The organism is Bradyrhizobium sp. USDA 3311 (assembly GCF_054062495.1).
The window spans coordinates 57,672-519,044 of the sequence record NZ_JBSSFI010000001.1 but is presented as its reverse complement, the minus strand read 5'-3'; the positions used below and the strand labels follow the sequence as shown (position 1 = coordinate 519,044).

355 protein-coding genes, 79 pseudogenes and 1 riboswitch (2 of these 435 running past the window's edge) are annotated in these 461,373 nt (G+C 59.2%); of the genes and pseudogenes, 282 read left to right on the top strand and 152 right to left on the bottom strand.

Going from position 1 to position 461,373, the window contains the following annotated elements; genetic code table 11:
* The 3 genes in view from ACVWW6_RS02450 to ACVWW6_RS02440 are tightly spaced (at most 13 nt apart) and all read left to right on the top strand, a layout consistent with a single transcriptional unit that may run on beyond the window.
* Positions 1-958, top strand: the 3' portion of a protein-coding gene (locus tag ACVWW6_RS02450; RefSeq protein WP_246740484.1) for a PilN domain-containing protein. It extends 104 nt beyond the left edge of the window; 958 of the gene's 1,062 nt are visible here — the last part of the coding sequence; its start codon lies off the left edge, out of view; its stop codon occupies positions 956-958.
* Positions 955-1,518, top strand: coding sequence for a type II secretion system protein GspM (gene gspM, locus ACVWW6_RS02445; protein ID WP_456680085.1), 564 nt, complete (start codon positions 955-957; stop codon positions 1,516-1,518). The genes ACVWW6_RS02450 and gspM overlap by 4 nt, the downstream gene beginning before the upstream one ends.
* A gap of 13 nt (positions 1,519-1,531) precedes the next feature.
* Positions 1,532-2,161, top strand: coding sequence for a hypothetical protein (locus tag ACVWW6_RS02440; RefSeq protein ID WP_456680084.1), 630 nt, complete (start codon positions 1,532-1,534; stop codon positions 2,159-2,161).
* Positions 2,162-2,577: 416 nt separating this feature from the next.
* On the opposite strand, the gene ACVWW6_RS02435 is transcribed toward ACVWW6_RS02440, so the two are convergent.
* The gene (locus tag ACVWW6_RS02435) at positions 2,578-3,063 is read right to left on the bottom strand and encodes a prepilin peptidase (protein WP_161533271.1); all 486 of its coding nucleotides are present in this window, start codon (positions 3,061-3,063) and stop codon (positions 2,578-2,580) included.
* Between the two features lie 1,386 nt (positions 3,064-4,449).
* Here ACVWW6_RS02435 and ACVWW6_RS02430 point away from each other — a divergent pair.
* Both ACVWW6_RS02430 and ACVWW6_RS02425 read left to right on the top strand, forming a co-directional pair.
* Positions 4,450-5,727: a M20/M25/M40 family metallo-hydrolase gene (locus ACVWW6_RS02430; protein ID WP_161533272.1), complete on the top strand. Its 1,278-nt coding sequence runs from the start codon at positions 4,450-4,452 to the stop codon at positions 5,725-5,727.
* A gap of 104 nt (positions 5,728-5,831) precedes the next feature.
* Positions 5,832-7,482, top strand: a pseudogene (locus tag ACVWW6_RS02425) (M4 family metallopeptidase).
* A 166-nt stretch (positions 7,483-7,648) separates the two neighbouring features.
* Here ACVWW6_RS02425 and ACVWW6_RS02420 read toward each other — a convergent pair.
* Positions 7,649-7,910: pseudogene (locus tag ACVWW6_RS02420) on the bottom strand (transposase domain-containing protein); the annotation flags it as partial.
* 221 nt (positions 7,911-8,131) lie between these two features.
* Between ACVWW6_RS02420 and ACVWW6_RS02415 the strand changes: the two are divergent.
* Positions 8,132-8,416, top strand: coding sequence for a transposase (locus ACVWW6_RS02415; protein ID WP_442869548.1), 285 nt, complete (start codon positions 8,132-8,134; stop codon positions 8,414-8,416).
* A 29-nt stretch (positions 8,417-8,445) separates the two neighbouring features.
* Here ACVWW6_RS02415 and ACVWW6_RS02410 read toward each other — a convergent pair whose 3' ends face one another.
* Entirely contained in the window at positions 8,446-9,114 is a 669-nt protein-coding gene (locus ACVWW6_RS02410; RefSeq protein WP_161533278.1) for a site-specific integrase, read from the bottom strand.
* A gap of 340 nt (positions 9,115-9,454) precedes the next feature.
* On the opposite strand from ACVWW6_RS02410, the gene ACVWW6_RS02405 reads away from it, so the two are divergent.
* From ACVWW6_RS02405 to ACVWW6_RS02380, 6 genes and pseudogenes are all read left to right on the top strand, one after another.
* A complete protein-coding gene (locus ACVWW6_RS02405; RefSeq protein ID WP_172648948.1) occupies positions 9,455-10,336 on the top strand; it encodes a tyrosine-type recombinase/integrase in 882 nt (293 codons plus the stop codon).
* Between the two features lie 11 nt (positions 10,337-10,347).
* Positions 10,348-11,553 carry an IS91 family transposase gene (locus ACVWW6_RS02400; RefSeq protein WP_456680083.1) on the top strand — a complete coding sequence of 402 codons (1,206 nt, stop codon included), beginning with the start codon at positions 10,348-10,350 and terminating at the stop codon, positions 11,551-11,553.
* A gap of 378 nt (positions 11,554-11,931) precedes the next feature.
* Positions 11,932-12,126: pseudogene (gene tnpB / locus ACVWW6_RS02395) on the top strand (IS66 family insertion sequence element accessory protein TnpB); the annotation flags it as partial.
* Positions 12,127-12,285: 159 nt separating this feature from the next.
* A pseudogene (locus tag ACVWW6_RS02390) lies at positions 12,286-12,553 on the top strand (IS21 family transposase); the annotation flags it as partial.
* A gap of 354 nt (positions 12,554-12,907) precedes the next feature.
* Positions 12,908-14,414 (top strand): annotated as a pseudogene (locus ACVWW6_RS02385) (ISNCY family transposase); the annotation flags it as partial.
* A gap of 173 nt (positions 14,415-14,587) precedes the next feature.
* Positions 14,588-14,958 (top strand): annotated as a pseudogene (locus ACVWW6_RS02380) (NEL-type E3 ubiquitin ligase domain-containing protein); the annotation flags it as partial.
* Positions 14,959-15,244: 286 nt separating this feature from the next.
* Here the strand turns inward: ACVWW6_RS02380 and ACVWW6_RS02375 are convergent.
* From ACVWW6_RS02375 to ACVWW6_RS02330, 10 genes are all read right to left on the bottom strand, one after another.
* Positions 15,245-15,964: a hypothetical protein gene (locus ACVWW6_RS02375; protein WP_161533281.1), complete on the bottom strand. Its 720-nt coding sequence runs from the start codon at positions 15,962-15,964 to the stop codon at positions 15,245-15,247.
* 59 nt (positions 15,965-16,023) lie between these two features.
* Entirely contained in the window at positions 16,024-16,773 is a 750-nt protein-coding gene (locus tag ACVWW6_RS02370) for a P-loop NTPase family protein (RefSeq protein WP_097669301.1), read from the bottom strand.
* 629 nt (positions 16,774-17,402) lie between these two features.
* Positions 17,403-17,630, bottom strand: a complete 228-nt coding sequence (locus tag ACVWW6_RS02365) for a hypothetical protein (RefSeq protein WP_456680082.1) — start codon at positions 17,628-17,630, stop codon at positions 17,403-17,405.
* 584 nt (positions 17,631-18,214) lie between these two features.
* The gene (locus ACVWW6_RS02360) at positions 18,215-18,730 is read right to left on the bottom strand and encodes a tetratricopeptide repeat protein (protein WP_456680081.1); all 516 of its coding nucleotides are present in this window, start codon (positions 18,728-18,730) and stop codon (positions 18,215-18,217) included.
* 106 nt (positions 18,731-18,836) lie between these two features.
* The gene (sctV, locus tag ACVWW6_RS02355; RefSeq protein ID WP_456680080.1) at positions 18,837-20,954 is read right to left on the bottom strand and encodes a type III secretion system export apparatus subunit SctV; all 2,118 of its coding nucleotides are present in this window, start codon (positions 20,952-20,954) and stop codon (positions 18,837-18,839) included.
* A gap of 9 nt (positions 20,955-20,963) precedes the next feature.
* Positions 20,964-21,392 (bottom strand): tetratricopeptide repeat protein, encoded by a 429-nt coding sequence (locus tag ACVWW6_RS02350; RefSeq protein ID WP_097669896.1) that lies wholly within the window; start codon positions 21,390-21,392, stop codon positions 20,964-20,966.
* A gap of 3 nt (positions 21,393-21,395) precedes the next feature.
* Complete coding sequence (locus tag ACVWW6_RS02345; protein WP_456680079.1) at positions 21,396-21,929, bottom strand: hypothetical protein; 534 nt, start codon at positions 21,927-21,929, stop codon at positions 21,396-21,398.
* 33 nt (positions 21,930-21,962) lie between these two features.
* Complete coding sequence (locus tag ACVWW6_RS02340) at positions 21,963-22,856, bottom strand: SctD/MshK family protein (protein ID WP_456680078.1); 894 nt, start codon at positions 22,854-22,856, stop codon at positions 21,963-21,965.
* A gap of 117 nt (positions 22,857-22,973) precedes the next feature.
* Positions 22,974-23,165, bottom strand: coding sequence for a hypothetical protein (locus tag ACVWW6_RS02335; protein ID WP_271574501.1), 192 nt, complete (start codon positions 23,163-23,165; stop codon positions 22,974-22,976).
* A 42-nt stretch (positions 23,166-23,207) separates the two neighbouring features.
* Positions 23,208-23,513, bottom strand: a complete 306-nt coding sequence (locus ACVWW6_RS02330; protein WP_271611820.1) for a hypothetical protein — start codon at positions 23,511-23,513, stop codon at positions 23,208-23,210.
* A gap of 763 nt (positions 23,514-24,276) precedes the next feature.
* On the opposite strand from ACVWW6_RS02330, the gene ACVWW6_RS02325 reads away from it, so the two are divergent.
* On the top strand, positions 24,277-25,770 hold the full coding sequence (locus tag ACVWW6_RS02325) for a DUF1521 domain-containing protein (protein WP_271566364.1): 1,494 nt from the start codon (positions 24,277-24,279) through the stop codon (positions 25,768-25,770).
* A 699-nt stretch (positions 25,771-26,469) separates the two neighbouring features.
* Here the strand turns inward: ACVWW6_RS02325 and ACVWW6_RS02320 are convergent.
* Positions 26,470-26,673: a hypothetical protein gene (locus tag ACVWW6_RS02320; RefSeq protein ID WP_456680077.1), complete on the bottom strand. Its 204-nt coding sequence runs from the start codon at positions 26,671-26,673 to the stop codon at positions 26,470-26,472.
* A gap of 805 nt (positions 26,674-27,478) precedes the next feature.
* On the opposite strand from ACVWW6_RS02320, the gene ACVWW6_RS02315 reads away from it, so the two are divergent.
* Positions 27,479-28,417, top strand: coding sequence for a class I SAM-dependent methyltransferase (locus ACVWW6_RS02315; RefSeq protein WP_245570259.1), 939 nt, complete (start codon positions 27,479-27,481; stop codon positions 28,415-28,417).
* Positions 28,418-28,748: 331 nt separating this feature from the next.
* A riboswitch (cobalamin riboswitch) is annotated at positions 28,749-28,921 on the top strand.
* Between the two features lie 96 nt (positions 28,922-29,017).
* A complete protein-coding gene (locus ACVWW6_RS02310; protein ID WP_456680076.1) occupies positions 29,018-29,998 on the top strand; it encodes a ribonucleotide-diphosphate reductase subunit beta in 981 nt (326 codons plus the stop codon).
* Positions 29,999-30,569: 571 nt separating this feature from the next.
* Here the strand turns inward: ACVWW6_RS02310 and ACVWW6_RS02305 are convergent.
* Both ACVWW6_RS02305 and ACVWW6_RS02300 read right to left on the bottom strand, forming a co-directional pair.
* The gene (locus ACVWW6_RS02305; protein ID WP_456680075.1) at positions 30,570-31,322 is read right to left on the bottom strand and encodes a hypothetical protein; all 753 of its coding nucleotides are present in this window, start codon (positions 31,320-31,322) and stop codon (positions 30,570-30,572) included.
* Positions 31,323-31,746: 424 nt separating this feature from the next.
* Entirely contained in the window at positions 31,747-32,430 is a 684-nt protein-coding gene (locus ACVWW6_RS02300; RefSeq protein ID WP_245570205.1) for a secretin N-terminal domain-containing protein, read from the bottom strand.
* A 191-nt stretch (positions 32,431-32,621) separates the two neighbouring features.
* Here ACVWW6_RS02300 and ACVWW6_RS02295 point away from each other — a divergent pair, with 191 nt between their 5' ends.
* The 11 genes from ACVWW6_RS02295 to ACVWW6_RS02245 are packed head-to-tail and all read left to right on the top strand — an operon-like array spanning position 32,622 to position 41,061.
* The gene (locus ACVWW6_RS02295; RefSeq protein WP_456680074.1) at positions 32,622-33,140 is read left to right on the top strand and encodes a nodulation protein NolB; all 519 of its coding nucleotides are present in this window, start codon (positions 32,622-32,624) and stop codon (positions 33,138-33,140) included.
* Positions 33,141-33,149: 9 nt separating this feature from the next.
* Complete coding sequence (gene sctJ / locus ACVWW6_RS02290) at positions 33,150-34,016, top strand: type III secretion system inner membrane ring lipoprotein SctJ (protein WP_097669638.1); 867 nt, start codon at positions 33,150-33,152, stop codon at positions 34,014-34,016.
* An 11-nt stretch (positions 34,017-34,027) separates the two neighbouring features.
* Positions 34,028-34,660: a nodulation protein NolU gene (locus ACVWW6_RS02285; protein ID WP_097669617.1), complete on the top strand. Its 633-nt coding sequence runs from the start codon at positions 34,028-34,030 to the stop codon at positions 34,658-34,660.
* On the top strand, positions 34,657-35,280 hold the full coding sequence (sctL, locus tag ACVWW6_RS02280) for a type III secretion system stator protein SctL (protein ID WP_097669618.1): 624 nt from the start codon (positions 34,657-34,659) through the stop codon (positions 35,278-35,280). Before ACVWW6_RS02285 ends, sctL begins: the two co-directional genes overlap by 4 nt.
* A gap of 2 nt (positions 35,281-35,282) precedes the next feature.
* A complete protein-coding gene (sctN, locus tag ACVWW6_RS02275; protein ID WP_430649845.1) occupies positions 35,283-36,632 on the top strand; it encodes a type III secretion system ATPase SctN in 1,350 nt (449 codons plus the stop codon).
* Positions 36,608-37,144 (top strand): hypothetical protein, encoded by a 537-nt coding sequence (locus tag ACVWW6_RS02270; protein WP_456680073.1) that lies wholly within the window; start codon positions 36,608-36,610, stop codon positions 37,142-37,144. Before sctN ends, ACVWW6_RS02270 begins: the two co-directional genes overlap by 25 nt.
* Entirely contained in the window at positions 37,141-38,259 is a 1,119-nt protein-coding gene (sctQ, locus tag ACVWW6_RS02265) for a type III secretion system cytoplasmic ring protein SctQ (RefSeq protein WP_271553285.1), read from the top strand. Before ACVWW6_RS02270 ends, sctQ begins: the two co-directional genes overlap by 4 nt.
* A complete protein-coding gene (sctR, locus tag ACVWW6_RS02260) occupies positions 38,252-38,917 on the top strand; it encodes a type III secretion system export apparatus subunit SctR (protein WP_271567705.1) in 666 nt (221 codons plus the stop codon). Before sctQ ends, sctR begins: the two co-directional genes overlap by 8 nt.
* A gap of 2 nt (positions 38,918-38,919) precedes the next feature.
* The gene (locus tag ACVWW6_RS02255; protein WP_097669622.1) at positions 38,920-39,195 is read left to right on the top strand and encodes an EscS/YscS/HrcS family type III secretion system export apparatus protein; all 276 of its coding nucleotides are present in this window, start codon (positions 38,920-38,922) and stop codon (positions 39,193-39,195) included.
* Between the two features lie 10 nt (positions 39,196-39,205).
* Positions 39,206-40,027 (top strand): type III secretion system export apparatus subunit SctT, encoded by an 822-nt coding sequence (gene sctT / locus ACVWW6_RS02250; RefSeq protein WP_271567704.1) that lies wholly within the window; start codon positions 39,206-39,208, stop codon positions 40,025-40,027.
* On the top strand, positions 40,024-41,061 hold the full coding sequence (locus ACVWW6_RS02245; RefSeq protein WP_456680072.1) for an EscU/YscU/HrcU family type III secretion system export apparatus switch protein: 1,038 nt from the start codon (positions 40,024-40,026) through the stop codon (positions 41,059-41,061). The genes sctT and ACVWW6_RS02245 overlap by 4 nt, the downstream gene beginning before the upstream one ends.
* 36 nt (positions 41,062-41,097) lie before the next feature.
* Here ACVWW6_RS02245 and ACVWW6_RS02240 read toward each other — a convergent pair whose 3' ends face one another.
* The 4 genes from ACVWW6_RS02240 to ACVWW6_RS02225 all read right to left on the bottom strand — a co-directional run bounded on the left by ACVWW6_RS02240 (position 41,098) and on the right by ACVWW6_RS02225 (position 46,609).
* Positions 41,098-41,763, bottom strand: a complete 666-nt coding sequence (locus ACVWW6_RS02240; protein WP_456680071.1) for a CpaD family pilus assembly lipoprotein — start codon at positions 41,761-41,763, stop codon at positions 41,098-41,100.
* A gap of 10 nt (positions 41,764-41,773) precedes the next feature.
* Positions 41,774-43,228 carry a type II and III secretion system protein family protein gene (locus tag ACVWW6_RS02235; protein ID WP_161533291.1) on the bottom strand — a complete coding sequence of 485 codons (1,455 nt, stop codon included), beginning with the start codon at positions 43,226-43,228 and terminating at the stop codon, positions 41,774-41,776.
* 27 nt (positions 43,229-43,255) lie between these two features.
* The gene (locus ACVWW6_RS02230; RefSeq protein ID WP_097669627.1) at positions 43,256-43,945 is read right to left on the bottom strand and encodes a response regulator; all 690 of its coding nucleotides are present in this window, start codon (positions 43,943-43,945) and stop codon (positions 43,256-43,258) included.
* 2,496 nt (positions 43,946-46,441) lie between these two features.
* Complete coding sequence (locus ACVWW6_RS02225) at positions 46,442-46,609, bottom strand: hypothetical protein (protein WP_246740490.1); 168 nt, start codon at positions 46,607-46,609, stop codon at positions 46,442-46,444.
* Positions 46,610-47,386: 777 nt separating this feature from the next.
* On the opposite strand from ACVWW6_RS02225, the pseudogene ACVWW6_RS02220 reads away from it, so the two are divergent.
* The 5 genes and pseudogenes from ACVWW6_RS02220 to ACVWW6_RS02200 form a co-directional block, all read left to right on the top strand.
* Positions 47,387-47,579, top strand: a pseudogene (locus ACVWW6_RS02220) (hypothetical protein); the annotation flags it as partial.
* 38 nt (positions 47,580-47,617) lie between these two features.
* Entirely contained in the window at positions 47,618-48,838 is a 1,221-nt protein-coding gene (sbmA, locus tag ACVWW6_RS02215; RefSeq protein ID WP_456680070.1) for a peptide antibiotic transporter SbmA, read from the top strand.
* Positions 48,839-49,971: 1,133 nt separating this feature from the next.
* A complete protein-coding gene (locus ACVWW6_RS02210) occupies positions 49,972-51,453 on the top strand; it encodes a pentapeptide repeat-containing protein (RefSeq protein WP_271567699.1) in 1,482 nt (493 codons plus the stop codon).
* A 204-nt stretch (positions 51,454-51,657) separates the two neighbouring features.
* Positions 51,658-52,539 (top strand): pantoate--beta-alanine ligase, encoded by an 882-nt coding sequence (locus ACVWW6_RS02205; RefSeq protein WP_097669630.1) that lies wholly within the window; start codon positions 51,658-51,660, stop codon positions 52,537-52,539.
* Between the two features lie 323 nt (positions 52,540-52,862).
* Positions 52,863-54,104 carry a cytochrome P450 gene (locus tag ACVWW6_RS02200; RefSeq protein ID WP_161533295.1) on the top strand — a complete coding sequence of 414 codons (1,242 nt, stop codon included), beginning with the start codon at positions 52,863-52,865 and terminating at the stop codon, positions 54,102-54,104.
* A gap of 63 nt (positions 54,105-54,167) precedes the next feature.
* Here the strand turns inward: ACVWW6_RS02200 and ACVWW6_RS02195 are convergent, their stop codons facing one another.
* Entirely contained in the window at positions 54,168-55,514 is a 1,347-nt protein-coding gene (locus ACVWW6_RS02195; protein ID WP_161536883.1) for an IS5 family transposase, read from the bottom strand.
* A gap of 722 nt (positions 55,515-56,236) precedes the next feature.
* Between ACVWW6_RS02195 and ACVWW6_RS02190 the strand changes: the two are divergent.
* Positions 56,237-57,391 (top strand): annotated as a pseudogene (locus tag ACVWW6_RS02190) (IS3 family transposase).
* A gap of 1,058 nt (positions 57,392-58,449) precedes the next feature.
* On the opposite strand, the gene ACVWW6_RS02185 reads toward ACVWW6_RS02190, so the two are convergent.
* From ACVWW6_RS02185 to ACVWW6_RS02170, 4 genes are all read right to left on the bottom strand, one after another.
* Entirely contained in the window at positions 58,450-59,079 is a 630-nt protein-coding gene (locus tag ACVWW6_RS02185; protein WP_456680069.1) for a hypothetical protein, read from the bottom strand.
* Entirely contained in the window at positions 59,000-59,344 is a 345-nt protein-coding gene (locus ACVWW6_RS02180; RefSeq protein WP_456680068.1) for a hypothetical protein, read from the bottom strand. Before ACVWW6_RS02180 ends, ACVWW6_RS02185 begins: the two co-directional genes overlap by 80 nt.
* Positions 59,344-60,435: an IS5 family transposase gene (locus ACVWW6_RS02175; protein ID WP_456680067.1), complete on the bottom strand. Its 1,092-nt coding sequence runs from the start codon at positions 60,433-60,435 to the stop codon at positions 59,344-59,346. Before ACVWW6_RS02175 ends, ACVWW6_RS02180 begins: the two co-directional genes overlap by 1 nt.
* Positions 60,436-60,502: 67 nt before the next feature.
* A complete protein-coding gene (locus ACVWW6_RS02170) occupies positions 60,503-61,687 on the bottom strand; it encodes an outer membrane protein (protein WP_456680066.1) in 1,185 nt (394 codons plus the stop codon).
* A 395-nt stretch (positions 61,688-62,082) separates the two neighbouring features.
* On the opposite strand from ACVWW6_RS02170, the gene ACVWW6_RS02165 reads away from it, so the two are divergent.
* Entirely contained in the window at positions 62,083-62,289 is a 207-nt protein-coding gene (locus ACVWW6_RS02165) for a hypothetical protein (protein WP_097669633.1), read from the top strand.
* Between the two features lie 9 nt (positions 62,290-62,298).
* On the opposite strand, the gene ACVWW6_RS02160 is transcribed toward ACVWW6_RS02165, so the two are convergent.
* Positions 62,299-62,532: a transposase domain-containing protein gene (locus tag ACVWW6_RS02160; RefSeq protein ID WP_161533297.1), complete on the bottom strand. Its 234-nt coding sequence runs from the start codon at positions 62,530-62,532 to the stop codon at positions 62,299-62,301.
* A gap of 472 nt (positions 62,533-63,004) precedes the next feature.
* On the opposite strand from ACVWW6_RS02160, the gene ACVWW6_RS02155 reads away from it, so the two are divergent.
* From ACVWW6_RS02155 to ACVWW6_RS02145, 3 genes are read left to right on the top strand one after another with little or no spacing between them, the layout of a single operon-like run.
* A complete protein-coding gene (locus ACVWW6_RS02155) occupies positions 63,005-63,337 on the top strand; it encodes a hypothetical protein (RefSeq protein ID WP_161533298.1) in 333 nt (110 codons plus the stop codon).
* Positions 63,334-63,564 (top strand): hypothetical protein, encoded by a 231-nt coding sequence (locus tag ACVWW6_RS02150; RefSeq protein ID WP_161533299.1) that lies wholly within the window; start codon positions 63,334-63,336, stop codon positions 63,562-63,564. The genes ACVWW6_RS02155 and ACVWW6_RS02150 overlap by 4 nt, the downstream gene beginning before the upstream one ends.
* Positions 63,561-65,807, top strand: a complete 2,247-nt coding sequence (locus ACVWW6_RS02145) for a hypothetical protein (RefSeq protein WP_456680065.1) — start codon at positions 63,561-63,563, stop codon at positions 65,805-65,807. Before ACVWW6_RS02150 ends, ACVWW6_RS02145 begins: the two co-directional genes overlap by 4 nt.
* 259 nt (positions 65,808-66,066) lie before the next feature.
* Here the strand turns inward: ACVWW6_RS02145 and ACVWW6_RS02140 are convergent, their stop codons facing one another.
* Positions 66,067-67,575 (bottom strand): ISL3 family transposase, encoded by a 1,509-nt coding sequence (locus tag ACVWW6_RS02140; protein WP_456683112.1) that lies wholly within the window; start codon positions 67,573-67,575, stop codon positions 66,067-66,069.
* A 309-nt stretch (positions 67,576-67,884) separates the two neighbouring features.
* Here ACVWW6_RS02140 and ACVWW6_RS02135 point away from each other — a divergent pair.
* Positions 67,885-68,749, top strand: a pseudogene (locus tag ACVWW6_RS02135) (ISNCY family transposase); the annotation flags it as partial.
* 461 nt (positions 68,750-69,210) lie between these two features.
* Here ACVWW6_RS02135 and ACVWW6_RS02130 read toward each other — a convergent pair.
* From ACVWW6_RS02130 to ACVWW6_RS02120, 3 genes are all read right to left on the bottom strand, one after another.
* The gene (locus ACVWW6_RS02130) at positions 69,211-69,795 is read right to left on the bottom strand and encodes an anthranilate synthase component II (protein ID WP_097669454.1); all 585 of its coding nucleotides are present in this window, start codon (positions 69,793-69,795) and stop codon (positions 69,211-69,213) included.
* Positions 69,792-71,186: an aminodeoxychorismate synthase component I gene (gene pabB, locus ACVWW6_RS02125; RefSeq protein WP_456680064.1), complete on the bottom strand. Its 1,395-nt coding sequence runs from the start codon at positions 71,184-71,186 to the stop codon at positions 69,792-69,794. Before pabB ends, ACVWW6_RS02130 begins: the two co-directional genes overlap by 4 nt.
* 113 nt (positions 71,187-71,299) lie before the next feature.
* Positions 71,300-71,659: a Dabb family protein gene (locus tag ACVWW6_RS02120; protein ID WP_097669452.1), complete on the bottom strand. Its 360-nt coding sequence runs from the start codon at positions 71,657-71,659 to the stop codon at positions 71,300-71,302.
* 845 nt (positions 71,660-72,504) lie between these two features.
* On the opposite strand from ACVWW6_RS02120, the gene ACVWW6_RS02115 reads away from it, so the two are divergent.
* Entirely contained in the window at positions 72,505-73,140 is a 636-nt protein-coding gene (locus ACVWW6_RS02115; RefSeq protein WP_097669451.1) for a dethiobiotin synthase, read from the top strand.
* 90 nt (positions 73,141-73,230) lie between these two features.
* Here ACVWW6_RS02115 and ACVWW6_RS02110 read toward each other — a convergent pair.
* Positions 73,231-73,483 (bottom strand): annotated as a pseudogene (locus ACVWW6_RS02110) (integrase core domain-containing protein); the annotation flags it as partial.
* 962 nt (positions 73,484-74,445) lie between these two features.
* Here ACVWW6_RS02110 and ACVWW6_RS02105 point away from each other — a divergent pair.
* The 8 genes and pseudogenes from ACVWW6_RS02105 to ACVWW6_RS02070 form a co-directional block, all read left to right on the top strand.
* Positions 74,446-74,649, top strand: coding sequence for a hypothetical protein (locus tag ACVWW6_RS02105; RefSeq protein WP_143279366.1), 204 nt, complete (start codon positions 74,446-74,448; stop codon positions 74,647-74,649).
* A 238-nt stretch (positions 74,650-74,887) separates the two neighbouring features.
* On the top strand, positions 74,888-75,232 hold the full coding sequence (locus ACVWW6_RS02100) for a hypothetical protein (RefSeq protein ID WP_456680063.1): 345 nt from the start codon (positions 74,888-74,890) through the stop codon (positions 75,230-75,232).
* A gap of 113 nt (positions 75,233-75,345) precedes the next feature.
* The gene (locus ACVWW6_RS02095; RefSeq protein WP_161533309.1) at positions 75,346-75,543 is read left to right on the top strand and encodes a hypothetical protein; all 198 of its coding nucleotides are present in this window, start codon (positions 75,346-75,348) and stop codon (positions 75,541-75,543) included.
* Positions 75,544-75,592: 49 nt separating this feature from the next.
* Positions 75,593-76,986, top strand: a pseudogene (locus ACVWW6_RS02090) (IS481 family transposase).
* Positions 76,983-78,293, top strand: a pseudogene (locus ACVWW6_RS02085) (HlyD family type I secretion periplasmic adaptor subunit). The pseudogenes ACVWW6_RS02090 and ACVWW6_RS02085 overlap by 4 nt, the downstream one beginning before the upstream one ends.
* A gap of 466 nt (positions 78,294-78,759) precedes the next feature.
* A pseudogene (locus tag ACVWW6_RS02080) lies at positions 78,760-78,957 on the top strand (integrase core domain-containing protein); the annotation flags it as partial.
* Between the two features lie 264 nt (positions 78,958-79,221).
* Positions 79,222-79,572 carry an ApeA N-terminal domain 1-containing protein gene (locus tag ACVWW6_RS02075; RefSeq protein ID WP_179880036.1) on the top strand — a complete coding sequence of 117 codons (351 nt, stop codon included), beginning with the start codon at positions 79,222-79,224 and terminating at the stop codon, positions 79,570-79,572.
* A 632-nt stretch (positions 79,573-80,204) separates the two neighbouring features.
* Positions 80,205-80,721: pseudogene (locus tag ACVWW6_RS02070) on the top strand (transposase); the annotation flags it as partial.
* Between the two features lie 366 nt (positions 80,722-81,087).
* Here the strand turns inward: ACVWW6_RS02070 and ACVWW6_RS02065 are convergent.
* Positions 81,088-81,222, bottom strand: a complete 135-nt coding sequence (locus tag ACVWW6_RS02065) for a phospholipase effector Tle1 domain-containing protein (RefSeq protein ID WP_456683111.1) — start codon at positions 81,220-81,222, stop codon at positions 81,088-81,090.
* Positions 81,223-81,743: 521 nt separating this feature from the next.
* Here ACVWW6_RS02065 and ACVWW6_RS02060 point away from each other — a divergent pair.
* The 9 genes and pseudogenes from ACVWW6_RS02060 to ACVWW6_RS02020 all read left to right on the top strand — a co-directional run.
* Entirely contained in the window at positions 81,744-82,946 is a 1,203-nt protein-coding gene (locus tag ACVWW6_RS02060) for a cytochrome P450 (protein ID WP_161533312.1), read from the top strand.
* A 94-nt stretch (positions 82,947-83,040) separates the two neighbouring features.
* Entirely contained in the window at positions 83,041-84,330 is a 1,290-nt protein-coding gene (locus tag ACVWW6_RS02055) for a cytochrome P450 (protein WP_097669444.1), read from the top strand.
* Position 84,331: 1 nt separating this feature from the next.
* Positions 84,332-84,640, top strand: coding sequence for a ferredoxin (locus ACVWW6_RS02050; RefSeq protein ID WP_097669443.1), 309 nt, complete (start codon positions 84,332-84,334; stop codon positions 84,638-84,640).
* Positions 84,627-85,472 carry an SDR family oxidoreductase gene (locus tag ACVWW6_RS02045; RefSeq protein WP_097669442.1) on the top strand — a complete coding sequence of 282 codons (846 nt, stop codon included), beginning with the start codon at positions 84,627-84,629 and terminating at the stop codon, positions 85,470-85,472. The genes ACVWW6_RS02050 and ACVWW6_RS02045 overlap by 14 nt, the downstream gene beginning before the upstream one ends.
* Positions 85,472-86,815: a cytochrome P450 gene (locus ACVWW6_RS02040; protein WP_456680062.1), complete on the top strand. Its 1,344-nt coding sequence runs from the start codon at positions 85,472-85,474 to the stop codon at positions 86,813-86,815. Before ACVWW6_RS02045 ends, ACVWW6_RS02040 begins: the two co-directional genes overlap by 1 nt.
* Positions 86,816-86,969: 154 nt before the next feature.
* The gene (locus ACVWW6_RS02035) at positions 86,970-87,968 is read left to right on the top strand and encodes a polyprenyl synthetase family protein (protein WP_456683110.1); all 999 of its coding nucleotides are present in this window, start codon (positions 86,970-86,972) and stop codon (positions 87,966-87,968) included.
* Between the two features lie 309 nt (positions 87,969-88,277).
* Positions 88,278-89,828, top strand: coding sequence for a hypothetical protein (locus tag ACVWW6_RS02030; RefSeq protein ID WP_456680061.1), 1,551 nt, complete (start codon positions 88,278-88,280; stop codon positions 89,826-89,828).
* Complete coding sequence (locus ACVWW6_RS02025) at positions 89,825-90,727, top strand: terpene synthase family protein (protein WP_271565803.1); 903 nt, start codon at positions 89,825-89,827, stop codon at positions 90,725-90,727. Before ACVWW6_RS02030 ends, ACVWW6_RS02025 begins: the two co-directional genes overlap by 4 nt.
* Before the next feature lie 85 nt (positions 90,728-90,812).
* Positions 90,813-91,299 (top strand): annotated as a pseudogene (locus tag ACVWW6_RS02020) (type 2 isopentenyl-diphosphate Delta-isomerase); the annotation flags it as partial.
* 630 nt (positions 91,300-91,929) lie between these two features.
* Here the strand turns inward: ACVWW6_RS02020 and ACVWW6_RS02015 are convergent.
* Positions 91,930-92,403, bottom strand: a complete 474-nt coding sequence (locus tag ACVWW6_RS02015) for a Mu transposase C-terminal domain-containing protein (protein ID WP_097669437.1) — start codon at positions 92,401-92,403, stop codon at positions 91,930-91,932.
* Between the two features lie 267 nt (positions 92,404-92,670).
* On the opposite strand from ACVWW6_RS02015, the gene bioB reads away from it, so the two are divergent.
* The 6 genes and pseudogenes from bioB to ACVWW6_RS01985 all read left to right on the top strand — a co-directional run bounded on the left by bioB (position 92,671) and on the right by ACVWW6_RS01985 (position 98,994).
* Positions 92,671-93,654: a biotin synthase BioB gene (gene bioB, locus ACVWW6_RS02010; RefSeq protein ID WP_456680060.1), complete on the top strand. Its 984-nt coding sequence runs from the start codon at positions 92,671-92,673 to the stop codon at positions 93,652-93,654.
* A gap of 51 nt (positions 93,655-93,705) precedes the next feature.
* Entirely contained in the window at positions 93,706-94,047 is a 342-nt protein-coding gene (locus ACVWW6_RS02005; protein WP_456680059.1) for an aspartate 1-decarboxylase, read from the top strand.
* An 84-nt stretch (positions 94,048-94,131) separates the two neighbouring features.
* Positions 94,132-95,286 carry an 8-amino-7-oxononanoate synthase gene (locus ACVWW6_RS02000; protein WP_456680058.1) on the top strand — a complete coding sequence of 385 codons (1,155 nt, stop codon included), beginning with the start codon at positions 94,132-94,134 and terminating at the stop codon, positions 95,284-95,286.
* Positions 95,283-95,918 carry a dethiobiotin synthase gene (gene bioD / locus ACVWW6_RS01995; RefSeq protein WP_271565800.1) on the top strand — a complete coding sequence of 212 codons (636 nt, stop codon included), beginning with the start codon at positions 95,283-95,285 and terminating at the stop codon, positions 95,916-95,918. The genes ACVWW6_RS02000 and bioD overlap by 4 nt, the downstream gene beginning before the upstream one ends.
* Positions 95,918-97,173, top strand: a pseudogene (locus ACVWW6_RS01990) (adenosylmethionine--8-amino-7-oxononanoate transaminase). Before bioD ends, ACVWW6_RS01990 begins: the two are co-directional and overlap by 1 nt.
* Positions 97,174-98,298: 1,125 nt before the next feature.
* Complete coding sequence (locus ACVWW6_RS01985; protein WP_456683256.1) at positions 98,299-98,994, top strand: hypothetical protein; 696 nt, start codon at positions 98,299-98,301, stop codon at positions 98,992-98,994.
* 69 nt (positions 98,995-99,063) lie between these two features.
* On the opposite strand, the pseudogene ACVWW6_RS01980 reads toward ACVWW6_RS01985, so the two are convergent.
* Positions 99,064-99,135 (bottom strand): annotated as a pseudogene (locus tag ACVWW6_RS01980) (helix-turn-helix domain-containing protein); the annotation flags it as partial.
* A 1,040-nt stretch (positions 99,136-100,175) separates the two neighbouring features.
* Here ACVWW6_RS01980 and ACVWW6_RS01975 point away from each other — a divergent pair.
* Both ACVWW6_RS01975 and ACVWW6_RS01970 read left to right on the top strand, forming a co-directional pair.
* Entirely contained in the window at positions 100,176-102,170 is a 1,995-nt protein-coding gene (locus ACVWW6_RS01975; protein ID WP_456680057.1) for a methyl-accepting chemotaxis protein, read from the top strand.
* A 1,389-nt stretch (positions 102,171-103,559) separates the two neighbouring features.
* On the top strand, positions 103,560-103,841 hold the full coding sequence (locus ACVWW6_RS01970) for a DUF6894 family protein (protein ID WP_456680056.1): 282 nt from the start codon (positions 103,560-103,562) through the stop codon (positions 103,839-103,841).
* A gap of 512 nt (positions 103,842-104,353) precedes the next feature.
* Here the strand turns inward: ACVWW6_RS01970 and ACVWW6_RS01965 are convergent.
* Positions 104,354-104,503 carry a hypothetical protein gene (locus ACVWW6_RS01965; RefSeq protein WP_456680055.1) on the bottom strand — a complete coding sequence of 50 codons (150 nt, stop codon included), beginning with the start codon at positions 104,501-104,503 and terminating at the stop codon, positions 104,354-104,356.
* Here ACVWW6_RS01965 and ACVWW6_RS01960 point away from each other — a divergent pair.
* A complete protein-coding gene (locus ACVWW6_RS01960; protein WP_456680054.1) occupies positions 104,503-105,240 on the top strand; it encodes a hypothetical protein in 738 nt (245 codons plus the stop codon). The genes ACVWW6_RS01965 and ACVWW6_RS01960 overlap by 1 nt on opposite strands.
* A gap of 99 nt (positions 105,241-105,339) precedes the next feature.
* On the opposite strand, the gene ACVWW6_RS01955 is transcribed toward ACVWW6_RS01960, so the two are convergent.
* Together ACVWW6_RS01955 and ACVWW6_RS01950 are read right to left on the bottom strand one after the other, a co-directional pair.
* Positions 105,340-106,491 carry an acyltransferase family protein gene (locus ACVWW6_RS01955; protein WP_456680053.1) on the bottom strand — a complete coding sequence of 384 codons (1,152 nt, stop codon included), beginning with the start codon at positions 106,489-106,491 and terminating at the stop codon, positions 105,340-105,342.
* Positions 106,484-107,338: a sterol desaturase family protein gene (locus ACVWW6_RS01950; protein ID WP_456680052.1), complete on the bottom strand. Its 855-nt coding sequence runs from the start codon at positions 107,336-107,338 to the stop codon at positions 106,484-106,486. Before ACVWW6_RS01950 ends, ACVWW6_RS01955 begins: the two co-directional genes overlap by 8 nt.
* 132 nt (positions 107,339-107,470) lie before the next feature.
* Here ACVWW6_RS01950 and ACVWW6_RS01945 point away from each other — a divergent pair, with 132 nt between their 5' ends.
* The 6 genes from ACVWW6_RS01945 (at position 107,471) to ACVWW6_RS01920 (ending at position 110,586) form a co-directional block, all read left to right on the top strand.
* On the top strand, positions 107,471-108,082 hold the full coding sequence (locus tag ACVWW6_RS01945) for an NlpC/P60 family protein (protein WP_456680051.1): 612 nt from the start codon (positions 107,471-107,473) through the stop codon (positions 108,080-108,082).
* A 220-nt stretch (positions 108,083-108,302) separates the two neighbouring features.
* Positions 108,303-108,836: a hypothetical protein gene (locus ACVWW6_RS01940; protein WP_456680050.1), complete on the top strand. Its 534-nt coding sequence runs from the start codon at positions 108,303-108,305 to the stop codon at positions 108,834-108,836.
* Between the two features lie 3 nt (positions 108,837-108,839).
* Positions 108,840-109,346 (top strand): hypothetical protein, encoded by a 507-nt coding sequence (locus tag ACVWW6_RS01935; RefSeq protein ID WP_456680049.1) that lies wholly within the window; start codon positions 108,840-108,842, stop codon positions 109,344-109,346.
* 272 nt (positions 109,347-109,618) lie between these two features.
* Entirely contained in the window at positions 109,619-109,909 is a 291-nt protein-coding gene (locus ACVWW6_RS01930) for a hypothetical protein (protein WP_456680048.1), read from the top strand.
* Positions 109,906-110,193, top strand: a complete 288-nt coding sequence (locus ACVWW6_RS01925; RefSeq protein WP_456680047.1) for a hypothetical protein — start codon at positions 109,906-109,908, stop codon at positions 110,191-110,193. The genes ACVWW6_RS01930 and ACVWW6_RS01925 overlap by 4 nt, the downstream gene beginning before the upstream one ends.
* Positions 110,194-110,586 carry a hypothetical protein gene (locus ACVWW6_RS01920; RefSeq protein ID WP_456680046.1) on the top strand — a complete coding sequence of 131 codons (393 nt, stop codon included), beginning with the start codon at positions 110,194-110,196 and terminating at the stop codon, positions 110,584-110,586. It abuts the gene before it with no gap.
* Positions 110,587-110,713: 127 nt separating this feature from the next.
* Here ACVWW6_RS01920 and ACVWW6_RS01915 read toward each other — a convergent pair whose 3' ends face one another.
* The gene (locus tag ACVWW6_RS01915) at positions 110,714-111,160 is read right to left on the bottom strand and encodes a hypothetical protein (RefSeq protein ID WP_456680045.1); all 447 of its coding nucleotides are present in this window, start codon (positions 111,158-111,160) and stop codon (positions 110,714-110,716) included.
* A 1,067-nt stretch (positions 111,161-112,227) separates the two neighbouring features.
* Between ACVWW6_RS01915 and ACVWW6_RS01910 the strand changes: the two genes are divergently transcribed.
* The 5 genes from ACVWW6_RS01910 (at position 112,228) to ACVWW6_RS01890 (ending at position 119,779) form a co-directional block, all read left to right on the top strand.
* Positions 112,228-112,800 carry a hypothetical protein gene (locus ACVWW6_RS01910; protein WP_456680044.1) on the top strand — a complete coding sequence of 191 codons (573 nt, stop codon included), beginning with the start codon at positions 112,228-112,230 and terminating at the stop codon, positions 112,798-112,800.
* A gap of 236 nt (positions 112,801-113,036) precedes the next feature.
* Entirely contained in the window at positions 113,037-113,870 is an 834-nt protein-coding gene (locus ACVWW6_RS01905) for a type I restriction-modification system subunit M (protein WP_456680043.1), read from the top strand.
* A complete protein-coding gene (locus tag ACVWW6_RS01900) occupies positions 113,773-115,176 on the top strand; it encodes an HsdM family class I SAM-dependent methyltransferase (protein WP_456680042.1) in 1,404 nt (467 codons plus the stop codon). Before ACVWW6_RS01905 ends, ACVWW6_RS01900 begins: the two co-directional genes overlap by 98 nt.
* 12 nt (positions 115,177-115,188) lie before the next feature.
* Entirely contained in the window at positions 115,189-116,334 is a 1,146-nt protein-coding gene (locus tag ACVWW6_RS01895) for a restriction endonuclease subunit S (RefSeq protein ID WP_456680041.1), read from the top strand.
* A gap of 19 nt (positions 116,335-116,353) precedes the next feature.
* Positions 116,354-119,779, top strand: coding sequence for a type I restriction endonuclease subunit R (locus ACVWW6_RS01890; protein ID WP_456680040.1), 3,426 nt, complete (start codon positions 116,354-116,356; stop codon positions 119,777-119,779).
* 156 nt (positions 119,780-119,935) lie between these two features.
* On the opposite strand, the gene ACVWW6_RS01885 is transcribed toward ACVWW6_RS01890, so the two are convergent.
* Both ACVWW6_RS01885 and ACVWW6_RS01880 read right to left on the bottom strand, forming a co-directional pair.
* Positions 119,936-120,883, bottom strand: a complete 948-nt coding sequence (locus tag ACVWW6_RS01885) for a hypothetical protein (RefSeq protein ID WP_456680039.1) — start codon at positions 120,881-120,883, stop codon at positions 119,936-119,938.
* A gap of 5 nt (positions 120,884-120,888) precedes the next feature.
* Positions 120,889-121,086, bottom strand: coding sequence for a TauD/TfdA family dioxygenase (locus ACVWW6_RS01880; protein ID WP_456683109.1), 198 nt, complete (start codon positions 121,084-121,086; stop codon positions 120,889-120,891).
* 864 nt (positions 121,087-121,950) lie between these two features.
* On the opposite strand from ACVWW6_RS01880, the gene ACVWW6_RS01875 reads away from it, so the two are divergent.
* The 10 genes from ACVWW6_RS01875 to ACVWW6_RS01830 all read left to right on the top strand — a co-directional run bounded on the left by ACVWW6_RS01875 (position 121,951) and on the right by ACVWW6_RS01830 (position 129,233).
* Complete coding sequence (locus ACVWW6_RS01875; protein WP_456680038.1) at positions 121,951-122,622, top strand: recombinase family protein; 672 nt, start codon at positions 121,951-121,953, stop codon at positions 122,620-122,622.
* A 296-nt stretch (positions 122,623-122,918) separates the two neighbouring features.
* A complete protein-coding gene (locus tag ACVWW6_RS01870) occupies positions 122,919-123,287 on the top strand; it encodes a hypothetical protein (protein ID WP_456680037.1) in 369 nt (122 codons plus the stop codon).
* A gap of 17 nt (positions 123,288-123,304) precedes the next feature.
* The gene (locus ACVWW6_RS01865; protein ID WP_456680036.1) at positions 123,305-123,763 is read left to right on the top strand and encodes a helix-turn-helix domain-containing protein; all 459 of its coding nucleotides are present in this window, start codon (positions 123,305-123,307) and stop codon (positions 123,761-123,763) included.
* Positions 123,763-124,266, top strand: a complete 504-nt coding sequence (locus tag ACVWW6_RS01860) for a hypothetical protein (RefSeq protein WP_456680035.1) — start codon at positions 123,763-123,765, stop codon at positions 124,264-124,266. Before ACVWW6_RS01865 ends, ACVWW6_RS01860 begins: the two co-directional genes overlap by 1 nt.
* Before the next feature lie 425 nt (positions 124,267-124,691).
* Complete coding sequence (locus ACVWW6_RS01855) at positions 124,692-125,288, top strand: hypothetical protein (protein WP_456680034.1); 597 nt, start codon at positions 124,692-124,694, stop codon at positions 125,286-125,288.
* Between the two features lie 10 nt (positions 125,289-125,298).
* On the top strand, positions 125,299-125,478 hold the full coding sequence (locus ACVWW6_RS01850) for a hypothetical protein (protein WP_456680033.1): 180 nt from the start codon (positions 125,299-125,301) through the stop codon (positions 125,476-125,478).
* Positions 125,475-126,236 carry a hypothetical protein gene (locus tag ACVWW6_RS01845; RefSeq protein ID WP_456680032.1) on the top strand — a complete coding sequence of 254 codons (762 nt, stop codon included), beginning with the start codon at positions 125,475-125,477 and terminating at the stop codon, positions 126,234-126,236. The genes ACVWW6_RS01850 and ACVWW6_RS01845 overlap by 4 nt, the downstream gene beginning before the upstream one ends.
* A gap of 113 nt (positions 126,237-126,349) precedes the next feature.
* A complete protein-coding gene (gene istA, locus ACVWW6_RS01840) occupies positions 126,350-127,864 on the top strand; it encodes an IS21-like element ISBj11 family transposase (protein ID WP_456680031.1) in 1,515 nt (504 codons plus the stop codon).
* Positions 127,861-128,670, top strand: a complete 810-nt coding sequence (gene istB / locus ACVWW6_RS01835; RefSeq protein WP_018270204.1) for an IS21-like element ISBj11 family helper ATPase IstB — start codon at positions 127,861-127,863, stop codon at positions 128,668-128,670. The genes istA (ACVWW6_RS01840) and istB (ACVWW6_RS01835) overlap by 4 nt, the downstream gene beginning before the upstream one ends.
* 35 nt (positions 128,671-128,705) lie before the next feature.
* Positions 128,706-129,233 (top strand): hypothetical protein, encoded by a 528-nt coding sequence (locus ACVWW6_RS01830; RefSeq protein WP_456680030.1) that lies wholly within the window; start codon positions 128,706-128,708, stop codon positions 129,231-129,233.
* 174 nt (positions 129,234-129,407) lie between these two features.
* On the opposite strand, the gene ACVWW6_RS01825 is transcribed toward ACVWW6_RS01830, so the two are convergent.
* The 3 genes from ACVWW6_RS01825 to ACVWW6_RS01815 form a co-directional block, all read right to left on the bottom strand.
* Entirely contained in the window at positions 129,408-129,659 is a 252-nt protein-coding gene (locus tag ACVWW6_RS01825; protein ID WP_456680029.1) for a hypothetical protein, read from the bottom strand.
* Between the two features lie 91 nt (positions 129,660-129,750).
* The gene (locus ACVWW6_RS01820) at positions 129,751-130,407 is read right to left on the bottom strand and encodes a helix-turn-helix transcriptional regulator (RefSeq protein ID WP_456680028.1); all 657 of its coding nucleotides are present in this window, start codon (positions 130,405-130,407) and stop codon (positions 129,751-129,753) included.
* 448 nt (positions 130,408-130,855) lie between these two features.
* On the bottom strand, positions 130,856-131,125 hold the full coding sequence (locus ACVWW6_RS01815) for a hypothetical protein (RefSeq protein WP_456680027.1): 270 nt from the start codon (positions 131,123-131,125) through the stop codon (positions 130,856-130,858).
* Between the two features lie 945 nt (positions 131,126-132,070).
* Here ACVWW6_RS01815 and ACVWW6_RS01810 point away from each other — a divergent pair.
* On the top strand, positions 132,071-133,261 hold the full coding sequence (locus ACVWW6_RS01810; RefSeq protein ID WP_456680026.1) for a glycosyltransferase: 1,191 nt from the start codon (positions 132,071-132,073) through the stop codon (positions 133,259-133,261).
* 90 nt (positions 133,262-133,351) lie between these two features.
* Here ACVWW6_RS01810 and ACVWW6_RS01805 read toward each other — a convergent pair whose 3' ends face one another.
* The gene (locus tag ACVWW6_RS01805; protein WP_456680025.1) at positions 133,352-134,155 is read right to left on the bottom strand and encodes a glycosyltransferase family 2 protein; all 804 of its coding nucleotides are present in this window, start codon (positions 134,153-134,155) and stop codon (positions 133,352-133,354) included.
* Positions 134,155-135,564: a mannose-1-phosphate guanylyltransferase/mannose-6-phosphate isomerase gene (locus ACVWW6_RS01800; RefSeq protein WP_456680024.1), complete on the bottom strand. Its 1,410-nt coding sequence runs from the start codon at positions 135,562-135,564 to the stop codon at positions 134,155-134,157. Before ACVWW6_RS01800 ends, ACVWW6_RS01805 begins: the two co-directional genes overlap by 1 nt.
* A gap of 527 nt (positions 135,565-136,091) precedes the next feature.
* Between ACVWW6_RS01800 and ACVWW6_RS01795 the strand changes: the two genes are divergently transcribed.
* From ACVWW6_RS01795 to ACVWW6_RS01735, 13 genes are all read left to right on the top strand, one after another.
* A complete protein-coding gene (locus ACVWW6_RS01795; protein ID WP_456680023.1) occupies positions 136,092-136,763 on the top strand; it encodes a class I SAM-dependent methyltransferase in 672 nt (223 codons plus the stop codon).
* A gap of 4 nt (positions 136,764-136,767) precedes the next feature.
* Positions 136,768-137,547, top strand: a complete 780-nt coding sequence (locus ACVWW6_RS01790) for an ABC transporter permease (RefSeq protein WP_456680022.1) — start codon at positions 136,768-136,770, stop codon at positions 137,545-137,547.
* A complete protein-coding gene (locus ACVWW6_RS01785; RefSeq protein ID WP_456680021.1) occupies positions 137,547-138,425 on the top strand; it encodes an FkbM family methyltransferase in 879 nt (292 codons plus the stop codon). The genes ACVWW6_RS01790 and ACVWW6_RS01785 overlap by 1 nt, the downstream gene beginning before the upstream one ends.
* Entirely contained in the window at positions 138,422-139,885 is a 1,464-nt protein-coding gene (locus tag ACVWW6_RS01780; protein ID WP_456680020.1) for an ABC transporter ATP-binding protein, read from the top strand. The genes ACVWW6_RS01785 and ACVWW6_RS01780 overlap by 4 nt, the downstream gene beginning before the upstream one ends.
* Positions 139,882-142,749: an FkbM family methyltransferase gene (locus ACVWW6_RS01775; protein ID WP_456680019.1), complete on the top strand. Its 2,868-nt coding sequence runs from the start codon at positions 139,882-139,884 to the stop codon at positions 142,747-142,749. The genes ACVWW6_RS01780 and ACVWW6_RS01775 overlap by 4 nt, the downstream gene beginning before the upstream one ends.
* 77 nt (positions 142,750-142,826) lie before the next feature.
* The gene (locus ACVWW6_RS01770) at positions 142,827-143,948 is read left to right on the top strand and encodes a DegT/DnrJ/EryC1/StrS family aminotransferase (RefSeq protein WP_456680018.1); all 1,122 of its coding nucleotides are present in this window, start codon (positions 142,827-142,829) and stop codon (positions 143,946-143,948) included.
* Between the two features lie 39 nt (positions 143,949-143,987).
* Positions 143,988-144,971 carry a glycosyltransferase gene (locus ACVWW6_RS01765; RefSeq protein WP_271575096.1) on the top strand — a complete coding sequence of 328 codons (984 nt, stop codon included), beginning with the start codon at positions 143,988-143,990 and terminating at the stop codon, positions 144,969-144,971.
* 12 nt (positions 144,972-144,983) lie between these two features.
* Positions 144,984-145,958, top strand: coding sequence for a glycosyltransferase family 2 protein (locus tag ACVWW6_RS01760; RefSeq protein ID WP_456680017.1), 975 nt, complete (start codon positions 144,984-144,986; stop codon positions 145,956-145,958).
* Positions 145,955-146,440 carry an N-acetyltransferase family protein gene (locus ACVWW6_RS01755; RefSeq protein WP_456680016.1) on the top strand — a complete coding sequence of 162 codons (486 nt, stop codon included), beginning with the start codon at positions 145,955-145,957 and terminating at the stop codon, positions 146,438-146,440. The genes ACVWW6_RS01760 and ACVWW6_RS01755 overlap by 4 nt, the downstream gene beginning before the upstream one ends.
* 108 nt (positions 146,441-146,548) lie before the next feature.
* Positions 146,549-147,331 (top strand): glycosyltransferase family 2 protein, encoded by a 783-nt coding sequence (locus ACVWW6_RS01750; protein ID WP_456680015.1) that lies wholly within the window; start codon positions 146,549-146,551, stop codon positions 147,329-147,331.
* Positions 147,332-147,429: 98 nt separating this feature from the next.
* Entirely contained in the window at positions 147,430-148,512 is a 1,083-nt protein-coding gene (gene gmd, locus ACVWW6_RS01745; RefSeq protein WP_271575092.1) for a GDP-mannose 4,6-dehydratase, read from the top strand.
* A 4-nt stretch (positions 148,513-148,516) separates the two neighbouring features.
* Entirely contained in the window at positions 148,517-149,479 is a 963-nt protein-coding gene (locus ACVWW6_RS01740; RefSeq protein WP_456680014.1) for a GDP-L-fucose synthase family protein, read from the top strand.
* A 171-nt stretch (positions 149,480-149,650) separates the two neighbouring features.
* Positions 149,651-150,250 carry a LabA-like NYN domain-containing protein gene (locus ACVWW6_RS01735; RefSeq protein ID WP_456680013.1) on the top strand — a complete coding sequence of 200 codons (600 nt, stop codon included), beginning with the start codon at positions 149,651-149,653 and terminating at the stop codon, positions 150,248-150,250.
* 109 nt (positions 150,251-150,359) lie between these two features.
* On the opposite strand, the gene ACVWW6_RS01730 is transcribed toward ACVWW6_RS01735, so the two are convergent.
* Positions 150,360-150,920 (bottom strand): DUF7024 domain-containing protein, encoded by a 561-nt coding sequence (locus ACVWW6_RS01730; RefSeq protein WP_456683108.1) that lies wholly within the window; start codon positions 150,918-150,920, stop codon positions 150,360-150,362.
* 450 nt (positions 150,921-151,370) lie between these two features.
* Between ACVWW6_RS01730 and ACVWW6_RS01725 the strand changes: the two genes are divergently transcribed.
* The 3 genes from ACVWW6_RS01725 to ACVWW6_RS01715 all read left to right on the top strand — a co-directional run bounded on the left by ACVWW6_RS01725 (position 151,371) and on the right by ACVWW6_RS01715 (position 157,106).
* Positions 151,371-153,248 (top strand): FG-GAP-like repeat-containing protein, encoded by a 1,878-nt coding sequence (locus tag ACVWW6_RS01725; protein ID WP_456680012.1) that lies wholly within the window; start codon positions 151,371-151,373, stop codon positions 153,246-153,248.
* Between the two features lie 256 nt (positions 153,249-153,504).
* Positions 153,505-155,655 carry a peptidase domain-containing ABC transporter gene (locus ACVWW6_RS01720; protein ID WP_456680011.1) on the top strand — a complete coding sequence of 717 codons (2,151 nt, stop codon included), beginning with the start codon at positions 153,505-153,507 and terminating at the stop codon, positions 155,653-155,655.
* An 11-nt stretch (positions 155,656-155,666) separates the two neighbouring features.
* Positions 155,667-157,106, top strand: coding sequence for an HlyD family type I secretion periplasmic adaptor subunit (locus tag ACVWW6_RS01715; RefSeq protein ID WP_456680010.1), 1,440 nt, complete (start codon positions 155,667-155,669; stop codon positions 157,104-157,106).
* Between the two features lie 73 nt (positions 157,107-157,179).
* On the opposite strand, the gene ACVWW6_RS01710 is transcribed toward ACVWW6_RS01715, so the two are convergent.
* The gene (locus ACVWW6_RS01710; RefSeq protein ID WP_456680009.1) at positions 157,180-157,386 is read right to left on the bottom strand and encodes a hypothetical protein; all 207 of its coding nucleotides are present in this window, start codon (positions 157,384-157,386) and stop codon (positions 157,180-157,182) included.
* A gap of 207 nt (positions 157,387-157,593) precedes the next feature.
* Between ACVWW6_RS01710 and ACVWW6_RS01705 the strand changes: the two genes are divergently transcribed.
* From ACVWW6_RS01705 to ACVWW6_RS01685, 5 genes are all read left to right on the top strand, one after another.
* Positions 157,594-159,066 carry an MBOAT family O-acyltransferase gene (locus ACVWW6_RS01705; RefSeq protein ID WP_456680008.1) on the top strand — a complete coding sequence of 491 codons (1,473 nt, stop codon included), beginning with the start codon at positions 157,594-157,596 and terminating at the stop codon, positions 159,064-159,066.
* Complete coding sequence (locus tag ACVWW6_RS01700) at positions 159,035-160,612, top strand: hypothetical protein (protein ID WP_456680007.1); 1,578 nt, start codon at positions 159,035-159,037, stop codon at positions 160,610-160,612. The genes ACVWW6_RS01705 and ACVWW6_RS01700 overlap by 32 nt, the downstream gene beginning before the upstream one ends.
* Positions 160,613-160,940: 328 nt before the next feature.
* The gene (locus ACVWW6_RS01695; RefSeq protein ID WP_456680006.1) at positions 160,941-162,374 is read left to right on the top strand and encodes an O-antigen ligase family protein; all 1,434 of its coding nucleotides are present in this window, start codon (positions 160,941-160,943) and stop codon (positions 162,372-162,374) included.
* Between the two features lie 248 nt (positions 162,375-162,622).
* Positions 162,623-163,066: a tol-pal system-associated acyl-CoA thioesterase gene (gene ybgC / locus ACVWW6_RS01690; protein WP_456680005.1), complete on the top strand. Its 444-nt coding sequence runs from the start codon at positions 162,623-162,625 to the stop codon at positions 163,064-163,066.
* A 1,563-nt stretch (positions 163,067-164,629) separates the two neighbouring features.
* Positions 164,630-165,016, top strand: a complete 387-nt coding sequence (locus ACVWW6_RS01685) for an ectoine synthase (protein ID WP_271565773.1) — start codon at positions 164,630-164,632, stop codon at positions 165,014-165,016.
* A 115-nt stretch (positions 165,017-165,131) separates the two neighbouring features.
* Here ACVWW6_RS01685 and ACVWW6_RS01680 read toward each other — a convergent pair whose 3' ends face one another.
* Positions 165,132-165,374, bottom strand: a complete 243-nt coding sequence (locus ACVWW6_RS01680) for a hypothetical protein (protein WP_456680004.1) — start codon at positions 165,372-165,374, stop codon at positions 165,132-165,134.
* A gap of 498 nt (positions 165,375-165,872) precedes the next feature.
* On the opposite strand from ACVWW6_RS01680, the gene ACVWW6_RS01675 reads away from it, so the two are divergent.
* The 13 genes and pseudogenes from ACVWW6_RS01675 (at position 165,873) to ACVWW6_RS01615 (ending at position 189,860) form a co-directional block, all read left to right on the top strand.
* The gene (locus ACVWW6_RS01675) at positions 165,873-178,400 is read left to right on the top strand and encodes an amino acid adenylation domain-containing protein (RefSeq protein WP_456680003.1); all 12,528 of its coding nucleotides are present in this window, start codon (positions 165,873-165,875) and stop codon (positions 178,398-178,400) included.
* Between the two features lie 397 nt (positions 178,401-178,797).
* The gene (locus ACVWW6_RS01670) at positions 178,798-180,042 is read left to right on the top strand and encodes a CaiB/BaiF CoA transferase family protein (RefSeq protein WP_456680002.1); all 1,245 of its coding nucleotides are present in this window, start codon (positions 178,798-178,800) and stop codon (positions 180,040-180,042) included.
* Positions 180,032-180,862, top strand: a complete 831-nt coding sequence (locus ACVWW6_RS01665) for a citryl-CoA lyase (RefSeq protein WP_456680001.1) — start codon at positions 180,032-180,034, stop codon at positions 180,860-180,862. Before ACVWW6_RS01670 ends, ACVWW6_RS01665 begins: the two co-directional genes overlap by 11 nt.
* A pseudogene (locus tag ACVWW6_RS01660) lies at positions 180,859-181,147 on the top strand (SMP-30/gluconolactonase/LRE family protein); the annotation flags it as partial. The gene ACVWW6_RS01665 and the pseudogene ACVWW6_RS01660, both read left to right, overlap by 4 nt.
* 327 nt (positions 181,148-181,474) lie before the next feature.
* Positions 181,475-181,747 carry a hypothetical protein gene (locus tag ACVWW6_RS01655; RefSeq protein WP_456680000.1) on the top strand — a complete coding sequence of 91 codons (273 nt, stop codon included), beginning with the start codon at positions 181,475-181,477 and terminating at the stop codon, positions 181,745-181,747.
* A gap of 187 nt (positions 181,748-181,934) precedes the next feature.
* Entirely contained in the window at positions 181,935-183,041 is a 1,107-nt protein-coding gene (gene sfnG, locus ACVWW6_RS01650; RefSeq protein ID WP_456679999.1) for a dimethylsulfone monooxygenase SfnG, read from the top strand.
* Between the two features lie 113 nt (positions 183,042-183,154).
* Positions 183,155-183,985 carry an ABC transporter ATP-binding protein gene (locus ACVWW6_RS01645; RefSeq protein WP_456679998.1) on the top strand — a complete coding sequence of 277 codons (831 nt, stop codon included), beginning with the start codon at positions 183,155-183,157 and terminating at the stop codon, positions 183,983-183,985.
* Positions 183,985-184,875, top strand: coding sequence for a branched-chain amino acid ABC transporter permease (locus ACVWW6_RS01640; protein ID WP_456679997.1), 891 nt, complete (start codon positions 183,985-183,987; stop codon positions 184,873-184,875). The genes ACVWW6_RS01645 and ACVWW6_RS01640 overlap by 1 nt, the downstream gene beginning before the upstream one ends.
* A gap of 3 nt (positions 184,876-184,878) precedes the next feature.
* Positions 184,879-185,925, top strand: a complete 1,047-nt coding sequence (locus ACVWW6_RS01635; protein ID WP_456679996.1) for a branched-chain amino acid ABC transporter permease — start codon at positions 184,879-184,881, stop codon at positions 185,923-185,925.
* Between the two features lie 27 nt (positions 185,926-185,952).
* Positions 185,953-187,284, top strand: coding sequence for an ABC transporter substrate-binding protein (locus tag ACVWW6_RS01630; protein WP_456679995.1), 1,332 nt, complete (start codon positions 185,953-185,955; stop codon positions 187,282-187,284).
* A gap of 69 nt (positions 187,285-187,353) precedes the next feature.
* On the top strand, positions 187,354-188,148 hold the full coding sequence (locus ACVWW6_RS01625) for an ABC transporter ATP-binding protein (protein ID WP_271565765.1): 795 nt from the start codon (positions 187,354-187,356) through the stop codon (positions 188,146-188,148).
* A gap of 22 nt (positions 188,149-188,170) precedes the next feature.
* Positions 188,171-189,367, top strand: a complete 1,197-nt coding sequence (locus tag ACVWW6_RS01620; protein WP_456679994.1) for an acyl-CoA dehydrogenase family protein — start codon at positions 188,171-188,173, stop codon at positions 189,365-189,367.
* A 292-nt stretch (positions 189,368-189,659) separates the two neighbouring features.
* Complete coding sequence (locus tag ACVWW6_RS01615; RefSeq protein ID WP_271565763.1) at positions 189,660-189,860, top strand: hypothetical protein; 201 nt, start codon at positions 189,660-189,662, stop codon at positions 189,858-189,860.
* 198 nt (positions 189,861-190,058) lie between these two features.
* Here ACVWW6_RS01615 and ACVWW6_RS01610 read toward each other — a convergent pair whose 3' ends face one another.
* Positions 190,059-190,241 (bottom strand): hypothetical protein, encoded by a 183-nt coding sequence (locus ACVWW6_RS01610; RefSeq protein WP_456679993.1) that lies wholly within the window; start codon positions 190,239-190,241, stop codon positions 190,059-190,061.
* A 394-nt stretch (positions 190,242-190,635) separates the two neighbouring features.
* On the opposite strand from ACVWW6_RS01610, the gene ACVWW6_RS01605 reads away from it, so the two are divergent.
* From ACVWW6_RS01605 to ACVWW6_RS01595, 3 genes are all read left to right on the top strand, one after another.
* Positions 190,636-191,490, top strand: coding sequence for a type IV toxin-antitoxin system AbiEi family antitoxin domain-containing protein (locus ACVWW6_RS01605; RefSeq protein WP_271565761.1), 855 nt, complete (start codon positions 190,636-190,638; stop codon positions 191,488-191,490).
* Positions 191,477-191,968 carry a nucleotidyl transferase AbiEii/AbiGii toxin family protein gene (locus ACVWW6_RS01600; protein WP_456679992.1) on the top strand — a complete coding sequence of 164 codons (492 nt, stop codon included), beginning with the start codon at positions 191,477-191,479 and terminating at the stop codon, positions 191,966-191,968. Before ACVWW6_RS01605 ends, ACVWW6_RS01600 begins: the two co-directional genes overlap by 14 nt.
* Before the next feature lie 106 nt (positions 191,969-192,074).
* Positions 192,075-192,848 (top strand): IS5 family transposase, encoded by a 774-nt coding sequence (locus tag ACVWW6_RS01595; RefSeq protein WP_456679991.1) that lies wholly within the window; start codon positions 192,075-192,077, stop codon positions 192,846-192,848.
* A gap of 289 nt (positions 192,849-193,137) precedes the next feature.
* Here ACVWW6_RS01595 and ACVWW6_RS01590 read toward each other — a convergent pair.
* Positions 193,138-193,452: pseudogene (locus ACVWW6_RS01590) on the bottom strand (SAVED domain-containing protein); the annotation flags it as partial.
* Between the two features lie 224 nt (positions 193,453-193,676).
* Between ACVWW6_RS01590 and ACVWW6_RS01585 the strand changes: the two are divergent.
* From ACVWW6_RS01585 to ACVWW6_RS01575, 3 genes and pseudogenes are all read left to right on the top strand, one after another.
* Positions 193,677-195,371: a PAS-domain containing protein gene (locus ACVWW6_RS01585; protein WP_456679990.1), complete on the top strand. Its 1,695-nt coding sequence runs from the start codon at positions 193,677-193,679 to the stop codon at positions 195,369-195,371.
* 321 nt (positions 195,372-195,692) lie between these two features.
* Positions 195,693-196,205 (top strand): annotated as a pseudogene (locus ACVWW6_RS01580) (LLM class flavin-dependent oxidoreductase); the annotation flags it as partial.
* Positions 196,206-196,459: 254 nt separating this feature from the next.
* Positions 196,460-196,807, top strand: a complete 348-nt coding sequence (locus ACVWW6_RS01575; RefSeq protein ID WP_456679989.1) for a DUF3088 domain-containing protein — start codon at positions 196,460-196,462, stop codon at positions 196,805-196,807.
* A 177-nt stretch (positions 196,808-196,984) separates the two neighbouring features.
* On the opposite strand, the gene ACVWW6_RS01570 is transcribed toward ACVWW6_RS01575, so the two are convergent.
* Genes ACVWW6_RS01570 through ACVWW6_RS01560 form a run of 3 tightly spaced genes read right to left on the bottom strand, consistent with a single transcriptional unit; the run spans position 196,985 to position 198,613 of the window.
* Complete coding sequence (locus ACVWW6_RS01570) at positions 196,985-197,218, bottom strand: hypothetical protein (protein WP_271575038.1); 234 nt, start codon at positions 197,216-197,218, stop codon at positions 196,985-196,987.
* Positions 197,215-197,856 (bottom strand): MSMEG_1061 family FMN-dependent PPOX-type flavoprotein, encoded by a 642-nt coding sequence (locus ACVWW6_RS01565; protein WP_456679988.1) that lies wholly within the window; start codon positions 197,854-197,856, stop codon positions 197,215-197,217. Before ACVWW6_RS01565 ends, ACVWW6_RS01570 begins: the two co-directional genes overlap by 4 nt.
* Before the next feature lie 22 nt (positions 197,857-197,878).
* A complete protein-coding gene (locus tag ACVWW6_RS01560) occupies positions 197,879-198,613 on the bottom strand; it encodes a carbon-nitrogen hydrolase family protein (protein WP_456679987.1) in 735 nt (244 codons plus the stop codon).
* Positions 198,614-198,784: 171 nt separating this feature from the next.
* Here ACVWW6_RS01560 and ACVWW6_RS01555 point away from each other — a divergent pair, with 171 nt between their 5' ends.
* The 8 genes from ACVWW6_RS01555 (at position 198,785) to ACVWW6_RS01520 (ending at position 206,639) form a co-directional block, all read left to right on the top strand.
* A complete protein-coding gene (locus ACVWW6_RS01555; protein WP_456679986.1) occupies positions 198,785-199,384 on the top strand; it encodes a DJ-1/PfpI family protein in 600 nt (199 codons plus the stop codon).
* A gap of 743 nt (positions 199,385-200,127) precedes the next feature.
* Positions 200,128-200,904 (top strand): ABC transporter ATP-binding protein, encoded by a 777-nt coding sequence (locus tag ACVWW6_RS01550; protein ID WP_456679985.1) that lies wholly within the window; start codon positions 200,128-200,130, stop codon positions 200,902-200,904.
* Complete coding sequence (locus ACVWW6_RS01545) at positions 200,904-201,740, top strand: ABC transporter permease (RefSeq protein WP_456679984.1); 837 nt, start codon at positions 200,904-200,906, stop codon at positions 201,738-201,740. Before ACVWW6_RS01550 ends, ACVWW6_RS01545 begins: the two co-directional genes overlap by 1 nt.
* Positions 201,741-201,771: 31 nt before the next feature.
* Positions 201,772-202,833, top strand: a complete 1,062-nt coding sequence (locus ACVWW6_RS01540; RefSeq protein WP_456679983.1) for an ABC transporter substrate-binding protein — start codon at positions 201,772-201,774, stop codon at positions 202,831-202,833.
* A 53-nt stretch (positions 202,834-202,886) separates the two neighbouring features.
* Complete coding sequence (locus tag ACVWW6_RS01535; protein WP_456679982.1) at positions 202,887-204,059, top strand: LLM class flavin-dependent oxidoreductase; 1,173 nt, start codon at positions 202,887-202,889, stop codon at positions 204,057-204,059.
* A gap of 1 nt (position 204,060) precedes the next feature.
* Positions 204,061-204,258, top strand: a complete 198-nt coding sequence (locus tag ACVWW6_RS01530) for a hypothetical protein (RefSeq protein ID WP_456679981.1) — start codon at positions 204,061-204,063, stop codon at positions 204,256-204,258.
* A 903-nt stretch (positions 204,259-205,161) separates the two neighbouring features.
* Positions 205,162-206,294, top strand: a protein-coding gene (locus ACVWW6_RS01525) for an IS3 family transposase (RefSeq protein ID WP_085974147.1) whose coding sequence is annotated in 2 segments (ribosomal slippage) — positions 205,162-205,417 and positions 205,417-206,294 — 1,134 coding nt in all. Because the reading frame shifts where the segments join, the coding sequence is not laid out codon by codon here.
* A gap of 60 nt (positions 206,295-206,354) precedes the next feature.
* Complete coding sequence (locus ACVWW6_RS01520; protein ID WP_456683107.1) at positions 206,355-206,639, top strand: hypothetical protein; 285 nt, start codon at positions 206,355-206,357, stop codon at positions 206,637-206,639.
* Positions 206,640-206,792: 153 nt separating this feature from the next.
* On the opposite strand, the gene ACVWW6_RS01515 is transcribed toward ACVWW6_RS01520, so the two are convergent.
* A complete protein-coding gene (locus tag ACVWW6_RS01515) occupies positions 206,793-208,751 on the bottom strand; it encodes a putative bifunctional diguanylate cyclase/phosphodiesterase (RefSeq protein WP_456679980.1) in 1,959 nt (652 codons plus the stop codon).
* A gap of 1,102 nt (positions 208,752-209,853) precedes the next feature.
* Here ACVWW6_RS01515 and ACVWW6_RS01510 point away from each other — a divergent pair.
* Positions 209,854-210,159 carry a hypothetical protein gene (locus tag ACVWW6_RS01510; RefSeq protein ID WP_456679979.1) on the top strand — a complete coding sequence of 102 codons (306 nt, stop codon included), beginning with the start codon at positions 209,854-209,856 and terminating at the stop codon, positions 210,157-210,159.
* Positions 210,160-210,474: 315 nt separating this feature from the next.
* Here the strand turns inward: ACVWW6_RS01510 and ACVWW6_RS01505 are convergent, their stop codons facing one another.
* Entirely contained in the window at positions 210,475-210,645 is a 171-nt protein-coding gene (locus tag ACVWW6_RS01505; protein WP_179880042.1) for a hypothetical protein, read from the bottom strand.
* A gap of 39 nt (positions 210,646-210,684) precedes the next feature.
* A complete protein-coding gene (locus ACVWW6_RS01500; protein WP_456679978.1) occupies positions 210,685-210,963 on the bottom strand; it encodes a transposase in 279 nt (92 codons plus the stop codon).
* Positions 210,964-211,169: 206 nt separating this feature from the next.
* Between ACVWW6_RS01500 and ACVWW6_RS01495 the strand changes: the two are divergent.
* From ACVWW6_RS01495 to ACVWW6_RS01480, 4 genes and pseudogenes are all read left to right on the top strand, one after another.
* A pseudogene (locus ACVWW6_RS01495) lies at positions 211,170-211,737 on the top strand (IS110 family transposase); the annotation flags it as partial.
* Between the two features lie 282 nt (positions 211,738-212,019).
* Entirely contained in the window at positions 212,020-212,547 is a 528-nt protein-coding gene (locus ACVWW6_RS01490) for a hypothetical protein (protein WP_245570187.1), read from the top strand.
* Positions 212,548-213,009: 462 nt separating this feature from the next.
* Complete coding sequence (locus ACVWW6_RS01485) at positions 213,010-213,597, top strand: hypothetical protein (protein WP_097669482.1); 588 nt, start codon at positions 213,010-213,012, stop codon at positions 213,595-213,597.
* An 838-nt stretch (positions 213,598-214,435) separates the two neighbouring features.
* Positions 214,436-214,744 carry a hypothetical protein gene (locus tag ACVWW6_RS01480; RefSeq protein WP_246740496.1) on the top strand — a complete coding sequence of 103 codons (309 nt, stop codon included), beginning with the start codon at positions 214,436-214,438 and terminating at the stop codon, positions 214,742-214,744.
* Between the two features lie 1,534 nt (positions 214,745-216,278).
* Here the strand turns inward: ACVWW6_RS01480 and ACVWW6_RS01475 are convergent.
* Genes ACVWW6_RS01475 through ACVWW6_RS01465 form a run of 3 tightly spaced genes read right to left on the bottom strand, consistent with a single transcriptional unit; the run spans position 216,279 to position 219,747 of the window.
* The gene (locus ACVWW6_RS01475; RefSeq protein WP_456679977.1) at positions 216,279-217,559 is read right to left on the bottom strand and encodes a DUF2130 domain-containing protein; all 1,281 of its coding nucleotides are present in this window, start codon (positions 217,557-217,559) and stop codon (positions 216,279-216,281) included.
* A 30-nt stretch (positions 217,560-217,589) separates the two neighbouring features.
* Complete coding sequence (locus tag ACVWW6_RS01470; RefSeq protein ID WP_456679976.1) at positions 217,590-217,808, bottom strand: KTSC domain-containing protein; 219 nt, start codon at positions 217,806-217,808, stop codon at positions 217,590-217,592.
* A gap of 13 nt (positions 217,809-217,821) precedes the next feature.
* Complete coding sequence (locus ACVWW6_RS01465) at positions 217,822-219,747, bottom strand: ATP-dependent nuclease (protein WP_456679975.1); 1,926 nt, start codon at positions 219,745-219,747, stop codon at positions 217,822-217,824.
* 2,057 nt (positions 219,748-221,804) lie between these two features.
* Here ACVWW6_RS01465 and ACVWW6_RS01460 point away from each other — a divergent pair.
* The 4 genes and pseudogenes from ACVWW6_RS01460 (at position 221,805) to ACVWW6_RS01445 (ending at position 224,196) form a co-directional block, all read left to right on the top strand.
* Positions 221,805-222,035, top strand: coding sequence for a zincin-like metallopeptidase domain-containing protein (locus ACVWW6_RS01460; protein WP_430649841.1), 231 nt, complete (start codon positions 221,805-221,807; stop codon positions 222,033-222,035).
* A gap of 696 nt (positions 222,036-222,731) precedes the next feature.
* Positions 222,732-223,183, top strand: a pseudogene (locus ACVWW6_RS01455) (HipA N-terminal domain-containing protein).
* The gene (locus tag ACVWW6_RS01450) at positions 223,144-223,401 is read left to right on the top strand and encodes a HipA domain-containing protein (protein WP_456683106.1); all 258 of its coding nucleotides are present in this window, start codon (positions 223,144-223,146) and stop codon (positions 223,399-223,401) included. The pseudogene ACVWW6_RS01455 and the gene ACVWW6_RS01450 overlap by 40 nt, the downstream one beginning before the upstream one ends.
* 31 nt (positions 223,402-223,432) lie before the next feature.
* A pseudogene (locus ACVWW6_RS01445) lies at positions 223,433-224,196 on the top strand (HipA domain-containing protein).
* Here the strand turns inward: ACVWW6_RS01445 and ACVWW6_RS01440 are convergent.
* A pseudogene (locus ACVWW6_RS01440) lies at positions 224,155-224,735 on the bottom strand (helix-turn-helix domain-containing protein); the annotation flags it as partial. The pseudogenes ACVWW6_RS01445 and ACVWW6_RS01440 overlap by 42 nt on opposite strands.
* Before the next feature lie 318 nt (positions 224,736-225,053).
* On the opposite strand from ACVWW6_RS01440, the gene ACVWW6_RS01435 reads away from it, so the two are divergent.
* From ACVWW6_RS01435 to ACVWW6_RS01405, 7 genes are all read left to right on the top strand, one after another.
* Positions 225,054-226,577: a lysine N(6)-hydroxylase/L-ornithine N(5)-oxygenase family protein gene (locus tag ACVWW6_RS01435; RefSeq protein ID WP_456679974.1), complete on the top strand. Its 1,524-nt coding sequence runs from the start codon at positions 225,054-225,056 to the stop codon at positions 226,575-226,577.
* A complete protein-coding gene (locus tag ACVWW6_RS01430) occupies positions 226,574-227,854 on the top strand; it encodes an MFS transporter (RefSeq protein WP_456679973.1) in 1,281 nt (426 codons plus the stop codon). Before ACVWW6_RS01435 ends, ACVWW6_RS01430 begins: the two co-directional genes overlap by 4 nt.
* Positions 227,844-228,623 (top strand): phytanoyl-CoA dioxygenase family protein, encoded by a 780-nt coding sequence (locus ACVWW6_RS01425; RefSeq protein ID WP_456679972.1) that lies wholly within the window; start codon positions 227,844-227,846, stop codon positions 228,621-228,623. Before ACVWW6_RS01430 ends, ACVWW6_RS01425 begins: the two co-directional genes overlap by 11 nt.
* A 24-nt stretch (positions 228,624-228,647) precedes the next feature.
* On the top strand, positions 228,648-228,977 hold the full coding sequence (locus ACVWW6_RS01420; RefSeq protein WP_148750712.1) for a cupin domain-containing protein: 330 nt from the start codon (positions 228,648-228,650) through the stop codon (positions 228,975-228,977).
* A gap of 1 nt (position 228,978) precedes the next feature.
* The gene (locus ACVWW6_RS01415) at positions 228,979-230,556 is read left to right on the top strand and encodes a class I tRNA ligase family protein (RefSeq protein ID WP_456679971.1); all 1,578 of its coding nucleotides are present in this window, start codon (positions 228,979-228,981) and stop codon (positions 230,554-230,556) included.
* Positions 230,557-230,575: 19 nt separating this feature from the next.
* A complete protein-coding gene (locus tag ACVWW6_RS01410; RefSeq protein ID WP_456679970.1) occupies positions 230,576-231,709 on the top strand; it encodes an aminotransferase-like domain-containing protein in 1,134 nt (377 codons plus the stop codon).
* A gap of 1,735 nt (positions 231,710-233,444) precedes the next feature.
* Entirely contained in the window at positions 233,445-236,327 is a 2,883-nt protein-coding gene (locus tag ACVWW6_RS01405; protein ID WP_456679969.1) for a Ulp1 family isopeptidase, read from the top strand.
* Between the two features lie 161 nt (positions 236,328-236,488).
* On the opposite strand, the gene ACVWW6_RS01400 is transcribed toward ACVWW6_RS01405, so the two are convergent.
* Together ACVWW6_RS01400 and ACVWW6_RS01395 are read right to left on the bottom strand one after the other, a co-directional pair.
* Entirely contained in the window at positions 236,489-236,728 is a 240-nt protein-coding gene (locus ACVWW6_RS01400; RefSeq protein ID WP_097669996.1) for a hypothetical protein, read from the bottom strand.
* Positions 236,725-236,868 (bottom strand): annotated as a pseudogene (locus ACVWW6_RS01395) (transposase domain-containing protein); the annotation flags it as partial. The gene ACVWW6_RS01400 and the pseudogene ACVWW6_RS01395, both read right to left, overlap by 4 nt.
* Positions 236,869-237,283: 415 nt before the next feature.
* On the opposite strand from ACVWW6_RS01395, the gene ACVWW6_RS01390 reads away from it, so the two are divergent.
* Positions 237,284-237,727 carry a site-specific integrase gene (locus ACVWW6_RS01390; RefSeq protein ID WP_179880113.1) on the top strand — a complete coding sequence of 148 codons (444 nt, stop codon included), beginning with the start codon at positions 237,284-237,286 and terminating at the stop codon, positions 237,725-237,727.
* Positions 237,728-237,850: 123 nt separating this feature from the next.
* Here ACVWW6_RS01390 and ACVWW6_RS01385 read toward each other — a convergent pair whose 3' ends face one another.
* Positions 237,851-239,440: an ISL3 family transposase gene (locus tag ACVWW6_RS01385; protein WP_456679968.1), complete on the bottom strand. Its 1,590-nt coding sequence runs from the start codon at positions 239,438-239,440 to the stop codon at positions 237,851-237,853.
* A 146-nt stretch (positions 239,441-239,586) separates the two neighbouring features.
* Here ACVWW6_RS01385 and ACVWW6_RS01380 point away from each other — a divergent pair, with 146 nt between their 5' ends.
* The 3 genes and pseudogenes from ACVWW6_RS01380 to ACVWW6_RS01370 all read left to right on the top strand — a co-directional run.
* Positions 239,587-240,048, top strand: coding sequence for a tyrosine-type recombinase/integrase (locus ACVWW6_RS01380; RefSeq protein ID WP_333937955.1), 462 nt, complete (start codon positions 239,587-239,589; stop codon positions 240,046-240,048).
* Positions 240,045-240,491, top strand: coding sequence for a hypothetical protein (locus tag ACVWW6_RS01375; protein WP_442869846.1), 447 nt, complete (start codon positions 240,045-240,047; stop codon positions 240,489-240,491). Before ACVWW6_RS01380 ends, ACVWW6_RS01375 begins: the two co-directional genes overlap by 4 nt.
* Positions 240,488-241,129 (top strand): annotated as a pseudogene (locus ACVWW6_RS01370) (tyrosine-type recombinase/integrase); the annotation flags it as partial. The gene ACVWW6_RS01375 and the pseudogene ACVWW6_RS01370, both read left to right, overlap by 4 nt.
* A gap of 5 nt (positions 241,130-241,134) precedes the next feature.
* On the opposite strand, the pseudogene tnpC (ACVWW6_RS01365) reads toward ACVWW6_RS01370, so the two are convergent.
* From tnpC (ACVWW6_RS01365) to ACVWW6_RS01335, 7 genes and pseudogenes are all read right to left on the bottom strand, one after another.
* A pseudogene (gene tnpC / locus ACVWW6_RS01365) lies at positions 241,135-242,479 on the bottom strand (IS66 family transposase); the annotation flags it as partial.
* A 32-nt stretch (positions 242,480-242,511) separates the two neighbouring features.
* Complete coding sequence (locus tag ACVWW6_RS01360) at positions 242,512-242,685, bottom strand: hypothetical protein (RefSeq protein ID WP_179880118.1); 174 nt, start codon at positions 242,683-242,685, stop codon at positions 242,512-242,514.
* Between the two features lie 84 nt (positions 242,686-242,769).
* Complete coding sequence (locus ACVWW6_RS01355) at positions 242,770-244,218, bottom strand: IS4 family transposase (RefSeq protein WP_456679967.1); 1,449 nt, start codon at positions 244,216-244,218, stop codon at positions 242,770-242,772.
* 169 nt (positions 244,219-244,387) lie between these two features.
* A pseudogene (locus ACVWW6_RS01350) lies at positions 244,388-244,817 on the bottom strand (transposase domain-containing protein); the annotation flags it as partial.
* 471 nt (positions 244,818-245,288) lie between these two features.
* Complete coding sequence (locus tag ACVWW6_RS01345; RefSeq protein ID WP_456679966.1) at positions 245,289-245,708, bottom strand: SET domain-containing protein; 420 nt, start codon at positions 245,706-245,708, stop codon at positions 245,289-245,291.
* A 190-nt stretch (positions 245,709-245,898) separates the two neighbouring features.
* Complete coding sequence (locus ACVWW6_RS01340; RefSeq protein ID WP_271552915.1) at positions 245,899-246,093, bottom strand: hypothetical protein; 195 nt, start codon at positions 246,091-246,093, stop codon at positions 245,899-245,901.
* Positions 246,045-247,249: pseudogene (locus ACVWW6_RS01335) on the bottom strand (IS110 family RNA-guided transposase). Before ACVWW6_RS01335 ends, ACVWW6_RS01340 begins: the two are co-directional and overlap by 49 nt.
* Before the next feature lie 240 nt (positions 247,250-247,489).
* Here ACVWW6_RS01335 and ACVWW6_RS01330 point away from each other — a divergent pair.
* Positions 247,490-247,693: pseudogene (locus ACVWW6_RS01330) on the top strand (integrase core domain-containing protein); the annotation flags it as partial.
* A 1,765-nt stretch (positions 247,694-249,458) separates the two neighbouring features.
* A pseudogene (locus ACVWW6_RS01325) lies at positions 249,459-249,785 on the top strand (transposase); the annotation flags it as partial.
* Between the two features lie 246 nt (positions 249,786-250,031).
* Here the strand turns inward: ACVWW6_RS01325 and ACVWW6_RS01320 are convergent.
* Positions 250,032-251,381: a hypothetical protein gene (locus ACVWW6_RS01320; protein ID WP_456679965.1), complete on the bottom strand. Its 1,350-nt coding sequence runs from the start codon at positions 251,379-251,381 to the stop codon at positions 250,032-250,034.
* A gap of 286 nt (positions 251,382-251,667) precedes the next feature.
* A complete protein-coding gene (locus tag ACVWW6_RS01315) occupies positions 251,668-252,138 on the bottom strand; it encodes a hypothetical protein (protein WP_271552500.1) in 471 nt (156 codons plus the stop codon).
* Between the two features lie 413 nt (positions 252,139-252,551).
* Here ACVWW6_RS01315 and ACVWW6_RS01310 point away from each other — a divergent pair, with 413 nt between their 5' ends.
* The 3 genes and pseudogenes from ACVWW6_RS01310 to ACVWW6_RS01300 all read left to right on the top strand — a co-directional run.
* Complete coding sequence (locus ACVWW6_RS01310) at positions 252,552-253,175, top strand: J domain-containing protein (protein ID WP_097669982.1); 624 nt, start codon at positions 252,552-252,554, stop codon at positions 253,173-253,175.
* A gap of 348 nt (positions 253,176-253,523) precedes the next feature.
* Positions 253,524-254,543, top strand: coding sequence for an IS110 family RNA-guided transposase (locus tag ACVWW6_RS01305; protein ID WP_456679964.1), 1,020 nt, complete (start codon positions 253,524-253,526; stop codon positions 254,541-254,543).
* A gap of 201 nt (positions 254,544-254,744) precedes the next feature.
* Positions 254,745-255,007 (top strand): annotated as a pseudogene (locus tag ACVWW6_RS01300) (transposase); the annotation flags it as partial.
* A gap of 236 nt (positions 255,008-255,243) precedes the next feature.
* On the opposite strand, the gene ACVWW6_RS01295 reads toward ACVWW6_RS01300, so the two are convergent.
* Together ACVWW6_RS01295 and ACVWW6_RS01290 are read right to left on the bottom strand one after the other, a co-directional pair.
* Positions 255,244-255,546: a transposase gene (locus ACVWW6_RS01295; protein ID WP_245570279.1), complete on the bottom strand. Its 303-nt coding sequence runs from the start codon at positions 255,544-255,546 to the stop codon at positions 255,244-255,246.
* Positions 255,547-255,589: 43 nt separating this feature from the next.
* A pseudogene (locus tag ACVWW6_RS01290) lies at positions 255,590-256,132 on the bottom strand (IS110 family RNA-guided transposase); the annotation flags it as partial.
* 222 nt (positions 256,133-256,354) lie between these two features.
* On the opposite strand from ACVWW6_RS01290, the pseudogene ACVWW6_RS01285 reads away from it, so the two are divergent.
* Positions 256,355-256,726 (top strand): annotated as a pseudogene (locus ACVWW6_RS01285) (IS3 family transposase); the annotation flags it as partial.
* Between the two features lie 44 nt (positions 256,727-256,770).
* Here ACVWW6_RS01285 and ACVWW6_RS01280 read toward each other — a convergent pair.
* Positions 256,771-257,974 (bottom strand): annotated as a pseudogene (locus ACVWW6_RS01280) (IS110 family RNA-guided transposase).
* A gap of 240 nt (positions 257,975-258,214) precedes the next feature.
* Between ACVWW6_RS01280 and ACVWW6_RS01275 the strand changes: the two are divergent.
* Positions 258,215-258,321: pseudogene (locus tag ACVWW6_RS01275) on the top strand (integrase core domain-containing protein); the annotation flags it as partial.
* Positions 258,322-258,356: 35 nt separating this feature from the next.
* Here ACVWW6_RS01275 and ACVWW6_RS01270 read toward each other — a convergent pair.
* Complete coding sequence (locus tag ACVWW6_RS01270) at positions 258,357-259,400, bottom strand: hypothetical protein (RefSeq protein ID WP_271565843.1); 1,044 nt, start codon at positions 259,398-259,400, stop codon at positions 258,357-258,359.
* Positions 259,401-259,624: 224 nt separating this feature from the next.
* Here ACVWW6_RS01270 and tnpB (ACVWW6_RS01265) point away from each other — a divergent pair, with 224 nt between their 5' ends.
* Complete coding sequence (tnpB, locus tag ACVWW6_RS01265) at positions 259,625-259,954, top strand: IS66 family insertion sequence element accessory protein TnpB (RefSeq protein WP_097669723.1); 330 nt, start codon at positions 259,625-259,627, stop codon at positions 259,952-259,954.
* A gap of 493 nt (positions 259,955-260,447) precedes the next feature.
* Entirely contained in the window at positions 260,448-262,139 is a 1,692-nt protein-coding gene (locus ACVWW6_RS01260) for an outer membrane beta-barrel protein (RefSeq protein WP_097669724.1), read from the top strand.
* 219 nt (positions 262,140-262,358) lie between these two features.
* Here the strand turns inward: ACVWW6_RS01260 and ACVWW6_RS01255 are convergent.
* Positions 262,359-263,215, bottom strand: a pseudogene (locus ACVWW6_RS01255) (Mu transposase domain-containing protein); the annotation flags it as partial.
* 73 nt (positions 263,216-263,288) lie between these two features.
* On the opposite strand from ACVWW6_RS01255, the gene ACVWW6_RS01250 reads away from it, so the two are divergent.
* From ACVWW6_RS01250 to ACVWW6_RS01225, 6 genes and pseudogenes are all read left to right on the top strand, one after another.
* The gene (locus ACVWW6_RS01250; RefSeq protein WP_456679963.1) at positions 263,289-263,738 is read left to right on the top strand and encodes a hypothetical protein; all 450 of its coding nucleotides are present in this window, start codon (positions 263,289-263,291) and stop codon (positions 263,736-263,738) included.
* A 385-nt stretch (positions 263,739-264,123) separates the two neighbouring features.
* Positions 264,124-265,008 (top strand): ABC transporter substrate-binding protein, encoded by an 885-nt coding sequence (locus tag ACVWW6_RS01245; RefSeq protein ID WP_456679962.1) that lies wholly within the window; start codon positions 264,124-264,126, stop codon positions 265,006-265,008.
* Positions 264,920-265,463, top strand: a pseudogene (locus ACVWW6_RS01240) (FAD-binding protein). Before ACVWW6_RS01245 ends, ACVWW6_RS01240 begins: the two are co-directional and overlap by 89 nt.
* Positions 265,464-265,793: 330 nt before the next feature.
* Entirely contained in the window at positions 265,794-266,270 is a 477-nt protein-coding gene (locus ACVWW6_RS01235; RefSeq protein WP_097669726.1) for an Lrp/AsnC family transcriptional regulator, read from the top strand.
* Between the two features lie 129 nt (positions 266,271-266,399).
* Positions 266,400-267,173, top strand: coding sequence for an IS5 family transposase (locus tag ACVWW6_RS01230; RefSeq protein WP_161533254.1), 774 nt, complete (start codon positions 266,400-266,402; stop codon positions 267,171-267,173).
* A 42-nt stretch (positions 267,174-267,215) separates the two neighbouring features.
* Positions 267,216-267,512, top strand: a pseudogene (locus ACVWW6_RS01225) (pyruvate kinase); the annotation flags it as partial.
* A 294-nt stretch (positions 267,513-267,806) separates the two neighbouring features.
* Here ACVWW6_RS01225 and ACVWW6_RS01220 read toward each other — a convergent pair.
* A pseudogene (locus ACVWW6_RS01220) lies at positions 267,807-268,055 on the bottom strand (ATP-binding protein); the annotation flags it as partial.
* A 360-nt stretch (positions 268,056-268,415) separates the two neighbouring features.
* Between ACVWW6_RS01220 and ACVWW6_RS01215 the strand changes: the two are divergent.
* From ACVWW6_RS01215 to ACVWW6_RS01205, 3 genes are read left to right on the top strand one after another with little or no spacing between them, the layout of a single operon-like run.
* Entirely contained in the window at positions 268,416-269,429 is a 1,014-nt protein-coding gene (locus ACVWW6_RS01215) for a tyrosine-type recombinase/integrase (RefSeq protein WP_246740240.1), read from the top strand.
* Positions 269,426-270,403 carry a tyrosine-type recombinase/integrase gene (locus ACVWW6_RS01210; RefSeq protein ID WP_161532257.1) on the top strand — a complete coding sequence of 326 codons (978 nt, stop codon included), beginning with the start codon at positions 269,426-269,428 and terminating at the stop codon, positions 270,401-270,403. The genes ACVWW6_RS01215 and ACVWW6_RS01210 overlap by 4 nt, the downstream gene beginning before the upstream one ends.
* Complete coding sequence (locus ACVWW6_RS01205) at positions 270,400-271,425, top strand: tyrosine-type recombinase/integrase (RefSeq protein WP_161532258.1); 1,026 nt, start codon at positions 270,400-270,402, stop codon at positions 271,423-271,425. Before ACVWW6_RS01210 ends, ACVWW6_RS01205 begins: the two co-directional genes overlap by 4 nt.
* Positions 271,426-271,521: 96 nt before the next feature.
* On the opposite strand, the pseudogene ACVWW6_RS01200 reads toward ACVWW6_RS01205, so the two are convergent.
* Both ACVWW6_RS01200 and istA (ACVWW6_RS01195) read right to left on the bottom strand, forming a co-directional pair.
* Positions 271,522-272,022 (bottom strand): annotated as a pseudogene (locus ACVWW6_RS01200) (ATP-binding protein); the annotation flags it as partial.
* An 11-nt stretch (positions 272,023-272,033) separates the two neighbouring features.
* Positions 272,034-273,566, bottom strand: coding sequence for an IS21 family transposase (gene istA / locus ACVWW6_RS01195; protein ID WP_083780767.1), 1,533 nt, complete (start codon positions 273,564-273,566; stop codon positions 272,034-272,036).
* A gap of 151 nt (positions 273,567-273,717) precedes the next feature.
* Here istA (ACVWW6_RS01195) and ACVWW6_RS01190 point away from each other — a divergent pair, with 151 nt between their 5' ends.
* Positions 273,718-274,059, top strand: a complete 342-nt coding sequence (locus ACVWW6_RS01190; RefSeq protein WP_456679961.1) for a hypothetical protein — start codon at positions 273,718-273,720, stop codon at positions 274,057-274,059.
* 125 nt (positions 274,060-274,184) lie between these two features.
* Positions 274,185-275,314 (top strand): IS3-like element ISRj2 family transposase gene (locus ACVWW6_RS01185; protein ID WP_456679960.1). Its coding sequence is split into 2 segments (ribosomal slippage): positions 274,185-274,437 and positions 274,437-275,314, totalling 1,131 coding nucleotides; the frame shifts between segments, so codons are not numbered across the junction.
* A gap of 216 nt (positions 275,315-275,530) precedes the next feature.
* On the opposite strand, the gene ACVWW6_RS01180 is transcribed toward ACVWW6_RS01185, so the two are convergent.
* The 4 genes and pseudogenes from ACVWW6_RS01180 to ACVWW6_RS01165 all read right to left on the bottom strand — a co-directional run bounded on the left by ACVWW6_RS01180 (position 275,531) and on the right by ACVWW6_RS01165 (position 278,208).
* Positions 275,531-276,100 carry a hypothetical protein gene (locus ACVWW6_RS01180; RefSeq protein ID WP_456683255.1) on the bottom strand — a complete coding sequence of 190 codons (570 nt, stop codon included), beginning with the start codon at positions 276,098-276,100 and terminating at the stop codon, positions 275,531-275,533.
* Between the two features lie 73 nt (positions 276,101-276,173).
* Positions 276,174-276,488 (bottom strand): annotated as a pseudogene (locus ACVWW6_RS01175) (AlbA family DNA-binding domain-containing protein); the annotation flags it as partial.
* Positions 276,489-276,499: 11 nt separating this feature from the next.
* Positions 276,500-277,729 (bottom strand): hypothetical protein, encoded by a 1,230-nt coding sequence (locus ACVWW6_RS01170; RefSeq protein WP_456679959.1) that lies wholly within the window; start codon positions 277,727-277,729, stop codon positions 276,500-276,502.
* A gap of 179 nt (positions 277,730-277,908) precedes the next feature.
* Entirely contained in the window at positions 277,909-278,208 is a 300-nt protein-coding gene (locus tag ACVWW6_RS01165) for a hypothetical protein (protein ID WP_456679958.1), read from the bottom strand.
* Between the two features lie 1,068 nt (positions 278,209-279,276).
* Between ACVWW6_RS01165 and ACVWW6_RS01160 the strand changes: the two are divergent.
* Positions 279,277-279,534: pseudogene (locus ACVWW6_RS01160) on the top strand (transposase); the annotation flags it as partial.
* A 2-nt stretch (positions 279,535-279,536) separates the two neighbouring features.
* Here the strand turns inward: ACVWW6_RS01160 and ACVWW6_RS01155 are convergent.
* Positions 279,537-280,919: an IS110 family RNA-guided transposase gene (locus ACVWW6_RS01155; RefSeq protein ID WP_161533276.1), complete on the bottom strand. Its 1,383-nt coding sequence runs from the start codon at positions 280,917-280,919 to the stop codon at positions 279,537-279,539.
* Positions 280,920-281,146: 227 nt separating this feature from the next.
* Here ACVWW6_RS01155 and ACVWW6_RS01150 point away from each other — a divergent pair.
* Positions 281,147-282,022: pseudogene (locus ACVWW6_RS01150) on the top strand (IS3 family transposase); the annotation flags it as partial.
* Positions 282,023-282,925: 903 nt separating this feature from the next.
* A complete protein-coding gene (locus tag ACVWW6_RS01145; RefSeq protein WP_456679957.1) occupies positions 282,926-283,810 on the top strand; it encodes a TauD/TfdA dioxygenase family protein in 885 nt (294 codons plus the stop codon).
* Positions 283,811-283,962: 152 nt separating this feature from the next.
* Here ACVWW6_RS01145 and ACVWW6_RS01140 read toward each other — a convergent pair whose 3' ends face one another.
* Positions 283,963-284,928, bottom strand: a complete 966-nt coding sequence (locus ACVWW6_RS01140; RefSeq protein WP_456679956.1) for an IS481 family transposase — start codon at positions 284,926-284,928, stop codon at positions 283,963-283,965.
* 561 nt (positions 284,929-285,489) lie between these two features.
* Positions 285,490-285,771: a helix-turn-helix transcriptional regulator gene (locus tag ACVWW6_RS01135; RefSeq protein WP_456679955.1), complete on the bottom strand. Its 282-nt coding sequence runs from the start codon at positions 285,769-285,771 to the stop codon at positions 285,490-285,492.
* A gap of 599 nt (positions 285,772-286,370) precedes the next feature.
* On the opposite strand from ACVWW6_RS01135, the gene ACVWW6_RS01130 reads away from it, so the two are divergent.
* The 4 genes and pseudogenes from ACVWW6_RS01130 to ACVWW6_RS01115 form a co-directional block, all read left to right on the top strand.
* Positions 286,371-286,643 (top strand): DNA -binding domain-containing protein, encoded by a 273-nt coding sequence (locus ACVWW6_RS01130; protein WP_456679954.1) that lies wholly within the window; start codon positions 286,371-286,373, stop codon positions 286,641-286,643.
* 163 nt (positions 286,644-286,806) lie between these two features.
* A complete protein-coding gene (locus ACVWW6_RS01125) occupies positions 286,807-287,001 on the top strand; it encodes a transcriptional regulator domain-containing protein (protein WP_456679953.1) in 195 nt (64 codons plus the stop codon).
* Between the two features lie 46 nt (positions 287,002-287,047).
* Entirely contained in the window at positions 287,048-287,587 is a 540-nt protein-coding gene (locus tag ACVWW6_RS01120) for a DUF2285 domain-containing protein (protein ID WP_456679952.1), read from the top strand.
* A 320-nt stretch (positions 287,588-287,907) separates the two neighbouring features.
* Positions 287,908-288,419 (top strand): annotated as a pseudogene (locus tag ACVWW6_RS01115) (transposase); the annotation flags it as partial.
* A gap of 418 nt (positions 288,420-288,837) precedes the next feature.
* Here ACVWW6_RS01115 and ACVWW6_RS01110 read toward each other — a convergent pair.
* Positions 288,838-289,020: a helix-turn-helix domain-containing protein gene (locus tag ACVWW6_RS01110; RefSeq protein WP_456679951.1), complete on the bottom strand. Its 183-nt coding sequence runs from the start codon at positions 289,018-289,020 to the stop codon at positions 288,838-288,840.
* 78 nt (positions 289,021-289,098) lie between these two features.
* On the opposite strand from ACVWW6_RS01110, the pseudogene ACVWW6_RS01105 reads away from it, so the two are divergent.
* Positions 289,099-289,681: pseudogene (locus ACVWW6_RS01105) on the top strand (IS630 family transposase); the annotation flags it as partial.
* A gap of 182 nt (positions 289,682-289,863) precedes the next feature.
* Positions 289,864-290,892 (top strand): IS110 family RNA-guided transposase, encoded by a 1,029-nt coding sequence (locus ACVWW6_RS01100; RefSeq protein WP_456679950.1) that lies wholly within the window; start codon positions 289,864-289,866, stop codon positions 290,890-290,892.
* Positions 290,893-291,948: 1,056 nt separating this feature from the next.
* On the opposite strand, the gene ACVWW6_RS01095 is transcribed toward ACVWW6_RS01100, so the two are convergent.
* Both ACVWW6_RS01095 and ACVWW6_RS01090 read right to left on the bottom strand, forming a co-directional pair.
* A complete protein-coding gene (locus ACVWW6_RS01095; RefSeq protein WP_456679949.1) occupies positions 291,949-293,346 on the bottom strand; it encodes an MFS transporter in 1,398 nt (465 codons plus the stop codon).
* Positions 293,347-294,182: 836 nt separating this feature from the next.
* Positions 294,183-294,563, bottom strand: a complete 381-nt coding sequence (locus tag ACVWW6_RS01090) for a hypothetical protein (RefSeq protein WP_456679948.1) — start codon at positions 294,561-294,563, stop codon at positions 294,183-294,185.
* Positions 294,564-295,216: 653 nt separating this feature from the next.
* Here ACVWW6_RS01090 and ACVWW6_RS01085 point away from each other — a divergent pair.
* Positions 295,217-295,468 carry a hypothetical protein gene (locus tag ACVWW6_RS01085; protein WP_456679947.1) on the top strand — a complete coding sequence of 84 codons (252 nt, stop codon included), beginning with the start codon at positions 295,217-295,219 and terminating at the stop codon, positions 295,466-295,468.
* 1,020 nt (positions 295,469-296,488) lie between these two features.
* Here the strand turns inward: ACVWW6_RS01085 and ACVWW6_RS01080 are convergent.
* Positions 296,489-296,714, bottom strand: a pseudogene (locus ACVWW6_RS01080) (transposase); the annotation flags it as partial.
* Positions 296,715-296,845: 131 nt separating this feature from the next.
* Here ACVWW6_RS01080 and ACVWW6_RS01075 point away from each other — a divergent pair.
* A complete protein-coding gene (locus ACVWW6_RS01075) occupies positions 296,846-297,883 on the top strand; it encodes an IS481 family transposase (RefSeq protein ID WP_456679946.1) in 1,038 nt (345 codons plus the stop codon).
* Between the two features lie 313 nt (positions 297,884-298,196).
* Here ACVWW6_RS01075 and ACVWW6_RS01070 read toward each other — a convergent pair whose 3' ends face one another.
* Positions 298,197-298,868 carry a gamma-glutamyl-gamma-aminobutyrate hydrolase family protein gene (locus ACVWW6_RS01070; RefSeq protein WP_456679945.1) on the bottom strand — a complete coding sequence of 224 codons (672 nt, stop codon included), beginning with the start codon at positions 298,866-298,868 and terminating at the stop codon, positions 298,197-298,199.
* A 404-nt stretch (positions 298,869-299,272) separates the two neighbouring features.
* On the opposite strand from ACVWW6_RS01070, the pseudogene ACVWW6_RS01065 reads away from it, so the two are divergent.
* The 6 genes and pseudogenes from ACVWW6_RS01065 to ACVWW6_RS01040 all read left to right on the top strand — a co-directional run.
* Positions 299,273-299,692 (top strand): annotated as a pseudogene (locus tag ACVWW6_RS01065) (helix-turn-helix domain-containing protein); the annotation flags it as partial.
* Between the two features lie 84 nt (positions 299,693-299,776).
* Entirely contained in the window at positions 299,777-300,238 is a 462-nt protein-coding gene (gene tnpA / locus ACVWW6_RS01060) for an IS66-like element accessory protein TnpA (RefSeq protein WP_456679922.1), read from the top strand.
* On the top strand, positions 300,235-300,588 hold the full coding sequence (tnpB, locus tag ACVWW6_RS01055) for an IS66 family insertion sequence element accessory protein TnpB (protein WP_208089702.1): 354 nt from the start codon (positions 300,235-300,237) through the stop codon (positions 300,586-300,588). Before tnpA (ACVWW6_RS01060) ends, tnpB (ACVWW6_RS01055) begins: the two co-directional genes overlap by 4 nt.
* A gap of 50 nt (positions 300,589-300,638) precedes the next feature.
* Positions 300,639-302,198, top strand: a complete 1,560-nt coding sequence (gene tnpC / locus ACVWW6_RS01050; protein ID WP_456679921.1) for an IS66 family transposase — start codon at positions 300,639-300,641, stop codon at positions 302,196-302,198.
* Positions 302,199-302,227: 29 nt separating this feature from the next.
* Positions 302,228-302,818, top strand: coding sequence for a UPF0149 family protein (locus ACVWW6_RS01045; protein ID WP_456679920.1), 591 nt, complete (start codon positions 302,228-302,230; stop codon positions 302,816-302,818).
* Positions 302,819-302,850: 32 nt separating this feature from the next.
* Positions 302,851-303,813 (top strand): annotated as a pseudogene (locus ACVWW6_RS01040) (IS30 family transposase); the annotation flags it as partial.
* On the opposite strand, the gene ACVWW6_RS01035 reads toward ACVWW6_RS01040, so the two are convergent.
* Positions 303,743-304,087, bottom strand: a complete 345-nt coding sequence (locus ACVWW6_RS01035) for a DDE-type integrase/transposase/recombinase (protein WP_456679944.1) — start codon at positions 304,085-304,087, stop codon at positions 303,743-303,745. The pseudogene ACVWW6_RS01040 and the gene ACVWW6_RS01035 sit on opposite strands and share 71 nt — an antisense overlap.
* 130 nt (positions 304,088-304,217) lie before the next feature.
* Here ACVWW6_RS01035 and ACVWW6_RS01030 point away from each other — a divergent pair.
* A pseudogene (locus ACVWW6_RS01030) lies at positions 304,218-305,137 on the top strand (IS3 family transposase); the annotation flags it as partial.
* 258 nt (positions 305,138-305,395) lie between these two features.
* Here ACVWW6_RS01030 and ACVWW6_RS01025 read toward each other — a convergent pair.
* On the bottom strand, positions 305,396-306,418 hold the full coding sequence (locus ACVWW6_RS01025; RefSeq protein ID WP_456679943.1) for an IS110 family RNA-guided transposase: 1,023 nt from the start codon (positions 306,416-306,418) through the stop codon (positions 305,396-305,398).
* Between the two features lie 79 nt (positions 306,419-306,497).
* Between ACVWW6_RS01025 and ACVWW6_RS01020 the strand changes: the two are divergent.
* Positions 306,498-306,765 (top strand): annotated as a pseudogene (locus ACVWW6_RS01020) (integrase core domain-containing protein); the annotation flags it as partial.
* Positions 306,766-306,854: 89 nt separating this feature from the next.
* On the top strand, positions 306,855-307,898 hold the full coding sequence (locus tag ACVWW6_RS01015) for an IS110 family RNA-guided transposase (protein WP_018273859.1): 1,044 nt from the start codon (positions 306,855-306,857) through the stop codon (positions 307,896-307,898).
* Positions 307,899-308,050: 152 nt separating this feature from the next.
* Here ACVWW6_RS01015 and ACVWW6_RS01010 read toward each other — a convergent pair whose 3' ends face one another.
* On the bottom strand, positions 308,051-308,434 hold the full coding sequence (locus ACVWW6_RS01010; protein ID WP_456679942.1) for an IS3 family transposase: 384 nt from the start codon (positions 308,432-308,434) through the stop codon (positions 308,051-308,053).
* Between the two features lie 80 nt (positions 308,435-308,514).
* Between ACVWW6_RS01010 and tnpA (ACVWW6_RS01005) the strand changes: the two genes are divergently transcribed.
* The 3 genes from tnpA (ACVWW6_RS01005) to tnpC (ACVWW6_RS00995) all read left to right on the top strand — a co-directional run bounded on the left by tnpA (ACVWW6_RS01005) (position 308,515) and on the right by tnpC (ACVWW6_RS00995) (position 310,990).
* Positions 308,515-308,961 (top strand): IS66-like element accessory protein TnpA, encoded by a 447-nt coding sequence (gene tnpA / locus ACVWW6_RS01005; RefSeq protein WP_060908461.1) that lies wholly within the window; start codon positions 308,515-308,517, stop codon positions 308,959-308,961.
* Positions 308,958-309,308 (top strand): IS66 family insertion sequence element accessory protein TnpB, encoded by a 351-nt coding sequence (gene tnpB / locus ACVWW6_RS01000; RefSeq protein WP_038379303.1) that lies wholly within the window; start codon positions 308,958-308,960, stop codon positions 309,306-309,308. Before tnpA (ACVWW6_RS01005) ends, tnpB (ACVWW6_RS01000) begins: the two co-directional genes overlap by 4 nt.
* A gap of 95 nt (positions 309,309-309,403) precedes the next feature.
* Positions 309,404-310,990 carry an IS66 family transposase gene (gene tnpC, locus ACVWW6_RS00995; protein ID WP_371740533.1) on the top strand — a complete coding sequence of 529 codons (1,587 nt, stop codon included), beginning with the start codon at positions 309,404-309,406 and terminating at the stop codon, positions 310,988-310,990.
* Here tnpC (ACVWW6_RS00995) and ACVWW6_RS00990 read toward each other — a convergent pair whose 3' ends face one another.
* Together ACVWW6_RS00990 and ACVWW6_RS00985 are read right to left on the bottom strand one after the other, a co-directional pair.
* Positions 310,991-311,428 carry a hypothetical protein gene (locus ACVWW6_RS00990; RefSeq protein ID WP_060908463.1) on the bottom strand — a complete coding sequence of 146 codons (438 nt, stop codon included), beginning with the start codon at positions 311,426-311,428 and terminating at the stop codon, positions 310,991-310,993.
* A gap of 174 nt (positions 311,429-311,602) precedes the next feature.
* Complete coding sequence (locus ACVWW6_RS00985; RefSeq protein ID WP_456679941.1) at positions 311,603-312,001, bottom strand: helix-turn-helix domain-containing protein; 399 nt, start codon at positions 311,999-312,001, stop codon at positions 311,603-311,605.
* Positions 312,002-312,154: 153 nt separating this feature from the next.
* Here ACVWW6_RS00985 and ACVWW6_RS00980 point away from each other — a divergent pair, with 153 nt between their 5' ends.
* Positions 312,155-312,388 (top strand): transposase, encoded by a 234-nt coding sequence (locus tag ACVWW6_RS00980; protein ID WP_456679940.1) that lies wholly within the window; start codon positions 312,155-312,157, stop codon positions 312,386-312,388.
* Positions 312,389-313,551: 1,163 nt separating this feature from the next.
* On the opposite strand, the gene ACVWW6_RS00975 is transcribed toward ACVWW6_RS00980, so the two are convergent.
* Positions 313,552-314,940, bottom strand: a complete 1,389-nt coding sequence (locus ACVWW6_RS00975) for an amidohydrolase family protein (protein WP_456679939.1) — start codon at positions 314,938-314,940, stop codon at positions 313,552-313,554.
* 571 nt (positions 314,941-315,511) lie between these two features.
* Positions 315,512-316,387: pseudogene (locus ACVWW6_RS00970) on the bottom strand (IS3 family transposase); the annotation flags it as partial.
* Positions 316,388-316,614: 227 nt separating this feature from the next.
* Here ACVWW6_RS00970 and ACVWW6_RS00965 point away from each other — a divergent pair.
* The gene (locus tag ACVWW6_RS00965; protein ID WP_161533276.1) at positions 316,615-317,997 is read left to right on the top strand and encodes an IS110 family RNA-guided transposase; all 1,383 of its coding nucleotides are present in this window, start codon (positions 316,615-316,617) and stop codon (positions 317,995-317,997) included.
* A gap of 2 nt (positions 317,998-317,999) precedes the next feature.
* Here ACVWW6_RS00965 and ACVWW6_RS00960 read toward each other — a convergent pair.
* Positions 318,000-318,260, bottom strand: a pseudogene (locus tag ACVWW6_RS00960) (transposase); the annotation flags it as partial.
* Between the two features lie 406 nt (positions 318,261-318,666).
* On the opposite strand from ACVWW6_RS00960, the pseudogene ACVWW6_RS00955 reads away from it, so the two are divergent.
* From ACVWW6_RS00955 to tnpC (ACVWW6_RS00940), 4 genes and pseudogenes are all read left to right on the top strand, one after another.
* A pseudogene (locus tag ACVWW6_RS00955) lies at positions 318,667-318,978 on the top strand (transposase); the annotation flags it as partial.
* Between the two features lie 68 nt (positions 318,979-319,046).
* The gene (gene tnpA / locus ACVWW6_RS00950; RefSeq protein WP_060908461.1) at positions 319,047-319,493 is read left to right on the top strand and encodes an IS66-like element accessory protein TnpA; all 447 of its coding nucleotides are present in this window, start codon (positions 319,047-319,049) and stop codon (positions 319,491-319,493) included.
* On the top strand, positions 319,490-319,840 hold the full coding sequence (tnpB, locus tag ACVWW6_RS00945; RefSeq protein ID WP_038379303.1) for an IS66 family insertion sequence element accessory protein TnpB: 351 nt from the start codon (positions 319,490-319,492) through the stop codon (positions 319,838-319,840). The genes tnpA (ACVWW6_RS00950) and tnpB (ACVWW6_RS00945) overlap by 4 nt, the downstream gene beginning before the upstream one ends.
* 95 nt (positions 319,841-319,935) lie before the next feature.
* Positions 319,936-321,522: an IS66 family transposase gene (gene tnpC / locus ACVWW6_RS00940; protein ID WP_371740533.1), complete on the top strand. Its 1,587-nt coding sequence runs from the start codon at positions 319,936-319,938 to the stop codon at positions 321,520-321,522.
* Here tnpC (ACVWW6_RS00940) and ACVWW6_RS00935 read toward each other — a convergent pair whose 3' ends face one another.
* A complete protein-coding gene (locus tag ACVWW6_RS00935) occupies positions 321,523-321,960 on the bottom strand; it encodes a hypothetical protein (protein ID WP_060908463.1) in 438 nt (145 codons plus the stop codon).
* Positions 321,961-322,153: 193 nt separating this feature from the next.
* Here ACVWW6_RS00935 and ACVWW6_RS00930 point away from each other — a divergent pair, with 193 nt between their 5' ends.
* The 10 genes from ACVWW6_RS00930 to ACVWW6_RS00885 all read left to right on the top strand — a co-directional run bounded on the left by ACVWW6_RS00930 (position 322,154) and on the right by ACVWW6_RS00885 (position 336,883).
* On the top strand, positions 322,154-322,474 hold the full coding sequence (locus ACVWW6_RS00930; RefSeq protein WP_456679938.1) for a transposase: 321 nt from the start codon (positions 322,154-322,156) through the stop codon (positions 322,472-322,474).
* Between the two features lie 975 nt (positions 322,475-323,449).
* Positions 323,450-324,838, top strand: a complete 1,389-nt coding sequence (locus ACVWW6_RS00925; protein ID WP_456679937.1) for a M20/M25/M40 family metallo-hydrolase — start codon at positions 323,450-323,452, stop codon at positions 324,836-324,838.
* A gap of 184 nt (positions 324,839-325,022) precedes the next feature.
* On the top strand, positions 325,023-328,496 hold the full coding sequence (locus ACVWW6_RS00920) for an indolepyruvate ferredoxin oxidoreductase family protein (RefSeq protein ID WP_456679936.1): 3,474 nt from the start codon (positions 325,023-325,025) through the stop codon (positions 328,494-328,496).
* A gap of 455 nt (positions 328,497-328,951) precedes the next feature.
* Positions 328,952-329,335, top strand: a complete 384-nt coding sequence (locus tag ACVWW6_RS00915) for a Zn-ribbon domain-containing OB-fold protein (protein ID WP_456679935.1) — start codon at positions 328,952-328,954, stop codon at positions 329,333-329,335.
* A gap of 2 nt (positions 329,336-329,337) precedes the next feature.
* Positions 329,338-330,489: a thiolase gene (locus ACVWW6_RS00910; protein WP_456679934.1), complete on the top strand. Its 1,152-nt coding sequence runs from the start codon at positions 329,338-329,340 to the stop codon at positions 330,487-330,489.
* 189 nt (positions 330,490-330,678) lie between these two features.
* On the top strand, positions 330,679-331,524 hold the full coding sequence (locus tag ACVWW6_RS00905; RefSeq protein WP_456679933.1) for a GNAT family N-acetyltransferase: 846 nt from the start codon (positions 330,679-330,681) through the stop codon (positions 331,522-331,524).
* A gap of 96 nt (positions 331,525-331,620) precedes the next feature.
* Positions 331,621-333,723 carry a 3-hydroxyacyl-CoA dehydrogenase NAD-binding domain-containing protein gene (locus ACVWW6_RS00900; protein ID WP_456679932.1) on the top strand — a complete coding sequence of 701 codons (2,103 nt, stop codon included), beginning with the start codon at positions 331,621-331,623 and terminating at the stop codon, positions 333,721-333,723.
* A gap of 186 nt (positions 333,724-333,909) precedes the next feature.
* A complete protein-coding gene (gene pimC, locus ACVWW6_RS00895) occupies positions 333,910-335,115 on the top strand; it encodes a pimeloyl-CoA dehydrogenase large subunit (protein WP_456679931.1) in 1,206 nt (401 codons plus the stop codon).
* 84 nt (positions 335,116-335,199) lie between these two features.
* On the top strand, positions 335,200-336,357 hold the full coding sequence (locus ACVWW6_RS00890) for an acyl-CoA dehydrogenase family protein (RefSeq protein ID WP_456679930.1): 1,158 nt from the start codon (positions 335,200-335,202) through the stop codon (positions 336,355-336,357).
* Positions 336,358-336,391: 34 nt separating this feature from the next.
* Positions 336,392-336,883 (top strand): PaaI family thioesterase, encoded by a 492-nt coding sequence (locus tag ACVWW6_RS00885; protein ID WP_456679929.1) that lies wholly within the window; start codon positions 336,392-336,394, stop codon positions 336,881-336,883.
* A 60-nt stretch (positions 336,884-336,943) separates the two neighbouring features.
* Here ACVWW6_RS00885 and ACVWW6_RS00880 read toward each other — a convergent pair.
* Positions 336,944-337,519: pseudogene (locus ACVWW6_RS00880) on the bottom strand (IS66 family transposase); the annotation flags it as partial.
* A 108-nt stretch (positions 337,520-337,627) separates the two neighbouring features.
* Between ACVWW6_RS00880 and tnpA (ACVWW6_RS00875) the strand changes: the two are divergent.
* From tnpA (ACVWW6_RS00875) to tnpC (ACVWW6_RS00865), 3 genes are all read left to right on the top strand, one after another.
* Complete coding sequence (tnpA, locus tag ACVWW6_RS00875) at positions 337,628-338,068, top strand: IS66-like element accessory protein TnpA (RefSeq protein WP_456679928.1); 441 nt, start codon at positions 337,628-337,630, stop codon at positions 338,066-338,068.
* Complete coding sequence (tnpB, locus tag ACVWW6_RS00870) at positions 338,065-338,421, top strand: IS66 family insertion sequence element accessory protein TnpB (protein ID WP_456679927.1); 357 nt, start codon at positions 338,065-338,067, stop codon at positions 338,419-338,421. The genes tnpA (ACVWW6_RS00875) and tnpB (ACVWW6_RS00870) overlap by 4 nt, the downstream gene beginning before the upstream one ends.
* A gap of 122 nt (positions 338,422-338,543) precedes the next feature.
* Positions 338,544-340,022: an IS66 family transposase gene (gene tnpC, locus ACVWW6_RS00865; RefSeq protein ID WP_456683105.1), complete on the top strand. Its 1,479-nt coding sequence runs from the start codon at positions 338,544-338,546 to the stop codon at positions 340,020-340,022.
* 42 nt (positions 340,023-340,064) lie between these two features.
* On the opposite strand, the pseudogene ACVWW6_RS00860 reads toward tnpC (ACVWW6_RS00865), so the two are convergent.
* From ACVWW6_RS00860 to ACVWW6_RS00830, 7 genes and pseudogenes are all read right to left on the bottom strand, one after another.
* Positions 340,065-340,353, bottom strand: a pseudogene (locus ACVWW6_RS00860) (IS66 family transposase); the annotation flags it as partial.
* Between the two features lie 256 nt (positions 340,354-340,609).
* Positions 340,610-340,858 (bottom strand): annotated as a pseudogene (locus ACVWW6_RS00855) (ATP-binding protein); the annotation flags it as partial.
* 122 nt (positions 340,859-340,980) lie between these two features.
* Entirely contained in the window at positions 340,981-342,006 is a 1,026-nt protein-coding gene (locus tag ACVWW6_RS00850) for a tyrosine-type recombinase/integrase (protein ID WP_161532258.1), read from the bottom strand.
* Entirely contained in the window at positions 342,003-342,980 is a 978-nt protein-coding gene (locus ACVWW6_RS00845) for a tyrosine-type recombinase/integrase (RefSeq protein ID WP_161532257.1), read from the bottom strand. Before ACVWW6_RS00845 ends, ACVWW6_RS00850 begins: the two co-directional genes overlap by 4 nt.
* Entirely contained in the window at positions 342,977-343,990 is a 1,014-nt protein-coding gene (locus ACVWW6_RS00840; protein WP_246740240.1) for a tyrosine-type recombinase/integrase, read from the bottom strand. Before ACVWW6_RS00840 ends, ACVWW6_RS00845 begins: the two co-directional genes overlap by 4 nt.
* Positions 343,991-344,324: 334 nt before the next feature.
* Positions 344,325-344,723, bottom strand: a pseudogene (locus tag ACVWW6_RS00835) (ATP-binding protein); the annotation flags it as partial.
* Positions 344,724-345,166 (bottom strand): annotated as a pseudogene (locus ACVWW6_RS00830) (IS21 family transposase); the annotation flags it as partial. It abuts the pseudogene before it with no gap.
* A 490-nt stretch (positions 345,167-345,656) separates the two neighbouring features.
* Between ACVWW6_RS00830 and ACVWW6_RS00825 the strand changes: the two are divergent.
* A complete protein-coding gene (locus tag ACVWW6_RS00825) occupies positions 345,657-346,805 on the top strand; it encodes an alpha/beta hydrolase family protein (protein ID WP_456679926.1) in 1,149 nt (382 codons plus the stop codon).
* 22 nt (positions 346,806-346,827) lie between these two features.
* Here the strand turns inward: ACVWW6_RS00825 and ACVWW6_RS00820 are convergent, their stop codons facing one another.
* Complete coding sequence (locus tag ACVWW6_RS00820) at positions 346,828-347,310, bottom strand: MarR family winged helix-turn-helix transcriptional regulator (RefSeq protein ID WP_456679925.1); 483 nt, start codon at positions 347,308-347,310, stop codon at positions 346,828-346,830.
* 453 nt (positions 347,311-347,763) lie between these two features.
* Between ACVWW6_RS00820 and ACVWW6_RS00815 the strand changes: the two genes are divergently transcribed.
* A complete protein-coding gene (locus ACVWW6_RS00815) occupies positions 347,764-349,281 on the top strand; it encodes a porin (protein WP_456679924.1) in 1,518 nt (505 codons plus the stop codon).
* Between the two features lie 301 nt (positions 349,282-349,582).
* Here ACVWW6_RS00815 and ACVWW6_RS00810 read toward each other — a convergent pair.
* Positions 349,583-350,065: pseudogene (locus tag ACVWW6_RS00810) on the bottom strand (IS630 family transposase); the annotation flags it as partial.
* Between the two features lie 410 nt (positions 350,066-350,475).
* On the opposite strand from ACVWW6_RS00810, the gene ACVWW6_RS00805 reads away from it, so the two are divergent.
* The 13 genes from ACVWW6_RS00805 (at position 350,476) to ACVWW6_RS00745 (ending at position 362,121) form a co-directional block, all read left to right on the top strand.
* Positions 350,476-350,763, top strand: coding sequence for an IS4/Tn5 family transposase DNA-binding protein (locus ACVWW6_RS00805; RefSeq protein WP_456679923.1), 288 nt, complete (start codon positions 350,476-350,478; stop codon positions 350,761-350,763).
* Between the two features lie 22 nt (positions 350,764-350,785).
* Positions 350,786-351,247: an IS66-like element accessory protein TnpA gene (gene tnpA, locus ACVWW6_RS00800; RefSeq protein WP_456679922.1), complete on the top strand. Its 462-nt coding sequence runs from the start codon at positions 350,786-350,788 to the stop codon at positions 351,245-351,247.
* On the top strand, positions 351,244-351,597 hold the full coding sequence (gene tnpB / locus ACVWW6_RS00795) for an IS66 family insertion sequence element accessory protein TnpB (RefSeq protein ID WP_208089702.1): 354 nt from the start codon (positions 351,244-351,246) through the stop codon (positions 351,595-351,597). Before tnpA (ACVWW6_RS00800) ends, tnpB (ACVWW6_RS00795) begins: the two co-directional genes overlap by 4 nt.
* A 50-nt stretch (positions 351,598-351,647) precedes the next feature.
* Positions 351,648-353,207 (top strand): IS66 family transposase, encoded by a 1,560-nt coding sequence (gene tnpC / locus ACVWW6_RS00790; protein WP_456679921.1) that lies wholly within the window; start codon positions 351,648-351,650, stop codon positions 353,205-353,207.
* 29 nt (positions 353,208-353,236) lie between these two features.
* Positions 353,237-353,827, top strand: coding sequence for a UPF0149 family protein (locus ACVWW6_RS00785; RefSeq protein WP_456679920.1), 591 nt, complete (start codon positions 353,237-353,239; stop codon positions 353,825-353,827).
* A 405-nt stretch (positions 353,828-354,232) separates the two neighbouring features.
* Positions 354,233-354,787 (top strand): hypothetical protein, encoded by a 555-nt coding sequence (locus ACVWW6_RS00780; protein WP_456679919.1) that lies wholly within the window; start codon positions 354,233-354,235, stop codon positions 354,785-354,787.
* A gap of 106 nt (positions 354,788-354,893) precedes the next feature.
* Complete coding sequence (locus ACVWW6_RS00775; RefSeq protein WP_456679918.1) at positions 354,894-355,100, top strand: hypothetical protein; 207 nt, start codon at positions 354,894-354,896, stop codon at positions 355,098-355,100.
* A 451-nt stretch (positions 355,101-355,551) separates the two neighbouring features.
* Entirely contained in the window at positions 355,552-357,339 is a 1,788-nt protein-coding gene (locus ACVWW6_RS00770) for a peptide ABC transporter substrate-binding protein (protein WP_456679917.1), read from the top strand.
* A 151-nt stretch (positions 357,340-357,490) separates the two neighbouring features.
* On the top strand, positions 357,491-358,450 hold the full coding sequence (locus ACVWW6_RS00765; protein ID WP_456679916.1) for an ABC transporter permease: 960 nt from the start codon (positions 357,491-357,493) through the stop codon (positions 358,448-358,450).
* Positions 358,416-359,357 carry an ABC transporter permease gene (locus tag ACVWW6_RS00760; RefSeq protein ID WP_456679915.1) on the top strand — a complete coding sequence of 314 codons (942 nt, stop codon included), beginning with the start codon at positions 358,416-358,418 and terminating at the stop codon, positions 359,355-359,357. The genes ACVWW6_RS00765 and ACVWW6_RS00760 overlap by 35 nt, the downstream gene beginning before the upstream one ends.
* Before the next feature lie 24 nt (positions 359,358-359,381).
* Positions 359,382-361,232, top strand: coding sequence for an ABC transporter ATP-binding protein (locus ACVWW6_RS00755; protein WP_456679914.1), 1,851 nt, complete (start codon positions 359,382-359,384; stop codon positions 361,230-361,232).
* A 310-nt stretch (positions 361,233-361,542) separates the two neighbouring features.
* Complete coding sequence (locus tag ACVWW6_RS00750) at positions 361,543-361,767, top strand: hypothetical protein (RefSeq protein ID WP_456679913.1); 225 nt, start codon at positions 361,543-361,545, stop codon at positions 361,765-361,767.
* 174 nt (positions 361,768-361,941) lie between these two features.
* Entirely contained in the window at positions 361,942-362,121 is a 180-nt protein-coding gene (locus ACVWW6_RS00745; protein ID WP_456679912.1) for a hypothetical protein, read from the top strand.
* A 133-nt stretch (positions 362,122-362,254) separates the two neighbouring features.
* Here the strand turns inward: ACVWW6_RS00745 and ACVWW6_RS00740 are convergent, their stop codons facing one another.
* From ACVWW6_RS00740 to ACVWW6_RS00715, 6 genes are all read right to left on the bottom strand, one after another.
* A complete protein-coding gene (locus ACVWW6_RS00740; RefSeq protein ID WP_456679911.1) occupies positions 362,255-362,998 on the bottom strand; it encodes a reverse transcriptase domain-containing protein in 744 nt (247 codons plus the stop codon).
* Positions 362,995-363,807, bottom strand: coding sequence for an IS21-like element helper ATPase IstB (gene istB, locus ACVWW6_RS00735; RefSeq protein ID WP_208764263.1), 813 nt, complete (start codon positions 363,805-363,807; stop codon positions 362,995-362,997). Before istB (ACVWW6_RS00735) ends, ACVWW6_RS00740 begins: the two co-directional genes overlap by 4 nt.
* Entirely contained in the window at positions 363,804-365,318 is a 1,515-nt protein-coding gene (gene istA / locus ACVWW6_RS00730) for an IS21 family transposase (RefSeq protein WP_456683104.1), read from the bottom strand. Before istA (ACVWW6_RS00730) ends, istB (ACVWW6_RS00735) begins: the two co-directional genes overlap by 4 nt.
* A 249-nt stretch (positions 365,319-365,567) precedes the next feature.
* Positions 365,568-367,076, bottom strand: a complete 1,509-nt coding sequence (locus ACVWW6_RS00725; RefSeq protein WP_456683103.1) for an ISL3 family transposase — start codon at positions 367,074-367,076, stop codon at positions 365,568-365,570.
* A gap of 10 nt (positions 367,077-367,086) precedes the next feature.
* The gene (locus ACVWW6_RS00720) at positions 367,087-367,650 is read right to left on the bottom strand and encodes a reverse transcriptase domain-containing protein (protein ID WP_456679910.1); all 564 of its coding nucleotides are present in this window, start codon (positions 367,648-367,650) and stop codon (positions 367,087-367,089) included.
* Positions 367,651-367,673: 23 nt separating this feature from the next.
* Positions 367,674-367,973 carry a hypothetical protein gene (locus ACVWW6_RS00715; protein ID WP_456679909.1) on the bottom strand — a complete coding sequence of 100 codons (300 nt, stop codon included), beginning with the start codon at positions 367,971-367,973 and terminating at the stop codon, positions 367,674-367,676.
* A 648-nt stretch (positions 367,974-368,621) separates the two neighbouring features.
* Here ACVWW6_RS00715 and ACVWW6_RS00710 point away from each other — a divergent pair.
* A pseudogene (locus tag ACVWW6_RS00710) lies at positions 368,622-368,936 on the top strand (transposase); the annotation flags it as partial.
* 20 nt (positions 368,937-368,956) lie between these two features.
* Positions 368,957-369,956: pseudogene (gene ald, locus ACVWW6_RS00705) on the top strand (alanine dehydrogenase); the annotation flags it as partial.
* Between the two features lie 251 nt (positions 369,957-370,207).
* On the opposite strand, the gene ACVWW6_RS00700 reads toward ald (ACVWW6_RS00705), so the two are convergent.
* Positions 370,208-371,707, bottom strand: a complete 1,500-nt coding sequence (locus tag ACVWW6_RS00700; RefSeq protein WP_456679908.1) for a CoA-acylating methylmalonate-semialdehyde dehydrogenase — start codon at positions 371,705-371,707, stop codon at positions 370,208-370,210.
* 104 nt (positions 371,708-371,811) lie between these two features.
* On the opposite strand from ACVWW6_RS00700, the gene ACVWW6_RS00695 reads away from it, so the two are divergent.
* Positions 371,812-372,699: a LysR family transcriptional regulator gene (locus ACVWW6_RS00695; RefSeq protein WP_456679907.1), complete on the top strand. Its 888-nt coding sequence runs from the start codon at positions 371,812-371,814 to the stop codon at positions 372,697-372,699.
* Positions 372,700-372,734: 35 nt separating this feature from the next.
* Here ACVWW6_RS00695 and ACVWW6_RS00690 read toward each other — a convergent pair whose 3' ends face one another.
* Positions 372,735-373,295: a helix-turn-helix domain-containing protein gene (locus ACVWW6_RS00690; protein WP_456679906.1), complete on the bottom strand. Its 561-nt coding sequence runs from the start codon at positions 373,293-373,295 to the stop codon at positions 372,735-372,737.
* A gap of 296 nt (positions 373,296-373,591) precedes the next feature.
* Between ACVWW6_RS00690 and ACVWW6_RS00685 the strand changes: the two genes are divergently transcribed.
* The 15 genes from ACVWW6_RS00685 (at position 373,592) to ACVWW6_RS00615 (ending at position 390,412) form a co-directional block, all read left to right on the top strand.
* Positions 373,592-376,075, top strand: a complete 2,484-nt coding sequence (locus ACVWW6_RS00685) for a GcvT family protein (RefSeq protein WP_456679905.1) — start codon at positions 373,592-373,594, stop codon at positions 376,073-376,075.
* 15 nt (positions 376,076-376,090) lie between these two features.
* The gene (gene purU, locus ACVWW6_RS00680) at positions 376,091-377,023 is read left to right on the top strand and encodes a formyltetrahydrofolate deformylase (RefSeq protein WP_456679904.1); all 933 of its coding nucleotides are present in this window, start codon (positions 376,091-376,093) and stop codon (positions 377,021-377,023) included.
* Positions 377,020-377,922, top strand: a complete 903-nt coding sequence (gene folD / locus ACVWW6_RS00675) for a bifunctional methylenetetrahydrofolate dehydrogenase/methenyltetrahydrofolate cyclohydrolase FolD (RefSeq protein ID WP_456679903.1) — start codon at positions 377,020-377,022, stop codon at positions 377,920-377,922. The genes purU and folD overlap by 4 nt, the downstream gene beginning before the upstream one ends.
* 122 nt (positions 377,923-378,044) lie before the next feature.
* Positions 378,045-378,803 carry an ABC transporter ATP-binding protein gene (locus tag ACVWW6_RS00670; protein WP_456679902.1) on the top strand — a complete coding sequence of 253 codons (759 nt, stop codon included), beginning with the start codon at positions 378,045-378,047 and terminating at the stop codon, positions 378,801-378,803.
* A gap of 25 nt (positions 378,804-378,828) precedes the next feature.
* Positions 378,829-379,956, top strand: a complete 1,128-nt coding sequence (locus ACVWW6_RS00665; protein ID WP_456679901.1) for an ABC transporter substrate-binding protein — start codon at positions 378,829-378,831, stop codon at positions 379,954-379,956.
* A 23-nt stretch (positions 379,957-379,979) separates the two neighbouring features.
* Complete coding sequence (locus tag ACVWW6_RS00660) at positions 379,980-380,846, top strand: branched-chain amino acid ABC transporter permease (protein ID WP_456679900.1); 867 nt, start codon at positions 379,980-379,982, stop codon at positions 380,844-380,846.
* 19 nt (positions 380,847-380,865) lie between these two features.
* Positions 380,866-381,867: a branched-chain amino acid ABC transporter permease gene (locus tag ACVWW6_RS00655; RefSeq protein ID WP_456679899.1), complete on the top strand. Its 1,002-nt coding sequence runs from the start codon at positions 380,866-380,868 to the stop codon at positions 381,865-381,867.
* On the top strand, positions 381,864-382,682 hold the full coding sequence (locus ACVWW6_RS00650) for an ABC transporter ATP-binding protein (RefSeq protein WP_456679898.1): 819 nt from the start codon (positions 381,864-381,866) through the stop codon (positions 382,680-382,682). The genes ACVWW6_RS00655 and ACVWW6_RS00650 overlap by 4 nt, the downstream gene beginning before the upstream one ends.
* Before the next feature lie 156 nt (positions 382,683-382,838).
* Positions 382,839-384,056, top strand: a complete 1,218-nt coding sequence (locus ACVWW6_RS00645) for a substrate-binding domain-containing protein (RefSeq protein ID WP_456679897.1) — start codon at positions 382,839-382,841, stop codon at positions 384,054-384,056.
* A gap of 12 nt (positions 384,057-384,068) precedes the next feature.
* A complete protein-coding gene (locus ACVWW6_RS00640) occupies positions 384,069-384,902 on the top strand; it encodes an ABC transporter ATP-binding protein (RefSeq protein WP_456679896.1) in 834 nt (277 codons plus the stop codon).
* Positions 384,899-385,630 (top strand): ABC transporter ATP-binding protein, encoded by a 732-nt coding sequence (locus ACVWW6_RS00635; RefSeq protein WP_456679895.1) that lies wholly within the window; start codon positions 384,899-384,901, stop codon positions 385,628-385,630. Before ACVWW6_RS00640 ends, ACVWW6_RS00635 begins: the two co-directional genes overlap by 4 nt.
* Positions 385,621-386,604: a branched-chain amino acid ABC transporter permease gene (locus ACVWW6_RS00630; protein WP_456679894.1), complete on the top strand. Its 984-nt coding sequence runs from the start codon at positions 385,621-385,623 to the stop codon at positions 386,602-386,604. The genes ACVWW6_RS00635 and ACVWW6_RS00630 overlap by 10 nt, the downstream gene beginning before the upstream one ends.
* Before the next feature lie 8 nt (positions 386,605-386,612).
* Positions 386,613-387,752 (top strand): branched-chain amino acid ABC transporter permease, encoded by a 1,140-nt coding sequence (locus ACVWW6_RS00625; RefSeq protein WP_456679893.1) that lies wholly within the window; start codon positions 386,613-386,615, stop codon positions 387,750-387,752.
* Positions 387,749-388,738: a CobW family GTP-binding protein gene (locus ACVWW6_RS00620; RefSeq protein WP_456679892.1), complete on the top strand. Its 990-nt coding sequence runs from the start codon at positions 387,749-387,751 to the stop codon at positions 388,736-388,738. Before ACVWW6_RS00625 ends, ACVWW6_RS00620 begins: the two co-directional genes overlap by 4 nt.
* Positions 388,739-388,765: 27 nt before the next feature.
* Positions 388,766-390,412, top strand: a complete 1,647-nt coding sequence (locus ACVWW6_RS00615) for an amidohydrolase (RefSeq protein WP_456679891.1) — start codon at positions 388,766-388,768, stop codon at positions 390,410-390,412.
* 280 nt (positions 390,413-390,692) lie between these two features.
* Here ACVWW6_RS00615 and ACVWW6_RS00610 read toward each other — a convergent pair whose 3' ends face one another.
* Entirely contained in the window at positions 390,693-391,355 is a 663-nt protein-coding gene (locus ACVWW6_RS00610) for a helix-turn-helix domain-containing protein (RefSeq protein WP_456679890.1), read from the bottom strand.
* Positions 391,356-391,541: 186 nt separating this feature from the next.
* Between ACVWW6_RS00610 and ACVWW6_RS00605 the strand changes: the two genes are divergently transcribed.
* The 9 genes from ACVWW6_RS00605 (at position 391,542) to ACVWW6_RS00565 (ending at position 403,622) form a co-directional block, all read left to right on the top strand.
* The gene (locus ACVWW6_RS00605; RefSeq protein WP_456679889.1) at positions 391,542-393,995 is read left to right on the top strand and encodes a GcvT family protein; all 2,454 of its coding nucleotides are present in this window, start codon (positions 391,542-391,544) and stop codon (positions 393,993-393,995) included.
* Between the two features lie 25 nt (positions 393,996-394,020).
* Entirely contained in the window at positions 394,021-394,812 is a 792-nt protein-coding gene (locus ACVWW6_RS00600) for an ABC transporter ATP-binding protein (protein ID WP_456679888.1), read from the top strand.
* Complete coding sequence (locus tag ACVWW6_RS00595) at positions 394,809-395,522, top strand: ABC transporter ATP-binding protein (RefSeq protein WP_456679887.1); 714 nt, start codon at positions 394,809-394,811, stop codon at positions 395,520-395,522. The genes ACVWW6_RS00600 and ACVWW6_RS00595 overlap by 4 nt, the downstream gene beginning before the upstream one ends.
* A 15-nt stretch (positions 395,523-395,537) precedes the next feature.
* Positions 395,538-396,413 carry a branched-chain amino acid ABC transporter permease gene (locus ACVWW6_RS00590; RefSeq protein WP_456679886.1) on the top strand — a complete coding sequence of 292 codons (876 nt, stop codon included), beginning with the start codon at positions 395,538-395,540 and terminating at the stop codon, positions 396,411-396,413.
* A 3-nt stretch (positions 396,414-396,416) separates the two neighbouring features.
* On the top strand, positions 396,417-397,442 hold the full coding sequence (locus tag ACVWW6_RS00585) for a branched-chain amino acid ABC transporter permease (RefSeq protein ID WP_456679885.1): 1,026 nt from the start codon (positions 396,417-396,419) through the stop codon (positions 397,440-397,442).
* A gap of 30 nt (positions 397,443-397,472) precedes the next feature.
* The gene (locus ACVWW6_RS00580; protein ID WP_456679884.1) at positions 397,473-398,708 is read left to right on the top strand and encodes an ABC transporter substrate-binding protein; all 1,236 of its coding nucleotides are present in this window, start codon (positions 397,473-397,475) and stop codon (positions 398,706-398,708) included.
* Between the two features lie 103 nt (positions 398,709-398,811).
* Positions 398,812-400,440: an amidohydrolase gene (locus ACVWW6_RS00575; protein WP_456679883.1), complete on the top strand. Its 1,629-nt coding sequence runs from the start codon at positions 398,812-398,814 to the stop codon at positions 400,438-400,440.
* Positions 400,437-401,447, top strand: a complete 1,011-nt coding sequence (locus ACVWW6_RS00570) for a CobW family GTP-binding protein (protein ID WP_456679882.1) — start codon at positions 400,437-400,439, stop codon at positions 401,445-401,447. The genes ACVWW6_RS00575 and ACVWW6_RS00570 overlap by 4 nt, the downstream gene beginning before the upstream one ends.
* A gap of 135 nt (positions 401,448-401,582) precedes the next feature.
* A complete protein-coding gene (locus ACVWW6_RS00565) occupies positions 401,583-403,622 on the top strand; it encodes a prolyl oligopeptidase family serine peptidase (protein ID WP_456679881.1) in 2,040 nt (679 codons plus the stop codon).
* 54 nt (positions 403,623-403,676) lie between these two features.
* Here ACVWW6_RS00565 and ACVWW6_RS00560 read toward each other — a convergent pair whose 3' ends face one another.
* Positions 403,677-404,828, bottom strand: a complete 1,152-nt coding sequence (locus ACVWW6_RS00560) for an alpha-hydroxy acid oxidase (protein WP_456679880.1) — start codon at positions 404,826-404,828, stop codon at positions 403,677-403,679.
* A gap of 602 nt (positions 404,829-405,430) precedes the next feature.
* Here ACVWW6_RS00560 and pyc point away from each other — a divergent pair.
* Positions 405,431-408,902 (top strand): annotated as a pseudogene (pyc, locus tag ACVWW6_RS00555) (pyruvate carboxylase).
* A gap of 746 nt (positions 408,903-409,648) precedes the next feature.
* Here pyc and ACVWW6_RS00550 read toward each other — a convergent pair.
* The 4 genes from ACVWW6_RS00550 to ACVWW6_RS00535 form a co-directional block, all read right to left on the bottom strand.
* Positions 409,649-410,062, bottom strand: coding sequence for a hypothetical protein (locus ACVWW6_RS00550; protein ID WP_456679879.1), 414 nt, complete (start codon positions 410,060-410,062; stop codon positions 409,649-409,651).
* Between the two features lie 397 nt (positions 410,063-410,459).
* Complete coding sequence (locus ACVWW6_RS00545) at positions 410,460-410,786, bottom strand: response regulator (RefSeq protein ID WP_456679878.1); 327 nt, start codon at positions 410,784-410,786, stop codon at positions 410,460-410,462.
* Positions 410,787-410,882: 96 nt separating this feature from the next.
* Positions 410,883-411,233 (bottom strand): cupin domain-containing protein, encoded by a 351-nt coding sequence (locus ACVWW6_RS00540; RefSeq protein WP_456679877.1) that lies wholly within the window; start codon positions 411,231-411,233, stop codon positions 410,883-410,885.
* A gap of 27 nt (positions 411,234-411,260) precedes the next feature.
* Complete coding sequence (locus ACVWW6_RS00535) at positions 411,261-412,712, bottom strand: NAD(P)/FAD-dependent oxidoreductase (RefSeq protein WP_456679876.1); 1,452 nt, start codon at positions 412,710-412,712, stop codon at positions 411,261-411,263.
* A gap of 80 nt (positions 412,713-412,792) precedes the next feature.
* Here ACVWW6_RS00535 and ACVWW6_RS00530 point away from each other — a divergent pair, with 80 nt between their 5' ends.
* Positions 412,793-414,238 (top strand): PucR family transcriptional regulator, encoded by a 1,446-nt coding sequence (locus ACVWW6_RS00530; RefSeq protein WP_456679875.1) that lies wholly within the window; start codon positions 412,793-412,795, stop codon positions 414,236-414,238.
* A gap of 210 nt (positions 414,239-414,448) precedes the next feature.
* Positions 414,449-415,636 (top strand): annotated as a pseudogene (locus ACVWW6_RS00525) (porin); the annotation flags it as partial.
* A 370-nt stretch (positions 415,637-416,006) separates the two neighbouring features.
* On the opposite strand, the pseudogene ACVWW6_RS00520 reads toward ACVWW6_RS00525, so the two are convergent.
* Positions 416,007-416,697 (bottom strand): annotated as a pseudogene (locus tag ACVWW6_RS00520) (transposase).
* Positions 416,698-416,867: 170 nt separating this feature from the next.
* Between ACVWW6_RS00520 and ACVWW6_RS00515 the strand changes: the two are divergent.
* From ACVWW6_RS00515 to ACVWW6_RS00505, 3 genes and pseudogenes are all read left to right on the top strand, one after another.
* A pseudogene (locus ACVWW6_RS00515) lies at positions 416,868-417,014 on the top strand (TrbG/VirB9 family P-type conjugative transfer protein); the annotation flags it as partial.
* Positions 417,011-417,970: pseudogene (locus tag ACVWW6_RS00510) on the top strand (TrbI/VirB10 family protein). The pseudogenes ACVWW6_RS00515 and ACVWW6_RS00510, both read left to right, overlap by 4 nt.
* Before the next feature lie 5 nt (positions 417,971-417,975).
* On the top strand, positions 417,976-418,218 hold the full coding sequence (locus ACVWW6_RS00505) for a DUF2274 domain-containing protein (RefSeq protein WP_456679874.1): 243 nt from the start codon (positions 417,976-417,978) through the stop codon (positions 418,216-418,218).
* Here ACVWW6_RS00505 and ACVWW6_RS00500 read toward each other — a convergent pair.
* The 9 genes and pseudogenes from ACVWW6_RS00500 to ACVWW6_RS00460 form a co-directional block, all read right to left on the bottom strand.
* Positions 418,191-419,114, bottom strand: a pseudogene (locus ACVWW6_RS00500) (LysR family transcriptional regulator). The gene ACVWW6_RS00505 and the pseudogene ACVWW6_RS00500 overlap by 28 nt on opposite strands.
* Before the next feature lie 76 nt (positions 419,115-419,190).
* Positions 419,191-419,804, bottom strand: a pseudogene (locus ACVWW6_RS00495) (acyl-homoserine-lactone synthase).
* A 449-nt stretch (positions 419,805-420,253) separates the two neighbouring features.
* Positions 420,254-420,499: pseudogene (locus ACVWW6_RS00490) on the bottom strand (ATP-binding protein); the annotation flags it as partial.
* A 122-nt stretch (positions 420,500-420,621) separates the two neighbouring features.
* Positions 420,622-421,647, bottom strand: a complete 1,026-nt coding sequence (locus ACVWW6_RS00485) for a tyrosine-type recombinase/integrase (protein WP_161532258.1) — start codon at positions 421,645-421,647, stop codon at positions 420,622-420,624.
* Positions 421,644-422,621 carry a tyrosine-type recombinase/integrase gene (locus ACVWW6_RS00480; RefSeq protein WP_161532257.1) on the bottom strand — a complete coding sequence of 326 codons (978 nt, stop codon included), beginning with the start codon at positions 422,619-422,621 and terminating at the stop codon, positions 421,644-421,646. The genes ACVWW6_RS00485 and ACVWW6_RS00480 overlap by 4 nt, the downstream gene beginning before the upstream one ends.
* On the bottom strand, positions 422,618-423,631 hold the full coding sequence (locus ACVWW6_RS00475) for a tyrosine-type recombinase/integrase (protein WP_246740240.1): 1,014 nt from the start codon (positions 423,629-423,631) through the stop codon (positions 422,618-422,620). Before ACVWW6_RS00475 ends, ACVWW6_RS00480 begins: the two co-directional genes overlap by 4 nt.
* Positions 423,632-423,965: 334 nt before the next feature.
* Positions 423,966-424,466: pseudogene (locus ACVWW6_RS00470) on the bottom strand (ATP-binding protein); the annotation flags it as partial.
* Between the two features lie 11 nt (positions 424,467-424,477).
* On the bottom strand, positions 424,478-426,001 hold the full coding sequence (gene istA / locus ACVWW6_RS00465) for an IS21 family transposase (RefSeq protein ID WP_456679873.1): 1,524 nt from the start codon (positions 425,999-426,001) through the stop codon (positions 424,478-424,480).
* Positions 426,002-426,281: 280 nt separating this feature from the next.
* A complete protein-coding gene (locus ACVWW6_RS00460) occupies positions 426,282-426,839 on the bottom strand; it encodes an autoinducer binding domain-containing protein (protein ID WP_456683102.1) in 558 nt (185 codons plus the stop codon).
* A gap of 306 nt (positions 426,840-427,145) precedes the next feature.
* Between ACVWW6_RS00460 and ald (ACVWW6_RS00455) the strand changes: the two genes are divergently transcribed.
* Positions 427,146-428,258: an alanine dehydrogenase gene (gene ald / locus ACVWW6_RS00455; protein WP_456679872.1), complete on the top strand. Its 1,113-nt coding sequence runs from the start codon at positions 427,146-427,148 to the stop codon at positions 428,256-428,258.
* Positions 428,259-428,580: 322 nt separating this feature from the next.
* On the opposite strand, the gene ACVWW6_RS00450 is transcribed toward ald (ACVWW6_RS00455), so the two are convergent.
* The 3 genes and pseudogenes from ACVWW6_RS00450 to ACVWW6_RS00440 all read right to left on the bottom strand — a co-directional run bounded on the left by ACVWW6_RS00450 (position 428,581) and on the right by ACVWW6_RS00440 (position 431,399).
* Positions 428,581-428,838, bottom strand: coding sequence for a hypothetical protein (locus ACVWW6_RS00450; protein WP_456679871.1), 258 nt, complete (start codon positions 428,836-428,838; stop codon positions 428,581-428,583).
* Positions 428,839-428,926: 88 nt separating this feature from the next.
* A pseudogene (locus ACVWW6_RS00445) lies at positions 428,927-430,057 on the bottom strand (MFS transporter).
* A gap of 868 nt (positions 430,058-430,925) precedes the next feature.
* Entirely contained in the window at positions 430,926-431,399 is a 474-nt protein-coding gene (locus ACVWW6_RS00440) for an Lrp/AsnC family transcriptional regulator (protein ID WP_456679870.1), read from the bottom strand.
* A 441-nt stretch (positions 431,400-431,840) separates the two neighbouring features.
* Here ACVWW6_RS00440 and ACVWW6_RS00435 point away from each other — a divergent pair, with 441 nt between their 5' ends.
* The 6 genes and pseudogenes from ACVWW6_RS00435 to ACVWW6_RS00410 form a co-directional block, all read left to right on the top strand.
* Positions 431,841-431,969, top strand: coding sequence for a helix-turn-helix domain-containing protein (locus tag ACVWW6_RS00435; protein WP_456679869.1), 129 nt, complete (start codon positions 431,841-431,843; stop codon positions 431,967-431,969).
* A 303-nt stretch (positions 431,970-432,272) separates the two neighbouring features.
* Positions 432,273-433,787, top strand: coding sequence for an NAD-dependent succinate-semialdehyde dehydrogenase (locus ACVWW6_RS00430; protein ID WP_456679868.1), 1,515 nt, complete (start codon positions 432,273-432,275; stop codon positions 433,785-433,787).
* A gap of 11 nt (positions 433,788-433,798) precedes the next feature.
* The gene (locus tag ACVWW6_RS00425; protein ID WP_456679867.1) at positions 433,799-435,199 is read left to right on the top strand and encodes an aminotransferase; all 1,401 of its coding nucleotides are present in this window, start codon (positions 433,799-433,801) and stop codon (positions 435,197-435,199) included.
* A gap of 97 nt (positions 435,200-435,296) precedes the next feature.
* The gene (locus ACVWW6_RS00420; protein WP_456679866.1) at positions 435,297-436,670 is read left to right on the top strand and encodes a M20/M25/M40 family metallo-hydrolase; all 1,374 of its coding nucleotides are present in this window, start codon (positions 435,297-435,299) and stop codon (positions 436,668-436,670) included.
* A gap of 235 nt (positions 436,671-436,905) precedes the next feature.
* On the top strand, positions 436,906-438,093 hold the full coding sequence (locus ACVWW6_RS00415) for a pyridoxal-phosphate-dependent aminotransferase family protein (protein ID WP_456679865.1): 1,188 nt from the start codon (positions 436,906-436,908) through the stop codon (positions 438,091-438,093).
* Between the two features lie 33 nt (positions 438,094-438,126).
* A pseudogene (locus tag ACVWW6_RS00410) lies at positions 438,127-438,470 on the top strand (hypothetical protein); the annotation flags it as partial.
* Positions 438,471-438,754: 284 nt separating this feature from the next.
* Here ACVWW6_RS00410 and ACVWW6_RS00405 read toward each other — a convergent pair.
* Complete coding sequence (locus tag ACVWW6_RS00405; protein ID WP_456679864.1) at positions 438,755-440,065, bottom strand: glutamine synthetase; 1,311 nt, start codon at positions 440,063-440,065, stop codon at positions 438,755-438,757.
* Positions 440,055-440,924: a MurR/RpiR family transcriptional regulator gene (locus tag ACVWW6_RS00400; protein ID WP_456679863.1), complete on the bottom strand. Its 870-nt coding sequence runs from the start codon at positions 440,922-440,924 to the stop codon at positions 440,055-440,057. Before ACVWW6_RS00400 ends, ACVWW6_RS00405 begins: the two co-directional genes overlap by 11 nt.
* Positions 440,925-441,192: 268 nt before the next feature.
* Here ACVWW6_RS00400 and ACVWW6_RS00395 point away from each other — a divergent pair, with 268 nt between their 5' ends.
* From ACVWW6_RS00395 to ACVWW6_RS00360, 8 genes are all read left to right on the top strand, one after another.
* A complete protein-coding gene (locus tag ACVWW6_RS00395; protein ID WP_456679862.1) occupies positions 441,193-441,897 on the top strand; it encodes an N-formylglutamate amidohydrolase in 705 nt (234 codons plus the stop codon).
* Positions 441,890-442,585, top strand: a complete 696-nt coding sequence (locus tag ACVWW6_RS00390; RefSeq protein WP_456679861.1) for an isochorismatase family cysteine hydrolase — start codon at positions 441,890-441,892, stop codon at positions 442,583-442,585. The genes ACVWW6_RS00395 and ACVWW6_RS00390 overlap by 8 nt, the downstream gene beginning before the upstream one ends.
* Positions 442,586-442,904: 319 nt before the next feature.
* The gene (locus ACVWW6_RS00385) at positions 442,905-444,221 is read left to right on the top strand and encodes a M20 family metallopeptidase (protein ID WP_456679860.1); all 1,317 of its coding nucleotides are present in this window, start codon (positions 442,905-442,907) and stop codon (positions 444,219-444,221) included.
* Between the two features lie 30 nt (positions 444,222-444,251).
* On the top strand, positions 444,252-445,493 hold the full coding sequence (locus ACVWW6_RS00380; protein WP_456679859.1) for an ABC transporter substrate-binding protein: 1,242 nt from the start codon (positions 444,252-444,254) through the stop codon (positions 445,491-445,493).
* Between the two features lie 75 nt (positions 445,494-445,568).
* A complete protein-coding gene (locus ACVWW6_RS00375) occupies positions 445,569-446,324 on the top strand; it encodes an ABC transporter ATP-binding protein (protein WP_456679858.1) in 756 nt (251 codons plus the stop codon).
* Positions 446,321-447,052: an ABC transporter ATP-binding protein gene (locus ACVWW6_RS00370; protein WP_456679857.1), complete on the top strand. Its 732-nt coding sequence runs from the start codon at positions 446,321-446,323 to the stop codon at positions 447,050-447,052. The genes ACVWW6_RS00375 and ACVWW6_RS00370 overlap by 4 nt, the downstream gene beginning before the upstream one ends.
* Positions 447,049-447,933 (top strand): branched-chain amino acid ABC transporter permease, encoded by an 885-nt coding sequence (locus ACVWW6_RS00365; protein WP_456679856.1) that lies wholly within the window; start codon positions 447,049-447,051, stop codon positions 447,931-447,933. Before ACVWW6_RS00370 ends, ACVWW6_RS00365 begins: the two co-directional genes overlap by 4 nt.
* Positions 447,933-448,967 carry a branched-chain amino acid ABC transporter permease gene (locus ACVWW6_RS00360; RefSeq protein ID WP_456679855.1) on the top strand — a complete coding sequence of 345 codons (1,035 nt, stop codon included), beginning with the start codon at positions 447,933-447,935 and terminating at the stop codon, positions 448,965-448,967. Before ACVWW6_RS00365 ends, ACVWW6_RS00360 begins: the two co-directional genes overlap by 1 nt.
* A 525-nt stretch (positions 448,968-449,492) precedes the next feature.
* Here the strand turns inward: ACVWW6_RS00360 and ACVWW6_RS00355 are convergent.
* The 4 genes and pseudogenes from ACVWW6_RS00355 to ACVWW6_RS00340 form a co-directional block, all read right to left on the bottom strand.
* Positions 449,493-449,673 (bottom strand): annotated as a pseudogene (locus ACVWW6_RS00355) (integrase core domain-containing protein); the annotation flags it as partial.
* Positions 449,674-449,712: 39 nt separating this feature from the next.
* Positions 449,713-450,603 (bottom strand): DUF2156 domain-containing protein, encoded by an 891-nt coding sequence (locus ACVWW6_RS00350; RefSeq protein WP_456679854.1) that lies wholly within the window; start codon positions 450,601-450,603, stop codon positions 449,713-449,715.
* Between the two features lie 78 nt (positions 450,604-450,681).
* Entirely contained in the window at positions 450,682-451,197 is a 516-nt protein-coding gene (locus ACVWW6_RS00345; RefSeq protein WP_456679853.1) for an SET domain-containing protein-lysine N-methyltransferase, read from the bottom strand.
* A gap of 707 nt (positions 451,198-451,904) precedes the next feature.
* Positions 451,905-452,606, bottom strand: coding sequence for a hypothetical protein (locus ACVWW6_RS00340; protein WP_456679852.1), 702 nt, complete (start codon positions 452,604-452,606; stop codon positions 451,905-451,907).
* A 652-nt stretch (positions 452,607-453,258) separates the two neighbouring features.
* Here ACVWW6_RS00340 and ACVWW6_RS00335 point away from each other — a divergent pair.
* On the top strand, positions 453,259-453,696 hold the full coding sequence (locus tag ACVWW6_RS00335) for a hypothetical protein (protein ID WP_060908463.1): 438 nt from the start codon (positions 453,259-453,261) through the stop codon (positions 453,694-453,696).
* Here ACVWW6_RS00335 and tnpC (ACVWW6_RS00330) read toward each other — a convergent pair whose 3' ends face one another.
* The 3 genes from tnpC (ACVWW6_RS00330) to tnpA (ACVWW6_RS00320) form a co-directional block, all read right to left on the bottom strand.
* Positions 453,697-455,283 carry an IS66 family transposase gene (tnpC, locus tag ACVWW6_RS00330; RefSeq protein ID WP_371740533.1) on the bottom strand — a complete coding sequence of 529 codons (1,587 nt, stop codon included), beginning with the start codon at positions 455,281-455,283 and terminating at the stop codon, positions 453,697-453,699.
* 95 nt (positions 455,284-455,378) lie between these two features.
* Positions 455,379-455,729 carry an IS66 family insertion sequence element accessory protein TnpB gene (gene tnpB, locus ACVWW6_RS00325; RefSeq protein ID WP_038379303.1) on the bottom strand — a complete coding sequence of 117 codons (351 nt, stop codon included), beginning with the start codon at positions 455,727-455,729 and terminating at the stop codon, positions 455,379-455,381.
* Positions 455,726-456,172 (bottom strand): IS66-like element accessory protein TnpA, encoded by a 447-nt coding sequence (gene tnpA, locus ACVWW6_RS00320; protein ID WP_060908461.1) that lies wholly within the window; start codon positions 456,170-456,172, stop codon positions 455,726-455,728. Before tnpA (ACVWW6_RS00320) ends, tnpB (ACVWW6_RS00325) begins: the two co-directional genes overlap by 4 nt.
* Positions 456,173-456,265: 93 nt before the next feature.
* Here tnpA (ACVWW6_RS00320) and istB (ACVWW6_RS00315) point away from each other — a divergent pair.
* Positions 456,266-456,802, top strand: a pseudogene (gene istB / locus ACVWW6_RS00315) (IS21-like element IS1631 family helper ATPase IstB); the annotation flags it as partial.
* Between the two features lie 75 nt (positions 456,803-456,877).
* On the opposite strand, the pseudogene ACVWW6_RS00310 reads toward istB (ACVWW6_RS00315), so the two are convergent.
* From ACVWW6_RS00310 to ACVWW6_RS00300, 3 genes and pseudogenes are all read right to left on the bottom strand, one after another.
* Positions 456,878-457,729 (bottom strand): annotated as a pseudogene (locus tag ACVWW6_RS00310) (IS481 family transposase); the annotation flags it as partial.
* A 112-nt stretch (positions 457,730-457,841) separates the two neighbouring features.
* A pseudogene (locus ACVWW6_RS00305) lies at positions 457,842-458,093 on the bottom strand (helix-turn-helix domain-containing protein); the annotation flags it as partial.
* A 77-nt stretch (positions 458,094-458,170) separates the two neighbouring features.
* Positions 458,171-458,434 (bottom strand): hypothetical protein, encoded by a 264-nt coding sequence (locus tag ACVWW6_RS00300; protein ID WP_456679851.1) that lies wholly within the window; start codon positions 458,432-458,434, stop codon positions 458,171-458,173.
* Between the two features lie 933 nt (positions 458,435-459,367).
* On the opposite strand from ACVWW6_RS00300, the pseudogene ACVWW6_RS00295 reads away from it, so the two are divergent.
* Positions 459,368-459,489 (top strand): annotated as a pseudogene (locus ACVWW6_RS00295) (IS66 family transposase zinc-finger binding domain-containing protein); the annotation flags it as partial.
* Here the strand turns inward: ACVWW6_RS00295 and ACVWW6_RS00290 are convergent.
* Positions 459,490-459,734, bottom strand: a pseudogene (locus ACVWW6_RS00290) (IS66 family transposase); the annotation flags it as partial. It lies immediately after the preceding pseudogene.
* An 821-nt stretch (positions 459,735-460,555) separates the two neighbouring features.
* On the bottom strand, positions 460,556-461,373 hold the 3' portion of the coding sequence (locus ACVWW6_RS00285; RefSeq protein ID WP_018273859.1) for an IS110 family RNA-guided transposase. 226 nt of this gene lie beyond the right edge of the window; only the last 818 of its 1,044 coding nucleotides appear in the window; the start codon falls outside the window, past its right edge — the gene reads right to left on this strand; it ends in the stop codon at positions 460,556-460,558.

Genomic DNA, 461,373 nt, shown 5'->3' with positions numbered 1-461,373 from the left:
TTGGCACAACGGAGCGGACGGGCTGACGCTACAGCTGCTGCAGCACTCCGCACGCAAGCTGCGGCCAGAGAATGCCCAAGTTCGGCTGGCCGGCGACCATACCCTGCCAAGCAACTGGATTGGGGTACTGCGCGGGTGCGTAATGGACATTTACCTCGCCCCAAACCAAGTTCTGGTTCGGCAGCTCGACTTTCCAAAGCAGGCAGAACCATTTCTAAATGGAATGATCCGTTCACAGATCGATCGACTAACGCCCTGGAGTGCCGAACAGGCGCTCTTTGGTTTTAGTGAGCCTCAGTCGGCACCCAAGGAACGCATCGGCCTCATTTTAGCGGCGGTGTCGCGTGCCACGGTAGAGCCGCTGGTCCAGTTCGCGGATCATGTCGGAGCTGCCACAGTCGCGATCCATACTCACAGCGAGTTGTCCTTGCAACCGATTACGCTTTTCAGCGCAGGTCTTCGTTCGGCAATCTCCGGTCGCCGAGACCTCGCGAAACTCCTGAAGTTTTTTCTGCTCGGCGCTGGGACTGCGACTGCATTGGTGCTGATAATAACCATGGTGCTCAGCACCAAAGCAGACGGAGCATTGCAAGAACTGCGCAGCACGATCGCGCGTCAGCGGGCAGCAGTCAAGAGCGATCCGAGCGACGCTGCATCAACTGCCGACGCGCTGCTCGCTCGGCGTAAGCAGACTACGCCAGCGACGGTGGTGGTTCTGGATCATCTTTCGAGCATCCTGCCCGATGGTACCTATGTCACCAAACTGCGTGTCGAGGGCGATCGGCTGCAACTGGTTGGTCTGACTCAGGACGCCCCGACGCTGATCCAGCTGATCGAGCAGTCGCCGCAGTTCAGCCGAGCCGCATTTTTCGCGCCGACAACCAGATCATCAAACGAGCCCGGCGAGCGGTTTCACATCGAGGTTCATGTGAATGCCTATTTCAGGGGAAGCACATGAGGGGATCCGCTCTCTTTCAGGTGGCATTTCGGTCATCACCTGCCGCAGCCGCGTCAGGCTATGGTATCGTAGTTCTCGCTTTCCTCTGGGTAATCGCAAGCGCCATCACCGATCTACTTGCGCGATACGACCAGCTCCACGACACTGGAGAGCTATTGGCTCAGTTCGAGGGACGAGCGGTTCGGCCAGATCGCCGCGGCGAGCCTAATCTGACCGGGTCTGGCGGCTCGGCCTTTCTCGAAGGAAAGACTGTGACCCTTGCAGGCGCTGCACTGGTGCAAAGGGTGGTGGGCGCCGTCACAAAAACTGGGGGCAACGTTCTGTCGACCGAGGTCGAACTGCAGGGTAACCATTCGAAAGCAGGCTTCATTAGTGTAGTGACGAGTTGCGAGATCGAACAACCAGCCTTACAGCAACTGCTCTATGATCTGGAAGCCGGTCTTCCATTCCTCTTTGTGGAGCAACTCTTGGTCGAGACGTTCTTGACCGTCACGACCACCCCGCCAGGAAAGCTGCGCGTTTCGCTGACGGTATCGGGCCAATGGCAGGAACGCAAATGATGCGTCCTATCAAATGATCCGGTTGGCCGCCGTCGTATTAGCCATAACAAACCTGTCGGTCTGCGCGGCCATAGCGGCTGTGAAAAGCGAGGAAGTGACGGACACTGGTTCGATAGGGCAGCGGGAGGGTCGTGCAGGAGTCGACAAGCCTGAGCCCTCGCTATTGACCGTCAATTCGGTGCCGGCGCCGAAAGAGGCCGCATCCGGTGCCAATCCCTTGTGGGGGATTCCGTTGACCCGGCTATCCGCTACCCGCGATCGTCCCATCTTCTCGCCCTCACGACGGGCGCTGGTTCTTCCCGTGTCGACGCCCATTGCCGCTGTGCCCGTGCCTCCGCTGTCCTCCAAGAGACCGGAGAAGCCGGCGCTCTCGCTGGTTGGAACCGTTGTAGGAGGGCTCGAGAGCTTCGGGATCTTCATCGATCAGTCCAGCAAGTTGTCGCTTCGGATGAGGGTCGGCGAACAGCATGATGGCTGGGTCCTACGCGAGGTGCGTGCTCGCGAGGTGATGTTGGAAAACCCCTCCAAGAAGGCGATCATGTCTATGCCCCATCCTGGAAAAGGAAGTGAGGGAGAGATCCAGCTATCACCCTTGAACTCGACGGCCGCCGAACAGGAGCTGGGACCTCGACAACTGCAGTAGTGGTCCGATCCAACATCCGGTCCTCCCAAACAACGCCTGTGTTCCGTCTTATTGTCAATCTACGAAGTCGCGGAATGAATGCGTGTTGCCTTTGCACGCTTCTCCGCTGCATGGATTCAATGCCCGAGCGCCCAGCGATTTCGACTCGCCTGTGCCGTGACGACGTTCTCGATCAGATTTCCGGTAAGCGTGCTAATTCGTCAAGGTCCAGGAGCTAGTCGTGAGCATGTTGTTGCTCGGGATCTCTAAAACACCTTCAGAATGCCGCAATCGCCGTTGACATCAATTTTCATCATTATGTGACCTCTCTTGCGCCAGAGCGGTTGTAGGCGAGGCAGCACGGCGCGTTGTTGTCGCGCCGTGAATGTCCGACGTATTCTGCCTGGCGGGAAAAAACCATCCAATAAATTGATAGTTTAGAAAGGGATACTTGCAAAACTTGTCTGCACAGCAAGCACGACGAGTAGGCCAACGACCAGAAATGGTCCGAACGGGATCGACGTTCGTGCGGTGACGCCTTGCCCGACAACATGGAGACAGAGTACGACGAACAGCGCCGCGACGCTTGCGGCAAGCAACAGAATCGGCAAGTCGAATAGTCCAGTCCAAAGCGTAGCGGCGGCCAGGAACTTGACGTCACCAAGGCCGAGCCCTTGTATGCTGCGCCAACGGAAGTAGAGTACTCTCAGCAGCAGGAGCAGGGCAGCGATTATCAGGCCTTGGCTGCCCGCGATCAGTGGACCAAGAGCCCCCTCCATTGCAAACGTCCTCGCAAGTCCCAGCGCTGCGATCAAGCCGTTGATCCAATCAGGGATGATGCCATGGCGGAGATCGGTCCAGATCAGCCAGCCACACGCGAACAGCAGCAGCGCGTAGCAAATAGTGTTAGTCAAGTCTGTCATGAAGGGGGCGGCATGACGACACGGAGCGGCGGCTCACAATGCGAGCGGGGCTGGCCACCAAGATCGACCGCGGCGATCCAGCTTCCGAGCACCGGGGTGGCCAGACGGTGCGCGTTGCCACCTGAACTCGGTTCGGCAAATGAGAATGTAATTGCGATGCACATAGGCACGCTACGAGCTTAGCCGGGCCGCAACCGGCATGCAATGACTGAGGCGGGACACTGCTTGCACCGGTCGCCTACGGTCAAAGGCTGGGTGACGGTACCCCGCGCACAGCAGCGGCGTGGGAATGCGTAGTCGTCATTCGCCCCGGAGGGGGACCGGCGGTTTCGTCACACACAAACCAGCTAACCGCAGGTCGGCATCCCTGGTTTGACCGAACAAGGGCAGTCCCGACGAGGATTCGGTATCAGCGACACATTCACTCGACCGCTCTGCAGATCCTGGGCCGCGGCGGAAAGGAATAGTTTCGTCTCGATTGAGTCCCCCTCGACAACGACGGCGATCCAGGCCATCGGCAGTGCCGCATTACAATTTTCATACTCCTCCCCGCAAGCGGCACGTCCGGAGAATGTAGCGCTGGCAGCCCCATCTGCGGGGATCATCTATTGATCGCACGCGCATTTGCAACGAGGTCTTGGCTAGGTCTCGAGTGGATCCCCCTGCCACAAGCGGAATATGCCGCAGTGAGAATATGATCCGCGTCGCTACGGCAACGCTGGCAGCCGTCCGAGTTCGACTAGGTTTTTGATTAGGCCTGCTCTCATGCGAGCGGTCCTGTTTCAATTAGTAGCAGCAATTCGGGCGGCTGAGCAGGACAAGGCCTCTCACAACTGCCCGCCCGGCCATTACAAAGCGCTCGCCGGCGTTCAGTTGCTGCTGGCGCAACCCGCCGTGAGCGCGGCTCGTTCTGAACGATCCAACACGAGCACAAAGCTGGCTACTTGCGGGACCTTGAGAATGGCGCCAAGGCTAGCTTGGTTCTCCATTTCAACAGAACTTGATGGCGCGGATCCCCATGGCCGGGCTGCCGGTCCTGCAACTCGGTGCGCTCAGCGGCACCGATTGCACAGTATCTGAATAGTCGCAATTCCGTCGCTAACGCTGCAACGAATGTCGGTCACTAGCCGTGCCGATTGTCAGGTTAGCCCAATATCGAGCTTCGACGCACCCAGATGCTACGAAGCACGCGTAATGTTGGAATTTCGATTTGGCACGCCGCTTGCTCTGTTCGCACGACCACAGCAATTCTCGCAAAGGACATCAACCTCAAGCGGACCGGCCGCGAGTCATCGCTGGACGACTGGTTGTCCGGCAGCCGCCGCAAACCGTGCGTAGCGCGGTTGCGTCATCGGCATGCTCATGCGTCGGCGAAAAGGAGTAGGCATGAAAAGAATGAGTTGCTCGAAGACAATTCTAACTGCTTTAGCCATGTTGCTGGTGGGCAGTCCCTGTACTTATGCACAATCCTCAAGGCTTTGGGTTGTCACTGGCGACAATGCGGCAGCTGCCGCGCAGCGGTCTCTTGCGAGCCGCCAATCAGTTGCTGACGATCTCGTTGCTCCCACGTTTCAAGTGATCAACGGCATGTCCGTTGCTGACATCGCTGAGAAAGACTTAGACAGGTTTTCTAATTGGATGCGCAGCGCATGCCCACGCTGCGGCGGCTTCACTGTTCACGCGTCGCGCGAGGCAGCCCTCAAGGAGGTGGACAACCCAGCTTACAAGCCCGGATTTCGCTACTTAGCTTCCCTTCCGGAGACGCTTGATCAGCAGAGTATCGTGAGCCGAGCCCTTGATCGGGTTAAGGGCGATAAGATCCTCAGCACGATCACAATGCTCCAAGGTTTCGGGACGCGACACTTCGAAACGTCCAAAGGGCAAGAAGCGGCTGAGTTTGTTCGTAGAGAATGGGAGAGCATGGGACAGGAGCGTCCAGACTTCACAGTCGCGCTATTTTCGCACGGCTGGGTTCAGAACTCGGTTATCGGAACAATCCGAGGCGCGTCCCTGCCGGATGAAATAGTGGTGATTGGCGCGCATATCGACTCAATTAATAAGAATAAAGAGAACCCCAAAGAGAACGCGCCTGGTGCTGACGACGACGCATCCGGAGTCGCGGTCGTCACAGAGGCGCTTCGTGTGCTGATGGAAACGGGATTCAAACCGCAGCGGACCATTAAGTTTATGGCCTACTCGGCAGAAGAGGTAGGGCTCCGAGGTTCCGCAGAAATCGCGGACAGATACAGCAAAGAAGGGCAAAAGGTAATTGCGGCCTTGCAGCTTGACATGACCGGCTTCAATGCCGACCGGTCCCCCCGGGACATCTACCTGGTGAACGATGATTACACCAGCCCCGAACTAAATGGTTTTCTCACTAAGCTCCTAAAGGAATACAACCATTCTGGTGCTCATGCGATCACGCACGGTGAAACTAAGTGCGGCTACGCATGCTCTGATCATGCCTCGTGGACGAGAAATGGCATCCGCGCAGCCTGGCCTTTCGAGGCTCCGCTCGAAGGTATCAATCCATACATTCACACTTCGGAGGACGTGGTCTCCAAGTTGGATGCAACAAAAGCCGCGCGCTTCGCCAAGCTTGCAATTGAGTTTGTGATCGAAACAGCAAAAGGCGTCGATGGTCGTGAGAGCTATCGCAACTGATGAAGGGGAGATGACAATGAATATGCAGGTTGAGCCAGATCGCAGCAATTACGTTCGCTACTTTCAGCGCAGCGAAGCGATTAATCGAGCTTGAGGACAGTGTCATGCGTCATAACCGTATCCACGCACTGGCGTGCTTTGTATTGAGTGCCTCGCTAGGGTCAGCTACCGCCGCCGAGATTCGTGAGGTGAACAAGGTTGTACCTCAAACCGGTCCCCTAGGTGAAATAGCTCAAGGAAGATCACCTGAGGCCTCCGTTGCCGGATTACTCGAACTCGATACTTCTTCGTCGCTTAAGGCGCTGCCTAACCGTTCCGGCGCCACCCTCCGCCTTGAGCAGCAGCACAACGGAATTCCCGTGTGGGGCCCGCAGATCGTTGCCGAGAGATCTGCTGATGGCACGAGAATTGTTGCCTTAAGCGGAACTGCCGCCTACGATCTAGGTCCGGCCCTGACCGCCAAGATCACCAAACAGCAGGCGCTTCAAAAAGCTAAGGAGATTGTGCTCTCCTCTGCTCCTACGCTTCGCGGGAGCAGCTATAAAAATGAAGAGGCCGATCTCGTGTATCTCGTTCAAAAGAATGGCGAGGTCCGGCTTGTGTACCGCACGTCGTTCTTTACAACTGTCCGGGACGGAACAGCAGCTCCACGCCCAACACGTCCTGTGTTGTTTATCGACGCTATCACAGGCGAAACGGTGAGTTCCTATGAAAACCTACAACACGCCCAAAAAGGAACGGGGCCTGGCGGAAATGCCAAGACTGGCCAATACACCTATGGAAGCGAAACCGTTCCGCCCTTCGAAGTGAACGAGCAGGGCAGCATCTGTCAAATGGATAGCCCAGATGTTTTCACCGAGCACATGAACTTCTCTGACGAAGGTACGAACGAGCCTTTTGCGTTTAGGTGTTACAACAACGCAGGGGATGATATCAATGGCGCGTTCTCACCGCTCAATGATGCCCAATTTTTCGGGAAGGTTGTTGTGGACATGTATAGGGACTGGTACGGCGTCAGTCCTTTGAAGCAGAAACTGCATTTGCGCGTACACTACTCCAAGAATAAGGACGGCGCATTTTGGAGTGGCAGCTCAGTGACGCTTGGCGATGGGAAAACGATGTTCTATCCTCTCGTGAGCTTGGATGTTGTTGCCCATGAAGTGTCGCATGGTTTCACAGAGCAGAATTCGAACCTCGAATATCAGTACCAGTCAGGTGGAATGAATGAGTCGTTTTCCGACATGGCAGGAGAGGCTGCCGAGTCCTATTACTTCCAGAAGTATGGCGATACATTCGGAAGATCGGGGCCTGACTTGACCGTGGGGGCGGATGTTACCCAAAAAAGCTGGCACGTCCTTGCGATATATGTGCGACCCGCCACAGGATGGCGTGTCTATAGACCACGTCTCCAAATACTACGATGGACTGGAGGTTCACTATTCTAGTGGAATTTATAACAAGGTGTTTTGTATCCTATCGAAACGCTCTGGTTGGGATATCAGGAAGGCATTCCACACGTTTGTTGTCGCGAATCAAGACTACTGGACGTTGAACGCCACGTTTCAAAATGGTGCCGAAGGGGTGCTCCGCGCAGCGGATAAGCTGAAGTATCAAACCAAAGATATCGTCTTTGCATTTGATCAAGTAGGGATTAGTTGCGCGATGGCTGCATCCCAGGCCGCCGGGAAGTTGCTTGAAGACAAACCACATTGGGCCTGTGTCTCTGGCCGGGCCGCTGCCGGCTCGGTAAACTGATGGCGTATGGCTTCCCAGGCCTGGACCAGATCTCGTTCGGGCCCGAGGGATCTCCAGCGCATTGATTGGGGAAGAATCAGCGCCATGCAGCAAAAACTCCAGCGCTCCTTTCGGGTGCCGCGTGGAGTTGTCGTAGAGAGTGCGCGCTTCCAGGATGAGAAGCCTGTCATGACGGTTCGGGCGTCCGGAAATGTCGGCCTATGTCCATCGTGCGGGGTACGTCGTCCGCGCTTATGCGGCGTGAGCGACGTTCTGAGGTCGACAATTCCCAGGACATGCGCTTGGCGCGATGATCCGGCAGGCGGGCCAGCACGTCGGCGAGCCTAGCCTGTGGATAGATCTCGTGGAGCTTGGCCGTGCGATCAAGGTATAGATCGCAGCCGCATGCCCTCATCGGAGCCGGCGAAGGTTCAATTTCTTGGGCCCACGGAGGCGGCCTGTAGCTCGGGGTGGGCGCTCCGGGCAGGCCGGGCAGGACCGCCTTGTGCGGTTTGAAGGAGGATGAAGACATAGGCGCATGACTGACGACTGACCAGATGCCTATTTCGAAGGTTTCCCGACTTGAAGTCGTCTCGACAGGCGCTCGACGCCGTTGGACATTGGAAGAAAAGCAGCGGATCGTCAGCAGAGCTATGGCGGGCGACGTCTGGTGTCGGTTACGGCACGACGTAACGGGCTGTCGACAAGTCAATTGTTCACGTGGCGCCGGTTGGCGCGCGAAGGCAAGTTGAGCGGGGATGCCGCGCCGGTGCTTTTTCCGGTTGAGATCACGCCTGCGGCGGCTCCGATCTCGAGTGGCGCGCCACAACCGGGGTCTTCACCGCCTGCGCAATGTGCAAGGGCCGGCATTATCGAGATCGAGCTTGGCGGCGGCGCGAGCGCGTTGACCGGGGCGTGGACACGGAGGCGCTGCAGCGGGCTCTTGAGCTTCTGAGACGGCGATGATCCCGATCCCGAGCGGCGTCAGGGTCTGGATCGCCCGGGCACACCGACATGCGCGGGTACGACGCGGGCCAGATCCTGCTCGTGGTGGCCAGCCCAATGCAGAAAGCGGAGAAACGTTCGAATGTAAGAGGTCGCCGCCGTGCGAGTGGCGGAGGTCGCCGAGAGCGACAGCCGATACTCGACGGCGGCAAGGACATGCTCCGCCGTCAACGTCTCGAGGTCTTGGCCGGGGTGGCGATGGCGGAGCCAATCCAGAAAGCGCCGCGCGCCCAAGAGAATGCCATCGCGGGACCTTGGCTCAAGGCCTCGTACCCTGCTTAGATAGTCCGAAAAGAAGCTCAAAAGCGGAGCGTCCGGATCATCGACTACACTGGGCGCCGAAGCAATGAATCGTTCGGGCGCCACTCGCCGCGCGTGTTGAAGCGCGGACACTGCCGCAATCCGCGGAGAGTCCGTGGTGAACGAGTGTAGATAGCAATCGACGATAGCTTCGCCGATCGGCCCCGAACCGCAGTGTGCTGCAGCAAAATGGCTGAACCGCGCAATCCGGCTCAGATAGAGCTTAGCGGATGTTTGCTTGTAACCGAGCGAGAAAAAGTGCCCCGCGATGCGATCCATCTCGGCGCCGAGCGCTCCGTTACGAAGGCGCTTGAGCACCCCGCGATACGAAAAATAGAACTCGAGCATTGTGCCCCTCTGGCGTTGCGGCGCAGGGGGATCCCGCGTCCGCGCAAGAGGCACGAAAATATTATGTGGCGGAGGAATCCAGGCCTGGCCCGCCCTGGCTGGCGTTAGGGCGTCTCCGCCACATAATCGCGTCCGACACATAAGAACGGTTGGACGAACCGGCTCCGCGGGAGGGTATCCGCGTTGAGTGCGGCGTATCCCCCTTGAAGCCAGCCCGTGTCTCTGACTGACCGGGCACCACCCGCACAGCGACGTAATCCACCCGATTTCATCAGCGCTTGCCCCTGACAAGATGGTGTTGCTGCCCGCGCGCAGCGTTCCTCTTGTCAAGGAGTTCGCTATGACCTCGCTTCGGTTACGCATGATGGAAGATATGCAGGTCCGCAACCTGTCGCGACACACGCAGGATTCGTATTTGCTGCAGGTTTCGCAGTTCGCTCGGCATTTCGCTAAATCGCCGGCTTTGCTCGGCCCGGAGGATATCCACGCCTACCAGGTCTATTTGACGAACGAGAAGAAGCTGGCGCCGCGCTCGGTGCAAGTGACCGTCGCAGCGCTTCGATTTCTCTACCGCGTCACGCTCGGCCTCGATTGGGATTTCGACCGGATCATTCCGTGCCCAAAGGCGCCAAAGACACTGGCCGTCATTCTCAGCCCCGAGGAGGTGCTGCACTTCCTTGGCTGCATCGAGAGCTTCAAACACCAGGCGATCCTGACGACATGCTATGCCGCCGGCCTACGTATTTCCGAGGCGACCCGGCTGAAGCCTGAGGCTATCGATCGCCAGCGCATGGTGCTGCGCGTCGAGCAGGGCAAGGGACAGAAAGACCGCTACGTCATGCTGTCGGCCAGGTTGCTGGAGGTGCTGACGGACTATTGGCGCGCCGTGCGACCAACCGGAACATGGATGTTTCCCGGTGCCGTTGCTGGAGAACCGATATCGACAAGCGCCGTGGATGCCACCTGCCGCCAGGCACATCGGATGTCGAAACTCTCCAAGCCGGTAACACCTCATTCCCTGCGGCACGCATTTGCGGTGCACCTGCTCGAAGCTGGAACCGATCTCCGCACTATCCAGCTCCTGCTCGGCCATCGCAGCCTGTCAACGACCGCCCAATATCTGCGGATCGCCACCAACAAGGTTTGCGCAGCGACGAGCCCGCTTGAACTGCTGCCGCGTCCGATCCCCAAGGCTTCCTCGCCACCACCCGAACATTTCTGACGGCCAGTCTCATGGCCCGCTCAGGTCCGGAGGTCGCGGATATATTCCGTCGCTACGGTGCTGCCTGGCGAGAGCAGCACTGGGCCTCGCTATCGACCGAACGACGCGCAGCTATGACTGCCGTCGAGCGCTGCCGAACTTCAGCGCTCGGAGGCCATGTCGAACAGTGCGACCGCTGCGGTGAACGACGGATCGCTTACAACAGCTGCCGTTCCCGCAGTTGCCCCAAGTGCCAGTGGCTCGCCCGAGCGGAATGGATCGAGGCTCGGCGGGAGGAGCTTCTCGATACGCAGTATTTCCACGTCGTCTTCACGGTTCCCGACGAGATCGCCGCGATTGCCTTCCAGAATGCCAGCACGGTCTACAAGATCCTGTTCCACGCGGCCGCCGAGACGTTGCGCACCATCGCTGCCGATCGGCGACACCTCGGCGCGGAGATCGGGTTTTTCGCGGTGCTTCACGCCTGGGGGCAGAATCTTAGCCATCATCCCCACCTCCACTGCGTCGTGCCCGGCGGCGGGCTTTCGCCGGATGGGAGCCGCTGGATCGCGTGCCGTCCCGGCTTCTTCCTACCAGTCGCCGTGCTCTCCCGACTCTTCCGGCGATTATTTCTCGAAGGCCTGCAAAGGGCATTCGAGGCCGGTGAGTTGCGATTCTTTTCATCATTGGAACGGCTGCGCGATCTCGTCGCATTCCGGCGCTATCTGGATCCCGCCCGCCAGGTCAACTGGGTGGTATATGCCAAGCCACCCTTCGCGGGCGCTGAGCAGGTTCTGGAATATGTCGGACGCTACACACACCGGGTGGCAATCGCCAACAACCGGATCGTCGATATCGAGGATGGCAAGGTACGCTTCCGGTGGAAGGACTATCGCAACGAGAACCGACAAAAGGTGATGACGCTCGACGCCGGGGAGTTCATCCGGCGTTTCCTCGTCCATGTCTTGCCCGAGGGATTTCAGCGCATCCGTTATTACGGTTTCATGGGCAACCGCTACCGCAAGCAAAAGCTCGCCCGCTGCCGCGAACTCCTCGGAATGCAGCACTCCGATACTCCGGTGAATCTGAAGGAAGGGCACGATTATCGCGACAAGGTCGAGGAGCTGACCGGGGTTTCCCTGCGGGAATGTCCCTTTTGCCGTCAAGGGCAGATGGTGTGCATCGAGGTGCTCGCGCCGGTTGCGTCACAAGACCCACCGTTTCTGGACACTTCATGACGGTCGGGATTTTTCAATCATTGATCATCGTTCGTTCTATCTGCCAAGGTAGACAGCAGGCATCCTATTGTCACGCCTCCGGCATCGAGCGCTCCAGGCGCGGGCGTCGCCGGTCTTTTCGACCGGGAGACCATATCTTGATTAGAATGTTTCACCATCCAGACCGCATCCAGCATGTCCCCGAAGCCTCAGCGACGGCACTGTCCGTGGGGATGCGGCATCCAATTTCCATAGCGGCACCGCCGAGCTAGGCGGCTTCGTCCAACACGTTTTTAGCTTACCGGCGCACTCAAAGCAGCGCACTTTGAAGCTTCGTGCCGCGCCGCCAATCTAAAAACGCTCTCTATTTTGTTGCGCGCAACATAACCGTATGCTGGCGATCTCTACATCTTCCGGGGTCGCCGCGGCGACCTGGTCAAGATCCTCTGGCATGTCGGGCTGGGCATGTCGCTCTACGCCAAGCGCCTGGATCGCGGCAAGTTCATATGGCCTTCGGCGTCGGACGGGGCGGTATCGATCTCAGCAGCTCAGATGGCCTATATGCTGGGATCGACTGGCGGAATCCGCAACTGAGCTGGCGACCGCGGAGCGCGGGCTGATCCAGGAAAATCTGCGCCTGCCGGCATTTTAGGGAGTCCCAACGCCTCCAATCTGTGATTCACATGCGTCGCATGGATGCCGACCGCGACGCTGTTCCGGATGACAGTGCCGCGCTGAAGAAGGCGCTGGCAGTCGAGGGTACGTGACACGCTGAAGCGGTTTATGCGCGCGGGTCTGGCATGGCACCCGTCCCGGAAGCGATAGCGACGCCGGGCTGGAGCAACTGCTGTACGGGGTGCCTGGCGTGAAGCCGGGTCGCCGCAAGGTGGCCGAGCCTGACTGGTCCGTTGTTGCCCGCGAGCTCAAGCGCAAGCATGTGACCTTACAGGTGCTGCGGGAAGAGTACATTGCGGACCATCCGAACGGGTACCGATACAGCCGTTTCTGTGACTTGTTCCGCACGGCCATGCCGGTAAGGCCGGCGATGCCTTCACGAGCCTCGCCGGCGGGTAAGTAAGTGGAGTGTGGGGTGTGTCAGCATTTTCTTCCCTTATAGTGGGAATAGTCCGAGCCTCTGATGTTGGTGTGTATGATCGGCTCGCGCTTGGGGGACGCAGGCGTTGCAACGCGATCGAGCTTCTCGAGGATCGGGTAGTTGCGAGCCTGGATCTCAATCGCACGCAGCGCGGCCGCCTCGAGTGGGCGGCGGCGATCAAGGTGAGACCTCGCATTGCCTCGCCCTAATTGTTACCGGATGCTGAGCCGTTGCCTCACGTAAATTGCTCCCTTGGATCGGGAACGAGCGGGGGCGAAGATGGGATGGCTAAGCATGGCAACGCGGAAGGAACTGACGGCAGCAGCAGGCGCGCGCTATCGGCGTTCGGATCGCGCGAAGAAGGCGCGGATATTGGACGAGTTCGTCGACATCACCGGATACCATCGCAAGCATGCGATGCGACTACTTCGAGGTCAGGAAGACGCACGCCCAGACCGACGGGACGTCGAGTCTATAATGAGGCAGAACACGACGCGCTCGTGCTCCTTTGGGACGCGTCAGACCGGATCTGCGGGAAGCGGCTGAAGGCGTTAATGCCTGCGCTGATTGAGGCGATGGAACGGCACGGCCACCTCGACCTTGCCCCCGAGATCCGCGCCAAACTTTTGGCGATGAGCGCTGCGACGATCGACCGCGCCTTGGTGCGGATCCGAAAGAATTAGGTCGCAAGCGCCGGCGGCATGCGACGCACTCGTTGCGTCGCAGTGTTCCAATACGGACGTCGGCAGATTGCAATGATCCGGCGCCGGGATTCGTCGAGGCCGACCTTGTAGCGCATAGCGGTCCATCTGCGCGCGGCAGCTTCATCCAGACCCTCGTGCTCACCGACATTGCTACCGGCTGGACGGAGTGCGCTCCTCTGATCGTGCGCGAACAGACGCTGTTGAGCACCGTGCTGACGGAATTGCGCAAGCAATTGCCTTTTGCGCTGCTCGGCCTCGATACTGACAATGATACCGTGTTCATGAACGAGACGCTGAAAGCCTACTGCGAGGCGGCCACATCGTCTTCACGCGTTGCCGGCCCTACCGAAAGAATGACCAAGCGTTCATCGAGCAGAAGAACGGCGCCGTCGTGCGCAGGATGGTCGGCTATCGTCGGTTCGAGGGCCTGGAAGCGGCCAAGCTGCTGGCCGAACGCTATCGATCGGCGCGGCTGCTCGTGAACTTCTTCCAGCCCTCGTTCAAATTGATAGCCAAGCAGCGCGACGGGGCGCGTGTGCGCAAGACATACAGCGCGCCGGCAACACCACACCAGCGCTTGGCCGCCGACGCGCGCACGCCCGACGTGGTTCGCGCCCATCTCCAAAAAAATCTATGCCACTCTCGACCCGGTCGCGTTGTTGCGCGATATCCGCGGCGCGCAGGAACGCCTCGCGGCGCTTGCGGATACCCAGCCAATCGTCAATCCTGCTGCGGCATCGCAATCGATTGATCTCTTTCTGGCAAGTCTACGAACCGCCTGGAAGGACGGAGCTATGCGACCGACGGATCGGCCAATCGTGAAAGCGAAGAGAGGCCGGCGCCGTCCCGACCCGCTCATCAGGGCAACGCCGGACTTGCGAAAATGGTTTGAAATCGAACCCTGGCGGACTGGCAGCGAACTGCTCTCCCGGTTGCAGGTGGAATATCCTGGAGCCTATCCGAACAAGCTTCTTCGAACGCTTCAACGTCGACTTAAATCTTGGCGCAGCGAGCAAGCGAACGCGTTACTGTTCGTTCCTACGGAGGAAACGCTTCCGGGGTATGAGGTCACAACACCCCAATGCTGTGCCAGGTGCCAGCGGAGGAGGCCGGGCGCTCCGAAACCCCGGCCATCTCCGCACCCGGCCTCCTCCTCAACCCAAGCCGGGAGCAAAATAAATGAGGCAGCCGATCTCACTCGGGAGCATCGATATGTGAGGCAATACGTCTTCCCACCCAGATCGTCGCGCTATAGCTGCGGCACATCGCTCCCGACATGCGCGTCACGAACGTCTCTCACGTGACCGAGGACGATGTGGCCAGGGCCGAGGCATCGGTGCGGAACCAGGAAGCGGCGGAATTTCCGGACTATTTGGCAGCGCGCTGGCAACCATGGGAAAGCGTGGTGTCGCACCCGAAGACAATGCTGAAATGCAGGAGCGGCTCGTCGACGCGATGGGCGTACAGTTTCAAACCCGCTTGGACGGGCGACTGGCCGAGCATGGTCTGACAGGCGATGCCGATGCCGAGTGGGTGCTCGGCGCCCAGATACGCAACGAGATCGCCCGCGAGATCAAAAGCGCGGTCATGCACCAGGTGCTCGGGAAACTCGGCCTTGAGCTATGAGCGCCCTCGGACTGAAGGGCCCGACGATCCGCTTAGCCGGTCACAAGGTCAAGACAGTCATCGATCCTTTCGAGGACGGGCGTGTCTGCATGAAGCCATTCGGCGAATGAGCTGCCGTCAACTGCCGGTCGCGCGGTCCGTGCGGACGATCACGGTAAAGATGCGCGATCAAAGCGAAGATTCGTATACCGCAATTCATGCGTTCGCGTCCCGCGGCGGCCATTGAAGTCATTGGTCAACGACACATTCATAGGCCGGACGAATAGATGGCGAGCAGACCGAAATCTCAAGTGGCTCTTGTGAAACGTAGGCTATCGATATCCGTCCCCCGCGATCGATAGGACCCTCGCAGCATCATACTCGAATCCAGATCGCGAAACATGCTGTAATTCCGTCGGATCCATTGATGCAGCTCGGTAGACCAGTCCTTCTCGTTGCGCAGATATCCAGTGAAGGAAAAGCTAAGCCGGTCTATATATCTCTTGAGGAACAGCGAAAGTGCGGGAATCCGAAGCACCCGCTCGCCATCCATCGCTTCAGGTAATCCGCCGCGTAGCACGAATTCATTGTGGACGGTGACCAGCGACGCCGGCGGAATTCGCCGCCGCAGCATTTCATAACCGCGAAAGGAGATGCGGTCAGCGCTCGCGACGAAGAGGATGATAGGAACGACATAGCAGCGCGCCGTCTCCTTCATGAAGCCGATCTCCTCGCACATCTTGAAGAATTCGTCGAAGGCGTGAAAGCCGAGATCGATTACCTTGGGTACCCGATCGTGGATGATAAGAGGATCCATCAGCTGCATCTTGCCGTAAGTGTCGATCACATCCGCGGTCTCCGTGATGTTGGGGAGGTAGTCGAGCAATGACGGCTCTTTCAAGTTGACATCAAAGGACAGCGCTGTGCCGTTTTTCAGCAGCAAGAACTCGCTCATGGCCCGAGCGATGAGGGTTTTACCGACCTGCGGGCTAGGAGAGCAGATGATGTAGATGGGGGTCGCTAACATAGCCAGCAGATCAATTTCGTTCCGTACGTGGGCCCGATCTGAGCCCACCGAATGTGCGACTACTTCTCGCCGGCCCGGGTGCCAGACTTGGCGCCGGCCAATTCCGTCAAGTTGATGCGATCAAATTCGCTCCAGACATTTGCCAGCCAGTGCCGGACATAGCCGCGCAGCACGAAGGAGTTGTTCGCGGGCTCATCGTTCCTCCCCTTGTTTGCGACGAAGTCTATGAATGGGACGGATGCGACTTCCACCTGCTCATAAGCCATCTCGTTAAGCTTCGGTATGACCAACTCAGTCGCATGTTTGATGCGGTGAAAATAGGAATTATAGGTCGCTTGATCCCACTGGAAGAATTGAGTGTCGTTGATGAAGTTCTTGACCAGGTAGTACTTTGCGCCGCTCATGAAGGTCGCGGTTTCCGCGATCTCGTCTAGCGAAGCGATGGATGATCCCAGGATATGGAACACGGCAAATGTGATCTGGCCAGACCGTGCCGAGTCCAGAAATCCGATGTCGCGCAAGGAAGCCAACGCAGAGGACAGTAAGCCTGCGCGAGCATCGATGACAGTGACGGACAGCCCTGAGTTCAGGGTATCGAAGATTTTCATCTGGTCCGCCGTCGTCGTCATGTCGACGATCTGGGTGATCTCGGGATAAAATCGCTTCAGCGTTCCCCGCGGCGACTCCGTGTCGAATGCGCGTGTTTGCACGTTGTTTACGCTGAAGTAGTCCAGTAGCGTTCGTGATACGGTCGTCTTGCCGACTCCTCCCTTGTCCGCACCTACCACAATTACAACTGGTTTCACCATGAAAACATCTCCTGAGACACTCGCTGTTGCCGCGCGCAAAGTGCGCAATCGTGCGTCTCTGCTTTGGGTGTGAACATGGCAGAAAGAAGGGGCAATGAACCTTCGATGCGAGAGCTCTGCAACCGACGAACGTTTTCAACATTAAGCGAGTGACGTCGTGTGACGATGCGGGCCCGAGAATGGGTAGTAATCACTTGTACCGGTGATCTACGTGAGGTTTGTGGACAGCTGGAATGCGCGCCGCCAAGAACCAACTGCCTGCCTGTGGTGATCGTTGCATTGCCATAGGTTATCTATCGACGCCGTCGCTGCCGCTTCTAATTTACATGAAGCGACCGAATCTTACGTAGCGTCAGATTGCGAGCTCGATGAAAGCGCAAATCGAGGCGGTCTCGAGCGGCCACATGGTAACTGCCCAACGAGCGAATATCTCTGCGAGCTAAGGCGGGTGGCTAGACGCACTCTGCGCGCAAGAGCGAGGCGCTTGCTAAGCGCCTGGGCTGCTAGAAAGTTAATTGGGGGGCGCCTTCGGGGCGGCGTCTAGCTGCTCGGCGCCTGGCGGGAGTGTGGTCCTTTGTTCTTCCATTTGTCCTTGTGCTTGGTGGGATCAAGCACCATCATCGAGTCACTTACCTCAAGAAAGCCCAACGCTGCTGCGCGGGCTTTCGCTTCCGGATTGGAAGAGTGGGAGAGAACGAGCGGTTCGTGCCGTCGATCCGGAGCTGATGTTCAAGCAAGATATCGCCCGCGTTATCGACAAGCGGATGAGTAACCCGGAAAGCTATTGTTGAGGTGATTTCATCTCGCCCAGGAAATGTTTCGCGCAAATCATTGTTGCCCTCGAACAGCTCACTCATGCGACTTCCGGGTTCCGTTCTCAGGAGCCCGACGCTCTTGTTCCCAAGCTGATAGCTGAAATATCGCGCTTTCTCCGAAATTGACTTCATGCCGAAGCGAAACGCAACGTCCGCTGTGCGTTGAGCCTTTCGGGACACCCAGCTAGAGTATCGCTGCGGATTAGCAGCAATATCCTCTATGTCTCCTCCATAAAACTCTGCCAGCTTGTGCTCGAATGAAGATCTAGAGATCTCAACCGGTGGCTCGTCAACCAGCGCGTATGGTGGGACTGCCGTCGAAGATGGATCTGAGGAGAAACTCGATGGCGCCGAATTCAGGGTAGACAATATATCCGCGAACCTTTGGCTATCCGCGTAGGCGTACGGGTCGCGCTCATTCTCACTTCATCGGGCTCGGAAGCACGTTGGGTATTGGATAAATTGTTGGTACGCTGAAACATGACACTTCCTATTTGTATCGACGACATGAGGGTCGCGGGGGCTGCCGCCGATTGAGATTCCGCGCTCATAGTAAGCCTAGCTGTCGGCAAGATGACAGCTAGGCCTCAAGACTTCGCCATTCCGATCCGCTCTTGTTCGCTGCGCTATCTCGAACGAGCCAATGCGTGCCGGCCGTCCGCCTGCGGTGCTGGGTCGGCGTCGTCGACCTCCCTCTTGCCTTCAAGGGCGAGGGACAGTTTGAAATTGTTGCGCAGCATCGGGTTTGCGGGTTCCGCTGCGAGAGCTTGGCGGTATAGTTCTTGGGCCTCCTGATGTTGGCCCTCGTGATCGAGAACAACTGCTTTGGCATTCAATGCGCGCAGGTCGCCAGGGGCTGCCAATAAGACGCCGTCGAGCAACTCTAGCGCATCATTCGGACAGTTGCGTGCCAGCAGGGCTCGCGCAAGAGGAATCGCCGCATCGATGTTGTTCGGCTGTTGCTTCAATGTATCGCGCAGAGCCCCTTCATCAGGATCCCGGCTGAGGGTGTACGAAATGCGCTGGCGCACGGCAGGGTCAATCTCTTTGCTGCCTGCGAGGTCTGATATGGACGTCTGCTGCGGTGAAACACCCGATCTATCCGAGATAGCGCAACCCGCGAGCAGCACAACGGCGAGCATTGCGAGCAGAGCTGGCCACGCCCCCGGAAGAATGGAGCACAAGCGCCTCCGGCCCCTGATCTCATTTGAATTCATAGGCTTTCTCATGACGAGCTGCTGTAAACTGTTAACCCGCAGCGGGAAGGAGCCCGCCACGTTCCGGGGAAGGGACCGTGTCCTTGGAAGCTGGAAGCTTAATGGATCCAATCGGTTGAACCGTGAAATCCGCGGCGAGATCTTGATAGGATAGGACGGGCAGGTCGATCCCGTTGCGCGTGAGAAAGCCACGCACGAAACGCCGGATGTCCATCGATCCAAGAATGACAGGCTGACTCTTACTTTGTGCGATGGTCGAATGGATGTGACGGAACTGTGCAAGCAGCTTCTCGCTCTGCCATTCATCCAAAACGAGGTATGGGCCGACAGCAGTTTCGCGCACCGCGCCGCGCACAATTTCCTCGCTCTCGCGCTCAATGATAAAGGCGGCCACAACACGATGAGCATTAGCATAGCGAAAGCAGATCTGCCGCTTCAGAGTAGCACGAACATATTCAGTGAGCAGGACGGCGTTTTGCTCGCGTTCGCTCCACTCTGCCAGCGCCTCCAGGAGCAAGCGGGTGTTGCGGATGGGGATGCCCTCATCGAGCAGCCGGCGCAGGACCTCGGCGATCCGAGGGACGGTGGCCGTACGCAGCACCTCCTTCACCAAGTCGGGGTATTCCTGTTCCATCCGGGCGAGCAATTGGCGGGTCTCCTGGATGCCGACCAGGCGCTGTGCATAGCGTGTCAATGTCGAATGGAGACGTAAGGCAAGAATCTCGCTCGGTCGGTGATATCCGATGCCGGCTGCTTTGAGAGCGGCTGCATGCCGTTCTTCGATCCAGACCCGATTTGTCTCCGGGTCTTGCCGAAAGGGGAGGCCGCTCAATTCGATGTTTGCCAAATCGTCATTGAGCACCAGTTGGGTCGGATCGATCACATCGCGTTCAACTGGCACACTGTCGACATCCACCCTGAATTGCGACGTGGACAAGTTCTGCCCAATCTGGGCCGGTATGCGCGGAACGGTGATGCCAAGATCCGCCGATACCAGTGTTGAAACACGCGCAATGCACTGTTCCAGCTCGTCTTTGTCAATCGAATGCGTCAGGTTCGGTGCAAGAAATAAAGCAATCGGAAGTGCTTCCGCATGCACGGCTTGCTTCTGAGGCGGCACAGGGGCCGGCGCCGAAGCGACGCCGTCAGCGCCTGTCTTAACGGCAGCCTTGTCAGCTTTCGCGCCGACCTTGATATAGCTTGCCGCAGCAAAAAGAATAGCCAGGGTGACGAACGGCGGCAAAGGGAAGCCTGGAACGAGCCCCATGAATACCATAACGCAGGCGGCTAATCTAAGCGCTTGCGTGCTCGCGGTGAGTTGGTGAACGATATCGGCGCCGAGTTTGAGCTTGGAAGGCCCGTTCACACGCGTGACGATGGTTGCGGCCGTAATTGACAGCAGCAACGCCGGAATCTGTGAAATAAGTGCATCACCAATCGTGAGGAGGGTGTATTGATGCAGCGCTTCATCGAGCGACATACCCTTGGAAAGCAGACCGATGCTGATTCCGCCGAGCATATTGATGCAAATGACGATCAGTCCGGCGATCGCGTCGCCCTTCACGAACTTCATGGCGCCATCCATGGCGCCATGAAGTTGGCTCTCTTGTTCCAGCGCGGCGCGCCGGCGACGTGCTTCGTGTTGATCGATATGGCTGTTGCGCAATTCGGCGTCGATCGCCATCTGCTTGCCCGGCAGCGCGTCGAGTGTGAAGCGGGCCGACACCTCTGCGACACGCTCGGCGCCCTTGGCAAGAACCATGAATTGAACCATGGTCACGATCAGGAATATGACAATTCCGACAGCGATATTCCCCGATATGACAAAATCGCCGAAGGTGTGGATGATGCTGCCGGCATCGCCCTCAGCAAGAATCAGTCGCGTTGTTGCAATAGTCAGCGCCAGACGAAATACCGTCGAGATCAGGATGACGCCCGGCAAGGACGAAAAATCGAGCGGCGTGCTGAGATAGAGGGCAACCATCAGCAGCAATATAGCAAAGCCGAGATTGAAGCCGATCAGCATGTCGATCACAATGATTGGGATCGGCATAATCATCATGCCGATCGCCAGAAGCAGCATCAAGGCGACCATGAAATCCGGGTGGGCCGGCGCGCGCACGACGAAGTTACGCAAGACGTTGGCCATGAAAGATCCCTATTGCTGTTTAATGAAGGCTGTGCTCGCGCGCAGTGACACATAGCGCTGGAAGACATCACGAGCCTCGGTCATGCGGCCGGCGTGTCGCAATGCGTGACTACGCAAGAGCGTCATAGGCACGCGTGAAGAGGGGTGCACATCGAGCGCGTCCAGCCGATCCAGCACATCAAGCGCTTCATCGCCAAGGCCCTCTGCGATAAGAGTGTAGGCCAGGATGCGGAGCAGATCGACGTCGTGGGAATGCTCGCGAGCTGCGATTCTCAGCAGAGCCAGACTCTGTGCACTCTGCCCGCACGCGAGGTGGACATAGGAGAGGGCGCAGAGCAGGTCGCGCTCCGGCCCGGAGATCGACAAGATATCGCCCGATTTGGAAGCTTCCGGTGCCAACGTGGCGGGGACATGCTGCAATACATTAGGCTCGGCCATCGCTTAGCCCTTGATTATGCTGTTTTGATTCTGCCGGAGCAGAAGCAGCCGGCGCAGTTCCTGCTGCAGGATTGCCAGACACTCACAAGCCGTCTTGTCGTCTGGCGTAGCCTCCAATGTCTGGGTTAGGCGCTCCAGAAGAACACCATGCTTGTCCGCGCGCAGCACGTCCGGATGACGTAGACGTGGAATGACGAAGGAGAGTAGGCCGTGTGAGAGATTGGACCCATAAAGCGAAGCCAGTACTACGCGTGGGTCGATCTCATTTGCGCCGGCACCCATCTCGAACAGAGCGACGCCCGAGACGGCGTTGATGGAGTTGACCTCGAGAGCGGCTTCGCTCGCGCCTTCAATTGGCAGATTCTGCGCGGGCGCGTCTCGCCACGACGCCCGTTTCGTGCCCCCATCTGCATGAGCAACTCCGACTTCCATATCGGCTTGCGAGGAGGACGAGCCGATAGCCGGTGCGTTCTGGCCCGCGTCCAATCCCTGCGATGGGGTGCCGGGCCCTACAGCGTGCTGGGGCAGCCTAGCCATCGACTTCTCCTTCTTTCTTGCAGGGTAGACACTCTAATACGGCAAAGCAGCAAATCGGCCGTTGCGGCTGAGCAGCACTCGCCCATCCTCAATTCGATCGACGGTCCATCCATTGCTTAATAGCGCACCCACGAAATACTTTTGGCCGCCGATAAGCAGATAGGGCTCGCTTCCACGCCAAACGGCTTGGACAGCGATCGAAGACGGCGTCTTCTCCTCCTTGACCGTGACTGCATTCACAAGGGTAGGAGTGCCGTTGGTTTGATGATCGAACCATTGCTGGATTTGTTTCCATTTTGTGATGAGGCTAGGCGTAACAGTGCCTTCCGCAGTGACAACGCCGGAGCCAGCCCCGATCTTGACATCAAGAAGGCCCGCTCGTTCGACCTCCTGCCGTAGCAATTCGGCGATTGCATCAGCGTCGCTCGCTTCATAATGATTGATGGTTGGTTTGGCGGCAACCTCGGCTGCCGGCAATGAATCAGTACTCAGCGCCCCCGCGCTGTCGGTAGGGGCGAAGATAGTTGAGACGGTGCCAATCGCGACAGAGCTGAGCAAGAGGAGACTGAGTGCCACGATCAAGCCACGTGAGCGATTGCTGGGACTAGCTTGCGGGAGATCCTGCGCCGACCAGCGGATTGACATCGCGCCAGCATGAACGATCGCAGGAAGAGGTACACTGACGCGGTCCCCTGAGGTGATACTTTCGTGGCCGTCTACGCTGATACCAGCACCAAGCGCCTCCACTTCGATCGAATCCCGCTGTGGGATGATGCGAAGGTGATGCGGTTCGAGCCCTTGTTCAACGAAGATCATATCGGCATCGAGGCCGCTGCCGACAATACTGTGCCCGGCCGCCGCCTTGCCCTTAAGCCCGGTATAGAGTCCCGACAGCACCTCAAAGTCGAGGGAAATCGATTCGGTCACGGATAATCTCCTGAATAACGAGAGAAGCCGTACGGCAGTGCCGTACGGCTGATTCAGAGTTCGTCATTCACAACGCGGCCATGATGAGCGACGCGGTGAGCCACCCGTCTTGCAGAATTACTGGACGCGCTCGTCGGCGATCTTCTTCTCGGACGAGAGCTCGGTCGTGATTCTGCGCATTGCCACAGCCTGCTCCTGAACCTTATGGCTAACACGCTCGAACTCAGCCATCTGATTCTGGAAGCCAGCATCCCCGGTCGCCTGGGCGCCAGCCGCGCCACCGTTACCGCCAACACTATTAACTGCCATGTCGATTCACCTTTCTTTGTCGTATGTTGCTAGTTTGCCCTGTTACGTCGCGCGGGCGGGCGAAACGATGGCAGGAATGGAAAGAAACATGGGCTCGCCCCCGAGCGTGCTGAGGCTAAGGTTCAGCTCGGGGTTCTTGCCGAGAGTCGGCTTGGTCGGTACGCTGCTTTCTTCGCCGGCGTCTTTGGTCTCGGCGGCCTTAGCGGGGCCACTCTTCTCGGGCTCCAGGTTAAGGACGACCTTATCAAAGACCTTGTCGACGGTCCCGCCCAAGGCAGAACCAATCGCCGCCCCGGCGGGGCCGCCAAGCCATCCGCCGGCGGCGCCTCCGATCATTTCTCCGATCATCAGTTTCTCCTATGCTGTCTTGTTACGCTCAATAGACGACTCCTCGCCTAGAGTTCAGCGTGCTCATGCTAGGGGCGCTACCTTTCCAGAAGCTGACGAGTCACACGTTCGAGGGGACTGTTGCGGCGGCCCAGCGCTTGCTCGACTTATCGGTTCGCCCAGGCTTGTCTAGCCGCGCGTATGGCTCGGCGCGTCGGAAAGGATAGCGTTACCGCGTTTGCCTGCGCGTTCATGCGAATTGTTCGTTCTTGCGGAACGAGCGGCGGCGTTTCGGTTGCGTGTAGCGTCGCGACTGGTCATAAGGCGATCGAGTTTGAGTGACTGGTTGAGTCATCCAGTCCCCAGCTTTGGCCGTTGGCGGATGCCGAGGGGGCGCAGGTTTGGCGAGCCCCTGATGCTGTGGAAGCTGACCGTCTAGTGGCCCGCACGCATACAGATCGCATCTGAAGTCTATGGATTGCTGTACCCCGATCGGTGTCATCGCAGCAAGTGCGACGTCGATAGTTTATTATCGTCAGCTTTTCGACAGGTATTGCGGGTAGCGTTTCTGACGTTGAATGCGCGTGCGATATGCTCGTGCCATAACTGCGGAGTATGAGGACGGAGTGGCCTCTTCAGGGACGCAGGTGCTAGTGACGACAGGCATATATGCGCTTGGGTGGGCTAATGGTGTGCTCATGCAGGTCTGAAGGGCGTGTTCGGTTGACTAGCGCGTAAGGCTTGCAGGTTTACAGCTTTCTTCAATGCAACAGGAGTGAACTAAATGCCGTATCTTCCCGTGGCCGGTCTTCCCGTGGTCGGCGCGCTCGATTCGACGATGAACGGAGTGGTGCCGGAAGGCGCGGTTGTCGCTCCTGCTTTCAACGCCTTGTTGGGGCAGTATGCCCCGGTGAGCTATCAGTACCTACCGGTAGCTTCGCCAGCCCTGGTCGGTTCGGTCGTTACAAGTGTTGTTCCCGTCGCCGTGGCTCCAGCCGTCGTTACTACCCAGGCGTACATGATGGCGCCGCCCCCTCCCACCATGCTGGTGGGTCAGCCGAATCAGAGCTCTGAGCCTCCTGTGGATCCGGTGTGGACGCATGAGGTCAAGGATGGCAAGGCCACGATCAATCTCGGCGACAAGTATGCGATTACGGCGGACGAGAAGGATGGCACCTGGACAGTTCGCAACAACCAGACCGGCCATGTCACGAAGATCCATGGCGACCCCCACGTCGACGCCGACGGAGACGGCAAGGACGACTTCGATTTTAAGAAAGATATGACGTTCCAGCTCGACGATGGCACGAAAATTACCGTCAATAACGTCGACTACGGCAATGGTGAGGCCATCTCCTCAAAGCTTACCATTACAAATGGCCACAACGCGATGGTTGTGGAGGGGCTCGGCGACGCTAAGGATGGCAAAAACAACCTGAGGGTGACGCAGTCCAATGCTGGAATGACCCTTGATGAGTTGACAGCCGATGGTGCTCAGACAATCTATGAGAGCGGCCAGGGTTGGGTCGATGGCGCCGGACGCGCGGTAAATCAGGCGAGTATCAATGCGGGTGAACGGGGGCGCGGACCGGGCAACTACCAGTATGCAAGTCCGCCGTCAGGCTGTGCGAGCCCCGTCTTCTTCGTTCCGCCTCCGCCGCCGCCCCTCGCGATGGTGCCGGTTGCGGTCGCTCCGACTCCTGGGCAGTCGCCTCAGCCGGCGCCAGTTTGGTCGCATGAGGTGAAGGACGGCAAGGCGACGATTAACCTTGGTGATAAGTATACGATCACGGCCGATGAGAAAGACGGCACCTGGACCGTTCGCAACAATCAGACCGGCCATGTCACGAAGATCCACGGCGATCCTCACGTCGATGCGAATGGCGACGGCAAGGATGACTTCGACTTCAAGAAAGGCATGAGCTTCGAGCTCGATGACGGCACGAAGATTACCGTAGACACGGTCGATTTTGGTAAAGGCAAAACCATTTCCTCAAAGCTGACCATCACCAACGGCGACAATGCGATGGTTGTCGAGGGACTCGGTGATGATAAGGATGGAAAGAACAATCTGAAGGTGACCCAATCCAATGCCGGCCGAACCCTTGATCAGCTGACATCTGATGGAGCTCAGACAATCCACGAGCAAAATCAGGGATGGGTTGACAACTCCGGACGCAGGGTGACGCAGTCGGTCATCGACCACAATGAGAACCCGGACGCGCCGCCGGATTTCAAGACCATGATGCGGGAAATGATGTTGCGGCGGGTTGCGTGAGGCCGAGTCCATCAATTGGACAAATTGTGAAGCGGGCGGCGCTAGCGCCCGCTTCTCATGTTCGGCAAGCGACGATGAGAATAGCAGGTGCTGCCGCCTATGAATCCAGAATCGCTGCTCGCGTCCGACGATCGCGCAGTCAAAGCTTTGGCCCCAACCGGGCCAACAGCAGCCCGTGACGGCAGGACAAAGTACTGGCAACATCTTCCAATGCTGTGGCGAAGGCGCACGAGTTGCATACGCAGGAGAGCCCTCACGCTCTGAGCGCCAACGATGCTGGCCCTCAGGAAAAGTCCTTGAGATCTCTCTAGCAGACAGGTTCGCGGTCAGCCGCGGATCTGAACAAGGACAGCCTGGCGAGCGCAATCGATCCTCGAATGCGGGAAATGTTGCACGGCTTGCGTGCTATCGTTCATTACCCCGAGCTGAGAGCGCTCGTATCGTCATCCTTGGGCGGGATAGCAAGGAGCTTGCCGGTGGAGCTTCGGCCTTGCTGTGCAGGTCTGCCGCTGCGGAAGACCAAAAGTCGCAGCAGCGTTTGCCGAGAGAGCCGGGTGCACACCGATTTGTGGACCCGCTCGGCAAGCCATTTGGAGCATCGCTGAAGGCGCGTCTGGCTTGCTGCAGGTACCAAGTCCCACTTGCTTCGTCCAATCGGGCTCGTTTTAAACAGCGGGCCCGATGTATCCCCATCCCGCCTCACCCCTCATCCAGCTCGCTCATGGCATCATCCATATCCGACTGGGAGTCGCTTATGACTTGCGTGGCGATGGAAACGAGCGCCTTCTCGAAAGCTTGCTGCAACAATGCCGCAGGCGAGCGGTTGCCGCCGTTCGCCGCGGTGTCGGGGTCTGCGCCAGCCTCTGGCCTTGTCGCTGCGATATCGGCGGCGCCTGCGTCCATGTCGTAACACTCACATAGCGGCGTCGCCGCGAGATGACCTGCTCTCTGATAGCAGGGGCAGCTTGCGAGAAGCTGACGAAGATCGCGTCTCTGATAAATTCTGCGATCACTGATGTTGAGTTGATTTGCCTCGTGGAATGTCGATGTGCAAAGGACTGTGCTGGACGACACGAAAGGTGGATCGGCTGGGCATCTGTCAGCGAAAAGACCGTCCGGGGGCAAGCCCTTGGTGAGCGAATATTAAATTCCGGCTCGGCGAAATTCTGTTGCATCATAAAAGTCGCCACGTTCAACCGCCGCGATGCGGTCCAGCAGGCAATCGAAGGACAGATCTCCCAAGCCAACTGTCCATGGCAAGATGCAGCAGATGTGACGAAATCGACCTCGCGCTTGCCGTTCTTGTTCGCGGTTCTGAATGTCAAGCACCTAGATTGCGAAGACGCGGCGCGGCTGATCTTGATTCTTTCTAACCCTGCAGAACGATTTTTCCGGCGCGTGCGCAAGCGTATCACGTTGATGGGGCTACGAAAGCCTGCGCGCTTAGCCCGTAATTATCGCAGTCGCTGCCGTTCGAAGTTCAATAGGTCTTCGAGCTCCCACAAAAGTGCCGCGACTCTGAGGATCGCTTTTGGCGCCAATTTGTCTTCTCGTACGCTGCAATAAGGAGGCCCGCCCTCTGTCTCACGATGCGAGCCAAAAAAAGACGCGATGGGGTTGCACCTCGCCAAACTTCTGGGATAGGTCATCAAGTACTTGGAAGTAGCAGCCGGCGACCGGGTTGCAAAATGAGATGGGAGACATTTGGGTGCGAACAGAGTTTTCGTGTATCAATCGGTCTAAAGCGATCTTTGATGACATTTATGCTTTGGATGATCCAAGGGCATACTTCTCTGTCCTGGGCGACTTGGATTATATGATCCCGGACGTGGCTGAGCCGGTCGTGCGACAAATTCTGGCAGCGAAAGCTTCCGCAACCGGTCTTAAGCCTGTCGTTCTTGATATTGGATGTTCATACGGCATCAACGCAGCAGTGCATCGCTTTCCACTGACCTTCGGGGGCCTGCGTCACCGCTACGCTCGGCGCGAAATGAGGGCGATCAGTTCTGAGACACTGGTGCGCCTCGATCGCAATTTTTATGCGGCTTGGCCCGATGTCGGGTTGGCGCGGTTTATCGGCTTGGACGTGTCGGCGCCGGCGATTAGCTATGCAACAAACGTTGGCCTCCTGGACCAGGGCATTGTCGCTGACCTTGAAAAAGACGCGCTATCGACAGACAGCGCGCAAATTCTCCGCTCTGCGGATGTTATCATGTCGACGGGTTGCATCGGCTATATTACCGAGAAGACGTTCAGAAAAATTCTCGATGCGACCGAGAGATGTCCATGGATCATCTCCTTCGTGCTACGAATGTTTCCATTTGAGTCTTTGGCCTCGACCTTCGCGAACCGTGGCCTTGTGACGGAACGTCTTTACGGCGCGACATTTATCCAGCGCCGCTTTCGCGATGCTGAAGAGTTTGAAGGTTGTTTGGCCAGCTTGGCGGCTCTTGGCGTTGATGCGACCGGCCTTGAATCAGAAGGGCTGTTTCACGCCGATCTGATCTTGTCTCGCCCTGAGGCCGATGCGCGCGCCACTCCTCTGGAAAACATTGTCACGGTCGCCAGCGGCAGGGGGCGGCCGATCGGCCCCCGTTACGTTCATGTTGAAGGCACCGAGGGCTTGCAGGTCGCGCTAGAGCCATGACAGGTCAGAAGCCGCTACGCTGCGCGCCAGCCCCGTTCTGGGCTGGATCAGGAGGTCGAGAACGAAGCCATTCTGGCCAACAGAGCGCCGCAGCCGATGATATTTCGGAGGGATGGACCTCTGGCTCGACCATGCGCAAGCCGAAGTAAAAACCAGGAATATAGCCCACGCGGGACCGATCACTTTCGAGCGGGAGGCTATAGCGCGAGCGATAAACGTGCTGGTGTTCTAGTTCTCGGCCGCTCCATTCGTTAGCTTGACGGTGTCCTTTTGCCCTCGGGAGCTTGATCTCCCGCAACGGAAGGCTTGACGAATCTCGTCGGGTGCCGCCTAGATGTGGATCTGTCTCGGTCTTCTGTCCTTTATTTTGTGGGACCGAAGCTAAGAGGGAACCCGGTGCGCCGAACGGCTGCTCCGGGGCTGCCCCCGCAACTGTGAGCGGCGATCGGTTCATGTCAGTGATCGATCTCTCGTCAGTCGATCCACGCTCGCTGATCGGAAAGGGACGGGTCGGCCTCCTCGACTCGACCGGCACCTATGACGTCGATCGCTTACGACTTCTGGAAGCGGCAGCAGCAGACCCATCGGATGGGCGAGGAGGTGCCGCTCGGCGCCGATCTCAAGGACTGGGCGTCGGACCGCGTCACCGCCAACGAGCGCGCGCTGCTCGCCCAGATATTCCGTTTCTTCAATCAGTCGGACATCGAGGTCGGCGACAACTATCTCAAGCGCTACATCCCGATCTTCCAACCGCTCACCGTGCAGATGATGATGGCGACGTTCACCAACATGGAGACCGTCCACATTGACGCTTATGCGCTGCTGCTCAAGACACTCGGCATGCCCAAGACCGAGTTCGAGGCATTCCGCGACTATGCGCAGATGCGCGCCAAAGCGGACTACATGCACGAGTTCGGCGTCCATACCGTGGCTGACGTCGCTCGCACCCTTGCGATGTTCGGCGCCTTCACAGAAGGCATGGCGTTGTTCGCGAGCTTTGCCATGCTGCTCAATTTTCCGCGCCACAACAAGATGAATGGCATGGGACAGATCGTAAGCTGGTCTGTGCGCGACGAGAGTCTCCACTGCGAAGGGATCATCAAGCTATTTCACGAATGGCACCGCGAAACCGGCGTGGTGACGCGCTCCGTCCGTAACGACATCATCGACGTCGCCAAGACCATGGTGAAGCTGGAGGAAAACTTCGTTGATCTCGCCTTCGGCCTCGGCAAAATCGAGGGCATGCGGGCTGAGCAGATCCACGCTTATGTCCGCTATGTCGCGGATTGGCGACTGACCCAGCTCGGAATTACCCCGGTCTTCGGCTTCTTCGAGGCCAGAGAGAGCGGGTTTACCCAGCTCCGGCCGCATCCGTTGCCATGGCTGGTCGAGATCCTGAATGGGGTCGAGCACGCCAATTTCTTCGAACAGCGCGCTACGGAGTACTCCAAGGGGCGAGCCGCGGCAGCTGGGATGGCGAAGAGGGGGTGGGCGGCTTTCGGCCGTATGCAGGACGACCGCAACAGCGTTTTGTTGGAGCGCGATCCTGATAATGCTCGTACTTTCGCAGAAGTCCGCTGATGCTTGCGGAGCAAAGCTCGACCAGTGACATTAATCCAGCCTACCGAAGATGTGATAGTTGACCCATGAGGGCGAGCCGTTGCAGTCACGCCAATATTATCAATCGCTCGCGTCCTTGCATTGTGGGTGCTCACGTCTGCCAACAGGGCAGGACAAGCGGCAGGCGGGGCAAGCAGTTCGAATGTTGGACCTGCGCGGTCAGAACGCGCCTATCCTATTTCAGAACGCACTCTCACCTTTGTCGTCGAGGACATGACCGTCCCGCGATCTTCTAGAATCCCCGCGGGATGTCGCTGGACGCGCTATACCGACTTTGTCCTCTTTAGCGCCAGCGCGTTTGTTTCTAGCGCGTCCATATGAACAATGATCTCATCCATATCGAACTTTGGCTTAATCGGGTCGGTCGGCCTTTGATTGGACGCTGCCGTGACCATTGCAATTCTGAAATGTCCCTCAAAGAGGAGCTTGGCCGCGGAATAGCCGCCGGCCCGGTCGCCTTCATCAGGTGCTCGTCGGCAAGGTCGCTCTGTCGGCCCTCGAAGATGACCCTGCCGTGGCTCGGCTACAGCCGCTAGTGAATGGGCGGATCTTCCGGGTCTGCAGGTCGGTCTTCCTCCATACCTTCGGGCCAAGGAGTCGGGTCTAGCGACGGTGTGAGACGAATGAAGCCCTCTTCTCTCCATTCGGCTGTGTGAGGCACGCCGAGCATGGTGAAAACCTGCGTTGGGTCGTGCTTGCTCGGCTTCACTCCGCTGCGCTCCAGCATGTCGATTTGAGCGCCTGTGGCTGGTTGACCAGCGAACACCCAGTAATCCTTGGCGAGATGTCCGTTCAGCATACGGAACTCGGAAAGCTCTGGCGGTGCAGCTTCGGGAGGCCCAGCTTGAGGCGGTCCCGCTTGCAATGGCGGGGCGTGAGAGGGGCCGGCGTGCGATGGTTCAGGCCGCAATGGGGCGACGCACGATGGTCCGGCATGCGATGGCTCTGCCTCCGATGCCTCCACGTGCGGTTGCTCGGAATGCGACGGGTCGACTTCCACATTCTGCCATATCAGATCTTGATCGAAACCAGGATGTTCCTCGATGGCCTGAGCGATGGTTTGCTGCGAGAGATGTTGCGGGAGGTTTTCCGGCTCTGGCTCGGCATCGGCCGCAGGGGGCGTATACAGATCATCCTGCCAACCCAAGTCTGGCAAATAGCGGAGCGCTAAATCCAGGTATGGCGCATAGGGCTGCCCAGCATCCAGATATGGAGAATAGGGATGGCCAGCGTCCAGATATGGCGAATAAGCCTCCCCCCTGCAGCACTGGAGGAGCAGCTCCATCTGGCGGAGCACTAGCCTGTGTGTTGCTGAGCTGCCGCTCAAAGCCGGTGGTGTCCGTCGTCGGTCGCGGTGTGTCGGGCTCTGGGCTCGTAGTCGCCGAGCCGACTGCATTGAAATCCACCCCGTTCCTCCTTTCAAATGATGGAGCACTTCGAGCTATGCAAAATCTCCCCCGTACTAGCTCCGAAGCACGTGCTCGAAGGCTCGCATTGCTAAGGCCTCGCGCTACGTTTAAAGATGGCGCTAAGCACCTTCCGCTCGAGCATCCCGTGCCTAATGCATACATCCGCGGCTGTCTCCATGAGCTGGCCGTCTAGACATCGCGCGCTCATGCTAGGCACCTTTAGCTTTCGAGAAGCGGACGATCTGATGGATTTAAGCCAAGGCCAGTTCGCCAAATCGCTCGGAGACACATCATCAAGTGTCACTTCAGGCCTGGACCGGCTTCGCGCACGACGCCATCCTGGTGCGGAGTGTCGGAAGAATAATGACCTTCCGGTCGTCCGTCCCGAACGACCGTGCTCGAGGAGCCGCGAAACAACATCAAAACCGACTCGCGTTGTGGCCTTTCGGCCGCGACGGGATCCCGCCGGGCCTGCGCCTCCGCCACAAGGCCCTTGAGGGTCTGGTCCACCAGCGCAACAAAGCGCGGTGGGCCAGAAGCCAGGACGAGGCCTTCTCCCGGAGCCGGTTTCACGATAAAGCGCTCATCGGAGATGTTGAGCGCATCGAGCGCGGTCTTGAACGCATCGAAGCTGATCGGGTTCAACACAATCAGCCGGCTTTGCGCCTCGTGGGCAGCGGAGACGTAAAGGACGAGCCCGTCGTAGTACCATTGAAGATTGTAGAGGGCTGTCAAACGATCGAGGAACTCTCGCGGCGGAAGGTCCGGCATTCGTCCGCGAATCCTGCCCCTTACCTCGGCGCTGACATTGACCCTGATATTGAGATTGTTGCCGAACTCCTGAAGCGCCGCAGAAAGATCCTGATCGAGAACGGTGTAGCTATAAGGGGTCGAGGGTAGTGAAAGTGATGCGCCAAACGCCCGCATTATTCCGAGATAGACGAAAACCCCGACATATAGAGCTCTCTTCAAAATTTGCACCATCTTAGATCGCATGAGCATTCCCAGACGCCTTCCACTCAGAATAACACTGGAGTTTCATTCCAACTTGGAAGTCAAACGTGATCTTTAGATGACGCAATCAGCGGCATCTTCGTCAGGTTTTCGTCAGCTCGCTAATCTATGACCTTGATCCGCTTATCGGTCAAAACGCCTGGTCACATCACGCGAGAACAATGACTCCTTCCATGATGTTAGGCGCAACGCCGATCTCTTCCAATGCAGTTGGCTGTCTTCCCAATGTCTGCTCGCCGGCAGCTCCTGGCGAGCAGGCGCACTTTGAGCAGGCTCTCGCGCAAGCAGCTTCCAGTCAAGCAGCTGCCTCCCCGGTCGCGGACAAGCCGGTGGTCGCTCCGCCGGTAACGGAGGTCCAGCGCGCGAACACGTTGGCAAGTCCGCCGGGCGACCGCGTCCTTCACACCCTTTCCAGCCTGTACCATGGCCATGCCGTTCCTCCGGCTGTCGGAGGCGTGCCGACTGCTGTGAGCGGTCTGCAGCCTGGACCGGCTACCCAGCCGCTCTTGCAGTCGGACGACGGCGGCGCACATGCGACGGTTAAGCCGGTTGGAGCGGAGTTCGATTCGATGATGGTCAATCTGCGGGACGTCTACAGAGACGTCATTCAGGTTTCGCTCGTGTCCAAGGGTACCAGTGCCGTCAGCTCGTCGCTAAACAAGCTGCTGTCGGCAGGCTGAGTGAGGTTGATGAGTGGCGTGATGCAGAGGGGTAGCGGCGGCGGTCGTCAATCGTGGCGGCGACTTCGCATGTGTTTTGCTCTGCCCCTTCTGCTTCCGCTGATCGGCTGCAAGGCTGATCTCTACACCAAAATTCAGGAGCGCGAGGCTAATGAGATGCTTGCGCTTCTCCTTGGTAAGGGTGTTGATGCCGTTCGTGTTGTCGCTAAGGACGGAACCAGTACAATCCAGGTTGAGGAAAAGCAGCTTGCCTATTCGATTGACCTGCTCAATATCGAGGGGCTGCCGCGCCAATCCTTCAAGAATCTTGGCGAAGTGTTCAAAGGATCGGGCCTCGTTGCCTCGCCGATCGAGGAGCGGGCCCGATATGTTTATGCTCTAAGCGAAGAATTGTCGCGCACGATCAGCGATATAGACGGCGTCCTTTCAGCTCGTGTCCATGTCGTTCTTCCGAAGAACGATTTGCTGCGCCAAGATGCGACCCCGTCCTCTGCGTCGGTTTTCATCCGACATGGCTCCAGCGCGAAGCTATCTACGCTGCTACCGCAAATTAAGATGCTTGTCGCAAACAGCATTGAAGGTTTGTCCTACGACAAGGTCGCGGTCGTCTTCGTGCCGGTTGAGCGGGCAACGCTCGAGCAGTCGGCCGGGCCGGCGGCCGCTGCGGCTCAAACAGCCAAATCTGGTTCAATGCCGTTGCTTGCACTCGGTGTGGGGGGCGCCGGCGCCGCATTCGGCATCGTATCTTACGTGTTGCTGGGCACCCGTCTTCGTCGGCCCGGACAATCATCGCGCAAATGGACCATTTTCGGTGCACGTTCGAGTGCGCCCGCTGTGCAGGCTGCCCGCAAAAAGATGATTTCTGATGCGACATAGTCAGGACGCTCATGTCGACATCGATATCATCAACCGAACCCAATCGTTCGTTCACGCTGGCTGCCGATCGGCTGCGCGAGCTCGTGGCCTCGATCGATCCGAGCCGTTTCGCTGAGCGTCTTGATCCGCTGCTGTCGCCTCCCACATTGGTCAGGCTACAGCGGAGTGCCAGGCTGCAGCCAAGACTGGCCGAGCTGCTGCTTGGCAGCGAAGTGGATCTGAGCGGCGCCGGCTGGAATGAGGACCCTCTGCTCGGGCACGATCCGCGTCGGGCTGCGCTGCTCGCGGGCAGCATCTGGCATGCACGCTCCGTCCTCAAGCTGGTATCCCGGCACGATCTGTCGATATTAATCGAAATGATCGGTGCTGAAGCGCATGCTTTCGGGGTCCGGCATTTATCCAATGCGGTCGCAACGGCCCCCATTGTCGATCCTGAGCAATTGTCGCGACAGATCGAATGCGACGGGCATGCTTGTCTCGGCGCCTGGCTCGAAAAGGCTTCATCACTTGACCGTATCCGCGTGCTTCTACGCCTGCCGATTGGGACCGCTGCGGAGAATCCGGGTGCTGAACACCGTAGCGCGGCCGGCCCGCTGTTTTCCCTGGTAACGGCCCATTTGGGGACGGAGGCCGCCAGGGCATGACAGCCGATGCCCCAGAATTCCCCGTGGCACCACAGATTCGGCCCCTCGGGCCGTTGATCTCGGCAGCCGAGCTCAAGATCTGGCACGATGCCGTAGAGGCACGGGCTGCTGCCGAGCGGCATCTGCAGCGGGTTCGCGGTTGGGCACGCCAGGCTTATGAGCGGGAACGAGCGCGGGGCCGCGCCGAGGGCGCAAAGGCAGGCGCAGGAGAGATGGCGCGACTGATAGCGCAGGCTGCTTGTGAACTCGCGCAGCGAAAGGCTGTTCTGGAGCGGGAATTGCCGCAGCTGGTGCTTGAGATCGTGCGCGATTTGCTTGGCGCGTTTGATCCGGGCGAGATGCTGGTGCGGGGCGTTCGTCACGCCATTGAGCAGAAATACAAGAACACGGAAGTGTGCCTTCACGTATCCCCTCTGAAGGCCGATCTGCTCGCAAGTGAGTTCAGGGGCTATGACGGACTGGAAGGGCGGCCCAAGGTCAGGATTGAGCCCGATCCGGCGCTGACGGCGGACCAGTGCGTCTTGTGGAGCGAGTTTGGCAATGTCGATCTCGGACTTGGCGCGCAGCTCCGCGCCCTACGGCTCGGGTTAGGTTTGCCTTCGCACGGAGGTGAATCGTGACCATGCAACAACCGACCCATGAAGCCGCCGCCGGAGAAGGAACTGTTCACGCCGCGCTCTCATCCTTGAGATCTTCTGCGAAGCATATCGATACGCGCGCCGTCCGCGGTCGGATCACGCGGGCAATCGGCACGCTGCTGCATGCTGTCTTGCCCGAGGCCCGCGTTGGAGAACTATGCCTGTTGCAGGATCCCCGCACTGGGTGGTCGCTCGAGGCCGAGGTGATCGGCCTGTTGCCCGACGGGGTGTTACTCACACCGATCGGTGACATGGTCGGGCTGTCCAACCGTGCGGAGGTGATCACAACCGGACGAATGCAGGAAGTGGCGGTCGGCCCCGATTTGCTCGGCCGAGTGGTCGACAGCTTTGGGCGTCCGCTCGATGGCAAAGGTCTGATAAAGGCGGGGGAAGCCCGCCCTCTGCGGGGTAAGGCACCCAATCCGATGAAACGGCGCGGCATCGAACAGCCTTTTCCGCTCGGCGTCCGTGTCCTCGATGGCCTTCTGACGTGTGGAGAAGGTCAGCGAATCGGAATCTATGGTGATGCCGGTTGCGGCAAGTCGACGCTGATGTCGCAGATCGTAAAAGGCGCGTCGGCCGACGTCACCGTCGTTGCGCTGATCGGCGAACGTGGACGAGAGGTGCGAGAATTCATCGAACGTCAGCTTGGAGAGGCCCTCGCCCGTTCCGTAGTCGTGGTTGAGACCTCTGACCGTTCGGCGATGGAGCGGGCGCAATGCGCTTATATGGCGACGGCACTCGCCGAATATTTCCGTGACCAGGGACTGCGCGTCGTTCTGATGATGGATTCTTTGACGCGCTTTAGCCGCGCCATGCGTGAAATCGGCCTTGCCGCAGGAGAACCGCCGACCCGGCGCGGCTTTCCGCCCTCCGTGTTTGCGCTGTTGCCTGGCTTGTTGGAGCGCGCCGGCATGGGCGAGCATGGCTCCATTACGGCGTTCTATACAGTGCTTGTCGAAGGTGACGGCACGGGCGATCCAATTGCGGAAGAATCACGAGGCATCCTCGATGGCCATATTATTCTCTCGCGCGCGCTGGCCTCTCGAGAGCATTTTCCAGCCATCGATGTGCTGTCGAGCCGAAGCCGCGTCATGGATGCAATCGTATCTGTGCCGCATCGTAAAGCGGCATCCTTCTTTCGTGATCTGCTCTCGCGCTACGCTGAGGCCGAGTTCTTGATCAAGGTCGGCGAATATAAGCAAGGCTCTGATCCGCTAACCGACCGGGCGATTGCCTCCATCGAGGATCTGCGAGCATTTTTGCGCCAGGGTCAGGACGAGGCATGCAGCTTTGAGGAGACGATCGCATGGATATCACGTCTGACCGCCTGAATCCCGTTCACGCGTCGAAATTGCGACTCGTCAAGGACATGCGGGAGCGGAGCGCCCTCCGTGAGTTGTCCAACATGGAAGCCAAGCGCCGCATTGCGGTTCAAGCCGTCGAACAAGCTTGCGAGCATCTTGCAAATGCCGAAAGACGGCGCGCAAGGGTCGAAGCGGAGCTTTATCGGGAGATGTTATGGGCCGATGCGATTTCAGTCCCCGAACTGGAGCGTCGCCATCATCTCATCATCGGCCGGCTCACAGACGAGATCGCAGCGGCGCAGCGGAGCCTTGGTAAGGCTCGTGCTGCTCAAGAGCAGGCCGAGGCTGCGGCTGTTGAGGCGCGCAGCCTTTGGACCAAACGTTCGGCCGCGAGCCAGAAATGGCATGAGATCGAGCGCGACGTTCGGCGCATCACCAATGCGCATTTCGAGGCCGCGGCTGAAAGCGAAGCCGATGATGAGGTCCTGCTCCGCTACCGGCGAAGCCCATCCGGGCAAATGGGAGGCGAGCCGACATGATGGCCGATTTTCCTGTACTGGAGCCTGGGTGCTGCAATGTGGAAGTAGAGCCTGCGACATACAGATCGGGTGGCCCCACACCCTTTATACCGGCGCTGACCCTCTCTCGTGCTGTGGCCTCGTGGCTCAATGAGATCGCAGCTTTGCGCACACCTCTGCAAAGCCGTCTCGGCGAGAAGCCGCTATCGATCGTTGTAAGCCGGCTTGTCTGGCAGGCGGAGCTGGCTCCGGCATCGATGCTCGACTGCGTCTTCGAAGCAGACGGTGAAACCCTCATCCTGTCCTTGCCCGGGCCGCTTGCCGAAGCGCTGATTGAGACCGTGCAGGACGGCCTTACCTTACCTTCTGAGCCGGCGCGTTCGCTGATCCTGGAACTTGCGCTTGAACCCTTGCTTGCTCCGCTGGAAAGAATGACGCAGCGGAATCTGCAGCTTGTTCGCACTGATGAAGCGCCCAGTGCGAGACCTTATCTTGAATTTGACGTCGTCTATGGTCAGCTCGCCAGCAAGGCTCGCCTGCTTCTATTCTCGCCTCTTGACGTTCAGGTTCCGTCGGCGTTCCGCGCCCTCGGCGAGTTGCTTGGCCGATTGCCGCGACAGACGCCCAGGCTGCTTTCTGACCTCCCGGTCATCGTTGCAGGCCATATCGGTTCGCTCCGCGTCACGATCGGCGTTGTTCGCCAAGCACGGCAAGGCGACGCGCTGCTCCCGGACGCAATTCCCCTCGCTAGAGGCCAGATCATTCTCACGGCAGACCGATTGTGGGCTCCTGCAGAGATTGGCGGCGATAGGCTCGTGCTGCGGGGACCATTCCGCTTGCGATCCCACCCCTTGAAAAGTGAAGATGTGATGACACAAAGCCAGACGCAGCAGCCCCCCTCAGAGGCCGATATCGACAGTCTCGAGATCACACTCGTATTCGAATGTGGCCGCTGGCCGATGCCGTTGGGAACCTTGCGAACCATCAACGAAGGCCACGTGTTCGAAATTGGCCGGCCGCTTGACGGCCCGGTCGATATCCTTGCCAACGGCCAACGTATCGGCCGCGGCGACATCGTGCGGATCGGCGAGGAACTGGCCGTCAGGTTACGCGGCAGGTTGGCGCTTAATGACTGAGATTCAACCCAGCATCCTTGCGCTTCTCGCGATAACCGTCGGCCTTGGCCTGCTGGCCTTTGCAGTCGTCACAACTACCGCCTTCATCAAGGTCTCGGTTGTTCTCTTCCTCGTGCGTAATGCGCTGGGGACCCAATCGATACCGCCGAACATCGTCCTTTACGGAGCGGCACTGATCCTGACCGTATTCATCAGCGCGCCGGTCTTTGAGCAGACCTACAATCGCCTTACCGACCCCCAACTTCGCTACCAAACCTTCGACGACTGGATGACGGCCGCCAAGGAGGGGCAGGAGCCGCTGCGAGCCCATCTTAAGAAGTTCACCAACGAAGAGCAGCGCCGCTTCTTCCTGTCGTCCACCGAACATGTCTGGTCGGAGGAGATGCGCGGCAGCGCCACGGCAGATGATTTTGTAATTCTTGTGCCGTCGTTCCTGATTTCCGAGCTCAAGCGTGGCTTCGAAATCGGCTTTCTTCTCTATCTTCCCTTTATCACGATCGATCTGATCGTCACGACGATCTTGATGGCCATGGGCATGTCGATGGTCTCTCCGACGGTGATATCTGTCCCGTTCAAGCTCTTTCTGTTCGTCACTATCGACGGCTGGTCACGGCTCATGCACGGGCTGGTGTTAAGCTACACGACGCCAGGAGGTTGACGATGAACGAAGCCAGCATCCTCACGTACTTAAGCCAATCGCTTGTCCTTTTCATGATCTGGATTCTGCCGCCGTTGCTCGCAGCTCTCATCTCAGGATTGATCATTGGCCTCATCCAGGCGGCAACCCAGCTCCAGGATCAAACCTTGCCGCTGACGGTCAAGCTTCTGGTCGTCGTCGCCGTGCTCGCCGCGTTTTCTCCCGTGCTCAGCGCTCCACTCATCGAACAAGCAGAGCGCATTTTCAGCGAATTTCCTGCACTCACCGCAAGATACTAGCAGAGCTTGGATGGCTGGCCTGTCACCCACAGATGCGCAAGCTGTTGTCCAGAGCGCGATCGAGCTCGTCGCCGCAACCGCTCTGAGCGCGTCCCGCGCCCTGGGCATCATGCTAGTGCTTCCCGTCTTTACCCGGCCGCGCATCAGCGGCCTGATTCGGGGAAGCTTGACGATTGCGATCGGCCTGCCATGCCTCGCGCAGGTGAAGCTCGGCCTGCAGGCACTGGACCCGAACACGCGTCTGGTCAGCGTCACCCTGCTTGGCCTAAAGGAGGTATTTGTCGGTCTTGTGCTCGGCATCCTGCTCAGTATTCCACTATGGAGTATCCAGGCAGTCGGCGACATCATCGATACCCAACGAGGAATTTCAAGCCAGATTGCGGGCGAGGATCCCGCGACGCACAGCCAAGCGTCCGGAACGGGGCTTTTTCTCGGCATTACGGCGGTTACGATCTTCGTTCTGGTCGGCGGCCTCCAGACGATGGTGAAGAGCCTTTATGGCAGCTATCTGGTCTGGCCCGTTTATCAGTTCCTGCCTGCAGTGACGTCGCAAGGGGCAATGGAATGTCTGGCCCTTCTCGATCATATCATGCTGACGACGCTGCTCGTCGCCGGGCCGGTTCTGGCCCTGCTGCTGCTGGTCGATATCTCGGTCATGATGCTCGGGCGTTTCGCATCTCAGCTCAAGATGAATGATCTCTCCCCGATGATCAAGAATGTCGCTTTTGGCATCATCATGGTCAGCTACACCGTCTATCTACTGGAATACGCGGAAGCTGAAATCTTGAACTCGAACAGCATGCTCGATTATCTGAAGAAGCTCTTGAAATGAGCGGTACGAGTGAGGAGAAAAAGCTTCCTCCGACGCCCAAGAAGCTGCGCGATGCGCGCAAGAAGGGGCAGAGCGCGCGCAGCTCCGATCTGGTGAGCGGCGTCAGCGCCTGTGCCGGTTTCGGCTGCCTGTGGTGGCGAGCGGGTGCCATAGAGGACAAGTGGCAAGAAACGGTCCGACTGGTCGATAAACTGCAAGAGCAGCCGTTCACCAGCGCGGTGCCACAAGCGCTCAGCGGCTTGCTAGAACTTTCGATCGCAACTGTCGCGCCGTTGCTCGCCGCTGCCGTGACAGCAGCTCTTCTAGCCAATGTCCTGGCCAATGGCGGTTTCATGTTTGCTTCGGAGCCGCTCAAGCCGAAGCTCGAGAAACTGGATCCCATCAAAGGCTTGAAACGGATCGCGTCGAAACGTTCAGCCATCGAACTTGGCAAGACGTTGGTTAAAGTCGCTTTGCTTGGTGCGATCTTCTTTCTCACCGTTTTCGCAAGTTGGAAGGCGCTGATATACCTGCCGGTCTGCGGCATGGGCTGTTTTGGCTTCGTCTTCAGCGAGGTTAAACTGCTGACCGGGATTGCAGCTGGAGCTTTTCTGGTCGGCGGATTGGCTGACCTTCTAATCCAGCGCTGGTTGTTTATGCAGGACATGCGCATGACGGAAACGGAGGCCAAGCGCGAGAACAAGGAACAGCAAGGCAATCCGCAGGTGAAACGTGAGCACCGGCGTCTCCGGCAAGAGTCGGCGAACGAGGCTCCACTCGGCGTCCATCGCGCCACGTTGATACTGAGGGGCCCGACAACGTTGATCGGGCTGCGCTATGTACGTGGCGAGACCGGCGTGCCGGTCTTGGTCTGCCGTGGCGAGGGGGACGCCGCTTCAATACTGCTTGGCGAGGCGCGCGCGCTGCGCCTCAACATTGTGGATGACGATGTCCTGGCGCGTCAGCTGCTCGGCAAAGCAAAGCTCGGCAACCCGGTTCCTTCGCAGTATTTCGAATCAGTCGCCAAAGCACTCTATGCCGCCGGGCTGGTCTAGATCGGCTTTGCCTGGGGCTGCGATAGCAAACCCGCGCTATCGAAGCGGCTGTACCTCCCTTGTTGTTGCCCCCGCGGCTTCCGGCTCTGCCTTCTTGCCCGCGCCATCTTCGCCGTTAGTCTTACTGCGCGGGGCAAAGGTCCCGTAGCTGGCAACAGGAATGGCGGCACGATCGCCATGACTCGTCATGATTGATCGATTGTCCAGCAAATCGAGCGGGTCGTTGACCATGGTTGCCAAATTGCTTCTGGTCGAACAACCAAGCGTCGGGTCAAACGAATTGTCGTTCACAGTAGGACCGACGATGGAAAGCGACGGACAGGGCGGAGTATGGGCTTCGAAGGTAATCGCCTCGATCCTCACCCGGGAACGGGTGGGCGGATCGAGTGGGGAAGTGGACAGGCGGATGTTATAGGGGGCAACACCCATGGCCCGGGCCTCGTGAGCCACCTGCGCGATGAGGGGCGGGGAGCCGGTGACATCGAGATGGAGTGCATCCCGCCGGCCCTGACTGGCAGTCGCAATGAAACTCCGCAGCCGATGCGTTTCGGGGCCACGAAGGCTTCGTAAAAACAAGATACTGCTGTTCTGCTCCACCTGAATCGCTTGTTCAGCCGGTCTGTAATGGACCGAAGCAGTATTTGCGCATCCGCCTAATGTTGCTGCAAGACCAATCAAATGGCACAGTTGTCGCAAAGTCATTTGACGATCCTCATTCGATAATAAAGCCGGCGCTGCCGGTCAATCCTGGTGCGCTGGCGCGAGGCGCATCGCGGTCTCGCGGCGGCCGGGCCACCGTGTTCGTTAAAATCCGCCCCGCGTCTGAGGGCGGTGAGATGCGGTCGCTTGGCGCACTCATCTTGTTCGGGTTCGATCCGGGCCGCACGATGTACGGCGTGACAATAATGACCAGCTCGGTTTCACGTTTTTGAAACGACGAGGAGCGAAAAAGCGCACCCAGGATCGGCACATCGCCGAGCCAGGGAAACTCGCCGATATCAGTGTTGAAGTTGCGCCTGATGAGGCCGCCGATTGCAAAGCTCTGACCGCTGGCGAGCTCGACCACGGTGCTCGCCCGCCGAGTCGAGAGGGCAGGGACCGCCATGCCGTTGATTTTGACTTCGCCTTCGCTCGACAATTCGCTGACTTCGGGCTTCACACGGACATTGATCTGATTATTGCTGAGAACCGTCGGAACGAACTCGAGGCTCACGCCGAATTGGCGAAATTGGACTGAAACCTGCCGGTTATCCTGCATCACCGGAATGGGGAATTCGCCGCCGGCGAGGAAGCTTGCGGCTTCGCCAGACATCGCCGTCAGATTCGGCTCAGCCAGGATTGAGGCGAGGTGCTCGCTCGCGAGGGCGTCGAGAACAGCGCTCAGGTTGGTATTGCCGGCGTTAAACCCGATCCCGATCGTGCCGCCGCCGCCGGCCGCGCCGGACCCGCCGCCTTTGCCGGTGACAAGGAACGCGCCGTTTGGGCTCGAGGCGGTGAAGTTGATATTGAGATCCTTGACAGCGCTGCGGGAGACTTCTGCCACCCGTACGCTGAGATTCACCTGCAATGAGCCGGCGACCTGGATCTTGTTGACAACCAGCGCGCCCGCCCCAAGAAACTGCTCCGTGACCTTCCTGGCGGTCTCGACGACATCGGCATTGGGCGCCGTGCCGCTAAGGATCGCGCCGCGCGGAGTATAGCTGACTTGAATCGGATAGTCGCCGACCTCGGCCTTCAGCGCGGCCCGCAGATCCTCGATCGGTTGGGTGACGACAACACGCAGCTCGGCGAGAGCCTCTCCTTTGTCGTTCAGGGCGAACAGGCTCGTCCGTCCGGACTTTTTCCCAAACACGAAAATCGTGTTGTTCGACGGCGCCTGATAATCCGCAATCGCCGGGTCGGCAATAAAAATGCTTGCAGCCGGTCCGGTGAGATGAACTGTCTTGCCCTGTGAGGAGGTAAGGTTGAGCGTGCCGGTGGTGCTGCCAGGCGCCGCACGTGGCGGTTCTCCTTTGTCATCCCGCTTTGTCTGAGCTGTCACAGCCTGCGGAAATAGCAGAGCGACTGCGCACAGGACGTAGCAGAGGCGGGGAAATGCGGCATAGTGCGAGCCGCCGGCGACCATCGACGGCTCATCAGCGCCGGCGTCATTGTTAACGACGTTCAAGGGAGTGTTGCTTTCAAGTTCGATCGGCTAGGCAGCCGATGCTGCGCCAATGAGTTCAAGGGTGTAACCGACACCACGCGCGGTCTTGATCCTGAGCGTTGCGCCCGCCTGGCTCAAATGCGTGCGTAAGCGATAAATCCCGACTTCCAGCGCATTGGTCGAGACCTCGTCGTCAAATGCATACAAGCTATCTTCGAGCGATGCGCGCGGCACGGTGCGGCCGGCGCGGTTGAGCAGATGTTCAAGAATGCACACTTCGCGGCGCGCAATTCTCAGTATTCGACCGCCGACGGAGACTTGTCTCGCGATCGGATCGAAATGCAGATTCCCAAATGTCACCACCGGCGCCGTCATTTGCGTTGACCGTCGCAAAATAGCTCGCATGCGAGCAATGAGTTCGTCGATAGACATGGGCTTGGGCAGAAAATCATCCGCGCCTGCATTGAATATCGCAATCCGCCGGCTGAGATCATTGAGACTGCTCATCATCATGGCCGGCATTGACCGTCCCTCGCGCCGCAACTGCTTCAGCCAGTCCAATCCGTCTCCATCGGGCAAAGCCGATTCGAGCAGGATCATGTGATAGTTTGCGCAATCGAGCGCGGCCGCCGCCTCATCCAGCGTGCGTGTCACGTCGACGGCGAAGCCGCAATTTAAGAGCGCTTCCTTCGCGTTGCGGGCAAATTCCGCGTGATGATCAACCAGGAGAATTCGCATTTCATCGCCTCTCGTCCATCCACGCCAAGACCTGAGCGCGTCACGATTGCCCATGGGGCTCGATGGAACTGAGAGGCGGTTGCGTTGGCGTGAATTTGAACAGCCCGAAACGATAGGGCGGAACATGTTGACAGGCGACCAATATCTGCGGGTCGATCGTCATCGGATGGACCACGGACCGCCGCGGACTGCTTACGCCGTCGACGCCGCTCAACATGTCCCTCATGCCAGCACGAGATCTGATTTTGTTTAAAAGGCTGAAGGCCGCGGCAGCCCGCTGACGCGTCTGTGGGCCGATCGCAGCCGTTCTTGCATGCACTGAGCCGACACCTGCAGTGCAAATAGCGCCAGGCCGCGCAATCGAAACCAAAGCGGGAGAGACGATCGGATTTGTGGCGGAACAGGTGAGCGAAATCGACATTTGCAACTTTCCCAATTCGTCTTGGTCCGTGGTCAGTCTTGCTGGGCTGTTGAGCCGTCGTGTCGTGAAGTCACGACAATGCAAGCCTTTCCGCATTCGAAGACACGTCACGCGACGCATCTGGCCAATGGCTTCACAGGCCGAGACGCACGACAGAAACGATCAATGCCCCCCTCGGCTTGAAGAACACCCTCGCCCCCGCCAATTGTTTGCACGCAAGGCGTCAACCGTCCTGAAGTTCCATCGCGCCAGAGGTCCCCCTGTACGCCGCAGCCCAGCGAAAGCTGCGGACGATGGCCGCTTCGCGCTGCACGCTGTTGCCGTCGCGCATAGTTCCAGGTGGCTCCACCAGCACCGTTTCGTCTCACGGCGTGCGCAGCGCCAGAATGATCGGTTCTCGAATTCGAAGTTGGCGTGTGCCCGGAAAGGGAAGATAGCGACCGCCAGCGTTCTGCTCGCGCGCCGCATCTTGATTCGCTTCCGAGGGGATCGGCGCTGCGTTGTCCGATCTGCACATAGGCGATGTCGGACGCTGGCCCTGGAGAGGAGCAGTCCAGCAACGTGACCGGGCGGAGCGGCGGAGCATCGTGCTTTTGAGACGTTCGCAATTCTTGCTACCTGTTAGGAAGAGTTCACGCGAGCAGGTTCTGTGTCGCGGGGCTGTCTGAAATCCTACAATCTGACGCTAGGTGAGATTCAAGTGCCTTTGATTGCTGGTTGTAGCAATGCTCTCGAACTCAGCATTTTGAAGTGATGACGACACAGTCCGGACCAGACTATTGACCTGCGCGTAAGGCGCGTCCCTCTCGACAATGTCATGAGCATTTCGTCGGTCCAATTAAGGCATAGCTTGAGCCAACGCCGATGACAGTGTGAGAAGGCAGTTGTCTTTACTAGGACTTAAGGCGTGACGTCACGGTCGTCCGATCGACCTCATACGTGCCAATTCAGCAAGGAGACGGCAGCGAGCCGCGTGATGCTTCTATGTGACGCGCGGGAGCTAACTTCTGGGATGCAGACGCCCGAGCGCGCAAGCCGATTTGACCGGCAAGGGACTCAAAGAATAATCGATTGCCGCAGGACATTCTTGAATGCTGCCTCCATAGATCACGATCGACTATGGGGCTTTTAGGCAAGATCGGCAAAATCGATTGTTTTGATGGAACCCATCCAGGTAGCGAATAGGCCGTTGTGCGACGGCATGCCTTGGCGCTGAGCAATACTCCATTGACCTGATCCGTTGATGCGGTCGGACCCGAGCTCTTTTGATTGATCGCGCGATCGATGGCAGGTCGAGCTGCAAGGGATCGATGCTCCGCCTTAGTGGGTCACTCATCCGAACCTCCCGCCAAATGTGTCGGTGGCGATCGGATCGATGCGGGGCGAGGCCGCAGCGCTCCAATTAGGGCCGTGAAAGAGCGAGCAATGTGCGAGTATGTCCTCCAGAGCGTCGGGTACCTCTTAGGATGTGGGCGCGCCTTCGTCCCTTGCGGCAGGCCAACGGATGGGTTGATCTGAACTTTATTCGCGAAGCCATTGTCGTTCTTCGTGAAGCGGCGCCGCTGGGAAGACTGTTCCTTAGGGTGGTCGTCTTGGTGAACATCAAGGAACATGCGAGAACGGTACGGTCGCCAGTTGTCTAATCATTAGTCTCCAGTCTGCCGCTTGTAGAGATTCCCTTCGCTGGCCGTTCGGGAGCCGCCCGGGAACAAGCGCTCGGTCTCACGGGTCTGCCCAGCGAGCACATCAAATCCACATCCGCATCGATGTTGTCCTGATCCTCCACATTCATTCCAAGGCCAATACTGCTCAGTGCGTCGTTGTCGGGCGTCCAGGCCGCGGACTTCGGTACGGCGTAGGTATGCAGCGTGTTCCGTTGTTGGCGATCGCTCTCGCCCCGCGGTCACGCGAAACCGTGAGTTTTGAGGGGTCTTCGACCAACGACACGAATGGAGAAGCTGTTGTCTTACCACACATAGGCCATCCAGCCTGGCTCACACGTCCCTGGAATGTCGCTCCAGAGGATCTTCAATGGAAGAATGGTCCCGCGCCGTGTTACGGACATGCGATATCGCTCATGTGCTGGCTTCCGTGCTTGGTTCGCAATCGCCGTCCTGGTTCAGGAAACGATGCAGCTTGAGATATCCCGATGCCGCTACATTGTCGAAAATGCGGTCCCGCTCGACGCTTTCGTCCTTCGTTGCGGTTGCTGGCGCCCATCGTGCTGATTGCTGTTCGGCCAAGGCTGTCTCGTTCTTGAGCGCTTCAAGCGTCGCGCCCGTTTGCGTTGCGGCAAGATGGGCGCGCCGCTGACAAATGATGCGGCTGGATAGTGCTTGGTTTGCGGCACCGCCTCATTCGGCGCACTCGATGATGCGACAGCAGGATCCGATGTTTGGTGAATCGAATGCAGACCATGTACCTGGACTTCAAAGTCTGCTTGATCGGCCGGCAGCCGCACCGGTGAGCTGGCTTATACGCTCAGTTCGACTGCTTGACGATTTACCCGGCGCGGTGACTGTCAACCGAGGCCTCTGCGGCATTCCGTGGATCGATGTTCATCCGCCTCCCCTCGCAAAGTAGTTGTTGGTGACCAGTTCTTTGCAAAGACAGCTTTCGAGAAGCTGACGGGCGCGAAAATGCTGCTGTTGGTTTTAGATGAGGATTGGCGGATATACTGAGGCGCGTTCAGCCGGACTCAAAGCCGCAAGCTGGCGCTCCATTGCGCCATCTAACATGTATTTCGAGGGGTAAGCTCAGCTGCCCTGATTGCACGGACTTTTTACCGCAGCGCGATGTTCGTGCCAGCCTATGTCCGCACCTGTCGTTCAGCCGGCAGATGCCGGCGCCGTCTTGTGGTTTCTAATGGCTCTGCTCGATGAATCATTTCGCTTGATGACCCCCGCGAGGAGGCGACTTCAGCAAACCTGACCTACGATGTTGTGACGTCAGGAATAGTCGTCACAACCACTTGCATCTGATTGCGACTGATTGTCTTGTTCGAAGTGCGACGACGCTAGGTCGCGAACCTTTTCCGCATCCCCTATCCCGGAGCCGCCACTGCTGACCTCCGTCGTGCTTCGCGCGAGCGAGCCTTCGCGGCTCGGCGCGAGATCTCCAGGACAAGCGCTATCGCCGAATCTCGGGCCTTTGAGAGGTACCTCCTTCAGCTCGGGGTCGATTAAGTTGACGACGCCCGACGGTCTCCTGTAGTCCAAGAGGCCACAGATGCTCGGACCTCAGTGCTAACCATGTTCGTCTCGTTCTTCCCCCGACCCAAGCTGTTCTTTCTCTCGGCGATCGTTTGGACCGCACTGGCAATGCTGGTCTGGCATGGCTTAGCCAGCAATCTATTCGAAGCGCCGCAAAGATCGGTCGGGTTGGCGACGTTCACGTCGGCGCCGGCTCTCTGGTTCGACCTCTATTTCGCCGCATGCTCGGCGATATTTGCGGCTGGCTGGATGTTGGTTGCGCCGCATCCCTGGGCGAGGTGGTCGATTCTTGGCTCCGCGCTGATACTGTTCACCTCCTACTTTCAGGTCCAGGTCAGCGTCGCCATCAACAGCTGGTATGGGCCCTTCTATGACCTTGTCCAGGCCGCGCTTTCGAAATCGGCGCAAGTGACGGTGCAGCAGTTCTACAGCGAGTTGTCGACTTTTGCCGGCATTGCTCTTGTTGCGGTCGTGGTCGGTGTGATGACGCGTTTCTTCGTCAGTCACTACATCTTCCGCTGGCGGACGGCGATGAACGATTTCTATATTGCAAGCTGGCCGCGGCTGCGCGCCATCGAAGGCGCCTCGCAACGCGTACAGGAAGACACCATGCGCTTTGCGAGCACCATGGAAGGTCTCGGCGTCAACCTCATCAGTGCCTTGCTCACGCTCCTGGCTTTCCTGCCTGTTTTGGTGAGGCTATCCAGCAATATCACAGAACTACCTCTGATCGGTTCAATTCCCTATCCGCTGGTGTTTGCAGCAGTGATCTGGTCGGTGCTCGGCACCGGCGTTCTCGCGTTGATCGGAATCCGCTTGCCGAGAATCGAGTTTTTCAACCAGCGGGTGGAAGCAGCCTATCGCAAGGAACTAGTGCTCGGCGAGGACGACCCCGCTCGCGCCGACCCGCCGGGATTGAGCATGCTGTTTGGCGACATTCGCAGGAACTATTTCCGGCTTTATCTGAACTTCATGTACTTTAACGTAGGCCGCATCGTTTACCTGCAGACCGACACCATTTTCCCCTATGTCTTGCTCGCACCCACGATCATTGCGGGCAAGATTACGCTTGGCGCGATGAACCAGATTTTGAATGCGTTCGCGCAGGTCAGAACCTCGTTTCAGTATCTTATCAACTCATGGAGCACCATTGTCGAACTGATTTCGATTTATCAGCGGCTGCGGGGCTTTGAGTCCAAGCTCCAAGGCGAGCCGCCGCCCTCGATCGAGACAGAGACGGAGCCATTGTCGTCGGGATGATGCCTGCATTCCAAGGCCCCTGCTCTGGATGTGACGACCCCGGATCATGTCTTTCATTTCGCCGGCTTCCGCGCCAGGCATAGAACTCCAATTCCCACAGTGTCGGGTCGGAGGAGGCGCGCTTGATTGCTCTTGCGCTGGCCTCCGTCCGCCGCACAAACTGGACGTGCAGTTTTCCCGTATCCAGCTTTCAGGAACGGGCTCTTGCGGCTGAAGCGAAGGGATCAGTGAGACCAGCCCGACCAGCTTGAATTCCTGTGCAGCCGTGCGGTCGGATATTCATTCCAGGCTGCGTTCCGCCACGGCTTGCGCGGCGCGACAAGAGCCTTCGGATGATCCAGCCATCCAGCTGATGGAAGGTATCCCTCCATTGAGGGTCGCCTTCCCCCCTAGGTGGACCCGACCAGCGCGCGGAGCTGGGCTAACCGAGTTCGAACACTCCCTAACTGTGAGGTCGGCGATCCACACGTGTCGAATTGCAAGTCCTCGATTGCGTGCCCGCAAGGACTCGCGGCTCTTGCTCTCCTGCAAACGAGCTCGGAATTTTCGCTGGGCGATAGCCTTGCGATCATGGTGCGGTCCCTGACAACGAGACTGTCTTTGTCAGGTTCAAAGCATTCGCGTCAATTACGATTTCATGAAGCCTATTCAGCCCCTTACTTGCGACTGATGCGGCTGGCACGGTCGTTGCTATCGAAAATGGGGTAACACCGAGTAAGGGCTGAGTGCAGCCCTAGATGAACGATCATTTTCCGCCCGCAAGCGGTGGGGCCATTCTGAAAAATAAGCAAGACCTTGAAACGTTCGCATTCGGTTTGATGGAGAGCGATGTGGATTTGCCTATATGAGCCGACGACACAAATCGCGCCTTCTGGACATATCTCACTGTCAGACGACCGTTGCCTTGTCAGCGTTGCTGGCCTGGTCAACAATCGCAGCGAGCGGCACCGGGAGGGGGCATGACTAGAATTCGGCTGACGTGCTCAAGCGTGCCGGCTGCGGGAGGCCACCGACACAATAGGCGCCTCTCGACGCATCGTGTCGCCATTTCGCAGACGAATACGCCACAAATCGCATAGCGTACGTCCAAGATAACAGGCCCCCTTTAATCCGGGTAATACGGAATTGTCGACATGCCGCAAACGATCGGCGCTGATAGCGAGTGCACCGCGAATGAAGGGGCAGAGCACTGGTCAGAGACGAAAAACAACCTTTCATCAGATGGCGAGTTTGTTCGGTACTGGAGCCGAGCTGCTGATCGGTTGCGCGCGGTGGCCGCTGTCGGCAGGCGAACTGAGGAGGCGATCAGAAAGACTGGGATTGGTTTGCAGCTATCGTCCGAGAACTTTAACGGTCACGACCTGTCAGATTTCCCGTTGCGACGCTGTACCCTCAATCGTGCGCAGCTCTATGGAGCAAAGTTGGATCGGGCAGACCTTTCTGGGGCGAACCTTGTCTGTCCGGGGCTAGAGAGAGCAAGTTTCCTCGGGACCAAGCTCGATTTTGCGTATATGCACGCGATTGCAGCGCAGGTTTGCAACTTCGATGACGCCAGTCTGCGCAATGTAATTGATGCAACCGGCAGTCTGTTCCACGGTTGCAGCATGAAAAGGACACGCTTTGACAACGCGATGCTCAGCGGGCTCCTCGTTTACCAGTGCGACGCGAGCGATGCTGTATTTGATGGCGCGGAATTACAGGGTTCGACCATCAATGAATGCTTCCTTCCATCCGCCTCCTTTCGCTTTGCCAAGCTGAGCCAAGTCACGATCACGAAGGCGCATCTGGCGGCTTGCTCGTTCTTCCAGTCAAAGGGGGACTGTTTATCGATCGTGCGTCCCACCTCGGTCGACGGTCTTGTCCTGGAAGGCGCTCATCTTCCGTATCTGAGGCTCTCAAAGGTGAGCGGCCGCGTTACGGCGAGAGCCCTCTGCGCTCCATTCGCTGACCTTCACTTGTCAAATCTTTCAAGTGCGGAGCTGGAGCAGGCGGACTTGACGGAGGCGCGGCTTCTGTCCGTAAGCTTGTCCGACGCGAACCTCGTCGGTGCTGTGTTGAACGGTGCATCCATTCATTCCTGTCAGCTCGATGGAGCGGACCTATCTCGGGCGTCAGGCGAAAACATTTCGATAACAGAGAGCACAATGCGAGCCGCCAAATTCACGGGCTTTCGTGGTCGCTGTGCCTTTGTGCGCGACTGCGATCTTGAGCATGCAGACCTATCCCAGGCTTACCTTTACAGGTCAATGATTACCGGTGATCCGCCGCAATCGATGGCATTGGATCACGCAAATCTCGAAGGATCCAATCTCGTTCAGGCATATCTCGCCGCCGGAATAGCCGACAGCAACCTGGAGGCAGCGCGCGTCGCATACGTTCGCATGAACCAATCGTCCTTGCGCGACGCGAACCTGAGTGGGATATCGCCATTCCAGGCCAGCTTCGTAAAGGTCGACTTTTCGGGCGCTAAGATAACGACATTCGAGCCACCGTTTTTTGCAGACCGATGTCCGGGACTGCAGGCCGCTTTGAATAGTGATCAGCCGCGCGAGCCATCAAGCTATCTGGACGAATTCTCATCGTTGATCAGACGTGGTCGAGAAGGGTCAACCTGACGGCTTAGGAAACCGCAAAATTGAAGGGGCTACAGTGTCCGCGAGCTTAGAATAGGTTGGTGCGGTAGTCCGAGCTGTGAGCGGGCGTTAAAGCTCCTTGGCGGCTCGCTGACGTGCGCGGTCAATACGACACGCGGGGCGGACCTTCTGCGATTCGACCGATCAGAGCACTCTTTCGGCTTTCGAAGAAACTGGAGTAAGAAAATGCATCTGGCATGTCTTTCCGCAGGCAAAGCTTTCATCCGGGAGGTGGCGAGAACAGGTCAGACTATTGGGACGGTACACACTCTAGGCGCCCTGCATCTTGGGCACGCAGAACTGATCAGGAGAGCGGCATCGGAGAATGACGTCGCGATTGTCACGGTCTACCCGAACAAGAGCCAGCTCAAACCAGGTGGGAGCTACGATTTCAATTTGGACGATGATATTGGGCTTGCCCTACGTGCGGGAGCAACTGCCGTGATTTCCTCGAACGATACCGAAATGTTCCCGCCTGGCTATCTAACGTTTGTATCGCAAGGCGATTATCATTTGCGTTTAGATGGGCCTGAGGAGTACTTGAAGGAAGCCGTTACCGGGGCAATCCGCTGGATCTGTTATGCGCGACCAACTCGCAGCTACTTCGGCCTCAAGGATATCGGTCAGGCGATCCTGGTGAAGCGCGCCGTCGCAGACCTCCTTCTCGATTGCGAGATACGGTTTGTGCCGACCGTGAGATACAAGAACGGCGTGCCAGTTTCGTCGCGCTTGAGGCAATTTAGCCGCTCCGAGCTTGATGAGCTGTCGTGTCTCTTCACGGCACTCAACCATTCGAGGAAAGAGATCGCCCAAGGAGCGTCGAGCGTCAAGGATCTAGTAGCGTCGGCTACATCTCAAATTGAGTTCCGACAGTTTAAACTCGATTTTGTTCGAATTGTTGGTGCTGAAAGCTTCGAAGACCTGGAGCAGGTCAAGCTTCCTTTTATAATTGTTGGAGCGGCAATGGCGCATGGTCTAAGGGTCTTCGATAGTATCTACGTTCCAGATCAGGATACACTCCTGAATGGTCCTCCGGATGTCTGGATAGATCTGCCTGAACAGTCCTAGCCAGACGATTATGCATAGCGTGATTTCGACAGCAGTCGCCACTCCGGCCGTGCCTGAACTTATGACTGTGCATTTCGGCTCGACGCTGCCTCCAGCGTAGAACCATCGTCCAACTGCGGTGATAGCTCTCACCGATCCGCTGAGTAGATCGACTTGGAAAGTCAATTCGATCCTTACTGCCCGACATAGTAGGGAGGAGCTAGCTGCACTTTGAGATAGTCTGGTCGAGCGGCCGGTCGCAGCCCCACGCCACGGCAGCTCGAAACGGTGAATCGCGATCCTGGATCCGTAAGCTCTCAAGAGCAAAATCTACAGAGACGATCATGAAAAGGCGATTGGAAGATTATAGAGCTGACGACGACTGTATTATCCCGCTGAGCAATCTGGATGTAAGCGAGGCCAAGCGCTTTCAAGACGACAGCATATGGGGTTGCTTCGAGCGGTTGCGAAGGGAAGATCCCGTTCACTACTGTCAAGACAGCCCTCATGGTCCATATTGGTCCCTGACGAAATACCGGGATATAGTAGCGGTAGACACAAACCACAAAGCATTCTCGTCAGAGCAAGGTGTCACTATTGTCGACGTGCCTGACAAGCACTGGATCCAGAGTTTCATCAAGATGGGGCCTCCCCAGCACGCCGAACAGCGCAATACCGTGAGTCCGATAGTCGAGCCGGAAAGCCTGACGAAGCTCGAAAGCTTGATCCGCTCTCGGGTCAGGGCGATTCTAGCCGGCCTGCCGCGCAATGATGCCTTCAATTGGGTGGACATGGTCTCCATAGAGTTGACGACGCAAATGCTCGCCACGCTGTTCGACTTCCCATTTGAGGATCGGCGACTCCTGACCTATTGGTCAGACGTAGCTGTTGCAGTTCCGAAAGCAGGCCATGCGATCGATACCTGGGACAAGCGAAGCAAAATCTTGTCAGAGTGCCTCGACTATTTCACCAGACTTTGGAACGAGCGCATCAATGCCGAGCCGCGCCTCGACCTGATTTCCTTGATGGCGCACTCGCCCGCCACACGCCATATGGAGCCGAGTGAGTTTCTCGGGAATCTGATTCTGCTGATCGTTGGGGGGAATGACACCACGCGCAACTCGATTACCGGCGGCCTCCTGTTCATGAGTCAGTACCCCTCCGAACTGCGAAAACTAACCGTCAATCCAAAGCTGGTCTCGAGCGCCGTGTCCGAGATTATTCGATACCAGACGCCGATCGCACATATGCGCCGCACCGCCGCTACCGATAGCATCGTAGGCGGGAAACAGATCAGTAAGGGCGACAAGGTCGTTATGTGGTACATCTCCGGCAACCGGGACGAAGAGATCATTAAGAGCGCCAACAGCTTCATCATCGACCGCAAGAATGTGCGGCAGCATCTCGCGTTCGGATTCGGCATCCATCGCTGTCTTGGTCGACATCTTGCGGAACTTCAGTTGAGAGTCCTCTGGGAAGAGATGCTGGATGCGGGACTGGAGGTCAAGGTTGTCGGCGAACCCGAGCGAATTGCGTCCAACTTCGTGCACGGCTATTCCGCTCTCCCCGTACGGATTGCAGCCTAGGCCCTTATCGCTCCGGTCTGGCAGCGGACACGCGGTGGGGTTTGGCTCGTAGTGAGTCGATCGTTAATAAGCCGAATTGGGCTGAACTGGACAGTTGAGCGTTGGCCAGAGTGAGAGCAGGAAGAGGGACAAAAGGTCTCTGAGCCAAGCCAGGACACGGCGGAGGTTGTGGCCAACGGCCGAGAGGAGAACGTTAGCGGCATCTCCGGCGCGGCCTTTGAGATAGCAGCGGCCAAGGTGACCTTCGTTCTTCATGTGTCCGATGATGGGCTCGATGGCGGAACGGCGGCGTAGCTCGCGCTTGATGACGCCGAAGACGCCGCGCTTCTGGCCCGAGATGAAGACGCGGCGGGGATTTTGTGTGTCGTGGCCGCGATATCCCTTGTCGACATAGGCCCGTTCGATCGGGCAGCCGGTGAGGCTCTCGGTGCGCTCGATGACGTCGCGAAGGGTGTGACCGTCGTAGGGGTTGTCCGGCAGCGAGCAGGCGTGGAGCACGAATAAGCCGCCAGGAGCTCTTTGGTTGTTGGTGACGATGGATGCCTTCACGCCGAACTCATAGGGCGCGGCGGCCTTGCCCTTGCCGATGCACTCGACCTCCGGAGCATGGAAGGAATACAGCTTGAAGCCGCGCTGGCGCTGCTGCTGCGAGCGGATCTGGGTGGCTCGGCTCAGCGGCAGGGCGAATGCCTCCTCCAGTGCGGGCTGGCCCTCGGTCTTGCGGCGAATGTCGCGGATGATCCGGCCCAGCCGGCTGCGCAGAAGGCGCAGCTGTCGCTGATGCCGGTTGAATTGTTTGGCATGAGCGTAGCGGCCCGCCATCATTGCCGCGCTTTTGGCCACGCGAATATAGGATTGCCGGAGCCTGACCCCGTGCTTCCTCGCCAGGCGGTTCAACCCGCGGATCGCTGCATGCAGCAGCTTGGCGTCGGTCGGAAAGCTGATGGCCTTCGGTTGGACGGTCGTGTCGACCGTGACCCGCTTGAGGTCCTGGCTGCGCAACGCACCGCTCGCGTGCGCCACCCGAAGGCTCTCGGCCAACAACCGCTCCAGCTTGTCGCCGAGCCGCTTGCGCCAGTGGCTCAGGTCTGAGCGCTCATGCGGGAAAACGTGCTGGAAAAACTCTTCGCCTGTGAAGAACTGGAAGTACGGATCGTGGACCCAGCGCTCGCACACCCCCTCATCGGACAGGCCGTAGATGTGCTTGAGCAGCAGCAATCCGATCATGAATCGGGTCGCGATACCCGGCCTGCCGTTGTCGCTGTAGAGCGGCGCGATCTCGCCGTCGATCCAGTTCCAATCGACCCTGCCGGCGAGCAGAACCAGCTCGTGTCGCATGTTGATGATCTGGTCCAGCCGGGACCGGAACAGATCGTTCGAGCCTGTCGTCCTGTGCTTCTTTGGTCGCATCGGTGCCTCCGATGCAGCATAGAATCACGGTTCGCAGCGGCAGGGAAATCCAAAATCGAAATTGCAGGGTTTTGGGCTGTGAAGCCTCAATCCCCTGCAATCTCAAATGCCGTCGCAACCGGAAAACAGACTCCCAATCAAGTGCTTGGAGGCTTGTTCACGGACAACTAGTGAACCATCTCCGCTTCTGCAAGCAGCGAAGATGGTTTGATCGACGCGAAACAATTGCTGCATCTCAGGATCTAGTCATCAACAGGGCGGATGTTTGAAGTGTCCGTGAGGAGCGATAGTGTAGCGCGCGGACAACTTGCAGCGGCATCAACCAACTTGAAGAATGCAATGTCTACGAAATCCAAAGTCGTGAAGCCCAGTCATGACGCCTTTGTCGTCACCGGTGAGGTGAGAGCGCCTCCTGGACTAAGATCGGCGCGGTCTGGTGATGGCAGCAAGGGCGTCAAGGTGGCTCCGATCGCCCTGCTTGTCAGCGGAAGGCTCGTTACCCGCGAGCGAAAAGAAACCAACGACTCTGAGTCCGATGCGGTGTCACGTGTGCTTGCGGGGACACTCGTCCCTTCCAAGGCTTTTGATTGTTCGGGGGCTGCAGGTCCATCCGGACCGGAAAGCATTCTTTGGTAGACAGAGCCGGCTCCACAAATTTGGACAGGACGATAAGTGGAATTTCTGCCTGACAGCGGCGATAATCGCCGTGAACAGGAGAAACCATGAGCAGACGACCGCGCCGGAACCACTCACCGGCCTTCAAGGCGAAGGTGGCGCTGGCCGCCGTCAAGGGCGATCGCACGATAGCCCAGTTGGCGGAGCATTTCGACGTTCATCCCAATCAGATTACGGCCTGGAAATCCCAGCTTGAGGGCGGCGCCTCCGATATTTTCGGACCGGGAGGCGGGACACCGGCCACGCCCGCGGTCGATGTGAAGTCGCTGCACGCCAAGATCGGAGAGCTGACGCTGGACACAGGGGGCGCGCAGCGTCGCGCATAGTTTTTTAGAAGGCGCGCTCACCAAGGCGGGATGGCTGAGCGCAAAGCGATGATCGATTGTGAACACGATCTACCGATCACCAAGCAAGCAGAGATTTTGAAGGTCAGCCGCAGCAGCGTGTACTATCTGCCGCGTCCAGTCTCTTCAGCCGACCTCGAGATCATGCAGCGTCTCGATCGGCTGCATCTGGAGTATCCCTTCGCCGGTTCGCGTATGTTGCGAGGCCTGCTGGCTTTGCAGGGGTGCAAGATCGGCCGCCGGCATGTGAAGACGCTCATGCGGCGGATGGGGATAGAGGCGCTCTATCGCCGCCCGCGCACCACCAAGCCCGAGCCCAGTCACAAGATCTATCCGTATCTGCTGCGCGGCATCGAGATCACGCGGCCGAACCAGGTCTGGGCCATGGACATCACCTACATTCCAATGGCGCACGGCTTCGTTTATCTCGCCGTGGTGCTGGACTGGGCGACACGCCGTGTTCTGTCGTGGCGGCTGTCGATCACGATGGAGGCGGCCTTCTGCGTCGGGACGTTGGAGGATGCTCTCGCTCGTCATGGCAGGCCGGAAATCTTCAACACCGACCAGGGTTCGCAGTTCACGGGCGCGGCGTTCACCAGTCTGCTTGCCAGCTACGGCATCGCCATCAGCATGGATGGCAAGGGGGCATGGCGGGACAACGTGTTCGTCGAACGGCTGTGGCGCAGCGTCAAATACGAGGAGGTCTATCTGCGAGCCTATGAAAACGTCAGCGAGGCCCGTAACTCGATCGGCCGGTATTTCGACCTCTACAATCGCCGTCGCCCACATTCGAGCCTTGACGACCGCACCCCGGATCAAGCCTACTTCGATCTTCCTCCGCTCCGCGCGGCGGCCTAACCCCGGCAGACGCTCCACTTATCGACGCGGAAGTTTTGTTCAGACAACCGGGACCAGTTCAGACAATGCTCCAGGCAACGTGATTGCCATGAAGCTGCGCTTCACAGATGGGCTATGCCATGAGCAGTTCCGCCTTCCTCTGGGACTCCAAGGTCGTCGCCGGCAGTAACCTTCAGCTTTTGGGTGTGTCTGTCGTTACCGTCTGAAGTTTGATTGTCACATCGAGTTTCCAACATCCAAACACAGAGCCGCGCCCAGCACCCGCGTAGTATTTGACCCTACGTTCAGTGAGCAGGGATCGTGGTCGGCTGAGAAAAACTAGACCAGATTATCTGCGAAAATGTCATCCAGCAACAGGACAAGACCACAAGCTGCCCCAGCGCTGCGAGAAGTGGTGATCGCGCACCAAACCACGAATGATCAGAGATAGCCTTTTCACGTGCAAGGCGTTTTTGGTTGAGTTTGGCAGATGCCAATCACCCGTCGCATTTGCACCTCCTGCCTGACACATGTCGGGAACTGCGGGCGACACGGCAACTACGAATTCGCGCTCTCGGCGCAACCGGGCGAGTCGCAGAGGCGGCCAGCTACTAACTCGAGCTCCTGCAGCTCGATCTCGACGGCCCGGGCGAGCGGCTCACGGGCTCCGTTCCGCAGAATTTCTGGCAGTGGATCGTCAACCGCAGACGGCTGACTTCTCGTTCATGCGTATCGCTCTCCTTGAGAGGTTAGGGCAGGCTCGACACCTGCCTTGAACGCCGCCTATCTCAACCCGTCATCACCCACGTCCCCGCATAGCTCTCATAGCCTTCAGCTTTGGATGTTGGACCAAGATCTCGTCACCGTTAGGCTCCGCATGCTGGGTTTTATCTCCCATGATGAATTGAGGGAAGCAAACCGCCGACGTCCGAACCTACGCAGCCCTGTGGCGCGAAACATTGATCGATGCTGCGATCTTCGTTAAGCGACCTCCGATTGGACTCTTAAGGCAATCACTTTGTCTTCGGATTTGTTCGGTCACTGCATTGCCCGAGGTTGGAGCTTGGCTGTGAGGCCCCTCAATTGAAGTTGTAGGAGGCCTGAAAGAACGTACCCCAGCGCTCCATGCTATACTTCGCAAGTACGGTCGGATCACCGACGCAGCCATAGCTGCTGCACAAAGAGTTGCTCCGCTTGTTGGTCCACATCGCCCAGTAGCGGCCACCGACGCCGACGCTGAAGTTCCTGGTGATGAAGTAGGACAAGACGCCTTCAACCTGGACGCCTCGGCCCCCATTGCCCCGTTGTTCATCAAACATGGTCTCGTTGCGCAAGAGATGATAATCACGCCCCTTGAAATCGGTCCACGGCAGGTAAGCGACGTCCGTGCTCAAGCGCCAACGCTCGGTGAGCATGGTTTCGGCGCTTAGGCCGATACGAGGTGCATTCCATTGAGTATCCTGGCTGCCAACGTTCGTGTTGTCGCCTGGCGCCAGGCACGGTAGGTTGACGATCTTGACGCATCCTATCGAGTCCGAGCTCTCGCCGTAATAGCTCCAACCCGTGAATCCGCCGACCTTGTAGGTGGCGCCGCGCAGGAAATCATAACCTAGCAGGGTGTTGAAAAACTCAGCCGCGTTCGCAAACGAAGGCGGAATCGTCGCCGTTGTGGATGTAGAAGTGGCCGACGAGCCTGCCCGCGGTGCCAATCATAGCCCATCCGCGACCGCAGGATGGATCATTCTCATCGTGCCCTTCCCATGAGAACTCCGCGCAAGGCGAACCGTCGCGGGTGCCGTAGCGCACGTCCAAGAAGCCCTTAAGAGCCCCAAAGGCGATTTCGCCATCGGACTTGCCCTGGAAGGTGAGATGCGCCTCTTCGACAAGATCGAGGAAGTCGCTGTCCCAGACGTCCATCTCGACGATGCGCCAACGTCCGACAAAGGCCTTGGCGAAGCCGGGCACCTTGCCCATCAGCCGGTCTCCGCGATCAACTTGGGCAGCCGCACCAGATTGTAGGCGCTGGCAGCGAAGGTGAAGGCCCATGCGACGCGATCACGGCCACGGAAGCTGGTCTTCTCTTGACCGGCGACCGTCTTGATCCAGCCGAACGCCTCCTCGATGCGCTTGCGGATGCGCTGGCTGACGGCATAGCCGCTGTGCCGGGTCGTTCTCCCGTCGATTGAAGAGCTGCGGCCGCTGGTGTTCTGCGCAACATGCGGTGTTACGTTCATCGAGCGTAGCTCGTTGACGAAGTCCTCTGCGTCGTAGGCTTTGTCGGCGCCAAGCGTGATTGCTGTCGGCCGGTCGGCACGAGGCTCAATCATGTGCAGCGCGGCCACTCGCTCGGCATGCCCGTCGGCCCGCGTCAGGCAGGCGTCGACCAGCAGGCCGTGGCGGTTCTCCATCAGCCCATGCCCGATGAAGCACAGCTTCGTCTCCTTGCCTTTACCTTTGCGGTAGAGCCTGGCATCGGGATCAGTCGTCGAAGCACGGGTGTCGTTCGAGCGTTTCTGGCCGTGGAAGTCCGCGTCAGCATTGCGCCCGCCGCCTTGCGCCGGCGGCTCGCCCGTGCCGTCCTTGGGTTTGACGCTCTTCATTGAGGCCCAGGCATCGATCAGCGTCCCATCGACCGAGAAGTGATCGCTCGACAGAAGCCTCTTCACCTTGGGCCGCTCCAGCACCGCCGCGAGGAACTTGGCCGCGATATCGCCCTGCAGCAGCCGGTCGCGGTTCTTCGAGAACACCGAATGGTCCCAGGCTGCGTCGTCGACGCCGATTCCGACGAACCACCGGAACAGCAGATCGTATTCCAGCCGCTCCATCAGAAGCCGCTCCGAGCGGATCGAATAAAACGCCTGCAACAGCATCGCCCGCAGCAGCTTCTCCGGCGGGATCGACGGCCGCCCAATCGGCGAATAGAGCGCGGCAAACTCGCGCTCCAGCGCCGCCAGCGCCTCGTTTACGATCATCCGGATCGCTCGCAGCGGATGATCCCGCCGCACGCGAGCCTCCAGGTCAACGTAGCTGAACAGCTCGCCCGTTCGATTGTCGCCGCCGCGCACGCACCATCTCCCGAATCCCCTCGGAGCGAGTGAATCACGGTCGCCGGCCGGCGGCGAGCATCCTTTTTCAACAGCCTGCTAGGTCCGCCGTGTAATAAGTGAACCTTCCGTTTGCTTGGCCCGAGATCGTGTTAGTATACGACATTGATGTGGTCCCAGTATCGAGACCCCAATCTTCATCGTTCGAGTGTCCTTTGTTGAAGCGCCCGATCCCAATATTGCCCTTGAGGAATACTCCCCAGGGGCTGTCAACACGGAGAAATGATTCCCCGGAAAGTCCGTCCAATCCGTAATAAGTGAGCCTCGAGATGAGACGGCTGGGGTCGTCGAGGTGGCCATAGGGCACTGCGCTGTGGTCCCATTGAAATTGTCCGCGGCTGAGCCAGAGCCGCGATCCGCCTTCAAACGCCCAACCGGGCGAGTAAGCGACCGGCGGCGCACCGGCGAGTGCTTTCGCGTACAGCGGCGCGTCGCCCCATTGCGCCGTCCAAGGGTCGGCGCCAAAATGGTAATTCAACCCGATCTTTCCGACGTGATAACTGCTGGAGGGCCTCGTTGTGTTCGCTGGCAGAATCGCAAACGGTGGAAACTGCACCGTCGGAGGTGTGTCGATCCTCGGCCCGCCGAAATGTAGATAGTCATACTCAGCTTTGACCGACCATGCAGGCGTAAGCGCTTGCTCGACGCCCAGCCCGATGGTGCCACCGAGGCGACCATAATCGAAATGGGTCTTCTCCGGTGAGAATCCAAACTCGTAATTATTGAGGACGTCGCCCTGATTGTTCTGCCAAGCGACGCCTCCCTTGAGATAGGCCAGCGTGTGGCCCAGCGCGCCAAACGCGTAACCGATGCGGCCGGTCCCGGTGGCAAGAACGTTGGGACCTGCCTTGCAGTTTGCGCTCACGACAAAGCCGGAGGCAGCGAGGCAGGTATTTGTGCCGTCGGAGACAGCGCGGCTGACATCGAGTTCGACACCAAAGACCCAGCCCTTGTTCTGCCAATTGTAACCGATCTGGCCACCTGCGAGGAACACTGGGGTATCGACGACATCGCCATAGATTGACGGACCGTAGGGATTGCTGAAGGAGGTTCGGCCGTACCCGCCGCCGACGTGCCCGCCAATATAGCCTCCGGTCCAGTTCCACACCGCCGGCGGCAGTTTCACTTCTGGCTCAAGGTCTGCCGAATTGGCGGCACTGCTTGCGACGAGCGCAATTGTTGTGGCTCCCCAAAAAAGAAGTCCAGATCGCATCAAATACTCCGCTGCGCTTCTCCATCCACAACCGAGCGCCTTCGCGCTGGCATCGGTGATGGCGCCGCGAATGAAGCAAGCAGCGTGCCGCTTAAATGAGGCTCTTCACGCGCCAGGTACGCGTCAAATTTGCGACATCGGGGCTCAAACCCGACAATCGCGCTGTTAGCGTTCGACAGTAAATGTTGCGCAACGCGAAGCCGCCATTCTCGCTGTAGCTGCGACATCAGCTGTCGAGTCTCATGTGAAGCGTTTGAGTCCAGTGGACATTACCAATACGAGCCCTGCCGGCCTGGACGCCGGATCCGTCGATCTGCAGAGGGATGATACTTGGTATGCTACGCTATCGAAATCCGCTTCCTTGGGAAAACATCTGACGAGCGATCATTCAGGCAATGCGGCACGCGCAGGAGACGCTCGTCGTCAGCCTCTTCGTGTCCCTGGTGATGCTCGCCTTCGCCATGATGGCCGCGATCCGACTTCGCGCTCACCGCCATCGCCCAAAAAACAAAACGTCGCCCCCCGGCAACAGCCCAAACACCACCACGCCGCCGCTGATCTGTTGGTCAATCCAGGAATCGGCCATTGCCATCAGACCGTAAGCGTCGTCCTCAGGCCACGGCTTTAAGATCGTGACGGCAGTAAGCCCAAAGACGCAACTGATCGATTTCGCTGTTTGGATAGCCGTTGACGATGCTGGTGAGCGCGTCGGCCAGGTAAGCAAGCGCATTCATATCGGCGACCGCGAAAGCGACATCTTCGAATTGTATTGCCTGACGCAAGAGCTTGGCGCTCACTTGCTTGTCCGCGCCTGCGTCGATCGGCTGGCGGGCGATGACGGCCATTCGATTGCGACCGAGATGGAAGAGACCAGCGGTCAAGGACCTGCATTACCTTGGCGTGCGGGACGACAAGGGCGAGATGACGAAAGCTGTGCTGGAGATCAAGTTCAAGCGGATTGCGGTCTTGCCTCCGATCGGAAAGCAAAACTCTATCCTGCCTCGACCTGACGGTAATCCGCGCAAGCGAGCGCGGTGCGCCAAAGGGCCGGAAACCTATTGAATCGAAGCTAATCACGGACCTACCCGTCCGTAGACGCTCCGAGGCAATCGAGAAGATTAACTGGTGCGCCATGCGGTGGAAAATCGAGATGTTCCACAAGATCTTGAAATCGGGCTGCAGGGCGGGCGGAAGACTCAAAGCTGCGGACGCGAACCGCCTCGCTAATCTGATGGCGGTCTTCTGCATTCTCAGTTGGCGCGTCCTCTGGCTCACCATGCTCAATCGCGCGGCCCGGACGCGTCACCGAAGATGGCCTTGACGGACAACGAGATCGCATTGCTCGATGAACTCATCAGCGACGTCGGCAATCGACGATGTCGCCCTGGAACCCTCGCATTCTACTTGACCAAACTTGAACGATTGGGTCGCTACCTGGCCAGGGCCGCCGATCCGCCACCGGGAAATGTCGTCATCTGGCGCGGACTTTCCAGACTGACCGTTATCGAATTCGGCGCCGAAATCGGAGCGGCTGGAAATGTGGTTTTGAAAGCTGGTGAGGACCTCACCAGACGCCGTACCCGGCATAGGGGCAGGACCCTTACGGATCGCCTCGCGGACGGCACTGTCGATCCAGAGCGCAGATCTTGACCGGGGCACGTCAGGCCGCGGTCACGTCTCAGCGGATTATGCCGCAACTGACGCAGCTATCCCGCATCGCTGTCTTCAGCAACACAGGAGCTGCGATGGAAATGGGACCCAAGGCGATATCGGCTTTCTTGCGCATCCGGAAGAACTCTCTTGGTCAGCTACTGGTCAGCCAGGCGGTCTATCCAGATAGGCTGAGCATTCTCGACTTTATCGGAGATAAAATATGACGGGCATTGGCCGAGCTGGCACATCGCGCGTTGGGGCTGCACGAGCCGACAGCACCGGGGAATTGAGCAGTTCGAGCGCGGAGCCCGGCCTGTTGCCTGGGGAACGCAGTCAATCCTTCGACGCCCTCGTGGAGCGGATGCGCTCCGGGCCTCAAGATAGAACCGCGGCGCTCGCGAACCAGCCACCAGCTTTGGATGTGGCGGCGCCAACGCGGGACGAGATCAAGGCAGCAGAGGAAAACTTGGACAGCCTGCTCGAGCAGCTTAAAACTTGTCGTCAAGCGGCCAGGCGCGCCCGGAACTTGCCCGAGGCGCAAGAGCTGATCGATCAAGTGGTTAAAGCAGGCTCAGCAGTTCTGGAGTACTACGCGAATCTGCCCCCAGCTCTGGCGCGCCGCATTCTGCCGGACGATCAGGCTCGCCAGCTCCGCTATGACACGCTGGACGCTGGCGACCAATGTAACGAGGTGGCCACAAAGATTATCTACGAGCTGGAGAAGGACAGAAGGAAAGCAGCACACCTGCTCGACAACATGAAAGACAGCGCTTCGCCCGCTCAGCTGAGCCGCGTGTTTGCAGGCGTGGCGGGCCACTACGTGGCCTGCATGGAGTGGTGGGGAAAGAAGGCATTGCGTTTGGAGCGGATGCAGTCAGTCTGCGCGGCTACTGCCAACTTGCCAACCAGCACGCCCGAGATGCGGAAGGCCGAAGAGGCCGCACTAAGGCTGCATACCGGCTGGGCGCTCAATACGAAGTGCATGTATCTGCAATCGCGGATAGCTCTCGCGGAGCTCTTGATTAACTCGCAAGCGAGCACGTTCGGACCAGATCTGCGCGGCGCCCTCATGGATGAGAGCGGGCGAGTGCGTCTGCTCGGGACCTTCATCGAGGATGTTTTTCCGGCATTCGTCTCGACGCACGGCGCCGTTCTGAACAGCAATGGAGCGACGCTCGACGCTGAGCACCGTGCCGTTCTGGAAGGAGTCATGGAGCGCCTTTCGGAGTTTGCGTCAGGAGTGAGCGGCATCGTTGGCAGCCTGAGGGAGGCCGGAACGGGAGCGGACCTCCCGTTGCAGTTACTGGACGAGATCGTGGAAGGTGCTTGGGTTACGGCGAACGAAGTCATGCGGCTGCTGGCATTGCAGCCGAAGACGATAGCCACGATTGAGCCGCCGGCTTGGGCAGCGCTGCCGGAAAATACTGCCGTCGTCGGCGAAGGTAATCCAGCGCGCAGAAGGGGAAAAGGAAGGCGCGCAGCGGCCGCAGGCGAGGGGAGTTCGACGGCCCGCCCGGCGGAGCCGCAACTCGCCAGGCCCACTGCCGCCACGGCCCGGACGGGCAAGGTTATCGTACTCTCGGATCTCGGCACCAAGAAACTCGCGACCGCGGACGAGGCACGCGCGTCATCCTCCGCGACCGAGCACCTCCAGATGTGGCAGGCTCCGCCCTCCAGGAAAGCGCTGGCGGGATTACTTGAGCGATTGGACGAGCTGCTGCAGTTCGATCTGTCGGCTCAGCAAAGCGCCGTCTCGCAAGCGCGCCAGATGAAGCCCGAGGACGCCGAACACGTCTTGGATCGCGTCATTAAGCGCTTGCAGACGCAGGCCTCCGAGATTGAGGCCTGTGCAGCCGCGCTGGAGGAGCCTCGACGACGTGGCCTGCTCACGCCTGCGCAACTGCCCGAAGTGCACGATAAAATTGTACGGCTCAAGGCGATGTGGTCCGAGGTGCAGGGGCAGGCAAACTCATTAAACGCGCAAAAGGCGGCAATCACGAGCGATTGCATGAAGACCTATGCGTTTCCATCGCAAAAATACCTTGAACAGTTGCGGGCGGCGGGGGAGCTGGCGTCAGTGGATCCACCACGTGCCTTGAAGGGAGAGCCAGGGACGCTGTTCGAGATCAGGCTGCAGCCCAAGGCGCTGCGCAATGGTGCGACGCCAAGCCCGATGTGGGTGCACATCCATACCAAGCAGCCGGTACATGCCTGGCAATTAGCAACGCTGGGCGATCGCGAATTCGCCGCTTGCCACGTGAAGTCTAACGAACAGCGCGGCTACAATCAGCACTGGCAGAGCGCTCGAGCCGCCGAGGGGCACGAGAAAGTCGTGATCCACCGCGGCAAGCTCACCCCTGCGTTCTGTAGGTCCTTGTTGAGCGCCGCCGCTGGCCGCCATCCGTGGCCTCCCCTTCACGATCCGGAGCACGTGTCGGCGCAGATCGCTCGACTGGGGATCTCGTGAGCTGGTTGTCTTCCGGCATAGTGCCGTTCGGTGGCAGCTTTCCTGCCTCCGGATCGGCTCGGAGGATTGCCTGCCCAGCACCGAGCCCTCCAGGCTCCATCTCCCAAAAGGATGGAGCCTGGAGAAGAGAACGCGCACCACGGGAGGCTTGTCAGCCTGTCGCGCGGCGATCAGGATGGAAGAGCGCGTCAATCAAGGGTTCTTCCGCACATTTGGTGCAGCTTGAGTAGCTGGGGTTGGACAGGTTTGCCGGTCATACTCAAGCAGCCAGAAGGACGCGTCGACGCAATAGCGGATGGCTTGCCCGGCCATACATTTGTCGTTTGATGGCTTTGATCCTGCTGATCTGGCCTTCGACCGGACTGGTTGTCCAGGGGGGTGTTATTGCCGCTCGGACCGCGTCGATGTCGCGCGCGATGCCGTTGGCGAAGCTCTTGAGCTCGCTGGTGGCTGCTTGTGCGATCCATTTATCGAGCTCGGCGATGTCGCTGCCCCTGAGAAGAGACACAAACCGCTTCGCTAGCTCTGCTGTCGTGGCGAGTTCCGGAGCTCGCGCAAACAGGTGACCGAGGAACAGCCTGGCGTCAGCATCGATCTGATCCAGATCCCGACTCAAATACCAAGCACAGCGACGACGCGAGGGAGCTTTCCAGGTTGGGTGCGGTTGTGCTGCTCCTCCGGAGCCTGCATGTGCACGCCTGTCAGCGGCCCATCGCGCGACGGTCACCCGACTTCCAGTATAACCCTGTTGCTGAAGCTCGCGCCAAAGCTGCTGGCCCCCCTGGCAGCCGGAGGCCCACCGCGCTTCGAGCCATGCCGAGAAGGGCGCGAGAAGATGTGAAGGTCTGTGAGGACGCGAATGCTCTGGTTCGCCGCCAGCGGCCAGCCAGCGCTGAACCGTGCGCCTGTCGACGCCGAGCAGTTGGGCGATCCCAGATATCGGGCAACCTTGCTCGCGTAGGCGACAGATTTCATCCCAGCGTTCGCGTCGTGCAGCCTTTCGATCCGCCCGCAATTGTGCAAGGCCGGGCGGGAGCGTGGAACTGCCAGTCTTCGGTCGTTGCACGGACGCCATGATTTGCACGGCGGCGGCTATGCTGTGACGATGGCGGCCGACCGCGTGGCGCAGGGCCTCACCCAGACTGTTGAGCAGGTGCCAGCGGTCCGCCACCTGCACCGCGTCGGGTGCGCCGCAGCGCGCGCCATCAGCATAAAGGCCCGCACGGTCGCGCGCGACGACCTTGATCTCCGGCCAGCGCTTCAGCCAGCGCGCAACACTGTCGGCATTACGATCGGGAAGCAGGTCAAGTACGCAATTGCGCTCCAGATCGCAGATGATCGTTCCATATCGCTGGCCACGACGCCAAGCCCAATCGTCGATGCCGACGACGGTCGGGGCCACGAAATCCGGCAAGGGAGCCGAGTGAACCATCCGGAGCAAGGTGTCGCCACTGACCGGCATGGCCAGTTTGCGCGACAGGCGCGAGCCGGGTTCTCCGCCGACCGCAAAGCCCATTGCCAGTAGGCTCTCGCCGAGGCGGGTTGTGCGTCTTGCTTTCGGCCGCACCGTTGCCGGTAGCCGCTCGGTGAATATCTGACGCGGGCATTGCGGATTCGCGCATCGAAAGCGTCGCGCCTGAAGCCGGATTTCGACCACTCGACCTTGCCACGGGAGATCGGCTAAGCGTCGCACGTAATGGCTGTGGACGCGACCCGTCTGGCCGCCGCAACAGGGACAGAGCGAGACCGCTGACTTCGGCCGAGCCACGAGCACCACCCTATCCGTCTGGGGAAGGATCTGGACAATCGAAAGTTCGGGGGAAACCAGCGAGCGGAAGGCGTGGAGCAAGGCGAATCACGGACGTCGACTGCGATTCCGACCTTATGCCCTTATTCGCACTGTTCGTGAATCCTGCACCCTGCACCAAATGTGCGGAAGAACCCAATCAACGTGAGAGAGTTTCGCCGGGCTCGTGACGTTGGGAGGGCGTAGCCCGACCGGAGTTACGATCCCGGCGTCGGCGCGATCCGCGAGGGACCGCGCCGACTTCTGATCGCGGCCGGCAGGTTATGCAAGTGGGAGGCGACAGGCCGGATCTGCGGGAAGCGGCTGAAGGCATTACTGCCTGCGCCGATTGAGGCGATGGAACGGCACGGCCACCTCGACCTTGCCCCCCAGATCGGCGCCAAACTTTTGGCGATGAGCGCTGCGACGATCGACCGCACATTAGTGCGGATCCAAGAAGAATCAGGTCGCAAGCGCCGGCGGCACGCGACGCACTCGTTGCGTCGCAGTGTTCCAATACGGACGTCGGCAGATTGGAATGATCCGGCGCCCGGATTCGAGGCCGACCTTGTAGCACATAGCGGTCCATCTGCCCGGCAGCTTCATCCTGACCCTCGTGCTCACCGACAGTGCTACCGGCTGGACAGAGTGCGCTGCTCTGATCGTGGCGCGAACAGGCGCTATTGAAAATGGTGCTGACGGAATTGCGCAAACCATTGCCTTTTGCGCTGCTCGGCCTCGATACTGACAATGATACCGTGTTCATGATTGAGACGCTGAATGCCCACTGCGAGGCGGCCAACATCGTTTTCACGCGTTGCCGGCCCTACCGAAAGAATGACCAGCCGTTCGTCGAGCAGAAGAACGGCGCCGTCGCGCGCAGAATGGTCGGCTATCGTCGGTTCGAGAGCCTGGAAGTGCTGCTGGCTGAACACTATCGATCGCGGAGGCTGTTCGTGCACGTCTTCCAATCCTCGTTCAATTGATAGCCGGGCAGCGCGACGATGCGCGTGTGCGCAAGACATACCGTGCGCCGGCGACACCACACCAGCGCTTAGCCGCCGACACGCCCCGCTCGGTTCGTGCCCATCTCCAAGAAATACATGCCGTTCTCGACCCGGTCCCGTTGTTGCGCGATATCCGCGGCGCGCAGGAAACGGCGTCCCGCAAGTGCAGATTGATCTTATGAGTCCTGCTTCATGAGAACGTTTGACCTGCCACCGAGAAGAACCGCCGATCTATAGGACCGGCGGCCAAGTCAAGGGAGGAAACGCCCGTCAGGGCAGCGGTAGCGAGACTACCGCAAGGCACCACCAACTTCTTGGCGGATCTCAAATAAACATTTTGCGATGGGCTAGACGATGATCCGCCTACTCATCGAATGGAGGTAATGCGAGGAAAGCTACGCATTGCTGGCTTCCAGTAATTCAATTGAGCCTGAATTTAAAGAAAAAGTTGCGTACAAAGCGTACAAATCGAGCTTTTTCGCGCTCTCTCGTCACACCTTCAACAGGTCAGAGCTGTTTCGCACGGAGTGCCGAGTTAGATCCGTCAAGTTTGCAGCTTGATGCCCCTTCTATGGACTAGGCTGCCACGTTTGGGACGAAGTCGCCGATCTCACGCTCGGAAGCTCTCTGCCAATCGCAGGAAATTCATGAGCAGCACGTGACCTTGTTGAGTAAGTACTGACTCCGGGTGGAATTGCAGTCCATAGGTCGGTTGATGCCGATGTGCCAAAGCCATGATCTCACCTTCATTTGAGCGGGCTGTCACCACGAGATGCTGCGCGTCTGACTCCTCTAGTTCAACCGCCAGAGAATGATAGCGTCCAACAGAAAGTGGAGACGGGAGTTGCTTGAACAACCCTCGGCCGTCATGAGTTATGTGTGAGGCTCGACCGTGCATCGGACAACGCGCGCGTACCACGCGACCGCCGAAAACGCTCCCAATACACTGGTGCCCAAGACAGATGCCAAGAATTGGAACGCGACCCGATAGTTCGCGGACAACGGCAGTGGATATGCCGGCCTCCATTGGCGTGCAAGGTCCGGGAGAGATCACGATTGCACGCGCCTGGAGCGCGAGGAGATCGGTGAAGCTCATCGCGTCATTCCGGACGACTTGCGTCTCTTCACCGAGCGCGCGGAAATATCGCGCGATATTGAACACGAATGAGTCGTAATTGTCGATGATCAGAATCAAAATGCACCAGATAGATCGGCACCAAAGGCGGCGAAGAGTCGCTGTGCCTTGGCAAGCGTCTCCTCGTACTCGGCTTCAGGATCCGACATCGCCGTTATCCCAGCCCCTGCATGAAAGACAGCTAGGTCGTCGTCGATCATCACAGTGCGGATCGCAATGTTCGTGTCCATCTGTCCATTGAATCCAATGAAACCGATCGCGCCGCAATAGACCTCTCGCGCCACTCCCTCGATGTCCGCAATAATCTCCATTGCTCGCACCTTCGGAACGCCGGTAACGGAGCCGCCCGGAAAGCAGGCGCGAAGCAAACTGACGGCGTCCTTGTCTTCAGCAAGTGCGCCCCTGACAATCGAAACGAGATGGTGCACCGATGCATAGGATTCTAGGTTGCACAGTGCGGTAACATCGACCGAATTGTCGGTACAAACGCGTGACAGATCGTTGCGCAGCAGGTCGACAATCATAATGTTCTCGGCACGATCCTTCTCGGACGCAAGAAGGAGTTCGGCACGCCGCCCATCTTCCGCGGAATCGGCGGAACGCGCGAATGTGCCCTTGATCGGGCGCGTTTCGACTTGCCGTTCGTCAAGTTTTAGAAATCTCTCAGGAGAGCTTGATGCGATCGTCAGCTTATCGTAACGCAAGAGAGCTGCAAACGGTGCCGGGTTCAGAGTCCGGAGCTGGCAATAAAAGGTGAGCGGATCGAACAGGGGCGAAACCCTGGCACTGAAGCGTTGCGCGATGTTGGCCTGGAATATATCTCCTGCCAGGATCAAGCCGACGACGCGCTGGACCGCTGCGATAAAGCGTTCACGGTTATAGTTAGAATGCCAAGCGCCCGCCGTGCTGGGGATTATGTTCCGCGGCGACTTTGGCCTGGCGAGCAGTGCTGCAAACTCGTCGGCGCGACGACGCGCGCGATCGGCTCGTCGGGTTGGGTCCTGTTCGGGCCATCCGGTCGAGACGATCCAGCACCTGTGGTGCCGGTGATCGAAGCTGACGACCACATCGTAAAAATGCAGGATTGATTGAGGCAACCGGAGGCCGTGAATTGACGGCGGCGGCAGCTGCTCCAGTGTTCGGTTCAGATCGTAAGCAAGGAAGCCGGCTGCGCCGCCCTGGAATGGGGGGAGATCGGGGCGATGCGCTTCTTTGTATCTCGCAAGAAGACCGCGGAGGACCTCCCATGGATCGCCTGTAAGTGCCACTCCATTCCAACTTGCCTGTCCATCTGCGACCAAATAGGTGCCGAACGGCTCGCAGGCCAGATATGAGTAACGCCCAAGCAGCTCATGCCCTGCCGCGCTATCGAGAAAGGTAAGCTGCGGCCACGGCGCAAGGCACCGCAGCGCCTTGACAGGTTCAATCCACTGCAACTCGCGGACGTGCATAGGCTATCTGTTACCGACGACCGCCAGGTTGTGAGGCCTGCGCCGGTGTGATGCCGCTCCGAAGGAGGGTTGTTTCCGCCCGAGCGTACAAGACCCTGCGGCTGATCATCAAGCTACTCACCGCCAGCTGATCCGCTACGCCGAGCGACTTGCGTTAGCCCTGCCGTTCCCGCGAAATGCACATCTGTTGACAGCTCATAGTCAGCGGCAAAGCGCAACTCCCGAAGTGGCCGTACGCATCTGATCGCTTCTCGATACAAATTGTGCGTTTTGTACGCAGCGAGATCCGTCTCGCTAGCAAACTCCCCGTACACTACGACGTCGATGTCATTGCCGAGCTGATCGCTCTTGCGGTTGCGCGCAATCTCGAGCCGGCGTGCATATGGGATTGAGGTGAGAACCGATAGACCTTTGACGATTTGGTCGATACAGGCCTCATCCCTGGCTGTGAAGAAGACGATGTGACGGATCATGGTGGCCGCAAAGGTGACGCCTCAACTTGGCCGCGTCCTTACCTCGGGGAGCGGCGCAACGCAATGCAATGCTGGAACGTCGTTGATGGCAAGGGGGCGCTCGTGTGACGCTCGGCCTTGCAGCAGAGGCTCGCAACAGCAGAGACTCGCAGAATTTCCAATTGAGCAAGACGTGTGAGTTGCTCGGTGTCCAAAATGATCTGAATGTGGCATATTCTGGCTCGGCGGCTCGATGAATCCGCGTGCAAAGCTCGAGAACCCGCAATACTTCGTTGCGGGTGATACCGTCGATCAGTGTTTCCCGACAAGACGATTCAGCACTATCTCAACAGCCCATATCGATTGAACTCAGGCACCTCTCGTAGAGCTGGGGTCCGAAACGTACGGTTCTGCATCTATTAGGATACATCGTGCCGCAGGTGAATGCCCTCGTCCGATCCGGACAGTATTTGTGCGCCGAAAACAATCTCAACCTGTCACAACGCATGAAACGCAACTTAGGGAAGCGCGATGGTCCGCGCGCGAAACTCTATAATTCAATCTATCAGTTGGCCAGGCGGAACAGGCCCTTTCAGGCCAGGGGCATCGGCAACGAAGGCCATCCGTGAGTCGCATAGATTGAGCGACCGCTACTTTGCTTTGAGAGAGTAAAAAATGGCCGTAAGGGAGCTGAGCAGAGTTTTGCTCGACGCGCCTGGAAGGCCAGGTCGTACGCGGAACGTTGATTGCCGATCTTCCCAGGCGCGAGGCGGGTACTCCCGACTGGCGTATATTTGTGAATTGATACTGAAATCGTGGAGGGTGAATTGCGTACAACTGCAGGAGGAGACAAGAGGCCAAACTCAATGAGCCAGAAGCAGATTGTGGTGACCGCTACTGGCGCCGGCATCGGAAAGACGGTGTTCTGCGCAGGACTCGTCAATCTCCTCGGTGCGAAGTTTTGGAAACCGATTCAGGCCGGCCTCGAAGGAGAAACCGATACCGAGCGGGTCGCTCGGCTTGGCAGTCTTCCGCCGGATCGCATCGTGCCTGAGCGTTACCGACTGCAAACGGCCGCTTGGCACCACAGTTCCTCGGGGATTGACGAGGTTCGCATCAAACCGGATTCGCTGGACGTACCGGACACCGGAGGGCAGCCGCTCGTGATCGAGGGTACCGGCGGACTAATGGAGCCGCTGAATTGCGGCTCGCTTTACATTGACCTCTTGGAGCGGTGGCGACTACCTGTCGTGCTCTGCGCGAGCACAACTCTGAGTACGATCAATTGTTCACTGCTGTCCATAGATGCGCTCCGAAGGCGCCAGATCGTCATTCTTGGGATCGCTTTCGTTGGCGAAAAGAATTCGGACGCTGTGGCAGCAATTTGCGAGATTGGACGGGTGCGGTGGTTAGGACGACTGCCCTGGATTGCGCCTTTGTCGGCAGACACGCTGCAAGCTGCGTTCAAGGCCTCCTTCTGTCACGATGATTTCAATTCATGATGCTAAAGATGAAGTCGTTGATTGGCATCCGCATGCAACACGCGCTTCAAGCGGAATGACAACCGCCGGGCGATGGTGCTTATCTTTAGCGTGGAATCTCAGGAGGTCGTCCATCGGTACGCCGAGGCCGCTGATGGGTGGTTTGGCTTGCAGACTACCGTGCGGGCGATGCCAGTTGTAGTGATGAAGCCAGATTGGCAGATTTTGGGCGCGCTGATCCGAGGTGTCGTAGGCACGAGCGTAGCCCACTCGGGCAGCACTGTCTGAATGAAGCGTTCGGCCTTGCCGTTTGTTTGCGGTCGTCGGGCCTGGTGAAGACGTGCTGGAGGCCGAGCTTGCTGCATTTGCGGACCCCGGAGCTTCGACTATGCCAACGTATAGCTTTCGAAGGAACTTCTCCTCTGCCATCCTGAGGCGCCGACGCGATGATTGGGATAGGCGAGGCGCCGTTACGGCAGGCCCAACTTGGTCACGCTCGAACCTGCCAAATGCGCTTCGCCGTCCTGTTCGGGACTGTGCTTCGCATTCCCGAACAGGAACGCGGAGATCGCAGTCAAAGCATGGCAAGGCGCAGTTTGCCCATTTCTCCAGCGCCGCATGAAATCGAAGCTAAGAGGTTGGATTAAAGTTGACTCTCGCCCCTCCTCGCTGGACGAAACGAGAAGACGAACTGCTGCGCGAGCTTGTTGATGCAGGCACGCCTGTGAAATCCATTTGCGAAACGCTCAATAGGTCAGAGCCAGAGCTTCGCAGGCGCAGCTACTACATTGGCCTACCAAAAAAATGGTTTAAGCGAACGGTCGCCATCTCAGGCTGAGGCGGCGCTCGGCAATTGGCGGTTCCTTTGGCCTCTCAGTATTGTTGGCGGCAGGAAGACAAAAGCGCCTCGAACAAGACGTTTCGTGCCAACGTGCTCACTTCAATAATCAAGACTTCCGAGAGCAATCTCCATGAATTTGCCCACACGCTGGAGGGGTGACGAAATCGCTTGGTGTTCCTGATAAAAAAGAGGACGCACTTCTTTTCCCTCGGCGATCATACCTGACCTCGTCGATCAGTTTCTCGGAACAAAGTATGCTAGTTGGGCATATGACCGAGAACGACACATTGTGGTCGAACTGGCGAAGGCTGAGCGTGAAACAGCGAAATTGCCGACCATACGCCGAGTTAGCACATGGATTGAGCGGGCTTTCAAAACGGCTCGCGTCAACAACCTCGACAGACTTGGCCGCTCAATATTTTGCCGCGAGGGATATCTCATTATAGTACATCCTGATCAATTCTCGCGATTAGAGAGCGAAGCTAATGAAACGCGCCAGAAAAGCGAACGTACCGAACTGTTATCGCGACCACATGGTGAGGGTCGCATATGACGAGTTCTATCTCGTCGAAGAACCGACCGAACCGGGCGAACCGGTTTGTGAAATACCCTATAGCCTGTCAGAGGTGTTCGATTGGTACGACATTGAACCGTGGCAGATCGAACGCCCGGTGATTAGCGGCATCTAAGACGCTGGGAGCCGCGTTGCGGCGTAAGGCGGCACGCGGTCATCTATCTTCGTTTCGACTAGCGGGCCCGTTGGCGACGTGGGTGAGCCGAGGACGCACCCGCCAATTGGCCAGCAGTCCTCATCCCCCTGACATATTCGCAAGAGTGCGTCTGAGGGCTGGCGAGCGTGATGTAAAGCGCTGATGCGGCGGTTCGGTTGCGAAGACACCCCATCACCTTCATCCGCCGATCGAATCGATGAGCTTAACCGCGATCGTACTGCAGCCCATTTCCGCTGAGACCGTCGAAGATTCCAACATCGAACTCAAATCCATGACAGGCCATACCGTTCCCGAAATCGAGCGCATCGAAGTTGACTTAGATAGAATCGCGCAATTCAACACCGAGTCTGACTTTACCGGACTGGCAGTTTCGCTGATGGTCGAGACCGCCAGCTATTGCTGCATCGCTGCGGGTACGCTGGGGAGGACACAGGCGTGGGGTCGTGAGATGGCCGCAGTCGCTGGAAATATGGTCCGTCAATACAAGTTGCTCGACTCGTACCTCGATAAATTTGTAAACACTGGAAAGAAACCGGCATGATCCTCGCGAAGCTTGTATTGAGGCGACCGTCAATATCCGATTTCTGATAAAAGAACTTCTCGAAACCTCTGATCGACTCTTATGTCGCTCACTCGTTGAGACATGGGCAGCAGTTGCGCGATAAGATTCGCGCCAATATCGAAGCGCGGGGCGGGATAATCCTTCCAATCGAAGACCGGATGCTTCGGTCTATCGAACGCGCCGCAAAAAGCGCCGAAGTGGATCTCGACACAATCGACCCCAAAGACAAGCGTCCGTGGGGTGGGAAAAACGTCTTTCAAAAAACTAAGGAGGTGGGGCTAGGTGTTTAGTCCCAGGCTTTGATGGTGCATTCTTATCGCACGATTCGAAGGATGCGCTATGGGACAAGTTTTACACGGCTGCGCCACCACGACGGAGGCAGTCCGTCGAGCAATACAAAATAGTCAAGAGAGCCTGAGGGCGCTCGCCAAGCGCTACGGGATCAACCAGAAGACTGTCGCGAAGTGGAAGGATCGCGAGACTGTCGCCGATATCCCGACAGGCCCCAGGGACGCCAAGTCGACAGTGCTTTCCATCGAGGAGGAGGCGATCATCGTCGCTTTCCGGCGGCATACGCTATTGCCGCTCGACGATTGCCTCTATGCGCTCCAACCGACCATCCCGCATCTGACGCGATCATCCCTGCATCGCTGTCTCCAGCGCCACGGCATCAGCCGATTGCCGGAGGTCGAAGGCAGCAAGCCTGCGAAGAAAAAGTTCAAGGCTTACCCGATCGGCTACTTCCACATCGACATCGCCGAGCTGCAGACCGCTGAAGGCAAGCTCTCCTCTACGTCGCCATCGATCGCACCAGCAAGTTCGCCTTCGTGCAACTGGTCAGGAAGACGGGAAGGACCTCCGCCTCGGCCTTCCTCGAAGCCCTGATCGCGGCTGTCCCCTACAAGATCCACACGGTTCTCACCGACAATGGGATCCAGTTCACTTTCCCGCCGCGCTACGCGGACGGCCCGACGGCAAGATATACGACACATATGTTCGATATCCGCTGCCAAGAGAATGGCATCGAACATCGGCTGACCAAGATCAAGCATCCCTGGACCAATGGACAGGTCGAGCGCATGAACCGCACGATCAAGGAAGCGACCGTCCAACGCTACCATTACGATCGACACGATCAGCTCGAAGCACACCTCGCCGACTTCATTAACGCCTACAACTACGCTCGACGGCTGAAGACCCTGAAGGGCCTCACGCCCTACGAATACATCTGCAAATGCTGGACTTCCCAGCCAGAACGATTCAAACTTAATCCGCTCCAGCAAATGCCGGGACTAAACACCGATGCCATCATCGCCGCGGCGAAAGAGGCCGGCGTGCACGAGATGATCATCAAGTTGCGCGAGGGCTATGGCACCCAGGTCGGCGAGCAGGGCACCGCGCTCTCGGCGGGCCAGGCCCAGCGCGTGGCGCTGGCGCGGGCACTCTACGGCAACCCGTTCCTGATCGTGCTGGACGAGCCGAACTCCAATCTCGACAGCGAGGGCGACGAGGCCTTGACGCGTGCGGTGTGCGCGGCGCGCGGGCGCGGCGCGGTTGTGATCGTGGTCGCACACCGGTCGATCGGCATCGAGGGCGTCGACCAACTCCTGGTGCTGAAGGACGGCCGCATGCAGACCTTCGGTCCGAAGGAAGCCGTGCTCGGGCAGGTGCTGCAGCGTGTCCCGCCGCCGCCGATCAAGATCGTCTCCGACGCGGGAGCAGCGAAGTCATGAAAGAGCAGCCGCGGAAGGCGCACCAGTCGATCAGGAAGCACCTGATCGGCGGCCTCGTCGTGGTCCTCGTGCTCGCCGGCGGCGTCGGCGGCTGGGCTTCGACGGTGCCGATCTCGGGCGCCCTGGTCGCGCCGGGCTCGGTGGTTGTCGATTCCAACCTGAAGAAGGTGCAGCATCCGACCGGCGGCGTGGTCGGCGAGGTGCGGGTGCGCGACGGCGACGTGGTCGCTGCCGGCGACATCGTGGTGCGGCTCGACGAGACCGTGGTGAAGGCGAGCCTTGCGATCGTCGTCAAGGCGCTGAGCGGACTTTACGCGCGCGCGGCCCGGCTTGAGGCCGAGCAGCAGAACCGGCTCAAGATCGCCTTTCCGCCGCAGCTCACCGAGCGCGCCGACGACCCTGATGCCCGCTACGTGATGGCGAGCGAGACCAAGCTGTTCGAGGTCCGCGTCAACGGGCGCACCGGCCAGAAAGCGCAGCTGCGTGAGCGCGTCACCCAGCTCAACGAGGAGATCGCCGGGCTCCAGGCGCAGGAGACGGCTAAGGACAAGGAGATCGAACTGGTGCAGCAGGAGCTGGTCGGCGTCCGTCGGCTCTACGAGCAGCATCTGGTGCAGATCAACCGGCTGACCACGCTCGAACGCGATGCCGCGCGGCTCACTGGCGAGCGCGCGCAATACATCGCCTCGCGCGCGCAGGCCAAGGGCAAGATCACCGAGACCGAGCTGCAGATCATCCAGGTCGACAAAGACATGCTCGCCGAAGTCTCGAAGGACCTGCGCGAGACCAATGACAAGATCGGCGAGTTCGTCGAGCGCAAGGTCACCGCCGAAGACTAGCTTCGCCGCATCGACATCCGCGCGCCGCAGGACGGCGTGGTGCTGCAATCGACGGTGCACACCGTCGGCGGCGTCATCACCGCCGGCGACGCCATCATGATGATCGTGCCGAAGGCCGACGACCTGTCGGTCGAGGCCAAGGTCAATCCACAGGACATCGACAAGCTGCAGGTCGGCCAGAAGACGCTGCTGCGGCTCTCGGCCCTGAACCAGCGCACCACGCCGGAACTGAACGGCGTCGTGACCCGCGTCTCCGCCGACGTCACCACCGATCAGCGCACCGGGCAGAGCTTCTACACCATCCGCGTCTCGATGCCGCCGGAGGAGGTCGCGCGCCTCGGCAGCGACATCAAGATCATTCCGGGCATGCCGGTGGAAGCTTTCGTCCAGACCGGCGACCGCACCATGCTGACCTATCTGATGAAGCCGCTTAGCGACCAGCTGATGCGCGCGTTCCGCGAGAAGTGAGTCCTTCACGTTGAAATCATTCACGTCGTCTCCGCGAACTTCACTTCGCCTCCTCCCTTGTGGGCGGGAGATAATGATAGCACGGAAATGGGCCAGTTTTGACCACGTCCTTGAGCGAAGTGAAGATCGTTTGTATGGCGACCTCCGGAATCAAATTCGTTAAGCGACGAGCCTCCCGCAGACCTTGATCGGCAGCAAGCTCTCGGCGATCTTATGCATTGCTGGCTCGCACCAACGTAAGCGGATCCCATATTCCAGCCAAAAAGCTTAGTCGACCAGCCACCGGCTTGCGCCTCATGCGAGCCGAGGGCTGCTGACCCGCTGGCGGGTTGCCCCTCGGAAATTTGGGTGAACCCGGTCCGCCGCCCTCACTTGCCTTGCGCTTCGGCACTTCAGAGAGGGCCGCCGAAGCGATAACGCGCTGTTGAGTTGGTTGCGCCGCACGCTCAGGAAGGGAGGTGTATGGCTGTTCGTCGAGCGGCTGTGGCGCAGCGTCAAATACGAAGAGGTCTATCTGCGCGCCTACGACACCGTGTCCGACGCCCGCGCCTCGATCGGCCGATACATCGCCTTTTACAACTCAGAACACCCCCATTCCCAGCTGGGCTACCGCTTGCCGCGGGAATACATTGCATCCATCAAACCAGCCGAGTGTCCGGTCTGACGGGGTCAACTCCACCTACCAAAAGGGCGGGAAGCGCTGCAAATTTGCTCGGTGTATCAAGTGCGAGCTTCAGCGGTTCCTAGCTGCATCTGATCAAGCCTCGGGCGCCGCTACACAGCTCGCAAATTAGCTTTACATGCATCTCGGAATCATAGGGATTCCGTTTCGTATAGCTCCCGGTATCCGAATCATGGGCTATCTTGGGGAGTGCCGACGAAGCGCGACAACGAGTAGGGGCGCCATATCGTCACGCCCGAGGTGACTATGCCCAACCGCAACCGCGACATGAGCCAAACGTTCGAAACGGATGGGACGTGGTTTCTGCCCGAGACGCCTGACAGGAAAGTAGCTGGGATGCTCGTATCTCGAGCCGAACGAATTGAGCTATCGTTGGCGGACTCTCTCCGTCCGATGCAAAGCGGACCAATTCGAGCCGATATCGTTCGATTCCCCATTGTGCATGGTGTCACGCGGGAGCAGGAGGCGGTGTCACTATTTCGGTATACGCGGGTCGGTTATTCCTTGACGTTTGCCAGTGGTGGCATCGGCCGACTTGAAACCCTTTGGAAGCGGTGGACTGAACCAGAGGTTGAGGGGCAACGGTTGCCTCCCTGAAGGCGAGCCACCTCTCCTGGTAGGCGCCCAAGAGCGCTCTTGGCGATACATTCCCACCCGTGTAGCTTGACGACACTCTCGGGAAGGCGAGGTGGTTAGCGGTGTTAGAGCAAGGTAGGCTGGCCACCGAAGTTAGTGGCGCGTGTTAGGGACAGCGCTTTCGGGACCGACGAAGCGCCGAGTCACGTGGCTGCTAACTTCCGGGCAGCGCGGGCGCGGCAGGGACAGCGTTAATTCTCTTGAGTGAAGGCTCCGAGTCGCGCTCGCGTTGCCACGGACATCAAAGGGGATAGCTCCGGTAGCTGGCTATGAAGTGGAGTTACGAAACATGCTATGGGCTAGCGGAGATCATTATTGTGCCGGGAGGATGCGCTCTCCTGTTTGATGGCCAGGTTTTAGGCCAATACACCTCGCCAGTCATAGCAGCAGAAGAATTAGCGAACGGGAGATGCCGTTGGCCTTGGGCTGGAGATCCGGCGAAGATGGGGATCCCGAGAAACTTGTCCCAGTGGCAAAGCGTCCCCTTGGCGCGTCGGCTATGAGCACAGTAGTGAACCGCCATGAAGCCTTTCACTCAGATTAGCTCGCCACGCGGTCCCACGCGATGCGTTCGGATGAAGGAGCGATATGCCGTGTCAAAAGCTAACATCCTCAAGCTGATTGCAAACGTCGCCGATCAACTCATAGAAGTGTTGCGTAGCGGGGCACGTGCTCGTCTCGCCCAGGCGGTCGAGGCCGAGGCTGAGGCTGAGGCTGAGGCTGAGGACTTTCTCGGCAAGCATGCCGATTTGAAGACCGCGGACGGTCATCAGCGCGTCGTCCGCCACGGTCTCCTGCCGAAACGCGAGGTGATGACCGGTATCGGTCCGGTCGCTGTCCGTCGCCACGTGTGCTCGATCGCGGGGCGGACGCCACGGATCGCGACTGCCTCCGGTTCTCTCCGTAGATCCTGCCACCCTACATGCGCCGTTCGAAGTCGATCGAGACGCTGCTGCCGAACCTTTAGGGTATCTCGACTGGCGACTTCTCGGAGACGCTAGCTGCGCTGCCCGGCAAGGATGTTGCCGGGCGGCATCCGCCATCGGCCGGCTGAAGGATGGCTGGCTCGACGAGCACACCGTGTGGCAGAAGCGCGATCTGTCATCGAAGCTAATGTCGACGCGGCACTCGTTTCTGTCCGTCGCGGACGATTGAGACGTTATTGATTGGTTGCTCGCGGACGCGGATTTTTGCCATTGGCCCCGACCCGGACGGTCGTATTCCAGAGCGAGGTGCGTTCGCGTGTGCAGTGATACGTGATCAGCTTTCAATTGCTCGCTCGAGCCCATACGAGCGGCTGAAGGCGAGGATAGCGGAACTATAGGCACTCCGCTTTTAGTAATGCTGCCCGCCCCGCTTCGCGGCGAAGCGCTGAGCACCGCCGGATGAAGGACTAGCTCTGCACTTGACGTAACCCTTCGGCCCACTTGCCTCCGCTTGCTGTCGGGAAAGTTCTCGGCCCATGCGCCATCCAACCTAGAGCGAAATGTCGGGGAGGCGGCCTTCGTTTTCCAGATAGCTACCGCCGACATCGGAGTGGTTTCCAGCGAACCACACCTGCTGCAGCCAATCCGGATGCTTCAAATATCGCGCAAGGGCTGCCCCGCCCATTCTGCGCGAGAGTAGGCCTTTGTCGGGCACCGGCTGCGCCGGATGTCGGCATTGAGACTTAATGCCAGAAACCTGCCACTACGCGCCGCTACGAAGTGCCTGCTGAGCCTGTGAATCCACTTCGGCACACGATTTGCTCTGTTCACCGCATCATCACCAATCGCAGTGCGACGGTTTTCGGGACGGGCACTATATTAGCGGACACTTCAGTGGCGGGTACGGTCGAACTTCTTTCACCCATCCCTGCGGTCAGTCGATCTATGGCGATGCCGACAGGTTCGATGTCACCCGGCGGCATAACCCGCACCTGTCGTTCGGCCAGGGGCCGCATGTCTGCCTGGGCGGTTCACCGGCGCGCCTGGATTGCGATGCGCCTTCCCCGCGCTGTTCGTGCGGCTGGAGATCTGGCGCTGACCATTGCCGCGGAGGACGTCGTCTACATGAGTCTTACGTCATTCGCTGCCCGCAGCGGCTGCCGATCACCTTTCGCCCTTCCATCGCCTAGAGAGTGAAGTGTCACCATGTCCGAACAACCCTTGCCGACGCTGCCGAAGTGGCGCGTCGATCACATCGAGCCCTCGCCCGAGATGTTGGCGCTACGCGCCAACGGTCCGATCCACCGCGTGCGTTTCCCGTCCGGGCACGACGGCTGGTGGGTGACGGGCTACGACGAGGCCAAGGCGGTGCTGTCCGACGCGGCGTTCCGGCCCGCGGGAATGCCGCCGGCGGCCTTCACCCCGGATTCGGTGATTCTGGGTTCGCCGGGTTGGCTGGTCTCGCACGAGGGGGGCGAGCATGCTCGGTTACGCGCGATCGTGGCGCCGGCCTTCAGCGATCACAGGGTGAGGCTGCTCGCGCAGCAGGTCGAGGCGATCGCCGCGCACTTGTTCGAGGCGCTGGCGGCCCAGCCCCAGCCTGCCGACCTGCGGCGCCATCTCTCTTTTCCACTTCCGGCCATGGTCATCAGCGCGCTGATGGGCGTGCACTACGAGGATCACGCCTTTTTCGCAGGGCTGTCCGACGAGGTGATGACGCACCAGCATGAAAGCGGCCCGCGTCGCGCGTCGCGCCTGGCCTGGCAAGAACTGCGTGTCTACATTCGCGGCAAGATGCGGGACAAGCGCCAGGATCCGGGCGACAACGTGCTGACGGATCTGCTCGCGGCGGTCGACCAGGGCAAGGCGAGCGAGGAAGAGGCGATCGGCCTGGCGGCGGGCATGCTGGTGGCTGGGCACGAGAGCACCGTCGCGCAGATCGAATTCGGCCTGCTGGCCATGTTCCGCCATCCGCAACAGCGCGAACGCCTGGTCGGCGATCCATCCCTGGTGGACAAGGCGGTGGAGGAAATCCTGCGCATGTACCCGCCAGGTGCGGGCTGGGACGGCATCATGCGCTATCCGAGGACCGACGTGACCATCGCGGGCGTGCATATTCCCGCGGAGAGCAAGGTGCTGGTCGGCCTGCCGGCGACGTCGTTCGATCCGCGCCATTTCGACGACCCGGAAATCTTCGACATCGGACGTGACGGTAAGCCGCACCTGGCGTTCTCCTACGGGCCGCACCACTGCATCGGCGTGGCGCTCGCCAGGCTGGAACTCAAGGTGGTGTTCGGTTCGATCTTCCAGCGCTTTCCCGCGCTGCGCCTGGCCGTGGCGCCGGAAGAACTGAAGTTGCGCAAGGAGATCATCACTGGCGGGTTCGAGGAGTTCCCGGTGCTCTGGTGATGCGCGGACGCCGCCAGGGATCGCGATCTTCTCCGCAATTTGCCGGCGCGCCTGGCGCGCGCCGGGCAGATCAGTCAGCCAACAGGTAACCTAGATGGACGTGCAAGAAACCACGGCAGCATGCCGGGACGCCTTCGCCGAACTGGCGTCGCCAGCGTGCCTCCACGACCCGTATCCGTTCATGCGGTGGTTGCGCGAGCACGATCCGGTGCATCGCGCGGCATCGGGCCTCTTTCTGTTGAGCCGCCACGCCGACATCTACTGGGCGCTCAAGGCCACGGGCGATGCGCTTCGGGCACCGGCGCCGGGCGAACTGGCGCGCTATTTCCCGCGTGCGGCGACCAGCCTGTCGCTCAATCTGCTGGCGTCCACGCTAGCGATGAAGGATCCACCGACGCATACGCGTCTGCGCCGGCTGATCTCGCGCGATTTCACCATAGGCCAGATCGACAACCTGCGGCCGAGCATCGCGCGCATCGTCGCAGCGCGCCTGGACGGCATGGCGCCCGCGCTGGAGCGCGGGGAGGCGGTGGACCTGCATCGGGAATTCGCGCTGGCCTTGCCCATGTTGGTCTCCGCCGAATTGTTCGGCATGCCCCCGGACGACATGTTCGGGCTCGCCGCCGGCATCGGCGCCATTCTGGAAGGCCTGCGCCCGCACGCCAGCGATCCCCAGCTCGCCGCGGCGGACGCGGCCAGCGCCAGGGTGCTAGCCTACTTCGGCGACCTCATACCGCGCAAGCGCTCCGATCCCCGCCACGACATCGTGTCGATGCTGGTCGGCGCGCATGACGACGATGCCGACAGGCTGTCGGATGCGGAGTTGATCGGCATGCTGTGGGGCATGCTGCTGGGCGGCTTCACCACCACTGCTGCGGCCATCGACCATGCGGTCCTGGCGATGCTGGCGTATCCCGAACAGCGGCACTGGCTGCAGGGAGACGGCGTGGGGGTAAAGGCATTCGTAGAAGAAGTCCTGCGCTGCGACGCGCCCGTTATGTTCAGCTCCATTCCACGTATCGCCCAGCGCGACATCGAACTGGGCGGCGCGGTGATCCCGAAGAACGCGGACGTGCGCGTGCTGGTCGCGGCCGGCAATCGCGACCCGGACGCCTTCGCCGATCCCGACCGCTTCGATCCCGCGCGGTTCTGCGGCACCAGTCCTGGCATGTCGACCGACGGGAAGATCATGCTGAGCTTCGGTCACGGCATTCACTTCTGCCTCGGTGCGCAACTGGCCCGGGTGCAGTTGGCCGAGAGCCTGCCGCGGATCCAGGCTCGCTTCCCCACGCTGGCGTTGGCCGAGCAGCCGACCCGGGAGCCGTCCGCGTTCCTTAGGACGTTCCGCGCGCTATCGGTGCGGCTGCATGCGCAGGGGGGCTGAGATGCGCGTCGTGGTCGACCAGGATCTGTGCGGAACCACCGGGCAATGCGTGCTGACGCTGCCGGGCACCTTTCGGCAGCGCGAACCGGACAGCGTGGCCGAAGTGTGCGTCGCGAAGGTCCCGCAGGCGCTTCACGCGGCCGTGCGGCTCGCGGCCAGCCAGTGCCCGGTCGCCGCCATTCGGGTCATCGAAAGCGACGCTGGCGATGACGAGCGCGCCAGCGCCGACCCTGCGCCTTCTCCGGCGGAGGCCGAGCGGCATGCCGCGAAAGACCAACGCAATCCAGGAGGACACGATGGGACGGTTTGAAGGCAAGGTGGCCGTGGTGACCGGCGCCGGCGCCGGCATCGGCAAGGCATGCGCCCGCGCCATTGCGCGCGAGGGCGGCAGAGTGGTGGTGGCCGACATTGATGGCTCGGCGGCCAGGGCCTGCGCCGCGCAGATCGCGGCCGAAGCGGGCGACGCGCTGGCCCTGCCCATCGACATCGCCAATGCGCAGGCGGTGGCAGCGCTGTTCGAGACGGCGGAGCGGCAATTCGGTGGGGTCGACCTGCTGGTGAACAACGCGAGCGCCATGCATCTGACCCCGCGCGACCGCGCGATCCTCGACCTGGACCTGACGGTCTGGGATCAGACCATGGCGACCAATCTGCGTGGCACGCTGCTCTGCTGCCGGCAGGCCATCTCAAGGATGATCGCCCGCGGCGGTGGCGCGATCGTCAACATGTCGTCGTGCCAGGGGCTTAGCGGTGACACCGCGCACACGTCCTACGCCGCGTCGAAGGCGGCGATGAATATGCTGTCGGTCTCGCTCGCCACCCAGTACGGTCATGCGCAGATCCGCTGCAACGCGGTTGCGCCGGGTCTCATCATGACCGAGCGTCTCGTCGCCAAGCTGGACGAGTGCATGCAACGGCATCTGCGCCGGCACCAGCTCCTGCCGCGCGTCGGCCGCCCCGAGGACGTGGCCGCGCTGGTGGCGTTCCTGCTCTCCGACGATGCTGCGTTCATCACCGGCCAGGTCGTGTGCATCGACGGCGGCATGCTGGCGCATGTGCCGACGTACGCCGACGGTGGCAACAGCCGCGCCGCGCGGCCTGCCGGCGACACCGCCGAAGCGGCCGCGGCGCCGCGCGGCTGATGGACATGCTGCTCAACCCACTGGACCGCCGGCACCGGCTTCGGTGCGATATCCCGGTCGTGCCCGGCGCCTTCCCCCTTGTCGGGCATCTTCCCGCCATCGTCTGCGACCTGCCGCGCCTGCTGCGGCGCGCGGAACGGACGCTGGGCAGCTACTTCTGGCTGGATTTCGGCCCTGTCGGACACCAGATGACGTGCATGGATCCGGATGCGTTCGCATTGCTCCGGCACAAGGACGTGTCCTCGGCGCTGATCGAAGAGATCGCGCCCGAGTTGCTTGGTGGAACGTTGGTCGCCCAGGACGGCCGCGCGCACCGGCAGGCGCGCGATGCGATCAAGGCGGCGTTCCTCCCCAAGGGGCTGACCGAGGCCGGCATCGGCGATCTGTTCGCGCCTGTCATCCGGGCCCGGGTGCAGGCGTGGCGCGACCGCGGCGACGTAACCATCCTGCGCGAAACCGGCGACCTGACGCTCAAGCTCATCTTCAGCCTCATGGGAATCCCCGCGCAAGACCTGCCGGGATGGCATCGCAAGTACCGGCAACTGCTGCAGTTGATCGTCGCGCCCCGGATCGACCTGCCCGGACTGCCCTTGCGGCGCGGCCGCGCCGCCCGCGACTGGATCGACGCGCAGTTGCGCCAATTCGTCCGCGAAGCGCGCGCGCAGGCCGCGCGCACCGGGTTGATCAACGACATGGTGAGCGCCTTCGATCGCAGCGACGATACGCTCTCCGATAACGTCCTAGTCGCCAATATCCGCTTGCTGCTGCTTGGCGGTCACGAAACCACCGCCTCGACGATGGCCTGGATGGTGATCGAGCTTGCGCGGCAGCCTGGGCTATGGGACGCCCTGGTCGAGGAGGCGCAACGCGTGGGCACGGTGCCGGCACGCCCCGCGGACCTGGCGCAGTGTCCGGTCGCCGAGGCGCTGTTCCGCGAGACGCTGCGCGTGCACCCGCCGACCACGCTCCTGCTGCGGCGCGCGCTGCACGAATTGCAACTCGGAAAACGGCGCATTCCCGCGGGCACCCATCTGTGCATCCCGCTGCTGCATTTCTCGACCTCGGCGCTGCTGCACGAGGCGCCTGATCAGTTCCGCCTGGCGCGGTGGCTGCAACGCGCGGAGCCGATCCGGCCGGTGGACACGCTGCAGTTCGGTACCGGCCCACACGTCTGTATCGGCTACCACCTGGCATGGCTGGAACTGGTGCAGTTCGGGATCGCCTTGGCGCTGACCATGCACAAGGCCGGGGTGCGGCCGCGGTTGCTGAGCAGCGTCGAAAAAGGCCGGCGCTATTACCCGACCGCACATCCGTCCATGACAACCCGCATCAGATTCTCATGAGCTGGCATCGCATGCTCCGTGTGGCGAGGCAGCCGCGTCGGCGACGCGCGGCGTTTCTGCACTCGGCGCGCGCGCTCGGTGCGACGCCGGCAACACCGCGGCGGCTCGCCGCCCGCCGTGGCCGTCTCCTGTCAGATACAAGGACATGAACAACATGCAGCCCGGTTCCACGCTACACGACCGAACTGGCGTTTCCGTGCTGGGCGTATTGGGCGCGCAGGCGCGCAGCGCATCCGGCCCGCTGCTGCCGGAGATCTGGATGCAGGACGGCGCAAAGCGGGTCGAACAGGCGCTGGCGCGCCTTCTCTGCGCCGAGGACGACGGTGAGACCGAGCTGATGGCGGCGATGCGCTACGCCACCTTGCATGGCGGGAAGCGTACCCGCGCCTTGCTCTGTCTGGCTGCCAGCGCATTGGCCGACACGCCGGCGCACATGCTCGATGACGTCGGCGCCGCCATCGAGATGATGCACGCCTGTACCCTGGTCCACGACGACCTGCCCGCGATGGACGACGACGTGCTTCGCCGCGGCCTTCCGACCGTGCACGTCAAGTTCGGCGAAGCCACAGCGATCCTGGTCGGCGATGCGCTGCAGGCGCACGCCTTCCTGACCCTGGCGAGCCTGGATGCGCCGGGCGATACCCGTATCGCGCTCGTGCGCGAACTGGCGCAGGCGGTGTCCGCCGAGGGTGGTGCCGCAAGCGGGCAGGCCATGGATTTGTCGCTGGTTGGAAAGCACGTCGAGCTGGACAGGATCGTAGCGATGCACCGGATGAAGAGCGGAGCGCTAGTGCGCGCATCCGTTCGCATGGGCGCGCTATGCGCCATCGCGGAGGATGCCGCGCACGCTGCGCTGTACTCTGCGCTCGATCGCTACAGCGCCTGTTTCGGCCTGGCGTTGCAGGTGATCGACGACATTCTCGACGCGACGGCGGATACCGCGACCCTGGGCAAGACCCCCGGCAAGGACGCGGCGGCGCAGAAGCCGACCTGCGCGTCGATCATGGGGCTGCAGGCAGCGCACCAGTTCGTGTTGGATCTGTTGCGCGACGCCGGGGAGGCCATCGCCCCGCTGGGGTCGCGTGCGGAACGGTTGGCGCAGATCCTGCAGCGGGCCAACGCATATCTGTTCAAGCACGCGCCATGCGCATGAGTGCGCCCATCCGCATGCGGCTCGCCCCTGTGCCGCTGCGATCGGCCGGCGGCAGCGGTGCATGATGCATTGTGTCCGAGTCCGCGGCACCGATCGCAGCGGTTGCCCAGCACGGCCGCGGCGCACGCGGCGCGCCGCGCGCAAGCCTATGCGGCGGACCGGCGCTAGCATCGGGGCGCGTCGCCGCGCCGGAGCAGGGCGGCCGTCCGGCCTTTCCCATGCGCCGAGCCGCGACGGGGCCTGCGGCGACGTGCGCGGCGTCTGCCCGATCCTGGTTCGCGTCAACCGTCTGCAGAAGGAACATCCCGCGTGAACGCGCTGTCCGAACAGATCCTTTCCGAATTGCGCCACCTGCTGAGCCAGATGAGCGATGGCGGCAGCGTCGGTCCGTCCGTCTACGACACGGCGCGGGCTCTTCAATTCCACGGCAACGTCACCGGTCGACAGGACGCATACGCGTGGCTCATCGCGCAGCAACAGGCCGATGGCGGATGGGGAAGCGCGGACTTCCCGCTGTTCCGCCATGCGCCCACGTGGGCGGCGTTGCTGGCATTGCAGCGTGCCAATCCTCTTCCCGGCGCTGCCGACGCAGTCCAGGCTGCAACCCGGTTCCTCCAGCGCCAGCCCGATCCCTACGCGCATGCGGTGCCGGAAGACGCGCCGATCGGCGCGGAGCTGATCCTGCCGCAGTTTTGCGGCGAGGTCGCATCCTTGGTGGGCGGCGTGGCGTTTCCGCGTCACCCGGCGCTGTTGCCGTTGCGGCAAGCATGCCTAGTCAAGCTGGGGGCGATGCAGGCGTTGCCGAGCGGCCATCCCTTGCTGCACTCCTGGGAAGCCTGGGGGACGTCGCCGACCACCGCATGCCCGGATGACCACGGTAGCATCGGCATCAGTCCGGCGGCCACCGCCGCGTGGCGTGCGCACGCCGTGACACAGGGGAGCACGCCGCAGGTCGGGCGCGCCGACGCTTATCTGCAGGCGGCATCGCGGGCGACGCGCAGCGGCATCGAAGGTGTCATTCCCAACGTCTGGCCGATCAATGTGTTCGAGCCATGTTGGTCGCTGTACACCCTGCATCTAGCCGGGCTGTTCGCGCATCCCGCGCTCGCCGAGGCGGTGCGCGTGATCGTCGCGCAGCTCGACGCCCGCCTGGGAGTGCGCGGTTTGGGCCCGGCCTTGCACTTCGCGGCCGATGCGGACGACACCGCGGTTGCGTTGTGCGTCCTGCACCTTGCAGGCCGCGACCCGGCGGTCGATGCGTTGCGCCATTTCGAAATCGGCGAGCTGTTCGTCACCTTCCCCGGCGAGCGCAATGCCTCGGTGTCGACCAACATCCATGCCCTGCATGCATTGCGACTGTTGGGAAAGCCCGCCGCCGGCACCAGCGCCTACGTCGAGGGCAATCGCAACCCGCACGGTCTATGGGACAACGAAAAATGGCACGTTTCGTGGCTGTATCCCACCGCGCATGCGGTCGCTGCGCTGGCGCAAGGCAAGCCCCAGTGGCGCGACGAGCGTGCCCTGGCGGCGCTGCTGCAGTCGCAGCGCGACGACGGCGGCTGGGGCGCCGGTCGCGCGTCCACATTCGAGGAAACCGCCTATGCGCTGTTCGCGTTGCACGTGATGGACGGGAGCGAAGAGCCGACAGGGCGCCGGCGCATCGCGCAGGCGGTGGCGCGTGCGCTGGAGTGGATGCTCGCCCGCCATGCGGCGCATGCATTGCCGCAGACGCCGCTGTGGATCGGCAAGGAACTGTATTGCCCCACCCGGGTCGTGCGCGTGGCCGAACTCGCCGGGTTGTGGCTGGCGCTTCGTTGGGGGCGGCGCGTCCTGGCCGAGGGAGCAGGAGCGGCGCCATGATCCAGACCGAACGCGCGCTGCAGCAGGTGCTGCAGTGGGGGCGTTCCCTGACCGGGTTTGCCGACGAGCATGCCGTGGAAGCGGTCAGGGGCGGCCAGTACATCCTGCAGCGCATCCACCCGAGCCTGCGCGACACCAGCGCCCGCACCGGCCGCGATCCGCAGGACGAAACGCTGATCGTGGCGTTCTATCGCGAACTGGCGCTGCTGTTCTGGCTCGACGATTGCAACGACCTTGGCCTGATCGCGCCGGAGCAGCTCGCCGCGGTGGAGCAGGCGCTGGGGCAGGGCGTGCCGTGCGCGCTCCCCGGATTCGAGGGCTGCGCTGTGCTGCGCGCTTCGCTGGCCGCGCTCGCCTACGATCGTCGCGACTATGCTCAGCTTCTCGACGATACCCGGTGCTACTGCGCGGCGCTGCGCGCCGGACACGCGCAGGCGGCAGGGGCGGAACGCTGGTCCTACGCCGAGTACCTGCACAACGGCATCGATTCGATCGCCTACACGAACGTGTTCTGTTGCCTGTCGTTGCTGTGGGGGCTGGACATGGCGACCTTGCGCGCGCGTCCGGCGTTTCGCCAGGTCCTGCGGCTCATCTCCGCGATAGGGCGCCTGCAGAACGATCTGCATGGACGCGACAAGGACAGGTCGGCCGGTGAGGCCGACAACGCGGCGATCCTGCTGCTGCAGCGCTATCCGGCTATGCCTGTGGTGGAGTTCCTCAACGACGAGCTGGCCGGCCATACGCGCATGCTGCACCGGGTGATGGCGGAAGAACGTTTTCCCGCGCCGTGGGGACCATTGATCGAGGCCATGGCGGCAATCCGCGCGCAGTACTACCAGACTTCGACCAGCCGCTACCGCAGCGACGCTGCGGGAGGAGGCCAGCGTGCGCCGGCCTGAACGCGCGGGAGGTGGCGGCGTGCGCGCGCTGCCGTCGGTCCGATCCGACGCAACGCCGTCGCCCGATGCGACGGATGGAGCGAGCATGAGCGACACCGCCCTGAGCCGACGCAAGGACGACCATCGGGACCTCGTGCTGGATCGGCGAACGGCGCCGGCCACGGTCGCCGCCGACTGGGAGTACATCCGGTTCGAACACTGCGCATTGCCCGAGTTGGACCTGACGCATATCGGCCTGCGCGCCTCGCTGCTGGGCAAAACCATGCGCGCCGCTGCCGATTATCTCCATGACCGGCGGCATGCCACCCGCCGAGGCCATCAACCGGCATCTGAGCGAGGCAGCGCAAGCCTTGGGGATCGCCATGTGCGTCGGTTCGCAGCGCGTGAGCCTGCAATCCCGTAACTCCCAGGGGCTGACGCGCGCGCTGCGCCGCCTGGCCCCAGACATTCCCTTGCTGGCCAATATCGGCGCCGCGCAACTGCGCGAGGCCGACGGCCTGGACCTGGCGCGCCGGGCGGTGGATGCGCTGGAGGCCGACGGACTCATCGTCCATCTCAATCCGCTGCAGGAAGTGGAGTGTTTGCGGGCGCAGCCAGCGTGGCTTAAGCTCAATACTTGGGAACCGGCTCGAACCCAAATAATCACGCGGTGTCAGGCTACACGCGGAGCAATGGACTTACGTGCAGCCCTATACGGTGGCTAATCCTAATGGCACCCAGCGAGACAACTACGGTACTAGCGGGAATTACAACCCCAACAACGGGCATTTCGGCACCGCACGCCGCGCCACTGAAGGGGCGACGCATGGCCAATCCACTCGCAATAGCGGCAAGTCTTGGACCCCAAAGATGTCCAACAGCTGAGACAAATGGCGAAGGGCAACACGCCCACCCGAGTCATTGGATTCAAGCTCGGTCGTACGGATGCGTCCATCTATGGCAAAGCCTCGGCTGAGGGCATATCGCTCAGTCCGACGAATCACCGTACAACCGCCGCAAGTAAACTTTGATGCGCCGATAAGTCGAGCGAGAGAGGGGCGAGCGATGGGGACCTGCTCCGTCTGCGGCAAGCCTGCGGGCTCTTTGCGGCGATTCATCCGGAGTGTGAGTTTGCAGAAACGATCGTCGGAGCCGGGCCGCACGTAGCAAAGACTGCGTCGATCTACGGTAATATCAGGGAGAGAATGGGGCGCCCATACGAGCTAGAGTCGGCCCGCATAACAGAAGTGGTGGAAAGAGTTCAAGCGCTCAAACGGGAGGGGCGGCTTGCCGCGATTCCAGACGCTGATGCTGGAGGCGTCGGCCGGATTCCACTTCACGATCACACGCGCGCGCGCCTGACCGAAGGTGCGTGGATCCTGCGACCGCTTCGCTTCGAGGCGGACGAGATCGTTCAGGAGAGCCGAAGTAACGGTCTCGTCGTGCCAGCGCATGTTCTTGAACTTGATACCGTTGCCGGAAATGGTCGCCGTCTCGACGCGACCGAGGACGTGGTCGAGCGCGGCGACGTCCTTGATCCAGTTGCGGCGCTGGATCGCGAGGCCTTCCTTCCAGGCGCGTGCGGGGATGGCGTTGATGCCATCGTGCGGACGGTAGTGATAGACGTCGATGAACTCGTGGATCAGCTCGTTGAGGTCTTCTAGCGTGACAAGCGCGTCAGCGGTGCAATGACGCAAGGAGGTCGCATACCTAGCTTGGGATCGAGCCTGCTGCAACGGCTGTCGCGTTCGACCTCGGCGGTTTACGCGAGCCGCGCCTAGTTGTATGAGGTGTCCAAATATTGCAGGATTTCTTCAGTCAGGCGCCAGTTTTCGCGGATTTTGGATGTCGAAGGAGCCATACATTTTTTGGTGAGCGCCAGCTGGGCGGTGGCGGACACCACAAGCCACTCGGGGCCCTCGTTGGACGATAGTTGTCAATCGGCTCGTGGGCGTGGAAGTCTTATGGCTGCTGGTGTAGAGGTGGGCGGGAGCAGGGCGTCAGCTCGTAGCGACTGGAATCGTGTGGGCGCCGAGGCGCTTTATCGCTTGCCATTTGCCGACCTGACGTTTCAGGCGCAGAGCATTCATCGCGACAACTTCGATCCAAACCGCGTCGAAACCGCAAGCCTGCTCAGCATCAAAACCGGTTGGTGCCCGGAAGACTGCGGCTACTGCTCGCAAAGCGCGCATTACGACACTGGCCTCAAGGCCACTCGTCTGATGAATCAAGCCGATGTGGTCGCCACCGCACAGCGCGCCAAGTATGCCGGCGCGGCTCGCTTCTGCATGGCTGCCGCCTGGCGCAGCCCGAAAGACCGGGATCTTGATCAGATATGCAGCATGATCACGGCAGTTAAGGGGATTGGCATGGAGACGTGCGTCACGCTCGGCATGCTCACGCCGAAGCTGGCCGCGCAGCTCGCTGATGCCGGGCTCGATTTCTACAATCACAACATCGACTCCTCGCCCGAATTCTACGGAAAAATCATCACAACGCGGACCTTGCAGGATCGCATCGAGACGCTTGCGCATGTGCGCGAGGCCGGCATCAAGGTCTGTTGCGGTGGAATTGTTGGTATGGGCGAGCGCGTCGAGGATCGCCTCGGCATGCTCGTGCTTCTCGCCAATCTCCCCCGACATCCGGAAAGTGTGCCGATCAATCTCTGGAACGAGGTCCAAGGCGTGCCGGTCAATGAAACCGCCGAGCGCCCGGACCCGATCGCGCTGGTGCGCCTGGTCGCGACGGCTCGGATCATGATGCCGAAGAGCGTGGTGCGGTTGTCGGCCGGACGGCAGTATATGACGGACGAACTGCAAGCACTTTGCTTTCTGGCTGGCGCAAATTCGATCTTAATCGGCGATGTGCTGTTGACGACCAAAAACCCGGTGCGAGACCGCGACAAGAATTTGCTGGAGCGGCTCGGCATCACATCCGTGCTTGCCTGAGTGGAGCGGAGCTGCGAGCGCGCTCTCCGCAGAACCCGGCTTAGGTGGGGAATGCAAGTTACGGTGATGAACGGCAAAATTCATCGCGCGTCGGTGATGGAGACTGATTTGCTCGGTGAAGGCTCGATGTGGATTGGTCGTGCGCTGCTCGATGCGACAGGGTTTCTAATCAATGAGCGCGTCGAGATCTACGATATGAAAACTGGAGCGCGCTTCGCCACCTCTCTTGTTGAAGCCCCTCCTGGATCTGGCACAATAAACTTGAACGGTGCGGCCGCGCGGCTCGCACCGCCCGAAGACAAAAGCTTATGCTGCTTCGACCAGGTGGAAGCTAAACTCTTCAAACCACGCGTTGTCCTGGTCGACCGGGAAAATCGCATCTTGCGAAGTTAACAGCCAAAAAGACCGTTGCTGAAGCCCCAGACCATCGCGCCGCTAGAACCTCTTGCGAGATGGATCGCTACTTGAGAATGACGAATGGATTCAAAGCACGCGACCAGATTTCGCAACTATGTCGCAGCCTTGCATGCACTGAAGGATGACCACCGGCTGCGCGGCCTCAAGCCGCGCGTGGGAATAGATTTCACTTCAAACGATTATCTGGCGCTCGCGAGCGCGCCGCGCATGAAGAAGGCTATCGTGGCGGCCCTGCATGACGGCACGCCGATCGGAGCTGGCGGTTCGAGGCTTCTGCGCGGCAATTGCGAGGAGCACGAACGTCTCGAGGCACAAGCGGCACAATTCTTCAGCGCCGATGCAGCGCTTTTTTTCAGCAGCGGTTACGTCGCAAATTTTGCCGTTCTGACAACGCTGCCACAGCGGGGCGACCTGCTTGTTCTCGATTCTCTCGTGCACGCAAGCATTCATGAAGGCGCGCGAGCCGGCCGGGCCGACGTTCGGATAAGCGAGCACAATGATCCCCAGTCGGTCGAAAGCACGATCCGTGACTGGCGAACCAGCGGCGGAGTGGGCCGCGTCTGGATCGTGGTCGAAAGTGTCTACAGCATGGATGGCGATTTTGCTCCCCTCGGAGAGCTGGTCGCGCTTGCGGACAGATACGATGCGTTCCTGATGGTCGACGAGGCTCACGCAACAGGCGTCTACGGCGAGCAGGGACGCGGGCTCACCGCGGCCTATGAGCGACGCGGAAATCTGTTGGCCGTTCATACTTGCGGCAAGGCGCTTGGGGCCGTCGGCGCGATTGTTACGGCTGGCAGTGCGCTGCGCGATTTCATGGTCAATCGCTGTCGTCCGTTCATCTTCGCCACCGCACCGTCACCATTGATGGCTGTAGCTGTGCGGGAGGCGCTTTCAATCCTGCAGGAAGAGCCCGAGCGTCAGCAGCGTTTGGCTAGCCTGGTCGCGTTTACCCATCGGGAGATCGGTTTGCGCGGTCTTCGGAGTCCTTCGGACACCCAGATCGTGCCGTATATTGTTGGCGACAATGCGCGCGCGATGCAGCTCGCCTCGGCATTGCAGGCTCGCGGCTTCGATATCCGCGGGATTCGGCCGCCAACCGTACCGGTGGGCACGGCCCGTTTGCGAATTTCAGTGACACTCAACGTCGGGGAGGATGACGTGCGTGCAATGCTAGATGCGCTCGCTGAGGAGACGAAGGGCTGGCTTCGATGAGCCGGCGGATCGTAGTGACCGGTACCGATACCGGGATTGGAAAAACGGTCTTTTCCGCAGGCCTCGCTCATCTGCTCGGGGCAAACTACTGGAAACCGATCCAGGCTGGCCTCGAAGGTGAGACCGACACCCAGCTCGTCGTACGGCTGGGAGGTCTATCAAGCGATCGGGTGATCCCGGAGCTTTACCGTCTGCGAACGCCCTCTTCGCCACATCATTCCGCGGAACTCGACGAAAAGCGTATTGATGTGGATTCGCTTCATCTGCCGGACACCGGCGAGCGGCCGCTCGTGATCGAGGGGGCCGGCGGGCTGATGGTGCCCCTGACGCGAGGCGCACTTCTCATTGAGGTCTTCGAGCGATGGCAGCTTCCTGTGGTGCTATGCGCGAGGACGGCACTGGGTACCATTAATCATTCGCTGCTATCGGTAGAGGCCCTGCGGAAGCGCCACATCAGTATTCTTGGGGTTGCATTCATCGGTGAACGAAATCCTGAGACTGAAAGCGCAATCTGTGACATCGGGCGAGTGCGCTGGTTGGGGCGATTGCCCTGGCTCTCTCCTCTCACGCCAGAAACGCTCCACGCCGTCTTCAAAGATGCGTTTGTCCGCAATAATTTCCTGAACCTGTGATGCCAAAGAAGAGATCGGCGATCTGGCATCCGTTCACGCAACATGCGCTTCAAGACGAGATGATCGAGGTCGTGCGTGGTAGTGGTGCTTATCTCTATACCTCGGACGGTCGCCGTATCCTGGATGCAATCTCGTCCTGGTGGGTCGTGACCCACGGGCATTGCCATCCCCGGATTGTCAGCGCGCTATCCAGGACAGGCAGGCAAGCTCAATCAGGTCATCTTCGCTGGCTACACGCACGATTCGGCCGAAAAGGTTGCGGGGCAGCTCCTGAAACTTGCGCCCCGTGGACTTGACCAGGTCTTCTTCTCTGACAGTGGCTCGACCAGCGTGGAAGTCGCTCTGAAGATGGCGCTCGGCTACTGGCGCAATATCGGCGAGCAGCGAACGCGCATCGTCATGATGCAACATTCCTACCACGGTGATACGATAGGGGCGATGTCGGTTGGCGCCCGTGGCGTCTTCAACGCGGCGTATGGGCCGCTGCTGTTCGAAGTTATCTCAATCCCGTTTCCCGCGAGAGACCGTGAGCAGGCAACGCTCGATGAGCTCGAGCGTGCATGTCGAAACGAAAGGCCCGCCACCTTCATTGTGGAGCCTCTGATATTGGGCGCGGGCGGGATGCTGATGTACCCGGCCTGGATGCTCAAGAAGATGAAGCAAATCTGCGAGGCCTCAGACGTCCTGTTCATTGCCGACGAGGTCATGACAGGCTGGGGCCGCACCGGAACACTGTTTGCCTGCGAGCAGGCCGAGGTCACGCCCGATATCGCCCGCTATTCGAAAGGCCTCACGGGAGGGGCGCTTCCGCTCGCGGTGACGCTCTGCCGTGCGGAGATTTTCGACGCATACTATTCGAAAGATCGTACGCGGACCTTCTTTCATTCGAGTTCATATACGGCCAATCCGGTGGCCTGCGCCGCGCAAAGGCCAATCTCGATCTCTGGCAGGATCAGGAAACTTACCAGCGCCTGGCCTCGGTCGCCACCATGCAAGAACAGGCAATCCAGCATTCCGCGCCGATCCGCGTTTTGCAAACGTCCGCCGGACCGGAACCATCACAGCGCTCGATCTCAAAACAAACGATTATCTCGCGGCCATCGGTCCGAAGCTTCAGGCATTTTTCAGGGACCGAAATCTGTTACTGCGCCCGCTCGGCAATACGATCTATGTGATACCGCCCTAATGCGTTACGGCAGCCGATCTTGATGAAATCTATGCCGCGATTGGTGATGCGGCCGATGCGCTCGCTTGAGGAGGCGATTTGGGTGGCGCGCACCGGCAGCTCCCCGAAAGATCTGAGACAATACCTGACATACCGCGCAACCGCACGCGCCCTAATCGCGCTCCCATACCTGTTGGCCAGCACGACCTAAAGGTGCTCCCCTTACAAGGCCGGATCGGCTGAGACGTTCCTTCCTCGCGATTACGAGATCGCTGGACGTTTCCGCGCGTAGCGTGGTGACAATGCGGCTGCACGAGACCGGGCGGGGCCGCTAACGATCGCCGTCGCCTGGCCAGTTGAAGATCGTCAAAGATAGGCAAAAAGACGCAGGATTTAATCGTTTAGGTGCTGCTGATTGCTTCAATCAAGATCAAATTCTCTCTTACAGTAAGAAATTCTCTGCGGGGGCGCGCTCGAATAGAGTGCGGCGCTTCGCGAAGAAGGCGTACATCAGAGTCACAGTCTGGCGCCTGGCAGTCCGTACATGCCGCGAGAATCGGAATTGGCGACGCCGCACTTTGACGTGTGCGAGCGCGGTGCTGCGGAATCGACAATGCATGAAGATATCCACATAACGCCGACAGGAGGCGACAATGCGCAACGATTATCATGCTTCCCAGCACGGTTCAGCTAGGTGCTGCGCTGTATGTGGCGGAAGGTTTGGGCTTATCCGCTACTACTGCTGGCAAACGGCGCTTTGCTCCAGGAAATGCGTCGACCGCTTCAAGGCGCGGCGGGAGACCGACCGCAAGTGGCTTCGCTGGTTGCGAACAGCTTGATGCGTGGTATCCGACTGGCTGCAGCCGACCGTGCTCTCGGCAGATAGGTGTCGGGAGAATAGTTCTGCAACAATCATCGAACCAAGCGGGGCAGTTTCAAGAGTGGCAGGAACGAATCAAATGGGAGAAAGCTCGGCAACAAGCCGCAGCCATAGTAAAATCGACCGACTTTCTCGGATTTCGAGCGACACAGTTGTCCCGATCGTGCTGCCTAATCCTTGAAAGTCGTGGAAATCAGGCGCCTATCGGGCGGCTAAGGTTGCCGAGCGGGTCCGCCCGTGAGACGGTTCCGCGTTTTTAAGGATGGGGATGCGCCAAAAGAAGACGGTCAACCCGAGGCGCACCAAAGGCGGGGGCTTTTCGTCAGCAGATGCAAGTGCGCAGAACGGTGGTCGTTCATACGATCCTCGCCGGTCACATGGTTCGGGTACATGCCGCACGCCGCAACGAAGCCGGCGTGCAGGTCGTGACCATGGGCCAGCTTGCCGCGAGGCTTGCTGGCGGCCTTCTTCAGCCGGTCGATCTCAACGTCCTCAAGGAAGCCGTCAGCGCCACGCTTCCGGACGTCGAGATGGGCGAGCTCGAGCCTATTAAGGGGCTGCCGGGAATGGCGTCGGCCGTCACCGCCACGTTCGACAAGGCCTGGCGCGCTGGAATTGATCTGTCGGACGTCGGCCATCCGCGAGCCGGCGCATTGGCGTCGCTTGAGCAGGCCGTCGTCCGGCGCTTGCCAGCATCGATGAAGCGTCCGCGCGATCTGGTCGAGATGGCTCTGCGACGGATTGGGCATGCGCCGGCAGTAATTGGTGCTCTGGAAATCCAAGGCCACAGCGAGATGTCGCCGTGCTGGCGGCCCCTCCTGATCGCGCTCGCCGGGACCATCCCGGCGTCGTGGATTGCCGGACCGAGGCATGTGCCGGATTGGCTGAAGGGCACGAAAGTCGAGGTGGTGACAGCGCCGGCGACCGAGCCACAGCCTGACGGCCACACCTTTCTCGGCCAACAGGTCCTGGCGCACCACGTCGGCATCGCCGCGATGCCGAATGAGCCTCTCGCGCAGCCAACCCTCTAGGCCGTCGAGACGCTTCGGCCGCTCAGGCGACTTGAACGGCTTCACCCCGCCCGCCGCCACGTAGTCCTTCACCGTGTGATGGCTGCAGCCCAGCTGCCGCGCAATCCGCTTCACACCCCACCCGCACGCCCTCAGGCGCATCATCTCCGCCACGTCATCCGGCGTCTTCATCACCTGCCCCCGTGGATCATTCCACGGCGAGCCTTCAGTGATTCGTTCCCGCTTCATTCACTCTCTCCTCAGCTATCCGAGGAGGGGGCAATTCCTCGTGACGCTGGGGGGGGGCAGTTTTCCATGGCGCGCGACACACGGGTGAGACGGCAAGAGTGAGTGCTGGGCGCGATACCCAAGCTCCGCGGTTTGGCTGAAGGCAATCACACGTCTGCGCACGGTGCCTCAGACACCCGACGTTTGGGGGCAGCACATAGCGTCCAAAAAATTGGGCGACAGATTGCCTTCAATATCTAGTGACGCGGACATAAATGGTGTGCCGTGCATCGATCTTGTCCAGAAGGCATGAGCCAATTCATCGCAACAGCCTCTGCGACCGCCACGAGGTCCGCCTAGCAGCCGAGATCGGCGGCAAACTCACAATGTCCAATGAGCTTCAAATCACCGATGCACATTGCATCGTACGCCAAATGCCGCGGCTGTTAGGCGGTATCATTCACATTCGAAGCTCGTGAAAAATGGCCGTGCGAGCATTTCGCACGGCCAAGTCAGCGAGGAAACGCCCAAAAGGGCGGCTGAAGGGAGCATCTAGATGAGTAGAACTCATCTAGAACTCCAAGCCAGCGCAGTCGCGCAACCGCGCAAGCTGAATTCTGATATACCCGCTTCAGCGCGCTGAATGGCGGCGAGGTTTCCATGTGGGGTGCATGATTTGTGCGCAACAATCACTTCAAACGCAGCTATTAGAGTTATCGTTCGATCCGAGCGCATCACAGTGCACTACAGATCTTGGTCCTAGTTGATCCGAGGCAACAGCAACGAGAATTGGCGCGGATACGCTGTCTTTCACGCGCCAGTTCAGGATTTCGAAATCAATCCTGATTAGGTAGTGCCTTGTCATCGTCAGAGTGAAGCGCGCCAGCTTCGATCTCACTCAACATCAACCCGCTCCTTTTGGGTCGGCGTTCGTCAGCAGTACGGCGTCAACGTAGGATCAATCGAGGCACGCAATGAGCAACGTTGTTTTTAGCATTTGTGGTAAGTCGTCGACCCGCCGCGGCATTCGAATCGGGTTGCGTGAGCAAATGGCCCTGCTCGGAGTTTGCGGTGTCTTGGTTACAGGTTCAATCTGCGCGACCGCTCTCCACTACGCGAGCGTTGTTCAGCACGAGTCTAACGCGAGTGATGAAGTGAAATCGCATGTCATGTCCTTGTCACAAAGTTTTTTGGAGTCAGGCCTGATCACGAGGGAATTCCTTCGCAAGCCAACCGAAGTGTTGATAAAAAAGCATGCCGATCAACACGAGCGTCAGCTCGCAGACCTAAGTCGCGTCGAAGCATTAGTGACGGCCTTGCCAGATGAGAGCCCGTTGAGGCAGGCGGGCGCTCTCCGGCCGATCATCAATATCTATGCGACACGCTTTCAAAACGTTGTCTCGGCGCAACGCAACCTCGGCTTCAATGAGGATGACGGGTTTCAAGGAAAATTGCGTAATGCCGTCCACGCTGTTGAGCAACGACTTGATCAGGTGAAGCAGCCGCGTCTTATGATCTTGATGCTCATGATGCGTCGCCACGAGAAGGACTTCATCTTGCGGGGCGAAGACAAATTCGGTGATCAGCTGACTCAGCGTGAGGCAGACTTCGAAAGTGAGCTTGGTCAAGCGACCCTGGCTCCAGAGGCAAAATCTCAGGTCCTCGAACTCATCCGTGCGTACAAGGCAAGTTTTGTATCGCTCATGGTCACGCGCGAGACGCTGAACGACGAAGTGGATGATCTCGGTCAGATCTACGACCGCATTCGCCCGGTAGTCGTGAAGATCATGGCTGCCGCGGACGCGCATTCGGAGGCTGCCGAAACCCGAGCGGAAGAAATTCGGCGAAATCTGCTCTGGGTCATCGGGTTTGCGACAATGCTCGTAGGCCTGCTCGCGTTACTGTTTGGCAGGCGCATTGCTAAAACAGTCGCGGCAATGACTTCGGCCATGCGCCAGCTTGGCGAAGGGAGGTTCGACGTGGTTCTACCAGCGCTGGGCCGAAAAGATGAGCTTGGCGAAATGGCCGAAGCGGTAGAAATGTTCAAGCTGAGGGCGCACGAGAGAGCCCAAGCAGAGCTCGACGCCAGGGCGGAACAAGACCAGACTGCTGCCGTTCAGCGCAGGGCAGATATCGCGCGGCTCGCCGGCGAATTCGAGGCTACCGTGGGACAGGTGATTGACACAGTCTCGGCTGCCTCGACGCAACTTGAAGCGTCGGCACGAAGCCTTACCAGTTCGGCTGATCACAGCCGGGAACTCTCGCTCGAAGTCGCCTCCTCATCGGAAGAAGCGTCGGCTAATGTTCAGCACGTGGCAACCTCGACAAACGAAATGGCGACAACGATCGCTGATCTCGGCCGACGGGTCGAGGAGGCGGCCGATATGGCGCTCGAAGCCGTTCGCAAGACGGAACTCAGCGATCAACGCATGGTTAGTTTGGCGGCCGCGACGGAGCGGATCGGCAGCGTTGTTCAGCTGATCGCGGCGATCGCGCGGCAAACAAATCTGCTCGCGCTGAACGCGACCATCGAAGCCGCGCGCGCCGGCGACCGCGGCAAAGGGTTCGCAGTTGTTGCCCAGGAGGTGAAAACTCTCGCTACTCAAACTGCGCAAGCGACCGTAGAGATTGGCGAACAAATTGGGGGCATTCAGTCAGCGACGACTGAAGCAGTTGCCGCGATTTCTGAAACGGGCGCAATCATCGCGCGCATCTCGGACATTGCTATGACTGTCGTCTCTTTCATCGGTGAGCAGAAGACTACGAGTAAGAGTATGGCGTTCAATCTGCAGGAAGCCGCGACCAGGACCACTCAAGTGGCGGCGAGCGCGGGTGAAGTCACGCATCGCGCGAAAGAAACTGAAGGGGCGTCAATGCACGTACTGAGGTCTGCCGAGCTGCTATCGCAGGAAAGTACCCGGCTGAAGCGCGAGCTCGATGATTTCCTAGGGAGGGTTCAAGCGGCCTAACTGAGCGGTCGGGACTGGGTTGAGCGCACCAAAAGGTTGGGCGCTCGTGTTCCGAACCTGGACATCTTTTCTCAGCAACTGATCGAGCGCGTAGACGGTGGGTGGCTCATCACGAAAAAGGGTCGGGCCGTACTCAGCCTCATGGAGGCGCCCCTGACTCCTGCAGAACCGCAGCAAGGGATGGAGGCAACAGCTCCAGAGCTCCCGAAATCTGTGCTAACCAAGTCGCTTTATTGAGGGCCTGCGCCGGCAGAAGCATCAGTCCCGACGTCCCGCCTTCGATAGGCGAAGGCGTTCCACGCGATCCTAGCCCAGCCGTTTACGAGGCCGCGCTCGCTCGATAGCAGCTATAGGTGGTGGGAACATCGCCTTTGTGATATCCGCGCCGGCTTTGGCAGTTGGCAGCGGTGTCAAATGCCGCTGCGCCAGTTCTGCAATGACTGAATGACCTAGTTGACCCCAGGCCAGGGCGGACGACGTGTTGGCAACGAAGGCTGCCGTGCAGATCGGGAGTACAAGTCTAAGCGGTGTCACTATGCTTTCCTCGGGATTGATGAAACGCCTCAAGTAAATTGCTGCTCGGTCCAAGATTCTTGAACTAGGGCACGTTGACCGGCGGCATGCGTGCAGTCGGGCGCGGCTCGAAGCCAGTATGGTGCTGACCGCGAGCCGCCAACAAATCCCGCGCATTCGACAAGATTATTCAAAGCTGAATCGCAATTATGAAACGGCTCACATCCGATGCTTTCGCGACGAGTGCGAAGGGGTAGCGGCGAACCTGCAGCGCAATGAGACCCACGGGTCCGTTCACCAAATCCCACAATCGATATCCCTTTCGTCTTGCCGCAAAGCGGCGAGCATGGCGGTAGCGGCGACGAAAACATGCGCTCTCTCGCGACAAGGGAAGGAATTATGCATCGAATTTGAACGAAAATGCCGATCGTACGAATGGAGCAAGGCAGCGGCGGCTGCATCGTCTCTGGCGCAATCGAGGACGTTTCATGCGCAATTGTGATCTTGTTTCGGGGAGCCTCTTGACCCTGACCGCTGCCGGCATCGTGCTTCTCTGCTCTAGCTTGCTCGCATTTGTTTTGGTTTAGAGCTGGTAGGGGTCTTCCTCAACCTGTAACCGGGGAAGCGGCAGAGTTGTGTCCTATCGACCAACGCTTGTCTCGCCCAGAAGCGACAAGTGGCGCCGTCTGTGGCGGAAAGTGGTGCCTGATCAGGTACGACTCGCAGCGGACGGTGCTGCGCTCCAAGAAGTGTGCGGACTGCCTCGGACACAACGAGAGCACCCCTCGCGAGATCGAGTTGAGGTAGGGGCCATGAAGCAGCACGTAGAGGGCGGGAGCAAGATCGTCTGAAGTCGAAGAAGCTTTTGATTCGGCCATGAGAAGATACTATTTCGATATCCGCGATGGCAGCCAGTTCATCCCCGACGATGAGGGCGTAGAGCTACCCCATGTCGAGGCTGCGCGCGAAGAAGCGACTACTGCGCTCTCGGAGACGGCCCGCGAATGGGTCAGGAGCAGGCCGCATCATCGCATGGCAGTTGAAGTTCGCGATGATCATGGCCCTATCTTGCAGGCGAGCTTTAGCTTCGCGATGAAGCCATCGCGCGCCTCGAAGGCCTTCGCTGGGGATGGAAACGCAATAGTGGACGCTGATTGATAGAGAAATCGGGCGCATCGGCCGTCCTGGGGCAGCAGGCCAACCTTATACAACAAAGACCTACAGTGGACATCAGCTGATTGGGGGCTATGTGAACGAGAAGAGCCAACAGGCTGTAATCCGAGGCACGAATCTTAGCTTGGCGTCGATCTCATCAAGCAGAAGTGCGCCGGTAACCCATCACGCAAAAAGCGCGGCTGGCCGCGAGCAACGTTGTCGAACTGATGAAACTTTGCGCCGCAGCGTCGACCGGGGGCCGCACTGGCGCTGCCAGCCCCGCCAAAGGGTCACGAACGCCACGAGCGGGCAGGGAATGTTGATGCCGATCGAAGGCAAAATGCCCAAGGAAGCTAGAGCAAAAAAGCGACGACCAGGCCGCAGCGAAAGTCCGCATAGTAGGCCGTCTTCGACACTCCGAGCCTCGCTGCAGTCGATTCAGATGTGCAACGTTGGTCTTGCAGCGCGCAGCTAGATCGAAGCCAGGGGGTCTTCAGAGGCTCGCAAGCTCGCGCCTACTGGTCCTTGTCTGGTGCAGTATTTCTAGCGGTCACCTGCGTTGGCAACAGGCCGACGAGGTCCTCGTAAAGCCGAGGATCGGTCGCGCCCTCGGTGTTGATCAGGAAGACCCGCGCATCTCTTCCAAGGCCGATCTTGTCACGCAATGTCTGGTCGGAAGCCACCTGCAATAACCCGGCGAGGCCAACACCGCCACTTTCGCCCGCAACGACAGCAGGGTCGCCATCCCTGGGATTGGCAAGGCGCCTCGGAGCCTTCCAGCGGCTCTTCGGCGATCGTCAAGGTCGATGCAGGGACGGTCTATAACCAGCGTATCGTCATCACCGGATGTCAGCCTGACGGGGGCTGCGATTATCCGATCTCGCTCGATAGCACCGGCTCGCACGACTACAACAACATCGTCATCGACGCGAACAACATCGGCGGGACCGTCGACCTCTACACGCCGATCCCTCCGATCCGTAATTCACGCATCGTCCATATGGATGTCGGTGAGTGGCGTGTCGGCAGCTTTAAAACCACTAATGTGACAGGCGCGCAGACCATGGACACGTTCCTGGTCGATCTCGGCGGCATCGGAGGCGGCTCACCGGTAGCCTTCACCGGAACCTATATCGAGTTGGTGGTTGCTGGCCTCGTTGGCGGCGTCGATGGCGGCGTAATCTTGAAGCGCTACGCCGTGCAGCTGAGCACGACGGCATCTGTCACCGTGCTTGAGAGCTCCGCAAAGCCGGTGCCCGGAAGTCCGTTCTTCGATGTGACTACGACGCTTTCGGGAACGACGATCAAGTTCACGGTGACGTTTACGCCGTCCTCTGCCGGTTCCTCGATAGACGCCCAACTGCGCACGATGGGCGGTGGCGTGCGCGTCAAGCGGCTCTAGCTAAAAAACAAGGTTGTCACTTTGCCCTGACGCTGAGCAATTGTCCGGCCAATACAAGCGACACCTTGTCCCGACCTCGCATTGGCGTGAAATACGAAGTCAAACATTTCGTCGATCGGTAAGAAATAGGTCACCTTCACTATCTTGCCAAGCGTGCGCTTCAAGGTTCACGCCTGATGGCGTGGCCTGTGGGATAAGCGACTGGAGCCAGCGGCGTGATGGATTCTCCAGGGCCAGATACGAGGTCGTCGAGGCTAGCGCGGTGACCAACAAATAGATGCCCAAAATCGCAACGGTTTCGAAGTGGCGGATCTCGAGAAGAACAAAGAGGGCTGCGGTTGGGAAATGCAACATATAGACCGAATAAGAGATATCGCCGACCCACTTTCCCGCGGCGCTTTCTCCAATCCGCTTAGCGGCCGCGGATGTGGCGCATCCCCACACCAACAAGGTGCTTCCAACTAGGGCCGCCAACATCTCGACGTAGCTATCTAAAGGATTAGAGCGCGGGCACATCATGGAGGAAATGAGTATGGCGCCGCCGGCGAAGACGAAGAGCGCGCCCCGGCCGGAGAGCTTTTTCGATCGCGAGCACCACAGCCGGTAGACCAGGGCGCCGGCAAAGAAGTCGCCAGCCGTTCGCACTAATTCAGGCTCGAGTATGCCGCCGATTCTTATGCTTCGACCGGCGACAAGCAGAAGTGCCGATGCTGAAAGCGTGATGACGATCGCGAAGGCGCTCAGGCGATTCCGATAGCCAAGGATGAGGAGCCCGAAATAGGCGTTGACCCAGAATTCTGTCGATATGCTCCACGAAGGTCCGTTGAACGAGTATCCAGCCTGAGGCCCGGCGTACTGCAGGAGCCCTAGATTGAGCAGAAAATGTCGCAAGTCGTTGTTGCCGTAGATGAACTCGTACTTTCCGGTTTTGAGATAGAGTCCGGAAAGGATGACGGTGACGGCAAGGAGGCTGGCTAGGTGAAGAGGATAAAGGCGCGCAAGGCGGCGCAAAATATAGCGCCAGAACTCGCCCGCGGTGCGTATCCGGTCACCATAGGCATGGGTGAGAACGAAGCCGGAGATGACGAAAAAGGTGTCAACCGCGATCTGGCCGTTGGTATAGAACGGCAGGAAGATTTGCGTCAGTGGTTTGGCTTCAAAGAAGAACTGATAGTGCCACATGACGACTACGAACGCGGCGATGCCGCGGGCGCAATCCAGTGCCGCGATACGCGGCGTCTCTTCAGTCATTTTGGACGGTCTCAGTCAGAGGCGCCATCGATCGATTCGACGGTCGGTCGAAGGCGACGCCGGGCGCGCTAAGAAAGCCGGCGATCGATTTCGGCTCGCGGTGATCGACGAGGCCGGTCGCCGGATATTCGTCTTTGGCGGGAAAGTACGCCGTCCGGAACAGAACGTCCCAGATCGTGAAGACTGACGCGAAATTTCGGTGCCAATGCCGCTCCTCCCGCGAATGGTGAATGCGGTGATAGCGAGGCTCGGCCAGGAGATAGCGAAGTGCACCAAAGGAAAGCCGCGAGTTGCTATGCTCGATCGATCCGACCCAGGACAGCAGCGTGCTCACGATGACAACCTGCGGCGCATCGATGGTGACGAGCAGTTGCATCGGCAGCGAGACCAGCAAGATCCTCAGGACAACCTCGCTCAAGTGGTGCCAATTGTTGAGGCCATTGAGCTCCTCGATCGAGTGATGCACCGCGTGCATGCGCCAGAGGAAGGAAACCGCGTGTTGCGCGCGGTGCAGCCAATAATAGAAAAAGTCGCCGATGAAGTAGGACAGAACCGGCGCGACGGCATAGCCGAAAGCCACCTTTGCCCAGTTCGAGGACTCGATCGTGTGCGTGAGGTCGAGGTGAATGAGCGGCTTAAGCGAGGAGATCGGCAGCAGCTGCTGAGAGACCGCAAAGAATGCGGCGGCAAAGGTGATGTAGATCATCCAATTGCCCAATCCGCGTAGGTAGGACAACGGAGATTGCCTTTCGACTGGGATGAGTAGCTCGAGACAAAGAGCGACAGCGGCGCCCGTCAAGACGGCTTTCCAGCCTGAAATAAAAACATCGACAAATTGACCGAGCATGGCTGGCCCCCTTTCTGAAAAGTCGGCTGACGCGCGTAGGTAGCATCCTGATCGCTGGCAAGCACTGTCCCGTTTGGGACATAACGCGGCCCGCGGCCGCAACACCACCAAGCAAATTCAAGGAGAAATCAGATGAGTATCGAAGCCCTCGTGGCGGCGAAACCCTTGCGCATGGGCGCAACGGGCGACGCCGTGAAGCAGATCCAACTCGCGCTGAAGGCCCGGGGCTATCCGCTGACCGGGACGGGGTACTTTGGTCCCCAGACCGATACCTCGGTCGAGGAATTCCAGCGCAGGAACGGCTTGCCCGTGACGGGCGAAGTTGACGTCAGCACCGCGGCGCTGCTCGACAGGGCCGTCCCCACCCAGCCGCCTGCGCCACCGCTCTGGCTTTCGGTTTCCTTGGCTCATCTCGGCCTGCACGAAGGTATCGGGTCTGCCGACAACAAGGAGCTCGTGGCGGACATCAAAACGGTGGCGCCAGACTATCAACATGATGCCACCCCCTGGTGTGCGGGTTGGGTCTCGTTCTGTCTCTCCAAGGCTGGCGAGAAGCCGTCCTCGCAGCCGCTGTGGGCGCTGTCCTACAGCGAAGTCAAGAACGAGCCGGTCGTGAGGCTTGCCGGGCCGGCCCTGGGCGCGATCGCGGTCAAGACCCGCAATGGCGGCGGCCATGTCACGTTCGTTGCCGGCCGCACCCGCGGTGGAGCGCTGGCCTGCTGTGGCGGCAACCAGAACGACTAGGTCAACGTGTCACCGTACAATCCGGACGTCTTCGTCGGCTTCTTCTGGCCGAGGGGGGCGCTGCTGCCGGCCCAAGCCTCAGTCATCTGCCGATCGTGACCAGCGCCGGCAAGCCGGTCTCGAGCGAAGCCTAACGATCCCCAATTCTGACTGCCGACCCTGGCAGTCTGGAAGCGCCGCGCGACGACTCGCGCAATCTCCAAAACCGAAGGAAAATACGATGGTCCGCTTTGCTAAGGCGGCGCTTTGCGTCGCCGTGCTTTCGGTCGTCGCCATTCTGGCGATCGATCCCAACATCGCAGCGTTTGCGGCCGATGCCGCGGCACCGGAGACCGTGGCTCAGGCGACCAGCGACGCCACCAAGGTCACCTGGGCGTACGGTGCAGCGATTTCGCAGTGGGCAGGCGCTATCGCGACGCTGATCCTCGCCGGCGTGACCTGGTTGCTGCGGCTCTTGCCGGGCCAGATCTACAGCATACTGGTCGCGGCTCGCGCCGATCAGATCATCCAGAAGGGCATCGACTACGCCATCAACATGGTGGTGGGGGCCAGCAAGGATAAGGCCCTCACCGTGGACGTGCACAATCAGGTGCTGGCGCAGGCGCTCCAGTATGTGCTCGATCACGCACCGGGTTGGTTGCAGTCCTGGATGGGCGGTCCCGACCAGATCGCACAGAAGATCGTGGCTCGGCTCAACTTGGCGCCGGATGCCGTTCCGGACCTCAACGCTGCCGTGGCGGCCGCGAAGACCTGAGCCATGCTCACTACCAGCAGCAGCATCGCAGCGCTTCTGACGCTGCTGAAACCGGTTCTGGAGGCGTTCTTCAACGCCTTCGGCCGGTCGGTGAATGACCGGATATCGGCCAACCAGGCAAACCAGAACGCCAGAGATCTCGGTTCTGCCGAGGCCAAGATCGAGCAGCAGAACGCCACGATCGACGCCCAGCAGGCCGAGCTCAAGGCGCAGGCGGATGCTCCGAAGTCCGTCGACGACGCGATCAAACGTCGAGGATGGGTCCGCATGACGACGTTCACCTGTACTGGCTGGGTGTTCGTCTGCGCCCAGCTGACATGTGTCGCGCCAGATCCGGCGCCGGTGGTTGTTTGCCCGCCGGTCCGGACCTGGTCACGCGACTTCCAAAAACGCGTCGCGGAAGAACTCCGCGCCAATCCGAATAGCGCTCTTGCTGAGGTAGCAGTCCAGGCGATTGGTGACCGCGACGTCGCTCGTGCGTGCGCCGGCAAAGGCAAGCGCCGTGAGTGACGTCGTCGCCAACACATTGAGCTCGATGGGCCCGGCGGGGGCCGCCATCACCGTGCTGATGACGAGCATCTCGGGGTGCCTCGCCGCCATCGTCTACCTCTACAAACAGAACACCAAGCTCCATCTTGAGCGCCGCGCCGAGAGCGCGGTGATCATCAAGCTGGTCGAGAGCACCAATACGACACTGACCAAGATTGCGGACTCTGCTGCGGAGCGGGACAAGTTCACAGAGGAGCTCGCTGACGCCATCAAGGCAGGCCCAAGCCTTCGAAATGGTGAACCAGCGGATCGAATTCTACCACGAAGGCAATATCGAAAAGATCAAGGATCTTGTGCTCGCTCTCGGCTCTCACGCCGAAGCCGTCCGCGTCAACACGGGGATCGTTACCGAGACGCGAAACGGCAATACCGCGATTCAGACGCATGTCAGCGAAATGAAAGCGAAGCTGGATGTGCTGCCCGGAAAGATGGATGGGGTGCATACGACCGTCGGCGACATGAAGGGGAAGCTGGAGTCGCTCGCGGGGAAAATGGATGGGGTGCTGGCACGGAGGAGACGATGAGCATTCTCACATTTCTTCGCAGGTTGCATCTGGTCGACCCCTTCAGTGAAGCCGACGTCGAGGAAGCGAAAGCCGAGAACGCGTTGCGCGAGCACAGTGCGGTCATGGATAGGATCGAGGCTATCGTCAAGGGCACGCGTGAGGCCCAGAGCAGGTTGCGGGAATCAATCGCGTACTCGCGTTCATCGAGTCACTCGGCGCCGGCCCAGAGCCCTGACGTCATGGCCAGGCTCGTCCATGACATGAAGTCGATGGGACAGAACCAGCGGAAGGGGGCGCACTAAATGCTGACGGCACGGTTTCTCGAGGGAATGAACGGCGTGCTGTTCTTCCTGCTTCTGTTCGGCTGCTTCATGTTTGGCCTGTACATCGCGCGCGAGGTCATAAGGAGCGGTTTCCAGCGCATGCCGTTGCAAGCAGCGATTTCAATCTTCGTTCTGATTGGAGGCGAAGCCGTTGCGCGGGGGTGGCTCTGGTGGTGGCGTCACCTCGTTAATAGAGGACTTGATGCAGGTTGGATGATTGAGGATCCGGTTCTGTTGGTCGGCGCCTTCGTCGAGATTCTCGGCATCATCTGCGTGATCCGCGTTTTTGCGCCGGATCATTGGGGGCGGAATGTCTGGATTGGGTCGTCGCTCTTCGCGACCACTTTAACAGTTTTGTTCTTCTACATCTGAGGACTCAGGGGGAGGGATTGCGATATGAAATATGATGCGCTCGCGCTAATTCTGATCGGCTTGCTAATCGTTGGGATCGCCTATCATCGCGATGTTCGCTCCAGCTTCGAGGACGGCTCGTTCCTCGTCATGATCGTTTTGTATCTCGCTGGATTCGGCTGTTGCCGGATTCATACTGACCGGCCTTCCGCAGCAAGTTCAGAACGCGGTCGCCACGCTTCGGAAGGCGCGCGCCGAAGTTGAACGGTTCATCGATCCCGACGCCGAGCTCGTCGAACTTGCCGAGCGCATCAAGTGCTGCCACCTGACCATCGTCGACGCCGACGAACGCCTCGAGGAAGCCGGCGCCCGGTATGACGCGATCAAGCCTGAACGATCGCAGGCGCTGGTTTGGCGATGGAGCGACGATGCCGGATTCGTGGAGAAATGTGTGAATACGCCTCATTGCACCGACGAGTCGATCGACGCCCTGCGCGGCAGCGAGTGGCCGGACGAACGCCGCCGGCATCGAGCCGCCGAGCTCATCGAGGCGCTCGATGACTACCGGGCCCGGAACGATGCTGCAATCGAGCAAAGCGGCTCAGCCGTCGCTGCGGAGGCGCTGGAAGCGCTCCTGGATGAGCGCTACCAAATTACCGACCGGATGAGTGAGCTGAAGCCAAGGACGTTGCGAGGGCTTCAGGCGCTGGCCACAGGGTCGTCTATGCCGAATGGAACGGCGACATCGGGCGCCGTCCGAGCGAGTCGCTGGACGATGAACTTGTCAACATGATCATCCGGGCGCTGACGGAGGAGCCCTTGGCGGCCTAAGCGCCGCGGCGTGCCCGCCGGTTCGCGCCGGCGGGCGTTCCTCTGACGACCGACCTGGCCATTGCGTTCGTTAGATCAGAAGAACAAAAACAGAAGCGTCGTGTTGCGTCCGTGTTGCGTGGATCAATTTGTAGTGCCGCGTAAGGCTTTGAATTTGCTGCATGCGGTTTGCAGCACGGCGCAGCACGAATTTCGCTCGCAGAACGAAGCCGCAACTCAGATAAGCTATTGATTATAGGTATAAACATTGGCGATCCCAGCAGAACTACCACAGTAGTTTGTCTCATACACTTAGCTTGGCAAATCGCGTTATGGGCTGGTCCTGAGGGAATTCAGCTTTTTGCCGCTTTGGCAAACTGCCGGCCGTCGTGGCCTCGCCGGTCTTCACTGAAATTGGGAGAGGGGCGCCCGGCTGCTGCCGATTGAGCGCGGACTGATGCAACGGGTTGGTTTGACGACTATCCCCGTCCACGTCCGCGCGCTGAACTCCTCTCCGCTTGCGGACGCGATTAGCCGTCAGGTTGCCGGACCACAAAACCGGGAATGCACCGCCGGAACTTCAGGCGAAAGCCTTTCCGACGGCCCGACTGCCCGAGCACGGGCTGAGGGATAGCTAGGACCACGAACCCCAGCGTTGCCGCGGTGTATGCGCGGCGGGGAGCGGCTGGCCACCGATAAAAGGCAGTCCTGGGTATACGGTGCTGAGATGTGCTCCCTCTATGCCGCTCTCCTCTCCAGCAATGGGGAGGGGGAGGACGCGGAAGGCGGACTATTGTCTAAAAGGAGCGAAGAATGTCACGTTCCAGGTCGCGAGTTTGTCTGCAGGATGGATTGAAGCTCGACATCAATCGCCTCGCTCGAAATAGCTTCGTAAAATTCGGGGCGAATATTGGTGTGAAAGGCATCGCTTGGAATCATTCGTATTGGGGAGAGATTGCGCAAGGGCTCATCAGCGCCGACATGACGGACGCCCATCGCGCCTGGCTCAAGGTCGAGCTAGGCGACTTTGCCCAGCGGATAACGCTAGTCTCCCGGTTTCGCCATTTCGGCGGCCATCAGTGGTACTTTCTGTGCCCGGCCACACATCGGCTGGCCGCCGTCCTCTGGAAACCTCCAGGGGCCCTCCGATTTTGCAGCCGCCAGACATGGGGCCGGCAGGTGGCGTACGCTTCGCAGTTTTTGGACCGGGATAGCCGCGCACATTACGCGCGATCCAAGCTCAACAGCCGGCTATCTTTAATCGGAGGATTTGATCCAGGCGATTGGGATTTTCCGCCCAAGCCAAAATGGATGAGGTGGAAAACTTACGGGCGCTACGAAACCCGATTCGAGCGGTATGAGGCGATCTTGGACCAAGGTTGTGCATCTCTGGTAGCGAAACTTCTGAGACAAAAAGGCCTTTGAATTCAATGGTGAAATTCAAGTTTGCCAAGATATTTCGATTTGCATAGAGCCTCGGCGCGCGTATGTGTCACAACTGCAGACGGCCGTGAAAGGCGTCCGGCAACGCGCATAGCGGGCGTAAATGATCGTTTTAGTTGCGGAGGCGTTGCTGCGCCATTCAGCGACGAACGTCGGGATGGCCAAGCACGCGGGTTGCTACTTACGGTAGGAAAGTCGAAAGTGCAGGGGGGTCCTAAATGGACGCAAGAGTTGCGGCGAGGGCCGAAGTGATCGACGTTGCACCGCGGCAATTCGCGGCGGATCATTTTAAGGGCATCGAAAAATTCGAGGGGGACCTTTGGAAGATCGCCGACAATCTGCGGGCAAACTCCAATCTGGCGTCGAACGAATATTTCATGCCCATCATGGGCCTGATCTTCCTGCGCCATGCCACGAACCGGTTCTATGAGGCGCAAGCGGCCATCGAGGCCGAGAAGAAGGCGGGCAAGATGCCGGATCGCCCGCTGGTCGAAGCGGATTTCACGCGCCGCCGCGCGCTGAACCTGCCGGAAGCCGCCCGTTTTGACGTGATCCTGAAAACGCCAAAGGATGGCAATCTCGGCGCTGCGCTCACGGCTGCGATGGAGGCCATTGAGGCTGCCTTCCCGCCGCTCGCGGGCCAATTGCCAAAGGATTACGGGCGTTTCGAGGGCAGCGTCCTTGAAGAAATGATGCGCATGTTCGATTCCGAGGGCCTGCGCAGCGCCTCGGGCGATGTGTTCGGGCGCATCTACGAATATTTCCTCGCCGAGTTTTCGAAGCAAGGCGCACATGATGGCGGCGAGTTCTTCACACCGCCCTCGATCGTGCAGACCATTGTTAACGTGATCGAGCCCGATCACGGCGTCATCCTCGATCCGGCTTGCGGTTCGGGCGGTATGTTCGTGCAGTCGAGCCATTTCATCGAGGATGCGGGCCAGGACACGATGAAGCGTGTCATTCTACGGCCACGAGAAGAACGAGACCACCGCCAGGCTCGCGCAGATCAATCTTGCCGTTCACGGCCTGCAAGGCACGATCCGGGCCGGTAACGACGCCATAACCTATTACAAGGACCCGCACGAACTCGTCGGCAAGTGCGACTTCGTGATGGCCAATCCGCCCTTCAACGTGGACGAGGTGGACGCCGAGAAGGTGAAGGGCGACAAGCGCCTGCCCTTCGGCCTGCCGGGCGTCAACAAGGGCAAGAAGGTCTCGAACGCCAATTATCTGTGGATGTCCTATTTCTACAGCTACCTGAACGAGAATGGTCGGGCGGGCGTGGTGATGTCGTCGCAGGCGTCGAGCGCGGGCCGGGATGAGGCGATAGTGCGCCAGAAACTGGTCGAGACCGGCGCGGTCGATGTGATGATCGATATTCGCGGCAACTTCTTCTACACGCGTACCGTGCCCTGTCAGCTTTGGTTCTTTGACCGGTCGAAGGAGAAGGATGCGGCGCGGCGCGACCATGTGCTCCTGCTCGATGCGCGGCAAATCTTCCGCAAGGTCTCGCGCTCTGTGTGCGACTTCAGCCCCGAGCAGCAGAAGAACATCGCCGCCATCATCTGGCTCTATCGCGGGCAGCAGAGCCGTTTCCTGAAGCTGGTGGAAAGCTATCTGGCGCAAGCCGTAGAGCTTGGCGCGAAGGCGCAAAAGCCGCTGGAGGCCTACGAGGAGGCGCTCGGCAAGCTTGCCGATCTCATGGATCCCTTCGCCAAGGTGAAGCGCAAGGATGATCCGCTGGCCGGGCCTTGGGATGAACTCACGAGCGCGCAGGCGACCTTGACGGAGGATATCGAGGCTTTCGGCACGGAAGCGGCGGTGCAGGCCGAGCCTTGGACCAAGGCGAACCGTGACAATGCCGGGCTGAACGAGGCGCGGGTGGCGCTGCATCCTCTGGCGGATCGCTGCCGAGATTTGACTAAGCAGATCGACCTTGCGGCCAAGCTCGCGGGTCGGGTGATCGACATCGCGGTGAAGGAGCTTGCCGCAAGGGATGCGGACGCCTGGAACAATGCCGAGGTGAACAAGGCGCGGAAAGCTTTGGACGAGGTGCGGGCGGCGGCGGCGGAGGCGCTGCGGCAGGCGCGCTATTTTGTGAAACAGGCGGATTGGTTGCAGGAGCGCTTCCCCAATGCGGTGCTGCGCGATGTCGAGGGGCTGGTGAAGCGCGTCGATCGTGCCGCAATCAAGGCGCATGACTGGAGCCTGACGCCGGGCCGTTTATGTCGGCGTCGCGCCGGAGGAAACGGACGAGGATTTCGATTTCGAGGAGGCCCTGCGCGCCATCCACATCGACCTGAATGGGTTGAACGAGGAAGCGGTGGAACTGGCGGCGCGGATTGCCAAGAACTTTGAGGAGCTGGGGGCGTGACGAAATCGACCGCTCCTATCAAGGCGTTTGCGATTGGCATTTACGATGGGCCGCACGCCACTCCAGAACCGTCTGACGACGGCCCCATCTTTCTCGGGATTAAGAACGTCACAGAGGATGGACGGCTAGATTTCTCTGAAATCCGGCATGTCTCGGAGAAAGAGTTTCCAAAGTGGACGCGGCGCGTAACACCGCAGAGGAACGACATAGTCTTCTCTTATGAGGCGACATTGCACCGATACGCCCGGATTCCAGATGGTTTCGTCGGTTGCCTCGGACGACGAATGGCGCTCATCCGACCCGACGTAGAAAAAGTTGAGCCGCGATTCTTGCACTACTTTTTGTTGTCGCCGGGTTGGCGGGCGAAGATGGATGCAATCACCATCAATGGTGCCACGGTCAACCGAATTCCCCTTACGAGTTTTCCTGACACTATTGTTTCTTTCCCAGGCCTGAATGAGCAGACTGCTGTCGCCGACGTCCTCTCCGCCTACGACGACCTGATCGAGAACAATCGGCGGCGGATTGCGCTGTTGGAGCACGCGGCGCAGATGTTCTACCGCGAGTGGTTTGCCAACCTCCGCTTTCCGGGACACGAACACGTTAAGATCATCGACGGCACCCCCCAAGGGTGGGAGCGCAGGAGGTTGGGCAGTATCCTGACCTTGAAGAGAGGGTATGATCTTCCAGAGGCGAAAAGAGTCGCAGGCTCGTTTCCGATCGTCTCGTCGTCAGGTATCACGGGTTTTCATACTGACCACAAGGCAGTTGGCCCGGGCGTAGTAACGGGCCGATACGGCACACTTGGTCAAGTGTATTACGTTGAGGGAGGCTATTGGCCCCTCAACACGGCCTTATACGTTAAGGATTTTCAAGGCTCCCATCCCCTCATGGTTTTTCATCTGCTGAAAGCCTTGTTGAAAGGCATTATTGCAGAAAAAGCTGCGGTGCCAGGGCTGGATCGAAATGTGCTTCATGCGATGCTAATCACTTGGCCTCCCGAAAATCTCCGTAACTTGTTCGTGGAAGTCGTGGTCGATCACCAGAACCAGGTGAGGGTTCTTGAAGCGATGAACGAGAAACTGACGCAGGCCCGCGATCTTCTCCTTCCACGACTGATGAGCGGGGAGATGCCCGTATGATGTCGGCACCGGAGGTCCGATGGCGGTGACCGGCATCAACAGCGAGGACCGGCTGGTGCAGTCCACCTTCGCCGAGCATTTAAAGGAGAAGCTCGGCTGGGAAACCGTCTACGCGTTCAACGACGAGACCTTCGGGCCGGGCGGCACTTTGGGCCGAGCCAGTACCAGCGAGCCGTTCCTCACCCGCGACCTGCGCGCTGCCCTTGAGCGCCTCAACCCCGATCTGCCGCCTTCCGCCGTCGACGATGCCTTGCGGGCGCTCACCGTCCATGATTTCAGCCGGTCGATGGTGCAGCACAATCAGGATTTCGCCCGCCTGATCCGCAATGGCGTGCCCGTCTCCTGGCGTGACGCCACAGGCCAGCGCCGGGATGCCCGTGCCCGCGTGATCGCCTTCGACAACAGGCCCGGATCAAACCGCTTCCTTGCCGTGCGCGAGTTGAAGCTCACCGGCCTGCGGACGCCGAGTTACAACCGCCGCGCCGATCTTATCTGCTTCGTCAATGGGCTGCCGCTGGTCTTCATCGAGTTGAAGGCGGTCTACAAGAACATCCGCGCTGGGTTCGACGGCAATCTGCGCGACTACATGGACGAAAACGTCGTCGCCCATGCCTTCCACCACAACGCCTTCCTGATCGTGAGCAATGGCCATCGCGCCCGCTACGGGTCGATCACCAGCGAGTGGGATCATTTCGCCGAATGGAAGGGGCTCGATGAAGGCGACAAGGGAGCCGTTGAAGCCGAGGTTCTGCTGAACGGCATGCTGGCGCATGACCGGCTGCTCGACATCGTCGAGAACTTCATCCTGTTCGACGAGAGCAAGGCGGGTGCCACTCGCAAGGTGGTGGCGCGCAACCATCAGGTGCTCGGCGTCAACCGCGCGGTGGCGTCCGTCGCCCATCAGGAGGAATTGAAGCGGGAATTTCCGCCCGAAAGGCGGCTTCTGCATCGCGTGATCGAACTGCCGCTGGAGAAGCGCGCCATCGCCGACCAGAAGCGGCTTGCCAGCGCGGAGAGAGAAGGTGCGCCGGCCTTGCCGTCTTTCGTTCCCGAAGGGCCGGTCAACATCATCGAGCGGGCGCACCCGGACCTCGGACGGCTCGGCGTGTTCTGGCACACGCAGGGCAGCGGCAAGAGCTATTCCATGGCCTTCTTTGCCGAGAAGGTGCGCCGCAAGGTGCCAGGCAATTTCACCTTCCTGCTGATGACGGATCGGAACGATCTGGACAGCCAGATTTACAAGACCTTCGTGGGCTGCGACGTGGTCGAGAAGGATACGCCGCGCGCCGCCTCGGGCGCGGACCTCGAAAAGCTGCTGAAGGAAAATCACCGCTACATTTTCAGCCTAATCCACAAGTTCAATCAGGATGTGGACCCCAAAAAACCCTATAGCGAACGCGACGACATCATCGTGATTTCCGACGAGGCTCACCGGACACAATCCGGGCGGCTGGCGCGCAATATGCGGCTGGCGCTGCCGAACGCCGCATTTATCGGCTTCACCGGAACGCCGCTGTTCAAGCAGGACGAGATCACCAAGCGCATCTTCGGCAATTATGTCTCGCGCTATGATTTCAAAAGGTCCGAGGAAGACGGCGCGACCGTCAAGCTCGTTTACGAGAACCGGGGCGAGAAACTGGGCCTTGCCCATGCCGATCTGAACGCGCGGATGGCCGAGAAGATCGAAGAGGCCGAACTCGATACGGACCAGGCGGCTCTGCTCGATAAATTGCTGGGCAAGGACTACGAGGTTGTCACGGCCGACGAACGACTGGACAAGATCGCGGCGGATTTCGTCGAACATTGCGCGACGCGCTGGGAATCGGGGAAGTCTCTTTTCGTCTGCATCGACAAGATCACCTGCGCCCGCATGCTTCAGCGAATTACGCCACGGTGGAAATCGAAGGCGGCGCAAGTTCGAGCAGAGTTTGAAGCCAAGCGTGCGGAAGCGGCGGCGACAAAGGACGGGACGGTTCGCGCGGCGCTGGCGGATCAGGCGCAGAAACTCGAGAGGCAAGCCAACTGGCTGGATGAGACCATCGTCGAGATTATCATCAGCGAGGCGCAGAACGAGGTCGCCGACTTCAAGAAATGGGGATTCGACATCATCCCGCACCGCGAACGGATGAAGAAGGGCTTTGAGGCAGAAGGTGGCGAGCGCGTCGATGTCGAAACTGCATTCAAGAGCCCGAAGCATCCGTTCCGCGTGGCGATCGTGTGCGCCATGTGGCTGACGGGCTTCGATGTGGAATGCCTTTCGACGCTCTACATCGACAAGCCCATGAAGGCGCACACCCTGATGCAGGCGATCGCGCGAGCGAACCGGGTGTTCCCCGGCAAGGATTTCGGGCTGATCGTCGATTACAATGGGATGCTCAAGAGCCTTCGCGCGGCCCTGGCGCAATATGCCCTCGGCGAGGACGGCGCCGGCGGCGAGGAAATCGTTGCGCCCATCGAGGAGCGGGTACAGGCGCTCATCGAGGCCATCGAGGCGACCGAAGCGCATCTGCGCGGGCTTGGTTTCGATCCAGCAACGCTGGTTGGTGCGAAGGGTTTTGTGCGGATCAAAGGGCTCGCCGACGCGGTCGAAGCCGTCTATTCCAGCGATGAAGCTAAGCGCCGCTTCGAGATCATGGCGCGGCAGGTTTTCATTCGCTTCAAGGCGCTGATCGTTGAACCGAGCGCCTGGGCCTTCGCCGAGCGGCATGACAACATCGAGGCGATCTACAAAAAGCTCAGCGAGCGGCGCGACATGGCTGACGTGACCGAGCTGCTCAAGGAACTGCACCGGATCGTTAACGAAGCTATCCGCACCCAAGCGCCGGGCGAGGATCAAACCGAAGGGCTGACATTCGATCTCAGCAAGATCGATCTCGAAAAGTTGCGCGACGAGTTCGCGAAGAAGGTTAGACGGAAGGCGACCGCGCTTCAGGACATCCGCGACATCGTCGAGCAAAAGCTCGCCGAGATGTTGGCGCGCAACCCGATGCGGATGGACTATCAGGTGAAATACGAATCGATCATCGCGGATTACAACAGCGAGAAGGATCGCACGACAATTGAGGAGACATTCAGGCGGCTGATCGAACTGGTGCAGAGCCTTGACGAGGAGCAGACGCGGGCGGCGCGCGAGAATCTTTCGGACGAAGAGCTGGCCATGTTCGACCTGCTGAAGCGGAATGATCTGAGCAAGGGCGACCGCGAGCGCGTGAAACAGGCGAGCCGGGAGATGCTGGCAACAATCAAGGGTCGGCTTGCTGAACTGGATCGATTCTGGGAAAAAGAGCAGACAAAGGCGGACGTGGAAGTGTTTATTCTCGACGAGGTATTCGCCCGCCTTCCAACGCCGCCGTTCACGCCTGAGGAAAAGAAACTCGTTGCCGAGAACGTCTATGCCCATGTCTGGCAGCAGGCCATAAGCCGGGGGTTCAACGCTGCTGGATAGTGCAGCCCAGGGGCCCGGCGCGGGCCCGCAGCTCGATCGCTGCATCAGAGGCCGGACAGATGGCGGCATCCGACTACGTGCCAATCTTAAAAACCGCTTGCACTTGGGGCGTCCACAGATGGGCGCGATCAGATTCTCGAAATCGCTACGAAAAGATCAGTCGTTGCCATAGTCCGGCTCGTATTCCCGCTGACGTGTCTCCGTTTCGACATGGTCTACATCCAATCCTACCGCTTCGATTGCCTCCCGAGTGTCGAGGTGAAGATTGCAGGAAGGGCACCGGAACTCTTCCGCGACATAAAAGATATCGACCATCTCCTCGTCGGGATGTTCGCTGTCTTCCTCGGAAACCTCCTCGTTGTACTTGACGCCGGTAAGGAATGATCGCGACTTGCATGCCGGGCATTCCGTATCCCAGATCTCGTCGGCAAGCAGCCTGAAGCTTCGGCGCATTTCCCACGCGTCCAGGGCGGCGGCTTTTGCGTAAGCCTCGTCACGGTCCTTCTTCGCACGGGCCGCAAAGGCTTCGGCCGCCGTCTCAACCCGGATCTTGGCAGCTTCTTCGGTTGCGTGCGTATATTCGGCAAGAAGCTCTTTTGGCGCCGGCGCCTTATCGGCACCGAGCCACGACTCGATCGTGCTTGAACACGCCTCCAAGATAATTTCCGCGGTGTGCCAGTAGCGGCCTTCCCACGAGGCCGCGACAACGCCCTCGAAGGGAGCCTCTCCGGAATGCAACTCGGCATTCCGTTTCAGGCTCATGTTTGTGCAGAATTCCTGTGTCTTCTTATCAAACCTTTTCGAAACATGGGTGAGCCGCTCGAACAACGTCTTTGCGATAATTGTTTTTACGTCGGTGCCGACGTGCATGCCAGCCGCGGCAAACAACGAAATGTAGCTTTGCGGATCGGCCACAAGACAAGGGTGAATTTTTGCGAGAGCTGCCTTACCGAGGAGTTCGAGCGAAAGTGACGCCCATAGCTGATATTCGCCCATGGACCCTGCTGCTTTCGCCGCCAGCGCGCGGCTGATGTAGGCCTGTGATTTTCCCATGAGCGCGTCCGCTGAAAGGGCAGCGGGGACTGCAGGCTCTTTTGTGGGCATGTTTTTCACCTCACGCTCACCCGCAAAAGTTTCCTGTCGGTCGATGCCTGGTCATCGGAGTGGCCGCGTCCATGTAGAACATTCCAGTTATCAATGATGATGACATCGCCCGTTTGCCAGTGCACAGGGGTAAAGCCGATGTCTCTTGCGCGATCTGTGATTATCTTGACGCTGGCCTCGCTGTCGGACCCTAATGGTACCATGCAGCCCTCATCGAATCGAATAAAGGGCCGGCCGGGGCTGCAAATGGTCGAGTAGAATGACCTTTTACCGTTTCGCACGAGGAAAGGAGCCGCTTCGAAACGCGCGCGTTCGGAGCCGGTCACGTGCAGGTCGCGAAACCGGAAGAGGATCGTGGGGATAGGGGACCTGCCTGGTGTTTCACACACCAGCACGATGAATCGCGGCGGCTGTAGAAGGTAAGCACCGTCCGTGTGTATCGGGAATGGCCCGAGCCCATGCACGACGCTTAGTGACCTCCAGCGTGCACCCGAGCGTGTTATCGGAATTAGAGATTCGACCTTTTGACCGGCGCGGCCAGTGACAGGATTGCCCAGCATACTTGCGATGCTTTCTGCCGCCGAGTGTGAATCAAGGCCCATCTCCTCCACGCTCGATTTGAACCAGCCGTCTTGCAGTACGCGAGGAGCAAGACCTGTGCATTGTGAGTGCTGATCGAGCGGTTGAAAGCGAGGCGGTGCTGTCCCGGATTCGGGTGAGACCTCTCTCACGTGGATAATCCTGCAAGGCTCCGCGGAGCGAGCCGAGAACTGACTGCTACCATGTTGCTACCTGCCTTCCGAGTATTTAGCTACAGCATATGGCGCCCAGCACCGGAAATGCCCAATGCAGAATTTTCTAGTGCAGCACGAGGGTCCAGAATTTCAAGTCCGGTGCCTTAAACTACTCACCCCCTTACCCTTAAAATCGCTGGTTGCTCTGCCCAATAATTTCCGAAGTGCTTGGAAACGGCCGCCAATCAATCGACGGTAGTCAGGCTTGTAAGGGGGTGGAGTATGTGTTACAAATCAGTCAACGACGGTAGGCTGATTTGTAAAGGGCTCGAAATGGCAGATGGCAAGTGGATTTCTTACCTTCGCGTCTCGACTGATCGCCAAGGCAAATCAGGTCTCGGCATTGAGGCGCAGCGCAACTCAGTCTCGGAATATCTCAACGGCGGCGAGTGGTCGCTGGTGAAGGAATACGTTGAGATTGAAAGCGGAAAGCGCACCGATCGCCCTATGCTGGCCGAGGCAATCAAAGCCTGTCGAGCCCACAAGGCCAGGCTCGTGATTGCGAAGCTGGACCGCCTTTCGCGCGATGCACACTTCCTGCTGGGCCTGGAAAAGGCCGGTATCGACTTCGTGGCAGCCGATATGCCCAATGCCAATCGCCTCACAGTCGGAATCATGGCCATGGTTGCAGAGGAAGAGCGCCGCATGATCAGCAAGCGTACCAAGGACGCGTTGGCCGCTGCAAAGAGGCGGGGCAAGAAATTGGGGGGCGATCGGGGGGTGGTTCCGACCAAGAGAGCCCGTGCGTTGGCCGCGGACGCGCTCAAGGCGCGCGCTGATTCTCGGGCCGCCGATATCGCCCCAATTGTCGCAGAGCTGCAGGCGGCAGGGAGATTGAGTCTCAGAGATATTGCTAAGGGCCTGAATGAGGCTGGCATTCCGACCGCGCGCGGGCAAGGAAAGTGGTCGGCGATTCAGGTGCGTCGTGTCATGGCCAGGATGTAAATTGTTCCCGAAGATGTCTTCGCGCCTAGTCGTTAGTTTGACGGCAAATTGTACCGTGAAAGATATCCTGGGTATCAAAGGCAGCAAGGGTAGACCCGCTCGCCCAAAAGTGGCAGGTCTGTGTTGCCGTTCTGCACCAGCCGTAACCCTCTAAGGTTGACGTTCGATCACAGACGATTTACAGGGTTGCCCCGTTTTAAGTTATATATTAACACCCAAGGAACAACATGGGGCAGTCGCGTCCCAAGGCTGAAGACTTGAAGATTGCCCACGGTGGGACCGTTGCGGACATTCGCATGTCGGAAAAAGTTTATGCAGAATACATGCAAGCTATTGAAGGAAATGATATAATTAGCGTGAAACTCGGTCGCCACCTTTTGCGTTATTTTGCTGAATTCTGCGACAACGCTGACTACAACAAACGGCTGGGCGATGAGAAATTTAAGAAAGAAGAGAACATCCCGGACGGTCGCGGAGGCAAGGTGGCCGTGTGGGCCTTTAAAGGAAAACAATGGAGGCTATATGGGGCCATACTAAAGGTGGCAGAACGACGCTGTTTCGTCGGGCTGTCAATCGATCCGTCCAAGAAGCAGAACAAGGCAAATCGGCAATTGCTCGTAGCCACAGCAAGAATGGCGGCTGAATTTGCTGAGTATGGGGCATGAGAAGCGAGGATTTGGCGATGGCAAAGATCCAGAAAAAGTTCGAGCGGCGCGCGATTGAGGCAGAAGAGGATTTGCTGATCGATTGCCAGTTTCTGCTTCAAGAGCTGATAGTCAAAAAAGGCGTGTCGCGCGGTCAATTGGCCGAGCGGGCAGGAATCTCCAAGGCTCGCTTGTCGCAATTGTTGAGTGCGGACGCTAATCCCACGCTGAAGACGATGGCGTCGCTGTTGTATGCTCTCGGCGAACGGCTGTGCGTAAGTTCAGCACCGTGCATGAGCGAGGATGAGTCGAACGAGGTGCAACACGAAGCCGCCGAGGAGGCATGGCAGTGGACCTTGACGCAGTCGATCGCGGACCGCGGTGACGACGCTGAAATGGTCGCAATCGTGAAGGAGTGCAGCGCATCCAACGATAACTACAGCTATTCCAGCGAAGGGCTCGACCCGTCATTGTTCGAACTCGAAGACGCCGCTTAATGAACGATCTGGATAATTTGCCTGCAACGGTAGGTGGGGGCGCTGCGCCCCCAGCTAACGCTGGTGCGCACGTGGAGAATCGGCGAGCGGACTATAACCGGCTGGTTCGCACCGCTCGATTGTCTAGCCTGATACTTGAAAAGGTCGACTTTAAAATCCATCCAGAAGCGCTCGGTGTGAACAAAGCGTTGCTCACGCGCAGCATAACGCCGCGGACGAAGGTTATGTCGTCTGGTACGGCCGACGGCACTTGCGTTGCTAACGTGATTTGGGAAGTTCACTTCAAGTTCAAGAAGCGCACCGTCGTGAAATGCGTTGGTTCATATTTGATCAGCTACGAAGGCATTAAGGATTGCTCCGAAGAGGCTGTCGGGCTCTTCGTGGAAAACGTAGGGAAGACAGCAACTTACGCATACTTTCGGGCCTTGTACGCTCACTGCGATTGGTCGGCCAATCTAGGCTCTCCGCCGTTGCCGGTGATTCAATTGCAACCGAAAATTTAGCCGCCAGCGTTTCAGGCGAGCTTGGTTGCCAAGAGAGCTTCCTGAGGCACTACCGCTCGTTGGTGGCCGTTAGAGGCATGGCTGGGCAATTAGGCTCGCGCCGGCTCAAGCGGACTCACGTAAGTTCTGTTTCGTTCTGCCACCCAATGGCAAGGTCCAGACCAGCTCTGGTTTCAGCGCTTTTCTAACACCGTCAGCCCGACCTGTTCGATGTGTCCAGCCAACAGGCGCTTTGGCCTCCATATTCAAGGATGACCTGGGTGAATCTTTGCGTGGATCCGGCGCATCCTTCTGATCGGCCCGACGGCCCGAACTAAATGTGATCCGATAGAATGATAAGGTGAGGCCTTTCAAACGTAATCGTTGCATTTGAACCGCAAATCAGGTTTATTTGCTAAGATTACATTTGAATGGATCCTTGGTAAATGGCGATCACTCCGGCGGAGTTGGTGGGGACTGTAGCGGTCGCGTTGGGCATCCCCTACGGGACAGTGAAGAATTACGACCGGCGGCTTATGGAAGCGGGCCTTCGTACAAAAAAGGGACACGGGCGCGGCAGCGCTTTGATGGGAGCTGAGGACGCCGCGGTACTTCTGGCCGCAATCGCGTCCTGTGACGAAATCGGGCGCGCTGCCGACTGCGTTCAGACGCTCTATGAATTGCCCTTCGCTGGTAGGTCGAGCGACCATCCACGAAACGATTTCGAGAACCTCTCATTCCTGTGCGATATCATCGGGCGCACGGAGAAAGAGGTAAACACATTCGGAAGAGCCATCGTTGCTGTCATGCAGCATCTTGCCGGCAAGGCGGACCCTAAGCACTACTTCGGGTTCGAGGTTTCGATCGCGGGCGGCGAGCCTTACGCCGCTGATCTGATTGTCACCACGCCGAAGAAAACAAGGCGCATCGAGTTCTACCGCGCCGGGCAGATTCAGAAGACGATTGACGCCTGTCTGAGGGTAAAGCGGGAAATTATCGGATCTGCCTTTGTGGTGGTCGCTAACGTGATTGCCGATCGGTGAGGGCTGCCTGATGTCGAAGGGGCAGCACACATTCAAGCAGGGTGATGTCACCAAGGCCCTCAAGGGCGCGGTGAACGCCGGCCTGAGTGTGAAGCGCATCGAGATCGACCGACAGGGAAAGATTGTCGTCTTTACCGGCGAGAGCGGGCCATCGGCCGCGACCGGCAATGAGTGGGATGATGTGCAGTGAAGCGCAAGAACCCGAAATATACTCACTCGTTCGTCGACAACGACGGGAAGCCAAGATTTTACCTCCGTGTTCCGGGTCGCAAGAAGCAGGTGGCGCTGCCGGGCCTGCCCTGGTCTCCGGAGTTCATGGAAGCGCGGGAGCGTGCGCTGAATGAACAATGGAGTCCTCAGCCCATCGGAGCGAGCCGAACGGTCCCCGGAACCGTGAATGCAGCTCTAGTCAGCTACTACCAGTCAACGGCCTTCACTGAGCAACTGGCGAAGTCGACCCAACAGAATCGACGGGCAATTCTGGAGCGCTTTCGGAATGACCACGGCGACAAGCGTATCGCGCTGATGCACGCGCAAGCCATCCAGAACATTGTCAGCGGCAAAAAGCCGGCAGCTCAACGCAACTTCGTCAAATCAATGCGAGGTTTTCTCGACCATTGCATAGCGCTCGGCATGATCAGGGTTGACCCGCTCATTGGCATCAAGCGGGCAAAGATGAAAAAGACGGGCGGTTTCCCCACCTGGACGGAAGAGGAGATCGTTCAGTACAGGGAGCGGCATCCGTCGGGCACGAAAGCGAGGCTTGCCCTCGAACTGCTGTTGCAGACCGGGCACGCGAGATCTGACGTCGTCCGGATGGGGCGGCAGCATGTGAAGAGTGGCAAACTTTCGATGCGGCGCCAAATGCCGCGCGGCGAACAGGATGGAAGTGGAGCGTCGACCATGATGAGAGGGCTACGCCGGGCTCGTGACGCAGGGAGGGCGTAGCCCGACCGGAGTTACGAGCCCGGCGTCGGCGCGATCCACAGCGGACCGCGCCGACTGGTGATCGCGGCCGGCTGGTTATGCAAGTGGTTCTTCCGCCAAGAGGAATCACTCGCGTGCCAGGCCGACACATTACCGATCACCAAATGAGGCTCTACATGAAGTACCGCCAGACCGATAGCCCACCCGTGGCCGCCGCCAAGGCGTCGTTCAGCACCTCGACCGCTTACCGGATCGAGAAGGATCGACGCCTTCCGTCGCAGAAGAAGGCTCCCCGCGGCCGTCGCCGGCCGGATCCCTTGGCCCGCGTATTTGAGACAGATATCGTGCCGATGCTGAAGGCCGCCCCCGGTGTGCGGCCGGTCACGATCTTCGAGGAGTTGCTCCGACGCCATCCCGAGCTCGGCGCCGGCATCCGTCGCACGCTGGAGCGCCGGATCCGGGCCTGGCGGGCGATCCACGGCGAGGAGCAGGAGGTCATCTTCCGCCAGACCCACGAACCCGGTCAGCGCGGCCTGTCCGACTTCACCGACATGGGCGAATTGGGTGTCACGATCGCGGGCGTACCGCTCGACCATCGTCTCTATCACTTCCGGCTGGCCTATTCCGGGTTTGAGCACGCCCATGTCGTGCTCGGCGGTGAGAGCTTCGTCGCTCTGGCCGAAGGCCTGCAGAATGCCTTGTGGTCACTCGGTGGGGCGCCACGGGAGCATCGCACCGACAGCCTGTCGGCCGCCTTTTGCAATCTCGACCGCGACGCCAAAGACGATCTGACGCGGCGATACGAGGACCTCTGTGCCCATTACGGCATGCGGCCTTCCCGCAACAATCGTGGCATCGCCCACGAGAACGGGGCGATCGAGAGTTCGCATGGTCATCTCAAGCGGGCGATCGGCGACGCGCTGTTGCTGCGTGGCACCGCCGACTTCGACGATCTCGCTGCCTATCGTGGCTTCATCGATGAGATCGCCAGCCGCCGCAGTGCCCGCAACGCCAAGCGGATCGACAGTGAACGTAGCGCACTTCAGGATCTGCCGGACCGCCGCACGTCGGACTATGAAGAGGTGATCGTCCACGTGACGTCGTCCGGCGGCTTCACCTTGCGCAAGGTGTTCTACACGGTGCCGTCGCGCTTGATCGGCCATCGGCTGCGGGTGCGCCTGTATGACGATCACCTCGACGTGTTTGTCGGCGGCACGCATCTCCTCACCTTGCCGCGCGGGCGGCCGCATCCCAATGGCAAGCACGATCAGGTCGTCGATTATCGGCACGTGATCCATTCCTTGCGGCGCAAGCCGATGGCGCTCCTCAACCTGGTCTACCGCGACCAGCTGTTCCCCCGGGAAGCTTACCGCCGAGCCTTCGACGTCTTGCGCAAACGCTTGCCGGACAAGAAGGCCTGCCGGATCATGGTCGATCTCCTCGCACTCGCCCATGAGCGCGGTTGCGAGGCCGAACTCGCCAATCAGCTCACGGCCGACCTGAACGCCGGCCGGCTGCCCGACCTCAACCGGCTACGTACGCACTTCGCCCCGGATCCCGCCCAGGTGCCGAACGTCGTGGTACGCCTCGCACCGCTCGCCACCTATGAATGCCTCATCGGTACCGCCGAGATCGGAGGCGCCGCATGAGCACAACCAACGTAGTCGACACCGCGCGCCTCAATCTGTTGCTCAACGAGCTGCGGCTGCCCGCCATCAAGGCGCTGTGGCCGCAATTTGCCGAGCAATCCGATAAAGAAGGCTGGCCGGCGGCGCGCTTCCTCGCCACCATTGCCGAGCACGAGATCGCTGAGCGCGGCCGCCGCCGCATCGAGCGCCATCTCGTCGAGGCGCGGCTGCCTACCGGAAAGACCTTTGACAGCTTCGACTTCGAGGCCGTGCCGATGATCTCCAAGGCGCAAATGACCGCACTCGCCGCCGGCGACGGCTGGCTCGGCAAGGGCGCCAATCTGCTGCTGTTTGGTCCGCCCGGTGGAGGCAAGAGCCACTTGGCGGCAGCAATCGGCTTGGCCCTCATCGAGAACGGATGGCGCGTCCTGTTCACCCGCACCACCGATCTCGTGCAGAAGCTCCAGGTGGCTCGCCGCGAGCTCAACCTCGAGGGCGCCATCAACCGCCTCGATCGCTTCGATCTCGTCATCTTGGACGATCTTGCCTATGTCACCAAGGACCAGGCCGAGACCAGTGTGCTGTTCGAGCTCATCAGCGCACGCTACGAGCGACGCTCTTTGCTGATCACCGCCAATCAGCCCTTTGGAGAATGGAACAAGGTCTTTCCGGACCCAGCTATGACCCTCGCGGCGATCGATCGCCTTGTTCACCACGCCACCATCGTCGAGATGAACGTCGAGAGCTATCGCAGGCGGACTGCCCTCGAGCGAAAGCGTGGTCCAGGGCGGCCACCGGAGCACGCGACACAAAAAACGCTCGCTTGATTGACGCTCCGCGACAATCAAAGCAAACAAAACTCTTGCGCGCGACAATCATCGCGGCGATCATCATCGCGCCGCGACACCGACTCGCCATCCTGATCGCCGCGCTCTTCCGACCCAGATCGTCGCGCTATAGCCAAAAGACGAATGTGCAATTCGATATCGAATTGCTGCCCGAGCTTGTCGACGAACTAAAGCTTCATCCCAGCTCCAGCAATCTCGCATTCCTGACGACGGAACTGGGCGAGCAGTTTACGCCAGCCGGCTTCGGCAATTGGTTCGCGGATCGATGCAAGGAAGCGGGAGTGCCGGGGAGGGCGCACGGCCTCCGCAAGGCTTCCGCAGTTCATCACGCGCTGAACGGCGCAACGGCGCCGGAACTCATGGCGTGGTTTGGCTGGAAGACGATCGGTGAAGCTCAACGTTACATCGAGGAGGCTAACCGCATCAGATTGTCCGAAAGCGCAGCCGACAAGGTCAGAGCAGGAACAGGAATTGGCAAACCGAAGAGCCAGTTTGCCAAAAAGGTCCGTAAGTCATTGAAAAAGCAAAAGGTGAAATCGTGAGTGGCGATCCCAGCAGGACTCGAACCTGCAACCCGCGGAGTAGAAATCCGCTACTCGGCCAAGACGCCCCGCCTCGGCCTAACCACCGATTGGCTACCGAAATCCCGTGAACAAGCCGGGCCATAGGACGTCAAACAAGCGCAACTCTTTTGTTTTTGTTGGTCTTTTCGATTGCTACTTACGTTCGGGACGCAGAGAATCTTTCATACAACAAGCCGGGCGATTTCCTGTTCGACCAATCGCAATAATCGGGTGTTGCGTGTCCACGCAACCACCGATGCTTGCGATAGCAAACAGAGTCCCGGCCTCCCAAAGGAAGCCGGGGTTCTTCTTGCCCGCCGCAAACCGCAGGATCGCAGCGAGGTCGCCGCGTAGCGCAATCGCGAGTTCTTCCATTTCGACCACGAGTGTCACCTGATTGATCAACGTCCGGAAACCCTCCGCAGCTTCGGCCCTCTCGTCCTGGCACAGACCCGAGCCAGAACGCGAGAGCGAACGACTTTAAATCTAAGGAGAACTATAATAAGCGGGACAACAGAGAGACCAGCTCAGCCTGCCGCCTAGTCCCGGTTCGCAAAAAAACAGCCTTGAGATGATTACGCGCTGTCCCCGACGAAATGTTCATATCAAGGGCAATTTCCTCCAGCGACTTTCCTTCCAATAGCAGCGATGCGAGACGAGCCTGCGCGGGCGTCAAGCCAAAGATCTCCATCACCGAGCTCTGCGAGATGCGAGGTATTTCATTCAGATCAGTCAAGATCAGAAGAGCGCCCATGTCCGGAGGAACCGCATCGCCCGCGCTTTCCCAGCATTGTACGATCGCATCAATGACGACGGGCCGGCGCTGGCTCCGCGTGACGACTGTCTGCAAGGTGGTGCCGCCCGGCTTGCCAGATAAGAAACGGACCTGAGTGATCAATCTGTCCAACCTCAATCGCGACTGAGCGTCCGCCGCAAACAGGCGCCTTCCTTTCACCGAGAGGTCGTCATCAAAGAGCTTCGAGGCATTTTCGTTGACGGCGGCCACAAAGCCGTGCCGGTCGATCAAGAGCGCGGGCCGGCCCAGCAGATCAAGCGCACCAATCATGCCGGGCCGTTCCCCACGAGCGATGTGCAGTTCACTCGGGCGAAACAAAGCCCCTTTCGGATCGGCTCCCGTTTCCGCGTCACCCATAAGCATAGCAATAGTTCAAAAAAAGCTTCTCATGACTAAGGCTAAAACGCCGTCACCCATGCACACTTATAGTTGCGTGCGTCAAAGTAGACAGTCCCATTTGGGATGTGTTGGTATTAATTTCTGGAGATTTTCAGACTAAGTACGTGTGCTACGGATCTTTCTATGCGCGATGCAACGCGCTCGCTGCGTTTGCTGGTTCAATTTGAATGCTTCTTCGGCCACATTCGATTGCGTTTGATCGAAAAGTGAAAAGCGGACCTGTCATCAGGGAGGAAGCCGCACGTCTTGCAAATCCATGCTTGCATAGATCAGGCCAAATTTTCTCCTTCGCGCTGAATTTCATCGCGGCGAGCCCTCTTGATGCAGCCTGCTGTGCGGCATCCACCGCAAACACCCGAACGCTAAGTGAAAGGGGAAACGCAGACGCCCAGAATCCTGTAGCGTATTACTCTAAGTGATCTGACCGCCCTGGAGAGCTGCCGTCTTCAAGCCACCTAGGAGGCGTAGCTCCGCCCGGGATATTGAAAACCAATGGAAACATTGCGGAGACAAGCGCGTCCAGAGCACCACGCTCCTCGCACAAGCGCTTCTCGGCATATTGGCGCTCAAGCCCAGCCACCTCAAGCAAGCCGCGATAGCGATGGATGCGGTTGCGGTGACTGCGCATGGCGGCGAGAATTTCACTGATCATCGACAGGTCCGCATTGGAAATCAAAATCCTTCTTCTTTGCCTCGTCCCTGGGCTGTCTGGAGCATAGCTTACTCCATGGGGTGCTCTGATAGATCGGCTTTCTGCGGAGGTGGCCTTGAACGGTTAATTGTCTCTGTAATGCATCAGTTTCGTACGTAACGTACAGCGAATTCAGTAGTCACTGCCCGGCAGCGAAAGCGGCAACCAGCTGTGTGATGCACGGGGCAAGGCATCCCGCCAGGAGCAAGTTGTTCGGTGTTGTGACGAGACCCGACCGCCAGGCGCGACCACCGGCAAGCGCATTGGCCGCGTCGATGAACGCGCGACGGCCAGAGGAAATGCGATGTCCGGTGCCTGAGCTGCAGACATGCATGCCCTGCCAGTCGACGTCGCCGCCATGAGCCGGAAAATATCAATCACCCACGGACGAAAAACTCAAGAGCGGCTTGCAGGAGGATGGGCGCAAGACGAGTCTTCCGGCATCAGCACCGTGAGGAGCCCGTTCTGTCGATGTACCTCGACGCCGTTCGTCCAGAAACGGCGGGTAGGTGTTGGTGACCATGGGTGGAGGGGAGGGAAGTCTGCACATTTTGCGTCTTCTATCTCATATGGGACTCGTTGCGGCCCCTTCGAGTTGGCTATTCGTCGCTCAAGGCAGTCGTTTTCAGGAGCCTGCGTTGATCGTTCTTGACCGGAAATAGGCAGCGTTGCCCCTCGATGGGGATCAGGGCCGCGCCTTGCAGGTATCGCGGGCATCAGACTGCCTCGGCCTCAATGCAATCGGTTCTGGGGGGCACTCGTTCGCGCGTTTTGCCGCTTCCAATCGACCGGGGCGAGCGCGCCCTATCGGCGCGCGCGCCCCGGTCGTTCATTGGACAGGGGGAACGCGATGCAGAACGAACCAATCGCTAATCATTTCGATAGTGTTTTTTCTCAGACGAGCGCGAGCTCGAGCAAGCATGAAAAAGAATGAGGATTCTTCATCTTTATAAGACGCATCTTCCAGACACATATGGCGGAGTGCCCCAGTTCATCGACCAGCTTGCGCGAGGTGTTACCCAGCGCGGTCACGCCGTCGACGTCCTTTTTCCAAGCCGCCCGCGATTGTTGGATGCCTCCACAGTCGGCAACTACACCAACCATCCGGTGCCTTTGCACCTTGAATTGGCGTCAACCACTTTTTCGCTTTCTGTGTTCAAGAAGTTCGCGGAATTGGCCGACAATGCGGATATTGTCCACTATCATTTCCCGTGGCCACTTATGGATCTCGTGCATCTGACGGCTCTCTCATCCAAGCCGTCCGTCGTTACTTATCATTCAGACGTTGTCCGTCAGCGTTTTTGGCTTCGGCTGTATCGTCCGCTGATGAAGAAGTTTCTCGATAGCGTTGATCGTATCGTGGCAACTTCGCCGAACTATTGTGCAACGAGTGAAACGTTGCGGAGTTACGCATCAAAAACACGCGCAATCCCGATCGGCGTCGACCAGTCAACCTATCCGCAGCCTCCTGCGTCCGTCATTGAAAAATGGCGTGCCCGCGTCGGCGGCCAGTTCTTCCTTTTCGTTGGAGGTTTGCGCTACTACAAAGGACTTCACATCCTTCTAGAGGCAGTCAACGGAACAGACATTCCAGTCGTCATTGTTGGAAAAGGTCCCGTTGAGCGGGCATTGCACGGGCAGGCCAAACGGCACGGCCTTTCGAACGTTCAACTGCTCGGTGAACTTCCAGACGAGGATAAGTTCGCTCTTCTAACGCTGTGCTTGGCCTTTGTTTTCCCATCCCACCTTCGATCGGAAGCGTTCGGGATATCGCTGCTCGAAGGAGCCATGTACGGCAAGCCGATGATCTCGGCAGAAATCGGCACCGGAACGACGTTCATCAATATTGACCGGCAGACCGGGCTTGTGGTTTCGCCATCGGATGCAAATGCCCTACGGAGGGCGATGATATATCTCACGGAGCACCCAGTACTCGCCAAGCGTATGGGGCAAAATGCGCGTCTGCGGTATGAGAAGCTATTTACAGCGGATCTCATGGTGCAGCGATATCTGGATCTTTATGACGAGATGCTTCGCGAGAGCCGTAGAGGGAAGGGGCATGGTATTGTGGCGCAAAGGCCATCAGGACAAGGAACGCCCGACCGCCATCTCTCTAGGTAACCTGAAATCCGGACCCACTAGGTCCAAGCGGTGGCGGTTGCGCCAGGAGACGGAGAGAACAATGAAGGCCTGGATGATGCGCGCGCACAGTTACTTGCGATCTCCGAGCTGTGCCAGCAGCGCCTTCCACCACACCGCATAAGGCTGGGCGAGCCACCACTTCATCGGGAGGTTGCCGTGGTGTCGGCGAACAACGCCAATCGCTTCAGAATAATGAGCGGCGCGGTTATTCCGCGTCTTTGTGTCCGTGTGAAGACGGTTCACGGCCAGGATACGAGGTACATGGACGAGCGGTCCAAAAGAGCGGTAGAGGCGCCACCATAGGTCATAGTCCAGTGCAAAATGAAGGGTTGGATCGAGCCCGTCGAGTGCTTCCCAAGCGGAGCGTCGGATCAGCGTTCCAGGCTGTGAGATGATGCAGCGCAATCTTAAGCGACGCTCGCTGAATGGCTGCACCCAGACCGGGCTCGTGCTGCCCCTCGAGTTTATGTTCAGGGCGTTGCCATAGGCGGCAGGTGCGGTGGGATTGTCCTCCAGTGCCTTGATGAGAGCACGCAGGCTACCTGGCTCCAATTTGTCGTCGCTGTTCAGCCAACAGACGTATGGGGCGGTGCCGCGTCGAATACCCTCGTTGATCGCAGAGGCTTGTCCGCCGTCAGGTTCACTACGCCAATATGCCAGCCGTTCGCTCCAGCGCTTGAGGACCGTGAGAGAGATGTCGGTCGAACCGCCATCCATCACGATAATCTCTGTCGCAACGTCCTGAATTTCGATAGATTGCAGTGCATCTTCAAGGTAGGGGCCTTGGTTATAGGACGGAACCACCACCGTGACTTGAGGTGAATCCGCTCTCGCCGTTGCAGCAGCGTTGTCTTCGGGGGCGAGTGTCATCATTAACGGCGCTTGTAGTCGTCCTCGATGCGGATAATGTCATCCTCTCCAAGGTAGCTGCCGGTCTGGATCTCGATCAGCTCCAGGGTGATTTTACCGGGGTTCTCCAGCCGGTGCACCGCGCCCATCGGAATGTAGATTGACCCGTTCTCGTGCACCGTCGTCACGGTGTTGTTGACGGTCACCTCGGCTGCGCCGCGCACCACGATCCAGTGCTCGGCGCGATGGTGGTGCTTCTGGAGCGACAGTCGCCCGCCCGGTTTCACCACGATGCGCTTGACCTGGTGACGGGCGCCATTGTCGACCGACTGATAGCTGCCCCACGGACGATGCACTTTGAGGTGCTCTTCGGTGACCTTTGGCGCAATTGTCTTGATCTTCGTTACCAGGCGCTTCAGGCCATTGGCATCCTTGCGCGAGACAAGCACCGCATCGGCCGTTGCGACCACAACGAGATTATCGACGCCTTCGAGAGCGACCAAGGCGTGATCGGTCGTGACGCTACAATTGCGCGAGTCCTCGAATACAGCGGTGCCATGCGCGGCATTTCCTTCCGCATCCTTGTCCGACAATTCCCACACCGCGTGCCAGGAGCCGACATCGGACCAGCCGCAGGACACCGGGACGACCGCGACGCGCGCGGTCTTTTCCATGACTGCATAATCGATCGAGGTCGCCTTGGCGGAAGCGAACGTGTTCGGCTCAATGATCACGAAGCCAAGATCGCGGCCGGCATTCGCGACGGCCTCAGCGACGGCCTGCACGCTTGCCGGATCGACCTTGCGATATTCGTCGAGCAGAACCGTGGCCGGGAACATGAAGTTGCCGCTGTTCCAGAGATAGCCCGAATTGACGTAGTCGGCCGCCTTCGCCGCGTCCGGCTTCTCGACGAATTCCGTGACCGCGCGCACCTCGCCCGCGACCACCTCGCCGGGATTGATGTAGCCATATTCGGTGGCTGGCCGCTCCGGCTTGACGCCGAAAGTGACGATGCGCCCCTCACGCGCGGCGATAAGACCCTGACGGCACGCGGCGACGAAGGCAGCGTTGTCGCGCACGACGTGATCGGCAGCGAGCGCGAGCAAGACCGCCTCGCTATCGGGGCTTTCTGCGAACACGGCTCCCGCGGCGATCGCAGGGCCGGAATCACGGCGCGTCGGCTCCAGCAAGATATCGGCCTCGATGTCGATCTCGGCCAACTGCTCCAGCACGACGAAGCGATAGGCTGCGTTGGTGATGACGATCGGACGGTCGAACAGCCCGCTATCGGAGACGCGCAGCATCGTGTCCTGAAAGGTGGAGCGCGTCCCGAATAGTGGCAGGAACTGCTTCGGCCGCACCTCACGCGAGGCCGGCCACAACCGCGTGCCCGCACCACCGCACATGATCAGGGGCACTATCAATCCGCTCATCTCTTCTTTGCCTCAGTTCAAACAATGTACATTTAAAAGTGTCTCGGTCGCGCGCTTGCCGGCTGCGTCGTGCGACGTCAAACGGCCGATCAATTGGCCGGCGCACACATGATCGGCTGCGCGCGGGTCGCGCCCAAGCCAAGCAAGGATGCCGCCTAAGGTCGAATGCTGCTGCAGCGACATCTGGCGCTATGCCGTGCGGACAAGCCCGGCCAGCGCGCGAGGCCGGGCAAACAATCCCGCCGTCCAAAGCGCGCTCTCGCAAAACGAAGGCATACCGGACTGCTCAGCTTTCTGAAATGCATCTAGTTTGAAGAAGTGCGGTCCCCTGCTGCGCCCCCAATCTGTCGAAATGCCTGCTTGCAACGTTTAGCTGCAACGAAACGAACGAACAGTCCCATTTGGGATATGGATGAGCGGTTTTTCTTTGGGTAGGGGAAGAGGGCCTTCGGCACCGGATCGGCGGGCAGAACCATCTGCCGGCGACGGTCATCACGCGCGCGCTCTCTATGTCCATAGAATTCTTCATGCACGATGCCTATCAACGGCACAACCGGAGGCGGCAAGAGCACCTTGCCAGCTTAATGCTGCCTATAGCTGGCCGGACGGTTCTCGAGCTCGGCGCCGGCATTGGCGATCATACGAGCTTCTTCCTCGATCGCGGCTGCGAAGTAACCGCAACCGATGCTCGGGAGCCGAATCTCGCGCATTTGCGAGCGCGCTTCCCAAAGGTTACCGCACGCATGGTGGATGTCGAACGCGACCTTCCAGCCGATCTGCCTGCGCACGATATCGTCTATGCATATGGGATCCTGTATCACCTTTCAGACCCGCTTTCGGCGCTGACGCGGATCGCGTCACTGACGAAAGACATGCTTCTACTCGAAACATGCGTCTCCTTTGGAGCCGAAGAGACGATCAATACGGTCCCTGAGGACGTGAACGATCCGACGCAGGCCGCGAACGGCCTTGGCTGCCGGCCGACCCGTCTTTTGCTCTTCAACTCTCTGAAGCGCCTCTTTCCTTACGTTTACGTGCCCCGCACCCAGCCCTGGCACGATGAGTTTCCGACCAATTGGCTTGATCGTGCTCCGGCCAATGCCACAAGGCTTTATCGCAGCATCTTCGTCGCCTCTCGGACGCCTCTAAAGAGCGCAATGCTTGCTGGCGGCCTGCTCAGTATCCAAACGAAGGAATAGGGATATGACGCAGACGTTTTGGCTTGGGTTCATGTTGACGCGAAGAGACCTGTCTCAGCGCTACCGTGGCACGGTTTTGGGTGTCTTGTGGCCGTTTCTGTATGCGGGCCTGCTGTTATCGATGTTTACGTTCGTGTTCTCGCTCGTCCTGAACGTGCGCTGGTCGGCGGGCACGGAGGGTCGACCGAACGAGGGCGCGCTGATGATCTTTGCCGGACTGGTGCCTTACCTCTTTATCGCGGAGGTCATGACACGCTCTGCGTCATGCATCACGTCCGCGTCGAACTTCGTGAAGAAAGTTCGCTTTCCGCTTTCTCTGCTTCCGGTGGTGGTCGTCAATAGCGCGCTCGTGCTGGCCGCAATCAACGCGCTAATCCTCGTTGCCGCCGTCGGAATCCTCTGGGCTGACGTGCCCCCAACCGTCCTGATGCTGCCGCTGATATTCGTGCCGTTGGCGGCGCTTGGCCTCGGTGTCGCATTCCTCTTCGCAACCCTTGGCGTGTTCTTTCGGGATCTGTCGCAATTGAGCCCCCTGCTGGCGCAGTTGCTGATGTTCCTGGCGCCGGTTTGCTATCCAGACTCCGCGGTTCCACCGGCGTTTGCCAAGGTGGTCGAACTGAATCCGGTGACGTGGTTTGCGACTGCGTTCAGAAACGCAGTTCTGGACGGCGAGGTGACAACGCCAGGCGAATGGGTCAGCCACTCGCTGGCTTGCTTTCTCTTTGCGTTCGCGACATTCGCCTTCTTCCAGCGAACGCGGCGCTCATTCGCCGATGTGCTGTGATGACGGCTGCTTCTGAGCGCGGACAGGACTATTTGCGCGCGCTCGCCGCGCTGTTCGCGCCGTTCATTGAGGACTGCACGGTCGTCGATGTCGGCGCTCACGGTTCGGGCGACGCGGACGTTTACGCGCCGCTGCTTGCCGGCAAAGGTGCGGCGGTTGTTGGCTTCGAGCCCAATCGCGTCGAGTGTGCCCGGCTCAATGAGAAATGGTCGGGCAAGCGCCGCTTCTTTCCGTACGCAATTGGTGACGGCGCCCAAGCCTCGTTTTACGTCTGTCGAGCGCCCCTCACCTCGTCCCTGCTCCGGCCCAATGGACAGCTGCTTGTTCACTTTGAGGGGCTGGCGGAGATGTGCGAGGTGACGGAGGAGATCCCGATATCGACCGTGCGTCTCGACGATATCGAGGGAGTGCCGGCCGCAGACTTCCTGAAACTTGACATCCAGGGCGGGACGCTCCTTGCGCTTCGAAACGCCGAGCGGCTGCTCGAGCGGACGCTTGTCGTGCATGCGGAGACTGAGTTTCTCCAGATCTACCGTGACCAGCCGTTGTTCTCCGAATGCGAGATCTTTCTGCGCCATCGGGGATTCATGTTCCATCATTTCCATAATCCCGAAGGTCGGCGGATGATGCACGGCGGTTACGCGGTCGGACGGGCGCCGTCACAAACGCTCTGGGCAGACGCCGTCTTTGTGCCGTCTTTGCGTCGGCTCGACCAGCTAGCCAGCCGCGAACTGGTCCGCCTCGCCTGGATAACGGAGGCTGTCTACGGGGCCTCGGACATGGCCATGGCTTGCCTGGGACGCTGTCGAGACGCCGAGACCGCTGACCTAGCCACGAGGTTTCGCTCTGTGTTGGCTGCTCATGGGGTGTTGGCATGAACATTCTCGCGGGCGTTGATGCTGCCCGGGCAAAAGTGAGCGCGGGCATTCCCATCGTGCAGGTGCGGGCGCTCAGCAAACGATATCACTTGCATCGTGGCCCCGGCCACCTATTGGCGCGGGCATTGTTCGGATCCTTGCTGAAGGAGCCGCCGGCGTATGAGGCACTCAGCGGCGTAAGTTTCGATCTTCTGCCGGGTGATGCGTTGGCTGTCATTGGGCGAAATGGCGCCGGCAAAAGCACGCTCCTCCAGATTTTGGCGGGCGTCCTCAAGCCAACGAGCGGTTCGGTGCAGACGTCGGGGCGTATCGCCGGCTTGCTGGAGTTGGGCAGTGGCTTCAATCCGGAATTCTCCGGACGGGAAAACGTGTTCATCAACGGCGCGATTCTCGGCTTGACCGAGCGTCAGATGCGCGACCGCATTGAGGAGATCATTACGTTTGCCGACATCGGTGAATATATCGATCGCCCGGTCAAGACATACTCGAGCGGAATGTTCCTGCGCCTGGCATTCAGCGTCGCCATACATGCAGAACCAGACCTCTTGCTCGTGGACGAGGCGTTGGCTGTCGGCGACGTGTTCTTTCAGCAGAAATGTTACGCGCGATTGAACGAGCTTCGCGAGCGCGGAATGACGGTTCTGCTTGTTACGCACTCGATGGCGGACGCCGCCGAGTTCTGCAATCGTGGCGTGGTTCTGTCGCAGGGACGAAAGGTCTTTGAAGGAAGGGGCAAGGAAGCGGTCGAATACTACTTCCATCACGAATATGGAACGCCCACCGGTCAGTGCAGGGAAGAGTTCCACGAAGTGCGAGAGAGGGGCGTCCCGGGCGACGCGTCTCTGGCAACGCAGTTGAAGGAAGAGTGGGATCCGTTTCAGGCCAATCCTACCGCGATACTTGATCTCAGCGCGGTCGAGCAGTTCGGGCGATCAACTGCAAAGGCAGTCAGGGCGGTCATCGCAGACCGCAACGGCAAAGCGCGCCGGGTCTTCCAGCAAGGCGAATGGTTGCGGATCTACGTTGAGTTTCTCGTGGATCAGCCGGTCCAGGTGCCTTTGGTCGGTGTCCAGCTAATCAACGCAAAAGGCGTTCTGGTCCATGGCCGCAATTCACTGCAGTTCGATACGCCACCTGAAGCGATTGATACGACGGGTACGAGGCTTCGCTGCGTACACGACATCAAGCTCGATATCGATGTCGGCGAGTACACGCTCGAATCGGGGCTTGCCGAGTTGCCGAAGGCGATGTTCGACCGTCGCCGCGCCTGCCTGCCTTCGGAGATAGCGCCGCATATTCAGCTGCTGTCTCACATTAGCGCAATGGCTGCCATTTCCGTGATCCACCGGCATCAGGGTAATCCATGTCTGTTTAGCCATTACGGCGTTGCCGACCTGCCGAGCGTGCAACAGCTGTCGCTCGTGCCTCAGGCTGCGCGCCCTGAAAAGTCACCCAGATGATCTCCTACAGCCAAAACTTCGAGGATGTGATTCTCGCCAGGCTCTTCCAGGGCCAGGCGAGCGGATTCTACATCGATGTGGGTGCCTGGGATCCGACCCGTCATTCGGTGACGAGACATTTTTACGACCTAGGCTGGACGGGCATCAATATCGAGCCGGTCTCGCGGCAATTTCAGCTGTTCGCGGAAGAAAGGCCGCGTGATCGGAATCTCAACGTCGCAGTGGCCGACTTGGCCGGGCGGTTGCGTTTCTACGAGTGTAAACAGCTTACGTCTCTGTCGACGGCCAATGAAACGCAAGCCGGGGAGCTGCAACGCGCCGGGTACGAAGTCATTTCCTACGAAGTACCGGTCGTGACGCTTGAAGAGGTGATCGCTGGCTGCGGAGACCGGGTCATCGACTTCTTGAAGATTGACGTCGAGGGGTTCGAAGAAACGGTGCTCCGCGGTCTTGATTTGAGGACGCGCCGGCCACGCGTGCTTGTTATCGAAGCGACGTTGCCGTCCGTCAAAATCGAGGACTGGGATCAGATCGACCGGATCCGCAACTGGGATGACTGGGAGCCAGCCATACTTGCGGCTGACTATGAGCTTGCCTGGTACGACGGTCTCAGCCGCTTCTATCTGCGGAGGGAGGATGCAGGTCTGCGAAAGCGCCTTTCCCTCCCGCCATGTGTTCATGATGGAGTTGAGCTTGCGGAAGTTCATGAGCTCAAGCGTGCCCATCAGGTGTTGCTGCAGGAGCGAGAAGACGTCCTAAACACCAATCGGCGTCTCGTGGGTGAGCTGCGTGCGGTCGAAGGCGACCGGACCGAAAAGGCCAGCGTCCTTGAACGTGTCGAACGAGAGCTCGCGGACCTGCAGAACAGCCAAATGGCGCTGGCGAAAGAGCGTGAAGACGTTCTGGAGGCGAATGAGCGGCTCGCGGAGGAATTGCGAGCCGTTGATGAAGATCGTGCTGCAAAGGCTGTCAATCTTGAGGGGCTCGCTGCGGAACTGTCCGAGCTTAGAACAAGCCGCCAGCAGCTGCTCGATGAGCGCGAGACGATTCTAAGTGTCAACCAAAGCGTGGAAAGCCAGCTACGGTCGGTTGAGGCGGATCAAGTCAACAAGGCGGACGTGATCGCGAGGCTCGCTCAGCAAGTGACCGAGTTGGCGGGTGAGTGCCAGGCCTCGACCGAGGCACGCGAGAAGTTGCTGGAGACCAATACGCGTTTGCAGAGTGAACTGCGTACCATCGGCGCCGACCGGACCGAAAAGGAAGCCACTATCGAGCGCCTTGACCGAGAAGTCGCCGAACTCAAGACCGACCGGCTGGCTATTTTGGAAGCCCGCGACAAGGTTCTTCAGGCAACGCAGCGCCTGGAGACCGAGCTTAGGGCTGTCGAAGCCGACCGCGCAGAAAAGTCGCAGGTCATCGAACGCCTGAACGTGGATCTTGAGCGTGCCTCGCTCGAGAACACGATTCAGTCCCATAAGCTGCTTGCCAAGGACCAGGTTATCGAGCTGGCGGCGATCCGCAACCTCAACGGAAAGGCGGTGCTGCGCGGGCTTGCCGATCTGCGCGCGCGGCGCCGGCATACGGTGCCGGCCTACGGCGATTACGTCCCCGCCGAAGCGACCGGAAACGGCTTGCACGTGGCGATTGACACGCTCGAGATCGTCTTTGGCGTCTCTGGCGGCGTCGAGACCTATATGAAGATGCTGACCAGTGCGCTGCTGGAGGGGGGGCGGCGCGTTACGCTCATTTGCCTGCCAGACCAGGTTGCGCCACTGCGCAAGGTGTTTGGTGCCAGGGTCGGCTACTTCGTGATGCGCAGGAGTGCTGCGGTCGGGTTGGCGATCGATGTGTCGAACCGGCTCCTCAGCCGCACCCGACGATTGAGCGCAACGACTTCGATGGCGACGTTCTCGCGGCTGCGCGAAGATATCGGCGTGGATATTCTCCACAGTCCTGTTCAGATCTTCTCTGTCCTTGACTTCCGTGTTCCTTCCGTCCTGAACCTGCACGACCTGCAGCACCTTCATTTTCCCGAGAACTTCTCCCCGTCGGATATCGAAGCCCGCAACAGGCTGTACGGCCTCTCGGCGTCCCTTGCGGATGCGATCGTCGTGTCCTCCGACTTCGTCCGGAACGATCTCATCAACCAGATGCGGGTGCCGGCCGCCAAGGTCTTTACGGTGCCGGTCACCTGGGATCCGAGAGTGATCGCGGGCCTTGATGGCTTCAGCGTCCAGGATGCGATCTCGCTGTACAAGCTACCATCGATTTACGCGATATATCCGGCGCAGTTCTGGCCGCACAAAAATCATGCGAGGCTTGTTCAAGCCCTCCGGATTGTGCGCGACAAGTGTCCCAATGTCGATCTGAAGCTGGTCTTTACCGGTTACCGCGGGCATTCCGGCTGGCCGGCCGTGCAAGCAACCATCGAACAGCTGGGCCTCGGCGCGGATGTCGTTTGCCTTGACCACGTTCCGGTCGATCATCTCGCGGCAATTTATAAGGGCTCTCTCTATTGCGTGATGCCCTCGACGTTCGAAGCCTCAAGCTATCCTGTCATCGAGGCTCAAGTGCTCGGTGTGCCTGCGATGTGCTCGAACGTCACGTCGTTACCTGAACTGACGCGCGGCGGCGCTGGCCTGCTCTTCGACCCGTTCGATGTCGAGGACATCGCGGCCAAGATGCTGCGATGGCTCGATGATCCCGACGATCGCCAGACGCACGCCGAGCGAGCGCACGCGAAGGCAGGCCGGGATCATGACATCGAGAAGTACATCGCGGGTCTGGCAGGCGCTTACGACTATGCACGCGGGGAGAGAAGTGAACGATTCAACGCGTGTGCGGCGGCGGCACAGCCTGGGTGAGCTTTTGACCGCTCTTTCGGGATGCGGTGCGTGTTTTCCGTTTGATGATTCAGCAGCGACTTTAAGAAGTAAATTGAATGAACATTCGATTCCAGGTCTCCAAGCCGGTTTTGTGCGGTAACGAACGGCGTTACGTCATCGACGCGATCGATTCCGGCTGGATCTCCAGCAACGGCGCGTATCTCCAGAAGTTCGAGCACGCGATCGCGAAGATGTTACAGGTTGACGAGTGTCTTTCCGCGAGTAACGGAACGACCGCGCTTCACCTGGCGTGTCTTGCGCTTGGATTGCGTGCAGGCGAGGAGGTCATTGTTCCTTCGCTGACCTATGTCGCTTCGGCCAATGCCGTTCGCTACTGCGGCGCAACTCCGGTGTTCGTTGATTGCGATCTGAAAACCTGGAACGCCTCCGCCGAATTCATCGAGCGGGCCTGGACACCGCGCACCGCCGGCGTCTTGGCGGTTCATTTATACGGACTGCCAACGGACGTCGCGCAAATTGCAGAACTGTGCCGGGATCGTGGCGCGTGGCTGCTTGAGGATTGTGCTGAAAGCCTCGGCGCCAAGGTGTTCGGCAGACCAGCGGGTAGTTTCGGCGACGCGGCGACGTTTAGTTTCTATGGGAATAAAACCATTTCGACGGGAGAGGGTGGCGCAGTCCACGTCCGTGATCCTGCGCGTCGCCGTCACGCCAAGATGCTGCGTGGTCAAGGAATGGATCTCGAGCGCAGGTACTGGCATCCCATCTTGGGCTACAACTACCGAATGACCAACATTGCGGGAGCAATCGGTCTTGGTCAGATCGAGATGCTCGATTTTCATCTCGCCGAACGCCGTCGGATCGCCAAGCGGTATGCGGAGCGGCTTCACCCGCTCGAAGTGGAGGGCCTTCTGCAGCTGCCGGCGCAGATCGCAGGCTATGAGGGAACCTACTGGCTATTCTCGGCGGTCCTGACAGCCGGCGGGGAAAAGCGCCGGGAGACCATCATGCGTTACCTCGCCCGAGATTACGGCATTGAGACGCGGCCATTCTTTGTGCCCATGCATCACCTGCCGATGTACGCGTCCGGCGAAAAGCTTCCCAATACGGAATTCCTCTCGGCGCATGGGATCAATTTTCCGACCTACACGGGTCTTCGGGATGAGGAAATCGACGAGATCTGCGCGGCAATCACCGACCTGGTGCGTCGCTCAGCATAGTCCGCGCGTGAGACAGAAACCCGATACCGGAATTCGATGATGAATGACCTCGAGCGCAGCCTCGCATTCAACCCGAAACCAGAGCAGATCGCGCACGTCCGCAGTCTGCCGCGCGCAGAGCTGCCAGGCTTCGCGGTAGTTGTTCCCTCGTTCAATCAGGCGAAGTTCCTGCGGGAGACGCTAGAGTCCGTTCTCGCACAGGGCTACCCCAAGCTGGAAATCTTCGTCGCCGACGGCGGATCGTCCGATGGATCCGTCACTATTCTGGAAGAATACGCCCGAGTTCATCCCGGCCTTGTTCGCTACGACAGTCGGCCGGATGGAGGACATCATCACGGTGTCAACAAGGGCATTGCCAATACGACGGCCGAAATAATCGCCTGGATCAATTCGGACGATGTCTATCTAACCGACACGTTTTGGAAGGTCGCAACCTTCTTTCACTACAATCAAATGGCAATGGTCGTGTACGGCCGCAACCGGTACGCGGACCGGGATCTGAACCCCGTCATTGATTACCCGGTCGATTGGAGTCCGCTGCTGTCCGAGCAGCGCCGACGCATGATGCATTTCTGTCTCGTGCCGCAGCCGTCGCTGTTTTTCAAACGCATCGCCGTAACGCTATGTGGCGCGCTCGGTTCCAAGATCCTCGACTATGAGCTCTGGATGCGTTGGCAGGAGAATGTGCCGTTCTACTTTTGCGATGACTATTTTTCATTGTCGCGACTGCATGACGACGCAATCACCGCCAATGCGAATCGAAAGTTGCTGCGCGGGATCTGCGAGACCGTGCATCAATATTACGGCGTCGTGCCCTTTAGCTGGGCCTTCAAATACGCATACACGATCGAGCACGGTGCAGCGTGGGCGCGCGGCGCAGCGCCCTCAGCAAGCCGAAAGGTACAGCTCATGGCGCGGTGGCACTGGATGGTCATGAATCTACGTTGGTCGCCACGGCTCGCGTCACGATCCATGCGGAGTGTCAGGACGTGGGCGGCCCAGGTTCGCCGCATAGCTGCTTAAGGAGACGTGCTGATGGAGAAGACAGAGATTCCGATTACGGTCGTTGTCCCATCGTACAATCAGGGCCGCTTTATCGATGACACAATAACCAGTCTGCTGGAGCAGGACTATCCGGCACTCGATATCCTGGTGATGGACGGAGGCTCGACGGATGACACTGTCGAACGCCTGAAGCGCTACGGTGACCGCATCACCTGGATCAGCGAGCGGGATTTTGGCCAATCGGACGCGATTGCCAAGGGATTCGCACGGGCGCGCGAGGGGTGGATCACCTGGCTGAACTCAGATGACGTTCAGTGCAATCGCGCGCTTTGGGCGGTTAACGAGGTCGTTGCGCGTAACCCTGAGGTGGAGGTCGTCGTCGGCAACGGCCATTACATGGATGAGGATGGCAATAATCCTAGGCCTTACCCAACAATTCCTGTCGGTCCAACAATCGACGTAGCCGGCCAAATGTTCGAGAAAGGCTATGTTGCGCAGCCTTCGATATTCTTCCGCAAGTCTGCCTACATGAAGGCGGGCGGAATAAACCGCGCGCTGAAGTTTTGCATGGACTACGACCTATGGACACGCCTTGCGCTTGCGGGTTGTCGGTTTGCCGCATGCGACGTCGACATCTCGGGTAACCGCTGGTATGCGACGACGAAGTCGGCGGGGCAGACGCTCGAACTCCTGGCTGAAGTCGCGGCCGTGCAGGTCAAGCATTTTGGGCGGGTCTCACCGTACTTCGTGCAGGCCATCAGCGACAATCTTTATCAAACGCTGCATGGCAATCACTATGGCGACACGCACCACGTGGTCTATCGCCTGCTCTACTTCAAAGCCGTATGGCTATGGCTGAACATGCGCCGGCCGGCTTATTGCCTGCGCGGACTCTTTCGCGAGACGATCGCGAAGTCGGGCCCTCTCGTTGGCGACAGGCTGACAATCGGTGATTGCTGGCGCGGTCTGCGCAAGGCGATCGGCGGGACAAAGGTCGCGGCATGACGGTCAGCCTTGAAATCGTTCATCTGCGACCAGGTCATGCCACGTTGCTGGCCGAGCTCTTTGCCGTGATCGCTAGCGATCAGCGCAGCAGTCGTTTTCACCCGCATCCATTCACGCAAGCCGAAGCCGCGCGCATCTGCAGCGACCGCGGAAACGATAGATATCTGGCGCTTCGGGCGGACGATCGGCTTTTGGCCTATGGATTGCTGCGAGGTTGGGATGAGGGCTTCGCCGTTCCAAGTCTTGGCATCTATGTCGTACCCGAACTCCGGGGGAGCGGCGCGGCACGGCTTCTGATGGAGCACCTCCATCTGACCGCTCGACTGTCGGGCGCCATGCAAATCCGCCTCAAGGTCTATCCGGACAACATTGCGGCCCAAAGATTGTACCTGTCGCTCGGCTACCGCTTTTCCGATCGTCGCGAGACGGATCAGCTGGTTGGGATTCTTGATCTGTCGCACGAGTCCTCGGGCGCGCATTAAATGCCTATCGTACCAGAGTGGAAGACGATCCTTCGTCAAGTAAGCGGCTTTCGGCTTGGCCAGCTCCAGGCCTATCCGCCACGGCCGATTCGAGCGCCAGCGACTGGAGTGGACTACATAAGCCCGCTCTCCATTTCCATAGTCACACCCGTCCTGAACCAGGCCCCGTTTGTTGCCCAGGCCATCGAGAGCGTGCTCAGCCAAAACGTCGCGCCTATGGAATACATCATCATCGATGGGGGGTCGACAGATGGTACGACTGAAACTATCGCGGTCTACCGCAAGTATTTGAGCCATTACGAGAGCAAAAAGGATAACGGGCAATCAGATGCGCTCAATAAGGGCTTTGCCCTCGCATCGGGCGACATTCTCGGCTGGCTCAATGGCGACGATTTTCTGCTTCCGGGTGCGCTCCAATTCGTCGCTCGTTTCTTCGCCATGCACCCCGATGTGGACGTGGTCTATGGCGACCGGATTGTAGTGGACCGCGACAGCCGAGAGATCGGCCGCTGGATGCTTCCGAGTCATTCAGACCGGATACTCTCATGGGTCGATTACATTCCCCAAGAGACGATCTTCTGGCGGCGACGTCTCTGGGAGCGCGTTGGGTCGCATCTCGACGACTCCTTTGAGTTTGCGATGGACTGGGAATTGCTGGTGCGGTTCCGGGAATTCGGGGCGCGTTTCTGCCACCTGCCACGGTTTATTGGCGCTTTCCGTGTGCATCCCGACCAGAAGACGACAGCTCAAAAGGACCTTGGCCTCGTCGAGATGAACAGAATTCGCGCGCGTTGCCTGGGCTATGTCCCGTCAGCAGCCGAGCTGAGACTTGCCGTATTTCCCTACGTGCTTCGCCATATCGGGCGCGAGTGGTGCTCACGCTTGACGTGAACCGAATTCGCGCTTCCAGGCGGGCCGCATCCTATCGCTGAAAGCCGAGCAGACAGCAAGCAATATTCGAAGATTACGCAAACAAGGACTACTCAAAAATGAAAAAGGCACTGATCACGGGCGTTACCGGCCAGGATGGCGCGTACCTGGCGGAGCTACTCCTCTCCAAGGGCTATGAAGTGCATGGCATCAAGCGCCGGACCTCGCTCTTCAACACCGACCGGATCGACCATCTCTACCAGGATCCCCACGAGAAAAACCGCCACTTCATTCTTCACCATGGTGACATGACCGACTCGTCCTCTCTGGTGCGTATCGTTCAGCAAGTGCAGCCCGATGAGATCTACAATCTGGCCGCGCAAAGCCACGTCGCCGTGAGTTTCGAAGAGCCGGAATACACCGCCAATTCCGACGCGCTGGGAACCCTGCGCGTGCTTGAGGCCATTCGCATCCTCGGTCTGGAAAGGAAGACACGCTTTTATCAGGCCAGCACGTCCGAACTTTATGGTCTCGTTCAGGAGATCCCGCAGAAGGAAACAACGCCGTTCTATCCGCGCAGCCCTTATGCCGTGGCGAAGCTCTACGCCTACTGGATAACGGTGAACTACCGTGAGGCTTACGACATGTACGCCTGCAACGGCGTTCTGTTCAACCACGAGAGCCCGCTGCGCGGCGAGACATTCGTGACGCGCAAGATTACGCGCGGCCTGGCTCGCATCAACCTGGGCCTTCAGGATTGCTTGTACCTTGGTAACCTCGACGCCAAGCGCGATTGGGGCCATGCAAAGGATTATGTCGAAATGCAGTGGATGATGCTGCAGCAGGACAAGCCGGAGGATTTCGTTATTGCTACCGGTATCCAATACAGCGTGCGCCAGTTTGTCGAAACCGCCGCCCACGAAATCGATTTGCGGATCAACTGGAAAGGGTCGGGCGTGAACGAGAAAGGTTACGATGCCGCCGGCAACTGCATCGTCGCGGTCGATCCACGTTATTTCCGGCCGACCGAAGTGCAAACCTTGCTAGGCGATGCCTCCAAGGCGAGAACCAAGCTTGGTTGGCAGCCAAAGATCTCCTTCAAGGAGCTCGTGAAGGAAATGATGGGCGAGGACCTGAAAGCGGCGCAGCGCGATGAGCTGATCAAGCGGCACGGATTTAGCGCATTCAATTATCACGAGTAGTGCGATGAACAAATACAGCAAGATCTTTATCGCCGGACATCGTGGCATGGTCGGCTCCGCCATCGTCCGGCGGCTCCAAAGATCCGGATATGAAAACTTGCTAACCTGCGCGCGGTCCCGTCTGGATCTGACCAATCAGGCAGCTGTTGCGCAGTTTCTTGCGGGAGAGAAGCCCGAGTACATCTTTTTGGCGGCGGCCAAGGTCGGTGGCATACACGCGAACGACAACTATCGCGCGGAATTCATCTATCAGAATCTCATGATCGAGGCGAACATCATTCATGCGGCCTGGCTGGCCGGCGTGACACGTATCCTGTTTCTCGGATCAAGTTGCATTTACCCGCGAGGCTGCGCTCAGCCGATCAAGGAAGAGTACTTGCTCAGCGGGCTATTGGAGCCGACGAACGAACCCTACGCAATCGCCAAAATTGCGGGGATCAAGCTGTGCGAGAGTTACAATCGGCAATACGGAACGCAGTACGTTTCCGCGATGCCCACGAACCTGTACGGCCCCAACGATACTTACGACTTGAACAATAGCCACGTCCTGCCAGCTCTCATCCGTAAGGCCCACGAGGCGAAGGAGAGGGGGGATGCGACTTACCCTGTCTGGGGATCGGGACGGCCGCGACGCGAATTTCTGTACGTCGACGACATGGCCGACGCATGCGTATTCCTCATGGAGCGAACTGACATCCGCGATGGAATATTCAATATTGGCACCGGAGAGGATAGCACGATCGGCGAACTCGCCCATACAGTCAACGAGGTGATCGGGTTCAAAGGATCGATCGTCTTCGATCCGACGAAGCCCGATGGGACACCCCGCAAGCTACTCAATGTTGATCGAATGATCGAATTGGGTTGGCTCGCCAAGACCGGTCTCAAAGAGGGTATCGCCAAAGCTTATGCTGATTTTCTACAGGTGCATGGCGGAAGCGGGCCTGAGCGGCCGCCGACATCTTAAAGCAATCTGATAGGTCCCGTTACCGCAGTCAAAACGTTGTTCCAGGTCTTTGCGGGAACGCAACTTCCGTCATCCAGAAGATCGGCGCGCGGTTGGTACCATCAGTTGCCGAGCGATCATCTCGTTCGGCAGAATAGCGAAAACGACGAAGTTTCTCATTGGAGGGGGCTCGTGGCAGATCAGTCGCACAACAGGATCGCTCTATTCATCGATGGGCTAAATCTGTACGCAACGTCTAGGGCGCTGGGCTTCGATATCGATCACAAGCGCCTGCTCAAGCAATTCGAGAGCCAAGGGCGACTGCTGCGGGCCCTCTACTATACCCGAACGACTGAGGACCAGGGGCTTACGTCGGTGAGCCCCTTCATCGATTGGCTTGACTACAATGGCTTCACCGTCGTCACTAAACCGACTAGGGAGTTCATTGACGCGTGCGGCCGACGTAAGGTCAAATGCAGCATGGATGTCGATCTCGCGATCAATGTCATGGAGCTTGCCGGCCATGTGGATCGGATTGTTCTGTTTTCAGGCGACGGCAATTTCCTCCGGCTGGTGATGGCCGTTCAGCGGCGCGGTGTGCACGTAACCGTGGTCTCGAGTGCGGCAACTCAGCCGGCCATGATCGCCAACGAACTGCGGCGGCAGGCTGATGCGTTTATCGATTTGCTCGAGCTCAAATCGAAGATCTGCCGCATTGCAGCGAGGCGACCATGTGCATCTGACGGCGAGCGTCCTTCAGTGAGTAGCGCGGACACCGAGTCCACAATTTAGGGGGTCGTACCAGCCCAGCTTCCGGCCGCCGACATCGAAATGCCGTGACCATCCTGAGTCTCCGTTTGAGAAGGCAAGGCCAACCATGCGGCTATCATGCTCTTATGCGTCATTCGTCGAGGGCCACCCTCACGAGCCCGATGCCAAGTTTGCGGAGATCTTGCGATAGACCGAGTTGTTGAGGTGATTTTGCTAGTGGGAGCCGTAACTCGACAATGAAAGGTGTCCCCGGCGGGAGACGAAGGCCTTCAAGCGGGACCGTAACCGTGTTTGTATCCTTTCGGAGCGAAGCATCGCCGAGCTTCATGTTCTGTGACCAGAGCTCGATCCTCTGTTCGGGGCTTCCTTGAGTGATGAATGCCTTGCACTCTATGACAAGTTTTGGATGCCCGGTCAGGGCACTTGCGATAACAAACCCGAGCTGGGCTCGATTGCCGTCCGACCACACTCCCCAAGGCTCCAATTGCGACCAACCCTGAATGAGGGCGCCGTTGTTTTCCCCATTTTGGAATGTCAACGTTTGATGAGCTCCCAGGTTGGGGAAACGCGCGACATCGTATCCATAGCCCGGAAGAAATTGGTCGATGAGCCGCAGGGTCCCGAAGAATGATCCTGGCAGGACGACCAGGGCGATGAGAAGCCAGAGAAGGATAGGTCGAGCGCTGGGCATTGGCTGGCGAAGTGTCTGCCCCCGCAGGCGTGCTGATTGCATGGGAGGTGCTGTATTCCGTGATTGTCGCGAGGAATCGTCCCGTGAACCGGGCCGCAAATTAACGCTGAACCGAGCGCAACGGAAGCGCATTGAGAGGAAAGCGAAGGATCAATCGGGCGTCTAGGCCGCATGGTTACTGCGAGTCCGAGCCGGCCACATTCGATGCAAGGCCGTGTGCTGCTCAACTGGCGTCGTGGCGACCGTGCACCGCGCGAGCGAAGCTCAAAGTTGATGATGGTCTCTATCTCAAATGGGACTAGGCGGATTTCCCGGATCGATACATAGGGTAGAAGCCGGATGCTGCCGTGGCCGATCTGCGGTTCAAGGCGCGCACGGCGATTTTTACGCGTTGAATTCCTTTTTACCCAACCAAGCTGTAGATCTAAAAGTTAGAGGCTGGGGCCGACCATGTCTTTTAGCAGAACGCAGAAGCTCGACGACGTTTTCGACGACGCCAACCTCAATTATAGCGGGGCACCAGTTCAGCAATCTCCTGCCGATCAAGTCTCGGCTCAGCAGAGCCAGCAGGTTCAGCAGGTCCAGTCTGACGGCTCCGAGACGGACACCGTGTCCTTTCAGGGGGGCGGCCTGGTTTTTGTGAACACCTGGGGCTCCGGTGCGACCACGCAATTCAAGAACATCGTGGTTGGCGCGGAGCAATATCTCTCACAGCTGTTCCCCAATTCGTGCACTGTCCACTGTACATTTGACCTCCAGTCTCTGAACCCGGCCTACTCAGGCGAAAACTTCTTCAGTCCCGTACATGTTTCGTATGCCTCGTTTGTGAGCGCGCTTCAGCAGCACGCACAAACCGCCGCAGGACACGCGGCAGCCGCTGCTCTGGCGAAACTCACCGACCCCACGGGCGGGGCTGGACTTAACGTTTCGATCGGCGAGGCGCGAATTCTCGGACTGGCCTCCGCCGGGAGCGGCACAGACGACACAATCTATCTGAACAGCTACTACTGGACCGCTTCGGCACTGCAGAACAGCGCCAATGACGCGAAAGCCGTGATCCTCCACGAACTGACGGAGGGAATCATGGGGCGTGTCGGTGGCCTCGGACAATACGGTCGCGGCTGGGCGCCCATCGATTTCTTTCGCTACACGGCCGGCGGGCAGCACGACTATACGGGCGGGGCCGATGGCCTGAACACGTACTTCTCAGTTGATGGCCGTAGCATTTTAACTCAGCTGCAGTATCACGCATCTTATGCCAACGGCACAAACGATGGCTTCGACCTCGCCGATTGGGATGGCGTCCTCGGGGATTCGAACGACTATGATCCGTTCGGGCCCGGTGGCCCGGGCGTGGGCGGTCCGGGACTGCTTTCGGCAGAGGACATCCAAATCATGCAGGCGCTCGGGTGGGGCCTGGGACACACGCCGAAAGACCTGAATGGGGACGGCATCTCGGACATTCTGTTCCGAAACAACACGACGGGCGACTGGGGCTTCGAGGCCCTGAATGGATCGGGCAGCGGCACGTGGCACGCCCTAAACCTCACCTCCACAGCCTATAGTGTCGTTGGAGTCAGCGACTTCAACGGCGATGGCGTGGCCGACGTGCTCTACAGAAACAACAGCACGGGCGACTACGGCGCGGCCGTGTTCGATCACAATGGCAACGCGACGTGGCAGCCGCTTGGTGGCTCATCGGCAGCCTACAGCGTTGTCGGAACGGGTGACTTCAACGGTGATGGCGTTTCGGATATTCTCTTCAGGAATAACACGACCGGTGATTGGGGATTCGAGGCTCTCAATGGATCGGGCGGCGGCACGTGGCATGGCTTAAATCTCACTTCAGCCGCTTATAGCGTCGTCGGGGTGGCCGATTTCAACGGCGATGGGGTGGCCGACGTTCTGTACCGCAATAACAGCACAGGCGACTACGGCGCGGCCCTGTTCGACCATAATGGTAACGCGACGTGGCAGCCGCTTGGCGGCTCATCTACAGCCTACAGCGTTGTCGGCGTGGGTGATTTCAACGGCGATGGCATCTCGGACATCCTCTTCCGGAATAATACCACGGGGGGCTGGGGCTTCGAGGCGCTCAATGGATCGGGCGGCGGCACGTGGCATGGCTTGAACCCGACCTCGACTGCCTACAGCGCCGTTGAAGTCGGCGACTTCAATGGCGACGGTGTTGCCGATGTGCTCTTCCGCAACAACAGCACCGGCGATTATGGTGCGGCACTGTTCGATCATAGTGGCAATCCGACCTGGCAACCGCTTGGTGGCTCATCTGTAGCCTACAACGTTGTAGGCGGAACGAACTGGACCTAAATCATACGCTGGTGCGGCATCGAGCGAACAGCGTCGGGCGGCAAAGGGCGGCCATGGACGGACACGCCCTGCTCAGCTGCCTTGCTTCACCAGCCTCGTCGTGCGGGCGTGGCCCTGTCACGACGAGGAGACACTTGATCACCCAACTTCACCACGTGCGCCAACCCCACTGATTTTCTGACAAGGCCGATTGCCGCACGGCCGAGGTCAGTGCGAACGATTTACACGCTTGGGAATATTTCCGGGGAGCCATTTCTTGCACGACAAGGTTCGCGTCGATTCTGGCCTCGCTGCCCTTTGCGGGATTGCGGCGTACTATCGAATCGCGGCCGATCCCATGAGCCTTGCACGCGAACTCGCGCTCCAAGGTGGCACTGAGCCAGATGACCTTGTTCGAGCGGCCAAGCTGGCCGGTCTGAAGGCGCGGATTGTGAGGAAGCTTTCGATCGGACGCATGGCCAGTGCGCCGCTTCCAGCCATTATCCGTTTTCAGGACGGATCCTTTGCTGTTCTCGGCGGACGGACTCCGGCTGGCCACTTCAGCGTCGTCGATCCTGTCACACGGGCCTACCGTGAGCTCCCAGCCGACGAACTCTACGCCGCGATCGATAATTTCGTTCTGCTGATTCAGCGCCGTATTGGCGGCTCGGGGGTAAACCCCAGGCACTTCGGTTTTCAGTGGTTCCTGGCATCGGTCTGGCGCTACCGTCGGCCATTGCTCCACGTCGTTACGGCGTCCCTGTTCGTGCAATTGTTTGCACTCGTAACGCCACTGTTTTTTCAAGTCGTGGTGGACAAGGTTCTCCCGCACAAATCCTATTCGACGCTCTTGGTGTTGGTGGGGGGAATCGCGGCGATCGGGATGTTCGATGTCATGCTGCAATATCTGCGAACCTATGCACTCGCGCATACGAGCAACCGGATCGACGTAGAATTAAGCCATCGCCTTTTCGCTCATCTATTACGCCTCCCCATCAACTATTTCGAAAGCCGGTCAGCCGGCCAGACCATCGCGCGCGTTCGCGAACTGGAGACCATTCGGAACTTCCTGACAGGACAGGGCCTTTTTTCGCTCCTCGATCTGCTCTTTGCCTTCGTCTACATCGCGGTTCTACAGGCGTACTCGGTCAAACTGACATGGACGGTCCTGGCAGCAATCCCGGCCTATCTGGCGATTGCGATGCTCGTGCGGCCCCTGCTCAGAGAGAAGATCAACGAAAAGTTCAATTTGGGCGCGGCAAGCCAGCAGTTTCTGGTTGAGGCCGTTGTCGGAATCCAGTCCATCAAGACCTCCGCAGCTGAACCTTTTGTGAGAGCGCAGTGGGAAGAAAGGCTGGCCGCCTATGTCCGATCCGGGTTTGCAGCGACAAAACTCGGAGCCGGCGGGCAGAACGCGATACAGTATGTTTCCAAGCTCTCCTCGGCCCTTCTCCTTCTTTTTGGCGCACAAGCGGTCATCGATGGGGACCTGACCATCGGCGGACTCGTCGCCTTTAACATGATCGCCGGACAAGTCGCGCAACCGATCCTGCGGCTCTCGCAATTCTGGCAGGACTTCCAGCAGGTGCAGATCTCCGTCGAGCGGCTGGGCGACATCCTGAATGCCGCGCCGGAATATGCGTCGACCGTGTTCGAGAAAGCGCCGCCGCCGCAAGGCGAGATAGCCTTAAAGCATGTGACCTTCCGCTATTCGCCTGGAGAGCGCGACGCGCTCAAAGATATCAGCTTGAGTATCAACTCTGGCGAAGTTGTCGGCATCGTCGGTCCGTCAGGCTCGGGCAAATCCACCTTGGCCAAGCTCATTCAGCGTCTGTACCTTCCGAGCGAAGGAGAGCTGCTGCTGGACGGCAGAAATCTCAGTCATATCGATCCGCTGTGGCTCCGGCGCCAAATCGGCGTCGTGCTTCAGGAAGGCACGCTCTTCAACCGTACGATCCACGAGAACATCGCGTTGGCGAGCCCGGCGATGCCGCGATCGCAGGTCATCGCGGTCGCACGGCTGGCCGGCGCTGACGAGTTCGTGGCTAAGCTCCGCCAAGGCTATGATACGATGATCGAGGAGCGGGGTGCAAATTTGTCGGGTGGCCAACGCCAGCGCCTTTTGATAGCTCGCGCTTTGGCGACAGACCCCCCGATCCTGATTTTCGATGAAGCCACCTCCGCCCTCGACTACGAGAGCGAGCAGATCATTCAGGCTAACATGCGCCAAATCGCGCGTGGGAGGACCGTGATCATCATTGCTCATCGCCTGGCCACGGTCCGGCATTGCGATCGAATCATCAGCCTGGTGGATGGGCGGCTGGTGGAGACAGGAACACACGATACGCTCCTCCAGCGTCCTCAGGGGTTTTATGCCCGCATATGGGCGCTCCAGACCAATGCCACCAAAGACCAAACGGCCGTTTGATGCGCTCGCCCATGCCTTCGGGTCAGCGTCCCAAGCCTCCCGTTCCGCGACGGACACGATCGGATCAGGAGTTCCTGCCGGCCGCGCTTGAGATCCTGGAAATGCCGCCGTCCCCGGTAGGGATCGCACTGCTCTGGATCATCTGCCTCTTGGCGTGTTCGGTATTGACGTGGTCGTACTGGAGTCGCATCGATGTGATCGCGGTTGCTCAGGGCAAGATCCAGCCGTTCGGGCGAGTCAAGATCATTCAGCCACGTGAGCCGGGAACGATCGTTGCGATTCATGTTCAGAACGGCCAACCGGTCACGGAAGGTCAGGAACTCGTTGGACTTGAGAGCGGCGAAGCCGATGCTGATGTGAACGAGCTCGCAGCTCGCCTGAGCGCGTTTCGTGGAGAGTCTATCCGGCGGAGAGCCGCCTTGCGTGCCATTGAGGCGCGACAGCGAGCGGAAAGCCCAGCGATCGAGTGGGGCGAGGAGATTCCGGGTGAAATCAGAGAACGGGAAACGCTCGTACTGCAAGGAGCCCTCGACCAGCTCAACGTGAAAGTTGCAGAACTCGAAGCGGAAAAGCGCCAAAAGCAGCTCGAGCGGGATCTCTATTCCGCCGCGAGCAAGGCTTTGGAGACGCTCGTTGCGACCCTTCAGGAGCGGGTGGATATGCGCTCGAGCCTTGTGCGAACCGGCTCGGGATCGAAAGCCGATCTCATCGATTCACTCGAACGGTTGCAGGATCAAAAGGCGAAACTTGCGACGGCGCGCGGTCAGTTTGCCGAAAGCGAGGCGTCACTGGACGTGCTCAGCGAACGCATCGTGGGCAGCTACAGCGATTTCGCGGCCGAGAACCTGCAAAAGCTCGTCGAGGCCGAGCGCGAAATTGACGGAATCCAGCATCGCCTCGCCAAGGCTCGCGTTCGACAAAAGCACATGGTGCTGAGGAGCCCGATCGCCGGGCGGGTAAGCGCCATGTCGGTGACCACCTTGGGTCAGGTCGTGAATACCGGTGAGGAAATCATGCGGATCGTGCCCGACGCGGTTGGCCTGGAGATTGAATGCTACATTCCAAACCGGGATATCGGGTTTGTCCGGCCAGGACAGGCCGCCGTCATCAAGATCGAATCACTGCCATTCACACGATACGGTACGATCAACGCAACGCTTCTCAACATTCAACATGACGCCATCCCTGAACCGGACGCGAACCAGGCAGAAGGCAATCCCATCCGGCCGCTTGAAAATCGCGGTTTTGCTGGCGCGCAACGTACGCAGAACCTCGTTTTTCCTGCGACACTTCGTCCAGAAGTCGCCAGTGTCTTAGCTGACGGCGCCGCGGTCCCGCTCTCACCTGGCATGGCCGTCAGCGTCGAAATAAAGACCGGAAGCCGGCGAATTCTCGAATATGTCTTTTCGCCGCTGGTGGAGATTACCGCTCGGGCATTTAAGGAACGATGATCGGTCGTTTAACGGATGATGCCGGTCCAAACGTGGAGCGGCGTGACTGACGGAACGCGTTGGGGGCTAGCCGTTAGAGGCCGAAATCGTCGGGCGAACCGGATTGCAAAGCGTTTGCGCGGGCCAGCTCCTGCGTTTTTCTCGATTTCATATCGTACCGCCGCCGGATCGCCAGGCCGAATAACCCAATCAAGACCAGGACGACACCACTCCCGATCATCAGGTACGACAGTATCTCATCATCCACGGCGGCGACTTTCACTTTCGATTTGGCGACCAAGAGTGAGCCTCCCGACAGTTACACGAAGCGCCCCGGCGAAGAGGCTCCCTTGGGACGGGCTCTGATATCATACGTGCTCTCGTCTGTTCGTGTTCTCTGCGCCGACCGACTCATCATCGCGTGAGTTGAAAGAGCTCGACAAGTACCGAATGGGATATTGCCACCGAAGCGTTGCAGCCTAGAATTGAGTCGCGGTGGCGCTACCGAGTGCCGACGCCGATCCTGGCGGAGCGGCCCTTTCTCAGTGAGCGCCCCAACGTGCTGTTCAAGTCGAGCGAATTCATTCTGCGTTTTCTGCCGATCGTCTTGACCGGCTACACGCTGTTTCAGATATTTCGCCTGCCGCGGCTCTCGTTCGTCTTTTTGTTGCTGGCCTCGATCTTCTTCTACGGATGGTGGCGGCTCGACCTCGTCCCGGTCCTTGTCGGCTCGGTCGCTTTCAACTACGGGCTCGGTCTCTTGATCGTGGCTGCGCCCGCCTATGCAAGGGCGCTCACGACATTGGGCGTTGTGGCCAACCTGGCGCTGCTCGGCCTCTTCAAGTATGCCGACTTCTTTATTGCCAATCTGGACACCGTGCTCGGGACATCAATTCCCCTGTTGCGCCTGGTGCTGCCACTCGGCATATCGTTTTTCACCTTCGTCCAGATCGCCTACCTCGTCGATACCCTGAAAGGGAAGCGAGGCCGGCACGGGTTCACCGAATACGCGCTCTTCGTCACCTTCTTCCCACACCTTCTCGCCGGCCCGATCGTCCACCATTCGGCGATGATCCCACAGTTTCAGTCGCGGCCGAGCCTCCCGGTGCGCGCCAGCGATTTCGTGTTCGGGCTGCTCATCTTCCTGATCGGCCTAGCAAAGAAGTCGATCTTCGCCGACCACCTCGGCCCGGTGGCCGATCCGATCTTCGCCATGGCCGACGGCGGAGAACCTCTCGCCACAACGGCGGCGTGGCTCGGCGCGCTCGCCTACACCTTTCAGCTCTATTTCGACTTCTCGGGCTATAGCGACATGGCTGTCGGACTCGCGCGCATGTTCAGTATACGGTTTCCCTGGAACTTCGACTCTCCCTACAAGTCGTTGTCGATCGTGGAATTCTGGCGTCGATGGCACATCACGCTTTCGCAATTCCTGAGAGACTACCTTTACATACGGCTCGGCGGTAATCGGCGCGGCGAGCGCCGCCACTATCTCAACCTTTTTCTTACGATGGTGATCGGCGGCTTCTGGCACGGCGCGGCGTGGACCTTCTTGATCTGGGGGGCTTGGCACGGCGTTTTGCTACTGATCAACCACGCCTTTCGGCAGGGCCTCACTGTCTCGCAAACTGTACTCTGGCGCGCCGTCACCTGGGCCCTGACGTTCGGGGCCACCGTCATCGGCTGGGTGTTCTTTCGCGCCACGACGATTGGTGGTGCGCTCGCAATGTTGAAGTCCATGTTCAGCGGCGGAGGAGGCACGGCAAGCGCGACTGTTCTTGATGTCGATTTTCTGTCCCTGCTCACGCTAGCGACGCTCGTTGCCCTGTTCGCGCCGAACGCCCGCCAGCTGACCGAAGCCATCGAGGCAGAACGCTTCGATCCACGCCTGGCTGGCGCCGCGTTCGGTTCACTGGTCCTTGTCATCATCATTTCAAAGGCATTCATGCATGAATCGCCCTTTCTTTATTTCAACTTCTGACGTTCGGCAGCCGATCCGCCCAAGACTGGTCGCACTCGTGGCGAGCGGTCTGGCAGGCTTTGCCGTTGTCAGCTTTGCTTATGTCGCATCGGTCATGTCGACCATTCCGAAAAACAGCATCCCGAGCACCTACAAATGGCTTTTGCTTGAACACACGCCGGGGCCGCGCATCATCATCGACTCCGGCTCGAACGGCCATCACGGAATTGATGCGGGAGAACTCGCCACCGCCTTCAACATGCGGACCATTAACGTGGCCGATAATGCCGGTTATTCGCTCGTTGATCGCTCAAGGAGAATTCTCGAATTTGCCAAGCCCGGCGATATTGTCGTCATGCCCATCGAATGGCAGGGCTATTCCGATCCCGATGGTGACGCGGGCTATGCCCGGCTTTCTCTGGAGCTGATCAGCGAGTATTTCTGGGTGCAGACCCCGATCGAGAGGGTGCGCAGGATCCTTACGACTCCGTTTCCGATCGTCGCCCGCGCCGTCTGGCGCAACATCAGGAAACTTCGGTCGCAAAGCCTGTCGGCCGGTAGCGTCGAGGCCGTACATGCGATGGCGCTCCGCCATGTGGAGGCGATGCTCTATTCGAACGGTTCCGGTGGTTGGGCCAACGACGTAAGCCAAGGCGTAACCAAACAGGCCCTTGCCGCCGGGTGCTTCAGGACGACGATCGGAAGCCGAAAGGAAGCGCGGTCGGGGCGGGTCCTGGAGGCATTCCAGCTGTTGCATGCAGCCAAGGAGAGGGGCGTTCGGGTCATAATCACCTGGCCCACGGTTGTCGGTGACGATTGCTACGCCGACGAAGCGCGCATGGCCGACCGAGCCGAACAGGTCCGTGATCTGGTTTCGCAAGCAGGACTAGAACTTATCGGAACTCCGGCCGATTTCTGGATGCCGATGAGCCTGGCTGACAACTCGTTCTACCACGTCACCCAGCGTGGGCGCGCGATTGTCACGCGTCGGCTGATTAGCCTCCTTCAAGAAGCCGGACTGAAGCCGGGCGCCGGCGCTCCGCCGGCAAGCCTGATCGACACCATGAGCGAAGAGATCTTTCGCATTGAGCTCGCACATGCGGAGGTGATCGAACCCGGGATCGGTCCTCTGGAACTTGACGAGTTTGCCGACGGCGGTACCGGCTCCTCGCAAATCGACTACACAGCCGGATGGTGGGATTCCGAGCTGCGCGGCCGCTGGGCGCGAAATAACGAGGTGGTTTTGCGTGTGCGCCCGGCGCAGCCGGCGCAAACCATCCGGCTTCGCTTGATCTCGGCCTTCGCGCCGCGCAACATCGCCGTGTCCATCAACGGCATTGAAGCGGGTAAGATCTCGATCGACATGGCACGCCGGGACTACGCCGTGAATGTCCCCGAGGCCGCGTGGGGCATCTGGGTCTGGTCGATCCGTCTCAAGGGCGACGACCGCCCTCTGATGCGTCCACGTGATCTGGGCGGCGAGGACGATCGTCGGGTCCTCACCTTCTTCTTCGAGGGCATCACGCTCGAAGACGAAGACCGGCCCACTGCTGAGACGATTCCTTAGGACCAGGCGGACCTTCGACCTATTCCCGGGTTTGATCATCGACCCTGTAGCCCCAGCCTCGCCAGGCAGGATACCTCGCCACCTGTGCGGCCAGGTAGAAGTCGAGCCCTGTCCCAAATGGGACGGGCGGCAAGTTCGCATCCCTGCTATGTAGCTCGTCCCCATTCTGGCAAGAGCGCGCGGCCCTCCCGCGTCGATCCAGGGCAGGCCGCTTCCGATCGGCTGCATGAGAAGCTCCGTGCCGGGCGCAACTCGAGGCCGAACGTCGCAGGTCAGCCAGGGTCGTGTGGGTGGATTTCCAGCAAGCCCGAAAATGGAGTTCGCGAGAATGGCAGTAACGGTGCCCGAGACCATATCTCCTGCTTCTCGGAAAGGTCTCTTCATTAATCGTTGGAATGGCTGGCCCAATCTGGTCCGTCTGATCACGGGTACCGGGAATGAGCCGGGTGCAAGAGACCTCCGGATCGGGATGATAGATGCTTCTATTGTGGCATTAGCCCTCGTATTTCCATGGTCAACAACGGCAACCGCGGCGCTCGGGTTTCTCATTTGCCTCGCGATTGCGAGCACCTATTCGGCGCAAGAGATGATCGCCCAGCTGAAGCGTCCTGCTTTGGCGCTTCCCGCCATGCTCCTTGCCCTGGCGGCTGTCGGCGCGGCTTGGGCTCACGGCATCCCCTGGGCGGATCGGCTACACGCCTTTGGAAAAGTCTCGAAATTTATCTGCCTTCTCCCGCTCTTCCTGCACTATCAGCATACCCACCGCGTGAAATTGGTATTCACAGCTTACGTCGTATCCAATCTCCTCCTGCTTGCGCTCTCATTCCTAGTGTTCCTCTCGCCGGACATCTATAGCGTTGTCGGAGCGAAGGCTCCAGGCGTGCCGTTGAAGAACTACATAGATCAGACGCAGGCCTTCGCGTTCATCGCCGTCGTTTTCGTGGCGCTTGCGGTGGAAGCCGTCCGACAGCGGCAGCGAGGCCAAGCCATATTGTTTGCCGCTCTATCGGTCGTATTCTTTGCTAATCTCGCTTTCGTCAATATCGCGCGGACCGCGTTCATCTATCTGCCGGCCATGCTCGCGCTCGTCATCATCCGCTATGCGCGTGGGTGGTATTCTCTCGCGATCATAACGGCGATTGCTATGCTCGCGGCCGGAGCATGGGCGATGTCGCCCAACCTTCAGGTCAAGATCGCGCGGCTCCTGGGCGAAGTCGACGCGTTCCAGACCAACACCATGTTTGTCAACGGGACCGAGACTGGCGGCGCGGAGCGCCTCGAATTCTGGCGCAAGTCCATCGGTTTTATTCGGTCGGCACCAATCCTGGGACACGGCACCGGTTCGACAAAGGAGCTTTTTGAATCTGAGGCAGCCGGGCAAACTGGCATCATGGCTAAAGTGGTCGATAATCCCCACAATCAGACGCTTGCGGTAGCGATCCAGTGGGGAATTGTTGGATGCCTCGTTCTCTACGCCATGTGGGGCGCTCATCTTCTATTGTTTCGAGGCGCATTCAGCAGGCAGCAATGCGGTGTTCTCGCCTGGATAGGCCTTGTAGCAGTGGCGCAGAACATCGTGAGTTCACTGCTCAACTCACATCTGTTCGATTTCTACCAGGGTTGGCTCTACCTGTTTGCCGTGGCGATAGTCGGAGGACAACTGCAACGACTGCAAGCACCACCCAGAGTCGACGCCGACCGGATCGCTCATGAACCATCTCGACGCGGAAACCCCCGACCTGCGGGGAGCAGGCCTTGCTGACGCACATTGTTGACGGAATTGTCTCTAACGCAGAGATCGTCGTTGGAGCCGGGCTGTTTTGCTGGCTGCTCGAAATGGCGCTTCGTTCTGCCCCAGCGCCTTTCGTTCGAGGTCGATGTCTGCAGCACGGTGCCTGCCGCATTCAGGCGGCCGGCTCTCGGCAGCTGGAGCCAAGCACAGGATTCTAGCGCTTGCTCAGAAAACCGCCCCTGTGCAAGACAATTGGTCCCAATAGGGGGAACCGCGCTGTGACAGTCTCTCTTGACGGCGAAATTCGCGACGGACGGCACTGCATGCAGGTGCGAATCTACTTTGAAGATACCGACGCCGGCCAGATTGTTTATCATGCGAATTTTCTGCGTTTCATGGAGCGTGGCAGAACGAATTACTGGCGCCTACTCGGCACCAATCAGCAAGCGCTGCTCGAGGAAACGCAGAACGACGCCCCGGGCTTCGCCTTCGTTGTCCGTTCGATGACAATCGATTTTCTAAAACCGGCAGTCTTGGACGACCTTCTTGACATTGTCACGGTCGCGCAAGAGGTGAGAGGTGCGTCGATTGGCTTGCTGCAGGAGTGCAGGCGCGGGGACGATCTCTTGGTCTCGGCGCGCGTCCGGGTCGCGTTTATCTCAAGCGGAAAAGCGCAGCGCATCCCGAAGGCTCTGAGGCTTGCTATGGAAGAGCAAAGATAAATAATCTGCCTTTCGTTCACGCTTTGACGCACCAACGACCGAGCCGTGGTGCTGCGGGAAGGCGTGCGCGTCAAAGCGTAGGTCGTCCGGCGAAATGTCCGCGATGATCGCTGCGGGCACGGCGAGCTATCGACGTGCAAAGGCTTGATCGATTGACAGGGTGCACGACAGCGGTCACTGATATCACTAAGTCGCAGCATCATGACATGATCGGCTTGTCCGAAGCCGGCCACGAACGTCACCGCCACCATCCTAGAAATCGCAATGAAGCTCCTGCCGCAATTGGCTATCATGCAGGCCGTGTCGCAATTCGCAGCCCCATCTAGGATGAGTAATTGCCCTTGCCGAAGATCAAAGCATGGCCAGGGTGGAGAATCCCTGCTCAGGAGAATGCCGCACGTCGAATTCCCCCGATGACTGGGGCAGCGTCACCGAATTAGGTCGGCGGCGCCGATGCCGAGCGGGATTAGCATGGGCGCTAGGCGCGAGGTGTTGGCCGCGGTGGCGGAGCGCTACCGTACGGGAGGGCGAGTTGAGAAGGGACGCTCCTTGATGAATTGACGTTTGACGTCGAACGAGCTTGAGGCGCGTCATCTGACCTTCAGTCTGGCCGTTGGACCATGGGGAAGTGATTGCCGCCAGTAGCGCTCAGGCTTCGACCAGCCGTTGGTTGCTGGCCGTATCGTAGCGACGACGGCCGTTCCGCAACACGCTGAGCGTCTCAAGCCTCAAAGGTTCGTCTGCAGCGATCATCGATGGTGTCCACCTCGTTAATTGTGGACACCTCATCCCATCCGCGCGCTCAACTGCATAGGTGTACAAAAAATATCGCTTACCATCATCGTGCGTGATGTCGTCGATCGTAGGATGTTATCATTCGATGACGAGCTACTCGAAAATCCCATGGCATTCTGACCGGCAAGGGTGGTCTCGGGGAGATTGCGCTTTTTAGCGGCCGTCGCCATTGACCCTTCGTACTCCTGTTTTGAGCTGTGTCTTGTTCAAGACATCGATGTTGCTAGCGCTACGGCAGGACGCCGTATTCAGCTAGCGCGACGAGAGGCGGCGCATTGTTTTTCAGGACGTTTTCAGAACGTCGTTGGCACGCCGGTTGCTTGAGACGGGGGACCCGCTGCGACCATAACAATGGCTCACTGTTCAGATGAAACTCGCTTTATCGATCCTGATGCTGATGCATCCCCCGCGCGCGCCATCGTGGCGAGTCTCTCATCTCATAATTCGGCTGCGGTTTCCCGGCGAGGTCAGGACGGCGCCGTATCAGGAGTGGGGCGAATGGTGTCAGCCAAAGAGCTCTCGCGCGCCACGACCGAAGCGATGTGCCGTCGGCCGACGTTCGCCAGATCAATCTGCTGGAACTGGGATGCGGAGGCAGTATGGGCGATGGAGGACATGGATTGGCAGGTTCTTGCCGGCCTGCCCGGTCCAAATAACCATACCTTGCCTTCCGCTTCGGGAGCGCGCGGAAGCCGTGCGTCCAGGTCAGAACAACGGCCTCCGGCTTCCACAAAGTGACTTAAACCCGTATTCCTGGAATCAAACGCTATGATTGTGCGTAGCCTGCACGATGTTGAAGCGACCGATCACTTCGTTGATTGGGGCAATGGGACTAGCCACCGCCTCCTGACGGCTAAGGACAGCATGGGCTTTAGCATCTGCCACACCGTAGTGCGCGCTAACACCGTCTCGCTTCTGCAATACCGTAATCATCTCGAAGCCTGCTACTGCATCGCCGGAGAGGGCGAGGTCGAGGACATGGACGGCAATGTTTTCCCCATTCGCAAGGGCGACATGTATGTGCTTGACAAGCATGACAAGCATCTTCTGCGCGGTGGTCGGGGCAAGGACCTGATCCTCGTCAGTATCTTCAACCCGCCCCTCAACGGAACCGAGCGCCACAACCTCAACGACCCGGCAGGCTCGGCATATTGAGCATCCGCCGGAGACCATTGGTTTAATTCATGCTGCCATGGCTGGTTGTTCCAGCATGGCGTAGTAGCGTTGTCCGGCTCGGCCGCGGACTGTTTGTGATGAGCTCCAGGAGCTGTCAGTGGTTGAACCAATCGACCCATTCGAGGGTGAAAATCGACAGCCTCCAACCTGCCGGGCGGCCCGAGCGTTGAGGCAGCACCTCCAACCGCCTGACTATGACAAGCCCATCGCCAACGGAGGTGATCGCCTTCCTATTTTGAGCGAAGATGAGGCGCGGAGCATAACTGCGAGCCATGAATTGCTGGCGCCCCAGGAGGATTTTTGGCGACAGCGGCTCGGGCAGTTTAGAATATTGCATCCTCCTTTCCTGTCTTCGTCCGTGGCTCCGGCGCCGCCCGGATGGCGGTCGAGTTCGTGGTTAATTGCAAGAGCTTTGGCTAAGTTGTCGCCACATGATCGCACGGAATACTTGGTAACGGCTTGGCTGATCTATCTCGCCCGCATGACGAGAGAAACAGAGTTTCAACTGGGATGGACGCCTGCATCGGATGGATCGCAAGCTGGCTCCAAAGCGGCGGAGGTGTTGATCTCCTCTGTCGTGCGGATGGAAGTTACCATTGAGCTTGCTGATGATTTTGAAGAAGTGCGCAAAGCGGTAGCGGCCGAATGCGCTCAGCTGAGGGCGCACGCTAGCTTTGCCCGGGATCTTGTCGCGCGCTGCCCGACATTGCGAGATGTGGAGGCGCTACGCTCGAAACGACCCTGGCCGATTGGCATCACAATCAGGACAGAGAGCAGCTCCCTCGCTGACGATCTAATGACGAGCCACAGAGCTGGCCCAGCCCTATGCGGCGATTTGCTGACCTTTGAGTGCGCTTCGGATGGGAGCTTCCGCTGGCATTTTGATGCCAGCCGATTAGCGCCGAAGCAGATCGACGGCATGACGCAACATTTGCAAACTTTGTTAAATGGTGTGATGGCCGATGCGGGGCAGCCGGTCGGCCGCATCAACGTTCTCCCGGCCGATGAGCGCACGTATCTACTGGAGGAGTTGAATCGGACGGCGGCGCCTTATCCGTCGGAGCGGTGCATCCATGAGCTGTTCGAGGCGCAGGTGCAGAAGGTACCGGCGGCGGTTGCGGTGGTCTATGAGAACGAGAGACTGAGCTATGGCGAACTCAATGCGCGGGCCAACCGGCTAGCGCATCATCTGATCGGGCTCGGGGTCAAGCCGGACCAGCCGGTGGCGATCTGCCTGGAACGCGGCCTCGCGATGGTGGTTGGTGTCTTGGCGATCCTGAAGGCGGGCGGCGCCTATCTGCCGCTGGATCCGGCCTATCCGTCGGCACGGTTGCGGCAGATTGTCGACGATGCCGCGCCGCGAATGCTGCTTTGCGATGCAGCCGGCCGCTCCGCACTCGGCGCCGAGGCTGTGGCCGATCTCAGCGTGGTCGACCTCAATACTGCCACTCCGCCCTGGGCCGCGCTGCCTGTCTCCGATCCCGAGCCGCGCACGCTCGGCCTCACATCGCGCCATCTCGCCTATGTCATCTACACCTCAGGCTCAACCGGAACCCCAAAGGGCGTCGAAATGTCCCACGGCTCGCTTGTGAATTCGCTTGCGGGGATTAGCACGTCAAAACTGCGCACACTTCAATTCGCGACCCTGAACTTCGATGTGTCCTGCCAGGAATTGTTCATTTGTTGGAAGGACGGTGGACTGCTCGTGCTCGTGCGGGAAGAGACCCGTACGCACTTCTCCGACTTGCTTGAATTCGTGGAGGGGGAGGCGATCGAGCGGCTTTTTCTCCCATTCGTAGCATTGAACCATTTTGCGGAGGTCTGGAGCGCGCAGCAAGTGCAGCTGCCCTATTTAAGTGAAATTTATACAGCGGGTGAGCAACTGCAGGCCACTCTACCGCTTAGGGCGTTCTTCGAAGCACATCCAAAGGCGAAATTGATCAATCAATACGGGTCCACAGAAATCAGCGTCATTGCCGAGCACCACCTTCCAGCTGACCCATCATCTTGGCCCCAATTGCCTCCCGTCGGCCGTCCGATTGCCAACACGCGGGTGTACCTGCTGGACGGTCATGGCGCGCCCGTGCCGTTCGGGGCGGTAGGCGAGCTTTACATCGGCGGGGCGGGGGTGGCCCGGGGCTACCTGAACCGCCCCGAGCTGACAGCCGAGCGGTTCATCGCCAGTCCGTTTGTGGACGGCGATCGGCTGTACCGGACCGGCGACCTGGGGCGTTATCTGCCGGACGGCAATCTGGAGTTCCTGGGCCGCAATGACGACCAGGTGAAGATCCGCGGCTTCCGCATCGAGCCGGGCGAGATCGCCGCGCGGCTTTGCGAGCACGCCTGGGTGCGCGAGGCGGTGGTGGTGGCGCGCCAGAACCGCGCCGGCGACAAGCATCTTATTGCCTATGTGGTCTGCGCGCCCGAGGCCGGCTCGGACGAGGGCGATGGAGGCGGGCTTGCCAGCGCCTTGCGCGCGCATCTGAGCGCGCGGCTGCCGGACTACATGGTGCCGACGGCGTTCGTGCCGATCGCGGCGCTGCCGCTGACGGTGAACGGCAAGCTCGACCGCAAGGCACTGCCGGCGCCGGCCGATGCGGCCTATGCGCTGGCGGCCTATGAGGCGCCGCGCGGCGAGGTCGAGACGATGCTGGCCGGGATCTGGGCCGAGCTTCTGGGACTGGAGCGGGTCGGACGTCACGACCACTTTTTCGAACTGGGCGGCCACTCACTGCTGGCCGTGCAGGTGTCGAGCCGGCTGTCACAGGCTGTTGGGGTTGAACTGCCGCTGTCGACGCTGTTTGCCAAGCCGGTGCTGGCCGATCTGGCGGCAAGCATCGTCGAGGTGTTGAGCCGCTCCGGTCCCCAAGACCTGCCGGCGATTGCGGCGGTGTCGCGTCATGAGCCGCTTGTGCTGTCGTTTGCGCAGCAGCGGCTATGGTTTTTGGCGCAGCTGGACGAAGGCAGCACGCACTATCACATTCCGCTGGCCTTGCGGCTGCGTGGGGCGCTCGACCGCAGCGCCTGGCAGCGCAGCCTTGACCGTCTGTTTGCCCGTCACGAGGCGCTGCGCAGTATCTTTGTCGCACCGGAGGGCAAGCCCCGAGTTGAGGTCCTGCCGCCGGATGCGGGACTGCCGGTACTTGAGCACGATCTGCGGCACAGGCCGGATGCGGAAGCGGCACTTTTGGATCTGTGCCATGAAGAGGAGCGCACGCCGTTTGATCTTGCGCGCGGGCCGCTGATCCGCGGGCGTCTGGTGCGGATGTCGGATGAGGAACACGTCTTCCTGCTGACCCAGCATCACATCGTCTCGGACGGCTGGTCGATGGGCGTGCTGGTGCATGAACTCAGTCGGCTTTACCGGGCGTTCGAGGCTGGACAGGACGATCCTTTGCCGCCGCTGGCGATCCAGTATCCGGATTATGCCGCCTGGCAACGGCAGTGGCTGTCGGGGGAACGGCTGCAGAAGCAGGCGAAGTATTGGCGCAACGCCCTGTCAGGCACGGCCCGTCTTGTCTTGCCGACGGACCGTGCGCGGCCGGCCCAGCAGTCGTTTGCCGGGGCCAGTGTTCCTGTTGTCATCGATGCGGATCTGACGCGGGACTTGAAGCGGCTGAGCCGGCAGCATGGCACGACGTTGTTCATGACGGTGCTGGCGGGCTGGGCGGCGGTGCTGTCGCGTCTGTCGGGGCAGGACGACCTTGCGATCGGCGTGCCGAGCGCCAATCGCGGCCGGCGCGAGATCGAAGAGTTGATCGGTTTCTTCGTCAACACCCTGGCGCTTCGGCTGGACTTGTCGGGCGAGCCGAGCGTGTCGGAGCTTCTGGAGCGGACGCGGCGCACGGCGCTGGCTGCGCAGGAGCATCAGGACCTGCCGTTCGAGCAGGTGGTGGAGATCGTGCAGCCGCCCCGGGCTCTTGACCACACGCCGTTGTTGCAGGTGATGTTGGCCTGGGAGAACAATGCGGTGGGGTCATTGGACCTGCCGGGGCTGAGTGTGGAGGCTGCCGGGAAGGGGCTCGATCAGGTCAAGTTCGATCTGGAGCTGAGCCTTAGCGAGCATGGCGAGGAGATCGCTGGAACACTGGGTTATGCCACGGCGCTGTTTGATCAGGCGACGATCGAGCGGCAGCGTGGTTATCTGCTGGCGCTGCTGCGGGCGATGGCTGCCGATGCAGGCCAGCCGGTCGGCCGCATCGACATCCTGCCGGCCAACGAGCGCACCTATCTGCTGGAGGAGCTGAACCGGACGGCGGCGGCCTATCCGTCGGAGCAGTGCATCCACGAGCTGTTCGAGGCGCAGGTGCAAAAGGCGCCGGATGCGGTGGCGGTGGTCTGCGCGGACGAGCGCCTGAGCTATGGCGAGCTCAATGCGCGGGCCAACCACCTGGCGCATCATCTGATCGCACTCGGGGTCAAGCCGGGGGATCGCATTGCGACAATGCTAGACCGCTCCGTCGCTCTTGTGGTGGCGCAGCTGGCGATCCTGAAGGCGGGCGGAGTGTATGTGCCGGTCGATCGTGCCCTTCCATCTGCGCGACAAGAATGGCTGATGGCCGATTGTGCTGCACGCATGGTGCTTAGCCGCATTGACGGTGATGATCTGGTTGAGGCGACAATACCTGTTCTGGCTATTGAGCCGCTCATAGTTGGAACGGGATGCAGTTCCGATCCTGGTCTGGCGTTGAGTGCTGAGGCTGCCGCTTACGTAATGTACACCTCCGGCTCCACTGGCCTTCCCAAAGGAGTTGTTGTTCCTCATCGTGCCGTCAACCGGCTCGTGATCAACAGTGGATATGCGAAGATCGATGCCGGCGATCGTGTGGCATGGGCTGGCAATCCCGCCTTCGACGCAAGCACATTCGAAGTGTGGGCACCGCTGCTTAACGGTGGTTGCATTGTTGCAATGCATGCCGCCACCATCAGAGATACTCGCAGTTTTGCCCGGGCGCTTGAACAGCACCAGGTGACGTCACTTTTTCTAACAACAGCATTATTCAACCAATATACATCATCGATTGCTCCGACGTTAGCGCAACTGAAGTACCTCCTCTGTGGAGGAGAGCGCAATGATCTTTGCTCATTTCTGAGATTGCTGAAAGAAGAAGGCCCCGTACGTCTCATTCACTGCTACGGCCCGACCGAGACGACGACCTTCGCGACTGTCTGGAATTGCCCGGCTGATTTTGATGGGGCAGTGGTCCCGATCGGCCGTCCGATTGCCAACACGCGGGTGTACCTGCTGGACGGTCATGGCGCGCCCGTGCCGTTCGGGGCGGTGGGCGAGCTTTACATCGGCGGGGCGGGGGTGGCCCGGGGCTACCTGAACCGCCCCGAGCTGACAGCCGAGCGGTTCATCGCCAGTCCGTTTGTGGACGGCGATCGGCTGTACCGGACCGGCGACCTGGGGCGTTATCTGCCGGACGGCAATCTGGAGTTCCTGGGCCGCAATGACGACCAGGTGAAGATCCGCGGCTTCCGCATCGAGCCGGGCGAGATCGCCGCGCGGCTTTGCGAGCACGCCTGGGTGCGCGAGGCGGTGGTGGTGGCGCGCCAGAACCGCGCCGGCGACAAGCATCTTATTGCCTATGTGGTCTGCGCGCCCGAGGCCGGCTCGGACGAGGGCGATGGAGGCGGGCTTGCCAGCGCCTTGCGCGCGCATCTGAGCGCGCGGCTGCCGGACTACATGGTGCCGACGGCGTTCGTGCCGATCGCGGCGCTGCCGCTGACGGTGAACGGCAAGCTCGACCGCAAGGCACTGCCGGCGCCGGCCGATGCGGCCTATGCGCTGGCGGCCTATGAGGCGCCGCGCGGCGAGGTCGAGACGATGCTGGCCGGGATCTGGGCCGAGCTTCTGGGACTGGAGCGGGTCGGACGTCACGACCACTTTTTCGAACTGGGCGGCCACTCACTGCTGGCCGTGCAGGTGTCGAGCCGGCTGTCACAGGCTGTTGGGGTTGAACTGCCGCTGTCGACGCTGTTTGCCAAGCCGGTGCTGGCCGATCTGGCGGCAAGCATCGTCGAGGTGTTGAGCCGCTCCGGTCCCCAAGACCTGCCGGCGATTGCGGCGGTGTCGCGTCATGAGCCGCTTGTGCTGTCGTTTGCGCAGCAGCGGCTATGGTTTTTGGCGCAGCTGGACGAAGGCAGCACGCACTATCACATTCCGCTGGCCTTGCGGCTGCGTGGGGCGCTCGACCGCAGCGCCTGGCAGCGCAGCCTTGACCGTCTGTTTGCCCGTCACGAGGCGCTGCGCAGTATCTTTGTCGCACCGGAGGGCAAGCCCCGAGTTGAGGTCCTGCCGCCGGATGCGGGACTGCCGGTACTTGAGCACGATCTGCGGCACAGGCCGGATGCGGAAGCGGCACTTTTGGATCTGTGCCATGAAGAGGAGCGCACGCCGTTTGATCTTGCGCGCGGGCCGCTGATCCGCGGGCGTCTGGTGCGGATGTCGGATGAGGAACACGTCTTCCTGCTGACCCAGCATCACATCGTCTCGGACGGCTGGTCGATGGGCGTGCTGGTGCATGAACTCAGTCGGCTTTACCGGGCGTTCGAGGCTGGACAGGACGATCCTTTGCCGCCGCTGGCGATCCAGTATCCGGATTATGCCGCCTGGCAACGGCAGTGGCTGTCGGGGGAACGGCTGCAGAAGCAGGCGAAGTATTGGCGCAACGCCCTGTCAGGCACGGCCCGTCTTGTCTTGCCGACGGACCGTGCGCGGCCGGCCCAGCAGTCGTTTGCCGGGGCCAGTGTTCCTGTTGTCATCGATGCGGATCTGACGCGGGACTTGAAGCGGCTGAGCCGGCAGCATGGCACGACGTTGTTCATGACGGTGCTGGCGGGCTGGGCGGCGGTGCTGTCGCGTCTGTCGGGGCAGGACGACCTTGCGATCGGCGTGCCGAGCGCCAATCGCGGCCGGCGCGAGATCGAAGAGTTGATCGGTTTCTTCGTCAACACCCTGGCGCTTCGGCTGGACTTGTCGGGCGAGCCGAGCGTGTCGGAGCTTCTGGAGCGGACGCGGCGCACGGCGCTGGCTGCGCAGGAGCATCAGGACCTGCCGTTCGAGCAGGTGGTGGAGATCGTGCAGCCGCCCCGGGCTCTTGACCACACGCCGTTGTTGCAGGTGATGTTGGCCTGGGAGAACAATGCGGTGGGGTCATTGGACCTGCCGGGGCTGAGTGTGGAGGCTGCCGGGAAGGGGCTCGATCAGGTCAAGTTCGATCTGGAGCTGAGCCTTAGCGAGCATGGCGAGGAGATCGCTGGAACACTGGGTTATGCCACGGCGCTGTTTGATCAGGCGACGATCGAGCGGCAGCGTGGTTATCTGCTGGCGCTGCTGCGGGCGATGGCTGCCGATGCAGGCCAGCCGGTCGGCCGCATCGACATCCTGCCGGCCAACGAGCGCACCTATCTGCTGGAGGAGCTGAACCGGACGGCGGCGGCCTATCCGTCGGAGCAGTGCATCCACGAGCTGTTCGAGGCGCAGGTGCAAAAGGCGCCGGATGCGGTGGCGGTGGTCTGCGCGGACGAGCGCCTGAGCTATGGCGAGCTCAATGCGCGGGCCAACCACCTGGCGCATCATCTGATCGCACTCGGGGTCAAGCCGGACCAGCCGGTGGCGATCTGCCTGGAGCGCAGCCTGGCGATGGTGGTGGGACTCTTGGCAATCCTCAAGGCGGGCGGAGCCTATCTGCCGCTGGACCTGGTCTATCCCAGCGAGCGGCTGCGGCAGGTTGTCGAAGATGCCGCGCCGCGGCTGCTGCTTTGCGATGCCGCCGGACGCGCAGCACTCGGCCCCGAGGTGCTGACCGATGTGACGGCGGTCGATCTGGAGATGGCCATGCCGACCTGGGCCGAACGGCCGGCTTCGGACCCCGACCCGCGCACGCTTGGCCTCACGTCCCGCCATCTCGCCTATGTCATCTACACCTCAGGCTCAACCGGAACGCCCAAAGGGGTACAGAATGAGCATCGGGCTATTATCAATCGCCTGATCTGGATGCAAAAAGCGTATACACTCAATGCGGCTGATGTCGTCTTGCAGAAGACCCCGTTTGGCTTCGATGTCTCGGCCTGGGAATTCTTCTGGACGTTGCTTGAAGGGGCGACCCTGGTGCTGGCGCTTCCTGGTGCGCACAAAGACCCAGATGCGCTTGTAAACTTAATGATCAGCCAACGCATCACCACTGCACACTTTGTACCATCCATGCTGGTCAGCTTCATGGATACGAACGGTGTTGATCGCTGCACATCCCTGCAGCGTCTCGTGTGTAGTGGGGAGGCGCTTTCTGCCTCCCTTACGCAGAAGGTTCGGCGCGTATTACCTTGGACTGGTCTGCACAATCTATATGGTCCCACCGAAGCTGCTATCGACGTGACGGCCTGGAATTGCCCGGCTGATTTTGATGGGGCAGTGGTCCCGATCGGCCGTCCGATTGCCAATACGCGGGTGTACCTGCTGGACGGTCATGGCGCGCCCGTGCCGTTCGGGGCGGTGGGCGAGCTTTACATCGGCGGGGCGGGGGTGGCCCGGGGCTACCTGAACCGCCCCGAGCTGACAGCCGAGCGGTTCATCGCCAGTCCGTTTGTGGACGGCGATCGGCTGTACCGGACCGGCGACCTGGGGCGTTATCTGCCGGACGGCAATCTGGAGTTCCTGGGCCGCAACGACGACCAGGTGAAGATCCGCGGCTTCCGCATCGAGCCGGGCGAGATCGCCGCGCGGCTTTGCGAGCGCGCCTGGGTGCGCGAGGCGGTGGTGGTGGCGCGCCAGAACCGCGCCGGCGACAAGCATCTTATTGCCTATGTGGTCTGCGCGCCCGAGGCCGGCTCGGACGAGGGCGATGGAGGCGGGCTTGCCGGCGCCTTGCGCGCGCATCTGAGCGCGCGGCTGCCGGACTACATGGTGCCGACGGCGTTCGTGCCGATCGCGGCGCTGCCGCTGACGGTGAACGGCAAGCTCGACCGCAAGGCGCTGCCGGCGCCGGCCGATGAGGCCTATGCGCTGGCGGCCTATGAGGCGCCGCGCGGCGAGGTCGAGACGATGCTGGCCGGGATCTGGGCCGAGCTTCTGGGACTGGAGCGGGTCGGACGTCACGACCACTTTTTCGAACTGGGCGGCCACTCACTGCTGGCCGTGCAGCTGATAGAGCGGCTGCGGCGGCTGTCGCTCGGGGTGGAGGTGCGCACCCTGTTCGCCAGGCCGGTGCTTTGCGATCTGGCCGCAAGCCTTGGCAGCCAGCGCGAGGTGGCGGTGCCCGCCAACCTGATCGACGAGCACAGCACGGCGATCATGCCGCGGATGCTGCCGCTCATCGAGCTGACGCAGGAAGAGATCGACCGGATCGTCACCACGGTGCCGGGCGGGGTCGCCAACATCCAGGACATCTATGGCCTGTCGCCGCTGCAGGACGGCATTCTGTTCCATCATCTTCTGGCCAGCCGGGGCGATCCCTATCTGCTGGTCAGTCAAATGGCGTTTGCCAAGCGTGGGCTGCTGGATGGCTATCTTGGTGCGGTTCAAGAGGTGGTGGATCGCCACGACATTCTGCGCACGGCCTTTGTCTGGGAGGGTCTGTCGAGCCCGGCGCAGGTGGTGTGGCGCAAGGCGGCCTTGGATGTGCTCGAGGTCGAGCTGGACGAGAATGGCGGTTCCGGTCACGAGCAGCTGAAGCGGCGGTTCGATCCGCGTCAGTACCGCATCGATCTTGGTCGGGCGCCCTTGATGCGCTTCGTGATCGCGCGCGAGCCGGGCAGCGGGCGCTGGCTGCTGCTGGAGTTGCTGCATCATCTGATAGGGGATCACACGACGCTGGAAGTGATGCATGCCGAGGTGCGGGCCGTGCTGGCAGGGCGGGCCTATGAACTGGCCGTACCGCAGCCGTTCCGCAATCTGGTGGCGCAGGCGCGGCTTGGCATGAATGCCAAGGCGCATGAAGCGTTCTTCCAGGAGATGCTGGGCGACATTGACGAGCCAACGCTGCCGTTCGGGCTTCGCGAGGTGCATGGCGACGGCAGCGGGATCGGCGAGGCGCATCGGATGCTTCCGCGGGCGCTCAACGATCGGCTGCGCGCTCAGGCGCGGCGGCTCAGGGTGAGCCTTGCGAGCCTGTGCCATCTGGCCTGGGGGCAAGTGGTGGCGCTGAGCAGCGGCCGAGAGCAGGTGGTGTTCGGCACGGTGCTGTTTGGCCGCATGCATGCGGGTGCGGGCGCCGACCGTGCGATGGGCCTGTTCATCAATACCCTGCCGCTGCGGCTTGATCTTGATGGGACCGCGGTCGAGGCGAGCGTGCAGGCCACGCATGCGCGGCTTTCTGAGCTGCTGGCGCACGAGCATGCCTCGCTGGCGCTGGCGCAACGCTGCAGCGGCGTTGCGGCGCCGGCGCCGCTGTTCAGCGCGCTGCTGAACTACCGCCACAACACGCCGGCGGCCAAGTCCGGTTCTGGAACGGATGATGTCCTGGCCGGCATCGAACGGCTGAGCGGGGAAGAGCGCACCAATTATCCGTTGACGCTATCGGTTGAGGATTTTGGCGAGGCGCTCGGCCTGACGGCGCAGGTGGCGGAGCCAATCTCTGCGGATCGGGTCTGCGGCTACATGCAGCGGGCGCTCGAGCAGCTGGCAGATGCATTGGAGCAGGCTTCCGACAGACCGGTGTGGGAGCTGGACATCTTGCCGGCCGACGAACGCAGCTATCTGCTGGAGGAGCTGAACCGGACGGCGGCGGCCTATCCGTCGCAGCGGTGCATCCACGAACTGTTCGAGCAACAGGTGCAAAAGGCGCCGGATGCGGTGGCAGTAGTCTGCGAGGACGAGCGCCTGAGCTATGGCGAGCTCAATGCGCGGGCCAACCGCCTAGCGCATCATCTGATCGCCTTCGGGGTCAAGCCGGACCAGCCGGTGGCGATCTGCCTGGAGCGCAGCCCGGCGATGGTGGTGGGAGTCTTGGCGATCCTCAAGGCGGGAGGGGCCTATCTGCCGCTGGACCCGGCCTATCCCAGCGCGCGGCTGCGGCAGGTGCTCGAGGATGCGGCGCCGCGGCTGCTGCTTTGCGATGCATCCGGCCGCGCCGCGCTGGGCGCCGAGGCGCTGGCCGATGTCGGCGTGGTCGATCTGGATATGGCCACCCCGGCCTGGGCCGAACGGCCGGCTTCGGACCCGAACCCGCGCGCGCTGGGCCTCACCTCACGTCATCTCGCCTATGTCATCTATACCTCAGGCTCAACCGGCACCCCAAAGGGCGTCATGGTCGAGCATCGGGGATTGGTCAATCTGGTGTTGGCTCAGGTCGGTCTTTTTGGCGCTTCTTCCAAAAGCCGGGTGGTGCAGTTCGCCTCCGTTGGGTTTGATGCAAGCGCTTGGGAGCTTCTTATGGCGTTTGGCTCTGGAGCCGCATTGCACTTGCCTGCGGACGAGATCCGTCAAGCGAGTAACAAGCTATCGGATTATCTCCGAAGCGAAGACATCACCCATGCGACGTTACCCCCAGCCTTGCTTCAGGCAAGCAAGACGCTGGAATGTTTGGCTTCGCAAGTTCTCATTCTTGCTGGAGAACTGCCGAAAGCTGAACTCATCCGAAGTCTGGCCTCGGCAGCAATTGTCAACGCTTATGGCCCGACCGAAGCAACTGTCTGCGCGACGGTCTGGAATTGCCCGGCTGATTTTAATGGGTCAGTGGTCCCGATCGGCCGTCCGATTGCCAACACGCGGGTGTACCTGCTGGACGGTCATGGCGCGCCCGTGCCGTTCGGGGCGGTGGGCGAGCTTTACATTGGCGGGGCGGGGGTGGCGCGGGGCTACCTGAACCGCCCCACGCTGACAGCCGAGCGGTTCATCGCCAGTCCCTTTGTGGACGGCGATCGGCTGTACCGGACCGGCGACCTGGGGCGTTATCTGCCGGACGGCAATCTGGAGTTCCTGGGCCGCAACGACGACCAGGTGAAGATCCGCGGCTCCCGCATCGAGCCGGGCGAGATCGCCGCGCGGCTTTGCGGGCACGCCTGGGTGAGCGAGGCGGTGGTGGTGGCGCGACAGGATGGCCGCGGCGACAAGCACCTCGTTGGCTATGTGGTGTGTGCGCCCGAAGCTCAATCGGATGAGCTGGATGGCGCTGACCTTGCCGGCACCTTGCGCGCGCACCTAAGTGCGCGGCTGCCGGATTACATGGTGCCGGCGGCGTTCGTGCGACTCGCGGTGCTGCCCGTGACGCCGAACGGCAAGCTGGATCGCAAGGCGCTGCCGGCGCCGGAAGATGCTGCGTATGCGCGTCGGACGTACGAGCCGCCGCGGGGCGAGATCGAGACGGCGCTGGCCGGGCTTTGGGCCGAGCTTCTGGGGCTCGCGCGGGTCGGGCGCCACGACCACTTCTTCGAACTGGGCGGCCACTCGCTCTTAGCGGTGCAGCTGCTCAGTGGCGCAGTTGATCTCGGGCTCAACTTCAGCGCCGCCGACCTCTTCCAAGCCCCCGTTCTGAAGGAATTTGCATCGAAAGTTCATGTGGCGCCACAGCCCAGCTATTCGGGAGCGATTTGTGCTCGAGAAGCCGGATCGCGGCCACCGCTGTTCTTTGTTCCCACAGGTTTGGGCGATTGCTCCTATATCCCCAGTTTGGCGCAAGAAATGGATGTCGACTGTCCTGTCTACGGTTTGCCATGGCCGCAATTCAGTGCAGCTCAATTTCCAACTCTTCAAGAGATCGCCTCGCAAGCTAGCATGGCGATTCGCGAGATCCAGCCGCGAGGTCCATATCGGTTCTCTGGATACTCATCAGGAGGAATCTTGGCTTATGCAATTGCGCAGCAGCTACTAAAGCTCAACGAAGCTGTTTCCTTCATCGGCCTAATTGACGTTGTTTTATTTGCAAATGCATCAAGGACATCACCCACCCAAATGATACAAGAAGTACTGCTGGAATCTCTCGAATTAGATGACGAGAAGTTCGAAATCCTCGACCGCTTCGCTGGACAAAGTTCAATTTCCCGACTGCTTGAAAAGGCTCAGAGAATTGGGGCGATCCCTCTGGATCGTGATCTCCGCAATGACATTCTGACGTATGAAAGGGCCTCGCAGTTCCAACGGGCGCTGGCCTTGTATCAAGTTCCGTCCCTTCCGGTTGAGATACACCAATTCTACGCGAACCGGCCTCTTAGCCGTCGGACACGTTCTCGAAAAACTTCGCTAGGTCCAGAAGCAAGTTCGCCTTTGCGGGGGTGGGACCGGATTTTAAGTGCGGAGGCCATTCATGCCGTGCCAATTCCAGGCGACCATGTGACTATGATGAATGTCCCGGAAAACCGCCAAGTTCTGGGTCGGGCCATTTCAACGGCCTTGATCGGGACTCTTAATAGACCCAAAGCATGAATTTCTCCGAATTTTCTTGGGCGCCGGATAACGTACAGATTCTGTCGCACTCTCAGCATTAACGGCTTCTCCTAGAATGAAGGAACTTTGAATGAACGATGGGAATGCCATGTCAAGGGTAGGCGCTTAGCCGGACCCCTTGCTTCGGGATCGGTATAGCTGTGCGAAAGAAGCCTCCGGCTTGGACGGAGGTATGGGATGGTGCATATTTCGCAAAAACGGGACAGCAGTTTCGCTAAATCGCGGACAGCGTAGCGGCGCTGGCCGCCAAGGTGCCGCTCGCGGTCCTCAGCGACTACGACCCCAAGATTGCGGCCGCCAGGATCGATCTCGCCAAGACCTTCACCAACCGCTTCGCCGAGCACGCCGCACAGCAGCTGAAGTAAGGGGGATTGGAATGTCTCTGCCGCTCACTGGCATCCGCGTCCTCGACCTCTCCAACGTGCTGGCTGGTCCGTTCTGCGGCTATCATCTCTCGCGTCTCGGTGCCGAGGTGATCAAGATCGAAAATCCGAACGGCGGCGACCTGGCGCGGCGCCTCGGCTCCGATCCGCAAAGGGCGGAGCGCTTGCAGGGCCTCTCCTTTGTCGCCGTGAATGCTGGCAAGCAATCGGTGGCGCTGGACTTGAAGTCGGAATCAGGCCGCGAGGTGTTGTTGCGGCTCGTCACTGAAGCCGACGTGGTGCTCGAAAACTTCCGGCCGAAGGTGATGGAGCGGCTTGGTCTCGGCTTTGACGTGCTCTGCAAGCACAACCCGCTTCTCGTCTATTGCGCCATCTCCGGTTTCGGACACAGCGGGCCGTGGTCGGCCCGTCCGGCCTATGATCAGATCGTCCAGGCTCTCTCTGGCGCCATGAGCGTCACCGGTGATACAGCCTCGGCGCCGCTGCGTACCGGCTTTCCGATCTCGGACACGATTGCGGGGCTCACGGCCGCCTTTGCCATTAGCGCGGCTCTGGTCGAACAGCGGCGGACCGGCCGTGGTCGCTTCATCGACGTGTCTCTGCTCGAAGCCACCGTTGCAGCGATGGGATGGGTGGTCTCCAACTACCTGAACGCCGGCGTCGAGCCGCAGCCGATGGGCAACGAGAACTTCACCGCGGCTCCCTCGGGCACGTTCAGCACGGAAACAGGCCCGTTGAACATCTCCGCCAACGAGCAGAAACAGTACCAAGCCCTATGCGACCTGATCGGCCGACCGGAGCTGAAGACGGATCCACGCTTCGCAAAGCGCGAGATGCGTAAGGTAAACCGTGCGGCGCTGAATGCGGAATTGAACGAGGCGCTGAGCCGCAAGCCCGCTGAAGAATGGGAGCTGCAAATGAATGCGGCCGGTGTTCCCGCGGGCTGCGTGCTGACGGTCGCTCAGATATTGCGGCAGCCGCAGCTGCTCGACCGCCGCTTCGTCGAGACGTTGCCCCCGGAACAGGCCGGCGCGCAGCCACTACGAATCACGCGGCCGGGCTTCCGGCTAAATGAGGAGTTTCCGGTGCCGTCACCACCTCCCACACTCGGAGCAGACACGGAGCGATGGCTGCAGCGGCTCGGCTATTCCGCAGAGGCCATCGCTGAACTCGTGGCCAGCGGAGCGGTTGCAGGCAAAACGGTAGGGCGAACCACTGGAGGGCACCATGAGCGATGAAACCGCATTGCGAGACGCAGCCGCGCAGTGGTGGCGGACGTCGATCTGTGACGTCGCTCCCGGTTGCATCGCCTATCGGGGTTATCCGATCCAGGATCTGATCGGCCGGATCTCGTTTCCGGCGATGATCTGGCTGATGCTGCGCGGAGAACTGCCCTCAGTGGCGCAGGAGCGGCTGCTCCAGGCCGCGCTGGTTGCGTCCGTCGATCACGGCCCGCATGCGCCGTCGATCGCGATCGCCCAGATGGCGGTGAGCTGCGGCCTGCCGCTGAACGGCGCGATGGCCTCCGCCATCAACACGCTTGACGACGTCCATGGCGGCGCGGGCGAGCAGGCCGTCGAGCTTTATGACGACCTGTTGCGGCGGACCGAAATCCAGGAGATCGACGCCGCGGCAGGTGCGGCCATCGATCATTTCACCGCGACCCGCGGCAAGTATCTGCCGGGCTTCGGCCACCGCTTTCATCCGGTCGATCCGCGTGCCGCGCCGCTGCTGGCGCTGGTGGATGCGGTTACGGCTGAAGGCTGTGTCGCTGGGCGCTATGCCGCCGCAGGCCGCGCCATCGAACGCGTGATGCGGCAACGCAAGGGCAAGCTGATCCCGATGAACATCGATGGAGCCACCGCCGGCATCTATGGCGAGCTCGGCTTTGCGCCGCCGCTCGCGCGGGGTGTGTTCTGCCTGTCGCGCGCGGTCGGCATCCTGGCGCACGCCTGGGAGCAGACCGGACGCAAGGACCGCAACAAGGGGCCGATGCCCAAGCAGTTTGCCTACAAGTATGAAGGCCAGCCGCGCCGCGCGTTGAGCGATACGCCATGATGTATCTCGACACACCGCCACAGCGCGTCGAGACCCGCGTCTTCTCGGCGATGCCGGCGGAGTTTCGACGTCCAGGCGTTCGCTCGGACTGGGCCGATGCCAACCGCGGCGGCAAGCCGGTGGATTGCTTCATCGAGGGGCCGGCATTCGATGCCGCCGGCAATCTTTATGTCGTCGATAGTTCCGTTCGGCCGCATTTTCCCGATTGCACCGGATGGAGCCTGGTCCTTGGTCGCCGAATATGACGGCTGGCCCAACGGCCTGAAGATCCGCTCCGATGGTCGAGCAGGCGCGCGATTTCATCTTCCTGGAAAGGTCGTTGTCGCGACGGGTAGCGGATCTTCCTTGAGAGGCAGGACAGTGTGGGTGCGATCGTGCGTGGGCCGCTCGTCAGTATTCCGCTGGGTGCTAAGGTGTTTGCATGTTCGACTGTAGAACAGTGGTCCGTTCATCTAAATTGCGAATTCAAGCTCTCCAGCTATTTGCGGGGAGTGCAGTTGGTCTCAGATGCCGGCGAATGTAATAAAACTATTCCAACAAATCGCCGAAGTCGCAGAATGCAGAATCAAGTGCAAGGTACCATACTGGTAGCGCCCGAAACGGCCGCGACCATTGAAAGGGCTTCTTTGCGGCGATGCGATGATTAGCCACGCCTGCACAGCAACAAACGATGCGTGGGCGGCGAAAAAAAAGGAAGCTGATTATCTCCGCGCGACGAAAAATAGTGCGTCTTGGACTCGCATGGTCGAACAATCTTTGAGAGGATTGGTCATCAGGCAATGGTGCCAGTCAGGAGCGCTGATGATGCGCAACAACATCTTTGACAAGGTCATGCATTCGATCATGCGCGAGCTTGTCGATAAGTTGTGTTCGTGTCGTTCCTGAGTGGCGTCTCAATGCGCAAGCGCGATCTGAACTGAGATCGCTCTAGCTCCTCGAAATCACCAACCTAAAAGGCCGCTCGAGCAGCAGCGTCCGCACTCGCTCGTCTCGATCGGCGTGGTCGCATGGTGCTGCCGGACTCAAGCCGCCGGCTATTTCGCTGCCGTGCAATTTTCAAGGGACAAGCAAGATGTCTGCGAACAACAATCCGATCAAATTTGCTTACTGGGTGCCGAACGTGTCCGGCGGCCTCGTCATCTCCTCGATCGAGCAACGTACCAGCTGGGACATCGACTACAATCGCAAGCTCGCCCAGATGGCCGAGAAGGCCGGCTTCGACTACGCGCTGAGCCAGATCCGCTTCACAGCGGGCTACGGCGCTGACAAGCAGCACGAATCGGTCAGTTTTTCACACGCGCTGCTCGCCGCGACCGAAAAGCTCAAAGTGATCGCTGCTCTCCTTCCCGGCCCATGGAATCCAGCATTGGCCGCAAAGCAGATTGCAACCATCAGCCAGCTCACCAATGCGCGCGTTGCGGTCAATGTTGTCTCGGGCTGGTTCCGCGGCGAATTCCATGCGATCGGCGAGCCCTGGCTCGATCACGACGAGCGTTATCGCCGCTCGGAGGAGTTCATCAACGCGTTGCGCGGGATCTGGACGCAGGAGAGTTTCACGCTCAAGGGCGACTTTTATCGGTTCAACGACTATTCGCTCAAGCCGAAGCCGCTCGATCCGCTGCCTGAGATTTTCCAGGGCGGCTCCTCGCGTGCGGCCCGCGACATGGCCGCCCGCGTGTCCGATTGGTATTTTACGAACGGTAACACGCCTGACGGCCTGAAGACGCAAGTCGACGACATCAGGAGCAAGGAAAAGACGTTCGGCAAGAGCTGGCGAACCAAGATCGGCATCAACGCATTCAGCATCGTTCGGCAGACAGAAAAGGAGGCCAAGGATCTCCTCCAGGAGATCCTTGATAAGGCGATCCCGGAGGCGGTGGGCGGCTTCCACCATGAGGTCCAGAATGCCGGCAATGCCAGCCCCGAGCGCGAGGGCAATTGGGCCAAATCCACCTTCCAGGATCTCGTTCAGTACAACGATGGCTTTCGTTCCAATCTGATCGGCACGCCGCAACAAGTCGCCGAGCGCATCATTGAGCTCAAGCGTGCCGGTGCCGACCTGATCCTGCTCGGCTTCCTGCACTTCCAGGAGGAGGTCGAATATTTCGGCAAGCATGTGATCCCGCGGGTCCGCGAGCTCGAGGCGAGGACGCCCGTGCGCGTTCAGGCCGCCGAATAGGCCTGAGGAGAGACAGCGAAGTGGCGGGGATTGCGACAGGAGCGGGCGTGCTTCGTCTGGAGGAGGTTCCTGCAGACGAACAGATCCGTGCAGGGTCCCGAGAGCGCGATGACGTGACAGAGCTCAATAGCGAGCGTGCCGTCAGAGCGATCGCGGGGCCGGCGCTCGGACTTGCGAACATTTCGCTGACATTCGGCGGCGTCGCAGCGCTACGCGAGGTCGATCTGGAAGTCGCCCAGGGCGAGATCCTGGCAGTGATCGGACCGAACGGCGCCGGCAAGAGCTCGCTCCTCAACATCGTCACTGGGCTTTACCGGCCCGACCGCGGGAAGGTGTGGTTTGGCGAGCACTCCTTTCGTGATGTGCCGACGTCGAAGCTTGCAGCGCTTGGCGTGGCGCGGACGTTCCAGAATCTGGCGCTCTTCAGGGGACTTTCCGTCTTCGACAATGTGCTGATGGGGCTAGCGCATCGCGTCCGTACGGGTTTTTTGCGGCAGATCGTCGGCTCGCCACTGGCGCGACGGATCGAGGCGGAGAATAGCGCGGTCGCCGAAGAAGTAATCGGCTTCCTGCATCTTGCTGAGGTTCGTGACCGCCTTGCTGGAACGCTCCCTTACGGAGCGCAGAAGCGCGTCGAGCTGGCGCGGGCGCTGGTTGCTCAGCCGAGGCTCCTGCTGCTGGACGAGCCGTTCGCAGGCGTGACTCTTACCGAGAAGCGGGAGCTGTCGCAGCATGTGCGCAACGCCCGCGATAGTTTCGGCGCAGCAATCGTCCTGATCGAGCATGACATCGGCGTGGTTATGGGCCTGTCCGATCGCGTGGCCGTGCTCGATTACGGACGAAAGATCGCCGACGGCACGCCCGACCGAATCCGCGCCGATCCTGCGGTGATCGACGCTTATCTCGGCGTCGCACATGAGGACGATACGGAGCTTGCGATCTGATGTTCGATTACCAGTTTCTGATTGAGGTGCTGATCGGTGGCCTGCTTTCGGGAGTGATGTACTCCCTTGTCGCGATCGGGTTCGTGCTGATCTACAAGACCTCCGGCGTTCTTAACTTCGCACAAGGCGCGATGCTTTTGTTCGCGGCCCTGACCTTCGTCAGCCTCGTCGAGCGCGGCGCGCCATTCGTTGCCGCACTGGCAGCGACGCTGGTCATCATGGTCGTATTGGGCATCGCCACCGAGCGCGCGGTGCTGCGGCCGCTGGTCAACCAACCGCCGATCACCCTGTTCATGGCGACCCTCGGGCTTTCCTATGTCATCGAAGGCGCAGCCCAGCTTCTGTGGGGCACGCAGGTTCATGGCCTCGACATCGGCATCAGCGACACCCCGTTCGAGGTGGCCGGCGTGCTGATCAGTCGCTTCGACCTGTTTGCGGCGGCGGTCGCGGGTAGCCTGGTCGCGCTGTTTGCACTCTTCTTTCGCTATACCCGCACTGGGCTGTCGTTTCGCGCCGTTGCCGATGATCAATTTGCAGCGCTTGCGGTCGGCCTGCGATTGCCACGGGTCTGGGCTGCCGTTTGGACCGTGGCGGGGATCGTCGCCCTGGTCGGTGGGCTGCTGTGGGGCGCGCGGCTCGGCGTGCAGTTCTCGTTGTCGCTCGTCGTCCTGAAGGCGCTTCCAGTCTTGGTCCTCGGCGGGTTCGACTCGATCGCCGGTGCGATTGTCGGTGGTCTTTTGGTGGGCGCAATCGAAAAGCTGGCTGAGGTCTATGTAGGACCGTTCTTTGGCGGCGGCATTGAGGCCTGGGCCGCCTATGTCGCGGCACTGGCGCTCCTGCTGATCCGGCCATCGGGCCTGTTCGGGCAGAAGCTGGTGGAGAGGGTGTAAGTCATGCTGGCCCTCACTCCTGCTAAATCGCGCTGGGTCTCCGGTAAGGTGCTGTGGATCGGCCTGGTGATTGTGGCCGCCTACGGCATCGTTCCACTCGCGGGGACGGACTATCTGCTCGACGCCGTGCTCACGCCGTTCCTGGCGCTGTCACTTGCGGCCGTGGGGCTCAACGTCCTGACCGGTTATGCCGGTCAGGTCTCGCTCGGCTCGGCCGCCTTCCTCGCTGTCGGCGCCTACGCCGCCTATAATCTTCATCTTCGCATCCCCACATTGCCGCTGCTCATCGACCTGGTGCTGGCCGGGGGTGTCGCAGCGGTCATCGGCATCATATTTGGGCTACCGAGCCTGCGGCTGCGCGGGTTCTATCTCGCGGTATCGACGCTCGCCGCGCAGTTCTTCGTACAGTGGGCGCTGACCAAGTTCAGCTGGTTCTCCAACGACAATCCATCCGGGGTAATCGACGCGCCGATTCTCAGTATCGGCAGCATTACGTTCACGAGCCCCGCGGAACGTTACGTTTTCTCGCTGACGATCGTGGTCGTTTTGACCCTGCTGACGCTGCGATTGTTGCGTTCTCAATCCGGCCGCAACTTCATCGCGGTGCGCGACCATGAGATCGCGGCCAAGGTGATCGGCGTACCGCTCTTGCGCACCAAGCTGCTCGCCTTTGCCCTTTCGTCCTTCCTCATCGGTGTTGCTGGCGTGCTCTGGGCATTCGCATATTTGCGCACGGTCGAGCCGGCCGGATTCAATCTGGATCGATCTTTCCAGATCCTGTTCATCATCATCATTGGGGGCCTTGCCTCGCTGCGCGGCTCCTTCATCGGCGCCGCCTTCATCGTCGTGTTCCCGCTCCTGCTGTCGCGGATCGGCGCCGCGTTGCTCGGCAACGTGTTCGATTCGGGTGTTCTCGAGATGAGTCAGCGCATCGTGATCGGAGCGCTCATCATTGCTTTTCTGATCGCAGAGCCGCGCGGGCTGATCGCGCTGTGGGACCGCGCCTGGGCCGCCATCCGGACCGCCAGGCGCCCCGCGATCCCGACTTGAGAGTTGCTTACCCCAAAGGAGCTTGTAATGAACATCTTCAGACGTTTGAAAGTGACTATGGGCGCGGCGCTCGCCGTAGGCCTCGCTAGTACGTTGGCGGTGCACGCCGACGAACAGTTCTTCCCGCTGCAGAGCTATCGCGTTGGTCCCTACGCCGCCGGCGGTACCGGGTTCTTTGGCGGCTTCATCGACTATCTCAACCTCATCAACATCCGCGATGGCGGCGTCAATGGCGTCAAGCTCTCCTGGGATGAAGGTGAGACGCAGTACGAGGTGGAACGCGGCATCGAAGTCTATGAGCGGCTGAAGAGCCGTCCCGGGATTGCGGCGTGGAATCCGCTTTCGGTTGGCATCGCTTACGCCATGATCGACCGCATCACCAAGGACAGGGTGCCACTGATCACCGTCAACCATGGTCGTACTGATTCGACCGATGGCCGCGTGTTCCCTTACGTCTTTCCGCTGCTGCTCAATCCCTACAGCGAGACGTCCGGCATCGTGAACTACATTGCCTCCAGGGAAGGAGGCGCGGAAAAGCTCAAGAGGAAAAAGATCGTCGTGCTCTATCATGGCTCGCCGTATGGCAAGGAGACGATCCCGATCTACAAGCTCCTGGCAGACAAATACGGCTTTGAGGTGGAACAGATCGAGGTCCCGCACCCGGGCAATGAGCAGCAGTCGCAATGGCTCTCGATCCGCCGGGCAAAGCCGGACTACGTGGTGTTGCGCGGCTGGGGCGTGATGAATCCGGTGGCGCTCAAGACCGCGCAGAAGGTCGGTTTCCCCGCCGACCACATCATCGGCAACGTTTGGTCCAACTCCGAGGAGGATGTCATTCCCGCCGGTGACGCCGCCAAGGGGTATATCGCGATCACGACCCAGACCTCCGGCGCCGAATATCCGGTGCTCCAGGAGGTGATCAAGACCGTCTATGGCGCGAACAAAGGCAATCTCGACGACAAGAAGCGCATCGGCAGCGTCTATCACAACCTCGGAATCGTGAACGGTATCCTCAATGTGGAAGCTGTCCGGATTGCGCAGGCAAAGTTCGGCAAGCGTACCTTGACAGGTGACGAGGTCCGCTGGGGCTTTGACCACCTAGCGCTCGATCCGGCGCGGGTGGAGGCGCTGGGCGCGAAGGGCCTGTTCCATTCGATCAACGTCACCTGGGACAATCACGAAGGGGATGGCCGCGTCACGTTCCAGCAGTGGGATGGCAGCAAATGGAAGGTGGTCTCGGACTGGATTGCGCCGGATTGGGCCTCCCTGCGGCCCATCATCGAGAAGTCGTCCGCCGCCTATGCGAAGGAGCACAACATCAAGATTCGTAGCTCCGGCGATGAACCGGTGAGCCAGTAGCGCAAGGCAACGCTTAGGTTACTGCGGGAGCCTCGGCTCCCGCAGTTTTCAGACGGGGTGAATCCGGGCATGAGTGACGTTCTGCTTTCGGTCGAAGCGTTGGCGGCAACCTACAACCACGCCATTCGCGCCGTAAACGACGTATCGTTTGCGGTTCGACGTGGCGAAATCGTCGCCGTGCTCGGCGCCAACGGAGCCGGCAAGTCGACGACGCTCCAGGCGATCTCGGCGCTGCTGCCGGCTCGGCGTGGCCAAGTGGCCGCCGGGCGCATTCTTTTCGACGGCCGCGACATCGTATCCACATCGCCCGCGAAGCTGGTCCGGGCCGGGATCGTTCCCGTGCTCGAAGGCCGGCATTGCTTCCCCTCGCTGACCGTGGAAGAGAACCTTATCACCGGTGCTATTGGCCGAGACGCAAGGTCTCGCGTGATCCGTGCCGATCTTGACGAAATCTATGAGCTCTTCCCACGACTGAAGGATCATCGCAAGTCGACCTCGGGGCTCACATCGGGCGGCGAGCAGCAAATGACGGCGATCGGTCGCGCATTGATGTCGCGGCCACGACTCCTGGTGCTCGACGAGCCGTCGATGGGGCTCGCGCCGCTCGTCGTCGAAGGCATTTTCCGAGCGCTGAAGCAGCTTAATAGCGAGCAGGGGCTCTCAATCCTGGTCGCGGAACAGAATTCGACGGTTGCGCTGCGCTTTGCCGACCATGCCGTCGTGCTTGAGAGCGGCCGCAGCGTGCTGTCCGGTGCGTCAGTCGAATTGCGCAGCCGCGACGACATCAGGGCCCTTTACCTCGGCGGTTCACCGCAAACCGACGTCGCCGATAAACCGCTTATCCATGCCGCTGCCACACTTTGACGAACACAGGGGAGAATGACCAATGGCTAACGACAATCTGGCGCGCAAGATCGATTCTGACATCTATTCCCGGCTGGATGCCGCGATCGACGCCACCGTAAAGGTCAATGCCGATCGCAATGATCTCGAAAGCCGTTTTCCAAGAGAGAATCTGAGGGCATTGGCGGAAGCCGGCTGGACCGGCGTGCTGAACGAAACACGCTTCGGTGGCCTTGGTCTTGGGCATGTCGATTTTGCCGAAGCCGCTTACCGCATCGGACAGTCCGATGCGTCGACCGGCCTCGTCTACGTCATGCATGTCGGCGCGGCTCAGACGATCAATCTGTTTGGTAACGATGACCAGAAGGAGCGTTGGCTCAAGGCCAACAATGGCGCTTTGCTTGGGACATACTCGACCAGCGAACGTGCGACTGGTGGACACTGGTGGTATAATCTCTCCGAGGCATCGCGCGACGGCGACAATTATCTTCTCAACGCCGAAAAGTCGTTCACGACAAGCTCCGGCCAGGCCGACTTCTATGTCGTGCAGACGCGCACCCCAGGCGCCAAGGACCAGACCGACATCGTCTTCTTCATTGTCGACGGCAAGTCTGAGGGCATCGACTCCAAGCCTTGGGATGCGCTCGGTGTTCGCGGCAATCACTCGGGCCCGATCCGCTACAGCAACGTACGGGTGCCGCAGCGTGACCGGCTCGGCACTGAGGGGCAGGGGAAGGAGATCATATATGATGGCGTATCCCCGGTCTATCTGATCGGCCTCGGTGCGGTTTGGGAAGGCGTGGCCCGCGGCGCGTTGAACGCAGCCGTCAAGCACGCCACGAGTTTCGTTCACAGGGACCGAAACAAGAGTCTGTCCGACTATCAAGCGATCCGGCAGGAGCTCGGTGCGGCCAAGGTGTTGGTCGAGACCTTGCGGCCGTGGCGCCTGGAGCTCGCGGCAAGGCTGGATGAGCTCTGGCGGGCCGGTAAGCCGCAGAGCGAGATCCTAATCCCTCTGACCGAGTTCAAGGTCCATGCAGCCGAGGTTGCGAATAAGGTCGCAGCAGCAGCACTCACGGTCACGGGAGGTTACGGTTACCACCGCGGCCCGATCGAGCGCGCCTTCCGTGACGCGCGGGCAGCCATCGCCATGGGACCATCAAACGTGATTGCTCGGGACTGGATCGGTAAGGCGCTGGTCGGCCTGCCGCTCGAGCTGTTCTACGAGGGCGGAGAATAGGCCGAAATGCGCCGCGCTATTGGGCGCTGGGCCCCGCGAACGCTGGGCTCAGCGTCACGCGCCGCTTTCCGAATCCGACTTCGAACCGTTCTGGATGATGCGGTCCTGTAGCGCAGGCGCCCCAGTCGCCTCAGCTACAAGTTCGATGGCGCGAAGCCCGCCCGCCTTATGATCGCGTAACAAGGAAGGTGAGCCGCTAAATCCTCTGCACGATGGCAATTCTATTAACGTAGTTGTATCTCGCCACACGCGAGTTCCGCTAAGGTCATTGTCGGATTGGAGGAGACCTCGCATGTTCGACTCCGAAACCACCACCCTTCTGCGCGCGGTTCTGGATGAAGTTTGCAAGGATCTTTCGCTTCATGAGACCGGCGCCAGAACACACGTCGCCTCCAAAATCCTGGAAGCCGCGACCCGAGGAGAGACGTCCGTCAACGTTCTCAAGCAAGTTGGCCTGACAGCGTTGAATAGCGCGCCGACGATGTGGCGCTAGAAAGCTCGCAGGTGCGCTTCCTTCAGCGAGGCGCAGGCTCAGGCGCTGAATTCACCGCAACAGTCAACATTGATTCAGATGTTTCAACTGCGGTTGCTCGCTAAGTAGATTGCAAGCCTGGGCGTGGATTCCTTAATCTTTCGGTACACATTCACTCCGCCGAAACTCACAGTGCAGCGAGATTGTCTTCCCCGTACCTCAGGCGGCGCGTGCGGAATCATCCATTTGCAGCGCTTCAGCGGACACCTTGCCCGAGGGGCCTGTCTTGAGCTCGAAGCTGATCCGGGCCCCCTCGGCAAGCCCATTGTCGCCGGCCTTCTCAACCGCACTTTGCTCGCCGCCCGCCTCCAAGTAGTTACTGGTCTCACGCCGGACGTGCATTCGTGCCCGTCGAAGCTATCCCTGCAGCCGATCGATCGACTGCCATCGCTCGCCATTTTGCATTTCAGGGCCGCGAACCCGGGACGGTGATAATGCTTGGCCTGCAGGGTGATCGTGCCGTCGGCGCGTGTCGACCGTCGATCCCGTTATCCGGCCCCTCCGGAAAAGCCTCGAAGTGCTTTCCGATTTCGCGGCCTATGAGGTCGCGGCGCAAATCCTCAAACTCGCTGTGGGACAAATTCGCGAAATCACAGTTCATGCGACTGGAACTTGCGGAGGATGGCGCGGGGAAGGGGACCTGGTTTAAGAAATGCTATTTTAATCTAGTATTGCTTGATTTTATGGGAGTTTTTCAAACTTGCAAATGGTTTGAAGATATGTCGATATATCAACTATGGATAGACAAAGGGGACAACTCTTAAACCAGCTCGACAAGCTCCTACCTGAGGGGCTAGTGGTCGATTCTGCCTGGCTCAAGCGGCACGGCTACTCCACCCAACTCCAGCATCTGTATGTGCAACGTGGTTGGCTTGAACAGCCAGCCCGAGGGGTCTTCCGGCGGCCGCGTTACAAACTAAGCTGGCAACAAGTCGTCATATCCCTCCAAGGCATTCTGAATTATTCCCCACTCGTCGTGGGCGGACGGACGGCGCTCGAATTGCAAGGGTATGCCCACTATCTCCCGCAATCGACGACCCGCGTCCATCTTTACGGACCCAAGCCGCCACCATCCTGGCTCAGTAAGTTGCCGCTATCCGTCAAATTCATCTACCACAATGATAGACGGCTCTTCAAAAACGACCCCGTCGCGAAGAGCATAAGCAGCGTCCGCTGGAATGTCGAAACCGGCAAGATGACAGACATCACGGCCTTTCGGGGAGGCGACGTAGCTCAACTGAACTGGGGGCAATGGGACTGGCCTCTGACCTTGTCCACGCCCGAGCGCGCCGTCTTCGAACTGCTTGACGAATTGCCCAACAACGAAAGTTTCGAACAGGTCGACGCCCTGCTCGGTGGTCTTGCGAACCTTCGGCCGGACCGCTTGCAGAAGCTCCTGAACGATTGTGCGAGCGTGAAGGTCAAGCGTCTCTTCTTCTATTTTGCCGATCGCCACAACCATGCCTGGCTCAAGCGGCTCAACAAGGAGGCTGTCGATCTGGGCCACGGCAAGCGCATGCTCATCAAAGGTGGCGTTCTCGACCCGACCTATCAGATAACGGTACCGGAAGATCTCAATGGCGTTCGATGACATCTACAAAAAGCAGGTCGCGCTGTTGCTGCGCGTTCTCCCGTTCGTCACCGAAGAGAAGTGTTTCGCCCTGAAAGGGGGCACTGCAATCAATCTGTTCGTCCGCGATATGCCGCGTCTGTCCGTCGATATCGATCTGACTTATGTTCCTGTAGCGCCGAGACCCGAATCCCTCGCCGACATCGATGCGGCCATGCAGCGCATCGCAGCCAAAGTAAAAGACAAGATCCCCGGTGCGCAGGTCCATGAGACCCGTAAGGAGGGCGCGATCGTCAAACTGGTGGTTCGCGCGCAGAATGTCCAGATCAAGATTGAAGTCACACCGGTGCTACGTGGCTGCGTCTTCGAGCCGGTCGTGACTTCGGTGCGGCCTGCCGTTGAAAAAGAGTTCGGATTCGCGGAGGCTCGTACCATGTCTTTCGCCGATCTCTATGGCGGCAAGATCGTTGCGGCTACGTCGTCTCCACTGGAGGGTTGAGCCATCGAGTGAAGATCGGCGATCTGCCAGAACGGCGCCTCGGCTAGATTCTAGCTAGAACCTATCTCAAAATTGAAGATCAGCGTCGATCGGCTATAAAGGAAAGATGATTCGGCTGACGGACGAGCAATGGGAGCGCATCCGGAAACACTTTCCGGAAGAGCACATTGCCGACGGCCGGCCGGGCCGGAAGCCGATTGCGACGCGTCAGGTTCTCGAAGCCGCTCTTTGGATTTTGAACACGGGCGCGCAGTGGCACATGCTGCCGCAGTGCTATCCGAACTATAAGACCGTACATCGTCGCTTTCAGAACTGGTGTCGCAATGAAGTGTTGCGACGCGTTCTGACCGATATCGCCAACGAACTTCGCGAGAAGGGCTTGCTCGACGAAGAGGAGTGTTTCATCGACGCGACCTTTGCGATGGCCAAAGGCGGCGGTGCAGAGATCGGCCCAACGAGGCGCGGAAAGGGCTTAAAAATCATGGCGATTGTGGATCGCCACGGTTTGCCGCTTTCAGTGAGCACGCATGCCGCGAACCATCACGAAGTGCGCTTGGTACAGCTCTGCTTCGACTTCTACATGATCGAGGCCAAGCCAGAGAACCTGATCGGCGACCGCGCCTATGACAGCGATGCGCTCGACGTTGAACTGCGGTCACAAGGCATCGAGATGATCGCGCCACATCGTTCAAACCGAGTGAGGTCGCTCACCCAGGACGGCCGCAGGCTCCGTCGTTATACTCGGCGTTGGCTGGTCGAACGCTTCTTCGCCTGGATACAGTGGCGGCGGCGCCTGCTGGTCCGCTGGGAGTTCTATCCGCAAAACTTCCTCGGCTTCGTCCAGCTCGCTTGCCTGCTGATCCTGTTTCGACAATTTTGAGATAGGTTCTAGAGTCGTCAGCTGACGGCTGCAGGCTCCAGCGACTGGCCGAGCAAGAGATGCCAGAGCGTCAAGATTTCATGCGCTGCGCGAGCAGGACTTCGCGCGGGCGGATCTAATCCGTTGAGCGGCGTGCCTGGAGCACGCTCGATGCCGAGCAATACAGAGCTCCGGCAGCGCCTTCGTCAATGGCGCCTTCACGCACCTCTCGCATCTAAGGTTGGGACTGGGACCGGCTGACCAGTCCTATGACCGCGTAACCGGCGCTTCCGGATATTTCTGCCGCGGGCTAGCTCGTGATCTTCAAGGTCGGAATGAAGCCGCCGACCGACCGATTCTGATCATAGATGCGCAAGGGCAGATCGGCTTTCGGCATCCGAACACGCCCAACCTCGATAGAAGCTGAGTTCGGCAATGCGGGAAAGACGTTGATGAACGCATTCTCTCCATGAACAGCCTTGATCTGGTCGAATAGACGCCGAAGGTGGCGCTTGAACTCCACCAAATCCTCGGGACGGCGCATGATATCGTTGTGCGGGCTTTCCGCGGTCAAGGACCAGATAGCGATATCATCGCCGAGCACGGTCCGAAGCCGATCGTCGGTAACGGTCGCTGTAGACTTTGCCTACCGAGAGGAACGCTCTTGTACGGTCCGTACCGAGAGGAACGCTCTTGTACGGCCCGCGTAGCGAAGCGCTGGCCTCCTCAAAACCGCTGGCGACGGGAAGGCTCTGGCGCGCTTCGAAAGATAAGCCGAGGCGAGGCCGTTAAGTCTCCGCTAGCCCCGCCGAGCCTATTGTCGGCCATTCTCGACCGAATAGGTGCATCATGAACGCTGCGACGGCGGGCCTTTGGGCGCGGACTGCGACCAAGACGCTGCAAAGGTTTCTTCGCTTTGTGCGTGGCTCCGATAGCCTGAGCGTGGCCGACAAAATCTATTCCATCGCCGGATTTTTGACGATCGTCACATTATTTCTGCTGGTGATGTCGATCCAGTCCGTGCGCCTACAGGGGAACTATCGGCACATGCAGGCCGATTCGGCCGCGGCCGCCGTCAATATCGGGCGCGTCAACGCCCTGATCTACGCGATCGTGATGGAATCGCGTGGGATCTACATGTCCACCGAACCGGCGAAAGTGAAGCAATTCGCGGGAGAGCTGGTCAAGCGCAACAGCGAGCTCACGGCGGTGATGGTGCGCTGGGAACAGACTGTCCAACCCGACGATCTCGAGCTGTTCGCGGCATTCAAACAGCGAGTGATGCAATTCATCGACTTTCGGCAGGAACTGGTGCGGCGGGGGCTCGAGATCAGTCCGGCCGCGGCTCGTGAATGGGGCGATAACGACGCCAATCGCACGGTGCGCAGCAATCTCAATGCTGACCTCGAGGCACTGCAGCGATCCTACGACAAGCAAGCCCGCGAAGCCGATCAGCTTGCTGACGAGAACCGCTATGCGGCCTGGTACCTGTTCATGCTTGGCCTCGCGGCGCTGGTCCTTGCCGCGATCAACGTCCTCGTCATGCGCGACTCTGTGATCGGCCGGCTCTCCGATATCACACAAGCAACCGACCGGATCGCCGCAGGAGACATCAAGAGCGAGGTGCCGCATCTGATGCGGAACGACGAGATCGGTTATCTGGCCCGCACCGTGCAGCGCTTCCGCGATGCCGTGCAAAAGATTTTGGAGCTGGAGCAGCTCGAGTTCAACACGGCGCGGCAACGCGACGCCGCCATGACCCAGCGCGACAAGTTCAACCATAAGTACCAGGCCAAGAGGTGGCAATTGTCGGCGGCGATCAACAGCATGCCCCAAGGCCTCATCATGCTCGACGGCAGGGCCAATGTCATCGCGATGAACAACAACTATCGGCGGATCTACAATCTGCCTGAGACGATCAGGGCTGGCTCCACGCTGGAGAAAATCCTGCAGCATCGTGTCAAGAACGGACTTTTCAGCGGCGACATCGCCGAGTATCTCACCGCGTTTCTCGATCGCATCGCCCGGCGCGAGCCGACAGCCTACGAGATCGCGCTAAATGACGGCCGCACGATCGAGATCTACGAGCGTCCGATGGATGGCGGCGGTTTGGTGTCCGTGCAGGAGGACGTCACAGACCTGCGTCATGGCCAGCGCATGTTGGAGAGGACCGAGCGGTTTCTGGCCACCATCGTCGAGAACGTTAACGAAGGCATCATCGCCAAGGACGCGCGCACCTTGCGTTACCTTTTCGTCAACAAGGCCGCCGAGAAGATCATCGGCATGTCGCGGGCCGAAATCGTCGGCAGGACCGCGCGCGAATTGTTCTCCCCGGAGGCGGCCGACCTGATCGAACGGCGTGACCAGCAGTTGCTTGCCCAGAAGCAGCAACTCGAACCCATTATCGATTCGATCGATAGCCCCGTTCGCGGGCAGCGAGTGATCTGTGCTCGACGGTTACAGATCGGCAGCGCCGGAGAAGAATCGCACATCTTCGTGACTATGGTCGAGGATCGGACCGATCAGATGGGAGCCGGCCCATAGCGGATCGTTGACGCCAAAAAGAGCGATCACAATTCGCCCCTCCGGCGTCGGCAACTCCCTGAGCGGCTGCCCGACACCGAGGAACACGGACCATCCAAGCCAAAAGAAGTCGCCCAGGGAAGTTGAACGGCGACTGCATGGACCGAGCCCCAGGGGCCGCGCTATCCCCGACACGTTCGCCGCCGGCGTGAGCGTTTCTGTGACCTACGCGTTCACCAAGCTGAACCATTGCGATTTGTTGTTCCCAGGTCGTGGACGTGCAGGGGGAATGGAAACCTCCTCGTGGTGGCTTAGTCCTATCAGCTCCGTCCGGGTGATAGATTCCGCTCGCGTCCCACGATCTATCTTGGCGGAGAGTCCGAGGCTGCGCGCGCACTCGCGGCAGACGCTGCCGATGTCTATTTCATGAATGGGCAGCCGCTCGACGACATTCGCTCGCTGATCCAGGACGTCGCGCGAAGGCCGCGCCGCGGCGTGCCGATTCGCTTCGGCATGTCCGTGATCGCGCGCGAGACCGACGCGGAAGCCCAGAGGAAGCTCGTCGAGCTGTTCACGATTGCCGACCAGGACAAGCCGGCCCGGGCGCGCGTCGTCGCCAACGCCGACCCCGATGCACAGATGTTCAAGAGGGCGGCCAAGGAGGCAAGGGTAGAACGAACGGAGGGACCTCCGCGCGGCTCGTCGGTAGCTATGACACGTGGCGCGCCTCTCGAATTCAACAATATCGGCGTCGAGCTCTTCATGCTTCAGTTCCAGCCGGTCGACGAGAACATGCGGCGCTTTGCCGAGCATGTGATTCCTCGCGTGCGGCACCTGCAGGCAAGGGCGGCGTGACTGAGCATGAAGCGGTTATGGCCGACTGGATGATGATCCTTCTAGATCGACGCTGGCACGCGAAGCGGTCAGTACAATTCAGCCAAAACAACGCTCCTTCCATTTCATTGACTGAGGATCATTTGCACTTACGATCCGGCGCTACGATGTGTGGCGCACAATGGGACGAAATCGACCGCGCCAGCACAATCGAGTGTCGCAGACCCTCGGCGCGAATCACGCAGGTGTGGTGATGGGCATTTCGGAGACCGGTAATGAGCAAAGATCGCCTCTTCCTGTTGAAGCCAGGATTTGAAGATCCGGCACAGCCGGGGCGGTTCTTCGTCTGCCCGCACTGCAACGCGATCGAAGGCTTGCTGGCATCGTTTCCGGGGCTGGCAACGCAGATTGAGGTGCATCGCCTGTCATTCGCGCGACCGAGAGCCGAGATCGTGGAACTTCTCGGAGAGCAGCACCAATCGCTTCCAATTCTCGTCTTCGATCACACCCGTCCGGTACCCGACGATGCGGATGTCGCAAATGGCTGGCGGTTCATCGACTCATCGCAGCGAATACTCCGCTATCTCGCCGATCGCTACACATTTCCACATGTCCATCAGTAGGTCGGGATGGAGCGCCATTGCAAAGCGGCAACGGAGGAAAGCAGGTAGAGACTGGATCTCCTGGAGGAGAGTTCTGAGCCGGCGGGCCCACACGCGGGGCGGGGCTGTCGATCAGAACGGCTGTCGCGTGAGCCAAGCGCGCCTGCCGTCGTCTCATCCGGCGGCGCGCTTCCGCGATCACGCTGCGGCCAAAGCGCAGCGATCGGAATGCAGATGCGAGACGATAACCAGCTCGACGCCGTCGAGGGCTTGGTCGGTGCTCACGGGGAGCTCAACCAGCGGATTTGGCGAGCGTCCCGCAATAGAAGGGCGGCTGTGCTTCGGCGCGAAACCGGATCGATGAGTATCGTGCGTCCACCGAGATTCAGCTTCAATGTTGCGTTTCGAAGGAGTTGCAGCTTCATCCGTCATTCCTCGTTCGCTAATAGAGAGTCTTTTTGGCGTCGGTTTCGATTCGCGCCTCGATGTCCTTGACGGTGAGATCGGCAGGCATGGTCTGATCGGAAATCATCTGTCCGAGCGACGGCAGTTTGGCGATCCAGCCGATAGTCATCCCGCCAGAGACGGCTGCGCTTGAGAGCCTTGGTACAATGAAGGAACGTCTCCGTGACGGTCACGACGATCGCGAGCTTTGGCGCCTTGCCGCCGACCGACCTCAATTGGAGGAGGACCTCGGAGCGCGTGAGACGCGCGGTGCCATTGACCCGCAGCAATTCCTCGATGCCCGGAATAGCGAACAGCAGGCCGATCGCCGGGTTGACGAGCAAATTCTCCATCGTATCGAGGTGATTGTTGCCGGGCCGGTCCGGGATCGCCAGATGATGAGGATCGAAGATATGCACAAAACTCGGCGCGTCGCCGCGGGGGCTGACATCATGGCCGCGCTCGGGATGCGACGAGCCAATGATGACAAGCGGCGCATGCGCGATAAAGTTGCAGCAATGTCGATCCAGCCGGTCGAGCTGCTTGGCGCGCATCAATGCCGACGGCGGAAGATAGGGTGGCCGTAACTCCTCGGCAGAAGTGAGATAGGTCGGCGCCTCCAGCATCGGCGAGGTCTCCTCAATCTGGTCAATCCCTGACATTGCGCGGATAGGTCTGTTTGGCCGCATCGGCCGCGGCCAGATCGACTTCAAGGCTGATGATGGGATTGTCCTCGCTCGTGTGCGCAAGGATGTCTCCATCAGGCGCCACGATCCAGCTTCCGCCGGCAAAGCTGCCGCCGCGCCGGTTCGCCGTCACCACGAACGCGCCGGCTGCAATCGCCGCCATCCGCGTCGCCACTTCCCAACGCGGATGGCCGCCGGTGGCCCGCGGCGCGGCAATCAACTGAACCCCCGCCTGCCCGAGACGGCGCGCCGCGGTGCTCACCATGAGCTCCGTGCAAACCAGTTCGGCGAAGCAGAGGTTGTCGTCCCGCACGGGAAGTACATTCTGTGGGCCGCGATCGAACCAGGTTGCTTCCCAGCCCCTCTCCTGCTGCGGCAGCCACGCCTTGGGCCTGCCCCTGACCAGACCGCTCTCCGGCTTCCAGAGAAAGGTCTCGTTCCAGCGCCGTGTGTCCACCTCGACAGCCCGCGTCCCGAGGATACGCTTTGCCGTCAGGCGCTTCAGCTCATCTGAGATCTTGGCATGCGTGGCGACGGCCTGACGCCAAACGACCTCGCTGAAGAGCGGGCTTTCCCAAAAACTGTCGACGCCTGCCAACTCGGGAAGAACGAGCAGATCAACCGGGGCCTTGGCGAGCTCACGTTCGAGCCGGCTCCACATCGCTGTCGCGCCGTCGCGACGATCGGGGAAATTCACAAGTCGCTACTCAAATGATCACCATGTCCTCCATCTTGGTCAAAGTTGCGCCAGGCGAGGCCGGGTTGACCAGTGGCTCGGATGCCACCTAACGTTAAGATTATGCCAAACCTGCGCACGCGCGCCACACGTCAGAAACCACGACCGCCAAGGCGGGAGCAGTTTGTCGCCGTGCTCGCCTATGACGGCGTCAACGCTTTCGAGCTCGGACTGGCGGTGGAAGTTTTCGGCCTGACAGATATGGGCATTGACTGGTATCGCCTTGTCGTTTGCAGCGAGCATCCGCGACGGCCGCTTGCTGCCAATAACGGCATCAGAATTGTTGCCGACGACGGTCTGAGGACGCTGGCGCTGGCGAACACGATCATCGTGCCGGGGTGGTCGCATATCGAGCACATTCCGTCCGTGACATTGCTCGACACGCTGCGCCGTGCACATCAACGAGGTGTGCGGATCGCCTCGATTTGCTCCGGCGTGTTCATCCTTGCTGCCGCCGGATTGCTCGATGGCCGCCGTGCCACCGCGCATTGGGCGCAAGCTGAGTTGCTCTCAAGCCGATATCCGGCCGTAAATGTCGATCCAAATGTGCTTTATGTCGACGACGGCGACATCATGAGTTCAGCCGAATTTCCCGAGGTGCTGCGGCCGCGATCCGCTGCATCATCGCGTGAGACCTTCTTCCAGGAGAGTCTCACCGATGGACCGGTCTTGACGGGGCGCTTCTGTGAGCCATCGACGACAGTTGTCTCCGTGCTACCACTCGACTCTTAATTGTTATCGGTACCCCCGTTGTTTCCAGAGCAAGTGCCACTTCCGAAAATCTGCATCTTCTACGAGCCATAGCTCGCTATCGCCGCTAACGCCATCGTTGCGGCAAGCAGTTGGCCTCAACGCGTTGGAGCGCGCCTATTCGCGCTCCAAGAGCAACCCGAGGCTGCTCGCCATCTCTGTGACGGAGGTCAACGGTCGTCTGAGAATTCGCGCGACCCTGCTCACTGGCTGCCCTTGATCAATTAACCCTCGCAATTTATGCCGTTCAATGGCCGTCCAAGCGCGTTCATTTCCGTTGCGAATACGTCTCGAAACAGTCTTCATTTCGTTCGAGCCGTCCTGAGACTCAATTTGAGAGGGCATGATCACTCCGTTGCTGACGATGCAGCTTGTTGCATGAACATCAGGAAAATCAATAAAAGTAAAGATGGCAGGCTCGCGCGCGAGCCGGTCCGAGTGCAATCACCAAACAACGCGGTTGGTTTGACAGGTTCTCCTGGAAACACATTGGCTGCACTGCTGACTAAGGTCCGGAGGATACCAACCCTTGTCCAGAGAAGGTGCGCTGGCACACTCCGGCATCGATCAATCTCACCTTCGCTGTCGAGAACAAGTGCGTTCATGCTTCCTCGCCGTCACGGTTCAGCATGGACGTCATACGTTATGGGCGAAAATTGAAAACACCTCTCGCGGGTCTGGATGGATAATGGCTATCCTGGTTCGAAATCAAACAAGCCGATCGGATGTTCGCCCTACAATCTGTCTCTAAGCATTTCGAGAAGAGCGACGGGAAGCTGTTTCCGGCGCTTCAAGAGGTAGACCTCGAGATACAAGCCAGCGAATTCTTGTCGATTATTGGTCCGTCCGGTTGCGGAAAGACGACCCTCCTGAACCTCGTCGCCGGCTTCGTCAAGCCGACGTCCGGACGCGTGCTCAAAGAGGGGGCCGAAATCGCCGGCCCCGGCCCCGATCGCACGATGATGTTTCAGGATTATGCACTATTTCCCTGGCTAAGCGTTGCCGACAACATCGCCTTTGGATTGGGTGCGGAGAAATTATCCGCAACCGAGCGAGACACTCGTGTCCGTCACTTCATTTCGCTCGTCGGCCTGGATGGATTCGACAAGGCGTATCCGTCTCAATTGTCAGGGGGTATGCGGCAGCGGGTCAGCATCGCAAGAGCCCTGGCTCCGGACCCTGACGTCGTCTTGATGGACGAGCCATTTGCGGCTCTAGATTCGCTGACACGCGACCGGCTTCAGGAGGAACTGCTCGCCATTTGGTCTCGCGCCCACAAGACCTTCGTTCTGATCACGCACAATGTCGAGGAAGCCGTGTTCCTGAGCGATCGGGTGGTCGTGATGGGATCTCGGCCCGGGCGCATCCACTCCGTCGTTGACATAGCGATCCCACGCCCACGAGCGCCTGAGATCCGCGTCCGGGATTCCGTATTCCTCGATATCAAGCACGAGGTGCTGGATTTGCTGGGTCGGGTCACTCCGACAGCGGAGCGTCATTGATGTCGCTGTTGCAGGCCGGCGCTCGCTCGCAGGAGCGAGGCAGCGCCCTCACTGATCTCGTCAAAACCAAGCCGGCCACGTTCCCCTTGGCGCAAGTGAAGTATTTCGTGCCGCTGCTGGTGCTGCCCGTCCTGTGGCAGATCGGTGTGCGGTCCGCGATGATCAACGCAAACCTGTTCCCGCCGCCCTCCGCGATCGGGGCCGCGGTGCTAGATCTCGCGCGCGCCGGCATGTTGTGGCGCGACGTCTCTGCCAGCATCCTCAGGGTCCTGGTCGGCTTTTCGATCGCAACTGTCGTAGGGGTTGGGCTCGGCCTTCTTCTAGGGCGTTTATCGGTGCTGGCCCGCTACGTGCTTCCGCTGATCGAGGTCATTCGTCCGATCTCCGTCATTGCATGGATTCCGATTGCGATTCTGTGGTTCGGCCTCGGCGATCGACCCGCCTGGTTCCTGATCGCGCTCGGCGCGTTCTTTCCAATCTTCACCAGTACCTACGATGGTGCTCGCTCACTTTCGGATGTCTACGTCCGCGTCGCTCGTTGCTTCGGTGCGCCGCGCGGATTGTTCATCCGCCAGGTCCTGCTGCCGGCGACGCTACCGCATATCCTCACCGGAATGCGCATAGGGCTCGGCACCGGTTGGACTTGCGTCATCGCTGCCGAATTGGTCTCGGCGACTTCAGGCCTTGGCTACATGATCCAGCTCGCGCGGACCACGATCGAGACCGAGAAGGTTCTCGCAGGCATGCTCGTGATCGGCTTGATTGGATTTGCCATGAACAGCTTGATGTTGCTTATCGAGCGTCGACTTTCGTTGCACCGGCGGCTGCCCGATTGAATTTCTTTAAACCATTGGATGAGGTGATCTCATGAGACGCAGAACGTTCCTGATCGGCGCGGGCACCGCCATTGGCGGCCTTGCCACAGGCTTCCCGAGACCGGCAATCGTCAGCGCCCAGAGCAAACCGTTGAGCAGGATCACGCTTGGCTATCAGAGCCTGTGGGCCGGCGGTGGTCAAATCTTCGAGGCGTTGCGCCATACGAACATTCTCGAACTCAACGGAATAGAGGCCGAGTTCAAGACCTTCACCTTTGGCGGACCGCTGGGTGAAGCGGCCGTCGCTGGCAGCATCGACAACATCTATGCCGCGGACGCGCCCACCTTGCGCGCAATCTCCCGCATCCCGGGCTCCAAGGTGCTGCACCGGACGCATGATCAGCGCTTCGGTATCGTCGTCCGCAACGACTTCAAGGGCACAACGCTTGTCGACTTGAAAGGAGTGAAACTGTCAGGGCCCTTCGGAACCACCGTGTTGCCCCGAAGCATTCAGGCGGTGGTCGCGGCCGGGATCAAGGAGCCGTTCAAGGATATCACGATCATCAACCAAGATATTGCCGAGCAGGCCGAGTCCTTGAAGAGCGGGCTTGTCGATGCCGTCACGACGTGGGATCCGACCTACGAAAGATTGTTGCAGCAGAAGATCGGCAGGGAGCTGTGGCGCGATCCAAAAGGTGCCTCCGGCATTCAAGCATTGAGCGGACCCTGGCTCGCTCGCAATGGAGAAGAGGCGGCAATCCGTTTTCTCAAGGCATGGACTTTGGCAGTATGGTGGACGTCGAACAATCTTACCCAGGCTGACGAATGGTTTGCGCAGACGTCCCGGCTGGACGCCAGCCTGTTGCGGGCGGCAACCGATGCCGATCGTTACCTGCGCGCGCCGGTCAAGGACGTCAAATCGCTCGATTTTGCCGTCTCCGATGCAGAAATAGTGGAAAGTCAAAGGGTTCTCGACTTCCTGCATGAGCAGAGGCTGCTGACGGCCCGCCTTGAGGCTGCGCCTTACTATGACCGCGGGCCCATCACGATTGCACAAAAGCAGATCGCAACCGGCGATTTCTCGGATCCTGCCAAGATCAGGATCGTGGGCTGACGGTGTGAAATTGAATGGCCGCAACGTCGCCGCTGTCCTGAATCGGAACTGAAATGAATCTAGATCCTCGTCTCCACGGGACGCCTTCCCCGGCGGACTTCGACGATAGTCCGTTCGGGCGCGTGCTGCGCCAGCCGATGATCCTCGGCCTTTTCCTGCCGACACAAAGTGGAGGCTGGTCCGCATCCGCGGCACCTCGCTCGACGTCGTGGGAGTTCGACTACAACGCAGCGCTCGCGCTTCGAGCCGAGGAACTGGGCTTCGATCTGGTCTTCGGCTTGTCGGAATGGGTTCGTGCAGGCGGCTATGGCGGCAAGATCCGGTTTCGAGAAGATTCGATCGACCCGTTCATGACCGTCACGGCGCTCGCGGCCCTCACCAAACGATTGCTGTTGCTCTCGACTATCCACATCCTCTACGGCCCGTGGCACCCGATGCATCTGGCACGTTTCGCGGCCACCGCCGATCACATCTCGAAGGGACGCTTCGGCATAAATGTCGTGACCGGGTTCTCTCCAGCAGAGCCGCTCATGTTCGGCATGCGCCGCCAGGAGCATGACCTTCGCTACGAGATGGCGGATGAGTTCATGTCCATTGCGAAGCGGCTTTGGCAATCGCAGCATAACTTCACATATGAAGGTCAGTTCTGGCGTCTTGAGGACGCGTTCGTGCGTCCCAAGCCCCGCTACGGGCGGCCCATTCTTGTGAGCGCAACCGGATCACCAGCGGGATTTTCCTACGCAGCGCGGCACTCGGATCTCGCTTTCATCACCAGTCCTGCCGGCGCCAACGTCGAGCGTGCAGTCGAGGCGCTGCCAGCTCATACGGCCAAACTCAAGGCTGAGGCGCTAAGTTTGGGCCGCAATATTCGCACCATTATCAATCCGATGATCGTTTGCCGGGAGACGGAAGCAGAGGCGAGGGCCTATTATGACGACATCATCCGCTTGGCGGACACGGAAGCCGCCGCCGGGTACGCCAACCACTTCAAGAGTGGCGACAGCAAGGCTTGGAACAATCATGTGCCGCACGAGCGCATACTTGGCGGAAACGTGCACCTGATTGGCAGCCCAGAGCAGGTTGCGGACTGGCTCATCGCCCTGAACAAGGTGGGTTGCGACGGGATGCAGATTTCGTTCTATGATTTTCGCGAAGATCTCGAATTTTTCGGCGAAGCTGTGCTACCGCTGTTGCAGCAAGCCGGGGTCCGGGGACAAGTCTCCTGACATGCACAGTCAAGCACATCCGTGTTTCCTGCTGGAGAAGACGTGGCGGCTCGAAGGCCTGCCGCCCGGCAAAGCTCCGATTCGTGCGCTGCACGTCGGTGATCCCAGTTCTGGCGATGCAGAAAAAGTCTGGTTTGAGGGACCTCGATTTTGGCGCGAGCGCGATCCTGTCGGAGAGGATGCCGTCGTTCAGATGTGACCAAATGAAAGTTTTTGATCGTAGAAGACTGTCTCAGCATTCAAGAAATTCACTCTAACGAGCGGTTTCTCCATGAATAGCGTCTGAGACGAGCCCACTGTTCAGATGCCTCACCCAAGCAATGATGACGCGGCTGATTTTGGAGCCTCTCCACGCGAAGAACCCCGGCACGAAAGCCGCCGCTCGTGATGCCACGGCGTACATCCGGCCGCGACGATCAGGTACCAGTTAGCATAAGGTTCTTGAATAAAATGAGACCTTCGCGGCGTCCGTAGTTGAACGTCGGCGCGGATCATCCGCCGCCAACCGTCGATGGTAACGGGTCGGTCTTGCGAGGCAAGCTAAAATTCTGCGATGCGGTCTCGTTTCGCGATGAATTACTGTTCGTTGAGCGGTAGGCAGGCATTTCTATCTATCGGGCAAAAGGTCTTCCACGAAACAAAAAGTCTTTCGCGAAGGTGAACGAAGATTCGACGGTCCGTCCTAATGAAGACCCAGGATATCGCCTCGCAGAAGATACTTATAGTCCTCCTCGGTCATCCATTTGGCGCTGTGTCGTGTCTAGTCCCAGATTTGGTATCACGTGATACTCAAAAAGCACCATCTACGTCTGTTGCCTCCGAATAGCGATCGCGCGTCGCTCCAGCCGCAGCGACGTCTATCTGGTTTGGATGCGGGATTCTTCATGCTCGGTTTTGATATAGCCAAGTCGCAACATGCCCGGCCTTGGAACTAGGACCTAGTCCGGCGCCGACCTAATATGCTTTGATACGTAGGATGGAAATGAGACGCGTGGTGCTTCAATGTACGTGGTCATTCAGAGCCGGCTCCACAAATTTGGACAGGACGATAAGTGGAATTTCTGCCTGACAGCGGCGATAATCGCCGTGAACAGGAGAAACCATGAGCAGACGACCGCGCCGGAACCACTCACCGGCCTTCAAGGCGAAGGTGGCGCTGGCCGCCGTCAAGGGCGATCGCACGATAGCCCAGTTGGCGGAGCATTTCGACGTTCATCCCAATCAGATTACGGCCTGGAAATCCCAGCTTGAGGGCGGCGCCTCCGATATTTTCGGACCGGGAGGCGGGACACCGGCCACGCCCGCGGTCGATGTGAAGTCGCTGCACGCCAAGATCGGAGAGCTGACGCTGGAGAACGATTTTTTAGAAGGCGCGCTCACCAAGGCGGGATGGCTGAGCGCAAAGCGATGATCGATTGTGAACACGATCTACCGATCACCAAGCAAGCAGAGATTTTGAAGGTCAGCCGCAGCAGCGTGTACTATCTGCCGCGTCCAGTCTCTTCAGCCGACCTCGAGATCATGCAGCGTCTCGATCGGCTGCATCTGGAGTATCCCTTCGCCGGTTCGCGTATGTTGCGAGGCCTGCTGGCTTTGCAGGGGTGCAAGATCGGCCGCCGGCATGTGAAGACGCTCATGCGGCGGATGGGGATAGAGGCGCTCTATCGCCGCCCGCGCACCACCAAGCCCGAGCCCAGTCACAAGATCTATCCGTATCTGCTGCGCGGCATCGAGATCACGCGGCCGAACCAGGTCTGGGCCATGGACATCACCTACATTCCAATGGCGCACGGCTTCGTTTATCTCGCCGTGGTGCTGGACTGGGCGACACGCCGTGTTCTGTCGTGGCGGCTGTCGATCACGATGGAGGCGGCCTTCTGCGTCGGGACGTTGGAGGATGCTCTCGCTCGTCATGGCAGGCCGGAAATCTTCAACACCGACCAGGGTTCGCAGTTCACGGGCGCGGCGTTCACCAGTCTGCTTGCCAGCTACGGCATCGCCATCAGCATGGATGGCAAGGGGGCATGGCGGGACAACGTGTTCGTCGAACGGCTGTGGCGCAGCGTCAAATACGAGGAGGTCTATCTGCGAGCCTATGAAAACGTCAGCGAGGCCCGTAACTCGATCGGCCGGTATCTCGACTTCTACAATCGCCGTCGCCCACATTCGAGCCTTGACGACCGCACCCCGGATCAAGCCTACTTCGATCTTCCTCCGCTCCGCGCGGCGGCCTAACCCCGGCAGACGCTCCACTTATCGACGCGGAAGTTTTGTTCAGACAACCGGGACCAGTTCATTCGCAAGTACACCAATGTTCGTTCGGTTGCGGATGCCGCCCGCCGCGCGAAAAGCGGCGTCGGTCAAATCCTAAGGGAATCGCATGGATTCAAGTCGTACTATGTCCTGGACGGAGGTGAAGGCGTCGGTGTTGCAGTGATGATATTCGAGGATCGCGAAAGCGCCAATGAAGCGAACAAAAAGGTCATGGAGTTCGTTCAAGCGAGTCTGCATGATCTCCATCTTGGAGACCCCGAAATCGTCGCCGGCGAGATACTGGTGAATATCCAATCCGATCAGTAGCGCGCCCCTTTCCATAGGGCAAACGCCACGGCGCGGACTTGGATGCCGTAGGGTGATATCGCAAGTCGGTCACATACCTATCTTGTCATTGATTCCGCTAGCGATGCCAGCGCCTCACGCGGCATGATGGTCGGTCGGTTTGCACAAGGCGTTTCAAGCGGCAGGCGTCGACCATTGCTTATTTTCGAGCAGGGCGAAGATGCGGTCGGCTGATACCGGCCGACCGATGAGATATCCTTGGACTTCATCACAGCTGGTTTGGCGCAAACACCCGAGCTGCTCGGTGGTCTCGACGCCTTCCGCGACCACACCAATGTGCAGATCCTGCGCCAGCGTGATTATTGATTTTACGATCGCCGCGTTATCCGGCCGTGTCAGCATGTCGCGTATAAAGGACTGATCGATTTTGATGCGGGTGTAAGGCAATTTTAGCAAATAGGTCAGCGACGAAAATCCTGTTCCGAAATCGTCGAGCGCCACCGTCACCCCCAGTTGCAGGAGTGAATTCAGGATCGATGATGCCGGCCCGTACTTTGAAATCAGCATCGACTCCGTTATTTCGATTTCAAGGCGGCTAGGGGCAACTCTGGCCTCCGCCAGAGCCTGCACGATTGTTTGCAGGATGCTGGTGTTATGGAATTGAGCTGCAGAGAAATTCACGGCGACCCTGAGATCAGAGGGCCAGTTCGACAGCGTCGAGCAGGCGCGTCGGACCACCCACTCACCGATCGGGTGGATCAAGCCGGTTTCTTCGGCAATTGGAATGAACTCAGCCGGCGAAATGACTCCACGGACAGGATGTTGCCAGCGCAGCAAGGCCTCAAATCCGGTTACTCGGTTCTCGCGAATATCAAAGAACGGTTGGTAGACGAGAAAAAGCTCGTCTTTCCCGATCGCCTCCTCCAGATCCCGTTGCAGCGCGCTGCGATCGCGCGCTGATTTGTCGTCGCTGGCCTCAAAGAAGCGAACCGTTCCGGGCCCCGCTTTTTTGGCGCGATAGAGCGCAAGGTCGACATTTTTTAGGAGCTCATTAGGCGTATTGCCGTCGCGCGGGGCCAACACGATTCCGACGCTCGTCGCGCCCGCGATCTCGCGTCTTTCGATCAGGAATGGTTCGCCGAAAGCGCCAACGAAGCGCTCGGCGATTTCCAACGCGTCTTCTACTTTGGCCAGATTGGTCACGATCAGCGCAAATTCGTCCCCGCCGATCCGCGCGACGGTATCGGTCTCACGCGCGCATCGTTGCAGTCTCGCCGCGGCCTGAACGAGGAACTCATCTCCTGCGGGGTGGCCGAATTTGTCGTTCACTTCCTTAAAGCGATCGAGATCAAGGAGAAAAACCGCGAATTCCTCGCCCGAGCGAGCCAGCCGGTTGAGGGCAGCTTCGAGGCTTTCGTTAAAGGCGAAACGGTTCGGCAAGTGGGTCAGGGGATCCCGCCGGACCCTCCGTTCGGCTTCCAATTGAGCAATGGTGCGTTTCGTGAATTCGAAAGAATGGGCGAAAACGCCGCGCAGAAGTACGAAGCCATACGCCACAACAAGGATAGCGACGAGCAGATAGACGAAATCGCCATTTCTGCCGAGGCAGATTGCCGTACCCACAAAAATCGGAGCCGTGAATGCAACCGCCGCCACCGGAATCGTAGCGAAGGCGAATGCTCCGCCCGCGAGCATCCCGGAGCAAAGACATGTGATCACGAGTTGGCCGCCATTCGAGGCGTCGGCGAAGAAAGCTACCGGAACGACCGCCCAGGCGGTTCCAAGAACGAGCGCATTTCGCACCAGCCGATGCATGGCCTGTCGGGAGACGAACTGCGGCTTCGTAATCCGTCGTGATAAACGCGCCTTCAAGCCTATCGATAACGCGCCGCAAACCACGGCAGCTGCCCAGATCAGGGCATAGTTTCTGTTGGGCGAGTGCCAGAGGGCAATTGCAAGCACCGTCGCATTGCAGGCGTTGGCCAGCATTATGCCCAGGGAGTAACCGAGCACGAGGGAGATCTGCTCCGCGCGAATGTGCCCTGCGACCGCTTCGTCTGTCGCAGGGCCGCCGAAAGCCGCCAGGTCCCCCGCGAATAGCTTCGAGACATACGAGCTCAGATATGTCCTCATCTGGGGCCCCCGCAGGACTGACTGGCTCTAACGTTGCGGCCAGTGCTGGAAGGTCGCGGCAAACATTTGAGAAAAGATAAATTCTTGAAGTTCGCCACGTCCGGCGCGGCATGGGGTGGCCGAACTCATTATTTAGCGGTGGCTAAGGCAGGGCCGGGCGCTGGGCTGACCTCCCGTGTCCTTACCGCAAACGCGGGGCACAGTTCTGTACATTGCGTACTGACCTATGCCTGTAATCGATCGCCGAATTCGGCTAACCTGCCATGATGACAGCTTGTGCGCTAACCTGAATTAAACGGTGGGGCGGTATGAGATCGACAGAAGATGAGACACGCGAACGCATCGTAAGCTACGGCCGCCTGCGCCGACGACTTTCTCTATCGATGAGATCGGTAGGATGACGCAGCTTGTGCCGATCGTGGACGCCCGACATCTCGCCGCTTTCCTGCGCCATATCCGATAGAACGAAGTAATGCTGCGGGCTCACCTCAAGAAACGCGCGATGCGAACGCAAGGCAGGTCTAATGTCGCCCAGGCCAATAGAGGTGATGTGTGGGCACGACGATCTCCGCATCCCTCCAGCCGGTGTCCCCTTCCCGAGACCTAGTACGAGCCCTGGCGGCAGAAGGCGCTTGAGGCGGTGGCCGGTTGTTCTCTCGTCGAGCCAAGGCGGGACTGCTGCCCTCGCTCCTACGTAGCAATCGTGGATGTTTCATGCGCAATCGTGACCTTGGCTCCGACAGCTTCCTGGCACTGACCGCGGTCGGTCTGGTGGTGCTCTGCTCGAGCCTGCTCGCCTTTGCGTTCACTTAAAGCGAACGCGCTCGCTGCGTTTCTCGCCTTGACCAAGCTAAGTGCTTGGCGGATAGCAAGCCCAGCAGCACGGACACTGAACGCCGATTGCCGTCCGCCGCGGTAAGGCCGATCACGGTGTTTCGAGACCAGGCCCTCAGAGGTCTGACCCGCGTTGGGATCAATTTTAAGGACATCGTCGAGGTTAACACTAACTCCGCATTGTCGGCGCGGCGGACAACGCCATTCTTGTTAGAGCGATCCAGATGATGGATTGCAGTGCGGCTCGCACTCAAACTGGAAGTGAAATGTGACGATTATCCTGGCCCTGCTAGGGAGCGCAATCATCGGACTGGGGACGGGCCTGTTCTTTCGGGTCTGGGCCATCGTGCTAGTGTCTCCGGCAATCGCGGTACTCGCCGCGATCGTATTTCAGGCCTCCGGCTTTGGCTTCTTCGCTGGCGTGTCCGTCGTCATCGGATGCCTCTTCGTCGGCCAGATCGGCTACCTGCTGGCAGCGTTCTGCCTGCATAAGGGAGACATCTCAGTTCAGGACGAAGCCGACGGCGACCCAAGCGAACACTGCCATCAGGATGTCCACGACAAGCACCAGTAGCGCAAGGCCCGTCCAGGACGGCAGCTTTCGGCGCAGCCGTAGGGTTTTTCGCCGTGTCAGCAGACGGCCCAGTAAGAACGGAGGTGCGTACCTGACAGCAATGCCGGCCGCACTTTTTTGAAACACCATGGATCTCATTGCTGCACACCTTTCAATGCTAATGGTCGGTTTACCGTTTCATCAGCAAGAGCAGTGCCAGTGCGGAGCATGCGCGGTAGCGGCGGGGCGGCGGCGCGGAATGACAGCGTTGGAAGCGTGTCATGGAACCTGCGTGTCAACGTGGCACGGGCGGCCTCCGTAGGGCATGTGGCGCTTTCACCGGAAGCGCTTGCGGTTTTGACGCCGAATATCCAGATGCGCCACGTCATCGGGCATAATCTTCGCGTCGCGGATGCAGCTTTCGCTGAGCACGCCGCTGATGCTCGCCTTGGCGAGACCGTGCCGCTTGTCGGTGATGACATCCTGCAATTCGCGGAAATCGGCCAACTGGTGGTAAACGGCATAGACGCGTGGCTGGCGACCGGTTCACCACCGCCCGTCGAAAATTCGACGACCCGCCGGTACAAACGGCGGATCGTCAGCCATCGGCGTCGGCAATCGGCGTGCTTGCCGGCGGCAGGTGAACACTTGTTGTGGGGTCAGCCCGTGTCGCCGGGCAATCTCGGAAACGACCGCGCCTGATACCAGCGTCTCCTCGACGATCCGGGCCTTGTCGTCTTTCGAGAACCAACTACGGCGTCCCGTCTCCGTGATCACTTTCAGCCGGCGCGCCGTCACGTCCGCCTTAAGCATATGGTCAAGCATAGACACACGCCGATCCCTTTAAAGAGATCGTGAAACTCGCATACCCCATGTGCCGCGAGAAGGTGGGAGCGGAACGGCCTTACCTCAGATGAGGCAATACGGGGTCAATATCTTGCAGACGATCACGTAATTGCGGTCGGCGCCCGCGGCTCAAAAAGGTCCGCTATCTTCAAGCCTTCCCGCAATCTTACGAATCGGAGGGGGCCATGAAGCAATATGTTGGGCTGGATGTCTCGCAAAAAGAAACGTCAGTATGTGTGGTCGACGAAGTGGGTCAGATCTTGTTCGAAGGAAAGGCAAAGTCCGACCCCGGGGCACTCGCGGCATTGCTTCGCAAGCGGGCGCCACAAGCGGAGCGCATCGGATTTGAGACTGGGGCGATGGCGAGCTGGCTATGGCATGAACTTCGTAGGGTCGATCTCCCAGTGGTTTGCATCGACGCGCGGCATGCCCACGCGGCTTTGTCCGTACGCATGAACAAGAGCGATCAGAATGATGCTCGAGGTCTGGCCGAACTGGTGCGGGTTGGTTGGTATCGAGAAGTCAAGGTCAAGAGCGAGGAAAGTCAGAAGATCCGCGCCGATACTCGTCGCGAGATCCCGGCTCGTGTCCATGCGCCGAGACATCGAGAATCAGGTCCGGAGTTTGATCAAAGAATACGGCTTGCTGTTCCCACGCGCGATCGGCCAGCAGTTCCGCAACCAGGTCAGCGAGCTATTGGGCGATAGTCATCCACTCCTTTGCGTGATATCGCCGCTCCTGTTGATCCATGAGGGCGATGTCCCGCTGGGACGGTGTTGAGGCGACCTCGTTCATTCGGCTGGTGGCGGCTCGACCGTACTCCGCTGCAAACGTTGAGGCGTCCGACCCGGACATCATCATGAGGCGCTGCGCGACCTCGGAAAGGACCGTGACCCCAGTGAAGACATCAACCAGCCCGGGCGATCCAATGCCTGGCCGGCAAAGTGCGCATCAGCCGCGCTCGCGCCGTCTCCGCAACCCTGACCAGCTCCGACAGCGCGAGCGCTACCGTCGTGCCGTCGGAAAGTTCAAAAGGTGATTGACAACAATCCGCAATTAAAGGGCCGAATGACAATCAAACCCGGCAGCTGGTGCAGCCATCCGAAAGAATTGGCCAACTTTGTTCTTGGTTACGAGGGTAACCCGTTCGGAAACCAGGTGGGGACGGACGACGGTTGGCTGTTTCGTCCACGAGGAATGTACCAACTAGTGGGACGCGAGCAATATCAGGAAGTGCAGAATCAAATGCAAGAGATCGGAGAACTGGTCGGGCTGGATCTCCTCACGCTTCCCGACGCACTGCGCGATGCGAAGATCTCAGCCAAGGTCGCTTTCGCTCACTTTCGGCTTCATCCCTATCAGAACCGAACGCTGTTTGAGTTGCTCAAGGATCCGTCGAAGGACTGGATCGCCGTACGCGCGTTGCAAACCGACATGGAGCATGGCCCAACCGATAGGCAGCGTGTCAATGCAAGAAGCCAGATGTTTTTCGGCTGCATTGAAGAGGCGTTACATCCGACGCAACTCAAGACATTGCAGAGCAAATTTTACGACAGCGAGTAAGCATCCTGATCCCCGGTCGCGCGCCGCGTGCAGGGGCGCGGCTATGGCGGCCATTCTGGTTAGCGGCCCCGAGCGTAAGCTCGAAGCGTAAGCCTGACGACTGATCGCGGGCAGAGATCGAAATGCACATGTTCGGTGCAAGACTGGGTCTGACCGCGGTCCGCCGGGACCTCCAAACCAGCTTTACCGCCAGGTGAACGCAATCCACGACGCAGGCCTGCGCGCGAGGTCAGGCGGAATGAAACTTGGCTCGGAGATGATCGGATCAGACGTGGCAGATGCGGCCGCGGTTTGTCTTCTTTTTCGACCTTTGTCAGCTTCTCGAAAGCCAGCCTCTTTAACACTCGAACTTGGCCTCTCGATGACGAAGCCGCCCATGTCTGAATTCGTGACGAACTTCAGCTCATTCCCTGCGGGAGATCTTCAAGAGGGCTTTGTTCTCATAACACAAAGGAGAGCTTTATGGATCCGAACCCGATTGACAATGCCCGTTCACCAGAATCGCCAACGGCGCACGTCTGGACACAGGAAGATCATGATTTGTTCAGTCAGATCATGAATGAAGCTGGACCATCATCACCTGCCGCACCTGAGGAAGCGATAGATGTCTCATTTGCCGTTCCCCAAAGATTTTCCCACGGTTCGCAAAGCGCCCCTGACGAGATGGTTGAGAGGCTGTTCCACCGCGGTCTCTTGCCGGACTCGGACCAGCCGACGATGACTTATGAAATCCTAGGTCACCGCTACACGGCCGGTTTGGATCCGTTCAATCGCGTTCGTCTTGTTCATAACCCTGCGGAGGACCAAGTGGTTGGGGCCGGCCGGGCGGGGGTACCGGACTTCGGAGCGTTCTTCTCGGAGAACCGGCGCTTCGGAACGCCGCTAGCACAGCAATGGGCTACATTTGCCCTAATGGACAAGCTGCGCGAAGAAGGTTTCATGCCGACCGCAGATAACTCCACCACAATCCTACTTAACGGACGGGCCTACAAAGCCGAATTAGCCGAAGGAGGGTTCGTTAGGCTTACACGGGAGCCAACCCGGCTGTGAACCGATCGCGCCGGGCTGGAGGCCTGCGATCACTTCGGGTGGCCTTACCTGGAGAGACATTCGCCACCTAACAGTGGATTGTTCGCGCCGCAGTGGGTACGCATCCTCGGACCCACTGGCAGCCCACGAGAAGCACGATCATCCTGGCCATTTCGTCTGCGTGGCGCCGGCCTGTCATCCGGCATGCCATATTGCCCCCGTATTGCCTCATCTGAGGATGTTACTTTCGCTTGATCGATGTAGCTCCGGCGATCGGCCAGTCCGAGATTGCACCATAGCGCGCAGGATCGGAAGGAACTGGAGACGTCGCGGAATGCCCATGACACGCGGCCAGCGCCGCAGCTTTAGCCGTGTGGGATGATCGTCTCGGCTGCTTTGCCTCTGAGTAGCTCTGCACGATGGTGTGGTGCGGGCCGAACTGTTCGGGGCGTTGCTTAGCGAGGCGACCGAGAATTGCATGCGCGGTCAGACGGGGCTCGGCCGCAGGCCAGCGCTCGATGTCGGCTGGGTCCGCGCAAATTTGGGTAGCGAAACCGGTGACCTGGAGGGGTTACTCGGAAACGGCGTAGGACCTGCCGATGCGAGCCTAGATAGTCTTGGCGGACGCACGAGGTATTCTCAAGGAGCTGGCAGCAAAGGTCGCGTAGCCGCCACGAGGGTCGCAAATGGCTTTGCATAGCAGTGCGATCGCGTGAGCGTATTGATCGGATGGGAATCCTATCAATTGGCACTACCAGATCTGGGCGTTTTGCAAGCAGTACCTTCGCCGTAGGATTACGGCAAAGACCGCATGCATATAGGTGTGCGCAAACAGCTTCGAAACGCGGAAAAGAACGGCATGTCGAACATCAATCTCAGCTCCCGATCCATTGCAGGTGCACGTGCCGGACAGCGAGCCATCATCGCCCTAAAAGTCATCAAATGGAGAGCGCTGGCCCCGAGACGTCGAGGTTTCCAGATGACACGCGGAATGAAGCCGATGTCGCGGATGGTCGCAGCAACAAGGCGCGCGCTCGCCATGTACGATCTCGACCGGTGCTGCGCAATCTGGTGGCTCTATCGTCTCCATTTCGGATTCACCGGCGACGTGATGTTGGGGCTCGCCGCGGTCACGGTTGCCCAGGAGAGATCCCGCTGCGGAATTTAGGACGTGGCGTCGAGCGCATACCGGGCTCGGCCAGCAATCTGCCGCAGGTTACTCGTTTGCACAAAAGCGTGGCCCAACGCCAATCGCCTCAAGTCTGCCCCAGCCAACAACGCCGCAATCACATCGAGTCCCGGCGACCTGAGCGGGGGCGGTACTAAGGTGCCCGCAAACGCGACCAGCAGGCCGCGAAGAGCGAACTTGCGCTCGCGCTTAACATCACAAGCTGAAATTGATCGGCGGATGATGTTCCCCATAGAGGCCCTCAACAGCGTCCAGACAACGGGCCCCAGCGGCGAGTGTCGAAATCGGCATCTTGGAGTGGTTAGTGCATCTTGGAGTGGTTAGTAAAGTCTGGCGATGGGGAGCAAGACGCAACGCTCGCATTCCGGGTGTGATTTCTGATGAGAAGGAAATACCGCGCTGAGTCCGTGAGGCGAGGGAAAGGGGGGCGTGCAACCGATGAAGCGAGTCTTGCCGAGTGCCTTGCGCTGGATTGATCCTCGCGCAGAATCTCATTGCCGCGCTGTGTCCCGAGGGCTTCAATTCCTCGGTGAGCAAATTCGTCCCTGCAGACGGTCAGCCGCTAGGTCGCGGCGAAGATTTGACTTGTCTTACAATCCAATCGTAGCCGAACACGCGACAGCGTCCCACACCTTGCTGTTCGAAGGCTTCCTTGATCCTGATTTCGCTTGCGCCAGATACGGCATGATTGGTGAGGATGATGTAGTCGGCTGCCAACCGCCGCTTAGCGAGCTTTGTTGCCTCTCCAGCTCATCACTGAGCACGCTCATCGTCAGATTCGACGGCTTCGACGTGAATTTGCATTGGATAGTTGACACGCCTGCAGCCGGATCGTCTCCGTCCCATCGGCCGATAAACGCGCCGTCGCGCTCGGCATCGTTGCCAGGTAGGAAACTCTGGACAGGACGGCGGAGGCATTCCTCGGCAAGCGCAATGCAGAGGTCCTGAAATGCTTTCCAGCCAAGAAGATGGAGAGGATATGTCATTGCTCAGGAAACCGCTTGATGCGCCATTTACACAGTCTCGCCGCTCGATAGCTCAGGACCGACAAGGCCCTGATGAGGCTAAAGCGCGGCGCCGGGAAGGGGCCGGAAAGGAAATGGATGTATGGTGCAACGAACGAGACCCGATCGATCGGCCAGGTCTCGCTACGCAGCACTCCCACCGGCGACGTGTCCCCGGTATCGTCAGCCAATTTGAGCCGGGCCTGAATTGCTGAAAACCGAAGTCAAGTTGTCCCGGAAGGGACCAGAAATGAGAGCAAACATGCTCTAGCTTTGCCAAAACGCCAGCGCAAATAGGCGATGACGTGAACAGACTTTGTCCGGCAGCCATGTCCCATGACCGCCTCCCTTTCTGCTGGGGCGGGTTACAGCCTGCCGGCTCGGACCCGCGTAACGCCGTGTCCCGGCGCAGCCATTAAGCCGGCTGCAGAGGGGGGCCCGCTAACAATACTTTTGTCCTGATTCGGGTTGCGCACCTGACAAGCCCAAAGTGTTTTGGACCGCAACTGCTACTGGGCCGTCGCGCCGGGTGAGGGACCGTCGAGGAGTGGAGTGTCGAGGCTTTCTATTTCAGGCATGGCCTTACCCGCGATGCCTTGCAGATCTCCATACATTCCAATCGTGGACTCAATGACGGTCGTCAACTGACTTTCGCGCTTCGCCCATACCCGCGTCATGAACTTCCGTTCTTTGTCCAGATCCTCACGCATGTCGTTGAAGCGCTCAACAATCGCCTCGAGGCGCTGCCGGAATCTTTTCCCGGTCAGATATTGATAAACCTCCTCAGCCTTGCTGAGTTGCCCCTGCTGCATTGTCCGAGCGCTGTTGACCGCTACAAGAGACTGCCGCAAGGCTACGGAGACCGGGATTGCACAGCGCGGATGGGCGACCCAAATCCCGTCCACAAAGTCGAAGTTTTCGATGTCCTTGGGAAGGGCGTTCGAGATCACCAATGCAATATCGGCCCCGCAACGTCTCTGATCATCGCGCAACTTTGGAAGCCATCCATCCGACCAGTTCTTGGTGCGCTTTGATTCCCACAAAATCAGCCCCGCAGGAACCCCGATCGCGCCATTGACACGCTGAACAAGATCGGCGCCGAGCTCGCCTTTCGCCACTGGCTCGATCACATCCGTCGGAAATCGCGCCTTGAGCACTTCTTCCAGTTCAAGCTCTAGGACCTCACCTTGAGCCTGTTGTGAAGTCTGCTCAGCCTTTCGCTTCAACTCCTCGATTGTGCGGGCCATACCGGCGATCTGCTGGTCTTTTTCCGAGACTTTGAGCTTCAGCTCGTCCTCGGCTTCCTGCTTGGCTTTCGTCCGGACGCTGGCAAGTTCCTCCTGAACCTTTTTCTGAATCGTGAGATCCAGCTCCCTTTGGGCGTCCTCGAGTTCCCGCTGTTTGCGCAGCAGGTCTGCCTGGTCCTTCTGGGCGGCGGCAAGTTTCTCGTTATTCTTTGCCAATAGCTCCCGAAGCTCTGAAGTTTCTCTGTCTTTATTCTCGAGCTCAAGGGCTGTTGCATCGCGGGCCTTCTTGGCTTCGCTTGCGATGATTTGCGAGCGCTCGCCTCTTAACTTGGCCGCGACCAGATCGTCGATTTTCTCTCGTGCTTTTGCCACCTCATCCTGCTGTGCGCGAAGGTCTTCGGATCTCCTCGCGAACTCTGTTTCCTTGGCAGCAAGCTGTTGCTGGAATTGCTTCTGGGCCTGCGCGAGCAACGGGGCGGCGAGCGACTCAGTCAGCTTTATTTCGCTGCTGCACTTCGGGCAGGTGATGGTTGGCTCGATCATAGTGTGTCTCTGTCCTTTCGTGCTGCTCCTCTATCTGACTCGCTTGAACTGGTAACCGGCATCCTTGACAAATTTATTCAGGTAGCTCCCGACCGAGGACGCACTTTTAAGGCCGTCAAACAGGGACTTAGGGACCGCAAAGTAGTGGTACTCACTGCCGTTGAGGAATTGCACGCCGAGAGCTCCTGCCGAGTCGTCGTAGCCGACCGCGGCCACCGTGCTGGATCTTACTTTCACGTAATCCATCATTTCTCAAAATCTCCTATCTCAGCGCCAGGATCGCTGCACAAAGCCGGTCGAGCGTGGGAATCTTTGCACCTTTGCTTCTCAAGATCGCCAGATGGTCCCCAATGTGGACCGTATTCTTGGTGAAGCTGCCCGACGGATTGCCCAATCCCTTGGTCGCCCCCGAATAGGAGCTATCCCACAGCGTTGCGCCAGCTTCTTGCTTAAGAATGGAGCCAAGATTCTCCGGCCAGACGGCATAGCTGCTGGTCCACACCGGATTGTCTGGAAAAGGCGTGTTTACATCACCGTCTAGAAGGGTGAGAATTTTCAGATTGTCCAGTTTATGAAGGTTTCGTCGCCCCGGGTCCTGGACGTTCCCGTCGGCATCGAAGACGACGAACGTCGGTATCCCAAGTTCCTTCGCTATGAGAAGCGGCTCTATGAGTGAGCTCTTTCCGTTCGCGGCGACGATGTTGCATCCGGACTTACGATAGTCATCCCACAGGTTCGAATATGCCAGCCACGCCGTGATGTACGCCGTATCTTCCAACCCCTCTACTAGCACCAGCTTCTGCGTGAAAAACATCTCATTTATGTGGGGTTGCAGGGCTTGGTGGAGCTGGGCGCGCTCGGCTTCAATGGGCGCTACCTTGTCTCCGGAGATTTCCGATAACCTATGGGCAACCTTCTCGCAGGTGGTCCAACGTATGCCGGACTCCTTTTTCGTCTCATCCCTGCGAACAAGGCGCACATGTTCGAAATGCCGCCCCGACACGAAATGGGGGCTGTGGGTCGAAACCAGGATTTGAGCGTTTTTCTGGCTCAGTTTTTTGAAGACAGAGGCCAGATGGCGTGCCTGTGGCGGATGCTGATAAAGCTCCGGTTCTTCACACCCAAGAATCAACCGAGGCTGGACTGTTTCGTTCGTCGCGGCAAGCTCCTGAAGGAGAGCAAGGAGATAGGATCGCTGAAGGCCGTGCCCAAATCTGGCAAGATCGCCGGAAAACGTTCCCTCGCTGGCGAAGAGCCGCGCAATTGGGTCGGCTATTTGTACAGACTTGACCGGATCCTCGGTCCATTCCAGCCTCGCAGCCGCTTCGGGATGTGCCCATTCACCGAGCTTGGCTGTCAACGCCTGAGAGAGATAGTCTAGCTCAGTTTGCTGCTTCTGGATTATTTTCTTGTAAGATTCGAGTGTAGAAGCCCTAAGCGAGGCGATCTCTCCGTCAAAATTTACCTTTGAGCGCACCGTCCGGGCGAGGAGTTTGCCAAGGGCAGTGTTGCGGCCTTCAACGTTTTCCTTCGTCGCGTCCTTAACGGCAGGAACGTAAACCCACTGGATATAGCGGGATAGGCGATCGCCTCCTTTGCTGAAGCCGTAGAACTGATCTTCGCTGTCGATCAGAACACACCGCTCAAGATGATCTTCCTCATAGGATCGAAGGGCTTGTCGATTTGCTTCTTTGCTGCCCTTCTTGGGGAGGCCGAACTCAGGGTGCGTCTCCCGAACCTCCTCATAAATTCCTGCCAATTCCCCCGCCGGCGCCCCATCATTGTACCTGCGGAAGAACTCACTGAACTCTTTCATTGCGCTTCGCTTGGCAAACTGGCGGACCGGTGCCTTGCGGGTGGCTTCGCTGAACTCTGCCAGCGCTGACACGACCAAGATGCCTGATCGATAATATTCGGAGAAATCCGCCTGAGCCTCCGGTTCGAGATCGTGGAAGGTTAATGTAATCTCGACCGGCTCTTTGACGTTGCCGTTGTAAAAATCCTCGATATCCAGTTCGATGAGATTCGTCGGAGCTTCTTCTGTCTGACGGAAGAAGATATTCAGGGCGCACAGAACGGTGGACTTTCCGGCACCGTTAGGGCCAACGAAAGCGGTATAATCATCCAGATCAACCACCATGTTCTTGAAAGAGCGAAAATTCTTGATAGCGATAGACTTTATCTTCAAGAGTCGACCCCCAAATACTTACAATCGAACGTAGTGCAGGTTTATCTATAAGCCTTTGCTTGTTACCGGCGACACCAAGGTTGGAGTGCGACCGCCGCAAGAGACACCATCGCCACGTCACCTCGAGAATGCTTGCCCGTTCGCTTCTCGCGTTCTGCGTCCATAGCAGCATGGGTCTCGGAGGAGCTCCGTGAAATTACTCCTCAGCTGCGCATCATTTGCGCCAAATTGCGATCGCTCGCGCTTAACCGAGACACGTAGATCGAGATCGACGCAGCTTTCCCGCGTTCCTGGTGTGAGAGGACCGTTTCTGTCTTGATTCACTAGGTGAACGTGGGCGATCTCGCCCCGGGTACAAACCCTGGCGAAAGCCAATACAGAGAGAAGAGACTTGCTCTGGTACTACAGACAGTAGGAGCAAGGAACTAGGTCTGCGCGATTCGGTGCGAGGACGCTGCGTGGATAAGCTCCGGCAGGAGCCGACATTGGCGGCGTGGCACCCCACAACGCATGCGCCGCTGATGTCGGCGGACTAGGCTTCGGAGATCGCCCGGCTGCGCCAGCAGAACGAACAGCTGCGCATGGAGCGCTACCTTTCAAAAAATCGACCGCGATCTTTGCAGGAACCCGAACTGTCATTTCGGACGTCTGCAGAGACCTTGTCGAGAGCTTCGCCGATTCCTGCTCGATGCGCGCCCAAAACGCTGCATGGTTTGCTTTTACCGCAACGTTTTTAGCGATACCCCTTCGCGCAAGGTTTGCAACGTGAGCCACATGCTCAAGGCAATTCATGCTTAGCAGAGTTGTGAGTGGCCGAACGGGTGGCGCAAGCGTTCGTCGAAGATTTATGTAGTGCGACGATGAGCAAGGTGGCCGCTGCGCAACATGTCGCCCTTACTAAGAACCGACTGTCAGGTTTGAGACGGACTCCAAAAGTCGACACTTACATGGGTGGAAACGCCTGGAGAACCTCCCCTTTCAAGCGGCACGCTGCTTGCTCCATCGAAAGCCAGCGGACGCAATTCCCGTGTGCCTGCGCTTTGAAGCCGAGCATGCATCTTCCGAATGCTTCACTCACCTAGCAAGACGCCCAAGTCGGCTGGCTAACTCAAGACAACTCCCATGAAAAATTCTCTTTTTCTCGCAGCGTCGCTTATGGCCGCGGGACTGTCCCCGGCGCTAGCGCCTGCGAGCGGGGCTGAGGATCCTTTTCTTTGGCTTGAGAAGATCGAAGGGCCGCGCGCATTGGCTTGGGCTCACACCGAGAACGACAAGACACTCAGTGCGCTCCAATCTGATCCACGTTACCAACGCTTCTACGGGGAAGCGCTCCACGTTCTTCAGGCCAAGGACCGGATTCCATACGTCTCATTGGGACGGCGCGGTCTCGACAATTTGTCGCGCTATAATCCGCAGGATTCCCCGGTTGAAGGCTTACTGGAATGCCACAAATGCACCCCGACAATCGACCGATACGCGCAGTGCGACGAACATGGCAGTACAATATGCACGGCAGAGGGATGGGCGGGGCGCACAGCACCGAATTCGCAATTTGACGCCACAGGAGACCTGCCCTCTAACGGGGCGAAGTATCTACGATGGTATGGTCCGCAACCGACAATGTCTCACTGATCAGCGCCTGAGCCGTCCGGGTGATCCTGAAGTCGTGACGACTGACAGCACAGAGAGCATGTCTGAGTGGTTGCAGGAGTTTTCGTGGCGGATTGAGCGAGTGTTGATAGCCCACACATTATTGACCGACTGCGCAAAGGCCTGTCAGCTTGCGGTAAGCTATCACAGATACAGAGCCCTTGGGATTAACGGGATGTGACAGGGACAGCGTTATCGCTCCAGACCGATCAGCGCCGAGTCACTCTTCCGCTAGTCTCAACGGCAGTGCGGATGTGGTAGGGACTAGTTGGCCTGGTTTCAGCCCCCGGGTCGGTTAGCACCGAGCCGCGCCCGCACTGTTTTACATCTTGCCCCGACCAATCCCGCTAGCTATCTCGACAAGCTTCGCAGGTACTCTGGCGAAGGTCGGTACACCACCTGAAAAGGTGAGGGCCACGTACTTCCATTTCTGCCGCAGCCCGCGCAATGAGTGGCGTTGGACACTACATGCCGCCACGAGAGCCGCCTGGAACCGCGAGTTCGGCCGCTGGCGCTTCGGCGTTGAAGGCTATGCCATGGAAGAGTTGGTCGCGGAGCTTGGCGCGGCCTTCCTGTCCGCCGATCTCGGCCTAACACCGGAAGTGAGGGAGGATCACGCCTCCTATATCGCCTCTTGAATAAAGGTGCTGAAGAACGGACGCGCGATCTTCTCGACCTCGTCCAATGCCCAACGGACGGCGGACTTCCTACATGGGTTTCAGGCCAAAAATTCCGCCGCGGCCTGAGCCGCGGCGGCAATCATCAATCTGGACCTCGTCATTTTTGCTCCAAATAGCTTGGGTCTCCAACGGACTCTGGACGAAGTTGTTGACTGGGCGTCATCCTACTTACAGCGGAGCGGATTTTTCGCACGGGTTCAGATAGATAATTCGCTGCGGCTGCAAGCATTTTGATTGAGGATGCATGGGTTTGAAGCGCGAGGTCCGGTCTCAATCGCGGCGACCGTACCGACCGTGCGAGCTCAACGACCCTGCTCACGCCTTGCATACCACGAAGTCCGTAGATGCTGCGCGACGCTCGTACCCCCCACCATGGGTTGCGAGTCCGGCTTGTGTGCGAATGGCTCGAGGCCGAGCCCGATGACTTCAAGTCCTTTCCAACCGACGTAGACCGCAACCGGTCGGCGTCAGCCGTCAATGGGTGATTAACGTCGAGCATGGTCATCCCCGCGCAGAGCTGGCTCTTGTACTCCGTGCTCTCGACGTTCTCGGCATCCCGGTGGACGCCAACAGTGGAGGGCCGACCAGCCGCGGGTCTACCTCCGCAGTTGATATCAACGCCATCGTCAACAAAGCCAAGAAAGGCAAGACATAATGGCCGAGCTCATTGCACTCTTGGGTGGCACCGAAGTCGGTCGCGTCCGCAGCGACTCGCGCGGCCGGCTGACCTTCGTTTATGACAATGCATGGCGCAACGCGGAAGGGGCCTATCCCCTGTCGCTTTCGCCGCCGAGGAGCACGGTCCAGCCACTGTTCAGTCCTTCTTGTGGGGGCTGCTTCCTGACAACGAGCAGGTGCTCGAGCGCTGGGCCAAGAAATTTCAGGTATCGGCGCGCAACGTGTTTGCCCTCATCTCTAACATCGGTGAGGATTGCGCCGGGGCCATCCAGTTCGTCACGCCTGATCGATTGGAGGCTCTGAAAACAGGCAAAGATGACGAGATCGAATGGCTGGATAAGCCGGAAATAGCAAATCGGCCTCGAGTCTTGCGCGAGGATCACGCTGCCTGGCGTCTGCCCCGCGACACGGGTCAATTCAGTCTTTAGGCGCCCAGCCGAAAACCGCGCTTGTCCTCAAAGACAACAAATGGGGCATTCCATCCGGGCGCATACCAACCACCTACATTTTGAAACCACCGACGGGCCATTTCGATGGTCACGCCGAGAATGAGCATATCTGCCTGCAGCTCGCACGCGAACTCGGGCTGCCACCCGCTGAAACCAAGGTGATGCGCTTCGAACAGGAAATAGCGATCGTGGTTTGAACGCTACGATCGGCAGGTCAGCGGGAACGACATTATCCGCGTTCATCAGGAAGATATCTGTCAGGCCATGGGCATCCCGCCGACCAAGAAATACCAGAACGAGGGCGGACCAACGCCTGCCGATGTGGTCGAGCTCTTGCGTACCTACTCGACAGACCGCGAGGCTGACCTGAGACGTTCGTCAGCGCTTTGGTCTTCAACTGGCTCATTGGAGGCTCTGATGCTCACGCCAAGAACTATTCATTGCTTCTGGCCAGCGGTCCTCTCGTGCGTCTCGCCCCCCTTTACGACATCGCCAGCATTCTTCCTTACGACAACGTCGATCAGCGCAAGATCAAACTCGCCATGAAAGTCGGGGGTGAATACAAGCTCGACCAAATTGGCTTGCGTCAGTGGCAAAAATTTTCACGCGAGCTGCGTGTTGATGCTGACGTGCTCATCGCTACGCTGATCTCCATGGCCGGGCAGATCCATGACCTGGTGGCGGACATTCGCACGCGAGCGCAAAAGGAGGGATTGGAGAACGCTGTCATCGAGCGATTGGCAACGGCTTTGGGTGTGGGAGCCAAGGATTGCGAACACGTTCTGAAGGGGCCTAGGATACGGATCATCCATCAATTGAAGGAGTCGAACGCAACCACGAGCTCGTTCATTCTGATATCGGCGCGCTCGCCGAACGGCTGCCTGACAAGCCCGTTGCCGCGTCCCCTTATGCTCGTCCCGAGTTACGGCTTGCAAGCGCTCGGCCGGCGCTCAACTTTGCAGGTCGAAACTAGCGAGCCGCTGCCGGTCTAGAATCATGAGCTCGCGTTGAGTATTGCCGACGAAAGCAAAAACGCCATCATTATGTAATTGCGACACTGCGCGTGAGACGGTCTCGATGGTCAAGCCTAGGTGATCCGCGATGTCTCGGCGAGACATTGGCAGTGACATAACATCAGCAGTCGTGAGCCGCGCATCCATCTCATGCAAGGAAAGCGGCAACGCGCTCCAGAGCAGTATTGCGTCCAAGCAGCAGCATTTGGTTTTCCGCGTGCTGCAATTTAGCCATGGTCATGCTGAGCAAGGTGCGTCAGACAACTGCGTCAGTGTGGGCGATTGCATCAAGAGTGTGCCTCTTGATCAGCCGAACAGTGCTCTGCGTAACGGCTTCCGTAGCAAAATCGGTGTGCCCCACTGTTCTCGAATCCGAAAATGTCACCTGGTAAATGAAACGCGCCAATCTGGCGTCGCCCATCGGACAGCAGTTTGTAGGCCGGTACTGCTCCTTTCATGACATGATAGACGCATTCCGCGGGTTCACTCTCGATGTAGATCGTCCGACCCTTCTTGTAACGCTGACGATGTGAGGAAGATCGTGGTGATTTGAGCATTGTCGGCATAGATGAGCATTCACGGTGTGTTGGTTTCTCAGCCATGGATCCGCACGCTTCATATTCCATATGGGTATGTCAGATTGCCGCCTTAATGTCGTAAATCCGACAGGGGCTGCCGGAGCAACTCCGCACGAAACGCTGTACGTGGGCATGTTCTTCTCGTCCAACAAGGCGCGGTCGAGATTTTGTGGGTGGCACGGCGGTTGCTAATGAGCAGAGAGATCACCGGATGAGGTGGGTGAAGATGGTCGCAGGCGGATTTTAGGGTTCACACGGATGAGACTGTTGCCGGTTTCAACAGACGTCTTGCAAGACGCGGCTATTGCGGATGCGTCATTCACCACGCCTCCCGCGGCTACAGGCCAAGCCGCTGCCCCATCCCAAGTCACACAAACGTGCTTCGGTAATGAAGCGAAGGACCCGGACAGAATTTACACGAGCGCCAAGGACAAGAACTTACACGAGCTCAAAGAGACTTCTGTGGAAATGCTGGATGTCATCGGAATTGGGATCGGCCCATTTAACCTCAGTCTTGCAGCGCTTATTGAACCTACTCCGCTCCGCGCACTTTTCCTGGAGAAGCGAGACGCACTTTTCTGGCATCCAGGCCTTGCACTGCCGAACAGTCGCCTTCAGGTGTCGCCGCTCAAGGATTGCGTGACCCTAGTCGATCCTACTAGCCCATACTCATTCCTCAACTATTTGGCACTGCATGGTCGGCTCTACAGCTTTGTCAACAAGCGAAATGCTTCAACGTCCCGGCAGGAGTTCATTGAGTATTACCGGTGGGTCGCAGGGCGACTCAATACGCTCCGCTTCTCGGAGGACGTCACGGATGTTGTTCCGTTTAGGGACGGCTACCGCATCAGCACGAATACAACCACATACTTGGCGCGCGCTGTTGTTGTGGGCGTTGGCGTAGAGCCCAAGATTCCTCCCTGCGCCAGATCTTTGCTATGTGACACTGTCTACCATGCAGCCGACTATCTCGAGCGGCAGCTTCCGCATGCAGCCGAGCATGTGCTCGTTGTGGGAGGTGGTCAGAGCGGGGCTGAGATTATTGAGGACATGCTTACTCGTTCTGTGCCCACCCAAATCACGTGGGCAACGTCGCGTTCAAACTTGTTTTCCATCGACGACAACAGCTTTGTGAATGAGGCTTACACACCCTCCTATAGCCGTCGCTTTCACGCTCTACCGCTTCAGCAGCGCCGGGACATAGTCGAGGGCGAGGTGCTTACGAGCGATGGTATTTCTGTCGATTTGTGCAATCGCCTATATGAAATGCTGTACGAACGCAGCGTGGATGGCACGCTGGCCGACCGTTTTCGTGTGTTGTCCAGCGTAGTCGTGAAAGGCATCGCGTCCCACAAAAAGCGCTGGCGAGTCGATCTAGATGAGATCGCAACGCAGCGAAATAGCTGCATCCTCGTCGATCGTATAGTGCTTGCTACAGGTTTCCAGCCACGTACGCCGCCCTTCTTGGAGGCCCTCCTCGAGGGTGCGTGTATGGAAGATGGCCTGCCCGTACTCGGCCCGGACTACGCAGTCCGCTTCGGTCGGCACATGCCAGGACCAATTTATCTACAAAATCAAAGCCGCGTGCAGCACGGATTGCAGAGTGCCAATCTATCTTTGGTGGCGTACCGCAACAGCCAAATTATTAACAGCCTTCTCGGCCGACCGTTCTATTTGAATACATCCGACAGGCAGATGATTGAGGTTTGTTCAGACACGTCTGAACGAGACGACGGTGTGGTTGCGATGCGATCGACCCGACAGGTATTGGGTAGCACATGAACGGCGGCTCGACCTCACCGCTGCGGGGCCGGATTGCGCATGGAACGGCCAACGCTGCCGACCAGCTTTCAGGCACGCTCGACTACCGCGCCTTTGTACCATTTTTGATTGCCTCCATTGTCATTGCCGCAGCTTACGGCACTAGCTTTCTATTGCCGGACTACATGCATGCGCTCGAAACGGATAGTCGAGCCGCGGGTCTTATTATTTCCAGCGGCATGGCTACTACTCTCGTTTCCTGTTGCTTGGCTGGGTGGCTGGCAAAGCGGATAGGCCTATTACCCACGTTGACTGCCGCATCGCTGTTTATGGCGGTAGCCATGCTGACCTTTGCCGGCGCTGCCCTCGATACGCGAGCGGCGTACGTTGGAGGACTAATGGTGGGCGCTGCTTGGTCAGTGTTCTACATTCTGGCACCGCTGCAGATCATTCGACATCTACGGCCCTCAGCACGTATTCAGTATTTGACGGTCTTATCCGGATCACAAATGGCTGGGCTCGGCCTAGCGGCTCCACTTGGTCACTTGCTCGCAAAATACACTGGTTCGCTGGCCACGATTTATGCGGTGCTTGCGATTGCGTGCGTGACCGCCGCCGCCTGCGTGGACCTTACAAGACGCGCGATGTCGAGGCTATCGGCACTGGCTATGCCGGATATCGCGATTACACTTGCCGCGACTATGACACTGCTTCAGAAGTGCACAGCGCTCCCGATCGCCATGATTGCGATTTCAGGCTGCACGTTCGCGGGGCTGTCCACATATCAGAGCGCGTATTCCGCATCACGTCACTTGAATTCCGATCTGTTCTTTCTCGTTTTTACTGCTACGAGCGTGGTACTACGCTTCTCAGTCGCTCACTTCATGGGCAGCCTGCCGTTACGCCGACTGGCGCTCACGCTCATCCTACTGATCGCTGCGTCTCTGGTGCTGTTCCTTCTCAACGGTGGCAGCACCTCACTCTATATTGCGGCCACAGTGCTCTTTGCCGCCGGCTATGGGTTAAATTATTCAACCTTAAACACGATAGCCGTCAATCTCGCCGGCGAGCACGGCGTCTCCGTGCCCACTACCTCGCAGATCTTTACCCTCGCATACTTCTTCGGGATCTTCGGCTTTCCCATGGTCGGAGGGCAGTTGGTCCGTGGATTCGGCCTTGACGTGATGTTGCTGAGCCTATTGAGCGCGACCGCTCTGAATGCGGTGCTAGCAACCCGCCTCGGGCAAAGCACAACTGATCCGCCTCATCTTAGGAAGGAGCTCACACATGCTGACTGAGGCACAACAATCGAAATGGCATAAGGATGGATACCTTCGATTGGAAAGGTTCTTCGATCCAGCCACGCGCGACAAGATTTCTCGTTACGTTGAGGAAGTTGCACGTTGGGATGTAAGCTCCGATAAGTGGATGTTGTGGTTCGAGAAGACGAGTGACAGCCGGAAGATTATCTCGAAGGCCGAGAACTTCCTAGACTACCATGCCCCTCTACGGGAGGCGCTCCTGGCCGATGGCCGCATTCGTATAGCGGTCGAGACACTCTTGAATGAGAAGACACGGATGTTGAAGGAACTTCTGATCTTCAAGTATCCGGACAGCGGCGGATACCGCCCTCATCAGGACATCTACCATGTGCCGCACAAGATACCCGACCGCATGGTGCACGCAATTGCATCCATCGCCGTGGACGACTCCGACCCGGGTAACGGTGGGCTCTTCTTCACGCCAGCTCGCCATAAGGAAGGAATGTTTCCGATGGATGCCGGCGGCGTGATTCACCCGGAGATCGCCGAGACCTTCACATGGGAGCCGGTGCAATTGAAAGCTGGTGATGTTTTCATTTTCGACGATTATGCGCCCCATTACTCCTTGCCAAACAAGAGCGATCGGTCGCGTCGTGCGATTCACCTGGTATTCCAGCGCGCATCAACTGGGGGTCCGACACGCACCGAATACAACCGCATGAAGCGCGCCTACAACCCTCCAGAGGAAGCGGTGGCCGATCTTGAAAACCTAAAGCTTCCCAATGGCATATTCTATCGCGATTGATAGCCACGTCTGAGGAAGACTAACATGTACACGACGCAGCTCGATCATTCTCTGATGAGAACCGAATACGGCGTTCTGGTCTGGCGCCTTTTGGAGCATCTGCCGGAGGGTCTCAGCCCAACATTTGGCGCTTCAGTCGTGGAGCTCGCTCCAGGCGATGCGGTCGACCCGCACGATCATCAGGAGCACGAGCTGTGGCTGCTGATCTCTGGTCGTGGAGAGTGCGAAGTCGACGGTCAGGTCCGTGATGTTGGCGAAACGACCTTGTGTTACATGTCGCCACATCAGACGCACACTATCCGCAATATCAGCCAAGACAGCACTCTCAAGTTTATCTCGATCTGGTGGGATTGACGTGCGCACTTATTTTGTCTGTCCCGCGCCGCCTTGCCCTAACGGCAAATTACATCTCGGTCACATCGGCGGCGTGTATTTACTCGCTGATATCTTCGTCCGCTTTCAACGCATGACCGGCCATCGGGCCTACTACATCACCGGCTCAGACGAGCACGGCACACATACGCTCGAAACGGCACGAAAGCTCGGCCGATCCTTTAGCGATGTCGCAGAACAATACGTTCACCAGATCTTAGAGTGTTTGCGTGCCGTGCAAATTGCGCCTGATGTGTTCGTGCGCACATCTAGCGAGATTCACAAGGAAAATGCGCTAGCGATATTCCGCGAGCTGCAAGTGGCCGGCTACGTCGACGTACGGCAGGGCGTCCAACTTTATTGCGAACATTGCGATGAGCTCGTTACGGACTCGCTCGCAACTGGCCGTTGCCCGGCCTGCTCATCGCCTTGCGACAGCAATCTGTGTGAGAACTGCGGGCTGGCTGTTCAGCACGACACAATCCGTGACGCACGGCACGTCACCTGCGGCCGCAATCTTGTGCTAAGAGCCATCAAGCAGGCCGTGTTCGACATGCCACGTCTCGCTCGCCAACTGCACGAAGCCATTGGAGAAAGCGCGTGGCCCGAGCCGATACGCGCCAAGGCGCGCGCTTGGCTACACCGGGAGGTGCGCGGCTTGCCGATGACCCGCCATTTTGGGCACGGAGTTGAGGTAAAACAGCCTGACTCTCTGATCGGCCAAACGCTGCTTACATGGTTTGAGGGCCTCTGGTGCTTCGACACCGGAATTCGCGAGCAATGCGCCCGCTTAGGTCTGGACGCAAACGCGACGTTGCACGACCAGAACAGCGAGCTTCTCTTCTTCATGGGGCAAGATAATCGCTTCTATTACACGCTAGGTGTGGCCGGCGCTCTGCTCGCGCGCGGCTACCCAATTCCAAAAAATCACTCCGTCCAGGATTTCTACAAGCTGGAAGGCGAGAAGTTTTCCACCAGTCGTGATCATGCTCTTTGGGCTGATGAAGTGGCGCGCGAGGTGGGGCCAAACGTACTCCGTTATGCACTGGCGCGAGTGGCCAAGCCGTTTGGAGCCGACGCAAACGATTTTGATCTCGACGGGCTCATCTCGGCAGCCTCACGCATTCGGGTCTGGGAAGATGCGTTACGGCGGTGTGCAGAAAGCGCACTCACGGTAGAGAGCACCGAACTCTCCCCGAATTTCCGCCGCATCGCTGAAGATTACGCCGATGCGGTCACCGCACTGCGTTTCTGGGATGCGCTTGATATCCTCGACAGGTACTTCGAGCTAGCTGGCTTTGCACATGCAGACGATCGGACATGGAATGCTGCGCAGATCTCGCTGTTCCTGAGCCTACTCTATCCCGTAGTACCTGAGCTAGCGATGGGCTACGGCCAGCACTACTTTGGCGGTGCGTGGCGGCCGTCCCTCGAGACATCAGCCGTAGCAGCCCAGCCAAAGGCGTCGGTGGACTTTCCCCGTTTCAGCGCGCCAATACCTGCAAGCTTTGCCTCGGAGTACAATAAGCGCTTTCGCAGAGAACAGATTTGGCAATCATGAAGATCCGAATGACGAAGCTATGAATACGCGCATCTCAAAACGCAGCGCTGTCGCTCAGGGTTTCGCGCCGTTCAACTCCTCAAGTGCGACGCATGGGATCAATTTCGGCTATGGGCTGGCCGACCCGGTGATGTTTGCAGAACTGCCGTGGCCAGACGCGTTTGACGGACGTACAGGTGTGGCTCCCGCCGATCTGCCGCAGTATACAGATGCCGCGGGTTTGCCCGAACTTCGTACCAAGCTCGCACTGAGGTACGGTGTGCGGCATGACCAAGTTATGCTTACGGGTGGAGCTTCGCAGGCCTTACAATTACTTGCCGATGGCTGGATTGACCCCGGTGACGTGGTCCTGACGGAGGACCCCTCCTACTTGGGTGCACTGCGTACGTTTTCGATCGCGGGTGCAACCGTGGTCCAGCTAGGTCTGGCTGCAGAGGGAGTGGATCTGAACGAAGTGGAGGCAGTGCTGCAGACCAGTGCCCGGGTGAAGCTCTTCTACACGATGCCAGCATTTCATAATCCAACCGGGCACCAGATGTCGTGCGACCACGTGGCCAAATTGGCGGCACTGCTAGCCCGCAGTGGCGCTCTCTTGGTGCAGGATCTTGTCTATGCTGAGTTGCCCTATAACGGTCCAGTGCATTGGTTGGCGCCGGGCGACAACGTGATCAATGTCCATAGCATCTCAAAAGTTGCCGGACCGGGACTACGGGTAGGCTGGGTGCTTGCGGAGTCGGACATTATCAACAGGCTTGCGCACCTCAAACGCGACGGCGGCGTAAGTCCGGTTCTAAGCAATGTCGTTTTGGGATTATTGCAATCGAGCGCTCTTGACTCGCACATAACACGCTTGCGCGAGCACTACCGAGCGAAGCGAGACGGCGTACATAGGTTATTGCAGCGCAGCCGGATTTGCGAGCCGGAATATAGTGTACCAAGCGGGGGCTTCTCGTTCTGGGTACAGCTTGCCGCGGGTACGGATCCGGAGAGGTTTATTGAAGCTGCAAGCCGCGAGCACGACGTGCACCTTATAAATGGTCGGAACTATGGCCCACGAAGTGGCCGTCACGTGCGCCTGTGTTTCAGCTATCTTCCAATATCTCTCATTGAGCAGGGGCTGGAGCGCTTAGGTAATTTGCATGCTAAACTCTAGACGCGTGTGGTATGTTTCAGCAGAGTTTTCCCATCTGACGCGGGGTCGCAGGTCCAGCTCCAAGCGCCGACACTTCTGAAGAGAGCGGCCTTACGCGGACACACGAGGTCGCTGTCCTGCTTTGTTGTCCGCCGGCAAGGTCGCTTTGGTGCGCTCCAACCGACCCGCCCATCACTCGTCCGAAGCTCGAAGAAATGTTCGAGCTGTATAAGGGGAGCTTCGTTCCCACGCACTGGAGCAGAGTATACGGTTCCGATTTGCCGCATCTTTGCAAGCTACTTAAAGCTCATCGCCGCGAACCGCGAGCTGAGCTGCAAGCTCGTGAGCAGCCGGGTTCGCCGGCCGTGCAGTCCGCTCGGCAGTCCGGCTCGGCGCGGGAGCATCCCCCGACGCCTGGCTACCCTGAGCTCGGGAGCTTGGGCTCGTTGGCCAGCAGATGCAAGAACCAGCATCACCATCGACTGCCGGGTCCTGCGGCGGTCTTGAGCCTTTTGTTGATCTGAATACGCCCGCGCGTCTGAACTGCGCGACGATGCTGACTTTGGCCGGCGGATCCTGCCAGAGCTCGCTCAGACACCTACGCTGCTCTTTGAGTCTTTGGTCGACCTGAATGCGCTAACGCCGTCAGAGTTGCGCGACGATGCTGACTTGCGCCAGCGCAGTCTGCCAGAGTCGCTAAGACATCTACGCTGAATCATTTGTTGATCCCGCCCTCGGCGTCCTCCGGCTGCTGCGATCTTTACGTCGCTCAGCAGGCGATCGGTCGTCACCGCGCTCACCTTCAAAACCGGCCCACCGCTCATCGGCAGAAAGCTTCAATCTGCCGTGCGTTCAAGTGCCGGGAGCGAGAACGGCTCCCGACGAGCCGCTTACTGCAGAGCCGGTCAGAGGCGTCCCATAGCACGATCAGTGCAGCGCGAATGGAAGCCCCATAGGTCCGGCTTGGACGCCGCGGCACGGCCGATCCCGATGCCCCGTCCACCGACAGTGGTCGGATCGCGTGCTTACGATGTCATCCCGTGACGGTGCAAAGCTCGTCCAGGATTCGTCCCTTCTCACGCCGCCCGCCCGCCCGGTGACGCTCGGCCAGGGCTGATGTGATCTCGCGCTTTGCGCGCATGCTGATCGTCCCCGCCGCAGCCGCCACCGAACTGATCCGGCAGCTCCGCCCCAGGCACGACTGGGAAGTTGTCCGGTAACAGTTTTAGTGAGGCAATGCGCCCCTCGGCGACACGAGGATTACTCTCGCCTTGGATAGCCGATGAGAGGGCGAATGGACGAGGAACGAATCGCGGAAGGCTCGTCGTGGATTTGCGAGAACGATCCGGTCAACTGTGGCTTGGCACCCGTGCGTGCACCTGCGGCGCCGCCGGTATGCCGTTTTGCACTAGTTGCTCGCTATCGAGCGGAGCGTCCCCCTGGGGCGATAGCGTGTGACTATCGTTTGGGGCACCGCGCAGTGCGTTCCGGCTAGGGACGCGCCCGACGACTAGGCGGGTCCCAACAACCCGAGCAATGACGAGACGTCGGCTCCCATGCCGCCGCAAGACTTCATCGGCCGGGAGGAAGGCGGGTCCTGACACCCCATGAAGCTCCGCGACGATCGAGAGCCGCGGGGCCGTTTCGTTCTGCAGATGTCGCGATGCATTGCCTCACGAGCCACGATCTCGTCAGCTTCTGGAAAGCCTATCCATAATAGGATCAGCTCAATTGATTTCTTGGACGTGAGGCTAGCGTGGACCCGTACAATTCCGATCCATCCAATCCAACAGCTTGGTCCCAGGTGCAGCACGCCGTCTTGGAAAAGGACCAGGGGGGGCATGCCGGGCAAGAGGGCTTTGAGCAGCACTTGGCCGAGGCGCACCCGCCCGATCCGGGTCCTGTCTCCGGTGGCGGCCGCAGCGGCCGCAACTACCATCCCCATCTCTCTGCAGAACATCGGGACATTATCGACAAGGCGATTGCCCAATATGCGGCTCAGAAAAACCCACAACTGAAGACGGTTAAGCGCTATACGCAGGCGCTTCGCCGACTTGGAAATGATCTTGGCGCTCATCGCAAAACGATTGATCTTGGGGACCACCAGTCCCTGGTCCGTCACGTCAAGACTTACTTCCCGAACGACGAAGACATAAAGAAAGGGTTGGGTGTCCTTCGTGCGTATCATGATCCGAGCTATGTAGCTTCTGGCGGGCGGCCGCGCACGATCCCTTCAGCGGAAGACGCGCCCCTCTCAGAGCGGCTTAATGCCAGTGGCATGACGTCGGGCAGTGCTGCTCGTCATGATCGTAGTCTTCGCAGATTTTCTAACGCGCTTAATCGTGCGGGCTACTCGATATCTGGGCTAGACGACGCTGCGCGCATCGAATTCGCTCAAAAGTTGTTCCCGAACGACGAACTTTTATTGTTCGCATTAAGCAAGGTTCGCGATGCCGAAAACGTTTCCGGCGCGGGTGCATCTCAGGAGCCCAGCGGTTATGCTGTCCCGTCGCCCGCATCGCATCTTTATTCCGATGACGCCCGCATCATTGATGGCCTGGAAAAGGCAGAGCTGAGCATGCTCAAACCCGAGGAGACTAGCCGGAAGAAAGATGTTCAAAATCTGGCCCGCAACCAACGAAGATTCGCCGCTTGGCTCCAAAGGGAGGGGCGCGGGAGCCTAGTGAGCCGACTCACCGGCACCAGTGAGCAGCAAAAGTCGTTCAACGACGATTACAAGGACTTTAAAAAATCCAATCGAAACGCGGACATGGGCTTTGATCGGCTTCGGAACTACCTATGGCTCGTCGAGGCGAACGCTGCGCTGGGCGTCTGCCCTGAACAGGCGGGTGGGGAGCCGCGGCGTGGCGAGTCGAAATCAACGTGGTCGCCGCCGGAAGCGGTGCCAGATGGGTCGTCGGCGTTCTACCGAGGTCTCGACTCCTTCGTTGATCTGCCGTACACCTCGCAGGAAGTGAGAGACGATGCTCAGTCAGCGCCGGTGGGTAGGGCTGCCGCCAGACCGCCGCTCTTCATCGGACTATCGGACGCGCCAGCTCAGTCGCCAGACATTTTCCGCGGTCTTCAATCTTTCGTTGATCTGCCGTACACGCCGCAGCAGATGCGAGACGATGCTCAGTCGGCGCCGGTGAGTGGGGCTGCCGCCAAACCGCCGCTCGTCACCCGACCGTCGGACGCGCCAGCTCAGTCGTCAGACATCTACCGCGGTCTCAACTCTTTCGTTGATCTGCCGTACACGCCGCTGCAGATGCGAGACGATGCTCAGTCAGCGGCGGTGGGTGGGGCTGCCGCCAGACCGCCGGTCTTCACCGAACCATCAGAAGTGCCAGCTCAGTCGTCAGACATCTACCGCGGTCTCAACTCTTTCGTTGATCTGCCGTACACACCGCAGCAGATGCGAGACGATGCTCAGTCGGCGCCGGTGGGTGGGGCTGCCGCCAGACCGCCGCTCTTCACCGAACCATCAGACGCGCCAGCTCAGTCGTCAGACATCTACCGCGATCTCAACTCTTTCGTTGATCTGCCGTACACACCGCAGCAGATGCGAGACGATGCTCAGTCGGCGCCGGTGGGTGGGGCTGCCGCCAGACCGCCGCTCTTCACCGAACCATCAGACGCGCCAGCTCAGTCGTCAGACATCTACCGCGATCTCAACTCTTTTGTTGATCTGCCGTACACACCGCAGCAGATGCGAGATGATGCTCAGTCAGCGCCGGTGGGTGGGGCTGCCGCCAGACCGCCGCTCTTCACCGAACCATCGGACGCGCCGGCTCAGCCGTCAGACATCTACGGCGGTCTTGCGTCATTGGTGCATCTGGATGCGCCCACGCCGTCCGAGTTGCGCGACGATGCTCACTTTGCGCCGGCGCCGGCTGCCAGGGCTCGCTCAGACGCCTACCGCGGTTTTCCATTGGTCGATCTGACTGCGCCCACGCCGCCCGAATCACGTGACGATGCTAATTCTGTACGCCCGTTTCCGAGCACCTCCGCTAATGCTCAGATCGGGGCTTTAGATCCGACAGTCTCGTCTCACGGCCACGGGCTGGTGCTCGATGACACAGAATGGCTGGGCGACCAGCATATCGACAGGGATTACGGGCTCCAGGAGCAGGATTTGCAGAGGAACGATCCGGATCTCGCCGCCCGGACGCGGTTCGTGAATCCCCTCATCGCCCTAAATTATCTGCGCTCTAACGACGATGGCGTCGTGCTAACCGAGTTCCAGCGCATCGTCTATGACGATAATGGTAATGATACAGCCGACTTCCTGTTCCTGCCCGTGATTAATGGCAATCCTGAAGATCCTAGTAGCCGCGGCAACCATTGGTCGCTGCTGTTCGTCGATCGCAGCGACCGGGGGCGGCCGGTCGCCTATCACTACGATTCCTACGGCGGACTCAACAACAGAGATGCAGAACATCTCGCAAGAAGGCTGAACCTCCCCCTGGAGCTAGCCGTCATGGCCCAGCAGCAGAACACTTATGATTGCGGCGTCTTTGTCGTGGACGGCACGCGGGAGCTGGTTAGGCGATTGGCGCAAGGACGGGAGCCAGACCTGCGGAATCTCAGCGACGTCGGTGCCAATCGGCAGGCATTGCAGATCCGACTCAGGGGCTGATGTCGCCGTGGGCGGATAGCTCAGGCTGGAGCGGCAACGCCGACGGCCTGGGCCTCGGGCACGAAGGACCGGAATCAGGCCGCCGCCCAGCAACACAGCCCGGCGCAGCCATCCGGCGAGCGCAGTCTGGGGAAGGTATCCACTCGGCGTAGGCCGCAGGGTTACCGCCTGAGCAGTCCAGGGTTCTCTTTGTAGAACCTGATCAGCTCGATGAGGTTTTCGATTCCAAAGTCGGTGAACGCCTGGATGCCGTGTTCTCCGACGCCATAGACCCAGATGACGCCGTCCTCGATCTCCATTTCGTTGGCGATGTCCCACAGCCAATCTTCGTCTTCGCCGAGGTCTTTCGCGACCTGGGTGATGGTGGTGACGTGATGGACCTTGTTGACGTGCGTGGTCATGCCGCTCGAGCGGAGAGTGCTGATGCCGGCGTCCAATTCCAGGGCAGAAGTTCGTCCAGCCGACGAGCCGGATGGGCGGCAATGCGGGCGAGGATATCGGCGAGCCAGGCCTGCGGGTCGATGCCGTTCATTTTCGCCGTTTATGCCGCCCGCCGAACTATGCCGAGTCGGGTCGTTTTCCCCAGATTTCTCGCTGACCGGCGTTTGGTCGGTTCGGCATAGTTCGTTCTGTGCCTCCGCTTTCAACAGCGGAGAACAGGAAGATGGAAGTTGAAGAGTACTTGGGCAGAAGCCGGCTGTACCGGCGTCTCAGAGCCGGGCCGCACGGACAGTTCGTCGAGCGCTACGCCGCTCGTCTCGTCGAATAGAGGCTCGTTCGGCACGGCACGTGGCGTTGCCTCAACGTGGTTGGCGGGCTCCTGAGTTGGATCGCGGGGCCGTCGCTACAAGCTGGTCGATCTCGATGAGCAGGTCGTTGAGCGGTGCCTCCGACATCGAGGCGGGAGGCAGTCTATCCAACCCGGTGACCGAGCTGCGCTCAAGCGATGGCTGTCAGTGCTGCGCGAGGAAGGCGCGATCGCGCCGTTGGTGCTACCGCCTCTCACCCCGAACGAACGGATCTTCGAGGAGTTCGATGCCTACCTGCGATCAGAGCGCGGCTTGGCCCCGAGGTCCATCGTCCGCCATCTCCCAGTCATCCGCAGGTTCCTGCACGAGGTGTGCTCCGGCGGCGCCGGCGCCCTGTGCAAGATCAGCCAAGAGGACGTGATCCGCTACGTTGAACGCCACGCCCAGGATTGGAGCCCGGGAACAGGCAAGGCGATGTGCTGGTCGTTGCGTGCCTTTCTCCGTTACCTCCACCATCGGGGGCTGAACTCGCGCTCGTTGGCGGATTGCGTTCCATCGATGCGCCGATGGAAGCTCGCAACTCTACCGACCTATCTGCCTGCCGCTCAGGTGCGGAAGGCTCTCGACGGTTGCGACCGAGAGAGACGGTGATGGGACGGCGCGACTACGCCATTCTGTTGTTGCTGGCCAAGCTTATAGCGCGACAATCAGGGGTTCTTCCGCACATTTGGTGCAGCTTGAGTAGCTGGGGTTGGACAGGTTGCCCGGTCATACTCAAGCAGCCAGAAGGACGCGTCGACGCAATAGCGGATAGCTTGCCCGGCCATACATTTGTCGTTTGATGGCTTTGATCCTGCTGATCTGGCCTTCGACCGGACTGGTTGTCCAGGGGGTTGTTATTGCCGCTCGGACCGCGTCGATGTCGCGCGCGATGCCGTTGGCGAAGCTCTTGAGCTCGCTGGTGGCTGCTTGTGCGATCCATTTATCGAGCTCGGCGATGTCGCTGCCCCTGAGAAGAGACACAAACCGCTTCGCTAGCTCTGCTGTCGTGGCGAGTTCCGGAGCTCGCGCAAACAGGTGACCGAGGAACAGCCTGGCGTCAGCATCGATCTGATCCAGATCCCGACTCAAATACCAAGCACAGCGACGACGCGAGGGAGCTTTCCAGGTTGGGTGCGGTTGTGCTGCTCCTCCGGAGCCTGCATGGGCACGCCTGTCAGCGGCCCATCGCGCGACGGTCACCCGACTTCCAGTATAACCCTGTTGCTGAAGCTGGCGCCAAAGCTGCTGGCCCCCCTGGCAGCCGGAGGCCCACCGCGCTTCCAGCCATGCCGAGAAGGGCGCGAGAAGATGTGAAGGTCTGTGAGGACGCGAATGCTCTGGTTCGCCGCCAGCGGCCAGCCAGCGCTGAACCGTGCGCCTGTCGACGCCGAGCAGTTGGGCGATCCCAGATGTCGGGCAACCTTGCTCGCGTAGGCGACAGATTTCATCCCAGCGTTCGCGTCGTGCAGCCTTTTGATCCGCCCGCAATTGTGCAAGGCCGGGCGGGAGCGTGGAACTGCCAGTCTTCGGTCGTTGCACGGACGCCATGATTTGCACGGCGGCGGCTATGCTGTGACGATGGCGGCCGACCGCGTGGCGCAGGGCCTCACCCAGACTGTTGAGCAGGTGCCAGCGGTCCGCCACCTGCACCGCGTCGGGTGCGCCGCAGCGCGCGCCATCAGCATAAAGGCCCGCACGGTCGCGCGCGACGACCTTGATCTCCGGCCAGCGCTTCAGCCAGCGCGCAACACTGTCGGCATTACGATCGGGAAGCAGGTCAAGTACGCAATTGCGCTCCAGATCGCAGATGATCGTTCCATATCGCTGGCCACGACGCCAAGCCCAATCGTCGATGCCGACGACGGTCGGGGCCACGAAATCCGGCAAGGGAGCCGAGTGAACCATCCGGAGCAAGGTGTCGCCACTGACCGGCATGGCCAGTTTGCGTGACAGGCGCGAGCCGGGTTCTCCGCCGACCGCAAAGCCCATTGCCAGTAGGCTCTCGCCGAGGCGGGTTGTGCGTCTTGCTTTCGGCCGCACCGTTGCCGGTAGCCGCTCGGTGAATATCTGACGCGGGCATTGCGGATTCGCGCATCGAAAGCGTCGCGCCTGAAGCCGGATTTCGACCACTCGACCTTGCCACGGCAGATCGGCTAAGCGTCGCACGTAATGGCTGTGGACGCGACCCGTCTGGCCGCCGCAACAGGGACAGAGCGAGACCGCTGACTTCGGCCGAGCCACGAGCACCACCCTGTCCGTCTGGGGAAGGATCTGGACAATCGAAAGTTCGGGGGAAACCAGCGAGCGGAAGGCATGGAGCAAGGCGAATCACGGACGTCGACTGCGATTCCGACCTTATGCCCTTATTCGCACTGTTCGTGAATCCTGCACCCTGCACCAAATGTGCGGAAGAACCCCTGATTGTCGCCGGAGTCTCACCTTGATCGCCGCCGTGCACCAAGCTCGGCCTGCGGGCCGACGAGGTTGCGACGCTCACCCTCGACGATATCGACTGGCGCGCCGGCGAGATACTCGTTCGCGCCAAGGGCCGACAGCGCGCTCGAATGCCGATACCGCCAGACATTGGCGCGGCTATCGTTGCATATCTGCGCAATGGCCGCCCAAAGTCGTCGTGCCGACGGCTGTTCGTCCGCACACTCGCGCCACACGTCGGCTTTGCTTCCGGATGCGCGATCACCATGATCGCCAAGGCCGCTCTCGATCGCGTTGGAATCGAAGGTTGCGCCCACCGCGGCGCCCATATCTTCCGACATAGTCTCGCTACAGAGCTTCTCCGATCTGGGGCGACCTTGTCGGAGATCGGACAGTTGCTGCGGCACGAGAACCACGACACCACCCGGATTTACGCGAAGGTCGACATCGATGCGCTGAGAACATTGAGCCTGCCCTGGCCGGGAGGCGTGCAATGACCGATCTGCGCTCCGCACTCGATAAGTACCTGAGCATGCGCAAGGGGTTGGGAACGAGAACCGCGCTGCGCGACTACGCCCACCGGCGCGATGCGCTGCTCGGATCACGCTGCGGCTCGACCTTCTTCGTTGCCGAACAGGGAGGCCGATTGCTGCACCAGTACGTTCATCGCGTCTTCTGGCGATTGTCCAGAGAGATCGGGCTGCGGCGCCCAGGTGATCGTACCGGGCCACGCGTGCACGACTTCCGTCATCGCTTCGCCATCCGGACGCTGCTCGACTGGTATCGCGAAGGCAAGGACGTCGAGCAGCAACTCCCAGTTCTCTCCACTTACCTCGGCCACGCCTGCGTGCGCGATACTTACTGGTATCTCTCGGCCTGCCCCGAGTTGATGGAAGAAGCGGCGCGGCGTCTCGATCGGCGATGGGAGGTGACGCCATGAAGCCCGCCTGCAATGTCGCCACGTTGATCGAGCGCTTCTTCACCGAGCGCCTCATGCGCCAGCGCAATGTTAGCGCCAACACGATCGCCTCCTACAGGGACACGTTCCGGCTGCTGTTCATGTTCGCACAGGTGCGGCTGCGGAAGTCCCCATCGGCCCTGACGCTCGCCGATCTGGCTGCAACGTTCATCGGCGCGTTCCTCACCGATCTCGAGGTAAAGCGCGGCGCCAGCGCGAAGACGCGTAACCTGCGTCTGACGGCCATCAGATCCTTCTTCAGGTTCGTGTCCTTCGAGGAACCGGCACACAGTGCGCTGATCCAGCGCGTGCTCGCCATACCGAGCAAACGCCACGACAAGCGACAGGTGCACTTCCTGACGCGCCCCGAGATCGAGGCGGTTCTCGCCGCGCCCGATCGAACGACGTGGCTTGGTCGCCGCGATCACACCTTGCTGCTGGTCGCGGCCCAGACGGGCTTGCGCCTCTCAGAGCTGACTGGCCTTGACCGGGATGCCGTCCACCTCGGGTCTGGTGCACACGTACGATGCGTCGGTAAAGGGCGGAAGGAGCGGACCACTCCGCTGGTCGAGCAGGCCTACAAGCGGATGGTGGCTGCCTGGAAGGAAAAACCCAGAAAACTTGTCGCCAGCTGACGAAAGAGCTTCTCAACACCATCCGTGGAGAGACACACGCGTCCATCTTCCAGGAACAGCGTGAAGCTCGCTCAGCGCTTCAGGATATAGTTGAACGCCTTGGCCAGGTCGTGCCCACGGGAGAGCTTGGCGAGCTGTTCCCGCATGTAGACCTGAAGATCATCGACCAAGGGACGGCTCAGCGTCTGCCGCATCTGAAACGCTCCTCCGCACTCCTGCCATTGATGGAGCGTTCGATCTCGAACAGCGCATCGATCCGGCGCACGACCTCGACCGCGATGGGCGAGAGCGGGATCTCCTTTTTGCCGGCAGCCTTGCGCCGCGCATTCTCTTCGATGTCGGCCATGGCGAAGAACGGACGCCTTCCATGCGACCAGCAGGCAGCCTCCCGGATAGGTCCGGGCTGGCGTCCCGCCAGATAGAGTTGGTTGTACCCGTCATAGGCGTCGGCCTGCAGGATGCCGGCATCTCGGGCCAGATGCCCCTGGGGATGCTCGCCCTTGCGGTTGCGGGAGTAATAGAACATCGCCTCGGCGGGCCGGCTCCACCAAATGGCTTGTCGTCCCGCACGTAGATCCAGCACCGCCCCGTGTCGGTCTCACCCTTAGCCAGCACCGGCACGGTCGTATCGTCGGCATGAAGGCGCTCGGCCGCCATGACATGGGCCTCAAGGCGGCGCAGCAACGGATCTAGCGAGGCACAGACCGCCCCAACGGCATCCGCCATGGTCGACAGTGCGATCGGCACGCCTTCCAGAGCGTAGCGCTCGGCCTGGCGGTTCAACGGCTGATGTTGGCCGAACTTCTCGAACATGATCATGGCCAGGAGGCTCGGGCCAGCCCATCCCCTGGCGATGGCATGGAATGGGGCCGGCGCCTGGCTGATCTTCTCGCAGTCGCGGCAGGAGAACTTCTCCCGAACCGTCTCGATCACCTTCCACTGGCGCGGCACCACTTCCAGCGTGCGGGTCACATCCTCGTCGAGCTTGCGAAGGCGATTGCTGCCGCAGCATTCACAAGCCGTAGGCCCATCGATCACCAGTTCCCGGGGCAGATGCTCAGGGAAGGTCTGGCGCTCGGCACGCTGGCGCGCAAATCCACGCACCCTCGTCGTCTTCGCCACGGCCCGTTCCGCCGCAAGCTCGTCCTCGGTGGCGTCGGCTTCCAGCTCTTCGAACGTCAGCGCCAACTGCTCGATCAGCCGCGCTGAACGCTCTGACCGTTGCCCATAGATCTGATGTTTTAGCTTGGCGATCTGCAGCTTCTGCTGAATCCGCAACTGAGTTGGCGACCGCAGAGCGCGGGCTGATCTAGGAAAATCTGCGGTTGCCGGCATTTTGAGGAGTCCCAACGCGTCCAACTTGTGATTCACTGCGTCGCATGGATGCTGATCGCGACGCTGTTCCGGATGACGTTGCCGCCCTGAAAGAGGCGCTGGCAGTCGAGCGCGCGAAGGGTTTGGAGGTCGCCGCTGAACTCGCGGTCGCCCGCGCGAAAGCGTCGCAAGACGAAGCGCCGTTCTGGTCGATCGAAGATCCGCAATCGGTGTGTTCGCAGAGCATCATAGTGTCTCACGTGAGGAGCTGAGTACGCATACGACGAAGCTTACGATTACCCACATTTTGGTCAGAGTTTCGCGCCCGTTGCGATATCGATGAATCGCGATAATCCGCGCCACATGATCAGATTCCCTGGTGGCGGATCGTTGGCGCGGGCGAGATAGCCGCCGAGCCTGGCGATCTTGATGAGATAATGCGACAATGTCTTTCGTTGTGCGCTGACTGGCGTCTTGTCGTTGACGAGCCGATCAAGCAATTGGATTTCAGCTTTGGTCAGCACAAATTCCGGTGAGGCATTTGGCCCTGAACGATTGAGCATCGTCATCCAAAAAATGCGCCAGCTCACAATGCAGAATACCGAGATCAGATTCGTCAATCGCTGAGCAGTCCGCAGTTGCGAGTCCTCTGCCCTACATCCGGATTTGAGTATCTTGTGGAAGACCTCGATCTTCCATCGCAGGGAATACCATTCGAGTTTCTCGATCGCATCCCCGCGCGATTGCACCGGAAGATCGGTCAGGAGTTTCCATTCAATCTTCTTTCTGTTCTTTGGCGCTCCTCTTTCGTCAGCGTGGATCACTGTCAAAGTCAACGCTGGATACCGCGACTGCTTGCCTATCGGTGGTAGAATACGGATTTTACGATACCGGATTTCAAGAACAGCCTGGTCTGGATTGCCCTTGCTATCCTGGACTTCGATCCGATGGAGACCTTTGACCACGACCTCGTCCATTATCGTTGCAACCGTATGGTTGCCATCGCCTGCCAGGCGATTGACACAGGTCCTTACCAAGAAATGCGTTCCAACCTCTTGGGCGGCGCAAAACAATTCATAAATATCGGCCTCACGATCACCGATATGGATGCACTGCGATGGGTCCTCGAAAAGCTCCGTGGATTGCTTGAGGTTCTCCAGCCACCGAATGCTCTCCTTGGTTTCAATGGGGATCCGTGTCAGGTTGACCTCGCGCCTGAGCGCAGCGACCCCTCTGAATTTCTTTCTGGTCCAGAACTTCACGGCGCTGAGCCCCAGCGGAAGCCCCTCGAGGGTCACCGCAAGGCTCGAATGCATCAATATTCCGCATGTCGTGTATGTTTGGGGTTTTCCGTCCAATCTTCGAGAGTTGCTTTTGGGGATACGCTTAATCATCCCGATCAGATCCGGGCGCTCTCTTTGATAGGTGAATTCGGTCGTATCATGCAGGACAAGAACAGGCCCTTTCGCGGCCGCGATACGTTCCCGCGTCGATTTAAAATGACCAGACAGGATGTCGGCCTCGCTTACTCGTTCATTGGAGAAGAAACGATAGGCCGCCTTGGTGTTCGCCCAGTCTTGGCAAACCATCGGAATGCTCTGTCCGATGTCTCCACCAATCTGCTTCAGCAGCATGCGAAATCTCTCGCCAAGTCGAGCGTCCTGGAATTCGCACAGCGCAGCTTCACGGTCAAACCAGGTCACCGCGTCAGACGCCAACCGATGCGCCTTCTCATCCCGGGCGCGTGAGGTCAGTCCCATAGAGCACCTCTTCTCGAATCAGGTGCCCATCAAAGAATCACGAGCGATTCTGGCAGACTCAAGTTTTTCGACTCACTGCACCTCAAAAATGTGGGTAATCGTAAGACGACGAAGACCGCCTGATTGACGCATGCGCGCGGGCACAGCGAGCTCTATGATCGGTCGAAGGTCAGTGGCCTGCTGACCCGGCGGGCTTATCGGCCTGGCGCAGGAGCTTCCATTCCCAGGGCAGAAGTTCGTGCAGGCGCGACCCGGGAAGATCGGCGATCCGGGCCAGGACCTCGGCGAGCCAGGCCTTGGGATCAACGTCGTTGAGGCGATAGGTCGTGATCATCGTCAGCATGATGGCGACACGGTCGGCGCCGCGCTGGCTACCAGCTAAGGTCTAGTTGCGCCTTCCCTGCCTCTCAATGCGCGCTCAGCGCATTAGTGAAGCAGATCTTGCCATCGTATAGGAAGTGGGCGAAGTCGTCCCAGCGCCTGAGCATGTAGTTCATAGGCTTCAGTACGTCGGAGGAGCGCGAGAGGGTTTCGCGCTCTCGCAACAACCAGGCGTGCATGTCCTGGAGAAGCGACTTGCTTTTTCCTCTGCGCTGCGCGCGGAAGTAAATCGAGGGGCAAAGATCGAGCCGCAAGCGATCTCATCAAGTGCGTTTGTGAACAGCACATCTGCGGCTCTGACGTTAAGCAGCCCATTCAGCGCATGCTAAGAGACTGTGAGGCTCAGTTCCTGCGCCATCTCAGCAGCGATTGGGAATTGATCGAGCGTCGTCAGATTCTGAAGTAAGTGCGAGATCAGGGGCTGCGGAGATCTTGCGTAGGGTAGGCTCTACAGATGTTGTGAACTCCACGTCGCGGCAATACGTCATCGAAAGCACGCTCCGGGACGTGGCCCACCGCACTTAGCGCGCCAGTGATGTCGAACAAGGCTGCGCTCCCAATGATCTTCAAGCTCGAGGAGGCTGCCGCAAAAGCTGGGTCGGTCGATGGCCACAATTAGTTGCCGAAACTCTTCCCGTAAATTTCGCCGACGAATCAGCCGTCAGACCGCGAACTCAATCCACTGCCGCCTAGCCCGTTGGGGCATCAACATTCACCGATGGTTCTTCATTCCACGATAAGTCACACGTCGGATCGAAAAACAAATAATTGCGAGTCAGTTCTTCACCAGGTTGTACGTCACGCGCCGTTAAAAGTCGGCAATGATCGTCTTGATATGTGTTTGGCTGACGGCTGTGGTTCATGAAGCGGGCGTTGTCGGCATTGTACTCTATAACACCATCATTTGCCTTGTAGTCTCTTGGATAGGCATGCTTATCAAGTAGAGCTCGAAATGTTGGAGCTAGAGCTTCGTACTGCTCAGGCGTCACTGCGATGTCAACGATTGGGTTGTGAATCCATATCAGCGAACCTTTGGGCAAAAGCGTCGCGGAGAAAAGTCCAATACCGCCAAACTGGTCTGGCTTTAAAACAGTTTCGACAATCAACATTAAGGAAGTCTCCCCTAACACTCAGCAAGCTAACTGACCTGAGCCGCGAAATCTCCTGCACAAATCGGTAGGGTCGTCTAATCGCGCCTCCGTCCCGATTTGGATTTGTTTGCATTTGTTGCGGCAGCGGCTGCTGCGGATCGCCTTGTACGGGACCGCCGACTTGTCGGTGCTGGAAGGCGGCTGCAAGTCAGTGGGATTCCGAGCAAAGATCCGCGTCGATCAAGGCGGCGAGTTCCTGTCGCGCGATCGTGACCTGTAACCCTACCAGCGTGGCGATACGCTTACTTTCTCGGCCGCCGGCAAGCCAACCGACACGGATGTTGTAGACAAGCCCTATGTCGCGGAAGCCTTGCTGTGTCGGGATCGTGGCTTTGCCCGCCACCGGGACGTGAACCTCGTGTACTCCTTCTCGGCGGATTCCACGCGTGCTCGTTCCTCAGCCCTCTTCGCGGGGATGTTTTAATCATAGGCCGATCCACGCTTGGCATGGCTGGTGGGTAATCCAGCGCGCAGTTCGATGCTCCGGAACTTGCGCGCCAGCAGGGCCGGCCTGGTCCAGATGTAGTCAGTGCTCTTGGTCAGCATATGCCAGATGATCATCGCCAGCTTCCGCGCCGTCGCGACTGCCGCGATGTGCTTGCCGCGTCGTGAAGCCACGCGCTGGAAGAATGCACGCAGCGGTCCCGGCGAACGGGCTTCGACGAGCATTCCGCGAGCTTGGCCGCGCCCTGCTTGGTGATCCTGCCATGGTAGGCGGAGCCCTCGCCAGACTGCCTTACGCTCGGGTTTAGCCCCAGGTAGCTCACCAGCCTGGTCGGATCGGCAAAGCGCCGAATGTCGCCGACGGCCGCGGCCACGCCCGAAGCCACCGTCATGTCCACACCCGGGAGCGTCATCAGCCGCCGAATGATCGGATCGGACATCGCTTCACGCGCGATATCCGCCTCGACCTCCTTCAACGAACCCTGGATCAGGTCGATCTGCGCCAGGTGCCGCTCGATTGCGGCACGCTCGTCGGCAGGTACAATCTGGGCGGCGATCCACCTGCGACCGCTGATCCCTACAAGGTTGAGGTGTGGACAGGGCGGAATGAGGTGGGCGTGAAGGACCGACTGAATGAGGTTCTTCAAGCGTACCCGCTGACGCACGAGCTGCGTACGGCGCGCAACTTGCCGTCGCAGGGCCATAGTGCGCTGATCGGGTACCCAGACCTCCGGAAGAAATCCGGTGGCGTACAACTTCGCGAGCACGGCGGCATCAATCGCATCCGTCTTGATCTTTGCGTGCGCGATCCACCGCACCTGCTTCGGGTTGGCGATGACAACACGGTCGACATACGGCGCCAGAACTTCGACAACGGCCGCGGCATTGCCAGTCGCCTCGACGACCACGTGATCATCATGGGTGAGTTCCTTCCTGGCGAAAGCCTCCAAGCTGTCACGAGTCATGGGAATGCGGCCGAGCTTCGTTAGATGTCCCTCGAGCAGCGCCACGGCCTCGGCCGCCACGCGATGGATGTCCATGCCAATGATGCGCATCTCTCCCTACATGGTCAGTGCGAAAGGGAGCTGCGGGCAACACGACAATTACGGATCCGCGCTCGCAGCGCATCCGGGCTAGTCGCAGGGGCGGCCAGATAACGACCTCGAACTCGCAGTTCATGTCAGTGCGACGGCCTGCCCGCACTTGCGTGCTCCCGGTGCCCCGAGGCCCGGATCGGTCTACGCTAATGGGCTAGATCGAGTCTGGAAACACGGGACACCGGCTACATCATGCCGGATAACGCGTTCATCGAGGCCTTCAACCGCCGCTTCCGGGCGGAATGCCTCAACGCCCATTGGTTCCTGTCCCTTGCAGACGCCCAGGAAAAAGTGGAGACTTGGCGCAGATACTATAACGAGGAACGGCCCCACGGGGCGATCGGCAATCGGCCGCCGATTTTGCTGCAAAATCACGCCGGCGCCACCAGCCCGCCAACGTGATGAGAGGCGCAAAACTCTAGTTCTGGCTGGTCCAAAGTTCGGTCTCGCTGCACACGGGACAGCTCTACTCTTGGCTGGTCTAAAGTTCGGTCTCACTGAAAATCCCGAGATGTAACTGCTGCCATATGAAAGTTCAGTGGCAGGTTAGGTGCGGGATAATTCTCGGGCGTATCCACCGTATCGGTGACCTGTGAGGGATCTAGCGCTGGTGGTGCGCTCCTAGACCCCTGGTCATCGCCCGCGCTTCCGCCGCGATGCAGTCCTGTGAGGACGCCAGATCTGCACTAAGCGTTTGGCCGTAAGGGATATCAGCCGATTTGCCGAGCCCCTGTCCCTCGACTGCTAAGCACCAAACCGGGATGCTGGCGTGGGAGTGAGCAAGGAGGGCTTATGCGCTTTGTCCGAAGCCGCAGCCCGTCGCGGGCTGATTGTCTCAAGCTTATCGGCCAACTCGCCAAGCCCGGCTGCAGGCGGCGCATGAACGAATTGCGATGTTCTCCGCATCGAGACCCCAGAGCGGACCTGAAGGCAGAGTAGATCGTTTCCCTAAATCGAAGGGCCATCTCAAGCGCTCATGGCCACGAGGTAATCGAGCCATAACCAGGGCTGCCTTATTCGCTCGGCTCGTTCCTCTGAGTGCTTCTCGGCCAAGCCGTGATCGCGCCAGGTGTCAAAAGAGAGACGACACTCGTGCCAGAAAGTACTCCCCCCGCGCTCTATTCCTGAGCCCGGACACTGAAACACGCAACAAACGCACGGCACGGCCTGCGCACCATTGGCCCCGGCATCTTTCAATGCGGCGTTCGTCGATCCGCCGCAAGGGCCATGCAGACGCCTTGCGAAATTGAGCACCTCGCCCGAGTCGAGACGGCCCCGATGACCCCGGTCGTCGTCGCGGTGTGCCCGCCTGGTGCTGACTTCGGCCGGGAAGGCCTGCACGATCAGCTAAGCTAGAAGATTGTCGCGGCGATCGTCAATTGAGGCCGGCAGGAAGTGCGAAACGCCTCGGCCTTCGCGCCGGCGAGCCTTGCTCTATGATTTGTCTCGGCATCAAAGTACGCGGGAGATGTGCGGTCGTGCACATGATGGCCGCGATATGGCCTAGATGGGGCAGCAGCCTCGGGCTGGAGTTCCTGATGTTGACATTCAGCAGCGCAAGCTGGTCGCGAACAGACACAGCTCTGGTGCTCGGTAACGATGCTGTCGCGGGGCTTGTCTTTGGGGCGCTTCGCTATTTGAACTCCTCAAACACTGATCTGGCCGATTTGATCAGCCGGACAGAGGTCGCTGCGGCTTGCTCAGCTTCATCTTGCGCTCAAGCTCCTTGACGCGATAGGTCATTTCAGGTCGTCATCTTCGACGGGCAGAGTAGTGCCGAAGGCAGCCCGCGCTGAACCAAATCCTTATCCCGAACAACGCGGCTCTCATCAAAGCGTCAAAAACCGGAGTAGCGACAGATACTTCGCGGTCTATGCACTGCTCTTGCAGATTTCAGCGACTATCTCCGCCAAAAAATAGGAAGGGCATTGCTGGCGAGCTTTCCGCGGGCACGTTGAATGCACATGTCAAGAGTATAACCAGGACAAGGGCGTTGGAGGCAGCGTCGGGGTAGCACTGCGCGAACTGCGGAACACCTCGACTGGGCTAAGTGATGACACGGTATCCCGGACCATTGCTGACCCCTGAGATATGTACTGAACGGCTCGAGGCGGATCGACGAGGTGCCGGGCAGTGCCTCGTTGGCCAGAGGAGCTTTCTGCCGGTACGCCACGACCAGCCCGAGATCTTCAACACCGACCAAGGCTCGCAGTTTACCGGCGCGGCGTTCACCGGCGTGCTCACCGACAACGGCATCGCCATCAGTATGGACGGCCGGGGCGCCTGGCGGGACAACGTGTTCGTTGAGCGGCTGTGGCGCAGCGTCAAATACGAGGAGGTGTATCTGCGGGCCTACGACAGCGTCAGCGACGCTCGCGCCTCGATTGGCCGCTATCTGGACTTCTACAATTGCCGCCGTCCACATTCGAGCCTTGACGGCAGCACACCGGATCAAGCCTACTTCACCCCGCTGCCGCTCCGCACGGCAGCCTAACCCCGGCAGAGGCTCCACTTATCGACGCGGATATTCTGTTCAGACAACCGGGGCCAGCTCAGTGCGGCTCAACGAGGAGCCGCACAGCGATGATCGCGCAAAGTTAATCGGGCCGGGTAGCGCTCACCCGCGCCCGGGGAACCGCGCCAAGCTCGCAAGACGCGCTGGAGCAAGCTATGATCCAATAAGAAGTCCAATACCGAAGCTATGTGGACGGGCTCCTAGCGTGGGATTGCCCCTCGGCATCTACATTGTCGGGTGATGAATGAGCCGAACGTCGTTGGGCCCTCCCGGCCCTAGGAGGGCGGTGTAGAGCTCGCCGCGAATGTCGTATTGCTTTACCGGCTGCGCCGCGTCCGGCAAGAGGCCCCAGCGGCCGAGCATCGAGAGCATCGTGTGCGAGGCGGGTTGGGTGCCGTGCGAAAAATTCTCGGGAACGGCGAATGATGCAGCATAAACCTCGCGGGCCGCCGGAAACGTCCTCTCAGCCCTGGAGGACGCCGGAGCGGCATGCTCCATCGAACGTCCAAGCAGCGCTGGTGAGGCTCGATTTGCTGGCTGCGCGCTGGGCTGCGGAACGTTTTCCGCTCGAGATCCGAGAGGAATGGCAGGGCCTGGCGCATTGAGTGGGGTGCTTGGCCTCATCGCCGCCGCGGGCACGAATAGCGCCGTGTAGCGGTCATTGTGAACGATAAAGCTGTTGGGTCGGCTGTCCTGGCTCGGCGGGATGCCGCTACGGTCAAGCGCAGCGGACGCGTGCTGGTCGCCCTGCCGGAAATTGAAGGGAATAACGGCCGATTCCGAATGCAGCCCTTGGTGATGACCCTCGGTTGGCTCGAGAGACGCCGATGGGCCGGCGTTTCCCACCATCGCCCACAGCAAATCCTGATCGTCGCCTTCTGCAGGAAGGACGAGCGGACCGCTGGCCTGAAGCGGTGCGCCGGCGCTTTCCATCAGCACACGCGCCATTGAATTGCCCGGCTCGCTCAGCTGGCGCTCAATGGCATCCAGTTCCGGCTGGCTTAGCGTCCTCTGCCTCTTCCCAGGCCTCAACTCACCGGTGTAATCCTCACCCATGAGGGCCTCGTGACTTGAAAAGGGAGCACTCCCGGTCAGCTCGTTCCGAGCCTGCTGGTAGCCGTCGCTCCAGTTGAACTGGAGAACGGCTTTGCCGCGATCCGGTCCCTGGTGTTCGCGCGCGGTTGGGAGAGACGATGTTAGGGTCGGTTCGCTCATCATCCCCCGCAGCGGGTTCTGATCGTGACCTTCCGCAGGCAGCTCTTTCGGCCAAGTCCAAGCTTCCCGCGGCGCGCTGTGCTGGGCAGCGGTGTCCACGAGGTGTCTGGTGACGGCGTCTTCGGGATGAGGACCGTGGGCCCCCTGGTGCCCAAGTTCCAAAGCCTCGATGAGGCTACGCTCTTCCTCAGACAGAGGAAGATAGTAGCGATCTGAAAAACCAGGAATCTCTGCAACGGCAGGGGCATCAAGCTGCGGCACTTCATCCAAGTACGGCTCAAATTCCGCTTGCTGCTGTTGCGGTTGTGACACTGCGGCGTGGTCACGGTCGAATGGGTTGATGCTGTTAAATGGGTCCATGTCAACTCCCCGGGTTTGAGTCGGTTGGCAATGCCGAGCCGATAGTGTCGCTCTCTCTCGCTCTATTAGGACCAGCTGTCGACAAGCTGACGCGCTTAGAGACTTACCGGATTGTGATCTCAGATCAGTCATTTCGCCGCTCCTGACCGCGACTGGTGAGGAAGCGGAGCGGGCGGTATGGCTTTGCGTGTTCGGGACGAGCTCAACGCCCTCGGCACTCTGACAACGCCACGATCTCGGCAACTAATTGGGGCTCTTCGTCAACCCAACTTCGACGCCATCTCGATCAACTTTCATCATAAATCTTACGGTTTGTGGCGACAACGGTTCCTTGGCTCACACACTCGGTTGCCGCACCGCGGCGGATCCTCTCGATCGGATTGTAGTTCTCAGCTGGCTCTGGTGCTCGGCAGGAAAGTCTTAGAAAGCCGGTAGGCCCTAGATTGGCGACCCTTGTCAGGTAATCAACGTCGCGCGCATGTTTGGCGCGGCTCTCGGCGAAGGTATCAAGTGCATGCTCCGCGACCGCTCGCCTTGGCGCCATTGAGATCCTGCATGGGCTTCTTCTTGCCGTTCCGAGCCCCCTCGGGATGTCTTTGAGTACGTCGACGGCCTTTTGCTGCCAGCGCTCGTATTCCCTCTGCGATTGGTTATTCAGGCCCAGAATCACTGAAGGTGAAAGGTTCGTTGCATCCTTTCCGGCAGGGCCGAAAGCGCCTCCTGGATCGCCTGTCGACAGGAATTTGTAGCGGTGCATGATCAACCGCAGACGGCTGACCGAAGGGCAGGATGTTGATCGTCTCCTTCGATCGTATCGGCTCCCTGGAGAAGTTCTCGCAGGTTCGTCATCCGCGTGGACACGCTGCCCTCTCTGAGCGCGTCATTACCCTTCCTGTGTAGCTCCCGTATTCTTTGTATTCACCCCCGGTCCCATTCAAGACCTCTATGTGCAGAACCCGACAGCAATTGCAATCGAGGCGACTTGAATCGCAAAGAGATGATTGTCTGAACCAAGCTCGCGAGTCCTGGCATGTCGATTGCTAGGAAGTGCCTGCTACATCATGCCACCAACTAGACGCAGAGGCCGAGACAGATCCAACTTGCCGTCCAACCAATTCTCTAGCAGACAAGCGGCGCTGTTAACTGCCGCTCCGCCAACGGAGCCCGGTCATGCTGATCGACACATCCAAAATCTTCGACTCCATTCGCATCAACAAGAAGGAAGCGCAAGAGCGCCAGACCGCGGCGCTATGCGAATGGCCTGGTTGCCAGAACAAAGCTACCCATCCGGCGCCCAAGGGCCGCGACAATGAGCGTGAATATTGGCACTTCTGCATCGACCATGTTCGCGAATACAATAAGTCCTACAATTTCTTCTCGGGCATGGACGCGGAAGCGGTCGCGCGCTACCAGAACGACGCGCTGACCGGCCATCGTCCGACCTGGAAGATGGGCGAGAACATCAGCACCAGCGAAATGACCGGCAGCGCGGCCGATTTCGAGAACGACTGGCATGCCCTCTGCACGCTCCTCGAGCTGAACGGACGCGCCGGTGCGCGCCCCCGCGCGAAGGCCAAGCCTGAGGCGCGCAAGATTTTAAATGCCGAGCGGAAAGCGTTGCAGGTGATGGGCTTGAATGCCAATGCGACGCTCGGCGATATCAAGGCGAAGTACAAGGCGATGGTCAAGCAGCACCATCCAGATGCCAATGGCGGCGACCGCTCCACGGAGGATCGCCTGGTCGAGATCATCAAGGCCTACCATTATCTCAAGACGGTAGTGCGCGATAGCTAGCCCGGATATCTCAGTGGGTCTCAACGGCGCATCAGCCGTGGAGGACGGAACCACCCAGACATTACTCGCTTTGCTCTGGTTCGCTGGCCGTTAATTCCCTGGCTAACGCGTTCGGCCGAGGATGGCGAACAATCGACATCTTGAGCGGTTCGTCTCATTTCGCCCTGACCTGCCCGTGAGTATTTCCTCCAGAAGGAGTTAGAGTCCGGCCTGAAGAAGGACGGACAAATGAAGCGAGCAAGGTTCACGGAAGAGATGGGGTATTCGGTCCCGATCGCCTGGCCTATTTACCGCGCAGCACGTTTTGACTGACGATCATGGACCAATTCCATTCAAGGAGGAAAAGCCATGATCTACGTTGGCCTCGACGTTTCGCTGAATTCCGTTGCGGTATGTGCGGTGGACGAGACCGGAAAGCTTATCCGGGAGGGAACGACGTTGGCGGATGCGCCATCGATTGTGTTGTATCTCGAACCATGGGCTGATCAAGTTGAACGGGTGGGCCTTGAGGCAGGACCGACGTCAGAATGGCTGACCGCAAATCTAATCGAACTGGGGCTGCCGGCCATCAGTTTGGAAGCCCGCCAAGTTAAGGCGGCGCTTTCGGCCATGCCAGTGAAGACCGATCGGAATGACGCCCGTGGGATCGCGCAGGTGGTGAGAACGGGATGGTTCAAGCCTGTTCACGTCAAGAGCATCGGCAGCCAAAGGGCGCGGACGCTGGCCGCGGCTCGCAAGCATATCGTTCGCTCCATCGCTGCCGCAGAGCAAGTCATCCGCGGACTTCTGCGTCCGCTCGGTCTCAAAGTCGGAATCGTCTCGCGGACTCTGTTCGCGACAAGAGTTCGTGAGTTGGTCGGCGATGACGCCTTGCTCGAGGCGATCATGAATCCGCTGCTTGCCGGACGCGAAGCGCTGATGCGAGAGTACGCCCGACTACATCGCCTGGTTCTGAAGACCGTGCGCAGTGACCCGGCTTGTCGGCTCTTGATGACGATGCCGGGGATCGGCCCAGTCTCTGCGTTGACCTTCCGCTCCACTGTGGACGATCCCAGGCGATTCCTGCATTCCCAATCCGTCGGCGCCTATCTCGGGTTGACGCCCCGACGATACCAATCTGGCGAGGTTGATCGGGTGAGACGGCTCACAAAAGTCGGAGATGGAGAGACGCGCACAGCCCTGTTCGAAGCTGCCAACGTCGTTCTCAGGCCATCAACCCGATGGTCTCCGATGAAGGCCCGGGCGGTGCGTGTTGCCCACCGGCAAGGAAGCAAGCGTGCGAAGGTCGCGCTGGCCAGGAAGATGGCTGTCATCCTTCACCGAATGTGGGTTGATGGAACCGAATTCCGATGGACGGCGGTGGCGTAAGAACGCCATCGCCATCCCAAGAGACGCCCGTCGCGGGGCGTGGGGATGGTCGAGTTCGTATGATCTGTCGTGGCATCCGCCCTCCAGGTCGGGTGACTACGCCGAAGAGCTTGAACCGACCATTCAACCGAATCCCATCGTGTGGCGGCTTTGCCGACCACGAACAGAAGCAAGGTACCCGCGGCACGCGCTCTTAAGGGATTGACAGAAGCAGACCGAATACAGAAGCAGATTATCGCGGTGTTGAAGGAGCATGAGGCCGGGGCTAAGACGGCTGACTTCGCTCGCAAGCACGGGATCTCCGAAGCGACGATCAACAATTGGAAGGCCAAATTTGGCGGCATGGATGTCTCCGAGGCCAAGCGGCTGAGGCATTGGAGGAGGAGAACGCGAAGCTGAAGAAGCTTCTTGCCGAGCAGATGTTCGATGCGGCAGCGCTTCGCGAGCTCCTTTCAAAAAATGTATGACCCGCCCCGCCCGTGCAAGGGTCGTTTCGATCAGGACGATGCAGTCTGCACAAATGTATCCGGCCTCTTGCAAGTGGGCCGCTGTTGCGGCCAGGCCATGATGAGATCCGCGCGTGCCGTTCCCAGATAAATGGTCCGGGCTCAAAACCCGCTTTTTTGCACAGGGCTTACGGCGCGCCGATCGACTGTCTCGTCATCACTTTCACGAGCCTCGCAGTCTGGAATAAACGGGATCAGCTAAAGGCCGGATCCCGCCGTTCGTAGCTTGCGCCGGGCTTAGTCATCACTACCCACGCGATCCGCGCAATCTTTGCCGCCAGGGCGACGGTGACCTTGTTAGTGTGCATGCGTGCCTGAAGTCCATCAAGCCAGGCGCGAAGGTGATATCGCGAGCGATCAAGGTGTGTCACGCAGGAGCGGGCGCCGTGGATGATCATCCGGCGCAGATATCGGTTGCCGCGCTTGCTTATCCCCAGCAGCTTCGTTTTGCCTCCCGTAGAGTATTCTCTGGGAACAAGACCCAGCCAAGCTGCCATATCGCGGGCCTTTTTGAACTGTCGGGCAGATCCAGCTGCTGCCAAAAAGCGCCGTCGCCGCGAGGGGACCAATGCCCGGGATAGTCATTAATCGACGTGCGGTATCGCTTTGAGAGGCAATCGCCTCAATCTCGCGGTTGACTTCAGCAATCCGCAGCTCCAGCTGCCGCAGCTCGTCGAATGTAGATGCAAGAATGCGACGCATGGCCGACGTTAGATCATTCGATTCATCTGCCAAAACCCTCGGCAGATCTGCCTTGCACTTGCCGGCGCCCTGGTGAATAGCGATCCCATATTCTAGGCAAAAAGCCCGCATCTGATTTATGAGACACGTCCGTTGCGAAATCATCCTATCGCGAACACGATGCAGCGCTTGTAGGTCAATGTGTTCAGGCGACCGTATCTCGACGAAGCGCATTGTTGGTCGCGTCACTGCTTCCGCGATCGCTGCGGCATCGATGATGTCACTTTTGTTGGACTTTACATAAGGCTTGACGAATTGAGCCGGAATAATGCGGACGGTATGCCCCATCGCGGCGATCTTGCGTGCCAACCATTGCGAGCCGGAGCAGGCTTCCATCCCCACCAGAGCCGGCCCGGCGCGTTCGAAGAACTGCAAGACCTCGCCGAAACGTCGCCTTCTGGATCGGCATTCCGGCGGCGTCGAGCCCAACGACGTGGAAAAGGTTCTTGCCAATATCGATCCCAAACACCGTTGCCGGCCTGGGTTTGTTCCGTGTCCTCATTGCTTCCTCCTTTTAAAGGCCAACTCAGTCTGACCGAGAGGATGGGGCGGGTCATCCCATTAATGGTAGGGCCCGCCGCCGAGCGCGCTGCGGTCGCGCATCTGCAGGCTGTCATGAGCCTGTCGGAACGGCGGGCCTGCTCGATCGTGGGCGCGGATCGGAAGATGATCCGCTATCGCTCCAGCCGTCCTCCGGACGCGGCTCTTCGTGGCCGGCTGCGTGACCTCGCCAACGAGCGGCGACGTTTTGGCTACCGCCGGCTGTTCGTCCTGCTGCGCCGGGAGGGCGAGCCGTCGGGGATCAATCGGATCTACCTGCTTTATCGCGAGGAAGGGCTCATTGTCCGCAAGCGGCGGGCTCGCCGCAAGGCCGTGGGGACCCGAGCCCCGATCCTGGTCGAGGCGAGGCCCAACGCGCGCTGGTCGCTGGACTTCTCAAGGCCGGGCTAGCCAACCGACACGGATGTTGTAGACAAGCCCTATGTCGCGGAAGCCTTGCTGTGTCGGGATCGTGGCTTTGCCCGCCACCGGGACGTGAACCTCGTGTACTCCTTCTCGGCGGATTCCACGCGTGCTCGTTCCTCAGCCCTCTTCGCGGGGATGTTTTAATCATAGGCCGATCCACGCTTGGCATGGCTGGTGGGTAATCCAGCGCGCAGTTCGATGCTCCGGAACTTGCGCGCCAGCAGGGCCGGCCTGGTCCAGATGTAGTCAGTGCTCTTGGTCAGCATATGCCAGATGATCATCGCCAGCTTCCGCGCCGTCGCGACTGCCGCGATGTGCTTGCCGCGTCGTGAAGCCACGCGCTGGAAGAATGCACGCAGCGGTCCCGGCGAACGGGCTACAGCCCATGCTGCTTCGACGAGCATTCCGCGAGCTTGGCCGCGGCCCTGCTCGGTGATCCTGCCATGGTAGGCGGAGCCCTCGCCAGACTGCCTTACGCTCGGGTTTAGCCCCAGGTAGCTCACCAGCCTGGTCGGATCGGCAAAGCGCCGAATGTCGCCGACGGCCGCGGCCACGCCCGAAGCCACCGTCATGTCCACACCCGGGAGCGTCATCAGCCGCCGAATGATCGGATCGGACATCGCTTCACGCGCGATATCCGCCTCGACCTCCTTCAACGAACCCTGGATCAGGTCGATCTGCGCCAGGTGCCGCTCGATTGCGGCACGCTCGTCGGCAGGTACAATCTGGGCGGCGATCCACCTGCGACCGCTGATCCCTACAAGGTTGAGGTGTGGACAGGGCGGAATGAGGTGGGCGTGAAGGATCGACTGAATGAGGTTCTTCAAGCGTACCCGCTGACGCACGAGCTGCGCGTCGCAGGGCCATAGTGCGCTGATCGGGTACCCAGACCTCCGGAAGAAATCCGGTGGCGTACAACTTCGCGAGCACGGCGGCATCAATCGCATCCGTCTTGATCTTTGCGTGCGCGATCCACCGCACCTGCTTCGGGTTGGCGATGACAACACGGTCGACATACGGCGCCAGAACTTCGACAACGGCCGCGGCATTGCCAGTCGCCTCGACGACCACGTGATCATCATGGGTGAGTTCCTTCCTGGCGAAAGCCTCCAAGCTGTCACGAGTCATGGGAATGCGGCCGAGCTTCGTTAGATGTCCCTCGAGCAGCGCCACGGCCTCGGCCGCCACGCGATGGATGTCCATGCCAATGATGCGCATCTCTCCCTCCATGGTCAGTGCGAAAGGGAGCTGCGGGCAACACGACAATTACGGATCCGCGCTCGCAGCGCATCCGGGCTAGTCGCAGGGGCGGCCAGATAACGACCTCGAACTCGCAGTTCATGTCAGTGCGACGGCCTGCCCGCACTTGCGTGCTCCCGGTGCCCCGAGGCCCGGATCGGTCTACGCTAATGGGCTAGATCGAGTCTGGAAACACGGGACACCGGCTACATCATGCCGGATAGCGCCTTTATCGAGGCGTTCAACGCCGCTTCCGGGCCGAATGCCTCAACGCCCATTGGTTCCTGTCCCTTGCAGACGCCCAGGAAAAAGTGGAGACTTGGCGCTGATACTACAACTGCGCATCAGAACACCCATCTGGCTATGTGATTGAAGAGAAGAGAGTTTGTTGAGCGGGATGCGATCCCGCGGGGTATTTTGGGTTCTGTCGCGCTCGTTCGGCGATAGATTGAGCAGCAGTGGTTATCAGCCAGGTGTGGGCGAAGATCCAAGGACTATCCGGAAGAGGATGGATGGATTCGATCTCGCCGGCTTCAGCGGCCAGCCGGAGCGTCTTAGGCGCGATCTTCGGGAGCTTTGCGGCGTTGCCAAGGTTGAGCCATGGCTCGATCCCGTCCTCGGCAGGCTTGAACACCGCGATGTGGTAGTTCGAGCGCATTGATGTGACGCGCTCGCGGGTCCAGCGATTGCCGTTACCGGTCTTGAGGCCGTTGCGATTGAGGAGGCCGGCAATCAGATCGTCGCTGGCGATCAGCACCAGTTGACGCACGGCCTGGACGATATCGGCAGAGGTGCTGTTGCGCTGTCCGCGCCGGCGCTTCGGCAAGCGCAACTCGCTGTGGGCGCCCCCCACCCAATGGACGATGAGAACGATCTCCGAGGCCGCGTCGTCGATATCGGCCACGACCTCATGGATGAGGGTGCGCACAATGCGCTTCTTGAGGCGAGCATCCGTCGTCGGCGCATCCCAGACCGTTTTGAGGTTCGAGGCCAGAACGCCGAGCGAGACTGGATCGGCAATGGGGGCGGGCGTCGCCGCATCATGCATGGCGATCTTGGCCTCAACCTCCGCCGCGTGAGCGAGCGCCCTGTTCCAGCGCGCTTCCAGCTCACTGGCCACCAGCCGGTTCGCGGGATCAGCGGCATCGTATTGCCGGAAAGCCCTGTCGGCGGCATAGCGCGCCGCTTCGAGGTCGCAACTGAGAGCATCGCGTACCTGATCGCGCCGTTCCCTGGCTCCCTTGGCGGCAGCGGTTGCGGCGGCGACAGCGCCCGGACCGACGACTCCAAGCAGCGATTCCTCGATGGCGTCATCGACGCGCAGTCCGCCGAAGGCGATGCAGTGGGCCCCGCCATTATCCATCCAGGCACGGTTGCAGCTGTAGCGCGGGATATGGTTCTCCATGCCGGAGTACCGGAGTGTGAGCTTAACGACCGCAGCGCGTGCAGCGGACTGTCGTTCGTGCCGGTGGTGTCGGAATCAGCGTTGCCGGCGGCCACAGAGCCCTCCGGGTCGCCGGAGGCAGCCATTGTGACGGTTGAGTTCCAGGGCGCGCGCGTGGAGTTGCGCGGGGCGCCTGGCCTTGCTGTGTTGAGCGATGTGTTGCTGGCACTGCGACGGACACGTTCATGCTGACGATGCCCGCGAGCCTCATGATCTATGTGGCGACGCAGCCTGTCGACTTCAGGAAGGGTGCGGAGGGCTTAGCGTTGCTGGCGAAGGAGACGCTGGGCCATGACCCGATGAAGGGCGTGGCGGTGGTGTTCCGTGCGAAGCGCGCCGATCGGGTGAAGATTGTCGTCTGGGATGGCAGCGGCCTTGTGATGTACTGGAAGCGGCTTGATGGCAGTAGCTTCAAATGGCCTCCCATCATGGCCGGCGTGATGCGGATGAATGCGTCCAGCTGTCAGCACTTCTGGGCGGCATGGATTGGACGCGCATGCACGCGCCTCACCTGAGATCGCGATGAAGGTAAGGGCGAGTGTTGCACGCGCCGGAGCGACGCTGATGGACATTTTCAGAGCGGTCAAGGCGGAGGCGTGCTTGTTTAAATGGGACCCAGGTCGCGATCGCCAAGTAGTAAAGCGCGACGCCGCAGAATTCACCCTCGTTGCTACCACCTGACGCGCCGATCGCATCGACGGACCTCACCACACACTCCTTGGAGTGGACCCATGTCAGCGCCGGACGCCCGACGGGCTTCTGTGTTAGCCGCCGGGTACACGCGCCTTGACACTGCGATGATTGCGCACCTCGGCGCTCAAACGCCCGACTTGTCGCAGCTGTGACCGGTCTTGTCGGCTATCCGACGTGGCCATGGAAAAAAACATCGAATACGCAGTATTCAGGGTGGCACGGATTCTGCTCACTGCGACCGTCATGGGAGCGGCGCCAGAACAACGACCGTTCGGGCTACGTTGCGAATGGCGCGCATGTTGTTTGTGAGGTGATATGCGAAGTGGAGTTCTTGTTTGCGGCGCGGCAGTAGTTTCGCTTGCAACATGCAGTCTCGCTAACTCAGCGGACCTGACCCCGGCGGCGAGAGTCTCGTCGACATTGTGGAGCTGGACTGGAGGATATGTTGGCTTTCACGGCGGTGGTGGTTATGGCCGCACGTCCTTCACCAATCCCTACGGGCCATCAATCTATGGCGACATCGTCAACACGCCAATATTCCTCGCCGGCGGTCAGATCGGCTACAATTGGCAAAGCAACGGATGGGTTCTTGGCGCCGAGTTGGATGTAAGCCATGCTGTGTCCGACGGCACAAATAGCTGTCTTGCCTTCTCCGGTAATGTTGTGATCGCCACCTGCAAGGCAGGTCCGAACGTCTTTGTCACAGGCACCGCTCGGATCGGTTACACTTTTGGTGCCCAGGGTCGCACGCTCACCTATGCCAAGGCCGGCGCAGCCTGGCAGAACAATCGCGGGAGCATCGCTAACAATGACGAATTTCACGATGACGGGTCTCCCGGATTTCCGCAGCACACTACGCAATTTGACTACGGTCGTTTCGGATGGACTGTCGGATTCGGTGTGGAGCAAGCCTTGACGGCCGCTTGGTCGCTCAAATTTGAATACGACTATATGAGGTTTGCTGGACCGCCCCTGGCGACGCCTCCGACCATGCAGTTCCCGCCGCTCGCCGTCATCCCCGCCAGCGCAAGCAACTTATCGAGCAGTTACCAAGTTGGAAAGATCGGCTTGAATTATCATTTCGGAAGCGGCCCGAGTCAGCCGGAATGGTCCCGTGGATCGCTGTTCAACGACGGAGGGGGGGGCGGTCATCGTGCATATCCCGATGATTGGTCGATTGAAGGCGGCTCACGGGTCTGGCTCAGCAGGGGAACATTCCAATGGGACTACAATCTTCCACCTCTGATGCCTGGCGATAGCGTCATTCCGAGTTCGAGGCTCACCTATCATGGGCTGGACGGCATTTCCGGCGAGCTTTTCGCACGTCTTGATAGTCCCTGGGGAATATTCATGAAGGGCAATGTTGGCCTCGGACGCTTCGAGAAGGGAAAGATGAACGACGAGGATTCAAGTCTCAGCGGCCTCGGCTATACCAACACGTTATCAGACCAGGCGAATGGGAAATTCATGTACTACACGGCCGACGCCGGATATGACTTTCTGCGCGATAAGGCCTACAAATTAGGCGCCTTTTTCGGATGGGGCTACTACGGCCAAAAATCGGATTCCAGGGGATGCGCGCAGATCGCCTCGCCGGTGGGGCCGTGCGCGGTACCGCTATCGAAACGGCTCACCGGCAGTCAAGACACCAATTGGAATGCGCCGCGTATCGGCATGAGCGCAGAGGCGATGCTGCTCGAGCGCTGGCGCGTGAGCGCCGACGTTGCTTACCTGCCGTGGACCGACTTTACTGGTCGCGACAACCATCTTCTACGCCCTGAAACAGCTTTCTACGATCAGCGCGGGCGAAGTGGTGCAGGCGTTCAGGTGGAAGGAACATTGTCTTACTTTCTCAGCAAAAACTTCAGCATTGGTGTTGGGGCCCGGTATTGGGCGATGTGGACCGGGGGGGACAGCGATGTCTCTTTCAATTACGGTGCACACACCCCTGCGAAGTACAGCATGGAGCGTTGGGGAACGTTCTTTCAGACCTCCTACAAGTTTTGACTGAATCGGGCAGCAAGCCCGGGCAGGCCAAATGTTTTTGTGGCCGGCCTAGACCGGAGGGACGGCAGCGCTATATATGAGCGCTGCCGCGGCTCCCGAGCTCGATTGAAATTCGAGTCGTGTCTCAGTTTGAAGTTTCGAACGGTTCCCGCCCATGTAGGGACCGTGCAGCCCCCGCCCATTCGGGTGTCAATTAGCGCCACCGCATCTTCGTACTTCGAGGGCTTCGGCACAGGCGGCTTCCACCGCGGGCAGACCGTCAGTCAGCAAGGCGTTGAGGATGTCGACCATCTGCCGATTGCCGTCGTCAGTGCTGGCAAGCCCGCGCCGGATCCGCTCAAGTGCGGCCGGCAGCACCCAATCCTTGAAGGGAGCACCACTGCGCAAAGCGCCGGGTTTGCGAGCCAGCACCGGCACATAATGCCAGGGATCGGAGGTCGTCTCGCCGCGTCCGAAGGATCGTGGATGCTCCGCAAGGATCCTTCCATCCTGGCGGATCACGATGCGATCGGTATAGCCTGGACCTCGACCGGGCGTCCGACTGCGCTGCCTGCGACTGAGTAATTGTTGTTATCGAAGCGCACCAGGCAAGTCTTCGTCGATGCCGTCACCGCATGGAGGCCGTCGAAGCGCGGCATAAGGAACGAGTTGGGCCGTTCGGTTTCGAACACGTCCCAGATCGTCTGATCGGCCAGCTCCGGATGGCGATGAGCCTTGGCGTAGGCGACGCATTTGTCGAGCAGCCAGGCGTTTAGCTCGTCCATGTTTTTGAACTGCAGCCGCGGCGTGAAGAAACGTTCTTGGAACAGCCCGACCTGGTTCTCGACATGGCCCTTCTCCCAGCCCGACGCCGGCGAGCAGGCAACCGGGTCCATCAGATAGTGGCTGCACATCTGCTGAAAGCGGCGATTCTAGCGACGATCCTTGTCGACAAAGATCGTCTTCACCGCGGTCTTCATGCTGTCGTTGATGCCCCGGCCGCAGATGACCTTGAACAGGGCGAACGCCCCTTCGTGGGCATCGAACACCATCTCGTGCGTCTCCCGCGGATAGGCCCGCACGAACAGCATGCGGCTGCGGGTGGTCCAAAGTTCGGTCTCGCTGCATCGGCGGCGAAAACTCTAGCAAAAAAGGGAGGACGAAATTGATATGGCGCGTCTCGCGGCATGGCACACGAAAGGCGTTACAGAGAGTGCTTTTGTGTCATTGTGCCAGACCCCCTCGCGACTGCTCCTTTCAAAGGACGACAGCGAGCATGGCGCGAACGGGATTGCAAAGAATGCTAAGAAGCTGCACGCTTATACGGTACCAAGCGTCACCGCCTGGCCGATCAAAAAGATCAACGATATTCTAGAGCGTGGGCATGCTCCCGGAGATGAGGAGCTGCGAGATTGGTTAGGGGGAATACCGAGCGAGGAGACCGAGGTCTTGTTTCTGGGTGGCAATCTAGCTGATTATTGGACAGCCAGCGAGGATAATCCGAACATGGCTAGCACACCGCAAGATCGTACGCCGATCAAGAAAGCAAGGATCAGCTTCGATACGCCGGAGATGATGACGGACTCTCGAACTCATTGCCCCTCGGAGTCCGGCCACTGACCCTCTCAGTCCTGAAGAGCTATCGACTGCGGTCGAATCGCGTGGGACTGGCACCCCTGCTTTCAGCTATTTGGAAGTCAAGCGTGCCGAGCGCATGCGCGTCCGGTCCCAAGGCCGGGCCCCTCGTCAGGTCGATGCCAAGTCAGCGAAAGCGATCATGCTTTGCCGAGAAGGACCTGTTTCACGGAACCCGACCGTGATGCTGTCTTACCCACCAGGTGCATCGGTCGGCACCAAGCGTGAATTTGGATCTTACCCAATGTTACCCAACGTGGTTTGAAAACCGCCTCAAGGCGGAAAAATGACGGATTAGCATCCCTGCACCGCGACCCTGGAAGAGGAGGGCGCGTGGGTTTACGGGCCAAAGAGCCTAGAGGAGGGAATGATGACAAGGAAGCTCGCCGCTTCTCGCGGTTATAGGATGAGTTTTGCCCGAAACGTTCTCGTCTGCACCACGCTTTTGGCTGGAACGGCCGTGGTATTCACCCAAGTCAGGGCGGACGACATCAACTGGCGCCAGTTTGAAGGCGCCTCGATCGTCTGGGCCTATGACATTCATCCGTATGCCGACGCGGTCGCAGCACAGTTGCCGGAGTTCGAGAAGCTCACGGGCATCAAGGTGACGCCGGAGCTTTATCCGGATGATGCCTATTGGAATAAGTTGACAATCCAGCTCAGTACTAAGTCACCGGGTTGGGACGTCGTGGGGACGGGAATTCAACCAGCTTGGGATCTTGCGCCAGGTCAATTGCTTGAGCCGCTCGACAGTTATCTGAACGATCCGAAACTCACGGCGGCGGGCTACGACTACCAGGATTTCTTCCCTGCACTTCGGGATGCGCTGACCTGGAAGGTCAAAGAAGGGCAGATCGAGCCGGGAAGCGGACAGGTCTGGGCCATTGCGCATGGCTTTGAGAACATCCAGCTGTTCTACCGCAAGGACATTCTCGACAAGTACGGCGTTGAAATCCCAACGGCTCCGCCGGAGATGTCCGCGGCCTGCGAAAAACTGAAGGCCGCGGACCCCGAGATCACACCTCTGGGCGTGCGCGGGGACCGTCTCGCGCGCGGCGGCGGACGCAGAGAAATCATCCGGCCAAATTCCAAGTGTGATCGGCTCGCGACGAGCAGGTTCAGAAGCAAATTGGTAGAGGTCGAGCGCCCGCGGCCGGATCGAGCGGATGATGCGCCGGGCGGGCATAAGCCAATTTGCATGGATTTCAGATCCAACACGCAGTACCAGCCTCTGCGTGGCTTGGCGGGCGCATGAAACGATTGCTGAGCTCGCAAAGCAGCCGGGACTAGATCCCGCTGTGCTTCAAAAGACGATCGAGGAACACAACGGGCACGCTGCCCAAGGACGGGATCCCCTCTTTAAGCGTGGGGAATCGGCTTTCAATCGCACGCTCGGCGATCCGACCGTCGGAAAAAATCCAAATCTTGGACCAATCAAAGACGGACCATTTATCGCGCTGCCGATCGTTCCGGCAACGCTTGGCACGGCGACCGGATTGGCGACGGACTTACGGAAGCGTCCTGGATGCACAAGGCAACGCAATCCAGGGTCTTTATGCTTGCGGGAACGACATGACGTCGCCGATGCGCGGAATTTATCCTGGGGCAGGCATAACAATCGGTCCCGCCATCGTATTCGCATATCGCACCGTCAACGCAATAGTGCTTTCCGCTGATCAGGAGCAAAAAGCCGTCGCCTCCAGAGGTTGACCGTCTACCACACTCGTCTGTGGCGGGGAATATGTGCTCGGGTCCGGGGCGCGCATCGATAGAAACGTCGGCCCCGACCCGCGACATCCTCGAGAGGGCGGCCGGGTTCGAGTTTGGTGAGCCCCGGCGGAGGGGGAGATCGCCGCATCGACCGTCTTCGATGTATCGCAAAGAGCTGGGCTCCCAACAGGTATTCCAAGACATATGACAGCGGGAAAAATCGATCGTTCAACAGCTAGGCGGCGTAGTGAGGAGTCGAAAATGTCAGGACGAGCGGCCCAGGCGTCTGCTTCCCCGACGCGATCGCAATCCGCTGGCCGCGAGGCAGTGATGCAACTCGACAAGATCGATTTTCGTCTTCTTGATCTCGTCCAACGAGACAATCGCCTCTGTAGTGAACAACTTGGAGGGAAGGTCGGCCTATCCGCATCCGGAGTTCAACGTCGGCTGAAGCGCCTTCGATCGACGGGCGTCATAGAGGCCGACGTTTCCATCATTTCTCCAAAAGCAATTGGGCGGAATGTGACTGCAGTGGTTCTCATTTGCTTGGAGCGCGCGCGTGCCGATACCGTTGATCGTCTAAAGAGGCAAATTAGCAAGATGCCTGAAGTGATGAGCGCATTCTACGTTACAGGTCTGGCTGACCTCGTCTTGCTAGTTACCGTAAACGATATGGAAGATTACGAGCGGTTTGCCCGGCGCCTTACAGACGAAAGTTCAGACATAAAGCGCATTGAAACAATGGTTGTCGTGGATCGGTTCAAAGTAGGATTTACTTTGCCAATAGCCTCCATCGCATGGTGTTGAGCGACTGACGAAGAGGACATTGGCTTGCTCAACTACCGTCGACCGCAGTCCGTAATGGTCTGCTTTGGTCTTTATGGCTAGAACCTATCTCAAAATTGAAGATCAGCGTCGATCGGCTATAAAGGAAAGATGATTCGGCTGACGGACGAGCAATGGGAGCGCATCCGGAAACACTTTCCGGAAGAGCACCTTGCCGACGGCCGGCCGGGCCGGAAGCCGATTGCGACGCGTCAAGTTCTCGAAGCCGCTCTTTGGATTTTGAACACGGGCGCGCAGTGGCACATGCTGCCGCAGTGCTATCCGAACTATAAGACCGTACATCGTCGCTTTCAGAACTGGTGTCGCAATGAAGTGTTGCGACGCGTTCTGACCGATATCGCCAACGAACTTCGCGAGAAAGGCTTGCTCGACGAAGAGGAGTGTTTCATCGACGCGACCTTTGCGATGGCCAAAGGCGGCGGTGCAGAGATCGGCCCAACGAGGCGCGGAAAGGGCTTAAAAATCATGGCGATTGTGGATCGCCACGGTTTGCCGCTTTCAGTGAGCACGCATGCCGCGAACCATCACGAAGTGCGCTTGGTACAGCTCTGCTTCGACTTCTACATGATCGAGGCCAAGCCAGAGAACCTGATCGGCGACCGCGCCTATGACAGCGATGCGCTCGACGATGAACTGCGGTCACAAGGCATCGAGATGATCGCGCCACATCGTTCAAACCGAGTGAGGTCGCTCACCCAGGACGGCCGCAGGCTCCGTCGTTATACTCGGCGTTGGCTAGTCGAACGCTTCTTCGCCTGGATACAGTGGCGGCGGCGCCTGCTGGTCCGCTGGGAGTTCTATCCGCAAAACTTCCTCGGCTTCGTCCAGCTCGCTTGCCTGCTGATCCTGTTTCGACAATTTTGAGATAGGTTCTAGATAGATCACAATCTTCGGATGGGGGATACGTTGCGTCGCTCGCGTCACGCCAAGATCGTGGCAACAGTCGGTCCGGCAAGTGCCGAGCCTGAGAAGATACGTGCTCTCTACCTTTCCGGGGTAGATACCTTTCGGCTAAACTCACGGAACCCACGAAGACCACGCAAGAGTTATGTGTGTATCCGTGAACTCGAGCCGGAATTCGTCCGGCCGATAGGCATCCTGCAGGATCTTTTGCGTGCTGGAGAAACGGTCCGCCTTGTGATCGATGGAGCCAAAGGAGCAAAGCAATCGATATCCTTGCCTCATCCGGAGATTTTAAAGGCCACGGCGATCCACGTCTTTTGCGTCTGCGTATTCCAGGGATGGTGATCAGTGATTCCAGGCGATCGTGATCACGGTTTCCAGACGATGGCGATCACTTGCGGAGGCGAACACGACTGACGTGTTGATGTGTGCTGGAAATGGTCTTCCTGGTCAAGACGGGCGGAGAGGGTTTGGAGATCGGTCCATCGGTCCATGGGAGGGCCCCGCGCGCGGCGCGGAGTGGCCCCCACGAGCGACGCAGCGGCGCGCGCGGGAGGGACCTGTGGGCCGGTGGGGCGATCGGGCGCGCGGTGGTCACGCTGTTGTCCTATCGTGGGCCCGTCGGCGCAGGCTGTCGCCCTTGAGCTCGATGCGGTGGGCGTTGTGAATGATGCGGTCCAATATGGCGTCGCCGAGTGTGGGATCGGCAATCACGTCATGCCATTGCGGCACGGGAACCTGACTCGTGATCAACAATGATCCCTTGTCGTAGCGGTCATCGACGATCTCGAGTAGATCACGGCGTTGGTCGGCAGTGAGCGCTTCGGGTCCCCAGTCGTCGAGTCACGTTGAGCTCAACGTGATTGGACTTATGTGCAGCGCGCAGTGATGTGGAGCGATATAGATCTCCCCGCTATTAACAGCCGCTTCGACCGTCCCTACTCAACATAACTGACGACGGTAGCGTGGTTCTCTCTCGTTCATCCGAAGGAGGCAACCATGCTCGAACACTTATTCCGGAAGGTTCACGCGGGTTACACGGCATCGCCCAATGGCACTTTGTTGGAAGATTTCGCTACTTGGCTCATCTCGGCTGGCTACGCCCGATCTACGGCCTGCCACCACGTACGAGGCCTAAAGGAAGCTCTCGACCGGATGTGTTCAACGCGGCTTGATTGCGATACCGGCGTTTCGGGAGGGTTCTTGTCGCAAGCATTTGCCCCCGCATCATTGCAAGGCACCCGACGCGCCGTTGAACGTTTTCTCATCGCGAGACGGCTGTTCGTCAAAGAACCAATACCCGAGCCGTTCTCAGCGCTTCTTGATCGCTACAGATGGCATCTATCGGAGGTGCGTGGCCTTACCAGCGCGACCGTGGAACAGCACATCGCAACAGTGAAGTGCTTGCTCGCGCACGCTTTGCCAGCTGGCGCCCCGCTGCATGCGTTGTCAGCTGCCACAGTCGAACGGTTCGTAATGACCAATGCGCGGCGCATTAAGCGACAAACCCTACAGCACGTTGTCGCTCGCCTCCGCGCCTTTCTTAGGTTTTGCTTCGACCAGGGCGAGATCCGGCAACGGCTCGACGCAATTGACGCGCCGCGCGCCTACCGAGGTGAACGACCGCCTCGAGCTCTGGCTTGGCCGCTTGTAAAGCGGCTGCTGCGCTCCATCGACCGATCGGAGCGGCTTGGCTGGCGAGACTACGCGATCCTCCATTTGATGGCGCATTACGGCCTGCGGCCCTCCGAGATCATCGCACTGACGCCTGGCTCCATCGATTGGGATAGCCGGACGCTCCGCGTCAAGCAGTGTAAGACCAGATCAGATCTGGCGCTTCCTCTAGCCGAACAAACCATACGCATCCTCAGGCGCTATCTGCGCCGCGGCCGGCCCGGCGGGGCGCACCGCGAACTTTTCCTCCGCGCAAGCACCCCGGTAGGTCCCCTCACGCACTACGCCATAGGCGATCTCTACCAGAAGCGCGCACGTCAGAGCGGTCTGCCGCTGCAGGATACATCCTCCTACTGCCTGCGCCATTCGTTTGCGATGCGTCTGCTCGATCGTGGTGTCGGCATCAAGGTGATCGGTGATCTGCTCGGCCATCGAACTCTGGAGAGCACCTGTGTCTATCTCCGGCTGCAGACCGGGGCCCTACGAGAGGTCGCGCTTCCTCTGCCAACGGCGACCATCGGCATCGAGGAGGACGCAGCATGAGCGCGACCTTATCGGCGAGCGCGTTCAACCAAGCGGTTGACCGTTATTTGCAGAGGCAACGTTCACTCGGGCGCGGCTATGTTCATGAGGAGCGCGTAATCGACGCTCTGCGTCTATTTCTGGAGAAGAACACCTGTACTGACCTCGATCAAGCGCTCTTCGAGGGATGGTGCGTGTCTCAAGGTCATCTTTCTGCAAACACGCGGCGCAATCGCCAGCGTATCGTGCGCAACTTTTGTCTCTATCGTCAGCGTACCGAGCCAAGTTGTTTCGTTCCGGATATCAATCGCTTCCCACGTCGGAGCCCCCATGCACCGCCGATCATCTTTGGGGCGGCCGAAGTCGCCAGGATGTTGGCCATAGCCGATCGTTTGGCTCCGACGTCAAGTTCGCCGCTGCGGCCAGCGGTGATGCGACTTGCCGTGGTCCTGCTCTACACCGCGGGGCTCCGTAGGGGCGAACTGCTGCGTCTCACCTTGGCCGACGTCAATGCCCGCTATGGCATTTTGCACATTCGTGCGTCGAAGTTCCACAAGTCGCGGATCGTCCCGTTGTCGCCGGATGCCTGTCGGGAGCTGAGGTTGTACCTCAGGAAGCGGTTTCGATCACCTTTGAGCCATTCGGCGGATTCACCCTTACTTTGCAATACCAAGGGGTGCGTGCGCGGCTACACAGGTACCGGACTGCGGGAAGGAGTCCAAACGCTATTCCAAATTGCCAACGTTCGAGGCCCCGACGGGCGAATCCCGCGGGTGCATGACTTTCGTCATAGCTTTGCCGTTGGGTCGCTGTTGCGATGGTACCAGCAAGGGGCGGATGTCCAATCCAATCTGCCAAAGCTTGCGATGTACATGGGGCACGTCTCAATTGTTTCGACTGCCTATTACCTCCGTTGGATTCCACAACTTTCTGCTGCGGCCAGCGATCGGCTCGAGAGGCATTTCGGCCACCTCATCACAGGAGGTGCCGCATGAGATCCCAAAGACCTAACGAGCTCGGCAAGAGCATCGAGCGCTTCTTCCGAGAGTATCTGCCGACGCTCCGGGGCACCAGCCGACACACCATACGCAACTACCGGGATGCACTCGTTCTGTTCCTGCGCTTTACTTCGTCGCAAACGGCCAAGGCTATCGAGGATCTCGATCTTGTCGATTTCACGGCGAAGCAGGTGCAGGACTTCCTGGCGTTTCTGGAGGCTGAGCGTCACAATGGAGTAGCCACTCGCAATGCGCGGCTTGCGGCGCTGCATACGTTCTCTCGCTTTCTGGCAACCGAACAGCCCGCCTATCTCGCCGAACTGCAGCGCGTGCTAGGCGTACCGTTCAAACGCGGCGCGCGGAGCAAGCCGATCGAATACCTTGAGCCGCAGGAAGTCGAAGCGTTGCTCAAATCGATCGACCGGTCCACAGAACGGGGCAAGCGCGACTATGCATTGTTCGCACTGATGCTCAACACTGGAGCCCGTGTTCAGGAGATCCTCGATCTGCGGCCGTGCGACATCCGCACTGATCCTCCTCATCAAATCCGGCTGCGCGGCAAGGGCGACAAAACGCGATTGTGTCCAATTTGGCCGCAAACCGCACGACTTCTGCAAGAACTGTCGAACAGTGCTGCTCATTCGGGAGGCCGCGACGCTCCGCTGTTCGTGAACCGCCAGGGCAACAAGTTGACCCGCTTTGGCGTTCGTTACCTGCTCAAGAAGCACATCACGGCCGGAGCCAACGCAACCCGCACGCTGCAGCAGAAGCGGATTCATCCCCATTCCTTGCGGCATACGACCGCCATCTTTCTCCTGAAGGCGGGAGTCGACTTCGCGACCATCAGCCAATGGCTTGGGCATTCGTCGCTGAACACAACCATGATCTATGCAAGGGCGGACATCGATCTAAAACGCCAAGCGCTTATGCAGGTGTTCCCCGAGATCCTCGCACCGCCTCGCGCCGGGCACGTCTCTTCTGCGGCGATCAACATTGTTGATTGGCTGAAGAGGCTATGACCTACAGGGTAAATTATGTGGAGTTGGGGGCTGTCAAAAACCGGACCAGCGCCGACTGTCAACCCTCAACTCCACATCACTGCGCGCTGCACATAAATCGAGGATCAGCAGATCGACACGGCCAAGGCCGCGCAACAGGCGTGGGTGACGACCGTCGCCGCGCGCGAGAGCGAGGTCATCGAACAGCCGCGGGACGCGCTGATAGAGCACGGAGCGGTTGTCGCGACAGGCCTTGTGGCCGAGCGCCGAGGCGAGCCAACTCTTGCCGACGCCTGCCGGGCCGCAGATCAGGAGATTGACGTGGTCGTCGATCCAACGGCCCTCGACAAGCTTGGCGAACAGCGGGCGGTCGAGACCGCGTGGGGTGCGGTAGTCGATGTCCTCGACGCATGCCTGCTGGCGCAGCTTGGCGTAGCGCAGGCGAGTGGCGAGCCGTTTGTCGTGCCGCAGCGAGGCTTCACGTTCGAGCAGCAGAGCAAGCCATTCGGCGTGACCGAGGCTGCCAGCCTCACCGGCGGCTTCGATGTCGGCGAAGGCCTTGGCCATGCCGTGGAGGCCGAGGGCGTTGAGGCGGTCGAGGGTCGGATGGGTCAGCAAGGGACGGTCTCCTAATTGTAGTAGCGCGGTCCGCGGATGTTGGCATGCAGGATCGGCGCATCGTCCGCGGAGCGCTGGTGAGCGGGACGCCGATCGAGATTGTTGGCGAGGATCGACTTGACCGAGCCATAGGTGCGCGCGCCGATGTCGATCGCCCGCGCAGCCGCCGCGTCCAGCCGTTCGCGCCCATAGGAGGCGGCGAGCCTGAGGATGCCGAGGCAGGCGCGGAAGCCTTGTTCGGGGTGCGAGCGCTCGTCGAGAATGAGGTCGCACAATGCGCTGGTTGCCGGCCCGATCGCGGCCGCGTCCTGGCGGATACGCCCGATAGTCCAGCCGGCGTAGCGCCGATGGCTGGAGGCCATGTGCTCCGGCACGGTGGTGTGCTTGTGATTGCCACTCATGCGCTGATGCGCGGCAATCCGCTCGCCCTTGTGGAAGATCTCGACGGTGCGGGCGGTGAACCGCACCTCGACCTCGGCACGCGCGAAGCGATGCGGAACGCTGTAATAATGCTTCTCCACCTCGACGTGGTAGTCGAGGCTGACGCGGCGGATCCGCCACTCGGCGAGCACGTAGGGGCTCGCCGGCAACGGCTTGAGCGCCGGCCGGTCGATCTCCTCGAGCAGCCGGCGGCGCGTCACGCCGAGCCGCCGGATCGGCCGCTCCTCGTTGAGCCTGGTGAGCAACTCGCCGATCGCTGCGTTGACCTCCGCGAGGCTGTAGAAGACGCGGTGGCGCAGGCGGCCGAGCAGCCAGCGCTCGATGATGAGGACGGCCTGCTCGACCTTGGCCTTGTCGCGCGGCTTGCGAGGTCGCGCCGGCAAGACGGCCGTGCCGTAATGCGCGGCCATCTCCGCATAGGTGCGATTGATCTGCGGGTCGTAGAGGCTCGCCTTGATGACTGCGACCTTGGTGTTGTCAGGCACCAAGAGCGCCGGGACGCCGCCGATCGCCGCGAAGGCGCCAACATGGGCGCTGATCCAGTCGGCGAGCCCCTGCGTCCACGTCGCTTGCGCGTAGGTGAAGCTCGAGGCGCCGAGCACGGCGACGAAGATCTGCGCCGTCCTCCGCTCGCCGGTGAGGCGGTCGACCACCACAGGCACGCCGTCGCCCGCGTAGTCGACGAACAGCTTGTCGCCCGCCGCGTGCGCCTGGCGCATCGTCACCGACAGGCGTCCCTCCCAGGCGCGGTAAAGCTCGCAGAAGCGCGAGTACCGGTATCCGCCGGGCTCGGCGCCGATGTACTCCTCCCACAGGATCGACAGCGTCACGTGCTTGCGCTTGAGCTCGCGGTGCACCGCCGCCCAGTCGGGCTCGGCTATGCGGCGATGACCCTGCCGGTTACCGTTGCCGGTCTTGGCGAACAGGCGGGCCTCCAGGGCCGCGTCCGTGAGTTCGTCGGGCAACGGCCAGCTCAGGCCCGCGGCCTCGAACCGCCGGATGGTCAGCCGCACTGTCGAGGGCGCCGCGCCCATCCGCCGGGCAATCTCGCGGCTCGGCAGCCCAGCCGCCTTCATCCTGATCACATCGCGCACGCGGCGCATCGCAAGCCTCTCCGTCGGCATCCAGGGTCCCCCTTCGCAAAACTGAAAGGTTGACCCTATGGGAGCCAGAAGAGGTCTCGTCACCCGGGCGACATCATCCCGGAATGGTGGGCGACATCATCTCGGAACGGGTGGGCGACTTCAAATCGGAATGGTGGGCGAGATCATCTCGGAATCCTGGGCGACATCGATCGGAATCCGCATCCTGGTCCCACTTATGGGCAATCTTGTTTCGATGGCCGCGCAATTTATCGAGCGTCAACAAGACATCCGAATGGACCATGTCGAAAGCAAACGCGAACTGAATTCGTGTGAAGAGGCTCGATATTGGACCAAACTGCCCAAGCATGCTGCTCTTTCCGCCTGGGATATCATTGGGCAGAAACAGCTTGAACATTCGTTCCAGTTCGTCGTCGGCAAACGCGCAAGCGATTACGGGGACGAACCGAATGTCCTCTCGTACAATCTGGCTCATAGCTCGCTGCAAATCTGAGATATCTAGTGGGATTGCGTCGATACCAGTGGCGAACAGAGCTGGCCCCGCAAATTCGGACAGTAGCTTGAGTGGATTTTCTGCCTGACAGCGGCGAGGATTCTTGCTGCGAATCAGGAGCGAAGATGACGAAGAAGAGCCGCCGGACGCATTCTCCGGCATTCAAGGCGAAGGTTGCTTTGGCTGCGGTCAAAGGCGACAAGACCCTGGCGGAGCTGGCGCAACTGTTTGATGTTCATCCGAACCAGATCACGATCTGGAAAAACCAGCTCCTGGAAGGCGCCGCCGGCGTGTTTGGGCATGACAAGACATCGGCCGAGACGCCGGTCGATTTGAAGGCGTTACATGCCAAGATCGGCGAGCTGGCGTTGGAAAACGATTTTTTGTCCGGCGCGCTCACCAAGGCGGGCCTGCTGAGCGCAAAGCGATGATCGACCGCGGTCATGATCTTTCTATCGTGCGCCAGGCGAAGGTCCTGAAGCTGGCTCGCAGCACGGTCTACTATGAACCTCGGCCAGTTTCGGCCGAGGACCTTGCCTTGATGCGTCGGCTCGATGAGCTGCATCTTGATTATCCCTTCGCGGGAGCGCGTATGCTGCGATCGTTGCTGCGGCGGGAGGGGGTATACGCCGGTCGCCGCCACATCGCGACGCTGATGAAGCGCATGGGGATCGAGGCGGTCTATCGTCGCCCGAACACGAGCAAGCCGGCTCCGGGTCACAAGATCTACCCGTACCTGTTGCGCGGATTGAAGATCGACCGGCCCGACCATGCGTGGGCAATGGACATCACCTACATTCCGATGCGGCGTGGCTTCGTCTATCTCGCGGCGGTCGTCGATGTGTTCAGCCGACGGGTCCTGGCCCATCGCGTCTCGATCACAATGGAGGCGGCCTTCTGCGTCGAAGCGGTCCAGGAGGCGTTGGCGAAGCACGGCAGGCCCGAGATTTTCAACACGGATCAGGGCAGCCAGTTCACCAGCCTCGAGTTCACCGATGTGCTGCTGGACGCGAAGATCGCCATCAGCATGGACGGCAAGGGCGCCTGGCGCGACAACGTGTTTGTCGAGCGGCTCTGGCGCACGGTCAAATACGAAGAAGTTTATCTCCGCGCCTACGACAGCGTGTCCGAGGCGCGAGCGTCAATTGCCAAGTATCTGGCCTTCTACAATCAGGGACGCCCTCACTCGAGCCTTGACGGGCGCACGCCCGACGAGGCTTACTTCGGCACGCAAGCTATGGTGATGGCCGCATGACCGTCGCCGACGATTTTGTCGTCGCTCTGGTCGGGCTACGCCCTCCCGACGCAACGACAAAATCGTAAAGCCCCGCGTTCAGCATAACCCGGCAGGAATCCACTTAAATCCAGCGGGGCGCTGTCCAAACAACCGGGGCCAGCTCTAACTGCTCTTGCCGCTCTTTCTCGTAGGCTCGAAGAGCCCTCATGTAAGGTGTATTCTCGTCTTCGGACATCAGATGGTCCGTACGAGAAGAGGAGAAGTGGGCGGGATTAGCTCAAGCGTGGCCCCTTTGACCATGATCCCCCAGTCCTCGTGCTTAGAGACGCCCTGGGCCATGATCTTTGTTTGGAGATAGATGTAGTTGCTGCCGAGAAGTGAGGAAGGAAGCTGAAGCGAGATTTGCGCCTTGTGAGAATCAGCAACACCTTCTTCGAAAATCGGCAGATGAGGTGGCGCCGAGATGGTCCGGCGGTAGATACGGAGTTTAGGCGCTGGCGCTTGGTCGATCTCTCCCACCTGAATAAACGGGTCAATAGCGAACGGATCGACGAGGTCGTTGTCGATGAGAACTTCAACGATCGCAAAGGTCGCGGGGGTGGGTGAGTTGTTGATGACGGTGCAGTCCAGAAAAAATGTCTGCGAAAGCTCTTGGTGAGACGCGTACTGGACGGTGAGCCTGTTTCCTTGCGGGAACGAGAGAACGACATGCAAGTCCGGCGTTGTGGCGCGGCGCATGATGTCTCGGATTCCGTAGTCGTGCATCGGCACTGACTGGAAATTGAACCGCTTGTAACTTCCCATCGGGAGCCTGATGGGGCCCGATCTGCGACTGTTGGACGGTTATCACGTAGCGGAACTTGCCGGTCTCCATGTCAACCCGGTCTATTCGAACGCCATCCATGCGCGGCTGGACCTTCGAGTTCAGGATCTGCTCAATCCATTCCTTCGTGATTTTGGGGTCAGCAACACCATCATCGACCTTTGATGGTTTGCTGGTGGCTTTTTCTTCCTCGACGCCGTAAATGAGTTGCCCAGAGTTTGCCAAGGAACTGACATCCTTGCACAGCTCTTCGGGATTCTTGCCGTCGCGAGATAGCGAAGGCGAGGCTTTGTAGTCGAGCGTAAGGCTCTCTTCCAATCCTTCGTCGACCAGGCGCTGAAGGTCGGTTTTGCGTTTGAGGTCAAGCATGCTCTGGCCTGTTAAGTCGGCTGCGGGATGTTGAAAACCATTACGGTTAATTGCAACTCGCGGTTATGGTCGATCGGCATTCCGAACAAATACCGAAATGAGGTCTCGCTCCGTTTCGGCAACGCGCGCTTCAGGTGAGGATGTTTTGGAATGGCCTCCTGGATGGTCTGGAGGATGCCTGAGAAGTTGCGGTTCCTGTTGAAAATGATGACTGCTGCCTTGGTGTCTCGCCAGCTCAGATATCCAAGCAATTGATCGATGGTCTCCAGAAACGCCTTCTCGCCGCCCCAGAACTTGCATTCGGCGATGAAGATGTTCCGATCTTTGTCCCGGATGAGGATGTCAGTCTTGCCGGCGAAATTGAACGTCTCGCCAGTAGCCTGTCCTTCGAAGTGCCCGTTGAGCTGCACCAAGAAGTGCTGCCGAAGGCTTTCTTCGCCCATGGTCGTGAAGGCTGTGGGGCTCCGTTCCATAACAGTCGCCATGGAGTCGATGATGCCAAGGATAGCCTCGTAATTGGTTTGGTCGAGGACAGGCTCAGGATTAAAAGGAGCGGTCGTCGCAGGCGGCGTGGTGATGACCTTGCGCCGTGTCACTGGCGCCACATAGGTCTTTGGCGTGTCTGGCCTGGCGCGAATAGGGAAGGAGAGGCCAGCGACCATCTGACGGGCTTCCAGTAGCTTCTTCTTGCGCGCCTCAATCTCGGGTCTCAACCGATTTGGCAGGCTATTGCGATGCGCGTCCGCCATTGCCCGCTGGGCGTTGAGGTAATCCTCGATTTCTTGGATGCGGGCTTTGAACTGTTTATCAACAGCAGCCGGTTCGAGGTTTTCGCCCTTCATGGCAAGGACGAGATTGTTGTAGTGGAGATTACCGCGTAACGCGCCACCCCATCGACCCGGATTGACGTAGAACATTCCTGCTTCACCCTCGAAAGGGATGATGAGGGCCAACAGAGTGCCCCTCAGGCGAGCCTCGCGACCATAATCGGGGAGGCGGATTTCCACTTCATGGGGCCCGTCGATGTATGCTTGATCCGCCCGGAGTGTGGGGACCGGGATCGTGTGCTTTGCGACGAGGTCGGCAATAATGTCGTCCGTCGGGGCGTTGAGGAAAGCGTCGGCATTCATACTCTGGACAGCAGCAAGCGACTCACGCACGCGAGCATCGACGTGATTGGATAGGTCCTGGTTGTAAAACAGAGGGACCGGGTCGCCCAAGCTCAGTACATGTACCTTCACGCCCACCTCCAAAGAGGAATCGGTCGATGATTCCTCAAACAACCCTCCGATTGCAATCGAAGTGACTATCTTCTGGTGAGTTGTACGCATAATGCACTGTGACCAAACAAATCTCGACGCGGGCGGGATAGGGAAGAGCCGAACGCAGTAGGCCGCCCTCGAATGAAGCTCGAAGACCTTCACCCAGATTGGCGGGACATCATGCACGCCTTGTACAACGGGGGTGCATCACATGCTGAGGTCAGGATGGCTTTAGCCAGCCACCCACGCGGTACGACAGGAACGTCCAACACTGTGAAAATTGCGCGATAGTTCTGAAACAGTTGCCCTTTGGTCGTTTTCCAAACAGCAACAAGATCAGCTGTTGCTGGCAAGCCGGAAAACCCTGGGGCTGCCAGTCCCTTGAACTGTACAGATCGGCTGCTTGCAGGTGTTGGATACCATTTAAAGATGAAGAAGGGAGGTACGATCGCTCGCATGGGCGGTGATCCATTCGCGCGGGCTGCGGGGTGGGTAGTGGCCGGCCCAGCGACTATAGGAGCGGGCAGGCATGCGGCGGCGTCCATATGGGACGGCACAGGTAGGCACAGGCAGAGGGTCTTTCAACGGGACCGCTAGCAGGCTTAACGGCTGATGGGGCCGTTCGATGGGCAAACTAGTTACGGACGGAATTTGGGGATGGGGTATCGAGATCATATGAGACAGGAACAAGCCAAAGGGCCGACTGGCCCCAACATCGCCGCGCTCATGTCGCGCCCCGCCGGAGGCTGAGGCGTGAAGATGCTGCCCTCTACTGCGGCCTATCGCCCTCGACGTTCGATCGCTGGGTCGAAGAGGGCGCCATGCCTCAGCCGATCAGGTGCAGCGGCGTAGTGGTATGGGACATGCAGAAAATCGATCGCGCCTTTGAAGTGCTATCAGGGGACGCAGAAGACGCTAATCCGTGGCGGGGGGTGTCGCTAACGCGTCAATAGCCTGTCGAGCTAGTAGCTTCTGCTCAGCCGCTTTGGTGTAGCGCTCCAATTCCTTCAGGCTCTCATGTCCGGTGATCGACGCGATCACTTTGAGTGAGCAGCCCAATTCGGCTACCCTCGGAACCTCGCTGATAACAGGTGAGCAGCGCACCGAGGGCGCTGATGCGTTCAACTCAGCTGGTCTACCAGCAAGAGCAGCGATGGCCCTGAAAGACCGACGCGGTATTGAGCTGCCTCGTCCAACGCTCGTCGAGCCGCGTCCGGCAAAGTTCACGCGAGAACTCATGGGAGGGTAATCATTTACGTGCTTTACAATCGTAGAGGTGAGTAATGGAGCGCGATCATGAGGAAGATAAATCCGGACTTATGATCTGAAATCCGGTGTGGCGTTCAGTGTCGTGTCGCTCGTGACGCAAAAATAGCAAGCCCGAACTTGCGGCTTGCAGTTTGAGAGCGCAAAGACCCTTGTTGTCTCAGGGGAGCGATATTAGAGCCGGCTCCACAAATTTGGACAGGACGATAAGTGGAATTTCTGCCTGACAGCGGCGATAATCGCCGTGAACAGGAGAAACCATGAGCAGACGACCGCGCCGGAACCACTCACCGGCCTTCAAGGCGAAGGTGGCGCTGGCCGCCGTCAAGGGCGATCGCACGATAGCCCAGTTGGCGGAGCATTTCGACGTTCATCCCAATCAGATTACGGCCTGGAAATCCCAGCTTGAGGGCGGCGCCTCCGATATTTTCGGACCGGGAGGCGGGACACCGGCCACGCCCGCGGTCGATGTGAAGTCGCTGCACGCCAAGATCGGAGAGCTGACGCTGGAGAACGATTCCTAAGAAACAGCATCGCCGACGTTCGGCTCCAAGGGCTGGAGAACGAAGCCGAATGCCTTGGCACGCCGATGCAAATTGTTGACCACTCGCGTCCGGTAGCGCGTCTCGTAGGACGAGGCCCCGGGATCGACATAGTCCATTCCGTATCGCACAGCATTGTAGAACAGAACTGCGATCTTGCGGGCCGTGGCGGTCACTGCCTTGGCCTTACCGATGCGCGATGAAAGTCGCCTGTAAAAGGCGCCGAGCGCAGTATTGGTGCGTCCGACGGTGACGGCAGCAAGGCGCAGAAGCGCCGCCGCCCGGCCGCCGGATCGGCGCGTTCGGGACGAGAGCCTTTTGCCGCCGGAGACCTTGTTGCTCGGCGCCAGTCCTAGCCAGGAGGTAAAATGCTTTGCACTTGGCCACGAGGAGAGGTCGTCACCGCATTCAGCGATCAGCTTCAGCGAGAGGTAAGGACCGAGGCCGTCGATCGTGGTGATGTCTTTTCCCAGCAACGCGAATAGCGCCTCGCGGACGTCGAAAGCTAGAGCGTTCGCCTGATCGGTTCGATTCCGACGCAGCGAGGCCGGCGGTGCTGGTCCATGACCACGACCGCGATGGTTGCTCAGTTCCTTCAACACGGCTTCGATCCGGGCGTCGCAGGCAGATGCCTTCTCGTGGTAGGTGTCGTAAAGCGCAAGTGCCTGCTCGAGCGCAAACAGATGCTCGGCGCGGTAGCTCCCGGTGAGCGCCTTCGCAATCGTCTCGGCACTGGAGTGGCAACTGTAATGGCGCAAGCACGCCAGCGCCTCGGGATCGCGCTCGCCGGCAAGGATCGCGCGTATGATACGCAGGCCGGTCGCGCCGGTGATGTCGGCGACGACGTGGTGGAGCTGAAGATTCATCTCCGTCAAGGCCTTCTGCATATGCTGGATGTGTGAGGCCGCGTACTCCAGCAGACGCTCGCGCTGACGCACGTAGGCTCGCAGCTCGGCAATCTGCCCTTTGGGCTGAAAGCTGGCCCGCAGCAACCCGAATGAATGGAGCCGCTGCAGCCATTGCGCATCGCTGACATCGGTCTTACGCCCCGGCACGTGCTTGGCATCCCGCGCGTTGACAAGAAACACCGTAAATCCCCGGGCATCGAGAAGCTCGAAAATTGGAATCCAGTAGACGCTGGTCGATTCCATGACGACGGTCTCGACGCCGCATTCCGTAAACCAGTCGACCAGCCGATGCAGATCGGCCGTGAAGGTACCGAAACTGTGGACTGGCTCCGGTGCGCGATCTGCCCTAACGGCCGCCATATGCATGGTGGCGCCAACGTCGATGGCAGCCGCGTTCGGGTGCACCATCGGCATCTTACCGCCGTCCTTCGACTTCGATCTTTTGGGATTCATCTGTAGTTCCTCCTGACTCCGGCGGAAGGGCTGGGCTGCGCAATTCATTCAAATTCCTAAACGGGATCGCCGAGATGGCGTCACCACTCTCAAGTGCGCAACAGCCCATGGACCAGGTTTTTTGACGGGGTCACGTGCCACCAAAATCGTATCGGCCGCTCCCTTCCGGCCGCAGTCTAGCGGTTGCCCGTTTCTATCCCACAGGGGGCGCGCAGCGTCGCGCATAGTTTTTTAGAAGGCGCGCTCACCAAGGCGGGATGGCTGAGCGCAAAGCGATGATCGATTGTGAACACGATCTACCGATCACCAAGCAAGCAGAGATTTTGAAGGTCAGCCGCAGCAGCGTGTACTATCTGCCGCGTCCAGTCTCTTCAGCCGACCTCGAGATCATGCAGTGTCTCGATCGGCTGCATCTGGAGTATCCCTTCGCCGGTTCGCGTATGTTGCGAGGCCTGCTGGCTTTGCAGGGGTGCAAGATCGGCCGCCGGCATGTGAAGACGCTCATGCGGCGGATGGGGATAGAGGCGCTCTATCGCCGCCCGCGCACCACCAAGCCCGCGCCCAGTCACAAGATCTATCCGTATCTGCTGCGCGGCATCGAGATCACGCGGCCGAACCAGGTCTGGGCCATGGACATCACCTACATTCCAATGGCGCACGGCTTCGTTTATCTCGCCGTGGTGCTGGACTGGGCGACACGCCGTGTTCTGTCGTGGCGGCTGTCGATCACGATGGAGGCGGCCTTCTGCGTCGGGACGTTGGAGGATGCTCTCGCTCGTCATGGCAGGCCGGAAATCTTCAACACCGACCAGGGTTCGCAGTTCACGGGCGCGGCGTTCACCAGTCTGCTTGCCAGCTACGGCATCGCCATCAGCATGGATGGCAAGGGGGCATGGCGGGACAACGTGTTCGTCGAACGGCTGTGGCGCAGCGTCAAATACGAGGAGGTCTATCTGCGAGCCTATGAAAACGTCAGCGAGGCCCGTAACTCGATCGGCCGGTATCTCGACTTCTACAATCGCCGTCGCCCACATTCGAGCCTTGACGACCGCACCCCGGATCAAGCCTACTTCGATCTTCCTCCGCTCCGCGCGGCGGCCTAACCCCGGCAGACGCTCCACTTATCGACGCGGAAGTTTTGTTCAGACAACCGGGACCAGTTCAATTCCTGGCCGGTCGGCGCTCTGTTTCTATTGTGTGTACTCAACTGCCAGTAAGCCAAAATGGCATGCACTCCGTAAGGACAATCGTCTCCGGGTAGAAAGAAAGACACGGCATCACGGGGGCGCCTGCATTCGTGCCGAGTGCAAATTTCGAAAATCGAGGGATTAAGTCCGTTGTTAAGCTGCATCAGAAGTTGCAGCCTTCTTATTTTGCGCTCCTCCCGCTAGTCCCGGGCATGAGAGCAAGTGATCAGCTGATGAAATGAGCTGGCATTAAACAACTCCAAGTCGCAAAAATATGATTATGATCCCGTTGAAGTAGTTTTCATGATAGTATACATCTTGAGGTGGATGTATTTTCGAGGCGGTGGGTCCTATCCGCTTCGCGAGTGCATGCCGCGAACCAGTTCTAATCTTCATCGTGCGCATGAGGCCTTGCGGGGTGAATGAGGTACGACGCAGTCGTTGTTCGAGGATTTTCCAAGCATGAGTTCTGGGACGAGGCGAACGTTGCGCGAGCTCAAAAAGAAAGCTGGTTTCGTTTCATGGACTGGACATGGATTGCGCCTATGATCTGCACTGTTGATCAGGCTGCAAAACGATCTGGTGGCCTCATATGCGAGTGTCCTTCGATGAGAACGGCACTAGCCGTGTCGACACGCTGAGGGAGTCGGATTCTAAGATGCTGGCGGTGTTTACCAGAATTCAGCCGCCTAATTGAGCCACGCGGTGACCCACGCTCAGACAATTCGGGTGTGTAACATCAAGATTGTTTTGCCGGGTTTGTCGCCAGACGCGACCACCACTGAGCTTGTTTAGACATCCAGAGAACGAGGCGCCGTCATGAGTGAAACAATGGCTGTTGAAAATGCCATTCCGCGAGCAGACATCGTCAAGCACGCGGACCGGCTTGGTGCCGAAATCAAGAACATTGCGCTGTCGGACGATTTGCCTGACGATGTCATCGTCGCGTTCAACCGGCTTCTACTAGAGCATAAGGTCATCTTCTTCCGTGATCAGGGACATCTCGACGATGCACAGCAGCAGCGTTTTGTGCTCCGGCTCGGCTCGCTGATACCGAATCCCATAATGGCGGACACAATGGGCGGTTTAACGATCCGGCAGGAGCTGTCTGATCGCGCCTGCAGTCATCTCAACCAGATCATCGATGAGCGGGTCCCCACAGCCATTTCGGTGCTGCGGCTCGCAGCGGTCCCGCCTTTTGGCGGCGACACTGCTTGGTCGAGCAGGGCGGCCGCTTATCTTGATCTTCCCGATCCCCTGCGGATGCTCGCAGATAACCTCTGGGCTGTGAGCTTCGTCGCATCTGATCTCACTGCGACAGAGAGGGCCACCGAAGCCAACAAGCGGCCTTGGTGGGGCGTATCCACTGGAACGATCTACGAAACGACACATCCCATTGTTCGTGTTCATCCCGAGACCGGCGAACGCATGCTTTCGCTCGGTCGTTCCGTGAACAACTTCGTCGGCCTGCAGCGCTATCCCAGCCAAAGACTGTTTGAACGGCTGCAATCCTATCTCATTGCGCCCCAGAACACCCTGTGCTGGAACTGGAAATCGGGCGACGTCGTAATCTGGGACAATCGCGCGACTGAGCCGTACCCTGTCAGCAAACCCAGCAGCCCTCACTGGATGGACCAGCTTGCGATTGACCCCCGCGTGCCGCACGAGAAGAGGCCAAAATCAAGGACGGCAAAGGCGGCCTGACATTGTTGGCACCTCCAGGATCACGTCAACGCCTGGAGATCCAAGACTAAGTTGCGGCCCTGCAATGTCGAGCGGAGCGGCCGGTCTTATGCGCGAGGACCGGCTAACGGGCGCAGCTGCCACCTGCTGGGCTTCTTCCGGGCCCAACAGCATTAGGTGTTTAGTCCCGGCATTTGCTGGAGCGGATTAAGTTTGAATCGTTCTGGCTGGGAAGTCCAGCATTTGCAGATGTATTCGTAGGGCGTGAGGCCCTTCAGGGTCTTCAGCCGTCGAGCGTAGTTGTAGGCGTTAATGAAGTCGGCGAGGTGTGCTTCGAGCTGATCGTGTCGATCGTAATGGTAGCGTTGGACGGTCGCTTCCTTGATCGTGCGGTTCATGCGCTCGACCTGGCCATTGGTCCAGGGATGCTTGATCTTGGTCAGCCGATGTTCGATGCCATTCTCTTGGCAGCGGATATCGAACATATGTGTCGTATATCTTGCCGTCGGGCCGTCCGCGTAGCGCGGCGGGAAAGTGAACTGGATCCCATTGTCGGTGAGAACCGTGTGGATCTTGTAGGGGACAGCCGCGATCAGGGCTTCGAGGAAGGCCGAGGCGGAGGTCCTTCCCGTCTTCCTGACCAGTTGCACGAAGGCGAACTTGCTGGTGCGATCGATGGCGACGTAGAGGTAGAGCTTGCCTTCAGCGGTCTGCAGCTCGGCGATGTCGATGTGGAAGTAGCCGATCGGGTAAGCCTTGAACTTTTTCTTCGCAGGCTTGCTGCCTTCGACCTCCGGCAATCGGCTGATGCCGTGGCGCTGGAGACAGCGATGCAGGGATGATCGCGTCAGATGCGGGATGGTCGGTTGGAGCGCATAGAGGCAATCGTCGAGCGGCAATAGCGTATGCCGCCGGAAAGCGACGATGATCGCCTCCTCCTCGATGGAAAGCACTGTCGACTTGGCGTCCCTGGGGCCTGTCGGGATATCGGCGACAGTCTCGCGCTCCTTCCACTTCGCGACAGTCTTCTGGTTGATCCCGTAGCGCTTGGCGAGCGCCCTCAGGCTCTCTTGACTATTTTGTATTGCACGACGGACTGCCTCCGTCGTGGTGGCGCAGCCGTGTAAAACTTGTCCCATAGCGCATCCTTCGAATCGTGCGATAAGAATGCACCATCAAAGCCTGGGACTAAACACCTAATCTTCAGGCATCGTCTTTGCTTGCCGGTCAAACCGATGACGCTGCATTTTTGATGATCTGATGCATCCGTTCGGCGAGCAGCATCCCCTTCATCCTATCGGGATAGTCAGGCCCGGCGATCTCACATCCAATTCAGAGCATATTCGCCACCATCTCGCGACGCGTCGGATGGCCTTGATTCACAGCGCCCCGCGTCGGCTGAAAGTATCCCGCTAGCGATCGTGCCTGCGTCTTACGTGCCGCATAAACAAGCCGTCAGTCGAGCCTTTCCAGCAGCCCCTAAATTGCGCCACTGCATGGGCGCCACACCTTTCAAGCGACCGTCGGTAGGTTTACGGCGAGCGGCGCAAGTTCATTTCGAAGATGCCCGGCATTACGACGGGCCGCTCCGAGGGACCGCTAAGCGGAACCCTGCCCGGGCCACATCGGCGCGAGGAGGAGATCGGAAGCCCCGGCTGTAGATTCCTGAAGCACATGGGCCGCTCCGGCTCGATTGGTGACTACGTTTTGTTTCGGCCAAGCCGTGCCGGCTTCCGCCCTCTGGACATCGGCTTGGGCGGCATTGCACCTTTAGCCGGCGGTGTGAATAATTCGAACAAGTGAACACCCAAAGTCTTGGCGATGCGTTCCAGGAGATCAATAGTCGGATTCTCTTTCTTCTGCTCAATGCGCCCCATGTAAGAGCGGTCGACCCCGGCATCATAGGCCAATTGGTCTTGCGGAATGCCGCGCTCAACGCGGATCCGGCGCACATTCCAGGCCACAAGCGCACGAGCGTTCATGCGCAGACGCAGCCATTCCGACGATTATGAAACCACTGGTTATAGCCAGAGTATTAAGATAAGCTCGCACCAGCTTTGGCTGTCCTCCCCAATTGCTTCGAGAAATCAGGCAACGTGAGATGCAGGCGCAGCTAACGCGTGCCCGTCTTCTCGCTGACCATCGGCAATAGCTTGCCATTAGCGGCAGAGAAGAAATAGCGCTCAAAGGTACCTGCGGCGTTTTCCGGGATCGCGATTATATGGGACGAATGTTCAACTGTGGGGCGAAATGGAAACGAATATTCTCCAGTAGGCCGGTCCTGGTTGTTGCCTTTCACGAGTGCGACCGGGCCCGTCACCACGGACCACCACGCCTTCCGCCAGGAACAGCAAGGACAACCCAGTTACGTGCATCTGCAATCGCTTGCAGTATGGACTGCGATGAAAAAGAGAAAGCGCAGGATGGAGCCACCCGATCAATGTAAGCCGATATGCGATTGCCATCTCAGCGCGAAAAGGAGGTCGGCGTGCGACCATTGGACGGGTACCAAAACGACCTCAGATTAATTATCGTTGCTCTGATTTCGGTAGAGTTTTCAGCTGGGTAGGAGTTTCAGGCAGTGCCAGCCGAGCCGAAGGTCGCGGAATCGGCGCCCAGCGTCGACGAGTTCACCTCATATGACAGGGAGCACGCTGTTGCCTACATGCGACTGCTTGATGCGGACGCTGACAAGGCAGATTGGCGCGAGATCGCGCGAATCGTGCTTGGGCTTGACCCAATCGTTGAACCGGATCGTGCGCGACGCACATTCGAAAGTCATCTGACTCGGGCCAAGTGGCTAGCGGGCCACGGCTATCGCGATCTGCTACGTAGCGGTTGGCCAAAACAATGATCGGCGCGGATGTCAGGGTCGCCGGAATGCGTCGCGATCGCAAAAGTTGATGATTCCATCGATTAAGTGCGTGCAAAGCCTGCACACGGAACCAAGCAACCGGAAAGCGCCACAATCATCGGATGCATTTAGCTGCATCTAAAGATTGTGCGGGAAAGGTACGATGCCGGATACTGACTGGAGATCTGAGGAAGCGTACAGCGGCCTTGAGAAGGCAGATGCTGCTGACTTGGCATGGGAGTGGCTGCGCCGGGATCGCGACTACCAAGAGGATTATAAGCGGTTATCGCGCCGCGAACGTTCAAACGCAGCGGCGGGCCACTTCCGCCGCAAGTGGGGGCTCTCGTTTTCCTGCTGACCCGCAAAAGACCTTCGACGAGCAAGGAGTCTTCTGGGCACCCGAGGTGCTGTCGACCGTACTGGCTGTGCGGGCGGCCACTTACATTGCGCCCAAAAGCTACCAGTTCGATTTCGAGAATCTGCCAGGCGGCGAGCTTCGTCGTGCGCCGGATGGATGGCATGCGATCGTGCCGCTTGGGGGCACGAGCCATCGCCTTTGGCTGTGCGAGCATCCGGCGAGTGCATCTGCTGTCATCGTTTATCTGCCGCTTGACGTGAATTTCGAGCTTCGCTTAGGGGCCGCGCGGCGACTTTGCCTCGCCCTCGAGCGTCGGCCGCTCGGAATGCCCCCTCTTGCTTTGCCTGCTTTGAAGCAGCGTCGGCTGATCCTTGCACTGCGCGCAGTGGATGGATGGCAGCAAGGAAATAGCTATCGCCAAATCGCGCAAGGTCTATTTGGAAGTCATAGTATCGCCGAGCGCGGCTGGAAGACAGACGATCTGCGCAGCCGAACCATTCGACTTGTTAAGCTCGGGCGACGACTCATGCGCCTTCGCTGCCGAGCATGGTTCGACAAAGACATCGGCAGGAATGACAGTTCATGAGCTGAGGCGCGACAAATAGCATCATCGCTGTTCTGTACAACAAATTCTTCCTCTAATGTCGCTCGCTTAGCTGTAGGATAAAGTGTTTGTGTTCCGATCTATCACTCCCGACCGCTTTGTTCAGATAGTCTCTCAAGTTGAGTGCTCTTGCCTGAATTGAGGCGCTACAACGAACTCTCGCAGACTGATTGAGGCATCCGGAGAGCACTTCAGGTGGGCTGCGCTAGCACCGAAGAACGAGCGATATCGGGATGCTCACTGCGATCCACCGCCTAGGCCCGATACGGCATGCCACTTGAGCGCGCGAGCCGAGTACGGCTTCCGCGCTGTGGAAGGAGTACTGACGACTGCACGATCTGGTGGTGAAGCTGGTCGCCGGTCAAGAGCTGTGTCGGCGCTTCCTGCAGATTCCGGGCGTCGGGCCGACCGTGGCCTTGAGCTTCATGACCGCCGTTGACGATCCGTCCCGATTTAGGCGCTTGCGCGATGTTGCGGCCTATTTCGGCCTGACCTCGCGGCGCGCAGTCCGGCACCTCGATCGACGCCCAGGGCCGGATCAGCAAGGCTGACGATGCCGATGTGCCCGCGCCCTGTACGAGGCGGCCAGCGCGCTTCTGACCCGCTACAAGGACAAGGTCAAAAGCTAGGGGGCGCTCGTCAAGCGCGCCTCCCATCGCAAGGCAACGATGGCGGTGGCGCGCAAACTCGCCGTGATCATGCATGCGGATGTGGGTCGATGGCCTTCCATTGCGACGATCCGGGCGCGCCGCAGGCCGACGTCAACGCGCGTGCGGCCGCGAAGGAACACAAGCTGCTCGGGACGCGCGCCTGAGGTCCAAAGTGCATTCCCGATCCTTTGAACCGGAGCTCCGCGATCTGCGGATGAGACCGGGTGCAGATCCAGGGCGACGGAACGCACGTTATCTTGCTTGTGGCCACGCCCCTCACGGCGCGATCAGACCACGCGCGAGTGCCTTTGATGTGGCTCCGTCACACCGGTGGAAAGATGCGCCGCGACGGCGTCCGCGCTGCCTCAGCAGCGATTTTGTGGCCGTCGATGAGCGCGCTAGAGTGCCCCACGCACTCGGACTCTCGCTGGTCGTGACGCTGCGTGGTGCCCATGCAAAGACCTTGTCTCAGCAAGAGAGGAAGCCAAAATGGGTGAGATGAAGCAGGTCAGACGACCGATTAAGAGAGCGAGATAAATGTGATCGTACTGCGCGCCCGCATGTGGTGGAGCAAAAACTCGGTTAAACCGTTGCGTCGTCCAGCCGCTCGATCAGATCGGCCCCCAGGTAGTCCCGCAGTACGGACAAATAGCGGCTCCCCGAGCTCTGTGTTGTTCCCAAAGTGGTGGCCGCCCGCGTGACGCTGCCTTCGCGTACAAAAGCGCGGATGGCATTTAGAGAAACTTCATCGTCTTGAGCCGCCATTGTCCGCTCCGTCGCCGGTATGAACATCCATCACATTATTCCATGTCCACAGCGGGAAGATTAGCCGTAAAAAAAGAGGCCACAGAGCAGGATCGCCCGGACGTCTTGAAGCGACGCGAGGCCTAGCCCGAGAGCCAGGGCAAGCTCGACCGGGGTCGGCTCGTCTTCATCGACGAGACCTGGGCATCGACCAACATGGCGCGAACACATGGCCGCTGCGAACGCGGCGAACGCCTGCGGGCCAGCGTCCTCACGGCCACTGGAACCTGCGTAGCCGCTCTAACCACACGCGGCATCATCGCCCCCTGGGTGCTCGATGGTCCCATCAACCGCGATGCCTTTGAGACCTATGTCGAAAAAGGTGCTCGTCTCCGAGCTTGCAGACCACGCCATCGTCATCATGGACAACCTCTCCAGCCACAAAGGGCCACGCATACGTGAGATGATTGAGGCGGCCGGCGCGACGCTCCTCTACCTTCCACCCTACAGCCCCGACTTCAGCCCGATCGAGAATGCCTTCGCCAAGCTCAAAGCAAATTTGCGAAAGGCCGCCGAACGCACCGTCGGTGGCCTCTGGGATGCCGTCGGGCGCATCATCGACACCTATACGCCCGCAGAATCCACAAACTACTTCGCCGCCGCAGGGCTACTTGCAACCTGATCGGCTAACGCTCTAATCCGGAAAACCGCGCTGTTTGCCGGTGCCGACGGCGGCGCCGAACAGTGGGCCATGATCGCCTCTGGTCGAAACGTGTAGACGATGACGTAATTGCGGTCGGCGCCCGCGGCACGAAGGTCCGCTATCTTCAAGCCTTCCCGCAATCTCACGAATCGGAGGAGGCTATGAAGCAATATGTTGGACTGGATGTCTCGCAAAAAGAAACGTCAGTATGTGTGGTCGACGAAGTAGGTCAGGTTTTGTTCGAGGGAAAGGCCAAGTCCGACCCCGGGGCGCTCACGGCACTGCTTCGCAAGCGAGCTCCGGACGCCGAGCGCATTGGTTTTGAGACCGGGGCGATGGCGAGTTGGCTGTGGCACGAGCTTCGTAGGGTCGATCTTCCAGTGGTCTGTATCGACGCTCGGCATGCGCACGCGGCTTTGTCAGTTCGTATGAACAAAAGCGATCAGAATGATGCTCGAGGTCTGGCCGAACTGGTACGGGTTGGCTGGTATCGGGAAGTCAAGGTCAAGAGCGAGGAAAGTCAGAAGATCCGCGCGACACTCGTGGTAAGATCCCGGCTTGTGGTCATTCGGCGAGATATCGAGAATCAGGTCCGCAGTCTCATCAAAGAATACGGCTTGCTGTTTCCACGTGCGATCGGACTGCAATTCCGTAATCAGGTTCGCGAGCTATTGGGCGAAGATCATCAGCTCCTAGGTGTGATCGCGCCGCTTCTGTCGATCCATGAGCAGATCTGCAAGCAACAAGGCAAGTTCGACACCGAAGTCCGCCAGTTGGCGAAGTCGGACGAGACGACGCGTCGCCTAATGACGGTTCCTGGTGTTGGCGTGGTGACTGCCTTGACGTTCCGCCATACGATCGATGATCCATCGCGCTTCCGATCGGCATCAAGCGTCGGCGCCTATCTGGGTCTTACACCGCGGCGCAGCCAGTCTGGCGAAACGGACGTCAATGGCAAGATATCCCGATGGGGCGACCGTCTACTCCGGACTTACCTCTTCGAGGCGGCGACCGTGCTGCTTTATCGGACGAAGAAATGGTCTTCTCTCAAGGCTTGGGGAACAAAGCTTGCCAAGCGAATTGGCATGAGAAAGGCAAAGGTCGCCATCGCCCGCAAGATCGCCGTCATCCTCCACTGTATCTGGGTCGACGGCACATCGTTCGATTGGGGGCAGGCGAAGGAAGCTTGATCCTATTTACCAGTTCCTAGTCCGGTTCGCCGGACTAGCGATGTCCCGCTGGGACGGTGGTTGTGGCGACCTCGTTCATTCGGCTGGTGGCGGCTCGACCGTACCCCGCTGCAGACGTTGAGGCGTCCGCCCCGGACATCATCATGAGGCGCTGCGCGACCTCGGAAAGGACCATGACCCCAGCTATGGCATTCGGCCCAACGACGCCAAACCGCAACCGGACTGGCATCAAGTCGCCATCCGCGCTCGCCCTGTCTACGCAATGGCGGGGCTCCGACAGGTCGAGCGCTACCGCCGTCAAGAAAGGAGAGACCACTTGACATCAAACTGCAATTAAAGGGCTGAATGACATCGATCCACTCGCCTACCTGACCGATGCCCTCGCCAACGGTGATTCAAAGAGCGACATCGATAGGTTGCTTCCGTGGGCTTAGCCGCCAAGACCTCAAAGCTGGTCTGCAATGGCCTTCAGCGGGGATCCCCGAAAGCTGCGATCGCAGTAGCAAGATCGCTTTTTTACCTGCAACATCAAAAAGCCTCCCTGAGTTTCTCGACTTTCATGGGGCCTTTGGCCGAGCAGGCCTTCGAGGTATCGAACTTACCGCGCGGCAGATTGCATGCAAGGGCGCCTCCCAGCCAGATTTTCCATCAAACCCATTCCTCCAGCTAGCGAGCCCCGTCGCGGCGACCACATCTTTATCGGCCGCACACCGCACGTTGCCCGTTCACTCATCAGCAGATTTCTTACGTCTCTCACCACGAGCAGCTTGCCAGGCCCCAACGTCTTCTCATCGCCTCCTAAAGTTGCAACAAAGTTCGGACCTGTAATGAATCCCGCTTTGATGGCAGGCCCAATCATACCGAGCGACAATGGCTCCTCTCGAAGCGCCCTTTCGCAATTGGCCCCAAGCTGGTCCGAAATGCGAGTCCCCAAGGATGTCCCGATTAAGCCTGAGAAAAGACCAAAGTTGAACTGGGCCATTATCCGGCGGTGGGAACGCCCATGCATCAGCTTTCCATGCTGCGTCCCCTAGAGGTTGCATAATCGTTTGAAGATTATCTTCGGGCGCGAGTCTGCTTGAAACGCCACAAATACCAAAGCGCCGGAACGAGGGCTCCTGTCATCATCATCGAGATAGCGGCTGACAGGCGGAACCCGTCGGAGATATTCCCTGCCTGAGCGAGTAGGCCGCCAACACCAGCAACACCAATCGCGCCGCCAAGTTGCCCTATTGCGCGGGACAGACCAGAAATCGCGCCTGCATACGGCTTCTCGACCATCGAGAGCAGAAGTGCGCTGGCTATTGGGGCTCCGATCCCGGTTCCCAACCCAATCAGCATCAGAAAGATCGCTGTGATCGGATATGGAATCTCTGGCGTGACGACGGTTAGCCCGGCACATCCCGCAAAGCGGATTGCTGCCCCCAGCACGATCAGGCCCCAGGATGAGAGCTTCCGTACGAGTCCGGCCGAGGCGAAGTTGCCTACGGCAACCATCAAGGCGAGTGGTAGGAGCGCAAAGCCGGTCTGCAGCGGTGTGAGGCCGATTGCCTGCAGAAAGTACAAGTTCAGAGCGAATAGCGTGCCGAGGAATACGGCTCCCCAGTCGAGCACCGTTACGCAAAGACACGAGAAGGAGAAACTTGAGAACAGAGACAGCGGCAGCATCGGGGCTCGTCTGTTTCGTTCGATCAAGATGAACGAAACCCCAGCGGCAAAACTCATTGCGATCCAAAGAAGCAACCATCGGCTGCCTAGCCCGCCGGAGGAGGCTTCACTGATTGCCATGACAAATCCTATGCAGGTTATCGCGGCAGTCGTTTGGCCGGGTAAGTCAAACTTCCGGCGCCGACGATGATCGTCGAAACCGTCTTCGACGCGTAGAGCGAGCCATAGACCTAGCACGCCGATGGGAACGTTGATGATGAAGATGCTCCGCCAATCAAACGCAGCCAAGAGCAGCCCGCCGACCAGCGGTCCCAGCACCAGAGCGGCGGCGCCCCAGCTCGACCAAAGGGCAATCGCTCGTGCGCGGCTGGCATCATCCTGGTTGACGCGAGTGATAAGAGATAGGGCGCAAGGTACAATGAAGGCCGCTCCGATGCCCTGCAGGGCGCGTCCGACGATCAGAACGGGGATGGAGCTCGCCAAACCACACATCAGCGATGTGACGGTGAAAACCGCGAGCCCAATCAGGTACGTTCTCCGAGCACCCAAGACATCCCCCAACGCGCCGCCAGACATCAGAAAACTGGCAAAGACAATAAAATAGGAATTCACGACCCAATGAAGACTAGCCATATCAACGTCCAGTCCTGCCGATATATCTTTGAGAGCAACATTCACCACGGACGTATCAAGAATAACCACGACATGACTTATGCTAGTTGCAACAAGCGTTCTCTTTGCGAGATCTTGGCGCTTCAGCGGGTGTTCGGTTGCATAATCAGGCATAGCATGTCGTGCTGGCCGTCTGCCGGACGGCCTCGGGCAGAACGGACAGTCCACGCTCCATCGTGGCCTCATCGATAGCTAATGGAGCCGTCACTTTGAGTACTCCATCTCGGCCCCACAAACCTCGGCAATCAATCCATCTCAAAAGCCTTTGCGGGGCCCACTCGGCAAACCGGAGTCGCATGAGCATTTAACTCCGTTATGGTCTAGCGACGGCCGGCGCATGAGAGCGGCTTCCTGCTGATCTCGCGCTGGAAGGAATGATTAGTCAAATGTCGACTACCGATGCCACCGCGATGAAAGCCAAATTGTTGCCACCGAATATGCCGTTGTGCTCGCTTGGCATCTTGAGGTTTATGAAGAGTAGGAAGCCCGATGCTGAGATTGATTCCGTCCAGTCGGCATATTGTTACGATCAGCATGCATCACTCCTACCCGTGAGTAAATGCCAGCAGACATTTCGAATGTCATATCAAGTACGATTTGGCACGATACCTCACTTCTGCATGATAGCCATTCTCGTCCGCCCTCACGGCAGGCTTCGGCAACTTGCCGCGGCGGCCACGCCCGGCGGTTCAAAAGAGACCGCCTGCTGCACCAGCATGAAAACTCTCTTCCGATCCTCCGCTGGCCGCAAAAACAATTGCCCGATGGTGACGGCGCAGGATGGCTCATTGTGATCGGCTGGTTACGCTTCCCGAATATGGCGGTATAGTCAGCCGACGCACTATCAGCGCAGTCAAACTTGCGTGCTACAGACCCCGTGTGAGATTGACCGGCCGATTTTCGGCAATCAATACTTCGCATGCGTGCGTCGTTTCGATCAACTGCCAACTTCAGTAGCTGACCGAAGCGACGCCTTTACTAGTAGACCCGATCGTAAGACTTTGCATGTCGCTCCAAATCGAGAAGCTATGTGGGAAGCTGTTGTCGAATGAGGGAGGCGGCGGTATCGATGCGAGTGTCAAGCCTGCCTGAACTGCTCGAAGAGATCGATACGTCGGCAGGAATAGAACAATGTGCTGCTTTGTCAGTTTGAGCACATCGATGGTCGACTGACTAACGTCCTCAGCGCTGATACGCTGCAGCTTCTGGCGCAGCCCGCGAAGGCCGAAGTTGAGACGTTTCTTGCCGAGGGTCGGATTTGATGCTGCCGGATCGACGTCCCTTGTCGGGCGATATTGTGAGGGCCCGGCGCGAACGATCCAGATTGGCATCGGCCCGCTGGAAGTCACGCGAGCAGAAGAGTCGCGACCGCGAGGGGAACAGCGATGCGGAGTGGATCCGCTTCAGTTGGATGATCCTTCGCTGCGGGCTCGGCAGGTGCGCTGCGGCTTATCTGATCTTGAAACATCCAAACGGACCGTATTTTTATTTTCAGTCTTTAGGCGGGCGCAGAAACGAGCAACTCCCAAGCATGTCCATCAGACTCCCCGCGTCCGCGATCACGGGACCACCCAGAACGCGGTAGCTGCTTCCGAAGGGGTAGGATGTCAGGTTTCCGCAGCGTCCTATACGGGTGAAATCCGCAATGCATCGCAAGCCCTGTTTAGTGGCCGACGAGGTTACCGCTCCAATCGGATAACAGAGGTCAATGGTCATGGAAGGATCGCGAGCACGACTTCGGACCGTATCTCTGGGCTATGGTTTCGATAGCTAGCTCGGAGAAGCGAGCTGCCCGCATGCTCCTTGCCCGGTATCTGCGAGTCCGACACTTTCAGCTATTCGTGTGCTAATTACCTTGCAAATTTGACCTCATCAGCGTCAATTTTGGACACCGATCCCTCGGGCCTAGGCAGGGCATCTCATGTGTTGCGCCGGTCGACGATATGGATTCTGAAGACGACACTCGATTCGCGCGAGGCGCCGTATGCGCAAGATCCGCAATACTTTAAGCACGATGTCGGCCCAAGCGCACCCGACGCGCTGCGGATATCTTCGTCATTGCAGTGGCCACGATCCTTTGTGGGGGGAGGGGGCGGCGGACATGGAGGTCTTCGCACAAGGAAAAGCGGTTGCGGCAATTCCTTCGGGAGCATGGAGTTCCAGCAACGACATGATCAGCCGCGTGCTAACCCGCTCGATCCGCTGGCATTCAAGCAAGCCTTCCGATGCTTTATAGCGCCTTCGCCTGGCCAAGGGACCAAGCTCACCGCTGTCGTGCGGTCCACGGCAAGGAGGCGCGAGGCGCCTAAGGGCAAGGCCTCAGCGCCACGCCGATGCCCATCGTCAATGTCTTCGCCACCGAAGCGCGGATGGTACTTGCTGGGCGCATGGCGCCGAGCCGTAACGAGGCCCCAAGGGGGCTGGAAGAATTCAGATGCTCTTGCTCGAAGTTGCATCGCTGCGGTAATTGCAATCGCCCCTTCACCAACAAGAGCTCGCACGCGACGCTCACGTCGTCCTGGCCCTTTAGGAAAATTATTAGGTTGCTTGCGGAGGTCGAGCGCTGCTTTGGAGCTCGGGCAAGCGCATTGTGGGCGCAAGAGCTCGAGCCAAGCACCTACGATTGATCGAATCCAGGGGCTACCGTCATCCGCGACAGATGCCTGGGGATGGCAAACCGCTTTCCCCCAAGTGGCGGCTATCGGTAGCATCACCTCGCGCCGGCGCCTGCATGGCGCCCCACGTAAACTGGCCGGGCGGTACTACGTTTTGTCCAGGTACATGCCTGCAAAGCGATCGAAGGTTTTCGGCTGCAACTGCATCGAGAACTAGTTGCGCTGGGGGCTCGATTTCGTCTTGAGCGAGCACGCCTGCCGAACCAGAATCAACAGCGGTCCGGAGAACTTTGCCGCTCTCCGCGGGACGCGAACAATCTCATTCACGTCCACCCAGCCGGCATCTCCGTACACCAAAAAGTCAAGCGCGCAGGATGGGAAGATGCCTCCTGCTCCAACTTATCAGCCACATCGATAGCTCTGTCGGCTTAGTGGCAATATTGCCAGCCGAATGACACCGAGAGCTTTGGAGTTAGAACGCAACTGCTATTCTCGCGACGAAGGCATGGACCTTTAAGAAGCGCTGCCGATGCCACGCCAGTAAGAGCTTTGGGTTGAGCTGGCGCCTGTTCGGAGACCGAAGGACAGTCCTTCTGCATGTGTCGGAGCGGCCAGTACAGTGCCGCTCAGAGCGCCGAGCGCTAAAGCGCGATGGCATCAAGTTCGATAGCCTGAATTTTGAGGTAGTTGGCGCATTCATCGGAGTGAAGGCATCGAGTGCTTGGCCGATTGCGGCGCAGAGCGCGTCGACGGTTCGCGCGGCAGCTTTGCGGAGCAGGGCTTGAGCTTGGCAAAGACATGTTCGATCGGGTTCAGGTCGGGCGAGTATTTTGGCGGGAAGAATAACTTGCCGCCGACGGAGCGGATGAGCTGTAGAAGTTTCGACTTAATCTGACGGCAAGGTTTGAACTGGCAGGGAATGGAGCTGCGGGCGAGCAGGAGCGCTCACCCAAAGGGCGCTCCCGCGCAGCCCGCAGCGTCTCACAGGAGACGTTACCATGACCCAGGAACAGAAGGTCATTCGCGCGAAAGTCGGCATGCTGGAATTGGCCAAGCAGCTCGGCAACGTCAGCCAGGCTTGCCGGATGATGGGCTATAGCCGCGACAGCTTCTACCGGTTCAAGGAACTGTACGACAAGGGCGGCGAGCTGGCGCTGATTGAGATCAGCCGCAAGAAACCGGTCCTGAAGAACCGTGTCGCGCCGGAGGTCGAGGCAGCCGTCGTTGAGCTGGCGATCGACCAGCCGGCCTGGGGTCAGGTGCGGGTCAGCAATGAGCTCAGGAGCCGCGGCCTGTCGATCTCCCCGTTCGGGGTGCGGGCGGTGTGGCTGCGTCACGACCTCGCCAACGTCAAGAAGCGGCTGACTGCGCTGGAGGCCAAGATGGCCCAGGACGGCCTGGTGCTGACCGAGGCCCAGCTCGTTGCGTTGGAAAGGGCCAAGTCCGAGAAGGAGGCGCACGGCGAGTTCGAGAGCGAGTGCCCCGGCTATTGCGGTGCGCAGGACACCTTCTATGTCGGCAACATGAAGGGGGTCGGGCGGATCTATCAGCAGACCTTCATTGACACCTACAGCAAGGTGGCGTTCGCCAAGCTGTATGATCGCAAGACGCCGATCACGGCGGCTGAACTGTTGAATGATCGCGTGGTGCCGTTTTTCGATGCGCGGGGCATCCCACTGAACCGGATCCTGACCGACCGCGGCACCGAGTATTGCGGCAATCCGGAGCATCACGAATACGAGCTCTACCTCGCCGTCGAAGACATCGATCACACCCGCACCAAGACCAGGAGCCCACAGACCAACGGCATTGTTGAGCGCTTCCACCGCACCGCGCTCGAGGAGTTCTATCGCGTCGTGTTCCGCAAGAAGATCTATCCGAGCATCACTGCCTTGCAGAGCGATCTCGATGAGTGGATCGCTGCCTACAATGAGGTGCGCCCGCATCAGGGGCGCTGGTGCTACGGCAAGACGCCGATGCAAACCTTGCTTGACGCAAGTGCTCTGTCGAGAGAGAAATTGTTGCCGGCTGCGTGAGGTCGGACATGAAACCTTTGTCGGACACCTGCCGCGACAAAGCACTCACTGTCAGCTCAAGTCCCTTCTTTTACAGATGAGCTGCGAACTACTTTGCTCCTGTGGCTGCCGAGGTGCAAGACGACGATATCGCCGCGTCGAAGGATGGGCTCAAGGACCTTCTCGACGTAAGTGCCAAAGCTCCAAAGCTCACGCCATCGATCGGCCTTTCGACGAACCATGGCGCATCGATTTGATCATGACGCAAAGCTGAAGGTCATGGTCCTCCAGCGGCCGTGGGAAACCTTGGGCGAAGTCTGCTCCCGCGCGGCACTTATCCCCGCAAGGGCGCCATATCGGTCCCCGTCCAGGTCTCGTCGATGAAGACCTGCCGCTCAACTTCGACGCGGCCTTCATACCTCGTCCGCTGGATTCCCGACCGCGCCACGCCGGGGCAATCCCGCTGGCCCGCCACGCTTTTTTTAAGCTGAGCTTCTCGGCGTGCACAAAATCCCACACTGAATGGTAGTCGACCTTCAGCCACGTCCGGCAAGCTCGGCAACGAGCCCCTGTAATGTGAATTTGCCGTCCTTGATCCATTGCGACAGCCAAACCGCTTATTCTCCGAAAGCCGCCTTCGGCTTGTGACCTCTTCCGAAGCGGTCGTCAAGCCGATTGACGGCCCATCTCCAGAACTGTGATCCTCCAGAAAGTTGAAAACACCTGGGCCAAGCACCGTATCGCCTGTCATCAAGCTTGGCGGACCGAGCATCGCCTTGTCCAAGTGATATTTCCTCCCTGCGCCTACGAAACATCCCCATACCAACCCATCAAGTTTGTCGAGGCCGTACTCTGGATGCCACTGCACGCCTTTAGCAACATTCCTGCCAACGGCTTCGATCGCTTCAATCACGCCGTAGGGTGCAACAGCAATAGTCCTATACGCCTCGGATGGCAGTACCGCCTGCTGATGACTGCTGTTACAGGATAGCCGTCTGAACTGCACCCCTGATGTGAGACTGGTAATCAGGGAGAGGAGCCGAGCGCCTGGGCGGCTGGGCGGGTTGATGGGTTACGGCCGCGATGCGGGGCTGCTGCGCAGCAGCCCCGCATCGTAGTAAATTTGCTTCGAACTCGGCAGGCGGCCGTAGGCCAGAGCCGAGTGCGGCCGTTAGCTATTGTACCGCTGATTGCATTTCTGGCATGCTGCGCTTCGCGGTAAGTCTGGCCGTTGACGCTCCTCCTGTTTGAGGTCTTCATGAGCTCTCCGCCTTGGCATTGTCATGAGGATTGCCGACCCGGCTCATGCTCGGGGCAAGGTCGTGCCGCTGAAGCAGGTCCGTGTAGTCGCCGCAGGCGTACTGGGCGGATCCAAGCGGTCGTCGCAACACCTGAACGAAGGAGGTTGCGATGAGCGTTCGAAAGCGACGATCACACCGTTCTGGACGAGCGCCGTTGCCGTCACCGGGACGACCGCCGGTAGCGGGGCGATCTGCACTCCAGCGATTCTGGTTGGGGATCGCGCAGGGGATGACCAGCGAGGATGCTGCATTGGCGGCTGGTATGTCGCAGCCTGTCGGAACCAGATTGTTCCGACAGGCGGGCGGCATGGCACCAGCGATGTTCAGATCTTCGACCAAGCCGCCGTCCGGGCGGTACCTCTCGTTTGCGGAACGTGAGGAGATTGCACTTCTTCGCGTTCAGGGCCATTCGAGACACGAGATCGGACGCCGACTTGGCCGATCCGCCTCGACCATCTCCCGTGAGCTACGACGCAATGCCGCGACGCGCAGTGGCGGCCTGGAGTATCGTGCGTCGACAGCCCAATGGTAACCGGCATGAGGCCCCCACCTAGCCACCCCTCGGCTTGCGCGCGATACAGCCTGGCATGAGCTGATCGGTGGAGGTGGAACGATGGCAAATGCCATGCTTGATGCCAGGCAGGAAGATGACTCCTATCGTCGCGTCGAGGTGATCACTGGGGAGCGCCGACGGCGTCGGTGGACGGGCGAGGAGAAGGCCCGGATCGTGGCGGAGAGCTTTGGGGAGAGTGCGAACATCTCCGAGGTTGCGCGGCGCAATGGCGTTTCGCGGGGGCTGCTTACGGTGTGGCGACGCCAAGTTGCGGCGGCGGTGGCGGGCAAGGCGCCGAGCTTCGTGCCAATCCAAATTGGTGCCGAGAGCGGTAGCGGGACAGCCGGCGAGCCCGAGCGTATTTCGCGGCTACAGACGAAGCCTTTGGAGATCGCCGCGCCGCCGGCCAAGGTTTGCGGGGTTGTCGAGATCGAGGTGAACGGGGCGCGCATCCGGGTCGAGCCGGGCGTGAAGCTGGCGACGCTGTCGACCGTGCTGGCGGCGCTTCGGGGCATCCGGTGATTGCGCTACGCTCTGACCTCAAGGTGGTGCTGGCGACACAGCCGGTCGATTTCCGCAAGTCGGTGCATACGCTGTCGGCATTGGTGAGCGAAGCGCTGCGGGCGAACCCGTATTGTGGCGACGTCTTCGTGTTCCGCAGCAAACGCATGGACAGGGTGAAGCTTCTGGCGTGGGACGGCAGCGGCATGGTGCTGGTGACGAAGTGGTTGCACCAGGGGCACTTCACCTGGCCGCCGATCCGCGACGGCGTGGTGCATCTCAGTGCGACGCAGCTCGCGATGCTGCTCGACGGACTCGAGTGGACGCGCGTCTCACCCAAGCCTGTGAAGCAGCCGGCCGTTGTCGGCTGAGAGGAGAGGATTTCGCTGGAGCCTGTGGCGCGCGGATGTATGGTCCGTTCATGGCGATTCGCCCGGACGTTCTCCCGACTGATCCAGCCGCTCTAACCGAGATGGTGCTCGCGCTTGACGCCGAGAACGAGAAGCTGCGTGTTGCGATGCAGACGCTCAAGGAGATGATCTTCGGGAAGCGCTCGGAACGGCTTGCCACGCTCGTGGCCGAGCAACTTGCGCTTGAGCTTGACGATCTTGAGACCAGTGTCACGCCGCCTGCAGCTGCCAACGACGATGTGTCTGCGGCGAAGCCGGCCGATAAGCCGCGCAAGAAGGCGCGCCGCAACATCGGCGCGTTGCCCAAGCATCTGCCGCGCTGTGAGCAGGTCCTGGAGCCGGAGGTGACGGCCTGCCCGTGCTGCCAAGGCCAGCTTCACAAGATCGGCGAGGACGTCAGCGAGGTGTTGGACGTGATCCCGGCGATCCTGCGCGTGCTGCGCACGATCCGTCCCAAATACGGCTGCCGCGGCTGCACTGATGGCGTGGTCCAGGCGAAAGTGCTGCCGCGCCTGATTGAAGGCGGCATGGCGTCGACGGCCCTCGTGACCCACGTGGTGGTCTCGAAGTTCGCCTGGTATTTGCCGCTGTACCGGCAGGTTCAGATCCTGGCCGGCCAGGGCATCCATCTTGACCGCGCGACACTCGCCGGTTGGGTCAAACGTGCCGCCTGGTGGCTCAGGAGCCTTTATGAGCTGCAGCTGCGGATGATTCAGGCCGCGCCGCGCGTGTTCTGCGATGAGACGCCGATGCCGGTGCTCGATCCCGGACGACATCGCCCCCGCATCTGCCAGTTCTGGGCGCATGCTATGGATGACCAGCCATGGGGTGGCCCCTCGCCGCCGGCGGTTGCCTACGTATTCGCCGACGGCCGTGGCACCAAGGAGATCGCCCGACAGTTGACGGGCTTTTCCGGCATTCTGCAGGTGGACGGTTATGCCGCCTACAAGGCGCTGGCCCGCGGTCATGGCGGCGCGATCCAGCTCGCCTTTTGTCTCGCCCATGCCCGACGCAAATTCGTCGAGGTGTACAAGACCACCCAGTCGCCATTCGCGCGCGAGGTGATTGAACGGCTGCAGGCGGTCTATGCGATCGAGGCAGTGATCCGCGGCAGTAGTGCGGAGCAGCGGCTGGCCGCCCGCCGCACCAGGAGCGCACCCTTGATGGCGGCGCTCAATGCGCGACTGACCGAGATCGTCGGCCAGCTGTTCTCCCAATCGAAGCTGACAGAGGCGATCAACTATGCGCTCAATCACTGGGACGGACTGACGCTGTTTCTCCGCGACGGCCGCGTCGAGGTCGACTCCAACACAGTCGAGCGTTCCATGCGCCCGATTGCCATGGGAAGACGCAACTCCTTGTTCAGCGGCAGCGAAGGCGGCGCCGAGAGCTGGGCCATCCTGGCGTCGATCGTGAACACCGCAAAGCTCCATGAGCTCGATCCGCAGGCCTATCTGACCGACGTGCTGGAGCGCATCGTCTCCGGGCGAACCAAGAGCCATCAACTGCACGAGTTGCTTGCCTGGCACTGGAAGGCGGCGCGCCAGCGCACCGCACAGGCCGCTGCGTGAGCCCACGTCGCCATAAAGCATCGTCATCGATGGCCGCCGCCGCGATGCCACTTGCGGAACTCGAGCGATGGCTGCAGGCTCGCGTCGATCAGCATCCTGCCGCCACCAATCTCCCCATGCTCGACGGCTACGTCGCCGCAATCGTGGCCGGACCGGTGTCGATGAGCCCACTCGACTGGATCTGCCCGCTGCTCGCCATCGATGCCGATGCCTTCAACCACGGCGGCACCCCGGAGTTTGCAGCCATATCGGCCGTCGCGCTGCGCCACAATGACATCAGCAACACCCTCTCGACCGCACCCGACAGGTTCGCGCCGATGCACCGGCGCAAACCCAGTGGAGACGTCGATCCGCGACCATGGTGCCAAGGCTTCTATGCCGCGATGCGGCTCAAGCTATCGGCGTGGGCGCCGTTGCTGGACGCCAGCAACGTCAATCGCGGCCTACTTCTGCCCATCCTGCTGCACTGTCGCGACGATCAGGGCCGTCCGCTGCTTGGACCACCACGAAGCGGTCGCGAGACCAAGAACTTTCTGCGTAACGCCCACGCCGATATTCCGGCGGCGGTCGAGGCCTTGCGGCAATACTGGATGCCGATCCGCTACGCCCGCGCTCGCTGATCACCGCGCACGTGGGAGCTCATACCGGTTACGCCCAATGGCACGCCGAGCGATCGGCCCGTCGACCCAAACCGACCAAGCTTGCGCTCAACACAGCCTTGCGCACTTATGTGGAGCAGCGACTGGCCGGCGTCGTCACGACCCCGAGTGGCGCTGCCGTTCCTGGTCCCGCCGTTCTGTGGAAGGGCCGCCGGCATGGCCCCCGAAAGGATCGGCGATGGGCCAGGGCTTGGAGCCCGGAGCAGATTGCCCGACGCTTGCCGATCGACTTCCCGGACGACAAGACGATGCGCATCAGCCACGAAGCCATCTATCAAGCCCTCTTCGTTCAGGGTCGGGGAGCGCTACGCCGCGAACTGTCGGCCTGCTTGCGAACGGGGCGCGTGTTGCGGGTCCCCAGGGCGCGCGTACGCAGGCGAGGCAAGAGCTTTGTCTCGCCGGAGATCATGATCAGTCAACGCCCCGCCGAAGCGGCCGATCGCGCGGTGCCGGGTCACTGGGAGGGAGACCTCATCCTTGGTCTTGGCAGCTCGGCGATCGGCACGCTGGTTGAGCGTACGACACGCTTCACGATGTTGCTGCATCTTCCCCGGCTTGCGGGGCATGGCGAAGCTCCGCGCATGAAGAATGGGCCTGCTCTTGCAGGACACGGAGCTGAAGCGGTGCGCGACGCGATTACACGCACCATCATCAGCTTGCCCGAAGAGCTGCGTCGTTCGCTGACCTGGGATCAGGGAGCCGAAATGGCTCAGCACGATCGTCTTAAGATCGACGCGGGTGTCCAAGTCTACTTCTGCGATCCGCAAAGCCCGTGGCAGCGTGGCACAAACGAGAACACAAATGGGCTGCTGCGTCAGTACTTCCCGAAAGGCACCGACCTGAGCGTCCACAGCGCCGACGAGCTCGCTGCCGTGGCAGCGGCCCTCAATGCCCGGCCGAGAAAAACCCTGGGTTGGAAAACGCCGGCAGAGGCGCTTGACGAGTTGCTGTCGTGAGTGAACACAATCGGTGTTGCGACGACCGATTGGATCCGCCCTGGATACCGCGATCGGAGTGGTGGATCAGGTTGCCGGGCGGCGGCTGGCGCGCCGCCAGCGCCAGCGAGAGCGCGGCGACCGCTAGACGCGCCTCCAGGTGCGTCTCCAGAGCCCAGCCGACCACACGCCGGCTGAAGGCGTCGAACATGATGGCGAGATAGGCGTACTCCGCCTGCAGGCGGATGTGGGTGATGTCCGCCACCCAGAGCTGGTCGAGGCCATCAGGCACCATGCCGCGGGCCAGGTTGGCACCACGCGCCAGGGGGGCGCGAGTCTGTCGGCACAGGCACGAACCGCCGTGACCTTGCCCCACGGGCTTAATCCAGTTTGAAGTTCGTTCTGGCCACAACAAGGACTAGAGCATGAAGCGCAGCCGCTTTTCGGAAGAGCAGATCATCGGGATTTTGAAGGAGCATGAGGCCGGCGTGTCGGTTGCCGATCTGTGCCGCAAGCATGGCGTCAGCGACGCCAGCATCTACAAATGGAAGGCGAAGTTCGGTGGGCTGGAGGTGTCGGAGGCCAAACGGCTGAAGACCCTGGAGGACGAGAACACACGGCTGAAGCGCCTTTTGGCCTACGCCATGCTGGACAACGCCGTCTTGAAGGATCTCGTGGGAAAGAAATGGTGACGCCCGCGGCCAAGCGGAAAGCTGTCGCCCATCTCCGAGGCGCGTTCGGGATGAGCGAACGGCGAGCGTGTAAAGCCATCGGCTGCTGCCGCATGACCATGAGATACCAGACCACCCGGGCGGATGAAGCCGGCCTTCGCCAGCGCATGCGGGCAATCGCCCAGGAACGTCGTCGTTTCGGCTATCGGCGCCTGCATGTGCTGCTCAAGCGGGAGGGCTATCTGGTCAACCACAAGAAGCTATTCCGGCTGTACCGGGAAGAGAGGCTCGCGGTGCGCCGCCGTGGCGGCCGCAAGCGGGCGATCGGGACCCGGGCGCCGATGATGGTGCCGATGGCGCCGAACGACCGCTGGTCGCTCGACTTCGTGTCGGATCAGCTCACCGATGGCCGCCGTTTCCGTATCCTCACCGTCGTCGATGATTGCACCCGCGAGTGCCTGGCGCTGGTGGCCGACACCTCACTCTCCGGCACCCGCGTGGCGCGGGAGCTGGACCGGCTGATGATCGAGCGCGGCAAGCCGAAGATGGTGGTCAGCGACAACGGCAGCGAGCTCACCAGCAACGCCATCCTGACGTGGGCCGATCAGAGCCGCGTCGCGTGGCATTACATCGCGCCGGGCAAGCCCATGCAGAATGCCTTCATCGAGAGCTTCATGTATAGACGGCCCCGCGGGTGCAAGAGGTTTTTACAGCATTTTGGATATCGGTCGGGTGCGTTCATGTATACGGCCTGTTAGTGCGACCGATGCCATGGCCGCTGGCCCTGATGGAGATCGCGGATCGAGGCCTCATCAACGGGTCGCGCTTGTTGCGCTTAAAGCTCTTCGGGCTTGCTCGATCCCCAGCTCCGCCGGTGTCCATCATGCTGTCATTTGCCCTCACACCATAAGGTGGCCAACATACGCGGAAAGTCAGGCCGCGAGCTTTGACCGATAGAATTCTCCGGTCGTCATCATCGCCCAGACGATCCGGGCCAACTTGTTGGCAACGGCGACGGCGACGACCATGGGCCGACGCCGTTCAAGCAGGGCTTCGATCCAGCCGCCTCCAACCCGGGAGCGTGCCTTTGGGTACCGAACGACGTTACCTGCTCCGATGACAAGCAAGTGCCTGAGATAGGAATCGCCCTGTTTCGTAATCCGGCCGAGCCGATCCTTCCCGCCAGTGGAATTCTGCTTAGGCGTCAGGCCAAGCCAGGCTGCGAACTCCCGCCCGGAGCGGAACATGGTCGCGTCCGGTACGGTCGCGGCGAGAGCCGTGGCCGTTATGGGACCGATCCCGGGAATCGAGGACAGCAACTTCGCCATCGGATTTACTCGCTGGATCTGAGCTAGCTCGCGCTCGATGGCCTCGACCTGCCGGTCCAATTCCTTCAGTTGGTTCATAAGAACGGCCAGTGCGATGCGGGCATGGGCCGGCAGCGTCAACCCCTCGTCATCCAACAAGTCCACCAGACCATCCACCCGTTGCCGGCCTTGCCCGACAATAATTCCGAACTCAGCAAAGTGAGCCCGAATGGCGCAGGCTGTCATGGTTCGCTGGCGGACCAGCAAGCCTCTTGCACGATGAAGCATCAAGAACCCTTGGTTCTCGACGCTCTTGATTGGAACGAACCGCATATTTGGACGGGTGACGGCTTCGCAGATCGCGGCCGCGTCAGCGGCGTCATTCTTGGCTCCTCTTCGTACGTAGGGTTTGACATAGGCCGGCGGAATCAATCTTACATCGTGTCCAAACTGCCGAATCTCCCGCGCCCAGTGATGAGCGGTCGCGCAAGCCTCGATGCCGACCAAGCAAGGTGCGAGCGAGGAGAAGAACGACATGATCTCGCCTCGCCGGAGGCGCTGGCGACTGGTCACTTGGCCTTGGCTGTCAACTGCATGGATGTGAAACACGTGCTTCGAAATGTCCAATCCAATTGTCGCGACTTTCATAGGGAATAGCTCCTGTTAGCGGGTCCGTACATCGCCAGTATATCGCCGGCGCCGAGGGAGCGGGGCCGTCTTCCCCATCAACGGCCGGCTGCGGGATGAAATGTTGAACGAGACGCTGTTTATCTCGCTGGCCCAGGCCCGTCGTGCTCGGATGCTGGCGCGCCGATTACAACGATGCACGCCCACACTCGCGGCTCGGATTGAAGACCCCGTCCGAGTTCGCACTCACCTGCCAACCGCGCCGGGATTTGGCGCTGCGCTATGCCGAGGGCTCCGCGCCAGCTCCCGTCGCTACCACCACCCAACCGGGCAAATCCAACAGCCGGAGCGCACTCAGGATTGGATAAAACTTGATGTGGTGGAACGGCCCGCTCCAACAGCATCAAAGTGCTAGAACGTGGTCGTTGTTCGAACGCCACAAAGGAGGGACCGTTCCGTGAAACAGGTTATCACCATCGGGCTGGATCTGGCCAAGCACGTTTTCCAGGTTCACGGGGCGGATGCCGAGGGCTCACCCGTGTTCAACCGGAAGCTACGGCGCAGCGAAGTTCTGCGATTCTTTGAGAAGCTGCCAGCATGCCTGGTGGGGATGGAAGCATGCGGTAGCGCCCACTATTGGGCGCGCGAGATCGCAGCTCTCGGTCATGAGGTCCGGCTCATTCCGCCGGCTTATGTCAAACCCTTCGTCAAGCGTGGCAAGACGGATGCGGCGGACGCTGAGGCCATCAGCGAAGCGGTGACCCGAAAGACCATGCGCTTCGTGCCGATTAAGACGGCTGAGCAACAGGCTGCCGCGATGGTGCTGAAGACCCGCGCTCTTCTAGTGCGGCAGCGAACGCAGTCGGTCAACGCGTTGCGCGCGCATCTGGCAGAATTGGGGATCATCGCCACCGCCGGCCTGGCAAAGGTTGAGGCGCTGGTCGCAATCATACGGGATGAGACAGATGCACGCCTGCCCGCAGCAGCGCGCTTCGCGCTGATGGCTATTGCCGACGAGATTGAAGCTTCAGCCGACCAGATCGAGAGGCTCGAGCGCGCAATCGTCGCGGAGGCCAAGCACGACGAGGACATGCGTCGGTTGACCACGATCCCTGGCGTCGGCGCCATTACGGCGGCGACCATCAAAGCGCTTGTGCCGGATCCCGGCGGGTTCAAGTCGGCTCGCCACTTTGCCGCCTGGCTGGGATTGACGCCGCGGCCTCATTCAAGCGGAGGCAAAGAGCGGTTGGGACGAATATCGAAGATGGGAAATCCAGAACTCCGCTCTCTCCTCGTTGTCGGGGCAACGGCCGTCTTGCGGCTTGTCCGAAACGACGTTCGGGCGCGGCCGTGGCTGAAGGCGCTTCTCGCCAGACGCCCCTTCAAGGTTGCCGCCGTCGCGCAGGCCAATAAGACGGCGCGGATCATCTGGGCGCTCCTGAACAAGGGCGGAATTTATCGGCGTCCCGACCCATTGGCGATTGCCGCGGTGACGCAGTGACCGCCAAAACGATCTGACCGGCGCAGGCCGGCAGAGGGCGAGGTGCAACAACAGGCGATGAACCCATGGGACGAAATCCCGAAACGAGTGAAGCTACTGCCCCCAATGCGCTCAAGCGCGTAAACTTGATTTAGCTCCTCGTTCCGCGGATCTCATCGAGGCCAGCGGCCATATTGTGCCGCGCGCAAAGGCCGGACATATGACCGCACCGTTCCAATGTGTGAAATCGACTGAAAAAGCTCTTGCCTCGCGGGCCGTTCCACATATGGGGGCAAGGTCAGCCGCCGCCGCAAGCACAGCAGATTGTCCTCTCGGATCAGGCGCAGCACGCGTTTGCCATTCACCGCAAAGTCCTCACGCGGCAGTTGCGCGGAGATCCGGCGATAGCCGTAATGCCGATGCGTCAGCGCCAGCCGCTGGATTGCGTCTCGCACGCCGGTTTCTTCGGCACCCGGGGCGGACGCCGCCCAACGCCGGTAATAGCCGGCCCGACTGACGCCGGCCAGCATGCTCATCCGCTCGATCGTGAGCGTCATCTGGCGACCACGCACTGAGGGTTGATCTAGTCGGCTAGGAAGATCTCGTGGAGAGGTTTGTCACGAGGTCACCGGTCACCATGTCAAGAGCGAGTTGTAAGGATGGCGATAAGGATAGGCATACGCCTATCCTTGAGGACGGCTCCGACACGCTGCGGCGCGTCGAGATCATCACGGGGACCGGCCGACGACGGCGCTGGTCGACCGATGCGAAAGCGGCGATTGTCGCGGAGAGTTTTGCGCCGGGTGCAAGCGCTTCCGGGGTGGCGCGGCGACACGACATCAGCCCGAGCCTGTTGTTTCTTTGGCGTCGTCAGACAACGCGGGCGAAGCTCGAGGAGCATGGAGGCATGCCATCAGGCTTTGTGCCGGTCGCAATCACCGACTGTGGAGGCAAATTGCCGCTATGCGAGGAGCAGGGAGCGATTGAGATCGAGGTCGGCGCAGTTCGCATCCGTGTCATGGGAACGGTCGACCGGCGAGCACTCTGCGAGGTGCTTGCGGCAGTCGGGACGGTCGGCCGATGATCGGGCCCCGCGCTGGGTTATCGATCTGGATCGCGACGCAGCCGGTCGATTTCCGTCGCGGCATGGACTCGCTGGCGATGCTGGTAAGCGAGGCGTTTGGAGCCGATCCGTTCGACGGCGGGCTGTGGGTGTTTCGATCCAAGCGCCGAGATCGCGTGAAGATCCTGACCTGGGACGGAAGTGGCCTTGTTCTCTACTACAAGAGAATCGAAGGGCAGTTCAGCTGGCCTCCGATCAAGGAAGGCGTCATGCCGCTATCTCATGCTCAGCTCTCGGTGCTGCTCGACGGCTCGGACTGGAAGCGTGTGCCGATGCGGGTTGTGGATCAACCAACACGAGCTGGTTGATCATCATCAAGAGTAGTTCGTCATTCATGCAGAGCTGTAGTAGAACGCGCTGCATGATTGATTTGCCTTCCGATCGAGCATTGCTCCAGCAAGCCGTGACGGCACTGTCGTCACGGCTTGCCGTGGTGTCGGCGGAATGCAGCACGCTGGCGGCCGAGCGTGATGTGGCGATCGCCCAACGCGATGCTGCAGTCCAGGAGAACGACAAGCTCCTGATGATCCTGTCCCAGTACAAGCGCACGATCTTTGGTCCCCGCTCCGAGACACTGGATCCCGGACAGCTGTCTCTCTTCACCATCACGGCGCAGGCGGCAGGTGCCGCCGCCAACGACGACGGGACCGGAGGCAGGCTGCCTGATGGAGCGGAAGGCCGTAGCAAGCGACCGGCGCGACGCAACCGGGGGAGGCTTCCGGAGCATTTGCCGCGCATCGACGTCGTGATCGATATCGAGAGCCACATCTGCCCCTGCTGCGGCGAGCGGCTGCACAAGATCGGGGAGACCGTCAAGGAAGCCTTCGACGTCATTCCGATGCAGTACCAGGTCAAGCGCATTGTGCGTCCGCGCTACGGCTGCCGGGGATGCCGCCAGGGTGTGCTGCAGGCACCGGCGCCGGCCCAGGCGATCGACGGCGGGATGGTGACGGAAGCCTTGCTGGCCCACATCGCGGTGATGAAATACGGCTACCAGCTGCCGCTGTATCGGCAGGAACAGATGTTCGCCGCGCAAGGCATCACGCTTGACCGGCAGACGCTGGCCTCATGGATGGGCCGCGCCGCCTGGTGGCTGAAGCCGCTTCACACGCTGTTGCGCGACACAGTGATGTCCTACCCGCGGCTGTTTGCCGACGAGACGCCACTGCCGGTTCTCGATCCCGGCCGTGGCAGAACCAAAGTCTGCCAGTTCTGGGCGATCGCCACCGATGACCGTCCGTGGGGCGGCCCCGCGCCGCCGGCGGTGGTCTACATGTTTGCCGAGGATCGCAAGGCGATCCGCGCCAAGCAGCTGTTCGGGGATTACCACGGCATCCTGCAGGTCGACGGCTATGCCGCCTACAAGGGCCTGATCAAGAACGGCGGCCGTCTGGTGCTGCTGGCGTTCTGCTTCGCGCATGCGCGGCGGAAGTTCTGGGACGTTCACGTCGCGACGAAGTCGCCGATTGCCGCGGAAGCGCTGCAACGGATCGCGATGTTCTACGCCATTGAGGATCGCATCCGCGGTCTGCCGGCGGCGCATCGGGCTGCGGTGCGGCAAACCGACACCAGGCCGCTGATCGAGGACTTCAAACCTTGGCTCGAGGCGCGACTGCTGGAAGTCTCGAAGAAGTCCGGTCTGGGCAAAGCCATCCGCTACACCCTCAACCATTGGGACGGCCTGACGCGCTTCATCGATGACGGACGCATTGAAATAGACAGCAATACGGTCGAGCGCAGCATCAAGCCGATAGGCCTGGGAAAGAAGAACTACTTGTTCGCCGGCAGTGAAGGCGGGGCCGAGACATGGGCCATTCTCGCCTCGCTCATCAACACGGCAAAGCTGCAAGACATCGACCCGCGACACTATCTGACCGATGTTCTCGAGCGCATCGTCTCCGGACGTACAAAGATCAATCAGCTGCACATGCTGTTGCCGTGGAATTGGAAGGCCGAGCGCGACAGTTCGCTGGCAAAGCTCGCCGCCTGATCAGTTCGACGGCAAGGACTCTGGAACTTCCTGCGCATCGCTGGTGTCGTCATAGATCTCCTCGCGGATCACGCGCAGCGTCATCTCGTGCAGATAAACTTGCAACGCCCTCTCCAGCTCGGTGAACTCCGGCAACAGAACTTTGTCGACGAAGCCTCGGGACGCACGGATCACCACCGTGTTGCGTCGTTGGCGGTGATAACGAAACGGCCGCAGCCCGTACCGGCGGCAAAGCGCCAAAAACAGGTGCCGCGACCATTGGTCAGGAAGTGAGAATTGCTGCTCGATCGGCGGATCGTGGCGAGCGAGCTCCGCGACCCGGGCACGCACCCGCTGTAGCGCAGCTTCCGCCGCAAGGCGCTCACCGGCAGTTCCGGCACCCGCGAACAACGCCTCGATCTTCCGAAGCTTCTCGCGCAGCTGCGATTCGCTGGTCATTCTGATCCCCGTTGCCCGCTCCGAACCGGGATCACCCCATCACCGCGCGCCGGCAGCGTCAATCATCCAGACCGCGCTATCCAGAGCATTCCGCGCAAGTCAAGCCCAGGCGCCAGTGATCCTCTCGTGACGCTCACGCTCGATCGTCTGCTCGCCTTGCCGAGGGGGACATCGTCATCGCCTGGATGACCGCGTAGACCCCGTCACGCTAGGCCCGGTGTTCTGCTGGCGTGCTTCCTTGACCCGCCGCAAGGCTTGCCGAAAAAACCAGTTCAACTGCTGGCCGATCTTACGCTCGAGTTCGGCAATGCGTTCCGCACCAGGGGCGGCAGCCGCAACATCGCGTGCCCGCTCCTTCACGCTCGACGCAACGGCATCGCTTTTGGGCTGCCGATTGGTCGGCCGCAGCGCCTGCGCCCCGCCGGCGCGAAAAAGATCGCGCCATCCATAGAGGTCCTTAGGGAGCAGATTCACCTCCTGGGAAAGAGCCCTTATGGGCTCACCAGCCAGAATGCGACGGACCGCCTCGAGCTTGAACTCTCGGCTGAAAACACGGGGTGATTTGTTGGGCATACGTTCTCCGTTAGAGAACTGTCCCTAATTTCCCGTGTCTCTCTGTTGGGGTGCACTCCACCAGCAACTACATCCCGTTGCAGATCTCGATAACGTACAGAGTCTTTCGCACTTTCAGGATTGACGGCTTCTTCTAGAATGAAGGAGCTTTGAATGAACGATGGGAATGCCATGGGTCAGGTGATCCAAATTGATGAGGCCCGGATTCGAGATCACCTGGGCGAGATGGTCCGCGGGACAGTGGAAGAGACACTGAACGCGATGCTGGAGGCCGAAGCGGACCAGCTGTGCGGTGCTGGGCGGTATGAGCGCAGCCCGGCCCGGCAGGACACGCGGGCAGGCGCTACGAGCGAACGCTGCAGACCAAGGCGGGCGACGTCAATCTGAAGGTTCCGAAGCTACGGCGGCAAACCTTGTCACCGGGCTGAAGGGCCGGAAGGAGGACCTTCTCGAGATAAGTGCGGAAGCTCACTCATCGATCGGCCCTCGATGAACCATGGCGCACGATCCTGTCATGCCGCAACAACGCAAGGAAAGTCACACGGTCTTCCAGCGGCCCTGGGGGACCTTGGCGAGAAGTCTGCTCCCGCGCGGCGACCATCCCCGCAAGGGGGCCATATCGGTCCTGGTCCAGGTCTCCTCGATGAAGACCAGCCGTTCAGCTTCGACGCGACCTTGATACTTTGCCCACTGGGCTCGCCGCCGCGCCGCCTAGGGGCGATCGCGTTCGCCAGCCGCCACGCTTTTTTGAACGAAGTCCCACACCGAGTTCTAGTCGACCTTCCGGCCACGGTCCATCCCTGATCCGTTGTGACAGCCAGACCTCGTGCACGCCCAAAACTGCCTTCGGCTTGTAGTCGCCGATCTGGCCAGGCTCGACGCTGCCGGTCTCATCGACCCGCTTCATTCAACCGATGGGCGTGCTGATCGCCACCCCAAACTGCTTGCGGCGCGATTGCGGGACAATCCGCCCCCGAGTGCCGCCAGGACACGCTTGCGAACTCCGATCCAGCAAACATGGTGAATCAGAAACCCACTGATTTTTGGGAATCCGAGATCAATTTAACCTAGCCCCATCCCGCTTTAACCGGTTTGGTGACGAAGGCTTGGCGCGGGCGCCTTCCTCTGCGTGCTCAACCCCTTCGTGTTCTCTACAACATCCTGAGGGGCGTCAAAACGATCAAAGCTTGTCGAGCGGAGCTCATCAAGAGGTTGACTTGGTCTCCGCGGATGCTTTTCGTGAGGTGCAATGCTTTTTCCGCCCTCTATAACTATGCCGACGATAGGGCCCGGTGGGCTGCCATTCATCCTGCCTTACATGGCGGACGTTGGCTTGTTCTTGCCGGATGTCGACGGCCTGCTTGTAACAGACTGCGCGCTTGACCTTCGCCCTTCGCTGTAGGGTCAAACCGCCCGACAAGGACGAGGACCATCGACGCAGCCGCGGTCGAAACACGATTTCACACCGCCGACCAAAGCGACCGGCAGTGTGTCGTGACGGCGCCGATTGTCAGGAATATGGCCCTAACGATCTACCCGCGATTACTCGGCTAATTGAGTCTATATAGCGACCTGTTGTTTTTGTATAAAATCATCCTCGCCCCCTCGATTGCCTCATCGAAACTCAGAGTGCCTCCAACAACGTGTTCAGTGAGAGCCTGAGCCAGGTATCGCTTGCCCCATCGACCAGCCAGCCAGTAAAGCTCGGGAATATGATAAGCATCGCTTGCGTACATTATCTTTGATAACGGGACTACTTCCATAACCTGCATGTATCGTTGAAACAGGCTCTGGTGCACAAAAGGCGTCATAATGGACAATTCAAAATAGCAGTTTGGATATAGATGACTGAGCCAAGCGGCTTTTCCCACCGATGGATAGCCCGCATGGAGAGGGATGATTTTCGGCATGCGCATTACGTCATCTCTGTCGAAACGACAGACTTCCTCAAGGAAGAACGGGTCTTGATTCCGAAGTATGACGGATGGCGCTTCGCCATCGCCAGTGTGAATCTGCATGGGAATGTCTCGCTTCAGGCATTCTTCTAGTGCGATTGTGAAATCGTACCGGCGAAGATCCTTCGAAACATTGTAATTGGCCTCTCGATCTCTGGGCGAAATCTTGTGAAACGATTCCCGAAGAGTGTTCCAGGAAGCTTGAGCCACCCCACGGTCGTAAAGGGGCCTGATCAGACCGATAAAGGGGAGCAGATATGACTTCATTCCATAAGACTTCTTCCCGTAATTTCCTTCTCCCTCCCCATCGAGCATTTCGCGCATCCTGGTTACAAAGCGCTGTTCATATTCTTCAAATGAAATTTCGAGAGGAAAGAGTTCCCGCTGAATCATCTCTATCCGTGCCAAACGGTTGCTACGGCAGGGCGAGATCGAGTCTTCGAACTCAGATATTTCGGTCGCCCCACAACCTTCAGTATACCCCGTGTCGAGCATGATATTTTCGTAATTCACGTCTCGGAACAGGTCATTTACGTAGGCCCAATAGTTCTTACAGCGTTCATTTCGTGCCTCAATGACCGCCTCAAGCCTTGGTTCACAGCCTAAGAACGACGCGAGTTCCTTGACAAGGAATTTCATGAACACACTTTCCGCGATATCACGGGTAATGCCGGCGACCTTGCTTTGAATGCCATATGCTTTGTCGAGGTCGAACTTAGTTGCCTCGTCACCATTGAGCCAACGGTCGTATATGCCTTGTGGAAAGTAGGTTCCGACGGGATATCCCGTTAAGGATATGCGCTCTACATAGCGTTGCGGGGTTGTTATGGCATCTCGAGCAGTAATTATGTGGCAATGCGTATCATCGATCGGGAGACCATTCACAATTTCAAATACTTTCAAGAATTCAGGATGCTGCCTCGACAGAAAGAGAGAGAGACCTTCGAGATGGTTGGACGAGCCAGCATTAGAGATCATGATCATCCTTTCTCTCCTGTATTGCTCGCTTTGCTACCCGGCTATGGGAGACGAGGCGCGCAACCGATGCTACGATCGTTGTGAGCCGTTCCGGAGTACTCCAAAGCGTCTATCCTCAGCGTAGCATGGAGGCAAGGCGCAATCTGAGCCAAATCGCTCCTGAGGCAGCGCACTTGTGCGCATGTTGCAAGGTTTGTGCAGCTTTTCACTGTATTGTTCTTGCGCGCCGATCACCCGCCACTACCCACGGCTAAACTGTGCGCCTTGCCGGGGACGATATGTCCACCTAAACGAACAAAAGTTTAGGATAAGGTGTCACGAGGCCACCGGGAACGGAGATGGTCCGGGAATCCAACCAATGTAGCCCGCCAAGCCCAGTATCCATCAAGTTTGGCTCGGCCTTCTTGAGTTCGTACTCTGTCAATGCTGCAAACTTCCCCCCGAAAGGCGCTACTCAGCGTCTGAGCCTGAGCAACATCAGCATCGAATTCAGCTTGCTTGCGGTGAAGGACGCAATGAGCTGGCTCCGGTTGTCTGAACAGCAATTCCGCGTCGATAAGTGGAGCTTGTGCCAGAGTTAGGCTGCCGCGCGGAACGGCAGCGGGTTGAAGTAAGCTTGATCCGGGGTGCCGCCGTCAAGGCTCGAGTGGGGACGCCGGCCATTGTAAAAGACGAGGTATCGGCCGATCGAGGCGCGGGCGTCGGACACGGTATCGTAGGCGCGCAGATAGACCTCTTCGTATTTGATGCTGCGCCACAGCCGCTCGACGAACACGTTGTCGCGCCATGCGCCCCGGCCGTCCATGCTGATGGCGATGCGATGACTGGCGAGCACGCTGGTGAACGCGGCGCCCGTGAACTGCGAGCCCTGGTCGGTGTTGAAGATGTCCGGCTTGCCGTGGCGAGCGAGGGCGTCCTCCAGCGTCTCGACGCAGAATGCGGCTTCCATCGTGATCGAGACGCGCCACGACAGCACCCGGCGGCTGAACCAGTCGAGCACCACCGCGAGATAGACGAAGCCGCGCGCCATCGGGATGTATGTGATGTCCATCGCCCAGACCTGGTTCGGGCGTGTGATCTCCATCCCGCGCAGCAGATACGGATAGATCTTGTGCCCTGGTTCGGGCTTAGTGGTACGCGGCCGGCGGTAGAGCGCCTCTATCCCCATCCGCCGCATCAGCGTCTTGACATGCCGGCGGCCGATCTTGCACCCCTCGGCAGCCAGCAGGTCTCGCAACATTCGCGAACCGGCGAAAGGAAACTCCAGGTGCAGCCGGTCGAGCCGTTGCATGATCGCGAGGTCGGCGGGCGACACCGGACGTGGTAGATAATAGACACTGCCACGACTGATCTTCAAAACTTCCGCCTGTTTGGTTATCGGCAGGTCGTGCTCACGGTCGATCATCGCTTTGCGCTCAGCAGGCCGGCTTTGCTGAGCGCGCCTTCTAAAAAACTATGCGCGACGCTGCGCGCCCCCTGTGGGATAGAAACGGGCAACCGCTAGACTGCGGCCGGAAGGGAGCGGCCGATACGATTTTGGTGGCACGTGACCCCGTCAAAAAACCTGGTCCATGGGCTGTTGCGCACTTGAGAGTGGTGACGCCATCTCGGCGATCCCGTTTAGGAATTTGAATGAATTGCGCAGCCCAGCCCTTCCGCCGGAGTCAGGAGGAACTACAGATGAATCCCAAAAGATCGAAGTCGAAGGACGGCGGTAAGATGCCGATGGTGCACCCGAACGCGGCTGCCATCGACGTTGGCGCCACCATGCATATGGCGGCCGTTAGGGCAGATCGCGCACCGGAGCCAGTCCACAGTTTCGGTACCTTCACGGCCGATCTGCATCGGCTGGTCGACTGGTTTACGGAATGCGGCGTCGAGACCGTCGTCATGGAATCGACCAGCGTCTACTGGATTCCAATTTTCGAGCTTCTCGATGCCCGGGGATTTACGGTGTTTCTTGTCAACGCGCGGGATGCCAAGCACGTGCCGGGGCGTAAGACCGATGTCAGCGATGCGCAATGGCTGCAGCGGCTCCATTCATTCGGGTTGCTGCGGGCCAGCTTTCAGCCCAAAGGGCAGATTGCCGAGCTGCGAGCCTACGTGCGTCAGCGCGAGCGTCTGCTGGAGTACGCGGCCTCACACATCCAGCATATGCAGAAGGCCTTGACGGAGATGAATCTTCAGCTCCACCACGTCGTCGCCGACATCACCGGCGCGACCGGCCTGCGTATCATACGCGCGATCCTTGCCGGCGAGCGCGATCCCGAGGCGCTGGCGTGCTTGCGCCATTACAGTTGCCACTCCAGTGCCGAGACGATTGCGAAGGCGCTCACCGGGAGCTACCGCGCCGAGCATCTGTTTGCGCTCGAGCAGGCACTTGCGCTTTACGACACCTACCACGAGAAGGCATCTGCCTGCGACGCCCGGATCGAAGCCGTGTTGAAGGAACTGAGCAACCATCGCGGTCGTGGTCATGGACCAGCACCGCCGGCCTCGCTGCGTCGGAATCGAACCGATCAGGCGAACGCTCTAGCTTTCGACGTCCGCGAGGCGCTATTCGCGTTGCTGGGAAAAGACATCACCACGATCGACGGCCTCGGTCCTTACCTCTCGCTGAAGCTGATCGCTGAATGCGGTGACGACCTCTCCTCGTGGCCAAGTGCAAAGCATTTTACCTCCTGGCTAGGACTGGCGCCGAGCAACAAGGTCTCCGGCGGCAAAAGGCTCTCGTCCCGAACGCGCCGATCCGGCGGCCGGGCGGCGGCGCTTCTGCGCCTTGCTGCCGTCACCGTCGGACGCACCAATACTGCGCTCGGCGCCTTTTACAGGCGACTTTCATCGCGCATCGGTAAGGCCAAGGCAGTGACCGCCACGGCCCGCAAGATCGCAGTTCTGTTCTACAATGCTGTGCGATACGGAATGGACTATGTCGATCCCGGGGCCTCGTCCTACGAGACGCGCTACCGGACGCGAGTGGTCAACAATTTGCATCGGCGTGCCAAGGCATTCGGCTTCGTTCTCCAGCCCTTGGAGCCGAACGTCGGCGATGCTGTTTCTTAGGAATCGTTCTCAAGCGTCAGCTCCCCGATCTTGGCGTGCAGCGTTTTCACGTCCACCGCGGGCTCGCTCGTTCTGTTGCCACCGCCAGGACCAAATACCTCGGCCGCCGCTTCCTGAAGCTGGGACTTCCACTGCGTGATCTGGTTCGGGTGCACGTCGAAATGCTCAGCCAACTGGGCCAGCGTCATCTCGCCCTTGATCGCCGCTAACGCCACCTTGGCCTTGAATGCCGGTGCGTGCTGCCGGCGGGCTCGTCTGCTCATCGTCTCTCCTGATTCGCGGGACAATCTTGCCCGCCGTCAGGCACAAACTCCACTTATCGCCCTGTCCAGATTTCCGGAGCCAGCTCTCAATACCCATTACGACGGACAAGATTGCCGGGGTCGATCAGCTCCCAATGATGGCCCACGGCGTGTGCAACGATCGCGGCATACGCCCCCGAAATTCGCTCGTAGCGCGTGGGAAATGAGTGACACCAATAGGCGCAGCGGAAAAAGGATACGGCAAGGCGATAAGTCGATAGCTGACATCATTTAGTGCGTCCTGTTGCGATTCGAGGCAGCTCTCGCCAGCCGTGCGGCATTCGATAAGCGCGCAATGCCTCACTTTGAATAATCCCCGCATTCCCAATGCGGACCATGATTGAAGCTACCGAACATCGGGGCTGGGATCATGCGCTATGACCCGACGGATTTCGAGTGGAGTGTTATCGAACCCCTTCTCCCGAAGGACGTCGAGGTTGCAAAGCCAGGCAACAACCGCCGCGTTCTCAACGGCATCTTCTGGGTCCTGCGCGCGGGAACGCCGTGGCGCGATCTGCCCGAGCGATACGGGCCTTATACGACCGCTTACAATCGCTTCAACCGCTGGCGCAAAGCCGGCATCTGAGACCGGCTGATGGATGCGGTCGTCAAGGCACACGATGGCAAGGTGCAAATGATCGACAGTTCGGTCGTGCGTGAGCGTCATCTGGCGACCACGCACTGAGGGTTGATCTAGTCGGCTAGGAAGATCTCGTGGAGAGGTTTGTCACGAGGTCACCGGTCACCATGTCAAGAGCGAGTTGTAAGGATGGCGATAAGGATAGGCATACGCCTATCCTTGAGGACGGCTCCGACACGCTGCGGCGCGTCGAGATCATCACGGGGACCGGCCGACGACGGCGCTGGTCGACCGATGCGAAAGCGGCGATTGTCGCGGAGAGTTTTGCGCCGGGTGCAAGCGCTTCCGGGGTGGCGCGGCGACACGACATCAGCCCGAGCCTGTTGTTTCTTTGGCGTCGTCAGACAACGCGGGCGAAGCTCGAGGAGCATGGAGGCATGCCATCAGGCTTTGTGCCGGTCGCAATCACCGACTGTGGAGGCAAATTGCCGCTATGCGAGGAGCAGGGAGCGATTGAGATCGAGGTCGGCGCAGTTCGCATCCGTGTCATGGGAACGGTCGACCGGCGAGCACTCTGCGAGGTGCTTGCGGCAGTCGGGACGGTCGGCCGATGATCGGGCCCCGCGCTGGGTTATCGATCTGGATCGCGACGCAGCCGGTCGATTTCCGTCGCGGCATGGACTCGCTGGCGATGCTGGTAAGCGAGGCGTTTGGAGCCGATCCGTTCGACGGCGGGCTGTGGGTGTTTCGATCCAAGCGCCGAGATCGCGTGAAGATCCTGACCTGGGACGGAAGTGGCCTTGTTCTCTACTACAAGAGAATCGAAGGGCAGTTCAGCTGGCCTCCGATCAAGGAAGGCGTCATGCCGCTATCTCATGCTCAGCTCTCGGTGCTGCTCGACGGCTCGGACTGGAAGCGTGTGCCGATGCGGGTTGTGGATCAACCAACACGAGCTGGTTGATCATCATCAAGAGTAGTTCGTCATTCATGCAGAGCTGTAGTAGAACGCGCTGCATGATTGATTTGCCTTCCGATCGAGCATTGCTCCAGCAAGCCGTGACGGCACTGTCGTCACGGCTTGCCGTGGTGTCGGCGGAATGCAGCACGCTGGCGGCCGAGCGTGATGTGGCGATCGCCCAACGCGATGCTGCAGTCCAGGAGAACGACAAGCTCCTGATGATCCTGTCCCAGTACAAGCGCACGATCTTTGGTCCCCGCTCCGAGACACTGGATCCCGGACAGCTGTCTCTCTTCACCATCACGGCGCAGGCGGCAGGTGCCGCCGCCAACGACGACGGGACCGGAGGCAGGCTGCCTGATGGAGCGGAAGGCCGTAGCAAGCGACCGGCGCGACGCAACCGGGGGAGGCTTCCGGAGCATTTGCCGCGCATCGACGTCGTGATCGATATCGAGAGCCACATCTGCCCCTGCTGCGGCGAGCGGCTGCACAAGATCGGGGAGACCGTCAAGGAAGCCTTCGACGTCATTCCGATGCAGTACCAGGTCAAGCGCATTGTGCGTCCGCGCTACGGCTGCCGGGGATGCCGCCAGGGTGTGCTGCAGGCACCGGCGCCGGCCCAGGCGATCGACGGCGGGATGGTGACGGAAGCCTTGCTGGCCCACATCGCGGTGATGAAATACGGCTACCAGCTGCCGCTGTATCGGCAGGAACAGATGTTCGCCGCGCAAGGCATCACGCTTGACCGGCAGACGCTGGCCTCATGGATGGGCCGCGCCGCCTGGTGGCTGAAGCCGCTTCACACGCTGTTGCGCGACACAGTGATGTCCTACCCGCGGCTGTTTGCCGACGAGACGCCACTGCCGGTTCTCGATCCCGGCCGTGGCAGAACCAAAGTCTGCCAGTTCTGGGCGATCGCCACCGATGACCGTCCGTGGGGCGGCCCCGCGCCGCCGGCGGTGGTCTACATGTTTGCCGAGGATCGCAAGGCGATCCGCGCCAAGCAGCTGTTCGGGGATTACCACGGCATCCTGCAGGTCGACGGCTATGCCGCCTACAAGGGCCTGATCAAGAACGGCGGCCGTCTGGTGCTGCTGGCGTTCTGCTTCGCGCATGCGCGGCGGAAGTTCTGGGACGTTCACGTCGCGACGAAGTCGCCGATTGCCGCGGAAGCGCTGCAACGGATCGCGATGTTCTACGCCATTGAGGATCGCATCCGCGGTCTGCCGGCGGCGCATCGGGCTGCGGTGCGGCAAACCGACACCAGGCCGCTGATCGAGGACTTCAAACCTTGGCTCGAGGCGCGACTGCTGGAAGTCTCGAAGAAGTCCGGTCTGGGCAAAGCCATCCGCTACACCCTCAACCATTGGGACGGCCTGACGCGCTTCATCGATGACGGACGCATTGAAATAGACAGCAATACGGTCGAGCGCAGCATCAAGCCGATAGGCCTGGGAAAGAAGAACTACTTGTTCGCCGGCAGTGAAGGCGGCGCCGAAACATGGGCCATTCTCGCCTCGCTCATCAACACGGCAAAGCTGCAAGACATCGACCCGCGACACTATCTGACCGATGTTCTCGAGCGCATCGTCTCCGGACGTACAAAGATCAATCAGCTGCACATGCTGTTGCCGTGGAATTGGAAGGCCGAGCGCGACAGTTCGCTGGCAAAGCTCGCCGCCTGATCAGTTCGACGGCAAGGACTCTGGAACTTCCTGCGCATCGCTGGTGTCGTCATAGATCTCCTCGCGGATCACGCGCAGCGTCATCTCGTGCAGATAAACTTGCAACGCCCTCTCCAGCTCGGTGAACTCCGGCAACAGAACTTTGTCGACGAAGCCTCGGGACGCACGGATCACCACCGTGTTGCGTCGTTGGCGGTGATAACGAAACGGCCGCAGCCCGTACCGGCGGCAAAGCGCCAAAAACAGGTGCCGCGACCATTGGTCAGGAAGTGAGAATTGCTGCTCGATCGGCGGATCGTGGCGAGCGAGCTCCGCGACCCGGGCACGCACCCGCTGTAGCGCAGCTTCCGCCGCAAGGCGCTCACCGGCAGTTCCGGCACCCGCGAACAACGCCTCGATCTTCCGAAGCTTCTCGCGCAGCTGCGATTCGCTGGTCATTCTGATCCCCGTTGCCCGCTCCGAACCGGGATCACCCCATCACCGCGCGCCGGCAGCGTCAATCATCCAGACCGCGCTATCCAGAGCATTCCGCGCAAGTCAAGCCCAGGCGCCAGTGATCCTCTCGTGACGCTCACGGTCGTGCGGGTCCATCAGCATGCTTCCGGGGTGAAAAAAGAGTGGAGATCGTTGTGTGGGCCGAAGCCGAGGCGGCCTCACCACCAGAATCCACGCGCGCGTCGACGCGAAAGGCCGCCCGGTCCGCCTCATGATCACCCCCGGCGAGGCCCACGACGTGACGTGCGCCGAGGCCCTGCTCGACGGACTCGATGCGCGCGCCGTCGTTATAGTCGACAAAGGCTACGATGCCGGCGGTGTTCGTGCCCACATCCGTGATCAAGGTGCGATCCCCACCATTCCCAACAAATCCAACCGGAAAAAGAGGTTCCGGTGGAAGAAGGCCATCTATCGCGAGCACAATCACGTTGACCGATTCTTCAAGAAACTGAAGTAGTTTTAACGCATGGCCACCCGACAAGTTCGGCGCGACGTTCTTCGCTTTCGTTTAACTCGCTTCCGTGCGAATTGGCTTCGATCAATTGAGGCCACACCCTAGTTTCCTGCCCGGGTCTTTCGATCAAGAAGTGCAACTGCAGCCGCGTCGCTGCAACTGCAAAGCGGTTGCGACGCCGACCATTCCGAACCCGAGACCGAGGGCGCTACTCATCGCCGATATGCTCGGGGCAGGCACTGACTCTTAAATTTCCGAATGCTCTTGGCAGGAACTATGGCTGCTACGAGGCGACTTTGACGCTCAGCGCTAAATCGCTCGGGTGCTCGCCTAGTCCTGCTCCGCGCAGCCTTAATCCCTTCTCTGCGCAACAATACGAGCTCCAGCCGTCATGGCGAGCTTGGTCGCAGCGTTACCAAAGTCGTTCGCAACGGCGAGTGTCGAATGGATTCGAGGATCTTTTGCCGATGATTGTGAGAGGCACCTTCAGGCCGGCTGGTGTCAAGCGAGGATGTGCGCGACGCGCCAGCATGTGATAGCGCTAGCTTTCAGCAAGGGTGCCACTCTTGCTCGCTCATCGAGGATCCTGGCGTTTTGATTCCTCACATGCTGCCTTCCTCTGTCGTTGCCCATTGGGAGGCCCCGCGATCGTGATCTCTTCGTCTGAATTTCTGCATCTAGCGGCGAGGATTGCAGCGTTTCTGCGCGAATTGGCTAGCTGCCGCGCTGGATCGTACTGTTTTCTGATTTAGAAGAGATCGAACAGGAAGGTGCAACACTGGAAAGCGAGCAGAGGGACGCGAAATCGTATGCCTGGGTCCTTTCACGATCGCGACGCTTCTTTGGAGCGCTCGTTTGCATACTACGCTTGTCCGCTCGGCATTCTTCTAGGCGGACTAGTTCAGTGAGCTCGCTTGGGTCCACTACGGTTTGACCCTAGGGCGGGTCCTTAAGCTACGACAACCAGGATTGTTGCGCATGAATAATAGTAAAGCCGCCACTACTGCGGAATTGTCCCAGGTCTTTGAGTACATTGAATCAAACGAGGGGCAATTTATTCGGCGTTTGATCGATTACCTTAAGCATCCCAGCATAAGCGCCCATAACATCGGCATTGCAGAGGTGGCCGAACTTCTCGTGAGTATTCTGAGCCGTCTGGGACTCGAGGCAAAGACGATTGAGACGTCTGGCCATCCAATGGTAATGGGTCGTTGGGAGCAAGCCCCTGGAGCGCCGACAGTCTTGTTGTATGGGCACTACGATGTCCAGCCCGCGGATCCATTGGACGAGTGGATCAGTCCGCCATTTGAGCCGAAGATCCGACAAGGTCGCATCTACGCGCGCGGCGCTGGAGATAATAAGGGGCAGCATTTCGCTCAAATATTGGCCGTGGAGTCCTACTTGGCGGTGCATGGCCGTTTGCCGTGCAACGTGGTGATTTTGCTTGAAGGCGAAGAAGAGGTTGGAAGTCCGCACATTGCGGAGTTCATCCGGGCTCATCGTGAGTGTCTAAAGGTGGACCTGGTTGTAACGGCTGACGGTCCGCTGCACGAGTCTGGTCGCCCGATTGTGGTGCATGGGGTTCGCGGCGAGGCGAGCTTCGAACTGCGTGCGCACGGCGCGAGCCGAGATGTTCATTCAGGGATCTTTGGTGGTGTCGTCCCAAATCCTATCTGGACGCTTGTGCACCTGCTTGCGACGATGAAGAACGCAGCCGGGGAGATTACAATCGACGGCTTTTACGAGGACGTGTTGCCGCCAAGCGAGCTTGAGCGTGCGATGGCAGCGCAGTTGCCTTTCGATGCAGGTGAGATAAAGCGCTCGCTCCGACTCGCAAAACTAGATGCGCCAGTCGATCGTCAGGTCGCCGACAGACTCTTCTTTCATCCGACATTGACTATCAACGGATTGCACGGAGGGTACGGTGGACCGGGGGCAAAAACGGTTCTGCCAAACTATGCCATCGTCAAATGCGATGCTCGGCTCGTAGAGCGCCAAACTCCTGATGACATCCTTGCTAAAATAGAGGCGCACGTCAGACGGTATGCACCGGACGTAGAGTTCATTCGCCTCGACGGAATGCTGCCGTCCAAAACGCCCTTAGACTCTCCATACTCGGCCATCGTTCAGCGCGCGGTACGGGCCGGGCAGGGTGTCGAGCCACTCATATATCCAATGGCAGGCGGCAGCCTTCCCGAGTATGTGTTTACGAAGATTCTTGGAGCGCACTCTTTTGTGGTGCCCTATGCGAACTTTGATGAAGCTAATCACGCTCCCAACGAGAACATAAAGGTCGACTGTTTCCTCAAGGGAATCCGTACCGGAGCTGCTCTTTTGCATGAACTGGGAAGAGCTGCCGGCGAGTAAAGGCTGTCACGGTGCGCTCGAGCAGCCGCCCAGGCCGAAGCTCGTTCGGCTTTTTCGTTTGCTTGCTTGAGATCTGCTCCCATTGTTGTCGGTGGCCCACGGGCCGTCGATGTTGAAATCTGTCGACGCAAGAAATAGTAGGCCCTCGATATGGCGATTGAATTGGCTGAACCCGGAGATCAAGATGTCCCTCTTGCACGTTGACCTGGATGACAAGTACCGGCTCGAGGCGAAGCGGATCTATCTCTCCGGCGTACAAGCGCTGGTCCGTCTTCCAATGGTCCAACGTGAACGTGACAGAGCGGCTGGCCTTAGAACCGCTGGGTTCGTCTCAGGTTATCGTGGCTCGCCGCTCGGCATGTACGATCATGCGCTCTGGCGCGCCAAGTCGTTCCTGCAGGCCAAGGATATCGCGTTTGTTCCTGGCTTGAATGAGGACTTGGCTGCCACTGCGGTGTGGGGCAGTCAGCAAGTCGGCTTGTTTCCGGGCGCACAGGTCGATGGCGTGTTTGGCATCTGGTACGGGAAAGGCCCCGGCGTTGATCGCTCAGTAGACGCGCTCAAGCACGCTAACTCGGCGGGTACTTCGCGCCAGGGCGGCGTGATCGCGCTTGCCGGGGACGATCATGGGTGCCAGTCTTCGACGCTCGCCCACCAGAGTGAGCAGGTATTCGCGGCCGCGCATATTCCGGTTATCAATCCTTCGACCTTGCAGGAATATCTCGACCTGGGGCTCTACGCCTTCGCATTGTCACGCTATTCCGGCTGTTGGATCGGATTCAAGGCCATCGGCGAAACGGTGGAAAGCTCGGCCTCCATCTACGATGATCCGTCGCGTGTACATATCACTCTCCCGACTGACTTCGAGATGCCCCCAGGCGGATTGAACATCCGCTGGCCCGATCCGCCGTTAGAGCAGGAGAGGCGCCTTTTCGGCCCGAAGATGGCGGCCGTTGGCGCCTTTGTGCGGGCTAACAAGCTCGACAGGATCGTGCTCGACAGCAGACCAGCTCGGCTTGGCATTATCACAACCGGCAAAGCATATGTTGATCTGCGCCAGGCGCTTGCCGAGCTTGGCATAACCGAGGACCACGCGCGCGCGCTGGGGTTGCGCATTTACAAGGTCGCGTTGACCTGGCCGCTGGAGGAAGAGGGTGCCAGGCGCTTCGCGCAAGGATTGCGGGAGATTCTGGTTGTCGAGGAGAAGCGGGGCTTTATCGAAGACCAGCTGAAACGCATTCTGTATAACGCCGAAGCGTGGACGCGACCGAATGTTTTTGGGAAGCACAATGAAGTGGGCGCGCCGCTGCTCCCAAGCGAAGGTGAATTGACCCCAGCTATGGTCGCCACCGCGCTCGTCGCGCGACTGCGCCGCTTCGAGAGCAGCACCCCTATGCTGGAGCAGCGGCTTGCACGTCTCGATGCCTTCGAACGGGCTGCACAGGCGAAGACGCCGATTGCACTACAGCGTACGCCCTACTTTTGCTCCGGCTGTCCTCACAACACATCGACTAAGATACCAGAGGGCAGCCGAGCGATGGCCGGCATCGGCTGTCACGGAATGGCCGTCTATGTGCCCTCGCGCCGCACTGAAACGATCACGCATATGGGCGGTGAGGGTGCTAATTGGATCGGGCAAGCACCTTTCACGAGCGAGCAGCACATCTTTCAAAACCTCGGTGACGGCACTTACACCCACTCTGGTTTGCTCGCGTTGCGCGCTGCCGCCGCAGCCGGCGTCAACATCACTTACAAGATCCTCTATAACGACGCCGTCGCGATGACAGGGGGGCAGTCTGCAGAAGGCGGCTTTAGCGTTTCACAGATCGCGCACCAAGTAGCCGCCGAAGGCGCAAAGCGGCTCGCCATAGTCTCCGATGATCCAAGCAAGTACCCGGGCGCCGGCTATTTCCCCCCCGCCGCAACCGTGCACCATCGTCGCGAACTGGACGAGCTTCAACAAGAGTTGCGCGAGATCAAGGGACTGACCGTCCTTATCTATGACCAGACATGTGCGGCTGAAAAACGCCGCCGCCGCAAGCGAGGTCTATATCCAGATCCACCAAAGCGTGTATTCATCAACGATCTTGTTTGTGAAGGTTGCGGGGACTGTTCGGAAGCCTCGAACTGCGTGTCGGTGCAGCCGCTTGAAACAGAGTTCGGGCGCAAGCGACAGATTGATCAATCCAACTGTAACAAGGATTACTCTTGCCTCGAGGGGTTTTGCCCCAGTTTTGTGACGGTGGTTGGCGGAAAGCTCAAGGGCCTGGACGCCACGACGCTGGACGCCGGCCAGCCGTTCACGGATCTCCCGCTGCCGGCTGAGATCAAGTTAGAGAAGCCCTACAACATTCTGGTGACCGGGATCGGAGGCACTGGTGTCATCACAATAGGCGCACTGCTCGGCATGGCCGCCCACGTTGAAGGAAAAGGGTGTTCGACGCTGGATTTTACCGGCCTCGCGCAAAAAAACGGCGCCGTCATGAGCCACGTTCGAATTGCGCAACGACCGGAAGACATCGCGACCGCTCGTATCACCACGGGTAGTGCCGACTTGATTCTAGGCTGCGATATCGTGGTATCCGTAAGCCCGACCGCGCTCAGCCGCGTGGAGCGCGGCGCTACCAAGGCCTTTATCAACGCTGACTTGCAACCGACGGCAAGTTTCGTCCAGAACCCTGACATCGACTTCGAGATTGGTGCTATGCGGACAGCGCTGAGTGACGCAATTGGTGATCACAATCTCGACGTCATCGACGCGACCGGGATGGCCGCGACCCTGATAGGTGACAGCATCGCGACAAATGCCCTCCTAATTGGTTACGCGTTCCAGAAAGGAGCTATTCCATTGTCGTTGGAAGCGATCATGCGAGCCATCGAGATTAACGGCGCGGCTATAGAGCTGAACAAGCAAGCGTTCAATTGGGGACGGCTCGCTGCCCATGATATGGGGCGGGTTCGCAGCATGATCGGCTCGCGGCACCGCACAACACGGCCGGCGCGGACGCTAACTGAAATCATCGACACGCGCGCAAAATTCCTAATAGACTACCAAAACAAGAACTATGCAGCGCGGTACCTAGCAGCAGTCAAGAAGGTGCGTGCGGCTGAAGCCGCCGTCGTGCCGGGCTCGAGCGAGCTAACTGAAGCGGTCGCGAGGAACCTTTTCAAGCTAATGGCCTACAAGGACGAGTATGAGGTCGCGCGCCTCTACACGAACGGCTACTTCGCGAACAAGCTGGCGCAGAATTTTGACGGGGACTATGAAGTTAGATTTCACCTGGCTCCTCCGATCCTTGCGAACCGGGACAAGATGACCGGATATCTGCGGAAAACGGAATACGGTGGCTGGATCACTCACGCCTTCCGCCTCTTAGCTTACATGAGGTTTTTGCGCGGCACTGCCTTCGATCCGTTCGGCCGCACTAGTGAACGTCGCACTGAACGACGTTTGATCGAAGATTATCTTGCGATGATCGAACGACGGGTCGCTGCGTTCAAGCCAGAGCAGCTTCCGCTGCTCGTAAAGTTGGCCGCGTCGGCTGGAGCGATCCGCGGCTACGGTCATGTCAAGGAAGCCAACGTCGCCAAAGCTCTGGCTGAGCAGGCGAGCCTCGAAGCGGAGATTGACAACACTAGCTTTACAGCTGCGACCTGATAGCAGGCGGCGCCTGCTGGATCCACACTTGTCCTAAAATAGAACGCCAGACTGAGGTCGGGAATGCTGTTCACGGAGAGAGTACGTCCGCAACACAGAAGTCTGCCGGCGGGCAACATACATCTCCAAGTCAAGCGCTGTTTTTGAGCGGTCCTCAAGGGTTCGCGATCGCTACGTATATGAGCGATCGGTATTTATTGGAGAGGGACATCATCGTGGGCGTGTCCATCACGGCACTTACGACGCGCTGTCCTCGAGAACCGCAGAAATCCTCGAAAGTAGCCCTTGGAGCGAAGGATTTCGTCGCTAAGCTGGCTTTCATTGCACCGATCAGGATCGCAGGATGATTTAAAGTCTACACCTCAAGCGCTGGCGCTCAGAGACGAAGGTGGAGGACCGGACTACTGAACCGGCTATTGCTCCTTCACCGCGAAGCCGTGCACTCAGAATCGCAGGTGAAGAAATTGGACGAGACAGGTGCTTCAATAGATGGAACTGGTCCGCAAGAGACTTACGAGCGATTCGTAGCCGGTGGGCGCTTTATGATTCAGCGAGCTCGTCGCACTGGTGAATATCTTTTCTATCCCAAAATAATGTCTCCTTCGGGAGAGGTCGACCTTGAATGGGTTGAGGCATCAGGTGGCGGAACCGTTTATTCGATCACGGTCGCTCGCAAGCGCGACGGCGCTTACAACGTTGCACTTATCGATTTAGATGAGGGGCCGAGGATGATGTCAACCGTTGTTGGCGGAAATGCGATCTCGATTGGCGCCCGTGTCAGGGCGCGCGTAGAGCTGGGAGCGGTTGCACGAGTGGTCTTCGACCCGGAGGTAAACTGACGATGCGTCATCCACTCTGTGGAAAAACCGCTCTTGTCGGGATGGGTACCGCCGGCATCGGGGCGGCCCCCGGATTTTCGGCGATGGAGCTTTTGGGCCTTTCCGTCCGCGCTGCGCTGGACGACGCCGGCATGCGGGTCTCGGACATCGATGCAGTGTTCGCCGCCACGAATATCCATCCGTGTGCGTCAATGAGTGTGTCTGAATATTTGGGCCTGAAGCCAAGATATTTCGATGCGACAAACATCGGAGGCTCCAGCTTTGAGCTGCATTTATTGCAGGCAACGCTAGCACTGCAGGCAGGGCTCTGCAATGCCGCCTTGATTTGTTACGGCTCGAACCAGCTCACTGCCGGGGGGCGCCTTGCCTTCATGTCCGATCCACAATGGCATGAGACCTCGTACGACGCGCGGGGTCCCATCACTGGTTATGCGCTCGCTGCAAATCGCCACATGCACCAATTTGGCACGACGCGCGAAATGCTGGCTGATGTCGCCGTCTCGGCCCGGCAATGGGCAAATCTTAATCCCCAGGCCTTCGCCCGCGGTCCGCTAACCCGCGACAGCGTGCTTTCCATGCGCATGATTAGCGACCCGCTCACCATCGGCGACTGTTGCTTGGTGACTGATGGCGCCGCTGCTTGCATTATGGTGCGCTCTGAGCGGGCTAGGGATTTTCGGAAGGTGCCGGTCTACTTCCTTGGCGGGGCTGCTGCCAACTGGCACCGCTCAATCCAATCGATGCCTGACATCACCGTGACAGCAGCCAAAGAGAGTGGCCCGCGGGCTTTCACGATGGCGGGGCTTTCTCACTCGGATGTTGACCTAGTGATGCTTTATGACGCGTTCACGATCAACACCATCCTGTTCCTGGAAGATCTCGGTTTCTGTCCCAAGGGCGAGGGGGGCCGGTTCGTGCAGGACGGCCGTATAGCGCCTGGCGGTTCGCTCGCCGTCAATACAAATGGCGGCGGCCTGTCCTGTGTTCATCCCGGCATGTACGGCATGTTCCTGATCGCGGAGAGTGTGGCTCAAATCCGTCGGGAGGCGGGTGAGCGGCAGGTCAAGAATGTTGACATCGCGCTTCTGCACGGCAATGGCGGCACGCTATCGAGCCAAGTTACCGCCTTTCTTGGTTCTGAGGCGGCACTATGAAACGCGCGCAAAAGGAGCGGGTGCCTGGTTGGTAGGATGCGCTCGACCATGCCAATTCACTTCTCGCGCCAGAAATGCGGCGCGATAAGGACGATAGCAGCTGCCGTTTCAACCGCAGCTCGAACAACAGTTCTTTGCCGGCCTGTCCACAACAATCGGACCAGACGATGCAGAGGAACGGGATAGATCATGCCGAATACCGACATCAAGATAGCGAAATTCTCAACCGAGCACCTTGATGGCGCGCTGAAACTCACAGCTAAGGCTGGGTGGTCTCATCGTATGGACGACTGGGCGATGCTCCTGAGCCTGGGATGTGGTGATGTTGCCCTTCTAGACGGCGCGGTCGTGGGAGCGGTGTGCATGACGCTCTTTGAGGAGATCGCGACTATCGGTCTCCTAATCGTTCACGAAAGCATGCGCGGCCAGGGCCTTGGCAATCGTCTGATGAGGCTCGCGCTCGAAAAAGCAGAGGGACGCGAATGCCGTCTCATCGCAACATCCGACGGCTTGCCCCTGTACCGTAAGCTCGGATTTACGGAGGTTGAGACGATACGCGTGTTCCGGGGGATAGGCGAGCCCGTGACGGCCCCTGCCGACGTTGAATGGGCAACTCAGGATGATTTTGATCAGATCTCGGATATAGATCGCGAGGGGGCGGCGATTGATCGCCGGGCGCTCATCTGCGCAGTCCGGACAAAGGCGCGCTTCGCTGTCCTGCGCGAATTCGGAAAAGTCGTGGGGTACGCTGCGGTGTTACCATATGGAGGCGGCGAGGTCGTCGGACCGGTCATCGCCCGTAGCGTCGAGGGGGCCAAGCGCCTGTTGTGTTTCCTAGTATCCTGTCGTGCCGGCGCCACGCTTCGCCTCGATCTCCGTCCGGAAGCAGGACCGGCGGAGTGGCTGAATTCAATTGGGTTCGCGGAGACCGGTAGTCTCATCGCCATGCGTCGCGGCGAACCTCCTCAAACCGGCGATACCGGAACGACTTTCCACACGTTTGCGCTTGCAACGAATCAGTATGGTTTTCCTTGATCGAGCCGGGTTGCTGCGGCCACTTTCATCGCCGCACGCGGCCGGATCCGCAGTCGTTCGGCAAGGCGCCCACCAGAATCCACGACAGGAGAAACCATGCAAGTACCGGTGACTTATTCGGTAGACGGGGATATCGCCCTCATTCGCATCGAAAACCCACCGGTCAACGCACTCGGTTATGAGGTAAGACGCTGCATCATCGCGGCTCTTGATCGTGCCTCCGCCACTTCCTCCGTCAGGGCCATCGTGCTCAGCGGGAGCGGACGCACATTCAGCGCTGGCGCTGATATCACTGAATTCGGAAAGCTTTCGAATGAGTTCTCATTTTCCGAGCTCAATCGTCGATGCGAGACGCTTGCAAAGCCCATTGTTGCTGCAATCCACGGCTGGGCCTTGGGTGGTGGCTTTGAGATGGCGCTGTCTTGTCACGCACGCGTTGCTTCGTCCGAAGCACAACTGGGGCTGCCCGAAGTGAATCTCGGGCTTATCCCAGGCGCCGGTGGAACCCAGCGCCTGCCCCGCTTGATCGGCCCTTTGGCCGCTCTCGAGCTGATCGTTACAGGCAAGCAAATTGGCGCGTTGAACGCAGCAAAGATGGGAATTGTCGATCTTATCGTTGACGAAAATCTTCTGGATGAAGCAAAGGCTTACGCGCGGGCGCTCGCCGATGGCGGCAAGACGCTTCTTGCTCTGCGAGACCGCGATGAGAAGATCGCGGAGGTGCGTTCGGATCCGTCCGGCTTCGATGCACATGCGAAGGAGTTGACCAAACGCGCACGCGGGCTGGATGCCCCCCTAGCATGCGTGAAGGCGGTACGCATTGCGCTTGACACGCCATTCGACGAGGCGCTCCACAAGGAGCGCGCAATCTTCGACGAGCTCATGAGCGGGGTACAATCGAAGTCACAGCGCCATCTCTTCTTTGCCGAGCGCGAGGCGGCGAAGGTCGCCGGTCTAGGGAAAGACGTCAAGCCGCGGGATGTCCGTAAAGTAGCCGTCGTCGGCGCGGGTACGATGGGTGGTGGCATTGCGATGTCTTTTCTCAAGGGCGGCATCCCGGTCACTCTGTTAGAGATGAACCAAGAGGCCCTCGAGCGTGGTCTTGGCGTGATCCGGAAGAACTACGACATCTCCGTTGCGCGCGGGTCGCTTACAACGCAGGCGCGCGATCAGCGGTTTGCGAGACTCTCGGGGACGACGCGCTACGAAGATCTCGCCGAAGCAGACATCATCATCGAAGCTGTCTTCGAGGATATGCTTGTAAAAAAGGAGGTGTTCGTCAAGCTCGACAGGGTCGCAAAAAAGGGTGCTATCCTAGCGTCCAACACCTCGTACCTCGATATCAACGAAGTCGCTGCTGTGACGAGCCGTCCCGCCGACGTGCTCGGCCTACATTTCTTTTCGCCGGCAAATGTCATGCGGCTTCTCGAGATCGTGCGCGGCGATCAGACAACACCCGACGTGCTGGCGACAGCTATAACAGTCGCTAAGCGTATCGCCAAAGTACCTGTTGTCGTCGGCGTCTGCCACGGGTTCGTCGGGAACCGCATGCTGGCGGCGCGCTCGACCGAGAACGAAAACCTGCTTCTAGAGGGCGCTATGCCGGAAACCGTTGACAAGGTCTTCTCCGATTTCGGCTTCCCGATGGGGCCTTTCGCTATGCTCGATTTGGCCGGTCTCGACATCGGTTGGCATATGCGAAAGTCTCGGAGCGACAAGATATCAATTGTGGACACATTGTGCGAGGCTGGTCGCTTCGGACAGAAGACCAGCAAAGGTTTCTATCTCTACGAAGCGGGCTCTCGGACTCCAATGGCTGACCCCTGGATCAGCTTGCTCATTGAGGAGAAATCGTGCCAGTCCGGCATCAGCCGTCGTGAAATTCCGGCCCAAGAGATTGTTGAGCGTACAATCTATCCGATGATCAACGAGGGAGCCCGCCTCCTTGAGGAGGGCATCGCGGCGAGGCCTTCCGATATCGACCTTGTTTGGGTGAACGGCTACGGCTTCCCGATCGGCAAGGGCGGCCCTATGTTCTGGGCCGACCATGTGGGCCTTGCAAAGATCCTGGAACGCCTTGAGTACTGGCATAGAAGGACGCGCAAAGCCGTATTCGAGCCGGCGGCTCTCTTGAAAAGCCTCGTGCGCTCCGGCGACTCCTTTGCCGCTCTTCAGTTAAAGCTGCAAACCGTACCTTGAGGCACGTGCTCAGACGTACGATTGAAAAGCGATCGTAAAGCTAGAGGCGAGCATGCAGGTTGCAGTTATGGTGTCATCTCGCGGTATTCGGTTAGCTGTCATGCGCTAGGGACAAGCGGCACGGTGTTAGAAACCCGATAGGAATGCCGTTGGCGCATTCGAGTTTTTGTGGGGAGATAAGGCAGGATGGATCTAAGTTTTACGAAGGACGAACTCGCCTTCCGCGACGAAGTTAGAGAATTTATTCGGAGGGCTCTTCCTGTCGATATACGCGACAAGATCATCGATGGCCGCCATCCGAGCAAGGAGGATATGGTGCGCTGGACGCGAATCCTCGCTGAGAGAGGGTGGGGCGTACCACATTGGCCAGTTGAGCATGGCGGCACGGGTTGGAGTTCGATCAAGCAATACATCTTCACCGAGGAGATGAGCCAAGCACCGGCGCCAGCTCCGCTCGCCTTCGGCGTCAATATGGCCGGACCCGTCATCTATACCTTCGGCAGCGATGAGCAGAAGAACCATTTTCTGCCACGCATCGTGACGCTCCAAGACTGGTGGTGCCAGGGTTTCTCGGAGCCGGACGCAGGCTCTGACCTCGCCTCGCTAAAGACGCGCGCGGTGCGCGACGGCGAACACTACGTCGTGAACGGCCAAAAGACGTGGACGACACTCGCGCAGTATGCCGATTGGATGTTTTGCTTGGTGCGCACGGACCCGGAAGCAAAGAAGAAGCAGCTGGGAATCTCTTTGCTGCTGATCGACATGAAGTCACCTGGCATTGCGGTTCGTCCCATTCAGACGATCGACGGCGGCCACGACATCAATGAGGTTTTCTTCGACAATGTCCGCGTGATGGTCGAGAGGCGCGTGGGAGAAGAGAATCGTGGCTGGGAATACGCGAAGTTTCTGCTTAGCAACGAGCGTGTTAGTCTCGCCAGTATCGGCGCATCGAAGGAGCGTATCCGGCGTATCAAGAATCTGGCCGCCCGTCAGACCGACGGCGGTGAGCGCCTGATTGATCAAGCCGACTTCCGCCAGAGGGTCGCGGCGGTCGAAATCCAGCTAAAAGCGCTCGAAATAACGCAACTTCGCGTGCTCGCCAGCGATAATAAGCGCTGGGCGGGCACACAGGACCCGGCAAGTTCAATCCTCAAGCTAAAGGGATCGGAGATTCAGCAGGCCACGTCGGAGCTGCTGATGGATATCGTCGGGCCCTACGCGCAGCCCTATCACTCGGAGGAGGAACTGGAACATCGCGATAAACCGTCGACAACTCCGTCTTGGGCCGCACCCATCGCTCCTTCCTACTTCAATATGCGGAAGGTTTCAATCTATGGCGGTTCCACCGAGATCCAGAAGAACATCATCGCCAAGGCAATCCTTGAGCTTTGAGGTGTTTCATTGTTTCGGACGCCCAAAGGCTCCTGCACCCCCCAGCCTAGAAGTCGAATCTGAGTATTACGAAGGTGTTAGCATATGAATTTTGATCTTTCCGAAGAGCAGCGACTGCTCAAGGACAGTGTCTGGCGACTAACAGCCGATCAGTATAGTTTTGAGGACCGCCGCAGATATCAGCGCGCCGAGTGCGGATATAGCAAGGCCATGTGGAAGCGCTACGCGGATCTCGGGCTCCTAGCGATCCCTTTTAGGGAGGAATACGGCGGTTTCGGCGGGGGGCCGATCGAGACTATGATCGTGATGGAAGCTTTCGGAAAGGCGTTGATTCTAGAGCCGTATTTCGCCACCGTAGTACTGGGCGGTGGGATCCTTAGGCATGGCGCAAGCGATGCGCAGAAAACGCAACTCATCCCCGCTATTGCCGATGGTAGCATGACAATTGCATTTGCCTATGCCGAGCCACAGTCGCGCTATGACCTCTTTGATGTCAGAGCTGAAGCGAAAAAGGACGGGAGCGGTTGGGTGCTGAATGGGGCCAAGGGGCTCGTTCTTCATGGCGATACGGCGGACAAGATCATCGTCTCGGCAAGGACGTCAGGAGCATCACGAGAAAAGAATGGCATCGGTCTGTTCCTCATTGAGGGGGACGCGACGGGCCTCGCGCGTCACGGCTATCCGACCCAAGATGGGCTCAGAGCAGCCGAAATTTCGCTCAAGAATGTACGGGTGCAAGCAGACAATGTCATTGGAGACCCAGGCGCGGGCTTTCCGGTCATCACGCGCGTCGCGGATGAGGCGGCCGCGGCACTCTGCGCGGAAGCGGTAGGCAGCTTAGGCGAGATGCAAGCAATCACGCTCGAGTATTTGAAGACACGTAAGCAGTTCGGCAGAACAATCGGGTCTTTCCAGACGCTCCAGCATCGATCTGTCGACATGTTCGTCGAACTGGAGCAGTCGCGATCGATGGCGATGTATGCGGCGATGATGGCAAGTGAAGCGGAGGCGAACGACCGCGAGCGAGCAGTCTCCGCAGCAAAGGTTCAAATCGGCCATTCGTCAAGGGAAATCGGTCGCCAGTCAATACAGCTTCATGGAGGTGTGGGCATGACGATGGAGTACCGGATCGGGCACTATTTCAAACATGTTACAATGATTGACGCGTTGTTTGGCGACGCCAATCATCACATGCGCCGCCTCGCAGCCCTAGGAGGCCTCATCAGCGAGGAGCTTGAATGACCTTCTTTGTTGGCTGCCGCGTTCGGAGCGCCAAATGAATGACGCGGATAACAACAACAGTATGACCCTGCTCAAACGGGCTGAGCTGAAGGCGGCCACTGGGGGCGAGTTCGAGGGATGGCGCACCTCGATATCAGATGTGTTTTTGGACCATGCCGGCCCTTTTTGGCATCGGCTGCAGGCTGATGGAACGGTACGCTGCGCCTTCCGCGTGCAGAAGAAACACCTCAATGGTGCTGGCAACGTCCATGGCGGCTGTTTTTTGTCATTTGCAGATTACTGCCTTTTTGCCATTTCAGATGCGCTGTCGAATGGGGTTACCGTCTTCTTGTCCAGCGAATTCCTCAACGCGGCACGCGAAGGAGAGCTGATCGAAGCCACCGGCGAGATCACCCGCAGCGGTGGCTCCCTGACCTTCGTCCGAGGCCAAATGAAGGCTGGCGAGCGGCTACTATTTACCTTTTCCGGCGTGATCAAGCGCCCGAAGCCAAAGTCCCGACCGGAAGCTGAGGCGACCTCAATCTAAGACAGTCAGCTATCACTGTCCCGGCCAACAGTCATCGTCGCATGATAGCGGCGCGTCGGCCCGCGTAGTGCCGGCGAAGGTCCAGTTGCGCCTTCCCAATGCGATGCCCCGCAAAGCTCTTTCGGCCGCGTTGTTGCTGACGCAGATCCTGCCATCGTCTAGGAAGCGGGCGAAGTCGTCCCAGCCTGAGTCTGTAGTTCATGGCTTCAGGACCTCGGAAGAGCGCGAGAGGGTTTCGCGCTCACGCAGCAACCAGGCGTGCGTGTCGTCGAGAAAGCGTTTTGTTCTTCTCTTGGCGCACGGCGCACCGCTCGTCCGCGCCGCGGCCGTTGATGGCGCGCTCGATCTCGAACCGCGCGTCCAGACGCCTGACCGCCTCCAGCGCGATCGGGGAGACCGGTATGTCTTTCTGGCTTTCCCGGGCGGTTTTCTCGATGTCAGCCAGTTCGAAGAGGCCCCCGCCGCGCATGGGTGAAACAAAATGCCAGCGTGAACGGCACCGCTTTCCCATGCGGATCGAACAATGGCTTGAAGCCGCTATACCAAACGGCTTGCAGGATGCCGGCGAAGGCTGCGCAGACACTTCTGCGGGTGCTCACCTCGCCGGTCGCTCGAGGCGCAATAGATCACCGCCGGCGCTCAAGCCCGGCGGAAGCTGGTCATCCGTAAGCGCTGTTCATCGGCCACCTACCGGATGACGGGGTGATCTGCGAGTCTGCGGTTGTTTGAACCGTTAGGCTTAGAATGGACACAGTGCGTAGTGCTATCACGGAGCCGGTGCGTCGGCTTGAGGTCTTCACTGGAGCCGGCCGTCGGCGGAAGTGGAGCGACGAGGACAAGGCGCGGATTGTTGCGGAGATCGTGGCGAGCGGCGACTCGGTGTGTTCGGTAGCGCGACGGCATGGATTGTCGCCGCAGCAGTTGTTTGGCTGGCGCCGTCAGTTGCGAGAAGCAGCGGGCGGTCATTCCGAAGCAGAAGAAGTACAGTTTGTGCCGGCGGTGGTGGATGCCGTAGTGCCGGCGGCCGCTCTTGGCCGTGAGCGCAAACCGGTGCGTTGCAAGCCCAAGCTGGATGCTGCCGGGATAATTGAGATCGAAGTCGACGGCATCACGATCCGGGCCGGTCGTGGTGCGGACCCAACGATGATTGCGTCGATCGTTCAGGCGCTGAAGGCGAGCCAGTGATCGGTCCGTCGGGTGCGGTCCGGGTGATGGTGGCGACCAAACCGGTAGACTTTCGTAAGGGCATGGAGGGGCTTGCGACCCTGGTGCGCGAGAGCATGGGGGCTGACCCATTCTCGGGAGCTGTCTATGTGTTCAGGGCCAAACGGGCGGATCGGATCAAGCTGGTGTTCTGGGACGGAACGGGTTTGTGTCTGTTCGTCAAAAGGCTCGAGGATGGGATCTTCCGCTGGCCGAAGATCGAGGACGGCGTGATGCGTCTGTCGGCGGCGCAATTGTCGGCGCTGCTGGAGGGGCTTGACTGGCGGCTTGTGCATGAAGCACGGGCGACGCCGGCGCCAACACAAGCGGGATAGTTGTTGGCGGCGCTGCGGCGAAGTGAATCAGGAGCGTCGGACGCGTCGCCAGATGGCGGCGAATATGCTCTGAATTGGGTGTGAGCGACGCCCTGCCTGACGATCCCGAGACGCTGAAAGCGATGCTGCTTGCCGAGCGGTGCGAAAGCGAACGGCTGCGTCAGATCATCAAGGAATTGCAGCGACATCGTTTTGGCCGGCGGGCAGAGACGCTGCCTGAAGATCAGATGCTGCTAGGTCTGGAAGACGTCGAGCAGGTGGCAGCGTACGGCGAGACGGCGCAGGACGTCAGCGCACCTGAAGGCCGTGATGCGCGGGCTCGCAAGCGCCGCGGCAACCGTGGCGCCTTGCCGGCGCATCTGCCGCGGATCGAGGTCGTTATCGACATCGACAATAAGATCTGTCCCTGCTGCCAAGGCGAGTTACATCGGATCGGCGAGGATAGAAGCGAGCGGCTGGACCTGGTCCCGGCGCAGTTCCGGATCCTCGTGACGCGGCGTCCCAAATACGCCTGCCGTGCTTGCGAGGACGGTGTCATGCAGGCGCCGGCCCCGACCCGGTTGATCGAGGGCGGACTGCCGACCGAGGCCACCGTCGCCCAGGTTCTTGTCTCCAAATATGCCGATCACCTGCCGCTCTATCGGCAGGCGCAGATTTACGCCCGCCAGGGCATTGAGCTCGATCGTTCGACGCTGGCGGACTGGGTGGGGCAGGCAGCCTTCCACCTGCGTCCGTTGCATGAGCGCCTCCTTGGCAAGCTCAGGCAACGGCCAAAGCTGTTCGCCGACGAGACGACGATGCCGGTGCTCGATCCTGGCCGTGGGCGCACCAAGACCGGTCAGCTCTGGGCCTATGCGGCGGACGACCGGCCCTGGGGCGGCGCCGATCCGCCGGGCGTCGCCTATGTCTATGCCCCCGACCGCAAGGCCGACCGACCAATCGCCCATCTGGCAGGCTTCAAGGGGATCCTGCAGGTCGATGGCTACGCCGGCTATGGCAAGCTGGCTGAGCGTGGCGGCGTCCAGCTTGCATTCTGCTGGTCACACATGCGGCGTAACTTCTACGAACTTGCCGCCCCTGGCCCCGCGCCCATTGCGAGCGAGGCGCTCAAGCATATCGCCGCGTTCGATACCATCGAGAAGGACATCCGTGGCCGCAGCGCCGAGGAGCGCCGTCTCGTTCGGCACCAGAAAAGCCGACCGCTGGCGGAAGCCTTCGAACGGTGGCTCCGCGCAAAGCTCGCACTGATCAGCCAAAAGGGCAAGCTGGCCGACGCCATCCGCTATGCGCTCTCACGCTGGGAAGGTCTGACGCGCTTTATCTATGATGGCCGTATCGAGCTCGACAATAACGTCGTCGAACGTTCGATCCGTCCGATCACGCTCAACCGGAAAAACGCGCTGTTCGCAGGCTCCGACGGTGGTGCCGAGCATTGGGCCATCATCGCCGCGCTGGTTGAAACCTGTAAGCTGAATGACGTCGATCCGCTCGCCTACTTGACCGACGCGCTCACCAGGATCGTCAATGGCCATCCGAATAGTGACATCGATCAGTTGCTGCCGTGGGCCTATCGCCGTTACGACCTCAAAGCTGTGGCCTGAAAACAGCGCTTACGGTCATCCCGCGCCTAAGGTAGATTGTTCGGTCGTGCACTTGCGCTTGGTCAGGATGCGGATGGTGGTGTCGTCGCCATGCAGGCGCTCGGCGACAGCACATGGCGTTCAAGCAGCTGGAAGAGCGGCACGACGGCGAAGGTACCGCCAACCTGGTCGTTGACGACAGCAGGTCGATCCTCTCCGTCCTAAAAGCGCACACTCTGGCTGTTGAGCGCGATATGCATGCCGAACCTGTCGAACAGGACCGTCGCCAGCAATTGCGGCCCGATGAAGCCGTGCGGCGGGCATGGAAAGGTGCCGGCGGCTGGCTGATTGCGGATTCCGACGAAGTCGCCCGGGTGTACCGATATGAAGTCGCTCGGGGATTCCGAGACGATGTCGTCCACCTTTCCGATTTGATCTCGCCCGGTGACGAGGCGTTCTGGCCTGCTGGTTCTCTGGCATCGGTCAAGCCGCGTGGTCAATCTGGAATCGCGACTTCAACCTGTTTTTCTTCTTCTGCGGTTGCTGTGGGCATGTGGGCAACGCCTGGCGTTGTCCAAGTGAAGCGGCATGTCCACAGCGTTAGGGGCTTAGGTCTTTCGGGCGGATTGCCGAGTTCGGCGCAGGCTCTCGCCGGTGAGATCGAGCCGATGGGCATTGTGGACGAGGCGATCGAGCACGGCGTCGGCGTAGGTGGGATCTCCAATGAGCAGATGCCACTGGTCCACGGGGAGCTGGCTGGTGACGATGGTGGAACGGTGACCGTAGCGATCTTCGAGGATTTCCAGGAGGTCATGACGGGCGGCGGCATCGAGCGGTTCGAGCCCCCAATCGTCCAATCACGTTGAGCTCAACGTGACTCGACTTATGTGCAGCGCGCAGTGATGTGGAGTTGAGGGTTGACAGTCGGCGCTGGTCCGGTTTTTGACAGCCCCCAACTCCACATAATTTACCCTGTAGGTCATAGCCTCTTCAGCCAATCAACAATGTTGATCGCCGCAGAAGAGACGTGCCCGGCGCGAGGCGGTGCGAGGATCTCGGGGAACACCTGCATAAGCGCTTGGCGTTTTAGATCGATGTCCGCCCTTGCATAGATCATGGTTGTGTTCAGCGACGAATGCCCAAGCCATTGGCTGATGGTCGCGAAGTCGACTCCCGCCTTCAGGAGAAAGATGGCGGTCGTATGCCGCAAGGAATGGGGATGAATCCGCTTCTGCTGCAGCGTGCGGGTTGCGTTGGCTCCGGCCGTGATGTGCTTCTTGAGCAGGTAACGAACGCCAAAGCGGGTCAACTTGTTGCCCTGGCGGTTCACGAACAGCGGAGCGTCGCGGCCTCCCGAATGAGCAGCACTGTTCGACAGTTCTTGCAGAAGTCGTGCGGTTTGCGGCCAAATTGGACACAATCGCGTTTTGTCGCCCTTGCCGCGCAGCCGGATTTGATGAGGAGGATCAGTGCGGATGTCGCACGGCCGCAGATCGAGGATCTCCTGAACACGGGCTCCAGTGTTGAGCATCAGTGCGAACAATGCATAGTCGCGCTTGCCCCGTTCTGTGGACCGGTCGATCGATTTGAGCAACGCTTCGACTTCCTGCGGCTCAAGGTATTCGATCGGCTTGCTCCGCGCGCCGCGTTTGAACGGTACGCCTAGCACGCGCTGCAGTTCGGCGAGATAGGCGGGCTGTTCGGTTGCCAGAAAGCGAGAGAACGTATGCAGCGCCGCAAGCCGCGCATTGCGAGTGGCTACTCCATTGTGACGCTCAGCCTCCAGAAACGCCAGGAAGTCCTGCACCTGCTTCGCCGTGAAATCGACAAGATCGAGATCCTCGATAGCCTTGGCCGTTTGCGACGAAGTAAAGCGCAGGAACAGAACGAGTGCATCCCGGTAGTTGCGTATGGTGTGTCGGCTGGTGCCCCGGAGCGTCGGCAGATACTCTCGGAAGAAGCGCTCGATGCTCTTGCCGAGCTCGTTAGGTCTTTGGGATCTCATGCGGCACCTCCTGTGATGAGGTGGCCGAAATGCCTCTCGAGCCGATCGCTGGCCGCAGCAGAAAGTTGTGGAATCCAACGGAGGTAATAGGCAGTCGAAACAATTGAGACGTGCCCCATGTACATCGCAAGCTTTGGCAGATTGGATTGGACATCCGCCCCTTGCTGGTACCATCGCAACAGCGACCCAACGGCAAAGCTATGACGAAAGTCATGCACCCGCGGGATTCGCCCGTCGGGGCCTCGAACGTTGGCAATTTGGAATAGCGTTTGGACTCCTTCCCGCAGTCCGGTACCTGTGTAGCCGCGCACGCACCCCTTGGTATTGCAAAGTAAGGGTGAATCCGCCGAATGGCTCAAAGGTGATCGAAACCGCTTCCTGAGGTACAACCTCAGCTCCCGACAGGCATCCGGCGACAACGGGACGATCCGCGACTTGTGGAACTTCGACGCACGAATGTGCAAAATGCCATAGCGGGCATTGACGTCGGCCAAGGTGAGACGCAGCAGTTCGCCCCTACGGAGCCCCGCGGTGTAGAGCAGGACCACGGCAAGTCGCATCACCGCTGGCCGCAGCGGCGAACTTGACGTCGGAGCCAAACGATCGGCTATGGCCAACATCCTGGCGACTTCGGCCGCCCCAAAGATGATCGGCGGTGCATGGGGGCTCCGACGTGGGAAGCGATTGATATCCGGAACGAAACAACTTGGCTCGGTACGCTGACGATAGAGACAAAAGTTGCGCACGATACGCTGGCGATTGCGCCGCGTGTTTGCAGAAAGATGACCTTGAGACACGCACCATCCCTCGAAGAGCGCTTGATCGAGGTCAGTACAGGTGTTCTTCTCCAGAAATAGACGCAGAGCGTCGATTACGCGCTCCTCATGAACATAGCCGCGCCCGAGTGAACGTTGCCTCTGCAAATAACGGTCAACCGCTTGGTTGAACGCGCTCGCCGATAAGGTCGCGCTCATGCTGCGTCCTCCTCGATGCCGATGGTCGCCGTTGGCAGAGGAAGCGCGACCTCTCGTAGGGCCCCGGTCTGCAGCCGGAGATAGACACAGGTGCTCTCCAGAGTTCGATGGCCGAGCAGATCACCGATCACCTTGATGCCGACACCACGATCGAGCAGACGCATCGCAAACGAATGGCGCAGGCAGTAGGAGGATGTATCCTGCAGCGGCAGACCGCTCTGACGTGCGCGCTTCTGGTAGAGATCGCCTATGGCGTAGTGCGTGAGGGGACCTACCGGGGTGCTTGCGCGGAGGAAAAGTTCGCGGTGCGCCCCGCCGGGCCGGCCGCGGCGCAGATAGCGCCTGAGGATGCGTATGGTTTGTTCGGCTAGAGGAAGCGCCAGATCTGATCTGGTCTTACACTGCTTGACGCGGAGCGTCCGGCTATCCCAATCGATGGAGCCAGGCGTCAGTGCGATGATCTCGGAGGGCCGCAGGCCGTAATGCGCCATCAAATGGAGGATCGCGTAGTCTCGCCAGCCAAGCCGCTCCGATCGGTCGATGGAGCGCAGCAGCCGCTTTACAAGCGGCCAAGCCAGAGCTCGAGGCGGTCGTTCACCTCGGTAGGCGCGCGGCGCGTCAATTGCGTCGAGCCGTTGCCGGATCTCGCCCTGGTCGAAGCAAAACCTAAGAAAGGCGCGGAGGCGAGCGACAACGTGCTGTAGGGTTTGTCGCTTAATGCGCCGCGCATTGGTCATTACGAACCGTTCGACTGTGGCAGCTGACAACGCATGCAGCGGGGCGCCAGCTGGCAAAGCGTGCGCGAGCAAGCACTTCACTGTTGCGATGTGCTGTTCCACGGTCGCGCTGGTAAGGCCACGCACCTCCGATAGATGCCATCTGTAGCGATCAAGAAGCGCTGAGAACGGCTCGGGTATTGGTTCTTTGACGAACAGCCGTCTCGCGATGAGAAAACGTTCAACGGCGCGTCGGGTGCCTTGCAATGATGCGGGGGCAAATGCTTGCGACAAGAACCCTCCCGAAACGCCGGTATCGCAATCAAGCCGCGTTGAACACATCCGGTCGAGAGCTTCCTTTAGGCCTCGTACGTGGTGGCAGGCCGTAGATCGGGCGTAGCCAGCCGAGATGAGCCAAGTAGCGAAATCTTCCAACAAAGTGCCATTGGGCGATGCCGTGTAACCCGCGTGAACCTTCCGGAATAAGTGTTCGAGCATGGTTGCCTCCTTCGGATGAACGAGAGAGAACCACGCTACCGTCGTCAGTTATGTTGAGTAGGGACGGTCGAAGCGGCTGTTAATAGCGGGGAGATCTATATCGCTCCACATCACTGCGCGCTGCACATAAATCGAGGATCAGCAGATCGACACGGCCGAGGCCGCGCAATAGGCGTGGATGGCGGCCGTCGCCGCGGGCAAGCGCCAGATCATCGAACAGCCGCGGAACACGTTGATAGAGCACGGAGCGATTGTCACGGCAGGCCTTGTGGCCGAGCGCCGAGGCGAGCCAGCTCTTGCCGACGCCCGCCGGGCCGCAGATCAGCAGGTTGGCATGGTCGTCGATCCAGCGTCCCTCGACAAGCTTGGCAAACAGTGGGCGGTCGAGGCCGCGCGGGGTGCGGTAGTCAATGTCGTCCACGCACGCCTGCTGGCGCAGCTTGGCGTAGCGCAAGCGAGTGGCGAGCCGTTTGTCGTGCCGCAGCGAGGCTTCACGTTCGAGCAGCAGAGCAAGCCATTCGGCGTGACCGACGCCGTCGCCCGCGTAGTCGACAAACAGCTTGTCGCCAGCCACGTGCGCCTGGCGCATCGTCACCGACAGGCGTCCCTCCCAGGCGCGGTAAAGCTCGCAGAAGCGCGAGTACCGGTATCCGCCCGGCTCGGCGCCGACGTATTCCTCCCACAGGATCGACAGCGTCACGTGCTTGCGCTTGAGCTCGCGGTGCATCGCCGCCCAGTCGGGCTCGGCGATGCGGCGATGACGCTGCCGGTTACCGCTGCCAGTCTTGGCGAACAGGCGGGCCTCCAGGGCCGCGTCCGTGAGTTCGTCGGGCAACGGCCAGCTCAGGCCTGCGGCCTCGAACCGCCGGATGGTCAGGCGCACGTCGAGGGCGCCGCGCCCATCCGCCGAGCAATCTCGCGGCTCGGCAGTCCAGCCGCCTTCATCCTGATCACATCGCGCACACGGCGCATCGCAAGCCTCTCCGTCGGCATCCAGGGTCCCCCTTCGCAAAGCCGAAAGGGGACCATAAGGGAGCCAGAAGAGGCCTCGTCACCCGGGCGACATCATCCCGGAACGGTGGGCGACATCATCTCGGAATGGGTGGGCGACTTTAAATCGGAAAGGTGGGCGAGATCATCTCGGAATGCTGGGCGACATCGAGCGGAATCCACAGGCTGTTCTTCTTGCAATCGCGACAGGTGAGCTTTTTTCCCGCACCGTCTCGATAAGCGTTCCTCTCGCCGGATGTCTTGCAGCTAGCAAGTGGAGCGACTCTAGGCGCATAAAAACCTCGCGCGACCGCCTTCAACCGGGGAATTTCGAAGTCGAGACGTTCTCCATTGGGATATTTCGACGCTCGCCTTTGGTAAATTGTTACAAGGGGATAAAACACCGTAACGCCCGGAAGCGAATTCTCTAAGAATAAGTCGACCTCCGTAGGAGCAGCTGAATGACGGGCGGATGCTGTGCGAAGATGTGGGATCTTCAGCGAGGGGCAAATCGATGGAGTTTGGTGGTTGGCCTCATGTCAGACGCGATCTGGCGTCCGCGCGACAGAGGGCTTCAGCGTTCCTGGACAGTCTACTGCTAGAGGATGATCCCGCCCAATCGACACGGCAAAAGTGGGTCGCAACTTGGGCCGGGACCGGAGATGCGTATTGCCGTCTTGCTGACCTCAACATTAACAAAAAAGAGTACCACGAAGCCAGGGAGGCTTGGCTTTGCGCGCTCACTGCCTTCGAGGTTGCCAGGAGGCTAGTTGCTGGTGATGATTTGCAAAGGGCGGACGTTTCAGCCAAAGCCGAGGCTGGCCTTCAACGGATTGGACTGTCCGGCCATGAAGTGGAGAGCGTAAAGATAGCGTGCGGCGATCTTGGGGGCTTTTCCGCGTACTACCTGCCTGCTGTAACTCCAAATTCGCGCGCGCCTGCAGTCATTTGCGTTAGCAACGAAGAAGAGAAAGGAGTGACGTTACTAGGCAGGCTGTTGCCTGTGATGATTGGCCGGCGGATGTCCATCCTAGTTGTCTCCCACGAGGACATCGCAAATCGCGAACACGGTGGATCCGAGATCGCATTGTCCCATTGTTTTGATCATTTGTCGGTTCGTTCTGATGTTGATAGTAGTCGTATCGGCGTTTATGGAGACGGCTTATCGGCTCCTTTAGCTACTGATTTTGCCGCTTACGATCGCCGCATTGCTGCGGCGGTTTGTGATGGTGGTATCTGGAAATGGACGCGTTCTCTAAGATCCATCGATTGGATGACGTCGACCGACGAAAGCGCAAATAGTCATGTGTTGCCGGGGCGTCGCTTGCCGCTTCCTCGAATGCCGAATTGTCCAATACTAGTGGTAGCCGGTGGGCGCGGCATTGTTAGCGTGTCCGAGGCCATCAAACTACAGGCCGTTTGTATCGCGGCCCGCATGGACATCGACTTGATCGTGCCTCAACTCTTAAGAGGAGGCCGCGGTGATGAGGTTGATAACTTTGTAACCTCAGATGACTGCATCTTCAGATGGTTGGACCGGGTACTTGTCGGCTACAAGCGCTCGACCTCTCCCTTTGGCGAGGCAATCAATCTTTGCGAGCAGGCGAAATTGACGACTTGATGCGGCACTGATCGATTTAGGCCTACAACACGCCAATACTCAGCTTTTGCGATGCCACTCGGCTATTCTTCGCGATCGAGGTTAGCCGCTTGTTGAGATAGTCGAGTGATGCCTCGTCCAGCCCCTCAAACAGCGCAGAGTTCAGAGCTTGCCTCTTAGCAGATAGCTTCGAGACTTCTCCTCGAGCCTTCTCGGTTAGGGACATTTGAACGAACCTTGCATCATCTGGCGACGGCTCGCGCGCCAGAAACTCCATGGTTTCTAGCTTTTTCGTTTGGTTGGTAACGAACGCGGGATGGATTCGAAGTTTGTTCGCAACGGCTATCCCCGAAACACCGCGACCATCATCGAGCTCGTCGATGGCCATGAGGATCAACCACTGCGGCTCGGTCAAACCCAGCAGTTCGGCCCAGCTTTTGTGTATTTGCTCAATATGGGAATGGATCTCGACAACATTCCAGATGAAGTCTTTGACGGCCCTGTCCATTGTTGGTTTTTCAGCCATTTTGGTTGTTTCACCAAATCATAGTGACTGGCGCCTTCCCTACACCTATCTCGGTTCGGTCGGTGCCGAAAGCCTCCCTACAGCATGGTTGCCATGTAAGAAATAAATTGATTTTTACAATTAAGTTCGATCTACTAACTTCTCGGATCGTTGAGGGTGTCTTCGGCGGGCCATGTAGAGAATCTCCAGGAGAGCCTCTGGGATGCCCCCCGGGGGTTCTTTTTTTGTTATATTTCGCCTCTGCAGGTGTGAGTCACTAAAATGCCACAGGTTGGCGCCGTCTTGCCATTGTTGATATTAATTAATTGATACAATTGTTTTGTTCAACTACAACTCGGTTGACGGAGAGGGGGCGCCTCGACGTCTCCGTCAAGCACCCGCCCAATCGGTGAGGCTAGCAGCGGCGGATCTTTGAAGGACGGAAACGGCGTTTCCAACTTGGAGGTTTCAACGATGAAATTGATGAAGAGTCTTGTCATGGGTTCAGCGGCAATGTTCGCGAGCGCGGGGGCGCATGCGGCCGATCTTCCTGTGAAGGCAAAGGCAGTTGAGTACGTAAAGATCTGCTCGCTGTATGGTGCTGGCTTCTACTACATCCCCGGCAGCGACACTTGCATCAAACTGGGTGGCTATGTGCGCGGGACAACCGCGCTGGGCACGAACAGCGTCTGGGGTGCCGCTGCCAACGGTGTCGCTGGTGCACACAACCGCCTCAGCAACTACTATACGGCGCAATCTCGCTTCGACTTCAACGTTGATACGAGGACCGCGACTGAGTATGGCGTGCTTCGCACATACGCCGAGTTGGCGTTCACCTGGACCGGGGGCGGCTATTCTGGCGCTGGTACGAGTGCCATCAATGGCTCAACGGCCTACACGACGTCGCCCGCTTCTCAGGTTTCTGGCGGTGGACTGTCCGTCTACTACGCCTTTATGCAGTTTGCCGGTTTCACGATCGGTAGAGCGCAGTCGCAATTCTCCTCTCCTTGGACCAACTATCCTGGAAACGCCTTCGATGGCATGCCCGGCGGCGCTGGATGGGAGGCTGTCAATCAGTTCGCGTATACTGCTGACTTCGGCCAGGGCATTACCGCCTCCTTCTCGGCCGAGGATCAGGTTATCCGTACGACCAACATCTGGAACGTTAGCGGGGCGACGGCTGCAGGTCTTGCCACGGGTACATACGGGGCTGGCGATATCGGCGGCTCGCGGTCTCCCGATCTCGTAGCTATGCTGCGTGTCGATCAGGCGTGGGGCCTCTTCCAGGCCTCGGTCGCCGCGCATGACAATCATGCTGGCTATTATGGTGTCGATGAAACGACCGGGCATCCAAGTGACAAGTGGGGTTGGGCTGGTCAGCTCGCATTGTCAATCAAGAACGTCCCAACCGGTGCCGGTGACACGATCAACGTCCAGGGTGTCTACACCAACGGTGCAAGCGTTTACAATTTCCAGCAATATATGCCGTCCACCTTTGCGATCTATAGCGGTACGGGGGTGCCAGGAGGTTACCAGAGCTTGGGTCTCGGCGGCGTTTCTGACTCCGTCTTCGTCGCAGGCGCCGGCCAGCAACTGACCACGACTTACGGTTTCAACGGCGCGTACACCCACAATTGGAACCCATACTGGAACACTGCCATCTTCGGTGGCTGGGGTGCCGTGCGTTACAACAACACAGCCAAGGGATATATCTGCGGCGCGTTCGTGGCGACGCTTGCGTTGTCGAGCGGCCTTCCTGGTTGCAATCCCGACTTCAACTATTCGGTCGTCGGCGTAGCGACGCGCTGGAATCCCGTCAAGAACCTGACCTTCTCGACCGAACTTGCTTACACGATGCTCGACCAGAAATATGCGAGCGGAAGCACGGTCGCCTTGCCGGTGCAGGCTGGTATCGCCAAGCCGGCGGCAACCTACGAGCTGAAGGATCAGAGCAGCCTGCAGCTGATGTTCCGCGCGCAGCGCAACTTCTAAGTCTTCTGTCAAACCAGCAAAGGAGAAGTGGCTCTATCGAAATAGGTTAATCTCCAAGAAGGCCTCCGGCATGCCCGCCGGAGGCCTACGATTTGGCGAGATTAGTTGGTGAGCATGAAACCAAAATCCCCTGGCTTCCTTGTGCAATTCGCGTGGCTAGTCGAGCTGAGCACTCAGACTGCATCACTGCTGCGCCTGAATCCCCCGGTGCAAAGTGCAAGGGGACGGCTCCGCTAGCGTGGTGACTCTAAAGCTTGTTTCGCAAGGGTGACTTTTTCGAGGATTGGGCCGCGGACTTTGTCGGGATCGTATTGTGGTTCTTCAGGCATTCTATAATGGCGTTCTTGAGTTCGGCAACGCTTCTTGAAAGCACCGCGGCGAATGCGGTTTCGGGTGATCTCGGCGAAGAAGCGCTCAACCATGTTGAACAAGGAAGCCAAGGTCGCCGTGAAGTGAAGACAGAAGCGTGGATGCGCCTTTGAGCCTGCGCTTTACAGCCGGCGCTTTGTGGGTGGCAAGTTGTCGACGATCAGGCGGAGGCCGATGATCGAGCAGCTTGAGAAAGCGCAGGAGCTCTCGATGCGGGTGGTGTGGCATGCAGGCCCCGATAGTCCGGCATGTTGAGCGCCGCGAACAGGGTCGTGGTGCCAATGCGCTTGTAGTCGTGGGTCATGGTGCCAGCGCGACCCTTGTTATTGGCAGGCCGGGCTGGGCCCGATCGAGGGCCTGGATTTTGGCTCTTTTCATCGACACACAGGACCAGCGCCTTGCTGGGGGGGTGCAGTAGAGCCCGACTGCGTCCTCCGAAAATCTTTGTCGCGGGAGTATGGCTAGCTACGGCAAGCTCCAGGAAAGATCTGAGACAATACCGCTGAGATACCGAGCCATCGCATGGGCCCGAATCGCGCTCCCTGCGCCAGGACGGCCTGAAGGTGCGCTACTGTTCCTCCCGGCGACTACGACATTGCTGGACGCTTCCGTGCGTAGTGTAATGACAATGCGGCTGCACGAGGTCGCTGCTAGCGGCCGCCGTCGTCTAACCCGCTGAAGATCGTCAAACAGTAAGCCTCCGGTGGGGCTTTCAATTACCCATAACTTTGACCACTCGAGCTGATCCGCTGATCGACGAAATCTTGAATCGAAAGAATCACTTGTGATTCCTTGCTGAGCACCTGATTCGCGAGGGGGTGCTCTATGAGGCTGACATTGAGGGATCGATCGACAAAAGGCTGTTTGCGGTCCTTGGACGGGGAATGTTGGATTGATCGAGAGAGTAATGGATGCGAGTTTAGGGACGCGCGGCTCGGCGACAGATTCCGCAAACTGCTCACGCAGATTGGAAGCGCGATGGGACAAAGCATTCCGCTCGTCTGCCAGGATTGGGCGAATACCAAGGCAGCCTACCGCTTCTTCTCTAACGTAACCGGCATGAGGCCCCCACCTAGCCACCCCTCGGCTTGCGCGCGATACAGCCTGGCATGAGCTGATCGGTGGAGGTGGAACGATGGCAAATGCCATGCTTGATGCCAGGCAGGAAGATGACTCCTATCGTCGCGTCGAGGTGATCACTGGGGAGCGCCGACGGCGTCGGTGGACGGGCGAGGAGAAGGCCCGGATCGTGGCGGAGAGCTTTGGGGAGAGTGCGAACATCTCCGAGGTTGCGCGGCGCAATGGCGTTTCGCGGGGGCTGCTTACGGTGTGGCGACGCCAAGTTGCGGCGGCGGTGGCGGGCAAGGCGCCGAGCTTCGTGCCAATCCAAATTGGTGCCGAGAGCGGTAGCGGGACAGCCGGCGAGCCCGAGCGTATTTCGCGGCTACAGACGAAGCCTTTGGAGATCGCCGCGCCGCCGGCCAAGGTTTGCGGGGTTGTCGAGATCGAGGTGAACGGGGCGCGCATCCGGGTCGAGCCGGGCGTGAAGCTGGCGACGCTGTCGACCGTGCTGGCGGCGCTTCGGGGCATCCGGTGATTGCGCTACGCTCTGACCTCAAGGTGGTGCTGGCGACACAGCCGGTCGATTTCCGCAAGTCGGTGCATACGCTGTCGGCATTGGTGAGCGAAGCGCTGCGGGCGAACCCGTATTGTGGCGACGTCTTCGTGTTCCGCAGCAAACGCATGGACAGGGTGAAGCTTCTGGCGTGGGACGGCAGCGGCATGGTGCTGGTGACGAAGTGGTTGCACCAGGGGCACTTCACCTGGCCGCCGATCCGCGACGGCGTGGTGCATCTCAGTGCGACGCAGCTCGCGATGCTGCTCGACGGACTCGAGTGGACGCGCGTCTCACCCAAGCCTGTGAAGCAGCCGGCCGTTGTCGGCTGAGAGGAGAGGATTTCGCTGGAGCCTGTGGCGCGCGGATGTATGGTCCGTTCATGGCGATTCGCCCGGACGTTCTCCCGACTGATCCAGCCGCTCTAACCGAGATGGTGCTCGCGCTTGACGCCGAGAACGAGAAGCTGCGTGTTGCGATGCAGACGCTCAAGGAGATGATCTTCGGGAAGCGCTCGGAACGGCTTGCCACGCTCGTGGCCGAGCAACTTGCGCTTGAGCTTGACGATCTTGAGACCAGTGTCACGCCGCCTGCAGCTGCCAACGACGATGTGTCTGCGGCGAAGCCGGCCGATAAGCCGCGCAAGAAGGCGCGCCGCAACATCGGCGCGTTGCCCAAGCATCTGCCGCGCTGTGAGCAGGTCCTGGAGCCGGAGGTGACGGCCTGCCCGTGCTGCCAAGGCCAGCTTCACAAGATCGGCGAGGACGTCAGCGAGGTGTTGGACGTGATCCCGGCGATCCTGCGCGTGCTGCGCACGATCCGTCCCAAATACGGCTGCCGCGGCTGCACTGATGGCGTGGTCCAGGCGAAAGTGCTGCCGCGCCTGATTGAAGGCGGCATGGCGTCGACGGCCCTCGTGACCCACGTGGTGGTCTCGAAGTTCGCCTGGTATTTGCCGCTGTACCGGCAGGTTCAGATCCTGGCCGGCCAGGGCATCCATCTTGACCGCGCGACACTCGCCGGTTGGGTCAAACGTGCCGCCTGGTGGCTCAGGAGCCTTTATGAGCTGCAGCTGCGGATGATTCAGGCCGCGCCGCGCGTGTTCTGCGATGAGACGCCGATGCCGGTGCTCGATCCCGGACGACATCGCCCCCGCATCTGCCAGTTCTGGGCGCATGCTATGGATGACCAGCCATGGGGTGGCCCCTCGCCGCCGGCGGTTGCCTACGTATTCGCCGACGGCCGTGGCACCAAGGAGATCGCCCGACAGTTGACGGGCTTTTCCGGCATTCTGCAGGTGGACGGTTATGCCGCCTACAAGGCGCTGGCCCGCGGTCATGGCGGCGCGATCCAGCTCGCCTTTTGTCTCGCCCATGCCCGACGCAAATTCGTCGAGGTGTACAAGACCACCCAGTCGCCATTCGCGCGCGAGGTGATTGAACGGCTGCAGGCGGTCTATGCGATCGAGGCAGTGATCCGCGGCAGTAGTGCGGAGCAGCGGCTGGCCGCCCGCCGCACCAGGAGCGCACCCTTGATGGCGGCGCTCAATGCGCGACTGACCGAGATCGTCGGCCAGCTGTTCTCCCAATCGAAGCTGACAGAGGCGATCAACTATGCGCTCAATCACTGGGACGGACTGACGCTGTTTCTCCGCGACGGCCGCGTCGAGGTCGACTCCAACACAGTCGAGCGTTCCATGCGCCCGATTGCCATGGGAAGACGCAACTCCTTGTTCAGCGGCAGCGAAGGCGGCGCCGAGAGCTGGGCCATCCTGGCGTCGATCGTGAACACCGCAAAGCTCCATGAGCTCGATCCGCAGGCCTATCTGACCGACGTGCTGGAGCGCATCGTCTCCGGGCGAACCAAGAGCCATCAACTGCACGAGTTGCTTGCCTGGCACTGGAAGGCGGCGCGCCAGCGCACCGCACAGGCCGCTGCGTGAGCCCACGTCGCCATAAAGCATCGTCATCGATGGCCGCCGCCGCGATGCCACTTGCGGAACTCGAGCGATGGCTGCAGGCTCGCGTCGATCAGCATCCTGCCGCCACCAATCTCCCCATGCTCGACGGCTACGTCGCCGCAATCGTGGCCGGACCGGTGTCGATGAGCCCACTCGACTGGATCTGCCCGCTGCTCGCCATCGATGCCGATGCCTTCAACCACGGCGGCACCCCGGAGTTTGCAGCCATATCGGCCGTCGCGCTGCGCCACAATGACATCAGCAACACCCTCTCGACCGCACCCGACAGGTTCGCGCCGATGCACCGGCGCAAACCCAGTGGAGACGTCGATCCGCGACCATGGTGCCAAGGCTTCTATGCCGCGATGCGGCTCAAGCTATCGGCGTGGGCGCCGTTGCTGGACGCCAGCAACGTCAATCGCGGCCTACTTCTGCCCATCCTGCTGCACTGTCGCGACGATCAGGGCCGTCCGCTGCTTGGACCACCACGAAGCGGTCGCGAGACCAAGAACTTTCTGCGTAACGCCCACGCCGATATTCCGGCGGCGGTCGAGGCCTTGCGGCAATACTGGATGCCGATCCGCTACGCCCGCGCTCGCTGATCACCGCGCACGTGGGAGCTCATACCGGTTACTCTCTAACGACCGGGTCAGCGAAGCGGACATTCTGGCCGGCGATTTCCAATCAACACATGATCGTGCCGCCGCCACTGGAGATCTCGTTCTTGTGCTGCACGATACAACCGAGTTCAGCTATCAACGCGAGAAGTCAGAAGCGATCGGCATCACCAAGAGCATAAACACTGGACGGGATAAGGCAGGTCGCCTCAGATCGCACACGGTTTGCGGAATCCTGATGCATTCGAGCCTCGCGGTTACAATCGAGGGGGTGCCGCTGGGGTTGGCGGCCGTTAAGTTCTGGACACGGAAGAAATTCAAGGGGACGGCAGCGCTTAAAAAGAAGATCAATCCGACCCGGATTCCCATCGAGAAAAAGGAAAGCGCCCGGTGGTTGGAAAATCTGAGGCAGTCTACGCAACTCTTGATCATCCGGGACGATGCATCCATATTGGTGATCGTGAGAGTGACATCTACGAACTCTTCTGCGCAGCACAGGAGATCGGAACCCATTTCCTAATCAGGACCTGCGTCGACCGCTTGGCTGGAGACGGGGATCACACCATCGCCGACGAAATGGACGAGGTCGCCGTCAAAGGGCTCCATCGCATCGAAGTCAGAGACAGCAACGGCGATCCCGACCAAGCCGTTCTTGAGATCAGGTATCGCAAGATTCGAGTTCTGCCGCCGATCGGAAAGCAGAAGCGTTATCCCGCTCTGACCCTGACAGTGATCCATGCCGAAGAGCGCGGGACGCCGAAAAACAGAAAGAAGATCGATTGGAAGCTGATCACTGACCTGCCTGTTGGTTCCCGCACCGACGTCATTGAGAAGCTCGAATGGTATGGTTTGAGGTGGAAGATCGAGGTGTTCCACAAGATCCTCAAATCGGGCTGCAAAGCTGAGGAGTCGAAGCTTAGGACCGCCCAGCGTCTGACCAACTGATCTCGCTCTTTTGCATCCTGAGTTGGCGGGTCTTCTGGATGACGATGCTCAACCGTTCCGCCCCAGACGCACCACCAACCCTCGCGTTGACTGCGACTGAATCGGCGTGCTCGATCGCCTCGTCAACGACAAACCAAGAGCAAGACGGAAAACGCTCTCGCACTATCTGATCAAGATTGCCCGGCTCGGCGGTTATCTCGCCCGCGCCAGCGATCCGCCGCCCGGCAATACGGTCATGTGGCGCGGCCTGTCACGCCTCACCGACATCGCGCTGGGCCCCGCCACGGTCGGAGGAGAATTTGTGGGTAATTGAAAGCCTCACCGGACGGTTACGTCAAACAGGCAAAAGACGCTGGATTTGATCGCCGAACTGCCGCTGATTGCATCAATCAAGATTAAATTCTCGCTTAGAAATCCTGGCGAGGCGACCGAATAGAGTGCGCCGCTTCGCGAAGGGAGCGCACATCAGAGGCACACTCTGGCGCCTAGTACTTCATAGATACCACGAGAAACGGAATTTGTGACGGCAGAGCACCTCCTCTTGGGACCCGCATAGGACGCCCGTCCGCTGAAATTCAACAATGGTGACCCTTCGTGTGCGGAATTTGAGCGTCAATTCCGGATTCATTGCATCAATTAGTATCGGCAGTCCGCTACGATATAGCATTACGTGCTGGATGTGCCACGACCAACTGGTGGTTGTTGCACCCGCGAACGACGGCTTTCCTGAAAACAATGATCATGCGAACTAAAATGGGGGTAAAATGAAAGAGCAAGAAATGTGCGGCATGATTGCAGACATTAAAAAGGGAACGCTGTCGCGACGCTCCTTCATCCAAAGAATGGCGGCGGTGGGTATCGCAGCGCCGATCGCGAGCCAGATTCTGATCTGGAATGATATCGCGATGGCGGATGCAACGTTGCAATACAAGCCAACAAAGGCTGGTGGCGGCGGGCCACTGAAGATTCTGCTCTGGCAGGCTCCGACGCTGCTCAATCCGCACTTCGCCTCTGGAGTTAAGGACCGAGTGGCGTCGCGCGTCTTTTACGAGCCGCTCGCTGGCTGGGATAAGGAAGGTAATCTCGTTCCGCAACTTGCCGCGGAAGTGCCGACCCGCGCTAATGGCGGCCTATCCGAGGACGGCAGGACCGTCACCTGGAAGCTGAAGCCGGGCGTGAAATGGCATGACGGTAAGCCATTCACCGCCGCCGACGTCGTCTTCACGTGGGAATACGCCAAGGATCCTGCTACCGCCGCTTATAGCGCCGGCACGTACGCCAACATTAAGGTCGAGAAGATCGACGACCTCACCGTCAAGGTAGTTTTCCCGGAGCCGACGCCGTTCTGGGCCGATCCCTTCGTTGGCGGCTTTGGCATGATTATCCCGAAACATCGCTTCTTTGACTACAAGGGAGCTAAGTCACAGGAGGCGCCCGACAACTTGAAGCCCATCGGCACCGGTCCCTACAAGCTGGTCGAATTCAGGCCGGGCGACATCATTACGGCCGAGCGCAACACCGACTACCACGTGAAGAATCAGCCGTACTTCGATACGCTTGAGGTGAAGGGCGGCGGTGACGCGGTCTCGGCGGCGCGCGCCGTTCTGCAGACCGGCGAATTTGATTATGCCTGGAACCTGCAGGTAGAGGATGAAGTCCTCAAGCGCATGGAGACCGGCGGCCGCGGCAAGATCACCGCGGTTCCCTCGGGGGGGATCGAGTTCATCATCCTGAACACGACCGATCCCTGGACCGAGGTCGACGGTGAGCGTTCCAGCGCGAAGACCAAGCACCCGACCCTGTCGGACCCCAAAGTGCGCGAGGCGATCAACCTGCTGATCGATCGGGATTCGATCCAGAAGTTCATCTATGGCCGCGGCGGCACCGCGACTGCGAGCTTCGTTAACGAGCCCCAGCAGTTCAAATCGACAAAGCTCAAGTATGAGTTCAACATCGACAAGGCCAACAAGATCCTCGACGAGGCCGGCTGGAAGAAGGGCTCAGACGGGATCCGCGAAAAAGACGGCAAGAAGCTAAAGTATCTTTTTCAGACCTCAATCAACGCCCCACGCCAGAAGATCCAGGCCATTATCAAGCAGGCCGCCCAGCGCGCCGGCATCGACTTGGAGCTTAAATCGGTCACGGGCTCGGTGTTCTTCTCGTCGGACGTCGCCAACCCGGACACCTACGCGAAATTTTATGCCGATATGGAAATGTACACGGAGACGCAGCCGCAGCCCGATCCAGAACGGTTCCTCAGTCAGCTGACATCGTCGGAAATCGCAACCAAGGAGAACAAGTGGCAAGGTCGCAACGTCTCGCGCTGGTCTGATCCGGCTGCGGACGAGGCCTATAAGGCGGCGCAGAAGGAGCTCCAGCCGGCTAAGCGCGCCGCCCTGCTGATCAAGGTCTACGAGATCTTCTGCGAAGCCAACGTCATCGTGCCGATCCTCTCACGAACGAACGTCGCGGCTGCCTTGAATAACCTATCCCACGATCCCTCCGGTTGGGACGTCGACACCTGGAACCTCGCGGGCTGGTATCGCAGTTAGGTGCCGAGAAGCCATCGCGGAGACATCATCTTCGCGAGGGGCTCTGTTTGCTTCGGTTTGTCCCGTGCTGCACCGGGAGTCAACGGAGCGAACGGGCGGCAATCGGCATTCAGTTCGCAGCGCCGCCGCGAACACAAGGAGGCAAAACATCATGGCGACCTATCTTTTACGGCGTCTGATCATCGCGATTCCCAGTCTACTCGGCATTAGCGCTATCCTGTTCACGATCCTGGCGTTGGCGCCAGGCGATCCCTTCGCCGAAATGGCGGCCAATCCAAACGTACCGCCCGAGATTCGCGAGGCCATCCGCGCCAGCTTCGGCCTGAACGATCCGATCGGCATGCGCTATCTGCGATGGCTCTCCGCGTTGGCGCAAGGCGACTGGGGTTTCTCCTTCGCCAGTCGCATCGATGTGGACGACCTAATCCTGCAACGCGTGCCGACCACCCTCTTCATCGTCGGCTCCTCGCAGATCCTGGCGCTGTGCATCGCGTTTCCTGTTGGCACCTTCGCGGCCACGCGGCCTTATTCGATCTTCGACCAGATCGCTAACACGCTCGCCTTCGTCGGCTTCTCGCTACCGACCTTCTTCACCGGCTTACTGTTCATCCTGCTCTTCTCGGTAAAGCTCGACTGGTTGCCCTTTGTCTACCGTTCCGATATCGCCGCCACCGGCTGGCACTGGTATTGGGAGATGTTCCGGCAGGCGATCATGCCGATCACCGTACTCGGCCTTTTCCAGGCAGCCTCCTACACGCGCTACGTCCGTTCGGCGGTGCTCGACGTCGTCCGGCTCGACTACGTCACCACCGCGCGGGCCAAGGGCCTGAGCGAGCGCACGGTCACCCTGCGCCACATCACTCGCAATGCGCTGATCCCGGTCGTGACGATGGTCGCGCTGCAGATGCCTGCCGTCTTCGGCGGCGCCATCGTGACCGAGCAGATCTTCCGCATTCCGGGCATCGGCTCGCTGCTGATCGGCGCGATCCTCGCCAACGACACACCTGTGATCATGTCGGTGACCTTCGTGTTCACCTGCCTGGTCGTCCTGTTCAATCTCATCGCGGATTTACTTTATGGTTGGCTCGACCCTCGCATCTCCTTTGGCTAATCCCACTGTGGCCCCCGTCGCATCGACCGTGGCAGTCTCGCCGGGCCGCGAGGCTTGGCAGCGCTTCAAGCGCCATCGCCTTGCCGTGGTTAGTAGCTTCCTCCTCGGTTACCTGATCCTGGGCGTCGTCGTCGGCCGTTGGCTGTGGCCGGTCGTGATCGACGACATCGACTTCTCGGCCCAACTGCAGGGGCCGTCGCTCGCCCATCCGTTCGGCACCGACGATCTCGGACAGGACCTGCTTGCCCGCATGATCTATGGCGGGCGCATCTCGCTAGCAGTCGGGCTCGCGGCGATGGCGGTCGCGACCACAGTCGGCGTCGTCGTCGGCGCAATCGCCGGCATGTCGCGCAAGATCGTCGATCCCGTTCTGATGTGGGTGACAGACCTGTTCCTCTCGCTGCCGCAGCTGCCGCTACTGCTGCTGATCATCTATCTCTTCCGCGAACAGCTGAAGGCGGTGTTCGGCGTCGAGGGCGGCGTATTTGTCCTGATCGTCGTTGTCATCGGCGGGCTGCGCTGGATGTCGGTGGCGCGCCTTGTGCGTGCACAGTTCCTCTCGTTGCGCGAGAAGGAGTTTGTCGAGGCGGCCCGCGCCCAAGGCGCGACCAAGTTCCGCCAAATGACGCGCTACATCCTTCCGAATGCGCTCGGCCCGGTCATCGTCGCCGCGACGATCGAAGTCTCTTCGGCGATCATCACCGAATCGACCCTCTCCTTCCTCGGCCTCGGCTTCCCGCCGGATATCCCGACCTGGGGGCGTCTGCTCTTCGAAGCCAAAGATCATCTCGACTCGGCGCCGCATTGGGCGCTGTTCCCTGGTGCCGCCATCTTCCTCACCGTGCTGTCGATCAACTTCATAGGCGATGGCCTGCGCGATGCGCTTGACCCGCGCCGCGTGATCTGACCCTGGAACGACCGGGACTCTCTTATGACCTATCCGATCCTCGCCGTTTCCAACCTGACCACATCCTTCCGCGTTGAGCGGGTGTGGCGCCCGGTCGTCAAGGGCATCTCGTTCGACATCAAGCCGAAGGAGACGGTCGCGGTCGTCGGCGAGTCCGGCTCCGGCAAGAGCGTGACCGCGCTCTCGATCATGTTGTTGACCCCGCCCGGCTCGAGCAAGGTCGAGGGTTCGATCAAGCTGGCCGGCAGGGAGCTGCTGACCTTGCCGGACACGGACATGCGCCATATTCGCGGCAATGAGGTCGCGATGATCTTCCAGGAGCCGATGACCTCGCTCAACCCGGTGCTGACCATCGGCAACCAGATCGGCGAGGCGCTGATCCTGCATCGCGGCCTGTCGCACTCCGACGCCAAGGCCGAGACGATCCGGCTGCTAGAGAAGGTGCGCATCCCGGCGGCGAAGTCGCGCTTCCACGAGTATCCGCACCGCTTCTCTGGCGGCATGCGCCAGCGCGTGATGATCGCGATGGCGCTGGCCTGCAAGCCGAAGCTGCTAATCGCCGACGAGCCGACGACGGCACTCGACGTGACGATCCAGGCGCAGATCCTCGAGCTGATCAAGGTGCTGCAGGACGAGGATGGCATGTCCGTCCTCTTCATCACGCACGACATGGGCGTGGTCGCGGAGATCGCCGACCGCACGATCGTGATGTACGACGGCCACGCGGTCGAGACCGGCCCGACCGAGGACATCTTCAACCGGCCGAACCATCCCTATACCCGCGCGCTGCTCTCGGCGGTGCCCAAGCTCGGCTCGATGGAAGGCCACAAGCGGCCGATGCGCTTCCCGGTCGTCGACCGCTCCACCGGCCTCTCCGACGTGCCGACCGAGACCTCGGATACGGTGGCGGCGGCCGAGCGCCCCGTGCTCGAAGTCCGCAACCTGACGACGCGGTTCGAGATCCGCTCCGGCCTGCTGGGCGGCGTCAAGGCACGCGTGCACGCGGTTGAGAACGTCTCCTTCAGCCTGCAATCCGGCGAGACGCTGGCGCTGGTCGGCGAATCCGGCTGCGGCAAGTCGACGACCGGTCGTTCGGTGATGCGCCTGATTGAGCCGCTCTCCGGCTCGGTGCTGCTCGACGGTGAGGATGTGCTCAAGCTCGACCAGCGCACGCTGCGCGACCGGCGCAAGCGCATGCAGATGATTTTCCAGGATCCGTTCGCCAGCCTGAACCCGCGCATGAATGTCGGGGCGGCGATCGCCGAGCCGCTGCTGATCAACAACCTCGCCAATCGCGCGCAGGCGCGCGACAAAGTCGCCGAGCTGCTGCGCGGGGTCGGACTGGAGCCCGACATGGCGAGCCGGTTCCCCCACGAGTTCTCGGGTGGCCAGCGCCAGCGCATCTGCATCGCCCGCGCGCTTGCCGTCGAGCCGCGGCTGATTGTGGCTGACGAGTCGGTCTCGGCGCTCGACGTCTCCGTGAAGGCGCAGGTGATCAACCTGATGCTCGAGCTTCAGGAGCGGATGAAGCTCGCCTATCTTTTCATCTCGCACGACATAGCGGTGGTCGAGCGCGTCAGCCACCGCGTCGCGGTGATGTATCTCGGCGAGACAGTAGAGATCGGCCCGCGCGAGGCGGTGTTCGGCAATCCGCAGCACCCCTACACCAAGCGCCTGTTGGCCGCGGTGCCGGTGTTGGATCCGGCGCGGCGGCTGGAGAAGCGCCCGGTCTCCAACGACGAGATCAAGAGCCCCGTGCGTGCGCCGGACTATGTCCCGCCCGTGCGCCAGTTCCGCGAGGTCTCGCCCGGCCATGCCGTCATGATCTGGGGCCCGGAATGGGAGAGGAAGGAGCCGGCGGCGATCGCGGCTTGATGCTTCGGCATCCCGAGGGTTTACTCTTCCGTGAACCGTGTGGACCGCATCGATTGCATCCGTATCCAAGCCCACACGCTCTGCGAAAAGCCCTGGTGTGCAGCCGGTTCGGCCGCCGCTCTGAGATCCTCGACCAGCTCAGTCGACTTTCTCTTCGAGGAAATTGAGGGCCACACGCGATCCATAGCAGATTCTATGTGGTTGCGGTTTCCAGCGAGCCTCTTCCGCTGGGTAGCGCGAGGCAACGCATTGCCAAAACTGTCGCTTCGATGGCCTAGGCCACGCGCCTGCTCGCGAAGGGAATTTTGACGTGGTTCTGCCCGGGCTTGGTCGAAAAGATGGGCTTGGCGAAATGGCTGAAGCGGAGATGTTGAAACTGAGAGCGATCGAGAAAGTCGAGGCCGAGCTCGATGCCAAGGCCGAACAGTACCAGGCTGCTGCCGAGCGGCGCAAAATAGCTATCACGCGAGTAGCCGGCGAGTTCGAGGCTAGCGTAGCACAGGTGGTCGAAACGGTCTCGGCAGCCTCGACCTAACTTGAAGCTTTCGCGCGAAGGCTTACCCATTTGGCGGGCCAGAGCCGTGCACTCTCTATCGAGGTCGTCGCTTCGTCGAAAAAAGCGTCCATCAATGTTCACGTCGCGGCATCGACAAGCGTAATGGCGACAACGGTCGCTGATCTCGACCGTCGGGTCCAATAGGCTGCCCATATGGCAAGTGAAGCGGTTCGTAAAGACTATCTTACCGACCAACGCATGGCAGCTCTAGCGGCCGCGGCGGAGCGGATCGGCGGCGTTATTCAGCTGATCGCTGCGATCGCGCGGCAGACTAATTTGTTCGCGCTGAATGCGACGATCGACAACGCGTTCGCGGCAGAGGCTTCGCTGTAGTTGCCCAGGAAGTGAAATCTCTCGCGGCACAAACTGCGGGTCGTGGTCGAGTAGCTCGGCCATTCGGCTTTGCCCTCACAGATCCGGGCAGGCGGCTTTCCCGCACCCGGCCTCTTCCCGAGAGTAACCCGCGTCATATCTGCGCCTGCGCCCCTGTGCGAGTGATGCGTGGAGTTGGCAGGCGGAAGCGTGCCGTCAGGGTCTCGAACTCCGGCCAGCCCATGCGCCGAGTTTTCTGGCTACGCCGTCTCAGACAACGCAGCCAGGTCCGACGCACTTCCCGGTAGAAGCCGTTGAGCACTGGATAATTGTGCGGCCTGCCATAATAGCCATAGTGCCCGCGCAGAACGGCGGCGAACCGCTCGTGCTGCGTGGCCAGTGGCGCATGCATGAAGCGCCATGCCTCCTGGCGCAACGCCGTCAGCTTGCGCGTCAGGCGTTTCCCTTCCGTCTTGTGCTTCACGATGAACCGGCCATCCCGGGTCCGCCCGCAGTAATGGGTGAAGCCGAGAAAGGCGAAGGTCTTAGGCCGCCGCTCGCCGCGCCGCTGACGCGAGAGGGCCGCGAACCGGCCAAACTCGATCAGCCGCGTCTTGTCCTCATGGAGCATCAGGCCGAAGGTGGCCAGCCGCGCCCTGAGGGCCAAGAGCATTTCCTGCGCGTCTGCCTTGCTCTCGAAGCCCATGACGAAGTCGTCCGCATAACGCACGATCACGATGCGACCGCGTGCGCGGCGACGACGCCTGTAGCGCGGCAATCTGGGTAGGAAGTGCGCGGCGATCAGGATGGCGAGGCAGTGTCGCGGCCTGATGATGATTGCCGCGATGATTGTCGCGCGCAAGAGTTTTGTTGAACTCTGATTGTCGCGCAGCGTCAATCAGCGACGGTTTTAGGTGTCGCGTGCGATGGCGGCCGTCCTGGACCGCGTTTTCGTTCGAGGGCGGTCCGTCTGCGATAGCTCTCGACGTTCATTTCCACGATGGTGGCGTGGTGAACGAGGCGATCGATAGCGGCGAGGGTCATGGCGGGATCCGGGAAGACCCTGTTCCATTCGCCGAATGGCTGATTGGCGGTGATCAGCATCGAGCGGCGCTCGTAGCGTGCACTGATGAGCTCGAACAGCACGCTGGTCTCGGCCTGATCCTTGGTGACGTAAGCGAGATCATCAAGGATCAGGAGATCGAAGCGATCGAGACGATTGATGGCCGCCTCGAGGTTGAGCTCGCGTCGCGCCAGCTGGAGCTTCTGCACGAGATCGGTGGTGCGGGTGAAGAGGACGCGCCATCCGTTCTCGATGAGGGCCAGGCCAATCGCTGCCGCCAAGTGGCTCTTTCCGCCGCCGGGCGGGCCGAACAACAGCAAATTGGCGCCCTTGCCCAGCCAGCTGTCACCGGCGGCGAGCGCCATCACCTGCGCCTTCGAGATCATCGGCACGGCTTCGAAGTCGAAGCTGTCGAAGGTCTTTCCGGCGGGCAAACGTGCTTCGACAAGGTGTCGTTCGATCCGACGGCGGCCGCGTTCGGCGATCTCGTGCTCGGCGATGGTCGCGAGGAAGCGGCCGGCCGGCCAGCCTTCCTTGTCGGACTGTTCGGCAAATTGCGCCCACAGCACCTTGATGGCAGGCAGCCGGAGCTCATTGAGCAACAGATTGAGGCGCGCGGCATCAACCGTATTTGTTACGCTCATGCTGCACCTCCGGTTTCGGCGGTACCGATGAGGCATTCGTATGTCGCAAGCGGCACGAGCTGCACCACGACGCTCGGCAGGTTAGCGGGATCGGGGGCGAAGTGAGCATGTAGCCGGTTGAGGTCGGGCAGCCGGCCGGCCTCGAGGTCGGCGGTGAGCTGATCGGCGAGTTCGGTCTCGCAGCCGCGTTCATGAGCGAGCGCGAGGAGATCGACCATGATCCGGCAGGCTTTTTTGTCCGGCAAGCGTTCGCGCAAGCGATCGAAGGTCTTCCGATAGGCATCGCGCGGGAACAGCCGATCTCGGTAGACCAGATTGAGAAGCGCCATCGGCTTGCGCCGCAGGGAATGGATCACGTGCCGATAATCGACGACCTGGTCGTACTTGCCATTGGGATGCGGCCGCCCACGCGGCAGGGTGACGAGATGGGTGCCGCCGACGAACACGTCGAGACGATCATCGTAAAGGCGCACCCGCAGCCGGTGTCCGATCAGGCGCGATGGCACCGTGTAGAACACCTTGCGCAGGGTGAAGCCGCCGGACGATGTCACGCGGACGATCACCTCTTCGTAGTCGGAGGTGCGCCGATCGGGCAGCTCCTGCAATACCACGCGCTCGCTATCGATCCGCTTGGCGTTGCGGGCATTGCGGCGGCTGACGATCTCGTCGATGAAGCCGCGATAGGTGGCAAGATCGTCGAAGTCGACAGTTCCGCGCAGCAGCAAGGCGTCCGCGATTGCTCGCTTGAGATGACCGTGGGGCCCTTCGATCGAGCCATTCTCGTGGGCGACGCCTCGATTGTTGCGGGAAGGCCGCATGCCGTAATGGGCACAAAGGGCCTCGTATCGCTGCGTCAGATCGTCCCGTGCATCACGATCGAGATTGCAGAATGCGGCCGACAAGCTGTCGGTCCGATGCTCCCGCGGCGCCCCACCGAGCGACCAGAGGGCATTCTGCAGGCCTTCGGCCAGGGCAACGAAGCTCTCGCCGCCAAGCACGACGTGGGCGTGCTCGAACCCGCAATAGGCCAAACGGAAGTGATAGAGACGATGATCCAGCGGTGCGCCCGCGATCGTCACACCCAACTCCCCCATGTCTGTGAAGTCGGAGAGGCCGAGTTGGCCAGGCTCATGCGTTTGGCGGAAGATCACCTCCTGCTCCTCGCCGTGGATCGCCCGCCAGGCACGGATACGGCGTTCCAGGGTACGACGGATGCCGCTGCCGAGATCCGGATGACGCCGTAGCATCTCCTCGAACACCGCCACCGGGCGTAAGCCAGGTGCCGACTTCAGGATCGGGACGATCTCGGTCTCGAACACGTCGCTCAACGGGTCCGGCCGTCGCCGGCCGCGCGGCGCCTTCCTTTGCGATGGAAATCGGGGGTCTCTCTCGATCCGATAGGCGGTCGACGCACTGAATGATGCCTTGGCCGCCGCCACTGGCGGGCTATCGGTCTGACGGTACTTCATGTAGAGCCTCATCTGGTGATCTGTGATGTGTCGGCCGGGCACGCGAGTGATTCCTCTTGGCGGAAGAACCACTTGCATAACCCCGCCGGCCCCGATCACCAGTCGGCGCGGTCCTCCTCGGGATCGCGCCGACGCTTGGCTCGTAACTCCGGTCGGGCTACGCCCTCCCTACGTCACGAGCCCAGCTAAACTCTCTCACCTTGATTGACGCTGCTTTCCATCCTGATCGGGTTCTTCCGCACATTTGGTGCAGCTTGAGTAGCTGGGGTTGGACAGGTTGCCCGGTCATACTCAAGCAGCCAGAAGGACGCGTCGACGCAATAGCGGATAGCTTGCCCGGCCATACATTTGTCGTTTGATGGCTTTGATCCTGCTGATCTGGCCTTCGACCGGACTGGTTGTCCAGGGGGTTGTTATTGCCGCTCGGACCGCGTCGATGTCGCGCGCGATGCCGTTGGCGAAGCTCTTGAGCTCGCTGGTGGCTGCTTGTGCGATCCATTTATCGAGCTCGGCGATGTCGCTGCCCCTGAGAAGAGACACAAACCGCTTCGCTAGCTCTGCTGTCGTGGCGAGTTCCGGAGCTCGCGCAAACAGGTGACCGAGGAACAGCCTGGCGTCAGCATCGATCTGATCCAGATCCCGACTCAAATACCAAGCACAGCGACGACGCGAGGGAGCTTTCCAGGTTGGGTGCGGTTGTGCTGCTCCTCCGGAGCCTGCATGTGCACGCCTGTCAGCGGCCCATCGCGCGACGGTCACCCGACTTCCAGTATAACCCTGTTGCTGAAGCTCGCGCCAAAGCTGCTGGCCCCCCTGGCAGCCGGAGGCCCACCGCGCTTCGAGCCATGCCGAGAAGGGCGCGAGAAGATGTGAAGGTCTGTGAGGACGCGAATGCTCTGGTTCGCCGCCAGCGGCCAGCCAGCGCTGAACCGTGCGCCTGTCGACGCCGAGCAGTTGGGCGATCCCAGATGTCGGGCAACCTTGCTCGCGTAGGCGACAGATTTCATCCCAGCGTTCGCGTCGTGCAGCCTTTCGATCCGCCCGCAATTGTGCAAGGCCGGGCGGGAGCGTGGAACTGCCAGTCTTCGGTCGTTGCACGGACGCCATGATTTGCACGGCGGCGGCTATGCTGTGACGATGGCGGCCGACCGCGTGGCGCAGGGCCTCACCCAGACTGTTGAGCAGGTGCCAGCGGTCCGCCACCTGCACCGCGTCGGGTGCGCCGCAGCGCGCGCCATCAGCATAAAGGCCCGCACGGTCGCGCGCGACGACCTTGATCTCCGGCCAGCGCTTCAGCCAGCGCGCAACACTGTCGGCATTACGATCGGGAAGCAGGTCAAGTACGCAATTGCGCTCCAGATCGCAGATGATCGTTCCATATCGCTGGCCACGACGCCAAGCCCAATCGTCGATGCCGACGACGGTCGGGGCCACGAAATCCGGCAAGGGAGCCGAGTGAACCATCCGGAGCAAGGTGTCGCCACTGACCGGCATGGCCAGTTTGCGCGACAGGCGCGAGCCGGGTTCTCCGCCGACCGCAAAGCCCATTGCCAGTAGGCTCTCGCCGAGGCGGGTTGTGCGTCTTGCTTTCGGCCGCACCGTTGCCGGTAGCCGCTCGGTGAATATCTGACGCGGGCATTGCGGATTCGCGCATCGAAAGCGTCGCGCCTGAAGCCGGATTTCGACCACTCGACCTTGCCACGGCAGATCGGCTAAGCGTCGCAGGTAATGGCTGTGGACGCGACCCGTCTGGCCGCCGCAACAGGGACAGAGCGAGACCGCTGACTTCGGCCGAGCCACGAGCACCACCCTATCCGTCTGGGGAAGGATCTGGACAATCGAAAGTTCGGGGGAAACCAGCGAGCGGAAGGCATGGAGCAAGGCGAATCACGGACGTCGACTGCGATTCCGACCTTATGCCCTTATTCGCACTGTTCGTGAATCCTGCACCCTGCACCAAATGTGCGGAAGAACCCCTGATCGCCGCGCGACAGACGCCATTGATAGTCCAGAGATCGAGGATGTAGTGCAGGAAGATATCGGCAAGGAGCGGGCTGATGCCCGCCCCCTGCGGCGTGCCCCTGTCCGTCTCTCGCTTCTCGCCGCTCTCAAGAACGCCGGCTCGCAGCCACAGCCCGATGAGCTGCAAGATGCGAGGATCGGCGATCCTCTGCGCCAGCATCCGCAACAGCCACTCGTGGTCGACCGAGTCGAAGAAGCTGCGTATGTCGGCATCGAGCACCCAGTTCACGTGCTGGCTCATGATCGCCGTATGCAGAGCATCAAGCGCCATGTGAGGATTCCGCCCCGGCCGGAAGCCATAGGAGAACCCGAGGAAGTCGGCCTCGTAGACGGCGCTCAGCACCTCGGCCACCGCGCTTTGGACAATCTTGTCCTCTAGCGCCGGCACGCCGAGAGGCCGCTACCGCCGTCGGCTTTGGGGATGTAGATGCGCCGCACCGGCTGTGGCCGGTAGCGACCGGAGTGGACCCGTCCGCAGAGGTCGCGGAGGTTATCCGTCAGCCTCTCTTCGTACTTCGCCACCGTCACCCCATCGACCCCCGCGCTGGCCCGCCGCTTTTGTCGTCGAAACGCCCGAAGAAGAGCGTCTTCGTCGACATGGTGCAGCAGGGCCGTGAACCGGGTTTGGGCAGCTTGCTTGGCTGCCGCGTTCACCCGCTTGAGGTTCGGCGGCAAGGTAACCCGGCTCTGTGTCCGGACCCTGGCCTCCTCGCGCGGGCTCCCCTCGAGCTGGTCCCTTCCCTCCATGCGTCTCGTTACCTTCGACGACTTCACAGGTAGTATGGACCAGTCCGACTCCCGACCTCAGCTCGAACAACGGCTCTGGCGGTGCCTTGCCGCTGTCCCCCGCTGGAGATCAATCCAGCGGACCCGGTCGGGCCTCTCATGTTCCGATGATTACCTTCCGTGCGTGATGAGGCCATCGACCCCGACGGAGCGGCATCGTCTCGCGTATCGACGATGCTCATGCAGCCTTCGTGCTTAGGGAACACACTCGGCCTCCGCAAACATCCACCTTTCGAGGCTCATTCCCGCACCCCGCACGACTCCTGTCTACACTTCGGACCCCAGCGTTGCCGCGACGCCCGCAAGACTCGGTCCCGGCTTGCCTGCTACGGCTTTGGCCGGATGGGACTTGCACCCACAAACAATCATCGGCTTGGCATGACGTACTCCCCGGCGGTGTTGTAGGTCGGTAGAGCAAAGCCGCCCGGACGCGCGCCCTCAAATAGCGCCGTAGCGGGCGGGCGGCTTTGCGGTGGTCACCGGCAGTTCTCCGGTAGGATCGGGTTGCGACACGCCAACGCAACCGAGAAACCGCCGATGACCGACATGATGAACCTGCGCACGCTCCTGGAGAAGACCCCTGATGCGCAACTACGCGCGAGATGATTGGCTTTGTCGCCAGCGACTGATGGAGCTGGAAGTGGAAGGCCAGACCGGGCCGCCTACGGCGAGAAGAACCCGGAGCGTCTGGCCCCGCGCAACGGCTACCGCGACACGACCTGGGAGACCCGCGCCGGCACGCTTGAGCTCCGCATCCCCAAGCTGCGCAAGGGCTCCTACTTCCCCGGCTTTTTGGAGCCGCGCTGGACGGCCGAGAAGACGCTCACGGCCGTGGTGCAGGCCTGCTGGCTCTGTCGCCATTGCAACGAAATGCCGGCGTCGGCATCGGCGCGGCAGACCAGGGCTACCGCAAAGCTGGCGCGACTATTTTAGACTCAGCTCACGAGGTGTTTGCATCGAGTGAGATGATCGTGAAAGTAAAGGAGCCCCAGCCCCCCGAGTGGGCCCTCCTGCGAGAGAACCAGATCCTCTTCACCTACCTTCATCTGGCGCCTGATCCAGAGCAAGCCAAAAGCCTTATGCAATCTGGCTGCACTGCCGTTGCCTATGAAACCGTGTCTGATGCGCATGGCGGTCTTCCGCTGCTTGCGCCGATGAGCGAGGTCGCTGGCAGGCTTGCGATCGAAGCGGCCGGTGCGGCCCCGAAACGATATGCTGGAGGGCAAGGGGCTGCTGATCGGTGGGGTTCCCGGTGTCCAGCCGGCTAGGATAGTGGTGGTCGGAGGCGGCGTTGTCGGCACCCACGCGGCCCGGATGGCGGCAGGCCTGGGTGCCGAAATTACAATCCTAGACCGCTCGATTCCTAGGCTTCGCGAGGTGGATGAACTATTCGAAGGCCGCGTTCGAACCAGGTTCTCGACGATCGAAGCCGTCGAGGAGGAGGTCTTTGCAGCGGAGGTTGTCATCGGCGCTGTACTTGTGCCGGGTGCGAGCGCGCCCAAACTCGTCACCCGTGACATGTTGAGTTCAATGCGCAAGAGCTCAGTGATTGTCGACGTTGCGATTGATCAAGGCGGCTGTTTCGGGACCTCACGTCCAACCACGCACGCCGATCCGACGTATGAGGTGGATGGGGTGATACACTACTGTGTCACCAATATGCCAGGAGCCGTCCCACTAACTTCGAGCCATGCGCTGAACAATGCGACACTGCCGTTTGGGCTGGCTCTTGCCCATGGGGGGCTCGCAGCAGTGCTCGACGATCCGCATCTGCGCGCAGGTCTCAATGTCCATCGGGGCCGGGTCACCTACAGGGCTGTAGCTGAGAGCCTCGGCGTCCCATTTTCACCGATCGAACAGGCGGCGGCCTGATCACAGAGGTCCCTCTGGGACGTTTCCTCCCTGACTTGGCGAGCCACTCCGAAAAGGAGTGGCCCTTTTTTGCTAGCCTAGATCACGATTTCAGCTGTCGTAGAATCTCTGGTCGGGCCGAAAGAAACTGAATGCGTATGCAGGGGACAAGCCGCCCTCGATCCGCGTTCATCCTGCAACTGGGGCTACGTACTATGGCTGCCCTGGATAAGTGGGAGTCGCCGACGGGATCAAGCCGGCGATCCTATCGATCAGCTCATCGTCGGCATCACGAATTCTGCGCCGCTCCGGATGCCCGTTGGCCATCGCGTCGTGATTGTTTTCAGTTTGGTGTAAAATCGCACTCCTTCGGGGCCGTGCATGTGGTGGTCTCCGAAAAGAGAAGCTTTCCACCCGCCGAACGAATGAAATGCCATCGGAACGGGAATAGGGACGTTTATTCCGACCATTCCGACCTGAATCTGGTGAGCGAATTCTCGTGCCGCATCCCCGTCTCTGGTGAATATGGCGGTGCCGTTGCCGAATTCGTGCTTATTTATCATGTCGGCCGCCTCATCATAGGAACCAGCGCGAGCCACCGCGAGCACAGGGCCGAAGATCTCCTCTCGATAGATTTTCATCTCCGTTGTCACTCGGTCGAACAGGGTTCCCCCTATAAAGTAACCGTTCTCGTACCCTTGTCGCTTAAAGTCGCGCCCATCAACAACGAGTTCTGCACCCTCGGCAACGCCGGCGTCGACGTAAGCGCGGACCTTGTCACGGTGTTGTTTCGTCACGAGCGGCCCCATTTCTACGCCGGGATCGGTGCCGGGACCAATGGTCAATGCACGAACCTTCGGTGCCAGTCTTTGGATGAGTTCTCGCGCCGTGGCATCGCCGATAGGGACGGCTACCGAAATCGCCATGCAGCGTTCGCCCGCCGAGCCGTAAGCTGCTCCCATCAGTGCATCAACTGCCAGATCCATATCGGCGTCGGGCATTATGATCATGTGGTTCTTGGCACCACCGAGTGCCTGGCAACGCTTGCCGTGATGCGTTGCGGTCTCGTAGATATAGCGCGCGATGGGCGTCGAACCGACAAAACTCACAGCCGAGACGTCAGGGTGAGTGATAAGTGCATCAACCGCCTCCTTGTCGCCCTGGACGACGTTGAACGCTCCGCGGGGTAGACCTGCCTCATTGAGCCACTGCGCCAGGATAAGCGAAGCCGATGGGTTGCGCTCGGACGGCTTGAGGACGAAAGTGTTTCCGCAGGCGAGCGCGACGGGAAACATCCACATCGGAACCATTGCCGGAAAATTGAATGGGGTAATGCCGGCGACGACGCCGAGCGGCTGCCGCAGCGAATGGGAATCGACGCGGGTGCCGACGTTCTCGGTAATTTCACCTTTGAGGAGTTCCGGCGCGCCCGTCGCAAACTCTACCACTTCCATTCCCCGCTGAATCTCTCCTTTCGCATCGGACAGAACCTTGCCATGTTCAGCACTGATCACTTGAGCGAGTTCATCGATCCGGTCTTCGAGGATTCGCAAGAAGCGATTGAGAATGCGCGCGCGCCGGAGCGGAGGCGTGCTGGCCCACGCCGGAAAGGCCTCTCTTGCCGCAACGACTGCAGCGCTTACGTCTTCGGCCGAAGCCAAGCCGAGCGTTCCCGACTGTTCGCCGCTCGCAGGGTTGAAGACAGGCGAGCTCCTACTGCCTCGACCCTGGAATACTTGGCCATTGATGAAGTTCGGAATGGTCGCGGACATCGTTGCGCTCCTCTGTCGGATGCTTGATCTCAACCGATATGAAGCGCATGAATCTGCACATCAATTGCCGTGTTCGCGGCTCCGTTGTGCAGAAAGTGTAGTCAATGGATTGGGAGCGGGTTCGGATATTCTTGGAAGTCGCGCGTGCTGGGCAGATCCTGAAGGCGTCAAAGCGGTTGCGGCTCAACCATGCGACGGTCGCCCGTCAACTTACCGCGTTGGAGAAAGGTCTCAACGCCAAGCTGCTCGAGCGCCACATCTCAGGTTGCGCGCTCACACCGGCAGGTGAGGCCCTGGTTGCGGCTGCAGAACGCGCCGAGAGTGAGCTTCTCAAAGTCGGCGCAAGCATCGGCGGTACTACAGAAGCGATTACTGGCACCGTGCGCGTCGGGGCCCCGGACGGGCTGGGTAACTACTTTTTGGCTAGCCGGCTTGGAGCGCTAGCTGCCAAACACCCTGGCCTTGTCATTCAGCTCGTCCCGCTTCCCCGCACTTTTTCATTGTCGCGGCGCGAAGCGGATATTGCAATCACCCTCGACGAGCCAAAGCAAGGGCGGCTGATCGTCTCGAAATTAACCGACTACACGTTGAGCGTCTATGCGGCGCAGAGCTATTTGTCACGGGAAGGTGCAATCGAAAGTCAATCTGATCTGGCGGGACGGCTGTTCGTCACGCACGTGGAGGACTTCGTGTACAGCCGGGCGCTGGACTATGCCTCGGCTCTTGGCCGCCTGATGTCGCGTCGCTACGAATGCGGCAGCGTCGTCGCCCAGATGGAGGCCGTGCGAAGCGGCCACGGAATCGGCATCTTGCACGACTATGCGGCCCGAAATTATCCCGAACTACAGCGCCTACTCCCCGAAGTGCGGTTCGCGCGAAGCTACTGGCTGACTTCGCATTCCGACACGCACGAGACCCGTCGTGTCCAGGAAGTGCGCCGCTTCATCACGACTTCAATCAAAGCCGCGAGGATCGACCGCGAGATGGATTGACCGATTTCGCTGCCCAATCAAGTGAAAGATACTCACTAGTAATGCGGCGGAGTAATCACCCAAACCACCTTTGCGGGCACCTTTCCTGGATTTGCGCAGCGATGTTGCGAGGTGCTGCTGAACGAAAAGCTATCCCCCTCCTCAAGCTGGAAGCGCTTTCCGTCAACCCATAAGTCCAATCGACCCGCAATCAGAATGCCTGCTTCATTGCCATCATGGCTGTACTCGCCGCTATCAGCGCCTGGTTCGATTGTGCTCAGAAGGAGTTCGAGAGGACCGGCTAGATTGGGAGACAGAAGCTCTTCAGCGATGCCTAGCCCAGTAAATGTCAGGCGTCGGCGATGCGCTTTACGAACGATGACGTCCCTTTCATCCGGGGTAGCCTGCAAGTTGCCATTGAAGAACCAATTCATATGGACGCCGAGGGCGTCGCTGAGCTTCTTCAAAATTCCGATCGGCAGCTTCGATTGATTTCTCTCAATTTGACTCAAATAGCCGACCGAGATTCCGGCTGCCTGGGCAAGCTGGGTCAAGGTCAACTTCTTGATTTTGCGCAATTCACGGATCTGTCCGCCCACGGCGGCTTCAGGGTCCATGCTGGATCCCGACTCTGTGGCCGCCCATTCGTCAGCCGCGCGTATCGATCTAATAGCCATCGACTCCTTCGACCTTCAAAACAACGCTAGCACGAAAGGCCTCTCGATGCTCGACGGAGTGCACCGAGACCACATCAGAAGCCAAAGTCTCGCAACCTAGGCGCGCTCAGTCGCCGAGAGCGCTCGATTCTTTATAGACGGCACAATTTTGAAAAAAAACACCTTGGTCATGAAAAAAATCGTTCACAATTGTGAAAAAATCTGACAGAATTTCACGGTTGGATCGGAGATCGGGTGTGACGGAACTTCCCAAGTCGGCTCAAGTCGTCATCATAGGCGGCGGAATCATGGGCTGCAGTCTGGCCTACCATCTAACCCTTCGCGGTTGGACGGACGTTGTTTTGCTCGAACGAAAACAGCTTACGTCCGGCACCACTTGGCACGCAGCGGGCCTCGTTGGGCAGCTTGGTGCGACTCACAATCTCACACGGCTAGCTCAATACACGACAGAGCTTTACTCTGAACTCGAGCGCGAAACGGGTCAAAATACCGGATACCGACAGATTGGATCGCTCGCAATCGCCAACAACCATGAGCGTTTTGAAGAACTCCGGCGTGGAGCCTCGATGGCCCGATGTTTCGGGTTGGAGGTCAACGTCATGTCGGCGAAGGAGGCGGGTGATCTTTGGCCGTTGATGGCGACCGAGGACCTCGTCGGCGCGGTGCACCTTCCGAAAGACGGGCAGACGAACCCGGTGGATACGACGCAAGCCCTAGCAAGGGGAGCGAGGGGTCGTGGGGCGAAGATATTTGAGAATACCGCGGTTACCGACATTCTGATCGAAAATGGCCGTGCCACGGGCGTGCGAACGAAGGACGCCGAAATAGCAGCTGAATACGTCGTCAATTGTGCTGGCATGTGGGCGAGGGAGCTCGGTGCACAAGCCGGCACGACTGTCCCTCTTCACGCTGCCGAGCACTTCTACATCGTGACTGAGCCGGTGCCTGAAATCAGAAAGCATCTTCCCGTACTGCGTGACGGCGATGCCTGTACTTACTTCAAGGAAGACGCCGGCAAGCTGCTGGTTGGTTGGTTCGAGCCGGTCGCAAAGCCGTGGGGTATGCAGGGAATTCCTGAGAGCTTTGAATTCGATACTCTGCCAGATGACCTCGAGCATATTGAGCCATTGCTTGAGGGGGCAATTCGTCGTGTGCCGATACTGGCAAAAACCGGGATCCAGTTGTTTTTCAACGGTCCTGAAAGCTTCACGCCCGATGACCGCTACATGCTGGGCGAGACGCCTGAAGTGCGGAATCTCTTCGTGGCGGCCGGCTTCAACTCGATCGGTATTCGCTCCGCGGGTGGAGCAGGTAAAGTCCTGGCCGACTGGATCGTCGACGGTCATCCCCCGATGGACCTTTGGGACGTTGATGTGCGGCGCGTCATGCCGTTCCAGTCGAATCGACGATACTTAAAGGACCGCACTGTCGAGGCTCTCGGCCTCTTGTACGCCATGCATTGGCCGTTCCGGCAGCCCGACACGGCAAGAGGAGTTCGCCGCTCGGCCCTCCACGATCGTTTGCTCGCGCAAGGAGCTTGTTTTGGAGAGGTCGCGGGCTGGGAGCGACCGAACTGGTTCGCGCCGAAGGGGCGAGAGGCAAGGTACGAATATAGCTACGGCCGTCAGAATTGGTTCGAACACTCAGCCGCGGAACATCGGGCGGTACGGGAAAGTGTTGGATTGTTCGATCAATCGTCCTTCGCGAAGTTTATCCTTGAAGGGGACGATGCCGAATCCATCCTGAACAGGATATGTTCCAATAACGTTTCGGTGCCGGTCGGCCGCATCGTCTATACGCAATGGCTCAATGAACGAGGCGGCATCGAAGCGGATCTTACCGTCACGCGCGAAGGCTTGAAGCGATTTCTCATCGTAACGGCGGCGGCGACGCAAGTCAGGGACTTTGCCTGGTTGCGCCGTCACATTCCCGAAGGTGCGCGAGCGATCGCGATCGATGTAAGCTCCGCCTACGCCGTACTGGGCGTCATGGGTCCGAAATCAAGGGATCTCTTGAGCAAGCTTACGGATGCGGACCTCTCTAACTCGGCATTTCCCTTCGCGACCTCCCAAGTCATTGACCTTGGCTATGCCAAAGTCAGGGCAAGCCGCATTACCTATGTCGGCGAACTCGGATGGGAATTGTACATCCCAACTGAGTTCGTACAGGGGGTCTATGATTGCCTCGTCGAAGAAGGCGCGGCATCAAATATGCGTCTCGCTGGCTATCATGCCATGAATTCTCTGCGAATGGAGAAGGGGTACCGTCATTGGGGGCACGACGTCACGGACGAGGACACCCCACTGGAATCAGGTCTCGGCTTTGCGGTGGCGTGGTCGAAGCCGCAAGGCTTCATTGGACGAGATGCACTGCTGCGCCAGAGGGACGCAGGGGCCAGGCGAAAAATGATCCACGTCGCGCTGAACGATCCGGACGTGTTGATCTACCACAACGAACCAATTTGGCACGACGGGCGGCTTGTTGGCCGTATCACGTCCGGCATGTTCGGACACACAGTCGGCACCTGCTTGGGATTGGGCTTCATCGACAACTCGAATGGCATTGTCGATGCGTCCTTTCTCCAGAGCGGGAAATTCGAGGTCGAGGTCGCCGGCGTGCGTGTACCCGCGCGCGCATCATTCCGTCCGTTTTATGATCCCAACAATAGTCGCGTAAAGGATGTCGGGGAGGGTGCTCTCGTCTCGGCCGCGGCCTCGTAGAAGAGCTAGATTGTCATGGCCGAAACAAGCGTCATACCTGGACCTGTTCATGCCGAAACGCAAACGTCAGTTGTCGATGGGTCTTCCAAAGATCGCTCCCTGCGTCCTGATTTCATTCTGACATTCTCCTGTCCGGACCGAATTGGGATTGTGCACGCCGTTTCAGGCTTTCTCGCCACGCACGGGTGCAATATCCGTGACAGTGCTCAATTCTCGGACCGCAGCGTTGGAAGGCTTTTTATGCGCGTGTCGTTTGATGCGCCTAGCGTCCTGCTGACGGATCTGCAGGCAGACTTCTCGGAAGTCAGCACTTCATTCGGTATGACCTGGGAATTTCATGACTGCAAGTCGAGGCCTCGTCTTCTGATCATGGTGTCGAAGGCGGGGCATTGTCTGAACGATCTGCTGTTCCGGTACGCAACCGGCACTCTGGGGGTCGAAATCCCGTTGATCGTCTCCAATCACCGCGACTTCTACCGGCTCGCCGCGTCCTATGACATTCCGTTTCATCATATGCCCATCACCGCCGATACGAAGCTCGCGCAAGAAGCAAAGCTCCTCGAGTTGGTTGAGCAGGAGCGAATCGACCTCGTTGTCTTGGCGCGCTACATGCAGGTCTTGTCAGACAATCTTTGTCAAAAGATGTCTGGAAGGATCATAAATATACACCATTCCTTCCTGCCGAGCTTCAAGGGAGCTCGGCCGTATCATCAGGCCCACTCACGAGGGGTCAAGTTGATTGGAGCAACGGCCCACTACGTGACGGCCGATTTGGATGAAGGCCCAATCATTGAACAAGACGTGCTCCGTGTGGACCACTCCCTGACACCAGACGATCTTTCGGCGATCGGAAGAGATGTCGAGGCCGCCGTTCTGGCGCGGGCCGTCAAGCTGCATGCCGAAAATCGAATACTCATGAATGGCGATCGCACGGTGATCTTTCGATGAACATCCGGGAAATAAGTGAGGCCACTCTCATCGACGGTGGCGCGGTGGCGGCAAGGCTCCATTCTGAGCTGCGAAGTGCAGTCGAGAACCTTGTAGAGAGAGGGCTTACGCCCGGACTGGCCGTAGTCCTCGTTGGCAACGATCCGGCGAGTTCGGTGTACGTCCGCAACAAGATTCGCCGTTCTGTTGAAGCTGGTTTGCGTTCATTTCATCATGAACTGCCGAGCACGACGAGCGAAACAGATCTGTTATCGTTGATCGATCGACTGAATTCCGCTCACGACGTGGACGGTATTCTCGTGCAGTTACCGCTCCCTTCTCATATCGATGCCCAAAAGGTGACGGCGGCCGTCGATCCGGCGAAGGACGTAGATGGCTTTCATCCGATGAATGTAGGCAAGCTCTCGCTTGGCGGGCGTGCGCTAGTCCCCTGTACTCCGCTCGGGTGTATGCTGCTGATCAAGGGAGTTCGCAGCCAGCTTGCTGGACTGAATGCCGTCATCGTTGGACGCTCCAACATCGTCGGTAAGCCGCTCGCGCAACTTCTACTTCGAGAAAATTGCACGGTCACAGTCGCGCACTCCAGGACTGAGGATCTACCTTCGGTGTGTCGCCGCGCGGACATACTTGTAGCTGCCGTCGGGCAACCCGAGCTTATTCGTGGTGACTGGATCAAGCCCGGCGCGATTGTAATCGATGTCGGGATCAATCGCGTCGAGCACGAGGGGCACCAGAAATTGATCGGCGACGTGGACTTTGCAGGCGCGCGTGCCGTGGCCGGCGCGCTCACCCCGGTTCCGGGTGGGGTGGGCCCCATGACGATCGCTTGTCTTCTCAGAAATACAATCGAGGCCGCCTGTCGTCGACACGGCGTCGCTTCGCCTATTGGTGCGTCGTGACCAATTATTCCAAAAAGCACCTTATGAAGAATGTCCGAAGCATCCTTGAAAGTTATCTGAGCTGCAGCCGGGGCTGTGAAGCTCCGTTTCTTATCGAGCCGTAGCGGATGAGGGCCCTGCTGATGAACGCTTCCCACTCATCGTCCGCGAGCATGGCGATCAATGAACCAAAACTCCTGGCGGTGTCCGGAATTCGAGTTTCCTACGTCGCTGGGGTCGATGTTCTTCACGGCGTGTCGCTTGATGTTAGCGCGGGCGAAGTAGTTTGCCTTTTAGGTCGCAATGGCGCCGGAAAGACAACGCTCATCAATGCACTCTGCGGTTTACTTCCTGTCAACGCCGGGCAGCTGACGTTCGATGGTAAGTCTCTTCTTGCTATGAAGCCGAGCGGTATCGTTGCTGCCGGCATAGCTGTTGTGCCGGAGGGCCGGCGGGTTTTCTCCAATCTGACCGTCGCGGAAAATCTCGCGATGGGCGGCTATTCTCGTCGAACTGGCTTCGGGCCGTCCTGGCACTTCGATCGCGTTTACGATCTCTTCCCTCGGTTGGCGGAGCGTCGTGATCAACATGCCGGAACGCTGTCAGGCGGCGAGCAGCAAATGGTCGCCATGGCGCGGGCCATGATGGCAAAGCCGAGGCTCCTCCTATTGGACGAGCCCTCCATGGGCCTTGCGCCTTTGCTGATTGAACTGATCTTCGACACGATCAATCGGCTCGCCAAGGATGGCATGACCATCCTTCTTGTGGAGCAGAATGCAGCAGCGGCGCTCGATGTCGCTGATCGTGCATACGTTCTGGAGCGCGGCACGATCGTCAGATCGGGGCTCGCAGCCTCGCTTGAGAGCGATCCAGAGATCCAACGAAGCTATCTCGGCGTCTAACATGTTGCATTTGGAGGATTGGAAGATGGTACTCGCTCGTATGGGCATATTCGCAACTGTTCTCCTCTCGTTTGGGTCTTCGGCTGTGGCGAAGGACTTTCCGGTCGGCTTCTTCGGACCCTTGTCCGGCCCGGCGGCTGCCTACGGCTCTGAAAGTCTTGCTGGCGCCCAATTCGCGCTTGAAGAAATCAATGCCGGGTTCTTGGGTGCGGACAAAATAAAGCTCATACCGGCGGATGACACCGCAAGCCCCGGCGTGGCCGCGCAAGCCGTTCAGCGCATGATCGACGTCGACGACGTGGTGGCGGTGGTCGGCGGCTCCACAAGTGCCGGCACAGCCGCGGCGATCGAGGTCACCAAAGAGGCGAAAGTGCCGCAACTCTCTCCACTTGCAGTGGACAGTGCCCTGACGTTGGCAAACAATCCTTGGTTCGCGCGAATAGCGCAATCGTCAACCACTTGGGCCGAGCGCACTGCAGAGTGGCTCAAAAAGGATAAGGGAGCAAAGAGCGCGTATCTCCTGGTCCGAAATGACAACTTCGGAGTTCCCCTGGCTGAAGCGTTCGAGAAGAAAGCCAAGGAAATCGGACTTGAGCTCAAGGGTAGGATTGCTTACGAGCCCACATCCCGCGAGTTTAAGCCAACGTTGGCGACCGTGGCATCAGCAAAGCCCGACTATATCGTGCTCTGGGGGTACTACACCGAAGCGGGTCTAATGGCGAAACAAATGGCAGAAATGCAGATCAAGTTTCCGTTCTATGTCGGAAGCGCGATTGGCATAGACCAATATCGTGAAATAGCCGGACCTTCGGCTGAGGGTACTTATGGCCTGCTCTATTATCTGGCGGGCTCGATCGAAACGGACGCCGGGAAGAAATTCGTTCAGAAATGGAATGAACGCCATCATAGAGCGCCAACTCAATATGAAGGCATGGGCTATGATGCGATGTATGTCCTTGCTGACGCAATGAAGCGGGCGGCCGCAAAGAGTGGGATTTCCAAGCAGACAATCCGCGACGAAATCTTCAACACCAAGGCGTTTCAGGGCGCAACCGGCCCGATCACAATACTCTCAAACGGTGACGCTCACCGGCCTTTGCCCATGGCCGAGCTCGTCGACGGCAAGGTCAAGCTCGATACCCTGCTCAAGTAAAGGCGTTCGAGGCGCGTTCTACCATGAATCTCTCGCTTCAGCTGCTAAGCGGACTGGCAGTCGGTTGCATCTACAGCCTTGTGGCCGTCGGATTCAGCATGGTCTACCGCGCCATGGGATTGGTGAATTTTGCCCAAGGCGACCTGATGATGGTTGGGGCTTTCGTCGGCTATTCGATCATCATCAGTGCTCCCACTCTTCCGTTTTGGCTCGTTGTTCCATTTGCGGCCGCGGTCACGGCCTGCTTGGGGTACATCATCGCGCAAAGCGCACTCTGGCCCGCCATTCAGCGTGGAGCGAGTCAGACTTACCTTGTGCTGCTCACGCTGGGAATTGGCATCGTTCTCAGCAACGGCGCCAGGCTCATCTGGGGAGCAAACCCGCTCGTCTATCCTATCCCTCTTACTCACGAGACGATCAGGGTCGGGCAGTATCCTGTACCAGCGGTCTATCCCCTCATCGGATTGACGATGGTGGTGTTGATCGTTGGGCTCCACATCCTCTTCACTCGGACGTGGCTCGGTTTGGCCCTACGTGCGGCAGCTGACGATGCTCAAACGGCGTCTGTCATGGGAGTGAATCGCAGATTTGCATCTGCGGCGTCCTTTGCGCTGGCTTCGGGTATTGGTGCTGCGGCCGGTGTTCTCTATGCGCCAATTACCTTCGTGTCTGCCGACATGGGAATGCTCGGGATCAAAGCGTTCGCCGCGGCTGTGTTGGGCTCATTGGGAAGCATCCCGGGATCCGTGATCGGTGGCCTTGTGATTGGGATTGGTGAAACGCTGGGAGGTCAACTGGTTTCATCGGAATACCAGGACAGCTTGGCCTTCCTCCTCATGATCGGCATCCTGCTCGTAAGACCGACCGGACTAATGGGAAAGAGAGGCTAGGCACGTGCAAGAGGCTGTCTTGTCCAGAACGGCAAAGGAGTCGCTGTCTCAGCAAAATGATCTCGCGAGCACGACAAGCCAGAATCGAAATGACTGGATTGTCTTTGCGGTTATCGTGAGCATTCTTTGGTCTGTGCCCTTGAGTCTCGGTGGCTTCTATCTTTACCTAGGCTTGGCCGTTGCGATTTACGCGATTTCTGCATTGGGCTTACAGACTATGGTCGGGCTCGCAGGGCAACTGTCCCTCGGGCACGCGGCTTTCATGGGAATCGGAGCTTACACTTCCGTTCTTCTCCAAAAAAATCTTGGTCTGCCGTTTCTCGTGACACTCATTGCTGCTGGGCTAGCGGCAGCTGCCGCCGGATTGCTAATGGCGCAGCTGATTAGGCTTTCGGGTGTCTATTTCAAGATTGCGACGTTTGGCTTTGGCATCGTCGTCCATCAGATTCTTTCCAACTGGACGGGTTTGACAGGCGGTAGCGCCGGAGTCCGTGGAATTCCTGTGATCAGCATAATTGGCTTCCAGGTCGAAACGCGCACCGGCCTGTTCGTATGTGAAGCGCTTACACTCACCCTCATTTATGGTTTGCTCGTTCGCCTTAGCCACGGAAAAATCGGTCGTGCCTTCCGCGCGATCGGCCAGAACGAAGCGGCGGCTCGAAGCGTCGGTATTCCCGTGGCACGCTATCGAATGATCGTGATCACACTCGGTTGCGCAATCGCCGGGATTGCAGGCGCATATCTGCCACATCTCATGCGCTTTCTAAGTCCCGAAAGTTTCACCTGGTACGAGTCGCTCACATGTCTGATCATGATAACCGTGGGCGGCCTGGGATCGCTTCCTGGCGCCATCATCGGGGCGGCTGTCCTGATCGTTGCTCCAGAATATCTACGGGACTTTGCGCAGTACAAGATGCTTGCGTTTGGAGTTCTGCTTGTTGCTTCGATGATCTTGCTGCCTAAGGGCATAGCGGGCGCCGGTGCGGCCTTGAGCCGCAGCAAGAGGATTCATATAAGATGAGATCTTCTGAGGTTATCCTGACATTGCGCGAGGTGACGCGGCGCTTCGGCGGCCTTGTTGCTGTCAATAAACTATCGATGGACGTGAAGGAAGCAAGCATACATGGTCTCATTGGACCAAACGGTGCTGGAAAAAGCACTGCTTTCGATCTGATATCGGGCCTCACCACCGTAAGTGCCGGCGAGATTTGCTTCAGAGGTGAAGCGATCACTCATATGACTCCCGAGGCCCGGGTGGCGTCCGGTATCTGCCGCACTTTTCAGACCCCAAAACTCTTTGACGAAATGACCGTATTGGATGTCGTCGCAACAGGGCGGCATCTCCACAACTCGGTCGGTCTATGGGGAAGCATGTTCTCGATCGGCAGAAAGCGGAGGGAAGAAGCGAAAACAGTTTCTGCGGCGAGAGAATTTCTGGAGATCGTTGGTCTCCTGACGAAAGCGGACGCGCCAGTAACGGACTTGTCCTACGGTGACCGCCGCCTCGTCGAGATCGCTCGTGCGTTGGCGACCGAGCCCAACCTTCTGCTGCTTGACGAAGTCACGTCGGGCTTAAACCCCGTCGAAACGGCTACCGTTGGCGACCTGTTGCGCAATCAGGTCCGGCAGGGATTGACGATTGTCTTGGTAGAGCACGATATGAAATTCGTCATGGGGTTGTGTGAACGGATCACCGTCATGAACTACGGATCGGTTATTGGAGACGGAAGTCCCGATCAGATTGCGACTGATCCGAATGTAATTGCCGCTTATCTTGGAAGTCCAAAGGACGGACAGCGATCTCGCAGGGCTCTTAGAGCCGAACAACTGGTCTAACAACGTCTGGTTGCCTAGCGGCTCTCTCCTGGATGCGAAACAGATGCTCCAGGGCACAAACAGGCTCAGTCGTGAAAATTTCTGATAAAATTTCATATTGACAAAATTATGAAGGGAGATTTAGCTCTCCGCAGACAAGAATGGGGAGGATTTTTGATGACTGGCATCACGAAACGTTGTGTGCGCACTGCGCGATCATCCGTATTCCTCTTGACCGCGATTTGTTGCGTCTCGTCCGCAGCCTTCGCCGAAGATTTCAAGATCGCTTTGATCACGAGCACCACAGGCGCTTTCGAGGTTTACGCCAAGCAAGCCCAGATCGGTCTTCAACTCGGTCTTGAGTACGCAACACAGGGCACAATGAAGGTCAACGGCCGACCTATCGTGGTGATCCAAAAGGATGACCAGTTGAAGCCCGATCGGGCACGTGCGCTGATCGAAGAATCCTTTCAGGACGATAAGGCCGACATAGCGGTCGGAAGCACCTCGTCTGCAACCACCCTCGCCATGATGCCCGTTGCTGAGGAACTCAAGAAGCCTCTCGTCGTCGACGTCGCCGGCGCCGACAGTATCACTGGTGAAAAGTGGAACAGGTATGTAGTTCGCACGGGCCGAACCGTTGGGCAGGAAGCTGTAGCCTCAGCCTCGCTTCTGGCCGGGAAAGACACTTTCATCGCAGTACTCGCTCAAGACTATGTTTTCGGTCGCGAGAGCGCGCAGGTCTTTAAATCGACGGCGACAAAAACCGGCGCAACCATCGTGGCCGAAGAGTTTCTGCCTATCAATACCACTGACTTCACTGGCGTCGCGCAGCGCGTCTTTGATGCGCTTAAGGACCGCCCAGGCAAGAAGATCTTGTGGGTGAATTGGGTCGGCACCAGCCCGATCGCAAAGATCAACGCGATGGACCCCGCTCGCTATGGAATCGAACTAGCGACGACCGCTGCTCCGCTTCAGGGAATGGCCGCGTACAAGGGCATTCCTAACCTGACGGGCGTGACCCCCTATTACTACGAAGTCATCAAGAACATCGAAAATGAATGGCTCATCGCCGAGCACAAGAAGCGGTTCAATTCGCCGCCTGATGTTGGAACGGCGTTCGCATTTGACGCGGCCCTGGCCATCGTCAATGCCGTCATCAAGACAGGAGGTTCGGACTCCGAAAAGCTCGTCGCTGCCTTCGAAGGTATGTCGTTCGAGGGTTCAACCGGCCAACTCACCATCCGCAAGGAAAATCATCAGGCGCTCCATGATTTCTATGGCGTGACTTACACCACCGTGCCGGGCGTCGAATGGGCTGTGCCTAAGCTGATCAAGGCATTTGGTGGCGACGAGTTGAACTCCGTGCTGAACTCAATGGCCAAGAGCAAATAGGCCACAACAGCCATGTCCCCCAGTCGGCCCGAACGCGCAACCTTCCCTAACGCAGGTGCCAATCCGGCAATACTCAGGACCGTCGATCTTGGCGTTTCCTTTGGAGGGCATCGGGCCGTGCACGCCGTCAGCTCGTCCTTCAAAGGTGGTACGCTTACCGCCATTGTTGGTCCAAACGGTGCGGGCAAAACGACTTACTTCAATCTGATCTCGGGTCAAATCGCATCTTCCCACGGCGAAGTATGGCTCGGTGAGGAAAATGTAACGGCTTTGTCCGCAGCCCAACGGGCAAAGAGAGGGCTAGGCCGAGCATTTCAGCTTACCAATCTCTTCCCGCGCCTGACTGTCCTTGAAAATATTCGCCTGGTTGCACAATCGATGCAAGCTGGTCGCCACTGCCACGGTCTCAATTTCTGGAGCATATGGAGCGATGCAGGCGATCTGATCGAGCGAGCGACCGATATTCTCAAATCCGTCTCGATGGCGAATCAACTCGGTGAGCCGGTTGCCACTCTTTCGCACGGCGACCAACGCAAGTTGGAGGTTGCCATGCTCATCGCCATGGATCCGAAAGTGTACATGTTTGACGAACCAACGGCCGGCATGAGCGCCGACGAAGTCCCGGTGGTCTTGAACCTCATTCGCGATCTGAAAGATTTGAGCCACAAGACGATACTTCTTGTCGAACATAAAATGGACGTTGTCCGCGATCTCGCCGATCGTATCATTGTCCTCCACAATGGGCAGCTCGTGGCCGACGGTAAGCCGGCCGATGTGATTGAATCGGAAATCGTACAGGAAGCTTACCTGGGCACAAATGCCGGTTCGAGACGAGGCGCGATGTGACAGAACTTCTGCTCAATCTCGAGAACGTTCACACCCACATTGGTTTATACCACATTCTGCAGGGGGTGGGCTTTCGCGCTCAACGCAATCGGATCACACTTCTCCTTGGAAGAAATGGTGCGGGCAAAACGACGACGCTGCGAACGATTATGGGACTGTGGCCTGCCTCAAAAGGCCGCATAAGCTTCGCCGGCACTGACATTGTAGGTCGCTCGACTGCGGAGATCTCGCGGCTCGGTATCGCTTATGTGCCCGAGAACATGGGCATCTTCCCTGACCTCAGCGTGAAGGAAAACATGCTCCTAGCAGCGAGAAACGCCTCGCGCGTGACAGATATCGATCAACAGCGCCTGGAGTGGATCTTTGAACTGTTTCCGGCCGTTCATCAGTTTTGGAACAAGCCAGCTGGAAAATTGTCCGGCGGTCAAAAGCAAATGGTGGCAATGGCGCGAGCAATCGTCGAACCCCGAGAATTGCTACTGATTGACGAGCCAAGCAAAGGGTTGGCGCCGGCGATCGTCAACAATATGGCCGAAGCTATGCTCAAACTGAAGCAGAGCGGAGCCAGTATCCTACTGGTCGAACAGAATCTGCAGCTTGCACGCGAGGTCGGAGATGACGTCGCAATTATTGACGCCGGAAGGATCGTCCACACGGGCCCCGCGGATGAGTGCTTTGCGCGTGACGACCTCCTTCAAACGCATTTGGGTCTCGCGCTATGTCCTTGAACCGTTCCGACCTGATGCCTTTGGCGCTCTTGCCGATTCTGATGGGCTGCGCATATTTGGCGATCGGTAATCCCGCTGCTTGGTTCACTCTGACGATTGCTGGAGTGGCCATGGGGATGATTATCTTTACGGTCGCGTCCGGCATGACCATTGTTTTTGGTTTGATGGATGTATTGAATTTCGGCCAGGGCATTTTCATCACAGTTGGAGCTTATCTCTCAGCGACCGTCTTCGCATCACTCAGCGGCTACGTCGTATCTCCGTACCTGAGCGAGAATTGTCTCGTGATCCTAGTGGCCATCGTGGCTGCCGTGGCTGGTGCCGGCTTGTCCGGCTTTCTGTTTGAACGATTGCTGGTCAAGCCGGTCTACGGCGATCACTTGATGCAAATTCTGGTGACGACCGGAGGTCTAATCGTCGGTGAAGAAATCATCAAGATCATCTGGGGCGTTCAGCAGGTAAATGTGGTGCTGCCGCCGTTTCTGAGCGGCGCTTTCGTGATCGCCGATGTTGCCGTTGAACGCTATCGCGCCTTTGCCTTCCTGGTTGGGGCTCTCGTCTTCTTGGGCCAGTATCTTGTGTTCACCCGCACAAAAACCGGGCTGTTGATCCGCGCAGGGGTTCACGACCGCGAAATGGTCGAGGCTCTCGGTTATGGCGTGCGACGCCTCTTCGTCGCGACATTTGTATCAGGCTGTGCGCTTGCTGGTCTCGGCGGTGTGATGTGGGGCCTCTACCAGCAGACGCTTGTCCCACAGATCGGGAGCCAAATGAACGTACTGGTGTTCATCGTCATCATCATTGGCGGGCTTGGATCCACCGTCGGCGCTCTTCTGGGCGCGATCTTGGTCGGGATTTGTGCGAACTATGCCAGCTTCATCGAGCCCAAAGTCGCACTATTCTCAAACATTGCTTTGATGACGACGATACTCCTTTGGCGCCCAAATGGGCTTTATCCGGCGAGTGCGCGGTGATTACGTCGATGGATTGGACGCGCCTGATATCTAGAGACCGGCCAGGGAGCCGGCTTCTGGCCATACTTCTGATCGCAATCATTGTCGCGCTCCTCGTGGCTCCGTTTGCGCTAACCGGGGCCAAGGCGATCAGCATTTGCGTTAAAATCATGATCTTCGCGGTTCTTGTGGCAAGCTTCGATCTGCTGCTCGGCTATACCGGGATCGTAAGTTTCGCCCATACCGTGTTCTTCGGGATCGGGGCCTACGGTGTCGGTATCGCCATCGTCAGATTGGGGGCGAACTGGACCTCCCTAGCCGTTGGCGCGATCGCGGCTATCGTCGTGTCCGTCTTGCTTGCGCTTGTCATCGGCTTGTTCTCGCTACGAGTGCGAGCGATATTCTTCTCTATGATCACGCTCGCTCTCTCGGCGGCGGCCCAAACCCTTGCAACTCAGTTGTCCAATCTGACTGGCGGGGAAGATGGCATTATCTTCCGGTTGCCGCCTGCCTTGATGCCAAGCTCCCGCCTCTTGGATACGAAGATCTTCGGGCTTACGATCGACGGTAAAGTCGTCTGCTATTATCTCATTTTTGCGATGAGCGTGACATTCGTTCTCGCGCTGCTCCGTATCGTGAATTCACCGTTCGGACGTGTGCTGCTCGCTATCCGCGATAACGAATTCAGAGCGGAGGCGATCGGCTATCCGGTTTTTGTCTTTCGAACGCTGTCCAATGTCGTTGCTGCCGTGTTCGCCTGCTTGGCTGGTGTCATGTTGTCGCTTTGGCTTCGATACACCGGACCGGACGCCTCGCTCTCGTTCGAAATCATGCTCGATATCCTCATGATAGTCATCATCGGTGGGGTCGGGACGGTCTACGGCAGTATCGTAGGGGCGGCTGCGTTTTTAGTGGCGCAAGGCTATCTGCAGGATCTACTGAAAGGTGCGAGCACGGCCTTAGGCTCATTGCCGGGAATCGGCCAGGTGCTGTCCCCGGATCGCTGGATGTTGTGGCTCGGACTGCTTTTCATTCTGGCAGTCTATTACTTCCCAACTGGAATCGTTGGAGTGTTGCGTCGTCCCGCGCGGAGGCTGGAATCAAGCACCAAGCCATCCGCCAAGGAGCGCCTCAGTACTGTCTATCGCTGGATGGGACGCGCGAGATGATGCTTCCATCGACAATCATCTGCGGGTTCCTCGGGGCAGGCAAGACAACACTCATCAACCATCTCCTGCATAATCCTGGATCCGAACGTCTTGCCGTTCTGGTCAACGATTTTGGTGCGATTAATATTGATCAAGATCTCATCAAGGTCGAGACTGAAGATCAGATAGAGCTGAGCAACGGTTGCGTTTGTTGTTCAATCCGAGACGATCTGGCGTCCGGTTTGGTTTCAGTCAGCCGGCGGTCGAACAAGTTCACACGCGTCCTGCTCGAGTGCAGCGGTGTATCTCATCCCGCCGGTGTATTGAGAGTCTTCGACGCCGATCCCATCAGAGAGCTGTTCTATGTCGATGGCCTATTCTGTTTGATCGATACATCCAACATACTCGATCTCGACTTCCAAAGCACGGAGCTTGCAATCGATCAAGCGGCCATGTCCGATCTAGTTTTGTTGAATAAGACCGATTTGGTGTCCGAGGCGGTGCAGCTCGAAGTCAAGCAAATGCTTCAAGCAGCTCAACGCAGCATGAAGCTGTTGGATGTTGTGAATGCGCAAGTCTCGACCGAAGTTCTCTTTGGTCCGACGGAACAAGCTCGCCACAGAGCTCGCGGAGCGGTACAGGGCAAACACTCGGATCTTTACGAAAGTGCGTCCTTTTACTGGGATGCTCCAATTCGTGCAGAAGCATTCAGACAGTTCGCCGAGGCTCTCCCGTCCCAAATTCTGCGCGGCAAGGGCTTGTTGAGTCTGATGATCAAAGACCAACAGCGACCGTCACGGGCCATCTTTCAATTCGTAGGAAAGCGATCTTCCGTCGAACTGGAGCGAGAGGAAGGTCCTGAGAGAAGCCAGATCGTATTGATCGCCCGGCGAGGAGAACTCGACAGGAGCGCGATTGACGCGGCTCTTGAGCTCTGCCCCGGTGCGCGTGCCGGCCTACCAATCGCGCAGCGCCGGCGTCCAAGGCGTCCGAAGATCTGCGAATAGAAGCCACAATCGAAGAAGGGTGTCCAAATGAAGACAGCTGACCGAATATTCTTTGGCGGCCCCATCCGGACCATGGACCCAGCGAATCCGGTCGCCGAGGCCGTTGCCGTTCGAGAAGGCAGGGTTTTGGCGGTCGGCTCCAAGGCGGACATCGAAAGGCTCGCGGTCGCCGATACAATCCGAAGCGATCTTGGGGGAAGGGCGATGCTGCCCGGGTTCGTTGAGGCTCACAGTCATCCCATGATGAGTGCGCTGGCTTGGGGCGACCCGGTCGTCGATATTCGAGCAGTTCATGAGCCGACGTTTTCCGCGGTAATTGCCAAGATGCGTCGCCGTGTTGCGAAGGCGAAGCCTGATGAAATCATCTGGTTTCTCGGACTTGATCCGCAACTGCACGAAGGCATGGAAGAGCCGTCCCGCGAGCTTCTCGATGACATAGCCCCCGACAATCCGATCGTCGTTCAGACGATCAACTTTCACGGAGTGTTCATAAACACTAAAGCCCTTGCCGCTTTTGGGATTGGTGCTGACTACAAAGCGCCACTCGGCGGAAAGGTATTCGACGCAGCAGACGGGCTTCCCTGGAAGTTTGCCGAGACTTCGGCGTGGCAACTGTGCAACCGCTTTTACGATATCTGCGGCGAAGAGCGAAAGAAGCGTAGTTTCGAGGAGTGGGTGCAGAAATTCGTACGAGCAGGTTATACCACCACGTCAGAGATCATGATTGAGCCTGGCGCGGCCCGAATGCTCTACGCTATGGTGAAATCGCGCCGAAATCCGCTCCGTATTGTGGGATACGAAGCGAAACATCTGGGCGGTGAGGTGACGGTCGCCCGGAATTTTGGGGATGACGATTTCCGGATGATTGGCACCAAGCTCCACGCAGACGGCTCCGTTCTGCTGGGCAACGTCTGGACCACAAGCCCCTACCTGAACAACAAGATGACACTCAAGGGAATGGGGTTACCCGAGAACAGCACGGGTCATTCCAACATTTCAGAAGAGAAATTGTACGAATTGGTCGTCAAATACGTGAGTGAGGGCTGGCAGATGTCAGTCCACGCTCATGGCGATCGGACCATCGACATGGTCCTCAATGTGTATGAGAGAGTCATCGAGAGGGTCGGCGCTGACAAAGTATCCGGGCCGCTTCGCATTGAGCACTGCGGGATCATGCGTGAGGATCAGATCGATCGTGCTGTTCGACTGAACGTCGTTTGCTCGTATTTCTTGCCTTACGTTCACTACTGGGGTGAAGCGCTCCGCGACTATCTGCTTGGCGAGGAGCGCGCGGCTCGCTTCGCTCCCTCAGGTTCCGCGTCAAGAAAGGGCATGCGGGTCTCCTATCACTGCGATTCGCCAATGACATGGCCAGATGCGCTTGTTTGCCTGAATGTCGCTGTCAACCGAAGCACAATGAAGGGCGCAGTCCTTGGCCCTGAGCAACGCGTGTCCATGGAAGAAGCGCTGAAGGCGATTACGATCGACGCGGCATATCAACTGCAGATGGACGATAAACTCGGGAGTATCGCCACCGGCAAATTTGCAGATTTCGTCATTCTTGATCGAGATCCCGTTGTCTGTGAAACCGACCGAATTCTTCAGATTTTGATCGTCGGCACAGTCGTCGGCGGAGTTGATACCAGCGACTTTTTTCGAGCTTCAATTAACTGATCCAAGCGACTGAGTGCGCGTGGTTCTGCTCGAAAGCGCTTCCTCCCAGACTGGGGCCATTTTCGCGATGGCCCTGTTTTTTTGTTCAGATCATCCATGATCGACAACAGTTGTTACTCATTTGCCCCGCCCCCACCAGGACGGCCGGCGGCGATTCGCACCAGGCGATGACGTACAGATTGCTCTGCAATTTAAGTGTGGTGACGTTCGTTGGTTCAAGCCGCCGGCGATTATCGGCGCTTAAAGGAAACGTGAACAATGACGCCTCTGCCGTTCGTCTTCAATAGCTCGGAGGCGTGATGGCCCATATGACCACGCATTCTCGATTGTTGGTGTTTGCGTAACGATGCGGAAAGTCGCTCGCGAACGCAAAACTATCGCCTTCGCGCAGGACGACATGACGCTCGCCGATCCAAAGGTCGAGCTCACCTGAAATGACATATCCCGCTTCCTCACCCTGATGTGTGTAAGGTTCTTTGCCGCTTTCGGAGCCAGGAGGGAATGTGCATCGCAGGAGTTCGAGCTGCCGTCCAAGATTGGGGGACAAAAGCTCATCAGTAATGCCACCTACGAAGGTCAGTTTCCGTCGTGAACTTGCTCTCACAACATACTCACGCAAATCGCTGTCATCATCGGCGTTCGGCGGAAAAAACCAGCTGATTGTGACCCCCAACGCCCGGCTGATACTATGAAGAGCTTTCACCGAAGGGCTCGAGACCCCACGCTCGATCTGACTGAGATATCCCTTTGACAGGCCCGCGGCGTCGCTGAGTGCGTCGAGCGTGATGCCGCGTGCCTTACGTAGGTTCTTGATTTCTCCTCCGATACGGTCGCCGACATTGAGCAATTCTTCGACGTTGACGGGTTGCTCAGCCTGCTCTGCCAGTCCCTCCAGATTGGAAGGGCGCAGCATCTTAGGCGGCGTCCTGATCATCGAACTCATTTTCGCTCCTTGAATCGATCGAGTGCAGGTGTGGGACGGGATCAATTCCACTTATCCCCGCAAACCCCGCACACTTACTCTTTCGCATAGATTCTTGCCAACAAAACGCACTGAAGTATCATTTTGCTATTGCAATATTCACTTTTGTGGATTTCACTCCTATACAATTCATCTTGTGGGGTTGGAATGGCAGCAAGGATTCCCGGGGAGGCCGAAGTCGTAATTATCGGCGGTGGCATAGCGGGCTGTTCGGTTGCCTATCACCTGACCAAGCTCGGCGTGAGCGACGTTGTCTTACTCGAACGCAAGCTGTTGACATCCGGAACGACATGGCACGCCGCAGGTCTCGTGACGCAATTGCGCGCCACCCGAAACATGACGGAGCTAGCCAAATACACCGGCGAACTGTTTCACAGTCTCGGGCCCGAGACTGGGCAGGAAACAGGCTTCAAACAAAACGGCGCTCTGCGGCTCGCCAAAAGCCCTGGCCGCCTCGAGGAATTGCTGCGCGGCGCTTCGATGGGGCGCAATTTCGGCCTTGAGATGCATGCTGTCTCGCCTGCAGAGATCAAGGAGCGATGGCCGCTCCTCAATCTGGATGGCATCGTTGGAGGGATATGGGCTCCTAAAGATGGCCAAGTGAATCCTGCCGACGTGACGCAAGCCTTTGCGAAGGGCGCACGAATGGGCGGTGCGAAAATCGTTGAGAACTTGCGCGTCGACCGGATCCTGATTGAGCACGGGCGTGCGGCAGGCGTCTCGACGAATGAAGGCGACATTCGTTCTAAGAAGGTCGTCATTTGCGGCGGCATGTGGTCGCGAGAGTTTGTCTCGAAGCAAAGCATTTCTTTGCCTCTTCATGCAGCAGAGCACTTCTACGTCGTCACAGATGCAATCCCGGACTTGCCGCGCGAACTGCCGGTATTGTTCGTGACCGATGAGGAGGCTTACTACAAGGAAGATGCCGGCAAGCTGCTCGTGGGATGCTTCGAGAAGGAGGCGAAGCCGTGGGCCAGCGGTGGTATCCCGGCGGACTTCTGTTTCGACTCGCTGCCTGAGGACTTCGATCATTTCGAACGAATTCTCGATATGGCGGTCAACCGGGTCCCGGTACTTGCCAACACAGGCATACAGCTATTTTTCAACGGCCCCGAAAGTTTCACGCCTGACAATCGATACCTCCTCGGCGAGACTTCCGAGGTATCGGGACTCTTTACGGCCTGCGGATTCAATTCGGTAGGCATCCTTTCTTCCGGCGGCATCGGAAAGGCGCTCGCCTCTTGGATTAAGGAGGGTCACGCACCGGTCGATCTCGCCGACGTCGATGTTCTCCGTATGCATCCTTTCCAATCGAACAGGACGTATCTCTACGATCGGACGAAAGAGGCTCTTGGCCTGCTCTTCGATATGCATTGGCCCTACCGCCAATACACGACGGCACGTGATGTTCGTCAAAGTGTCTTTCATGACCGCTTGAAAGCACACGGTGCAGTAATGACGGAGGCTGCCGGATGGGAGAGGCCTGGGTACTTCTCCCTCGACGGAAAAGCGAAGGAAATTGAGTATTCATATGGCCGGCAAAACTGGTTCGATATCGTCGGCCAAGAGTGCCGAAACGCAGCCGGGTATGTCGCACTGTTCGATCAGAGTTGCTTCGTCAAGTATATGGTCGACGGGCGGGATGCCTGTGCAGTTCTCAACCGAATCTGTGCCAACAATGTGGACGTGCCCGTAGGCAAGCTTGTTTACACGCAATGCCTAAACGAGCGCGGCGGGATAGAGGCGGACGTTACGGTAACCCGGCTTACCGAAGAATCCTACTTGGTGGTAACGGCGGCGACGTCGCAAACGCGCGACCTAGTGTGGTTGCGACGCAATACTCCAGATAAAGCTCATGTTTTCATTCGGGATGTGACGTCGGGATTGCCCATGCTCGGTCTCATGGGACCTAATGCAAGGCCATTGCTTGAGCGGTTGTCAGGTTGCGATCTCTCGAATTCGGCCTTTCCGTTCGCATCCAGCCAGGAAATAGAGATCGGCTACGCGAAGCTACGTGCAAGCCGCGTCACCTATGTCGGCGAGTTAGGGTGGGAGCTCTATGTACCGGCCGAGTTCGCCGCCCATGTCTTTGACAGGGTCGTTGCGGCAGGCGCTGACTACGCCTTGTCACAGGCAGGCTACTTTGCTCTTGGCTCCATGCGCATGGAGAAGGGCTATCGCCACTGGGGCCATGACATCGGGCCGGAAGATACGCCCTATCAAGCTGGTCTCGGCTTTGCGGTGAAACTGGAAAAGCCGGGAGGGTTCATTGGCCGCGAGGCACTGCTGCGACAGAAAGAGCAGCGAACGCTACGCCGCCGGCTCGTGCAATTCAGAATGACCGAACCGGATGCTCCGCTTGTCTACCACCAGGAGCCCATATGGGCTGATGGTCGTTTGGTCGGATCTGTTACTTCTGGCGCCTACGGACATCGTGTCGGCGCGTCCCTCGCAATGGGCTACGTCGAGAGCGGTGATGGAATAGACGCCTCGTTTTTGTCCGCATCAAAATTCGAAATCGAGGTGGCCGGCAGGCGTCACAGGGCAGCAGCGCAATTTGCTGCGCACTATGATCCCTCCAACTCTAAGATCACCGCATAGATCGATCGCGGACAGGAGCAATGCCATGAGCGCGAGCGCCGCCGTCTCAGAGCCGCAACTCTCCGTGCGGGACGTCGCCGTCCATTTCGGCGGCATTCTGGCGCTCGATGGCGTTCGCTTCGATTTGCAACGGGGCCAGATCCTCGGCTTGATCGGCCCTAACGGCGCCGGCAAGACGACGCTCTTCAACTGTTTAAGTCGGCTCTACACGCCCGTCTCAGGCGACATCATCTATGAAGGCGGTTCCATCCTGTCGAGCCCAGCCCACCGGATGCCAGGAATCGGCATCGGACGCACATTCCAGAACGTATCACTCTTCCGTCAACTCTCCGTGCGCGACAATATCCGCATTGGCGCCCATTCGAAGAGTGGGAGCGACTTGTTTTCCGATTCTCTGGCGCTTCCTTGGGTGCGGCGACGGGAAAAGCATATCGATCTCATTACCGCGGAACTGATCGAATATCTCGATCTCGCCGATGTGGCGGATCTGCCAGTCAATGGGCTTCCCTTCGGAACGCAGAAGCGCGTCGAACTGGCGCGCGCGCTTGCGATCGAGCCCGGCCTGCTTCTCCTCGACGAACCGGCCGGCGGGCTCAACCATGAGGAAGTCGCCGAGCTCGGACGGTTGATTCGTCAGATCAGAGACGATCGCGGAGTCACCGTGCTCCTCGTCGAGCACCATATGGGCCTCGTGATGTCGGTTTCCGACAAGGTCGTCGTTCTCAATTTCGGCCGCAAGATCGCTGAGGGCGCACCCGCCGAAGTTCAAAACAACCCCGACGTCATCGCTGCCTATCTCGGAGGAAACACGCATTGACGGCGCTTCTCAACGTCACCGGGTTGCGCGCCTCCTATGGCGATTTCCGCGTCCTTCAGGGCATCAACTTTACTGTCGAGCGAGGTGGAGTGACAGCCCTGCTTGGTGCAAACGGCGCCGGGAAAACGACGACGCTGCGCGCCGTATGCGGCATGATCAGGCGCAGCGGCGCCATTATCTTCGACGACGTCGATATCGCCAGGCGCGCGACGGAGGACATCGCGCGGCTCGGTATTGCTCAGGTCCCGGAAGGTCGTGGCACCTTCACCGGCCTGACGATAGAAGAGAATCTCCAGTGCGGCGCGATCACACGCAAGCACAAGGCCTCAATCGCCACCGATATCGAGCGCGTCTATCACTGGTTTCCACGATTGAAGGAGCGCCGTCGACAGCAAGCCGGTACGCTGTCGGGTGGCGAGCAGCAGATGCTCGCCGTCGCCCGCGCCTTAATGTTGCGCCCGAAGCTAATACTGCTTGACGAGCCCTCTTTTGGCCTCGCTCCGCTGATCGTCGCTGAGCTCTTTTCGATCCTCCGCCAAGTCAATGAGGAGGAGGGCGTCGGCATGCTCATTGTCGAGCAGAACGCAGCGCTCGCCCTCGAACTCGCCGACCACGCCTTCCTGATCGAGACGGGAAGCATCTCGATATCGGGGCTCGCTGCTGAAATCCGAAATAACGAATCCGTTCGCGCCGCCTATCTAGGCTACTGAGAGGATGCACAACACATGGAGTTGCTGATCCAGCAACTGGTAACCGGCATCGCGACCGGCGGCATCTACGGCTGCATGGCACTCGCCATCGTGATGATATACCAGGCGATCCACCACCTGAACTTTGCTCAGGGCGAGATGGCGATGTTCTCAACCTTCATCGCCTGGCAGCTGCTTCAATGGGGTCTTCCCTACTGGTTCGTGATCCCGCTGACGGTGGCAGTCTCCTTCGTTGCTGGAATAGCGATCGAGCGCATTGTCATCGGGCCACTCGGCGACGCCCCCGTCTTGAGCCACGTCGTTGTCTTTATCGGCCTGTACTCCGTCATCAACAGCCTCGCAAGCTTCGTCTGGGATTTCACAACCAGACCTTTTCCCAGCCCCTTCGGTGAAGGCTCGCAACTCGGCAGCCTGATCAGTAACCAGCAGATAGGCATGGTCGCCGTAACGCTCCTCGTCCTTGTTCTGCTCTATGCTTTCTTCCGCTACACGCGAATTGGCCTCGCCATGCGGGCGGCCGCGGAAAATCCGGCCTCAGCTCGTCTTGTCGGAATCCGTGTCGGGTGGATGGCGGCACTCGGCTGGGGCATGGCCGCCGCGATTGGCGCGATCGCCGGCATTCTGATCGCACCCATCGTCTTCCTCGAGCCAAACATGATGCTGTCGATTCTGCTCTACGGGTTTGCTGGCGCTGTGCTCGGTGGCTTGGCAAACCCTGCTGGAGCAGTCGCGGGCGGCATCGCCGTCGGGGTCATCGAGAATCTCGCGGGTACATATGTCCCGGTCATCGGCTCCGAGCTGAAGTTGCCGATCGCGCTCTTCCTGATCATCGTCGTGCTCGTTTTCAAGCCGACCGGCCTTTTCGGTCGTACCATCGTGCAGAGGGTCTGAATCGTGACGATAGAGACATCGATCGCGCGGCAGTCTTCCGCAACAACGAGCAAGCCCACTGCCGTCAATCCCGCGCAGCGCCTCAATGCAGGTAGGCTGACAATTGCCGTCACTTTCCTGGGGCCCGCGATTGCTGCGCCCTTCCTCGTGGGCAATTTCCTCATTTTTCAGCTCACCATGGTGCTCGTCTATGCGATCGCTATTCTTGGCCTCAACATTCTAACCGGGATTAACGGCCAGTTCTCACTCGGCCATGGCGCCTTCTACGCGGTAGGTGCTTATACCGCCGCCATCATGATGGATCGCTGGGGCGTCGGTTATTTCTGGACCCTGCCGGCGGCCGGAACCATTTGCTTCGTTGTCGGCTTCCTCTTCGGCCTGCCGGCACTTCGCCTCGAAGGCGTCTATCTTGCACTCGCAACCTTTGCACTCGCCGTGGTCACCCCGCAGCTCTTCAAGCTCTCGCCTTTCGAGCCATGGACCGCGGGCGTCACGGGCATCACGCTCACCAAGCCCGACGCTCCATTCGGCCTACCACTCGATCAAGACCAATGGCTCTATCTATTCACGCTGTCGATCGGGATCGTAGCCTACGTTTGCGCCCGCAATCTGATCGCGAGCCGCGGCGGCCGGGCCCTCATGGCAATCCGCGACAATCCGACCGCGGCGCGGTCGATGGGTATCAATACGGCGGTTTACAAGTCGCTCGCCTTCGGCGTCAGCGCGCTCTACACGGGTGTGGCCGGCGCGCTCGGTGCGATCGTGGTCCAGTTCGTGGCTCCGGATTCTTTCACCTTCTCGCTCTCTGTTGCGCTCCTCGTTGGTCTGGTTGTCGGCGGCGTTGGCTGGTTGCCAGGCGCGCTGTTCGGCGGCGCCTTCGTGCTGTTTGTCCCGAACTTCGCAGAAGCGATTTCCAAGGGCCTATCCGGCGCGGTCTACGGGCTCGTCCTGATTCTTCTCATGTACGTCATGCCTAGCGGACTGGGCGGTATCGTGCGCGCCGCGAAGGCGCTCGCGTGGAGAAAATAGATTAGTGCAGTTTCAAAATGGAGCAGAACCATGCATAACAGACGCTCAATCCTGAGATACGTCCTGCTGGGCGCCGGTCTCGCGCTCTCCGGCGCGAGTTATGCAGCAGGCAAATACGATCCAGGCGCCTCCGATACCGAAATCAAGATAGGCAATACAAATCCATACAGCGGTCCAGCGTCGGCCTATTCCACGATCGCCAAGACACTCGATGCCTATTTCAACAAGCTGAATGACGAGGGTGGCATCAATGGGCGGAAGATCAAGTTCCTATCCTACGACGACGGCTATTCGCCACCCAAGTCGGTCGAGCAAGTGCGTAAGCTGGTGGAGAGCGACGAAGTCCTTCTTCTTTTTCAGCCGCTCGGGACCGCACATAACATCGCTATTCGGAAATACCTGAATGGCAAGAAGGTGCCGCAGCTCTTCGTAGCGTCCGGCGCAGCTACGTTCGGGGACCCCAAGCAGTTTCCCTGGACCATGGGCTGGCAGCCAAGTTACGAAAGCGAAGGCATTATCTACGCCCGCTGGCTAGTGGAGAAATTCCCCAACGCGAAGATCGGTGTATTGTACCAGAACGATGATTTCGGCAAGGACGTCCTGAAAGGCCTGAAGACAGGACTTGGTGATAAGACCTCAATGATCGTCGCCACCGCACCATATGAGGCCTCGCAGCCGACGGTGGACTCGGAAGTAATCAAGTTGAAGGCGTCTGGAGCAGATGTCTTCATCAATGTTGCCACGCCTAAATTCGCGGCTCAGGCTATCAAGAAGGTCTACGAGATCGGCTGGAAGCCGACGCAAATTCTCTCCAACGTCTCTGACGTGGTCAACGACGTCTTGAAGCCCGCCGGCCTCGAGGCCTCGACCGGCATTCTCTCGACGGCCTACCTGAAGGACACAGGAGATCCACAATGGGCTGACGATCCGGGAATGAAGGACTTTTATGCCTTCATGGATAAGTACTATCCGGCCGGCGATAAAAGCTCAAAGTCGAACGCCTACGCCTACACCGTAGCTCAGACGCTGGCCCACGTCCTCAAACAGTGCGGCGATGATTTGACTCGCAGCAACATCATGAAGCAAGCGGCCAGCATGAAGGGCGTGACCCTGCCGCTCCTTCTGTCCGGAACGTCTATGACCACCGGCGAGGACGATTTCTATCCGATCGAGCAGCTGCAGATGAAGAAGTTTGATGGCACGCGATGGGTGCACTTCGGCAAGATCATTTCCAGCGAGGACCTGCACGATCCAAAGAAGCCTTAAGTCGCAGCGGCGCGGATTGGCTTGCCAAGATCCGTCGCCGGGCCGGACCTCCACGCTGGCCCACGCGCAAGTACCCAAGCAGCGACAACAGTTTGAGGATAGCATGGTCGACCGCATATTCTTCAACGGTACGGTTGTAACGATGGACCACGCGCGGCCGACCGCCGAAGCAGTGGCGGTCAAGCATGGCGAGATCGCTAGGGTCGGCGGCACGGACGACATTCTCGTGCTTGGTCAGCCAGGAACAGAGCTCATCGATCTCAAAGGCACGGCCCTTCTGCCGGGCTTTATCGAGGCGCACGGGCACCCTCTATTCAGCGCCTTGACCTGGGGGGAGCCAGTTATCGACATCCGCGCTGTGCATACTCCGACCTATGACGCCGCGCTTGCCAAGATCAGGCGTCGGGTCGCAAAAGCTCAACCTGGCGATTACATTATGGCCGTCGGTTTGGATTCAACGCTGCATCAGGGAATGAAGGAACCGAGTCGAGACGAACTTGATAGTATTGCGCCTCACAACCCTCTATCCGTAACATTATTCAATTTCCATGCCTCGTACCTCAACAGCAAGGCGATTGAGGCCTGTGGTCTGGACGGAAAGATCGGTCCCGAATTTGCAAACCAGATTTCCCGAGACGAACAAGGGCGTCCCTGGAAATTCGCTGAGAATGCAAGCTGGCATGCGCGGGACATATTCTTCGAGAAATGCGGAAAAGATCGTGCCGTCCGCGAACTGCGGGATTGGCTATCGAAATACTCCGCCGCGGGATACACGACGACAGCGGAAATCGGCATGTTCCCAGAGTGGGCCGGCTACTTCGATGCTCTCCGCAAGCAGGAGACGCTGCCCATCCGCATTCGGGTCTATGAGGCAGGGGTGCTTGACAGGCCTTACACGTCGAAATTGGGAGATGGCGACGATCGCTTCAGGACCATCGGGATCAAATTCTGGGCAGACGGCTCGCTTTTCGTCGGCACGGCTGCCGTGTCACAACCCTATCTCAATACAGAACTGACCATCAAGAAACTCGGTCTTCCGACTGACAATCTTGGCCATACAACCTATAGCCGGGATGAGCAGGCGAGGCTGATGACGGCTGCGATTTCGCAAGGCTGGCAATTGGCCGTACACACGCAAGGCGATGCGACGGTCGACGTGACGTTGGATCTGTATGAAGAGATTTTCAAGGCCTATCCGAATGTAAACGGACCTTGCCGTCTGGAGCACTGTACGATGATGAGGCCGGATCAAGTCGAGCGTGCGCATAAGCTTGGGCTCGTCTGTAGTTTCTTCAATCCACTTGCTTACTACTGGGGTGATCCCATGCGGCAGGACATGTTTAATCCAGAAAGTGCCGACGCGATATTGCCATTCGGAACAGCAACCAAGCTCGGCATGCGTGTTTCTTATCATTGTGACTCGCCGATGACATGGCCGGATCCGATGTTGTGCCTTTACTTTGCAACTACACGGCGAACGCAATCGGGTACGGTGCTGGGCGGCAGCGAGCGTGTTGATATAACGACCGCCCTAAAGGCAATAACAATCGATGCGGCGCACCACCTCCAGATGGAGGACCTCGTCGGGAGTATTGTCGACGGAAAGCGGGCGGACTTTGTCGTGCTTGATCAAAGCCCGCTTTCTGTCGATCCGGAAAATTTACGCAACATCAAGATACTCGGAACCTATGTTGATGGCGTGCGAGTAGAAGCTGCCGTGGACTTGAAATGACGCCGGTCACGATCATCGGGGGATTTCTGGGAGCTGGAAAAACGACTCTCGTTCGCCGCTTGCTTGCTAGCCCCAACGGGCGTCGACTCGGCGTTCTCGTGAACGATTTCGGAGCCCTCAACATAGATGCCGAATTTATAGGCGAGATCAGATCTGACGTCGTTTCGCTGAAGAATGGCTGCATTTGTTGCAATATCAATGCCGACTTGATCGGCGGTGTTCGCCGGCTTCTTGCAACCAAGACGCCTCCAGATCACATCATTATTGAGACCAGTGGAGTGTCACAGCCGCGCCGCGTGGCCGAAACGTTTTTCTCAAACGGCTTGAGTGATCGGCTGATCGTAGACAGCATAATCTGCTTGATTGATTGCCTAAATTTTCCGAGTCTCACTTATGAGGAGACCGAATTTGCCATCGAACAGGCTGCCGTTGCAGATATCGTGGTCCTTAACAAGGTAGATGCAAGCTCGATGGCAGCAATAAAGTGTGTTTCTAAGACTCTGCGCGACGCCTTGCCATCGGTGCGAGTTCTTGAGGCAGCACACGTAGATATTCCTCTCGAAATCGTATTCGGAATGGATCATAAGCGAAGGAGACGGTTGAGGGCGGTGCGGGCTGTCTGTCTCGTCGACGGAGACATGCAAACCCACGATCGCGCGTTTGTTTCCTGGAGCTGGCAGTCAAATCGACCGCTCAGTCTGGCTGCATTTCGCGAGGCCGTTAGACAATTTCCGGTAAGCATCTATCGAGCTAAGGGGTTTCTGTTCTTCGACGATGCGCCAGGCGAGCCTGCTCTATTCCAATTGGTCGGAAAACGATCTTCTCTCGATTTTCAGGGGCGCCTTACGCCCATCCGCCGGAACTCGCTCGTCGCCATAGGGCGCAGAGATTGTTTCGATCCTGCCAGAATGCAGGCCATAATCGACGGTTGCCTTCTGATTAATCAGGGACCAATTCAGAGCTTGCAATCGGGCAATCCTGAGCGATCTTCGGCGCGCTGTTCTTAATTCCTCGGACTCGCGCTCACCTGTTGCCGGTCGCTTGCAACTCATCTGCTGCGCTCCGGTGCGAACAGGATCTCGCATCGCTAACAACGAGAGTTAGTCTATCCAAACACGAACCGCGCAGATGGAGAAGGTGACATGCATTCTTCAGCTTTTGATTACCCTGCCACGACTCCGGAAATGACGGTAGTTCGACTAGGCGGAAAGGATGTGCCCGACGAATATAATTGGCTCGCGGAAACCAGCCCGCGGGTGCAAGCGTGGGTAGCGGAACAAAATCGACTGACCTCACACTACCTAGCCGGGCTCCCGAGGCGCGAATTCGTTTCGGAGGCCATCGGCCGATATGATGTAGCTCGGCCGGACCAACTTCCGAGGTTCGCTGGGGGCGCTTGGTTTTGGATCTCGAGCAATATCGAAAGCGGCAGGCCGGCTGTCCGGACGGGGCCAAGATTTCCCGCTTCCGGAAGTATCCTATATGATACGACTGATCTCGAATCAGCTGTACCTACGATCACCTGGATCAGCCCAAGCCCGGATGGAAAAATACTTGCTCTCGGATTGTGCGAAGATGGGAGTGAAAATAATCGTATCATACTGATCGACGTAACGACCGGCCACATTTTACCGAATGCTCCTGATATTCCACTGATGGATAATTGGACAGGCGGCGTTCACTGGCTGCCTGACAACCGCGGCTTCTATTTCACGGGCTTGCCAAATCGATCCGTGGATGGCGGATTCGAAGTCTTCCTTCACAATCTCAGGTCAAAGCAGACTGACCGAGCCGACATTCCCTGGTCTCCAAACGCAGACTACCGAGGTGTATTCATTCGGCCCGGGACTACGTGGGCGATTGCGGTGCAGGGACTATCGGATCCTGTTCCCATTGCAGTGCTTGATCTCGCTGATCCGCATGCCCAATGGCGTTCCTTCGTTCGTGAGGCAGAAGGCGGGCTCCCCGGTCAGGTGTTCGGTGATCAATACATTGCTGTAACATTCGTTAACGCCAATCGGGGGCGGATCGTCAGTATGCCTCTGTCCGGTGATGGCTCAATGGACACTTGGTGCGAGATCGTTCCCGAATCCAATGTTGTTTTCAGGACGATCATCCCGGCAGGAGATCGTTTCTACGTCACGTTGTTTGATGATACCTATTCTGGCGTTCATATCTATGGATTGAATGGCGAGTTTATTGATAGCGTTAGGCTGCCCCCTCTCGGCGTGATTACCGAGGGCATCTTTCCGATAATGAACCTGACGAGACCAACCTTCGAAACAACGCCTCTGTTTGTGGTCTCAACCCTGACGACTTCATGGGGCATATATAAGCACGACCCATCAAGTGGCGGTCTGGAAACAGTCGTTGCGCCTGCCACGACTATTCCCGATGCGATCGTGGAAGAAGGCACGGCGCGGTCCAAGGACGGCACGCATGTGCGGTATCATGTCGTTGGAAAAAGACGGAGGGAAACCGGGCCGCGTCCTGCATTGATCTTCGCATACGGGGCGAGCAATCGTCCGCTCATCCCTGAATTCCCAGGTGCCATGGCCACCGTGGTTGAGGCCGGCTGTATTTTCGTCCACGCGCATATCAGAGGCGGTTCAGAGTTTGGACTTCGCTGGTGGTTGGAGGGGAGAGCTCAAAACAAGCAGAACGGTTACGACGATTTATACGCTGTTGCCGAAGACCTGATTGAGAAGGGTTTTACCCAACCTGAGCGGCTAGCCGTAGCCGGAAAGTCAAACGGGGGTATGATGGCTGGTGTGGCGATGACGCAAAGACCCGATCTTTGGGCTGCAGCAATTCCCCTCGTACCGGTACTGGATCTCGTAGACTGGTTCACGCGACCCTATTTGCATGGAAACATCGAGTTTGGCGATCCCGATGATCCGCAGGACCTTGAGCGTATTCTCGCAACGTCACCTTATCACGCTATCAGGCCTGGTGTTGCCTACCCGGCGCTTCTGGCGGTTGCTGGTGCGACCGACCCACGCTGCCCGTCCTGTCATGTCTCAAGGTTTGTGGCGCGTCTCCAGTCCAGACAAGTGAAAGGCAAGCCAGCTTTAATGCGGATCCACGAAAATGAGGGCCACGGTGCCGCGGCCGCAGCTGAGGTGCGCGTGCACCTCAACACAGAGTGGCTTACTTTCGTATTGTCCGAGATCACTGGGTAAGCGCGTTCAAGCCAGATACATGAGTCGATCCGATGTGCTGCGGTTCAGAGTGTTTCAGGAGGATCTGAAACGCAGATTGTCGCGCGATAGCTCGTTTACAGACTTGCAGCCCATCAACTTCATGCCGCGCTCTACCTCGGCACGCAACAACGCGAGCGCGCGCTCGACCCCAGCTTCCCCCGCAGCCGCGAGGGCGTAAAGATAGTACCGTCCGATCCCTACCGCCTTGGCGCCCAACGCCAGAGCCTTGATGATGTGCGTTCCGCGCTGGATGCCGCCGTCCATCATCACATCGATCCGATCCCCGACCGCATCGACGATCTCGGCAAGCTGATCGAATGCGGCGCGCGATCCATCGAGCTGGCGGCCGCCATGGTTCGACAGGACGATTCCTGCGCAGCCGATCTCGACCGCCTTCCTTGCATCGTCGGGCGACATAATGCCTTTGAGACAAAACGGTCCGTTCCAGATCTGTACCATCTCGGCGACATCGTCCCAGTTCATCGAGGGATCGAGCATCTCGGTGAAATAACGACCGATCGACATTGCGCCGCCGCTCATGTCTAGATGCTCTTCGAGTTGCGGCAGTTTGAATCGTTCGTGGGCGACATAGTTGATGCCCCACATTGGCTTGATGGCGAATTGGGTCATCCCACCAAGCGTCAATTTGAAAGGAATGCTGAAGCCGGTACGAAGGTCGCGCTCGCGGTTTCCGCCGGTGATGCTGTCCACCGTCAGCATCATGGTCTCGACTCCTGCCTCCTTGGCGCGCTGCATCATAGCCCTGTTCAAGCCACGATCCCGGTGAAAATAGAATTGATAGACTTGCGGCGTGTCGTGGGTCTTGCGTAGCTCCTCAAGACTAACCGTTCCCAGCGACGAAACGCCGAATAAAGTGCCGTGTTTTGCCGCTGCAGCAGCGACCGCGCGCTCTCCGCGATGATGGAAGAGGCGCTGCAGGGCTGTCGGCGAGCAATAGAACGGCACTGCAAGCCTCTGACCCATTACCTTCACGGACAGGTCGATATCCTGCACTCCGCGCAGCACGTTCGGCACGAGATCGCAGCGCTCGAAGCTTGCGCTGTTCCGCCGAAGACTAGCCTCATCGTCCGCACCGCCGTCGATGTAATTGAAGATCGGTCCTGGCAGTCGCGTCAGCGCGAGCTTGCGGAAGTCATGGAAATTGTGGCATTGTTCGAGCCGCATGGTCTAAATCCTGTTTGCTGATGATCAGCCTTAGGCCTCGGTCTGTTCAAGGCTCGGCGGTGTTACGCAATTGGCGATCGTTTTACCCATGAACCCGACTGACTCAAAGAGGGAAAGCTGAGAGTTCGGTTCGGTGAATACTTCAAGCTGGCGACCGAACATGGTGACCTCGGCGTCGCTTCCGAACTTAGGAAGAAGCAGACCAGCACGGACATTTTGACCCATCGGGTGCGATCAGCTCCGTCTCGTCACCTTGCGGGGCGCCCATGTCCGACTGGCCTGAGGTGTCATTCCCCTCAGGGCGCGACCAGCCTACGTCCTGCTGCATCGCCCCATTCATTCACAGTGCGATCTAGCGGCCCCTCAGGTTTCGGGCGAGCTCAATAAGGTCGTTATTTCCATTTCTAACGTTGGCGTTGAGAATTCTGCCTCTCAGCGCCAAACTGCGCTGAATTTCTGCATCCGCGGGGCTCTCACGCCCCAAGTTTGCAGGAAAACAAATCGCCCTTCCAGCTAGAAAGTCGTTGTCTACTAGGGAGATCGGAAGATGAGTGCCGCCTGGGTCTTGGAGTCATTCGCAAAGATGTGGCGGCAGGCTTGGGATGGTAATCGAGACCGAACTGCGGTCCATGCGAAATCTTCTTGTCGCAAACCGCTCGGAGATCGCAATCCGAATCTTCAGAGCCGCGTCCGAGTTGGGATTGCGGACATTCGCTGTTTATGCAGAGGAGGACAAACTCTCTTTGCATCGGTTCAAGGCCGACGAAGCCTACCAGATCGGCAAGGGCAGGGGACCGCTAGAAGCCTATCTTTCGATCGACGAAATCATCAAGGTCGCCAGAGAGCGCGCCATCGACGCGATCCATCCGGGCTATGGGTTTCTCTCCGAGAGCCCGGAGTTCGCCGATGCCTGCGCGCGCGAAGGCATCGTGTTCGTCGGTCCGGCCCCCGAGACGATGCGCACGCTCGGCAACAAGGTGGCAGCGCGCAATCTCGCAATCTCCTGCGGAGTGCCGGTCATGCCGGCAAGCGATCCGTTGGTCGACGATCCCGAAGCAATCTTGTGCGGCGAGGGCCATTGGCTATCCAGTGATGATCAAGGCCTCATGGGGCGGCGGCGGTCGTGGCATGCGGCCCGTCGAAAGCGAGGACCGCCTCGTCGACGCGGTGCTCAGCGCAAAACGCGAGGCGCGCGCGGCCTTTGGCAAAGACGAGGTTTATCTTGAGAAGCTCGTGCGCCGGGCACGCCATGTCGAGGTGCAGATCCTCGGAGACCGGCATGGCAACCTGGTTCACCTGTTCGAACGTGACTGCTCGATTCAGCGGCGCAACCAGAAGATCATCGAACGGGCCCCGGCTCCATATCTCGATGCGCAGACGCGTGATGCACTTTGCGCTGCCGCGCTCGAGATCGGCAGGGCGACGGATTATGTCGGCGCCGGTACGGTCGAGTTCCTGATGGACGCAGAAACCGGTCAGTTCTATTTCATCGAAGTCAATCCGCGCATCCAGGTGGAGCACACGGTCACGGAGGTAGTGACCGGTTTGGATATCGTCAAGGCCCAGATCAGGATCGCCGGTGGCGGTCACATCGGCAAAGCCCCCGAGACCGGAATCCCGCGGCAGGCAAATATCCGTTTGTTTGGTCACGCCTTGCAGTGCCGTATCACAAGCGAAAATCCAGAAAACAATTTCATCCCCGATTACGGCCGGATCACTGCTTATCGCGGCGCAATGGGGTTCGGCATCCGCGTCGACGGCGGCACGGCCTATTCCGGTGCAGTGGTCACGCGGTACTACGATCCGATGTTGGAAAAGGTTGCGGCCTGGGCACCGACACCGGACGAGGTCATCGCTCGCATGGCGCGAGCGCTGGCTGAGTATCGCATTCGCGGCGTAGCAACTAATCTTGCGTTTCTGCATAACGTGATTGACCATCCACGTTTCCGTGCCAACGACTACACCACGCGGTTCATCGACGAGACGCCCGCGCTATTCGATTTCAAGGCGCGCCAAGATCGCGCGACTAGGCTGTTAACCTGGATCGCCGACGTCACCGTGAACGGCCATCCTGAAACCCGTGGGCGGGTGAAGCCGGTCTCGGATGCACCGGTATCAAGCGTGCCGCAATTCGCAGATCCCCCGCCGAAGGGAACCCGACAGCTGCTGGAGCAACTCGGCCCCAAAGCGTTTGCGAACTGGATGAAGGCGCAAAAGCGCGTACTGGTGACTGACACGACCATGCGCGACGCTCATCAGTCATTGCTCGCAACACGGATGCGCACGAAGGACATCGTCTCGGTTGCGCCAGCGTATGCGGCCGGCCTGCCGCAGCTCCTTTCGGTCGAGTGCTGGGGCGGAGCGACATTTGACGTGGCAATGCGCTTTCTCGCGGAAGATCCATGGGAGCGCTTGACCGATCTTCGATCGAGGCTGCCGAACATCCTGACTCAGATGCTGATCCGTGGTGCGAACGGCGTAGGATATACCAACTATCCGGACAACGTAGTCCGGCATTTCGTTCGTGAGGCCGCGAAGGCCGGCATGGACCTGTTTCGTATCTTCGACTGCCTGAATTGGGTCGAGAACATGCGCGTCGCAATCGACGCCGTGGTCGAAAGCGGCAAGCTGGCGGAGGGGGCGATCTGCTATACCGGCGATATCCTCGACCCCAGTCGCACCAAATACGCACTGCAATATTACGTTGCCCTTGCGAAAGAGCTCGAGGCAACTGGAATTCATATTCTCGGCCTGAAGGATATGGCAGGCCTGTTGAAGCCCGCCGCGGCGCGCGTCCTGATCTCCGCACTGAAGCAGGAGGTCGGCCTGCCGATCCATTTGCACACGCACGACACCTCGGGCATTGCGGGAGCCACGATCCTAGCCGCCGTGGAAGCTGGGGTAGACGCGATCGATGCTGCGATGGACGCCATGAGCGGAACGACATCGCAGCCCACTCTCGGGTCGATCGTCGAAGCACTAGCGCGCACCGAACGTGACACCGGTCTTAGTCCGGATGCCATCCGCCGCATCAGCTTCTACTGGGAGGAGATACGGTCTCAGTATGCGGCTTTTGAAAGCGACCTCAAGGCTGGCGCCTCGGAGGTCTACCTGCATGAAATGCCAGGTGGCCAGTTCACCAATCTGAAGGAGCAGGCCCGATCTCTGGGGCTTGAGGCGCGCTGGCACGATGTTGCGAGGGCCTACCGTGCGGCCAACGACTTGTTCGGCGATATCGTCAAGGTGACGCCATCGTCGAAGGTGGTCGGCGACCTGGCGTTGATGATGGTATCACAGGGGCTGAGGTCAGAGGATTCGCCGCCGAAGACCGCGATATCGCGTTTCCAGCCTCCGTCGTGGAGATGCTCCGCGGCGATCTGGGCCAACCACCGGGAGGATGGCCGAAAGCCTTGCAGAAGAAAGCTTTGCAGGGGGAGACGCCGATCGTGGTCCGACCGGGATTGCTTCTGCCTGATGCGGACCTCGCCGGACTGCGCGACGAGGCGGAAAAATTTGCGGCCGTGCGCTCAATGAGCCCGAGCTCTCCGCGTATCTGATGTACCCGAAGATCTTCACCGAGTTCGTTGCAATCCAGCGCAAGTACGGTCCGGTGTCCGTACTGCCGACGCCCGTATTCTTTTATGGCATGAAAATTGGCGACGAAGTACACTGGAAATCGAAAGCGGTAAGGCACTGGTCGTGCAGCTAGTGGCGATCGGCGAGCCGCGCGAAGACGGGCAAGTCGAGCTATTCTTTGAATTGAACGGGCAGCCACGCGTCATCACCGTTCCTGATCGGGCCGCGGCCGCTACTGTCAAGGCACGCCGGAAGGCGGAGAGCGGGACTCCGGCCCACATCGCTGCGCCGATGCCCGGTGTGGTGTCGAATGTAAATGTCGTCAAGGATCAGGAGGTCAGGACTGGAGATGTGCTGCTTACCCTCGAAGCCATGAAGATGGTGACTGTGCTGCACGCGCCGCACGATGGAGCGGTCGCCGATCTGTTCGTCGCTCCCGGTGCTCAGGTCGACTCGAAGGATCTGTTGGTCGATCTGAGGCCAAGCCCGGCCACCTAGACCTGCGCCCGCTATAGAACGAACTTTTCGGCTCGCTGTCGGCAGTTTTCTTCCGCCTTCCCTCGAATTGAGACGATAGCGATGCGGCTCACTCGAAAGATCTGGTCTGGGCGAGCCTCGCGTAAGGTCCAAAGCCGATCGACCTACGTCGCGAACTCAGGCTCAATTTGGCGCCGATCATTGCCATCGGACATCACTGGTGATAATTCCAGCGCCTCGCCACCCTTCATGAGCTATTCTGCGAACACTGTTCGCTTCGCTCATGCCGTTTCGTTCTTGAGAGTTTCGTCTTGATAAGAATCTCCGCGGAGAAGATCACTCCTCGACTGGTCGGCACCACGGCGGTAGCCGGAAGCTGTCGGCATCGTAAGGGGCTGGAGCAATAAGCGCCAGTTTGCCGCTTTCATCTTGTATCTGATAAAATAGATGCGGCATTCCTAGTGAGAGATCATGGATGTGATCCGGATAAGGAATAGCCGCTTGCCAGCGAGAGTGATATTTGACGACGCCAGCAACGCTGCGATAAGCTGTTGCGCGCAAGGCGTCCGCTACCCTGCGGTGCTGAGCGAAATCTCCTGGAGCGCCCGTTCCGCCCGCGATTGAGGCCGCGATCGCGTGGTGTTGGACCGCATTGTAAACTTGGCAGCCAACCTGCGGCGTCGAGCTCGGTCCAAACCTCTTCCTGTATCGTTCCGCGAAGCGATTTCCATCCTCGTCGCGCAGAAGGCCTGTTACGGCACTCACGATTACCCGACAGCATCACTTCCAGCAATTTCAGAAAACGATTGATGCATTGCCCCATATTGGAGATACACGAGGCTGTTCGAGGGGCGCTCCATAAATTGACGCTGGAAATGAGCAAGGTCGACTGCGTAGAAGTGGGTATTCGCCACGGCGGCCGGATCAGTGGCATTTGCTTCTGCAATGATGTCGCGCCACTCGGTTCGCGACGTGGAGACGATCTCCGGGCCGTACGAGACGACCCAGCCGAACTGCGTTGCGACCCCCGCCATGGCATTGGCGATGACTATGCTGTAGGGCGTTGAGCCAGAAATGATCGCGAGGCGGTTGCTTGGCGGATTCCACCGCCCGGTGTTGCGCAGTGAGCACAGGAACTTTACGAAACCCTGCCCATACCAGTACTCCGCAGGGTTCGCCATGATGCAGCCGAACTACCGCTCGGGATTGCTCTGCACAGTGTCGTGGTGTTGCAGAAGCGTGTTATGATGAATGTAGATAATCCCGGCATCGGCGATCGGCTCATACTCGGAGTTCTGCGGACCGATGTTGTAATCGTTAATAGAACGCCATGCTCCTCCATGAGACGTGCTGCAGCCGACACCACTTCTTCCGCGCTTTGCCTGCCAGTATCCACAAAAATTGGCTGAAGCGGATGGCCGAGTAAACCGCCCTTCGCGTTGATTTCCTCGCACGCGAACTCACGCCGTTACGAAATTCGGCGCCATCGATCGCAAACGGGCCGGTGAGGGGCACCAGACTTCCGATAGGGATCGGGTGAGCGTCACGCGTCATCGCTTTTGCCAGCCTTTCTGCCCATTATCGCAGGTCTCTCCGCTCAAACAGCAAATGGTGCATCATTGCACGCAACCGAGGAGGGCTTACCGGCTTGGTTAGAAGCGGAAAACCGACTGCCGCGATTTGCTCTCTGATCCTTGAGTCGACATCTGCAGTGACAATCACAGCGGGAATGTCTCGGCCCAGGATCGAGCGGATAAGGCCAACGACCTCAGTCCCCAACGATCCACGAAGTCTGTAGTCCGCGATAATAAGTCGTGGCGGACTTTTGTCGATCATCATCAAAGCCTCAGCTTCTGAGGAGGCAGCAGTGACCGTCATGCCCCAACGACCGAGCAGTTCCTCCATCGCGCGACACACCTCGCCAAGAGACGACATTGAGCGCACGGCGAGCGCACTGCAATGGCGCATCCACGGTTCCTGACGAATGGCGGAACGAAACCTTCAGTAGATCGCGTAAACTTTCCGGATGGTTTCGGTCACATCCCAACGGCCGGTCCAACCAGGAGGAAGAACGACGAGATCCCCCGCCGTGATGGCGTGGGCCGTGCCGGTGATTTCGTCGGTGATTGTTGCGGTGCCTGACAGGATGAATGCCACTTCGGTGTCTGGGCGATTGTTGACGGGCCAACCTCCTGGTTGGCATTCCCATATGCCGATATTTCCGCCTGCGTTCGGAGCAATCCTCAACAGGCGGAGCTGAGGGTCGCCTCTGTCTGCTCCGGGCCGTTGACCGGCGGGCGGGAGCTGGCCGGAAGCGACATCGGTGCTTTTGATAAAGGTCATTGCTGTCATTCAGTCTCTTTCTTATCTGCGACGTCGTTAGTGTGCGCCGGTCAATGATTCGAGCACGTGGGCTATTCGGGAGGGGCGCTTGATCAGACGCTCCTCGGCGTCTCCGATAGAGGCAGCATAGAGCCCGAGATTCACGCCAAGCCAGCGAAAGGGCTCAGGCTCCCACTGTGGCGACCGATGATTAACGACAGGCAGGTGGTTGATCTCGTCGTCCCGCTCGAGGATGAGATTCCGAAGGACGCGCCCCGCAAGGTTGCTGGTCGCGACACCGTCTCCAACATATTGACCTGCCCATGCGACACCACTGGTACGGTCGAGGCCGATGGACGGATGCCAATCGCGCGGAACTCCAAGCGCACCGCCCCATCGATGGGTGACACGGATCCCGCTGAGACGAGGAAAAAACTCGATCATCGCTGCTTGAATTTTCTCGTGCACGGCATCCACAGTGTCGTACTTAGATGAGATCCTCGAGCCGAAGTGGTAAGGTGCACCCCTGCCTCCAAAGACAAGCCGCCCGTCCGCCGTCACTTGCGAGTAGGTCCGCAGATGACGCATATCATTGAAGGCGACACGATGATCGAGCTTCAACTCGGTTCGCAGATGTTGCGGCAGAGGTTCGGTGGCGAGCACCAGCGAGTACAGCGGGATGAGGGCGCGACGATACTCCTTGAACTGCGGCGTGAATCCCTCGGTCGCGCGAACTACGATATGAGCCCGAACCTTGCCACCGGGGGTGATGACGCTGCCTTTGCAAAAGCTTGTTGCGGAGGTGTTCTCGTAGATCTTGGCGCCGAAAGCCTCGACAGTGCGCGCGAGGCCGCGAACGAGAAGGCCAGGATGAACGACTGCGCAATGTTCGGTGTACAGTCCGCCGACGCATCCCTCGGCTGCTATCAACGCCGAGGCTTCCTGTGAATTCAAGAGCCGCCATTGATGCGGAAGGCCAAGGGCCTGGGACGACTGGATGGCAGCGCGGGCGCGACTAAGTTGCGCCGGCGACCTGGCCAACGACACAAGGCCTTGCTTCGAATATTTTGCGTCAATGCCCTCGTCGTGTAGTACGCGACCGATCTCGTTAACCGTTTCGTTCATCGCTGCCTGAAGCGCGAGCGCGGCGGCGAGCGACGAGGACTTGGCGACGTGCTGCAGCGAAAGCGGGAAAATTGCGGATGCCCACCCCCCGTTGCGACCAGACGCGCCGTACCCGGCATACTCTCGTTCAACGATGATCACGCGCAGGCGCGGCTCAGCCTTCAACAAGTAATATGCGGTCCAAAGACCTGTATAGCCTGCGCCGACAATCGCAACATCGGCGTCGATATCGGAGTCCAGTGCCTTTCGACGCCCAGCGTCTTCGTGCCAGAGGGGGACGTTCGGCAGACAAGTTAGGGCTCGGCTAACGGCCATTTTAAGAAACCGAATTTGAGGCTGCAGGCTTTCCATAAATGTTAGAGGCGATAACACCGGCCCGTCCATCGAGCACTTCTACAAAGGAGGTCGAAGTTGCTATACAATTGTCTAAACAGCCCCCGGATACCTCGAGGTATTTTCAGCAGATGATCACCGTGAACGGCCTCGTAGCCATCGATACTCTTGGCCTTTCTTTTCGGGCTGGCGGCGCGGGCGGGGATCGTCTGGTTACATGGGCGCACGCCTGCGACTTGCCCGATCCGTGGAGATGGGTCGCTGCCGGAGATTTGGTAATGACAACGGGTGCCGGCATCCCAACGGATCCCCTCGAGCAGGCCGACTGGCTCAATTGTCTGGCCGATAGGAACGTAAGTGCGCTTGTGGTGGCGGCGCGCGCCGACGCTCCCCAGATGCTCGAACAGATGTTGGCCGTCGCGGACGCACGCAAGTTCCCCGTGCTCGAAGCAAGCTTCGAACTCGAATTTGTCAAGCTTGCACGAAGAGTGATCGAGAGCGCGTTGCAATCCCAGCGAAACCGGCTCGAGGCAAGTCAACAATTATTCCAGTCGTATACCTCTGCGCTCCGGGAGCGTAACGACTTCGAGGGGCGTCTGGCCACGCTCGGGAGACGTGAAGAGTGGCACGTGGAAATCCGCGATCCGGTCAGCGGCGACCCTATCGCCTCATCGGGCGAGGCTCCGGCTGGCGGCGGAAAGCCGGAAACTGCGGACATTCCGGGCCGCGGGCGGGCGGTCTTAACGGTGCGGCATCGCAAGGAGAACAGGATTATCGATCCGCTTCTGGTCCACTATCTGGCTGGATTGGTCGCGGTCGAGCTTGAGCAACAGGCGATTGAGCGAGATCATCGCCGCGCCGAGGGCGAAATCCTCTTGCGCGATTTACTGGAAGGGGCGGTAGATTTCGCCGCCGCTCGCGCGGTGCTCGAGCGAAGAGGTTTGCACGGGCCACTTGTCGCTCTCGCCATCGATCCAAGCGGCCCGGCTTCGAGGGACTTGCAAGAGATACACCATGCGTATGCGTTGCGTTCGATAAGCCCCTTATTGCTGCAAGAAGATGTCACGATCGCGGTCGTGCCCGATCGGGAAGATCTCATCCGGACGATAGTGAGCGCGTTGGGCTCGGACTCCAAGGCGGGGATGAGTCGACCAATCATTGGTACAGGCTTCCTAGAGAGCGTAAATCAGGCAAGGCTCTCGCTTGCGCGTGCGCGCGAAGGCGAAGTTTGCCTGGTCAAATACGGATCAACCGAAACGCTTACCGCCTTGACACCCAAAACCCTCGCCGAGGCCCGCGACCTGGTGGATCGATACTTGGGTCCGCTGATCGAGTACGACCGCGATCATGACACATCGCTTTTGGCTACTCTCACCTCGTTTCTGAGCAATGATGGTAGCTGGAAGCTGACAGCCGTCAAGTTGAGCATTCATCGCCAGACACTCGTCTATAGGTTGCGCATGATCGAGCAATTGACCGGCCTAAAACCGGCTTCAACCTCCGGAACGACCGCATTTTGGCTTGCCTTGCAAGCCGGGCATTCGGCGGGAATCCTAGGTAAGCATGGCGGTCAATGACATTGCTGCACCGTCGTCAAATGCGCTCCAATACTCCTGGTAATCACCTAAGTGTCCAATGGCGGAGGCGCAACACCCGATCCTCGCAAAATAGAGTTTAAAGCGCGAACGGCGTCTCTTCTGGAGTGCCGTCGCTCTTTACGCAAGAAATGCAGCAGCTGACTATTGCGATAGTCGAGTGCCATATCTCTGGGCTCGCGGCGCGAGTTCGACGCTGCGTTCACATGGACGTCGGGCGGTTATAACGGAGCCGGCACAACTGCCGTGAATGGTTCGACAACTTACGGCGGAAGTGCGGCCGGAACGAGTGGCTCCGGTTCGGTCGCCGGTGGTGCTCTTGGTATTTATTTTGCCTTCATCCAGTTTGCTGGTTTTACCTTCGGTAAGGCCGCCTCGCAGTTCTCGAGCCCTTGGACCAACTATCCGGCGAATGGCTTCGATGGTATGCCGGGCGGCGGGGGCTACGATGCCGTCAACCAGATGACCTACACCGCCGATTTTGGACAGGGCATTACTGCTTCGTTCTCTGCTCAGGACCAGGTTGCCAACTACACGACGAACATCTGGAACGTGAGCGGTGCGACGGCCGCAGGTCTCGCGGCCGGTGCGTACGGCGCTAATGACATCGGGGGCACGCGAGCTCCAGACCTCGTCGCGATGCTTCGTGTTGATCAGGCGTGGGGCCTCTTCCAAGCGTCTGTCGCTGCGCATGATAACCATGTCGGTTACTATGGAGCGTCCGAGATTACCGGCCATCCAGACGACAAGTGGGGTTGGGCTGGTCAACTTGCATTGTCGATCAAGAACATTCCAACCGGCGCAGGCGACAGTATCAACGTACAAGGTGTGTATACGAAGGGGGCGAGCCGCTACAACTTCCAAGATTATATGTCGACCACGTACGCGATGTACGGTGGTACTGGTTTGCCCGGTGCTTACCAGAGCCTCGGCATTGGCGGTCTGTCGGACTCAGTGTTCGTCACCGGTGCTGGTCAGGAGCTGACTACGACCTACGGATTCAATGCTGGCTACACCCACAACTGGGATCCGCGCTGGGCCACGGCCATTTACGGTGCCTGGGCCGCTGTGCGCTACAACGACACGGCCAAGGGCTACATGTGCGGCGCGCTGGTCGCAAATCTCGGGCTATCGAGCGGCGTTGCTGGCTGTAATCCCGACTTTAACTATGCAGTTGTCGGTACGGCGACCTACTGGACCCCCGTCAAAAACCTGACCTTCATGGGCGAGCTCACCTATACCATGCTCGATCAGAAGTATGCGAGCGGAAGCACGGTCGCACTGCCCCTGCAGTCAGGTATCGCTAAGCCAGCAGCTTTGTACGAGCTTAAGGACCAAGGCAGTCTGACGTTTCGCCTCCGCGCTCAGCGCGTCTGGTGACAGTTTGTCAACTTAGAGGAAGGAGAAAAACACACGGTTCTATAGCTTCAACTTTAACCTCCAAGAAGGCCTCCGGTATGCCCACCGGAGGCCCTTTACCTTTGTTCAAAGTTTCGGCCGTATATGAACCGCATCCCAGTCCTAATTTGCAATCCCGGCCAGATCCGTTGAGGTGCGGCCTCCGCCACGTGATCCCGGCTCAGCACGCGCAGAATTTCTGGAGTTCTTTGCGAGTTCAGCAAAATTGATCAGGGTCCGGCCGAGCCATCCCCTCGGAGCCGCCGTCGCTCGCTTGCCCGAAAGCGTAGCGCTGGCGAGCGACAGCGGCGGAGAAGGGTGGCGTGCATCCCCTTGGTGGGCCTGAGCATCGTCAGGCCGCCCGGCGTAACGCCTCCTTCTTGTGCTCCTTCAACAGATCCATGTTGAGACAGCGATGGTCCTTGAGCCTCGTGACGCTCGAGGGTGAGCGCCCGCACCAGCCTTAAACAGCTCTCGGCTTTGGGGAGATTAGCACCATAGGTGCGCCGCCGGATCTCCTCGTTGAGACGCTCCAGCATGTTGGTCGACTTCATGTGCATGCGGTGCCCCAGCGGCAGCCGGAAGTAGGTCAAGGTTCCTCGATGTTGTCCTCGACCCAGCCGGTGAGCTTGGGGTACTTGCCGCCCCATTTGGCAAGCCAAGCCGCCAGATCGCGCCGCACCTCGCCAGGATCCCGCCGGTCGTACATCCAGGCAGCGCAGGCAATCGCCGTCGGCCTTGCCAACGCCTCCCAGCGCTGACAGCGCTTGAACTGCTCGGTCGAGAGCCGTCCCTGCGGGTCCCGCGGCACCTTCAACTCGATCTTGCCCACCCGGGCGATCAGCGAGCGTGTGTAGTAGCCAGGACCGATAGCCGAGCCGAGCTTCGGTCCGCTCCCCCTTCTCCGCGCCGAGCGTCTCCGCCATCTAGGCTTCCAGTGTCTCCTGCACGGCGGCCTGGATCAGCGGCTTGAGGAACTCCTTGTCCGACGCCTAAAGCTGTTTGACGGCCGGTACATCCGTCCTATTCTTCGTCACGGGCATGGTGGTCCTTGCTCCTCTACGAGCGGTGATCTTCCAACCACCGGACTTACCATGACCGCTTCAACCGCTCAGCTTTTGCAGAATCTGCCGCACACTACCCAGAAGCGCTTCAGATCAGTCCTTCCTGTGTGACGAACTGATGAATCTGCGGCGAGAGACTGGCGGCGTTTCCCGACGGTAAGACCGAGCTCGTCAACTACCGTGCTTACGGTAACCTTCTGATCGTCGACCGGCTGTTCGCGGCCGCGGAACTGAAGCTCGGCGAGGAACACCAGCAGAAGGTCAGGATCGTGCGAACCGACGGGAGGTCCCTGTGACCGATACAGGCCAGGCGAATGACAGCGCGAACGATGCGCCTCGCATAAAGCCAGCGGAAGAGAACGCGCAAAGCCTGCGGCTTCGGCCAGACCGGCCGCAGGTGGTGCGCCTGTCGCGCAAGGTGCTTGCGGGTGGTAGCGCGCTTTTGCTCGTGCTCATCTCAGGCGCGGTGTTCTGGGCGCTGCAGGGGAAGCGATCGCGCAATGCCGCTCCGGAGGAGCTCTACGCCACGGATCACCACAATGTCGCCGATCAGCTTGCAAACCTGCCGAAAGACTACGCGGAGATCCCGAAGGGGGTGCCACGATTAGGTCCACCTCTGCCTGGCGACCTCGGCCGGCCAATCGTTGCCGCGCAAGGCTCATCGAGCTCCACTTCGCTTGGACTAGATGCGGAACAGCAGCGGGTCAATCAGGAGAGCGAGGCGGCGCGCATTCGCTGTGATCTGCCCGGCCAGATCACAGCACAAGTCACAGAAGCGGTATACGATTCTCCAACCGGCCGAGCTCGCCTTATCCCCCAGGGCGCAAGGCTGATCGGCACCTACGATAGCCAGGCCGCATTTGGACAGTCGCGCCTGCTTCTGGTCTGGACGCGCCTTATCATGCCGAATGGAAGGTCGGTCGTTCTGGAGCGCTAGCCCGGCGCGGATGCGGCAGGCTATTCTGGTCTTGAGGACGAGGTCGACAATCACTGGAAGCAGCTGCTCGGCGCAGCCGCACTTTCAACTTTCCTTGCCGTCGGCACGGAGGAGAACTCCGGAGCCGATACGGGCAGCACGAACAGTGATCTCCTTGCTGCTCTTCGCCGCGGGGCAGGGGATTCGGCCAATCAGACTGGCCAGCAGCTGGTTCGCCGCAATCTCAACATCCAGCCAACCTTCCCGATCCGGCCGGGATTCCCGGTGAGGGTAATGGTCAATCGGGACCTGGTGCTCGAACCCTACAGAGGATGAGGACAATGGCTAAGCTTAAGCTCGGAGCAATCGAAGACGACAAGCCGATCAAAGTGACTCACGAATTGCCCGCAAGCGTACACCGGGACTTACTCGCCTACGCCGAAATCCTGGCTCAGGAAACCGGACAAGGGGTGCAAGATCCGGCCAAGCTGATTGCGCCAATGCTGGCACGGCTCATGGCCGCCGACAGGAGCTTTCGAAGGGCTCGCCGGGCCCGTCAACGTCCGAGCGGAGGCGAGGGGTAGCGCTCGCGGAGCAAATTCAGAAAGGCAGCCAGCGCTGGGTTTTCATTATCCGCTCGCCAATACGCCGAAAAGTCAAAACGGCTGGGACCAGAGCCGTCGCTGAGCTCGCGGTATACGAGGCCCGCAAAGTTGATGTTCATGTCAGACTCAAGCACCATGCTGATTCCTGCGTTCATGCTGATTAGGCGGCTGACGTCGTGGCGCCCGATTTTAGGACGGTCCGCCGGGCAAACGAGCTTGGAAATCAAGAGATCTTCGAACTCTTTGCCCGGATCGTAATGGATCAGCAGCACGGTCTGGCCCGCAGATCAGTCCAGTAGACAATGTCACGCGCGGCGAGGGGATGATCGTGCGGCAACGCCACGATGACGCGCTCGCTCCACAGCGACATCGATTTGCTGTCGAGGAGCGGCAGGTTGCCGGTGACGATCAGAACATCGAGAACGCCGTTGCGAAGCGCCGTCGCTAAGCGTGTTCGTGATCGTTCGATAGTAGCCAGCTCGATCAGCGGAAATCGCCGCCGGAAGTCCAGCAGAGAGGTTTGCAGGTTACCCACGGAAAGCGAGGTGCAGAATCCGACGCTCAGCCGGCCGGCCTCACCGTTTCGAACCGCTCTGGCGGTGGCTATCAAAGCATCGAACTCCTCCAGAATCGTCCTAGCAAGGCGCAGGACACTGCGGCCCGCCTGCGTTGGACGAACACCACCGCTGAAGCGCCTTGAAAATGGCAATTCCCAGATGATGTTCGATCTCATTGATTCTGCGGCTGAGGCTGGATTGTTGGGATCTCAGCAATTCCGCCGCTTGGCGGAGACTGCCACAATCGGCGGCGGCTACGACCGAACGCAGATGCTTCAGTTCGAGGGGTCCGCCGGCGCATGGGGAGAAGGTTTTGATCGAAGGAAATCGCGCATCGTCGAGGCTCGGGCGAGGCAGCGATGGCCATGCTGCCGCAGATGATGCTTCCAATAGCTTACGCTGCCGTTCGAATGACGGGGCCCACATGACCCGCCTTTCGAATACGCGCCAGGGTATCGGTCGATACTTCCAGATATCCCGCTACCGCAGTCGTGTTTTCCGAGCGGTCGAGCTTTACCAAGAGGGCGGAGAGGCCAGCCGGCGCCCCGAAGAATGCGCTCCATCCGGGCGTCCGTGACAGTGACGATCTCGGTCATTCCAATGGGAAGGCCGTACTCGATCATGGCAGCGAACAACTCATAAGTGGCGGCAACCAGCCCGCCAGTCGCCTTCGGCGCATCCGGCGAAACATCGAGCGCGAACCGGCTGCTCTCCCAGATCTGACCGCTTCGAGGCGGCGGGGCTTCCGTCCAGAAGGATTGGGAAGGTGTCTCTTAGCATGGTTGGGCCGGTCGAGGGCAGAAGCCGGACGCAACCCTGAATGTGTCCGGATGAAGAGCGGTTCAGGAGATGAACCGGGCGAAGGGCATCGAGTTCGTCGACCTCCATGTCGCTGACCTCAACGTTCCAGTCCAGGCGCTGTTTAAAAACGCGATACCGCAGCCGGTGCATCTCGGCGAGATCGCCGACGAATTCGCCATAGTACTCCGGCATGATGAGCTGCATCATTTTTGCCTCCCTGCTTGGTTTCGGGAATTAAGCAGAGACACCTGGGCAGGCGCACCTGTGCAGTTTCACAGGTGCTTGCGGTTGGCCAGTAGCTTATTTTCGGGATTTTGATTCACTTAAGAGCACGATGGCTTGTCGGATCGAGCTGACACCCAGCTTCGCCCGGGCGTTGTCCAGGTGGAATCCCGTGCAGATTCCAATGATCGCGCGCAGGTATTCCAATCTGATGCCGCGCAGCGTTCCGATCTGATCGCGCGCAGGTGAAGCACCCGATCGTTGAAGGTAATTGGCACCATCGTTAGCCCGTGGTCAAGCGGCCACCGAAGGGATCACGTCACATGTTTGATGGTGTCGCTGGGCGGAGCGAAGCTGACCGGACGCGCACCCCCAACAGTGCCGTAGCGGCCGGTCAGCTTTGCGGGCCGCAGTCTAATTAGCCGACGATGTAGTCAAGGCCGAGCAAGTACGGGCGGGCGCCGCATGGAGTCACCGTTCAGTTCGAGTCTGTGGGCGTTGTGAAGCAAGCGATCAAGTATGGCATCAGCGTAAGTTGGGTCATTTATGAGCCCATGCCATTTGGCTATTGGAAGCTGGCTGGTGACGAGTGTTGATCGACGGCCGTAGCGGTCTTCGAGCATTTCGAGCAGATAATGACGGGCATTCGCGTCGATGGATTGGAGGCCCCAATCGTCCAATCACGTTGAGCTCAACGTGACTCGACTTATGTGCAGCGCGCAGTGATGTGGAGTTGAGGGTTGACAGTCGGCGCTGGTCCGGTTTTTGACAGCCCCCAACTCCACATAATTTACCCTGTAGGTCATAGCCTCTTCAGCCAATCAACAATGTTGATCGCCGCAGAAGAGACGTGCCCGGCGCGAGGCGGTGCGAGGATCTCGGGGAACACCTGCATAAGCGCTTGGCGTTTTAGATCGATGTCCGCCCTTGCATAGATCATGGTTGTGTTCAGCGACGAATGCCCAAGCCATTGGCTGATGGTCGCGAAGTCGACTCCCGCCTTCAGGAGAAAGATGGCGGTCGTATGCCGCAAGGAATGGGGATGAATCCGCTTCTGCTGCAGCGTGCGGGTTGCGTTGGCTCCGGCCGTGATGTGCTTCTTGAGCAGGTAACGAACGCCAAAGCGGGTCAACTTGTTGCCCTGGCGGTTCACGAACAGCGGAGCGTCGCGGCCTCCCGAATGAGCAGCACTGTTCGACAGTTCTTGCAGAAGTCGTGCGGTTTGCGGCCAAATTGGACACAATCGCGTTTTGTCGCCCTTGCCGCGCAGCCGGATTTGATGAGGAGGATCAGTGCGGATGTCGCACGGCCGCAGATCGAGGATCTCCTGAACACGGGCTCCAGTGTTGAGCATCAGTGCGAACAATGCATAGTCGCGCTTGCCCCGTTCTGTGGACCGGTCGATCGATTTGAGCAACGCTTCGACTTCCTGCGGCTCAAGGTATTCGATCGGCTTGCTCCGCGCGCCGCGTTTGAACGGTACGCCTAGCACGCGCTGCAGTTCGGCGAGATAGGCGGGCTGTTCGGTTGCCAGAAAGCGAGAGAACGTATGCAGCGCCGCAAGCCGCGCATTGCGAGTGGCTACTCCATTGTGACGCTCAGCCTCCAGAAACGCCAGGAAGTCCTGCACCTGCTTCGCCGTGAAATCGACAAGATCGAGATCCTCGATAGCCTTGGCCGTTTGCGACGAAGTAAAGCGCAGGAACAGAACGAGTGCATCCCGGTAGTTGCGTATGGTGTGTCGGCTGGTGCCCCGGAGCGTCGGCAGATACTCTCGGAAGAAGCGCTCGATGCTCTTGCCGAGCTCGTTAGGTCTTTGGGATCTCATGCGGCACCTCCTGTGATGAGGTGGCCGAAATGCCTCTCGAGCCGATCGCTGGCCGCAGCAGAAAGTTGTGGAATCCAACGGAGGTAATAGGCAGTCGAAACAATTGAGACGTGCCCCATGTACATCGCAAGCTTTGGCAGATTGGATTGGACATCCGCCCCTTGCTGGTACCATCGCAACAGCGACCCAACGGCAAAGCTATGACGAAAGTCATGCACCCGCGGGATTCGCCCGTCGGGGCCTCGAACGTTGGCAATTTGGAATAGCGTTTGGACTCCTTCCCGCAGTCCGGTACCTGTGTAGCCGCGCACGCACCCCTTGGTATTGCAAAGTAAGGGTGAATCCGCCGAATGGCTCAAAGGTGATCGAAACCGCTTCCTGAGGTACAACCTCAGCTCCCGACAGGCATCCGGCGACAACGGGACGATCCGCGACTTGTGGAACTTCGACGCACGAATGTGCAAAATGCCATAGCGGGCATTGACGTCGGCCAAGGTGAGACGCAGCAGTTCGCCCCTACGGAGCCCCGCGGTGTAGAGCAGGACCACGGCAAGTCGCATCACCGCTGGCCGCAGCGGCGAACTTGACGTCGGAGCCAAACGATCGGCTATGGCCAACATCCTGGCGACTTCGGCCGCCCCAAAGATGATCGGCGGTGCATGGGGGCTCCGACGTGGGAAGCGATTGATATCCGGAACGAAACAACTTGGCTCGGTACGCTGACGATAGAGACAAAAGTTGCGCACGATACGCTGGCGATTGCGCCGCGTGTTTGCAGAAAGATGACCTTGAGACACGCACCATCCCTCGAAGAGCGCTTGATCGAGGTCAGTACAGGTGTTCTTCTCCAGAAATAGACGCAGAGCGTCGATTACGCGCTCCTCATGAACATAGCCGCGCCCGAGTGAACGTTGCCTCTGCAAATAACGGTCAACCGCTTGGTTGAACGCGCTCGCCGATAAGGTCGCGCTCATGCTGCGTCCTCCTCGATGCCGATGGTCGCCGTTGGCAGAGGAAGCGCGACCTCTCGTAGGGCCCCGGTCTGCAGCCGGAGATAGACACAGGTGCTCTCCAGAGTTCGATGGCCGAGCAGATCACCGATCACCTTGATGCCGACACCACGATCGAGCAGACGCATCGCAAACGAATGGCGCAGGCAGTAGGAGGATGTATCCTGCAGCGGCAGACCGCTCTGACGTGCGCGCTTCTGGTAGAGATCGCCTATGGCGTAGTGCGTGAGGGGACCTACCGGGGTGCTTGCGCGGAGGAAAAGTTCGCGGTGCGCCCCGCCGGGCCGGCCGCGGCGCAGATAGCGCCTGAGGATGCGTATGGTTTGTTCGGCTAGAGGAAGCGCCAGATCTGATCTGGTCTTACACTGCTTGACGCGGAGCGTCCGGCTATCCCAATCGATGGAGCCAGGCGTCAGTGCGATGATCTCGGAGGGCCGCAGGCCGTAATGCGCCATCAAATGGAGGATCGCGTAGTCTCGCCAGCCAAGCCGCTCCGATCGGTCGATGGAGCGCAGCAGCCGCTTTACAAGCGGCCAAGCCAGAGCTCGAGGCGGTCGTTCACCTCGGTAGGCGCGCGGCGCGTCAATTGCGTCGAGCCGTTGCCGGATCTCGCCCTGGTCGAAGCAAAACCTAAGAAAGGCGCGGAGGCGAGCGACAACGTGCTGTAGGGTTTGTCGCTTAATGCGCCGCGCATTGGTCATTACGAACCGTTCGACTGTGGCAGCTGACAACGCATGCAGCGGGGCGCCAGCTGGCAAAGCGTGCGCGAGCAAGCACTTCACTGTTGCGATGTGCTGTTCCACGGTCGCGCTGGTAAGGCCACGCACCTCCGATAGATGCCATCTGTAGCGATCAAGAAGCGCTGAGAACGGCTCGGGTATTGGTTCTTTGACGAACAGCCGTCTCGCGATGAGAAAACGTTCAACGGCGCGTCGGGTGCCTTGCAATGATGCGGGGGCAAATGCTTGCGACAAGAACCCTCCCGAAACGCCGGTATCGCAATCAAGCCGCGTTGAACACATCCGGTCGAGAGCTTCCTTTAGGCCTCGTACGTGGTGGCAGGCCGTAGATCGGGCGTAGCCAGCCGAGATGAGCCAAGTAGCGAAATCTTCCAACAAAGTGCCATTGGGCGATGCCGTGTAACCCGCGTGAACCTTCCGGAATAAGTGTTCGAGCATGGTTGCCTCCTTCGGATGAACGAGAGAGAACCACGCTACCGTCGTCAGTTATGTTGAGTAGGGACGGTCGAAGCGGCTGTTAATAGCGGGGAGATCTATATCGCTCCACATCACTGCGCGCTGCACATAAGTCCAAAATCAGGAGGTCGACGGCGGAGATGCTCTTCATCCGCGAAGCGAGTCGACCATCACCCCGGGCAAGGTCCAGTTCTTCGATCAACCGCGGCAGCCGGGTGTAAAGCACAGAGTGGTTGTCCCGGCAGGCCTTGTGGCCGAGCGCACAGCCAAGCCAGCTTTTCCCGACGCCGGTTGGCCCGACGATGGCGCAATTCTCATGGTTCTTGATCCAGTCTCCCTTGAGCAGCATGTCGAACAAGCGGCGGTCGAGCCCACGGGGGGCGCGGTAGTCGATATCCTCGGGCACGGCATGATGACGCAGCCTTGCCTTGCGAAGACGAAGCGTCAGGCGCCGGTTGTTACGCCAAGTCGCTTCATGGTCCAGCAGCAACGCCAGCCATTCGGCATGAGCGAGACCCTGGACCTCCTCGTTGTCGGCGAGGCTCGTGAACGCTGCGGCCATGCCGGTAAGGCCGAGCCGGGTAAGCAGGTCGAGTGTGGGGTGTGTCAGCATTTTCTTCCCTTCTAGTGGTAATAGTCCGAGCCTCTGATGTTGGTGTGTATGATCGGCTCGCGCTCGGAGGACGCGGGCGTTGCAACGCGATCGAGCCCCTTCTCGAGGATCGATTTGATGCTTGGGTAGTTGCGCGCCTGGATCTCGAGCGCGCGCAGCGCAGCCGCCTCGAGACGCTCGGCGCCAAAGCGCTTCTCAAGCCGGATGATACCCAGGCACGAACGATAGCCCTGTTCGGGATGCGGCCGATCCTCGATGATTCGGTCGACCAGCTGGCGCAGCATCGGGCCGATCCGCGTTGCCTCGCTGCGGATCTTTGCCGGCGTCCACTCGCCATAGCGCCGGTGGCTGGAAGGCATGTGGGCGCTGATCGTCGTGTGCCGCCCGTTGCCGCTGCCGCGCATGTGTGCGGCGATGCGCTCGCCGCCCAGGAAGACTTCGACCGTTCGCGCGCAGATCCGCGCTTCGACCTCCCGACGGGCGAAGCGGTAGGGCACTGAGTAGTAGTGCCGTTCAATCTCAACGTGATAGTCGAGCCCGACCCGGCATCGGCGCCATTCGGCATGGAGCCACGGGTCGCCAGGAAGCGGCTTAAGATTCGGCACATCAATTTCCTCGAACAGCTGGCGCCGTGTGCGGCCATACTGACGCAGCACCCGTCCGTCATTTAGCTTGGCCAGCCACTCGGCGATCGCACCGTTGAGCTCGGCCAGGCTGTAAAAAGTTCGGTTGCGCAGCCGCCCCAGCAGCCAGCGCTCGACGATTCCGACGCAGGCCTCGACCTTCGCCTTATCCCTCGGACGACGCGGCCGTGCCGGCACAATCGCCGTGCCGTAATGCTGCGCCATATCGCTGTAACTGCGGTTGACCATGGGGTCATAGAGGCAGGCCTTGATCACCGCCACCTTGGCGTTGTCGGGCACCAGGAGTTGTGTGGCGCCGCCAAAAAAGCTGAAGGCCGCGTTATGTCCCGCGATCCAGTCGCCGAGCTGCTCGGTCCACGTCGCCAGCGCGAACGACAAGCTGGATGCGCCCATGACCGCGACGAAGATGTGCGCCTCACGCACCTCGCCAGTTTTACGGTCAACCACCGGCACCGTGTCGCCGGCATAGTCGACAAACAACTTCTCGCCCCCGCCGTGGTGCTGGCGCATCACCAGCGGCAGCCGGCCTTCCCAGTTGCGGAACAAGTCACAGAACCGGCTATACCGGTACCCGTCCGGATGCTCTGCAATGTACTCGTCCCACAGCACCTGCAAGGTCACGTGCTTGCGCTTGAGCTCGCGGGCAATAACGGACCAGTCAGGCTCGGCCACCTTACGGCGACCCGGCTTCACGCCCGGTACCCCGTACAGCCGTTGCTCCAGCTCGGCGTCGCTTATCGCTTCCGGGACGGGCCATGCCAGACCCGCGCGCACAAACCGCTTCAGGGTGTCGCGTACCGTCGTCGGCCCGACGCCGACACGCGCGCCAACCACGCGCGTCGAGAGCCCAGCCTCTAGGCTCAACCTCACAATCTCGCGCACCTGGCGCATGATAACCCTCCTCGTCGGCATCCAATTCTCCAAGCTGTTTCCAGCCGGAGACATGGCCAACGATCAGGCCTCACACCATCCGAATCTGCGCGCGATCAAGTCGGAATGCTGCGCGGAGAATGCTCGGAACGCTGCGCGCGATCATTTCGGAACGCCGCGCGCCATCAACTCGGTACAGTGCGCGCGATGACCTCGGAATCGGCAATCCCGCGGTTCTTTCAGCAATACTCAGAAAAATCCCGATTTCCCCGGCTGACTTGCCGCGCGCCGACCATTCGAGTCATTCGTATTCTCGAGGCGACAGCAGTATCCCACCGACCAAGCGGTCAATCATCCAAAATCGCCTTGCGTGAGCATGCAAGAATCCTGCGATGAATCGGAGGCTGTTGGCGTGCGCGACCAGGGCGCGCTCGAAACTTTTTCGAGGCTCGTCAGTCGCAAAGCTCAAAGTAGCGATCGCGCCCTTGCAATCGTGAATGGGAAATGTGATTCCACAACGAATCCCAAATTTAGCCGCTTCTTCGAATAGGGCGCGCTCGGAGTCCGGTTGATTTCGCAGTTCGAATCCATGCCCCCATTGAAAGGGTTGAGAATGGTCGATCGCTCGACGTACCACCGGGTCGACGGAGTCGTACCCGCGCTGCAGATAGAGAGCCGTCCAAGAGGATGGGTAGCTCGAGATTAAGTTTGGGGCACTGCCTCGTTTTGCCGGAAGAGCAAGATACGCGAAGCAGGATAGGTTCAGCGCAGCTGTGACATCGGCCATGCTCTCCTGAGCTGTGTCTGGATGTGTGCTTTCGGTCAGCCGCTCAGCAAATTTCTGAAAAACCCGATCCACCACTTTTGAACCCGCGGGCCTCCCTGGTCAGCGACGCTCCCACTCGATGCAGGATCGAGCATCGCTGCGAATGGGGCAAAACAAAGAGGAAGTTCGACCGCATCGGGCCGAGCGGCTGGGAGCTATGCTGCAGGCGTATGGGCCCGCGTTCTTAGCGCTCACGTATGATCTCCGTCTGATCGGTCAGTTCGAAATTCTGCGCGCAAGTACGAAAGATCGCCGGATTACTGCGTGATTTGGCTTTCCGGACTGCACGTTCGTACAGCTCTTCCTAGTAGAAAGAGCCGTTCACGAAGGAGATTGCTCATGAAGGTCGGTGTTCCCAAGGAAATCAAGACGCATGAATATCGCGTGGGTCTGACGCCTGGAGCCGTCCGCGAGTATGTTGCCGCCGGCCACAGTGTGCTGGTCGAGACCGATGCCGGCGCCGGTATTGGTGCGACAGACGAGAATTACCGCAAGGCGGGCGCGACGATTTTGCCCTCCGCTCGCGAAGTATTTGCGTCTAGCGAGATGATCGTAAAGGTCAAAGAACCCCAGCCGCCCGAGTGGGCCCAGCTGCGGGAAAATCAGATCCTCTTCACTTATCTGCACCTGGCGCCGGACCCCGAGCAGGCCAAGGGTCTCATAAAATCAGGATGTACTGCGATCGCCTACGAAACGGTGACTGATGCACATGGCGGCCTACCCCTCCTTGCGCCGATGAGTGAGGTCGCAGGCCGGCTTTCGATCGAGGCAGCTGGTGCGGCTCTTAAACGGTATGCGGGCGGTCGTGGCCTGTTGATCGGCGGTGTGCCCGGTGTACAAGCTGCTCGCATTGTCGTCATCGGGGGTGGCGTGGTTGGTACGCACGCAGCTAGAATGGCGGTCGGGTTGGGGGCTGAGGTCACTATCCTTGACCGTTCGATTCCTCGTCTTCGCGAGTTGGACGAGCTATTCGAAGGAAGGGTTCGCACCAGGCTCTCGACGATAGACGCGGTCGAGGACGAGGTGTTTGCTGCGGACGTCGTAATCGGGGCCGTACTGGTTCCAGGCGCAAGCGCGCCGAAGCTAGTCAGCCGCAGCATGTTGAGTTCGATGCGCAAGGGCTCGGTCATCGTTGACGTTGCTATCGATCAAGGTGGATGCTTTGAAACATCTCGTGCGACGACACATGCTGATCCAACCTACGAGGTAGACAGCGTAATTCACTATTGTGTCGCCAATATGCCGGGAGCAGTATCGCTTACCTCAAGCCAAGCGCTGAATAACGCGACGCTGCCTTTCGGCCTGGCATTGGCTAATAAAGGATTCTCAGCCGTGCTTGAGAACCCGCATCTTCGAGCTGGCCTGAATGTCTATCGAGGCCGGCTCACTTATAAGGCCGTAGCCGAAAGCCTCGGCCTGCCATATTCACCGATCGAACAGGCAGCTGCCTGATCAACGAGGCTCCTAGGGGGCGTTTCCTCCCAGACTTGAGGGGCCACTCCCTTAGGGGGCCCCTTTTTTCGTCGCCACGAGGGGAATTCCTAAAGCTGAAATTTCGCTCGCATTTTTGCCCGTCGAGTCCGTCTCCTTGCGTGGAGTTTCCTGAGACCATTCTCCGTCACGGCGCCTCGTTGGCAGCGACAACTCCTTCGAGAATCGAACGACCAGCTCGCGCGACTTGTTTTTGCTGGCTGGGCATATCGTGGTGATTTGAATTGTACGTCGCCCGCAGTCGGTTTGCGATGCCTCACTGCGCTTGCCATTCCTGCAAGAGTCACTCTTGCGTTTGTTCAAACTTGCCCGTCCGGCGCCCCGCTTCGGCGAGCTCTTCGGCTCCGATATACCCCTGACCGTGCACGACTTCCTTCGCAGCGCGATCCGGCTCATCCTCCTTCCGACGCACAGACCCAAACGGCCGCTCAAGCATACGGCGGACCCGTATGGGCTCCGGACCGATATGGAAAGCCGACGCCCGTCGATCTAAGGTACGCTCTGATTGCGTGGAGCGGTTGCGCTGGCGCAGATAGTCCAACCACGTCGGACATTGATAGCGTTCAGTCCATAGTGCCGGCTGCGATGTCGCGCGCTATGGACCAGCCATAGGCGCTGGTGCGCTGGCGCTATAGCTGGACGTCCTGCATCACCTTGTGAAAGGCCAGCGCATTCTCCTGCGCTACGCGATATTCAATCTCAACTACAAGAGGCCCACTCCGTGCAAGCCGAACTTCTGGATCGGCCAGCATCTCGGCATCTTGCTCGCGAGCGCTGATGCGAGGCATGCGCAGCCAGAGCCCCAAGAGCGGTGACGCCATCATTAACCCAGCCGAGATCAGGAGGGCTGTTTGCACACCGGTCACATCCGCCAGATAGCCCCGGGCCCAACTGCCTACGGCAATCCCGCCTGATCCCGCCGCCTGGTAGGCCGCAAGGGAACGGCCTGCCACCCATCGAGGTGCCGATAACTGCACCCCGATATTAAACAGTGCCCACGCAATCATCCACACGGCAACCGCAAGAAACAGTGCGACGGCCGTCAAATATTGGCTCGCTGCTCAGCCCTACTGCGGTAATCGCCCCAGCCATTGACAGCGCGCGCGCACGGATTGCCGCCTCGCCGCTCATGTGCTTGCGCACCCTGGCAATATTGAGTGCTCCGACAACCGCGCCATACCAAAGGCACTGAGCATGGTGCCATATGTCTGTGCGCCCCCGTGTAGCAGATCGCGAGCTACAAGGGGCATAAGCGCGATGATTCCGCCGACGATCACGCCCGTCACTATGGAGCGGACCAGCACGATCTTGATGGACGGAGAATTGATGATATAGCGTACTCCTGAAACAATGGCGCGGCTTGGGCTCTCAGGCGGGAGACGACTCGGTTCAGAGATACGCTGCCATAGAAAGAGAGCGAGGATCAGCGGAAGATAAAGGAGCGCGTTGAGCGCGAACGAAGCCACCGCGCCCGCGGCTGCGACTACGATTCCACCGATCGCAGGGCCCACGCTTCTGGCAATGTTGTAGCTGATGCTGTTTAGTGCAACCGCCGCCGGAAGCGTTTCCGGTGGCACTTGCTCACTGACCGAAGACTGCCACGCTGGATCCATCAGCGCCATGCCGGTGCCTACAACGAAACACAAGACCAGCAACAAGTTCGGTGTCACTAAGCCGAGCCAAGCTAGTGCCGTCAGCGCCGTTGCGCCGGCGAGCGCGATGCGGACCGAGACGAGCGCCACGATGCGCCGATCGTGCATATCGGCCATCGCGCCCGCTGGTATCGAGATCAACATGACGGGCAACATCAGAGCAGCTCTGAATCAGAGCGATCTTGTCAGCCGCCGATGTCATTTGCGTCATCGCCCAGCCGCACCGACGCTTCGAATCAGAGCGCCGAGATTGGCAAGCACGCTGGCTAACCAGATGCGCCGGAAGGTGAGATATCGGAGTGGGGCGGTAATGCCATCGCTCTCTATCGTCCGGCTTTTCAACGAATATGTCATCTCGGCTGCTGCATCACCTCCGACGATTAGATTGACTTGGTGGTCGACGGTGCAAAATTCCAGTCGCTAGTAGATGCTTAGTGGGGCGTCTGAGTTGGCTTGCCCAAACACAAACGCTTTACATACCGCCCGGCGCTAGAGAGCGCGCCGCAACCTTACCTGGCCCGGTTGTCGCGATAGAGGCTGTTTCTGGTCTGCCAAAGGCAGGCGTGATCGAGCTATCCCGCCGGCTAGCTGACTTCTGCGACGTAGCCCCGGTATATCCAGGATTTGGAGCGCTCCGAGCGCGCAGAGATCTTTCAGCTGCGGCATTTTTAGTTTGCCGCGATCTCGAGGGCGAAATTGTTTTTGGTCGTGATACGTTCCGGAGGCCGGCGCTTGCTTTCACAGTCCGCTGGACGAAAGTGAGCCAGTTTCAAGGCCGAACCGCGGATGAACCTCCGGCAGGTTCTTGTGCTCTCGTCCGAGTGGATGAGCCACGGGACTGATTAGATGCAAATCGCACGGCTCAGTCTCTTGATGATTTTCCAGAGACTAGAGCATCTGGGTCGCGGTTTCGGGCGTTGTCCGGGAATGAGCGAGGAAACTCTTCGCAAAATAGAACAGAAGGAACAACGGTTCCTCAATCTTCAGGAGACTCGATCGGAATGGCGAAACCAGCCTTCACGCGATCCATGATGACCATGGTTTTGAACCCCTTGATGTCCGAATTCTCATAAAAGAAACGCCGCGTGAATTGCTCGTAGTCCTCCATGGTTCGGGCTGTAATGTACAGGACGAAATCAGCATCGCCCGTAACATAGAATCCATTGACGACTTCAGCTGACGATTTGATAGCCTTCTTGAACTTGTCGATGATGTCTGAGCGTTCTCGCTCGAGGCTCACCAGCACGAGCATCTGAATAGGCCTTCCAACTGCTTTCGCAGAAACAATCGATACATCGGCTTCGATGATCCCATCGGAGCGCAGTCTCTTTAGCCTCCGTTGACATGCCGTCGCGGAAAGCCCGGCCATTTCGCCGATAACCTCCGATGTCAGACGGTTGTTCTTCTGTACGATCTCAAGGATGCGGGCGTCGATCCGGTCGTATTGCATGATGTGCTCCAGCCTTCAGGTGCATTCCGTCGCAAGATGCGTAAGTGCCGCAGGAAATCCTCCGAGCCGCGGGGAAATGCGACGCAAATCTCTGTGCACTATCAGTATCCTGATTGTATGGCAGAGTTCAACACGAGACCCGCAGATGACGTTTTAACTCTTCACTCGGTATCTGCAAAATCCGCGCCGGCGCGACTTCCTTGCAGGGGCGGAGCTTGGGAAGGGCCATTGGCGGGCCGATGGACGAGGAGATGCTGTGATCGACTCCGCGATCGGGGAGGAGGTTGCGTATGTAGCTCGTTGCGGTGCCGCAGCATTGGCGTACTGGCGGCTGAACAGACACAAGATGATCGGCATCAAGACCATTGCCAAGCGGAGTCGCTCGATCGTCCTGCATCCGCCTGAGTCCATAACCGAAGTGCGACACTTCCTTGAGGAGGTGTGGCGGACTTACAAGCAGCTGCGCTGGACGATCGATGCGAGATTGTCCGCATTTCGGTCAATGGCGTCTCGGTCCGGCAAATCGCGGCAGCTCTGGATCGCTCGCCATCAACGATCTCCCGGGAGTAGAACCGCAATCGGCGTCCAGGTCGGCTACAAGCCGGCCTATGCCCAGCAACAGATGCATCGGCGCTGGACAGGCAGACGCTTCACACGACCGTCAATCGTCTCGTCAGCTCAGCTGGCACTGCGAAACCCGATCGTACCGCATAGTAGGCCTCTCGAGCTTCAAGCTGCATTCCATCGCGAACCGCCAATCCGCGCAGGAAACTGCCCTGACATTGAGAAAATGGGCAGCGAATCTCTTTGCAAGAGCAGTATCCTGATTGCTCACACAATTTCAACGAGCTGACCCCATGGGGATCCTTCAAAATGACCCTTCAAAGTTTTAAGAAAAAAAATCCGCGATGGGGCGGTCTTTCTAGCCAGAGGCTTCAGAGCCTCAAGCGCTCTGATTTCTTGTCCGGGGCCGCATTTGTCGATGGCAAGTGGATCGAGAGTGGACAAAGGGATGCGGTGATCGATCCTGCGACCGGGGAAGAGATTGCCAATGTTGCCCGTTGCTCTGCCGCGGAGACAGATCTGGCGATCGCGGCAGCTGCGCGGGCGGTCGGTGTATGGCGAAATTTGTTGCCTGTCAGGCGGGGAGAAATTCTTCGATTGTGGGCATCATTGATGCGTGACCATTCGGAAGAGCTCGCCATTCTGATGACTAGCGAGCAAGGCAAGCCGCTCGCCGAGGCACGCTCTGAAGTTACGTACGGCGCAGGATTCCTGGACTGGTTTGCCGCAGAGGGTGAGCGTGCCTATGGCGAAACGATTCCTAGCCACAAGGAAGGAAGTCTGCTGCAGGTGAGAATGCAGCCGATCGGTATTGCAGCTGCGATCACCCCTTGGAATTTTCCGGTCGCCATGATCACGCGAAAGGCAGGTGCTGCGCTTGCGGCGGGTTGCCCAATGATCGTGAAGCCTGCGCCGGAGACGCCGTTGTCGGCTCTCGCCGTGGCAAGATTGGCGGAAGCCGCCGGCGTTCCGGGGGGTGTTTTCCAGGTGCTTGCCGGCGATTCGATTGAACTATCGAAGCGTTTGTTGAGCGATAGCAGGGTGCGCGCTCTGTCGTTCACCGGTTCTACCGAGGTTGGTCGTTTACTTCTGGAAGGAGCGGCAAAGACGGTCAAGAAAGTATCGCTCGAGCTTGGGGGGCATGCGCCTTTTATTGTCTTTGACGACGTCGATCTAAATAGGGCTCTCAAGGGAGCCTTGGACGCAAAATTTGCAACGTCCGGGCAGGATTGTTTGGCTGCAAACCGCATCTACGTCCAAAGGCGCATATATCGAGACTTTGTCGAGGCATTTGCTTCAGTGATCTCGAAGCTAAAGATCGGCCATGGTTTGGAAGTCGGAACGGACATCGGGCCCATGACAAAGTTGTCGGTGGCCAACAAATGCAGGTCTCACATCGATGATGCTGCAAAGAAAGGCGCGCGCGTATTTTGCGCGGAGAAGGGCTCGAGCTTAGGGCCGAATTTCGTTCCTCCAACCTTGCTAAGCGATGTTACCGAAGAAATGCTGATTGCGCGTGAAGAGACATTTGGGCCCGTCGCCGCGGTACTGCCATTCGATTCTGAGGAAGAAGTCGTGGCTCGCGCCAACGCTAACGAATTAGGACTGGCAGGATACGTCTATACAGACGATCTGCGCCGGGCGCTTCGTCTTTCTGAACAAATTGAGTGCGGCATGGTCGGGGTTAACACTGCGTCATTTACAGGCCCTCCTATTCCGTTTGGCGGATGGAAGCAGTCCGGTCTTGGTCGAGAGGGCTCACGGCACGGCTTAGCAGAATACATGGAGCTCAAATACGTCTGCTTTGGCGATTTGGCGGCCTAAGGAGAACCGGAATGATTGAAATCAAAACCATCGCTGAGCGCGACCGCTCAAGCGTTCTGCACCCTTTCACTCAGCTCAAGGATTTTGCGAGCGGGAAGATGGGCGATCCCACGATCGTCACAGGAGGAAAAGGTATTTCCATCAAAGACGCAGAAGGGCGCAGCTACATTGACGCGTTTGCCGGCCTTTACTGCGTAAATATCGGCTATGGGCGCACTGAAGTTGCTGAGGCAATCGCCAGGCAGGCCTATCAATTAGCTTATTACCACACCTATGCGGCTCATACGACTGAGGAACTCGCAACGCTATCGGACCGTCTGGTTCGGATGGCACCTGGTAAGGCTAGCAAGGTGTTCTACGGCCTTTCCGGCTCGGATGCGAACGAGACGCAGGCGAAGCTGGTCTGGTACTACAATAATCTTCGCGGCCAGCCGAAGAAGAAAAAGATCATCTCTCGCGAACGCGGGTATCACGGCTGCTCGGTGGTCTCTGGATCCATGACGGGGATGTCCTTCTACCACGACCACATGGATCTTCCTTTTCCGGGCATTCTGCATACTGGTACTCCTCACCACTATTGGGGAGCGGAGCCGGGCGAAACTGAGGAAGAGTTTTCGCGTAGGCGCGCCGCTGAACTCGAAGAGTTGATTGTACGCGAAGGACCAGAAACCATCGGCGCATTCATCGCTGAGCCGGTCCTCGGCACGGGCGGCATTACGCCGCCTCCTGCAGGCTACTGGCGCGACATTCAGGATGTGCTCCGGCGGTACGACGTTCTCCTAATCGCCGATGAAGTTATTTGTGGGTTCGGTCGGACCGGTGCAGAGTTTGGAAGCACGCTGTACGGCATTGAACCTGATCTGGTAACCGTCGCTAAAGGCTTGACCTCAGGCTATATGCCTCTCTCGGCCGCCATCGTGGGCAAGAAGGTTTACGCCGTCATGGAGGAAGCCGCCGATCGAGTCGGAGCGTTCTCCCACGGATACACGTATTCTGGCCACCCGATCGCCGCAGCTGCCGCAAATGTGGTCCTGGACATCGTTGAGAAGGAACAGCTAAGCAATCGCGCTAAAGTCATCGGGGCACATTTCCAAGAGCGCCTTAAGGAGAAGTTCTCTCAGTTGGAGATCGTTGGCGAGGTTCGAGGCGTCGGTCTACTTGGCGCGGTCGAATTTGTTGCTGATCGGCAGACGAAGCGCCGGTTTGATGTAGATCTTAAAGTTGGCGCGCGGATTTCGAAGGCGGCGCGCGATCGTGGATTGATCGCTCGAGCTATGCCCCATGGGGACATTCTTGGCTTTGCGCCGCCGCTAGTCGTTTCAGAAAGTGAGATCGACGAGATTGTTGATCTCGCGTACCGGGCAACAAAACAGGTAATGGACGAGCTGAGAAAGGAGTCCGCTAAGGAGTAAAGTCTCGGAACTCGTGAGCTGCATATGCGTACCGACCTGATGAACCGGCATTTGCGACTGCACAATTCGAGCAGCAACGAAACCCGGGAAGTTGCGAATGAATAGAAAAACAGACCTGACAGTCGCTAGCGCTGAACTTTTGAAGGTCTTCGAGTATATTGACCAAAATAAAGAGGCCTTTGTCAGTCGCTTGATCGAATACCTACGACATCCCAGTATCAGCGCGCATAATGTCGGCATTCGGGAAGTTGCCGAATTACTCGTGGGCATGCTCAGTCAACTCGGTTTCGAAGCGCGCACCATTAACACGTCCGGCCACCCGATGGTCGTAGGACGTTGGGAGCGTGCACCTGGAGCACCAACGGTTCTCTTGTATGGCCACTATGACGTCCAACCTCCGGATCCGATAGAAGAATGGATCAGTCCACCGTTTGAGCCCACGGTGCGGGACGGCCGCATCTATGCTCGAGGTGTGGAAGATAACAAGGGGCAGCATTTTGCGCAGCTACTAGCGATAGAATCGTTTCTGGCTGTTCATGGCGGCTTGCCATGCAACGTATCGTTTCTCCTCGAGGGCGAGGAGGAAATCGGAAGTCCTCACATTGAGGAGTTCGTTCGGGAAAATCGCGATATCCTGAAGCCAGATTCGGTTGTAACGGCTGATGGCCCAGTTCACGAATCGGGTCGTCCTGTGGTCGCCTACGGCGTACGGGGAATTGCGGCCTTCGAATTACGCGCTCGTTCAGCGAATCGGGATCTTCATTCCGGAGGCATCGGCGGGTGGTTCAACCCCATTTGGACGCTTGTTCACTTACTTGCAACGATGAAGGGTCCATCTGGAGAGATTACGATCGATGGCTTTCACGACAATATCGTGCCGCCCACTGAGCTAGAGCGTGCGGCCGCCGCCCGCTTGCCACTTGACGAGAGCATCGTCAAGCGAACGCTAGGTCTCAGCAAACTGGACGCACCCACCGACCGACCGGTGTTCGACAGGCTTATGTTCCATCCAACGTTGACTATAAACGGTTTGCACGGAGGTTATGGCGGGCAAGGATCCATGTCGGTGCTGCCACGGGAAGCCAGCGTGAAGTGCGATGCTCGTCTGGTGGAGGGACAAACCCCGGAGGACGTGCTTGCGAAGATAGAAGCCCACGTCAAACGACACGCGCCGGAGGTCGAGTTCATTCGGCAGGAAGCGATGTTACCGTCGAAAACGCCACTCAATTCCCCATTCTCGCAAATAGTTCAGCGCGCCGTTCAGATCGGACAAGGTGTGGCGCCGCTAATTTACCCCTCCTTGGGAGGAAGTCTCCCCGATTACGTGTTCACAAAGATGCTTGGCACCCACGCGTTCGTTGTACCTTATGCGAACGCTGACGAGGCCAATCATGCTCCTAATGAGGATCTAAAAATCGATTATTTTGTCAATGGAATCCGTACGGGGGCCGCTCCTAGATGGGCTACGTAGAGTTGAAGGAGCGAGCTCCTCGGAGACCGTCACTGACGACAATCGCGGTTAAGGCGCCTTTCATCCGCCATTCAGCAAAAATGCCAACCCGCTGGTAGAGACAAGCTCTGTTTTAGGATGACGAAAGATGGAGCATACGCCGTCGGGCAACGCACAAAGAGATTTAAAGACGGCCAAGGCGTAAAAGTGTGAACGGCGATTCTTTCGGATCGTTTCTATCAACAAGGACAGACCTATGACCATTCGCGCGGGCCGGGAATTTCTGGCCACCCCCGGGCCCACCACGATGCCCGATGAGGTGCTGCGGGCGATGCATCGTCCTGCGCTCGACATCTATTCCAGGCAGATGACCGATCTGACCGAGGGGCTGTTGCACGATCTCGCCAAGCTGTTCGCGACCAAAGGCAAGACCTACACCTATATCTCCAACGGCCACGGCGCCTGGGAAGCGGTGCTCAGCAACGTGCTCTCGCGCGGCGACAAGATCCTGGTGCTCGAAAGCGGTCGTTTCGCCGTGGGCTGGGGCCATGCGGCGAGCCTGATGGGCGCCGATGTCGAGGTGTTGAAGGGCGACTGGCGCCGCGCCGTACGGCCCGACCAGGTCGAGGAGCGGCTTCAGCGCGACAAGGAGCACACTATCAAGGCCATCGTCGTGGTGCAGGTCGATACCGCGTCGGGAGTCTGGAACGACATCGAGGCGATCGGGAAGGCGATCAAGGCCGCCCGCCATCCCGCACTCTACATGGTTGACACGGTCGCCTCGCTTGGCTGCATGCCTTTCGAGATGGACAAATGGGGCATCGACGTTGCGATGTCAGGCTCGCAGAAGGGCATGATGACGCCGCCGGGACTCGGCTTCGTGGCCGCCAACGACCGTGCGCTGGAGGCGCACAAGAAAGCCAACATGGCTACACCCTATTGGAGCTGGAGCGAACGCGAAGGCAGCGAGCATTATCGCAAATATGCCGGCACCGCGCCTGTGCATCTCCTGTTCGCGCTGCGGCAGGCGATCGACCTGATCCACGAGGAAGGCCTCGAGAACGTCTTCAAGCGCCATCGCTTGCTCGCCGAAGCCGCGCGGCGCGCCGTCGCCTCTTGGTCGGAAGGCCTGGTGCTCGGTTTCAACATCGCCGAACCGGGCGAGCGGTCCGATACGGTGACCACCGTTACCATGGGCAACGGCCACAATCCGCTCGCGCTGGAACGCTACTGCAAGGAAAAATGCGGCGTGGTGCTCGGCACCGGCATCGGCGATCTGCAGGGCCAGGCCTTCCGGATCGCCCATATGGGCCACATCAACGCGCCGATGCTGCTGGGCACGCTGGGCGTGATCGAGGTCGCGCTCAACGCGCTGAGGATTCCGCACGGGAAGGGCGGGCTGGAGGCGGCAGTCTCGTATCTTGGCGAGGCTGTAGAGGCGTAGGATTCGCGGCTGCGGCCTACAGCCAGATTTGCAATGAGAATTTCTTGCACCTTCGTTGAATTCGAAACGGGTTTTCATCGACGCCACCTTTATCCGCGCCAGGTAAACCTGTGGCAGCAGGTGAATGCACGGATTTCCGAGTTCGTCTGCAACTGGCTCGAGGTGACGCCGGAGGAAGCGCGCAAGATCCAGAGGGATTGTTACCAGCGCTTCGGCAAGACGATACGCGGCAGGATGACCCTGCACGGGTCCGCGGCGACGATTATTCGCCTATGCGCACCGAATCGATCGTTCGCCGCTGGAGCCAAATCCGGTATTCGGCGCGGCGATCGGGAAACGGCCGGGGCGCTAGCTTGATCCTGACCAACGGTCAGATCAGGGACTTGCATCGCGTGCGGCGAGGCCATTGCTGACCCGCTTTCCATATCTTCTCACGTGATGATCAACCGCGACGGCCGCAGTCGTTGGAAAGAGAGAGGCTTCTTGTGTGTCGCGACGCACGGTCGGCAGCGAGATGGTTAGCCGAAATTCCCGCCTTGCAGATGATGTTGATCCCTAGGATTGGAGAACGGGTAGATGCGTATCCTTACAGTCACACTTGGCCACGGATCCGTGTTATTGTTCCACGGTGCTTACCACTTCCGATCTTAGCTTGTCTCGTCTAATAGACCTGCTCATACAAGCTGCACACTTCCTGTTGAGATTTTCCCTCAAGGAAGGACATCTCGCCCTTCTTGTGCTTTGCGTAGGTATCGACGAACCCCCCGGGAAACCATCCGGTTACCGTCTGGTTGGCCAACAACCGATCAATAGCTTCGGCCAGCGTTTTCGGCAGGCGGACATAGCCACGCTCTGTCAGAGCCGACGGACTGAGAAGAGACAGGTCCTCGGTCGTGGCCTCCGGTGTAGCAAGTTCTTCTTCTATGCCTTGAACGCCAGCGTGTACGATCGCGCCGAGTTGCAAATGCGGGCTCGCAGTAGCATCCCCGGCGCGAAATTCAAAGTTGAATTGAGCGGCTTTGGAAACATCGCTCAACTCGGATACAGGACAGATACGCACGGAAGCTTCGCGATCACGGAAACCGAGATTGTTGAAGGCCGCGCTCCAGCGGTGCGGCGTCAATCGAAGATAGGAAACAACGCTTGGCGCGGTGATCGCAACGACTGCGTCGAGATACTTGAGGATACCAGCGATGAATTGACCGGCCGCTCTGGAAAGCTCGTGTTTGCCCGTTGGATCCCAGGTCGCCGGTTTGTCGTCCTTCAAAAAACTAAGATGGATGTGCGCGCCATTGCCAACGCCGGACGGATTACGAATGGGCGTGAACGTAACCTCTTTGTCGAATGCATGCGCGACTGAACGAATCAACTCACGTATGATCGTCGACTGATCGGCTATGGCAATTCCTCGCGAAGGTCCCATGGTGACTTCGTACTGCCCAGCGCCAAATTCCTTCATGAAGGTATCGGGCTCCAAACCAGCTGCTCGCATAGCTGCCACAAGAGTCTCCGCCATGCCCCGCTCAGCGCGAAACCCATCAACGGTGTAGGCGCCTCCGAGAGTAGCTGTTGCGTTTCGAAACTGGAACTCGTGCTCGAATGCGCCAACCAACTGCAGTCCTGCAACCCTATTGAGTCGATCAAGAGCACCCTTGAGTATTGAACGGGTACAGAATTCCCATGGCCGACCATCGGTGTGCCGAATATCGCCCAGCGCGAAATGTTCCACCGGCACATTCTCACCAAGTTCTACCCGCACCCTCGCAGTTCTGTCGGGAATAAGCACGAGATCGCCGAGTGAGCCGAACGGGCTTTCGGCAATAGCGTCGAAACAGGTGATCTGGACATTCGTTGGCGTCCAGCCAATCCCGCGCTTGGTGCGCTTCTCGAACTGGCTGGCTGGAAATGCCTTGCCCCGAACCTTGCCAGCAAGATCAGTGCAACAGGCAATAACCATTTCCTCAGCGATCATCTTTATCTCCTGAAGGTTGGGCCGGTGAAACCAAGCGAAGTGTGTCCCAGGCCTCGAGCCGCGCTTTTGTCGTAGGCCAGTCTGATTCCGATACTTTGACGATCAACGCCTCGACAAAGGCGATCGCGCAGACGAGCGTGTCCCACGCTGTTTGAATTTCGATCGGCAAGGCAACCACGTGATCGCTATGACGTGCGATGGGCGACATCCATTTGTCCGTGATTAGCACGATCGAGGGGCGGCACTCTTTTGCGACGATATCGGCAAGAGATTCCAGGTCGCGCTGGTAGCGGCGGAAGTCGAATAGGATGAGAACATCCTGTTTGCGGATCGATAGCAGCAAATCGGGCCAATGTTCCGGGTTCGATGGCAGATGGTGAACTTTCGGTCGAATTTGCTTGAGGTGAATCGACAAGAAAGTCGCGATATTGTCACTGATACGCCCCCCGAGAACGAAGATCGCTCGTGCCGGATCGGAGATGAGCGTCAAGATCCGATCAAATTGTTCCTGAGGTACGCTTTGGCTCATCTCGTGCATCCGATCTGACGCACGCCTTGCGTAGTCCGCCAAGAATGCACCGCCCTTGCTGGGCTTCTCGGTAGCTTTCAGTTCGAGAGGGGAGCTTCGGCTCTCCTTCAATTCTGCTATTAAATGGCGCTGAAACTCCTGATATCCGGCAAAGCCAATTTTGCTAACGAACCGTGTGATCGACGGTGCGCTGACGCCGGTGCGCTCAGCTAGTTCTTGAATGGTCTGAAGAGCGCCGAAAGGATAGTCGGCCAGCACCGCATCGCCGATCTTGCGTTCGCTGACAGTCAGATTGGCGTTTTCTCGCTTGATCATCTCTCGCACGGTCATGGCACCCAAACCTGGTTCGGCAACTAATCAGACGATGAAAAAAACCAGTGTTGATGAATAGGCCGATGAAAAAAATTTGTCAAAGTAAAAATATATATGTATTCTGATTGACAAATTTCTGGCCGAGGGGCATGTAGTTCGGCGATGGAAGTCGTGCAGCAGCCTGGGTGACGCATTGCAGCCGTTTGATACCCCCGCAAAGTTGCTATCGCCGTCTGACCCTTCGCCCCTTGATTTGATCAATGCTAACGGGCGTGGAGCCTTCGTTTTGATCTGCGAGCACGCGGGAACGATTATCCCGCGGCGGCTTGGAGACTTGGGTCTCGCTGCGGCCGAAATGCACAGGCATATCGCGCACGACATCGGTGCCGAAGGGGTTGCGCGCCAACTTGCGGATTTGATCGACGCTCCGCTCTTCTTGCAGCGCTACAGCCGCCTAGTGATCGACTGCAATCGTCCCTTCGATGTCTCTGACTGCATTCCAGAGATGAGCGACAGCACAACAGTGCTGGGCAATCTGCGCCTGTCGGAGCAAGAGCGCCGTCAGCGTTACGTGGAAATACACGAGCCATTCCATCGGCAAGTGGCGCTCCTTCTAGATCGTCGCGCGGCGGAACGATTTCTGACGATTCTGGTCGCTGTGCACAGTTTCACGCCGCGGCTGAGGGGAGGGCCCGATCGGCCTTGGCAGCTCGGCGTTCTTTCCAATCGTGATCGTAGCTTTGCCGAACGTTTCCTGACTGTCTTCCAGGGGCGAAATCCAACGATACTATCGGCCCACAACGAGCCCTATCGAGTTGACGACAAGGGAGACTACACGGTCCCGATACACGGAGAGCAGCGCGGCTTGCAGCACCTGCTGCTTGAAATCCGGAACGATCTAATCAGCGATTCCGAAGGACAGCGCGTCTGGGCCAAGTTGATTGCCGACACCTTAATCGAGGCTTTAGCAAAAGGTGCTGGCAATGACTGACTTTCCGACGACGCGGGAAGTGCCGCTCAAACGAAAAGAAGCCGCACTATTGCTGATCGATGTGCAGAATTTTTGCGCTCGGCGCGATGGCGGCGAATTCAAGGATGTGCCCGAGGCGGATATCACCGGCAAGTACGGCTATTTCTTCAATCGTTTGAAGTCCGTCGTAATCCCCAACCTGGAGCGACTACAAGCGGCATTCCGCGCGGCAGAAATTGAGGTGATGTACACGACCATCGAGAGTCTCACGAGCGACGGTCGCGATAGAAGTCTCGACTACAAAATCACCGGATTTAACGTACCGAAAGGTTCGTGGGACGGCAAGGTGATCGACGAAATCGCGCCAGGGGACGACGAGATCGTTCTACCGAAATCATCATCGAGCGTCTTTGTATCGACCAATATCGATTATCTGTTGCGCAACATCGGGGTCAAGCAGCTGGTGTTGTGCGGGCTCGTTACCGACCAGTGCGTCGAATCTGCGGTGCGCGCCGCTTGCGACCTAGGCTACCTGGTCACCCTCGTGCCGGATGCGTGCGCCACCTATAGCAAAGAGCGACACGACGGTAGTTTGAGGGCGATCAAGGGATACTGCCGCCAAGTGTACACGGACGCACTGATTGATGAGATCGGCAAAGTGTGTGCGGCTCCGTCCAGCGAGAAGAGTGATCGAAATGCCCAATCTTGAAGCTGCCGTCAAGGTTGGCTCGAAGGGCCATGACTGAATTCAAGCGTAAGCTCGCTTAACACCTGTACTCAACAGGAAGCTCATCAATGCGTCGCGTCAGAGTCGCGAAAGGGCCGCAGAATTTGGTGGAATTGGAGCAGACACCAATCGGCACACCGGTAGACCGAGGAGAGGTTTTTCTTGATAGGCCAAACGTCGCCGGATCTTTCCGGACAGCTGTTCCATGCACGGCGCGGCGTCGCGGCGCGTCCTTGTCGGCTTACAATCGATAACGCCGGGGTAACGCGTCCGAACCACGAACCCGAAGGGAGGAATTGAAATGGCAAATCTTGAAGATGCGGTGAAAGCTGCCTGGAAGGCCATCGACGAAGATGGAAGCTATGCAACTGAGCTCACCCGAAAGCTGGTCCGAATTCCCTCGGTCAACCCGAAATTTATCAGTGACGCTCGCCAGAACCGCGAGAGCGCTGTCCAGGACCTGGTCCAATCGGAGCTCACTTCGATCGGCATGTCGGTTGAACGATGGGATGTCTTTCCCGATAGGCCAAACGTGGTCGGCCAGATCGGCGGCGCCGAAGAGCGTAGTCTTTTGCTGTGCGGCCATATCGATACAGTGCCGATCGGCGAGCGCAGTAGCTGGAGCGTTGATCCCTTCGGTGGTGAGATCATAGGCGGTAAGCTTTACGGTCGCGGAGCGGTCGATATGAAGAGTGGTGTAGCGGCGGCCATAGGCGCCGTTCGCGCCATCTGCGCCGCGGGCATCGGGCTTCAGGGCCGTGTCGCCATACATTCTGTCGTCGATGAGGAGGCTGGCGGCTTCGGTGCGATTGATGCCGTCAAACGCGGCCATCTCGCCAAGGCTGCCATTATCACTGAACCAAGTTGGGGCGAGATCCAAATTTGTGAAGGGGGCCTGGAATGGATACGGATCACCATCACGGGTCGACAGGGCCATTCTGCGTGGCGTTATAACGAAATCTGGCCGCAGCGCGATGGACCTGATCGGTTGAGGCCAGCCGTGAACGCGATCGACATAGCAGCGCGTTTTCTGGACGCTCTCAGGAACTTCGAAAGCTCGCGATGCCGCAATCGTCAGCATCCGTTGCTGCCGCCCGGTATGAATACCTTCAATGTCGGCGCGATGCGCGCCGGTGCAGGCCTCGGGCCGGATGGTTTACCCCTTATAATGACGAACCCCGCTATTGTCCCGGATGTGGCTGTCATTGACCTCGACTATAAATTCCTTCCCAATCAGAGACAAGAAGACATACGGTCTGAGTTCGAGGCCTTTGTTCATCACTTCTGCCAGCAGGATCTCTGGTTGCAGAACAATCCGATCAGGGTCGAATGGGAGCTCGGTGGTCTCCATTTCCCGCCTATTGATACTTCGCCCGATCACGCCATCGTGCAGTCGCTGATGAAGCGCCGAACGCAACTTGGCGGAAAGTCGAAAATTGCAGGTGTCACGTTCGTCACTGACGGTGGTCACTACGCCGGCGCAGGAGTCGATGCTGTGATCTGCGGTGCATCCGGGGACGGTTTTCACGGTACCGACGAGTACGTGGACATTGCTTCCCTGAAAGAGACGACCAAAACCTTGGCAGCCACCATAATCGACTGGTGCGGCGTCAAGTAATCCAGCGTGTGCAATGACAGAGAGGTGAACATGACCATGAAACGATCTACTCTTTGCGTGAGCCTGACTCTTGCCGCTCTTGCTGCGGCGTTGCCTGCCCGTGCCGCCGATAGAGTTGCTAAGATCGGCGTGCTTGCGCCGCTGACTGGCGGCTCGGCGGCGGACGGAAATGAAATGATCAACGGCGCCAAGCTTGCCGTTGACGAGATCAATGCTGCCGGTGGTGTAGCCGGGTACAAGCTGCAGGTTGTCGTTGGTGACACCCAGAATCAGTCCGCTGATGCGGTGACCAGCGCAATCGAGCGACTTACCAGCGACCGTGACTTGAATGCGATGTTTACCGGCTACGCTAGTGGCAGCAATTTCGAGATCGAAACCATAGCCGAACATGAGTTGCCCTATCTGATCTCGGCGAACACGGCTCAGACGCGGGACATCATCGCGCCCCATCCGGACAAGTACCCGACTGTCTGGTCGTTAAACCCGTCCTACGACGCTTACAATACAGCGATGGTTCCAGTCCTGGGGGAGTTGGAGAAGAGCGGAAAGCTGAAGCTACCCAATAAGAAAGTTGCCCTGATCTCCTCCGATAATCCTTATTCGAAGACGGTTATGAACGGGCTCGAGAAGAGCTTCAAAGAGGGGGGCTGGACTGTAACGTCAACGGACCTCCTCCCTTTCGGTGAGATCGACAACTGGCGTACGTTTCTGGCCAAGGTCCGCCAGGACAATCCTGCTGTTATCATCAATACCGACTATCAGCCGGGTAATGCAGCCAAGTTCCTGACGCAGTTCCTCGAGCAACCGACGAATAGTCTTGTTTTTATCCAGTACGCGCCTTCGGTTCCCGAATTCCTCAAGCTGACTGGTAAGCAGTCCACTGGCATCGTCTACAATCTGCTGGGTGGCACACTCAATACTCCGAAAAACCCACGAGCGGGCGAGGTCATTAGGAAATACCAAGAAAAGTATGGCAGCGAACCGGGTTCATACGGGCCGGCACTCTATGAGGAAGTCATGATCTATGCCGATGCTCTGAAGAAGGTAGGTGATCCGACCAAGCGGCTCGCCATCGGCAAAGCCATCGGCGAGACTCAAAAACAGATCGCGGGGGGGGCGCTCGCCTTTGATCCTAAGACACATCTTGCTGTGCAAGGCGACAACGCGCTTCCGATCCAGTTCTTCCAGATCTGGGACGGCAAACGGGTTCTGTTCTATCCGGTGCAGTACAGCGATGGAGAATTCCAAATGCCCCCCTGGATGAAGCAATAGCATTCACGGTCAAGCGGCCACGCGGCGTCACCGCGTGGCCACTGCTTCCTCAACGCCAGCCGCGAAGAGCGTACCATGGTAAAAGAAGGTCAAAGGGAGCCATTGCTCGAGATCCGTCGCGTCACTCGACGGTTTGGCGCATTGGTTGCGCTCGACAACGTTTCGTTCTCTATCGGTAAAGGTGAGATCTTCGGGATCGCCGGTCCGAACGGCAGTGGCAAGAGCACGCTTTTCAATGTCATCACTGGGATCCCATTCGGTCCGAGCGAGGGCGAGGTGATCCTATCCGGCAGGCCGATCCATCGCCTAAGGCCGCATGAGATCAGTCGAGCGGGGGTCCTTCGCACATTCCAAAAGGATGCGGAGTTTGCCACTCTTACAGCGCGCGAAAATGTTTACGCAAGCGCTGTCTATTGCGGCCAGATGTCCTCGGCCGAAGCGAAGGACGCTGCGGAACGGGCTCTCGATGATGTAATGTTGGCGAAAGAGCATCGAACAAAATCTGCCTCAAATCTCTCCGTGTTCGAGCGCAAGCAGTTAATGATCGCTTCAGCAATTGCGGGCCGTCCTAAGGTACTTCTTCTTGACGAGCCTGCCGCCGGCCTGACGAAGCCGGAAGTATCCGGTCTTTCGGATCTCATAAGTGCCGTACACGCGCGCGGCATAACCATCGTTCTCATAGAACATGTACTCCCACTTCTCCTGAAAGTATCCAAGCACCTGATGATCCTTAACCACGGCGCTGTCATCGCTTCAGGCGAGCCGGAAGACGTGGTGCGAAACCCCGAAGTTGTTGAAGCTTATCTCGGGAAGCGGGAGGCGGGTCTTTGAGCAGCAATACAAGAGCACTTGAAATCATAGACCTACATGCCGGGTATGATGTTTCCAACGTGCTAGTCGGCATGAGCCTGCATGTCGGCTCGAATGAGCGCGTGGGGCTCTTTGGACCCAACGGGCATGGCAAGACGACGCTGCTAAACACGATCTCGCGGGTGATCCACCCGCGGGTAGGCCATGTGCGCTTCATGGGTGAGCCGATCAATGATCTTGCTGCCCAGAAAATCGTTGCGCGCGGTCTGATTCACGTGCCCCAGGGCAATCGACTCTTTCCCGATATGCAGATCATGGAGACCCTTGAGCTCGCGGCCTACACCAAATGTGCGCGGGAAGAGCTAAAATCGAACCTGGACTACGTGCTCCGTCTTTTTCCACGACTTGCTGAGCGCCGCCGACAACAATGCAAGACGCTGTCGGGCGGCGAGAGGCAGATGCTCTCGATCAGTGTAGGCCTCATGTGCGCACCTCGCATGCTGATGCTAGATGAACCGACGCTTGGGCTATCGCCCAAGCTGAAGGATGAGCTTGCCGAGGCGATAGCAGAAATATCGTCACGAGGCATTCCACTTCTCCTTGTTGAACAGGACATAGCTTTCATCCTGTCGCTGGTCGACCGAATGTACCTCATTGATCACGGGGAAATTGCCCGAGAAATCAAGCGAGGCGCAGAAGTGGACCATCAAGAAATCATGGACATGTATTTTGGATCGGAGCACGCATGATGACGGCCGACGTCCTTAGTGCCATTCTCGTCAGCGGTATAGTGCTCGGCTCTGGTTATGCTTTAATGGCGAGCGGCCTTTCACTCGTTTGGTCGACACTCGGTATTTTCAATTTTGCCCACGGAGTGCTGATGACGCTCGGTGCCTATGTTGCCTGGACAGTATCCGATGCGGCTGGCCTCGATTTCGGATTGGCCGCCGGAATAGCGCTGACAGTAGCTACCATGGTGGGTGCCGGCATTTTGATCGAACGGGTTATAGTGCGGCCGTTTTACAACCATCGCGACTTCTTGCTCATAACCGTGATGACCACGCTGGCGGCGATGATTTTCATGCAGAAAGGAATCCAGCTGATCTGGGGCGCCAGGCTTAAGCAGCTGGATCCGATCATGCCTGGTAAGATCCGCCTTCTTCAAACGACGATCTCGGCTCAGGAAGCTCTTATCATCATTATCGCGCCGCTCTTGCTTGGCTTGCTGTGGCTCTTTCTCAGTCACTCGCGGATCGGGCGTGGAATAAGGGCTGTTGGGCAGAACCCGGATAGTGCACGCCTGATAGGAATCGACGTGTCTCTTCTGTTCATTATAACGTTCGCTTTGTCGGCCGTTCTTGCCGGTTTGACGGGGGTACTTCTTGGCTCCGTCCGTCTGCTGACACCAGAATTCGGCGCTGAGCCGCTCGTTAAGGCGCTGATCGTCGTGATCTTCGGCGGGCTCGGCTCGCTAGGTGGGACAATTGTTGCCGCCTATCTAATGGGCTTCCTGGAGGCCGCTCTGGTATTTCTCGTTGGTATCTACTGGGCACCGTCCGTGATCTTTCTGCTGCTGATTGTTGTCCTTCTCGTAAGGCCGCAAGGGCTTCTCGGAAAGGTGGTGCGGTGATGAACTTCCTCCGCAACAGAAAGATATGGCTAATCGGGGCTTTGCTGATTGCCGGGCTCCTCGTGCCGATCTTTGTGCAAGACGTTTATCTCCGGCATTTGTTCATTATCTCGTTCGTTTATGGGATCGTAGCCGCAAGCTGGGACGTCACTCTTGGGTACGCCGGCATCTTCAATTTTGCTCATATGGCTTTCTTCGGCGCTGGGGTCTATGCGACGGGGCTAACGGCAAAACTTCTCGGTATCGATCCGTGGATTGCGATGCTGATAGGAGGACTGGCTGCCTCTATGGCCGCTGCCATCGTCGCGTTGCCGGTCGTTCGCCTGCAGGGCGTCTACGTGGTCCTCGTCACATTCGCTTTTAGCCAGCTCGTGATGCAGTTTGTCATTAGCCAGTCGGATATCACGGGTGGCACGCAGGGGCTTGTACGGGTACCGACAATATGGCTTCCGAATTACAATTTCGTGCGCGACTACAAGCTCGGCTACTATTATGTGGCATTTTCGCTGCTCGTTTTTTCGACCGTGTGTCTGCGTCGGCTGGTCGTCTCGAATTTTGGCCTTTCTATAATAGCTCTGCGCGACAACGAGGATTATGGTGTCTCGCGCGGCATACCAGTCGCACGGCAGCGGCTGTTTGCACTAGTCGCCAGTGCGTTCTTCACAGGGTTGGCAGGCGGGTTCTACGTCATCTACCTACGCGTGGCCTCTCCTGAGGTCTTCGATTTCTCTACCGTGTCGCTTGTGTTGAGCATGGTACTCGTCGGCGGCACCTCGAGTATTTATGGTCCCTTATTTGCGGCGCTTATGCTGACTTTCATTTCGGAAGGGTTTGCTACCATTGATAACTTTTCTGAGGGGCGTCACATGTTGGTTGCCTTGGTGATGATTGTCGTGCTGCTATTCCTGCCAAAGGGCCTCGCATCGGCATTGCCGAAAAACGTTGGAAGTAAAGCGCAACTCCTATTTTCGCGTGGAAGGCATGGACCTTCAGGGAATGCTGCCGACGCCACACCCACAAAAGAATGCGGTTGAGCTGCCGCTTGTTTCTCTTAACTGATTGAGGAGAGCTGCCATTGACATGAAAATTGTCGTCGTTGCCGGAGAAGCGTTTGGTCTGCTGATGCACTGCCGACGTTAATGCAAAGGAACTCGAGGCCTCCGAGAGTGCGGATCCTCAGATGGATCATTTTCGTTGAAGAAGACCATGCTTATACGGTTCATTAGATTCAAGCCGCGGACGAACCATTGACCAGAGCCCTTAGTCAAGGGCAAGTGCTACATTTCGATGATTGTTGTGCTGGACGTGGCTATCGCAGGGTGACATAGCATCAACCTTGGCGTGGATATATGTGTCGCTTCTCTGTCATCCATTGATCCGTAGATGGCAGGATAGCGCAACCTGGGTTGACAGCTATGCGGGCTGTCGTCTCGACGTCAGCTTGACAGCGATGAATTATGACCTGCGACTGAATTTTTATCCAGCGGCAGTTAAAGTCTCGGAGTTAGTGTAGCGAGACCGAACTTTGGACCATTCAGAACTAGAGTTTTTCGCCGTGATCACGTTGGCGGGCTGGATGCGCCGACGTGGTTTTGCAGTAAAATCGGCGGTCGATTGCCGATCGCGCCATGGGGCCGCTCTTCATTGTAGTATCTGCGCCAAGTCTCCACCTTTTGCTGGGCGTCCGCAAGAGACAGGAACCAGTGGGCGTTGAGGCATTCGGCCCCTGAAGCGGCCGGCCGCTGAGTTGAGAACCGCGTCAACTTCCGTCTAGTGTTCCTACGAAGCTACCATAAGACTGAATTTTTCCACAATTCCTGCGGGACGCCAGCTAATTTTCGCCTGGCGCAAACCCGGAATCCCAAGATCTTGCCCCCGATTGAGGAAAGTCGCTTCGGCTGCAATCTCTCGTGCTAGTGCGTGAAGAAGGTATTCATAGGCGCCTTTGTACTCTCGTTCGGCTTTCTCATGATGTTCAACAAACATTGAAGAGTTGAGCCGCTCGCCTATGGCGAAACCGACGAGCTTTCCCGCTATCTCTATCACCACTCCTTTTATTGGCAGCGAGTCAAAGGACTGTAGAGCGACTTTGACGGCGAAGGTCTCCTCTAGTGCCGAGTCTCGGCCAGCTTCTTGGTCGCTTAGCCATCTCTCCTGAAGCTCGATGCAACTAACCAAATCGCGCGCCTGTAGCGGTCGCGCGGTTGGATTAAGGTTCGCAAATCGCCTGACGAGATTTCTCTTGCCTTCGAACTTCTTGCCCTTCAACGTCATCAATTCGCCGACATTGTAGTAGTAGTCGCTATTGTCACGATCGAATACGAGGGAAGTGCTTTGTGAAAGTTCGTGAGCAAGGGGATATGGGATACGCTCCCATCGGTAGGTTCTGAGCCCAGGTAGGGGATCACGCATTATCTGTTCTGGATGCTCTCCTATCGGGGGGAAGAACCGCAACTCGCTGTCAGATTCCCTCTGGTACGATACCAGAAGGTGATTTTGATAAACACAAACCTGATGGTGTTTTAGATCGGCCCAGCAAAAAATGTTAGCAAAAGTCATCTCGCAGCATTTGGGCGGAAACTCCGTAAAATATCGATCAAAGGTTGTCTTCTGAGACATCGATATCGGTTGCATCGCGTCTAAGATACAGCTCATAGTGCCGCGGCTCATGCAAGTGCCTTTCTGAGATCAGGAATTGACTGCACTTGTCACCCGTTAGGCAACATCGAGTTCGCCTTAACTTGATCTTCACTGAGTGTTTGACTTGGTCGACTTCGTCCTTGCCACGTCTGACATTTGGATAAGGTGCAACAGCACAAATTGATTTATCCGGCGCAAGTAGTCATGCTGGTTGGTTTTGATCAGATGTTCGTATCCAGCAATATAGTTTGAATTCTCGCAGCATCGGCACATAAAGGGCTCGGCGAGAAAGTACTCCGAGCAATTGTAGTCTATCGAAATTTCGTCCGTCTCACTATCAATCGCCTTGAGGGCCTTCAGAACGACCATGTCAGAGACGACCATGACGTAAGCGTTGGGACGACAATTGTGATTGATAAAGTCAATAAAGTCGCTACAAAGGTGTCGGTGATGACCAATCTGTATGGTTCTCTTGTTGGCCGTCTCTAGAACGGCTCCGCCGAGTTTTCCCACAACATCGCCGCTCGATGTTGGTTTCCTCGAAAAAAGACCAAGTCCATTGATCTTAGATGGCCCCAGGAAGAGCCAAGAACTGGTCTCACAAGCAAGGTCATTCTCAGCCATTCTGCGAAGTCTCCGTGGCTCCTGACAGTCGGCTCGACGTCGACAGCGTTACATCTTTATCGCCGCGCCACTGTCTATAGCGTCGACCGGGTATGTGGATCATCTAAAGTGCTCCGTCATGCCTTGGCAACTCATCAATTCTAGTAGCTAATGTTGAAGATGCCCGTCGCGGTATGCCATGTGCAGCGAGAGGGTGGGGCGGAACGACGCCTACGATCATCTGTAGCCGACCTGCAATTACCCGGTTGCTTTCATCATCCCGAGATGTTTTTGCACGCCGCAAGAGGGAATTCATTACTGGGCCACAGTGGCTAGATCGCGGATGAAAACGCAGAGATCGTCAGCTTTTAAGGAGTCGCAGCCGGCTGCGCCTGCTTCCGTAATGTGAACAATCGACAGCCCTGAACATTGCTGGCGATGAGCACAAGACAAATAGGGCATCAGACTTCAAGCTTCGCATCACGATCGGGCGCGACGCAGTGATCATCTCGGCTATCGTCTGTCGGACGAAGGCAGCGGCTGGTCGGCTTTCTCGGAACTGCCCAGCTGCGGCACTTGTTTCTGGGTCGCGCGTCCACCGCCACACATAGGTGGTAAGAACGGAGCTTCTCGCCAGCAATTGCGAAGCAGCTTGTCCCCTCAAGGCGAACTCCGGTGGACCATCAAGTTGCCAACTAGGCATCAGGATTCAGAACCCTAACGTATTGTCAGTGGACCGACGGGTTCAAAATGAGTGCGTTTCTGCGGTGACCATCAAACTCGTTCCTCAGCTCCTCTCGGGTTCGCCAAATTAACCAGTAATCATAATCCATAATCTCCCCTTCCACCTCCACCAGTATCGATACGTCTCCTTCATGATGCGCACACGCGTATTGCAAGACTAGGCCCTTATCTAGTGCCCATCGCTCTACAAGCGCACACAGGAAGTCTGGTGCCCACATTGCAAAAGAGAGGCTGTGTGTCACCTTTGCAATGGTTCCGGACAGTCCTTTTCCTCTAAAGTCGCTTCTGATCCAGTAGTCCCCGTGGTAAGCGACCTTCCCCGTTATCGTCGTTGCACTTGCGACTCGGCAAGTGCAACGGTAATAACGATTCGCACATACGGCCGGATCCGCATAAAACGCCTTTAAGGATTCAAAATGTTCTGCAAGATTACTGCCTGAAAGATCGTAAAGGCGCTGCGCGGCCAAAATTCCCACAGCGTTCTCGTTGTCGAGTCCCATTATCCAATAGCCCTCGCCTGGGTTAATCGGCGAGAGGTCTGGCCGGAAATTTGGTTCGATTGGCTCTTTCGTTGGCGTCGTGCGAGAGATCCGGGCGAACTCGTCGAAATCGAATCCTAATCTCAACTTGACGCCTTTTTCAGCGAGGAAGTCGTCATGAATTTGGAGCGTGCGAGAAACACGCAATGAATCCTCTAAGCACTTCATTGCTGCACCTTGTCCTTCGCGTGATCAGTGTATCGTAGCCAAACTGCTTCATGCTGATAACGCACTCTCAATGGATCGAGATACTACCAATTTTGGTTCACGAAACGTTGCGGTGCCTTCATTGCGGGATGGAAGGGAGGCACCCCGCAGCGGAAGTTGAGCCGCGTGCGTTGTGGGCCACGGTGCTCGGACGATCCGTATCGAACATCTAAGGCTGCAGCGGTGGAATTCGGCGGCAAGCGCTTAGCTAGCTGAACCACTCGGCCCGTGACAATTATCTTCGACAGAGCACAAGCGGGGTCTCCCTCCGGTGAAGTCCTCACCGGATGCTTACGAAGCGGGCGATACGAGTCAGCTTTTTGTAGCGAGTTGCAATGCGCTTGAACTATCCGTGCGGAGTAGGCCGCAGGGTTACCGTTTGAGCAGTGCAGGGTTCTCTTGGTAGAACCTGATCAGCTTGATGACGTTTTCGATTCCGAAGTCGGTGAACACCTGTGAGCGTCACGAGAGGATCACTGGCGCCTGGGCTTGACTTGCGCGGAATGCTCTGGATAGCGCGGTCTGGATGATTGACGCTGCCGGCGCGCGGTGATGGGGTGATCCCGGTTCGGAGCGGGCAACGGGGATCAGAATGACCAGCGAATCGCAGCTGCGCGAGAAGCTTCGGAAGATCGAGGCGTTGTTCGCGGGTGCCGGAACTGCCGGTGAGCGCCTTGCGGCGGAAGCTGCGCTACAGCGGGTGCGTGCCCGGGTCGCGGAGCTCGCTCGCCACGATCCGCCGATCGAGCAGCAATTCTCACTTCCTGACCAATGGTCGCGGCACCTGTTTTTGGCGCTTTGCCGCCGGTACGGGCTGCGGCCGTTTCGTTATCACCGCCAACGACGCAACACGGTGGTGATCCGTGCGTCCCGAGGCTTCGTCGACAAAGTTCTGTTGCCGGAGTTCACCGAGCTGGAGAGGGCGTTGCAAGTTTATCTGCACGAGATGACGCTGCGCGTGATCCGCGAGGAGATCTATGACGACACCAGCGATGCGCAGGAAGTTCCAGAGTCCTTGCCGTCGAACTGATCAGGCGGCGAGCTTTGCCAGCGAACTGTCGCGCTCGGCCTTCCAATTCCACGGCAACAGCATGTGCAGCTGATTGATCTTTGTACGTCCGGAGACGATGCGCTCGAGAACATCGGTCAGATAGTGTCGCGGGTCGATGTCTTGCAGCTTTGCCGTGTTGATGAGCGAGGCGAGAATGGCCCATGTCTCGGCCCCGCCTTCACTGCCGGCGAACAAGTAGTTCTTCTTTCCCAGGCCTATCGGCTTGATGCTGCGCTCGACCGTATTGCTGTCTATTTCAATGCGTCCGTCATCGATGAAGCGCGTCAGGCCGTCCCAATGGTTGAGGGTGTAGCGGATGGCTTTGCCCAGACCGGACTTCTTCGAGACTTCCAGCAGTCGCGCCTCGAGCCAAGGTTTGAAGTCCTCGATCAGCGGCCTGGTGTCGGTTTGCCGCACCGCAGCCCGATGCGCCGCCGGCAGACCGCGGATGCGATCCTCAATGGCGTAGAACATCGCGATCCGTTGCAGCGCTTCCGCGGCAATCGGCGACTTCGTCGCGACGTGAACGTCCCAGAACTTCCGCCGCGCATGCGCGAAGCAGAACGCCAGCAGCACCAGACGGCCGCCGTTCTTGATCAGGCCCTTGTAGGCGGCATAGCCGTCGACCTGCAGGATGCCGTGGTAATCCCCGAACAGCTGCTTGGCGCGGATCGCCTTGCGATCCTCGGCAAACATGTAGACCACCGCCGGCGGCGCGGGGCCGCCCCACGGACGGTCATCGGTGGCGATCGCCCAGAACTGGCAGACTTTGGTTCTGCCACGGCCGGGATCGAGAACCGGCAGTGGCGTCTCGTCGGCAAACAGCCGCGGGTAGGACATCACTGTGTCGCGCAACAGCGTGTGAAGCGGCTTCAGCCACCAGGCGGCGCGGCCCATCCATGAGGCCAGCGTCTGCCGGTCAAGCGTGATGCCTTGCGCGGCGAACATCTGTTCCTGCCGATACAGCGGCAGCTGGTAGCCGTATTTCATCACCGCGATGTGGGCCAGCAAGGCTTCCGTCACCATCCCGCCGTCGATCGCCTGGGCCGGCGCCGGTGCCTGCAGCACACCCTGGCGGCATCCCCGGCAGCCGTAGCGCGGACGCACAATGCGCTTGACCTGGTACTGCATCGGAATGACGTCGAAGGCTTCCTTGACGGTCTCCCCGATCTTGTGCAGCCGCTCGCCGCAGCAGGGGCAGATGTGGCTCTCGATATCGATCACGACGTCGATGCGCGGCAAATGCTCCGGAAGCCTCCCCCGGTTGCGTCGCGCCGGTCGCTTGCTACGGCCTTCCGCTCCATCAGGCAGCCTGCCTCCGGTCCCGTCGTCGTTGGCGGCGGCACCTGCCGCCTGCGCCGTGATGGTGAAGAGAGACAGCTGTCCGGGATCCAGTGTCTCGGAGCGGGGACCAAAGATCGTGCGCTTGTACTGGGACAGGATCATCAGGAGCTTGTCGTTCTCCTGGACTGCAGCATCGCGTTGGGCGATCGCCACATCACGCTCGGCCGCCAGCGTGCTGCATTCCGCCGACACCACGGCAAGCCGTGACGACAGTGCCGTCACGGCTTGCTGGAGCAATGCTCGATCGGAAGGCAAATCAATCATGCAGCGCGTTCTACTACAGCTCTGCATGAATGACGAACTACTCTTGATGATGATCAACCAGCTCGTGTTGGTTGATCCACAACCCGCATCGGCACACGCTTCCAGTCCGAGCCGTCGAGCAGCACCGAGAGCTGAGCATGAGATAGCGGCATGACGCCTTCCTTGATCGGAGGCCAGCTGAACTGCCCTTCGATTCTCTTGTAGTAGAGAACAAGGCCACTTCCGTCCCAGGTCAGGATCTTCACGCGATCTCGGCGCTTGGATCGAAACACCCACAGCCCGCCGTCGAACGGATCGGCTCCAAACGCCTCGCTTACCAGCATCGCCAGCGAGTCCATGCCGCGACGGAAATCGACCGGCTGCGTCGCGATCCAGATCGATAACCCAGCGCGGGGCCCGATCATCGGCCGACCGTCCCGACTGCCGCAAGCACCTCGCAGAGTGCTCGCCGGTCGACCGTTCCCATGACACGGATGCGAACTGCGCCGACCTCGATCTCAATCGCTCCCTGCTCCTCGCATAGCGGCAATTTGCCTCCACAGTCGGTGATTGCGACCGGCACAAAGCCTGATGGCATGCCTCCATGCTCCTCGAGCTTCGCCCGCGTTGTCTGACGACGCCAAAGAAACAACAGGCTCGGGCTGATGTCGTGTCGCCGCGCCACCCCGGAAGCGCTTGCACCCGGCGCAAAACTCTCCGCGACAATCGCCGCTTTCGCATCGGTCGACCAGCGCCGTCGTCGGCCGGTCCCCGTGATGATCTCGACGCGCCGCAGCGTGTCGGAGCCGTCCTCAAGGATAGGCGTATGCCTATCCTTATCGCCATCCTTACAACTCGCTCTTGACATGGTGACCGGTGACCTCGTGACAAACCTCTCCACGAGATCTTCCTAGCCGACTAGATCAACCCTCAGTGCGTGGTCGCCAGATGACGCTCACGGTCCTTCAATCCCAAACTGCCACGTCAGACCTGCTTCCAGCTCCACACCCTGGCGTTCATTGCCGCTGGCGAGAACGCTCTGCTTGTCGGCAAACCTGGCACCGGGAAGTCGCACATCGCCAAGGCGATTGCCTATCAGGCGATCCTGCAAAGCCACAAGGTCCAGTATCTTGAGACCGACGACTTCTTCCACCGCTACGCCCTGAACTCTCCGGCACAACGCGAGGTCCGGCTGCGAACCATCATCGACTGCGATCTCCTCGTGCTGGACGATCTATTCCTCGCACGCGCCATCCCCGACGACGCCGGCACTTTGCTGCAGACCCTGATCCATCAGCGCTACAAACTGCGCCGCAGCGTCATCGTCACCTCCAATCGCGTCGTGCAGGATTGGGGGGCATACCTTGGGGACAACACTATGAGCACGACAATCCTCGATCGCCTTATGCATCATTGCCATCTGCTTGAGTTCGACGGACGCAGCTATCGGCTCAAAGAAGCCGCTGAAGCTCTTGCCCGGGAAACAAACTCAAACTAACAGTCCCTTGTCCTGCCTCGCGGGTGGAGGAATTTGACTGACCACACCCGGAGGAATTTGAAGTGACCCGCGGGGATAGAACTCCTCGAGCACGGTGCGGTGGAAGCGCTCAACAATGCCGTTGGTCTGTGGGCTCCTCGTCTTGGTGCGGGTGTGATCGATGTCTTCGACGGCGAGGTAGAGCTCGTATTCGTGATGCTCCGGATTGCCGCAATACTCGGTGCCGCGGTCGGTCAGGATCCGGTTCAGCGGGATGCCCCGCGCATCGAAGAACGGCACCACGCGATCATTCAACAGTTCGGCCGCCGTGATCGGCGTCTTGCGATCATACAGCTTGGCGAACGCCACCTTGCTGTAGGTGTCAATGAAGGTCTGCTGATAGATCCGCCCGACCCCCTTCATGTTGCCGACATAGAAGGTGTCCTGCGCACCGCAATAGCCGGGGCACTCGCTCTCGAACTCGCCGTGCGCCTCCTTCTCGGACTTGGCCTTTTCCAACGCAACGAGCTGGGCCTCGGTCAGCACCAGGCCGTCCTGGGCCATCTTGGCCTCCAGCGCCGTCAGCCGCTTCTTGACGTTGGCGAGGTCGTGACGCAGCCACACCGCCCGCACGCCGAACGGGGAGATCGACAGGCCGCGGCTCCTGAGCTCATTGCTGACCCGCACCTGCCCCCAGGCCGGCTGGTCGATCGCCAGCTCAACGACGGCTGCCTCGACCTCCGGCGCGACACGGTTCTTCAGGACCGGTTTCTTGCGGCTGATCTCAATCAGCGCCAGCTCGCCGCCCTTGTCGTACAGTTCCTTGAACCGGTAGAAGCTGTCGCGGCTATAGCCCATCATCCGGCAAGCCTGGCTGACGTTGCCGAGCTGCTTGGCCAATTCCAGCATGCCGACTTTCGCGCGAATGACCTTCTGTTCCTGGGTCATGGTAACGTCTCCTGTGAGACGCTGCAGGCTGCGCGGGAGCGCCCTTTGGGTGAGCGCTCCTGCTCGCCCGCAGCTCCATTCCCTGCCAGTTCAAACCTTGCCGTCAGATTAAGTCGAAACTTCTACACGTATGCCGCCGGAAAGCGACGATGATCGCCTCCTCCTCGATGGAAAGCACTGTCGACTTGGCGTCCCTGGGGCCTGTCGGGATATCGGCGACAGTCTCGCGATCCTTCCACTTCGCGACAGTCTTCTGGTTGATCCCGTAGCGCTTGGCGAGCGCCCTCAGGCTCTCTTGACTATTTTGTATTGCTCGACGGACTGCCTCCGTCGTGGTGGCGCAGCCGTGTAAAACTTGTCCCATAGCGCATCCTTCGAATCGTGCGATAAGAATGCACCATCAAAGCCTGGGACTAAACACCTAGGCCAATGGGCTTAAGTTTACACTTCATTTTTCTTTGCCGCTCCGGCTTCAGCACGCTTGATAAGTCCTGAATACACCAGGACGCGTCGGCCCTTACAGCACAGGACACCACTTAACAAAGTTAAAAACTCGCCAGATTTTGCGACATTTGTCTCTGCTTCAATCAAATCACCTTCGCTGGCAGACTCCATGAATTCAGCAAAGAAAGACAGTGTGCTCGCACGCTCTATTCCGAGTCGTGCCAATGCGAATGCGAACAAGGAGAATTCAGCAAACTTCATAAGACACCCGGAGTCAGCGCTGCCCATACCGTTCAGGTGCCGTTTCTCGAGCCGGAATGCACATCGGATTCGTTCACCAGCATCTTGGGAGAAGTAGAATGGCCCACATCTGGACTCAAACGTAACTCGCGGCCAGGTGCGCCAGCCAATGAACTCCCCCTTAGTTTCGATGACGGTCCCATTAAGAGAACGCATGCCGAGTCGTGCAGAGTCGGTGTGCATAAACAAAGCCCTCCTGGATAAGTTCGCGTAGGCCCGAAGCTGTCGCCGCAGCGGAGTCCATCAGCACAAAAGTGTTCTTTGCGCGAATTTTCGACCAGCTCTAGTCAGCGGTCTCCCGTCAAACATGGTAGGTTGACTTAATGTTGACCGCCCACAATCGGAGCGTGATCAACCGGATTTTGGGCCCTTCTGTCGCAACAGACGAACCAAAAACAGAGCCAACAACGGGGCGAGTCATTGATGGCCGCGCTAAGGCGAAGATCTAAGGCATACCGCGAGTATGCGGCGGGCCGATCCGGCCCGCGCCATCAGGCGCCCTCGAGCCAAACCGCACCATCTTCGTGCACGTCCTCGACGTTCCACGCGTGCCCGGCTGCACAACGCCTCAGCCGCCCGCCACCTGCTTGATGATCTTATTCTTCGGAGTGCTGCTCTTATCAGAATTCGCTCACCACCTCCTTCTGCCCCAACACGCTCAGGAGCTTGCTCTCAGGCGGGTTGGCCGAAGGCCTTCGGCACTGAGGCACCAAGATCACGCCAGGTCAATCTTTAGGCGCTTGCTCGCAAAAGTTCGGCATTAGGATCATTGCTAGCTGCCGCTGGATTGAGAAGTTGTAGGTCAAGCAGCTGTGGCACTCGCTCAGATCCCGCGGCCCTTATACACAACGTGTCCCAATCCAACCAACAATAGGCTGATCTCACTGAGCTCAATGCCAGGGCGAGTTGCACCGGATCGGCGAGGACCCAAGCGAATGGCTGGACTGGTCCCGGCGGAGTTCCGGATAGTCGTGACCCGACGTCCCAAGTACGCTTGCCGAGCTTGCGAGGACGGCGACGACCTCGATCGGCGGCAGGTACGCCGGCAAGGTGTCACGGGTGCCGCGGCGCTTACGAGCCCGCGACTCACGGCCTTCAGGCGCACTCTCTCCCGCGCCAGCTCGTTTTATGCTGCACCTGCTCGACATCTTCCAGGCCCAGCAACATCTGATCTTCCGGCAGCGTCTCTGCCCGCAGGCCACACCGCGTCGCCGCAATTCCCAATTCCCCGATGATCTGACGCAGCCGTTCGCTCTCGCATCGCTTTCAGCGTATCGAGATCGTCAGGCAGCACGTCCTTTACACCCAAATCAGAGCATATTCGTTGCCATCTGGCGACGCGTCCGACGCTCCTGATTCGCTTCGCCGCAGCACTGCCAACAGCTATCCGGGCTGCGCTGGCGCCGACGTCTCCCCGCCTCGTGCACAACCCCGCCCCTTGAGCCCTTCCAGCAGCGCCGACAATTGTTCCGGGGGCGCAAGACAGATAGCGGGATCATCGAGATTGAAGTCGACGGCATCACGATCCGAGCCGGTCGTGGAGCGGACACCGCGCTTTGCATTCCCGGCGAGCAGTCGGCGCCGGCACCAGGGTCCACCACCGCCGGCACGAGCTGAACTTTGTCTCCTTCGGAATGACCGCCCCCTGCCTCTCGCAACTTTCGCCGCTAGCCAAACAGCTTGCTGCGGCGACAGTCCATGCCGCCGGGCTAACCGAACACACCGACTCGCCACTATCTCCGGGACGATCCGCGCCTTGTCCTCGTCGCTCCCCTTCCGCCGACGACCGGCTCCGGTGAAGATGACCTTGCCCCCATATGTGGAACGGCCCGCGAGGCAAGAGCTTTTTCAGTCGATTTCACACATTGGAACGGTGCGGTCATATGTCCGGCCTTTGCGCGCGGCACAATATGGCCGCTGGCCTCGATGAGATCCGCGGAACGAGGAGCTAAATCAAGTTTACGCGCTTGAGCGCATTGGGGGCAGTAGCTTCACTCGTTTCGGGATTTCGTCCCATGGGTTCATCGCCTGTTGTTGCACCTCGCCCTCTGCCGGCCTGCGCCGGTCAGATCGTTTTGGCGGTCACTGCGTCACCGCGGCAATCGCCAATGGGTCGGGACGCCGATAAATTCCGCCCTTGTTCAGGAGCGCCCAGATGATCCGCGCCGTCTTATTGGCCTGCGCGACGGCGGCAACCTTGAAGGGGCGTCTGGCGAGAAGCGCCTTCAGCCACGGCCGCGCCCGAACGTCGTTTCGGACAAGCCGCAAGACGGCCGTTGCCCCGACAACGAGGAGAGAGCGGAGTTCTGGATTTCCCATCTTCGATATTCGTCCCAACCGCTCTTTGCCTCCGCTTGAATGAGGCCGCGGCGTCAATCCCAGCCAGGCGGCAAAGTGGCGAGCCGACTTGAACCCGCCGGGATCCGGCACAAGCGCTTTGATGGTCGCCGCCGTAATGGCGCCGACGCCAGGGATCGTGGTCAACCGACGCATGTCCTCGTCGTGCTTGGCCTCCGCGACGATTGCGCGCTCGAGCCTCTCGATCTGGTCGGCTGAAGCTTCAATCTCGTCGGCAATAGCCATCAGCGCGAAGCGCGCTGCTGCGGGCAGGCGTGCATCTGTCTCATCCCGTATGATTGCGACCAGCGCCTCAACCTTTGCCAGGCCGGCGGTGGCGATGATCCCCAATTCTGCCAGATGCGCGCGCAACGCGTTGACCGACTGCGTTCGCTGCCGCACTAGAAGAGCGCGGGTCTTCAGCACCATCGCGGCAGCCTGTTGCTCAGCCGTCTTAATCGGCACGAAGCGCATGGTCTTTCGGGTCACCGCTTCGCTGATGGCCTCAGCGTCCGCCGCATCCGTCTTGCCACGCTTGACGAAGGGTTTGACATAAGCCGGCG

Bases quoted from the DNA above. Each gene is read 5' to 3' on its own strand.
- gspM (WP_456680085.1), top strand. From the start codon at position 955: ATGAGGGGATCCGCTCTCTTTCAGGTGGCATTTCGGTCATCACCTGCC.
- ACVWW6_RS02440 (WP_456680084.1), top strand. From the start codon at position 1,532: ATGATCCGGTTGGCCGCCGTCGTATTAGCCATAACAAACCTGTCGGTC.
- ACVWW6_RS02435 (WP_161533271.1), bottom strand. From the start codon at position 3,063: ATGACAGACTTGACTAACACTATTTGCTACGCGCTGCTGCTGTTCGCG.
- ACVWW6_RS02430 (WP_161533272.1), top strand. From the start codon at position 4,450: ATGAAAAGAATGAGTTGCTCGAAGACAATTCTAACTGCTTTAGCCATG.
- ACVWW6_RS02410 (WP_161533278.1), bottom strand. From the start codon at position 9,114: ATGCTCGAGTTCTATTTTTCGTATCGCGGGGTGCTCAAGCGCCTTCGT.
- ACVWW6_RS02405 (WP_172648948.1), top strand. From the start codon at position 9,455: ATGACCTCGCTTCGGTTACGCATGATGGAAGATATGCAGGTCCGCAAC.
- ACVWW6_RS02400 (WP_456680083.1), top strand. From the start codon at position 10,348: ATGGCCCGCTCAGGTCCGGAGGTCGCGGATATATTCCGTCGCTACGGT.
- ACVWW6_RS02375 (WP_161533281.1), bottom strand. From the start codon at position 15,964: ATGTTAGCGACCCCCATCTACATCATCTGCTCTCCTAGCCCGCAGGTC.
- ACVWW6_RS02370 (WP_097669301.1), bottom strand. From the start codon at position 16,773: ATGGTGAAACCAGTTGTAATTGTGGTAGGTGCGGACAAGGGAGGAGTC.
- ACVWW6_RS02365 (WP_456680082.1), bottom strand. From the start codon at position 17,630: ATGAGTGAGCTGTTCGAGGGCAACAATGATTTGCGCGAAACATTTCCT.
- ACVWW6_RS02360 (WP_456680081.1), bottom strand. From the start codon at position 18,730: ATGCTCGCCGTTGTGCTGCTCGCGGGTTGCGCTATCTCGGATAGATCG.
- sctV (WP_456680080.1), bottom strand. From the start codon at position 20,954: ATGGCCAACGTCTTGCGTAACTTCGTCGTGCGCGCGCCGGCCCACCCG.
- ACVWW6_RS02350 (WP_097669896.1), bottom strand. From the start codon at position 21,392: ATGGCCGAGCCTAATGTATTGCAGCATGTCCCCGCCACGTTGGCACCG.
- ACVWW6_RS02345 (WP_456680079.1), bottom strand. From the start codon at position 21,929: ATGGCTAGGCTGCCCCAGCACGCTGTAGGGCCCGGCACCCCATCGCAG.
- ACVWW6_RS02335 (WP_271574501.1), bottom strand. From the start codon at position 23,165: ATGGCAGTTAATAGTGTTGGCGGTAACGGTGGCGCGGCTGGCGCCCAG.
- ACVWW6_RS02330 (WP_271611820.1), bottom strand. From the start codon at position 23,513: ATGATCGGAGAAATGATCGGAGGCGCCGCCGGCGGATGGCTTGGCGGC.
- ACVWW6_RS02325 (WP_271566364.1), top strand. From the start codon at position 24,277: ATGCCGTATCTTCCCGTGGCCGGTCTTCCCGTGGTCGGCGCGCTCGAT.
- ACVWW6_RS02320 (WP_456680077.1), bottom strand. From the start codon at position 26,673: ATGGACGCAGGCGCCGCCGATATCGCAGCGACAAGGCCAGAGGCTGGC.
- ACVWW6_RS02305 (WP_456680075.1), bottom strand. From the start codon at position 31,322: ATGGAGCTGCTCCTCCAGTGCTGCAGGGGGGAGGCTTATTCGCCATAT.
- ACVWW6_RS02300 (WP_245570205.1), bottom strand. From the start codon at position 32,430: ATGGTGCAAATTTTGAAGAGAGCTCTATATGTCGGGGTTTTCGTCTAT.
- ACVWW6_RS02295 (WP_456680074.1), top strand. From the start codon at position 32,622: ATGACTCCTTCCATGATGTTAGGCGCAACGCCGATCTCTTCCAATGCA.
- sctJ (WP_097669638.1), top strand. From the start codon at position 33,150: ATGAGTGGCGTGATGCAGAGGGGTAGCGGCGGCGGTCGTCAATCGTGG.
- ACVWW6_RS02285 (WP_097669617.1), top strand. From the start codon at position 34,028: ATGTCGACATCGATATCATCAACCGAACCCAATCGTTCGTTCACGCTG.
- sctL (WP_097669618.1), top strand. From the start codon at position 34,657: ATGACAGCCGATGCCCCAGAATTCCCCGTGGCACCACAGATTCGGCCC.
- sctN (WP_430649845.1), top strand. From the start codon at position 35,283: ATGCAACAACCGACCCATGAAGCCGCCGCCGGAGAAGGAACTGTTCAC.
- ACVWW6_RS02270 (WP_456680073.1), top strand. From the start codon at position 36,608: ATGGATATCACGTCTGACCGCCTGAATCCCGTTCACGCGTCGAAATTG.
- sctQ (WP_271553285.1), top strand. From the start codon at position 37,141: ATGATGGCCGATTTTCCTGTACTGGAGCCTGGGTGCTGCAATGTGGAA.
- sctR (WP_271567705.1), top strand. From the start codon at position 38,252: ATGACTGAGATTCAACCCAGCATCCTTGCGCTTCTCGCGATAACCGTC.
- ACVWW6_RS02255 (WP_097669622.1), top strand. From the start codon at position 38,920: ATGAACGAAGCCAGCATCCTCACGTACTTAAGCCAATCGCTTGTCCTT.
- sctT (WP_271567704.1), top strand. From the start codon at position 39,206: ATGGCTGGCCTGTCACCCACAGATGCGCAAGCTGTTGTCCAGAGCGCG.
- ACVWW6_RS02245 (WP_456680072.1), top strand. From the start codon at position 40,024: ATGAGCGGTACGAGTGAGGAGAAAAAGCTTCCTCCGACGCCCAAGAAG.
- ACVWW6_RS02240 (WP_456680071.1), bottom strand. From the start codon at position 41,763: ATGACTTTGCGACAACTGTGCCATTTGATTGGTCTTGCAGCAACATTA.
- ACVWW6_RS02230 (WP_097669627.1), bottom strand. From the start codon at position 43,945: ATGCGAATTCTCCTGGTTGATCATCACGCGGAATTTGCCCGCAACGCG.
- sbmA (WP_456680070.1), top strand. From the start codon at position 47,618: ATGTTCGTCTCGTTCTTCCCCCGACCCAAGCTGTTCTTTCTCTCGGCG.
- ACVWW6_RS02210 (WP_271567699.1), top strand. From the start codon at position 49,972: ATGCCGCAAACGATCGGCGCTGATAGCGAGTGCACCGCGAATGAAGGG.
- ACVWW6_RS02205 (WP_097669630.1), top strand. From the start codon at position 51,658: ATGCATCTGGCATGTCTTTCCGCAGGCAAAGCTTTCATCCGGGAGGTG.
- ACVWW6_RS02200 (WP_161533295.1), top strand. From the start codon at position 52,863: ATGAAAAGGCGATTGGAAGATTATAGAGCTGACGACGACTGTATTATC.
- ACVWW6_RS02195 (WP_161536883.1), bottom strand. From the start codon at position 55,514: ATGCGACCAAAGAAGCACAGGACGACAGGCTCGAACGATCTGTTCCGG.
- ACVWW6_RS02180 (WP_456680068.1), bottom strand. From the start codon at position 59,344: ATGGGCAAGGTGCCCGGCTTCGCCAAGGCCTTTGTCGGACGTTGGCGC.
- ACVWW6_RS02170 (WP_456680066.1), bottom strand. From the start codon at position 61,687: ATGCGATCTGGACTTCTTTTTTGGGGAGCCACAACAATTGCGCTCGTC.
- ACVWW6_RS02165 (WP_097669633.1), top strand. From the start codon at position 62,083: ATGCGGCACGCGCAGGAGACGCTCGTCGTCAGCCTCTTCGTGTCCCTG.
- ACVWW6_RS02160 (WP_161533297.1), bottom strand. From the start codon at position 62,532: ATGGCCGTCATCGCCCGCCAGCCGATCGACGCAGGCGCGGACAAGCAA.
- ACVWW6_RS02145 (WP_456680065.1), top strand. From the start codon at position 63,561: ATGACGGGCATTGGCCGAGCTGGCACATCGCGCGTTGGGGCTGCACGA.
- pabB (WP_456680064.1), bottom strand. From the start codon at position 71,186: ATGCACGTCCGCGAGTTGCAGTGGATTGAACCTGTCAAGGCGCTGCGG.
- ACVWW6_RS02120 (WP_097669452.1), bottom strand. From the start codon at position 71,659: ATGATCCGTCACATCGTCTTCTTCACAGCCAGGGATGAGGCCTGTATC.
- ACVWW6_RS02115 (WP_097669451.1), top strand. From the start codon at position 72,505: ATGAGCCAGAAGCAGATTGTGGTGACCGCTACTGGCGCCGGCATCGGA.
- ACVWW6_RS02105 (WP_143279366.1), top strand. From the start codon at position 74,446: ATGAAACGCGCCAGAAAAGCGAACGTACCGAACTGTTATCGCGACCAC.
- ACVWW6_RS02100 (WP_456680063.1), top strand. From the start codon at position 74,888: ATGAGCTTAACCGCGATCGTACTGCAGCCCATTTCCGCTGAGACCGTC.
- ACVWW6_RS02075 (WP_179880036.1), top strand. From the start codon at position 79,222: ATGCCCAACCGCAACCGCGACATGAGCCAAACGTTCGAAACGGATGGG.
- ACVWW6_RS02065 (WP_456683111.1), bottom strand. From the start codon at position 81,222: ATGGGCGGGGCAGCCCTTGCGCGATATTTGAAGCATCCGGATTGGCTG.
- ACVWW6_RS02060 (WP_161533312.1), top strand. From the start codon at position 81,744: ATGTCCGAACAACCCTTGCCGACGCTGCCGAAGTGGCGCGTCGATCAC.
- ACVWW6_RS02055 (WP_097669444.1), top strand. From the start codon at position 83,041: ATGGACGTGCAAGAAACCACGGCAGCATGCCGGGACGCCTTCGCCGAA.
- ACVWW6_RS02050 (WP_097669443.1), top strand. From the start codon at position 84,332: ATGCGCGTCGTGGTCGACCAGGATCTGTGCGGAACCACCGGGCAATGC.
- ACVWW6_RS02045 (WP_097669442.1), top strand. From the start codon at position 84,627: ATGGGACGGTTTGAAGGCAAGGTGGCCGTGGTGACCGGCGCCGGCGCC.
- ACVWW6_RS02040 (WP_456680062.1), top strand. From the start codon at position 85,472: ATGGACATGCTGCTCAACCCACTGGACCGCCGGCACCGGCTTCGGTGC.
- ACVWW6_RS02035 (WP_456683110.1), top strand. From the start codon at position 86,970: ATGCAGCCCGGTTCCACGCTACACGACCGAACTGGCGTTTCCGTGCTG.
- ACVWW6_RS02025 (WP_271565803.1), top strand. From the start codon at position 89,825: ATGATCCAGACCGAACGCGCGCTGCAGCAGGTGCTGCAGTGGGGGCGT.
- bioB (WP_456680060.1), top strand. From the start codon at position 92,671: ATGGCTGCTGGTGTAGAGGTGGGCGGGAGCAGGGCGTCAGCTCGTAGC.
- ACVWW6_RS02005 (WP_456680059.1), top strand. From the start codon at position 93,706: ATGCAAGTTACGGTGATGAACGGCAAAATTCATCGCGCGTCGGTGATG.
- ACVWW6_RS02000 (WP_456680058.1), top strand. From the start codon at position 94,132: ATGGATTCAAAGCACGCGACCAGATTTCGCAACTATGTCGCAGCCTTG.
- bioD (WP_271565800.1), top strand. From the start codon at position 95,283: ATGAGCCGGCGGATCGTAGTGACCGGTACCGATACCGGGATTGGAAAA.
- ACVWW6_RS01975 (WP_456680057.1), top strand. From the start codon at position 100,176: ATGAGCAACGTTGTTTTTAGCATTTGTGGTAAGTCGTCGACCCGCCGC.
- ACVWW6_RS01970 (WP_456680056.1), top strand. From the start codon at position 103,560: ATGAGAAGATACTATTTCGATATCCGCGATGGCAGCCAGTTCATCCCC.
- ACVWW6_RS01960 (WP_456680054.1), top strand. From the start codon at position 104,503: ATGTCTGGTCGGAAGCCACCTGCAATAACCCGGCGAGGCCAACACCGC.
- ACVWW6_RS01955 (WP_456680053.1), bottom strand. From the start codon at position 106,491: ATGACTGAAGAGACGCCGCGTATCGCGGCACTGGATTGCGCCCGCGGC.
- ACVWW6_RS01950 (WP_456680052.1), bottom strand. From the start codon at position 107,338: ATGCTCGGTCAATTTGTCGATGTTTTTATTTCAGGCTGGAAAGCCGTC.
- ACVWW6_RS01945 (WP_456680051.1), top strand. From the start codon at position 107,471: ATGAGTATCGAAGCCCTCGTGGCGGCGAAACCCTTGCGCATGGGCGCA.
- ACVWW6_RS01940 (WP_456680050.1), top strand. From the start codon at position 108,303: ATGGTCCGCTTTGCTAAGGCGGCGCTTTGCGTCGCCGTGCTTTCGGTC.
- ACVWW6_RS01935 (WP_456680049.1), top strand. From the start codon at position 108,840: ATGCTCACTACCAGCAGCAGCATCGCAGCGCTTCTGACGCTGCTGAAA.
- ACVWW6_RS01930 (WP_456680048.1), top strand. From the start codon at position 109,619: ATGGTGAACCAGCGGATCGAATTCTACCACGAAGGCAATATCGAAAAG.
- ACVWW6_RS01925 (WP_456680047.1), top strand. From the start codon at position 109,906: ATGAGCATTCTCACATTTCTTCGCAGGTTGCATCTGGTCGACCCCTTC.
- ACVWW6_RS01920 (WP_456680046.1), top strand. From the start codon at position 110,194: ATGCTGACGGCACGGTTTCTCGAGGGAATGAACGGCGTGCTGTTCTTC.
- ACVWW6_RS01905 (WP_456680043.1), top strand. From the start codon at position 113,037: ATGGACGCAAGAGTTGCGGCGAGGGCCGAAGTGATCGACGTTGCACCG.
- ACVWW6_RS01890 (WP_456680040.1), top strand. From the start codon at position 116,354: ATGGCGGTGACCGGCATCAACAGCGAGGACCGGCTGGTGCAGTCCACC.
- ACVWW6_RS01885 (WP_456680039.1), bottom strand. From the start codon at position 120,883: ATGCCCACAAAAGAGCCTGCAGTCCCCGCTGCCCTTTCAGCGGACGCG.
- ACVWW6_RS01880 (WP_456683109.1), bottom strand. From the start codon at position 121,086: ATGGTACCATTAGGGTCCGACAGCGAGGCCAGCGTCAAGATAATCACA.
- ACVWW6_RS01875 (WP_456680038.1), top strand. From the start codon at position 121,951: ATGGCAGATGGCAAGTGGATTTCTTACCTTCGCGTCTCGACTGATCGC.
- ACVWW6_RS01870 (WP_456680037.1), top strand. From the start codon at position 122,919: ATGTCGGAAAAAGTTTATGCAGAATACATGCAAGCTATTGAAGGAAAT.
- ACVWW6_RS01865 (WP_456680036.1), top strand. From the start codon at position 123,305: ATGGCAAAGATCCAGAAAAAGTTCGAGCGGCGCGCGATTGAGGCAGAA.
- ACVWW6_RS01860 (WP_456680035.1), top strand. From the start codon at position 123,763: ATGAACGATCTGGATAATTTGCCTGCAACGGTAGGTGGGGGCGCTGCG.
- ACVWW6_RS01855 (WP_456680034.1), top strand. From the start codon at position 124,692: ATGGCGATCACTCCGGCGGAGTTGGTGGGGACTGTAGCGGTCGCGTTG.
- ACVWW6_RS01850 (WP_456680033.1), top strand. From the start codon at position 125,299: ATGTCGAAGGGGCAGCACACATTCAAGCAGGGTGATGTCACCAAGGCC.
- istB (WP_018270204.1), top strand. From the start codon at position 127,861: ATGAGCACAACCAACGTAGTCGACACCGCGCGCCTCAATCTGTTGCTC.
- ACVWW6_RS01820 (WP_456680028.1), bottom strand. From the start codon at position 130,407: ATGGGTGACGCGGAAACGGGAGCCGATCCGAAAGGGGCTTTGTTTCGC.
- ACVWW6_RS01810 (WP_456680026.1), top strand. From the start codon at position 132,071: ATGAGGATTCTTCATCTTTATAAGACGCATCTTCCAGACACATATGGC.
- ACVWW6_RS01805 (WP_456680025.1), bottom strand. From the start codon at position 134,155: ATGATGACACTCGCCCCCGAAGACAACGCTGCTGCAACGGCGAGAGCG.
- ACVWW6_RS01800 (WP_456680024.1), bottom strand. From the start codon at position 135,564: ATGAGCGGATTGATAGTGCCCCTGATCATGTGCGGTGGTGCGGGCACG.
- ACVWW6_RS01795 (WP_456680023.1), top strand. From the start codon at position 136,092: ATGCACGATGCCTATCAACGGCACAACCGGAGGCGGCAAGAGCACCTT.
- ACVWW6_RS01790 (WP_456680022.1), top strand. From the start codon at position 136,768: ATGACGCAGACGTTTTGGCTTGGGTTCATGTTGACGCGAAGAGACCTG.
- ACVWW6_RS01785 (WP_456680021.1), top strand. From the start codon at position 137,547: ATGACGGCTGCTTCTGAGCGCGGACAGGACTATTTGCGCGCGCTCGCC.
- ACVWW6_RS01780 (WP_456680020.1), top strand. From the start codon at position 138,422: ATGAACATTCTCGCGGGCGTTGATGCTGCCCGGGCAAAAGTGAGCGCG.
- ACVWW6_RS01775 (WP_456680019.1), top strand. From the start codon at position 139,882: ATGATCTCCTACAGCCAAAACTTCGAGGATGTGATTCTCGCCAGGCTC.
- ACVWW6_RS01770 (WP_456680018.1), top strand. From the start codon at position 142,827: ATGAACATTCGATTCCAGGTCTCCAAGCCGGTTTTGTGCGGTAACGAA.
- ACVWW6_RS01765 (WP_271575096.1), top strand. From the start codon at position 143,988: ATGAATGACCTCGAGCGCAGCCTCGCATTCAACCCGAAACCAGAGCAG.
- ACVWW6_RS01760 (WP_456680017.1), top strand. From the start codon at position 144,984: ATGGAGAAGACAGAGATTCCGATTACGGTCGTTGTCCCATCGTACAAT.
- ACVWW6_RS01755 (WP_456680016.1), top strand. From the start codon at position 145,955: ATGACGGTCAGCCTTGAAATCGTTCATCTGCGACCAGGTCATGCCACG.
- gmd (WP_271575092.1), top strand. From the start codon at position 147,430: ATGAAAAAGGCACTGATCACGGGCGTTACCGGCCAGGATGGCGCGTAC.
- ACVWW6_RS01740 (WP_456680014.1), top strand. From the start codon at position 148,517: ATGAACAAATACAGCAAGATCTTTATCGCCGGACATCGTGGCATGGTC.
- ACVWW6_RS01730 (WP_456683108.1), bottom strand. From the start codon at position 150,920: ATGCCCAGCGCTCGACCTATCCTTCTCTGGCTTCTCATCGCCCTGGTC.
- ACVWW6_RS01725 (WP_456680012.1), top strand. From the start codon at position 151,371: ATGTCTTTTAGCAGAACGCAGAAGCTCGACGACGTTTTCGACGACGCC.
- ACVWW6_RS01715 (WP_456680010.1), top strand. From the start codon at position 155,667: ATGCCTTCGGGTCAGCGTCCCAAGCCTCCCGTTCCGCGACGGACACGA.
- ACVWW6_RS01700 (WP_456680007.1), top strand. From the start codon at position 159,035: ATGAATCGCCCTTTCTTTATTTCAACTTCTGACGTTCGGCAGCCGATC.
- ACVWW6_RS01695 (WP_456680006.1), top strand. From the start codon at position 160,941: ATGGCAGTAACGGTGCCCGAGACCATATCTCCTGCTTCTCGGAAAGGT.
- ACVWW6_RS01685 (WP_271565773.1), top strand. From the start codon at position 164,630: ATGATTGTGCGTAGCCTGCACGATGTTGAAGCGACCGATCACTTCGTT.
- ACVWW6_RS01680 (WP_456680004.1), bottom strand. From the start codon at position 165,374: ATGCAATATTCTAAACTGCCCGAGCCGCTGTCGCCAAAAATCCTCCTG.
- ACVWW6_RS01670 (WP_456680002.1), top strand. From the start codon at position 178,798: ATGTCTCTGCCGCTCACTGGCATCCGCGTCCTCGACCTCTCCAACGTG.
- ACVWW6_RS01665 (WP_456680001.1), top strand. From the start codon at position 180,032: ATGAGCGATGAAACCGCATTGCGAGACGCAGCCGCGCAGTGGTGGCGG.
- sfnG (WP_456679999.1), top strand. From the start codon at position 181,935: ATGTCTGCGAACAACAATCCGATCAAATTTGCTTACTGGGTGCCGAAC.
- ACVWW6_RS01640 (WP_456679997.1), top strand. From the start codon at position 183,985: ATGTTCGATTACCAGTTTCTGATTGAGGTGCTGATCGGTGGCCTGCTT.
- ACVWW6_RS01635 (WP_456679996.1), top strand. From the start codon at position 184,879: ATGCTGGCCCTCACTCCTGCTAAATCGCGCTGGGTCTCCGGTAAGGTG.
- ACVWW6_RS01630 (WP_456679995.1), top strand. From the start codon at position 185,953: ATGAACATCTTCAGACGTTTGAAAGTGACTATGGGCGCGGCGCTCGCC.
- ACVWW6_RS01625 (WP_271565765.1), top strand. From the start codon at position 187,354: ATGAGTGACGTTCTGCTTTCGGTCGAAGCGTTGGCGGCAACCTACAAC.
- ACVWW6_RS01620 (WP_456679994.1), top strand. From the start codon at position 188,171: ATGGCTAACGACAATCTGGCGCGCAAGATCGATTCTGACATCTATTCC.
- ACVWW6_RS01615 (WP_271565763.1), top strand. From the start codon at position 189,660: ATGTTCGACTCCGAAACCACCACCCTTCTGCGCGCGGTTCTGGATGAA.
- ACVWW6_RS01610 (WP_456679993.1), bottom strand. From the start codon at position 190,241: ATGCACGTCCGGCGTGAGACCAGTAACTACTTGGAGGCGGGCGGCGAG.
- ACVWW6_RS01605 (WP_271565761.1), top strand. From the start codon at position 190,636: ATGGATAGACAAAGGGGACAACTCTTAAACCAGCTCGACAAGCTCCTA.
- ACVWW6_RS01600 (WP_456679992.1), top strand. From the start codon at position 191,477: ATGGCGTTCGATGACATCTACAAAAAGCAGGTCGCGCTGTTGCTGCGC.
- ACVWW6_RS01595 (WP_456679991.1), top strand. From the start codon at position 192,075: ATGATTCGGCTGACGGACGAGCAATGGGAGCGCATCCGGAAACACTTT.
- ACVWW6_RS01585 (WP_456679990.1), top strand. From the start codon at position 193,677: ATGAACGCTGCGACGGCGGGCCTTTGGGCGCGGACTGCGACCAAGACG.
- ACVWW6_RS01575 (WP_456679989.1), top strand. From the start codon at position 196,460: ATGAGCAAAGATCGCCTCTTCCTGTTGAAGCCAGGATTTGAAGATCCG.
- ACVWW6_RS01570 (WP_271575038.1), bottom strand. From the start codon at position 197,218: ATGACGGATGAAGCTGCAACTCCTTCGAAACGCAACATTGAAGCTGAA.
- ACVWW6_RS01565 (WP_456679988.1), bottom strand. From the start codon at position 197,856: ATGCTGGAGGCGCCGACCTATCTCACTTCTGCCGAGGAGTTACGGCCA.
- ACVWW6_RS01550 (WP_456679985.1), top strand. From the start codon at position 200,128: ATGTTCGCCCTACAATCTGTCTCTAAGCATTTCGAGAAGAGCGACGGG.
- ACVWW6_RS01545 (WP_456679984.1), top strand. From the start codon at position 200,904: ATGTCGCTGTTGCAGGCCGGCGCTCGCTCGCAGGAGCGAGGCAGCGCC.
- ACVWW6_RS01540 (WP_456679983.1), top strand. From the start codon at position 201,772: ATGAGACGCAGAACGTTCCTGATCGGCGCGGGCACCGCCATTGGCGGC.
- ACVWW6_RS01535 (WP_456679982.1), top strand. From the start codon at position 202,887: ATGAATCTAGATCCTCGTCTCCACGGGACGCCTTCCCCGGCGGACTTC.
- ACVWW6_RS01530 (WP_456679981.1), top strand. From the start codon at position 204,061: ATGCACAGTCAAGCACATCCGTGTTTCCTGCTGGAGAAGACGTGGCGG.
- ACVWW6_RS01515 (WP_456679980.1), bottom strand. From the start codon at position 208,751: ATGAGGACATATCTGAGCTCGTATGTCTCGAAGCTATTCGCGGGGGAC.
- ACVWW6_RS01500 (WP_456679978.1), bottom strand. From the start codon at position 210,963: ATGCTTGACCATATGCTTAAGGCGGACGTGACGGCGCGCCGGCTGAAA.
- ACVWW6_RS01485 (WP_097669482.1), top strand. From the start codon at position 213,010: ATGGATCCGAACCCGATTGACAATGCCCGTTCACCAGAATCGCCAACG.
- ACVWW6_RS01480 (WP_246740496.1), top strand. From the start codon at position 214,436: ATGTCGAACATCAATCTCAGCTCCCGATCCATTGCAGGTGCACGTGCC.
- ACVWW6_RS01475 (WP_456679977.1), bottom strand. From the start codon at position 217,559: ATGATCGAGCCAACCATCACCTGCCCGAAGTGCAGCAGCGAAATAAAG.
- ACVWW6_RS01470 (WP_456679976.1), bottom strand. From the start codon at position 217,808: ATGATGGATTACGTGAAAGTAAGATCCAGCACGGTGGCCGCGGTCGGC.
- ACVWW6_RS01435 (WP_456679974.1), top strand. From the start codon at position 225,054: ATGAGACTGTTGCCGGTTTCAACAGACGTCTTGCAAGACGCGGCTATT.
- ACVWW6_RS01430 (WP_456679973.1), top strand. From the start codon at position 226,574: ATGAACGGCGGCTCGACCTCACCGCTGCGGGGCCGGATTGCGCATGGA.
- ACVWW6_RS01425 (WP_456679972.1), top strand. From the start codon at position 227,844: ATGCTGACTGAGGCACAACAATCGAAATGGCATAAGGATGGATACCTT.
- ACVWW6_RS01420 (WP_148750712.1), top strand. From the start codon at position 228,648: ATGTACACGACGCAGCTCGATCATTCTCTGATGAGAACCGAATACGGC.
- ACVWW6_RS01410 (WP_456679970.1), top strand. From the start codon at position 230,576: ATGAATACGCGCATCTCAAAACGCAGCGCTGTCGCTCAGGGTTTCGCG.
- ACVWW6_RS01400 (WP_097669996.1), bottom strand. From the start codon at position 236,728: ATGACCACGCACGTCAACAAGGTCCATCACGTCACCACCATCACCCAG.
- ACVWW6_RS01375 (WP_442869846.1), top strand. From the start codon at position 240,045: ATGACCGATCTGCGCTCCGCACTCGATAAGTACCTGAGCATGCGCAAG.
- ACVWW6_RS01355 (WP_456679967.1), bottom strand. From the start codon at position 244,218: ATGGGACTGACCTCACGCGCCCGGGATGAGAAGGCGCATCGGTTGGCG.
- ACVWW6_RS01345 (WP_456679966.1), bottom strand. From the start codon at position 245,708: ATGTTGATTGTCGAAACTGTTTTAAAGCCAGACCAGTTTGGCGGTATT.
- ACVWW6_RS01320 (WP_456679965.1), bottom strand. From the start codon at position 251,381: ATGGACCCATTTAACAGCATCAACCCATTCGACCGTGACCACGCCGCA.
- ACVWW6_RS01315 (WP_271552500.1), bottom strand. From the start codon at position 252,138: ATGCACCGCTACAAATTCCTGTCGACAGGCGATCCAGGAGGCGCTTTC.
- ACVWW6_RS01310 (WP_097669982.1), top strand. From the start codon at position 252,552: ATGCTGATCGACACATCCAAAATCTTCGACTCCATTCGCATCAACAAG.
- ACVWW6_RS01305 (WP_456679964.1), top strand. From the start codon at position 253,524: ATGATCTACGTTGGCCTCGACGTTTCGCTGAATTCCGTTGCGGTATGT.
- ACVWW6_RS01295 (WP_245570279.1), bottom strand. From the start codon at position 255,546: ATGGCAGCTTGGCTGGGTCTTGTTCCCAGAGAATACTCTACGGGAGGC.
- ACVWW6_RS01270 (WP_271565843.1), bottom strand. From the start codon at position 259,400: ATGGAGAACCATATCCCGCGCTACAGCTGCAACCGTGCCTGGATGGAT.
- tnpB (WP_097669723.1), top strand. From the start codon at position 259,625: ATGCTGACGATGCCCGCGAGCCTCATGATCTATGTGGCGACGCAGCCT.
- ACVWW6_RS01260 (WP_097669724.1), top strand. From the start codon at position 260,448: ATGCGAAGTGGAGTTCTTGTTTGCGGCGCGGCAGTAGTTTCGCTTGCA.
- ACVWW6_RS01250 (WP_456679963.1), top strand. From the start codon at position 263,289: ATGGCGCGTCTCGCGGCATGGCACACGAAAGGCGTTACAGAGAGTGCT.
- ACVWW6_RS01245 (WP_456679962.1), top strand. From the start codon at position 264,124: ATGACAAGGAAGCTCGCCGCTTCTCGCGGTTATAGGATGAGTTTTGCC.
- ACVWW6_RS01235 (WP_097669726.1), top strand. From the start codon at position 265,794: ATGCAACTCGACAAGATCGATTTTCGTCTTCTTGATCTCGTCCAACGA.
- ACVWW6_RS01230 (WP_161533254.1), top strand. From the start codon at position 266,400: ATGATTCGGCTGACGGACGAGCAATGGGAGCGCATCCGGAAACACTTT.
- ACVWW6_RS01210 (WP_161532257.1), top strand. From the start codon at position 269,426: ATGAGCGCGACCTTATCGGCGAGCGCGTTCAACCAAGCGGTTGACCGT.
- ACVWW6_RS01205 (WP_161532258.1), top strand. From the start codon at position 270,400: ATGAGATCCCAAAGACCTAACGAGCTCGGCAAGAGCATCGAGCGCTTC.
- istA (WP_083780767.1), bottom strand. From the start codon at position 273,566: ATGCGCCGCGTGCGCGATGTGATCAGGATGAAGGCGGCTGGGCTGCCG.
- ACVWW6_RS01190 (WP_456679961.1), top strand. From the start codon at position 273,718: ATGGTGGGCGAGATCATCTCGGAATCCTGGGCGACATCGATCGGAATC.
- ACVWW6_RS01180 (WP_456683255.1), bottom strand. From the start codon at position 276,100: ATGGGAAGTTACAAGCGGTTCAATTTCCAGTCAGTGCCGATGCACGAC.
- ACVWW6_RS01165 (WP_456679958.1), bottom strand. From the start codon at position 278,208: ATGCGAGCGATCGTACCTCCCTTCTTCATCTTTAAATGGTATCCAACA.
- ACVWW6_RS01155 (WP_161533276.1), bottom strand. From the start codon at position 280,919: ATGAATCCCAAAAGATCGAAGTCGAAGGACGGCGGTAAGATGCCGATG.
- ACVWW6_RS01145 (WP_456679957.1), top strand. From the start codon at position 282,926: ATGAGTGAAACAATGGCTGTTGAAAATGCCATTCCGCGAGCAGACATC.
- ACVWW6_RS01140 (WP_456679956.1), bottom strand. From the start codon at position 284,928: ATGGGACAAGTTTTACACGGCTGCGCCACCACGACGGAGGCAGTCCGT.
- ACVWW6_RS01135 (WP_456679955.1), bottom strand. From the start codon at position 285,771: ATGAACGCTCGTGCGCTTGTGGCCTGGAATGTGCGCCGGATCCGCGTT.
- ACVWW6_RS01125 (WP_456679953.1), top strand. From the start codon at position 286,807: ATGCCGGATACTGACTGGAGATCTGAGGAAGCGTACAGCGGCCTTGAG.
- ACVWW6_RS01110 (WP_456679951.1), bottom strand. From the start codon at position 289,020: ATGGCGGCTCAAGACGATGAAGTTTCTCTAAATGCCATCCGCGCTTTT.
- ACVWW6_RS01100 (WP_456679950.1), top strand. From the start codon at position 289,864: ATGAAGCAATATGTTGGACTGGATGTCTCGCAAAAAGAAACGTCAGTA.
- ACVWW6_RS01095 (WP_456679949.1), bottom strand. From the start codon at position 293,346: ATGCCTGATTATGCAACCGAACACCCGCTGAAGCGCCAAGATCTCGCA.
- ACVWW6_RS01090 (WP_456679948.1), bottom strand. From the start codon at position 294,563: ATGCCAATCTGGATCGTTCGCGCCGGGCCCTCACAATATCGCCCGACA.
- ACVWW6_RS01085 (WP_456679947.1), top strand. From the start codon at position 295,217: ATGCGCAAGATCCGCAATACTTTAAGCACGATGTCGGCCCAAGCGCAC.
- ACVWW6_RS01075 (WP_456679946.1), top strand. From the start codon at position 296,846: ATGACCCAGGAACAGAAGGTCATTCGCGCGAAAGTCGGCATGCTGGAA.
- tnpA (WP_456679922.1), top strand. From the start codon at position 299,777: ATGGCAAATGCCATGCTTGATGCCAGGCAGGAAGATGACTCCTATCGT.
- tnpC (WP_456679921.1), top strand. From the start codon at position 300,639: ATGGCGATTCGCCCGGACGTTCTCCCGACTGATCCAGCCGCTCTAACC.
- ACVWW6_RS01045 (WP_456679920.1), top strand. From the start codon at position 302,228: ATGGCCGCCGCCGCGATGCCACTTGCGGAACTCGAGCGATGGCTGCAG.
- ACVWW6_RS01035 (WP_456679944.1), bottom strand. From the start codon at position 304,087: ATGGTGCCTGATGGCCTCGACCAGCTCTGGGTGGCGGACATCACCCAC.
- ACVWW6_RS01025 (WP_456679943.1), bottom strand. From the start codon at position 306,418: ATGAAAGTCGCGACAATTGGATTGGACATTTCGAAGCACGTGTTTCAC.
- ACVWW6_RS01010 (WP_456679942.1), bottom strand. From the start codon at position 308,434: ATGACGCTCACGATCGAGCGGATGAGCATGCTGGCCGGCGTCAGTCGG.
- tnpA (WP_060908461.1), top strand. From the start codon at position 308,515: ATGTCAAGAGCGAGTTGTAAGGATGGCGATAAGGATAGGCATACGCCT.
- tnpB (WP_038379303.1), top strand. From the start codon at position 308,958: ATGATCGGGCCCCGCGCTGGGTTATCGATCTGGATCGCGACGCAGCCG.
- ACVWW6_RS00990 (WP_060908463.1), bottom strand. From the start codon at position 311,428: ATGACCAGCGAATCGCAGCTGCGCGAGAAGCTTCGGAAGATCGAGGCG.
- ACVWW6_RS00985 (WP_456679941.1), bottom strand. From the start codon at position 312,001: ATGCCCAACAAATCACCCCGTGTTTTCAGCCGAGAGTTCAAGCTCGAG.
- ACVWW6_RS00980 (WP_456679940.1), top strand. From the start codon at position 312,155: ATGAACGATGGGAATGCCATGGGTCAGGTGATCCAAATTGATGAGGCC.
- ACVWW6_RS00975 (WP_456679939.1), bottom strand. From the start codon at position 314,940: ATGATCATGATCTCTAATGCTGGCTCGTCCAACCATCTCGAAGGTCTC.
- ACVWW6_RS00965 (WP_161533276.1), top strand. From the start codon at position 316,615: ATGAATCCCAAAAGATCGAAGTCGAAGGACGGCGGTAAGATGCCGATG.
- tnpA (WP_060908461.1), top strand. From the start codon at position 319,047: ATGTCAAGAGCGAGTTGTAAGGATGGCGATAAGGATAGGCATACGCCT.
- tnpB (WP_038379303.1), top strand. From the start codon at position 319,490: ATGATCGGGCCCCGCGCTGGGTTATCGATCTGGATCGCGACGCAGCCG.
- ACVWW6_RS00935 (WP_060908463.1), bottom strand. From the start codon at position 321,960: ATGACCAGCGAATCGCAGCTGCGCGAGAAGCTTCGGAAGATCGAGGCG.
- ACVWW6_RS00925 (WP_456679937.1), top strand. From the start codon at position 323,450: ATGAATAATAGTAAAGCCGCCACTACTGCGGAATTGTCCCAGGTCTTT.
- ACVWW6_RS00920 (WP_456679936.1), top strand. From the start codon at position 325,023: ATGTCCCTCTTGCACGTTGACCTGGATGACAAGTACCGGCTCGAGGCG.
- ACVWW6_RS00910 (WP_456679934.1), top strand. From the start codon at position 329,338: ATGCGTCATCCACTCTGTGGAAAAACCGCTCTTGTCGGGATGGGTACC.
- ACVWW6_RS00905 (WP_456679933.1), top strand. From the start codon at position 330,679: ATGCCGAATACCGACATCAAGATAGCGAAATTCTCAACCGAGCACCTT.
- ACVWW6_RS00900 (WP_456679932.1), top strand. From the start codon at position 331,621: ATGCAAGTACCGGTGACTTATTCGGTAGACGGGGATATCGCCCTCATT.
- pimC (WP_456679931.1), top strand. From the start codon at position 333,910: ATGGATCTAAGTTTTACGAAGGACGAACTCGCCTTCCGCGACGAAGTT.
- ACVWW6_RS00890 (WP_456679930.1), top strand. From the start codon at position 335,200: ATGAATTTTGATCTTTCCGAAGAGCAGCGACTGCTCAAGGACAGTGTC.
- ACVWW6_RS00885 (WP_456679929.1), top strand. From the start codon at position 336,392: ATGAATGACGCGGATAACAACAACAGTATGACCCTGCTCAAACGGGCT.
- tnpA (WP_456679928.1), top strand. From the start codon at position 337,628: ATGGACACAGTGCGTAGTGCTATCACGGAGCCGGTGCGTCGGCTTGAG.
- tnpC (WP_456683105.1), top strand. From the start codon at position 338,544: ATGCTGCTTGCCGAGCGGTGCGAAAGCGAACGGCTGCGTCAGATCATC.
- ACVWW6_RS00850 (WP_161532258.1), bottom strand. From the start codon at position 342,006: ATGAGATCCCAAAGACCTAACGAGCTCGGCAAGAGCATCGAGCGCTTC.
- ACVWW6_RS00845 (WP_161532257.1), bottom strand. From the start codon at position 342,980: ATGAGCGCGACCTTATCGGCGAGCGCGTTCAACCAAGCGGTTGACCGT.
- ACVWW6_RS00825 (WP_456679926.1), top strand. From the start codon at position 345,657: ATGCTGTGCGAAGATGTGGGATCTTCAGCGAGGGGCAAATCGATGGAG.
- ACVWW6_RS00820 (WP_456679925.1), bottom strand. From the start codon at position 347,310: ATGGCTGAAAAACCAACAATGGACAGGGCCGTCAAAGACTTCATCTGG.
- ACVWW6_RS00815 (WP_456679924.1), top strand. From the start codon at position 347,764: ATGAAATTGATGAAGAGTCTTGTCATGGGTTCAGCGGCAATGTTCGCG.
- ACVWW6_RS00805 (WP_456679923.1), top strand. From the start codon at position 350,476: ATGAGGCTGACATTGAGGGATCGATCGACAAAAGGCTGTTTGCGGTCC.
- tnpA (WP_456679922.1), top strand. From the start codon at position 350,786: ATGGCAAATGCCATGCTTGATGCCAGGCAGGAAGATGACTCCTATCGT.
- tnpC (WP_456679921.1), top strand. From the start codon at position 351,648: ATGGCGATTCGCCCGGACGTTCTCCCGACTGATCCAGCCGCTCTAACC.
- ACVWW6_RS00785 (WP_456679920.1), top strand. From the start codon at position 353,237: ATGGCCGCCGCCGCGATGCCACTTGCGGAACTCGAGCGATGGCTGCAG.
- ACVWW6_RS00770 (WP_456679917.1), top strand. From the start codon at position 355,552: ATGAAAGAGCAAGAAATGTGCGGCATGATTGCAGACATTAAAAAGGGA.
- ACVWW6_RS00765 (WP_456679916.1), top strand. From the start codon at position 357,491: ATGGCGACCTATCTTTTACGGCGTCTGATCATCGCGATTCCCAGTCTA.
- ACVWW6_RS00760 (WP_456679915.1), top strand. From the start codon at position 358,416: ATGGTTGGCTCGACCCTCGCATCTCCTTTGGCTAATCCCACTGTGGCC.
- ACVWW6_RS00755 (WP_456679914.1), top strand. From the start codon at position 359,382: ATGACCTATCCGATCCTCGCCGTTTCCAACCTGACCACATCCTTCCGC.
- ACVWW6_RS00745 (WP_456679912.1), top strand. From the start codon at position 361,942: ATGGCAAGTGAAGCGGTTCGTAAAGACTATCTTACCGACCAACGCATG.
- istB (WP_208764263.1), bottom strand. From the start codon at position 363,807: ATGAGCGTAACAAATACGGTTGATGCCGCGCGCCTCAATCTGTTGCTC.
- ACVWW6_RS00700 (WP_456679908.1), bottom strand. From the start codon at position 371,707: ATGTCCGCGACCATTCCGAACTTCATCAATGGCCAAGTATTCCAGGGT.
- ACVWW6_RS00695 (WP_456679907.1), top strand. From the start codon at position 371,812: ATGGATTGGGAGCGGGTTCGGATATTCTTGGAAGTCGCGCGTGCTGGG.
- ACVWW6_RS00690 (WP_456679906.1), bottom strand. From the start codon at position 373,295: ATGGACCCTGAAGCCGCCGTGGGCGGACAGATCCGTGAATTGCGCAAA.
- purU (WP_456679904.1), top strand. From the start codon at position 376,091: ATGGCCGAAACAAGCGTCATACCTGGACCTGTTCATGCCGAAACGCAA.
- folD (WP_456679903.1), top strand. From the start codon at position 377,020: ATGAACATCCGGGAAATAAGTGAGGCCACTCTCATCGACGGTGGCGCG.
- ACVWW6_RS00670 (WP_456679902.1), top strand. From the start codon at position 378,045: ATGAACGCTTCCCACTCATCGTCCGCGAGCATGGCGATCAATGAACCA.
- ACVWW6_RS00665 (WP_456679901.1), top strand. From the start codon at position 378,829: ATGGTACTCGCTCGTATGGGCATATTCGCAACTGTTCTCCTCTCGTTT.
- ACVWW6_RS00660 (WP_456679900.1), top strand. From the start codon at position 379,980: ATGAATCTCTCGCTTCAGCTGCTAAGCGGACTGGCAGTCGGTTGCATC.
- ACVWW6_RS00650 (WP_456679898.1), top strand. From the start codon at position 381,864: ATGAGATCTTCTGAGGTTATCCTGACATTGCGCGAGGTGACGCGGCGC.
- ACVWW6_RS00645 (WP_456679897.1), top strand. From the start codon at position 382,839: ATGACTGGCATCACGAAACGTTGTGTGCGCACTGCGCGATCATCCGTA.
- ACVWW6_RS00640 (WP_456679896.1), top strand. From the start codon at position 384,069: ATGTCCCCCAGTCGGCCCGAACGCGCAACCTTCCCTAACGCAGGTGCC.
- ACVWW6_RS00630 (WP_456679894.1), top strand. From the start codon at position 385,621: ATGTCCTTGAACCGTTCCGACCTGATGCCTTTGGCGCTCTTGCCGATT.
- ACVWW6_RS00625 (WP_456679893.1), top strand. From the start codon at position 386,613: ATGGATTGGACGCGCCTGATATCTAGAGACCGGCCAGGGAGCCGGCTT.
- ACVWW6_RS00620 (WP_456679892.1), top strand. From the start codon at position 387,749: ATGATGCTTCCATCGACAATCATCTGCGGGTTCCTCGGGGCAGGCAAG.
- ACVWW6_RS00615 (WP_456679891.1), top strand. From the start codon at position 388,766: ATGAAGACAGCTGACCGAATATTCTTTGGCGGCCCCATCCGGACCATG.
- ACVWW6_RS00610 (WP_456679890.1), bottom strand. From the start codon at position 391,355: ATGAGTTCGATGATCAGGACGCCGCCTAAGATGCTGCGCCCTTCCAAT.
- ACVWW6_RS00605 (WP_456679889.1), top strand. From the start codon at position 391,542: ATGGCAGCAAGGATTCCCGGGGAGGCCGAAGTCGTAATTATCGGCGGT.
- ACVWW6_RS00600 (WP_456679888.1), top strand. From the start codon at position 394,021: ATGAGCGCGAGCGCCGCCGTCTCAGAGCCGCAACTCTCCGTGCGGGAC.
- ACVWW6_RS00590 (WP_456679886.1), top strand. From the start codon at position 395,538: ATGGAGTTGCTGATCCAGCAACTGGTAACCGGCATCGCGACCGGCGGC.
- ACVWW6_RS00580 (WP_456679884.1), top strand. From the start codon at position 397,473: ATGCATAACAGACGCTCAATCCTGAGATACGTCCTGCTGGGCGCCGGT.
- ACVWW6_RS00575 (WP_456679883.1), top strand. From the start codon at position 398,812: ATGGTCGACCGCATATTCTTCAACGGTACGGTTGTAACGATGGACCAC.
- ACVWW6_RS00570 (WP_456679882.1), top strand. From the start codon at position 400,437: ATGACGCCGGTCACGATCATCGGGGGATTTCTGGGAGCTGGAAAAACG.
- ACVWW6_RS00565 (WP_456679881.1), top strand. From the start codon at position 401,583: ATGCATTCTTCAGCTTTTGATTACCCTGCCACGACTCCGGAAATGACG.
- ACVWW6_RS00560 (WP_456679880.1), bottom strand. From the start codon at position 404,828: ATGCGGCTCGAACAATGCCACAATTTCCATGACTTCCGCAAGCTCGCG.
- ACVWW6_RS00550 (WP_456679879.1), bottom strand. From the start codon at position 410,062: ATGGCGAACCCTGCGGAGTACTGGTATGGGCAGGGTTTCGTAAAGTTC.
- ACVWW6_RS00545 (WP_456679878.1), bottom strand. From the start codon at position 410,786: ATGGAGGAACTGCTCGGTCGTTGGGGCATGACGGTCACTGCTGCCTCC.
- ACVWW6_RS00540 (WP_456679877.1), bottom strand. From the start codon at position 411,233: ATGACAGCAATGACCTTTATCAAAAGCACCGATGTCGCTTCCGGCCAG.
- ACVWW6_RS00535 (WP_456679876.1), bottom strand. From the start codon at position 412,712: ATGGACGGGCCGGTGTTATCGCCTCTAACATTTATGGAAAGCCTGCAG.
- ACVWW6_RS00530 (WP_456679875.1), top strand. From the start codon at position 412,793: ATGATCACCGTGAACGGCCTCGTAGCCATCGATACTCTTGGCCTTTCT.
- ACVWW6_RS00505 (WP_456679874.1), top strand. From the start codon at position 417,976: ATGGCTAAGCTTAAGCTCGGAGCAATCGAAGACGACAAGCCGATCAAA.
- ACVWW6_RS00485 (WP_161532258.1), bottom strand. From the start codon at position 421,647: ATGAGATCCCAAAGACCTAACGAGCTCGGCAAGAGCATCGAGCGCTTC.
- ACVWW6_RS00480 (WP_161532257.1), bottom strand. From the start codon at position 422,621: ATGAGCGCGACCTTATCGGCGAGCGCGTTCAACCAAGCGGTTGACCGT.
- istA (WP_456679873.1), bottom strand. From the start codon at position 426,001: ATGCGCCAGGTGCGCGAGATTGTGAGGTTGAGCCTAGAGGCTGGGCTC.
- ald (WP_456679872.1), top strand. From the start codon at position 427,146: ATGAAGGTCGGTGTTCCCAAGGAAATCAAGACGCATGAATATCGCGTG.
- ACVWW6_RS00440 (WP_456679870.1), bottom strand. From the start codon at position 431,399: ATGCAATACGACCGGATCGACGCCCGCATCCTTGAGATCGTACAGAAG.
- ACVWW6_RS00430 (WP_456679868.1), top strand. From the start codon at position 432,273: ATGACCCTTCAAAGTTTTAAGAAAAAAAATCCGCGATGGGGCGGTCTT.
- ACVWW6_RS00425 (WP_456679867.1), top strand. From the start codon at position 433,799: ATGATTGAAATCAAAACCATCGCTGAGCGCGACCGCTCAAGCGTTCTG.
- ACVWW6_RS00420 (WP_456679866.1), top strand. From the start codon at position 435,297: ATGAATAGAAAAACAGACCTGACAGTCGCTAGCGCTGAACTTTTGAAG.
- ACVWW6_RS00415 (WP_456679865.1), top strand. From the start codon at position 436,906: ATGACCATTCGCGCGGGCCGGGAATTTCTGGCCACCCCCGGGCCCACC.
- ACVWW6_RS00405 (WP_456679864.1), bottom strand. From the start codon at position 440,065: ATGATCGCTGAGGAAATGGTTATTGCCTGTTGCACTGATCTTGCTGGC.
- ACVWW6_RS00400 (WP_456679863.1), bottom strand. From the start codon at position 440,924: ATGACCGTGCGAGAGATGATCAAGCGAGAAAACGCCAATCTGACTGTC.
- ACVWW6_RS00390 (WP_456679861.1), top strand. From the start codon at position 441,890: ATGACTGACTTTCCGACGACGCGGGAAGTGCCGCTCAAACGAAAAGAA.
- ACVWW6_RS00385 (WP_456679860.1), top strand. From the start codon at position 442,905: ATGGCAAATCTTGAAGATGCGGTGAAAGCTGCCTGGAAGGCCATCGAC.
- ACVWW6_RS00380 (WP_456679859.1), top strand. From the start codon at position 444,252: ATGACCATGAAACGATCTACTCTTTGCGTGAGCCTGACTCTTGCCGCT.
- ACVWW6_RS00375 (WP_456679858.1), top strand. From the start codon at position 445,569: ATGGTAAAAGAAGGTCAAAGGGAGCCATTGCTCGAGATCCGTCGCGTC.
- ACVWW6_RS00365 (WP_456679856.1), top strand. From the start codon at position 447,049: ATGATGACGGCCGACGTCCTTAGTGCCATTCTCGTCAGCGGTATAGTG.
- ACVWW6_RS00360 (WP_456679855.1), top strand. From the start codon at position 447,933: ATGAACTTCCTCCGCAACAGAAAGATATGGCTAATCGGGGCTTTGCTG.
- ACVWW6_RS00350 (WP_456679854.1), bottom strand. From the start codon at position 450,603: ATGAGCCGCGGCACTATGAGCTGTATCTTAGACGCGATGCAACCGATA.
- ACVWW6_RS00345 (WP_456679853.1), bottom strand. From the start codon at position 451,197: ATGGCTGAGAATGACCTTGCTTGTGAGACCAGTTCTTGGCTCTTCCTG.
- ACVWW6_RS00335 (WP_060908463.1), top strand. From the start codon at position 453,259: ATGACCAGCGAATCGCAGCTGCGCGAGAAGCTTCGGAAGATCGAGGCG.
- tnpB (WP_038379303.1), bottom strand. From the start codon at position 455,729: ATGATCGGGCCCCGCGCTGGGTTATCGATCTGGATCGCGACGCAGCCG.
- tnpA (WP_060908461.1), bottom strand. From the start codon at position 456,172: ATGTCAAGAGCGAGTTGTAAGGATGGCGATAAGGATAGGCATACGCCT.
- ACVWW6_RS00300 (WP_456679851.1), bottom strand. From the start codon at position 458,434: ATGAAGTTTGCTGAATTCTCCTTGTTCGCATTCGCATTGGCACGACTC.